Origin of the sequence: Butyrivibrio sp. MC2021 (genome assembly GCF_000621605.1) — a bacterium.
Lineage (GTDB): Bacteria > Bacillota > Clostridia > Lachnospirales > Lachnospiraceae > Butyrivibrio.
Map to the genome: position 1 here is coordinate 576,714 of NZ_JHXX01000001.1, position 461,373 is coordinate 1,038,086.

383 protein-coding genes, 5 tRNA genes, 1 other RNA gene, 6 pseudogenes and 2 riboswitches (2 of these 397 running past the window's edge) are annotated in these 461,373 nt (G+C 43.7%); of the genes and pseudogenes, 60 read left to right on the top strand and 335 right to left on the bottom strand.

Annotated features, from left to right (window positions below; genetic code table 11):
- Together T359_RS0102325 and pheA are read right to left on the bottom strand one after the other, a co-directional pair.
- A protein-coding gene (locus T359_RS0102325) for a Ppx/GppA phosphatase family protein (protein ID WP_026516084.1) crosses the window boundary here: on the bottom strand, positions 1–1,178 show its 5' portion. Its footprint begins 370 nt before the window's first position; only the first 1,178 of its 1,548 coding nucleotides appear in the window; the start codon lies at positions 1,176–1,178; its stop codon lies beyond the left edge, outside the window.
- Positions 1,179–1,208: 30 nt separating this feature from the next.
- Positions 1,209–2,336 (bottom strand): prephenate dehydratase, encoded by a 1,128-nt coding sequence (gene pheA, locus T359_RS0102330; RefSeq protein ID WP_026516085.1) that lies wholly within the window; start codon positions 2,334–2,336, stop codon positions 1,209–1,211.
- A 103-nt stretch (positions 2,337–2,439) separates the two neighbouring features.
- On the opposite strand from pheA, the gene T359_RS0102335 reads away from it, so the two are divergent.
- Genes T359_RS0102335 through T359_RS0102345 form a run of 3 tightly spaced genes read left to right on the top strand, consistent with a single transcriptional unit; the run spans position 2,440 to position 4,951 of the window.
- Positions 2,440–3,444, top strand: coding sequence for a DUF5050 domain-containing protein (locus T359_RS0102335; protein WP_026516086.1), 1,005 nt, complete (start codon positions 2,440–2,442; stop codon positions 3,442–3,444).
- Positions 3,445–3,493: 49 nt separating this feature from the next.
- Complete coding sequence (gene pyrB, locus T359_RS0102340; RefSeq protein ID WP_026516087.1) at positions 3,494–4,450, top strand: aspartate carbamoyltransferase; 957 nt, start codon at positions 3,494–3,496, stop codon at positions 4,448–4,450.
- A 57-nt stretch (positions 4,451–4,507) separates the two neighbouring features.
- Positions 4,508–4,951 carry an aspartate carbamoyltransferase regulatory subunit gene (locus tag T359_RS0102345; RefSeq protein ID WP_026516088.1) on the top strand — a complete coding sequence of 148 codons (444 nt, stop codon included), beginning with the start codon at positions 4,508–4,510 and terminating at the stop codon, positions 4,949–4,951.
- Positions 4,952–5,052: 101 nt separating this feature from the next.
- Here T359_RS0102345 and T359_RS23175 read toward each other — a convergent pair whose 3' ends face one another.
- The 4 genes from T359_RS23175 to pyk are packed head-to-tail and all read right to left on the bottom strand — an operon-like array spanning position 5,053 to position 7,291.
- Positions 5,053–5,187: a hypothetical protein gene (locus tag T359_RS23175; RefSeq protein ID WP_256374471.1), complete on the bottom strand. Its 135-nt coding sequence runs from the start codon at positions 5,185–5,187 to the stop codon at positions 5,053–5,055.
- Positions 5,188–5,239: 52 nt separating this feature from the next.
- Positions 5,240–5,689, bottom strand: coding sequence for a bis(5'-nucleosyl)-tetraphosphatase (locus T359_RS0102350; protein ID WP_026516089.1), 450 nt, complete (start codon positions 5,687–5,689; stop codon positions 5,240–5,242).
- Positions 5,690–5,716: 27 nt separating this feature from the next.
- Positions 5,717–6,301, bottom strand: coding sequence for a GNAT family N-acetyltransferase (locus tag T359_RS0102355; RefSeq protein ID WP_026516090.1), 585 nt, complete (start codon positions 6,299–6,301; stop codon positions 5,717–5,719).
- Positions 6,302–6,319: 18 nt separating this feature from the next.
- Positions 6,320–7,291, bottom strand: a complete 972-nt coding sequence (gene pyk / locus T359_RS0102360; RefSeq protein WP_026516091.1) for a pyruvate kinase — start codon at positions 7,289–7,291, stop codon at positions 6,320–6,322.
- A 215-nt stretch (positions 7,292–7,506) separates the two neighbouring features.
- Here pyk and T359_RS0102365 point away from each other — a divergent pair, with 215 nt between their 5' ends.
- Genes T359_RS0102365 through T359_RS0102385 form a run of 5 tightly spaced genes read left to right on the top strand, consistent with a single transcriptional unit; the run spans position 7,507 to position 14,197 of the window.
- Positions 7,507–8,892 carry an efflux RND transporter periplasmic adaptor subunit gene (locus T359_RS0102365; RefSeq protein ID WP_026516092.1) on the top strand — a complete coding sequence of 462 codons (1,386 nt, stop codon included), beginning with the start codon at positions 7,507–7,509 and terminating at the stop codon, positions 8,890–8,892.
- On the top strand, positions 8,892–9,704 hold the full coding sequence (locus T359_RS0102370; RefSeq protein WP_035783472.1) for an ABC transporter ATP-binding protein: 813 nt from the start codon (positions 8,892–8,894) through the stop codon (positions 9,702–9,704). The genes T359_RS0102365 and T359_RS0102370 overlap by 1 nt, the downstream gene beginning before the upstream one ends.
- Before the next feature lie 38 nt (positions 9,705–9,742).
- Positions 9,743–12,118 (top strand): ABC transporter permease, encoded by a 2,376-nt coding sequence (locus T359_RS0102375; RefSeq protein WP_026516094.1) that lies wholly within the window; start codon positions 9,743–9,745, stop codon positions 12,116–12,118.
- A 40-nt stretch (positions 12,119–12,158) separates the two neighbouring features.
- Positions 12,159–12,872, top strand: coding sequence for a response regulator transcription factor (locus tag T359_RS0102380; RefSeq protein ID WP_026516095.1), 714 nt, complete (start codon positions 12,159–12,161; stop codon positions 12,870–12,872).
- Complete coding sequence (locus T359_RS0102385) at positions 12,869–14,197, top strand: HAMP domain-containing sensor histidine kinase (protein ID WP_026516096.1); 1,329 nt, start codon at positions 12,869–12,871, stop codon at positions 14,195–14,197. The genes T359_RS0102380 and T359_RS0102385 overlap by 4 nt, the downstream gene beginning before the upstream one ends.
- Before the next feature lie 5 nt (positions 14,198–14,202).
- Here T359_RS0102385 and T359_RS0102390 read toward each other — a convergent pair whose 3' ends face one another.
- The 7 genes from T359_RS0102390 to T359_RS0102420 form a co-directional block, all read right to left on the bottom strand.
- Positions 14,203–14,466, bottom strand: a complete 264-nt coding sequence (locus T359_RS0102390) for a hypothetical protein (RefSeq protein WP_026516097.1) — start codon at positions 14,464–14,466, stop codon at positions 14,203–14,205.
- 23 nt (positions 14,467–14,489) lie between these two features.
- Positions 14,490–15,056 carry a TetR/AcrR family transcriptional regulator gene (locus T359_RS0102395; protein ID WP_026516098.1) on the bottom strand — a complete coding sequence of 189 codons (567 nt, stop codon included), beginning with the start codon at positions 15,054–15,056 and terminating at the stop codon, positions 14,490–14,492.
- Positions 14,971–16,548, bottom strand: a complete 1,578-nt coding sequence (locus T359_RS0102400; protein WP_026516099.1) for a phytoene desaturase family protein — start codon at positions 16,546–16,548, stop codon at positions 14,971–14,973. The genes T359_RS0102395 and T359_RS0102400 overlap by 86 nt, the downstream gene beginning before the upstream one ends.
- 115 nt (positions 16,549–16,663) lie before the next feature.
- Positions 16,664–19,123 (bottom strand): methyl-accepting chemotaxis protein, encoded by a 2,460-nt coding sequence (locus tag T359_RS0102405; RefSeq protein ID WP_026516100.1) that lies wholly within the window; start codon positions 19,121–19,123, stop codon positions 16,664–16,666.
- Between the two features lie 222 nt (positions 19,124–19,345).
- Positions 19,346–19,516 (bottom strand): hypothetical protein, encoded by a 171-nt coding sequence (locus T359_RS22345; protein WP_155839957.1) that lies wholly within the window; start codon positions 19,514–19,516, stop codon positions 19,346–19,348.
- Between the two features lie 87 nt (positions 19,517–19,603).
- A complete protein-coding gene (locus T359_RS0102415; RefSeq protein ID WP_026516101.1) occupies positions 19,604–20,407 on the bottom strand; it encodes an NUDIX domain-containing protein in 804 nt (267 codons plus the stop codon).
- Positions 20,408–20,730: 323 nt separating this feature from the next.
- Positions 20,731–21,336: a CAP domain-containing protein gene (locus T359_RS0102420; protein WP_051544866.1), complete on the bottom strand. Its 606-nt coding sequence runs from the start codon at positions 21,334–21,336 to the stop codon at positions 20,731–20,733.
- Positions 21,337–21,586: 250 nt separating this feature from the next.
- On the opposite strand from T359_RS0102420, the gene T359_RS19015 reads away from it, so the two are divergent.
- Both T359_RS19015 and T359_RS19020 read left to right on the top strand, forming a co-directional pair.
- Positions 21,587–22,528 (top strand): CPBP family intramembrane glutamic endopeptidase, encoded by a 942-nt coding sequence (locus tag T359_RS19015; RefSeq protein WP_197027045.1) that lies wholly within the window; start codon positions 21,587–21,589, stop codon positions 22,526–22,528.
- Entirely contained in the window at positions 22,521–23,843 is a 1,323-nt protein-coding gene (locus T359_RS19020) for a DNA polymerase Y family protein (RefSeq protein WP_035783474.1), read from the top strand. Before T359_RS19015 ends, T359_RS19020 begins: the two co-directional genes overlap by 8 nt.
- On the opposite strand, the gene T359_RS0102435 is transcribed toward T359_RS19020, so the two are convergent.
- The 4 genes from T359_RS0102435 to T359_RS0102450 all read right to left on the bottom strand — a co-directional run bounded on the left by T359_RS0102435 (position 23,791) and on the right by T359_RS0102450 (position 33,674).
- Entirely contained in the window at positions 23,791–24,717 is a 927-nt protein-coding gene (locus tag T359_RS0102435; protein ID WP_026516103.1) for an RluA family pseudouridine synthase, read from the bottom strand. The two genes, T359_RS19020 and T359_RS0102435, sit on opposite strands and share 53 nt — an antisense overlap.
- A 30-nt stretch (positions 24,718–24,747) precedes the next feature.
- Positions 24,748–25,026, bottom strand: coding sequence for a DUF3089 domain-containing protein (locus tag T359_RS0102440; RefSeq protein ID WP_081795311.1), 279 nt, complete (start codon positions 25,024–25,026; stop codon positions 24,748–24,750).
- 130 nt (positions 25,027–25,156) lie between these two features.
- Complete coding sequence (locus T359_RS0102445) at positions 25,157–29,302, bottom strand: C-type lectin domain-containing protein (protein WP_026516105.1); 4,146 nt, start codon at positions 29,300–29,302, stop codon at positions 25,157–25,159.
- A gap of 208 nt (positions 29,303–29,510) precedes the next feature.
- Positions 29,511–33,674 carry a lectin like domain-containing protein gene (locus T359_RS0102450; RefSeq protein WP_026516106.1) on the bottom strand — a complete coding sequence of 1,388 codons (4,164 nt, stop codon included), beginning with the start codon at positions 33,672–33,674 and terminating at the stop codon, positions 29,511–29,513.
- A 408-nt stretch (positions 33,675–34,082) separates the two neighbouring features.
- Between T359_RS0102450 and T359_RS23410 the strand changes: the two genes are divergently transcribed.
- Positions 34,083–34,199 carry an FRG domain-containing protein gene (locus T359_RS23410; protein WP_081795313.1) on the top strand — a complete coding sequence of 39 codons (117 nt, stop codon included), beginning with the start codon at positions 34,083–34,085 and terminating at the stop codon, positions 34,197–34,199.
- Between the two features lie 190 nt (positions 34,200–34,389).
- On the opposite strand, the gene T359_RS19025 is transcribed toward T359_RS23410, so the two are convergent.
- From T359_RS19025 to T359_RS19045, 19 genes are all read right to left on the bottom strand, one after another.
- The gene (locus T359_RS19025) at positions 34,390–34,758 is read right to left on the bottom strand and encodes a response regulator (RefSeq protein ID WP_051544867.1); all 369 of its coding nucleotides are present in this window, start codon (positions 34,756–34,758) and stop codon (positions 34,390–34,392) included.
- 84 nt (positions 34,759–34,842) lie between these two features.
- Positions 34,843–36,234 carry a PhoH family protein gene (locus tag T359_RS0102465; protein ID WP_026516107.1) on the bottom strand — a complete coding sequence of 464 codons (1,392 nt, stop codon included), beginning with the start codon at positions 36,232–36,234 and terminating at the stop codon, positions 34,843–34,845.
- A 116-nt stretch (positions 36,235–36,350) separates the two neighbouring features.
- Positions 36,351–37,142, bottom strand: coding sequence for an ABC transporter permease subunit (locus T359_RS0102470; protein WP_026516108.1), 792 nt, complete (start codon positions 37,140–37,142; stop codon positions 36,351–36,353).
- Positions 37,139–37,978: an ABC transporter ATP-binding protein gene (locus T359_RS0102475; RefSeq protein WP_026516109.1), complete on the bottom strand. Its 840-nt coding sequence runs from the start codon at positions 37,976–37,978 to the stop codon at positions 37,139–37,141. The genes T359_RS0102470 and T359_RS0102475 overlap by 4 nt, the downstream gene beginning before the upstream one ends.
- Positions 37,979–38,080: 102 nt before the next feature.
- Positions 38,081–38,560, bottom strand: coding sequence for a DUF3021 family protein (locus tag T359_RS0102480; protein ID WP_026516110.1), 480 nt, complete (start codon positions 38,558–38,560; stop codon positions 38,081–38,083).
- A 2-nt stretch (positions 38,561–38,562) separates the two neighbouring features.
- A complete protein-coding gene (locus tag T359_RS0102485) occupies positions 38,563–39,000 on the bottom strand; it encodes a LytTR family DNA-binding domain-containing protein (RefSeq protein ID WP_026516111.1) in 438 nt (145 codons plus the stop codon).
- 34 nt (positions 39,001–39,034) lie between these two features.
- A complete protein-coding gene (locus T359_RS0102490) occupies positions 39,035–40,342 on the bottom strand; it encodes a hypothetical protein (RefSeq protein WP_026516112.1) in 1,308 nt (435 codons plus the stop codon).
- Between the two features lie 95 nt (positions 40,343–40,437).
- Complete coding sequence (locus T359_RS0102495; protein ID WP_026516113.1) at positions 40,438–41,010, bottom strand: anthranilate synthase component II; 573 nt, start codon at positions 41,008–41,010, stop codon at positions 40,438–40,440.
- Between the two features lie 3 nt (positions 41,011–41,013).
- On the bottom strand, positions 41,014–42,507 hold the full coding sequence (trpE, locus tag T359_RS0102500; RefSeq protein ID WP_026516114.1) for an anthranilate synthase component I: 1,494 nt from the start codon (positions 42,505–42,507) through the stop codon (positions 41,014–41,016).
- 425 nt (positions 42,508–42,932) lie between these two features.
- A complete protein-coding gene (locus tag T359_RS22350) occupies positions 42,933–46,817 on the bottom strand; it encodes a glycoside hydrolase family 9 protein (protein ID WP_155839959.1) in 3,885 nt (1,294 codons plus the stop codon).
- Positions 46,818–47,205: 388 nt separating this feature from the next.
- The gene (locus T359_RS0102515; RefSeq protein ID WP_242839025.1) at positions 47,206–48,858 is read right to left on the bottom strand and encodes a cellulase family glycosylhydrolase; all 1,653 of its coding nucleotides are present in this window, start codon (positions 48,856–48,858) and stop codon (positions 47,206–47,208) included.
- A gap of 281 nt (positions 48,859–49,139) precedes the next feature.
- The gene (gene surE / locus T359_RS0102520; protein WP_035783476.1) at positions 49,140–49,856 is read right to left on the bottom strand and encodes a 5'/3'-nucleotidase SurE; all 717 of its coding nucleotides are present in this window, start codon (positions 49,854–49,856) and stop codon (positions 49,140–49,142) included.
- 10 nt (positions 49,857–49,866) lie between these two features.
- On the bottom strand, positions 49,867–51,510 hold the full coding sequence (locus T359_RS0102525; protein WP_026516117.1) for a SulP family inorganic anion transporter: 1,644 nt from the start codon (positions 51,508–51,510) through the stop codon (positions 49,867–49,869).
- A gap of 80 nt (positions 51,511–51,590) precedes the next feature.
- Positions 51,591–52,997 (bottom strand): aldehyde dehydrogenase family protein, encoded by a 1,407-nt coding sequence (locus T359_RS0102530; protein WP_026516118.1) that lies wholly within the window; start codon positions 52,995–52,997, stop codon positions 51,591–51,593.
- Positions 52,998–53,009: 12 nt separating this feature from the next.
- Positions 53,010–54,158 (bottom strand): tocopherol cyclase family protein, encoded by a 1,149-nt coding sequence (locus T359_RS0102535; protein WP_026516119.1) that lies wholly within the window; start codon positions 54,156–54,158, stop codon positions 53,010–53,012.
- A gap of 19 nt (positions 54,159–54,177) precedes the next feature.
- A complete protein-coding gene (locus T359_RS19040; RefSeq protein WP_051544868.1) occupies positions 54,178–55,044 on the bottom strand; it encodes an SDR family NAD(P)-dependent oxidoreductase in 867 nt (288 codons plus the stop codon).
- Positions 55,045–55,055: 11 nt separating this feature from the next.
- Positions 55,056–57,131 carry an NAD(P)/FAD-dependent oxidoreductase gene (locus T359_RS0102545; protein ID WP_035783478.1) on the bottom strand — a complete coding sequence of 692 codons (2,076 nt, stop codon included), beginning with the start codon at positions 57,129–57,131 and terminating at the stop codon, positions 55,056–55,058.
- Between the two features lie 48 nt (positions 57,132–57,179).
- Entirely contained in the window at positions 57,180–58,895 is a 1,716-nt protein-coding gene (locus tag T359_RS0102550) for a glycoside hydrolase family 13 protein (protein WP_026516121.1), read from the bottom strand.
- Positions 58,873–60,372: a glycosyltransferase gene (locus tag T359_RS19045; RefSeq protein ID WP_051544870.1), complete on the bottom strand. Its 1,500-nt coding sequence runs from the start codon at positions 60,370–60,372 to the stop codon at positions 58,873–58,875. The genes T359_RS0102550 and T359_RS19045 overlap by 23 nt, the downstream gene beginning before the upstream one ends.
- A 123-nt stretch (positions 60,373–60,495) precedes the next feature.
- On the opposite strand from T359_RS19045, the gene T359_RS19050 reads away from it, so the two are divergent.
- Entirely contained in the window at positions 60,496–60,750 is a 255-nt protein-coding gene (locus T359_RS19050) for a DUF6465 family protein (protein WP_035783480.1), read from the top strand.
- 20 nt (positions 60,751–60,770) lie between these two features.
- Positions 60,771–61,532, top strand: a complete 762-nt coding sequence (locus T359_RS0102565; protein ID WP_026516122.1) for a ParA family protein — start codon at positions 60,771–60,773, stop codon at positions 61,530–61,532.
- A 43-nt stretch (positions 61,533–61,575) separates the two neighbouring features.
- Here T359_RS0102565 and T359_RS0102570 read toward each other — a convergent pair whose 3' ends face one another.
- Positions 61,576–61,986 (bottom strand): TerB family tellurite resistance protein, encoded by a 411-nt coding sequence (locus T359_RS0102570; RefSeq protein WP_026516123.1) that lies wholly within the window; start codon positions 61,984–61,986, stop codon positions 61,576–61,578.
- 86 nt (positions 61,987–62,072) lie between these two features.
- Complete coding sequence (locus T359_RS0102575) at positions 62,073–64,943, bottom strand: S8 family serine peptidase (RefSeq protein ID WP_026516124.1); 2,871 nt, start codon at positions 64,941–64,943, stop codon at positions 62,073–62,075.
- A gap of 237 nt (positions 64,944–65,180) precedes the next feature.
- Between T359_RS0102575 and T359_RS0102580 the strand changes: the two genes are divergently transcribed.
- On the top strand, positions 65,181–65,363 hold the full coding sequence (locus T359_RS0102580) for a hypothetical protein (protein WP_026516125.1): 183 nt from the start codon (positions 65,181–65,183) through the stop codon (positions 65,361–65,363).
- 89 nt (positions 65,364–65,452) lie between these two features.
- On the opposite strand, the gene T359_RS0102585 is transcribed toward T359_RS0102580, so the two are convergent.
- From T359_RS0102585 to T359_RS0102620, 8 genes and pseudogenes are all read right to left on the bottom strand, one after another.
- The gene (locus tag T359_RS0102585) at positions 65,453–67,252 is read right to left on the bottom strand and encodes a peptide ABC transporter substrate-binding protein (protein ID WP_026516126.1); all 1,800 of its coding nucleotides are present in this window, start codon (positions 67,250–67,252) and stop codon (positions 65,453–65,455) included.
- Between the two features lie 72 nt (positions 67,253–67,324).
- The gene (locus T359_RS0102590; RefSeq protein ID WP_026516127.1) at positions 67,325–68,332 is read right to left on the bottom strand and encodes an ABC transporter ATP-binding protein; all 1,008 of its coding nucleotides are present in this window, start codon (positions 68,330–68,332) and stop codon (positions 67,325–67,327) included.
- Positions 68,325–69,317 (bottom strand): annotated as a pseudogene (locus T359_RS23325) (ABC transporter ATP-binding protein). The gene T359_RS0102590 and the pseudogene T359_RS23325 overlap by 8 nt, the downstream one beginning before the upstream one ends.
- 16 nt (positions 69,318–69,333) lie before the next feature.
- On the bottom strand, positions 69,334–70,392 hold the full coding sequence (locus T359_RS0102600) for an ABC transporter permease (RefSeq protein WP_026516128.1): 1,059 nt from the start codon (positions 70,390–70,392) through the stop codon (positions 69,334–69,336).
- A gap of 16 nt (positions 70,393–70,408) precedes the next feature.
- Positions 70,409–71,338, bottom strand: coding sequence for an ABC transporter permease (locus tag T359_RS0102605; protein WP_026516129.1), 930 nt, complete (start codon positions 71,336–71,338; stop codon positions 70,409–70,411).
- Positions 71,339–71,820: 482 nt separating this feature from the next.
- Positions 71,821–72,726: a hypothetical protein gene (locus tag T359_RS0102610; protein ID WP_026516130.1), complete on the bottom strand. Its 906-nt coding sequence runs from the start codon at positions 72,724–72,726 to the stop codon at positions 71,821–71,823.
- 125 nt (positions 72,727–72,851) lie between these two features.
- On the bottom strand, positions 72,852–73,373 hold the full coding sequence (locus T359_RS0102615; RefSeq protein WP_026516131.1) for a hypothetical protein: 522 nt from the start codon (positions 73,371–73,373) through the stop codon (positions 72,852–72,854).
- 619 nt (positions 73,374–73,992) lie between these two features.
- Positions 73,993–74,430 carry a hypothetical protein gene (locus T359_RS0102620; protein ID WP_026516132.1) on the bottom strand — a complete coding sequence of 146 codons (438 nt, stop codon included), beginning with the start codon at positions 74,428–74,430 and terminating at the stop codon, positions 73,993–73,995.
- A gap of 388 nt (positions 74,431–74,818) precedes the next feature.
- Between T359_RS0102620 and T359_RS0102625 the strand changes: the two genes are divergently transcribed.
- The gene (locus T359_RS0102625) at positions 74,819–76,378 is read left to right on the top strand and encodes an AbgT family transporter (RefSeq protein ID WP_026516133.1); all 1,560 of its coding nucleotides are present in this window, start codon (positions 74,819–74,821) and stop codon (positions 76,376–76,378) included.
- Between the two features lie 70 nt (positions 76,379–76,448).
- Here the strand turns inward: T359_RS0102625 and T359_RS19060 are convergent, their stop codons facing one another.
- Both T359_RS19060 and T359_RS0102635 read right to left on the bottom strand, forming a co-directional pair.
- A complete protein-coding gene (locus T359_RS19060) occupies positions 76,449–78,488 on the bottom strand; it encodes a putative bifunctional diguanylate cyclase/phosphodiesterase (RefSeq protein ID WP_051544871.1) in 2,040 nt (679 codons plus the stop codon).
- Between the two features lie 168 nt (positions 78,489–78,656).
- On the bottom strand, positions 78,657–80,255 hold the full coding sequence (locus T359_RS0102635; protein WP_026516134.1) for a helicase HerA-like domain-containing protein: 1,599 nt from the start codon (positions 80,253–80,255) through the stop codon (positions 78,657–78,659).
- A gap of 112 nt (positions 80,256–80,367) precedes the next feature.
- On the opposite strand from T359_RS0102635, the gene T359_RS0102640 reads away from it, so the two are divergent.
- The gene (locus T359_RS0102640; RefSeq protein WP_026516135.1) at positions 80,368–81,630 is read left to right on the top strand and encodes a Y-family DNA polymerase; all 1,263 of its coding nucleotides are present in this window, start codon (positions 80,368–80,370) and stop codon (positions 81,628–81,630) included.
- Positions 81,631–81,656: 26 nt separating this feature from the next.
- Positions 81,657–81,986: a YolD-like family protein gene (locus tag T359_RS0102645; RefSeq protein WP_026516136.1), complete on the top strand. Its 330-nt coding sequence runs from the start codon at positions 81,657–81,659 to the stop codon at positions 81,984–81,986.
- Between the two features lie 15 nt (positions 81,987–82,001).
- Here the strand turns inward: T359_RS0102645 and T359_RS0102650 are convergent, their stop codons facing one another.
- The 14 genes from T359_RS0102650 to T359_RS0102725 all read right to left on the bottom strand — a co-directional run bounded on the left by T359_RS0102650 (position 82,002) and on the right by T359_RS0102725 (position 97,597).
- On the bottom strand, positions 82,002–82,853 hold the full coding sequence (locus T359_RS0102650) for a DegV family protein (protein WP_026516137.1): 852 nt from the start codon (positions 82,851–82,853) through the stop codon (positions 82,002–82,004).
- 193 nt (positions 82,854–83,046) lie between these two features.
- Positions 83,047–83,652 carry a low molecular weight protein-tyrosine-phosphatase gene (locus T359_RS0102655; protein ID WP_026516138.1) on the bottom strand — a complete coding sequence of 202 codons (606 nt, stop codon included), beginning with the start codon at positions 83,650–83,652 and terminating at the stop codon, positions 83,047–83,049.
- A gap of 348 nt (positions 83,653–84,000) precedes the next feature.
- On the bottom strand, positions 84,001–84,567 hold the full coding sequence (locus tag T359_RS0102660; protein ID WP_026516139.1) for a hypothetical protein: 567 nt from the start codon (positions 84,565–84,567) through the stop codon (positions 84,001–84,003).
- Between the two features lie 4 nt (positions 84,568–84,571).
- Complete coding sequence (locus T359_RS0102665) at positions 84,572–85,459, bottom strand: BRO family protein (RefSeq protein WP_026516140.1); 888 nt, start codon at positions 85,457–85,459, stop codon at positions 84,572–84,574.
- Positions 85,449–85,676 carry a helix-turn-helix domain-containing protein gene (locus tag T359_RS0102670; protein ID WP_026516141.1) on the bottom strand — a complete coding sequence of 76 codons (228 nt, stop codon included), beginning with the start codon at positions 85,674–85,676 and terminating at the stop codon, positions 85,449–85,451. Before T359_RS0102670 ends, T359_RS0102665 begins: the two co-directional genes overlap by 11 nt.
- Positions 85,677–86,022: 346 nt before the next feature.
- Positions 86,023–87,057 (bottom strand): HAMP domain-containing sensor histidine kinase, encoded by a 1,035-nt coding sequence (locus T359_RS0102675; protein ID WP_026516142.1) that lies wholly within the window; start codon positions 87,055–87,057, stop codon positions 86,023–86,025.
- 38 nt (positions 87,058–87,095) lie between these two features.
- Positions 87,096–87,767: a response regulator transcription factor gene (locus T359_RS0102680; protein ID WP_026516143.1), complete on the bottom strand. Its 672-nt coding sequence runs from the start codon at positions 87,765–87,767 to the stop codon at positions 87,096–87,098.
- Between the two features lie 116 nt (positions 87,768–87,883).
- Positions 87,884–88,909 carry an NAD-dependent epimerase/dehydratase family protein gene (locus tag T359_RS0102690; protein WP_026516144.1) on the bottom strand — a complete coding sequence of 342 codons (1,026 nt, stop codon included), beginning with the start codon at positions 88,907–88,909 and terminating at the stop codon, positions 87,884–87,886.
- A 113-nt stretch (positions 88,910–89,022) separates the two neighbouring features.
- Positions 89,023–89,340: a hypothetical protein gene (locus tag T359_RS22035; RefSeq protein ID WP_242839026.1), complete on the bottom strand. Its 318-nt coding sequence runs from the start codon at positions 89,338–89,340 to the stop codon at positions 89,023–89,025.
- A gap of 30 nt (positions 89,341–89,370) precedes the next feature.
- The gene (locus T359_RS0102705; protein ID WP_026516146.1) at positions 89,371–90,246 is read right to left on the bottom strand and encodes a sugar phosphate isomerase/epimerase family protein; all 876 of its coding nucleotides are present in this window, start codon (positions 90,244–90,246) and stop codon (positions 89,371–89,373) included.
- Complete coding sequence (locus T359_RS0102710) at positions 90,246–91,550, bottom strand: glycoside hydrolase family 1 protein (RefSeq protein WP_026516147.1); 1,305 nt, start codon at positions 91,548–91,550, stop codon at positions 90,246–90,248. Before T359_RS0102710 ends, T359_RS0102705 begins: the two co-directional genes overlap by 1 nt.
- A gap of 18 nt (positions 91,551–91,568) precedes the next feature.
- Positions 91,569–93,830: a family 78 glycoside hydrolase catalytic domain gene (locus tag T359_RS0102715; protein WP_026516148.1), complete on the bottom strand. Its 2,262-nt coding sequence runs from the start codon at positions 93,828–93,830 to the stop codon at positions 91,569–91,571.
- Positions 93,831–93,849: 19 nt separating this feature from the next.
- A complete protein-coding gene (locus T359_RS0102720) occupies positions 93,850–96,063 on the bottom strand; it encodes a glycoside hydrolase family 2 protein (protein WP_026516149.1) in 2,214 nt (737 codons plus the stop codon).
- Positions 96,064–96,082: 19 nt separating this feature from the next.
- On the bottom strand, positions 96,083–97,597 hold the full coding sequence (locus T359_RS0102725) for an MFS transporter (protein ID WP_026516150.1): 1,515 nt from the start codon (positions 97,595–97,597) through the stop codon (positions 96,083–96,085).
- 131 nt (positions 97,598–97,728) lie between these two features.
- On the opposite strand from T359_RS0102725, the gene T359_RS0102730 reads away from it, so the two are divergent.
- Positions 97,729–98,940 carry an AraC family transcriptional regulator gene (locus T359_RS0102730; protein WP_026516151.1) on the top strand — a complete coding sequence of 404 codons (1,212 nt, stop codon included), beginning with the start codon at positions 97,729–97,731 and terminating at the stop codon, positions 98,938–98,940.
- Positions 98,941–99,489: 549 nt separating this feature from the next.
- Here the strand turns inward: T359_RS0102730 and T359_RS0102735 are convergent.
- The 17 genes and pseudogenes from T359_RS0102735 to T359_RS22955 all read right to left on the bottom strand — a co-directional run.
- On the bottom strand, positions 99,490–100,497 hold the full coding sequence (locus T359_RS0102735; RefSeq protein WP_026516152.1) for a virulence RhuM family protein: 1,008 nt from the start codon (positions 100,495–100,497) through the stop codon (positions 99,490–99,492).
- A gap of 52 nt (positions 100,498–100,549) precedes the next feature.
- Complete coding sequence (locus T359_RS0102740) at positions 100,550–104,929, bottom strand: hypothetical protein (RefSeq protein ID WP_026516153.1); 4,380 nt, start codon at positions 104,927–104,929, stop codon at positions 100,550–100,552.
- On the bottom strand, positions 104,913–105,620 hold the full coding sequence (locus T359_RS0102745; RefSeq protein ID WP_026516154.1) for a DUF6063 family protein: 708 nt from the start codon (positions 105,618–105,620) through the stop codon (positions 104,913–104,915). Before T359_RS0102745 ends, T359_RS0102740 begins: the two co-directional genes overlap by 17 nt.
- Positions 105,617–107,164: a hypothetical protein gene (locus T359_RS0102750; protein ID WP_026516155.1), complete on the bottom strand. Its 1,548-nt coding sequence runs from the start codon at positions 107,162–107,164 to the stop codon at positions 105,617–105,619. The genes T359_RS0102745 and T359_RS0102750 overlap by 4 nt, the downstream gene beginning before the upstream one ends.
- Positions 107,165–107,228: 64 nt before the next feature.
- Positions 107,229–108,257 carry a Wadjet anti-phage system protein JetD domain-containing protein gene (locus T359_RS0102755; protein WP_155839963.1) on the bottom strand — a complete coding sequence of 343 codons (1,029 nt, stop codon included), beginning with the start codon at positions 108,255–108,257 and terminating at the stop codon, positions 107,229–107,231.
- 20 nt (positions 108,258–108,277) lie between these two features.
- Positions 108,278–108,583, bottom strand: a complete 306-nt coding sequence (locus T359_RS19065; protein WP_035783484.1) for a helix-turn-helix domain-containing protein — start codon at positions 108,581–108,583, stop codon at positions 108,278–108,280.
- 157 nt (positions 108,584–108,740) lie between these two features.
- On the bottom strand, positions 108,741–108,863 hold the full coding sequence (locus T359_RS23180; protein WP_256374473.1) for a hypothetical protein: 123 nt from the start codon (positions 108,861–108,863) through the stop codon (positions 108,741–108,743).
- 11 nt (positions 108,864–108,874) lie between these two features.
- Complete coding sequence (locus T359_RS19070) at positions 108,875–109,867, bottom strand: phosphotransferase enzyme family protein (protein ID WP_051544872.1); 993 nt, start codon at positions 109,865–109,867, stop codon at positions 108,875–108,877.
- Between the two features lie 77 nt (positions 109,868–109,944).
- A pseudogene (locus tag T359_RS23415) lies at positions 109,945–110,115 on the bottom strand (hypothetical protein); the annotation flags it as partial.
- Positions 110,116–110,169: 54 nt separating this feature from the next.
- On the bottom strand, positions 110,170–110,730 hold the full coding sequence (locus T359_RS0102770; RefSeq protein ID WP_026516157.1) for a flavin reductase family protein: 561 nt from the start codon (positions 110,728–110,730) through the stop codon (positions 110,170–110,172).
- 9 nt (positions 110,731–110,739) lie between these two features.
- Positions 110,740–111,252, bottom strand: a complete 513-nt coding sequence (gene thpR / locus T359_RS0102775) for an RNA 2',3'-cyclic phosphodiesterase (protein ID WP_026516158.1) — start codon at positions 111,250–111,252, stop codon at positions 110,740–110,742.
- Between the two features lie 49 nt (positions 111,253–111,301).
- A complete protein-coding gene (locus T359_RS0102780; RefSeq protein WP_026516159.1) occupies positions 111,302–111,781 on the bottom strand; it encodes a GNAT family N-acetyltransferase in 480 nt (159 codons plus the stop codon).
- Positions 111,782–111,864: 83 nt separating this feature from the next.
- Entirely contained in the window at positions 111,865–112,461 is a 597-nt protein-coding gene (locus T359_RS0102785; RefSeq protein ID WP_026516160.1) for a YdcF family protein, read from the bottom strand.
- 50 nt (positions 112,462–112,511) lie between these two features.
- Positions 112,512–112,805 carry an HNH endonuclease gene (locus T359_RS19075; protein WP_051544873.1) on the bottom strand — a complete coding sequence of 98 codons (294 nt, stop codon included), beginning with the start codon at positions 112,803–112,805 and terminating at the stop codon, positions 112,512–112,514.
- 40 nt (positions 112,806–112,845) lie between these two features.
- Positions 112,846–113,703: a serine hydrolase domain-containing protein gene (locus T359_RS0102795; RefSeq protein WP_197027046.1), complete on the bottom strand. Its 858-nt coding sequence runs from the start codon at positions 113,701–113,703 to the stop codon at positions 112,846–112,848.
- Between the two features lie 332 nt (positions 113,704–114,035).
- Positions 114,036–115,400, bottom strand: a complete 1,365-nt coding sequence (locus tag T359_RS22950; protein ID WP_330370149.1) for a carbohydrate-binding protein — start codon at positions 115,398–115,400, stop codon at positions 114,036–114,038.
- A 27-nt stretch (positions 115,401–115,427) separates the two neighbouring features.
- A pseudogene (locus T359_RS22955) lies at positions 115,428–116,432 on the bottom strand (glycoside hydrolase family 43 protein); the annotation flags it as partial.
- Between the two features lie 234 nt (positions 116,433–116,666).
- On the opposite strand from T359_RS22955, the gene T359_RS0102810 reads away from it, so the two are divergent.
- Positions 116,667–117,371 (top strand): GGDEF domain-containing protein, encoded by a 705-nt coding sequence (locus T359_RS0102810; RefSeq protein ID WP_026516162.1) that lies wholly within the window; start codon positions 116,667–116,669, stop codon positions 117,369–117,371.
- Positions 117,372–117,442: 71 nt separating this feature from the next.
- Here the strand turns inward: T359_RS0102810 and T359_RS0102815 are convergent, their stop codons facing one another.
- From T359_RS0102815 to T359_RS0102840, 6 genes are all read right to left on the bottom strand, one after another.
- The gene (locus tag T359_RS0102815; RefSeq protein WP_026516163.1) at positions 117,443–119,416 is read right to left on the bottom strand and encodes a zinc ribbon domain-containing protein; all 1,974 of its coding nucleotides are present in this window, start codon (positions 119,414–119,416) and stop codon (positions 117,443–117,445) included.
- 46 nt (positions 119,417–119,462) lie between these two features.
- Positions 119,463–120,578 (bottom strand): PrsW family intramembrane metalloprotease, encoded by a 1,116-nt coding sequence (locus T359_RS0102820; protein ID WP_026516164.1) that lies wholly within the window; start codon positions 120,576–120,578, stop codon positions 119,463–119,465.
- An 80-nt stretch (positions 120,579–120,658) separates the two neighbouring features.
- Positions 120,659–122,641 (bottom strand): EAL domain-containing protein, encoded by a 1,983-nt coding sequence (locus tag T359_RS0102825; protein ID WP_026516165.1) that lies wholly within the window; start codon positions 122,639–122,641, stop codon positions 120,659–120,661.
- Between the two features lie 6 nt (positions 122,642–122,647).
- A complete protein-coding gene (locus T359_RS21240) occupies positions 122,648–123,415 on the bottom strand; it encodes a response regulator (RefSeq protein ID WP_051544874.1) in 768 nt (255 codons plus the stop codon).
- Between the two features lie 4 nt (positions 123,416–123,419).
- On the bottom strand, positions 123,420–127,145 hold the full coding sequence (locus tag T359_RS21245) for an EAL domain-containing protein (protein WP_197027047.1): 3,726 nt from the start codon (positions 127,143–127,145) through the stop codon (positions 123,420–123,422).
- A gap of 123 nt (positions 127,146–127,268) precedes the next feature.
- Positions 127,269–128,495, bottom strand: a complete 1,227-nt coding sequence (locus T359_RS0102840; protein WP_026516166.1) for an EAL and HDOD domain-containing protein — start codon at positions 128,493–128,495, stop codon at positions 127,269–127,271.
- 269 nt (positions 128,496–128,764) lie between these two features.
- On the opposite strand from T359_RS0102840, the gene T359_RS0102845 reads away from it, so the two are divergent.
- Positions 128,765–129,907 carry a glucose-1-phosphate adenylyltransferase gene (locus T359_RS0102845; protein WP_026516167.1) on the top strand — a complete coding sequence of 381 codons (1,143 nt, stop codon included), beginning with the start codon at positions 128,765–128,767 and terminating at the stop codon, positions 129,905–129,907.
- Complete coding sequence (gene glgD / locus T359_RS0102850; RefSeq protein WP_026516168.1) at positions 129,907–131,025, top strand: glucose-1-phosphate adenylyltransferase subunit GlgD; 1,119 nt, start codon at positions 129,907–129,909, stop codon at positions 131,023–131,025. The genes T359_RS0102845 and glgD overlap by 1 nt, the downstream gene beginning before the upstream one ends.
- Positions 131,026–131,090: 65 nt before the next feature.
- Here glgD and T359_RS0102855 read toward each other — a convergent pair whose 3' ends face one another.
- On the bottom strand, positions 131,091–133,160 hold the full coding sequence (locus T359_RS0102855; protein ID WP_026516169.1) for a methyl-accepting chemotaxis protein: 2,070 nt from the start codon (positions 133,158–133,160) through the stop codon (positions 131,091–131,093).
- A 254-nt stretch (positions 133,161–133,414) separates the two neighbouring features.
- Here T359_RS0102855 and T359_RS0102860 point away from each other — a divergent pair, with 254 nt between their 5' ends.
- Both T359_RS0102860 and T359_RS22355 read left to right on the top strand, forming a co-directional pair.
- Entirely contained in the window at positions 133,415–134,878 is a 1,464-nt protein-coding gene (locus T359_RS0102860) for a methyl-accepting chemotaxis protein (protein WP_081795323.1), read from the top strand.
- A gap of 221 nt (positions 134,879–135,099) precedes the next feature.
- Positions 135,100–135,273: a hypothetical protein gene (locus T359_RS22355; protein ID WP_022776852.1), complete on the top strand. Its 174-nt coding sequence runs from the start codon at positions 135,100–135,102 to the stop codon at positions 135,271–135,273.
- 102 nt (positions 135,274–135,375) lie between these two features.
- Here the strand turns inward: T359_RS22355 and T359_RS0102870 are convergent, their stop codons facing one another.
- Positions 135,376–135,627 carry a hypothetical protein gene (locus T359_RS0102870; RefSeq protein WP_026516171.1) on the bottom strand — a complete coding sequence of 84 codons (252 nt, stop codon included), beginning with the start codon at positions 135,625–135,627 and terminating at the stop codon, positions 135,376–135,378.
- A 157-nt stretch (positions 135,628–135,784) separates the two neighbouring features.
- Here T359_RS0102870 and T359_RS0102875 point away from each other — a divergent pair, with 157 nt between their 5' ends.
- Entirely contained in the window at positions 135,785–136,510 is a 726-nt protein-coding gene (locus tag T359_RS0102875) for a hypothetical protein (RefSeq protein ID WP_026516172.1), read from the top strand.
- Between the two features lie 63 nt (positions 136,511–136,573).
- On the opposite strand, the gene T359_RS0102880 is transcribed toward T359_RS0102875, so the two are convergent.
- The 30 genes and pseudogenes from T359_RS0102880 to T359_RS0103020 all read right to left on the bottom strand — a co-directional run bounded on the left by T359_RS0102880 (position 136,574) and on the right by T359_RS0103020 (position 175,103).
- On the bottom strand, positions 136,574–136,831 hold the full coding sequence (locus T359_RS0102880; RefSeq protein ID WP_026516173.1) for a hypothetical protein: 258 nt from the start codon (positions 136,829–136,831) through the stop codon (positions 136,574–136,576).
- A gap of 9 nt (positions 136,832–136,840) precedes the next feature.
- Positions 136,841–138,361, bottom strand: a complete 1,521-nt coding sequence (locus T359_RS23220) for an oligopeptide/dipeptide ABC transporter ATP-binding protein (protein WP_026516174.1) — start codon at positions 138,359–138,361, stop codon at positions 136,841–136,843.
- Entirely contained in the window at positions 138,348–139,340 is a 993-nt protein-coding gene (locus T359_RS0102890) for an ABC transporter ATP-binding protein (protein WP_026516175.1), read from the bottom strand. The genes T359_RS23220 and T359_RS0102890 overlap by 14 nt, the downstream gene beginning before the upstream one ends.
- Before the next feature lie 13 nt (positions 139,341–139,353).
- The gene (locus tag T359_RS19100; RefSeq protein ID WP_051544876.1) at positions 139,354–141,465 is read right to left on the bottom strand and encodes an ABC transporter permease subunit; all 2,112 of its coding nucleotides are present in this window, start codon (positions 141,463–141,465) and stop codon (positions 139,354–139,356) included.
- A 17-nt stretch (positions 141,466–141,482) separates the two neighbouring features.
- Entirely contained in the window at positions 141,483–142,535 is a 1,053-nt protein-coding gene (locus T359_RS0102900) for an ABC transporter permease (RefSeq protein WP_026516176.1), read from the bottom strand.
- A gap of 204 nt (positions 142,536–142,739) precedes the next feature.
- Positions 142,740–145,043, bottom strand: coding sequence for an ABC transporter substrate-binding protein (locus T359_RS0102905; protein WP_026516177.1), 2,304 nt, complete (start codon positions 145,041–145,043; stop codon positions 142,740–142,742).
- Positions 145,044–145,243: 200 nt separating this feature from the next.
- Positions 145,244–146,914, bottom strand: a complete 1,671-nt coding sequence (locus tag T359_RS0102910; protein ID WP_026516178.1) for a M3 family oligoendopeptidase — start codon at positions 146,912–146,914, stop codon at positions 145,244–145,246.
- 216 nt (positions 146,915–147,130) lie between these two features.
- A complete protein-coding gene (locus T359_RS19105) occupies positions 147,131–147,913 on the bottom strand; it encodes a YdcF family protein (RefSeq protein ID WP_035783487.1) in 783 nt (260 codons plus the stop codon).
- Positions 147,914–149,392, bottom strand: coding sequence for an NlpC/P60 family protein (locus T359_RS0102920; protein WP_026516179.1), 1,479 nt, complete (start codon positions 149,390–149,392; stop codon positions 147,914–147,916).
- Entirely contained in the window at positions 149,389–150,720 is a 1,332-nt protein-coding gene (locus tag T359_RS0102925; protein ID WP_026516180.1) for an O-antigen ligase family protein, read from the bottom strand. Before T359_RS0102925 ends, T359_RS0102920 begins: the two co-directional genes overlap by 4 nt.
- Before the next feature lie 116 nt (positions 150,721–150,836).
- On the bottom strand, positions 150,837–152,141 hold the full coding sequence (gene thiC / locus T359_RS0102930; protein ID WP_026516181.1) for a phosphomethylpyrimidine synthase ThiC: 1,305 nt from the start codon (positions 152,139–152,141) through the stop codon (positions 150,837–150,839).
- Positions 152,142–152,180: 39 nt separating this feature from the next.
- The gene (gene thiD, locus T359_RS0102935) at positions 152,181–152,966 is read right to left on the bottom strand and encodes a bifunctional hydroxymethylpyrimidine kinase/phosphomethylpyrimidine kinase (RefSeq protein WP_026516182.1); all 786 of its coding nucleotides are present in this window, start codon (positions 152,964–152,966) and stop codon (positions 152,181–152,183) included.
- Positions 152,963–153,622 carry a thiamine phosphate synthase gene (gene thiE, locus T359_RS0102940; protein ID WP_026516183.1) on the bottom strand — a complete coding sequence of 220 codons (660 nt, stop codon included), beginning with the start codon at positions 153,620–153,622 and terminating at the stop codon, positions 152,963–152,965. The genes thiD and thiE overlap by 4 nt, the downstream gene beginning before the upstream one ends.
- A complete protein-coding gene (thiM, locus tag T359_RS0102945; RefSeq protein ID WP_026516184.1) occupies positions 153,619–154,392 on the bottom strand; it encodes a hydroxyethylthiazole kinase in 774 nt (257 codons plus the stop codon). The genes thiE and thiM overlap by 4 nt, the downstream gene beginning before the upstream one ends.
- A complete protein-coding gene (gene thiW / locus T359_RS0102950) occupies positions 154,389–154,925 on the bottom strand; it encodes an energy coupling factor transporter S component ThiW (protein ID WP_026516185.1) in 537 nt (178 codons plus the stop codon). The genes thiM and thiW overlap by 4 nt, the downstream gene beginning before the upstream one ends.
- 79 nt (positions 154,926–155,004) lie before the next feature.
- Positions 155,005–155,106, bottom strand: a riboswitch (TPP riboswitch).
- A 66-nt stretch (positions 155,107–155,172) separates the two neighbouring features.
- On the bottom strand, positions 155,173–157,584 hold the full coding sequence (locus tag T359_RS0102955) for a toll/interleukin-1 receptor domain-containing protein (protein WP_026516186.1): 2,412 nt from the start codon (positions 157,582–157,584) through the stop codon (positions 155,173–155,175).
- A 115-nt stretch (positions 157,585–157,699) separates the two neighbouring features.
- Complete coding sequence (locus T359_RS21250) at positions 157,700–159,259, bottom strand: ion channel (protein WP_051544877.1); 1,560 nt, start codon at positions 159,257–159,259, stop codon at positions 157,700–157,702.
- Positions 159,260–159,325: 66 nt separating this feature from the next.
- On the bottom strand, positions 159,326–160,858 hold the full coding sequence (locus tag T359_RS0102965; RefSeq protein WP_026516187.1) for a response regulator transcription factor: 1,533 nt from the start codon (positions 160,856–160,858) through the stop codon (positions 159,326–159,328).
- A gap of 117 nt (positions 160,859–160,975) precedes the next feature.
- Positions 160,976–162,787 carry an ABC transporter substrate-binding protein gene (locus tag T359_RS0102970; protein ID WP_026516188.1) on the bottom strand — a complete coding sequence of 604 codons (1,812 nt, stop codon included), beginning with the start codon at positions 162,785–162,787 and terminating at the stop codon, positions 160,976–160,978.
- 43 nt (positions 162,788–162,830) lie between these two features.
- A complete protein-coding gene (locus T359_RS22360; RefSeq protein ID WP_035783490.1) occupies positions 162,831–163,760 on the bottom strand; it encodes a carbohydrate ABC transporter permease in 930 nt (309 codons plus the stop codon).
- Between the two features lie 12 nt (positions 163,761–163,772).
- Entirely contained in the window at positions 163,773–165,209 is a 1,437-nt protein-coding gene (locus T359_RS22365) for an ABC transporter permease subunit (RefSeq protein WP_155839967.1), read from the bottom strand.
- 132 nt (positions 165,210–165,341) lie between these two features.
- Positions 165,342–167,204 (bottom strand): sensor histidine kinase, encoded by a 1,863-nt coding sequence (locus T359_RS19115; RefSeq protein ID WP_026516191.1) that lies wholly within the window; start codon positions 167,202–167,204, stop codon positions 165,342–165,344.
- Entirely contained in the window at positions 167,204–168,970 is a 1,767-nt protein-coding gene (locus tag T359_RS0102990; RefSeq protein ID WP_026516192.1) for an extracellular solute-binding protein, read from the bottom strand. The genes T359_RS19115 and T359_RS0102990 overlap by 1 nt, the downstream gene beginning before the upstream one ends.
- Complete coding sequence (locus T359_RS0102995) at positions 168,967–169,272, bottom strand: DUF4298 domain-containing protein (protein ID WP_026516193.1); 306 nt, start codon at positions 169,270–169,272, stop codon at positions 168,967–168,969. Before T359_RS0102995 ends, T359_RS0102990 begins: the two co-directional genes overlap by 4 nt.
- Before the next feature lie 90 nt (positions 169,273–169,362).
- Positions 169,363–169,758: pseudogene (locus T359_RS0103000) on the bottom strand (hypothetical protein); the annotation flags it as partial.
- Positions 169,759–169,844: 86 nt separating this feature from the next.
- Positions 169,845–170,021 (bottom strand): hypothetical protein, encoded by a 177-nt coding sequence (locus T359_RS22370; RefSeq protein ID WP_155839969.1) that lies wholly within the window; start codon positions 170,019–170,021, stop codon positions 169,845–169,847.
- 78 nt (positions 170,022–170,099) lie between these two features.
- Positions 170,100–171,953 carry an ABC transporter ATP-binding protein gene (locus tag T359_RS0103010; RefSeq protein WP_035783492.1) on the bottom strand — a complete coding sequence of 618 codons (1,854 nt, stop codon included), beginning with the start codon at positions 171,951–171,953 and terminating at the stop codon, positions 170,100–170,102.
- Positions 171,953–173,077: an ABC transporter ATP-binding protein gene (locus T359_RS22970; protein ID WP_242839027.1), complete on the bottom strand. Its 1,125-nt coding sequence runs from the start codon at positions 173,075–173,077 to the stop codon at positions 171,953–171,955. The genes T359_RS0103010 and T359_RS22970 overlap by 1 nt, the downstream gene beginning before the upstream one ends.
- 109 nt (positions 173,078–173,186) lie before the next feature.
- On the bottom strand, positions 173,187–173,786 hold the full coding sequence (locus T359_RS22975; RefSeq protein ID WP_242839028.1) for a hypothetical protein: 600 nt from the start codon (positions 173,784–173,786) through the stop codon (positions 173,187–173,189).
- 18 nt (positions 173,787–173,804) lie between these two features.
- Positions 173,805–175,103, bottom strand: a complete 1,299-nt coding sequence (locus T359_RS0103020) for a sensor histidine kinase (protein ID WP_026516196.1) — start codon at positions 175,101–175,103, stop codon at positions 173,805–173,807.
- A 77-nt stretch (positions 175,104–175,180) separates the two neighbouring features.
- Between T359_RS0103020 and T359_RS0103025 the strand changes: the two genes are divergently transcribed.
- Positions 175,181–175,921, top strand: a complete 741-nt coding sequence (locus T359_RS0103025) for a LytR/AlgR family response regulator transcription factor (RefSeq protein WP_026516197.1) — start codon at positions 175,181–175,183, stop codon at positions 175,919–175,921.
- Between the two features lie 162 nt (positions 175,922–176,083).
- Complete coding sequence (locus tag T359_RS0103030; RefSeq protein ID WP_026516198.1) at positions 176,084–176,269, top strand: hypothetical protein; 186 nt, start codon at positions 176,084–176,086, stop codon at positions 176,267–176,269.
- 176 nt (positions 176,270–176,445) lie between these two features.
- Here T359_RS0103030 and T359_RS23330 read toward each other — a convergent pair.
- From T359_RS23330 to T359_RS0103175, 29 genes and pseudogenes are all read right to left on the bottom strand, one after another.
- Positions 176,446–176,535, bottom strand: a pseudogene (locus T359_RS23330) (DNA-binding response regulator); the annotation flags it as partial.
- A gap of 14 nt (positions 176,536–176,549) precedes the next feature.
- Entirely contained in the window at positions 176,550–177,212 is a 663-nt protein-coding gene (locus T359_RS0103040; protein ID WP_026516199.1) for a CatA-like O-acetyltransferase, family 3, read from the bottom strand.
- Positions 177,202–178,143 (bottom strand): GNAT family N-acetyltransferase, encoded by a 942-nt coding sequence (locus T359_RS0103045; protein WP_051544878.1) that lies wholly within the window; start codon positions 178,141–178,143, stop codon positions 177,202–177,204. The genes T359_RS0103040 and T359_RS0103045 overlap by 11 nt, the downstream gene beginning before the upstream one ends.
- A 21-nt stretch (positions 178,144–178,164) precedes the next feature.
- Positions 178,165–178,788 (bottom strand): GNAT family N-acetyltransferase, encoded by a 624-nt coding sequence (locus T359_RS0103050; RefSeq protein ID WP_026516201.1) that lies wholly within the window; start codon positions 178,786–178,788, stop codon positions 178,165–178,167.
- A gap of 150 nt (positions 178,789–178,938) precedes the next feature.
- Positions 178,939–179,220 (bottom strand): isochorismatase family protein, encoded by a 282-nt coding sequence (locus T359_RS19125; protein ID WP_242839029.1) that lies wholly within the window; start codon positions 179,218–179,220, stop codon positions 178,939–178,941.
- A gap of 44 nt (positions 179,221–179,264) precedes the next feature.
- Positions 179,265–179,777, bottom strand: a complete 513-nt coding sequence (locus T359_RS19130; protein WP_035783494.1) for a GNAT family N-acetyltransferase — start codon at positions 179,775–179,777, stop codon at positions 179,265–179,267.
- Positions 179,778–179,852: 75 nt separating this feature from the next.
- Positions 179,853–180,824 (bottom strand): type II CAAX endopeptidase family protein, encoded by a 972-nt coding sequence (locus T359_RS0103065; protein WP_026516202.1) that lies wholly within the window; start codon positions 180,822–180,824, stop codon positions 179,853–179,855.
- Between the two features lie 53 nt (positions 180,825–180,877).
- A complete protein-coding gene (locus tag T359_RS0103070) occupies positions 180,878–181,084 on the bottom strand; it encodes a hypothetical protein (RefSeq protein WP_044913968.1) in 207 nt (68 codons plus the stop codon).
- A gap of 161 nt (positions 181,085–181,245) precedes the next feature.
- Positions 181,246–182,556: an ABC transporter substrate-binding protein gene (locus T359_RS0103075; protein WP_026516203.1), complete on the bottom strand. Its 1,311-nt coding sequence runs from the start codon at positions 182,554–182,556 to the stop codon at positions 181,246–181,248.
- The gene (locus T359_RS0103080; RefSeq protein WP_026516204.1) at positions 182,553–184,169 is read right to left on the bottom strand and encodes a histidine kinase N-terminal 7TM domain-containing protein; all 1,617 of its coding nucleotides are present in this window, start codon (positions 184,167–184,169) and stop codon (positions 182,553–182,555) included. Before T359_RS0103080 ends, T359_RS0103075 begins: the two co-directional genes overlap by 4 nt.
- Positions 184,170–184,175: 6 nt before the next feature.
- Positions 184,176–184,898, bottom strand: coding sequence for a LytR/AlgR family response regulator transcription factor (locus T359_RS0103085; RefSeq protein ID WP_026516205.1), 723 nt, complete (start codon positions 184,896–184,898; stop codon positions 184,176–184,178).
- Between the two features lie 74 nt (positions 184,899–184,972).
- Positions 184,973–186,262, bottom strand: coding sequence for an erythromycin esterase family protein (locus T359_RS19135; protein WP_081795333.1), 1,290 nt, complete (start codon positions 186,260–186,262; stop codon positions 184,973–184,975).
- Between the two features lie 15 nt (positions 186,263–186,277).
- Entirely contained in the window at positions 186,278–187,033 is a 756-nt protein-coding gene (locus T359_RS22060) for an ABC transporter permease (RefSeq protein ID WP_081795335.1), read from the bottom strand.
- The gene (locus T359_RS19140; RefSeq protein WP_051544881.1) at positions 187,027–187,749 is read right to left on the bottom strand and encodes an ATP-binding cassette domain-containing protein; all 723 of its coding nucleotides are present in this window, start codon (positions 187,747–187,749) and stop codon (positions 187,027–187,029) included. The genes T359_RS22060 and T359_RS19140 overlap by 7 nt, the downstream gene beginning before the upstream one ends.
- A 35-nt stretch (positions 187,750–187,784) precedes the next feature.
- Positions 187,785–188,534, bottom strand: a complete 750-nt coding sequence (locus T359_RS0103100; RefSeq protein WP_026516206.1) for an EFR1 family ferrodoxin — start codon at positions 188,532–188,534, stop codon at positions 187,785–187,787.
- A gap of 260 nt (positions 188,535–188,794) precedes the next feature.
- Positions 188,795–191,398 (bottom strand): ABC transporter permease, encoded by a 2,604-nt coding sequence (locus T359_RS0103110; protein ID WP_026516208.1) that lies wholly within the window; start codon positions 191,396–191,398, stop codon positions 188,795–188,797.
- Positions 191,398–192,090 (bottom strand): ABC transporter ATP-binding protein, encoded by a 693-nt coding sequence (locus tag T359_RS0103115; RefSeq protein WP_026516209.1) that lies wholly within the window; start codon positions 192,088–192,090, stop codon positions 191,398–191,400. The genes T359_RS0103110 and T359_RS0103115 overlap by 1 nt, the downstream gene beginning before the upstream one ends.
- Before the next feature lie 172 nt (positions 192,091–192,262).
- Positions 192,263–193,258 (bottom strand): sensor histidine kinase, encoded by a 996-nt coding sequence (locus tag T359_RS0103120; protein WP_035783496.1) that lies wholly within the window; start codon positions 193,256–193,258, stop codon positions 192,263–192,265.
- A gap of 84 nt (positions 193,259–193,342) precedes the next feature.
- Positions 193,343–194,047 (bottom strand): response regulator transcription factor, encoded by a 705-nt coding sequence (locus T359_RS0103125; protein WP_026516211.1) that lies wholly within the window; start codon positions 194,045–194,047, stop codon positions 193,343–193,345.
- Positions 194,048–194,136: 89 nt separating this feature from the next.
- Complete coding sequence (locus T359_RS0103130) at positions 194,137–194,976, bottom strand: damage-control phosphatase ARMT1 family protein (protein WP_026516212.1); 840 nt, start codon at positions 194,974–194,976, stop codon at positions 194,137–194,139.
- Positions 194,973–195,722, bottom strand: coding sequence for an AAC(3) family N-acetyltransferase (locus T359_RS0103135; RefSeq protein ID WP_026516213.1), 750 nt, complete (start codon positions 195,720–195,722; stop codon positions 194,973–194,975). The genes T359_RS0103130 and T359_RS0103135 overlap by 4 nt, the downstream gene beginning before the upstream one ends.
- A gap of 60 nt (positions 195,723–195,782) precedes the next feature.
- Positions 195,783–196,115: a DUF3795 domain-containing protein gene (locus T359_RS0103140; protein ID WP_026516214.1), complete on the bottom strand. Its 333-nt coding sequence runs from the start codon at positions 196,113–196,115 to the stop codon at positions 195,783–195,785.
- 31 nt (positions 196,116–196,146) lie between these two features.
- Positions 196,147–196,671: a hypothetical protein gene (locus T359_RS0103145; RefSeq protein WP_026516215.1), complete on the bottom strand. Its 525-nt coding sequence runs from the start codon at positions 196,669–196,671 to the stop codon at positions 196,147–196,149.
- A 33-nt stretch (positions 196,672–196,704) separates the two neighbouring features.
- The gene (locus tag T359_RS0103150) at positions 196,705–197,127 is read right to left on the bottom strand and encodes a YjdF family protein (RefSeq protein ID WP_442856199.1); all 423 of its coding nucleotides are present in this window, start codon (positions 197,125–197,127) and stop codon (positions 196,705–196,707) included.
- A 2-nt stretch (positions 197,128–197,129) separates the two neighbouring features.
- Positions 197,130–197,996 (bottom strand): GNAT family N-acetyltransferase, encoded by an 867-nt coding sequence (locus T359_RS0103155; protein ID WP_026516217.1) that lies wholly within the window; start codon positions 197,994–197,996, stop codon positions 197,130–197,132.
- Positions 197,993–198,457: a GNAT family N-acetyltransferase gene (locus T359_RS19145; RefSeq protein WP_330370126.1), complete on the bottom strand. Its 465-nt coding sequence runs from the start codon at positions 198,455–198,457 to the stop codon at positions 197,993–197,995. Before T359_RS19145 ends, T359_RS0103155 begins: the two co-directional genes overlap by 4 nt.
- 148 nt (positions 198,458–198,605) lie before the next feature.
- Positions 198,606–199,337, bottom strand: a complete 732-nt coding sequence (locus T359_RS0103165; protein WP_026516219.1) for a 4Fe-4S binding protein — start codon at positions 199,335–199,337, stop codon at positions 198,606–198,608.
- Positions 199,338–199,450: 113 nt separating this feature from the next.
- Positions 199,451–199,936, bottom strand: coding sequence for a flavodoxin family protein (locus T359_RS0103170; RefSeq protein WP_026516220.1), 486 nt, complete (start codon positions 199,934–199,936; stop codon positions 199,451–199,453).
- A complete protein-coding gene (locus tag T359_RS0103175) occupies positions 199,933–200,469 on the bottom strand; it encodes a PadR family transcriptional regulator (RefSeq protein ID WP_026516221.1) in 537 nt (178 codons plus the stop codon). Before T359_RS0103175 ends, T359_RS0103170 begins: the two co-directional genes overlap by 4 nt.
- A 192-nt stretch (positions 200,470–200,661) precedes the next feature.
- Between T359_RS0103175 and T359_RS19150 the strand changes: the two genes are divergently transcribed.
- Positions 200,662–201,222 carry a DUF3793 family protein gene (locus T359_RS19150; RefSeq protein ID WP_035783499.1) on the top strand — a complete coding sequence of 187 codons (561 nt, stop codon included), beginning with the start codon at positions 200,662–200,664 and terminating at the stop codon, positions 201,220–201,222.
- 64 nt (positions 201,223–201,286) lie between these two features.
- Here the strand turns inward: T359_RS19150 and T359_RS0103185 are convergent, their stop codons facing one another.
- The 5 genes from T359_RS0103185 to T359_RS0103210 form a co-directional block, all read right to left on the bottom strand.
- Complete coding sequence (locus T359_RS0103185) at positions 201,287–203,974, bottom strand: ABC transporter permease (protein WP_035783501.1); 2,688 nt, start codon at positions 203,972–203,974, stop codon at positions 201,287–201,289.
- Between the two features lie 13 nt (positions 203,975–203,987).
- Positions 203,988–204,692 carry an ABC transporter ATP-binding protein gene (locus T359_RS0103190; RefSeq protein ID WP_026516223.1) on the bottom strand — a complete coding sequence of 235 codons (705 nt, stop codon included), beginning with the start codon at positions 204,690–204,692 and terminating at the stop codon, positions 203,988–203,990.
- An 81-nt stretch (positions 204,693–204,773) separates the two neighbouring features.
- Entirely contained in the window at positions 204,774–204,983 is a 210-nt protein-coding gene (locus T359_RS0103195; RefSeq protein WP_242839032.1) for an FMN-binding protein, read from the bottom strand.
- A 99-nt stretch (positions 204,984–205,082) separates the two neighbouring features.
- Complete coding sequence (locus tag T359_RS0103200; protein WP_026516225.1) at positions 205,083–205,739, bottom strand: hypothetical protein; 657 nt, start codon at positions 205,737–205,739, stop codon at positions 205,083–205,085.
- Positions 205,740–205,851: 112 nt separating this feature from the next.
- Complete coding sequence (locus T359_RS0103210) at positions 205,852–206,541, bottom strand: ATP-binding protein (protein WP_026516226.1); 690 nt, start codon at positions 206,539–206,541, stop codon at positions 205,852–205,854.
- 107 nt (positions 206,542–206,648) lie between these two features.
- On the opposite strand from T359_RS0103210, the gene T359_RS0103215 reads away from it, so the two are divergent.
- Positions 206,649–207,308, top strand: a complete 660-nt coding sequence (locus T359_RS0103215; RefSeq protein WP_026516227.1) for a Crp/Fnr family transcriptional regulator — start codon at positions 206,649–206,651, stop codon at positions 207,306–207,308.
- A 91-nt stretch (positions 207,309–207,399) separates the two neighbouring features.
- Here T359_RS0103215 and T359_RS0103220 read toward each other — a convergent pair whose 3' ends face one another.
- From T359_RS0103220 to T359_RS0103305, 18 genes and pseudogenes are all read right to left on the bottom strand, one after another.
- Positions 207,400–207,765 carry a heavy-metal-associated domain-containing protein gene (locus tag T359_RS0103220; protein ID WP_026516228.1) on the bottom strand — a complete coding sequence of 122 codons (366 nt, stop codon included), beginning with the start codon at positions 207,763–207,765 and terminating at the stop codon, positions 207,400–207,402.
- Positions 207,766–207,778: 13 nt separating this feature from the next.
- Entirely contained in the window at positions 207,779–208,012 is a 234-nt protein-coding gene (locus tag T359_RS0103225; RefSeq protein WP_026516229.1) for a Fur family transcriptional regulator, read from the bottom strand.
- A 74-nt stretch (positions 208,013–208,086) separates the two neighbouring features.
- Positions 208,087–208,239: a FeoB-associated Cys-rich membrane protein gene (locus T359_RS22065; protein ID WP_081795343.1), complete on the bottom strand. Its 153-nt coding sequence runs from the start codon at positions 208,237–208,239 to the stop codon at positions 208,087–208,089.
- A 30-nt stretch (positions 208,240–208,269) separates the two neighbouring features.
- Positions 208,270–210,261 (bottom strand): ferrous iron transporter B, encoded by a 1,992-nt coding sequence (feoB, locus tag T359_RS0103235; RefSeq protein ID WP_026516230.1) that lies wholly within the window; start codon positions 210,259–210,261, stop codon positions 208,270–208,272.
- A gap of 61 nt (positions 210,262–210,322) precedes the next feature.
- Positions 210,323–210,538 carry a FeoA family protein gene (locus T359_RS0103240; RefSeq protein ID WP_026516231.1) on the bottom strand — a complete coding sequence of 72 codons (216 nt, stop codon included), beginning with the start codon at positions 210,536–210,538 and terminating at the stop codon, positions 210,323–210,325.
- A 185-nt stretch (positions 210,539–210,723) separates the two neighbouring features.
- Positions 210,724–212,457: an ABC transporter ATP-binding protein gene (locus T359_RS0103245; protein ID WP_026516232.1), complete on the bottom strand. Its 1,734-nt coding sequence runs from the start codon at positions 212,455–212,457 to the stop codon at positions 210,724–210,726.
- Positions 212,435–214,234 carry an ABC transporter ATP-binding protein gene (locus T359_RS0103250; protein WP_035783503.1) on the bottom strand — a complete coding sequence of 600 codons (1,800 nt, stop codon included), beginning with the start codon at positions 214,232–214,234 and terminating at the stop codon, positions 212,435–212,437. Before T359_RS0103250 ends, T359_RS0103245 begins: the two co-directional genes overlap by 23 nt.
- On the bottom strand, positions 214,197–215,651 hold the full coding sequence (locus tag T359_RS0103255; RefSeq protein WP_026516234.1) for an ABC transporter ATP-binding protein: 1,455 nt from the start codon (positions 215,649–215,651) through the stop codon (positions 214,197–214,199). Before T359_RS0103255 ends, T359_RS0103250 begins: the two co-directional genes overlap by 38 nt.
- The gene (locus T359_RS0103260) at positions 215,648–216,382 is read right to left on the bottom strand and encodes an energy-coupling factor transporter transmembrane component T (RefSeq protein WP_026516235.1); all 735 of its coding nucleotides are present in this window, start codon (positions 216,380–216,382) and stop codon (positions 215,648–215,650) included. The genes T359_RS0103255 and T359_RS0103260 overlap by 4 nt, the downstream gene beginning before the upstream one ends.
- Positions 216,382–216,987, bottom strand: a complete 606-nt coding sequence (locus tag T359_RS0103265; protein ID WP_242839033.1) for an MptD family putative ECF transporter S component — start codon at positions 216,985–216,987, stop codon at positions 216,382–216,384. Before T359_RS0103265 ends, T359_RS0103260 begins: the two co-directional genes overlap by 1 nt.
- Positions 216,988–217,091: 104 nt before the next feature.
- Positions 217,092–218,036 (bottom strand): helix-turn-helix domain-containing protein, encoded by a 945-nt coding sequence (locus T359_RS0103270; RefSeq protein WP_026516237.1) that lies wholly within the window; start codon positions 218,034–218,036, stop codon positions 217,092–217,094.
- 264 nt (positions 218,037–218,300) lie between these two features.
- Positions 218,301–218,723 carry a flavodoxin gene (locus T359_RS0103275; protein WP_026516238.1) on the bottom strand — a complete coding sequence of 141 codons (423 nt, stop codon included), beginning with the start codon at positions 218,721–218,723 and terminating at the stop codon, positions 218,301–218,303.
- Positions 218,724–218,754: 31 nt separating this feature from the next.
- Positions 218,755–219,591, bottom strand: a pseudogene (gene eno / locus T359_RS19155) (phosphopyruvate hydratase); the annotation flags it as partial.
- Positions 219,592–219,794: 203 nt separating this feature from the next.
- Positions 219,795–224,321, bottom strand: coding sequence for an FMN-binding protein (locus tag T359_RS19160; protein WP_051544882.1), 4,527 nt, complete (start codon positions 224,319–224,321; stop codon positions 219,795–219,797).
- Between the two features lie 120 nt (positions 224,322–224,441).
- Positions 224,442–225,434 carry a serine hydrolase domain-containing protein gene (locus tag T359_RS0103290; RefSeq protein ID WP_026516239.1) on the bottom strand — a complete coding sequence of 331 codons (993 nt, stop codon included), beginning with the start codon at positions 225,432–225,434 and terminating at the stop codon, positions 224,442–224,444.
- An 85-nt stretch (positions 225,435–225,519) separates the two neighbouring features.
- On the bottom strand, positions 225,520–226,548 hold the full coding sequence (locus T359_RS0103295; RefSeq protein WP_026516240.1) for a 3-deoxy-7-phosphoheptulonate synthase: 1,029 nt from the start codon (positions 226,546–226,548) through the stop codon (positions 225,520–225,522).
- Positions 226,549–226,742: 194 nt separating this feature from the next.
- Complete coding sequence (locus tag T359_RS0103300) at positions 226,743–227,306, bottom strand: chromate transporter (protein ID WP_026516241.1); 564 nt, start codon at positions 227,304–227,306, stop codon at positions 226,743–226,745.
- Positions 227,306–227,875: a chromate transporter gene (locus T359_RS0103305; RefSeq protein WP_197027048.1), complete on the bottom strand. Its 570-nt coding sequence runs from the start codon at positions 227,873–227,875 to the stop codon at positions 227,306–227,308. Before T359_RS0103305 ends, T359_RS0103300 begins: the two co-directional genes overlap by 1 nt.
- Before the next feature lie 179 nt (positions 227,876–228,054).
- On the opposite strand from T359_RS0103305, the gene T359_RS0103310 reads away from it, so the two are divergent.
- From T359_RS0103310 to T359_RS0103320, 3 genes are read left to right on the top strand one after another with little or no spacing between them, the layout of a single operon-like run.
- Complete coding sequence (locus tag T359_RS0103310; protein ID WP_026516243.1) at positions 228,055–228,885, top strand: bifunctional hydroxymethylpyrimidine kinase/phosphomethylpyrimidine kinase; 831 nt, start codon at positions 228,055–228,057, stop codon at positions 228,883–228,885.
- Between the two features lie 17 nt (positions 228,886–228,902).
- The gene (locus T359_RS0103315) at positions 228,903–229,424 is read left to right on the top strand and encodes a TIGR04002 family protein (RefSeq protein ID WP_026516244.1); all 522 of its coding nucleotides are present in this window, start codon (positions 228,903–228,905) and stop codon (positions 229,422–229,424) included.
- Complete coding sequence (locus tag T359_RS0103320) at positions 229,417–230,019, top strand: TatD family nuclease-associated radical SAM protein (protein WP_026516245.1); 603 nt, start codon at positions 229,417–229,419, stop codon at positions 230,017–230,019. The genes T359_RS0103315 and T359_RS0103320 overlap by 8 nt, the downstream gene beginning before the upstream one ends.
- Before the next feature lie 13 nt (positions 230,020–230,032).
- On the opposite strand, the gene T359_RS19165 is transcribed toward T359_RS0103320, so the two are convergent.
- From T359_RS19165 to T359_RS0103340, 3 genes are all read right to left on the bottom strand, one after another.
- Positions 230,033–231,658 (bottom strand): DUF362 domain-containing protein, encoded by a 1,626-nt coding sequence (locus T359_RS19165; RefSeq protein WP_242839034.1) that lies wholly within the window; start codon positions 231,656–231,658, stop codon positions 230,033–230,035.
- Complete coding sequence (locus T359_RS0103330) at positions 231,651–232,436, bottom strand: methyl-accepting chemotaxis protein (protein ID WP_026516246.1); 786 nt, start codon at positions 232,434–232,436, stop codon at positions 231,651–231,653. Before T359_RS0103330 ends, T359_RS19165 begins: the two co-directional genes overlap by 8 nt.
- 281 nt (positions 232,437–232,717) lie before the next feature.
- A complete protein-coding gene (locus T359_RS0103340) occupies positions 232,718–232,951 on the bottom strand; it encodes a hypothetical protein (protein ID WP_035783507.1) in 234 nt (77 codons plus the stop codon).
- A gap of 201 nt (positions 232,952–233,152) precedes the next feature.
- On the opposite strand from T359_RS0103340, the gene T359_RS0103345 reads away from it, so the two are divergent.
- Entirely contained in the window at positions 233,153–234,310 is a 1,158-nt protein-coding gene (locus tag T359_RS0103345; protein WP_026516248.1) for a PqqD family protein, read from the top strand.
- A gap of 4 nt (positions 234,311–234,314) precedes the next feature.
- On the opposite strand, the gene T359_RS0103350 is transcribed toward T359_RS0103345, so the two are convergent.
- Positions 234,315–236,111 (bottom strand): ABC transporter ATP-binding protein, encoded by a 1,797-nt coding sequence (locus tag T359_RS0103350; RefSeq protein ID WP_242839035.1) that lies wholly within the window; start codon positions 236,109–236,111, stop codon positions 234,315–234,317.
- A gap of 30 nt (positions 236,112–236,141) precedes the next feature.
- Positions 236,142–236,564: a hypothetical protein gene (locus T359_RS0103355; RefSeq protein ID WP_026516250.1), complete on the bottom strand. Its 423-nt coding sequence runs from the start codon at positions 236,562–236,564 to the stop codon at positions 236,142–236,144.
- A gap of 436 nt (positions 236,565–237,000) precedes the next feature.
- Here T359_RS0103355 and T359_RS0103360 point away from each other — a divergent pair, with 436 nt between their 5' ends.
- Positions 237,001–237,603 (top strand): hypothetical protein, encoded by a 603-nt coding sequence (locus tag T359_RS0103360; RefSeq protein ID WP_155839973.1) that lies wholly within the window; start codon positions 237,001–237,003, stop codon positions 237,601–237,603.
- Between the two features lie 108 nt (positions 237,604–237,711).
- On the opposite strand, the gene T359_RS21255 is transcribed toward T359_RS0103360, so the two are convergent.
- The 68 genes from T359_RS21255 to T359_RS0103715 form a co-directional block, all read right to left on the bottom strand.
- Complete coding sequence (locus T359_RS21255; RefSeq protein ID WP_051544884.1) at positions 237,712–238,248, bottom strand: HAD domain-containing protein; 537 nt, start codon at positions 238,246–238,248, stop codon at positions 237,712–237,714.
- 29 nt (positions 238,249–238,277) lie between these two features.
- The gene (locus T359_RS0103370) at positions 238,278–238,493 is read right to left on the bottom strand and encodes a hypothetical protein (RefSeq protein ID WP_026516252.1); all 216 of its coding nucleotides are present in this window, start codon (positions 238,491–238,493) and stop codon (positions 238,278–238,280) included.
- A gap of 22 nt (positions 238,494–238,515) precedes the next feature.
- Entirely contained in the window at positions 238,516–239,541 is a 1,026-nt protein-coding gene (locus T359_RS0103375; RefSeq protein ID WP_026516253.1) for a phosphotransferase, read from the bottom strand.
- A gap of 182 nt (positions 239,542–239,723) precedes the next feature.
- Positions 239,724–239,939: a hypothetical protein gene (locus T359_RS0103380; protein ID WP_026516254.1), complete on the bottom strand. Its 216-nt coding sequence runs from the start codon at positions 239,937–239,939 to the stop codon at positions 239,724–239,726.
- A 230-nt stretch (positions 239,940–240,169) separates the two neighbouring features.
- Positions 240,170–240,460 (bottom strand): type II toxin-antitoxin system RelE/ParE family toxin, encoded by a 291-nt coding sequence (locus T359_RS0103385; RefSeq protein ID WP_026488331.1) that lies wholly within the window; start codon positions 240,458–240,460, stop codon positions 240,170–240,172.
- A 3-nt stretch (positions 240,461–240,463) separates the two neighbouring features.
- The gene (locus T359_RS0103390; protein WP_035783510.1) at positions 240,464–240,817 is read right to left on the bottom strand and encodes an AbrB/MazE/SpoVT family DNA-binding domain-containing protein; all 354 of its coding nucleotides are present in this window, start codon (positions 240,815–240,817) and stop codon (positions 240,464–240,466) included.
- A gap of 183 nt (positions 240,818–241,000) precedes the next feature.
- Positions 241,001–241,216 (bottom strand): metallophosphoesterase, encoded by a 216-nt coding sequence (locus tag T359_RS0103395; RefSeq protein ID WP_026516255.1) that lies wholly within the window; start codon positions 241,214–241,216, stop codon positions 241,001–241,003.
- Positions 241,213–241,605, bottom strand: a complete 393-nt coding sequence (locus tag T359_RS19175; RefSeq protein ID WP_242839036.1) for a resolvase — start codon at positions 241,603–241,605, stop codon at positions 241,213–241,215. Before T359_RS19175 ends, T359_RS0103395 begins: the two co-directional genes overlap by 4 nt.
- Before the next feature lie 119 nt (positions 241,606–241,724).
- Positions 241,725–242,123 (bottom strand): cytidine deaminase, encoded by a 399-nt coding sequence (locus T359_RS0103405; protein ID WP_035783512.1) that lies wholly within the window; start codon positions 242,121–242,123, stop codon positions 241,725–241,727.
- A 384-nt stretch (positions 242,124–242,507) separates the two neighbouring features.
- Positions 242,508–243,518, bottom strand: a complete 1,011-nt coding sequence (locus tag T359_RS0103415; protein WP_026516257.1) for an aminoglycoside phosphotransferase family protein — start codon at positions 243,516–243,518, stop codon at positions 242,508–242,510.
- A gap of 225 nt (positions 243,519–243,743) precedes the next feature.
- Positions 243,744–244,790, bottom strand: coding sequence for a serine hydrolase domain-containing protein (locus T359_RS0103420; RefSeq protein ID WP_026516258.1), 1,047 nt, complete (start codon positions 244,788–244,790; stop codon positions 243,744–243,746).
- Positions 244,791–244,871: 81 nt separating this feature from the next.
- On the bottom strand, positions 244,872–245,216 hold the full coding sequence (locus tag T359_RS0103425; protein WP_026516259.1) for a hypothetical protein: 345 nt from the start codon (positions 245,214–245,216) through the stop codon (positions 244,872–244,874).
- Between the two features lie 204 nt (positions 245,217–245,420).
- Positions 245,421–246,224, bottom strand: coding sequence for a hypothetical protein (locus T359_RS0103430; RefSeq protein ID WP_026516260.1), 804 nt, complete (start codon positions 246,222–246,224; stop codon positions 245,421–245,423).
- 780 nt (positions 246,225–247,004) lie between these two features.
- Entirely contained in the window at positions 247,005–248,417 is a 1,413-nt protein-coding gene (gene rlmD, locus T359_RS0103435) for a 23S rRNA (uracil(1939)-C(5))-methyltransferase RlmD (protein WP_026516261.1), read from the bottom strand.
- 10 nt (positions 248,418–248,427) lie between these two features.
- A complete protein-coding gene (locus tag T359_RS0103440) occupies positions 248,428–248,694 on the bottom strand; it encodes a hypothetical protein (RefSeq protein ID WP_026516262.1) in 267 nt (88 codons plus the stop codon).
- Between the two features lie 81 nt (positions 248,695–248,775).
- Positions 248,776–251,220, bottom strand: a complete 2,445-nt coding sequence (locus T359_RS0103445; protein WP_026516263.1) for an ATP-dependent helicase — start codon at positions 251,218–251,220, stop codon at positions 248,776–248,778.
- A gap of 18 nt (positions 251,221–251,238) precedes the next feature.
- Entirely contained in the window at positions 251,239–251,904 is a 666-nt protein-coding gene (locus T359_RS0103450; RefSeq protein ID WP_026516264.1) for a DUF1836 domain-containing protein, read from the bottom strand.
- Positions 251,905–251,922: 18 nt separating this feature from the next.
- On the bottom strand, positions 251,923–253,611 hold the full coding sequence (gene recN, locus T359_RS0103455; protein ID WP_026516265.1) for a DNA repair protein RecN: 1,689 nt from the start codon (positions 253,609–253,611) through the stop codon (positions 251,923–251,925).
- Positions 253,612–253,684: 73 nt separating this feature from the next.
- Positions 253,685–254,140, bottom strand: a complete 456-nt coding sequence (locus T359_RS0103460) for an arginine repressor (RefSeq protein ID WP_026516266.1) — start codon at positions 254,138–254,140, stop codon at positions 253,685–253,687.
- A 53-nt stretch (positions 254,141–254,193) separates the two neighbouring features.
- Positions 254,194–255,039, bottom strand: a complete 846-nt coding sequence (locus T359_RS0103465) for an NAD(+)/NADH kinase (protein ID WP_026516267.1) — start codon at positions 255,037–255,039, stop codon at positions 254,194–254,196.
- Between the two features lie 2 nt (positions 255,040–255,041).
- A complete protein-coding gene (locus T359_RS0103470) occupies positions 255,042–255,944 on the bottom strand; it encodes a TlyA family RNA methyltransferase (RefSeq protein WP_026516268.1) in 903 nt (300 codons plus the stop codon).
- 3 nt (positions 255,945–255,947) lie between these two features.
- Positions 255,948–257,801, bottom strand: a complete 1,854-nt coding sequence (gene dxs / locus T359_RS0103475) for a 1-deoxy-D-xylulose-5-phosphate synthase (RefSeq protein ID WP_026516269.1) — start codon at positions 257,799–257,801, stop codon at positions 255,948–255,950.
- Between the two features lie 21 nt (positions 257,802–257,822).
- Entirely contained in the window at positions 257,823–258,761 is a 939-nt protein-coding gene (locus tag T359_RS0103480) for a polyprenyl synthetase family protein (protein ID WP_026516270.1), read from the bottom strand.
- Positions 258,762–258,998 (bottom strand): exodeoxyribonuclease VII small subunit, encoded by a 237-nt coding sequence (xseB, locus tag T359_RS0103485; protein WP_026516271.1) that lies wholly within the window; start codon positions 258,996–258,998, stop codon positions 258,762–258,764.
- Positions 258,999–259,005: 7 nt separating this feature from the next.
- The gene (gene xseA / locus T359_RS0103490; protein ID WP_051545009.1) at positions 259,006–260,172 is read right to left on the bottom strand and encodes an exodeoxyribonuclease VII large subunit; all 1,167 of its coding nucleotides are present in this window, start codon (positions 260,170–260,172) and stop codon (positions 259,006–259,008) included.
- A gap of 37 nt (positions 260,173–260,209) precedes the next feature.
- Complete coding sequence (nusB, locus tag T359_RS0103495; protein WP_026516273.1) at positions 260,210–260,611, bottom strand: transcription antitermination factor NusB; 402 nt, start codon at positions 260,609–260,611, stop codon at positions 260,210–260,212.
- A 41-nt stretch (positions 260,612–260,652) separates the two neighbouring features.
- Entirely contained in the window at positions 260,653–261,006 is a 354-nt protein-coding gene (locus tag T359_RS0103500) for an Asp23/Gls24 family envelope stress response protein (protein WP_035783514.1), read from the bottom strand.
- A gap of 52 nt (positions 261,007–261,058) precedes the next feature.
- A complete protein-coding gene (locus T359_RS0103505) occupies positions 261,059–262,534 on the bottom strand; it encodes a transglutaminase domain-containing protein (protein WP_197027049.1) in 1,476 nt (491 codons plus the stop codon).
- 24 nt (positions 262,535–262,558) lie between these two features.
- The gene (locus T359_RS0103510; RefSeq protein ID WP_026516276.1) at positions 262,559–264,163 is read right to left on the bottom strand and encodes a peptide chain release factor 3; all 1,605 of its coding nucleotides are present in this window, start codon (positions 264,161–264,163) and stop codon (positions 262,559–262,561) included.
- An 85-nt stretch (positions 264,164–264,248) separates the two neighbouring features.
- Complete coding sequence (locus T359_RS0103515; RefSeq protein ID WP_035783516.1) at positions 264,249–266,339, bottom strand: polyribonucleotide nucleotidyltransferase; 2,091 nt, start codon at positions 266,337–266,339, stop codon at positions 264,249–264,251.
- Between the two features lie 335 nt (positions 266,340–266,674).
- Positions 266,675–266,941, bottom strand: a complete 267-nt coding sequence (rpsO, locus tag T359_RS0103525) for a 30S ribosomal protein S15 (RefSeq protein WP_022764670.1) — start codon at positions 266,939–266,941, stop codon at positions 266,675–266,677.
- 231 nt (positions 266,942–267,172) lie between these two features.
- Positions 267,173–267,958 (bottom strand): class I SAM-dependent methyltransferase, encoded by a 786-nt coding sequence (locus T359_RS0103530; RefSeq protein ID WP_051544885.1) that lies wholly within the window; start codon positions 267,956–267,958, stop codon positions 267,173–267,175.
- A gap of 136 nt (positions 267,959–268,094) precedes the next feature.
- Positions 268,095–269,315, bottom strand: coding sequence for a hypothetical protein (locus T359_RS21260; protein ID WP_155839974.1), 1,221 nt, complete (start codon positions 269,313–269,315; stop codon positions 268,095–268,097).
- A gap of 86 nt (positions 269,316–269,401) precedes the next feature.
- Complete coding sequence (locus tag T359_RS0103540; protein ID WP_026516279.1) at positions 269,402–271,096, bottom strand: phospho-sugar mutase; 1,695 nt, start codon at positions 271,094–271,096, stop codon at positions 269,402–269,404.
- Positions 271,097–271,177: 81 nt separating this feature from the next.
- A complete protein-coding gene (locus T359_RS0103545) occupies positions 271,178–271,960 on the bottom strand; it encodes a histidine phosphatase family protein (protein WP_026516280.1) in 783 nt (260 codons plus the stop codon).
- Positions 271,957–272,808, bottom strand: coding sequence for a tetratricopeptide repeat protein (locus T359_RS0103550; protein WP_026516281.1), 852 nt, complete (start codon positions 272,806–272,808; stop codon positions 271,957–271,959). The genes T359_RS0103545 and T359_RS0103550 overlap by 4 nt, the downstream gene beginning before the upstream one ends.
- A gap of 14 nt (positions 272,809–272,822) precedes the next feature.
- Entirely contained in the window at positions 272,823–273,731 is a 909-nt protein-coding gene (locus tag T359_RS0103555; RefSeq protein ID WP_026516282.1) for a bifunctional riboflavin kinase/FAD synthetase, read from the bottom strand.
- Positions 273,732–273,749: 18 nt separating this feature from the next.
- Entirely contained in the window at positions 273,750–274,709 is a 960-nt protein-coding gene (gene truB, locus T359_RS0103560; protein ID WP_035783518.1) for a tRNA pseudouridine(55) synthase TruB, read from the bottom strand.
- 74 nt (positions 274,710–274,783) lie between these two features.
- The gene (locus T359_RS0103565) at positions 274,784–275,770 is read right to left on the bottom strand and encodes a DHH family phosphoesterase (protein ID WP_242839037.1); all 987 of its coding nucleotides are present in this window, start codon (positions 275,768–275,770) and stop codon (positions 274,784–274,786) included.
- Positions 275,733–276,164, bottom strand: a complete 432-nt coding sequence (rbfA, locus tag T359_RS0103570; RefSeq protein ID WP_026516285.1) for a 30S ribosome-binding factor RbfA — start codon at positions 276,162–276,164, stop codon at positions 275,733–275,735. The genes T359_RS0103565 and rbfA overlap by 38 nt, the downstream gene beginning before the upstream one ends.
- Positions 276,165–276,354: 190 nt before the next feature.
- Entirely contained in the window at positions 276,355–279,348 is a 2,994-nt protein-coding gene (gene infB / locus T359_RS0103575) for a translation initiation factor IF-2 (RefSeq protein ID WP_081795347.1), read from the bottom strand.
- 20 nt (positions 279,349–279,368) lie between these two features.
- The gene (locus T359_RS0103580) at positions 279,369–279,677 is read right to left on the bottom strand and encodes a YlxQ family RNA-binding protein (protein WP_026516287.1); all 309 of its coding nucleotides are present in this window, start codon (positions 279,675–279,677) and stop codon (positions 279,369–279,371) included.
- A complete protein-coding gene (gene rnpM, locus T359_RS0103585; RefSeq protein ID WP_026516288.1) occupies positions 279,678–279,935 on the bottom strand; it encodes an RNase P modulator RnpM in 258 nt (85 codons plus the stop codon).
- A 3-nt stretch (positions 279,936–279,938) separates the two neighbouring features.
- Entirely contained in the window at positions 279,939–281,114 is a 1,176-nt protein-coding gene (nusA, locus tag T359_RS0103590) for a transcription termination factor NusA (RefSeq protein ID WP_026516289.1), read from the bottom strand.
- A gap of 19 nt (positions 281,115–281,133) precedes the next feature.
- The gene (gene rimP, locus T359_RS0103595) at positions 281,134–281,595 is read right to left on the bottom strand and encodes a ribosome maturation factor RimP (protein ID WP_026516290.1); all 462 of its coding nucleotides are present in this window, start codon (positions 281,593–281,595) and stop codon (positions 281,134–281,136) included.
- A gap of 235 nt (positions 281,596–281,830) precedes the next feature.
- Positions 281,831–282,022, bottom strand: coding sequence for a hypothetical protein (locus tag T359_RS22375; RefSeq protein ID WP_155839978.1), 192 nt, complete (start codon positions 282,020–282,022; stop codon positions 281,831–281,833).
- 66 nt (positions 282,023–282,088) lie between these two features.
- Positions 282,089–283,591: a hypothetical protein gene (locus tag T359_RS0103605; RefSeq protein ID WP_026516292.1), complete on the bottom strand. Its 1,503-nt coding sequence runs from the start codon at positions 283,589–283,591 to the stop codon at positions 282,089–282,091.
- Position 283,592: 1 nt separating this feature from the next.
- Entirely contained in the window at positions 283,593–284,525 is a 933-nt protein-coding gene (locus tag T359_RS0103610) for a UbiA prenyltransferase family protein (RefSeq protein WP_026516293.1), read from the bottom strand.
- Positions 284,526–284,801: 276 nt separating this feature from the next.
- Positions 284,802–284,978, bottom strand: coding sequence for a hypothetical protein (locus tag T359_RS22380; RefSeq protein WP_155839980.1), 177 nt, complete (start codon positions 284,976–284,978; stop codon positions 284,802–284,804).
- 383 nt (positions 284,979–285,361) lie between these two features.
- Positions 285,362–285,433: transfer RNA gene (locus T359_RS0103625), tRNA-Glu, on the bottom strand.
- Between the two features lie 82 nt (positions 285,434–285,515).
- Positions 285,516–285,587, bottom strand: a tRNA-Glu gene (locus T359_RS0103630).
- A gap of 106 nt (positions 285,588–285,693) precedes the next feature.
- Positions 285,694–290,232, bottom strand: a complete 4,539-nt coding sequence (locus T359_RS0103635; RefSeq protein ID WP_026516294.1) for a PolC-type DNA polymerase III — start codon at positions 290,230–290,232, stop codon at positions 285,694–285,696.
- A 17-nt stretch (positions 290,233–290,249) separates the two neighbouring features.
- Positions 290,250–291,305, bottom strand: coding sequence for a flavodoxin-dependent (E)-4-hydroxy-3-methylbut-2-enyl-diphosphate synthase (ispG, locus tag T359_RS0103640; RefSeq protein ID WP_026516295.1), 1,056 nt, complete (start codon positions 291,303–291,305; stop codon positions 290,250–290,252).
- Positions 291,306–291,340: 35 nt separating this feature from the next.
- Positions 291,341–292,393 (bottom strand): RIP metalloprotease RseP, encoded by a 1,053-nt coding sequence (gene rseP / locus T359_RS0103645; protein WP_026516296.1) that lies wholly within the window; start codon positions 292,391–292,393, stop codon positions 291,341–291,343.
- A gap of 16 nt (positions 292,394–292,409) precedes the next feature.
- Positions 292,410–293,549 carry a 1-deoxy-D-xylulose-5-phosphate reductoisomerase gene (locus T359_RS0103650; protein WP_026516297.1) on the bottom strand — a complete coding sequence of 380 codons (1,140 nt, stop codon included), beginning with the start codon at positions 293,547–293,549 and terminating at the stop codon, positions 292,410–292,412.
- A 108-nt stretch (positions 293,550–293,657) separates the two neighbouring features.
- Positions 293,658–294,482 (bottom strand): phosphatidate cytidylyltransferase, encoded by an 825-nt coding sequence (locus T359_RS0103655; protein WP_026516298.1) that lies wholly within the window; start codon positions 294,480–294,482, stop codon positions 293,658–293,660.
- Positions 294,483–294,503: 21 nt separating this feature from the next.
- On the bottom strand, positions 294,504–295,220 hold the full coding sequence (locus T359_RS0103660; RefSeq protein WP_051545011.1) for an isoprenyl transferase: 717 nt from the start codon (positions 295,218–295,220) through the stop codon (positions 294,504–294,506).
- A 23-nt stretch (positions 295,221–295,243) separates the two neighbouring features.
- Positions 295,244–295,795, bottom strand: a complete 552-nt coding sequence (gene frr, locus T359_RS0103665; protein WP_026516300.1) for a ribosome recycling factor — start codon at positions 295,793–295,795, stop codon at positions 295,244–295,246.
- 20 nt (positions 295,796–295,815) lie between these two features.
- Entirely contained in the window at positions 295,816–296,511 is a 696-nt protein-coding gene (gene pyrH / locus T359_RS0103670; protein ID WP_026516301.1) for a UMP kinase, read from the bottom strand.
- Positions 296,512–296,532: 21 nt separating this feature from the next.
- Positions 296,533–297,459 (bottom strand): polymer-forming cytoskeletal protein, encoded by a 927-nt coding sequence (locus T359_RS0103675; RefSeq protein ID WP_026516302.1) that lies wholly within the window; start codon positions 297,457–297,459, stop codon positions 296,533–296,535.
- 29 nt (positions 297,460–297,488) lie between these two features.
- Positions 297,489–298,499 (bottom strand): polysaccharide deacetylase family protein, encoded by a 1,011-nt coding sequence (locus tag T359_RS0103680; protein WP_026516303.1) that lies wholly within the window; start codon positions 298,497–298,499, stop codon positions 297,489–297,491.
- Positions 298,500–298,660: 161 nt separating this feature from the next.
- Positions 298,661–299,341, bottom strand: coding sequence for a hypothetical protein (locus tag T359_RS0103685; protein WP_026516304.1), 681 nt, complete (start codon positions 299,339–299,341; stop codon positions 298,661–298,663).
- A gap of 135 nt (positions 299,342–299,476) precedes the next feature.
- Positions 299,477–301,279 (bottom strand): ArnT family glycosyltransferase, encoded by a 1,803-nt coding sequence (locus T359_RS0103690; protein WP_026516305.1) that lies wholly within the window; start codon positions 301,277–301,279, stop codon positions 299,477–299,479.
- A gap of 14 nt (positions 301,280–301,293) precedes the next feature.
- The gene (locus T359_RS0103695) at positions 301,294–302,889 is read right to left on the bottom strand and encodes a DUF5722 domain-containing protein (protein ID WP_026516306.1); all 1,596 of its coding nucleotides are present in this window, start codon (positions 302,887–302,889) and stop codon (positions 301,294–301,296) included.
- A 24-nt stretch (positions 302,890–302,913) separates the two neighbouring features.
- Entirely contained in the window at positions 302,914–303,654 is a 741-nt protein-coding gene (truA, locus tag T359_RS0103700; RefSeq protein ID WP_026516307.1) for a tRNA pseudouridine(38-40) synthase TruA, read from the bottom strand.
- A 112-nt stretch (positions 303,655–303,766) separates the two neighbouring features.
- Entirely contained in the window at positions 303,767–304,873 is a 1,107-nt protein-coding gene (locus T359_RS0103705; RefSeq protein ID WP_155839982.1) for a hypothetical protein, read from the bottom strand.
- A 44-nt stretch (positions 304,874–304,917) separates the two neighbouring features.
- The gene (locus tag T359_RS0103710) at positions 304,918–306,579 is read right to left on the bottom strand and encodes a hypothetical protein (RefSeq protein WP_026516309.1); all 1,662 of its coding nucleotides are present in this window, start codon (positions 306,577–306,579) and stop codon (positions 304,918–304,920) included.
- Positions 306,572–309,388: a YfhO family protein gene (locus T359_RS0103715; protein WP_026516310.1), complete on the bottom strand. Its 2,817-nt coding sequence runs from the start codon at positions 309,386–309,388 to the stop codon at positions 306,572–306,574. Before T359_RS0103715 ends, T359_RS0103710 begins: the two co-directional genes overlap by 8 nt.
- Positions 309,389–309,581: 193 nt before the next feature.
- Here T359_RS0103715 and T359_RS0103720 point away from each other — a divergent pair, with 193 nt between their 5' ends.
- Entirely contained in the window at positions 309,582–311,291 is a 1,710-nt protein-coding gene (locus tag T359_RS0103720; RefSeq protein ID WP_026516311.1) for a vWA domain-containing protein, read from the top strand.
- 61 nt (positions 311,292–311,352) lie between these two features.
- Here T359_RS0103720 and T359_RS21265 read toward each other — a convergent pair whose 3' ends face one another.
- The 6 genes from T359_RS21265 to T359_RS0103750 all read right to left on the bottom strand — a co-directional run bounded on the left by T359_RS21265 (position 311,353) and on the right by T359_RS0103750 (position 324,520).
- Entirely contained in the window at positions 311,353–314,052 is a 2,700-nt protein-coding gene (locus tag T359_RS21265; protein WP_026516312.1) for a hypothetical protein, read from the bottom strand.
- A 174-nt stretch (positions 314,053–314,226) separates the two neighbouring features.
- Positions 314,227–316,077, bottom strand: a complete 1,851-nt coding sequence (locus T359_RS0103730) for a diguanylate cyclase (protein ID WP_026516313.1) — start codon at positions 316,075–316,077, stop codon at positions 314,227–314,229.
- A gap of 87 nt (positions 316,078–316,164) precedes the next feature.
- Complete coding sequence (locus T359_RS0103735) at positions 316,165–317,715, bottom strand: NERD domain-containing protein (RefSeq protein WP_026516314.1); 1,551 nt, start codon at positions 317,713–317,715, stop codon at positions 316,165–316,167.
- 132 nt (positions 317,716–317,847) lie between these two features.
- Positions 317,848–319,572: a methyl-accepting chemotaxis protein gene (locus T359_RS0103740; protein WP_026516315.1), complete on the bottom strand. Its 1,725-nt coding sequence runs from the start codon at positions 319,570–319,572 to the stop codon at positions 317,848–317,850.
- A 12-nt stretch (positions 319,573–319,584) separates the two neighbouring features.
- On the bottom strand, positions 319,585–321,030 hold the full coding sequence (locus tag T359_RS0103745; RefSeq protein ID WP_026516316.1) for an extracellular solute-binding protein: 1,446 nt from the start codon (positions 321,028–321,030) through the stop codon (positions 319,585–319,587).
- Positions 321,031–321,217: 187 nt separating this feature from the next.
- Positions 321,218–324,520 (bottom strand): tetratricopeptide repeat protein, encoded by a 3,303-nt coding sequence (locus tag T359_RS0103750; protein ID WP_026516317.1) that lies wholly within the window; start codon positions 324,518–324,520, stop codon positions 321,218–321,220.
- 145 nt (positions 324,521–324,665) lie between these two features.
- Here T359_RS0103750 and T359_RS0103755 point away from each other — a divergent pair, with 145 nt between their 5' ends.
- Complete coding sequence (locus T359_RS0103755) at positions 324,666–325,520, top strand: AraC family transcriptional regulator (protein WP_026516318.1); 855 nt, start codon at positions 324,666–324,668, stop codon at positions 325,518–325,520.
- A gap of 38 nt (positions 325,521–325,558) precedes the next feature.
- On the opposite strand, the gene T359_RS0103760 is transcribed toward T359_RS0103755, so the two are convergent.
- The 5 genes from T359_RS0103760 to T359_RS0103780 all read right to left on the bottom strand — a co-directional run bounded on the left by T359_RS0103760 (position 325,559) and on the right by T359_RS0103780 (position 337,242).
- A complete protein-coding gene (locus tag T359_RS0103760) occupies positions 325,559–328,024 on the bottom strand; it encodes a glycoside hydrolase family 3 protein (protein WP_026516319.1) in 2,466 nt (821 codons plus the stop codon).
- Positions 328,025–328,134: 110 nt separating this feature from the next.
- Positions 328,135–330,483: a ferrous iron transport protein B gene (feoB, locus tag T359_RS0103765; protein ID WP_026516320.1), complete on the bottom strand. Its 2,349-nt coding sequence runs from the start codon at positions 330,481–330,483 to the stop codon at positions 328,135–328,137.
- A gap of 100 nt (positions 330,484–330,583) precedes the next feature.
- Positions 330,584–331,774 carry an NAD(P)-dependent oxidoreductase gene (locus tag T359_RS0103770; RefSeq protein ID WP_026516321.1) on the bottom strand — a complete coding sequence of 397 codons (1,191 nt, stop codon included), beginning with the start codon at positions 331,772–331,774 and terminating at the stop codon, positions 330,584–330,586.
- Between the two features lie 108 nt (positions 331,775–331,882).
- Positions 331,883–333,193 carry an aminotransferase gene (locus T359_RS0103775; RefSeq protein WP_026516322.1) on the bottom strand — a complete coding sequence of 437 codons (1,311 nt, stop codon included), beginning with the start codon at positions 333,191–333,193 and terminating at the stop codon, positions 331,883–331,885.
- Between the two features lie 146 nt (positions 333,194–333,339).
- Positions 333,340–337,242 carry an Ig-like domain-containing protein gene (locus tag T359_RS0103780; protein ID WP_026516323.1) on the bottom strand — a complete coding sequence of 1,301 codons (3,903 nt, stop codon included), beginning with the start codon at positions 337,240–337,242 and terminating at the stop codon, positions 333,340–333,342.
- A 219-nt stretch (positions 337,243–337,461) separates the two neighbouring features.
- Between T359_RS0103780 and T359_RS0103785 the strand changes: the two genes are divergently transcribed.
- Positions 337,462–338,106 carry an SDR family NAD(P)-dependent oxidoreductase gene (locus T359_RS0103785; RefSeq protein WP_026516324.1) on the top strand — a complete coding sequence of 215 codons (645 nt, stop codon included), beginning with the start codon at positions 337,462–337,464 and terminating at the stop codon, positions 338,104–338,106.
- On the opposite strand, the gene T359_RS0103790 is transcribed toward T359_RS0103785, so the two are convergent.
- From T359_RS0103790 to T359_RS0103810, 5 genes are all read right to left on the bottom strand, one after another.
- Positions 338,107–338,682 (bottom strand): ECF transporter S component, encoded by a 576-nt coding sequence (locus tag T359_RS0103790; protein WP_026516325.1) that lies wholly within the window; start codon positions 338,680–338,682, stop codon positions 338,107–338,109.
- A 20-nt stretch (positions 338,683–338,702) separates the two neighbouring features.
- Positions 338,703–339,680, bottom strand: coding sequence for a nucleoside hydrolase (locus T359_RS0103795; RefSeq protein ID WP_035783526.1), 978 nt, complete (start codon positions 339,678–339,680; stop codon positions 338,703–338,705).
- A 236-nt stretch (positions 339,681–339,916) separates the two neighbouring features.
- Positions 339,917–340,129, bottom strand: coding sequence for a hypothetical protein (locus T359_RS0103800; protein ID WP_026516327.1), 213 nt, complete (start codon positions 340,127–340,129; stop codon positions 339,917–339,919).
- Positions 340,130–340,275: 146 nt separating this feature from the next.
- Positions 340,276–341,841 (bottom strand): 23S rRNA (uracil(1939)-C(5))-methyltransferase RlmD, encoded by a 1,566-nt coding sequence (gene rlmD, locus T359_RS19190; RefSeq protein ID WP_081795349.1) that lies wholly within the window; start codon positions 341,839–341,841, stop codon positions 340,276–340,278.
- A gap of 59 nt (positions 341,842–341,900) precedes the next feature.
- Entirely contained in the window at positions 341,901–342,290 is a 390-nt protein-coding gene (locus T359_RS0103810; RefSeq protein ID WP_026516328.1) for a hypothetical protein, read from the bottom strand.
- Between the two features lie 125 nt (positions 342,291–342,415).
- On the opposite strand from T359_RS0103810, the gene T359_RS0103815 reads away from it, so the two are divergent.
- Positions 342,416–343,876, top strand: a complete 1,461-nt coding sequence (locus T359_RS0103815) for a serine hydrolase domain-containing protein (protein WP_026516329.1) — start codon at positions 342,416–342,418, stop codon at positions 343,874–343,876.
- 22 nt (positions 343,877–343,898) lie between these two features.
- On the opposite strand, the gene T359_RS0103820 is transcribed toward T359_RS0103815, so the two are convergent.
- From T359_RS0103820 to T359_RS0103965, 30 genes are all read right to left on the bottom strand, one after another.
- Positions 343,899–345,767, bottom strand: coding sequence for a glycoside hydrolase family 35 protein (locus tag T359_RS0103820; protein ID WP_026516330.1), 1,869 nt, complete (start codon positions 345,765–345,767; stop codon positions 343,899–343,901).
- A gap of 221 nt (positions 345,768–345,988) precedes the next feature.
- Positions 345,989–347,629 (bottom strand): ABC transporter substrate-binding protein, encoded by a 1,641-nt coding sequence (locus T359_RS0103825; RefSeq protein WP_026516331.1) that lies wholly within the window; start codon positions 347,627–347,629, stop codon positions 345,989–345,991.
- Positions 347,630–347,699: 70 nt separating this feature from the next.
- Positions 347,700–348,623, bottom strand: a complete 924-nt coding sequence (locus tag T359_RS0103830) for a carbohydrate ABC transporter permease (RefSeq protein WP_051544888.1) — start codon at positions 348,621–348,623, stop codon at positions 347,700–347,702.
- 17 nt (positions 348,624–348,640) lie between these two features.
- Positions 348,641–349,597 (bottom strand): ABC transporter permease, encoded by a 957-nt coding sequence (locus T359_RS0103835; protein ID WP_026516333.1) that lies wholly within the window; start codon positions 349,595–349,597, stop codon positions 348,641–348,643.
- Between the two features lie 279 nt (positions 349,598–349,876).
- Entirely contained in the window at positions 349,877–350,926 is a 1,050-nt protein-coding gene (locus T359_RS0103840; RefSeq protein ID WP_026516334.1) for a LacI family DNA-binding transcriptional regulator, read from the bottom strand.
- A gap of 95 nt (positions 350,927–351,021) precedes the next feature.
- A complete protein-coding gene (locus T359_RS21270) occupies positions 351,022–352,281 on the bottom strand; it encodes an HD domain-containing phosphohydrolase (protein ID WP_051544889.1) in 1,260 nt (419 codons plus the stop codon).
- A gap of 268 nt (positions 352,282–352,549) precedes the next feature.
- Positions 352,550–353,575 carry a sugar kinase gene (locus T359_RS0103850; protein ID WP_026516335.1) on the bottom strand — a complete coding sequence of 342 codons (1,026 nt, stop codon included), beginning with the start codon at positions 353,573–353,575 and terminating at the stop codon, positions 352,550–352,552.
- 202 nt (positions 353,576–353,777) lie between these two features.
- The gene (locus T359_RS0103855; RefSeq protein ID WP_026516336.1) at positions 353,778–354,740 is read right to left on the bottom strand and encodes a bifunctional 4-hydroxy-2-oxoglutarate aldolase/2-dehydro-3-deoxy-phosphogluconate aldolase; all 963 of its coding nucleotides are present in this window, start codon (positions 354,738–354,740) and stop codon (positions 353,778–353,780) included.
- Positions 354,741–354,794: 54 nt separating this feature from the next.
- Positions 354,795–355,649: a gluconate 5-dehydrogenase gene (locus T359_RS0103860; protein WP_026516337.1), complete on the bottom strand. Its 855-nt coding sequence runs from the start codon at positions 355,647–355,649 to the stop codon at positions 354,795–354,797.
- A gap of 48 nt (positions 355,650–355,697) precedes the next feature.
- Complete coding sequence (kduI, locus tag T359_RS0103865) at positions 355,698–356,561, bottom strand: 5-dehydro-4-deoxy-D-glucuronate isomerase (RefSeq protein ID WP_026516338.1); 864 nt, start codon at positions 356,559–356,561, stop codon at positions 355,698–355,700.
- A 379-nt stretch (positions 356,562–356,940) separates the two neighbouring features.
- Positions 356,941–357,420: RNase P RNA component class A (rnpB, locus tag T359_RS21375), an RNA gene on the bottom strand.
- 57 nt (positions 357,421–357,477) lie between these two features.
- The gene (locus tag T359_RS0103875; RefSeq protein WP_026516339.1) at positions 357,478–358,344 is read right to left on the bottom strand and encodes a hypothetical protein; all 867 of its coding nucleotides are present in this window, start codon (positions 358,342–358,344) and stop codon (positions 357,478–357,480) included.
- Positions 358,337–358,966 carry an RNA polymerase sigma factor gene (locus T359_RS0103880; protein WP_242839038.1) on the bottom strand — a complete coding sequence of 210 codons (630 nt, stop codon included), beginning with the start codon at positions 358,964–358,966 and terminating at the stop codon, positions 358,337–358,339. Before T359_RS0103880 ends, T359_RS0103875 begins: the two co-directional genes overlap by 8 nt.
- A 212-nt stretch (positions 358,967–359,178) precedes the next feature.
- A complete protein-coding gene (locus tag T359_RS0103885; RefSeq protein ID WP_026516341.1) occupies positions 359,179–360,831 on the bottom strand; it encodes a nucleoside kinase in 1,653 nt (550 codons plus the stop codon).
- A gap of 19 nt (positions 360,832–360,850) precedes the next feature.
- A complete protein-coding gene (locus T359_RS19200; protein ID WP_051544890.1) occupies positions 360,851–361,618 on the bottom strand; it encodes a class I SAM-dependent methyltransferase in 768 nt (255 codons plus the stop codon).
- The gene (gene rpoD, locus T359_RS0103895) at positions 361,618–362,805 is read right to left on the bottom strand and encodes an RNA polymerase sigma factor RpoD (protein WP_026516342.1); all 1,188 of its coding nucleotides are present in this window, start codon (positions 362,803–362,805) and stop codon (positions 361,618–361,620) included. Before rpoD ends, T359_RS19200 begins: the two co-directional genes overlap by 1 nt.
- A 462-nt stretch (positions 362,806–363,267) precedes the next feature.
- Complete coding sequence (gene dnaG / locus T359_RS0103900) at positions 363,268–365,046, bottom strand: DNA primase (protein WP_026516343.1); 1,779 nt, start codon at positions 365,044–365,046, stop codon at positions 363,268–363,270.
- A gap of 40 nt (positions 365,047–365,086) precedes the next feature.
- Positions 365,087–366,094: a deoxyguanosinetriphosphate triphosphohydrolase gene (locus T359_RS0103905; RefSeq protein WP_026516344.1), complete on the bottom strand. Its 1,008-nt coding sequence runs from the start codon at positions 366,092–366,094 to the stop codon at positions 365,087–365,089.
- Between the two features lie 99 nt (positions 366,095–366,193).
- On the bottom strand, positions 366,194–366,520 hold the full coding sequence (locus T359_RS19210) for a hypothetical protein (protein ID WP_051544891.1): 327 nt from the start codon (positions 366,518–366,520) through the stop codon (positions 366,194–366,196).
- Entirely contained in the window at positions 366,520–366,978 is a 459-nt protein-coding gene (locus T359_RS21280; protein ID WP_051544892.1) for a DUF6465 family protein, read from the bottom strand. Before T359_RS21280 ends, T359_RS19210 begins: the two co-directional genes overlap by 1 nt.
- 27 nt (positions 366,979–367,005) lie before the next feature.
- Complete coding sequence (locus T359_RS22385) at positions 367,006–370,938, bottom strand: SpaA isopeptide-forming pilin-related protein (protein ID WP_026516345.1); 3,933 nt, start codon at positions 370,936–370,938, stop codon at positions 367,006–367,008.
- 55 nt (positions 370,939–370,993) lie between these two features.
- Positions 370,994–371,434 carry a hypothetical protein gene (locus T359_RS0103925; RefSeq protein WP_026516346.1) on the bottom strand — a complete coding sequence of 147 codons (441 nt, stop codon included), beginning with the start codon at positions 371,432–371,434 and terminating at the stop codon, positions 370,994–370,996.
- 167 nt (positions 371,435–371,601) lie between these two features.
- Positions 371,602–372,789, bottom strand: coding sequence for a VCBS repeat-containing protein (locus tag T359_RS21285; protein ID WP_051544893.1), 1,188 nt, complete (start codon positions 372,787–372,789; stop codon positions 371,602–371,604).
- A gap of 16 nt (positions 372,790–372,805) precedes the next feature.
- Positions 372,806–373,102, bottom strand: coding sequence for a hypothetical protein (locus T359_RS19225; protein WP_051544894.1), 297 nt, complete (start codon positions 373,100–373,102; stop codon positions 372,806–372,808).
- Positions 373,103–373,190: 88 nt separating this feature from the next.
- Positions 373,191–374,063, bottom strand: coding sequence for an NAD-dependent epimerase/dehydratase family protein (locus tag T359_RS0103940; RefSeq protein WP_026516347.1), 873 nt, complete (start codon positions 374,061–374,063; stop codon positions 373,191–373,193).
- A 160-nt stretch (positions 374,064–374,223) separates the two neighbouring features.
- Positions 374,224–374,739, bottom strand: coding sequence for a GNAT family N-acetyltransferase (locus T359_RS19230; protein ID WP_051544895.1), 516 nt, complete (start codon positions 374,737–374,739; stop codon positions 374,224–374,226).
- A gap of 92 nt (positions 374,740–374,831) precedes the next feature.
- Positions 374,832–375,002 (bottom strand): hypothetical protein, encoded by a 171-nt coding sequence (locus T359_RS0103950; protein WP_026516348.1) that lies wholly within the window; start codon positions 375,000–375,002, stop codon positions 374,832–374,834.
- Between the two features lie 80 nt (positions 375,003–375,082).
- Complete coding sequence (locus T359_RS19235; protein ID WP_051544896.1) at positions 375,083–380,140, bottom strand: DUF4132 domain-containing protein; 5,058 nt, start codon at positions 380,138–380,140, stop codon at positions 375,083–375,085.
- A gap of 27 nt (positions 380,141–380,167) precedes the next feature.
- Complete coding sequence (locus tag T359_RS0103960; protein WP_026516349.1) at positions 380,168–380,587, bottom strand: hypothetical protein; 420 nt, start codon at positions 380,585–380,587, stop codon at positions 380,168–380,170.
- A 62-nt stretch (positions 380,588–380,649) separates the two neighbouring features.
- Positions 380,650–381,522, bottom strand: a complete 873-nt coding sequence (locus T359_RS0103965; protein ID WP_026516350.1) for a LysR family transcriptional regulator — start codon at positions 381,520–381,522, stop codon at positions 380,650–380,652.
- Between the two features lie 150 nt (positions 381,523–381,672).
- Here T359_RS0103965 and T359_RS19240 point away from each other — a divergent pair, with 150 nt between their 5' ends.
- Genes T359_RS19240 through T359_RS0103980 form a run of 3 tightly spaced genes read left to right on the top strand, consistent with a single transcriptional unit; the run spans position 381,673 to position 384,021 of the window.
- Positions 381,673–382,440 carry an ABC transporter ATP-binding protein gene (locus T359_RS19240; protein ID WP_051544897.1) on the top strand — a complete coding sequence of 256 codons (768 nt, stop codon included), beginning with the start codon at positions 381,673–381,675 and terminating at the stop codon, positions 382,438–382,440.
- Positions 382,424–383,215, top strand: a complete 792-nt coding sequence (locus T359_RS0103975) for an ABC transporter permease (RefSeq protein WP_026516351.1) — start codon at positions 382,424–382,426, stop codon at positions 383,213–383,215. The genes T359_RS19240 and T359_RS0103975 overlap by 17 nt, the downstream gene beginning before the upstream one ends.
- Before the next feature lie 2 nt (positions 383,216–383,217).
- Entirely contained in the window at positions 383,218–384,021 is an 804-nt protein-coding gene (locus tag T359_RS0103980; protein WP_026516352.1) for an ABC transporter permease, read from the top strand.
- Here T359_RS0103980 and T359_RS0103985 read toward each other — a convergent pair.
- The 4 genes from T359_RS0103985 to carB form a co-directional block, all read right to left on the bottom strand.
- On the bottom strand, positions 384,018–384,911 hold the full coding sequence (locus tag T359_RS0103985) for a DUF362 domain-containing protein (RefSeq protein ID WP_026516353.1): 894 nt from the start codon (positions 384,909–384,911) through the stop codon (positions 384,018–384,020). The two genes, T359_RS0103980 and T359_RS0103985, sit on opposite strands and share 4 nt — an antisense overlap.
- Before the next feature lie 399 nt (positions 384,912–385,310).
- Positions 385,311–385,394, bottom strand: a tRNA-Leu gene (locus T359_RS0103990).
- Positions 385,395–385,486: 92 nt separating this feature from the next.
- The gene (locus T359_RS0103995; protein WP_026516354.1) at positions 385,487–386,146 is read right to left on the bottom strand and encodes an HAD family hydrolase; all 660 of its coding nucleotides are present in this window, start codon (positions 386,144–386,146) and stop codon (positions 385,487–385,489) included.
- Positions 386,139–389,381, bottom strand: coding sequence for a carbamoyl-phosphate synthase large subunit (gene carB, locus T359_RS0104000; RefSeq protein WP_026516355.1), 3,243 nt, complete (start codon positions 389,379–389,381; stop codon positions 386,139–386,141). The genes T359_RS0103995 and carB overlap by 8 nt, the downstream gene beginning before the upstream one ends.
- Before the next feature lie 157 nt (positions 389,382–389,538).
- Here carB and T359_RS19245 point away from each other — a divergent pair, with 157 nt between their 5' ends.
- The gene (locus T359_RS19245) at positions 389,539–390,876 is read left to right on the top strand and encodes a CapA family protein (protein WP_051544899.1); all 1,338 of its coding nucleotides are present in this window, start codon (positions 389,539–389,541) and stop codon (positions 390,874–390,876) included.
- 254 nt (positions 390,877–391,130) lie between these two features.
- On the opposite strand, the gene T359_RS0104010 is transcribed toward T359_RS19245, so the two are convergent.
- Positions 391,131–391,214 (bottom strand) — tRNA-Leu (locus T359_RS0104010).
- A 48-nt stretch (positions 391,215–391,262) separates the two neighbouring features.
- Positions 391,263–391,345 (bottom strand) — tRNA-Leu (locus T359_RS0104015).
- A 150-nt stretch (positions 391,346–391,495) separates the two neighbouring features.
- On the opposite strand from T359_RS0104015, the gene T359_RS0104020 reads away from it, so the two are divergent.
- Positions 391,496–392,860, top strand: a complete 1,365-nt coding sequence (locus T359_RS0104020) for an MATE family efflux transporter (RefSeq protein ID WP_026516356.1) — start codon at positions 391,496–391,498, stop codon at positions 392,858–392,860.
- 24 nt (positions 392,861–392,884) lie between these two features.
- On the opposite strand, the gene T359_RS0104025 is transcribed toward T359_RS0104020, so the two are convergent.
- The 11 genes from T359_RS0104025 to T359_RS0104075 form a co-directional block, all read right to left on the bottom strand.
- A complete protein-coding gene (locus T359_RS0104025) occupies positions 392,885–393,223 on the bottom strand; it encodes a hypothetical protein (RefSeq protein ID WP_026516357.1) in 339 nt (112 codons plus the stop codon).
- Between the two features lie 50 nt (positions 393,224–393,273).
- Positions 393,274–394,017: a hypothetical protein gene (locus T359_RS0104030; protein ID WP_026516358.1), complete on the bottom strand. Its 744-nt coding sequence runs from the start codon at positions 394,015–394,017 to the stop codon at positions 393,274–393,276.
- A gap of 25 nt (positions 394,018–394,042) precedes the next feature.
- Positions 394,043–394,813: an adaptor protein MecA gene (locus T359_RS0104035; protein ID WP_026516359.1), complete on the bottom strand. Its 771-nt coding sequence runs from the start codon at positions 394,811–394,813 to the stop codon at positions 394,043–394,045.
- A gap of 209 nt (positions 394,814–395,022) precedes the next feature.
- Complete coding sequence (locus T359_RS21290) at positions 395,023–395,703, bottom strand: sortase (protein ID WP_051544901.1); 681 nt, start codon at positions 395,701–395,703, stop codon at positions 395,023–395,025.
- A 58-nt stretch (positions 395,704–395,761) separates the two neighbouring features.
- Positions 395,762–396,829: a Cna B-type domain-containing protein gene (locus tag T359_RS0104045; protein WP_026516360.1), complete on the bottom strand. Its 1,068-nt coding sequence runs from the start codon at positions 396,827–396,829 to the stop codon at positions 395,762–395,764.
- Positions 396,822–397,673, bottom strand: a complete 852-nt coding sequence (locus T359_RS0104050; RefSeq protein WP_035783530.1) for a class C sortase — start codon at positions 397,671–397,673, stop codon at positions 396,822–396,824. Before T359_RS0104050 ends, T359_RS0104045 begins: the two co-directional genes overlap by 8 nt.
- Before the next feature lie 163 nt (positions 397,674–397,836).
- On the bottom strand, positions 397,837–399,240 hold the full coding sequence (locus tag T359_RS0104055; RefSeq protein WP_026516362.1) for an isopeptide-forming domain-containing fimbrial protein: 1,404 nt from the start codon (positions 399,238–399,240) through the stop codon (positions 397,837–397,839).
- 107 nt (positions 399,241–399,347) lie between these two features.
- Positions 399,348–404,318: a Cna B-type domain-containing protein gene (locus tag T359_RS0104060; protein WP_026516363.1), complete on the bottom strand. Its 4,971-nt coding sequence runs from the start codon at positions 404,316–404,318 to the stop codon at positions 399,348–399,350.
- A 46-nt stretch (positions 404,319–404,364) separates the two neighbouring features.
- Entirely contained in the window at positions 404,365–404,952 is a 588-nt protein-coding gene (gene lepB, locus T359_RS0104065) for a signal peptidase I (protein ID WP_026516364.1), read from the bottom strand.
- Positions 404,945–405,715, bottom strand: coding sequence for a hypothetical protein (locus tag T359_RS21295; protein WP_051544903.1), 771 nt, complete (start codon positions 405,713–405,715; stop codon positions 404,945–404,947). The genes lepB and T359_RS21295 overlap by 8 nt, the downstream gene beginning before the upstream one ends.
- 271 nt (positions 405,716–405,986) lie before the next feature.
- A riboswitch (cyclic di-GMP riboswitch) is annotated at positions 405,987–406,073 on the bottom strand.
- 229 nt (positions 406,074–406,302) lie between these two features.
- Entirely contained in the window at positions 406,303–407,610 is a 1,308-nt protein-coding gene (locus T359_RS0104075; protein WP_026516365.1) for a flagellar hook protein FlgE, read from the bottom strand.
- Between the two features lie 273 nt (positions 407,611–407,883).
- Between T359_RS0104075 and epsC the strand changes: the two genes are divergently transcribed.
- Positions 407,884–408,783, top strand: a complete 900-nt coding sequence (gene epsC, locus T359_RS0104080) for a serine O-acetyltransferase EpsC (protein ID WP_051544905.1) — start codon at positions 407,884–407,886, stop codon at positions 408,781–408,783.
- A 68-nt stretch (positions 408,784–408,851) separates the two neighbouring features.
- On the opposite strand, the gene T359_RS0104085 is transcribed toward epsC, so the two are convergent.
- The 6 genes from T359_RS0104085 to rsxC are packed head-to-tail and all read right to left on the bottom strand — an operon-like array spanning position 408,852 to position 413,842.
- Positions 408,852–409,646 carry an RnfABCDGE type electron transport complex subunit B gene (locus T359_RS0104085; protein WP_026516367.1) on the bottom strand — a complete coding sequence of 265 codons (795 nt, stop codon included), beginning with the start codon at positions 409,644–409,646 and terminating at the stop codon, positions 408,852–408,854.
- Between the two features lie 22 nt (positions 409,647–409,668).
- Positions 409,669–410,256 carry an electron transport complex subunit RsxA gene (gene rsxA, locus T359_RS0104090; protein WP_026516368.1) on the bottom strand — a complete coding sequence of 196 codons (588 nt, stop codon included), beginning with the start codon at positions 410,254–410,256 and terminating at the stop codon, positions 409,669–409,671.
- A gap of 2 nt (positions 410,257–410,258) precedes the next feature.
- The gene (gene rsxE / locus T359_RS19260; RefSeq protein ID WP_242839039.1) at positions 410,259–410,957 is read right to left on the bottom strand and encodes an electron transport complex subunit RsxE; all 699 of its coding nucleotides are present in this window, start codon (positions 410,955–410,957) and stop codon (positions 410,259–410,261) included.
- Positions 410,957–411,565 carry an RnfABCDGE type electron transport complex subunit G gene (locus T359_RS0104100; protein ID WP_026516369.1) on the bottom strand — a complete coding sequence of 203 codons (609 nt, stop codon included), beginning with the start codon at positions 411,563–411,565 and terminating at the stop codon, positions 410,957–410,959. Before T359_RS0104100 ends, rsxE begins: the two co-directional genes overlap by 1 nt.
- Positions 411,562–412,509, bottom strand: a complete 948-nt coding sequence (locus tag T359_RS0104105; protein ID WP_026516370.1) for an RnfABCDGE type electron transport complex subunit D — start codon at positions 412,507–412,509, stop codon at positions 411,562–411,564. Before T359_RS0104105 ends, T359_RS0104100 begins: the two co-directional genes overlap by 4 nt.
- A 16-nt stretch (positions 412,510–412,525) precedes the next feature.
- Complete coding sequence (gene rsxC, locus T359_RS0104110; protein ID WP_026516371.1) at positions 412,526–413,842, bottom strand: electron transport complex subunit RsxC; 1,317 nt, start codon at positions 413,840–413,842, stop codon at positions 412,526–412,528.
- 231 nt (positions 413,843–414,073) lie between these two features.
- Here rsxC and T359_RS0104115 point away from each other — a divergent pair, with 231 nt between their 5' ends.
- Genes T359_RS0104115 through sdaAA form a run of 3 tightly spaced genes read left to right on the top strand, consistent with a single transcriptional unit; the run spans position 414,074 to position 416,865 of the window.
- Positions 414,074–415,273, top strand: a complete 1,200-nt coding sequence (locus T359_RS0104115) for a ribonuclease H-like domain-containing protein (RefSeq protein WP_051544906.1) — start codon at positions 414,074–414,076, stop codon at positions 415,271–415,273.
- A gap of 11 nt (positions 415,274–415,284) precedes the next feature.
- A complete protein-coding gene (sdaAB, locus tag T359_RS0104120; RefSeq protein WP_026516373.1) occupies positions 415,285–415,953 on the top strand; it encodes an L-serine ammonia-lyase, iron-sulfur-dependent subunit beta in 669 nt (222 codons plus the stop codon).
- A 21-nt stretch (positions 415,954–415,974) separates the two neighbouring features.
- Positions 415,975–416,865, top strand: coding sequence for an L-serine ammonia-lyase, iron-sulfur-dependent, subunit alpha (gene sdaAA, locus T359_RS0104125; RefSeq protein WP_026516374.1), 891 nt, complete (start codon positions 415,975–415,977; stop codon positions 416,863–416,865).
- An 85-nt stretch (positions 416,866–416,950) separates the two neighbouring features.
- Here sdaAA and T359_RS0104130 read toward each other — a convergent pair whose 3' ends face one another.
- The 7 genes from T359_RS0104130 to T359_RS0104160 all read right to left on the bottom strand — a co-directional run bounded on the left by T359_RS0104130 (position 416,951) and on the right by T359_RS0104160 (position 423,423).
- Positions 416,951–417,733: a CheR family methyltransferase gene (locus T359_RS0104130; protein ID WP_026516375.1), complete on the bottom strand. Its 783-nt coding sequence runs from the start codon at positions 417,731–417,733 to the stop codon at positions 416,951–416,953.
- 193 nt (positions 417,734–417,926) lie between these two features.
- Positions 417,927–419,075 (bottom strand): 30S ribosomal protein S1, encoded by a 1,149-nt coding sequence (gene rpsA, locus T359_RS0104135; protein WP_026516376.1) that lies wholly within the window; start codon positions 419,073–419,075, stop codon positions 417,927–417,929.
- Positions 419,056–419,910: a 4-hydroxy-3-methylbut-2-enyl diphosphate reductase gene (ispH, locus tag T359_RS0104140; protein WP_026516377.1), complete on the bottom strand. Its 855-nt coding sequence runs from the start codon at positions 419,908–419,910 to the stop codon at positions 419,056–419,058. Before ispH ends, rpsA begins: the two co-directional genes overlap by 20 nt.
- Before the next feature lie 14 nt (positions 419,911–419,924).
- The gene (gene cmk, locus T359_RS0104145) at positions 419,925–420,590 is read right to left on the bottom strand and encodes a (d)CMP kinase (protein WP_026516378.1); all 666 of its coding nucleotides are present in this window, start codon (positions 420,588–420,590) and stop codon (positions 419,925–419,927) included.
- A 24-nt stretch (positions 420,591–420,614) separates the two neighbouring features.
- The gene (locus T359_RS0104150) at positions 420,615–421,907 is read right to left on the bottom strand and encodes an NAD(P)/FAD-dependent oxidoreductase (RefSeq protein ID WP_026516379.1); all 1,293 of its coding nucleotides are present in this window, start codon (positions 421,905–421,907) and stop codon (positions 420,615–420,617) included.
- Positions 421,908–421,917: 10 nt separating this feature from the next.
- Positions 421,918–422,850: a MurR/RpiR family transcriptional regulator gene (locus T359_RS0104155; protein ID WP_026516380.1), complete on the bottom strand. Its 933-nt coding sequence runs from the start codon at positions 422,848–422,850 to the stop codon at positions 421,918–421,920.
- 21 nt (positions 422,851–422,871) lie between these two features.
- A complete protein-coding gene (locus T359_RS0104160; protein WP_026516381.1) occupies positions 422,872–423,423 on the bottom strand; it encodes a TetR/AcrR family transcriptional regulator in 552 nt (183 codons plus the stop codon).
- Positions 423,424–423,590: 167 nt separating this feature from the next.
- On the opposite strand from T359_RS0104160, the gene T359_RS0104165 reads away from it, so the two are divergent.
- From T359_RS0104165 to T359_RS19270, 3 genes are read left to right on the top strand one after another with little or no spacing between them, the layout of a single operon-like run.
- Positions 423,591–424,328: a glycerophosphodiester phosphodiesterase gene (locus T359_RS0104165; RefSeq protein WP_026516382.1), complete on the top strand. Its 738-nt coding sequence runs from the start codon at positions 423,591–423,593 to the stop codon at positions 424,326–424,328.
- Between the two features lie 33 nt (positions 424,329–424,361).
- The gene (locus T359_RS19265) at positions 424,362–425,339 is read left to right on the top strand and encodes an alpha/beta fold hydrolase (RefSeq protein ID WP_051544908.1); all 978 of its coding nucleotides are present in this window, start codon (positions 424,362–424,364) and stop codon (positions 425,337–425,339) included.
- An 11-nt stretch (positions 425,340–425,350) separates the two neighbouring features.
- Entirely contained in the window at positions 425,351–428,416 is a 3,066-nt protein-coding gene (locus T359_RS19270; RefSeq protein ID WP_051544910.1) for a DEAD/DEAH box helicase, read from the top strand.
- Between the two features lie 11 nt (positions 428,417–428,427).
- Here T359_RS19270 and T359_RS0104180 read toward each other — a convergent pair whose 3' ends face one another.
- Entirely contained in the window at positions 428,428–429,492 is a 1,065-nt protein-coding gene (locus T359_RS0104180) for a P-loop NTPase fold protein (RefSeq protein ID WP_026516383.1), read from the bottom strand.
- A 711-nt stretch (positions 429,493–430,203) separates the two neighbouring features.
- Between T359_RS0104180 and T359_RS0104185 the strand changes: the two genes are divergently transcribed.
- Positions 430,204–431,490: a 2-hydroxycarboxylate transporter family protein gene (locus tag T359_RS0104185; RefSeq protein ID WP_155839988.1), complete on the top strand. Its 1,287-nt coding sequence runs from the start codon at positions 430,204–430,206 to the stop codon at positions 431,488–431,490.
- 239 nt (positions 431,491–431,729) lie between these two features.
- On the opposite strand, the gene T359_RS0104190 is transcribed toward T359_RS0104185, so the two are convergent.
- The 6 genes from T359_RS0104190 to T359_RS0104215 form a co-directional block, all read right to left on the bottom strand.
- Positions 431,730–432,137 (bottom strand): hypothetical protein, encoded by a 408-nt coding sequence (locus tag T359_RS0104190; protein ID WP_026516385.1) that lies wholly within the window; start codon positions 432,135–432,137, stop codon positions 431,730–431,732.
- A 309-nt stretch (positions 432,138–432,446) separates the two neighbouring features.
- Positions 432,447–434,759 carry a glycogen/starch/alpha-glucan phosphorylase gene (locus T359_RS0104195; protein ID WP_197027050.1) on the bottom strand — a complete coding sequence of 771 codons (2,313 nt, stop codon included), beginning with the start codon at positions 434,757–434,759 and terminating at the stop codon, positions 432,447–432,449.
- A 115-nt stretch (positions 434,760–434,874) separates the two neighbouring features.
- Positions 434,875–435,864 carry a LacI family DNA-binding transcriptional regulator gene (locus tag T359_RS0104200; protein ID WP_026516387.1) on the bottom strand — a complete coding sequence of 330 codons (990 nt, stop codon included), beginning with the start codon at positions 435,862–435,864 and terminating at the stop codon, positions 434,875–434,877.
- A gap of 161 nt (positions 435,865–436,025) precedes the next feature.
- Positions 436,026–436,922: an SGNH/GDSL hydrolase family protein gene (locus tag T359_RS19275; protein ID WP_035783534.1), complete on the bottom strand. Its 897-nt coding sequence runs from the start codon at positions 436,920–436,922 to the stop codon at positions 436,026–436,028.
- 14 nt (positions 436,923–436,936) lie between these two features.
- Positions 436,937–438,346, bottom strand: a complete 1,410-nt coding sequence (locus T359_RS0104210) for an alanine/glycine:cation symporter family protein (RefSeq protein WP_330370131.1) — start codon at positions 438,344–438,346, stop codon at positions 436,937–436,939.
- A 317-nt stretch (positions 438,347–438,663) separates the two neighbouring features.
- Positions 438,664–440,478: a hypothetical protein gene (locus T359_RS0104215; protein ID WP_026516389.1), complete on the bottom strand. Its 1,815-nt coding sequence runs from the start codon at positions 440,476–440,478 to the stop codon at positions 438,664–438,666.
- 195 nt (positions 440,479–440,673) lie between these two features.
- Between T359_RS0104215 and T359_RS0104220 the strand changes: the two genes are divergently transcribed.
- Complete coding sequence (locus tag T359_RS0104220; protein WP_035783536.1) at positions 440,674–441,699, top strand: DUF2804 domain-containing protein; 1,026 nt, start codon at positions 440,674–440,676, stop codon at positions 441,697–441,699.
- 28 nt (positions 441,700–441,727) lie between these two features.
- Here T359_RS0104220 and T359_RS0104225 read toward each other — a convergent pair whose 3' ends face one another.
- The 6 genes from T359_RS0104225 to gap all read right to left on the bottom strand — a co-directional run bounded on the left by T359_RS0104225 (position 441,728) and on the right by gap (position 447,552).
- Complete coding sequence (locus tag T359_RS0104225) at positions 441,728–442,231, bottom strand: shikimate kinase (RefSeq protein ID WP_026516391.1); 504 nt, start codon at positions 442,229–442,231, stop codon at positions 441,728–441,730.
- Positions 442,232–442,443: 212 nt separating this feature from the next.
- Positions 442,444–443,853 (bottom strand): sensor domain-containing diguanylate cyclase, encoded by a 1,410-nt coding sequence (locus tag T359_RS19280; RefSeq protein WP_035783538.1) that lies wholly within the window; start codon positions 443,851–443,853, stop codon positions 442,444–442,446.
- Positions 443,854–443,990: 137 nt separating this feature from the next.
- Complete coding sequence (locus tag T359_RS0104235) at positions 443,991–444,173, bottom strand: hypothetical protein (protein ID WP_026516392.1); 183 nt, start codon at positions 444,171–444,173, stop codon at positions 443,991–443,993.
- Positions 444,174–444,297: 124 nt separating this feature from the next.
- Positions 444,298–445,044, bottom strand: coding sequence for a triose-phosphate isomerase (gene tpiA, locus T359_RS0104240; RefSeq protein WP_026516393.1), 747 nt, complete (start codon positions 445,042–445,044; stop codon positions 444,298–444,300).
- 17 nt (positions 445,045–445,061) lie between these two features.
- A complete protein-coding gene (locus tag T359_RS0104245; protein WP_026516394.1) occupies positions 445,062–446,300 on the bottom strand; it encodes a phosphoglycerate kinase in 1,239 nt (412 codons plus the stop codon).
- 220 nt (positions 446,301–446,520) lie between these two features.
- Positions 446,521–447,552 carry a type I glyceraldehyde-3-phosphate dehydrogenase gene (gap, locus tag T359_RS0104250; RefSeq protein ID WP_022777812.1) on the bottom strand — a complete coding sequence of 344 codons (1,032 nt, stop codon included), beginning with the start codon at positions 447,550–447,552 and terminating at the stop codon, positions 446,521–446,523.
- 227 nt (positions 447,553–447,779) lie between these two features.
- Here gap and T359_RS0104255 point away from each other — a divergent pair, with 227 nt between their 5' ends.
- The 9 genes from T359_RS0104255 (at position 447,780) to T359_RS0104295 (ending at position 453,860) form a co-directional block, all read left to right on the top strand.
- The gene (locus tag T359_RS0104255; protein WP_051544912.1) at positions 447,780–448,598 is read left to right on the top strand and encodes a histidinol-phosphatase HisJ family protein; all 819 of its coding nucleotides are present in this window, start codon (positions 447,780–447,782) and stop codon (positions 448,596–448,598) included.
- 86 nt (positions 448,599–448,684) lie between these two features.
- Positions 448,685–449,425, top strand: a complete 741-nt coding sequence (locus T359_RS0104260) for a GGDEF domain-containing protein (RefSeq protein WP_026516396.1) — start codon at positions 448,685–448,687, stop codon at positions 449,423–449,425.
- 79 nt (positions 449,426–449,504) lie between these two features.
- On the top strand, positions 449,505–450,422 hold the full coding sequence (locus T359_RS0104265) for a transglutaminase-like domain-containing protein (RefSeq protein WP_242839040.1): 918 nt from the start codon (positions 449,505–449,507) through the stop codon (positions 450,420–450,422).
- Between the two features lie 19 nt (positions 450,423–450,441).
- Complete coding sequence (locus T359_RS0104270; protein WP_026516398.1) at positions 450,442–451,497, top strand: type II secretion system F family protein; 1,056 nt, start codon at positions 450,442–450,444, stop codon at positions 451,495–451,497.
- Positions 451,498–451,512: 15 nt separating this feature from the next.
- Entirely contained in the window at positions 451,513–451,860 is a 348-nt protein-coding gene (locus tag T359_RS0104275; RefSeq protein ID WP_026516399.1) for a hypothetical protein, read from the top strand.
- 12 nt (positions 451,861–451,872) lie between these two features.
- Positions 451,873–452,367 (top strand): DUF4860 domain-containing protein, encoded by a 495-nt coding sequence (locus tag T359_RS0104280; protein ID WP_026516400.1) that lies wholly within the window; start codon positions 451,873–451,875, stop codon positions 452,365–452,367.
- A gap of 38 nt (positions 452,368–452,405) precedes the next feature.
- Complete coding sequence (locus T359_RS0104285) at positions 452,406–452,915, top strand: hypothetical protein (RefSeq protein WP_026516401.1); 510 nt, start codon at positions 452,406–452,408, stop codon at positions 452,913–452,915.
- Positions 452,915–453,325 (top strand): hypothetical protein, encoded by a 411-nt coding sequence (locus T359_RS0104290; RefSeq protein WP_026516402.1) that lies wholly within the window; start codon positions 452,915–452,917, stop codon positions 453,323–453,325. Before T359_RS0104285 ends, T359_RS0104290 begins: the two co-directional genes overlap by 1 nt.
- Before the next feature lie 172 nt (positions 453,326–453,497).
- Positions 453,498–453,860 carry a response regulator gene (locus tag T359_RS0104295; RefSeq protein ID WP_022764589.1) on the top strand — a complete coding sequence of 121 codons (363 nt, stop codon included), beginning with the start codon at positions 453,498–453,500 and terminating at the stop codon, positions 453,858–453,860.
- Between the two features lie 93 nt (positions 453,861–453,953).
- Here the strand turns inward: T359_RS0104295 and T359_RS0104300 are convergent, their stop codons facing one another.
- The 4 genes from T359_RS0104300 to T359_RS19285 all read right to left on the bottom strand — a co-directional run.
- The gene (locus T359_RS0104300; RefSeq protein WP_026516403.1) at positions 453,954–455,099 is read right to left on the bottom strand and encodes an MFS transporter; all 1,146 of its coding nucleotides are present in this window, start codon (positions 455,097–455,099) and stop codon (positions 453,954–453,956) included.
- Positions 455,100–455,339: 240 nt separating this feature from the next.
- On the bottom strand, positions 455,340–457,382 hold the full coding sequence (locus T359_RS0104305) for a methyl-accepting chemotaxis protein (RefSeq protein WP_026516404.1): 2,043 nt from the start codon (positions 457,380–457,382) through the stop codon (positions 455,340–455,342).
- Between the two features lie 483 nt (positions 457,383–457,865).
- Entirely contained in the window at positions 457,866–459,914 is a 2,049-nt protein-coding gene (locus T359_RS0104315; protein ID WP_026516406.1) for a methyl-accepting chemotaxis protein, read from the bottom strand.
- A 30-nt stretch (positions 459,915–459,944) separates the two neighbouring features.
- Positions 459,945–461,373: the 3' end of a DegV family protein gene (locus T359_RS19285; protein ID WP_081795361.1), read on the bottom strand. The gene runs 1,961 nt beyond the window's last position; only the last 1,429 of its 3,390 coding nucleotides appear in the window; its start codon lies off the right edge, out of view; the stop codon is at positions 459,945–459,947.

The window sequence follows — 461,373 nt, forward strand, 5'->3', positions numbered from 1 at the left end:
ATGTTATAGGAGCAGTCACCCAGATAAACAAGGCTTATATACTTGCCGCAATCATGAAGTATCGTAGCGATCTGTAAAAGAAGCCTGTCTCTTTGGGTAAGACCATGTAAATCCGCGGTGCTGTCAAATACAGTAAGGGCGATCTTCTGAAGGGTCTCACGCCTTGATTTGCTTCCCATGAATCTCTTGGAAATATTCTGAGCACAGGCAATGATGTCCTGCTCAAAATCATGAGGTGAACTGATAAAGTTCTTTTTCTCCGCATACTCATAGGCGATACCGTCGCAGAGGGTGATTCCGGGAGCCCAGAGATTATCGGCCTTGGTCTCATCCAGGAAACACTTGATAACTGTTCCTGATACATACAGCATTGGCACATTGTCCTCGGGGATATTGAGCTTTTTGGCCACCTCTATGGCACTGGTGACGCTGGCCTTTTCCAGGAACTTAAGAAATTCCTGCCTTGTGGCATAGCCCTCCCTGTCGGTTCCCATGCGCTGCTTCTGAATTATCGGCGATACATAGTCGTCTATGATTATGATATTCTCTATTTTTCTGTCCTTTAGATGGATCTTGGAAAAAACACTAAGCTGGGAATTGACCAGCTCTGAAACCAGGTCTCTGTACTTGAGTTTTGTGGCATGTACTTCCTCCATGGTGGTATGGATCCTCAGAACTCCCGTTGTGAGATTCTGGGTGGCAACCAGGGCATCCTTTTCAAAAAGGGATATCTGAATGCTGCCTCCGCCTATGTCCACAATGGCTGTGGGGCGCCTGATTATCTCCTCAAACTGGTCCTGCTTTAGGGCTATAGATTTATAGTCCAGAAATCGCTGTTCAGAATTACTTAAGATGTCGATGTGGATCCCGGTGCTCTGCTCAATAAGATCCTGAACCACCACAATATCCCTGGTCTCACGCATGGCACTGGTGCCATAGGCCTGATAATGGGTTACACCGTAACCCTCCATGATATTGCGAAAGTCCTTCAGGATCCTTATCATCTCTTCTACATGAAAACTGGAGATCCTGCCGGTGGCATAGGTCTCTGTTCCCAGATCCATGCGGTGTCTCACATGGTCCAGCTCTCTTACCCCCTTTTTCTGGGACAGCTCAAATATCTTGAGAGCCATCTCATAAGAACCCACATCTATTGCTGCAAATACTTCACCCGTCATAAGAACCCCTCATTCGCTCAAAGACTAAAGTTAATAATTCCCCAGAATTTTCAGCATTTTGGCTTCTTCACGAAGTCCTCTCAGTGCATTCTTCACCGCACTGTCTTCAAGATTGCCGTCAAAATCAATAAAAAACCTGTACTCCCAGTTTCTGTCCTCAATAGGTCTTGACTCGATCTTGGTCATGTTCAGATTGTTGTAGATAAAATGTGACATCATGTGATACAGAGAGCCCGCCTCGTGAGGGATTTCCATGCAAATGCTGATCTTGCCTGCCCCCTTGAGGAACACCTTCTGATTGGTCACAATGATGAATCTGGTGGAGTTGGAATCAGCCTGATTGACCCCTTCCTGAATCACCTCAAGTCCGTAGATCTCTGCCGCAAGGCTGCTGCCTATGGCTCCCTGGGTTATATCCTTATCCTCTGCCACCTTCTTAGCCGCAAAGGCGTTATTCTTCATGCTTATCTGCTTGATATCGCCATGTTCGGATAAAAATTTGGAGCTCTGCATAAGAGACTGGGGATGGGAATAAACCGTTTTGATATCGGAAAGCTGTGCTCCCTTCAGCCCCATAAGGCAGTGCCTTATCTCAATTATCTGTTCACCGATGATATAATTCTCATACTCTGTAAGAAGATCGTAAATCTCGCTGACAATTCCCGCTGTTGAATTCTCAATGGGAAGGACCGCGTAATCTGCGCTTCCGTCCTCAAGAACCGCCATGGCATCCCTGAAGGTCTCCACATGGAAGCTGTGAACATCCTTACCGAAAAACTTCTTCATGGCGATCTCTGAATAGGCACCCTCGGCGCCCTGATAGCACACTCTGCAGTTGGCATAATCCAGTGAATCAATTCTGATAAAGGGAAGCCTTCCTGATGCTCCATGCTCAGCCAGCTTCTGATACTGGAGCTTGCGGCTCATGGACATAAGCTGTGAAAAAAGCTCTTCTATACCTACTCTGTTAAACTCGGAATGGGTCATATCGCCTACTGCCTTGAGCTTGGCCTCTTCCCTTTCCTTGTCATAAACCTTTTTGCCGTTGGCTATTTTATAATCAGCAACCTGTGAAGCAATATCCATACGCTTTTCATACAGCTCCACGATCAGTTTGTCTACCTTGTCTATCTCTACCCTAAGGTCTTTTAAATCCATTTTTTCTTCTCCCAACTAACCATATATATAACCATGATAGTTGATTTTTAGCTTGATAGCAAGGTTTAACGAGCCTATAATAAATCTAAGAGAGGGGCTTACCATGAATAAGAAAATCGTTATTATTTTTTTACTTGTGGCACTTTTATCAATTGGTCTGGTTGCACTTAATCTCTACGAGCAGAGAATTCCAATGGATCCTTCCGACGTAGGGAATCTGGCTGGCAACCTTCAAAACGGCGGTCTGTTTTTCGAAATGGACGGCAAGGTCTACTTTTCCAATTCTCAGGAAGATAACTGCCTTTATTCCATGAATCTTGATGAATCCAAACCCAAGAGACTTACTACCATGGGCGTGAAATATATCAGTGGTGCCAACAATCACCTTTATTTCTACATGGATTCAACTCATAAATCCGGAAAGGTAACCGGTCTCGGAGCTGCTTCCAATCAGTTCGGCATTTACCGCTGCAACACCAAGGGCAGAGATCAGACCTGTCTTGTTCGTGACTTCTGCGGCGAGATGCAGCTCTGCGGCGAATATATTTATTATCAGATAAAAACTGACGGCACACTCAACAAGATGCGCGTTGATAAAAAAGATAAGCAAAAGGTGGCTGATGAACTTATCTCTCCCCTTTGTTATGATAACAATGTGATCTACTACACCGGTGTTTCCAAGGATCACGCCATCCACTCTCTGGGGGTCAACGGTAATAATGCCAATGCAGTGGTTCAGTCAGGGCATTGCTTTTTCCCTGTTGTCATGGACGGATATCTCTACTATCTCAACGGCGATTCCAATTACAGTCTCTGGCGAACAAATTTATACAGCGGCGTACAGGAACTGGTGGTATCCGACAGGATCGATTCCTTCACCATGGATCACGAGCACATCTACTACGCTTTTTCCAACAGTGACAATCCATCCCTTCGCAGATGCGATCTGGATGGAAGAAATATTTATGTTCTTTACGACGGAATTGTTAACAGTATTAACTTGACATCCCGCTATGTTTATTTTAAGGTTTTTGGGGACGAAAAAACCACGTATCATATGCCCCTGGATGGTTCCAGAGCGCCTTCTGTTTTCGTTGTAGGCGGCTGATCCCATATACAGCTATTTTTCTATTATTTCAATTTTTTGAGGAGACGGTATGAAAAACTTAAGACACATGATGAACCCTCTGGATTTCTCAGTTGAGGAATTAGAGGAACTTTTCGATGTGGCAAATGACATCGAAAACAACATGGAAGCCTATTCCCACAAATGTGACGGAAAGATAATGGCTACCTGTTTTTACGAACCAAGTACCAGAACAAGACTCAGTTTTGAAACAGCAATGCTCCGTCTGGGAGGTAAGTGCCTCGGATTTGCTGATGCAGGCTCATCCTCAGCAGCCAAGGGAGAAAGTGTTTCCGATACTATCAGAGTTATTTCCTGTTTCGCAGATATCTGTGCCATGAGGCATCCCAAGGAAGGCGCACCGATGGTGGCAGCTTCCAAATCCGGTATTCCCGTGATCAATGCAGGTGACGGTGGTCATCAGCATCCCACTCAGACTCTTACAGATCTTCTTACTATCCGTTCCCTTTACGGAAAACTTGGTGATTTCACCATCGGCCTTTGCGGCGACCTCAAATTCGGCCGTACCGTCCATTCTCTTATAAATGCCCTGACCAGATACTCAGGCATCAAATTCGTATTTATTTCACCACAAGAACTTAAGGTTCCGGACTATATTACAGAAATGCTGGATTCCAAGGGTATCCCCTTCGAAGAAGTTATCAAGCTGGAAGAAGTTATGCCTCAGCTGGACTTCCTTTACATGACAAGAGTTCAGAAGGAACGTTTCTTCAACGAAGAAGACTACATAAGACTGAAGAACTTCTATATCCTTGATAAGGCTAAGATGGAACTCGCCAAGGAAAAGATGTATATCCTTCATCCCCTTCCAAGAGTAAACGAGATCTCCGTGGAGATTGATGATGATCCCAGAGCCGCTTACTTCAAGCAGGTTCAGTACGGTCTTTTTGTGAGAATGGCTCTTATTTTAACTCTCCTTGATATGACCGATGCTCATATGAACCACGATCTTCTTCGGAAGTTTTGATATGTCATTCAGGAATCAATTAGTTGACCGCGTAAGCGTTGTAGAAAGAAGGAACCTATGTTAAATATTGGAAAAATTGAAGAAGGCTTTGTTCTTGACCATATCCAGGCAGGAAAGAGCATGCAGATATACAGACACCTTGGTCTTGATAAACTGGACTCCACTGTGGCCATCATCAAAAACGCCAAGAGTAAGGCCATGGGCAAAAAAGACATCCTCAAGGTAGAATGTGACATCGACACCCTGGACCTGGACGTCCTTGCCTTTATCGATCACAACATCACCGTCAATGTAATCAAGGCCGGCGAGATCATCGAGAAGCGCTCTCTTGTACTTCCCAGAGAGATCAAGGATGTCATCCGCTGCCACAACCCAAGATGCATCTCTTCCATTGAGCAGGAGCTTCCGCAGATCTTCTATCTGTCAGATGAAAAGAAAGAGATCTACCGCTGCAAGTATTGTGATGAAAAGTATTCTGAAGCGGATATTACAAAACATTGAATAACATGACTTAAACATAAAAACAGCTGCTTATTGAGGTTAAGCAGCTGTTTTACATTTTCATTGTTTTGAATACTCCCCATTCTCATCAATATTTAAACCTAGTGTTCCCGGGACAGTTCCTCCAGGAAGCTGCAGAGCGTGCTCTTCCCCGCACCGGGAGTCGCTGCCAGCATAACCAGAACTCTCTCTCCCTTTTCCTTCTGAGTCGCAGTGAGCCTTTTTAGGAGCGGCAAAAAAATCTCATTTATGGAAGCTTCACTGTATGTGGCTTTTACATCTATTCCGTTAATGTTCTTTTAAAATATTCTTTCCATTGTTCAAATACTCTTCTGCTGCCTTCAGTTCTCTCTTTGATTCATCAGATTGTAAGCTGTCCAGCGCCTCCTGATAGCTCAATAATACAATCTCTGAAACCTCACTCTCCTGTGCATGAATCTTCTGATCATGATATTCTGCCAGAAAATAGACATTGGTCTTCTTATCATTGGGACGACCCTCCCTGGCCAGAAAATGCTCATCTACTTCTCTGAAATCATCATACAACTTAACCTCAAGACCGGTTTCTTCTTTTACCTCTCTCAGGGCTGTCTCCTGCTCCGTCTCCCCGGCTTCCATATGCCCTTTGGGGAATCCACAAAATCCGCTATACATACCGGTTCCACGGATAATCACATATTTCCTGACTCCTTCTTCGTAAGTAAAAACTATTGCCCCACAAGATTTTTCGTTTGCCATAATGCTCCTTCTTTTTTTATATAGTAATTACCTTCTACGTCCTTCTCTATGGAAAAAGTATCCCAGATTGATTCTCACTTCTCGTCTGCCGATATCATCGTTGGTATAGCAGCAGGTATCAAAGCCGATGAGCTCAAAGCCCTGATGAAGATAGAAACCTATGGCTTTGGTGTTACAGGACTGAGTCTCAAGCATAATGGCTCTTCTGTTCTGGGCCATGGCCACTTCCTTTGCTTTGTCCATAAGTCTTTTTCCAAGTCCGGTTCCCTGGAGTTCATCAGAAACCCACAGTTCTGTTACCAGCAGTCTGTTGGACCACTCTTCGGGACAGACTTCTATGCAGGCTCTTAAGGTGCCGTCTTCTCCTACAACGCCGTAAGCCTCTGCATCTTCCCAATGGTCCTGATATAAAGAATCCGGGAAATCATATTCCTCGGGAGTGTGAACTATCTCTTTCTCCGCCTGCTTCTTTACAAGCTTAACTATGCATCCATCCTTGTCCAAGGGATCTATTTTAAAATCGTAGTAGCTGTCACTTCTTGTGGTAAGAGGGATAGCTACTCCTTTCCATTTTTCTTTTGGAAGAGATACTATTTCAATCTCGGTTGTCATTTTTAGCCCTCCTTTTTCTTAACATTTCGCAGTTTGTGATAAATAACGTATAACCTCCACCGGATACCTGCCAACTGCGGTCTCACCTGTGACCATAACTGATGAAGCGCCATCAAGAACTGCATTGTAAATGTCATTGACTTCTGCTCTGGTGGGAACCTGGGAGTTTTCCATAGAGGCCAGCATCTGGGTGACAACCATAAATGGAATCTTATGCTCGTTACAAATTTTAGAAATTTGCTTCTGAACTCTGGGAAGTTCCCATAGAGGCATGGCGTTTCCAAGATCTCCTCTTGCAATAACTATTTCATCTGCGACAAGGAAGAAATCCTTAAGGTTATCAACTCCCTTCATATTTTCAATCTTTGCATATATACGGATCTTTTCTCCGCCGTATTCATTAAGCACACTTCTAAGCTTATTAAGATCATCAGCGCTTCTGACGAAGGGCTGCATCACTCCGGTAACTCCGCACTCTGCAGCAATTTTGATATTGCTGATATCGTCCTCTGTCAGCGCCGGAGTATCAAGGTCTGTTCCAATAAGCGCAAGGCTCTTTCTGCCGGAAAGAAGTCCCCCACGTACTATCTTTATTTCTGCAATATCTCCATGCACACTTACCGCTTCAGCAAGTATTTTTCCATCATCAAGAAGGATCTGCTGCCCGGAAGTAATGGCATCAAGAACAATCTGACTTACAGGAATTCCATCTTTTCCCAGAAACGCAGTTGCGCCCTCCCGAAGCTCTACAGGTTCACGAAGGTCTCCAATCCTTATCTCCGGTCCCTGCATATCAATAAGAATCTTTGGCATTACATTATTTTTCGCAGCTGCTCTCTTAATTATTTCTATCTTTGAAACACAGTCCTTAAGCATGACATGGGAAAGATTGATCCTCATCCCGGTCATGCCCTCTGCAAACATTTCCGTTAATGTCTCTTCATCTTCACAGGCCGGTCCCAAGGTGCCAAACACATCTATCATAGTCATTTGCTGCTCCCTGATTAATGTTCTTCTTCCAAAGCCCCATATTTTAAGGTATTTGAGGCATCCTAGAACATTGTAACAGAGTAATTCTCAAAAGAATACAACCAATTAAGAATCAGTTAAGAATTGCGCAAGATACAGATTAAGACTTTCCGTCCTTTGAGCAGTAAAGTAATTTCATAAGTTAACGAAAACGTTTGAGAAGCGAGGGTATAACAATGAATAATATTTTTAAGGAGAAAAAGAAAGCAGTCTTATTAGTAGCCGCACTGGTAGCCGCCGCAGCTGTAGGCGGTATTTCCATAAGTGCCAATGCATCTGTGGCTGTCACAGCTTACACCGTGGACAAGGGATGTCTTGAAAGCCAGATCGAGGTAAACGGCACTGTAGAAAGCAATTCTCAGAAGGTCTTCTATTCCGATATCGATGCAAGGATCGGAAAAATCCATGTAAAGGAAGGAGACTTTGTAAAAAAGGGAGACGTGATCATCTCTTACGATGCCGAAGATCTTGCGCGTCTTGAAACCATGGCAAACCTCCAGGCCCAGGCAGATCAGGGAAGCTATAACAACTCCATCCAGACCGGCAATCGCACCGCAGGGCTCTATGGCGAAGCCAAGAGGAATCTTTCCACCCTGGAAACCCAGATTGCTGAAACCCAGGCAGCCATCGAGACCACACAGAACAGTCTTACAGAAAGAAGAGCTTATTACGCTGATTTTGGAGCAAAGCTTCAGATTTCTCTCATTGACTGGGCAGAAAAGCCTGATTCAGAAGAATATGAAAATCTGCAAAAGCTCATTCAGACCAATGCCTATGAACAGCAATACGCCGCTGACATTGTTCAGCTGCAGAATCAGCTTAATTCTCTTAATCTTCAGCTTTCAAATCTCAAGGAATTCAAGGCTGAGATGACAAGTCAGAAAGCCAGCACTGTAATGGGACTTATGACCGATGGCGCAAAAGAGCAGCTTGAGGCAGTCAGGGAAGCCAACGAGCTTTCAAGCAGCGAAAAGCTCTCCGATTATAAACTGGCAAAGGAAGGTATCAAGGCTGATTTTGACGGAATCATCACAAATATTGGCGTCATCGAAGGAAGCAGCGTACTTCGGGGCACCCAGCTTCTAACAATGAAGTCTTCATCTGATATAGTAGTTAAATGCAACGTAAACAAGTATGATATAGTAAATATTGAAGAGGGTCAGCCCGCCACTGTAAAAATCAAAAACAGTGAATACAGCGGCAAAGTTTCAAGAATCGAGAGAATGACCAAAGACTCCGGCACCGGTTCAGGCATAGGGATCGAGATAGCCCTTGATGAACCAGGAGATGACATCATTCTTGGTCTGGAAGCCAAATCCACCATCAGTACAGCTAACCTCTCCGAGGTGATTCGTATTCCCCTGGATGCTTTAAGTGAAGATGAGGAAGGAAGCTATGTCTTTGTAGCAAAAGACGGAAAAGCTACAAAGGAATTTGTGGAATGCGGCATCCGTAATGAAGAAATGGTGGAGATCAGATCCGGTCTTTCAGAAGGAACTCTCGTGGTATGGAAGGACACCCTTGAACTTACCGACGGTATGGGCGTAAAGGTGAATAACTGATGTTTGTTGAAAAAGAAAAAATACTAACTGCAAAGGATCTTTCCAAAACATTTTCAAACAGTTCCGTGCAGCAGCATGTACTCAAGAATCTCAATCTTTCAATATATAAGGGAGATTTCACTGTTATCATGGGTAACTCCGGTTCAGGAAAAAGCACTCTCCTATATGCGCTTTCCGGCATGGACCGCCCCAGCATGGGAACAATTACATATTTTACGGATGATTCCCATACAGAGATATCTACCTATAACAATGACAAATTGGCAATGTTCAGAAGAGACCACGTGGGCTTTGTTTTTCAGCAGAACTATTTAAATGATTCAATGAGCGCACTGGATAACGTAATGATATGCGGTCTTTTGAAAAACACCGATAGAAAAGCTCTGACAAAAAAGGCAAAGGACCTCCTATCCAGCGTTGAGATAAACGAAAATGATTATCGCAAATTTCCAACACAGATGTCCGGTGGTCAGCAGCAAAGAGTTGCAGTGGTCCGTGGTGTCATCAACAGTCCCGAAGTTCTTTTTGCGGACGAGCCCACAGGAGCCCTCAATTCCCAGAACACCGAGAATGTCCTGGATATCCTGTCAAACCTCAACAATGAAGGCCAGAGCATTGTCATGGTCACACACACCATCAAGGCTGCAGAAAGAGGCAACAGGATAATATACCTGGCTGACGGAGTTATCAGCGATGAAATAGACCTGGGTCCCTACGCCGGCGACTACAAAGATGAATCCAACCCAAATCTGGAAATATCCAAAGAGCGTCATCAGAAGCTTAAGAATTTCCTCCAGGATATGGGTTGGTAATCTCCCACTATAACAAGATTATTAGGAAGGAAAAAACCGTGTACCGATATTTCTTTATCGCAAAGAATAATATAAAAAAGCAGAGAAGCGACATGATAACCTTCTTTATCCTGTCCATGCTTGCTGCTCTGTTCATATTCATAAGCGCTTCTTTCCTTGCGGATACAGGGAAAGTCGTGGACACCAACATGGAAAAGATAAACGCCGCCGATATTCTTATGATAGCGGATTACAACGAAGATCTTCTTTCAAAGGCTGAAGAGATCATTAAAGGCAATGTATACCTGAAAAACTTTGAAGTTGAAGACTATCTTTACTGCAACTCAAAATACAGGGCCAAAGGCAGCAAAACCTGGATCGATTATCCTTTTAATCTCAGCAGCTACGAAAGAAAAGCCGAGATCCAGACCCTTAGTTGCGACGCTACCGGCCTTTCAGGAAATGAAGCCATTATCCCCATATCCTTAAGTACATCTTTTAAGATAGGCTCTGTATTGCAGCTTAAGATCGGCGACAACATTTATGATATGAAGGTAGCAGGTTACAACGAAGATAATATCTACTGCTCTCCCATGAATATGGGAACCTATAAGACATACATTTCCGAAAAACTATATCAGGATGTTCTTTTTGAAAACCAGGTCGGAGCAAAAGAAAGCAGCTATATCAAGACCCAGATTACCGACACCGCCAAAAGAAAGCACATTGATGTAAATAAGCTGTCAGATGAGGTTGGTGACGAGTTAACTACCTGGTACAACGAATATACCAAGCTGTATCCCGAAAGATCTGTGAACCTGAATATCCTTCCGGCACCTCTTATGAAGACAGGTTCCATGATCCTTCCCCTGATCTTCGTTGCGCTGATATTTCTTTTTGCAGTGATCATACTGGTAATCGCTATAGTTATCATAAACTTCAGCGTAAAAAACTTTATCATGACCAACATGAAGAACACCGCCATTATGGAGGCCTCCGGCTATACAGTAAAAGAGCTTGTATTTATCCTTTTATTCCAGCTTCTTTTGGTTGCAGGCCTTGGGTCAGCCCTGGGAATCCTCCTAGGCGCACTTCTTATAGACAAGATTGGAATCCTGATTCTCATTACCCTTGGCCTTGCCTGGAATCAACCGGTAAACATTCCTGTGGTACTGCTGGTTTTCCTGAGTATTGTCCTTCTTGTCACACTGCTTACCATCCTTCTTGGCAGGGAATACAGCAGGATAAGCGTTCTGTCTGCTCTTCGCGGCGGTGTTAACACCCACAACTTTAAAAAAAATCTTTTTGCCTTTGACAAAAGTTCTTTTTCAATCCCGGTTACCCTTGCCCTTAAGGATACCTTCGGCAAATTCAGGAATCAGCTTGGCGTCATTTTTATTATGATGATCCTTACCATTTCTACAATTGTTGCCTTTGGCATGGTTGATACTTATGGCTCCGATGAAGGAGTCCTTAAAATTGCCGGTTTTGATGTATATGATGCCTTTTTTGTTGGCGATGAAGCCATGGAATCAACGGTTGCGACCTTTAAAAGTGTCAAAAATACCCGCCGGGAAATAAGAATGGGGAATAATTTCTATTACAAAAAGAAAAAGGAGTCCCTGACAACCAGAGCATTCTCCGACACTTCAACCATTATGGGAGGCTCTATTCTTGAAGGCCGATGGCCAAAGTACTCCAATGAGGTTCTTCTGGCGGTAAATGCCGCCAACAAGCTCGGGGTTTCCATGGGTGATGTGGTAACTGTAAAAAATGAAATGGCAGAGGAATCCTTTATTGTATGCGGCACCTGCCAGACCATGAACAATATGGGTTATATGGCCTTCATGACTCTTGAGGGCCTTGCAAAGACCACCACCCTGCCCGATACCATGAGTATCCATGTAAACTTAAATCCCGGATATACTTTTGCGGATTTTGAAAAAGAGTTTAATGAAGTCTATCCCGATGTAACAGCCAATGATTTTGCAGAGGCATCCCGTCAGACCATAGGCCTTATTACAGGTGGCATAAAAGGTTTTGCATATTTTGTTGCGCTCCTTACTATCCTCATCGTTGCCTTTGTTGAGTCCCTTATAGTCAGGACCAATATCAACAGACAATGGAGAAATTTAGGTGTCAGCAAAGCCCTTGGCTTTACTTCAAGGCAGCTCATTGAGCAGGTCATGATATCAAATTTCCCTTCCGTAATGATCGGAGTAGCCATCGGACTTCTGCTGTCTCCTTTCCTCGGGGGCAAGCTCATGGTAACCACTATGATAATCTTCGGCTTCAAGAAGATGGATTTCAGTATCGGTCTTTTGTCCTTCATCCTCACAGCACTTATCATCTGCGGAGTTGCCCTGGCTACTGCTGCCTTCATGGGAAGAAGGATAAAAAACCTTGATCCCGTAAAAATGATCACGGAAGAATAATATGATTATGATACAATAAGCATATTGGAGATTTTTAACTATGCATTATAACTGTCTTATTTTGGATGATGAAATTGAATTGGCTAAGATGACAGCCGAGTACTTCAGGATGTTCGACGTTTCCACCGAATATGTGGACAGTGCGACATGTTGCTTTCGCTTTTTTGAAGAAGGAAATACAACAGACCTGGTCCTTCTGGATATTAACCTGGGGGACGGAACAGGTTTTGATGTCTGCAAAAAACTTCGTGAAGACATGCAGCTCCCTATCCTGTTCATAAGCGCCAGGCAGAGCGATGATGATGTGCTGATCGCCCTGTCCATCGGGGGGGATGATTACATTAAAAAGCCCTATAGTCTCTCAGTTCTTCTTGCCAAGGTCAAGGTCAATCTAAAGAGAATCAGGCAGATGGAACAGATGGGAACCGTACCGGTTATCAGTGCCGACGAAGCTGCCACCTCTACGGAAAAGGGCTTTTTCATGGACTATCCCACCATGTCCGTTGTCATAAACGGAACTAGCATCGCTCTCAAAGCCAAGGAATATGCCCTTTTGGACTGCCTTTACAAGCACCACGATACCATAGTCAAAAAGGAAGTTCTCTTTGATGAAGTATGGGGAGATACTTTTTTCAGCGACAGCACTCTTAACGTGCACATAAGGAAACTGAGGGAAAAGATTGAGGAGAATCCCAACGAGCCAAAGCTCATCAAAACAGTTTGGGGGACGGGGTACATTCTGGAACTGCCATGAAAAGTTTAAAACGGATTTTTATTTCTTTTACCATATTTATGCTGATCGTCATCGTCATCTTCTTCAATCTTAGTAAGGCGAACGTGATCAGCAAAAGGGATCTCGTATTCTACAACGATCAGCTGCACCAGGTGGAGCAGGCTATTTCGGAAGGCATGAATGAGGAAGATATCGAAGCCAGATACTCATGCCATATCATCATGGCCAAAGAAATTGATGATGTGGAGCTTTCCGAACTATATGCATCCGGTGCTCTTGTTCTTGACCTTAATGTTGACGGTGACTACGTCGGCAAGGTCGCCTGGAACGACAAGCAGGAAAACTTAAACAGCATAAGAATTTCCTTTCTGAAGGCCACCATACTGCTGTGGATAGCGGTACTTGTATGTGGCTATCTTTTGATGTTCTATATGTACTCAGCCCTTTTAAGACCAATAGAAGATCTGAAAAACTTTGCGGCCGATATTGCAAAGGGGGATCTGGATAAGTCCCTGCCCATCCGCAAGAACAACATGTTCGGAGCCTTCGTGGAAGGCTTTGATATCATGCGCGAACAGGTTAAACTCTCCATCGACAGGGAACGCCAGTCTGAGATTGCACGAAAAGAGCTGGTTCAGGGACTAAGCCACGATATCAAAACTCCTCTTGCGGTTATAAATGCAACCTGCGAGGTAATGGAACTCAAATACTCCCGAAAGCTCGCGGAAGCATCAACTTCCCTCTCCGGCTCTGAGCGGGATGCCAGAGTCGAGGAATGCAGCGACACTCTTGATAAGATAAGAACCATCTCTTCTAAGGCTGACAGCGTAAGCTCTCTTATGAGCGACGTTATGCACGCCAACCTGGAAGAAATGGAAAAAATAGATATAAATGTCAGCGAAGAAAGCACTGTCATTTTGGAGGATAGAATAAAAAGCCTCTCGAACCTTGGAAATATCATCATCGAAAACCACATCTACCCATGCCTTGTCTATATGGACTCAAGACGTATGGAGCAGGTCATTGAAAACATAATCGGCAATTCCGCCAAGTATGCAGGGACCGATATCAGAGTCCATTTCTCTGAGACCGAAGATATGATGATGGAAGGCGGAAAGACCGGAAGCTTCATCAAAATAAAAATCAGCGACAGCGGCCCCGGCGTCGACAAGGACGACCTTCCACTTATCGCTGAAAAATATTATCGCGGTAAAAATACTCAGGGTAAGACCGGTTACGGTCTTGGCCTGTACCTGTGCAAGACCTACATGAACAGGCAGGGAGGAGGCATGGAATACTACAATGATAATGGCTTCGTTGTAGAGCTGCTGCTACGAAAAGTCTGAGCTTATTACTCTTTTACGCCCTGGTTCTTGATCCTTACTGATATTGCTCTTAGCACGAAGCTGATGCACACTGCTGCCACTGAGATAATAAGACAGGTGTACAGCACAGGCCTAAGACGCGGCGAATACTCCTCGGGAACAAATATGCCCTCCCTGTGAAGCTTGATTGAATAATACATCCAATAGATTGTTGCTGCCAAAGCAACGATCCACAGACATATGCGGACTATCAGCAGAGCCAGCACCGCCGGTTTCATTTTCTCACGCATTTCTCATACTCCTCCTACTACTCTTACGCTCTAAGTATAGCTACGAGCCACTCCGGATCCGGGGTGTCAAGATTCTTATCAATGGTCATCTCCTCCATGATCCCCTGGAATGCAGACCAGAAGCACATGGCAAGAAGTTTGGGATCGCCCTGACGGAAAATTCCTTCTTTCTGTCCCTTTGCTATAAGCAATGCAGTGTTCTCCACCGCACCTGTGGAGGAAGCAACCTTTCTGATCTCCTCAGGCATTCCGGCACGCCTGGCCTGAGCCATCAGCACAAACATATTTGCAACAAAGGGATCCTTCTTGGCATATTTAAAAAGTTCACCGATCATTCCCTTAAGGAAAAGATCTCCGGGTATATCCCCGTATTCTCCTGTGGCACCGGTATACTTCTGTCCCATGATGACCAGCGCCATCAGAAGTTCCTCTTTTGATTTAAAATAATGAAACATCAGGCCTGTACTCATGGGCACAGCTGCAGCTATATCACTTACCTTGGTCTCATGATACCCTTTTTCCACGAACAGCCTCAAGGCCGTCATAAGTATTGCCTGTTTTCGCTCTTCCTTCTGTTCTTCTCTCGTCATACTCTCCCCCTAATGACAGACTCTTTTTGTGACATATTCTCTGGATCGCAAACTTGCCGTTGGTAACTGCTACAGGAAGTCCTCCCGGTGATGAATTCCACTGTCCGGCAAAGCAAAGGTTCTTGATGCCCTTCACTGTACCCTTTTCTCTAACCTGAGGTCCGTAAGGTGTAGTCACAAAGCTCATGTAGCTTCCGTGATAAGCGTTGCAGTAGCGCTCGTAGGTAAGCGGTGACCAGGTATCAAGGATCTCAAGGTCTCCCTTCACCTCAGGGAAAAAGCTCTCGATTCTCTCCTTAACCGCCCTGGCAAGCCTCTCCTTAGTCTCCTTATACTCAGCAGGGCTCATAGCCTTCCAGGCAAAATAGTCATCATCCTGCTGGCAGAAATTGCTCTGAAGAACCTGTCTGTCCCCCTTAACAAAAGTCTTATCGTACCCATATACTTTAACATACATTCTGCTAAATGTGTTGGCTCCGACCTTAATTGGATCAATATTGATAAACACTGTCTCTCCGGGATTGAAGTCCTTATTTACTGAAAAGGCCACCTGGAAGCCGCTGGTTCCGGGATATTTGGAAGGTTCCTCATAAGCCTTCTTAAAGGCCTTTGGCATATAGCTCTCATCAAGGAGCTTGCCAAAAAGGAATGAGGTATCCAGAGTTGCAATGAAATAATCTCCGGTAACAACTGTGCCGTTCTCAAGGATCATGGACTGAGCCTTCTTGTTCTTAACTACGATCTCCTTAACAGCACTGTTATAGAAGATCTTACCACCAAGCTCTTTAAAGCGCTTCTCCATTCTAAGGGACAGCTGCAGAGATCCGCCCATGGGAATATTTCCGTTCTCATCGGCAATTGAAGCATAAGAAACAAGAAGTGAGTATGCTGTATAGTCCTTGGGAAGATAGTCGCACATCAGCTGTCTCAGCACAGGGGATTTAAAGCGTCTGCTGTATTCCTCTATGGAAACCTTGGAGAGTTCCTTCATGACGTTCATGAATTCTCCCATGGACTTGCCAAGTCTGATGTAATCACCGACAGTGAACATATCCATAGGCTTATCTGCCGGCATAAGGCAGCTCTTGGAATCCTCCACATACTGTATGAACTTATCAATCTCTTCCTTGTCCTCAGGAGAAATAGCTGTCAGCTCACTTCTTGTTCTCTCAAGATCCTTGTAAAGAGTAGCTCTCTGACCATCGACACAGGAGGTGTAAAAAGAATCAAGGTCAGCATACTGTGTATCATCGGAAAGGCCCCCAACAGTCTTCCAAACATCATAGAGTTCAGTTCCCTTCCTGGTTCCTGTGAGCCAGTGGATGCAGTTGTCGATATGATAACCGCCTCTGTTCCAGCCGATGCACTCGCCCCCGGGAATGGAATTCTTCTCATAGATTTCTGCCTCAAGTCCCGCTATACGTGCATAGATACCTGCTGAAAGTCCTGCAACTCCACCACCGATGATCACTACTTTGTTAAATTTCTTCATACCGCGCCTCCGAGATTATTTATTGAATTTTATTTCATTGAATGCTCATTCATTGATTACATATTCAATATAATTAATAATCCCGGATATGTCAACAGTTTTTCTTAAAGATTTTTCATTTTTCTTCCAGCACAAAGAACTCCAGATCATGCTTAAGATTATCAGCATGTTCCTTCAGCTCTGCGGATGCATCCGCAAGCTTGGCTGTTTCTTCGTTAAGTCTTGTCATTGCAGTGGATGTAGTCTCCGCAGAAGCCGCATTTTCTTCTGATATGGCGGATAGATTTGTCATCAGATCGGCAACCGTCTGCCCTGATTCCTCGCAGTCTTTTGCCTGCTTAAGCACATCTTCCACTGCTTCACTGGTAAAGCTGATTCCATCGCTTACACCGGCAAATATATTGCTTGTTGAATCAATGCTATTCTTTTGATTCTCTATCATGGTGGTCACTTCGTTTATAGTAGCCACTGTCTTATTTGATTCTTCCGACAGTCCTTTTATGATTCCTTCAATTATTGCAGTGGACTGATTGGTCTGATCTGCCAGGTTGGATATCTCACTGGCTACTACAGCGAAGCCTTTTCCCGCCTCACCGGCTCTGGCAGCCTCTATGCTTGCATTCAATGACAAAAGATTTATCTGATTAGCCACGGATGAGATAAGACTTACTGCATCCTGGATCTTTCCTACGGATTCATCTGTCTTATTTACCTGCTCAACAATCTTTCCGAAAGCCTCATTGGTGGAGGTACTGGAAACAGTCAGATTGTTCATGTTTGCCTTGGCTTCCTGGCCATCGCTGCTCATGGAAACTGCTCTTTCCGAAAGATTTGATACATTATCCGTGATTCCCCGAATATTGGATATAATATCCATTACTCTCTGAGATGAGGTCTCTATATCCTTGGCCTGCTCTCCCGCGCCCTTTGAGATCTCGCCTATGGTTTCGTTGATTTCCCCGGCTACCACCTTAGTCCTGGTGGCACTTTCCTCCATAAGATCTCCTGATTTTGCCAGCACTCCCGTAAGATTTTTAACCTGTGTGATGGTATTTTCCAAGGTCTCCAAAAAGCCGTTAAGACTTGATGCAAAAATAGCAAATTCATCATGTCCGGAGTCATCTGCTCTTACTGTTATTTTTCCCGCTGCTATCTCTTCAATCGCAGAATGAAAGGATTTTACACTTCTGTTGATTCCAATGCTTACTCTTGCCAGGATAAGGGTGAGAACAATGATACTGATAATGAGAATGATAACTATGAAAACAGTAACCGTAGCTCTTACCATATTCATGTTTTCGATAGCATAGTCCTGAACACTAGCACAAAGGCTGCTGAGTTCAGCCTTTATATTTTCATTATCAGCTTTCAGAGAAAGTGTTGTAGAATCCTCTTTTTTCAGCTGATCAAAAACAGTCTTTTTAGTTTCAAGACATGATAAAGATGCCTGCGCCAGAGCCGGGTCTGTGGTATATTTCGGGATATTGTCACCAATCTCGGTAAAAAGCCCTTCTATTTCGGCCAGATTTGATGATACATCCTTTCCTTCCACAACAAGCTTGCTGTATGCTGCTACCATACTATCGAGATTAGAAAGATTTGAAGAAAATCCGTATACTCCCGAAACAGCTCCGCCATATTTATATGTAATTCCTTCCTCATAAAGTTCCGGATCAAGGTACAGTTCATACTTAAGATGTGAATGGGTTTCCATAGGATAATCTACGGCGGAAAGTGTGATCGAAACCTCTTCCCATCGTTCATAGGTGGCATCAAATTTACCGGTTACCTTTACAGCTGCTTCACCGCCAAAATCTGTTATTTCCGCGCTATCCAGTCCGTCTCCCGACATCTCGGCTATTTCACCCCCCTTAAGCTCCACAGGAATTACCTCCGAGCCGTCAGTCAACTGGATATTTTTTATATAATAAGCTCCCTTGTAGGTAAAAGTACCTCCCACACGGAAAATAAGGCTATTTCGCTTGCCGGTCTCAGGAAGATCAAGGTCATACTCGACCTTTGTATAGGTTTTGCCGTCAACACTGGCTGGTGTGCCTTCCTCACCGAAGGTGCAGGTCATCCACTGAATCTCTACCCAGTCATTATGATTTACAAGGCTTCCGAAGCTGTCCCGAAGGGCCTGGCTGGAGGCAGCATACTCCTGGTACTTTCCTACAGAATCCGCATAACCTCTCTCTGAATGAATGCGGGAAATTTCATTATAGTTTGCTTTCAGGTGATCTATATTATCGATAACCGAACCGACAGAGCCCTGAATTGACGGATCGCCCTTTTGAGAAAGCTGCACCGCCTTCTGCTCCATTTCATCGAGATTAGACAAAGTAGTATCAAGATAGCTCTTATCCACATAATACTGATATAGAGCATCATTAGCCAGATTCTGGGATTGTAATACATTGATCTCATCCACAAGGGATACTATCTCACTGTTCTTGGCATTTCTGTTTATGGAAGTGATACCCACAAGACCAATGAGAATTGCTGCGGCGATACCAAGAACACCCATTACAAGAATCTTGCCTTTTAATGTCCGGAGAAAATGACCTTTATTCATAATTATTCACCTCACTAAAAATCACCCTGTGCACCATTCACGCACATCTCACCATATTGCAGCAAAGTACACGTTATTTTATAATGCATTTATATACATTATAGTTTGTTTGGGCCTGGAAAATAATTAAAAATGTCTTATCATTTTCATAAAAAAAAAGCAGATTCCGTATGTATCAATGGAATCTGCTGACTATGCAAAATATCATAATTATTCTTTTTTCTATTTAATGTATCCGTTCTGACGATTGTAAATATCGTCGCTGTGTTTAACTCTCCTTCTCTCTTCGCCCCTGAGCATCTCCTGCATAAACGGAGAATCATTACTGCCGGAAACAGAAATGGGCTGTGTCTCCTTGTTAACATATATTTCCTTTGAAGATTTTCCAAACATGGCAATACCTCCTATAAGAAACAACTCCCTCGTCAACTAAATTATAACACTTAGTCATTTCCATTCAATTCAGCAAAAATTAAAATATCATAAAGAGTATTTGTATTCCGCGGACATCTTGTTACTGGTCCTTGATTTTATCTTGCTGCCTGTGGCCTCGATCTTAGGGGTAACCATGGCTCTGAAATTGGTCTTGTAGAGCTTTTTCCCAAGAACAAGCTCATACAGGGCCTGCAGATCAGGAAGTGTAAAGGTATCTCCCGCCATGTTAAAGGCCAGATCCCAGTGTTCAAATACGGATCTCAGCTTTATAAAGGACTCGATCAGTATCTCGATATGGTCAAAGGCAAGCAGTTCTTTGGTTGCAGGAGTTGCCACCCAGTTTTCATAGCTTATCTTGCCGTTCTTAAAGCTCTCATTCTTGATACTGTACTCTATCCTGGTATTGGATTCAGAGCTGTAGAGCTCTATCCTCTCGGGCTCGATATTAAGATCGAACCACTCTCCCTTGGTCTCTATCTCCGAAGCATTGCTTACCAGAGCAAGATATGCGATGCTCATAACCCAGGTTCTGGGGTCTCTGTCCGGCTTGGTAAAGGTATATATCTGATCAAGATAAATATCCTCAAGCCCTGTCTCATCCTTAAGTTTACGGGATGCCGCCTGATATGCAGTCTCATTCTTCAGAACAAAGCCTCCCGGCAATGCATAGCAGTCAAGGAAGGGATGCTCATCTCTTTTGACAAGCAGTATCTTCAGTCCGGAAAAATCTTCCTTAACACCCAGCACCATAATATCCGTGGTCACCGAGGGCTTGTCATATATCGCATCCGTATACTGCTCAAGAAACTCTTTCTCTGTGAGGTTGTTGGTGTCTTTTTTTCGTGGCATAAACTGCTCCTTTATAGATGGAAAGTAGTTAATTGCTACATATAAGGATAGCACATATTTTTGTATTGTAGAAGAGGTGATACGTTACTATTCACAGTAGAATCACGCACTAGCTGCGTGATTCGTGAGAATATGATACAAGAGTGAGGGGGCGATCTTTTGCGAAGCAAAACTTTAATATCGCCCCGAATGTTACTATGAGCAGTCATAAGACTGTGAATAGTAACGGTGATACCCACTACATTGGATATTAAGCGAGTCAAAAATAAAAAGGCACAGCGCTCTTTGTAAACAAAGCGCTGTGCCTTTTATTCTTGACTCGCTTAATATCCAAATTCCTGTGCCCAGTACCAGCTACCGTCTGCGGTCTGGCAAATTGCGATACCAACTGTCTTGTATCCTGCATCCATAATGTTGGCTGCGTGTGTAGGTGAATTCATCCAAGCTGTGAAAACGCTGTCAGCTGACTGATAGAGCTTTGCAAGGTTCTCGCCGTACTGTACGCTGCTGTCTACTGTCCAGAATGCTTCGCCATGGGGTCTTGTATGTGAGAAATGAGTTGTGATCTCACTGGCACGAACCTGTGCTGCAGCTGTGAGCTTGTCACTCTTAGCAAGTGCCGGAAGTCCCTGTGCTGCTCTCCTCTGATTCATAAGATTATATACAGCCTCACATGCATCTTGTGCTGCCTGTGTCTGCACCGCTTCACCTGCCAGGGCAATAGCCTCATCATCGATATAGTACTCGCCTACGCCCTCATCAAGTCCTCTTATGGCTGCCTGATCGTCGATGGCCTGAAAATCATGTGTAGCTTCCTCAACGGCAGCTACATCTGCTACGCTCTCTTCCGAAGCTGCTCCGCAAGCCATCAGGGATAATCCTATAACAGCAGCCAATGCTACTGAAGAAATTCTCTTTAACTTTTTCATAATTGTAATCTCCTAACATAGTTTTTGCTTAGGAAATATGACATTTTTTCACCCCATATTCCTACTTAAATATTACCTTAGCCAACTTTGCTAAACAATATAATTAAGATTACTTTTTTATGAAAATAAGTTTATTATTTCACTGTTTGATAGTTCATTTTGAAATTTAATTATTTGATGCGACCATCATCACAAGATGTAGTATACTACTAATATGACAGCAACTATTATTCGTTTAAGGGGAAAAAGTATGAAAAAATTATTATCAAAAATTCATAATGAAGGTTTCAGATGGAATGATATCATTATCTTTCCGTTCCTTGCAGCATATCTGATTTTGGAATTCGGTGGTCTCCTTGGCTACATACCATTTATGATCTTTGCCGGAGATCCCACTAAATATACCGGACTTTTCAATACATTGTCGATGTATCTCTCTTTTGCCGGAATATGGATCGTAGCACTTCTCTGGTTTCTTCTAAAAACAAACAGACCCATATACAAAGCTATAGGCCCCAAGGTAAAAGGAAATACTCTTGCCATGTTTGGAATCGGACTTCTTGCGGGCGGTGGCCTTAACGGACTCTGCGCTCTTGGAGCATGGCTTCATAAGGATATTTATCTCTACTTTGATTCTTTCCGTCCGGTATGGCTGATCCTGATCTTTATAGCTGTGCTTATCCAGTCTTCAGCGGAGGAACTTATCTGCAGAGGCTTTATTTATCAGAGACTTCGAAGAAGCTTTAAGAATCCCTGGGTTGCAATTGTCGGAAATTCAATCTTCTTCGGACTTATTCATTTAGGCAATAAAGGAGTTACATGGCTTGCAATTCTTGATATCTGCCTCTCAGGACTTCTGTTCTCATTTATGGTTTACTACTATGACAGCATCTGGTGCGCCTTTGCTGCACACACAGCCTGGAACTATATGCAGAACATTGTCCTGGGTCTTCCCAACAGCGGATCGGTTGCTTCATTCTCAATTTTCAGACTTGATGCCTCCACCGCTTTAGACAGCTTTTTCTACAATGTGGCCTTCGGCGTTGAAGGAACAGTTTTCTCAGTGCTCGTCCTTATCATCGCATGCGCCGTAACCTTCTACTTCGGAAATAAGAAAAAAGAAAGAGACACAAACATCTGGCCCAAAAAGGTTGCTCCTGCAGAGCCACAGCAGATTCAGGAAAATGTATAATACTCCCGATTATAAAACCTACGAAAACATCATATTTCATATCGACGTCAACTCGGCTTTTCTATCCTGGTCAGCCCTGAAAAAGCTCCAGGAGGAGCCGGGATCTGTCGATCTGCGCACTATTCCTTCAGCCGTGGGGGGAGATGTCAAATCCCGCCACGGTATCATTACAGCAAAATCAATCCCAGCTAAAAAATACGGAATCGTCACAGGCGAGCCTGTGGTAAAGGCACTTCAAAAATGCCCCAAACTGGTACTGGTGGAGTCTGATTTTGCCACCTACAAAATGTATTCAAGGGCCTTCATAGAAATACTTCACAAATACTCTCCCGTGATCCAGCAGGTCTCCGTAGACGAAGCCTTTATGGACCTTTCGGGAAGCTACAGCATGTACAAAGACCTTGAAACAAAAGAGTTCCCATTTCCCATATGTGTCGCAGATAAAATAAAAAATGAAGTCAGGGACACCCTGGGCTTTACCGTTAATGTCGGAATCTCCTGCAACAAGCTTCTGGCTAAAATGGCCAGTGATTTCACCAAACCGGACAGGATACACACTCTTTTCCCTGAGGAGATCCCATCCAAAATGTGGCCTCTTCCCATAGGGGATCTCTACGGCTGCGGCAAGCAGACAGCCCAGAGACTAGAGAGCATAGGTATAAGGACCATCGGTGATGCAGCCAATGCCGATCCTGATATGCTTCTTTCCATCCTGGGAGATAATGCGGGAAGCTATATCTATGCCAGCGCCAACGGCTACGGCTCCACCAATGTTTCCGGCTCCTATGACGACGCCAAGAGCTATTCCAACGAGACCACTTTGTCCTCAGATCTTACGGCAGACAGTTATGACAAGGATATTATCCCGGTTCTTCGTTATCTCTCCGGCAAAGTCTCCGCCAGAATGAAAAAAGACCATGTATATGGCCGCACGGTAACAGTTTCGGTTAAAACAGGAAATTTTAAAAGACATTCAGCCCAGCTTCAGCTGGACAATTCCACAGATGATGAAAACGCCATCTTCACCCATGCCAAGGCCCTGACGGACAAGCTCCTTTTAGGAACCTCAGGCCTTTTTGCCAGGGGCGAAGTGATAAGACTTGTGGGAGTAGGTCTCTCCAAACTGGACGACGGTTCCTACAGACAGATGAGTCTATTTGATATGATGGGGCAGAATTCTGCGCCCACCATTGACAGCAGTAAAATGAAAAAGCTTGATGCCATGACCGAAAAGCTCACAAGCACCTACGGAAAAGGCATTATCAAGAAAGCAAGTGACCTGCCATATCATCAGGAAGGGAAGCATCAAAAATAAGCTCTTTTCCGGATATGGGTTGCTTAAACTCAAGATGGGCAGCGTGAAGCGCTGTCCTTTTCATATTGTGATGATCCCTGATGCCGGTGCCATAGAGGCCATCCCCCAGAAGGGGATGACCGATATACTGCATATGCACTCTTATCTGATGGGTTCGTCCTGTATCAAGATGAAGCCGTACCAGAGCATAATCCTCAAATTGCTTCTCAACCTTATAGTGGGTTATGGCTTCCTTACCGTCTTCTCTTACTTCTCTAAGCATCCTCTCCCCCGGAATCTGTCCGATGGGGGCATCCACAGTGCCTTCCGTCTTTTCAAACACACCGGAGCACAGAGCAAGGTACTCTTTTCTCCTGGACATATTCCTGGTCTGATCCGACAAAAGAGCTGCGCTGTGCCTGTTTTTGGCAAAAATAATGAGTCCCGAGGTCTCCCGGTCAAGTCTTCCTATAACTCTGATAACATGCTGCTGCGCGGTTTTCTCATAATATCCCACAAGGATATTGCTGAGGGAGTCCTTGTAGTGGGCATAGGAAGGATGCACCACCATATCTCCGGGCTTGTTGAGAAGAATCAGATCCTCATCCTCATAGACGATATCCAACGTACCTTCCGCAGGAATGATCTCCGAGGAATTGTCATTGTCCTCATGAAGGCTGATCCTTAAGACATCCCCGGCCTTCACCTTCTCTATCACTCTGGAAAAAGCAAAATCACCGCCGTCTCTTTTTAGAAGAACACCGTCATCAAACTGTTTGCATCTGGCTATTTCCTTGGTAGAAAGCCCCAGAACCGTCTTCATGATATCCTTGACAGACATGCCCTCTTCGCCGCCGGAGACTGTATATTCAAGTATTCTGATACTATCGTTCATTTACATAACCTCGGTCTGTGCTATCTGCTCCTAACACTCTTTTAAATACTTATTGCGCAACAACTCAAGCTCACCGCTGCTGCATCCGGTATCTGTTTCACCTTTTGCAGGCACGATCTGAGGGTACTTTGCGACCATCTCTTCAGTCATATCCCAGCCTATTGCATATACAGCGATCAGATTATCCCGCAGTGATGCAGCACTCTCAGAGTTTCCGCCATAGTACTGCTCAAGTATCCTGTAGCACATGTCCGCACCCTTGGATAATCCGGTAAGAATAAGAGGCCTACCGTTGGGGCTACAATAAATACATCCACGCCGTTTTCAGGATATGCTCCGTCATGTTCTTTTACTCATATAGATTCCTTCCTCTGAAATTTCCAACCTATTGAGAAACTGGTTAATTCCCCTGATTGGTACCAGGTACCGTTTCTCCAGTTTATTTCCAATTCTGTGAGCCAATATTGAAATTTATCATTTTGGCTCCGCTATACGCTCCTTTACCCTGGATAAGCACAGCTGCGGTTCCTTTATTAACATTGTTGAAGTAGCCCACAACTTCAAAATCGTTACCATATTCCAAGTTTCCGATTCCTTTAATCGTAACTGTCGGGAATGGGTCAAGAATTATGGTCGAACCAGTGTATTCCTGAGGCGCTGTCTTAGCCACCTGTGCCTTGGATATATCATTTGCATAGGTCACAATTCTGTAATCTACAGAAGTACTGCTGCCGGCATAGGTTCCGACACCTGTTATTTCAACAATTATACTATCACCAGATTCAAGAACTGTTTTCTCTGTAAGCTCTGCCTCATTATACAGATACTTCACAGTATAGTCCTTCTTAAAAATCAGTTTTTTACCATTAAGATCATAGATAACTGGTGCACTCTTGTAATATGAACCTTTCTTTTTGACATTATATGCTTTATCTGCTGCATTAATATATAACTTGCTGATGTCCTGCGCAGTAACAGCAAAAACTATTGGATTAAGCTTGCTTCCCTTGAAACATCCAAGTCCGTTTATTTTCAACTCTGCATTGCTTCCAAGCTTGTTATTCTTTGCATATGATGTTTTGTAATCAACACCCTCTCGCAACAGCCAACGTTTTCCGGTACGTGAGCATGTCCATACAAGAGTAGGTTCTAGCTTTGCTCCTCCTTTTAGATACGCTACGCTTGTATTTACCTCTACTTCGGTGTTTGCATCTGTAAACTTTGCAGAACTTATCTTGAAAGATTTCTTAATTGTTCCGAAATACTCAGTGCCTTTACCATCTGCAATGCCGGTAATATATACTGTTGCTTTACCAACGTTTCTATTGTTCTCATAACGAACGTTGTAGTCCTTATTCTTTTCAAGTTTCTTTCCATTCTTATCTGAAACAACCAATTCGTTTTCCAAAAGAGTTATCGCTTCTACAGAATACTCTACTGTCTTAGGAAGATTAACCACTACATTACTTATAGAAACAGGAATTGTATCCTGGATATCCACCGTACGCTTGCCGGTATAATTTCCAATTCCCTCTATCGTAACAGTAGTATCATCTTCACTAAAAATAAAATCTTTGGTCGGCTTAAGGAGCTTTCCGGCAACGAAAACGCTTACGGATACCCCTTTGCTTCCTCTTGATGCGCTGACAGATACTAATGGGTTCTTTTCCAGATCACAGGCTTTAATAGTGAAAAATTCTGTATGCGTCTGGCTGTATGCGCCTAATCCCTTAATAAGGATCCTGCCGCTGTTTTCACCAACGTTTACATTGTTTTTATAGCTTATACTGTATTCAGTTCCGGCTCTTAATAACTTATCTCCATAGTATACACGCACATCAGGAATAATGGCTGCCCCTGTGTATTCGTACCCCTGTGAGTCAATACCGACAACCCAGAAACCTGAAGTGTCCTCTCCTGATGCCTCCCTTTCATCCTTTTCTTTGCCATCTTCCTCGTTATTGCCGATATCCGTTGGAATATCTTGTACCTTGATCATGCACTCAGTGTAAAAGCTCTTATCATCACTACTTACACCAAGTTTTATTTTTGCAGTGCCATCCTTTACTCCGGATATGACGATATGCCCCTTCGATGAATCAGATGCATCGATTGAGATCACCTCTCCTTCAGTGTCTGCTTTCTGCTCAAGAACAGAGTAATCAAAGCTTACAGGGTAAGCATTTGTCGGAACAGCGTTCCATACAAGATCTACAGATTCTCCAGGTCTAAGTAGTAGGCTTGTTTTATTAACACTGACATTTTGCAATGGAACTGTAACTTTTACTTTACATTCAGCACTTTCCCAACCACTAAAATCCCATGCTGTTACAACTGCTTCACCTGTACCTACTGCTTTTATCACATTTCCATCTGTTGATACTACAGCAGGATCAGAAGATAATAAGGTAATATCTTCATTTGCATAATTAGGAAACTCAATGCCGGATAACTCATAACTATCTCCTAAAGTAAGTTCCACATTGGTTTCATTGAGCTTAAGTCTGCCTGCAGGTTTCTTTCCATCAATTTCACATATATAACCGCACTTATGTGCATTGGCAGAAACATTGCTCCACTTCCAAATTCCATATTTATAACTGGCAGATGGTATTGAATCTTTTAGCATCAAAATATGATCATCAGATCCAATTCCTTCGCCCCCATTTTCCCAAGCGGTAAAATCACTTTCTTCGCCGGTAATCCAGCTTACTTTCCCGCTAACGGGATCAATTCCACCACCGGTATAATAATAATCACGGAATGCACCTGAAATAATCCCCCCTGATGAAATATTATTTACAAGACCATTTTCCTTATCTGTAAGAGCATTAAATTCCTCTTCACTGGTGATTGTTACAAGATGGCCTCCCAAACGTTCACATTCAAATTCTGCTTCTTCCCAGCTCATGTTATCAAAGAAAAGCTTGTAGGTATGCCCGTTCCAGGTCATTTCTTTAGCGGGTTCCCCTGTGCATTTCAGTTCTACAGTCTTTTCAAGGTTCAACACTGATCCATCTGTAAACATGGCGCTGTATTCCAAATGATATATTCCATCAGCATACCCGTATGCTTTATCTGATACTCCAAAGTTTAAATAAGATGTGTAATAAGTGATATCACCGCTTCCGCCAGCACGCATTCCGCCAGTTTGTGCAACAATATTTGCTATAGCAAGTTCATCATCAAACACATAGTCTCTTCCAGCTTTTTCTGACCACACTTTAAATGAATTATTAGCAATAATTCCAAAGTCGGTATCAGGAAAAGATGAGAATCCAACGCTGTAAGTAAAACCAACAGGACAAACTCCTGTTATAATGATAAAAAAAGCATCTTTAAATCTATCCGCATAGGTTCCAAGCATTGTAACACCTGCAAAAACTTCAGAAGCATTTCCTGCCTGGTCAGTGGCGTATATATATGTTTGATAGCGGCCATACCTTCCTCCACATGCTTCTCGGGAAACATGGTATGTGTATCGCCCGGAATTGCTTTCCATCATTTTCTTATTTTCTTCTTTTCTAGTCGGTGTTTCATCCTCAGTCAAAGTCATGCAATGCCATGACTCAAGTTGGACTTTTGCTACTGACGTTTCATCAGTAACAACACAAGAAACATCAAATCCATCAGCGGTTATATTGCCAATCTGAATATCATGTATTTCCGGAGCTTTGGTATCAGCCGGAGCCTTATTTGTTTCTGCCAGTGCTGCGGCGTAATTGTAATTCCTCCAAATATAAGTTGTGGTATTACCATTTTTTAATGTTTTTATTCCATAACGAATAATATTTGTTCCGCCGCTATTGGCTTCATAACAAATAGGACCACCGCCACTGTTACCGCAATATACTACCCAGTGACTGTTGTATTTTAAAATATCCCCAGGAACAGCATGGTTAACTACGTCATTGAAAGGGCACTCACATACAATTGATCTGGTATCTGTACTACTCATGCGCCTTCCCATATCCTGGTGGAATAGATAATAATACACAAAGCAGCTAAACCCGTAACAGGTCCATCCACCCGCCAGACCAGTTGTATTCATTCCCAGTCTTTGCTTCATGACATTTATATAATTGCACTTATCACATGTTTCCGAGCTGCTGTGATTACATGGCCCTCCATCTGTTGAAAAGTAAGTACCTGCCGGAAGGGCTGCAGTAAGTTCTGCCAGGCGTGCTTCTGCTTCTTCGATACTGGTTACTCCAGTGCTATATTCTTTAAGCCCTGCTGCAATGCCGTAATGTCCAGTTTTGATTTCTCTATATATTTCTTCATCATCTTCAAAAACTGTTTCATCGTCATCATCATCAAGGATCACTTCATTTTGAAAACCTTCAAAAGAAGTATCATCTTCATATATAATCTCTTCATTTTGAAATTCTTCTACAAAAGGCGATTCATCCTCATCCAGAACTTCCAGATCATCAAATGAGTTATCATTTTCATCTGTGAGAATTATCTCTTCAAATGATTCCTCTTGGATATAAGATTGCGCATAGGAATTTACGCTAAGAGATGAGAAGGCCAGCATTCCTACCATAGCCAGCCCCAAAAATTGCTTACACTTTCTTTTCATTCATTTTCCCTCCAGAATAAAAAAATCACTACTATAATTTTATTCTTACCAATGGCCATTATCAATATTGAGTTACATTATGTTGTCGTATTACGAACAAAAGCAGTAGACCGTTTTATTGGTCTACTGCTTTGCTGAAACCTCCATGGATTCATACAAAAATCACATATCCTGCGCATGTTATGTGCAACACTTTCTCGTTAGCTCATCATTTAACACGATAAACATATACAAAAGTATGGCTGCCTGTATATGAGCTCTTAGCGCCTCCTGCCTCAATATCAGCAATAAGCTTGATAGAAGTTGGTCCAGAAAGCTTATCCGTAGGTTCAGCAACCTCTCCTACTTTCTTAACTGTTCCATCCTTTAATTTGGTGTCTTCTGCATAGGTGTAAGTATATGCGGCATTTATGTCTTTGTTCTTACCTACAGTAACCTTCTTGCCAGCCTCTGTAAATGTAGGCTTTACAAGGAAGTAGCCCTTCTTGCCGTTCGCCTTAAAGGTAACATCCTTTACTTGCATCTCAAGAATTGATACATCAGCTTGAGCGATGGAAAATTTAACTTTCTTTGATGTTCCGGAGTAGTTTCCTTTTGCCTTTACGGTTACATATGGCGCACTCTTAGCAGTGCTAAGTGCAGCCTTCTTATTGTTCTTATATGTAACAGTATAGTCTGTCCCGGCAATAAGAGTTTTTCCGGCGTAGGTCACAGTAACTTCAGGCTTAGCTCCGCCCTTGGTAAAAGTTGTATTCTCTACTTCAATATCAAATTCTTTAGCTGCATTAAGTGGCTTTATTGTTACTGTCTTAATAATTTCCCCCGTAACTCCACCTATTCCAATAAATGTTACAGGCACTTTGCCAACACTATCATTTTCTCCAATAGATACCGTGTAATCCCTGCCCTCTATAAGCGGCGTTACTACTTTAGTTTTGCTATCATAAGAGTATAAAGTCACTGCGTCCCAGTGTTCTTTTTTGCATTTTTTATCATTGCTATTAAATAGATCCTGCAAAGTAAGAATACTTCCTGTATAGCTTACAGATGTTTTTAATCCTGCTATCTTAACTGTACTTAGAGACAATGATTTTTCTGATTGTTCCGAGTCTTTTGATTCTTCTGAGTCTTCCGATTTACTAATAACCTTAACAGTTACATAATCTTTTGTTTTTCCAATATACTCTCCTATGCCATTAGCATATATGGTGTATATTTTTCCAGCCTGGTCAAGCACTGTATAGGGGCTAACTTCTGATTCCCCTTCATAATATCTAAGGTAATAATCTGTATCAGGATTTAATATGCTACCATAATATGTTAGAACAGGCTTCACACTTGAAAGACTTTCTCCGTCCGTTGCATTTAAAATAATTAGATTTGAAGAAAAAACAGCCTTCTCCAAAGTTGGTTGTACGATTGAATAGCAAATAGTAATATCATGTACCTTATCATCATCAATAAAGTATATGCGTAAATAGGGGTTATCCTCTAAAACAGATGACCACCAGCTTTTTTGAACATTGTTATTGTATGATACAGTATAATCTCGTTGTTCTTTCAAAAGTTTCTTACCATAAAAAACTAATATGCTGTCGAAACATGCTTCAGAACCCGTATATGGCATTTCTATGGATGTCTCGTTACAAGAGCCATCTAAAAATATATAATATTGGTCTTCATATTTCACTGCACACCAATAACTCTTTGAGACATTCTGTGCAGAATTATCAAACACCTCTCTAAGTTCACTTGGAACATCTCTCCATTCATTTTCATCTTCAGTTATATATTTTGCATACAGGTGTATATCCCCTGTCATGTTCTCTGAGATTTGTTCAACTTTCACTGAAAACATCTCATCCAGATACCAATCTTCGAAAACCATCCCATCAGGTGGAGTCGGTTCTAGAAGTCGATATGAAACGCCGCTCAAATATTTGCTGTAATTGTAAGGATTCTGAATGCCTCCATTAAGGTGATATATTATATTATTATATGGGCCCAGACCAACATTGAAGCTATACCGAGCAAGTATATCATTATCACCATATATAAACTCATAAGAGACCTCATCCGCAACAGATTTTTTCAAGCCCTCATCACGATATTCAAATATATCTCCATTATTATATGGCAATATGCTTTCACCATTTCTAATTAAAGAAAAATCCTGAATATTCTTAGCTCTTTCCCAACTAAAGCTAATCACATTGCCTTTCTCAACATTGTACCTGAATGTTTTTGAACTGGGGTGTACTATGTATTTTCTAGTGGCAGTCACTCCATCTAAAAATGCTTTAACAGTAGTTATTCCCAGCATTTTTTCTGTAACACGCCCTTGACTGTCTATGGACAAAACATCCTTATCATAAGTCCATTTTATTTCACTTTTAGGAACATAATCGTAAGGATTATAGCTTATAGCGTATTCGTATGATCCATCAGCACACTCATATAGGTTAATATTTATTGAAAGTAATTTTTTCTCAACTATGACATTGATTTTGTTCTCCACAGAGCCATCGACCGTTGAAACTGTTATCACTGCATTCCCTTCAGTAATTCCAACAAGCTGTCCATTATTTACCTTTACTATATCGTCATCAGAACTTGTCCAAACTAGTTTCTTATTCGTAGCTCTAACAGGAAGAATAGTCGTTGAAACCTTAAATGCCTCATTTACTCCTAAAGAAACTTTATTATCACTAATATTTGAAAACTTTATCTCCTCCACTGAAATCACATCATCAGTTTTAACATTATCAGTGAAAGCCTTTATTCTAAAATTTCCCTCACTTTCCATATCAGCCCAGCAACTATCGTAGCTAAAGCTCTCTCCATGATTTGAACGCGTACAATCAGATTCCATTTCCTTATGAAGAGCAGGAGCATCTAGTTCTACAACTACAGCAAATTTTGACAAAGCTGATATCTCAACAGCCTCAGTTAAAGGAATTGTATAGTAGCCAGCATATCCGGTAGTCCCTGTCGTTATTGCTTTTTCGACCAGATTCCCACTGTCTGGTGCATCAACTACATCCTTATATATTTTTATTCTATAGTTTACATTTGTAGTATCACTAAAAAAAGATACTGCTTTCAGGATTTCTCCATTATAGCCTTCTAAAGAATGAGCAGTAAAAACATTTGCTCCTATACTATACCCACCATACGAAGCATTATAACCATCATACTGATAATTGTTTTCATAATTTGAGGCAACATTAAAATCTGCTGCATAGAAAGTTGATCCTAAAGAAGCCTCATAATATGACATCCAAAAATATCCGGAAAAGCTATTCTCATCAGAAGAACCAGACGTCGTCCAGCTATTTCTTACGAGAAAAGCTCCATCTCCTGGTGCTTCAATTGCAAAATGCTCCTTAGGAAAGTCATCATCCCAACCAAGTATGACTACAGCATGACCAGATCCAGCAGACTCAGGGCTATAATAACAGTTGTGCTGAACATTAAATCTAGGAAGATCAGACCTCATATCATAAATACCTGGCACCAAAATGGTAATGCCGGCAGCTCCATATTCATAAATCATATTTTTTATAGGAGCCAACATTGAAATGTTTTTACTATCCCTGAAAGCATCTAGGTCAACATTTTCTATATAAAAATTTTCTAAATGCGCAATATCCTCATACGCAAGTTCATCTTGAATGCCTCTGCAACTTACAACGTCAATATCTCTGTCATATTGTGCAACTTCTTCATCTGCAGCACCTTTCCATTGAGCCAAAGTAAAAAAAGCTCCTTCAAAGTCTCCTCCATCATTTATTGCACTCATGCCCTCACGGGAATAGTTATCCTCTATTCCTCCTAAAGGATCAACAACTGAATTATTCAAAAACCAGGCTAAATGAAGTTCTGACAAATCCGGATCACTAATAAGCCCTTTTTTCAAAAGGCTAGTCTCTGCAAGACCTAATGTTGCAAATGCCCAGCACGTTCCATAGGGATTCTGATCTCTTACTTTAGGCAAATTTGGCGTTGTATAGCTTTTTGGAAGATTCTCAAAAAAGGTCCAAGAATCATTTCCCTCTTCCAATTGCTTATGTTTTACCGGTATAGGAATTTCTGATGGCACATATCCAGTAGCGTATTCACTATAATCACCACTGACATCTATTGCAAGATCTGTACTCTCTTCTATATCTTCTACTATTTGAATATTCTCTGATGTAAAAGCATTCTCCTCTGTATTATCAACTAATTCAACAAATTCTGTTTCGGAAAAGTCTTCTTCCACTAAATCCATCTCTGAAAATTCTTCAGCAGCTATAGCTTCTACTGAAGGCAATAATAGTGCAACAGAAAGTATCACACAAAGAATTATTTTAACCACATTCTTGCTCATTTATTCACTCTCCTCATTTATAACACAATTATGTTACTGAATATCACAAATAAACCTAAAAGTAATTGTATTATCAATTCTCAAGTGTTAGCTAGACAGTACATCATGTTTTTTCGCCCATTTTGAAACGTAATTGCACTTTTGAGCACCAGCTATTTAACAAAAGTTTTATAATCTGCCTCATCCATAGAAGTTACAATTAAATCATGAATGAGAGAAATCAGGCTGATTAACGAGAGGAGCCCCCTATGATCAAAACTATAGTAATAGAGGATATGCAACATCTGTATGATATTTTAAATGAGCAGGAGTATAGGGAAGATCTTAAGCGAAACAGAAATCTTTTTGTATATCGCGGTCAGCCGGATGCTACATTTAGACTGACAACGAGCTTGTAAAGGAACTGCCGTGAAAAGAAACAGGAACTTGAACCATGGACTTCCCACCAGGCTTCTGGATTGGTCATTCTCACCACTTATTGCTCTGCACTTTTCTGTTACAGAAAATGACTTAAAGGATATGTAAAAGCGTGACGGCGTAGTCTGGCGTATAGATGTACATGAACTTCACAGGCTCCTGCCGGAAAAATATCGTCAAATCTCAAAAAAATACAATACTACTGTATTCTCCGTGGATATGCTTTCAGAAGCATGTGATAGCCTCGTAAGATCTTAATCGATGATAATAAATTACCAAACCAAAAAGGTATACAGATCTAACATGAAAAGAATTCAGAAAGTTTGTCCACAAGCTCATCTTTGCTCATGGTCTTAAGAAGAATGCCCTGATGCTGCAGATTTTGGAGTTCTTCAAGAATAGCCTCATCATTATTTCCCGTAAGGAACATAACAGGAATATCAGCGATGTTCTCCTTCTGTCTGAGATTCATAAATACCCTGGGACCGTTTTCCACAGGCATCTCATAATCAAGGAGAATAAGATCAGCGGTATTTTTTTCAAACCATCTAAAGGCCTGACTGCCGCTTGTAACCATGGCAACCTTGTAGTTTTCCTTGAGCCACTGTCTAACAAGCTGCATATATCCGGGATCATCATCAATGATAAGAATAGTTTTAGTATCCATAATTTGCCTCCACTATTCTATTATATCATTATTAAAGACCCGGACACAAAAGTATCCGGGCCTTGAAATTACCGTTTTATTTTATTAAATATCTTTTTTATCTCTCATTCTCTCGATGGCATCCATAGCCAGGCGGCTTCTCTCACACTCGGAAGCGGAAAGAGATATCTGCCATGCAAGGGGACTTCCCTTCATATGCTCACAGGCATATGAAAGACCGTTGGTCCTCTCATCAAGGAAGGGCCTGTCTATCTGGTTGGGATCTCCAAGAAGGATTATCTTGGTGTCCTTACCGGCTCTGGTGATGATACCCTTGGCCTGGGTGGGAGTCATATTCTGGGCCTCATCGATGATAAGGTAAGTCTTAAGAATAGAACGTCCTCTGATGAAATTAAGGGCTTCACACTGTACTATTCCTCTCTCAAATACCTCATCGGTCTTGCCCTGAAGCTCCTTCTCATCCTTGTAGCGCTCCTCCTCGTTGGAGTCAATGAGCTGCTCCAGGTTGTCGATGATGGGTCTCATAAGTGGAGATATCTTCTCCTGCTCATCACCGGGTAAAAATCCGATGTCATCATCAAACTGTGAATTGGGTCTGCACACCAGGATCCTTCTGTATTCTCCGGTGGGGCGGTTGATCATCTTCTCCAGGCCCACAGCCAGCGAATAAAAGGTCTTGGCTGTTCCCGCCATACCCTTGACTATAACAAGTGGTGCCACATCAGCAGGCTGCATCAATGCTTCCTGAAGGAAATACTGACCTGCGTTTCTTGGCTTAACGCCGTAGGGCTGGCTCTTTTCATATTCGAGCTTCTTGATGACCTTGCCACAGACTCTTCCCATCTGGGTCTTGTTGGTGGACTGGTCTGCCCTTACCACTACAAATTCATTCTCGAACAGTTCAGGCTTATACTGCTTGCCATCCTCATCGCAGCAATATACCTTGTCTATCGGAATGCCTTTTTTCTTGAAATCCTTAAAAACATCTTCAGGCACAAAAACGTCAATTCTGCCGCTGTACTGCTCACTGTGCCCCGGTACCTGTTCAGTTGTGAAATCCTCTGATTTGACGCCGAGAATCTCGGCCTTGATGCGCATAAGAATGTCCTTGGTTACCAGGATAACCTTGTTCTTGCTGGTATCTGTAAGACCCTTACAGACCTTCAATATGCGGTTGTCAGACTTATATTCTGACAAGTCCTTAGGAAGCTCCACATCCTTAAAATTCTTCTCAACCCGCAGAAAGCCGCCATTGTCCAGCTTCACTCCCTTGATAAGGTCCCCTGAACCACGTAGCTGTTCCAAGATCCTGATCGCTTCCCTGACATTAGCTCCCCTTTCACCCTCATCCCTCTTGTGGGTGTCAAGTTCTTCTAAGACTACCAGCGGAAGAACGACCTCGTTATCTTCAAAACACTTCAATGCATGAGGTGCCTGAATCAAAACGTTGGTGTCCAAAACATAGATCTTCTTCATGCGTAGATCCCCCTATATGTATATGACTTGTAAGTTTATTATACCATATCTTGTACCCGCGAAAAACAAAAATATACCGAGGATTTTTGCGGGGGAGCGCGCCATAATTCCAAAGCTTAGCTGGCAAGATCTTTTCTGGTATAACATATAAAAGTCGCTACGATAGTGGCAACTATCACGATTGACGCAAGAAGAAAGCTCCCCCCGGGGGGTGCGATGCCGGCGAAGATTTCGGAGGCGTTGACGTAGGAGAAAGGGCCGATAAAGAGGTAGTCCTTGAGGTCAGGGATTACGCGCCCCATGATGTCATAGGTGTAGATGATTAGAGCTATGCCCAGGGCAAGGCCCATGCGGGTTTTGCTGGCGGTGGCGGAGATCAGGTAGGATATTGCTGCTACTTCTATATTCATGAGGAGCATGCAAAGGAGGAAGCGGATCATCTCTTTTGCCGGAACTTCCTCTCCGAGGCAGGCAAAGCCCAGTACGTAGAAGGCTCCGCAGATTGCTGTAAAAATGATCAGATTGATGAGAATTGTAATGGCCTTGGCTGTTACTACTTTTCCTCTGGAAACAGGCAGCGAAAAGAGGAATTCTCCAGTGTGGCCGTCCTCTTCTTTGGAAAGCATCGCAGAGGCAAAGAATGCTGCGAACATGGCACTTCCAAGGCCGTGAACGGTGCCCACCTCTGTGGCGAAAAAGCCCGCCAGTGTGGCAATGCTCAGGGTGCTCATACCAAAAGCATCCGCAAAGGCACCCATATCCGAAAAGGTATCCGCCATTTCCATGACGTCCCCCTCCATGCTGGTGTACATCAGTATACAGATAAAGCCCAGGCCTCCCACGGTAAGGGCCCAAATAAGGAGGCTCTTTAAGTTAAGCTTAAGTTCCTGTTTGATTATAGCTGTCATTTTACTTCCTCCTCTCCCTCATAGAAATGCATGAACATATCCTCCAGTGAGGGCTCTTCAATGGTCAGATTCTGAATGTTCTTCTGTCCAAGATCTCTTATGAGCTCATTGATATCGCCCTTAAATATGTATTCTTCAGTCCTTCCCTCTGCGGTGAGCTTAACATTTTTAACTGAGGTCTTGATAAGGTTCTCCACGGTGTCTGTCTTGATAAGATGTCCTTCTCTCATGATGGCCGCCCTGTCGCAGTGCTTTCTCACTTCAGGAAGCACATGGGTGGAGAGCATACAGGTTGTACCCTCCTTCACATACTCTTTTATCAGTTCAAAAAAGGTATTCTGCATCAGAGGATCCAGACCGCTGGTGGGCTCGTCAAATATGAAAAGCCTTGGCCTGTGCTGCATGGCACATACAATGGAAACCTTCTTTCTGTTTCCCAGGGACAGTTCTTTTATCCTTTTGGAAGTATCCACCTGAAGCCTTTCGCAGAGTTTTGCAGCCTCGTCCCTGCAGTCCATGCGCCTTACATCCGCAGCATACTTTATCACCTCTGACACCTTCATTGCCGGATAAAAAAGCGCCTCTGAAGGCATGTAGCCAACTTCCTTAAGGATCCTTTCATGGTCCTTTACCGCATCCATTCCAAGGATTTCAATGCTCCCGGAATCAAATCTCAAAAATCCCAGCATAGACCTGATGGTGGTGGACTTTCCTGCGCCGTTAGGTCCTATAAATCCGAATATTTCACCCTCCTGAACCTCAAAGGATACATCAGCAACGCCCCGCTTTTTGCCGTAGGTCTTTGTAAGGTTCTTAATACTTATTACGTTTCCCATAACACTCCTTTCAAAACTGCATTTCAGTCCCATCTCATTCTCTATATTTTTATCTTAAGGCACTAAAAAAGCGGGAACAATACATGTTCCCGCAAGTGACACTTATTCGACTCTATCCTGCACTTTTTTATGCTCAGTCTTAAAAAGTGCCAGGTCTTCATTTAGTTTTTTGTCGTCTATATTTCTCTTGGTCTTGTAGATCAGGATAACGCAGATGTAAGTAACAAGCACATAGGCCGCCAGCCCCAGCGTAACATAGATATTCTTGTCAAACCATCTCAGGAAATAGGATAACAGGCTGTAAATCGCCGTGCAGATGATAACTCCCGCGATTTCCTTTGCTCCCACCGAATCAGCTTCATCGAAGTTCCACAAAAGATACACCTGAACATAGCCGATGATATAGCAGGCAAAGATCATCTCCGCCATATGAATGATACTGGCCTCCAGGGAACCTATGCAGATGCGGTACATACTGTAGAAAAACAATATGGCAAAAAAGTAAAGGCAGGCCTTGAACTCAATTCCTATCTCCTTGGTGAGATACCTCTCCCAAAGAGTTGTTTTTTTCTTATCCTTCATTCTTATACCCCCTTAAGAATCCTTCGAAACTCCGAAGCGTATGTCCTTGAAATAAGGATATGCTCTCCGCCCTCCATGGTGGCATCTATCCTGTTAGAGGAAAGACTCTTAAGTCTCTCCACCTTGTCGATATTGATGATCATGGACTTGCTGCACCTGAAAAACCTGACGTCGTCCAGATCCTCAATAAGTCCCGAAAGAGTCCCCTCAAGCCTCACCACATCCTTCATGGTATAGGCGAAGATCTTGTCATCCACGGACTCAATGTACAGAATTTCACCGGGATTGACCGACACCTTCTCCTCATCCTTCCTGCCATAGAGCTTGCCCGAACCGCTTCTTATGGCGTCAAGGATTGCTCTGATCTTACCTGTTTCTTCCTTGTATCTGAGGATCACCTCGTCCTCTCCGGATTCAATTCTCTGAATATCAACCCTCAACTCTTTTCCCCCAATGAATAATAGAGCACAGCCTTTACTGCTTCAGATAAGCGTTGCCTCCCAATTCGAAGGCAACAGGCTCCTTCTCCTGCTCTTCCACTAAGAACTCACGAACTTCGCCGGCGAAATCGCCTTTTTTAATATTTTCAATATAATCAATACTGATATTCATCTCTTTAGCCAGGTACAAAAGTCCCGCAAGATGGATCGCATCGCCGCTCTCATAGGCAAGCCTTGCTCTTTCCTCCAGCTTCTCCTTTACCTTATCGGCCGGAAAACGAGTAAGAGCCGAAACCGCAACCTGAAAGCAGGCTTCATCTATATCTCTGAGACAGTCAAACAAAAAATCCATTCCCGGCTCATAATTGGAATTATTCAAAAGCCTTATCAGTTCAATTCCGTTGCAAAGAGTAAACTCATTGGCATATCTGTTAAAATCGATAGCCTGTAAAAGTTCATCCTCTTCTCCGCTGACTGCCTGTTTAAGCTTTGAAAGCTCATGTTTTGATAAAACCCTGGTAAAAATCTCCGGATTTACTCTTCTCAATTCATCAACGGGAATAAAAGCCGGAACACTGTTCTGCCCATGAAGCTCATTGGCTACCTTTTTTTCCCAGAAATAGCGTCCTTTGGCCCAGTCAGCCTTGGGCAGGTCCGTATCATGCCCGGCAAAGGTTCTGTTATAATAGGTACCGGCCTTGTTGATCTTGTTTTCGCGAAAACATCCTCTTTTTTCAAGGAAGGTTTTCAGCTCATATCGGCCCTGTTTTTTTACAATGTTGTCGGAAAGTTTTATCGATCTGCCATCCACAGTATAAAGCTCATTATTTCCAAGATTGTATCCGTATATCAGATCCAGGGGAAAATACTGTCCGTCGATGCAAACCCACTTATCAGCATCATTTATACTTATTATATCTGAAGTATGTCCGTCAGCATAAATTAAAGGTAAATATTTTTCTTTTTCCGTCACCTTGTCAAAGAGTTCCGTTCCGAATTTCTCACCGAAATAGGGCATCTTTCTCTTTATATATCGCTTTTCCATTGACTCCGAAACTTCTTCCGGCTCATCCTCTTTATACTGTTCATGTACCTCATGAAAAAGCGGAACTATATATGTCTCCAGATAAAAGGCTATCATTGTAACTATCAGAAAACTAAGAATTCCAAGGGCCTGTTTGCCTGCATTGGCAAGCCCACAATATACCACCAGCCCCATGCCCACAGGCAGGCCCATAAATATAGAAATATTGATGAAATCAGTTACTTTCTTCCAAAAGCTCGCATGCTTATCCTTCGCATTTTTCTTAAGCTTATCCAAAAATCTTAAAAACTTTCTCATGAAACAAAAACCTCAAATATATTACTGACACTAAATAATCGGTAACCTGACGATTACCGATTACTTGAATGATTATACTATATTTTATTGATTTTTTAAGATGCAAATTTAAGAAAATTGCGCAGCATATCTATTCCTCTGGGAGTCATGATGGATTCCGGATGGAACTGAAGTCCGAACACCGGATATTCCCTGTGCTGCACCGCCATTATCTCTCCGTCATCGGCGGTAGATATCACCTTAAGGCAATCAGGAAGTGTCTCCGGCACCAGAGCCAGTGAATGGTATCGGGCCACCTTAACGGTGTCTTCAAGGCCTTCAAATATCGGGGATGTATTGTCCACCTTTGCAGCAGACTGCTTGCCGTGCATAAGATGTCTTGCGTGGGATACGGTTCCTCCGTAGACCTCACAGATTGACTGATGCCCCAGACATACACCAAGGATCGGGATCTTGGGTCCCAGCTGCCTTACAACGTCCTCGCAGATTCCGGCATCTGAGGGTTTGCCCGGGCCCGGGGAAAGAACTATTGCGGAGGGAGCCAGCTTTTCAATCTCCTCCACAGTCATGGCGTCATTTCTGATAGCCTTGATATCGGGGTCAATGGTTCCTATGAGCTGATAAAGATTATAGGTAAAGCTGTCGTAATTATCGATTATAAGTATCATAGCTTAAACCTCCTTATTCATAAGAGTGCTCTCTTTAATTGCATTAACAACAGCCTTGGCCTTGTTTACGCACTCTGTAAATTCTTTTTCCGGAACGGAATCCGCAACGATTCCTGCGCCGCTTCTGACAAATACCTTGCCGTTTTTCTTGTAAGCAAGTCTAATGGCGATACAGGTATCAAGGTTGCCTGTAAAATCAACGTATCCGATGGCGCCGCCATAGATACCGCGCTTTATTCCCTCCAGCTCATCGATAAGCTGACATGCCCTAATTTTGGGTGCTCCCGAAAGAGTTCCAGCAGGAAGAACGCTATCCACTGCATCCACGGCAGTATACTTGTCAGAGAGCTTACCCTTTACCGAAGATCCTATATGCATTACATGGGAATATCTCTCGATGCCCATGTATTTCTCAACTTCAACGCTTCCAAACTCGCAGAGCCTTCCAAGATCATTTCTTCCAAGATCCACCAGCATGTTGTGCTCTGCCTTTTCCTTTTCATCAGCCAGAAGCTCTTTTTCCAGAGCCTGATCCTCTTCGTAGCCGGCTCCTCTTGGCCTTGTTCCCGCCAGAGGGAAGGTTCTGATAATGCCGTCCTCAACCTTTACAAGAGTCTCCGGAGAAGCCCCTGCAATCTCCGTATCCCCTGAAAAATAGAACATATAAGGTGAAGGATTGGTGGTTCGAAGTATTCTGTAGGTGTCAAAAAGGCTTCCTTCAAACCTTGCTTCCATGGGATTGGATAAAACCAGCTGGAATATATCACCGTCCACAATGTACTGCTTGGTCTTCTCTACCTTCTCACAGTATTCCTCCTTGGAAAATACAGGCTTGATCTCATCCAGGAGCCTTCCGGGCTCGATGACCTTGGAAGCACCGTTTACGATGATATCCTCCATCTCATCAAGTCTTGCCACAGCCTTGTCATAGCTGCCCTTAAATTCATCCTGATCCGCACTTGTGTGAACATTGGATATGATGATTATCTTCTGCTTGAAGTTGTCAAAAACGATAAGATTCTCAAAGAGCATCAGATCCATATCGCTGAAATCGTATTCGTTCTTAGCCTTGAATTTCAGTGACTTCTCTGCATATTGCATGTAGTCATAGGAAAAATAACCCACAAGGCCCCCTGTAAATGTAGGCATTCCCTCCAGTCTCGGGGATCTGTTCTTATGAACCAGTTCCTTTAAAAAGGCTCCCGGCTCATCGGTTTCCGTAACAGTGACCTCGCCCTTTTCATCAGTCACATAGAGTTTGTGCTCCTTGAGGCTGATCTCCATTGTGGGATTGTAGCCCAGGAAGGAATATCTTCCCCACTGTCTGGAATCCTCTACGCTTTCCAGAAGAAAGCAGTGATCACTGACATTTTTAAGCTTCCTCATGACCTGAACAGGAGTAGCAATGTCAGAGAGGATCTCCCTTACAACAGGTATGAGCTTGTAGTCACCTGTCCCTGCAATTTTTTTTACTTCCTCAAAAGTAGTTTGATGCATTTCTTCCTCCTTCTTCCTGCTTCGGGTCATTTTGACAACTAAAAAGCCCTCAGCAGAAACAACTATTATTTCTGCTGAGGGCGAGTAAACATTTATCTACCCGTGGTGCCACCTCAATTTGTGATACATCACACGCTTAATAAGATACCAACATATCTCTGACCTGGTAACGGGTGTCTGCCCGTCATGAATACTCGGGAAATCCCCTTTCACCATGCCCTCAACGGTCCATTTGCGAATCAGCGTTCTATCCGGCTCACACCTACCCGGACTCTCTGGAAGTGCCCTACTCGCTTTATCTCCGTATCATAGGTTTCTTCAATATATTGTAGTTATTATAACTTTACCGCATTAACCTTGTCAATCACTAAAATACAGGCTTGGATCAAAGATCCAAGCCTGTACCCGTTTTAATTTATTATGCTTTATCTGCCGTAATATGCTGAAACTGTCTCACCATACTGGCCAAGAGGTACTTCATGATCAAGACCAACGAATCTGCCGGTTCTTGAATCTGACCAAAGGGTCTTCTTCATCATGTTGTACTTAGCATCATCCCATGTTGCCCAGTCGTCCTTAAGAAGTCCGCCTGTGTCACCTGAGTTAGGATTGATGCACCAGAAGGTGTGGTTGATGTGGTTCTTAGCGATGAAGTTAGCCATGATGTTGAGATATTTCTCGTTGTCACCGCCATCCATAAAGCCACCCCACTCTCCGATAAGAAGAGGAGCGATGTTCTCATCCTGGATGTAGAACCAGCTGTCATACCAAACATCATCAAGAAGTGTCTGCTCTGTAAATGCCTTGTCAAACCATGACTGCTTGTAAACAAGTGGGCCGTAATCGTGAGGTGAATATACAAGCTGGCTTTGGTATCTTCCAAGATCTACAGGGTACTTGCCGGCATTTCTGAGGTTTCCGCCCCACCATCCGCCGTAGTACTTAAGCTCTGCTTCTGTAGCGTTAGGATTCTGTGTGCCTGAGTTGTAGTCATAACCTGCTCTGGGTGTTTCCTCGATACCCTCTACCATGATAAGGAGGTAAGGATTTACATCAAGGATAGCCTTACCGCAGCGGCTAGCTGCATAGCGCCAGTTGCACTCATCTGTAGAATCATCCCACTTAGCCGCGTTAGCTTCGCCCTGTGAATACTTGCCGTGAGGCTCGTTCTTAAGGTCGCAAGCGATGATAGTATCATCATTCTTGTACTCGCCAACAAACCATACCCAAGCATCGATCCAGTCTTCTGTTGTGAAGCCCTTAGGTCCGTACCAAACGTTGTAGTTGTGGCCTGAGTTGTTAGCATCTGCACTGTGGCAGTCCATCATAACCTTGATACCGTTATCTTTGCACATTGCAAGGAAAGTATCGAAGATCTCTCTTGAATCCATGTCAGATCCGTCTGCTCTCTTGAGCTCAGGATTTGCATTGGTATTGATGTTTGTCTTAATCTTCTTGCCTGACTTCCACTCAAGGAGAAGCTCTGTTGAAATCGGAACACGAACAAGGTTGATACCGTGGTCAGCCATTCCTTCAACAACGTTCTTCATGTTAGCATTCCAAAGACCATGGAATACTCTCTCTGAGCAGTTGAAACCAAACCAGTTAGCACCAGTAAGATAAACTTCGTTGCCCTGCATATCAAGGATCTTGGATCCATCTGTGTGGAGCCAGTCATCACCTGTTACAGCAACTGAAGGATCATAAGGCTGAGGCTCGGGTGTAGGTGTTGGATCTGGATCAGGAGTAGGCTCCGGATCTGGATCGGGAGTAGGCTCGGGATCAGGTGTAGGCTCCGGATCCGGGTCAGGAGTTGGCTCGGGATCGGGCTCTACAACAGCTTCCTGTCCGTCTACAAGGATCTCTACCTTATTGCCAACGTGACTTGAACCCTGGATACCGAATTCAACAGCATTGCCGGGCTCGATTATGGAGTTCCACTCCATAGGCTTAATTACATAGTAATTGCCATCTTCTGCAATCTTAACATTCCAGCTTGAATCAATTCCAACGTCGTTCTTGTTAACCTTAAGTGTCCAAGTGTCGGCCTTGGTCTTGCCTGTGTTCTTAACCTTGATAAGTACCTGATAACCTGATCCCCAGTTGTTGATTGTGTAATCAGTTGTAAGGCCTGTGGTAACAACAGGTGTAGGATCGGGATCTACGATAGGCTCCGGCTCGGGCTCCGGATCAGGAGTAGGCTCTGGATCGGGCTCTGGCTCGGGCTCGGGCTCCGGCTCGGGTTCAGGATCCGGAACAGGTGTAGGTGTCGGATCCGGATCGGGATCTACGATAACAGGCTCGTCGATAACTACAGGTTCAGGAGCATAGCCTTCTCCGAGAACGATCTTGGATCCTTCGAAGAGCTGCATTCCGCTAGGTGTAGCCATCTGGTTGTTGCTTGTACCGCCAAGACCCTTTACGCAAGGGCTGTTTGAGAAATCCCACTTACCGGGAGCTGTGAATCTGAGCTGAAGCTCGCACTTGCACTCGCTCTGTCCGCCGGGATAGATCTCAGCGCCTGCAAGGTTAACATCTACATAGTAGATACCAGCCTTATCGGAAGCCTTGAACTCAGAGATCTTAACCTTGTGCTGCATATAGGTTGTAGAAATTGTCATGTCTGATGCCTTGTAACCCTGAGCGATAACATCGCTGAGGTCAAAGAACAGACGAAGTGTTAAGTTGTCAGTAATTCTTGCAGGCCAAGCTGTGTGGTTCTCGATAACAGCCTTGATCTCTACAAAGTTGATCTTGTTGTTCTTATCCTGTGCATTGATGCCGGCCTTAAGAACGAACTCAGCGCCATCGGTATTCTCAATAGCTGAAGGAGTTACAACAGAGCCGTAACCGTTCTTCTCATAGAGATAAGCGCAAGCGCCTGTGAATCCAGCGTTGTAATCGCAAGCAACTTCGTTTGCGATGTAATCGCTACGATCATCCTTGTAGCTGTCGTTTGCACCACTTGGTCCACCAACTACAGCACCAACAAGAGTATGTCTTGAAGTTGCAGGCTCAGCGTTGAGGTTGTTAGACCAGCAACCATGAGCTGCTCTGTGATGAGGATTCTTAGGTGACTGAGAGTTGTAACCAACCATGAAGTTCTGACCTGAGCTGCCAAGTGTGTAGTTAACTGTTCTCTCAATGTAGCTGTTGGCATCAGCAATGTGCTGCTTATCAGCCTTAGGAAGTCCAACATAGATTGCATCTATGAAAGCCTGATTGTTAGCGTAACGGACTGATCCCCACTGGCTGAGGAATGAAAGTCCGCCGGGGCTGATTGTAATAGGGTTAGAACCCTTGATCTTGCCATTCCAGCAATCAATACTGTTCTCAATAGGTGTGTAGTATTTCTCTTTTCCTGTTAACTCAGCAAGTAACAGGCAGGCACCCATATGAGTGTCATCCCATGACATTGTCCAAGAGAAAGCAACTTCGTCGCCGCCCTGGAACTCTGTACCAAAGTTCTCGGCATACTGTTCTGCCTTTGTAAGATATGTCTTGTCTCCAGTAGCCTTATATAACCAGCATCCTGCTAATGCGAGCTCATCATAGAATCCGCTGTATGAGGTGTAGAATCCGCTGGCTGCTGTATAGCCTGCGTCACTCTTAGCTCTCTCAGCCATTCCGTAAAGAGTCTTAGCATGTGCTAAGTATGTTGCACTTCTTGTGGCATCAGTGTTCTTCAAAACAAGAGAAGCAACTGCCAGGGAAGCTGCAGCCTCACCTGTAACACATGAACCACCATTAGCAGAGGTATCATCTACCTTGAAGGATGGTCTGTCCATCTTGGCCTCAACAAGCTCGGGAGCTCCCCAGAAGCCATGGTCCTTACCACCATCTCCTACCTGATAATAATAAGTACGTGAATCAGGATTACATTTTACAAAGTAATCATTAGCCCACATGATATCGTGGAGAATCCACTTGGTCTGGCCTGACTGGCTGTAAGCCTTAGGATTGTTGAGATATGACCATCCAAGTACCATTGACGAGTATGCCATAGGCAGGTTGAACTTAACGTTATCACCTGCGTCATACCATCCGCCTGTAAGATCCAATCCGTTGTCAGCACCGTCATTAAGTCCTGAATCTGCTCTCCAGTTGGTTCTGGAAAGTGTTTCTTCGGAAAGTTTTCCGGATTCCTGTAACTGGTAGAACAACAAAGATTTCGCCAAAGCATCCCCATAATTGTAGTTGCCGGCTGCTTCTACCTTGATTGACGGGAAGTTCATTCCGCCAATAACAAGTGCGGCCGATAACGAACCCAGCAACACTTTCTTGCAAAAAGCTTTTACACCTTTATGCATATAACATATTCCCTCCTTACATTACATTGTATAGTAATTCAAATGATACCTGCGCGCATTGATATCATGCATTACTCCCACACTGAAATTACAAAGTTGAAACCATAATGTTACGAATATGTTAATAATAGAATTTTCAAACAGTTCTTGAAGAAACAATCATTTTCACAAATATTAATAGCGTTTTCAACCATTATTGTAACTTAAACGTTTTAGTTTGTAAATAATTTCTAAAAATTTAATTAATTTATTTTACATTTTTATTTCTTTTTCTAAATTATTCAGACGCAAAGTTTCCAAAATATAAAAATAATGCCAACAAAGTTGTCACATTTCTGTCACATCTTTGTTGGCATTGCTAATTGTTTTAAAAATGTAAACAATTACATTACTGAACTGTAATTTCTACAGAGTTTCCAATGCTTCCTGCTCCCTGAATACCAAATTCAACGGAATTGCCGGGATAAAGAACTGAGTTCCAGGACATAGGAGTGATCACATAGTAATTACCCTGCTCTGCAACATTTACGCACCAGCTGGAGTCGATTCTTACATCGCTCTTCTTAACCTTAACTGTCCAGGTGTTAACGGTGCTTGCAGAATCGTTCTTAACCTTGATGAGTACCTGATATCCTGATCCCCAGTTGTTGATTGTGTAAGAAACATTGAGGTCACCGGTTACAGGAGTTGGATCAGGCTCTACGATTGGATCAGGATCAACGATGGGCTCAGGATCGGGCTCAACGATAGGCTCGGGATCGGGCTCAACAATAGGCTCCGGATCAGGCTCTACAACAGGCTCGTCTGAAGGAATCTGGCTGCCATTGATGGTAGCAGGTGTTCCGTCACCGTGCTTCATGATAGCGCTGATGATAGCGGGATCCTTCCACTGAAGAGTATTTCTGTCGATGTACATATGGCACTCGCCATTTGATCCGGCTGAATTATTCTCGTAAATGTTGTTATCCCAAAGAACCATTGCAACATTGCTGTACTTAGCTGCTGTTCCCCAGTAGTAATCAGCCCATCTTACACGGTCTGAAGTATTGTTTCTGTTGGTAGCACTTGTCTCACCTACAACTACAGGAATGTTTCTTGAAATAAACTTGGAGTTAAGGTCATTAAAGAATGAATCAATATCTCCCTTGTTGCTGTCGTCAAATCTTGTGGTGTATTTGTCGCTTGCAAGTGCGAAGTAGTAAGGAATGTAAGCATGAACTGAAAGGATCAGTCTGTTGCTTGCTGTATCGGTAGGCATTTTGAAGGTATCTGTCATGCAGCCTTCGATTGAAGCATCATAGCCGGGAACCATAACGCATCTTGTAGCGTTGTTTCCGCCTGTGGATCTGATGGCATTAAGTGCAACCTGGTTGTAATCATTGATGCATGCTACAGCTTCCTTGATGTCGTTACTCGGGTTGTTTCTTGGGAACCACCACTCCTCGCCGTGGCCAACAAGTCTGGGCTCATTCATGGTCTCAAATACAAGGTGATAGTCATAGTTCTTAAACTCATTGCCGATCTGTGTCCAGATTGCCTTAAAGTATGCTTCTGAACGGCTCTTGTTAGCATTATTCGGATAATAGAAGTTCTTCTGGTCGCCGATATCATGATGTGAATTAAGGATTACATACATATCATTAGCAATAGCATAATCAACAACTTCCTTAACTCTGTTCATGAAAAATGCAGGAATCTTATAATCAGAACCGGATGTATACTGGCCCCATGATACAGGAACACGGATTGTGTTAAAGCCTGCCTTGGCAACCTCATCGATAAGTGCCTTGGTTGTTGCAGGATTTCCCCAATAGGTCTCCATTGATGTTGTGCAAGGATACAAGTAAGCCTGACCGGTAGCATCAAGGCTGTTACCGATGTTCCAACCAACTGTCATGTCGGAGACAACTTCTGCTGCGGTTTTGTTAGTGCCACCGGCAGCCTGAACCGTTTTAGCTGGTATTGCGGATACAATAACCATTGCTGAGAGCAAAACGGTCAAAGCTCTTTTAATGCCTTTAAGTTTTGTATTGTGCATCATACGCACCTCCCTTTTAGTGTGTCGCGACAAATATATAATATTAGCAAAAAACCGTGTGCGTCAACATATTTTTGTACAGTTTTTTAATATTTTTTGTTTTGTCAGACAATTTTGATGTGCAGTTTCCACCAAAAAGCCTTAATTATCGCATATTTTTTGCATATATTTTCTCAATCGTTTTCTTAATATTTTCGTAATAAAAATAAAAAATACAGGAGTCATGCCTTTTGGCATAACTCCTGTACTTAAAACCATATTAAGTAATAATATACTATATTTCGTTAGCTTATATTTCTTACAACGCCAACCGACACGTAATTATCAATTATTGCTCCAAAATCGGTGCCCTCCTCATGGCTTGGGGAATATTTACCGTCAACCATATAGAATTTGGAACCGTTTTCCTCTTTTTCCAATTTGTAACGGTCGGTGAAAAAGGCCTTTCTTGAAACCTTTCTGTCATAAAGAACGCCTTTGCACTCCTCGAGGCTGCACTGAGGGAAGTTAACATTGTAAACATAACCGGGCACATACTCTTTTTCGATAAGCTCGGCCATTATTTCCCTGAGATATCTGTCAGTGGCCTCATGCTCTCCACTTATTCCTTCTGAAAAAGCGATGGACAGATAGCCCTGGAACTCACCCTCAAAGGCAGAGCCCACTGTGGCGGAATATTGAATATCCGAAGCAACGTTGTATCCGCGGTTGATTCCTGTCATAACAAGGTCCGGCTTTTCAGGCATTACACTAAGACTTCCTACTCTGATACAGTCTCCGGGCTGTCCGCTGCAGGCAAATGCATGTACTCCCTCCACATCAAACTCATAGGGTCTTACCTCGATCTGGTGTCTCAAGGTTATGCTGTGGGATGCTGCGCTTCTTTCTCCGTCCGGGGCCACAACCCAAACCTCTCCGAACTCCATGGCACATCTGGCAAGGCGCACAAGTCCGTCTGCATGTATTCCGTCATCATTGGTAATTAAAATCTTTCGGGGCATTAAAATCTCCTTAAATCTCTGCGGCTCTCTTAAGAGCATCATTTATGTGGGGCTGGAAGTTCTCTCTTCCCACAAGATTAACAAAACCGTCTTTTTCCATGGTATTCATAGGCTGCTCGTTAACATGTGAAAATACAAGCTGAACACCGTGCTTCTTACATCTGTCATAGAGCTGTTCAAAGGAATGCATGGCTGTGGCATCGATAGCAGGCACACCACGCATACGGATAACCAGCGCTCTTGTGAAATCCTTGAAGCTGATCTCTGCGATCTGCTCGGCATCACCGAAGAACATAGGACCGCTGATCTCATAAACACGGACATGCTTAGGAATATTCTTAAGCTCAGGTCCGTCCGGATCATCCTCGGGATCGTAATACTTCCATCCGCGAACTCTGGACTCCTCGCTCATTCTCTTCATAAAGAGGATGCAGGCAAGAACCATGCCGATCTCTATAGCTACAACAAGGTCAAATACGATTGTAAGAACAAAGGTTACAACAAGAACGAGCACATCGCTCTTAGGTGCAGTTTTGCAAAGATGTACGAAAGTTCTCCACTGGCACATATTGTAAGCAACCATGAAAAGGATCGCTGCAATGGTGGGCATAGGTATAAGTGCTGCCAGAGGCATAAGTACCACCAGCACAAGCACAAGGCAAACCGCGTGGATCATACCTGCTATAGGAGTTCTTCCGCCGTTCTTGATATTGGCTGCTGTTCTTGCAATAGCGCCTGTGGCTGGGATTCCTCCGAAAAGAGCAGATCCGATGTTACCGACACCCTGAGCCACCAGCTCCATGTTGGATCTGTGCTTGGAATCGATCATGCTGTCCGCAACCACACAGGATAAAAGTGACTCGATGGCAGCAAGAATCGCAATGGTAAATCCATCTCCCGCGATTGATCTCAGGGTCTTGAAATCAAAGGAAGGAATGTGAGGTGTGGGAAGCTTGCTGGAAATCTCATAGAGATCTCCGATTGTAAATACATTCATATTAAGGAACTTGACCATCAGGATTCCCACGATTACAGCTATAAGTGATCCGGGGATCTTCTGATTGATCTTGGGCCATACGATCTGAATCGCAAGGCATACAAGGCCAACGATCAGTGCCTGATAATTAAGTGTTGAAATATTCTTCGCAATAGCTTCTACCTTTTCTACTGTCTCAACGGTAGTTGTTCCCGCAGGATATGTGAGTCCGCAGAAATCCTTGATCTGTCCGATGGCAATAGTCACAGCGATACCCGCTGTAAATCCGGTGGTAATAGTATATGGAATAAACTTGATAAGGGAACCCAGTTTGAAAATCCCCATAAGTACAAGAAGTATACCTGCAAAAATAGTGGCAAGAGCCAGTCCGTCCATTCCCTTGGTGGCAACAATTCCGGCAACGATTGTCGCAAAGGCCGCTGTAGGTCCGGCAATCTGTACTCTGCTTCCTCCAAGGAAGGAAATAATAAATCCGGCAACAATTGCTGTGTAAAGGCCTTCCTGGGGGCCTACACCTGATGCCAGAGCCAGCGCAATGGAAAGGGGCAGAGCAATAATTGCTACTATGATACCGGCAACAAGATCACTCATGAACTGTTTTCCGTTATACCCTTTCAAAGCGGTAAACAACATTGGTTTTAGTCTTTCGTTTTCCATAATCTCCTCAATCTCCTCTTATTAACATACAAAACGTTTTAAATTATAGTCTTGCAGTCATCTGTCGTCAATGAATTATTCTATTTTTCGACAAATTTAATCATGGCCTCCTTCCACCACTTTCCATAGGGATGTTCCCTTGTAGAGAAGTTAAATTTGTTGTGTCCTATGAGCACAGTCTGGGTATGTGTAAACTCCATAAAGCCCCACTTGCCGTGATAGGCTCCCATTCCTGAATGTCCAACACCATTAAAGGGAACGCCCTTAACCATCATATGAAGGCATACCTCATTTATGCAGCCGCCGCCAAATTGCATGGTACTCATGACCTTTTTGGCCCAGGAGATATTCCTTGTGAACAGGTACAGGGAAAGGCCGTGCTCTCTGCGTTCTATCGTGTCAATCAGTTCATTTATTTCACTGTCCTTGTAGGGCACTATAGGCAGCAGCGGGCAGAAAAGCTCCGTCTGAACTATAGGTTCATCAATATCCACAGGATAGATCACGGTAGGAGAAAACTTAAAGGTCTTATCATTTCCGTTTCCTCCAAAATATATCCTGTCTTTATAGTCTTCAGCATATTTTTTGCACTTATTATAAGCTGCTTCGTTTATGAGCTTGGGATAATCAGGATTTTCTACAGGATTCTCCCCGATCTGCCTGATAACGGCCTTTTTAAGCTCCGCCAGGAACTCCTCCGCAACCTCCTGAGCCACCGCTACCTGGTTGATGTTGATGCAGATCTGCCCGGCATTAAGAGCCTTAAAGAAGGCTATTTTTCTTGCAGCGTCCTTTATATCCGCATCCTTCCTGATAATGCACCAGTTTCCTGTCTCTCCTCCCAGCTCCAGAGCTGTAGGAGTGAGATTTTTCGCCGCCATCTCCAGAACGTGAACTCCAACCTTGGGTGATCCGGTGTAAAAGATCTTGTCAAAACGCTGGGAAAGACACATATCCGCCACATCATGACCGCCGTCAATAACCGCCACATACTTTGCAGGGAAAATCTTCTCCACGATCTCCTTTATAATCTTCGAGCAGGCCACACATTTGGAGCTGGTCTTTATGACTGCGGTATTTCCACCGGAAATGCAGGCCGCCAGAACCCCCAGAGACAAAATAACAGGGAAATTATAGGGGCTTACAATAAGGCTGACACCGTAGGGCATCTTGTACACCTTGGTTATGATGCTGGGAAAACAGTGTATTCCGCTAAAATGAGTCTCAGGTTTTGCCCATCTCTCAAGGCCCCTAATCATCTCATTGGTCTCCAGGATCACCGTTGCCACATCACAGAAATATCCCTCAATGGGAGCTCTGCCAAGATCCTCATGCAACGCATCTTCCAGTTCTTTCTGATGATCCATAATCGCTTTCTTAAGGGTCTTAAGCCGTCTTATCCTCCAGTTTACATCAAGAGTTTTTCCTGTTCTGAAAAACTCCCTCTGCTTTTCAACTATCTGTCGTATATTTTCTTCGTTATACATATAATTCCTCTTTTACTGCAGATCGCAGTACTCTCCGTATTCGCAGCCAACTCCCTCTGCGTAGATTTCATCTATAAGCTCTTCTTTGAATCCGAAAAGCGATCTTTTATAAAGCTTCAAGGTTCCGTATCCGGTGCCGCCGTTCCAGAGCCTGTTGTGCTTCTTAAATCCCGTAGGGGCCTCGTATCTGATGTTCAGCATATCTTTTTTCTTACATCTTATCCTGGTCTCCAGCCTGGCGTCTTTGGTTATCTGCATGACATTCCACTGGATCTCATCGGGAGTCTCCCTGCAGGTAAAAATGGTCCTTGAAAGGGTCCAGAACTTGGAGAAATTGAACTCATAGTCTTTTCCCTCATAATAGAACTCTCCAAGGAGCTTGCGATTAAGGGCCAGGAAAAAGATCTTGGGCCTTCCGCCGCCTATTTCGAAAACGCTGTTTTCAAGCTTCTTTCCCGTAATCTTACTGGTAAGATTATTGGACGAAAGCCACACCCAGGGACTGGTAAAATCTCCGCCCCAGTTCTTGTCGGAATAACCGTTGCAGGTCTCGGGCTTAAGAAGATACTTCACTCCGTTTAGTATAATCTCCCCTTCGAATTTTGTCTTCATGCCCTCAGCATGCCAGAACATCTCGAAAGCATTGATGGTTCTGAAAAACTTGCTTGCGCCATAGCCCACATGGAAGGCAATTTCTTTTTTGATATCAAAGTTCCAGCTAATGGACCCGGCATCGCTCATCCACTCCGGGTGAGCTGCCACATCCTCAGTGCTGACATTTATACTTCCCTCTGAATGAGTCTCACTGCACAGGCAGTCCGCTGCCTTTACGCTGTAGGGCGCATCTTTATGGATCTCCACATTCTTCAGGGAAAAGAATCTGTGAAGCTGGCCGTGGTCCTCTCCCCAAAAACCTGCGTTCACCATAAGATAAGATGGCTTTATTCCCTTCTTCTGTTTTTCAGGATCATTCCATACTATCACAGGCTGATCCTCTGCAAGAGCGGGATTACAGGTAAAAAACTCCACGTAAAAGGCCTTCTTTTCTCCGGTTCTTTCATTTTCCGCGGTCATTGAATGCCACCACCAGTCGTAGCCTCTTTTGGCCAAAGGGCCCCGAAGCATCCACTCATCTCTTGTAATATCATGAATATTTCCCACTTGTATTATCCTCCGCCTTTTACTTTCCCAGTTTCTCCGCAAGTTTCAGATCAAGAGCTGCCTTCTTCTCAAGGAATTTCTTGAGTCTCATTTTCTCCATGCCCCAATAGAAGCTCTTTACAGGCGGCAGAACGTCCATGAGTACCTTGGAGGGCTGGAAAATCTTGCAGGGATAAATGTGCTTCTTGGCCTCCGCAATGCCGCCTATCATGCGCTCTGCCACCACATCTGCCTTCTGAAGCGGGAAGGGCTGGCCCACATCAATTCCATCACCTCCCACCATAAAGAAGTTGGTGGCGGTGGAAACAGGATATACAGCCGTAAGCTTCATGTTCTTTGGAGCCTCCAGTCTTACCGCCTCCTGGAATCCCTTCATTGCAAATTTAGTGGCTGCATACAGCGCATAGCCGGGAATAGCCATTTCACCCATGGCAGAAATAGTAAAGACCATATGCCCCGGGCGGCCCTTTAAATGCTCAAGATACTTGGTGTATGTGTATATAGGTGATATCGTATTCAGGTTAAAAATATTCTGAACGCGGTCCCAGTTTACATAGTCAAGCTTCTCATAATAGGGTGCTCCGGCGTTGGCAATAAGAATATCGATCTTGCCAAGGATGCTCTGGGCCTTTTCCATAAAGGCATCAACCCCCTCTTTTGTGCTTACGTCGCAGTTAAAAAGATGCACGTTTTTGCCGTAGCCCGTGAGCTTCTCAATGGTTCTTGAGGTAGCAAAGATCCTGTTGTGGTTTTCAGGAGCTGAGAGTCTATCCAGAAGCTCTTTTCCAATACCGCTGGAAGCACCGGTAATTACGATGTTCTTCCCCCTTACAAGTTTGATCTTCCTTTTGATACTCTGCTTTGTTACCGGATTCATTCTGTTCATAGCTTTCCCCCTTATAATCTCATTACCGCATCATAGGCATCGTGACAGGCATGGGCTATGGTTCCCGATGTGTTCGCATCCCCTACTTTATATACATCCCTCATGCCAAGCTCCGAAAGTTCCGAGTAGAGGCTATCTACCGGGGTCACTCCAAGAGCATTTACCACCACATCCGCTTTTATCTTTTTCTGTTTTCCGCTTCTTACTTTCTCTAAAAGAACACCTTCCCCATCTACTGAAAGAAGCTTTGTTCCGGTCATAAACTTTACTTTTTTGCCCTTTAGTCTTTCCATGGCATCGTCCACCAGCTGGAACCAGGTCCCCGGAGCCACAGCATCTGCCATTTCAACTACGATTACTTTATTGCCCTTTTCGCAAAGGACTTCGCAGGTCTCAAGACCTGTCATTCCGGAGCCTGCCACGATCACATTGCTGTTTTCTATCTTTCTTTTTCCAAGAAGCACATCCACAGCGGTAGCCGTATTATCACCATCAAGCCCCTCTATGGATCTTGGGAAAAGAGGCTTTCCACCGGCGGCGATTAATACCACGTCGGGATTCTTATCGGCGATTTCCCTGGCGGTTATTTCTTTTCCGAGGTTAACCTTTACTCCCAGCTTGCGGGCCGCCGTCAGAAGGTCTTCAACGCACCAGTACAGTCTCTCCTTATTTATTCCGGAGGATGCAGCAATCACCTGGCCTCCGGCCTTTTCTTCTTTTTCAAAAAGCTCTACTTCATAGCCTCTCATGGCAAGGGTCTTGGCTGCGGTGAGACCCGCAGGTCCTGCTCCAACCACCAGTGCTTGCCGGCCTGACTTTTCCTTCGGCATGCTATAGTATGCTCTTTCATCGGCTATGCTCATATTGAGAGCACACTCTCCGGGAAGGCCTTTCCCCGCATTGGTCATAAAGGACCTGATGCAGTTAAGACAGCCGATGCACCTTTGAATATCCTCGGGATGGCCGCTCTCGGCCTTTTGGGCCCAGTGGGGATCACAGATAAAGGTTCTGGCGGAAGCCACAAAATCCTGATATCCCTCCCTTAGCTGTCTTTCCGCCTGCTCAGGCTCTCTTATAACATTGGCTGCTATCACGGGGATCTTCACCGTCTCCTTGATTGCCTTTGCCAGATACTTCCTCCATCCAGGCTCATAGGTTGTGGGCTCAAGCCAGCAGTTATATACATCATAACCTGCGCTGGATACGTTTATGGCATCAACGCCAAGCTCCTCAAGGCGCTTTGCAATCCTTTTGCCATCCTCAAGGTTATAGCCCCGGTCAGGAAGTCCAATGCGGGCATACATCTCATCCACAGTGAGCCTTACGATCAAGGGATAGTCCCTGCCGCAGCGCTCCTTTATTCCTGTAACGATTTCCTCAAGGAAGCGCAGACGATTCTCGAAGCTGCCCCCATATTCGTCTGTTCTGAAATTTGTATAGGGGGATAAAAATTGTTGTATAAGATATCCGTGAGCGCCGTGAAGCTCCACCGCGTCAACACCAGCCTTTTTGCACCTTTCGGCGGCATCGATGAAATCACGGATAAGCTGTCGTATCTCCTTTTTGCTCATCTCATGGAGTCTTGCGGCGCCATGGGGAGCCTTGGGACAATTAGAAGGTGCCTGTACGGAAAAACAAATGCCCTTTTCCTCCATGCCAAGAAGAAGCGGAGTACATTTGTACATCAGATTCATGAACTGTGGGATTCTCTCAGCCACGGGAATGACCATGGGAAGGGAATTGATGGAACTGGCAAGGCCCTGTCTTCCCGCATGATGAAGCTGTATAGCCAGCTTGGCGCCGTGACTGTGGATCTTATCGGCCATTTTGCGCATTGGTTCAATATGATAGTCATGACTCATGGCCAGCTGGGTGTAGGTGGCAGCTCCCGCCATGTCATTAACTCTGCAGATTCCGGGAATAATAAGTCCCACACCTCCCTTTGCCCTTTCCTCATAATAATCGGACAAAGTATCCGTGACCTTGCCGCTTGGCTCTCCCAGACTGAACTCTGCGGCGCACATAACGATTCGGTTCTTAACGGTCATAGTTCCAATGTTCATTGGACTAAATAAAAGATCGTACATATTATCCCCCACACACTTTGTTATATTAATATCATTATACACGATAAATCATTTGCTTATCTTATAAATTCTTGCCTCATAGGGCCTTAAAAGGCCATGTCGTGCCTCAAGAAGATGTGCATCATCCTTTATCTGCTGCAAGATATTCTCATGGGTTCTGTCTGTTTTTCTCGGATAATTGCATAGTACCAGCTTCTTCTTTTTGCTGACGTATTTATCAGGCAGATGCAGTCTTACCGGAACCCCCGCGAAAGAGCAGACGATAAGGTATACCTCATCATCAAGAGCTCTCTCATACATATAGATATTCTTGTCCTTGCGGTTATACTCCTTATATTTGCCGTAAAGCAGGGTCTGTGAGCTCTTCCTGAGCTTCAGGCATCTCCTGTAGAAATTAAGGATGCTGTATTCATCGTTTTCCTGGGAAGCCACATTTATCCTTTTATAATTGGGATTAACATAGAACCAGGGACGAGCCTTGGAAAAGCCCGCATTCTCACTATCATCCCACTGCATAGGTGTCCTGGCGGAATCCCTGCTGGAGAGATGTATTCTGTGAAGTCTCCTCTCGGGATCCTCCTTAAGGTGGTAGGAGTAATAATTGTTCTTGGAAGAAACATCCACATACTGCTCAATGGAAGCCAGGCGGATATTGGTCATGCCAATCTCCTGTCCCTGGTAGATAAAAGGCGTGCCCTTCTGGAAAATATAGCTTGCAGCCAGCATGGTTCCGCTCTCTCTCCAGTAGATTGAGCTTCCGTAACGGCTTATGATCCTGGGATGATCGTGATTTTCCAGGTACAAAGCATTCCAGCCGTCATCCGCCAGAGCATACTGCCACTTGGAAAAGGCCTTTTTCAGCTTGGTCAGGGAAAAGGGTCTGTGGATATATTCTGTCAGCATACAGTCCGCCATCATATGATCAAAGGAAAACATCATATCGAGGCTCTTGGTGGGGCCGGTCAGGTACTTCTTTGCGGATTTCACTGTGGTCATGGGGCCTTCCCCCAGCTGGAAGCAGTCATACTCCTGACAGACCTTGCGAAATTCAGCCATATATTCATGGATATGAGGGCCGTCCTTGTAATGGTTCATGCCCTTGGCTGCCGGAAGAAGCGGTATCCCGTCCGGCAGACCCTCTCTTTTGGAGATAAAGTTGATGACATCCTCTCTGAAGCCGTCAACCCCCATATCCAGCCAGAACCGCATAATGCCCTTAACCTCCTCACGGACCTTTGGGTTGTCCATGTTGAGGTCGGGCTGCTTCTTTGCAAAAATATGGAGATAATATTGTTCTCTTACTTCATCATATTCCCAGGCTTTCCCCTCAAACAGGGAATCCCAGTTATTGGGCTCATCTCTCCAGATATAATAGTCACTGTAGGGATTATCCTTACCTTTTCTGCTTTCAATAAACCACCTGTGCTCGTCCGAGGTGTGGTTTACCACCAGGTCCATTATGACCTTAAGCCCCAGTTCATGGGCCTTATTAAGGACCTTTTTAAAGTCCTCCAGCGTTCCGAAATCAGGATGGATATCCCTATAGTCAGAAATATCGTAGCCATAGTCCGCATTGGGAGAAGGATAGATCGGAGAAAACCATATTCCGTCCACCCCTAGGCTCTTAACGTAATCAAGCTTGTTATATACACCGATGAGATCTCCTATGCCGTCACCGTTTCCGTCCGCAAAGCTCCGGACCCAGATCTGATAGAAGCTCATCTCCTTATACCAGTCTTTTTTACTCATTCTCTGATTGTCCACTGATCTTTTTCCTCATCTCAGAAATATCATCACTGATGTTCTCAAAGTCCTCGGCAATTTCTTCTTTTATCTTCTCAAGTCTGTCACTGAATTTGATCCTTCTCTCCTCCACCGACTCCTCAAATTCCTCAAAGTTCTCTCTCATGCCCTCATAGAAATATCTTGGTGCATCAAATATCATCTCTGTGCTGTCCAAAATGATTCCCGTGGACTTAATAAGATATTCAAGGCTCTGATGCTTTCTGTGACCGAACACTCCGGCCCCGGACATCTCATGAAGCTCTCCGTATCTGTCGTGGGCTACTTTTACGGCATCCTCCCAGGAAATATAGATCTCATCCATGGCCCTTAGTCCCACTTCATCCATATGGGCCAGATCTTTTCCAATCTCCAGAAGAAGCTCCGCCATAGACTCGCCGTTTTCTTCGATTAAAAATCCGTTTCTGTCATGGGTTATGCCCTCTGCAGCGCAGGAGTCCTTTATCAGAACGCTGGCAAGTCCGCAGGCAGCGGCCTCCCTGACAACAATGCCGTTTGTATCATAGACAGACGGGAAAAGAAACAGATCCGCCCTGGTGTTCCAGGCTCTGAGCTTTTCTCTGTCATGGATAGGCCCTGTGAAGATCACCTTGCCTGTCATTTCGCTTTTCCCCTCGGTATGGACAATATTTCCGTCCTCCGTCACATCCAGGGAAATTCCGTAATCTTTTACAAGCTGCTGCATCTCTGCCGCATCGGCGCCTCCGCCTACAAATACACAGCGGTAATCCATTTTCTTTTCAGAAAGGATTCTCATGGCATCCACGATTATTGGAAGCCCCTTATACTTCATCATTCTTCCCACAAAAAGGAACACCGGAACTCCCTCCGGAAGATCAAAATCCTTGGTAGTCTCTGCAACTATATCCTGAGGAATCCTTCCCTTAGGGAAGTCAACGCCGTTATTCATAACCCGGTATTCCCCTTCATAGCCCAGGGATCTTAAGTTCTCACCGGCACCTTCAGAAACAACCCACACATCATCGCAGGCCTCGATATTGCTTATCATGGTCTTAATGGTCTCCTGCTTAAGGAAGCCCTCTCCCACAGCCCTTGCTATATCCACGTCGAACTTGGTGTGATAGGTAAAAACAAGGGGTGATCCTGTCTGTTTTCTGAGGATCCTGCCCATAATGGTAGAAGCCGCAGGACAATGAGTATGTATAATATCCGGCTCAAACTCTGCCATCTGTGCTATTTCTCTAATGGACAGCGGATTTCCGGTGCGATAACCCTTAACAAAATCCGTAGTGTCAAAGCTGGGATAAGCTACAACTCTATAGGGATAGCCGTCATACTTGCCCTCAGGATATCTTGGGGTTCCCACAACAACATTTTCTCCCAGTTCCTGAGTAAGCACCCTTCCGTAATTCATTACAACATTTGCAACGCCGTCTATAACCGGCGGAAAAGAGTCATTAAGTAAGCAGATATTCATATAAAATCCTCTCTTTTGTTTATACATTTAAGGCTTTTATGGCATATATTTTTATTATATTACAAAATTTGTGCTAAAATGTTGTATTAAGGACAAAAAATCATTTATGAGGGGAGAAAAACAATGGCCAGAAAACAAAGTGTTGAAAGAGCAAACGAACTTACCGGCGGCTTTGCTAAAGCTCAGAAGACAATTGTAGTTCAGTTTAGGGAAAAAGAACGTAAAGCAGACGATCTTTTGCAGCTTATCAAGCAGGATGCCCTATCCAAAGGCCTGAAGGATTCAGATTTCGAAAAGGTTGACGTCTATATCAAGCCCGAGGAACAGAAAGTATTCTACGTTATCAACAATGATGTAAACGGCAGCGTGGATTTTTAAGGTTTTAGGAGGAGGGAGAAATGGCAACAGTCTTTGTTGTAGCTAATCAAAAAGGCGGTATCGGAAAAAGTACCACCGCAACCAATCTTGCCGGAATTCTGGGGAAGAAGGCCAAGACACTTCTTATCGATGCTGATCCCCAGGGAAACAGCACCAGCACCTATGAAGCTAAGGTAGAGGATGTGGCAACTCTCTACGACGTAATAATCGACTCGGATAAGCTACCCATCAAGGAAGCCATCCAGCACACTGAAAACGGCGACATCGTAGCCTCCGACCCGCTTCTTGTCAAAGCTGAGAAGATGCTTGACGGAGATGTGGAGGGCTTTTACAGATTAAAGGATGCCCTGGACGCTCTTGATGACTACAAATACATAGTGATCGACACTGCGCCTTCGCTTAATATCATACTTTACAACTGCCTTATCGCCGCAGACAAGGTGATCATACCGGTTACTGCAGACTCCTACGCAATGCAGGGAATCCAGCAGCTTTACGACACCATAATGGCAGTAAAGCGCAGACAGAACAGAGATCTCACCATAGCAGGCCTCCTGCTGGTAAGATATTCCGGACGTTCCAATCTGGAAAGGGAAACCAGGGAAAATATCGAGGCCAGCGCTAAAGAGATGAACACCAGGCTCTTTAAGACAGTTATCAGAGAGTGCGTCAAGACCAAGGAGGCCCAGGAACAGAAAAAGCTCCTTATCGACTATGCACCCAAGTGCAATACCTGCCTGGACTACATAGATTTCTCACAGGAGCTTCTGAAAGTAAAATAAAAGATAAAAAGGCGGTTTGACTCAAGTCAAATCGCCTTACTTTTTATTCAAACTGATCATCCTCGATAACACAGAGGATATCGTTAAGTACATGAAGATATCTGCCGGTCAGTTCCAGCATCTCCTGAACCTGATGGATGCTGATACCCAGTGCATTGGCAATCATCTCTATGAACTGGCTTTCTTTTTCGTCGAAGTCTCCGTCTGCAAAGATAAGACCTATTATCTCAAAAACTACAATCTTCCTGCTTCTTATGTCAGAATCCTGAAAACAGGCAAGAACCCCCTCCAGGGTATGGGCATGGCTCATGGGAAGCGGAATCCCCATCTCAGCACAATATTGTTCTATAGTTATCTCCTCTTCCTCACTGACACTGCCATTGCATGCCGCAGCCAGTCTCGCCAGGTCGATGAAGGCTTCTTTTTCATTCTCTTTAAGTAAATGTAAAAACATAGGCCACTTCCTTTTAGGTGAATATAAAACCATTATACAATAGTAAAAGGGCTTTCGCATCAATTTGCGAAAGCCCTTATGTTTACTTATTTTTTCTTTCCGTATACCTGACACTCAATTGAAGACTTCGTTCCGGCGCCATCATTTTCCTGTACTGTAAGATTTACAGTTCCTGCCTTATGTGCTATAAAATGAGCCAAATAGTATGTTCTGCCTTTATATGTCTGAGGTACACACTCTACTTCTAATATATTTTTGTTACTGCTTGTGATGTTATATTTTGTAGGACAAACGATTGTCTCAGGATGTCCAACAACACCTGTAACCAGACCGTCATAGCCTGCATCTACTTTAACATAGATTTTGAACCATCTTGAACTCTGAGGGAATCCAAACATTTTAGGTCTCTGACAAATTTTTACAGATCTTGAAGTCATATGTGCATCAGAGCCGTCTGCAGCTGTTGCCTCTGCTTTAACAGTTACGTACTCAAGCTCAACTTTGTTAACAGTTGTAGATCCGAGCAATCCCAAGCCCTGAAGATAACTGATTGCATTGGACTTAGCAGAAATTTTGCCGCCTTTTACTGTAGCAACCTTTTTAACAATATTTTGATCCTTGATCTCGGCTCCATTAGGAAGATATACATGAACTTTCCATGTTACCTTTTTGCTGCTTGGTTTAAGGCCATTGACACCATATACTGTTTTCTTAAATTTGTATGAAGATCCGGTAACAAATGCATCCTGGGTACGCTTACCAACACTAGGTGTAACTGCAATACTATCTACAGGAACAACAACCTTAACACTGATAGTAACCTTTTTTCCTGAACCATCAGCAGCTGAAGCTGTAACTTTTGCTGATCCCTTACCACGAGCTGTTATAGTCACATTATTATTGCTTCTGGAAATACTTACAACCTTCTCATTTGAAGACTTGAAATTAACAAGTGAACTATTCTCAACTTTAACTGATACTGTTCCTGAAGTTTTAATTGATCCTCTTGCAGCAACTCCAAGCTTAAGTGACTTCTGAGAAGCGCTAATAGTTTTTGTCTTTGTAACAACCTGAACTGTACAATTTTTGCTAACGCTTCCTGATCTCGCGGTAACTGTAAATGTCTTATTTTCAGCTACAGTTTTATCTACTTTTACAACACCTTTATTAGACACTGTAACACCGGCATTGGCAGGTGAAACAGTCCATGTTAAGGACTTGGTGGAAGCACCCTTGTTGCCCTTGGCTGTAATCTTGCAGCTGCCGCCCTTAGGTGCATAAAAAACGCCCGCAGCACTTGAATAGTTTTTGCCACTAAATGTAAGAGATGTTAAAGGCTGTTTACCGGCTGTTACATTAGCGCCAAGAAGTTTGCTTACATTGATAACTCCGGTACCATTCTCTGAATTCTCATTAACATCAGTAGAAGCCACAAGGAGATTCTTCATAGCTTCAGGAGAAACATGGCCATACTTGGTCATATAAAGAGCTGATGCACCTGCTACAACAGAAGAAGCAAGTGCTGAACCGCTAGCCATTACATAGCTGTTGTCTGTGTCTGTTGTCAAGATGTCGGAACCGGGAGCTGCGATGTCGCTGTTTACAACTGCCTGTGCATCGCCATCCTTACCAACTGCTGATACTGAAATTACATTCGCATAAGCTGCAGGATAAGTAGCTGCCTCATCACTTCCCACTGCTGCTACCATTGTTACGCCTGCTTCATATACTTCATCAATTACGCTTGCCATCTGAGGATCGATATTTGATCCGCCAAAGCTCATGTTGATTACATCAGCCTTTGCGAGAACTGCAGCACGGAGCTGAGTCATTACGCTTGCTGATGAAAGATCTGACTTAAGGTTTAAGAGCTGTACGCCTGGAGCAATACCTGCGCCGCCGTTCTCATTAAACTCTGCACCGATAACGCCTGCAACCATTGTTCCGTGGTTTCCGTCGAAATCAGCATCATTTACCAGGTTGAGTTCTGCGATATCTGCGATACCGTCATCGATTACTGCTACAATTACATCAGCAGTCTTGGCAAGACCATCTCTTCCAAGATCCATCCATGCTGAATAGGAATCAACCATATCGTGATGCCACTGGTATGCAGAAGCTGCTGCATTAAGATAAGGCTCAGAAGCAAACTCAATATCTGCCTCTTCCTCTTCTGTTTCTTCTGAAGCATCCTCAAACTCTTCTGCCTCTGCTACATCTTCTGCAACAACATCCTCTGAAACCTCTGTAGTCTCAAGTTCCTCTACATCAAAGAAATAATTTGGAGTAACTACAGGAAGATTGATATTCTCAACAAATGCGCAGCTGTAAGCATCCTCTACGCTTACCTCTGACACAGAAAGATCAATTACCGCAACACCGTTCTCAAAACTCTTAAGAGTTCCGCCAAATGCAGCTGCAACCTCCTCTGCGTGCTCAGCGGTCTCTGAAAGGAATACTACCTCATCCTTAGCATAATCCCTGCCCTCTGTGAGCAATGAGAAGTTAGCAAAATATTCATTTTTCTTTGCAATGGAATCTGCCTTGATAGAAGCCTCTGACTCTGTGAGCTCATAGTTCTCAGGCATTCCCACAACGCCCTCAGGAAGCTCTGCTGCAGCCTCAGTAGCAGCTTCCTCAGCCTCATCTAAAGCTTCAAGAATTACTTCGCCATCTTCTACAGAATCTGTTTCCTCTGTAGTTTCTACGTCTGAATCTTCAACTGCTTCTTCTGAATCCTCTGTATCCTCAGAAAAAGCTTCCTCGATGCCCCCAACCTCTTCTTCTGTCTCCTCGACGTCCTCATCAAATACAAGTGCATCCGCGTCTTCGACCTCTTCAAAAAGATCAACATCAGTGTTCTCTACATCTGCGGCTGCTACATACTGGGTCTGTCCAATAAGCATTGCTGCAGAAAGAGTCGCAGCCATAAACTGCTTAAACTTTTTTTGAAACATTCTTTCATCCTCCCTAATAAAACAACTTCCGTCATTCTATAGAAAAAATCTGGTGTTTTCAACCTTTTTCACAGAAAAAACACAGAAAAGACACAGATAAAATTCTCATAGAATTTCGTTAAAATCAACAACAAAATTACAACATTCAATCACGAAAAATAAGACATTTTAATTGCTACATTTTGGTATAATGGTGACAGGAACATATTATTTCCGGAAGGTGGGTGAGCAAATCTTATGAGAACTGAAGATGACGTTAGGAAGAAATTGCAGGATGAAATAGATACATATCTGACATGCCCAAAGTTTTCTGTGGAGGAGCATGCTCACAATATCACCATGCTGGCCTGGGTTCTGGACGTCACAGATATGGAGCTTAGTGATCTGATCAAGGAATCTGAGAATGCATTTCTTGGATGAGATTTGAAATAATATTAGACGAAAATAAAAACAGGAATCTGCTAAGAATATCAAAGCAGATTCCTGTTTATTTTTTTGATTACTTTATATTACTTGTTTACTTCGCAGTATAAGAAGTACTTGTATCCGAGAGGACTTGAGAAGAAGCCCTTTACGCTGTCGTCGATCATGTAAAGATCTGTGTAGTAGTAGATAGGGCAGATACATCCTGTTGACATAAGAAGGTCCTCTGCTCTGTGCATAAGTGCATAACGTGTCTTGGAATCTGTGCACTTCTTGACAAGGCCGATGATAACATCATAGGTGTCAGCCCAGGTTCCGTTCTCAACCTTAACATCATAGCCAAGGTCTGTAAGGTCAAGGCTGTAAGCTGCTACAGAAGCATTGTCGCCCTTACCGAACTGAACGTCGTTGTTACCGGAAGCTGTTGTCCACATATCAAGGAAGGAAATAGGATCGTTGTAGTCACCGAGCCATCCGTTACGCGCGATTGAGTAGTTACCTGCTTTACGTGTATCAAGGAATGTAGCCCACTCCTGGTTCTCAAGGTTCATTGTGATGCCGATGCCTGCAAATGTTGACTGGATAGCCTCACCGATGGCCTTGTGTCCCTCAGATGTGTTGTAGAGGTATGTAAGTGTAGGGAAGTCGGAGAATGTTCCTGAAGCTTCGTCATAGGTGTAATACTTCTTAAGTGTATCAATTGCTGATGCCCAGTTTGCTTCATAAGCTGCTGTAGAAACATCATAGTATCCAACGTATCCTGAACCGTTACCTGCATTCTGATAGAACTCTGTTCCGTCAGCATCTGTAAGACCCATAGCAACGAAGGAAGAAGCAGGAACCTGTCCGCCCTGTGCAATGTCGTTTACGATGTGATTTCTGTCGATAAGAAGTGCAAGAGCATTTCTGATCTCATTCTCTGCGTTAGCCTTGTCAGCGCCTGTAAGTGTGCTTGACTCAGGAAGGATATTCTCGTTGATGTTCCAGCATACATAGTAAGTACCAAGCTGACCAGCTGTTACGAACTCTGTAGGATATTTTGTCTTAAGGTTTGCGATCTCGTTGGTAGGAACGTCATCGATGAACTGCCAGTCGCCGTTTTCGAAGTTAGCCAGCTGGTTGTTGGCATCATCTGAAAGGTAGAAGTTGATCTCGCCCATCTTAACTGATGCAGCATCAACGAACTTGTCATTCTTCTTAAGTGTGATAACTGAGTTGTGCTCCCAGCTTGTCATTGTATAAGCACCGTTGTTTACATAGGTTGAAGGATCTGTAGCCCATGACTCGTTAGCAACTACATCCTCACGTACAGGGAAGTATGTAGGGAATGCAAGAAGCTCATTCCAGTATGCAACAGGTGTTGTAAGAGTAACTTCAAGAGTCTTGTCATCTACAGCGTGAACATTGAGCTTCTCATCGCCTGTAGCGCCATCTGCCCAGATTGCTTCGTAGCCGTCTACTACTTCAAACATGTAACCATAGTCAGCTGCAAGAGCCTGTCCTGCTGCTCTGTTCCATGCAAACTCGAAATCAGCTGCCTTAACGGGCTGTCCGTCTGACCATGTAAGGCCGTCTCTGAGCTTGTAGGTATAAGTGATTGTTCCGTCTGCGTTCTCAACACCCTCAACAAGAGCCTCAGCGCAATCAGGCTGAATCTCAAGCTTGCCGCTGGCATCAAGCCCCCACTTAGCAAGACCTGCAAAAAGGTGGCTGATAAGTGTAGCTCCGTCTACAGCTGAGTTAAGTGCAGGATCAAGTGTTGCAGGCTCGGAAGCAAGACAAACGCTGATTGTGCTGCTGTTTGCGGTGTCTGCCTTCTGTCCGCAGGCTGCAAGGCTGAGAACCATGCATAAAACAAGTACTACTGATAATAACTTCTTTTTCATAATTACCCTCCTTAATATGAAGTTTTTTATTGAAAATATGGTTATGCCATATTTTTCATCAAGTAATATTGATCAGTTAAGTAAAATACCTTTCTTGATAGATGTCACATCCTCAGGATGATGACATGCAACAAAATGGCCTGTACTAAGTTCCTTAAGCTCCGGCATTGTCTCTGCACACTCCTCTGTTGCATAAGGACATCTGGTTCTGAAGGGACATCCCGAAGGTGCATTTAGCGGGCTTGGAATATCTCCCGAGAGAATGATTCTCTTGTTGGCTCTGGCAATCTTGGGATCCGGTACAGGAACCGAAGAAAGCAGTGACTTACTATAAGGGTGTATCGGATGATTGTAGATCTCATTGGCATCCGCCAGCTCCACCAGTTTACCCAGGTACATAACGGCAATCCTGTCACTGATATGTCTTACAACCAGAAGGTCATGGGCGATAAAAAGATATGTAAGTCCCAGCCTGTCCTGAAGCTCATCAAACATGTTGATGACCTGAGCCTGAATGGAAACGTCCAGGGCTGATACAGGCTCATCGCAGACAATGAACTCGGGATTAACCGCAAGGCTTCTGGCAATACCGATACGCTGTCTCTGTCCGCCGGAGAACTCGTGGGCGTATCTGGAAGCATGCTCTGAGTTAAGTCCTACATAGCTCATGAGCTCCAGGATTCGCTCTCTTCTCTCCTCTTTGGTGTTATAGAGCTTGTGGATATCCAGAGGTTCACCGATGATATCCGAAACTGTCATTCTTGGATTAAGGGATGAATAAGGATCCTGGAAAACCATGGTGGCTTTCTTTCGGAATTCCTTGATATCAGCCTCGGTCTTAATAAGCTTGCCATCATACCAGATCTCTCCGGAGGTGGGCTTATAGAGATTGAGGATTGTTCGTCCAACGGTGGTCTTACCGCATCCCGACTCTCCTACAAGACCTAAGGTCTCTCCCTTTTTAATTGCAAAAGAAACATCATCAACAGCCTTAAGAGGTCTTGTTTTAAAGAAACCCACATTAACATTGAAGTACTCTTTAAGGTGTTTTATCTCAACGAGATTTTTTGCTTCACTCATTAGCTTCACCACCTTCCATAGCCTTCTTTACGTTCATCCAGCAGGCTGCTGCGTGCCAGTCATTTATCTGCATACGTTCTGCTCTCTCACGAAGACATATCTTCATGGCAGCGTCGCATCTAGGTGCAAAAGGACATCCCTTTGGCATGTTCAAAAGATCGATAGGAGTACCTGTAATGGGCTCAAGCTTCTTACCTTCCTTGCCCTCTGTGGGGATGGAACGAAGAAGTCCCTTGGTGTACTCATGGCGGGGATTATAGAAAATCTCATCGGCGGTTCCCTGCTCACAGATGGAACCTGCATACATAACGATAACCTCATCGCACATCTGAGCCACAACTCCCAGGTCATGGGTAATCATGATAATGGCCATTCCCAGCTCTTCCTGCAGGGATCTCATAAGGTCAAGGATCTGGGCCTGGATTGTTACGTCAAGAGCTGTTGTAGGCTCGTCGGCAATAAGGATATCCGGCTCACAGGCCAGTGCCATGGCGATCATAACACGCTGTCTCATACCACCGGAGAACTCATGAGGATACTGATTCATTCTTTTTTCCGGCTCGTTTACATTAACGAGTTTCAACATCTCGATGGCGCGCTCTTTTGCCTGCTCCTTGTTTCTGTCAGTATGGAGAAGTATGGCCTCCATCAGCTGATGTCCGATGGTATAGGTAGGATTAAGACTGGTCATGGGGTCCTGGAAGATAATGGATACCTTGTTGCCCCTGACGGTCTTCATGACCTTCTCTCCTGCTCCCACCAGCTCCTGTCCGTCCAGCTTGATGGAACCGGATACTATTTTTCACGCTCCTGCGAGAATCTGCATTATGGAATATGCGGTTACGGATTTGCCGCTTCCGGACTCTCCGACTATTCCGAGGACCTTGCCTCTGTCCAGGTAAAAGGAAATACCGTTTACCGCTTTTACTTCACCTGCATCCGTAAAAAATGAGGTATGCAGATCTTTTACTTCTAATAAACTCATTTATATAGCCTCCAGATTAGGTGTCTAATTTAGGATCAAATGCATCTCTCAGGCCGTCACCGAACAGGTTCAGAGACAGAACGATAAGAGAAATAACAAGTGCGGGTATTACCAGTCTGTATGGATATGAGGAAATACCGTTAAGTGCATCAGATGCCAGAGATCCGAGAGATGGCATGGGTGCGTTAACACCAAGTCCCAGGAAGGAAAGGTAACTCTCCGTAAATATAGCGCTGGGGATCTGAAGTGCTGTTGAAATAATGATCACAGAGAAGCAGTTGGGAAGAAGGTGCTTTAAGATTATCCACTTTCCTCTTGCTCCCGCTGCCTGTGATGCAAGAACATATTCCTGCTCGCGAAGTGAAAGGATCTGTCCTCTTATAAGTCTTGCCATGGATACCCAGTAAAGGACACCGAAGACAATGAAAAGGCTTATGATGTTGGAGCCGATCTTGGCAAGGACAGTTCCGTCCAGGGCTCCCTCCATTACCACCTTAAGTACTGATGAAAGAAGGATAACCATCAGCATGTCGGGAAGGGAGTAGATGATATCTACGATTCTCATAATGATAAGATCCACTTTTCCTCCGGCGTAACCGGCGATGGAGCCAATGGTCATACCGATGATAAGTACGATGATACTTGCGAAAAAGCCAACTGCCAGTGAAATTCTTGTGCCGTAAACAACACGGATGAAATAGTCACGGCCCTGGGAGTCTGTTCCGAAGATGTGAGGAACGACACTCTCTCCGCTCTCTATTCTGGCAAGCTCCGAGGTTCCGTATTCGAAGGGCTTAAGATCCTTGAAGCTGTTGTCAACTGGCTTACCGGGTACCATACCCAACATCTGGTCATAGGAATAAGGCCAGAACATGGGGATAAAAATAGCTGCCAGTGTGATCAGAACTATTATAAAGAAGCAAACCGTTGCAACTCTGTTCTTTAAAAGTCTCTTGACGCTGTCCTTGAAAAAGGTGGATGAAGGACGCATCTGGACCATATATTCTTTTTCTTCATCGGTGGCAGGAAGAAAATCATCCATATTCACCTGTGTGCTAAGCTTTGTTATATCCATTTGAAGTATCTCCTGATTATTCTAATGTTATTCTCGGATCAACAACCTTATACATGATGTCACCCACAAGGTTCATGATAACGATAAGAGTTGCAAGTACAATGGTTGTGCCCATTACCAGAGGATAATCTCTACCGGTTATGCTGTTTACGAAGGCTCTGCCGATTCCGGGAACAGCAAATATCTGCTCAACAACCAGGGAACCTGTTACGATACCCGCAAGCATGGGGCCGAAATATGTGATTACAGGAATAAGTGAATTCTTAAGGGCATGTCCGAAAATAATCTTGGCTCCGGAAACACCTTTTGCCTTGGCTGTTCTGATGTAGTCCTGTCCGAGAACCTCCAGCATAGAGGATCTTGTAAGCCTGGTGATGTATGCCATTGGATAAAGAGATAGGGTAAGTATCGGGAGGAACAAACCGTTTCTTGATGCTCCGTTGGCCGGGAACCATCTGAGTTTAATGGCAAACAGTATCAGAAGCAGGGAACCCATGATAAACGAAGGCATCGATACAAAAGCCGTGGTTATTATCATAATGATCCTGTCTATAAGCTTATTTCTTCGAAGGGCCGCCACAGAACCGAGAACAACGCCGAAGATAAGTGCTATAAAAGCAGCGATGATACCGAGCTTGGCAGAGGTCTTCATTCCGTCGATGATAATGTCGTTAACATTACGGCCTCTCTGCTTAAGTGATGGTCCGAAGTCAAAACCTGTAACTATATCCTTGAGATATGTGAGGTACTGGACTCCCAGGGGCTTATCCAGTCCGTACTTAGCCTCCATGGCAGCCTTGACCGCCTCTGTTACAGCCTTCTCACCGGTGAAAGGGCCTCCCGGAACCGCATGCATTACAAAGAAGGTGACAGTGATTACCACCCAGATCGTAACGATTGCCAGGATTACTCTCTTAACAATGTACATAAGTGTTTTTGTGTTCATAAATCCTTAACCTGTCCTTTATTAGTATGATGCTTTGAATTGCCAACCCGTCAAAGCGTTACTTCTTTAACGTGTGAAATTTAAAAAATATACAATGACATACAAAAGCACATCATTGTACTCAGAACCATAAGATTGTACACAATCCAAGATTAAAAATGTGAAATTGTATACATGAATAATCACGTACAAACATGGATTATAATACGTTTCACGGGACTTTATGTCAAGTACAATGGATTAAATATGGTCAAACTGATTAATTTTAATCAAGTATCCACTACTAAAACACATCTATCCGCCAGTGACGGACATTTTTAAATCCATGTTTTTATTATAATACAAATAATGTTCGAGCGGTATTACGTTTAAAGTATATTTTAAAAATAATTTTAAGAACTTATGGTCATAAAAAATCCCCTACAGGAAAACACGATGCATTTTCCCATAGGGGTCATATTTCATATTAATATAAATATAAATCAACTGACCTCATCGGCAATACGCTGGACGGTATCCGCCATCTCAGCCAGAGTATCTACTCCGTCAGGCCTTTCAATGAGATAAACAGGACACCCGGACGCCACCTTGAGGCAAAGATCCAGCAGAGTCTTGTCATTCTGCCAGGGTCCCTTTAATCTGCTAAGGAAAAGATTCTCCTTAAGAGCAAAGAGCTGATTGAGACCGGACAGCTTGTGAACCTGAACTATTTCAGTGGCTGACACCACGATAAATATCAGATATCTCAGCTTTCTCCTGTTTCCCACAAAGGCTTCTTTTACAGGAACAAGGAACTTATCCTTATCCTCATTTATATAGATAAGATCATTCTGATCAAGATCTCTTTTTTCTACCTCGTTCCTACAGAGCTTCTGATACGGAAAGGCGGAATATACAAAGGTCCCCTCCTCTTCTGTCTTTACAGCGGCAACATCATCAGCCATTATTCCATATCCTCTTTCCAGCAGTACTCTGGTAAGAGAGGATTTGCCTGCTCCGGGAACACCGGAAATAAGAAATGCACCTTCTTTGTCAGCAATGGCGCTGCAATGTACAGCAAGTGTATGCCTTTGCAAAAGAAGCATAGCAAGGCAAAAGCCAAGGAGCCAGGGTCCTATCATCTCAGGAGTATACCCTTCCTTAGGCTCATACATTATTTCTTTTCCCTCAGAAATAATGTAATATCCGCCCTTATTCATCAAGTAGGATTTTTCAAAACCGATATCATAGGCCCTGATATTATTTTTTTCCAGATAATCTGTAACCTGCTCCCGAATTTCTCCTCGGATTATAACAACATCGGCAGATTCCGGTTCATCTGTAGGAACTAACTGAAGAAATTCCACATCTGTTTCTATTAAAAGTCCGTAGATTTTATATCTGAACATAAATTATTCTTCCTGTGATCTGTTTACTCTTTGAAACACAGTTTATCTTAACACAATTCCCTATAAGTATGAACAATAAAAAGTCCCTCGCAAAAGCGGGGGACTGTAATATCGTTATTATATTTTTAAGCAAACATAACATTCATAGACTGCTGCTTTTGTGCCTGAAGCTGGTTTTGCTGATACATCTCAACAACCTGCTTGTTGCTCTTTTCCTGCTGAGCTTTTACTGCTGTTTCCTCTTCTTGTTTCTGTGGAGCAACGCCAAGGTCCATAGCTGCTTTTGATGTATAACTGAGAACCTGAGCCGGATCATAAGCTGCCTTCTTGGGGTTCTTCTGAGCTTCTTCCTCAGCTTCAGCCTTTTCAGCTGCCTTTTCCTTAATGGCCTGTGTAGCTGTCTTTACTTCCTGAGGATCTGAAGTCTTCTGAGGATTTGAAAGCTCTTTGATCTTTTCTGCCATCTTGGACATTCCGGACTCTTCTTTTTTATTCTGAGCCACGTTCTGAGCCTGAGCCTTGTCTTCAGTAACCTTCTGGTTTTTATCTTCAACAACGTTCTGAGTTTTTTCTGCAGAAACGTTATTTGTCATGTTCTGGTATGGTGAGTAAGCAGAATATCCGCTCACAGAAGAAATGCTACTCATAATGACCTCCTAATCTTCGGCCATCCCTGCCGATCAAGCGCTTCCCTGCATTATAAGCATCCTTGCATTCGCTTCCCTGCAATTATTCGCATCCCTGCTTAAGCTTCCCTGCTATATTTTATTCAGCTTCCCTGCTTTAGCCTCCCTGCCATTTATTCCGCGTCCCTGCGTCAGCCTCTTTGCCGTTTATTTCGCATCCTTGCGTTAGCCTCCCTGCTAAATCCGACAACCTTGCCGGCCACATCCATGTGTTTTGTTCCTTCGTTAGCCCTATATTAACACCGGTCAACAGAAAAAATTATTTAAAAAGTATAAAATCCGGGGTTAAACGGGTCTTTGTTTCAGATTGGAAATAAAGAAGACGAAATAATTTTTTATCCTGCATTTTTATGCTTTTTAATTGAATAAGCCTAGAACGGATCAGAAAAATAAGAAAAAATAAAAAAAATCTAAAAAAATTATAAAATGTTCACGATTTGTACACATTTTAGAGTTATTATAATATCAAGTTAGTGATGCAACGGTTCATTCGAACCAATCACTATCTCCCCCTCATAAGAAAATCGCAGGCACTCACGTCCCCCCGTGGGTGTTTTTGCGTTATAGGATGAATTATTATTCAATCCGAATATTTCTTATATAATCCCATAAGCTTTTCTATTTCTTCCTGGCTTAAGTTTTCCGTAGCATATTCAATGAGGCCTTCCTTATCATTATTATTTACGTATTCCATCACCTCAGTAACAGTTTCGGCATCCATATGCTCTTCAACGATTCCTGCCAAAGTCTCTTTATCTTCCTTACTCATATTGCCGATGGCTTCCTTAACCTTCTCATTATCACCGGCAATTATCTCAGCATGATCCGTCAGAACCTCAACAGTTTTTTCCGCTGCAACCTGTTTTGTTTTTTGCTTTATCATAGGAAGTGCAACTTTTATAAAAATCATTATCACAACACATAATACTATCAATGTAAAGATGAGCCTAGTCATACTCCCGCTTCTGCTGGGCCCTGTGGTATCATATTTAACTGTATTGCGTTTATTTTTTGACATTTTTTCTTAGTCTCCTATAGTTATTTTAGAATAGGTTATATTTCTTTTAGAGTTTTGACACAGTTTAGCAACAAGTCATCTGTAATATATAATCTATCAGAAGGACAACTTCTGAACCCCCAACAATACTTTTTTTCATACACGGGTTGTTTGGTTCCCCACCGAACAACCCCTCCTCCCTAAAATATCCACCGCTTTGCCGGTGGTTTTTCTTTGTCTTTCTAAATGAAAATAACCTTTTTCTATAATATCACAAAAAAGAGGCCCAGACTGACTCAAACTGTAACGCCCCACTGACTCTTTTTTATTTAGTAAATTTAGCCTTGATATTGAGTTTCAAAATGAACGATAATTAGAATATAACTTTTTATATTATTCAGAGGTGAAAATGAAAGAAACTGCTAAAGAATCCAAATTTGACAGATTTTTAAAGGTAATAGAAACGGGGTGTAACAAGCTCCCCCAACCGGCCATTATCTTCATGTTTCTCTTTTTGATAACGGCAGTATTATCTCTTATATTGTCCTGTTTTCATATTACGGTGGTAAATCCCGCTTCGGGAGCTGAGGTTGTGGTGCGAAATTTCTTTTCCATTGAGGGACTTTACTGGTTTCTGGCCAATATGATCACCAACTTCACATCCTTCCCGCCCCTGGGACTTGTCCTTGTAATGACTGTGGCGGTAGGGTTTTGCGAGGAGTCAGGACTTATCGAGACCCTGTTAAATGAAAAGATGAAACATATCCTTCCTGCACTTTTGCCCTATGTTGTAGCTTTTATCGGAATAATGGGCAATATAGCCTCGGATACAGCGGTTATCATTATCCCGCCCATTGCAGGACTTTTATACCTGGCTGCGGGAAAGCATCCTGTAGCAGGCATGATCTGTGGCTATGCGGCTGTTCAGGCAGGCTTTTCCGCAAATCTCATGGTGGCAGGTACTGACGGGCTTTTACAGTCTATTACCCAGGGGGTGGTAGACAATTTCCTTGGGGAAGGCGTTTTAACGGTAGATATTACCTGTAACTGGTATTTCATGGCAGCATCCACTTTCCTGTGCACAGCAGTGATCGGTTTTGTCTGCAACCACTTCGTGGACAAGAGATTTGATACTTATGTTCCTGTGGAGGGAATGGAGATAAAGAGAGAAAGACAGGCGACCCCTGCTGAGAAAAAGGCTCTTCTCTGGGCAGGAATCTCCATGCAGATCTTCCTGGTGCTGATAGTGGTTCTGACAATATGGGGACCACTTGGAGTTGTAGTTGGGAAGGAGGAAGAAGGTGCCAGAGCTTTCGTTGGCTCATATCTTCTTAAGAACCTTGTGACTATACTGGTGTTTTTCTTCGCTGTTCCCGGTATTGTGTACGGCGCCATCGCCGGCAAGTTCAAGAGTCTTAATGATATTTACAGTGCCATGGTCAAGATCATGGGGAGGCTCAGTGGATACCTGGTGTTCTGCTTCTTCTGCGCCCAGTTCCAAAAGACCTTTTCTTGGACCAACATTGATCAGCTGCTGGCTATAAACGGCGCTAATTTCCTTAATGCCACAGGATTTACGGGCTATGGCATGATAATCACCTTTATCATCTTCAGCAGCCTGATTAATATTTTTATCACCTCGGCTTCGGCCAAGTGGGCAATCTTTGCGCCGGTCTTCATCCCTATGATGATCCTAGCGGGCAATTATCACCCCGCCATGACGCAGATATTCTACCGACTTGGGGATTCGGCAACCAACTGCTTTACTCCGTTTTCGCCCTATCTGTGGGTTACATTAAAGGCTGCCCAGGATATGTACGATCCAAAGCTTAAGCTCGGTACGCTGGTGTCGAATCTTATCCCGATTTCTGTAGTGCTCACCGTTTTGTGGATCGTATTCCTTGTGGTATGGATGATGCTGGGAATCCCCATCGGACCGGGAGTTACAGTATTTATGCCAGCAAGCTAAACTCAGAGAAATCAATAATGAGTCAGTGGGTCTGTGCCTCTTTTTACATATTCTATCATATTTATACTTATCAGATTCTGATCATGCCGCCATAATCCTCAAATTCTCCTACACTTACAGGTTTGGAGAAATAGTATCCCTGGAAGAGATCGCAGCCCATTTCTTTCAACATATCCAGCTGATCTATGGTCTCAACGCCCTCTGCGATGGTGACCATATGAAGGGCCTTGGCCATATGAAGAATGTGCTCCAGGATGATTCTGGATCTTCCGTTGTCCTTATTGGAATCCAGGAATTTCATATCTATCTTAAGGACATCCACATGGAAATCCTTCAGCAGATTAAGGGATGAATAGCCGGATCCAAAGTCGTCCATTTCCACAATGAAGCCCTTTTGTCTGAGCCTTTCCATAAGTTCAATGCATCTGCCGATATTGCCGGCAATGGCTGTCTCCGTGATTTCCAGATTAAGTTTCTCCGGATCAATATCATATTTTTTTACAAGGTCGTTAAATACCACCTCGATATTCAAAAACTGAAGATCCTTGGGTGAGATATTGACGGATATCCTGTATTTATCCTTATCGGTTCCCTTCCACTCAGCCAGCTGCTTTGCCGCCAGTTCCCATACATACTGATCCATCTTATAGATAAGATTGGCGCTTTCCAGTACTCCGATGAACTTTCCCGGAGGAATGATTCCCTTTTCAGGGTGTATCCATCTGGCCAGGGCCTCGCCGCCGATGACTCTTCCGTCGCACTCCGCCTGAGGCTGTAAAAATATGTGGAACTCACCGTTTTCCAGGGCCTCGTTAAAGCTGTTTATGATCTCGTTTTCATGAAGAGTATTTTTCATTATCTCTTCGTCATAATATGCAATGGAAAGCTCCTTATTATTCAAGGATATGGTATCAATAGCCATTCTCGCCTTATCAAGCATATCATGCACGGGAAGGAAGTTGCTCTCTATCTCGTAAACTCCCAGCTGGAACCTGAGGCTGAAGACGCTGTTATCCAAAAGCTTGGCACTCTCATGGACTCCGTCCCTGAATCTCTGCTCATCAAAGCGGTCTTTTCTCATGAACATAACAAATTCATCGGAATGAGTTCTTCCGTATATATCATCTCCAACGCTCCACTTCTCAAGATTTCTTGAAATAGTTCTGAGAAGCTCATCGCCCTTCTCCATACCAAAGAGCTGATTGATCAGCTTAAACTGCTTAATATTGGAGCAGATCATATAATACCTATCGTCCGGATGCTCGGAGAGGGCAGCTCTTACAGCCTTGTAAAAGCCCTCCTGATTATAGATTCCCGTCAGCGAATCATGAGTTTCTCTATATTTTACGCCTCCTGTGTTCACCGCTTCATAGGTAATGTCCATCACAGCGATACAGAAGCCTATCAGTTCCTTTTTCTTTCCATCCATTGCCGTCATCAGGTGCATTTCATAAAGAAATTCCTCACCCTCATAGGAATAGAACTGACTCCAGATAGTGCTTTGGGCTTTGTGGTAATCATACATGATCCAGGACCGCAAGAACTCCTGCATTCTGCTGAGTTCGTTTGGAATATGGAACATCTTGAAGGCCTGTTTATTGGAATAAATGCAGTTATTATCCTCGTCAAAACAGATAAGTCCTATCTCAGAATCCAGCATAGCCTGGGAAATAATGGTATCGCTAAGGTTCTTATTACCCACGATACTCACATAGAGCGCATCCTCGTTGGCAGTAGCACAATCTGTCCTGTTTTCCAGGGCCGGATCATCGACTTCTCTTCCATAGGAAATAAGCTCTATGGCATAGGAATTGAGCTTCTGGCCATCCTCCATGACAGGAGCAGGAATAGAGATAACGTGGCATTCCACTCCATCCTTGATCTCGGTCTTCTCCTGGACCCTGTGCCTTGCGCAGGCCTGGTAGCTGGTGCAATTACTGCATCTGTCGCATTTGCCCCAGATGGTATAGCACAGCTCTTCCTCCGCCAGATTGCCGTCTTTGCCCGCATTCATAGTATGACAGGAGCCGGGCTTTACCAGGCGAACCACGTCATACATGCCCTGCATGCTCTTTACATATTCTTTAAGTTTACTGACTTCTACACCCATAAAATTGATACCCTGTTTCGAATTTTTGACAACATGGTAACGAATTTACATATCTTCTCATTATCATTTTAGCCTTATTCCGATGATAAAGCCATTAACTTTTCTTAAACTTTTAGACAAAAATGCCTTGAAAGTGCGAGCTTCCAAGGCATCTTAATAGATTCAATATTATGATTTAAACAGTGTGGCAAGAATTCCTCTTCCAAGGCTTGCTCCGATGTTGCCTCCGAGAGTCTTACCGAATTTACCAAACTTTCCGCCGAAGGCCTTTCCTGCTTCACGGCCCACGGTTCCTGCAACAGCGTTACCCACTGCCTTGGCAGCCTGCTTTTTCTTTCTGTCCTCTGCTGCCTTGGCCTTCTCAGCTGCCTTGGCTGCTGCAACTTCTTCCTTGGCCTTAGCCTTGGCTGCTGCCTCTTCCTCTTTTGCCTTAGCCTTGGCTGCTTCTTCCTCCTCTTTTGCCTTGGCATCCGCAAGGCCCTTTCTCTCAAGGAACTCATAGGCTGAATCGGGGTCTTCAGGCTCATAATACTTACTGTAAAGAAGGCTCTGCTTGATCTCTTTTTCCCTGAGAGCATCGTCTATGCCGCCCATATAGCTCTGGGGAGGAAGGATCTTGACCTTCTGGCACACTGTGGGAGTTCCGTCCTCGGAAAGGAATGAGCAGACAGCCTCTCCTGTGCCCAGCTCCTGGATAACATCCACAGTCTTAAACTCTGGATTCTCGCGGAAGGAATCAGCTGCTGCCTTGACAGCCTTCATATCGGAAGGTGTATAGGCATGGAGCGCATGCTGGATCTTGTTTCCGAGCTGAGCCAGAACGCCGTCCGGAATATCCCTTGGATTCTGGGTTACAAAATAGATGCCAACTCCCTTGGATCTGATGAGCTTAACCACCTGCTCGATCTTATCCATAAGGTGCTTAGGCGTATCCTTGAAAAGAAGGTGAGCCTCGTCAAAGAAAAATACCATCTTGGGCTTGTCCAGATCTCCAACCTCAGGCAGTGTCTCAAAGAGCTCAGACATCATCCAGAGAAGGAATGTGGCATAAAGAGTGCCGTTATTGATAAGGCTTGTGGAATCAAGGATAGAGATCATGCCCTTGCCACCCTCGCCCTGAGCAAACCAGTCCTTGATGTTAAGGGCAGGCTCAAAGAAGAACTTGTCTCCCCCTGCGATCTCAAGGGAAACAATGGCACGCATGATGGCGGATACGGAAACCTTACTGATGTTGCCGTAGTCAGCCGCAAAATCCTTATTATTTTCCGAAATATAATTAAGCATGGCCTTCAGGTCCTTGGTATCGATAAGAAGAAGGTCATTGTCATCTGCAATCTTGAATGCAATTGAGAGGATGTCTCTCTGAAGATCGTTAAGACCAAGAATTCTCGCAAGAAGAAGCGGTCCCATCTCTGAAACTGTGGTTCTTAAGGGAATACCCTTTTCACCGAATACATCCCAGAAGGTTGCAGGATATTTCTGATACTTAAAGCCGGCCTCCTCAAGACCAAACTTCTGTATTCTCTTCTGCATGTCCTCTGAGTCTTTTCCCTCTACAACCATTCCGGAAAGGTCTCCCTTGACGTCCGCAAGAAATACCGGAACCCCCATGTCGCTGAAGGACTCTGCCAGAACCTTAAGAGTTATGGTCTTACCGGTACCGGTGGCGCCGGCAATAAGGCCATGTCTGTTAGCCATCTTAGGCAAAAGATATACGTTCTCCCCATCCAGGGTGTTAGCCACCCAAACTTTACCTTCTCTATACATACTCTCCTCCTTAAGTTTATCGTAAACTCAGTTGCCTACTATTATAGCACTACATGCGCCTTACGTGGTAGCCACAGTTGACCATCCAAACATTAGTTCATATAATTATTATATGGAAAAAGAACGTTCTTACATCTGCATAGATCTCAAGTCCTTCTATGCCTCGGTGGAGTGCGTGGAAAGAGGGCTTGACGTCATGACTACCCGTCTTGTTGTTGCGGATCCTACCCGCTCCGACAAGACTATTTGTCTTGCGGTTTCCCCGGCCCTGAAGGCCCTCGGGATCCCCGGCAGATGCAGAGTTTTTGAAATTCCCAAGCACATCGATTACATAATGGCCCCTCCCAGGATGCAGAAATATCTGGATTACTCCGCAGAGGTTTACGCCATTTATCTTAAGTATATTTCTAAGGACGATATCCATGTTTACTCCGTGGATGAGGCCTTCATGGATGTTACGGATTACCTGTCGCTATACCAGATGAGCGCCCGGGAGCTGGGCCAGAGGATCATCAGTGATATTCACGAAACTCTTGGACTTCGGGCCACCTGCGGCATCGGGACCAACCTCTTTCTTACCAAGGTTGCTCTGGATATAACCGCCAAGCACTCCCCTGACTTTATCGGAGAACTGGACGAAAAGACCTATCGCGAGACTCTGTGGGATCACAAGCCCCTCACTGACTTCTGGCGGGTGGGCAAGGGTATCGCCAACAGGCTTGCTACCTACGGAATGCTCACCATGCGGGATATAGCTTATGGAGATGAGGATCTTCTGTACAAGCTTTTTGGTGTCAATGCAGAGCTGCTTATTGACCACGCCTGGGGCCGGGAGCCTGTTTCCATCCAGGATATACGCTCCTACGAATCCCAGTCCCACTCCCTCACTCAGGGCCAGGTTCTTATGAGTGATTACACCTTTGAAAAGGGTCTTGTTATAGCCAAGGAAATGATGGATGTCATGTGCCTTGATCTGGTGGACAAGGAGCTGGTTTCCAAGTCCTTTACCCTGATGGTGGGCTACGCCAAGAGTGCGCCTCTCCCCTCCGCCAAGGGCACATTTTCCCTGGACACACCAACCAATGCTTCTTCTATTTTGATTCCAAAGATCGCGGAGCTCTATACTCAGATTGTGAATCCGGCGTACCTTGTCCGGAGGATGTATGTGGTCTGCAACGGTGTCACCAACGAAGAATATATGCAGTACTCCTTCTTTATGCCCGCTGAGGATCTTGAGAAAAACCGGAAGGTTCAGAAGGCAGTACTGGAGATAAAAAACAAATTCGGCAAAAATGCTATTTTAAAGGGACTTAACTTTGAAGAAGGGGCCACGACAAGAGAACGCAACAATCAGATAGGTGGCCACAAAGCGTGATAGTGATTTTATTTGAGGATTGATATATGGCAAGACAAAAGATGAGTATGGACAAAAGGGCTGCTCAGTTCCTACCCTTCCAGGCAGTGAAGGGACTGGATGAGGCCCTGAGGTCCAAGGAAAAAATCGTAGTAGAAAAGCCTGAGTATTCAGAATATATGCTGGAAGAGCTTGATAAAAAGATGCATGAGGTGCGAAAAGGCCGCATCATCACCTGCATCTACTATCAAAAAGGCGAATACATCAAGCTCACCGGCCTGGTGGCCAGATTCGATGAAGTAGCCCGTATTCTTCAGATCGTTAACACTAAGATAGAGTTCGATAATATTCTTGATATCATTACAGATGAACGTTAGTCTGATTTTGAATCATCAATGTTTCTCAAAGTATGCAAAGGCTATAGCTCCGGGGCCTGCATAGGTTCCGATGGTTGAGCCAACTTCAGCATACTGGATCTTATCTTCATTTCCTTCATAGAGTTCTTTGGAGTCCTCAACATATTTTCTAAGAAGTTCATCAGATAATCCTGTATATCCAAGGCATGTAGGCTTTGAGAGATCTATGCCGCCTGTTTTCCTTATAAATTCCATCAGCATATTGTGCTTATTTTTTGAGCCTCTTGCTTTACCAAGGATTTTTACTACTCCATCTTCTATTGTCAGTACAGGCTTGATCATCAGGAAATTTCCCGCAAAGGCAGCCGCAGATGACAGTCTTCCGCCAAGCTTCAGATATTCAAGGGTATCAAAGGCTGCGATAACATGGGCATACTTCAGTTCTTCTGAAATAGCTTCAGTTATTTCTTTTGCGCTCATACCCTGGTCTCTCATCTGAACTGCTCTCTGTACAATGACAAGCTGTGAAATACAAAACTGCTTGGTATCCACAACAAACACCTTATCCGGATACTCCTGTGCAGCTACACACGCACTCTGGTATGAGCCGGATACTCCGGAAGAAAGAGTAAAGCAGACCACATCATCCCCTTCTTCTATGGCCTTCTCATACTCTGCACCGTACTCGTATGGAGTTATCTGGCTGGTTTTAGGAACTTCTCCGGTTTCCACCAATTTTATGTAGAATTCTTTACAGGACAGTGTGACGCCGTCAAGATACTCCTCTTCCCCAAATCTGACTTTGAGGGGAAGCACCGTGATTCCCCACTGTTTTGCTTTCTCCTGTGATATATCACTTGCTGAATCCGTAATGATCCTGACTGCCATTTTAGAACTCCTCCCAATAAAAAGCTTTGTTTTCCCCTATTGATTATTATGACCAACATTCATTATTTTAACGTATTCGTTTCCACGCCATGCTGTTATTTACTGTTATGCGTGTCTTTTTTATTATTGTAGTTTCCAAACCGCTCACTAGGATAGCATAAAAAAACGGGAGCCGCAATAGCAGCTCCTGTTTTTATCCTTTAGGAAAATCATCATACTTAAGGTTATCTCTTGGATCATAATCATCATATCCGGCATCACCAAATACATCTGCATCCCCTGCATATTCAACAAGTTCAGATGCATATTGGGGGTCTGTCAGTATCTTCCTGAAAAGCCCATGGCATCCTTCCGATACATCGCGCCAGGTAGCATCGAAATTCCCGGTATACCAGGGATCCGCCACATCACCGCTTCTGTCAGTAAAGTCCAGCATTTTGTAGACCTTTTTATCCGGATCACCGCCAAATATACCATTTAGATTTCTCATATTTGCGCTGTCCATACCGATGATGAAATCAAACTTGCCATAGTCAGCCCTGCTGGTAAGCCTCGCCCTTTTGGCACTAACTCCCAGCTCATTGTCAGAAGTTCCTATCCCATGCTCTCTGAGCTTGGCCCTGGCCGGCGGATACACCGGACTTCCCACTCCATTCCATATCTCATCGGTATGAGTCGCCGATGACTCAATATGAAAAGCCTGTGAAAGCCCCTGTTTATTAACAATATCCTTCATAACAAATTCGGCCATTGTTGAACGGCATATATTGCCGTGGCAGACGAATAAAATTCTTATCATTTCTCTAAAGCCCTCTATTTCTGCGGTTTTAGTCGCACAAGTTGAGCGACAAGTTGGCAGACAACGGAAAAATCAACGTTATCTTTTAGCTATATATTTACAATAATTATCAGTGCGCATATAACAACAGTGATCAGGTTGCAGAAACTTGCGATGCCTGCGACCGGAAGGAGGACCAATGGGCCCTTCTTTTTTATAATAACGAAAAGACATCCCATATCTGGAATGTCCTTCTAACAAGAACGCCGGACCGGACAGCTTATCATCTGCCTTAAATCCTCATGCAGTTTGCGACGATTTATCTCGCTTACATAACCATATCATGTATCGTCTAAAAGTAAAAGTATGTTATTCTGAACATTGGCTTTTTATAATTTCAGAAAGATTCTGCAAAACAAACTCTTGTCCCATCTTGTCATATTCTATCCTGTAATAGGCGGTTCCGTTCATGCTAGTTTGCAAAGAATGTGTTATTCCAACAGCCTGTCCCTTTTCTGTAGTCAATGTTACTTTTTTATTTAGCTGATTATCCTCTTTTTCTATCAAATAGCCATTCTTCTTGAGCCAATCAGTTATCACTTTATATGACAACTTTTTGTATTCTTTTTCATCTATCCCAGAATTCAATTGTTCTGTAAATCTTGTTATCGTTTTTGTCTCTATAAACTGATACTCAGAAAGTGACTCCATAGGGAATTCCTTTTTCTTAATCCCTGAAGTTTTTCCAATCACTCCACCATTTTCCTTAAGCGCTAAAAGCACATCTTTGATAAAAAACATACATCTGATAACATTAGGATCATTCATAACATCATCATTATCTGCCGGCATATTGTTTATAGGATTTTTTCCATCTGCTATACGATTTACATAAATAAGTGCTTTATCCAATTTTTCTAAATCGAACTGTCCCATTTAGTTATTCTCCATTTTCATTTTCATTATCATTATCATTTTCATACTCGATATCTATGATGTTCTCTATAAGCCCAACAACAGCATCATTAAGTTGCATCGCATTTTGACTTGTGATGACGGGCTTACCGGTTTCTGCCTCAATATTCTTTCTGGCATCTCCAGCAATCTGTCCGCCTCTTTTTGCTATCGTTTTGTTTTCATCAAGTCCCTGCGGATTATGTACTTTAGTTAGCTCAGTAGTAGTTGCTTCTGCCAACATATTTAATGCAAGCTCAAGAGTACTCATGTTATCTCTTAGGTTTTCTTTTTTGAGTCCCTTAAGATTCTTGTACTGTCTTGTTGACATGCCTGACCAGGCTCTGGTAACTTCATCTGTCAAGATAGCAAACTCTTTTCCCTGTTTAACACCATGGCCTTTCCACTGATCCGTTAGCTCTTTTCTTGCACGAATTGTCTGAAGTCTTTGATTAATCCAGTCAGCATCATATCCTAGTCTTGCATATGTTTCCAGCGCTCGGTCTATCGTAAGTTCAGGATCTATAGTCTCCTCAATCCTTTCACGGCCAACCTGTGCCAGCCACATCTTAAATGGTTCAGCCTTCTTGGAAGGAATTGACTGGATAATTCTTAGAAGTTGTTCAGTATTTGCTACATCAGTAAATCGCTTTCTCCCATCTTTAGCAGTCATTTTCAAAGCGTGACAATTTGTCACGGTTTCATTTCCTTCTTCTTTCAGTCTTTGCTTTAGTTTCCTCCAATATGTAGTCGGATCCTTACTTTCAGTTAAAACACCCGCCACATCAACTATTGAGAAATACCACTCCTCTTCATCTTCTACCCATGCGGTTCTAATAGGTTGACTTTCAAATAATTGTACTTTATCTGTCATCATCGTTGTCCCCATTTTTCTCTACATTTTTACTTCCCACCAGTTTTTCCATTTCGATTTTATACGCCATCAATCTCAAAAGATAATCTGGCATTTTCCTATTTCCCAATTCCCAATCCTGCAGTGTACGATACGGAATTTCAAAATACGCACAAAACTCTTTTCTCGACATTCCAGTACTGTTTCTTAATTCTATCAAATAATCTCTGCTATCCATGCAAGTCACCCCGTTCATTCAATGCCTTTATACTCAATGCGTATTATCAGTATATGCATACGCGATGCGTGTTGTCAATAAAAAATGTCGATCAACTATACAGTCAACCGACATTTTTATTATTGTTGTTTACCCGATTACCCTAACGACAAGTTGCAATTCAAAATATTAGATAATCAAAGCACTTTCTAAAAAACAAAAAGGGTAAATCGAGGGTAAACATTATAATCTCTTAATAGAATGTTCTCACCACACGGCTTTGCTACATTTTGTTAGTACTATGCCGTGGCAGACGAATAAAATGTCTCTGTTATTCGTTCCCACTGTGCGTTTTTTCGCACCGATACTATAGCGATACCGTAAACGTACTTCCGCTTCCCGGCCAGCTGGAAACAGTAATTTCTCCACCACATAACGTGACGATACGTCTAACTATTGCAAGTCCTATGCCACTTCCCTTGTTAAGGCTGACAGTGTCATTCTGATAGTATTTGTCAAAGATATGACGGCATGTTTCGTCATCCATTCCAATGCCACTATCCGTTATGCTCACGATAACATTGTCATTCTCTTTTCTACCTTTTATTTCAATTCTACCGCCCTGAGGGGTAAACTTTACTGCATTGTTAAGCAGATTAATCCAGACATGCTCAAGGATTTCTTCATTGCCATTGTAAAAGAGCTTTAAATCCTCGTCCATAACTATCTCAATTTCTTTATCTTCAATTGGCTTTTCCAAAAGGATTATGCAACGCCTTAGCTGCTCGGCCAAATCAATACTCTTTTTATCTGCCACTATCTGCATTGCTTCAACCTTGGACAAGAGCAGGGTGTTCTGCGACAGATTCAGCAGTCTTCGTGACTCATCCTCTATCATCTTAAGGTATTCATCCCGTTCCTCTTTTTCGAGCCCATCCGCAGATTGCAAAAGGACCTCTGCAAACCCATTTATCGCTGTGATTGGAGTTTTAAATTCATGGGCAAACTCGTTTGTAAAATCCTCCATCTCCTGCCTTGTTTTCTTTAGCTCAGCAGTCATAGCATTAAACTGTTCATATAAAACCTTATACTCTCCTGCATCTTTAAGCTCTATCTGATATGAAAGGTTGCCTTCGGAAACCTCGTTCATTCCCTGGGCAAGTCTCTCCATTCTCCGGGATATGGATTTCACAACAGGACTTAATGAAAAATAACAAACAAGGCCCATCAATGGGATCATTGCAAGCATCGTGAGAGAGCTTCTGTCATCGAAATCAAAAACCGCAGCTCCAATAAGTCCATAGGCCATCACACCGCCTATAGTAACCATCATGCCTATATAATATACCCAATTCAAGCCTTTTATCTTGAACTTTTTCGCATCTGTCTTGTATTTTTTCATGCTATTCACCCTTAGGTCAATAATTTCTGATTTACAAATTATTGGTTTATTACTGCCTTGTAGCCTACTCCCCGTTGAGAAATAATCTCAAAGGCCGTACAGCCTTCCAGTTTATTCCTGATTCGATTAATGTAAACCTTTATAGTATTGTAATCAGTCTCAGTCTCATATCCCCAGATTTCATCCATTATCTGCTGTTTTGTAAAGGTAACACCCGGATATGACAAAAGCTTATAAAGGAGCTTAAACTCAGTATCCGTCAGATCCAGATCTTTATCATTCAGCCTTGCATACATACCATTTTCTGATATAACAAAGTCTCCAACACAAATTTCTTTTTCGCTGTTTATCCTGGATCTTCGAAGTATCGCCTCAATATGCCAAGTAAGCTCCTCATAGTCTATGGGTTTGGTCAAATACTCATCTATCCCCAGCTCATAACCTTTCTTTTTGTGGGAGAAATCTCCCATGGCAGTAAGCATAATAACGGGAGTTGCATCCCCTATAGAGCGCAACTCCCGTACCAGTTCATAACCATCCATTCTTGGCATGCAAACATCGACAATCATAAGATCGACCTTTGTCTCTTCAAGTTTATCTAAGGCATCCTTGCCATCTACAGCCTCAATTATCTCATACTTATCCCGAAGCTTAACCTTGGTAAGGAGCCGTACTGCTTTTTCATCTTCCACCAAAAGAATCTTAATCATTACATCTTTCTCTAAGCTTTACTATAGCAAATACAGCCGCACCTACAACAGCAGTTCCAATTCCAATTTTATTCATGAGTATTCTTTCCTTTCCATTTTAATTCAATTTACATATATCATGCAATCTTGCCGGCAGCTTTAAGCCATTTAACTTCATCATGTATGGTCTCCTGATAGGATCTTGTGTGATATCCAAGCTCCTTCTTTGCCTTCGATGAATCAAATGTATTGTTGCGAGCAAGGTTATAAACCGAGAAAGTAGTCATAATAGGCTTTGTTCCGGTTCTTTTTGCCTTGTTTTCCATCATCTTGCCCATGAGATTTGCTGCCCATATAGGAAGGAACATCTTTACCGGCTTGCATCCGCTCTCATCACTTACCAGCTTACAGAACTCCCTGAAGGAAACAGGCTCATTGCCAAGAATATAGCACTGTCCCTTTTTTCCCTTATCAATAGCTGCTATTGTTCCGGCAGCTAGGTCCCTTACATCACATAGGTTAAAAGTGCCATCGACTCCTGCAGGCATTTCACCATTTATTATCTTTATAAGATTTCCTGTGGTCTCTCCGATTGCAAAGTCCTCCGGGCCCATTATTCCGCTTGGATGAACAACACACGCATTAAGTCCTTCATTTTCTACTGCATCAAGTACAGCCTGTGTTGCAAGCGCCTTACTCTGCGAATAACAGCCAAGAACCTTGTCCTCATCAAAATGATCAACCTCTCTTATCTTCTGTCCCTTTGGAAGCTCAGGTATCGCCCCTGTAGAGCTGCAGTATACAAGCTTCTTGCACTCTTTATGTGAAAGGCACAGGTCGATAATGTTCTGGGTTCCGCCCACATTTACATCCATAATCTTCTGGTTATAATCAGGGTTTATTGAGACAATACTTGCTATATGAAGCACGATGCTCTCCATTCCCTCAGGAACAGTAAAAAACTTTTCTAAAGACTCCTTATTTGTAAGATCGCCCTCAACAACCTCAGCCTCCTTAGGAACAAATCTCATTGCCGGGTCATTGGGAAGAACAAAAGCTCTTACCTTATCTCCTCTTTCTACCAGCTGTCTGCAGATTGTTCCGCCAAGGAAGCCTGCTGCGCCTGTTACAAGAATCATTGTGTTATTGTTATTCTTAGACATAAAAATATCCTCCATATTATCAATTTGCTATTCCTAAGCACCTGCGTGCTTTTGTTTCCTGTTGATAATATGAGGATATTCTTTAATGGTAAATTGAAAGTAAAAACTCTTGATTATTTCTTAAACATTTTTCCGTTTGTGCATCCACCATCGCATAAGACGTCAACACCTGCAAGATATCCGTTTCTCTCATCTGCCACGGTAGCAATTGCAAATCCTGATTTCTGATACTCACCTTTTGCCAGATTGCTCTTTTTTACCAATTTCTTTACAAATAATTCCTCATCTGTTTCTGCAAGAGCATACACCTTCCTGCTTATAAGGAATTTAGGAAGCACATAGGCTGCCTTCCAGCTTAGAGACTGTCCTTCCGGATAGTACAATAATCTTATCCTTAGGCATACACTTTGCTGTCTCCAGTCCCATTCCACTTCCACCGCCTGTTATTACACATACATTTTTCATTGGTCATGCTCCATTTTTTGCTTTATAAACCACTTTGAACTCACCTGAAGGCTCTTAACCGGGTCATTATCTATCCAGTTTTTGTGGGTCTCAAGAACGATCGCTTCTACTCTGGTATTTGCCTTTACGGCTTCCAAGATAGTTCCGAGAGCCATATTACCTGTGCCTAGTTCCGCGGCGTCCTCTTTAAGTATAGGCGTAATAAAAGGCCCCTTCTTCCTGCAGCCCCTGTCATTTATGTGCCACATCACCATCCTGTCTGACAGTTTGTTTATAAGGGCTGTGACATCGGCACCTCCATCTGCCATCCAGTATGTATCAAGCTCGAAGTTGACATACTGCGGATCTGTGTTTTCTACGATCAGATCATAGGCGGTCTTTTCTTCTGAGACCCTCTGCAGCTCTACGTTGTGATTGTGATAAAGAAGTTTTACTCCATAGGGTAAAAGAGCTTCTCCCGCCTTATTAAGCCTCTCAGCAAGTTTTTTTACCTCAGAAGCATTCCCGTAATCAAACCTGTACATACCGGTTATAACAACGGTATCTGTTCCAAAGCTCATGGCTTCTTTAGCAACAGCCTCAGGGTTTTCTTCAATGCTGTTCAGATAGCTGTGCAGACTTATAACCTTCAGCCCACTTTCAGCGATCAGCTCCTTCCAGTTAAGTTTCCCTCCACTTCCCGTGGGCATGCCGGCAAATTTAGTAAGCAGCCTCACAATAAAGGGAGTTGGTTTTATCATAAACTCATTTAGCTCAATGCCGTCATATCCGGCATCTTTAATTGCTTTTAGTGTGCTAAATGCACTCTCATGACTGTTGCACCTGCTTCCGATCATTATCTGTTGCACACCCGTCAGTACTGTGTCTTTCATTATTTCAAATAGCCTCCAAGATGCTTCAAACTGGGCTTTGGTGCCCTGATCTGTGTTTTCCTGTCAACTGCGCAAAGACCAAATGTCAGCGCATAACCTTTCTGCCACTCAAAATTATCGATAAGTGACCAGTGGCAGTATCCGATGACAGGAATTCCATCATTTATACAGCTCTGAACACCCTCAATTGCCTTGTCGATAAACTCAACTCTCTGCTTATCATCTGCTGTTGCTATTCCATTTTCGGTAACCATGATCGGAACATTTGGCATCTCCTCATGCACGCGTCTTATTACATGCTCAAGGGCTTCAGGGTATACTTCGTAATCCATCTGTGTCATGGCTGTTCCCTCCGGAACAGGCACTATTCCATCAGGGCCGTAAGTTGTTCTGGTATAGTTCTGAAGTCCGAAGAAATCATCATCCTTGATGTAAGGAATGTAATGACTGAACTCCTCGTTCCAGTCGCTGTCTGCGCGCTCCTTGCCACCTTCTATGTACTGGCAGTCGTGCAGGGAAAGCGTAATACCAACCTGAATATCCGGATTAACAGCCTTGATTGCTTCCTTGGCTGCCTGATGCGCCTTTATAACTATCATATCGCCATTTGCATCTGTTGCAGAAACAAATGTATGCGGTTGAGGATCTCCGAATACTTTGGCATTCTCCATTGCTGCCAGCTTCATTTTCTCCATCGGGTCAGAGAGATTAAGTCCAACCTGAACCTGTCCCTCCATGGAGTCACCACTGCTTTTGGCTGCATTTGCCATTTTCGCCATCATCTGCTTCTTAAATCTCTCCATGAGAGCGCCTATCTGAAGTCTCATGTTGGCCTCATTTATGGTGCAGATATACTTTATCTCGCTTCCAAGCTGCTCTGTGACGAACCTTGCATAGTTGGCAAAAAGCTCTACAACCTGCTCATTGTCCCAGCCTCCCAGTTTTATAAGCCAGACAGGCGATGTGAAATGCATGAGGGTAATAACCGGCTCAACACCATTGTCCCTGCAGCATTTGATCATCTTCCTGTAATGCTCGATCTCTTTTTCATCAAACTTGCCCTGCTCAGGCTCAATACGTGCCCATTCAACAGAGAATCTGTAAGTGTTAAGGCCTGCATCCGCAAGCATCTTGATGTCTTCTTCGTATCTGTTATAGTGATCCACAGCATCCAGTGAAGGCTCAACAAACTGTGAATACTCCATATTCTCCATTACCCAGTAATCTGAATTTGTATTGTTTCCTTCAACCTGATGGGCTGCAGTAGAAGCGCCCAGCATAAATCCGTTCTCGAACTTGTTCATTTTCCTATCCTCCATAATTTAAATCTCATAACTTCCGCTTGTCAGAATTCTCTTTTCCCCGCCGGGGAGCTCCAGCTCTGCTTCCATTCCTTCAGGAATTTCAAAATGGTAAGCAAAAGTATTCGAGTTCTCAATATATCTCCATTCGGATACTATGCGGCCTTTCGGCGAATCATAGTAGCCCTTTGCAAACTTAAGTTTCTCATCCGGCACTGGCTTTATCAGGACCTTGTCAAAATCGTATCTGATTCCCAAGACACCGGACAAAAGCCATCCGGAAACAGCTCCATAGGAGTAGTGATTCAGTGAATCATGGACAGTGCCATCTTCTCTGACGCCATCCCAGGTCTCCCAGATAGTGGTAGCACCTTTCTCCACCGCATAGAGCCACGAAGGATAGCTTTTTTGCAACAGCAGCCTGTATGCAGTATCCACATAACCGTAATCTGCAAGCACGCCGCACAGGAAAGGCGTTGAAAGGAAGCCTGTATTAAGATGATAGTCATTTTTCACTACCAGCTCATTTAAGTCTTTAGCAGCTTCCACTGCCTCTTTTTCAGGTAAAAGACAAAACGCAAGAGGCCTTACGTACTCGCACTGCCTGTCTGACCTGATATGTCCGTCCTTGAGAACCAGATATCTGTATGCCTCAGTCGCCTTTTCCGAGATCTCTTTGTACTTATCTGCATCAGCGCTATTTCCGAGAATCTCAGATATTTTGGCGAGAATCCCCGATGAATATGCATAGTAAGCTGTTGCCACTTCAGGCTGGCCATCCTTGAAAGCAGCCATCATAGTCTTCATAACGTCTGCTCCTGGCTCGCACCACTCACCATAGTCCATTCCGGTGTCGATGATGTATTTTCTGTAAGGGTTCTTTCCAAAGCGGTTCTTGAGCTTGCTCTTTCCTGCTCTTCTTCCGAGGAAATCCACCCACTTCTTCATCATTTCATAATTGTCAGCAAGTACCTGCTTATCACCGTATATTCTGTACAGATTCCAGGGCACTATAACAGCCGCATCGCCCCAGCCTACAGAAGCTGAGAACATCTCTGCTATCTTGCCCGGATTTGAGTTCTTGGGACAGATATACGCCATTTTACCGTCGGAGTGCTGCCCTATCCTCACGTTTGCAAGCCATTTCTCGTAAACATTCTTACAGTCCATGAGATATGCTCCGGTCCTCACAAAAACCGCTGCATCGCCTGTCCAGCCTGCTCTCTCTCTTGTAGGGCAGTCGGTCGGTATATCGCAGAAGTTCGACTTCATGGACCATACACTGTTTGCAAAGAGCTTATTTACCGCATCCACGCCACATTCAAAGCCTGCTGTTTCCTTCATGTCAGAATACACAGCTATGCTCTTTATTTTGATGTTTTCTGGTAAAATATCACCCGTTATCTTGGCATATCTGAATCCAAACATCGAAAAATGAGGCTTAAACTCATTCCTGCCCGGATTGCAGATATAGTTTATTTCCTGTTTTATTCCGCCTGATTTGTTCCTGTCTCCGGGCTGGAAATTACTGATTGTGAAGTTTCCGTTTTCATCCAGGGTTTCACCGTGGACGAGGCAGATCTTCTCACCGCCTTTGGCGTTTTCTACAACAAAAGACGTATAACCTGCAAGGTTCTGTCCGAAATCAAATACGCTCTCTCCATTCGGAGTTGTGATAAGTCTGCCTTCAAACACTTCATGTTCCGTAACAAACGGCGATGTCTGGGCTATAAGATTCCCTTTGTCAAAAGACATCTCCCCGGCCTTATGCCACTCACCAAAGCCCGCACCGGCATCACAAGTTTCTCCCAGTTCAAGGTCCGTAAGCTTAATGGTCCCGTTTTCACAGGCATCCCAGCTGCAATCCGTGACAAGTATCGGATTCTCCATGTCTCCATCGCCTATCACTGCGCACAGAAATGAAATATCCTCGCCGTAGAGGTTTCTCACGCCGTCAATTCCGTTGCATCCTCTGTACCAGCCATCACCAAGCGTTATAAATATCTCGTTTTCACCGGGCTTTAGCACTTCAGTGATCTCATACTCCTGGTACTGAAGCCTTTTATCATACTCATCACATCCCGGTGTCAGTCGTGCATCCGTAATTTTCCGGCCATTTATCAATATTTCATACAAGCCATGGGCCGTAGCATATATGCTGACTTTCCCCTCTTTATAAGAGAATGTGGTCCTTAAATAGCCTGCTCCCTTTCTCTTATCAGGTTCTGTCACGGTTTCAGGTGATATCCACTTTGCTTTTTCAAAAATCTTAGCCGCTTCCATCTAACACCTCTTGTGTTCTTTACTGCTTTTTAATATTCATAAGAGCATTTGAAAGTGCCTTAATCTCGTCAGATTCTATATCCATTCCGCCCTGTTGCAGGAGCTTCTTAAGGGGCTGGCGGGCAATCATCTGCTGCATTGCTTCTGAAATCTCTACGCCTTCTCCCATTCCGCCTGCTGTTCTTGATGTCATTGCTGCCATCATCCTGTCGAGAATTGCTTTTCCTTCAGGTATGGCCTGAATCTCTGCCATTGTACTTGAAAGGGAGAGATATCCCTCTTTTTCCTCAGGCTCATCTTTCTTGTCAAACCAGTTTCTGACCTTTTTATCCGGTGCAAAATATGTCGGATTGGGCTCGGAAACCTTTGTTATCTCCATCTCATCCGAAAGTTCTCCGCTCACAGCCTTTATGGTATGAACTCCGCTTATGGGAACATTAAACTTAAAGATATGTTCTCCACTTGCGTTTCCTACTTCTACGCCGTCAACAAAGAGAGTTACGGACTTTTGGTTTGAATATACCTTTATCTCTGTATTATCCTCGATGCGGTCGTGATATCTTTTTCCGCAAAGATGAACGAAAGGCTCATCAGACCACCATGCTTTATAGATATAATAAGCGTCCTTTTTCTGCTTTCTGTCAAAGGTGATGACGCCCTTGTGGTTTTTGCCCGGATCTCCTGCCTCATCTCGTCCAGCTGCAGCAAATTCAAACATATTCCAAAGATATGTTCCCCAGATATATGGACGGGTGCTGAACATTTCAAGCATATGCTCGTGATAAACAGCCTGATAACTCTCTGTATAATCGCCTTTTTCAGGTATTGGAGACTGAAGCGTAATTACTGAATCTGCGCCATACTCCGTAAGTCCTATTGCCACATCGGGATGCTGATTATGGAAATCGTCAAACCACTTGTCATTGTCCTCCATCTCGCCTACATACCAGCCATAGTAGAGGTTGTAGCCGCGAATATCAGGCAGTGTTACAAGAGGCGAGTCTGTCTCAAGAAGGAACAGATTTGCCATGGCAGAATATCTGATAGGATCCATCTCGTGGACAATATCGTTTAATATCCTGTGGTTCTCCAAAAGGTCTTCAGTTACGCCTTGCAGAGATATTTCATTTGAAAGTGCCCAACACATTATTGATGCATGATTGTAATTCTGGCTTATCAGCTCTTTCATCTGGGATATGGTGTTCTCTCTTCCACTGTCCATATGTACGGTAATATATGGAATCTCAGCCCATACCACTATGCCCTTTTCATCGCAAAGATCATAGAAGTACTGATCGTGCTGATAGTGTGCAAGCCTTATGGAATTGGCGCCCATGGAGAGGATGAGTTCAATGTCCTCCCTGTGCATCTCTTTTGTCAGTGCATTGCCAACTCCTGCCCTGTCCTGATGCCTTGAAACTCCTCGAAGCGGATAGCTTTCTCCGTTAAGAAAGAATCCCTTTTGGGGATCAACATGAAACTGCCTTACTCCAAATCTGTCATAAATTCTGTCACACTCTTTTGTTCCATCCAAAAGAGTCGCTGTTATATTGTACAGGAACGGATCCTTGAGACCGTTCCATAAATGTGGCTCTTTTATCGTGATCTTACCGCAGGCAACATATCCACAGGATGCATTCTCTGCCGGAACCACCTCAAACTCCTGCTCTGTTACACCATCAATTGATATTCTTACGCGCTCTCCGCCGCTTGTGTATGCCTTTATTTCAATTTCAGCATCATTTCCGTTTAGTCTTGGTGTGACGTACAGTCCTTTTCCACCATAATAGTCCATGTCAAAGTGCTTTTCATCCACAACCACAAGATAAACATCCCTGTAAATGCCACCATAGAAAGTGAAATCCGCTTTCTGTGGATACACCCTTGTATTGGGCTCGTTGGAAACAGAAACTACCATCTCATTTAAATCTGAAAGTGCCTCTGTAATGTCCGTCCTAAAGCAGGAATATCCGCCATCATGGCTCGCAACCTCACGGCCGTTTAAAACAACTTTTGCAGAGGAGTTAGCGCCTCGAAATTCCACAAACACCCGCTGTCCCTCTTCCATTACCGGTCTTTCAAATGTCTTTTTATAAAGGCAGGTTCCTCTGTAATACTGCTCAGGCCCCGTCTGTCCATCAACAGCATTCCAGGTATGAGGAAGAGTTATGCTTTTGCTCTTTTCCTCTTTTTCAAATATCCAGTTATCATTCCAAAGAATTGTTGTTCGCATGTTTCACCTCTCCTACTTTTTACTGACCCATTGCAGCCTTTTTCTTCTCGCCGATACTCTTCTGGATCTCTTCCATCTTCTCGTATGTGAGCTCAGAATTCTTCATTGCCAGAAGTGTGCAGATCCATCCCACTATAGGGAATCCGATAAGAAGTATTATGGTCATAACTCTGACGCCGAAGGTAAGCGGATCACCCTGCTGAGGCGCTGTAGTTGTATATCCTATAAGTCCGATCATGAGTGTTGCGATAGTTGCACCAAAGGATGAAACTATTTTGTCAATAAAGCTGTAAGTAGCGGATACTGTCGCAGGCATGTATTTTCCTGAGCGATCCATCTCATAGTCAACAACATCCATTCTGAACGCGCTTGTTGATACAGAAACAACCATCTTCATTGCGTTATTTCCAAATGTAAAGAGTACATAAGTGATTGCCATGAGAACTGCTCCGGTTGATAAGTTGCCACCGAATACTGTTCCCACAAGAGTTGTAGGTGTGAATAAAAGATATACCGCAAATGCGATATTCAGTCCGATACAATTCTTGGTCCAGTCGATCATGACCTTTCGGCTACCCTGTTTGCCGGCAATCTTCGCACCTATGATTGCGAAAATAATGGATGGAAGCATTGCCACAGCAGAAAGAATTGATGAAATAGCCATTGATCCAAGCATGATTCCGTTAAGCATCGTGGATACTACCGCTGCAGAGCCTATTGTCTGAGCCAGCTTATCGGATGTTGCAGCCATGATGAATCTCTGAAGCTCTTTGTTTTCTTTAATCAGAGCCAGCATATCCTTAAAGCTTGGCTTTTCATCGGTTTTGCCATCCTTTTTGATTCCTTCGAAATTCTCGGGAATGTCGTATGGAGCAATTCCTATGCATGCCAGAATGTAGAAAAAGAGTGAAACAAGTATTACCACTACATTGTAAGTTGCGAAGTATTCTGTTCCCTGAATGTTATTAAATCTTGGGAGAATCACAGCCGAGGCCACAACGCTCATGATCATTGGCACCAGATATGAATACGCTGTACTCCAGACACCGATTGTAGGACGCTGCTTAGGATCGTTGGTCAGAATGTTCATGTTGATCTGGCCGGCTATACTTACGAATGTATAACCAATGATATAGATCACATAACAGAGAACAAAGAATGTTATTCCTGCTGCGCCCGTAAGTGACAGCTTTGCCCCTATATTACACATCAGTGTTGTAGCAATGGCCATAAGAAGCCATCCAAACATGATTGAAAATCTTACTTTCCCGAATCTTGAATTGAATCTTTCCAGGAAAAAAGCTATTACCGGGTCTGTAATTCCATCCAAAAGCCTTGATCCTGTGATAATAAGTCCTGTAACTGCAACAAGAATTCCAAAGTTGGAATTTCCAATATATGTTGCACCATTCATCAGCAGATAAAATGCCATCTGCCCTGCACCTGTCATCATCGCAAGCGCAATATGCCAGGTTTTAGCTCTTTTATAGGTTACCCCATTTTCTTCTCTTATCAGAGATTTGTTCTTACCCATTATTAACCCCTTTCAGTTGCATGATAATCTTTGAAAGCTTTCCTGTTATTGTCATAGTATCATTTAGTTTCGCATTATGTTAGAATTATTTTATCCCGATTAGTATTATTTTATTGTTTTGAGGAATAAATATGGACCACACTCTTTTTTCAGCTCTTTTAAAAAACCTGCTCTCTGTGGAGGTCACGGATGCAACAGACATGGACAGCTCTCTTTACGCCTTTGAAAAGAAATACTGCTTCAGCATAAAGATGCAGCCCATGTTTACAAACAAGGCGCTTTACTATCTTCTGTCCTCCTCCAAAGAAAGCATGATCTATGAGCTCATAGACCGGCTCGGTATCTGCTTGTCCTTTTTTACGTTTGATAACAGGATTTATATAATCGGACCTTATGTAAAAGAGAAATATTCAGAGCTTAAGACAGAAACCGTACTTGCAAAAAACGATGAATCCTCATCCAAATCATTGGCGTTTAAGCTGTATTACACAGCATTTCCCATTGTGTATACCGAGCAGATCACCAGTGTTGTAAATAAATGCATAATCTCTTTTTCCCCTACAGAAAGTGAGTATTCATACAGAAGACTATCGGGATTTATTCAGGATATATCTGAAGAAGATGATAAGACAGAACTGTCCGAGAAGAATTACAGTGAAATCTACAGGAGATATGATCAGGAAAAGCAGTTCCTTTCGATGATAAGAAACGGGGATACCAAAAACATCCTGTCCGCATTTGAAAAATTGTCCGGTCCGGAGGCTCTTTCCGATTTTTCCAAAGAGACTCTTAACTACTATGCCTCGGGCTATGGTCTGGCAATACTTAAAGCTCTTTCCAGAAAAGCTGCGGAAGAATCAGGTCTTTCAGTCATTACAATAGATGAGATAACCCAAAAATACACCCAGCTTTCATCCGCTACAAACAATGCAGAACTTCAGACGCGCTATCAGATCGATATGATAGTTGAGCTGACAAAAGCTGTTCACAACCACAAGCTGTCTCTGGACAAGTATTCTCCCCCCATTCAGAGGGTAATGGAATACATCAATCTTCATCTGGGGGACCATATATCAAACGATGATCTGGCGGCAAATGCCAGTATGTCCATCTCTCACCTGTCTAAGGTGTTCAAAAAAGAAACCGGCGGGACCATGACGGAGTACATCGCACTTATGCGCTGCAAAAAAGCTGCCGGACTCCTGAAAAAGACAGATCTTCCGGTCCAGGAGATCAGCAGCTACGTCGGATATTCTGACAACAATTACTTTGTGAAAGTATTTAAAAAAATATATGATCTGACGCCCTCAGAATATAGAAAAACGCGTATAGTAAGCCTATAATAGCTTTATCAATTCTTGCTGTACTGCTATTATGAACTGATATAGCATACCCTCGTGGTGTATCAGAATCTGGTCTCATGAGCCTCAAGGCTCTGTACTCTCTAATAAGACCTTGAAGATCATCATTGTCTTGATATTTCTCTATGCGTTTATCTATTTCTTCTGTACCTAACATATATAATCTATCCTATAAGAAATGCCATATCGGAGCCGATTTATATTGTTACTGTAAAGGGTGCAAACGAGGTGCAAATCGGATGATAGATATCTCTAGAAATGCCTTAACTATGGCGTTTTGCCACTATAGTTGGTACGCTGCCGTGGCAAACGAATAATATACTTATCATTTAACTTTTTAACCTCTATTTCTGCGTAATTACTGGCATAAAGCTCATTTTTGCTCGACTTATTCTTCTTATTTTCGTGGCAATCCTTGGCAATATTTGGCATAGTTTGACCGGCAAAAGGTGCAAGTGAAGGTGCAATATAGACGGTCTTGCACCGACATAACTATTCTGTTACAAGAGTACTCATAAGTAAAGCAGATTCTTATTTTTTCCTGCTTTGTATTTTTGCTTCTTTTGCAACATCTTTTATGCTCTTCATATACTCTTCTTCAACAGGTGAAAAGGTTATCTCCTGATATTTTCTGTATTCTTCCTTTGCTTTACTAAGAGCCTTTTCATGACTTACTTTTCCCGGTCCCTCCAACAGTTTTCTGTTTCCGGAAGTCAATATCGAATCAAGCTGTTCAACATAATCGCTCATGTACATAGGTTTATGCTCTATTGCATTAATCTCTGCTAAATCAAAATAACCGGATACAAGATTATTTAGAATCTTTAGCTCATCCTTTTTCAAATAATTCTTTGCAATTCCAATATCCTTAAGAGCGGGTAACTCACCCGCAAATGAAGTTAATCCCATAAATGGCTTTTCGGCATCTGCTCTCTCATAGATTACTTCAGCTGCTGTATGACCATGTGCTGCATAGTGTAATTTATTCTGAACAATTTTGAAGAATTGGATTGACTCGTCACTTTTTGGATTGTAATCCACGCTGGTTGCATAAAGATCTAGAACCTGCCTATAAAGAACTTTTTCCGATGAACGGATATCTCTGATTCTATCTAATAGTTCTTTCCAATAATTCCCACCGCCATTACCTTTCAGGCGCTCATCATCCATAGCAAATCCTTTAATGATATACTCCTTCAGTACGGAATTTGCCCAAATTCGGAACTGTGTACCACGCTTAGATTTAACTCTATATCCAACAGAAATAATAACATCCAGATTAAAGTACTCTATGTTTCTTTCAACTTTTCTTCCACCTTCAATTTGAACTGTTGCAAAAAATGCAACAGTTGCCTCTCTAACCAACTCTCCCTCTTTAAAAATCTTATTTATATGCCTGGAGATTGTAGATTTATCTCTCCGAAACAATTCTGCCATTTGGTCAATAGTAAGCCATACAGTTTCATTTTGAAGACTTACATTAAGTTTCGTTAAGCCATCATCTGTTTGGTAGATGATAACTTCCCCATATTCATTCATTATATGAATACCTCCAACTAATATGTTTAGCCAAATAAAAAAGTCTTTATCATCAAAACAAACTCATCTGTCCGTTCATGATCTTATAGTAGCCATGCTCTATCCTCTCATTACCCTCATGCGTCATTATTTCGAAGTTTGAAAGGTTCTGTGCCTTTATAACAAGCTTGATAACACAATCAAAGCAGCCAACAACATCACTCTTATTAATATCTGACAGGCAAATCAACTGCACATTGAAGTGCTTTGCTATATCAAACATCGGCTTCAAAAGATGTGCTGAGGTTATTTTTCCAAAAGGATTATCAAGGATCAACACACTCTTGACGTTTTTGCTGACAAGCCCTGCTGATGACCTAGTATAATTCATGAGTGTCAGTACCACTGAGAAAAATACCACAAATTTCTCTGCACCGGAGCTCTGTGTCAGAGTTTCCTCCCAGCCCTTATATACAGAGTTTGCAATGTTCATATCAATCTTGTAGACCTTGATCTTTACAGATTCCTGGCGTATATACTTATGAAGTAGCCTCTCACTTGAGACTATCGTTCTGGCGCGCTTTAGTATCTGCTTTTCATCAGCACCTCCTCTAAGGAGTTCTTTGATCTCATTCGCCCCCTGTTCAATCTCCGTCTTTATAGAAACTCTTGAGGCTTCCTCGGATATCTCTTTTTCCTCAGGAAGATCCATTTTCACCATCTGGGTCTGTGGCTTGCCCTCAAAAATATGAGCCTTGGAGCTGGCTGCTATCATGCGAAGATCAATATACATCCTCTTTCCCTGATTCATGCACTGGTCTACGATGTCATTAAAGTCATTTTCTATTTCCCTTAGATCAGTCTCAATCCTGCTATTAATCTTCTCTATGGAAGCTGTCATTGTGCTGATGCTCTCGCTGACCGTATAGAGCCGGTCGCCCTTCATCTCAGAATCATCAAGCATCTCGCCGATGGCACTGAGCTTATTCACTATTTCAGAAAGAGCTATGTCCTTAAACTCTGCTACTGTTGTTCTTATGCTGCTCTTAAGCTTTTCTTTCTGATCCTGGAAGTTTTTCTCTACATGGATGAGATTTTCATGTATAGACTCCCACTGAACATCCGGTCTTTCAGAAAGAGTAACTGTCTTTATTATGTTTCCAAACTGAATAGGCTTTAAGACGTCTCCTACTCGATCAAAGATTCTCTCCAATGAATGCTTTTCTTGCTCGAGTGAATCTTTCCTTTCGTTTAACTGCTTTATCTCCTGTTTGGCGGCCTTTACTCTGGCTTTGAAATCCTCTCCTATCTCATTTTGTGGAAGAGCTACACCGTCAAAATCTTCAAGTGCTTTCCCAGCTGCATCATATCTCTGCTTGGCAGATGCCTCTTTCACATTACATTCTCCAAATATGGACCTGGCATTCTCCATTTTCTCTGAAGCTGCTCTCACTGCATCCTTAGCATTTTTGAGGGCTTCAGATGAAAAATGGACCGCTTCATATTCGGCCTTTTCACACTCATAATCACCAAGTTCTTTTTCATATTCAGCTTTGTCCTGCTGCGATTTATTAAGGCTGACTCTGAGATTATCCAGGCTTTCACTGAGACTCCCCAGAAGAGTCTGGTACTGAGAGTAGAGTTCTTCCAATGATCCTTCAACGGTTTCTGCTTCCTTTGCACTACCCGTATTCTCTAAAACTGTGCGGACGCGATTCAAATGATCAGCCTGCTGCTTACGTCCATTTTCAAATGCTGTCAGCTCATTCTGGCACTTAGTCACCTCATCACATGCTTTTTTATATGAGCTTTCTGCATCTTTCAGGGCAACATATGCTTCCTGTGCTTTTGTATACCACTCATTTTCCTTGGCAAGCATTATACTGAGTTCAGAAAATGATTCGAGCCAAATCGTGAGCTCCTGTAAGCGCTTTTCTTCACCATTCAGCTCGTCCTTAAGTTCAGCAGTCTTTTCCTCTATTCTCCCCTGTTCTTCTTCCAGTTCTTTCCTGCTGTTCTCCAAAGATATGATCTTCTCCTGCAGCTTTTCAATGACGTTTTCCTGTGATGAGTTCCAATCCTCAGGATAATCAAACTGCTCAACGAGTTTATTCTCGTCTTCGCACTCACGCATCCTTTCTTTAAAGCGCTGTATATTCTCCTCTTTATCACTTATTTCATTTTTCAGTCTGTCATAGTAGCCTGACCTGTCCGCAAAATATGATTTGTCAAAAGCAGCAAGATGAGAAGCACTTTCCATGGTCCCTGACATAAAGGAATTTACCTGTTCCATAGTAAAAAGTGGAACAGAAGCGGGGAGCCACTCCACATTACCAGCAGATAAAAGCTTTTCCATATCCTTTTCATTATCAAAAAGAAGTGAAAACGCAAATTCCGGGTGTCGCTCCATAAAGTTCCTGGTTTTTTCCTGTGAAATAGCACCTTTTTCCGAAAGACCTGCAATATATTCTTCACCGGTCTGACAATTAGTACCTGTGGACATCACATATTTCATGATATCCGGCAGGATATGAACATGCCCTTCTTCCGCCGCTTTAAGCCTTTCTTCCATAGACTGCTTGTCCTGTTGATGCTTTCTAAGCTTTGCAGCGTTCATTTCTATTTCTTCCAGCAGTACACTTTTTAGTCTGCCGGAAAAGATAGTGTTATTCTCAAGACTGTATTTGGTGCAGATATCCTCAAGTGAAACTACTAATTCTCTATATTTTGAAAGGGCCTCCTCAGCTACTTTCTTCTCACCGGTCAGCCTGTCTAGCTCAATTATTATATCCGCCAATTCATACGGGATTTTCTTTTTGCTTTCATCGAGGTTCTTTATTTCAGCTTGAATCTTTGCTATTAAGGCAGCTGCTTTTTTGCTATTCTCAGCCTGCTTACTCCGCTTGGCATCTATATCCGTTTCAGCATAGAATCCGTCCAGCATGCGTGCAGCTTCTATTTTTAATGTCTTTACTTTCGCGTCAGTACTGTCCTTTGAAGCGTTAAGATTAGCAGAAATCTGCGTATGTTTCTGCCTGGCATCGTATAAAAGCGCTTCTGCTTTTACCATTTCAGATTTTTTATCACGCAGCTCATCTTTTTTACTCTGAATCTGATCATCCTTCTGAGCGATACTCTGTGACAGGGCTTCACTTTCACTTTTTGCCTTCAGCTGGCAGGAGTATTTAAGCTTTGCTACAGTTTCCGCATCTTCTGAATCGTTCTCTTTTTCCTCAATGAGTTTCTTATATGCTGTTATCTGGCTGTCAGCTTCTAAAATCTGCCTGTAGAGCCTTGCTGATTGCAGTATATCTTCATCATGTTTTTTTACTTTTGTTTCTTCCCTTGCCTGATCAAGGGCTTCTTCTGCATACGAAAGAGCATTAGCTGCTACCTCATATTCACCACTTGCATCGTAGTATTCTTTTGATTTTTCCTCATATTCTATATGCATGATCTTGGAATCCAGACTCTGGATCTCATTTGCAGTTCCAAATATACTTTCATCTATGGTTCCAATCTTCCTGCCAATGGAAGCCTTAAAACCGCAGACTTCCCCTATACTATCTGACAGTTTTTCTCCGGCAGTATACAGATCGTCGCTCATCTCCCCAAGCTCTGATAAATCTGTAATCAACCTTCTGTTAGTATCTCTTTCCCTGATGACAACTTCTTTTTCTGAGATTCTTTTTGCATAGTTGATAAGCATGGTTTCAAGGGATGAATCCATCCCGTTTGAAGCCACACTTTTCATTTTATTCTCAATGGCCGGAATAAAGAATTTGGCGATCAGTTTGTCAGATGTTTTTGCATCATCAAAATACTGGTTCAGTCCGCCTTCATCCTTGTTGAGGGCCTCTATTACTGTTTCCCACTCAGATCTGTAGATTCCATATTCGGAGAGTTCTTTAATCCATTTAGTACTCTCATCGGACGAATAAACTTCCAAAATACCTCTGCTGGCTTTAGCCTTTTCCCTTACATAGGCAAAAGGTGCAGGTACATACTTTCCGTTCTCATTTTTGGAAAGTTCCAAAGCCGCTATACTGTAGGAAGAATAACTGTTTTCATAAACAGTCTTAAAGGTGTAGTACCTGATGCTATTTCCTCTCAGTCTCTCATCAGTGTTCTCGCTGGCACTTCCGGCTATGGCAATACCTGTCAGAAGCTTGTCATCGCTTCCGTCCAGATTCCATTCTATAAGTACAAAAGAATGATCTCCTGGGCGGCCAAAATAGTCCTCAATATGCCTTCCGCCTGCCATTGCCCTCGGATGCACAGGCTGCATCATAAGCTGGACCAGGACTGTCTTACCACCACCATTATTCAGGTTAAAAAGTGAATTAAGCGCCTCTCCTTTATCTGATGAAAGATCATATAATTCATCAGGTATAAAACGGTTGCCATCGTTATAATTGAAGTTTACAATCCTGATCTTATTTATCTGTGGCATGTGAATCCCCCTCAATCCATGCATTTATCACCTGAACACGCTCTTTTCGAAGTACATATGGCATAAGGTCCTTTGTTTTCTTTGTAGGAGCCACTCTTCCATCATCGCCCTCTACAAAAAGATCATCTGCCCGAAGCTTAAGAATGATTTTATTTACAATGCCATAACGGTCATCTACTCTTCTGCTTGTCGGATCCCCTTCTTTTTTACCGAGCCAATCTTCAGCCAGCATATAAAAACTATCGCTGAAATCTTCTGCCTTATCTTCACCATCTACGCCCTTCTGTGTCACGCTAAGGCAGTGATCGGTAAACTCCTTTATAAGCTCTTCCTTTGTGATGAAGTCTCTGACAAGTGCCTCTGAGCCTTCACCCTTGAAGAAAATATACAAAATATAAATAGCAAGATAATTTAGCAGATACAGGTCCCTTGTTCTTACATCATTGCTTGCCTTGATATCGGCCCTGTAATCAATATTGTTTTTTAGGAACAGATCGTTGTCCTGGGTTGGAACCATATATATCCTGTTCTGTGCAGGCATTATTTCAAATCCAAGTTCAGCCCCCATCTGATCAAGTTCATCCCTTGCTTCCGGGTCCTCCACAAAGCTCCATAATACGCTGTTTTCATCGCGGTCAATCCAGCCTTTTTTCATGAGCTCATGATAAAGTTTAAGCGCATTTTTATTCATCGTTCTACCTCAACTGTAAAATTAGTCATTTCTATTGTCACCTGCGTTTCCCCATCATCCACAGTAAACTCGCATTTCTGATCAGATGTACAAAATGTTATTTTCTTCATGTTCAGATAATTTTGTGGCATATTGCTAAAAACCCAGAGAAGGTCGAACTCGCCAAGTGGTTCTTTAGCAAACAAACTCTCATCGCCATGGAGCGCCTCAAAATCAATCTCTCTTTTCTGATATATGGTCATAAGTGTATTAGGAAGAGCACTTTCTTTATTCCATTTCATAAGTTCATCCATTGAAAGCGTCCTTATGAACTTCTTTATCTCAAAAGAGCTCTCCTTCTGAAGAAAAGCAAAAAAAGCCATGCATATTTCCATGTATATTTCGTTTCTTTTCCTACCCAGTTCCTCAGCTTTTATGTCAGCATCATCTATGCTGAACCCTTTGTCGTATTCCTCATTACTTATGGTTCCGCAGGCTGCATAGAAGTTTTCGATACTAAATTTCTTATCAAATTCCGGACTGAGTAGCGGCTCCATGATTGTGTATACTGCATCCCCCAGTCCATCTCCCATTTTTCGCAGCTTTGTCATAATGTCCTGCTCAAAGTTCATACGCTCAAAGCTTTTTATCACAAAGCTGTCCCTCAGCATCTGCTTATAGCTTTCAGAAACAGAGCTTTTGGCATTAATAAGGGAGCGCTGCTCCAATATGGTAATATCCAGATTCTCATTGATCTCATTAAGAGATTTCAGATTTTTCCTGGCTTCTTCAGTATCAGCACCATTTTCAAGTGCGCTCCTTATGGCCTCTGCCTCCTTGCGGGCATTCTTCTGAATTTCTTCCAGCTCCTTCTGCTCATCATACATAAGGTTTCTGAACTGGCCCACTATTCTCTCGTACTCATCAACTGTTATCTTTGCAATGTTTTCCCGGCATCGCATTATGAAATCATCCATGCTGTGACTCATGTTGCGCAGTCTGGCAACCAGCTCCCTACTCTGTGAAAGAGCCTCAGAATAGTTCTTGCGTTTCATATATTCCTGCATCTTAAAACGTGTAACAGAATAATCCAGTTCAGACTCTATTTCTTTTGATCTGTAAAGGAAATCAAAAACATCATCTGTCAGATGATATGAACCCTTTTCCTCATTAACAAGACGGATTGGCATCTTCTTAAAGCTTTCTGAATCCGCATAAAAAGTATTATATTCAACGAGTTTTCCGTTATTCTGAAGAACATTTACAACAATGAAACTGGCAAGTTTATAAGTGTCAATTTCATATTCTTCAGGGACAATCTGGATTATGCTGTCAAGAAAACCTGCAATATCCTTAAGTGTACAGGACTGTCTGTCGCTCAAAGTACGTTCCTTGATATACAAAAGGACAGCAACCACAAGGTTGTTTATATAATCGTAATCTCCACCGAACATCTTCTTTATATCATCCGGATAACTTGTAACAGTGATACTCCTGACGATATCAATAAACTTCATTCTGTTCTGAAAATCCGAAAGCATCTCTTTTATGTCAGAACGAAGCATCAATCTTCACCTCCATTTCATTACGGATACAGTCTCTCATCAGCTCGTGCCTCGCTGTGGTCGACTAGCAACCTTCTTCCAAATACTTATATGATATTATCTCCTGTGGAATAAGCTTATTATTATCAAATATGTCTGTTAGGAAGTTCCGTTCATCATCGGAGAACTCATTGATAAGATCATCGAAACGCATGCTCTGCTTCTTGGAAGACGGACTATCCTCCAGTTCTATATTCATTGCTCTTTCTATCATTTTCTTATATCCGGGCACAAATAAAGATATATCAAGCCTGTCATTGGCATCTTTAGTCCTTCTGAATATGTCAAAGCCCTCTCTGTCAATGTCTCCCCAGTACAGGAATTTCACATCAGGCTCACCCATGAACTTAACATACTCTTCAAGTGCTCCTGTCCTGTCAGAAACCTTGTTACCTTCGCCATAAACAACTCCATCAATTGGTATCCCAAACAGGCCTTTTACGCCGTCCTCAAACATACGCCTTCGGATATTAAACCAGATATCCTTATTCTCGCAGATTAAAAGCATCATGTGATCCTTTCTGACCGGAATATAATCATGAAAACAGTACTCGGGGGTATCATAGAATCTCAGCTCCGACTCTGTAATCTGCAGCTTTCGTAAAAGAGCTTTGACCATGCTATCATCAAGCGTTTTTTCATGTCCAAATATCTCAAAGGAACGTTCTTTTCTGGATACATAAGTCTCGTCATTATCTCCAAACAAATAGTCACTAAGGCCTTCAACAACATATCTATTCCTTTGGAATTCCAAAGGGTTAGCAGATAAATGCCCACTCCTTAACAGCAGAGGATGGAGCCTCTTTATTTCGTCTATGGTTTCTTTATCTACTTCCTCTTTTACCAAAATCCTGTATTTTTTGTATAGGGGATAGGCGATATTACCATTTGTACCTGACGACTTGACCGGTTCAATAATCTCTTCCATTATCATTTCCGAAATCTGTTCATACGCACTCTGTTCATCCATTAGGTTTATTTTCATAATATTCTTAATATCTTCCAACGTTATTGTTTTCTTGCCATACTCCAGTAACTTTTCCTTGATATTCAAATCTTCCCACCCCAAAACGATTACCTTTCTACATCATCTATAAAACGCATGACTTCTATCTGCTTTTCCTCCGATAAAGCCACAAATCTCTGATAATACTCCATCAGCCTTTTTCTGTTATTGTCATCTTTTTCATACAAAAGTTCGCTAACATCAACTTTGTATAACTCAGCAAATTGTACCAATTCATTCGCTGTTACTTGTCTCTTACCAGTTTCAATAGCACTGAGCGTGGGTCTCGACATTTGCATATTCTCTGCAGCAACAGCTTGGTGCATATGTATATTATTTCTTGCTTCTCTTAGCCTTTTTCCCAAATTGTTCATTCGACAAACCTTTTTCCAAAACTGTGATTGACACTACGTTTTTTATGATAACATAAAAAGATTTTGATGTCAGCTTTTCTGACATCAAAATCTTTTCATATTTCACCCAATTATCATTTTTTCAATATTCATGCCATATCGGAGCCGATTTAAATTGTTACAGCAAAAGGTGCAAATGAGGTGCAAATCTCACATAATCTGCTCCGAAAGTGACTAAAACAGGCCATTCCAAGGTACATGTCAGAATCCTGCCGTAGCAGACAAACAAAATTCTTATCATTCTATGACTCCTTATTCCTCTCCAAATCCCGCATAGGGTATGTGTTTTATCAGACACTCAGCAGCATCCTCGATATCTTCCGGATCCAGGTCCTCTCCTTCACGGGCGCAACACTCAAACTCATCAACTATATTTTCAATATGTACCAAATCAATTAACAGCTGTAGCTGTGAGAGCTCCTCGTCTGAAATGTCAGTCTCAATCCTGTAGCCTGCCAGCACTGTGTCAAAATAGCCTTTCATGCCAGCCATGCGTTTCTCGGGGTCAGGCTCATTTTGAAACCATCCGGTCCCATGGATCCAGAGATTAGCAAGGTCGAACATGTACCAGCAGTACATACAGTTGTCAAAATCAAACACCGTGATGTCACCGGAATTCATGTCGATATGGTAATTCCCATCACTAAAATCAAAATGAACAAGCCCGTAAACACTCTCGTTCACAGGGAGCTTACGGAATTTCTCCAAGCGTTCAACGATTGCATTTTTCAATTCTTCGTAGTCGTCAGGTATCAATGCATCGATATACTCAGAGTTGTATTTATCGAAATACTCCGGTCTTCTATTCACAGGCTTGTACACCTTGGACAGCCTATGAATCGCACCCAGAGCCTTACCAGTGTTGTAAAAATACTCCTCAAGCGGCGCTCCATCCCTGTACCTGTAACCGTTGTCTGAGATCAGCATTCCCTTGGCAAAAGAAAACAGCATCGCAAAACACTCTTTTCCATCCTCTGAAAAAGATTCCGCTAGCCTTCCGTCAAGAGAAGGAATCACATCCGCCACAGGCGCACCATTTTCTGCAAGATAATGCATATACTCTGCCTCTGCCTGGTATTCTTCGACCTTTCTGTCTCCTAGTATCGAAAGCCTCAGTACATATTTGGGCTCTCCTTCTCTGACACATTCATAAACCAGATTTCGCCCGCCTTCATGTCCGGGGACTTGATTGAGTTCATATTCTTTTAAATCATACAGATTTTTTGCATGTTCAAGAATGCTCATTTATATCCTTTCTATGTATCACCGAAACATGAGTGATCTTATTGGCCTCGTCAGGATACTCCCTCAGTAGGAGCCTCTTAGTTTCTATCATCTTTCAATCCCAATTTTCTGATTTCATTTAGTTGTTCTGCACTCAATGTCCCTGCCTGAAATAACAAAAGATACTCATTTTCGATTGAGCTATCAAGTATCAGCAGATCATCAGTGTTTATCGTAATCTTAACTCCGTTCTCAAATAATGTCCTTAGAGGATGATGATCCCCGGGGACGGGGTTTGTGGTCCATTATGCTCTCCTTAAGTCTTATTTACAAAAATCCCCGATTTCACCCAATTTTTCCCCAAGGCTATGGTATTTGCCTGAGTAAATGACAGGATCCAACTCTGTCAGATCAATGTCAAAAGTGTTCTTGGGAGAAATTCTCTCATCCATCTGGACATTTCGGATATGGCAGAAAAAAGTGGTAGAATCGCCGGTCTCTACAGACTTAGCCACCTCACATTCATATACCCAGGGGCTTTCGTCCAGAGTAGGAACATCCAAAACAGCACCACGACTCACACCATATTTGATATCATTCTTCTCTCCGTCTTTGGCGTGTTTTGAACCGAAGTAATCCATGATGGGCAGCATTTCTCTGTTCACAAGATTCACGCTCAGAAGGCCGGTTCTTACAACATTCTGCTTAGTTGCTTTCGTTCCAAACATACTGATAACTATCAGATAATCATCGCCGCCTTCGCAGGTCGCACTCACCCATGTTATGGGGGCAAAGTTGTAGGAACCGTCTTCATTATTGGTTCCTATGATAAATGATGGTTGAACCACCATCGAAAAAGTAAGATCTACAGATTTTCTTTTCATATTTACTCCTTAGAATGCCCACACATAGCCGATTTCTGTGTACACCATTCCGTGCCTGCCCTGCTCGGATTTCATAAGGGATATTCCACTCACTCTCATGGGCTCGCTTTCCTGAAACTCAGGTAAAAAAGCCTTTCCCTTGGTGCAGTCAGCTCTCCTTATCAGCGTAACATGAGGCAGGAACTTCTTTCTGTCAAAAGGTATTTCCTCTTCCAAAAGAGCATTTCGAAGCCTCTTTACATAATCTCGAAGGTTTTCATTCTCTTCAAAATTTGCAAAGAACATGTCTTTGAAAGGCGCATAACCACTTAGTTTCACAGAAAAGGACCTGAGATTAACCTTCTGCATAACTTCAACGACCTGCTCCGGATCATCATAATCACCGATAAAAGCCAGTGTCATGTGCAGGTTCTCCCTTGGCGTAAAGCTGCCCTTCACGCCGCATCGCCTTAGATCATCCTGAATTTCTGTAAGTGAATCCAACATATCCTCTTCAAAACAGATTGCAATAAAAAGTCTCATTCTAGAACCTCCTATGCACCAAAATGGCCCTACACCCCCGTCCCGGGGATCAGAGTTCCTTAATAAAAAACCTGTTCATCGTTGCGTGCACCACACCCGCTGGCTTCTCTATCTTTTTAAATCCGCATTTCTCGTAGACATGTATGGCAGCTGCGAGATTGTCATGAGTCTCTAGATACATCCTCTTGTAGCCAATCTCTCTGGCCTTATCCTCAATCATAGCGATAAGCTTGTAGCTAAAGCCTGCTCCCTTGACCTCATCCGCAAGATAGAGCTTTTGCAGCTCGCAGCAATCCTCAAAAAACTCAAACTCTGCAAGCCCGATTCCACCGACAAGTTTCCCACCGTCATCAATCGCAACAAAATAATAGCGCCTGTCCTTATCAGCCAGGTAAAAATCACTCAGATGGTTCAGATTATCATCAAAATAGACCGTTCCCGGAATATCCAGCTTATGCTTCTTTAAATTAACCCTGATCAGCTCCGCCAGTTCCAGGTCATAACAGAGCTTCAGTTCACAGATTTTCATGCTATATCCTCTTCAAATCGCTTTCAGTTCCAATGCTGTCTTATCATAATCCATTTCCCACATTACTTTTTTCCTCCAAAATATCAAACTTCAAAATCCGGGAATAATCCGTCATTAACGCAATTGATTATCTTTCTAACTTCACTCTCAGCTCGTATCCTGCCTTCTTCGCTGAGCATCCAGTTATCGCGCTTTGTGTTGTTGTCATCAGCAGGCCCCGGAATTATATGAATATGGTCAGGGAAAAGATATCTCGCAATGGCAAGACTCCTTCTCATATGATAAGTCGTAGTCACCAGCAGCACCTTCCTGACTCTGTTTATCCAGAAAGTCCTCTGAAGTGCCAGCAATGAACATAGCATGTTCTCAACCGTGTTCTGCGACTCATTCTCGATAATGATGTCTTCGGGCTTTATCCCAAGTTCAATGGCCTTTTTGCGCATATCCTCCGCATGACCTTTATCGCAGCCATTGACGATCCCTCCGGACAAAAGAAGCTTCGATGTGCGTTTAGCATGATATGCCTTCGTTGCCACAGGCACTCTGTAAATCGATGCCTTAGTGCTTCCAAGGACTATAACGCAGTCAACATCTTCTCCGGTGTCTTCGATTCCATCAAACAACACTCTGTCTATTATCTCATCTGTCAAATTCTCTGTAGTCAATTCCGAAATCAGCATTTATGTCAGTTCCCCAATAAAGTTAAGTTGCCTCATTGTTGCCAGTTCCATTATTCTTTCTCCCAACCCTTTCTGTATTCATCAGCCTCACCAAAATAATCATCCAGCAAAAAAGGATAATGCTCCTCAGCCCTGACTATGCGGGAACCTTTACTCTTATTGCAATTCTTGCATAGAGGCAAAAGATTTCTCTCATCATCGGTTCCGCCGTAATATTTTGGTATGTAATGCTCTATCGTAACTTTCTCGTATTCCAGCGAGCGTCCGCAGACTGCGCATACTCCGCCGGTTTTTTCAAGTATCCTTCTCTTGATCTGTGATTTCTGAATCTTTATCCCCCTCATGATTCCCCAAGCCCTCCTTAATATTCAAAGCGCCGTCCTATCACAAAATATTCCTCTCCATGCTCTCCCGCAGCATCAGCGTATCTTCCTCAATATGGGAAAGGAAAGTTATTATTCTATTTCTTTCAGGGAGCACATAACACTTTTGCCCCCACTTTCCGTTAATGCTGAATCCATCCCGGTATTTCCAAAAGAAATATCCATAGCCCCCTTCCCGGTTCATCTGCTGAACCGAAGTAGCTTTTTCAACATATTCTTCTGAAATGATTCGATGTCCGTTGTAGACTCCGCCTTTACTCATAAGTATACCGAACTTACTAAGGTCATGAACAGATAGTTTCATGCCTGACGCTCCGTAAAAATATCCTTCCGGACTTCTAGTATAATCAAAATGTGTACTCTCCAATTGAGCAAATATTTCCCTTTCAATGAACTTCCCCAGATCTTCCCCCAGAATCTCAGTGAGCGCCACACCGATGAGATAAGCATTAATATTGTTGTAATTAAAAACTTTTTCCTGAGGATTATCTATCTCACAACCCAAACTAAAATCCAGGAAATTATCCCCCTCAGCCCTGAAGGGAAAGCCCCCCACTGACATAGTCAGAAGTCTGTGGAGAGTAATCTCTGAAAAAGCCCGTCTCCGGTCATCACTCATTTCATTTACTTTGTTTTTGGGAAGGTACTCAAGAACTGATTTCTGAAGATCCACAAGGCCTCTGTCATAGGCTATGCCAAAGGCTATGGACAATACTGATTTGGTGGCGGAATAGATATCATAGATGCCGTCATTTACATCCCCGTAGGTATGAGTCAATAGTCCGTTTTCATAGACTTCAACTCCATATACATTCCACCCGTTAGTAGTAATATCATCTGCAAAATTTTGGAAGGACATCTGCGAAATGGTCCTAGGGGACGGGGTTTGTGGTCCATTTTTTAAATACATATTGCTTTTCCTTTATTAAACGAATATAATGCTAAAAAAGTATTTAAATCCAAAAATCTTTTTAGGAGTAAATATGCCAAGAAAACCCAGAATCATGAGTTCAACTGGCATATATCATATCATACTTCGTTCTGTTAATCAGCATATCATCTTTGAAGACGATTCCGATTACCAAAAATTCCTATTTGTTTTATCAGATTGTGTAAAGAAATATAATGGTACTAGGGGACGGGGTTTAGGGTCCATTTTTTGGCCCTATAACCCCGTCCCCCAGGTTCATTTTATTCTAATATGTAATCAAAAGAATTGCCTATCTTGCCATTACCGGTTGATCCAAACTCAATGCTTGAACCATCATAAATAGTCTTGTTCCAGTCAACCGGAGTTATCACATAATAGTTGCCGCTGGTGGTGACATTTACATTCCAGCTAGAATCTATATTCACCTGATTTTTGTTGACTTTAAGTGTCCAACCATTTACTGTGCTTCCGGTGTTGTTGGAAATCTTGTAGCTGATCTGATAACCTGACCCCCAGTTGTTAATAGAGTATGTAAGCTCCAGGCCTGATGAAACCACAACAGGATCAGGATCGGGAGTTGGCTCCGGGTCCGGCTCTACAACTATCGGATCCGGCTCCTCTACAACAGGTTCCGGATCGGGCTGTACCGATTCAGGATCCTGGCTTGGCTGATCATTTATAGCCTCAAACTGCCACTGCTGGTTGGGATTTCCATAGTAGAGCCACTGGCATACATTGCTTCCGTCTGCTGTTTTGTGCTCATAAACATCCAGGTAACGAACCTTATCAGAAGCTTTTGTTGCGATGGTATAAACACCGTTTGTTCCTGTATTCTTAACCAGAAACTTCTGAGCATCGCCTGAATAACCATGGTAAATACCGATATTTGCTCCATCTTCGTCACTGCCGTTTTGAATATCAAGCATGTAATTTCCAAGGCCGCTTGTAAGGGTGATATAACCATCACCGGTGTTGGTCACATACCACTTCTGTCCCTCAGCCCCTGTACCGGTGCTGATGCACACATTGGTCCAACTGTTGAACCTGTTACCCTCTACTGTCAGATACTTCTTTGAAAGAGTGTTCTTAAGATAATACCAGCCATCATTTATGCGGGCTGTCTGATTATTGTTTACATTCTGGCCGCCGGACTGTGTACCGGGATCAGGTGTAGGCTCGGGATCAGGCTGTACTGTGCCGCTTGCAGCTATGAATTTCCAGTAGTTGAAATTCATAAGTGATCCGTTGCCGCCCTTAAACATAAAGTAAAGGTCGTGCTTACCTGTAGCTCCACTTATATCGCAGGTTCTAGTGACATATTTCTGCCATCCGTCTGTTTTACCCACATCAACGGTACCGATAAGTTTTCCGTTTGTACCGTCCAGGCGAAGCTCAATCCTTCCACCGCCATAAGCTGATGCAACCCTAGCCTCAAAGGAATTGGCTCCGTTTCCGAAATCAACATTTTTAACCTTGATCCAGTCTCCGTTTTCAATGTAGGCTACGTTAAGTGTTCCCTCTCCGCAGCTTTCCGTCTCCACTCCAGAAGAGTTGCAGATGGTCTCAGCCTCAACCTTGGTGTAAGGATTAAGTGTGGCAATAGCAGAGGGTCCGGATTTGCTCATCTTAATAGTCGGAATCGATCCGTCATAGTTGTACTTAAACTCCTCAACAGCTACAGAACGGGCAAATCCGCTTCCTCCGGGAAGTGCTCCGTTATGGTAAAAGAAATAAGAATGCCCCTTAAAATCCACAATACCGCAGTGGTTGGTAAAGCTCTTTCCCTCAGTTGGCATTATCACACCGCGGTATGTCCATGGGCCTGTAGGTGAAGTACTGGTTGAATAGGAAATATGCTCCGGAATTCCACCTGCTGCATAAAGCATGTAATACAGGCTGCCACGCTTATAGAACCATGGTCCCTCTATATACTTATCACTAGAGGAAATATTATATACTCTGTTGATACCGCCGGAATAAGAGGTCATATCTCTGTTAAGCTTTACATAATAAAGATTGGAATTACCAAAATAAAGGTAAGCCTATCCATCTGGATCCACATAAACAGTAGGATCAATAAAACTTGCCCCCTGACAAAGAGGTCTTCCGATAGCATCCTTGAAAGGTCCTGTAGGACTGTCTGATACCGCAACACCTATAGAATTTCCGCCCTGCTTTGCTATTACAGGAACGTAATAATAAAACTTGCCATTTCTTTCAATTACCTGCCCTGCCCAGGCATCACTTTTTGCCCAACTAAAGGTATTCAGTGAGCATACAACGCCGTGATCCTGCCAATTTACCATATCCTTGGTTGAATAGCAGTGCCAGTCCCTCATGTCGTAATATGAGGCCCCATCCTCATCATGTCCCGTGTACACATACAGTGTATCCCCATACACCATAGGCGCAGGATCCGTAGTATAAATAGTCTGAACAATCGGATTATCCGCTTTTGCTGTCACCGGAGACAATCCCACAACAATCATAGCCGCCATCAAGGCGCCGGCAATTCTACCTACTTTCTTCATAACCGCCCTTCTCCATATAAAAATATAGTTGTAAATGGTCCACAGGGACGGGGTTTTGGGGCCATTTTTTGGCCCTAGAACCCCGTCCCCCAGGGCCATCATAGCAATTCCGGAAACGTTTCTCATCCCAAATATTGCTTCTGTTTTTGCACAATTTGCTATTAATTCCGCTAATTTTCTGTTATCTTTATCGGTTTCCAATTATTTGCAGAATTATCAGTGTTTTTATACATATCCCATAAAAAGTTTCCTGTATATCAAAACAACTTCTTGACACATTTTAAATATATGTGCTATAAAATATTTGTCTGACATATTATTTCTGAAATAATATCTAAAAAATATTATAAGGAGGGTTATATGGCAAAAAAAGTTGTAGAAAACGAAAGCAGACCAATTACTGCAGATGATCACAAAAAGCTTAACGGTAAGAAGCCCAACACTGTCAATGAGGCACTGGGACTTCCCTTAGGAGATCAGTTTGATATTGATCTTACCGAGATTCTTGCCGGGGATTCAGAGGAGAAGGGCGAGACCGTTGTCATCGCACTTATCGACTGCGATGAATTCATGTCAGTTAATAAGGAATTCGGAGTTGAGGCCGGGGATAAGTTTTTGATTGAGACCGGCAACTATATCAAGGAGAATGCCCCCAAGGACAGCGTGGTTTACCGTATCGGCGGTGACGAATTCGGTATTATCTTCAAGGGGCTTACAGAGAGAGAGGACATTTTCCTTTTCCTCAATGATCTGAAGAACAATTACGATGTCAGAACTCCCGATGGAACTAAGCACACTCTTACAATCGGCATGGCTACCGCATTTATCGATGCCAATCGCTGCGCTGAGCTCACCAGGAAGGCTGACGGCGCTCTCTTCCGCGCCAAGGCAGGAGGCCGCAACAAGATCGCAATGGCCAGAGAGGAAAAGATGATTCCCAAGACCAGCCATTACACACAGGACCAGCTTCAGCGTCTTTCCAAGCTGGCCGCAAGAGAAGGTATCGGAGAAGCTTTCCTTCTTCGTGAGGCTCTGGATCTGTTACTCAAAAAATACGACGTATAATGTAATGTCACTTAACTAAAAGAAGCGCCACACTCTATCTGAGTGTGGCGCTTTAGTCATGCGTGATCGGATCAGTTATCCTGAATTACTCTGCCGCCAATATATAAATATCTGTGATAATCGCCATCCATGAAGCAGGTTGCATATTCTACAGAATAAGAAGAATAAAAACTGTCACATTCGCAGCCGGTATCAGTAATCTTATCATTCGAATCCACAAAGCACAATTTTCCATCCTTCACAAAGTAAAGACGATCCTCCGGGAAATTGTAATGTGTTGTATAGGTGTAGTTATAATCTGCACCGTCGGTGATCATTTTTGAATCACCGTTTTCAACCTTCCAAAGCTGTCCCTCCCTGTTGCAGTACCAGAGGCGCTCAAAACTAAGATCGCAGCTCACAGAAGATACATATCCCTCTACAGTAATAGTATCAAGAAGCTTAACGCCCTGATCTTTCTTGTACTCATATTTGCAGAAAGTGCCGTCCTCTTCTCCCGGAGCCAGATAGTAACAGACATCATCGGAATAAGAAACTGCCAGCTCATAAACATAATTATCGCAGATCTCATAAGGGTCTTTATCGGGGCCTTCAAAAATGAAAACACCATTCTTGGAACTTCCAAAAGCTATTCCATACAGGCTAGGGCTGTCAATGATCTCCACCATGTAGCCAAGCTTGAGTCCTATATCACCGGTAGACACACTGTCAACAACCTTATTATATACAAGTTTGGCCTCATCCAGGGAATCATCATAGTAAAACAGGTTATAACTCTCTCTCTGCTTGATCAATACCGACTTACATTCATTGTCAATATAAACTCTGTTAGGCTTGATCTTGCCGATCTCCTTATTGAAATCAGAAACCTTGAAACAGTACATACTGTAGTTAGTTTCATCATCCTCAGGGGCTGCACCATAGATAAGCTGTCCATCATCTGATAAGGAAAAAATATCACAATAGCCTGTATAAACCTTCTGAGGTTCTGTCTCTATTCCGGCCACAAAGAGCTCTGTGCCGTTCTCAGTATACTTGGTATATGCAACCATTTTACCATTGGGAGAAATCAGCATGTCATAACCGGCAACAGATTCATCCACCTTATACTTTTTCTTCTGATCTCTGTCAACAATATAAAGAGATGCATTCTCATTGGAGTAGCTGGTTACATAGTACAAAGCGTTACCGTTATAGCTGATTCCGCCATAGTTGACATCAACCGCTTCCACCTCCACGTCAAGGGCGGAATTGATATAATAAAGTGCGTTACTGTCAATAACAACCATGCTGGAATTGGCCCTTGAAAAATAGCTGTTCAGATAGCCGCTATCCTTGCGGAAATCCATATTGTAGGAGCCGGTATCATTGTAAATACCGCCATCCACAACATAGATAACATTACCCTCCTGCCTGTTCTGGGTTCCCTTCTTTTCCATATCTACAGAACCGGGATTACCATTACCATTACCATTGCCGCTGCCTCCGGTAGGATCATCGGGTTCTTCCAAAGGTTCCGGATCATCAGGACCATTGTTTACCGAAGGTGTATTTCCTCCTGATGTTCCATTGTTATCTCCGGAACCGTTATTACCTGAAGGCTGTGCACCTACCAGCTGCATTCCACGACTCACTATTCCAGGAATTACCTTGAAGCATGTAAATGCGCCAAGCATAAGGGCCAGTATGGCTGCAACTCCTATGAGAATATACTTACTTTTAGGCATAGACCTGTTTCCGGTCATCCCTGCCATCCGGGCAAATTCAGGGCTCGCCTGCTCCATACCGGGCATAGGTCCCATATTAGGCATTTGATTTGGAATCTGATTCATATTAGGCATCTGATTCATATCCGGTGCCTGACCCATATCCGGTGCCTGACCCATGTTGGGCATCTGGCTCTGCGGTGCCCATACAATGTTCGCAGGTCCGCCTGAGGGCTGTCCTCCCATATTCTGTTCCTGCGCAGTATTAACCTTCTCACCGCAGGTTCTGCAAAATTTTTCTCCCGGTTGCAAAATGCTACCGCAATTATTACAATTCATATTTCTTACCTCTAACTTGTACTATTCCTGTCAACTAAATGTCTTCTTATGCCCGAGGTCCCATACCCTGGCCGGGGTTCTGAGCCTGTGGCTGAGTCTGGGCCTGCTGGAAATTGACATTCTGATTTGGCTGCCAATTGGCTGTAGGCTGCTGCGCAGGATTATATGTATTAACGGGCTGGGCGCTCAGATTTTTGTTCTGCATAACCTGCTGCTGATATGCATTCGCAGCGGGCTGCCAGTTCATGTTCTGGGCCTGCTGAAAATTATTATTCTGACTGATCTGATAATTGTATTGTCCCTGCTGTGCTCCCAGTTGAGGGTTCTGATTTCCCATAGTATTCTGCATTCCCGGAAGCTGACCATACATCTGCTGCATCTGCTGATTGTACTGCATCTGACGTATCTGCTCCTTTTGAGCATTCTTCCTGGTCTCCCACAGATATGCATAATAGTTCTGGAAAATCGCTGTGTCACCTGAGGACAGGAACTTGATCTTCTTGAAAGCAACTACTACGATGGTGATCTCAAAGGCGAAAAATATAATTTTCGGAAGAATTCCTTCAAATGAAAGGATAAAATCAAAGAAGCCGTGAACAAGCATAGGTACAAATAGCGCCTTAAACAGGTTGTTCTTCATGGCGCGAATATTCCCCTGCCCCTCACAGTATTTGGCAAATCCCATGTACATACCCATGAACACAGCAAATATTGCATGTCCGGGAACAGAAAGCACGCCTCTCAAGGCAGCACTCTCATAGGGAGCATCCCAAAGATATTTGATATTCTCCAGGGCCGCAAAACCAAGAGAAGCAGTCACACAGTACACTACCGCATCAAAGGTATAGTTAAAGTCCTTATCCTTCCAGGCTACTATTTTGACTGCCATATATTTGACAAATTCTTCTGATAGACCAACAACAAGGAAATTAAGTATAAGAATACAGAGAATGTTATTAAAGTCGCCATTGAACAATAAAAGCAATATCATCTGGCCGGCATATTCAAGTACACATGCAATTGCAGTGGAAAGAACGCCACAGACAAAAATCTTGGCAAGAAGGGCTATTGGCTCCTTTTCAACCTTATCCTCTTTGTAGATAAACCAAAGAAGGACAGCTGCAGGCAAAACAGCCAACACCGTCATGACATAATGATCCATATTTTTTCTCCCATCAAAACTTTATATTACTCCTCTTCTCCCCATAAACAAAAACATCATACTTCAAAATGAATTAATAATCAAAGGTTATTTTCGTCCTCCTCATAGTGCTTAACTCCGTCCTCAGTAAACTCTATTTTCTCCCCATGCCAGAACCTCAATTGAAGCTCATTTTTAGTCATTGAAGGCGTAATATAACTGCCGCTTATGCTATCAGCGGAAAGGTCTTTTACTATATCATAATGTTCCTTTGAGTCTATCCTTGAAATGATGACCTTTTTCTTAAGCTGTCCCAGCAAATTTACTCTAGTATTTATCAGGATCTTGCCGTTCTCGTAGCTGGTTCCATCCAGAATATTTCGAACGTTGATGATCATTCCGTCAAAACCTTTGTTATAACCGGCTCTGTAATCCATGTAGCCTGATGTGTAGTTACCTAAATAAAAACGTATTCCCAGTTTCTTAAATACATCCATGATATATTCCAGCGAATCGATTCCCATATAGGCATCATGCTCACTGATCTCAAAAGCTATAAGGGAAGGATCTATCTTGAAGCGCTCCAGGTAATCCCTGATAGAATCCGCCACTGATCTTTTTAAGGTCTTGATAGACATAAAATGAATAAGAACATATTCGATTCTCATGTCCGATCTGTCCACGCCGGTCCCCAGGAATCTGAAGACAGCCTCTATCATTCTGACCTCCAGTTCCTCAATAAATCCGGATTTATCGGCAACGCTCATGAACTCTTCAGGTTTTATGGGCCCAAGCACAGAATCCGTAAGAGTCAGAAGGGCTTCCGCAGCAATGATCTTTCCGCTTTTAAAATTATACATAGGCTGATAGACCACCTTGAAGTTCTTCTCGGTGATTCCACGTCCGATGGCCTTTTCAACCTCTATCTTTCTTACGATGAAATCCAGATCTTCTCCCAGGAAAACACTCTTTTCCCCGCTCTCAACATCCGCCTCTGCCAGAAGGAAGATATCATCAACACTGTTGAACTGCCCCGGTGTTTTAGCCGCAAGAATCCTTGCCTTGATAACATTGGCGCCTTCGCCCACATCAAAGCCCTCTCTGAATCTCTTATCAATTACTAAAACCATGTTTTCAAGATAATCGTCAGTGATATCCGGGCAAAGAATGTAAAAACATGAATCTTCTGCCCTGTAGACATTATATCTGTCATCAAGCCCCGTCAGAAAACTTCCGATGGCGTAGATTATCTTTTGGAAATTATCAAAACCAACGATCTTTCTGTAGGTATCCGCATTGCTTATACGCACGCAGATTGCAACAAAATCACGCTTCAGGCTCAAAAGATTATTAAGGTCATAGAGAAAGGCATTCCTGTTATAGGTGCCGCTTCCCACATCAATTCTGTCATCATCCTTCTCTATCATGATCATAATGCCCATAAGGCCTATTGCTTCTGCTAAAAGCTCACAGCCAATAGCAGGAAATAACATCTGAATTATTGTTCCCCCAATGGCGATCAGGGAAAAATAGCTCATGGCAACTCTTTTTACGTTGCCGATGTTCTTCCAATATTTCAAAAGCAGACAAATACTGATGAGCACATATATCCCGGCCACAAAATAAGCCACATAAATCCCCGGTCTTCTGAAAAATATGAGGTTTCCTTCATGGGCAAACATAAAACTGATGAAGGGATTAAGGAATAACAGTATTTCCAGCGCAACGATAGGAAGAACTATAACTAACTTATGCATAGTCTTCAGCTTGTACATAATGCCGCAAACCAGAACAATATAAAAGAGCAGGAGCGCTATAAATGCATAATGGGTGATGAAATAAATCAGTTTGCAGGCGTAAATGATATAGTATTTAACGCTGAAGGAAAGGTCAGAGGTCATAACCCCATAGGAAATGATACCGGTAAAGGAATCAATTAATGTAAGCACCAAAAGCGTAACAAAAAGGTTGCTCCTGGCCCTCTTTTTGCTACGCATAAGAAGCGTATAGAATATGCACGTTATGCTCATAATTGCCGCAGCAATCTCGAAGGTCATGCTGCTGAATCCACTGGTATCCATCATAGAATTTTACTTCCGTTCATTCATTTTTTTCTTAAAGAAGGTGTCGAGGGTCTGAAGAAGCTTATCCTTACTTATGGTCTTTAAAAGATAGTCCGCAGGCTTCAGGGAAATAACGTTGGTCACGCTGTCTCTGTCATTTTTTCCCGTAAGAAACATCACCGGAGTCGAGCTGGAAAAAGATTCACTCTTAAGCATCTCCATAACTTTGGGACCGTCCAGAACCGGCATGTCATAGTCAAGAAGAATAAGATCTGCCTTGTTTGTGGCAAGCCATGCCACAGCCTGGGTTCCGGAGTTTGCCATTCCAACCCTGTAGGTCTCCTTGAGCCATTCTCTTATCATCTGAATATATGTAGGATCATCATCCACTATCAGAATGCTCTTTCTTCGTGCAAGCTCAAATTCTTCATCGGTGGCTGTTGCAACCTTATTGATCAGATCCGCCATATCAAGGGGTCTGGTTACTTCAAAGGCAATATCCTCTTTTGGGATGAACTTATGGACCAGATCAAAGGCCGGCTTATCTCCTATGATGAGCATGATCATATTTTCTTCCATGCACAGGTCTTTGAAATAAACCATGGCGTCTTTATGCTCTTCGAAATCCTGATCTGTATAAAGAATGATCAGATCCACAGCATTCTTTTTTACTGCCAGATCCGATAGGGCATAAGAAGAATCCACCACTTCGAATTTATTGCTCAGAAGTGCATTTTTTATGGCGTTTACCAAAAACGTTTCATCATTTCTTACAAGCAATATCCTTTTTTTCATAGCATTACTCCTGACTGCTCAGTCTATCCTGTGCTACACTCTGTATCTGCTCCCAGGCAAGTTTATAAGAAAGCTCGCTTATCTGTGAGACCGCCTTTGCATCATCCGGCGGAAGCTTGTATACCTTGATCGAGTCCAAAACGAATTGCAATGTGTCGTAGTCAAGACTCTTACTTACTTCTATTATGGTGTTGTAGGCATCCTTAAGCTGCGAATCCAAAATCGGCGGCTTGTCGTCCTCCTCTTCTTCCTTGCTTCCCGCTATCTCAGGAATTTCCGAAAGTGAATATTTTACGATGGAGAACAGATTCAATAGTTCATTCTGATGCATCTCGATGGTTTCAATATCCAGAGCATTTCCTGCATCCTCCATCTTTTTTGCCAGGGCTGAAAGCTTCATGGCTCCTATAGTTCTGCTGGTACTCTTCAATGAATGAACATAGCTTGTGTAATCCTTCCAGTTCTGTTCTTCATAGGTGGTCTCAATATTGCGCTGTGCCATCTCGGAGGATTCATAGTATACCTTCAGGATACTGATGTAGCTGTCCAGAGTGCCGCAGTTCCTAAGTCCCTCTGCAGGATTGATCTCTTCCAGCTTATCCATCCACTCAGCATATGTCTGATTTTCTTCAGCTCCGGATTCAGAAGTGTTCTCGGCTTCATCGCCCTTTTCACCACTTATGTCGTCCTTGGATATTATGACCTTTTCTTCGGGAAGGAACTTTCTTAAACATTCCTCCAGCTTATCGCTTTCTATGGGCTTACTAAGATAGTCGTCAAAGCCCTCTTTCATGAAGTTTTCTTTTGCCCCTGTAATGGCGTTGGCAGTTAATACAACCACCGGAGTATCGATATTGGGGCTCTCCAGATCCTTCTTCATGGCTTCCAGAGTCTCTATGCCGTCCATCTCAGGCATTCTGTAGTCCAGGAAAATAAGATCGTATTTCTTTTTATGCTGCTTCTCCAGACACTCCGCGCCGCTTCTGGCAGTGGATATCTGCAGGTTTGTGGGCTTTAGAAGTTCCCTTATTACCACATGGTTCATAGGTGTATCATCAACCACAAGCACTTTAGCATCGGGAGCAGTGAAGCTTTCCTTATACTTCTTTTTCTCCTTGGAAGCCTCGCTGAGCCTCTTTCTGAAATCACCGACCTTAGAATCTCCTATCACTTTCTGAGGAAGCATCATCATGAAAGTGGAGCCCTTGCCATATTCACTTTTAACCGTTATGGAGCCCCCCATGAGTTCCAGCAGACTGCTGGTTATGGCCAGGCCCAGTCCGCTTCCCTCAATGGTCTTATTCTTTTCCATATCAAGTCTTTTGAACTTGTCAAAAAGATTATCCAGATCCTCAGGTTTGATTCCTATTCCGGTATCCGTCACATCCATTCTGAGCTGGATCTGGTCATCAAATCCCTCATCTGCAGTTACCGTCAGTGTTACGGTTCCTTCCTGAGTATATTTAATTGCATTATTAAGAATATTGACTATTATCTGCCTAAGTCTCATCTCGTCACCAAAAAGGGTGTTTGGCAGATTCTCATCAACATTGAATACCAGCTTCAGCACCTTCTGCTCAGCTTTTATTCTGACCATGTTATAGACATCATTGAGAACTGAGCTGAAGTCATATTCAGCTTCTGTGATTTCCATGCTTCCCGCCTCAATCTTGGAGAAGTCAAGGATATCATTTATAAGGGATAAAAGTGTCTTGCCGGCGCCTTCGATATTCTGGGCATATTCCAGAATTTTTTCATCCTTGCATTCTCGAAGGATTACTTCATTCATACCCAGAACCGCATTGATAGGCGTTCTGATCTCGTGGGACATATTGGCAAGGAAATTACTTTTGGCCTCATTGGCCGCCTTGGCCCTTCTTTCCTCCATGCGGGCAAGCTCTGTAGCTCTGAGGATCGCGATAAACTCATTTTTGCTGACCTGATGTGAGAAGTACTCACCTGTCAGATAGTCCACCTTCACCGAATCGGAAATCTCAAGAAGTTCAGGACTGTCCACATTCTGAAGTATGACCTTCTTGCCCATCTGATTCATCATCTTGAGCCTGTTCTCCAGAATGATCCTGCCCTGCAAATGCTTATTGGACACATCCAAAAGTGCAGCATCCATCTTTACGCCTTCAAACATCAGCTGAGTAGCACTTTGCATGCTGAAAAAGCCGTTGCCGTACTCATCCATGAAAAAACGCACACCGTCCCAGGCCAGCTCTGACATTACGATTCCGAGCACATTCTGATCCGCAGATGCCGCTGATTCCGTCACTTCAAAGACAATCTGTGAGGGTCTTACACCGAACCTGCTAAGGAGGGTTCTGACCCTCACAATAAAATCAGACTGAATCACCTGGGCTGAAGACAGTCCAAGACTTATAAACTCAAGGCCCATTTCCTCAGCAATACCGCCTCCAAGGAAATACAACACTTCTTCCAGGGCAAACCATCCCAGTTTTTCGATCATGCCGGTCTGCTCCGCAATGGGCATAAATTCTTCGGGAGATATCTCTCCCAGCTCCTTGTCAACAAACTGAAGCTTTGCCTCCGCGCCGCAGATACTGAGCTCAGTCTTGGTATAAATAGGCTTGTAGTACACTCTGAATCCGTCGTTCTGAATTCCTCTTCTTACGGCCTTTTCAACCTCAGATCTTCTTAACAGGAAATCCAGATCCTGCCCAGAAAGCACTCTGTCAGCCTCATTTTCAAAGACAGTGTCCGACAAAAGAAACAGCTGCTCAATGGACCCGAATTCCTCAGGGGTCCTGGCCTGAAGAACAAGGGCTTTGAGTTTGATGCTGTTAACTCCGTGTACCCATTCATCATTGAATCTGTTCAGTATCTTTCCGGAGAAACTGTCAGCTTTTTCCTTATCAATAGCCTGAAATACCACAAAGAAGCAGTTAAGTCCTACTCTGTAAACATCTGCTGTGGGATGAATATTCGAAAGAAAAGATACCACTACGCCCAAAAGACTTTCAAACACTTCATAGCCTGATATCTTCCTGTAAATATCCGCATTGGTGATATGAACGGCAATAGTGGTAAAGCTCCTGCCGTATTTAAAGTAACTTGAAACATCCAGAATATAGGCATTACGGTTATATGCCTTGGTGGCATAGTCCATCTTTTCATCATCATCTTCAAGCATGATCATAAGTCCCATAAGGCCGATGGCTTCGCACATAAGCTCGCATCTTATCTCGAACTTTACCATCTGTATCACGGTTCCTACGATGACTACCACGAAAAAGTAGATCACTGCTATTCTGTTAAGATGATTGAGATTTTTCCAATAGATAAAAAGAGACACAATCGCAAAAAGGACATAGAATGCACTTACGGCATAGGCAATATAAACGCCGTATTCTCTGTGAAACACAAAATCCTTGCTTACACTGTAGACCATATGGAAAATGGGATTGGTTGCCACCATGATCTCCATGAAAACAAAAGGAGCCGCGATATATGCCCTAATTCTCTTGGAAAATCTGTAGCCGACATTACACACCAGAAGGATATACAGAGCAAAAATGGCTGCAATGGCAAAGTGTGTAAAGAAATATATGAACTGACATAAATGAAATAGAATAAACTTTGTAGCAAAGGGAAGTGAGGCTGTTGTTAAGGGCTCACCAATAATACCTGTGATCGCATCAACTGCAACAATAATGAGGAGCGCAAGAAACAGCTTGTTCTTACCCCTCATTCTGTTTTTCATCAGGACCATATAGAAAATGCAAGTAACACTGATTATTACCGCAGCAAGATTAAAGGTTAAGCTTCCAAAGTTCGCAGCAATGTCCATAAAAACACCTTAAGCTCAGGCAGAGCATACTGCCACTCATCCCTGAGGAATCAAATCACGATACCACTTAAGAGCATTCAGATAAGCATCATAAACCTTATCCATATCCATATTGCCCATGACCATGAGTCTTGATACCTCAGTCCAGTCTGCATCCTCATATCTCTTGATGAAATTCAGGACAGGTGCAAACTCGCCCTTTCCCTCAAGGAGAGCTTCCTTGACATTCTTTGATACCTGCACCATTTTCAGTGCTTCTTCCATGGTTTTTTCCAGCATGATATCCAGCGCAGAGAACAGTCCCATAATGAACAGTTCCTGTGCCATCATAGCAAGCTCATAGCTCTCAGCCAGATTCTCGGCAAATTTCGCTCTTATCATTACAAGCCTTGTGATCTCACTAGGCTTATCAGCGCAAAGCTCTTTTGTTACAGCTGTGTTGATCCAGCGTTTTAATTCACGCTGTCCCAGCATAGCAGCGGCATGACGGATAGAGGTGATCTCGGAATTAAGAGCCATTCTGTTTACCATCTCAAGAAGTGAGATAACAAGAGCCGGGTCCTTTCCGATAACATCAGCCGCATCCGTAAGATCAAAGTCAGGTGCATTTACGACATTCAAAAGTTCAATATAGTTAACCTTTAAGGGATTTACTTCCGTCTCAGAGGATTTAACGGGCATTCTGAAAAAGCTGCCCTCATAAAGGTCATATCCTCCGTCCTCCTTAAGTTTCTGATAATCTTCCTGAGTGTCTACATTTACGGCACAGAGCTTAATTGACGGATAAACTCTGCCAAAGTACTTTCTTGCTTTATTTACATCCAGTTTTACATGATCCAGGAATATGTAATCGCATTTGTTTAAGATATTCTGATATGCATCAAAACTTGCGATAGGAAGCTTTCTGATAGCCAGCTTATATCCCTGCTCTTTGAGCTCCCTTACTCTCTTAACATATGTTTCCTCGGGAGTAATGCTGTTATCCATAAGAAGAACAACCTTGCTGGCCGGCACTGTGCACTGAAGTGAGATCTCTGCAAAAATGGAGAACTGATTTATGGGAACGAAGACTTCTTTTCCTCCTGACAAAGTGGCAACGCCCATGCTGCTTACAACCTCCAGCTCATGGACAGTTCCTGCGCCGTCATATCTGGCGCCGCCTTCATAACTTGGATTCAGAAAGTGGTTTTCCTTGCGCGCAAAAACAGAATATGCGCATACTGACATATCGTCGTCAAACAAAGGAATAAGTGTAGCTAGCATAAAAAGTCTCCTTTCACGTGCATAAAGACATACTCCCACTTAAGTCTATTTTAACAAAATTAAACGGGTAATTATATTATATTTTTATTAAATTCCGCTAATTCCTATCGCTTTTCCGACAATATTTTTCACCTTATTAAGGAGCACCACAAATTGTAGTAAAAAATAGCCATAAACAAGCGCCAAACCGCTAAATATGTGGTATCATAAAGTATAGAATCATTTTTACAAGAGTTCTTTTCAAAAAGTGACACAGGGGGAAACTTAATATGGCTCAAGTTGAAATGTTAGCCATGATTTTGGCCGGCGGTCGTGGAAGCAGGTTAAAAGACCTGACTACAAAAGTAGCCAAGCCCGCAGTTTTCTATGGAGGAAAATATCGTATAATCGATTTCCCGCTTAGTAACTGTGCTAACAGCGGCATCGACGTTGTCGGTGTTCTTACTCAGTATGAATCCGTTCTTCTTAACAGTTATGTAGCTCAGGACGGACGTTGGGGTCTCGACTCCAAGGACAGTGGTGTGTATGTTCTCACTCCCCGCGAAAAGGCCGATGAGGGGCTGGATGTCTATCGCGGAACCGCTGATGCAATTTCTCAGAATATCGATTTTATCGATACGTACAATCCCGAGTATCTTCTTATTCTTTCGGGAGATCACATCTACAAAATGAATTACGACAAAATGCTTGCCTACCACAAAAAGATGGGTGCTGATGCCACCATCGCTGTTCGTGGTGTTCCCATGAAGGAAGCCAGCCGCTTCGGAATCATGAACACCGACGGCCACGGCAGGATCGTTGAGTTCGAAGAAAAGCCCGCCAAGCCCAAGAGCAATCTCGCATCCATGGGTATCTATATCTTCAGCTGGAAGAATCTTCGCAAGATGCTTGTTGATGATATGAAGAAAGCCGATTCCGATCACGATTTCGGTAAGGATATCATTCCGAGAATGCTGAACGAGAATCAGAAGCTTTTTGCCTATGAGTTCAGCGGCTACTGGAAGGATGTAGGAACCATCGATTCTCTTTGGGAAGCCAATATGGACCTTCTCGATCCCAAGAACGAGCTCAATCTCAATGACTCTTCATGGCTTATCTATACCGAGGATGTCTCCACTCTTCCTCAGTACATCGGAAAAGATGCCAAGGTTAAGCATGCATATATTACCCAGGGTGTCCGGGTTGAAGGCCAGGTCACCAATTCCGTTCTTTTCACCGGTGCTGTGGTTGGTCCCGGCGCCAAGGTTATTGATTCCGTGCTTATGCCCGGCGTTGTAGTTGAAGAAGGGGCAACCGTTACAAGAGCGCTTGTAGCAGAGAATGTTAAGATCGGCAAAAAGGCCAAAGTCGGACAGCGAGGCAGCGAAAATATCCTGCTTGTGGCAAAAAATGTGAAAGGAGGTAACAAGTAATGGCACCTAAAGCATTCGGTATTGTATCCTCCGCTGACAACAGCATACATGTAGAGGGACTTCACGATTATCGTCCCATCGGTTCTTTCTCATTTCTTGGAAGATTCAGGGTTATCGACTTCCCTATCTCCAACATGAGTAACAGTGACATCAACCGTATTCAGGTTTATGTCCGTTCCCGTCCCAGATCCATCGCTGAGCACGTAGGATCCGGAAGACATTACAACATCAACTCCAAGCGCGGTAAGATACAGCTTCTTTTCTCAGAGAACAGCTCTTCCCGCTCGATTTATAACACTGATATTTCCGCATTCCTCGAGAACATTGATATCATTCAGAGAATGCATCAGGATTATGTTATCATCGCACCCAGCTACATGGTTTACAAGCAGGACTACAGACAGCTCCTGGATTCACACATCGAATCCGGCGCTGATGTAACACTTCTGTACCACAAGGTTGATAACGCAAGAGAATACTTCAGAGGCTGCAATACCATCAACATGAATAAGCAAAAGGGTGTAGATTCCCTTGAGAAAAACCTTGGAACAGCCAAGGAAAAGAATGTATTTATGGACACCTACTGCATGAGCAAGAATGTATTTGTTAACCTCATTAAGGCAGCAGCCTGGGAGTCTTCCATCTACACTCTGGCAGATATCGTTAACATCAAGTGCAAGGATCTTGATATCCGAGGCTATCAGCACAGAGGATATTTCGCAGCACTTACAAGTCTTAACGACTATTACAATGCTTCACTGGAGCTTCTTGATTACAATATCGCCAGTGACCTGTTCAGAGCAGAATGGCCCATCTATACAAGGACCACAGACTCCTGCCCTACCAAGTATCTTGATACTTCCAAGGTCACCAATTCCTTTGTTTCCAACGGTTGCGTCATTGAAGGAACCATTGAGAATTCCATCATAGGCCGTGGCGTTACCATCAAGAAGGGCGCAGTTATAAAGAATTCCATCATCATGGCTTACGCCCAGGTGGAGGAAGGCATCCGTGTAGAAAATGCCGTAGTTGATAAGTGGGCCAAGATCATCCACGCCAAGAACATCCGCGGCGAATCTGATTCACCTCAGTACATCCGTCGTATGGACACACTTTAATACAGATATATCGGACATAATAAAGGGGCTGTGCAAATGCACAGGCCCCTTTGAATATCCTGCAATTATTTAAGTTTGAACTTACCAACGATCTCTTCAAGAGTTCCTGCGATAGCTTCCTGCTTGGAGGACATATCGTTAACGTTCTCTACAACATCTGCCGCAGCCATTACGGAATCGGTTACACGGCTTGAAAGATCTGCAGTATCCTGTGTGGACTCTGCGATGTTCTGTATAGCCTTGGAAACCTCTTCCATGGATGCTCTGATATTCTCAACCATTGAAGCGATGTTCTCTGAAGAATCGCCGAAGGATCCGGCATCATCACCGTACTGCTTTGCAAGATTTACGAACTTGTCATAGTCAGGAGTAACTGTATCTTTGATGAATCCAAGAAGTTCTCCGGAGGAACTTGAAAGAGTTCCGAAAGCTCCCTGTACACCATCGATGGTATCTCTGATCTGTTCTACAGCTTCGGATGTGCTGCTGGCCAGCTTGTTGATCTCAGAAGCAACTACAGCAAAGCCCTTACCTGCATCTCCTGCTCTTGCAGCCTCAATACTAGCATTAAGTGAAAGCAGGTTGATCTGGTCTGCGATCTCAGCAATTGTATCTGCCAGTGTTCCGATCTGATCAACGATCTTAGCCTTCTCGTTGGCCTCAATAAGATCTGCTTCTCTCTGGGTTGCGATTGAAATCGCATAATCATGAGCCTGTCTTGATTCCTTCTCGATCTCTTTTGCTCTTGCCTTAATATCTGCAGCATCGGCGCTGGTCTTCTCAGTTTCAGCAGCCAGCTGATGTACGGATGCGTTAACTTCCTCAACTGATGCATTAACCTGCTCTGTTGCAGCACCGGAAGACATCATGGCATCATTAACACCGGAGATATTTCCCTGGATGCTGGAGAACTGACTTGAAAGCTCATTAGCCATGTTTGCAAGGCCTGTGGAGGTTTCAGATACCTGAACAGATCCATCGGAAATCTTGCTGATAACATCTTTGTTGTTCTCAAACATATTGTTAAGTGATTCACTCATCTGTCCAAGCTCATCACCGCTCTTACTCTTAATCTTCTCTGCTGTGAAGTCTCCGCTTGCAAGTACGCCGGCAAACTTCTTAACATCGTTGATGTTTCTGGCAATACTCATAACATATGTCCAGATAACTGCTGCGCCTATAGCAAGGGCAATTAGGCAGATAACGATAAGTTTATTTCTTGCACTGGTAACAGGTGCTTCCAGCTCTGTTATGCTCTTTCTGGTAATAAGTTTCCAGTTAACTTCAGGAATATTTACAAAGTCAATGATTATTCTGGTTCCGTTCTCCATAAAGGCAGCCATCTGAGGGTCTTCATCACTCTTGGAAACGATCATCTCAGCAAGAGCTGCAAGCTCGGCATTTTCATCCGCAGAGATATTTACGCCATTCATGACATAGTCATCATTATCGCAGGAAATATATGTTCCTACTGAATCTACCAGCATAGCTCTTCCGGTCTCACCAAACTGGATGGCCTTAACCATATTAGCGATGTCAGTCAGCTCCATATCAACAGTAACACATCCAACATATGCTCCATTGTCATAGATTGGAGCGGAGCAGCTGGACATGACCTTTCCCGAAGTAGGATCATAATATGGATTGGTTATGATCGCCTGTCCTTCCGGCAAAGCTTTTGCATTAGTATAGTATTCCTGGCTAAGGTAATCATATTCTGCATTACTGTAATCCCAGGTCTCTACTATCTGTGAGCCTTCCTTGTACCAGTATGGACCTATATATTTCTCATTCGCGTCAAAAACATTAGGCTCAAACCACAGGCCAGATCCAAGCATTGAATCATTTTCATTTATGATCTTCGAAATTGTGGTTCCAAAGCTTTGTGTATCCCCAAGCTTATAGGAAGTGGATACCATTGCTGCTATATTGACAGCAGAATTCTTGATCAGATTAAGATTTCCGTTCATCTCTTTAGCTGCTGCAATCGTGGTTGCATTCATTGCTTCCGTGGATTGCACCTGAATCTGATTCGATAGCTCGTTACTGGCAATATAGGTCAGAAGGATCATTGCAATCGCCACAACCGGAAGAATACACAATAACATCTTTGCCCTAATGCTCATTTTCTTCATAATCATTGCTCCTTATTCTGATAATTTGTGACTTATTTGGAAATTGTTGCTCAAAATCCTAGATTCATTTTACAATAAGCGGTCATTTTTTAGTCTAAATAAAGTATAAATTTGAATAAAAAGATGATAAATGACTGACAGTCTTTTAAGCAAATATATTATCGTTATTTAATATATTCACGATCACTAATATGGTAAAATCTAAACTAAGAAAATGTGTGTGCTTTTTTGAGTAAAAGCAGAAAGGACTATCTATGAACGCTGAACAATATCGTCGCGCCAACAGAAGTAGTTTCTATGTATGTATGGTTATTATCCTTAGCGGTTTGGGAATAACAATCTTTAACAGTTTCCGAGAAGGTTTTTCAACCGGAAAACTTGCAATATTCATAGCTGCATTATTCGGCGGAGTCCTGATCTTTGTAGGAAATTACAAATTTCCTACAATAAAAAAGGGATCCATACTAATTATGGGCGGAGCTACAATCTTCTATTTTATACTTCTTATTGCAGAGGATGATCTTATCTACTTTGCCTTTGGCCTTCCTATCCTTATCTGCAGTATCATCTATCTGAATGTTAAACTGTGTAAGATTGGTATATCAGCAATTGTTCTTTCATTTACTATTACGTGTATAAAGAGCTATGTAGTAAATCATACTTTGGATATGTTTCATGTACCTGCATTTATCACCCTTGCCCTGGCATTTATCGCTTGCCTTTATACGGTAACTCTTCTTACCAGGTTTAACGAGGAAAACAATGCGGTTATAAATGAGAGTGCGGAAAAGACCATGAATACCGGCAATCAGATGGCTGAGATTGCCAATACTATTACCGATCTGTTCAATTCATCTCAGGATAATATGCAGTCTCTTCAGCAAATCATTGAAGCGCAGCATTCAGGCATGCAGGATATCGCCAGCAGCATGGAAAGCACAGCTCAGGCTATTACATCTCAGGCCCAGAGAGTTCAGCAGATTCAGGAAGAAACAAACACTACCGAGCAGCATCGCAAGGATATGACCACTGCTTCAGAAAATGCCCAGACTGCAGTTGAGGATGGCGTTAAAGGTATTAAGGCACTTAAAGAGAAAGCCAAAAACGTATCTGAGCAAAGCCAGGTTACTGTTGATGCAACTCAGGCTGTTATCAATAAGGTTGAAGAAGTTCAGAAAATTGTTGGCTCCATCATGTCCATTTCCAAGCAGACCAATCTTCTCGCTCTTAATGCCAGCATCGAGGCAGCCAGAGCCGGTGAAGCAGGAAAAGGCTTCGCAGTAGTTGCCAACGATGTACGAGAGCTTGCGGAAGAGACCAACACCGCTTCCACACAGATCACAAATATCATTAACGAGCTTAACGAAGACGTTCAGAAGGCAATGGCCAGCATCGATGATACAGTTAATTCCGTAACAGAGCAGAATGAGATGATCGAATCTGTTGGTGAGAATTTCTCCTGTATAGACGAGAATGTAACAGAGATGCTCTCTCGCTTCTCTGAGATTGGCGAAGGAATGAAATCCATCGCAGCATCAACCACCGAGATCAACGACAGTATCTCAAACCTCTCTGCTACCAGCCAGGAGGTTGCATCTCTTTCCAACGAAGGTGTACGAAGCTCCGATCAGGCTGTTGAGGAGTTCAATCAGTTCAAGGGAATCCTTGGAAACATCTTCCAGCAGGCTAACAAGCTTAAAGATATGCAAAGCAATTAAATTAATTGAATTTATCATATTTTTTTAACTAAATACCATTCCTCTGGCAGCAACTTATAAAGTTATCTGCCAGAGGTTTTTTAATGTCAGTTTTTATAAATTTTTTAATTTTTTTACACAAAAAGGTTAACTTTTGCGCCAAATATACGATATAATATAAGAGAGCAGTAAATATCTGCGACTTAAATTTTTAGACTATTCAGGAAAGGAGGAAAATGTGTATGACAGCTACATGCGATGTTAAGATGGAGATAATGGATTGCATCAGACGCGACTGCGAAGATGAGTACTATCCTGATCCCGAGAAAGTTGCTCATATCACCGGCTTACCATTGGGGGTTGTTTTTGATTTATTAATCGAACTTAAAAACCAGGGTTGTCTTGGAAAAAGATGATCTTTCTCAAATAAATGGAGAAAACCATGGAAGATACGCGATATTAAAGGTCCTGTGCCGCAAGAGCATAGGACCTTTTCCTTTGTTTTATTTATTTAATTATCAAAGCATTTCCACAGGTTCATGTGAAAAATCTGCTTTACCATCATTATAGAGCGCTCTCACAAAATCAATAGCCCTCTGTCCAGACTCTTCTATCGGTACATTCTGACTATAAATATACTTGATATTGTCACCGGTACTAAGCAGGAAATCCATCTCTGTTCCACTTATCTGACCATCTCCAAAATCCAGGGGCTTAACCTCAACTGAAGTAACCTCTTTAACCACGCCTTCGCTAAAAAGAACTCTCATTAAAAAACCTCCTTGATTATTAATTTGGTTTAAAAACGCTAACAATATTTTAACATTAAATAATTGTAATTGCGATACTCTTTGGATAATTTGCCCGTTTATGCTATACTAAGCTTTGTGCAAGAATTATAATTACTGAATTTAAAAGGAGTTTTTTATGGTCAGATTTGGCAAAACCGGCGCGTTTTTATTAAGCGCTGTTTTATCTATTTCTCTTCTAACAGGTTGTGTTTCCAACGCAGACAAAAATTCTGCCAAAGAAACCGTCGAAGGTTTTCTACAGCTGGTGGCATCAGGATCCACGGAAGGGATAACCGATTATTGTACCGATGAAGTTGCATCAGGCGATTTTGTTAAGCTCTTTGATTCCGGTTACCTGGCAGACCAGATATTGGCTGATCAGGACACCTCCTCTCTTACAGAAGAAACCTTGAATGAACTGGATGAGTTCTGTAAGCTTTTCTCCAATATGGTCACAGCCTATGAAGTAAAAGAAATAACTGCCAATGATGACAAATCCATCACGGCTATAGCAACTATCACCACAGATTTTCCTGTAGACATTATTAAAAGCAGCTCCACTTCAGAAAAGGTCATGGAAGCTGCCGGTACTTATTCCACAGAACATGAAGAAGAAATCGCTGCTCTCTATGCAGAAGAAGGCGAAGAAACAACCCAGAAAAAGATTTTGAATGATGTATTTCTGATAGCCCTTGAAACCTATGAGGACCTAATCCGGAATTCATCCCCGCAGGACTACGCAATAGCCCTTAAACTTGAAAAAAATGCCGAAACAGACTCTTATGTCATAACAGAGGTAACCGATTATCTGAGTGCTGCTGAAGGGGCTACAACAGCCGCAGAAGATACCACAGTAGATTAAACTAATATAATTAACCCGGAACTCTTATTTGAGTTCCGGGTTATTTTTTTCATATATGAGCTGTCAGAATAGTCCAAGCAGCAGCCAGGCCAGAAGAACGATACCTATCAATAATCCAAGACAGATAGGCAATATAGTGATCCATGCAGATACTATCATTGCAAAGAGGTCTCCTTTTTCAAGGTTATCTCCTACCGTAGGTTCTACTCTGTCCTCATCAGGATTATAGTATTCATCGGCATAGATATCAGGCGTCTCATCCTTCTTCTGATCTTTTTTATTTAGTTTAAATAATCTGTCTACTTTCCTATTCCACCACATAAAAATACCTTATACAAGCTTATGGTGACAAGCTACAAAGTGATTAGGAGAAATCTCTTCCCAATCAGGTACTACATGCTCACAGATCTCTGTGCAGTACTTACATCTAGTATGGAACTTACATCCCTTAGGAGGGTTAACAGGTGAAGGAATATCTCCCTCAAGAACTACAAGGTCCTTCTTTTCCTCTGTTGTAGGAATGGACTCAAGCAGAGCCTGTGTGTAAGGATGAGCAGGTGACTTGAAGATCTCTTCTGAAGTTGAAAGCTCAACCAGGTTACCAAGGTACATAACACCGATTCTGTCAGAAATGTATTTTACAACTGAAAGGTCGTGTGTAATGAAAAGGTATGTAAGGTTCTTCTGCTCCTTAAGGTCTGAAAGCAGGTTGAGGATCTGAGACTGAATTGAAACGTCAAGGGCTGATACAGCCTCGTCACATACAACGAACTTAGGGTTAACTGCAAGGCTTCGAGCGATACCGATACGCTGTCTCTGTCCACCGGAGAACTGGTGAGCAAATCTGTTTACAAAGTATCCTGCAAGTCCGCACTCTTCCATGATCTTGATAACCATGTCCTGCATTCTCTCGTTATCCTTCTTGCAGTACTTATGAGCCTTAAGTCCCTCTCCGATAAGAGTTCCTACAGTCATTCTGGGATTCAGTGATGAATATGGATCCTGGAATATGTACTGAAGCTGATCTCTGATAAGACGAACCTCGTTGTAGGAAAGTCTTGCAAGGTCAATACCCTTGTCTCTGTTGGCTTCATGCTTCTCGAATTCAGGATTGCTCTTGTACTTGCTTCTAAGCTCCTCTATTCTCTCATCAATCTTGGAGATAGCCTTTGTATCTTCCTCCATTGCCTTTTCCCAGGCATCTGCCTTGTTCTTGAGAGAAGCAAGCTTATTCTTATCCTTGTCAGAGGTAGTTCTCTCTTTTTTGTTTACAATATACTCAAATTCATCGAAGTCAAGCTTGGCAGCCTGATACTTACCGATATCCTTGGAAAGCTTTGCACAGGCCTCATACCTCTCTGTGTAGATCTTCTCTACAGGTGAGAGATCATCAGCAACAATGAAACCACCTACAAGGTTAACGATGTTGAGGTAAGCATCCTCAGCTGTCTTTTTCTTAGCCATGAGGTCAGTGTGAAGCTGAAGCTTCTTCTTCTCATCTGCTGCATCGTACTCTTTCTGAGCCTTCTCGTACTCAGCCTGATACTCATTCATCTTTTTCTTGAGCTTGGTAAGATTTCCAACGGTCTTCTTAACATACTTGGGAGCCAGCTCATCAAGAGATGATCCATAGTACATTGTTCTTCCGTCTGTCTGACGATAAAGCTGAAGAAGTGTACGTCCAAATGTGGACTTACCACATCCGGACTCACCAACAAGACCTAAGGTCTCGCCTTCGTAAATATCCAGTGAAATGCCATCATTGGCCTTTACATACATTCCCTTCTTACCAACAGGGAAATACTGTTTTAAGTTTGTAATCTTAAGAAGGACTTTATCATTTTGTGGCATGACGATCCTCCTTTCTAGCATAGAAACATCTTACTAACTGGCCCTCGCGTACTTTTGTAAGCGGTGGTTCCTCATTCATGCACTTCTCTGTTGCATATTTGCAACGAGGTGCAAACTTACATCCCTTGGGAAGCTTAAGGGGATGAGGCACAGCGCCGGGGATAGCATCAAGTCTCTGGTTAGAAGGAGTATCAAGTCTCGGAATTGAAACCATAAGTCCCTCTGTGTAAGGATGTGAATACTCAGATATATGGAATACTGTCTCAGCATCTGTAAGCTCAACAACCTGTCCGCAGTACATAACAGCGATTGTATCAGCGATCTGTCTGATAACACCAAGGTCGTGAGTAATGAAAATAATTGAAGTATTATACTCAGTCTTAAGGTCGTTCATAAGCTTAAGGATCTGAGCCTGAATTGTAACGTCAAGAGCTGTTGTGGGCTCGTCAGCGATAAGAAGCTTGGGCTTACATGCAAGCGCCATAGCGATCATAACACGCTGTCTCATACCACCTGAAAGCTGATGAGGATACTGCTTTGCAACAATGTGAGGGTTAGGGATCTTAACGTCCTTAAGCATCTCGATAACCTTCTCTGCAGCCTGCTTCTTGTTCATGCCCTGATGGATAATGAAGGGCTCACTTACCTGTCTCTCTACTGTGAAGACAGGGTTAAGGCTGGTCATAGGCTCCTGGAAAATAACTGAAATGTCGTTACCACGAACCTGATACATTTCTTTCTCTGAAAGCTTGGTAAGGTCTTTTCCGTCAAAGATGATCTCACCGCTGTCTATATATCCGTTACCGTCAAGGAGCTGCAGAATACTCATGGCAGATACACTCTTACCGGATCCGGACTCTCCTACTACGCCAATGGTCTTTCCTTCATCAACCGAATAAGAAACACCGTTGACAGCTCTAACTATTCCCTTTTTAGTTCTAAAAAAGGTATGTAAATCTTTTAATTCTAATAAAGCCATCTTTTTTACTCCCTTATTTGTCACGGTCAGATTTTGGATCCATTACATCTCTAAGTGTGTCACCTACAATATTGATACAGATACAGGTAACAGCAAGGAAGATTGATGTAAATACCCATTGCCACCAGTAGTTCTTGATAATAGTTGAATTGTTCGCACCATTAAGCATGTTACCCCATGTAGGTCTTGGATATGTAACACCGAAACCAAGGTAGCTCAGTGATGACTCTGTAAGCATACAGGTTGCAAAATCCAGGGTCAGTGTAACGAAGATGATTGATACGATGTTAGGAAGGATATGTCTGAAAGCGATACGTCCCTCTCTTACACCCATAGCCTTAGCAGCTGTAACATATTCGTTCTCACGGGCAACAAGCACCTGTCCTCTAACCATTCGTGCAAGTCCGGTCCATGTCAGGATACCAAGAATTGCCATAAGGATAAATATCTTCTCATTCTCTGAAATATCCATCTGAGCCATGATAGCTGAAAGGATAAGTGCGAAAGGAAGGAAAGGAATAGCTGCGAAAATCTCAGCTACACGCATGAGGATGATATCAACCGCTCCTCCGAAGTATCCGGAGAGACATCCAACGATAATACCGATGATTGTTGAGATAATAACCGCAACAGCACCGATGGTCATGGTCATCTTACCACCCTGGATAATACGCTGGAGAATATCAGCACCATATCCGTCTGTACCAAAGAGATATCCCTTAAGTCCCCACTTATCAACAAGAGCATTGTTGGCATCAACAGCATAGTTCTGGAATGAACCTACCAATACTTTGTCAGTCTTACCGTTTACAGTATCAGGAACATCAATCTGTCCAAGAGTTGAACCGCCCCATGAAAGGACTCTTCCCTCAGAAGTAAGAGCAGTGTAATGGTATGTGCCTGCGCCAATCTGCTTAATAGTCTCACCATCATGAAGCTTTGGCATAGGAACACTGTCAGATGGGAAGTTGCCTGCAAAGAAGAGGCTTCCGTCATCTAAAAGTCCACATAAGTGGTTGTTTGTTGCATATATAGAAGTAATCTTTCTGCCGTTAAGGAACTTCTTGGAAGCCTTAGCAGATGTATTGATATTACTTCTGTACTGATCGTAGAGGCCTCTCTTACCGGTAAAGATTGATGTGCCCTGCTCGGTAAGACCAACGATGTAGTTAAGTGTGAAATCAATATCTACAAGACCTTCCTTATCAACGAAGCTGCTGATGTTCTGGTATGCATTCATGTTACCCCAGATGTAAAGCTTACCGTCATTCATAAGGATAGCTGTACACTGATATCCGCAAACAAGCTTCTTGATGTTAGCCACATCAATGGTGCCTGTAACAAGTTCTGTAGGCATAGGAATGATGTTCTCACCTGTTGAAACAGACTTGTCCATCTCCTTAACTTCCTCTACAGCTTCTTCAGCAGCCTCGGCTACTTCCTCGCCTTCAGCACCCTCTTCACCTTCTGTTGAAGATTCCTCTGCTGCTGATACACCGGCTTCCTCGAGAAGAGCAGCCTCTTCGTCACTTACTGACTCCTCAGCTTCTTCCAGCATCTCAAGGACTTCTTTATCAGTTGTTACATACTGACCATGCTTATTGGAACCCCAGCCGTAAACCTTACCGGTCTCGCTGATAGCAATAATGTGGTCGATACCTGCTGCTACATAAGCGATCTTGTCATTAAGAACAGCCTCAGGAATCTCACCGATATCAATGCCGGTTGTTCCAAGCTGAGTTGCGCCCCAAACATAAACCTTACCAGCGTTTGAAAGACCAACTGAGAAACTTCCGTAGCTGTCGATCATCTTAATGTCATTCTTAAGTTCTGAGGGAACCTTCATCATGCTCATGGTAGGAGCAACGTTCTTCTGGGTAACCTCAGTGTATGAATCATAATATCTAGGCATGAAAAGTGGTCCGATAAATACCAGTAAGAACATGCCAATAACAACGCATAACGCACCCACAGCGAGTCTGCGTTCCAAGAAATTTCTTATAATCTGCTGAATTGGAGTCACAACTTCTTCGACATCGATGGAATTAGCAAGATCTCTGCTTCCGCCGAAGAAAGCTCTGCGAACCCAACCGCACATGCGGCTAAATAAATTCTTCTTCTTCATCTCAATCTCCATGCTCCTTAGGCGCTTACTCTGACTCTGGGGTCAACAAGTCCGTATACAATATCAATTATCAGGTTGCCTATAAGAGAAATAGCAACATAGAAAAGCTGTAATAACACTACTACATCAAAGTCCTGTGTACGAAGTGATGAGATCATCAGCTTACCCATTCCGTTGATACCAAAGATATTCTCGAACATAAGTGATCCGCCGAAAATACCAAGGAACCATCCTACAACCAGTGTAACGATAGGAATAAGCGCATTTCTCCATGCATGTGAGTAAATAACAGCCTTCTCAGTAACACCCTTAGCTCTTGCAGTTCTGATGCAGTCCAGTGAAAGAGCATCGATCATTGAAGCTCTTACGTATCTGGTCATGGAACCCAGTGAGCAGAAGGTCATAGTAATAAGAGGAAGTGCCATGTAATACATTCTGTCAGTGAACCACTTCCATCCTGTGTAGTTACTTCCGGGAGTCTTCATACCACTTGGTGGGAACCATCCAAGAAGTGAGCAGAAGATCCAAACGAAGAGAATAGCTGTTACGAAGGAAGGAAGTGAATAACCTATAATGGTTACGACCTGCATGACCTGATCGCCCTTACTTCCCTTTTTAACAGCGCATACAATTCCAAGAGGAATTGTAATTCCAAGCGCAAGAATAGTTGCAAATATATTAATGAAAACGGTATTCTTCATCGGTTCTTTGACAACATCGATAACGTCGTCCTTAAACTCGTAAGAATATCCGAAATCCCCCTGAACAAGTCCGGAATACTCTCCGTAATAATTTGGCATAAAGCCAACCCACCTCAAATACTTAACTACCATGTTCTTTGTATCAGTTCCATACTTACGCTGATACTCCACATACAAATCCTCAAACATCTTCTCTTTTTCTTCCGCAGTAGCATTACGAAGACGTGTCTTCTGAGTAGTCATCTCAGCCTTAGCATCTGTGTAAGCTCTGTTGTTGGGCACAAGATTGTATATAAGGAATAGTATAAAGGATAACACTACAAGAACAGCTAACATATAGCCTATTCTCTTAAGGATATACTTTCCCATTTGATGAAACCTCCTAAAAAATTCTTTATATATAAACTACCACAATAAGGGTAGAAATATTCAAAGTCAATATCAATCTACCAATTTAAATCTTTAACTCATTAAACCAACATAAATCCACGGTCATGATATACTTCATCATGACCGTGGATCATAAGTCAGCTACTCATATTAACACATTTCTACAAATAATGGAAGTAGAAATTAGTTGTTCCAATAAATATCTGCCTTGTCCTTGATATAGTAAGCAGAATTGTCATCATACATACTAGGATCAATTGTCATATTGAATGAATAGTCATATACAGCTGAGTTGAAACCAGTTGCAAAGTTAAAGCATGTGTACATAGGTGTTCCGCTGTAGTAACCATAAACCTGCTGCTGATAGAGCTCATCAAGCATAGGGCCGAAGTCACCTGTTGTCTTCTGAACTACGAAACCAGCTGCTGCGATGTTGTCGTTCTGCTCGAAACCTGTTACAAGGAGATCTGAGAACTCGTTATCAACAGTACCATACCAGTTAAGAGCAAGAGGCATGTAGTAGTCACCGTTAACTTCTACAGTCTTGTAAGCTCCGTCGATTGACTGGAAGTTCTTATCCTTCTCAGTAGCAACATCGCCGGCGATCTTCTTATAACGAACGCCTTCTGTGTACTCGCCGCCTTCTGCATTGTATACCCAACCATCGTTCTCAAGAACTTCGATAGCTGAATCAACAGAAGTATCATAAGCATCAAGGAGCATTCCCTGATTTACAGCTGCCTTGTACATCCAAGATCCTGAATAGTAAGGTCCATCTACAACTCCGCCGTAACCACCTGTGAAGTCCTTAGCGAATGTAGCTCTGTCCATACAGTATGCAATAGCCTGACGAACTGCTGTGAACTGTACAGGACCAAAGTCGTTACGGAAGCCAAGCTTACCATAACCAGCTCTTGAATAGTGTGTGTAAACATAAGCGCCGTCTGAACCATCTGCAAGTGCGATAGCTTCATCAGTTGCTGAACCACCTGTGATTGCTGCAAGAACGTCTACACCGCCAGCCTTGAAGTCCTCAAGCTGTGTCTCGGCGATAACCTTCTTGTAGATAACCTTCTGGATTGAAGGCTTAGCACCTTCATAGTTGCCCTTGAAGTTCTCGTTGAGCTCAAGAACTGCTGACTTGTCGCCTTCGTCGAAGGACTTAACTACGTAAGGACCTGAGTAAGGATACTTGGTATCTGTGTTGTTAGCTGAATCTGAGATGTGTGCAGCCATCTTGTAGCTGTCACCGCTCTTCTCATAGAAACCATCCTCAATGTAGCAACCCTCACCGTCATCAGCGATATCGAAGTCACCAAGCCAGAGATCCTTATAAGTAGGATATACTGAAGCGTATGTGATTGCATAGAAGTAAGGAAGGTACTGAGGATCTATTGTGATAGAGAATGTGTAATCATCGATAAGATGAACACCCTTCATAACCTTTGATGCTCCGTCAACACCATCGTTTGTTCCGTCGTAAGCGTTGAAGCCGTCGAAACCAACCATCTGAAGCATGGATCTGTGATCCTTGCCTGCTGCCTCTGCAGCTACAGGTGTTGAGAATACAAGTAATCTGTAAAGATAGTTCTTAGCTGTGATAGGTGAACCATCTGAGAATACAAGGTCATCTTTGATCTTGATGGTGTATGTCTTGGATCCGTCATCGTTGTCTGTATCTTCAAAGGAATCAACAACTGTGTCGTTAACTACATAGCCGCCTTCCTTTGTAGGAGCTACAGTCTCAAGACCCTCTGTAAGGTTCTGGATATCAAGGTCAGATGATCCGGGTGAGCTTGCACCGAAGATTGCGTATCTGAACTTACCTGAAAGGTCTGTTGAGCTTCCCAGGATGATTGAGTTGTCATCCTTCTCTGATGTCCAGTCAATAAGAGCTCTTGCAGGATCCCAGTAAGGGTTGGTAGGGAACTTGTCTACGCCCTTGATAGCTGCATTGTAAAGATCATAGTACTCGTTTGAGTAAAGAGGAATCTCAGGAAGAAGGTGATTCCAACGTGTGATGTAGTATTTCCACCACTCAGCATAAACTTCATCTTCTGTAGCGAAGCTTGTGCCTTCTGTTGATGTGTTGTAAACCATTGCCATTGTAAGGAAGTCAAGACCAAGCTCATAGCTCTGTCCATCAACGTTGAGATATGCAAGTCCTGTTGACTCATCCTCTGTTACATCGTTGATTGTGATCTGTTTTCCAAACTTGTCATAGAGAGATACATAATCCTTATCCTCTCCGTATTCCTTGCCTTCAAGCAGCTGAACTGATGATGGCTCGTCTGCAGTTGATGTAGCCTCTTCTTCTGCAACTTCTTCTGTAGCTTCAGTTGCTTCTTCAACGGCTGTATCAGCTGGCTGTTCCTCAGTAACCTGAGTGTCCGGTGTTGTCTCTGCAGGTGTCTGCTTTCCGCAAGCTGATAATGAACCAACTACCATGGAAAGAGCAAGCAGAGATACAAGTGCTTTCTTTTTCATATTTGCCTCCCGTTTTTTTATTTATATGTAAACACCTACTGCTTTATTGCAATATGTGTACATATCAACAATACTTTTTTTAAATCGTTAACACCGCAATACTGTAACGCCTAAGTGTATCATCACTTTACCATTTTAAATTGCCGCATCAAATATTGCAAGAACTAATTAATTATAGGTAGCTATAATTTTCATTTTTATCAGATTTTCGTTCTCATTTCAGCTGCAAGAGCCTCTATTGTTCCATCCTTGAATGGGCTCTTAAGACCAGCCTTATCAAGCATCGGCTCGTAGAAATCCTTGGCTGAAAGTTTGCAAAGCTGTAAATAATGATTCCAGGCTTCCTTGTAGTCCTTGTCCATCCATACCTTGAACTGCATTGCAACTACGCTGGCAAGAACATAATCAATATAGTAGAAAGGTGACCAGAAAATATGTCCCTGTTTCTGCCAGAAGCCGCCCTCGTCAAAGAAGGGATCTCCGTCAAAGTCAAGCCATGGTCTGTAGGTCTTCTCAAGCTCTTTCCATACAGCCTTCCTCTCGGCAGGAGTCATCTCCGGCTTGTCATATACGATATGCTGGAACTCATCAACCATACATCCGTAAGGAATAAAGGTGATGGAATCCTGAAGGTGCATCTTGAGATAATCGTCCTTCCTGTCTCCGAAGAACTTATCCATCCAGCCATAGGTAAAGTATTCCATTGACATGGAATGGATCTCAGCTGTCTCCATGGTAATGTCATTGTGCTCTGTTATCTCATCATCTCTTGTAACATAGCCCTGGAATGCATGTCCGCACTCATGGGTGATAACATCAACATCTGAGCTGGTGCCATTAAAGTTGGCAAAAATATATGGTGATTTATATTTTGGTAAGAAGTCCATATAACCACCGGCCTTCTTGGTCTTTCTTCCAAGAACGTCAAAGAGCTCATTCTCAGTCATGAAATCAAAGAATTCCTTAGTCTCGGGAGAAAGCTCTGAATACATCTCCTGTCCTGACTTAAGAATCTCCTCGGGAGTTCCTATGGGAGCCGGATTGCCGTTGGTAAAGAAAACATCGTTGTCATAATACTTAAGCTCGTCAACACCGATCTGCTGTCTTCTCTTCTCCTGGATCTCGCAGACAAAAGGAACAAAGGACTCTCTGATCTGCTTGCGGAAATTCTCAACCTCAGCTCTTCTGTAAGAATTTCTTGTCATTCTGTTATAGCCAAGCTCTACATAGCTGTCATAGCCAAGTTCTCTGGCCTGCTGGGTTCTGTTCTTAACAAGCTTGTCGTAAATATCGTCGATCTCATCTGTTACAGATTCAAAATACTCAGAAAGAGCCTTCCAGGCACGCTTTCTGGTATCTCTGTCCTGATGAGTCAGGCACTTGCGAAGAAGTGAAATATTGTATTCCTCTCCGTCAAAAGGGATCTTGGCGGAAGCAATAATGCTGTCATACTTACTGATAAGAGCGTTCTCCTCCTGCATAAGAGGAAGGATCTTCTCATCAATGGACTTGTTGGCAAGCTCAATATTCTTGAAAGCAACCTTGCTGATCTTTTCTTCAAGATAAGCTCTGTAGGGTGATTCAAAAAGGACCTTGCTGTATTCATTATTTAAATTGGAAATAACAGGTCCGATCTCATCGATATAATCATTCTCCTTGGAGTAAAACTCCTCAGAGGTATCAATGTCATGTCTGAATCTACCGAGTCTTATGTTGGTAGAAACATCTCCCATAAATTCATAGTACTTCTTGTGAAGCTCAAACTGCTCTTCGCCGCTGGCAGCATTCTTACTGTCTGCAATAAGCTGTTCAAAAAACGCCTTAACCTTGTCCAGATCAATATGCTCGTATGGCATTTGTGATAATTTCATATTAATGATACTCCTTTATCGAAAAAACGTAAAACAAAAAGGATATTTCTCACCTGTAAGTGGTAAGAAACATCCCATAGTCTCTCCAGATTCTTAAGTGCTTATTTAACAATTTGCATCGTTAAAGTATTTATCTACCACTTAAGCAGAAATTATACTAGATTTTAACACTTTAATCAAGCAAATCACCAAATTATTTTAATATTAATTTAATAATTACGCAAGCTTTCCCGCAAAAAAATCTCTCAAAATCCCAAAACATTCTCTCACCATATTATTGGGAATGAAGCGAAACTGCATGTATGCAGCGATTCCGCAGACTTTTGCATCGGTGATCCTCTTTGCTATATGTACACCTCTGAAAACATGAAAGCCGTTGGTAATTATACCTATCTTTAATTCATTGTCATCAGAGGAACCGGATCTTATGATCTCCATGGCATTTTCGATATTCTGAACAGTGTCCAGGGATCTGTTTTCAACCAGTATCCTCTCCGGATCCACTCCCAAAGAAACAAGATAATCTCTTCCACCCTCACCTTCGCTCATGCTCTCATTGAATCCCTGTCCGCCTGTGGTAATACAGATGGTTTCCGGGTTACTGTCAAGATACTCCTTGGTCTTCTGTAATCTGTACTTATAGATAACGCTGGGGCCTGTTGACCTCATCTGAGCTCCAAGAACTATAACATAATCAAGGTCAGGCTCTCCCTTGTCAAAAAAGTGAGACAAGATGCAGCACTGACAGATCAGGAACACCGAAAGTCCGATTCCCAATAGGATATATGCGACAACTCTCAGTTTTTTCGGGCATTTCCCCCATCTTCCTTTTCCCGCGAGAAAGAAACATAGGCTGAAAAAAGCCCCCGCAGCCAACCATATCACAAAAGAAAATGTTCCACTGCCCACCAGAAATACCATGATCGCATAAAGGAAGGTCACAAGCATCATGGCTGCCCATAAGATACGTATTCCCGGAGAAAAGAGTCTTTTTATCATTTAATATTCCTTCCAAAGAATATAATCAAGATCTTCGAGCCAGGTCTTTCCGTTTGCTCTCAAAAGGTTCATGCCTGATACAAATACTCCATACGCATCAACAATGTCAGAGGTTGCATGTCCCGGTTCAATGCAGGTTGCGCATGAGCTGATCACATAAGGAACTCCATCCTTTGTTCCAAGGTACATCATGATATGCCCGTCCATATAAAGTAACAATCCCGGAGCCATCTGTTCCAGAATGCTCAGCTTTTTGTCCTCAGTCATCTTGTCACAGTCAATGCTTCCCAGGTCATAAGTCTTGGCAATAGCCCTGGCGTTACGGGGAAGTTCAAGCCCAAAGCAGCTGTATACCTGCCTCACAAATCCTGAGCAATCATTAGAAGAAAGTGTTCCTCCATAGCCGTAAATCTTTCCAAGAAATTTAAAAGCCTGATTCAAAACAGCCTCAGATGTCATATCCATATAACCCACATGAACATCCTTGGAAACAGGTATAAGTGCATCCTCCGAATAAAGAGTTCCATCCTCAGCACGGCATGGCAATTCTGCCTTGTAACATCCCCAGGAAGTCCTGTCAGCGTCAAATTCTGCCTCTGTATTTTTAAGCTTGATCTTTGTTCCCATGGGAAGAACCATTCCGGCGTGGGCGCTCTCTCTTGCAGTATCCTCAAGAACGATCTCGCTTCCGGTGACTACCAAAAACTCATCTGCAGATGAAGCATTATTCCACTCATCCTTATCTTTACATACCGCTATGGTATCCTTATGAACCCATCCGCAGTATGAACCGCTCAAAATATAATACCACTGGCTGTCTCTGCTTTCAGAAATTACAACTATAGGTGAAAATGGCATAACCTCAGCGCTGATCAGACTGTCAAAATATAACTCCTGTGGATCCTCCGCGATAAAATCATCACTGGGAAGAGTCCTTGCCATTGTCCTCTCAACACATACTCCATAGATTGGCGTAACTTTATCGGGAACAGCCTCAATATTCAGGTTATCTCTGATATTTGCCCAATAATCATCGGAAACCGCTTCTTTATTTGCATAAAGCGCATCTCCGTCCTTGGTGAGATCGTCTATTATTTCCGGGTCAATAAGTGCTTTTACTACAGCTCCATCGATGGCATCGGGAAGATCATACATGTATAGTTTTTTATTGCTTCCGAACTGCCCCGTATTATACTCGACAAATGCAGGATTATTGTAAGTAAATTCTTCTATTTCCTCTCCGGAAAAAAGCACCTTTCCATCATATGAAGAAAGCCAATACTCGGGCTTTAGCATATCCGCTGTAGTTCCTGAAACAGTCTGAACAAGGCCATTATATGGATCTGATGCCTCCTGTACCGACACATATTCTGAACTGCCCCTGCCTGCAGCATGTAGTTTTCCGATTTCAAAACCCGTCACTGAAACAAACGCTATTGCCAAAGTTCCATATAAGATCAATGCTGTTTTTCTTTTCATTTGTCACTCCTTTTCAATCCTGCAAAAAAACCACAGATTACAAAAAATGTCATTGTAAGCGGCCAGGATGATTTATATAAGAACGGAACCGGTTCCGTAAGTCCCATAATCATGATTCCTGCTGCGCAGGCTGCCATATAGCGAAATGCAGGCTTTAACTCATAATTAAACAATCCCCTGATACATCTGTCTGCCCACCTCACAAGCAATATCAGCCATACAAAAAGGGCCAGAATACCATGAACACGAGTAATTTCAAGAAATGCGTTATGAGAATGAGGTGCACTATTTTCATGATGACCTATATAAACTCTCTCGATTTCTTCCTTACTCAGGGATGATATTCCCAAAAGCAATCTCCTGGGATTCCTCACCAAAGATTTGAGAGTGGCAACCCAGATATAACTTCTGTCGGTTATTGTTCCATTCCTGTCATGAATGCTTCTTGTTCTCATAAGGAACTCTTCTCCGCCAATAAGTCCCACTAAACCGTGATAAATCTTTGACGGCAGAACAAAGGTCTCTATTGCCAGTACTGTAGCTATTCCGGTAATAGCGAAAACAGCTGCGTAGCGGATTATCAAATGATCTTTTCTACCGATACAGTATTTCTTTATTCCTGATGAAAAAATAAGAATTCCCAAAGAAGCAGAAAAACCGATGGCTCCGGTCCTGCAGCCTGTAAGTCCCAGGCAGAACCATCCAACAAAAATGCATACCGAATAATATATTCTCAGAAAGCCTTTTGATAACAGCAATCCGAATACCGAAACCATCAAAAAGGCAGTGCATGCAAAACCAAATCGATTGGCGTTTCCGAAAGCACATAATCTGCCATTTCGTACAAGACCAAGTACAGAAGAAAGAGCCACCCTTTCCGTGAAAATAGTCCTGGTTGCCATAAAAAGAACAAATATGCAAACAACAAGCTCAGCCAGAGAAAAAACAAAAGCGCATACAGCAAACATTTTCTCATAATTCTTAACCGAACCTGCAGCATAAAACAAAGCTAAAAATGCAATCCATGCACAGAAAAACTGGGAAAGAAAAAAGGAAGCCGAAACTCCGAAGGCAATTATGCCCGAAATCCAACATAGCAAAAAGAAAGAAGCAAAAAGAAATGTATCAAATTCTAAATAAATCTTCTTGTAAAAAACAAAATAGAGAATAATCGCAGCTCCCAAAAGTCCGCCTAAAAGATACATCCTGGTCTTAGCTGCAACCCAAAAGCCTTCAAAGGTAAATACTGCAAGAAATGCAGATATTATCAGCGTAATAATGTACTGCATTCTTTCATCTTTATCCTTGGGCAAAAAACCATTAAACATCCCCTCAAACCTCCCCAAAATAAATAGCCACATTATATATTATTCCAAGCACAGGAAAATGTGAAGTAAAAATCGGATTGAAAAATACATTTTCAATCCGATTTTTTAATCATTTTTCAAAGTATATCAATATGCTCTCCTGCCAGAGCCTTGTTCATACTTCTTACTGCGCAGAACTTTCCGCACATAGAACAGGTATCATCAAATTCCGGCGATCTGTCGGCGCGGATGGCCTTGGCGGTCTCAGGGTCTATAGAACATTCCCACTGAGTATCCCAATCAAAATTCCTTCTGGCATCCGCCATTTTGTTATCCATATCCATGGCGTGGGGTATCTTCTTTGCTATATCCGCTGCGTGAGCTGCAATTTTGGAAGCGATTATGCCCTGCTTAACGTCATCCACATTGGGAAGAGCAAGATGTTCCGCAGGCGTTACATAGCAAAGGAATGCTGCACCGTTTGCTCCTGCAATTGCTCCGCCAATGGCAGATGTGATGTGATCGTAGCCGGGAGCTATATCTGTAACAAGAGGTCCCAGTACATAGAAAGGAGCTCCCATGCATATTGTCTGCTGCATTTTCATATTGGCTGCGATCTGGTCCATAGGCATGTGACCCGGGCCCTCCACCATGACCTGAACATCCTTTTCCCAGGCTCTCTTTGTCAGTTCTCCAAGTCTTACCAGCTCCTCGATCTGGCATACATCGCTGGCATCCGCAAGACATCCCGGTCTGCAGGCATCCCCAAGGGAAATGGTAACATCATACTCTCTGCAGATTTCCAGAATCTCATCATAATACTCGTAAAAAGGATTCTCCTGCCCTGTCATGCTCATCCAGGCAAATACCAGGGACCCGCCTCTGGAAACAATATTCATTTTTCTTTTGTGCTTCTTTATCTGTTCAATGGTCTTTCTTGTTATGCCGCAGTGCAATGTAACAAAATCCACACCATCCTCGGCATGAAGTCTTATAACATCTATAAAATCCTTGGCTGTAAGTTCCGACAGCTCCCTCTGATAGTGGATCACGCTGTCATAAACAGGAACTGTTCCCAGCATAACAGGGCAGCTCTCCACCAGCTTTTTCCTGAAGGGCTGAGTGTTTCCGTGGGAAGAAAGGTCCATGATGGCATCGGCTCCCATATCTACGGCCGCCATGACCTTTTCCATCTCAATATCATAATCCTTGCAGTCCCTGGACACTCCCAGATTTACATTTATCTTGGTTTTGAGCATGGAACCAACGCCCTTGGCCTCTATGCATTTGTGATTCTTATTGGCGCAGATCGCCACCTGTCCCTTTGCCACAAGGTCTCTGATCTCTTCCGGAGTCCTGTATTCATCCCTTGCCACCTTCTCCATTTCCGGTGTGATTATTCCCTGTCTTGCGGCATCCATCTGTGTTGTGTAATCTCTCATTGTTTTTCCCCATTATCTTTTTTTCATATATTTAACAACTTAAAAAATTCTGTGTTCCAACGGGCCTCTCCCCTTGCCAAGATCAAGGCCCTTTTCTATGCATTTGGTAAGATACTCTTTCCCTCTCTTCACAGCATCAGTAAGTTCAAACCCCAGAGCCAGGTTGCAGGCAATGGCACTGGACAGAGTGCAGCCGGTGCCGTGGGTGTTTGGATTATCAACTCTTATGGCGCTTAACCATTCAAAGACACCGCCGTGATACAGACAGTCATCGCTGAAGCCTTCATTAGCGGTAAAATGCCCGCCCTTTATAAGGACGCTGCAGCCATAAGCATCCCCCAGAGCTTTTGCTGCATTTTCCATTGCGGTTTCAGAGTTTATTTTCCTTCCTGTCAGTATTTCCGCCTCGGGAACATTAGGTGTTATCAGGGTGCACACAGGAAAGAGTTCTCTCATCAGATATTCCCTGGATTCATAGGATGAAAAAGCCGTTCCCGATGTAGAACCCAGCACCGGATCCAGAACAATATTCTTATGCTCATAGGCCAAAACAGTATCTTTAACTGCTCTCATAACCATCTGGTCCGGCAGCATTCCTATTTTCACCCCATCAGGAAAAATGTCCTCATATACTGCCCTTAGCTGTGCCCTCACAAAATCTGCAGGAATAGGTAATTTCCCGCTGATACCCATGGTATTCTGAGCCGTAAGGGCTGTAATAACGCTCATGCCGTACACGCCGTGGGCCTCCATAGTCTTTAGATCAGCCTGTATTCCGGCTCCTCCTGAAGGATCACTCCCTGCAATTGTAAGTACTGTTTTCATAGACGCTGTCCCCCGGAAATACCAAGTTCATCCATTTTCTTAATAAGTCCCGCCGCAGCCTGACAGGGATCTTCGCTCTTCATAATGGCAGACACCACGCATATCCCGTCTATGGGAAGTCCCCTCAGGATGTCCAGATTGCCACTGTTTAAGCCGCCGATTGCATTGACTCCTATGTCCACGGCATGGCAGATATCATTCAGGGTATCCACTGAAGTAAGAACTGTTTTCACCTTGGTTGTTGTCGGGTAAATAGCGCCCACCCCCAGGTAATCCGCCCCCATTTCCCGGGCTTCTTTAGCCTGTTCCACGGTCTTGGCGGTGGCACCGATTATCTTTTTCTTACCCAGAATTATTCTTGCCAGATCCACAGGCATATCGCTCTGTCCCAAATGCACTCCCTCTGCATCCGCCGCCAAAGCCACATCCACTCTGTCATCCACCACCAGAGGCACATCATAGTGAAGACTTATTTCGTGTACCTTCTTTGCGAGATGAATATACTCTCTGGTAGTCCTTTCTTTTTCTCTTATCTGTAAAAAAGTCACGCCGCCCTTCAGAGCAGCTTCGATCCTGCCAAGAAACTCATCCTCTGTCATCCCTGTGCTGTCTGTGACCAGGTAGAGCCTCAGCCGGTCTTTGTTTAATCTTTTCATTTTCTCCTCTCCTGTAACATCTCATCAGTCATAAGTGATATGGCATCCAGGAGCCTTACCAGGAAGGTTCCTGAGCCGGTATCTTTTTTCTCTGCGGCGATTTCTCCTGCAATTCCCATAAGAGCACAGGCATCTGTTACAGCATCCATAGTTCTGTTCACTGATAAAAAAGTGGCCACTGCCGCCCCCAGCATGCAGCCGGTTCCCGTGATCATGGAAAGCTCAGGACATCCGTTGTTTACATATTCTGTCCTGACGGCATCCGTAACCACATCACTGGCTCCGGTGGCAAGAATAATGGCATTGTATCTTACTGATAATTCCAGAGCAGCTTCAGTAGCTGCTTCCTTCGTTATCCCGGCCTTGGCATCCACACCCTCAGCCCTGTACTTTTCATCCTGCAATGCCATGATCTCAGAATAGTTTCCTTTGACCACACATAGGCCTCTGCCGGCTCTTTTTTCCATAAGCTCTGCAAAAAAGTTCCTTCTAAGCTCCGAGCAGGCTGCGCCCACAACATCAATAACTATGGGTATATCCTTTCTTTTTGCCTCCGAAAGCGCTATCCCCATGGCCTCCATCCTGGAATCCGATATATTTCCCAGATTTAGTAAAAGAGCGTCCGCAGTGGCTGTTATCTCCTTAACCTCCAGGGGATGCTCCGCCATTATGGGTCTGGCCCCCAATCCCAGCACAGTATTGGCACATTGCATCATGGATATGGGATTGGTGATACAGTGAATAAGTGGTCTGTAGTCATTGTTTTTCATGCTGCATGGTCTTCCTTTTCAGGTTCATCCTTAAGTCCGTTCTGCATTTTGGATAACGCGCCGGTAGCTTCAAGCCTTTTTAACAGGACAAAAGCAATGCTTCCGCCGATAAGAGTTCCGCAGATAAAAGAAGGCACATAGAAAAACCAGGTAAGTCCCTCTTTCCCCCAAAGATAGGTCATTACCGGATATGAAACTATGGCTCCGATAATACCAGTGCCGATTATTTCCCCAAGAACAGCCGCTATGATCTTTCCTTTGGAAAGTCTGTAAAAGATTCCCGAAAGGGTTGCTCCAAACACAGCACCGGTAAGGGCCAGAGGCGGAATCCCCATTATCATCATTCTGATAATGCCGATCAAAAGCGCACATAAAAGTGCATACCAGGGCCCCAAAAACACCGCGCAGGTCACATTGATAAGGTGGGCCATAGGACACATCCCCTCGATTCGAAGAATCGGTGATATAACCGTTCCCAGGGCCACAAACATCGCAAGCATTACCATTCTTCTCAAATAGTTACTTTTTTTCATACTCTCTCCTTCCGTGGAGGCGCTGCATACAGGCAATAAAAAAGGAAGCTACCTAATTCAGACAGCTTCCGCAAAATTCTCCTTGTAAAACAGGCATCCCTACGTTGGCATTATCCAAATCAGGTTCTCGGTCGAAGGTCACACCTTCCTCTCAGCCTGTATACAAGCTCCCGTCTATTCAGTTTTTAATTTCATTGCCCATAATAGCACCTGCCAATCCAGTATGCAAGGGCATCTTCAGATTTTTTTACCTTAATCCGTATTTTTGCTTTATGGCATTAGAGGGTTCGTAGTCTCCAAGATACTCGTCTGCCATCTTGCAAAGCGCAGTGCGGTCAATGTACGGAACCGAATAATCATCGCTGTAACCGGAGAGAATCAGATCTTTGCCCTCCCGGGAGAAAACCTGACTTGTCTCGCATACTAGTCTCATGGACTTATCAAAAATGTATCCCTTTTCTCCCCGAATGATGTAGCTTCCTGTCACATCACTATATTCAAATCCGTAAAACATCTCTTCATCGGTATCAAAGGAGTTTACGCACTGCCCGGACTCAGCATCATAAATTTTCGCCGTGTGATTACTGAAAAGTGTCAGGATATACTTCTTATCATCAGAATAAAATACATTGTCCACAAGCTTGAGATTAACATCGAATTTCTCGCTGTCAGCAAATACTTCTTCCGGAAGACAACTCTGCAGATCGCCGTAGTCAAGCTCCGATCCGTAAATCGTTGCCAGATCACTCACAGTATCTGAATAGCGTGTTACATAACTCTCACTTCCAAAAACAAGGTATAGATTCCCGTCTACGTATTTTGCATTAGTTACCTTCTGATTTGGAACTGTTTTAAAAAATACATCAGTCAATTCACCCTGATTGAACTCGTTGCAGAAATAGATCCTTCCCCCTGTGGAAACATACTCAAGTCCCTCAACAGACAACCATAGTTCAACAGGCTGTTCAGCGGCAAAATACCTTTGGATCAACTCTCCGTTTTTGTTGTCAATTATAGCAATTTCATTTTTACCACATGTATACAGATATTTGTCGTCTTTAAGAAAAGTGCCGTATTGAAGCTCAAAATCTTCCAGCGTTATCTTCCACAGTTCCTTCTTACCATCACTATCCACGGCCATGATATCAGTCATCAGTATTTCATTCGAATACCTTGAACTGGCCAAATACATCATATTACCCAGAACAGAAACCAGCGGATTGGTAATGGATTCGCCCCTGTAAAGATCCAGCATCTCCCCATTTGAAGCATCGATTTTTACAAGATAAAATGTATCAAAATTTGAAAAACAGCATGTAATCTCATTTTCATTACAGAAGGCATCGCCGAGGGTAACTATATCCTCTCCAAATATATCACTGTAGTCAAATGTAAAAGCAATGCTTCCTGAATTATCTACCGCATAAATGACATTATTGTCTAAATCTTCCACGAGTACAATCCTGCTCTCTTTCACCGGCGTAAACATTGAGTCAGCCGGCACCTGCACCTGCGTGCTCTCCTTGGAAGAAAAGGAATAATAATAGCTGTCATCACCATTATTCCATAAGACGCCGTCATCCCCACAAAAAGCTGCATTGATCCAGCCGTTTGGACTGACAATACTATGTAATGTAAGGCCTGTTTCGGCATCACATACATAGGCTGCTGTTCCTTCAGCCACCAGCACATATTTCTGATCCGCTGAAACAGCAAAACCATAGAGCATAGAGCCGGCATCGTAGGCACAAACCGGCTCATAGCCTTGAGATACTTTGTATACCCCCATGGCATCATAAAGTTCCTTCAACGCAGCTGCGTTGTAATCATCTTCTTCATTTTCGGATATTACGCTCCTTGCGGCATAAACAGCGTCTTTTTTTCTTCCCGCTTTCATAAGATTTCCTGCTGCCGCAGCCATGGAGGATGCAAAACTGTCCTGAAGTTCCTGATACTGTTCGTTTATGGTAACATTCTGAATACTTATTTTTATCAGCATCACGGTGGCGAAAACAGCAAAGGCCAGTACAGCAGCTCCGATGCCCCCCAAAATCGCAGCAAGTCTTCGGATTCTCTGCTCTCTGTGACGCTGCTTGAGGTCATCATAATTAAGGCCGAACATGGCCGCACAAAGCTTTATCACTGCTATGTCCATGGCCTTCAGGACCTCTTTTTTAGTGGTTCCTCTTGTATCTGCCGCCAGTGGCTCCAGCTCCCGCCTGGTTATCACAATTTCTCCGTTTTCAGTTGTGGTCTTAACATCCTCATAACACAGGATCTCGGGAAAAGAGTTTGTAGGTTCATCCTCAGCCAGTACCACAAGAATGTGATCTCTTGGATGAGTCTGTAAAAAGACCTCGATCTCCTTCATACACCATCTGGACTCCGGATATCTTGGAGTACAGATGGTTATCAGGTAGTCCGAGTTAAGAAGTGCTTTACTGATAGGATCGGAAAGATTATCTGTAAGAGGAAGTTCGTCCACATCACGAAAAACCCTCTCAATTTTTTTCTTTCCGTCCTTTACCTTAGTAAGAACAGATTTGGGAAGTTTGAAGTTCTCAAGCTTTTTGTGCAGATTTTCTGCCACAAAGCTGTCAAACTCATTGTGTCTGTAACTTATAAATGCATCATAGTGGAAATCGTTTCGTTCTGACATGTGGTTCACCTTGCTCATTCCCCTGAATGAGCCTTTCTCAGCAATGACGGTTACGATATCTCATGATACAATTATACTGTTTGATGTACACAATTCAAACAATCATCATACAATTTTACAAATTTTCAATCTTTGACAGCAGTTCCCAGGAATATGCATCCTTCTTCTGCTCCTCATAGGGAAGTCTGTCGAAGGCCACAAGAAGATTATGTTCCCTGACAGAATCATCTCTTACGGAGGCGTAATGCCAGTTATACAGTATATGGAAACGCATCCACCTATCATGCTCCAAATGCCACAGCACAAGCTTCTCCTTGTCAGAAAGAGCCCTATATCTGTCGTAGGCTTCCTTAGGAGTGACAGCATCAAGAATCCTCATCTTAATAGCCATATGGTCTGCCACAGCCTGATTAGACTGTCTTCTGAAGGTTGACAGATGATTCCAGTCAGTAGCCTTGTCATTTTCTTTTCTGTAGATCTCATGCATCCCTATGGCAGCCCTATTCTGCTTCTCCTTCATGACAAATTCATCCGAATAAATATCATTTATCGCACCGAAAGTATAGATTCCGGTGTCATCTATTTTTCTTGAATAGAGAACATGGATCTGAAGGTCCTTGTTTCTGAGGGCATAATAGGTGCGAAGCTTACTGAGGATCATAAGATTGTTGTCTTCGTCATTATCGCAGATAATGATACGGCTTGCATTTTCCACAACCTCCCTGTTTTCCATCCAGGATGATTCATGGTAAAAAATGCTGTCCACCGCATCGCCCTTTTTATCTATTGAAAAATACTCCTTCAGGCGGTAGTGCTCTGTTCTGAAGTTATTCCATTCACCAAAGAGATGGTATTCAACCTCCTGTCCCACCTTGAATACATTTCCCTTAAGGGCATGCTCCAAAATGCTGCTGCCGTATTTTCCGGATCCAATTATCACTATCTTTTCATCATAGCCAAGATCACATCTTATAGGATAAATATTCCAATAGAGCCTGCTGACATTCTCGTACTTATTAAAGCAGACCAGATTTACAGGAATAACCTCAGGGACATACTCCGTAAGGCAATAGCAGTGAAAAGGCAGCACATTGTCACTTAAATAATCATTGCAGGAATTGTGATAGTCTGAGTAATTCTCATAATCATTGTCACAATCCTTCATAAAAAAGAGATGAAGAGTTGATTTATCGTTTTTAAGACCAATTATCTTATCAAAGGAACATCCGATATTTATGACACCATCTACGGAAGTATCTTCCTTTTCCTGCAGACATACAAAGATTCCTTTGCCCTTGGACTTAATATCTCTGATAAGAAAACCGGTTTTTTCATTAAACTCAGAAAAAACATACCACTCCTCGTCTCTGTGCCTCTTTAAATATAAGAGCTTCACTCCGTCGGAATTAAAGGTGCTGATTATAGATGCCAGCAGAAATCCCAAAAGCCCCATGCTGGATAGCACAAAGATGATACCAATGATCTTTCCAAGTGTTGTCACAGGATAAAGATCTCCGTATCCAACAGTGGTAAGGGTTACTATCATATACCACAGCGCATCACTGATGCTTCGTATGGAAGCGCCCTCTGCGCCACTCTCAGCCATTAAAAGCAGCCAGCTCAGCAGAAGAAGTACTGCCAGTAATATTCCGATGTAACCTAATTTTTTCTTCATAAAAATGCCCCCCGGCTTGTAGTTTCGCTTTCATTATACTACATTCGGAGGGCTTAATGCCTACAATCACAGCTTTTTGAATTCTGCAGGAGTAAGACCGGCGTGTTTTCTGAATTTACGGCCAAAATAATCCACATCACTGTAGCCTACCAGCTGCGACACCTCGTATACCTTGTATTTGCCTTCTGACAGGAGCTCCTTGGCCTTTTTGATCCTGCACTCATTCAGATAATAGGTAAATCCGCAACCTGTGGTCTTTGTAAAAAGTCGTCCCAGGTATCCTGAATTATAACCAAACTGAACTGCCAGTTCTTCCAGAGTCAGGGGCTGGGCATAGAACCTGTCAATATATGAGATAATGTCCTCTATCACATTTTCTCCGTCCTGCCTGCAATATATCCTGTTCATTGCAACGTCCAGAGTATCTGAAATATACTGTATGATCTCATACAGGTAGAACCTACTCTCAATAAACTCAATAATGCCTGCGCTGGTATCGAAAACTTCTGACAACACCGGATACTGTCTTGTCATTTTTTCCTTTAAGGAAAGCATGATCTCGGTCATAAAAAGGCAGGCATCCGTACTCTCCTTCTCATGCTTTTTCACATACTCATAGATTTCATCCAGAGCATTCACCATCATATTTCTGTTTCCGAAGGCTACGGCATTCATTACATTTTCCAAAAGTTCCTTTTGGGCCTTATCATCCCGACCTTCGGAAATCCCCTGAAGATCAGCCTTATCTTCTCTTATGAAATGTTCTCCTTCATCGCAGAAAAATCTTCTCTTGGCAAGCCATTTTGCCCTGTCATAGGAACCGGCTATCTCTGAAGGCAGGTCACATTCATTTCCCAGGGCAATAAATATATTGTCCAAAGGACTGTCGGATTCAATGGGAGATTTCTGATAATGCATTATAAAATCCTCAAACTTTGAAATAGCAGTCCTTCCTTTAAGCAGAATGCACTCATTTCTCTCCACAGTACAAAGTTCATAGCTTTTTTCATCCAGAAAAGCAGATATCAGGTCTGACAGCCTGTATCCGATGTCCTCTTTCCCTACGTTGTAGGTTTCATGGACAATAACCCGGTATCTGGGATACAGCAGATTCATGGAAGCTAAGTTTTCTTCCATCACCGGTATGCCTGACAGCAGATCCCTTACGATCACACTCTTTGCTTTGCTCTTGATCTCACCAAGCCTTGTTCCTTCTTTTTTGGATTTCTCGATATCCGCTTTGATCTTTTTGACCGTTTCTAAAAGATCATCCTCATCTACAGGTTTGGTTATGTAATTGGTGACGTTATTTCTGATGGCTTCCCTGGCGTACTCAAAATCGGAATAGCCTGAAAGAATGATAAAATAGCCCTTATATCCCCTGTTTCTTAGCTGTTTGATAACATCAATGCCATGAACCTTGGGCATCTGCATATCAATAACTATCAAAGTAGGATCAAACCTTTCTGCTGCGGAAAGAGCCTCTTCCCCGTTAGAAGCATCCCCGATTATCTCAAAGCCAAGCTCCTCCCAGTCTATGATGAGCTTTATGCCTTCTCTTATATTCTCTTCGTCATCAACAATAAGCACTGTTTCCATATTCTGCGATACTCCCCTGGTCTACCAGCTTCTTTCATTCTATCATAAGGATTATACATGAAAAAGCTACGGCATACAGCGCCGTAGCCTTTCCATTGTATGTAAGGAAAATGGGAATCATTTGGATCTTGCATCATCTTCTGCAGCTGCTCTGAGCTTGGCCTCATTTTCCTGGAATGCGATACATTCCGCATAGCCATACTCTTCTGCCTGCTGCTTCATATCAGCTACAATTGCGTCAAACTCCTCGTCACTTGATGCATAGATTGCTTTCCAGGAGTTGTCCTTTACACAGGTTGAAACCTGATCCCAGACTACCTGGAGCTCATCTGAGCGAACGCCGCCGGTGTACATGGTTCCGGGAGAAAGAACATATTTAAACTTGTCCAGATACTCATCCGGTGTATCAGCTCCTGCCCAGTCTCTCCAATCCTGCTCGATGTCAGAACCGGCTTCTGTGGAATAACTTGCCCAGTTACGGTAGTTGAAGGTTTCACCGTTACTGTCAGGGTTAGGAGCATCCAGTGACCAGGTTGAATTATTCATCTTGAAGGAGCCATCATCATAGGTTCCTTCATAGCCATTGCCCATTTCTGTTGAAATATCTGTCTTGCAGGCGCGGCCTATATCTGTGAAGCAGGTCTTTCCATTTTCATCATAGTACCAGCAAACATCCTTAGGACCGTATTCAGAGATCATTCTTCCCTCAGGTGTTGTAAGCCAGTTGATGATAGCCATGCAAAGTTCGGGATATTCAGTATTGGCGCCGATAGACCAGATTCTGTTTCCACCGTAAACGTTAAGGCCATATCTGATAGGTGTTGCATCTGCAGGCTTTACAGGGAACATCCCCTTTCCTGCTGCAAGATGGTCTGGTGAGTTGTAAAGTGCGGATCCCATAAAGTTAAATACGTTGAGGAATGCTGTACCGTTCTGGTAATCCTCCTGCATTCCGTTAAAGCCCTGTGTCTGTGAGTCTGGATCAAGAAGGCCCTTCTGATAAAGTGTGTTATAGAACTTAAGAGCTGTAAGGTAAGGACCGTTCTCCTCAAGAACAGGATGGAAGGACTGTGTATCCGGATCGTATAATCCCAGTCCGAATTCATCAAATCCGTAGTAAGCTGTTGCTGTTGACTTGACGTACATTACCATGTCACCGTCCCAGTCATTGAAAAGAGAAACACCATAGGTAGGATTTCCGTTATCATCTGTAGGACAGATCTCTTTCATCTTCTCAAGGGCAGCAACCACTCCGTCAAAGTCCTTGATCTCAGGGGATCCGATCTGCTCATAGAGATCATATCTCAAGTCCCAGGTATACATGAAAGATCCGGGATCTTCCGCTGAACGTGTTACATCAAAGCCGTAGCCATAGAGCTTTCCGTCGGAAGATATTCCTCTGTTCTTTTCAAGGGCAGCCTTCATATTTTCAGCGATGTAAGGTCCATACTCATTGAGAAGGTCATCCTCTTCCCAGTCAAAAAGCATTCCCTTGTCAATGGCATGCTGATAATCATCGCCGTCATTTCCCCAGATTACCAGGTCTCCAAGGTTTCCGGATTCCATACGGGTATCATATACACCATCGTTTTCAGGGATGATATTAAGCTTAACATTGAACTTATCAAGCATTATTTTTCCAAACCATCCGGTCTGCTCTCCGGAATAGTTTGCCAGCTGATCGTAAACGTCAAGGGTAACTGTCTGAGCAGGAATAATATCTGAAAGATCCCCTTCAATACCGCTCGCTGTGGCAGTTTCTTCCTCATCGATGGTTGTAGTGCCTGTGTCATCGGAGCTTTTCACAGTTTCCGTTTCCCCGGCCGAGCCTTCCGATGCACCTGTAGGAGCCGGTGAGGATCCGCAGGCTGCCAGAGACAGAGTCATTGCTCCTGTCATAATAAGAGCCAGTAACTTTTTCATTTTCATAGCTTTCCTCCTTTTTGGTTTCAAAACTATCATTAAGGGTCTCTTACCCTTTTACTGCCCCGATCATGATTCCCTTTTCAAAATAGCGCTGCATGAAGGGATAGACTAAAAGAATCGGAATTATTGTAACCATTGCAATGGTGTACTTAATTACTTTTCCGTTTAGCGCAGAGTCCATAACGCTCTTACTTATTCCCGAAGTGCTTCCGGCGCTCATAAGAGCTGCCAGATTACTGGTGGTATTAAGGTAAATATACAGTCTGTGCTGAAGTGTATAGAGCTTTGGCGCCGACTGCATGAGGATCAGTGAATCCTGGAAGGAGTTCCAGTGCCCCACCGCACCGAATATTGTAATAGTAGCCAGAATCGGTTTGGCCAAAGGAAGTATGATACTAAGGAAGATCTTCATATGAGAAGCTCCGTCCAGTGCAGCACTTTCCTCCAGCTCCGCGGGTATTGCCGATTCAATATAGGTCTTTACCAGAATAATATTGTAGGGTGCAACTATTCCCGGAATTATATATGCCCAAAATCTATTGGTAAGCCCCAGCATAGCCATGTTCAGATACCAGGGGATAATTCCCGCATTGAAGTACATGGTTATAACAAGGAATCTATACCAGAAACTTCTTCCCCACATTTCCTGTTGGGTCACCAGATATCCAACAAAGGCTGATGCCAATACCATAAGAAACGTTCCGAATATTGTTCTGGCCAGGGTCACCGCAAAGGAACCAAAGAGATCATTTACCTGCAGAAGGCGAATGTAGTTCTCAAAGTGCACACCCCTTGGCACAAAGTTGATCAGTCCTTTTCTCACCAGTTCATTGTCACTGATGGTATTGATGAACAGGTAATAAAACGGGAAAATGCAAATAAGGGTAAAGGCAGCATATGCGGAGTAGTTGATGATGTTAAATACAACATCCCCAAATTTCAGCTTTATTCTTTTCTTCCGGGTCTTCTTATTCATCTCGATCCCCCATTAAACTATGGTCTCACCTCTTATCACTTTGGATATGGTATTTGCTCCATACAAAAGCGTCACACTGATGACTGATTTAAGCATGCCCACAACGGTGGATAAAGGAATTGCTCCTTTTACGATACCCATCTTATAAACATACAGATCCAGAACCATGATCTGTGCTGTATTGGAGGAATTTTCAAATACCAGGTACTGATCCATTCCGTTGGATAGGATTCCTGCCACAGCCATGAGAAGAAGCACATAAAAAGTAGGCATAAGTCCCGGCACTGTTACATGCCACATTTTCTGGAATCGTCCCGCACCATCCACTATTGCCGCTTCATACAGCTGCTGATCTATACCGGCGATACCTGCTATATAGATGATGGCGCTCCATCCAAGGCCCTTCCACATTCCCCAAAGCAGCATCTTTATCCAGGTATGGTTTCCGTCCATCAGGAAGTTTTTTCCCTCAGTCCAGATACCAAGATTCATCATTAAAGAACTGATAAAACCATCTGTGGAGAAAATACAGAATGCGATGGCAAATACCAGAACCCAGCTGATGAAATTTGGAATGGTGGTAAAGGTCTGTACTACTCTTCTGAATTTGTCATTTTTTATCTCGGAAAGAAAAATCGCAAATGCCATGGGAACCCAGCTGGTGGCTATTCCAAGACCGCTCATGGCAAGGGTGTTTTTCATTACGCTGAGGATGTCCCTGGTGGTGGATCTGTTTCTGACAAGCTGCTGGAACCACTTAAATCCCACGAAGTTATCCATTGACAGGGTGTCTCCGGCTTTGTAGTCGAAAAAAGCATATCTCCATCCCCACAGAGGTAAATAGCAAAAGACAAAGGCCAAAAGGATAAAAGGAAGAAACATAAGAAACAATCTGAATCTTGTTTCCATCTCAAATTTCTCGGTCTTGGCAGGTCTTCCCACCAGATACATTTCAAAAGCAGCTATCAGTATCATCAGCAAAAGCATACCCAGCATTACAAAAAAGAAGCCCGGAAACATCGGTTCTATCTTGGAGGGTTTGGTGGTTGCCGCCATCTGTGAATAGGCAGTCCAAATACCTGCCATAGAAGCAGTAGAAACAAGGGCTCCTGCCATATTGAGCAGGTTTCCGAAGAACTTACATTTCCTGTTTCCAAGAGATAGGCAGGCCCCAACAGCACAGGCTATGATTCCCAGGCAGATTATCATGCTTGATACATTCAAAAGCCTCAGGGTAGATTCCATGACCCATCCCTTTTTAAAGGCCCTGCCGAAATTGGATATTAAATTCCCGTAGGAAAATCCGGTTGTAAGAAGAGATATACTTCTGTTTATGAGTCCGCTAATTCTGGCAACATTAAGCGCCGGAAAAAACAGGACTACAAGAAGCAGTACTGAGATTGCCCGATATGGGTAATAGACATATCCAGCCAGTTTTTCTTTAGACACGTTTCCCCTCCCCCAACTATAAGCGCAGACCCCAAATAAAAATTGCACCTGTAAGCAAATACTGAATATCGCTTACACGTGCAATTTTATATGACAATCTGTCGATTAAATACCCTGTTAATCCTACATTTTTTACTGTACATTTTGTACATTGGTCCGGGCCTGGGTATTTATGGGAAGTCTGAGCTCAACGCTGGTGCCCTTGCCCTGATTGGACCTTATTGTCAGACCATAATCACTTCCGTAAAAATACTTGATCCTCTGGTTAATGTTGTAAAGTCCGATGCTTTCTACACCTTTTTCATCATCTTCCTGTCTCTTCTCATTAATGGAGAAGTTCAGTTTTTCAACCTGCTCGGGGCTCATGCCCTTTCCATCATCATTTACCGTAATAAGGAGCTTCTCCTCTTCAGATTCAACAATAATACTTATATGTCCGTTCTGATCCATATCCTTGAGGCCGTGGCTAACGGCATTTTCCACTATTGGCTGCAGAAGAAGGGGCAGCAGATAATATTTTGAAATGTCAAAATCCTCAGCGATATAGAAATTCCAGTTGATGCGGTCCCCAAACCTAAGTCTCTGTATCTGAAGGTAGCTCTCCACATGGGTAAGCTCCTCCGCCAGGGTTGCCGTTGACTTTCCGGTACTCTCAAGTACATAATGCATGATTTTTGCCAGATACTTGACGCTGGTGGCCACTCCCCTGTCTCCGCCTCTTATGGCCTGCATCCTGATAGCCTCCAGAGTATTGTACAAAAAGTGGGGATTGATCTGGCCCGACAGCATCTTAAACTCCATGTTCTGCTGCATGTTGATAAGCTGCTGCTCATGGATCTTTGTTTCGTAGAATCTGGCTTCCTGCTCTCTTATCTGCTGGGTTGTAGCCTTTAAATCCTTAAAGGTATCCGCCAGTTCATCATCACCGCTTATATTCTCGATAATGTCATAGTTGCCGGTGCTGGCTCTGTGCATGGCTTCTCTAAGAGTATTTACCCTGGATGTGAAATACCTTGAATAAAGAATAACTATGAATAAAGGGACAATTATTACCAGGAGTAATACAAGAATAAAGCCTCTCATAATATCTTTTATGGCCTCATGGGCCTTGTAATCTCCTGTCAGGACATAGAATCTTGAAGTGATCTTATAGGGCACAAAGCTGGAAATGCAGGTAAGAGCCAGCTTTCCGTCAAGCATCATATCTCCCATGTAGTTGTACTCGTCTACGCCGTTTCCCTCAATCTCAGGCATCTCGATCTCACGCTCATTGTAATTCGAAGAAAAAAATACAGGATGATTGTCCAGACTGATAAGCATGTAATTATCCGTTGTAAGAAGCCTGTTCCTTAGATAGTTTGTGCTCACCGTCACTACAATATAGGCTCTGTTCTCAGAGGATCCTGTGTTGAAACGTCTCACAAGAGTAAGCTCATAGTCATTTTCATGTTCATTAAGCGGAATATGGGTGCAGGTGTAGGAATCCCAGGCTGAATTATCTATGTCGTTGTACCACTCAAATCTGCTGAAGGAATCATCCGTAACTCCGCTGCCGGCAGCTTTATCCGCATTATCTCCAAATCTCTCTGCGCCGCTGATACCCACATTTACCACATGGCTGCCGGTGGGTATTTGAGGATTATTGGTATAGATATTGATGGAAGAAATTGCAGCCGTTGTCCTTATGATCGAAGAAACCGCCGCATCCAAGGCATCATATCTGCCCTTGGTCACAACTTCGTAACTGTCTGAAGCAAACATATCCCTGTACTCCTGAGAGGATATGATAGGTTCCAGACTGGTATAAACAATTGAAGTAATATCGAATACTATGGATCTGATCCTGATGTTTTCAGCCCTTAGCTGTTCCTCATATCTGTCCTTCATCTGGCGCATAAGGATAGAAACTGACACAATACCTATAATGACCATAGGAATTATCAGGGCCAAGATCAAAACCCGGTACATCTGACCGCCCACTCGTCCCCTGCGCATCATGTATCCCCCTTAAATGCTGTATCAAACAGCTGCTGCTTTTCTTTTGCAGCCTTCAGATTATATTCCAAAACCTGATCAAATCCCAGCTTGTCCAAAGTACTGATCATATCCTCTTTAAGAAGTTCATAATCAGTCTCGGAGGAAGCAAATACCATTTTCCAGGAGTGATCAACTATGGTCTGACGGCACTGGTCTTCAATGGTCTGAAGATACTCCGGGTACGCAAAGCCTCCCCACTCAACACCTGGGATTATCGTAAGCATGTCGTTTTCCTTAAAATATGCTATAGGCTCCTTCTCTGTGCCGTAAAGTCTGCTCCAGTCGCTGTAGATCACGGTCTTACTTCGGCTTGTATAGTCATCCCAGAGCTGATACCGATATGGAATACCATTTTCATCGCTGTCCTGTACGTCAACAGGCTTGAAATTAAGAGCAGAAACGCCCTGACTCCAGAGACCTCCTCCGTATTCTTCAGGCACCTCCAGATCCTCTTCCATATCTATGAAGGCCTTTACACCAAATTCAGTAAACCTGGGGCCATTCTCCGTCATTTCCCAAGTGAGCCCTTCAGGCCCTCTGAAATCCCCGGTGGGAGAACCGCAGCACTCTATTCCTTCCTGGGAAAAAAGCCAGTTGGCAAAATCCACCAATCTCTGGGGATCCTTGGTATTTTTACCGATCATCATGGAAAAACTCTGCTTGCCCCCGGGATCATTTCCCCAGGTAACATAACTGGCATCCTCTATCTTAAGGGATGCAAATCCTTTTCCTTCCCGAAGTCTTGTTTCTGAATTATAAAGGGACTGACCCATCCAGGGCCAAAAAGAGTAAAGAACCGCTCCGTCTCTGTATTTGGAAGCAACAGTATCATAGTTCTGATAAGGAGAATCAGGATCCACCAGTCCCTGGCGATTAGCCTCGAAGAAGAATTTCAGTGCTCTGAAATACGCAGAATCCTCATCTGCAACACTCTCCATTGCACCGGTCTCAGGATTCATCAGAACAAATCCCAGAATATCATATCCATACAGTGAAGTGATGGCTCCGGCATTTTGCATTATATCTCCGTCCCAGTCTGAAAAAAGGCTGAAGGCATAGACATTTTTCCCACTGTCGCTTTTTACAGCCTTTTGCTGCATCTTGGACAGCACAGGCAAAAGGTCCTCAAGAGTATCAACCTGTGGGTATCCCAGCTCCCTGTAAAGATCCCATCTGATGGAGGGTGCATTGGTGGGCTCGCTGAAATCCGCTTCTCCAACCTCTGTATTGGAAGAAATCTCACTGGGAATAGCAAACAAGCCCTCTGCGTCGGCATTGGCAGAGGTGAGTCTTATCTGGTCCTCATATTTCAAAAGATTATCACAGTTCTTTATATAATCTGTCATATCCAGAATAAGACCTTCTCTGACAAGATCCCGAAGATTTCCATCCTCTGCACCTATAAATATAAGATCGCCGATGTTCCCCGATGCTCTCATGCTCTCAAAAATGGCGTTTCCATGGCCCTCCTGATTGGGAGCAATGATGTTAAGCTGCATATTGAACTTGTCACGGACGATCTTGGCAAACCAGCCTCTCTGGATTCCTCTGGTGTTGGACTGAACGTCAAAAACATCTATTGTAATAAACTCAGGATACTTTTTCTCTCCCGAGGTTCGATCATCTTCAAAAAAAGGCAGTCTGCAGCCACATAAAGTGCAGACTACCAGTATTAACGATAAAAATACAGAAGTTTTCCTTTTATTGATCCCGGATACTTTCATATCGTCTCCCCCAAAAACGGCTTAAGCAGTTCCATTGTCTCCTTATTGCGCTCAAGCAGATTGTAAATTCCATCCTCCGATAAAACTCCTCTAGCCATATCCCTGGGATAAAGCCCCTGTTCATCAGCTTCAAAGTCCTTACGCCACTCATCGCTGTCATAATAATCAGCGAGCCTTTGTATATCTCCCTGCAAACGCTGCAGCTCTGAAATGCTTTCCTCCAATGTGTCCAGAGTATCAGTGGCCTTATTTAAGATTGATTCCATCTCCTGAAGATGCGGTGGTATTTCCTTTTCTATCATTTCAGTGCCTCTCTCAAATCATTTATTTTTTATTGTATAACAAAAAATGCCCTTATCCTATACGGATAAGGGCTTTTTTCACTTTATTGTTCAAAGCATGTTCTTGGGATTGAGAAGTTCTCTGGCTTTGTCGGGATTGAGGAGCTTGTCCTCTATCACTACATCAAGCACTGATTTATTCTCTCTAAGGGCCTTCTTGGCTGCATCGGCGGATTTCTGATAGCCGATGACCGGTACAAGAACTGTTATGATTCCTATGCTGTTGCTTACCAGCTCGTTACATCTTTCTTCATTGGCAATAACTCCGGTCATGCAGTTATCTACGAAGGTCTCAACCGCAAAGCCAAGGGTATCAATGGACTGGAAAAGCTTATAGAAGATAATGGGTTCAAAGGCATTCAGCTCAAGCTGACCTGCTTCTGCTGCCATTGTAATGGTAACATCATTTCCTATAACGTTAAATGCAACCTGATTCAATACTTCCGGTCTTTATGTTATTAAATCATATCTTTCTTTTGAGCATATTTCTTCTCATAATTCGAACAAGGATTGTGTAAATTTTGATGTTGCAATCATTCATATCTTCTTTTTTCAAAAAACTCTCTGATCTCATCTGAAGTCTTACCGCCAATACCCGCGGCTCCTTCACCTATATCACGTCCGTCTGCACTTACCCTGTTATTGCACCCGAACTCATTCAAGTCATTCGCAAGTTTGCAGACAATATCAATATCGCATACTCCCTTCACTTTACATCGCTGTTATTATTCCGGCTTTTCAGCCGCAAAATTTAATCATTTTCCCCTCCTCAAACAGGAATGCATCTGTCATGCGGTTTCATAACGTCCTGCCTGAACACGCCACATCTCGGCGTATTTTCCGTTCATGGCAAGCAGGCTATCATGGGTTCCTTCCTCTGCGATTCGTCCGTTCTCAAGAAGGATAATTCTGTCAGCATCTCTTGTGGTGGAAAGTCTGTGGGAAATATAGAAAACCGTCTTTCCCTTTGCTGCTGACTCCATGGCCTTATTAAGCTCATACTCCGCAATAGGATCCAGGGCGCTTGAAGGCTCATCCATGATCAGTATGTCCGCATCCTTATAAAATGCTCTCGATATCGCAATCTTCTGGCTTTCTCCACCGGAAAAATTAACACCTTCCTTATCAAACTCCGCTGTAACCTGAGTATCAAGACCTTTATCAAGGCTCCTGTATCTTTCTCCAAAGCCTGCTCTTTCAAGGGCAGAGACAGCGCCAAGCTTTAGCTTTTCATAGAATGACACATCGGAAGCACTTTCCTTACTCTGCATCATGTTTTCCAACTGATCGGCTGCAAAGGAGGGATCTGCCATGATTACATTTTCTTCAAGGTTGGCGCCGTACATCTGATAATCCTGGAATACTACGCCTACCCTTCTTCTGTAATCATAGGGCCTAAATTCCTTTATATTCCGGCCATGATACAGAATATTACCTTCCGTCGGATCGTAAAGACGCATCAGAAGCTTAATAAGTGTAGTCTTTCCCGCTCCGTTATATCCGACGATTGCCACCTTTTCACCGGGCTTAACCTTTAAGCTGATGTTCTTCAAGGTTTCTGCCGCATCTTCTTTATAAGCGAAGCTGATGTTTTCAATGCTGATATCCGCATTGCCCTCAGGTACGACCTCACCTTTCATTACTTTAATCTTGGGCTCATAATCAAGGAATGCCCTGATTTTTTCTATATAGAGACTGTTTTCCTGGGCCATAGGGAACACATCTGCCATGTTTTGGAATCCACGGCGAAGGCTCCCTGTTCTGTTAAAAAGAACCACCGCATCACTGTATGCCACAGTATGAAGAACAGCAGCCTGGAACACAAGGTATGTGATGTAGAGGCCATCCATAATAAAGTCGCCCACCACATAATTGTTCAAGAAATTAAGCCACATTCTCTTTACGCCCACAGCCTTTTGTTCTTCAATGATCGCATCGTTGGCTTCTTCAAATTCTTTTTCCAGTTCCTCTCCTACCACAGGATGAAGACGGAGCTCTTTTGCATAATCATTAAGATAAAATACTCTGCTGACGTAATTTCTCTTCCTCTCCAAGGGGTTAACCTTAAGGCGAACCTCGTAGTTCAGCTTGTTGATCACTCTTGCGATAAGGAATCTGAGGATGAAAGAAGCAAGTACAAACACGATACCCATTGCATCCGTAGCAATATAAAAGGCACCGGTGGTCACGATAACCGTTATTGCCTGAACGATGAGGTTACACATAGAAAGGAACCTGTCGATGGAACTCTCTGCTTCAGCCACTGCCAGGACAAAATCGTTATAGTACTTGGGGTCATCGTAACATGACAGGTCGATGTCCGCTGCCTTCTGGTACATCTGCTCTTTAAGAGCCTTGTAGAGCTTAGGCTTTGCCCTATAGGACCATCCATGAATAAAGAAGCCGTCCGGCACTATCTGGATCATATTTATCAAAAGGATGACTCCGATAAACAAAAAAGCCTTCCAGAAAGGTTCTTGAAATTCCGCACAGTGAAGTACATACCTTATTCCAAGCACATGCTCAAGGAAAATAATGCCCTGATATCTGAAGCCGTCATAGAGGAAATAAATCACATATCCCGGACATGTCTTAAAGCATAGCTTCCAAAGAAAAAGCTGGTTCTGCAATACTCGTTTCATCAGCAGGCACCTCCTGATATGGCTAAATAGTTCTTAGCCTGTTTTGTATACATATCTGCATAGATGCCATGCTTGTCCATAAGCATCCTGTGAGTTCCTTCTTCCTTAACTGTCTTGTCGGAAAGAAGATATACCCAGTCCGCATTCTGCACGGAAGAAAGCCTGTGGGAAATAAAGACAAGTGTGTTGTCCTTACAGGTCTCATAGATATTGTCAAAAAGTGTTGCCTCAGCAATAGGATCAAGTGCGCTGGAAGGCTCATCAAATACTTTGAAAGGACACTGCTTTACAAAGGCCCTGGCCACAACAATTTTCTGGGCCTCACCTCCGGAGAGCACTGCTCCTTCATCATCAAACTCGTTGGTTAAAGTTGTCTCCATTCCATTTTTAAGGCTCATTACCTTGTCATAGGCTCCGGAAAGTTTAAGAGCCTCGTTTACCCGATCTTCTTTTTCGGCTTCTGGAATATTTTTACCCATAACAACATTTTCTTTTACGGACATGGAGAACATTCTGTTATCCTGGAATGCTGTCGCAAAAAGTGCACGATACTTCTTAAGGTCGTATTCTTTAATATTCCTACCGTTTAACAGAATTTCTCCTTCGGTTGGATCATATAATCTAAGGAGCAGTTTAATAAGTGTGGTCTTTCCTGCGCCGTTATGACCAACCAGAGCATAGGTCTTTCCGCCTCTGAACTCCATGTTTAAATGCGACAAAACTTCCTTGTCCTTATATGAGAATGAAACATTTCTAAACTCAAGGGACTTTATCTCAGTTCCAGGATCGATTCCCTCATAATCTTCAGGAATCTTTTCCTTGTACTCCAGAAATGTTCTCAGGTACTCGATAAAAAGTCCGTTCTTAAACAGACTTGTGAGAGACTCGGTAAACCCAATCAGGATCCATGTGGTGGATACCATCATGCTGGTAATAACCGACAGTTCCGCCAGGGACATGCTCTTAAGCACTAACGTGCGGAATGCTCCGTAAATAAGAAGGCCCTCAAAGATAAATGTAAAGGTGAACATTACATATAACCAGTGAAGAACCATGGCCTTTTTGGTATATTTCTTTGTTACATCCGAAAGACCTGTGATAGCCTCTTTATATTGACGTCTCATAAGTGAAAAAACGTCCGTAAGCCTCATCTCTTTAGCATATTCAGGAAGATACATAACTCGGTTTATATAAGCTATCCTACGGTTATGGGGGTTCATATCTTTGTTTCTGTCATAGTCGATATGACTGATCATCCTGTTGAATATAAAATTTCCGATGGCAGGGAAAAATAAGGAACAAGACAGAGATCTTGTCCACCTGGAACATAAAGATAAAAGCACAAACGCCCGCTATGGCTCCAAAAATGGTCCTGAACACGGCATGCACCGTCTCAACAAGACGGGTGTCAGCTTTCTCCATAGCAAGAGTGTATTTATCGTAGAACTCACTGTTTTCGAAACACTCAAGCTCTACGTTTCTTGATTTTTTAAACAGAAGCTTATAAAGCTCTTTATTGACGATAACGTTATTAACAGGGAAACGGTATCCAACAAGATACTTATCGTAAAAACTCATAGCACAGGAAACAACGGTTACAATGGCAACGAATATCATTATTCTTCCAAAGCTCTCTCCTGACTGAAGGGAATTTATAACGAATCGCATAAAGAACGCACTGTAAAACAGCCACTCGAAATAGCCCAGGAATCTGCTTATGGCTCCGTGCGTAACCATTGAAGGACAAAGCTTTATCAGCAGCTTAACTGCATAAAGATTGTTCTTTATGGCTCTCCCCCGGGAAATCTCCCGCTTTTTCTTTTCTTTTTTCATACATTTCTCCTCGCAGTTTTATATTATCTGAAGTTTCTGTACAAACAGTCCGTCTTCCATGGATGTCTCGGTAAAGACGTTAGCATATTTACTGAGGATCTCAGATACGTTATACAGGCCAAGGCCATGATCCTCACCCTTGGTGGACACGCCCTTTTTGTACATCTGAGAAACAGAAAGGCCATGATCAACATAGGAGTTGGAGATTATAAAGACTGTTTCCTTATCCGATGTGCCGGAATGAACAGTAAGCACAGGATTGTCGGTTTCCAGTGCTGCCTCAATGGCGTTATCCAGGTAAATTCCCAGTACTCGTGTCAAATCTATTGAATCGATGCCGGGTTTATTGATCTCATCCGGAATATCAACAGTTACCTCGATATTTTTATTGATCGCAGACAAGAGCTTGGAATATAAAATGCCCTTTATCTCCAGATTTTTTATCCGGGACAGATTGGCTAAGGAAGCATTCTTCTGCGTCAGCTCCTTTGTCAGAGGCATAATGTTTTCATGAAAAAATACATCAAGTTCATCATACTTTTTTTCATCAATATAAATAGACAACGTAGAAAGAATGTTGACGTAATCGTGCTTGAAGGACCTGAGGTTGTTGTAGGTTGCCTCCAGATTATCCGTGTATTCCCTGAGAGTATTGAGATCCCTGATTCTTTGCTGCTGCTCGTAATTTTTCCTGGTTGTAATAAGAATTACTATAATTGAAGCGCAGTTCAGGAATATATAAAGAGCCACCAGTCCGATCAACAGATAGTACTCCTCATTGGGAAGACCTGCGGATATGGTCATTATTCCATAAATAAAGAAAGCGTTGAATCCCATTAAAACGGTTATATATAAAAAGAGCTTTCCGTCCAGCCTGTCAACTATTTTGGCCAGATATTTCAGATACAATTTCTTTAGGACACAAATAACAGGAAAATAAATGACTGCTGAAAAAAATACGGTTATCGCCATTTCCATGGGATTTTGATCCGTATAGGACATCTGATGTCCCGCAATAACGTTAATGAGCGAACTAACCGGCAATACCGTCAGTCCGATAATAATATAAAGAATATAATACACGATCATAGACCGCTTCCTGCCCGTAAGCCAGCTTATAGCCAGGGCTGGGATAATATAGTATGTGATCATCAACGGCCTGAAATCGGAAAAAACAATAGTGAAAAGCACAGCAAAAAACAGCCCGCAGAATAAACAATAGTCCCTGACCTTCAAAGCCTGAGAATAAACCGCCCTTAGTCCCACAGTGAAAAGAATTGCATTGCTCAAAGCATTGGATAAAGCATGTTCCAGCATAGATACTCCTTGTAAAATCGGGTATTTACAGACTATTATAGACTATATTATTTCTTTTTGGCAGGAGAAATGCTCAAATGATCAAGCTTTATCTATGTGAAGATGATGTCCAGCAAAGAAATCATCTTAAAAAAGTAATAGAAAATGCAGTTCTTATAGAAAACCTGGACATGGAATTTGCCTGTGTTACCGACGATCCCTACGCCCTGCTTGATAAGGCAGCTTCAGAGGATAACGTCGGACTCTATTTTCTGGATATAGATCTAAAAACTGATATGACAGGCCTTACCCTGGCCAAGGAGATCAGAAAATACGACCCCCGTGGGTTCATTGTTTTTGTCACTACCCACTCGGAAATGAGCTACATGACATTTATGTACAAGCTGGAGGCACTGGACTTTATTCTGAAGGATGACCGGGAGGAAATGTCAAGGCGCGTGCATGAATGTATTCTGAAAGCCAATGAAAGATTTTCCTTAGCCAATAATAAGACCAAAGAAGGCTATTCCATTACAGTTGCAGATAAGATCTACACCATAGATTATGATGAGATACTGTTCTTTGAAACCTCAGCCAATGCCCATAAGGTAATTCTGCACTGCAAAACAAGACAGCTGGAATTCCCCGGGAAAATAAAAGAGATCGAGCGGGAACTGGATAACAGATTCTATCGGTGTCACAGATCTTTTTTGGTAAATACTGAAAATATTGAAGAGGTGGAAACCTCAAACAGCGTTATACGTATGGTAAACGGAGATGAATGTCTTCTATCCTTCAGGCAGATTCGAGGACTAAAGGAAAAGCTGAAGCTCAGATAACACCCAAATCTTACGTTTCGGAATCATAAACGTATAAAGCTTGCAGCTTTCATTACGAAAAAGACCGGGAATCAGCATTTTACTGCAGAAACGCGAATTCTCCATGTTTTTCCTTATAATCATGTTAGTAAAAACTTTATGGGAAGAGAGGAAAAACGCTGTATGAAAAATGTAATTAAGGGAGCTGTGATAACATTAGGAATCCTTGTTGCACTTATTGTTGTCAATATAATATGCAACAGCACAGGGCATGAACTCAACTCACTTTACACAGGAGTTATCACACCGATAATCGCTATGGCGATATATGAGAAAGTATCCGGAAATCCGGAAGATAAAAAAGCATAATTCCCGAAAACCTTAAGGGTCTGACAAACATTATCTATTCGTCAGGCCCTTTCTCACATATTTAATAACCTAAGCTCCCGTGAATTTATACCAAGGAGGTGATGGTATGGAACTAAAGATTAACGAGCCATGGATCACAAGCAAAGCAAGTATGATGGAGAAACATTTACTCCAAACAAAACCTTGCCGACATTTTTTGCCAAAAGGCATAACAGCCGATATTCCATCGGCGTAAGTGATAATTCCATATCTTTTAGATATGCGATTCGCACCACATAATCTATCTCGTATGCTTTCCCCCGGTAAATGATTTTATTTCTTCTTCCAATAAACGATAGACCTTCGCCAGCAGATAACCATCAGCGATTGCATGGTTTAGGCGTACGCTCACGGGCATTACATATCTTCCGTTTTCTTCCCGGTATTTTCCCCAATTGACGATGGGCGCAAAAAACAAATGTCCATCCGGAAGCTCAATATTGAGAGAATCGTAGGATAACCATGAAATATAGGATGCATCAAACCAGTTGGGATGATTTTTCATATCCAATCCATATTCCCTGGTCTTTTTGGCCTCCTCCACGTCACGGGATGCACCGGAATAGAACTTTTCATAATCCTCATGGTATTCTGTATAAGCCAGGGTGCAGGTTTCTGTGTCTTCATGAAAAATATACTGTGTAGGATTGATCACATCATAACAAATAAGTTCATCTGTCTCCCAAAGATATCCCATCCTGTAATCCTCCCGGGAATTGAGGACCTTTGAAAGAATGTAAAGGAAATTTAGATAGAATTTAGTCCCCTTTTCCTTGGAATAGTGTACAAGGTCTGTAACATCTATCCTTGCCGTCATGGAAGTTGAGCATTTGCAATCCTCAGAAAAATGACGGAATACACCTTTTCTATAATATTTCTCTTTGTCGATCACTTTATAGTTCATCTTTTTTCACCTCTTTCTGCCATATCGTATAGTGATATTTGTTTCTGAAGCCAAGCCCAGTATAGAAATCCATGTCTGATATTACAAAAGCTCTTTTAGCACCTAACTTCTTTCCTCTGTTAAGTGCCTCATGAATAACAGCCTTAGCTACTCCCTTTCCTCTACAGCTTGGAATTGTGCAAACAGGCTCTACATACACATAATCTGTCTCAGGGTTATACCATAGCCCACAGATTGAAACCAGTTCGCCCTCATCATTGCATGCAGCCACACAGAGATCCCTGTTAAAGTGCTTACGCGCCCTTGGGGTACCGATGCCTTCTTTTTCAAACTTTTGTTTATCTTCGCCGTGATCAAACCCTTGCCAGAAGAGCCACGAAAGCTCATAAATATCCTTAATAGGATCAGGATTCACAAACCTAAATCCCTCCGGCAAAGTAGCTCCAAATTCCCTTTCCAGGTCAAGTTCCATGATATTTTCTGTCTGATCAATCCTGGTAAATCCCTTATTTAGGACCATGTCTATTTCATCTGTGTTGTCATCGCAGACAGCAAGGGAAAATCCCGAATCATCCTTAAGATCAGTGCAGGCATAATCCAATATTTCCGGATACAGCTTCTTATACTCCGGTAAGACTCCGCAAAAGCCTTCACCGAAATACATATCATCTGCACCAACCACTTTACCGTCATCCAGCCAAAGTCCAATGGACTCTATTAAATCCTTATTAAATTCAGGATGCTCATACATCCACTCAAATCTCGCCCAGTTCCAATTAATATGGCTCGTATCCCGAGCATTTAGTTCTATTAGGAAATCACATACTGCCTCATAATCATTATCTGTATATTTCTTGAAATGCATTATCCTCTCTCTTTCCATCTGCTCTTTACTGGCAGGATATATCTTTATTCTATCTGTTTCAAACATAACAACCTCTTTCTTCTGGAATCAGTCAAACAGCTGCCCCGGGAGCTTTTGCTTTTCCTTGGGTGGGAACTGCTTGTCAAATTCCTCTACATCCTCATCTTTAACATAATAACCCTGAGGGGTCTGATATACTCCGGTTACGTCATCAAGATATCCCGGGGTAAGCTCTCTGCACAGGAAAAATGATGAATCCGCATCTTCTGGCAGGTCATGATAACGTATACCAAACCTGCTTGCGTAATCAAATCCGCAATGGCTGTAGAATCCGATATTTCCTTCAAAAAGAACTGCACCAAATCCCATTTCTGTTGCCTTCTCCAGACAGTAATCAAGCAGTTCTTTTCCATAGCCCTTGCGCTTAAGCTCCGGTGTGATTCCTATTGGTCCCATGGTAAGTACTGGGATCTCCCTGCCATCATCAGCTTCAATAACGGTTTTCATGAACATGTTCTGCCCGATAAGCCTTCCGTCCTGCTCCATGACAAAATCAAGCTCCGGAATAAATGCCGGGTCGTCCCTCAGCACATGAATTACATAGTGCTCACTGCACCCGGGACGATACACGTTCCAAAATGACTCTCTTACAAGATTTTCAACTTCTCTATGATCTTTCTTTTCTTCTAAACGAATTATATAATTACTCATTGTTTTTCTCCTTCATTTATCTCATTTTGTAGATCAATATTCCCTTTGCCACAATCATCAGAAACATTACGGTCAAAAGAATCTTCACCGCTCCGATGATCACCAGCAAAATAAACACAGCCCAATAAAGTGTGATTTATCGGTATCATTTCAAACAGCAGATATCCAAATATCACTATAATCCTTAAGTTCTTTGACCTCACAGCCATTTTTCGCATAGTATGCGTACATTTCATCCATCTTTTTCAGATCATAGCTTGTAACACAATCGGATATCACGTGAACGCTATATCCTGCCTTTGTCATATTGAAGCATGTGGACTTTACGCAGCCTGTGGCATCCGCACCGGCAACAAAGAACTCATTAATTCCATTCTTTTCAATGAACTCTGTAAATTCCCCACTCGTAAGCGCATTTGCCTCTCGTATCATGTTCTCACGAAATCCGCAGCTAGTGCGGATTTCTGTAATTTCATCTAAGAAGTCATACATTCCATCTGCAGATCACAAGGCTCTGACTCCGCATAAGAAGGAATAGGGTCAGAACTTAGGCGGAACCCCATAGCGGAGTAGAAGTTTATTGTTTCCTCAGAAGAGCAACAGGATGCATACAAAGCATGTGCTCCCATCTTCAGGGCTTCCTGTCTGGCTGTTTCAAACAAGGCTCTACCAATTCCACGGCGGCGATAATCCTCGGAAACATGGAAACTGTCAATAATGAGTCGACCTTTGTTAAGTTTAGGAATCAGCATTATTTCACCAACCACTCGATTTCCATCAAAAGCGCAATATGTCACGTACTGCCAGCTGAGAATATCTTCGGCTTTTTCGATACGACGCGCAGCATCCCAATCCTCAGTGAAAGGATGGTAAATCAACGTCAAATTCCCGTTCTGCAGGCGGTACACATTTTTCACTTCCTGATACCGCCGAAAGTCTTTCAGCGAATCCCGGGTGAAGTTATTACTGTCAATAAGCTTTATTTCCAAAGTATTATTCCTTTCATTGTCATGAAAATCAAAATATCTCTTTCTTTCTATTCATGCCACTCCTGTAGATTCCCCTCATAAAACAGTTACTTGATATATTATCATCGCAGCTATTCCAATAAGTACACTAAACACCATAGGAACATTCAAAAGGCTGTGTACTCTTACGCCTGTATCAGTTGACGCATCTAACTGGTCCTTTCTGGCAAAAGAGCTCTTGAAAGCCTCAAGGTTTCCCTGATTTTTGGCAATTGCCTTAAGGAGTAGCCAAACCAGAAATACGCATATTACTGAAATTAATCCCCAAAATATCACTGCATATAGCATGGCACCTGTCTGGCTTCTTACGGCCTCCTGTTCCTGGACAATATCTATATTCTGTGCCTCCAGGCTAAACTGCATAGCTAAAAAGATCGATACATTTACAAAATTGAAAAGGGAATGCATTATAACAGAAGTCCAGGTGCTGCCACTGGCATGATTGGCAAGGGCAAAAATCACCCCAAGCACAAAAGCATAGCAAAACTGATTAAAGTTTAAGTGCATGATTCCAAACAATAGTGCGGATACAACAGCAGCCTTTATAATCGGGAAAATACCTTTTAATCCGTCAAACAAAAAGCCTCTGAAGGCAATCTCTTCACAAATCGGTGCCATAACTGAGACAACTATAAGTGTCAATATGGCTGACCCACCTAACATTTCACTGGAATTCTGGACAACAGTATTTTTAACAAATAGCTGAGAAAACAGGTTTGTAAAAATATATATTGGTGTAGTTGCCAGTGTCAGAAGAACTGTAAGCAAAACCGTACTAATTTTAATTTTATGAAAGCCAAGTCTCTTAGAGATATTATCACCCTTGGACTTTATATAAATGATAGTTGGCAAAAGTATTGCAATCTCGCATAAAACAGTACACATTGTAGATGGCAGCCGGATTCCCATATTTGGGAGAATCAGACTCAGTGTATATATTACTATATTTCCCAATAACAAAATAACATATACCACACCCATTGAATTTATTTCATGTTGCTTCTCCATCTCAGTTTCCTCCTATATCGTATCTCTTTTATTTAATATGCATATTCTTATAGCTACTCAATAATTTTCTCAGGCCATTTACATATCCCAACCTCAAGAGCACGTTCTTCTTTAAGGTGAAAATCTGCATATTTGCAGTACCAACAGCCTTGTATTGAGGGTATGGCATCCTCTCTTGGTGTATATGCAGGACAGATATCCTCCGGCCAGACGCTTCCATCTCTTTTGGGTACTTCATATCTATTTGAATTTATTTCCATTTACCGCTCTTTCCTCCTCATAAATGGCACTTACTTCTTTGCTCATATACAATCTAACACGCATAAAAAAACAGACCCTTCCGAACACGGATAAAGGTCTGTTTTACACTGTATTGTTTTACATAGCGTCACATTTAAGTGCCTCAATGATACTGTCATTCCTACCGTAATGTTTTTCTCGAGACTCTCTGAACTCTGGCTGCAGCTGCTTCCGGAGAGATGTCGCCTTTTGCCAGATCTTCAAGGGCATCACGAACGGCTATATAAAGATCTTCATAAGGTATTATCCTTGATCCCGCAACATTTGTTTTACCGTTTTCAACGATATACTCAAGGTTCTTTTGCCCATCCTCATTAATCCCCTGTACATTCAGTTCCATGTCAGTTCTGGAGGGCATGTACTCAAGATACTGGTTTACAAGAATCTCCTGCCCTTCATTAACAAGATAATTCATCCAGCGAAATGCTGCTTCCTTATCCTTTGACTCTGGATTCATACAAAGAATCACATCTGTAGCAGCTGTTACCGGTGCTACTGCGCCATCACTATTCCAATCTATAAGGAAAACTTCATGATCCGCACCTTCGCCATTAAAATTGGCGTAGGTCATCTCATCGGTTCGCGTATACATGTTCATAGCCCAGGAACCATTTGCAAACATTGGAATACTTCCCTTGAGCTGAAACATATCATTAACGTCGTCATACAGCGTCATTTTTATGGCTTTGTCCTGAAACACACCGTTACTGAAGCTCTCCTGCCATATTCTGAAGGATTCTATAATAGGCTCTGTTTCAAAGGATGCCTTGCCCTCTATGGCATCATATAGTGCATTCCTGCCGCAGTCAGCTGCTATAGACATCCACATGTCCTGATTAAGCCATGCGTCCTTAGCTCCGATTGCCAGCGGATAACTTCCGTTTTCGCGAAGTTTATTGCAAGTTCCTAACATTTCTTCATAACTTGTCGGTACTTCGCAGCCGTATTCCTTAAGCATATTTATGTCCGCCCACATATACCCAGCATAGGTCTGTCCCAATGGCAGTCCGTAGATACAACCATTTTCATCACTTACATCTTCTATGCATGAACTAAAGAACTTAGTCTGCCAGTCCTGCCCCCAGGCCTTAACACAATACGATGTAAGTTCTTCCTCAAATGCTCTGGTCGTATCAAAATCTGTACCTGTAGGGATGCCGAACACATCAGGGCCTCTGTTTCCCATCAGTTTTACCCTGAGGTGATTCTGGTAATCCCCGGCACCCTCAAAAACATATTTGATCTTTATATCAGGGTTTTCTTTTTCAAATGATTCTATAATTTTGAAGATAGGACTGTTAGGGCCGACATCAGCAGGGTTCCAGGTCATGAAGGTTACCGTAGTTACTCCTCTACCGGTGTCTGCACTGCACCCGGCGATAAAAGCTGCGCATATAACTATAGATAATAAAAACAATGCTGCTCGTTTCATATGATCATTCTCACCTTAAACTTATTGTCCTCAGCAATATATCTTATTTCACTGTTTGTCTTCTGTACAAAATCCAAAACACTGCGAGTTCCGATGCCATGCCCAACCTCGGTTGTGACAGGGTAACCCTCCTCGCTTAGTACTGTCTTTCCATCACAGGAATTGACGATTTCAAACAATATCTGCTGCTTAAACTTGGCTGTGATCTCGATGAAACGGTCATTTTCCGGAACCTTTTCGCAGGCATGGATTGCATTCTCAAAGAGGTTACTAATAGCAATAGCAAGCTGCATCTCATCTACGCCCGGCTTATAAGGTATGTTCGCTGATACCTTTACCTTGATGCTTTTTTTCTCTGCAACTGCCACATAATGCATGATAGCTGCATTGACCGTTGGATTCTCGCAATAGCGCTGTCCTGTGCTTGGCTCCTGAGACAGCCTTTCCTCAAGGCATTTCCTTGCCTCATCTACTTTATCATCCTGGATCAGTGATAAAATAAGAGCCTCAAAATGTCTTCTGTCATGTCGCATTGCCCTGTCCTGACTAAGCATTTCCTCTGTTGCTCCAAGGCGTTCTTTCATGCTGTCTGCCGCCATTTCCAGCATGGCCGCATCAGCTTTTAATTTATATTCCCTTTGCTTAAGATCTGTTGTGTCTACCAGAGCATACAGCTTTCCAATGAGCTCGCCATCCGTATAAAGTTCTTTTTCTTCCGGAGAAAAAAATCTATCACCTATTGCCAGCGTGTCGCCTTTTATGATGGCTTTTTTTAACTGATCAACTACACTTTCCGCATCCCCGGTTATCTCCGGAAATAGCTCTTTTACATGCTCATTGTAATACTGAAGCCTTCCATCCGGATCCACTGCGATAACACCTTCAGACAGCCTGTCTACAATATACTCTCTGGCCATGTCGATGATTCCCAGAAGGTTGTATCTGAATATTGCAATGAACATAGAAATCGTAACCGCCACATGTCCAAATACAGATATGTCGAAAAAGTATGTGACAAAGAACATATGCGAAACCTGACAGATAAAAAGCACAGCCTCTATGAGGAAGCCGGAAATAATTATCATTGCGCGTCTTTTTGCAATTTTGCCCTTATAGCTCTTGAGGCTCCTAAAAAGCCAGTAGATAGCGACTATAATTACAATGGCCTGAGACTGCATAAATACTTGATGCACAATGCCGCTTCTATGCAAAAGAACCGGGAAAAGTCCGTCCTTATCGAACCAGACCATTGAATAATACAGGCTGTGATTTTCCAGGGTAAACACAGCAGTATAAACGAGCACGTCAAAAAGCACAAATGCTCTTACAAAAAGCTTGGGAACTTTTATATGACAAAACTCTACCGTAAACATAAAAAATGAGAAAATGATCCACACCCTGCCGGCATAGGAAAATTTCAGGGCAGCAACATATTCGTCCTCTGTTTTCGATAACAGCTCTAAAAGATAACCTGTATTGTTTACCAGCATCACCATACAGTTAAAAAAAAGATAAGCATGGAGCTTGTTCTTAAGATTCTTAAAAACGATGAAACCTTCAAGGAGCATGGCAAATATACTGATAATGATTGATGTCAAAAGAATATCATGCATTTATCTTTACTCCAATCTGTAATCCATATACCTGTCAGCCACCTCAGCATATCTGCTCTTGGATACCGGCACTACTTCCTTATTTCTGAGAGTTATATCTGTCTTTGTAAGCTTATCAATGGCAGCAAGATTCACACTGATGGACTCATGACATCTGATAAAATCCTGACCGGAATGGGTCTCGTCCATATATTCAGAAAAACCGATTCTGAGGGTTGGAGTCGAAACCACCTCACCGTCTGCCATATGATAGCTGACCACATGGTTGCGGTAATCGATATACATCATGTCATCAAGCCTTAAGGAGCACAGACCGCCCTTTATTTTCACCGTTACAGATCTTTTATCATCTGCCTGAACCCGGGACAAAGCAAGGTCAAGGGTTGAAAAAAGCTTGTCCTTAGCCACGGGCTTTACTATATAATTTATGGGATTTACATCAAAAGATTCCAGAGCGTATGAACTCTCAGATGTGGCGAATATTATCTGTGCATCCGGCTGATTCCATCGCAGTTCTCTCGCCGCCTGGATTCCTGTCAACATAGGCATTACTATGTCTAGCAGATACACCTGCGGTCTGAAACTCTCGCATTCCTGGATCAGTTTATCCGGATGGTCGAATACCCTGACTTCCGCATGGATTTCTTTTCCCTCAAGATATTCAGATAAATAGCCATGAATTCGCTCTCTGTCGGATCTGTCATCATCACATATTGCTATACGAAGCATTGTGAATTTTCCCCCTGTATTTCCATTCCATCATTTGTAATTATTTCACCATAGCCACTAGCATTTTATCCCAATCATTGTTCAGGCATGATCTTTGTGGGATGGGCCTTTGATATATATATCATACCATCATAAAGAGTCTCAGGCGATCGCCAAATCCTGTATGCCATGGGAAGAATCGCCATAACCGGGGAATATGCTTCTCCCAGTGACCCCAGCCATGTATATTCACTGATACTGTCCTTAAGGGGTGAGTCTTCAGGTATCCTGGAGAAATCCAGAAAACTCTCTTCAAAGCCGCATTTCCATGAAGCTTTCGCCAGCGGGTCATGGGAAAAGAACGTCTTAGTGATTCTCTTTGGATTATCTCCTTTGCGAAGATTGCATTTTGTTTCGTAGAAGTCAGTGCCAATTACAAAGTACTGATCTCCCCAGGCGTCAGCCAGAATATTTCCGGTCACCTTGCCTGTATCTCCGTAGGTTCCAAAGCGTTCCACATGGCCATTGTGAGCAGACACGAAAATCCTGTTGTTTCCAAGTCTTTCTTCCTGCTCAAGGATCCAATTGATGTTCTCGGCCATATATCCATCCCTGATTGCAGCTCCTCCTGAATCCCCACTACTATAAGCTTTCCCCAGCTCTATATTCTGAAGCAGTATATCCGCAAAATGCGAGGCATACTGTACCTTTGAGGAATTAACTCCGGCAAGCTCCTTCTTTAACCCCTCATAAATCGCAGCTCTTCTTTCAGGATCATACTCAGCACTAAAGTCATCTGTCTCATAGTCCCAGCTTTTCTCAAGTTCGGTCACATCAACTCCAAGCGCTTTTGCACCTTCCAAAAGATACTTGTGATTATACTCAACTCTTTGCATGTCAAAGCCATAGAATCTAAGCTTATCGCTCTCCGGAGCAGAATCGTTGTACTCACGCATCCAGGCAATGAGCGCTTCCATCTGCTCTGTTCTGTAGATAGCAAATCCGATGGCCCAAGCTGCATCTTTCGCGGTTCCGTCTCCGCCGTTTATATATCTGTTGACTGCCTCACAGCCGCCCAAATCCCCCTCCAGGGAAAAAGCCCGGAATCCGTAGTTCTCAACCAACACCTTAAACACGTCAAGCTTAAGCTCCTGGAATTCCGCATTACCGTGAGTTGCTTCACCAAGGGCTACAATCCTTGTATCCTCAGGAATTGTGATATCCGCAACAGATACGGCATACTTTTCATACTCTTTTATATCTGCGGTTTCACCTGTCCCAAAGCCTCCAAAATGTGAAAATACAGCTCCAACAACAGTTACAGTCACTATAAAGGCTGTAATTATGATAATTGGCAATTTATTCTTTTTAGTCTTTGTTTTCATCTCAATTTTTCCCCCTTATATCGTATCTCTCTTTGTGAATATGAACGTTCCCATGGCAGAGTATAATATCAGCCCTATCACAATAACCACGATTATATTCACATAGGAAACAGATACTCCGCTAATTCCAAGGTCTTCAGTCTTAGTCACAATCAAGTTCCTTGAAAGACCATATTTATCCATAAAGCCCGCAAGGGCCGGGATCCTGGACACGAGCTTTGTTTCAAGAAAACTAATAAGCATTCCGTGAAGATTTGCTGAACCAAAGATAGTAATAATGGTTGGTATGATGGTATTTCTGGTAATTTCATAAAGAGCCATCATAGCGATGCCAAATACTGTATGAAGCATCACTTCGAATGTTATGAAGCTTATAAGTGAGCCAATACGGCCAAAGTAAATACCCGGTGCCCAGAAAAGACTTCCAAACCATGATGCAACTAGTTCCCCCAGAAACATAAAAAGGGAGTACAGAAACACCACCGGGATCTTAGCAAAAAAAATGTTCTTCTTCCCGCTGCGGGTCGTCAGAAGGTTTTTCAAAAATCCGCTCTTTCTCTCTTCTTCTGAAAAAACAATTGCGAATACACCTACCATGATCAGAACGTATCCGGAAGATGCAAAGCTTGCATAGAACTCTCCGAAGGTTGAAGCAGACTCGGTTTCCATTCCTGCCAGAAGTCCGGTCAAAATTACAGTGGTTAAAAGCATCACATAAAAAACTCTTGTTTTAAATAATCTGTATAGGTTCATTTTTATAAGATTTAGCATGCCTTCTGTCCTTTCCTGATAATATCCAAATAGAATTCTTCGAGAGAATCAGCCTCGCCAATATAGCTGTTCTTTAACTCCTCAGCAGTTACCTCTGTTACAAGCTTTCCTTCTGAAATGATGCCAAATACCGTCGCAACCTTCTGAAGTTCTCCAAGTATATGGCTTGATATCATAATCGTCATGTTCTTTTCTTCATTAAGCCTCTTTATAAGCTCTCTCATCTCGATTATTCCCTGGGGGTCAAGTCCATTAATGGGTTCATCCAGTATGAGAAACTCAGGGCTTCCCAGTAGAGCCATGCCAATTCCAAGCCTCTGCTTCATGCCCAGGGAAAACTTTCCTGCCTTCTTTTTGGGTTCTCTTGACAATCCTACAAAATCAAGAATGTCCAGTATCTCTTTCTGGTCATGTAATCCCATTGAAATTGCTCTAAGTTTCATGTTGTCAAAAGCATTGAGATACCCGTATATTCCCGGACTCTCAATAAGACATCCGACCTTTGTAAGGTAATTATCGCCTGCAGCAACTTCAATCTCTCCACTGGTCGGAGTTGCGAATCCGACCAGCATCTTCATAAGTGTTGTTTTTCCTGCTCCGTTGGGACCAATGAGACCGTAAATCTCACCTCTGTCAATGTGAATATTCATATCCTTAACAGCCTCAAAGGAACCGTATTGTTTAGTCAGATTTTTTGTTTCCAGATAACTTCTCATTTTGTTCCTTCCTTTCTTAGTAAAAACAGTCATTTTCATGAAGAAATCTTTAATTCTTCAAGACTTATATGTGGATTTCTGTATCTTGCTACACTTTTTTCCTTCTTATGATTAATTGCATTTTGAGGACAGTTTTGCAGACATGCACCGCAGCTTATGCAGTTACTGCCAAAGACAGGAGCTCTGTCACTAATGCTTATATTCTTCATTGGGCACAGAGAAACACAAGTGCCACAACCCCTGCAATCATCTGAAACTGTGAGCATATCAGCTATACCCACGCCGGTTTCAAACTCATAATTCTTAAGGTGGTTCTTTGTCATTAGCTTCTTAAATGGCGAGTCACCCCTGATAAATCTTCGATGATCAGTCAGATCCGCCAAAAGCTCATCTATCTGCGCCTGCTGCTTTTTGCTGTCGCCCTCCGACTTTGCCATATCAGAAAAAGTCACGCAGTTTTCCGCCATCTTCAGACGATTTATGTAATCAAAACTTCTTCCGTTCTTTGTCCTTATTCCGGAAAGCTGACCGCAAACTGCTCCCGGAAAAAAGCCGTAGGTCGCCAACGCAAACAGGTAAGACGTCCTGATAGAAGCATTCTTTATGAAATCCATAATAAATGGCGGTACACATAGCCCATAAACCGGGAAAATTATTCCTACTTCTGAGTCTTCTATATCAAATACTTCTTTATGTATACATTCTGGTATTGATAAGAGCTTTCCTCCGATACGTTTTGCTATATACAGGCTGTTGCCTGTAGAACTAAAGTACAATACTGTCATGAATTCTAACCTCCTGGTATTTAAAGCATTTCTTGATATGTTTACTCTAACACGCAAAGAAAAAACAGGCCCCGGTATACACCGCATTAGGCCTGTTTTGCACTGCATTCACTAATTCCGCGAGAATAGCATATCCGCTGTCTTTTCCGTTTTCCCATTTACTGACTGTTTTATCGGTCACTCCAAGATGATGGTCCCAGGGGACGGGGTTAGTGGTCCATTTTTCCATTTTGGACCACCAACCCCGTCCTTATGGTCCATTACATGGTATCGCACTTAAGCGCCTCAATAATACTGTCATTCTTGATCCTTGATGCACTAAGTAACATGCTGAATCCAATGATAATAAATACTGCAACAACCATCATCAGATACATAGGATAATTCAGCTCAAAGGCAAATACCTTGCTTTCAATTGTGTTAAACATCAATAAGCTAAGAAGGATTGATACCGGTATTCCAATAACCAAAGCTCTTAGTCCATAGAGAATAGTCTCAAGAATAAGCATCTTCTTTATGCCCTTTTCTTCCATTCCCACTGATCTGAACATGGCAAATTCCTGCCTTCTCATATGTACCGCTGTAGATATGGTGTTCACAATATTTGCGATTGCGATAAGTGTCAAAAGAATAGTGAATCCATACATTGCTGTGTTAAGCATAAGAGATACTGTATCCATGGCATTTATTGCCTGTGACAGATCCTGAACCACACAGTTGCTGTAGCCGCCATAAGTTGTGATGTCACTGATCTTTGATACAAGTCCCTCTTCACTACCTGTGGGGAACACACCGTATGTATAGCTAAGAGCTGTTTTGTCTAAGTGCTCCTGCGCTATTTCATAATACATAGATACGGGAACGTAAACATCCACTGTGTTCTTGGGCGCCAGATTACAAACGTAGCTATCCTCTTTGTACTTAACGATTCCGCTCACTTCTACAACCGGAGGATTATTCGTGGGATCATCATAAAAAATCTTTTGACCAATTATACTTTCATTAAATACAGGCTTACCATTCTCTGTATGAAGGTAGCTGTCCAGAATTACTCCCTTAAGCCCTTTTCCATGATAATCAGTAGGATTTATCCCGTTTTCGTTAAGGAGCTTATCAAAATCTCCATCATCCACAAGGATCAACATAACACCGTCAAGGCTGTCAAACAGTGCCTTATAATCGTTTGTGAGATAATCCTTATTTAAAAAGCTATTGTTTGCCGGAACAAAATCAGATTTATTGTCATGATCCTTAAAAAGATAGGTGACATAGTCTGCGGATACAACTCTTTCAACCTCCGGAAGAGCCTCCAGTTCCTCTTTTAACCTGTCTTTTTCATCCAGCCCGCAAGAAACATATATGTTGAACGGAAGATCAATCTCATACTGATTCAGCTTTATAAATGTATTATTAAAAAAGTCTATAGTCAGGAACATTATGATCGATATCGCCATGGAAAAGACAATTACTGTTCCCTTAAATCCGTTTCTCTTTATATTTTTGTAAGCAAGTTCACCTTCATAACCGAAAATCTTCCTAATAAGAGGATTAACTCTAAGCTTTCTTGCTTTCACTTTAATTACATTTGTCTGGCGAAGCGCATCGAGAGGCATTATCTTAGATGCTTTGATCGCCGGAACATGAGCGGATATAAATACTGTCACAGCTGAAACAATCATGATTGCCAGAATAACATAAGGGTTAACTATGATCGGAATAGCACCTCGCATGCCCTCAGCTCCAGCAATCATATCAGACTCCAGAATTTTCCTTCCAAGGAAATCCAGGGTTACTGCAGCACCTGCACATCCTGCCAGAATACCCAGAAGGATTCCGATAAGTCCAAGCACCAATCCTTCAAAATATATGGATGATCTTTTTTGTGCCCTTGTAGCACCAACGCTGGCCAGCATGCCAAGATATCTCACTTTTTCAGTAAGTGACATTCCAAAAGCGTTGTAGATCAGGACCACCGAAGTAGCGATCACTATCAAAAGAGCAATTCCCATCAATGTAAAAAACTGAATGTAGGTACCGCCCATTCCCTTGGTAGCAAAAACACTTATTAAAAATTCAGTGTTCATATCCCCGATATGAAGATCGTAATCCTCCGCAATCTGCTGTATCTGAACTGCCGAAGTACTGTCAGCCTTTTTTAAAGCTATGCGACAGTCAAGGTATGAATCACCATTATCATCAAGCCCTACGTTCGTACCAAAATCCATACCCCTGAGGATATCAAAATCCTTTGTGGGTCTGTTGCCATGAAGGATTGCCGTAATAGTAGCGCTCTCTGCAGTAAGAACTTCGAACTGTTCTTCAGATCTGTATGATCCGCCATAATAAACCTTTGTTCCATCCGGTTCTATTTCGTATCTGTTTCCCAGCTCAAAAGTAATGGTATCTCCAACATGAAGATCAAGGTCATTATCCTTTAGAAATGCCTCTTCAACTGCAACTTCATCAGATGTTTCGGGGAGCTTGCCCTCGTACTCAGAAACCACGAGCTGCCTATATATATCCCCGCCGCCATTATAAATATTGCCAACCCTGAAACGCATTTCTTTGTCTGTAGGCATCCTTACGCCTGTGATGGTTGGATCCGTGCAGACAGTTCCTGCATATTTTATTCTGGCATCATCTTTAATAGCCTGAACATCTTCCCATGTCAGCTTGTCGTAAACAGCGTGAACATCACCATCCGTAAGTCTGTTGATGGTTCCAAAAAAACTGAAGAATGAAAAAACACCAACCAATATTGCTGTGATAAGTGCTGTAGATGCAACAATTCCAAGGATCGTAACAACAGTTCTCTTCTTATTTTCCAAAAGGTGCCTTATGGTGAGTTTTGATATGATATTCATTACGCACTCACCTCCTCCCTCTTAGAGTCATGGGTTATCTGACCATCTTCAATTGTTATTACTCTGTCTGCTGAAAGAGCTATCCTCTCATCATGGGTTATGATGATTACTGTCTGCCTGTTCTCCTTATTGAATTTCCTAAGGAGCGCTATGATTTCTCTGCTGTTCTCTGAATCCAGGTTACCTGTGGGCTCATCCGCTAAAAGAATTGCCGGATGATTCATAAGCGCTCTTCCGATTGAAACTCTCTGCTGCTGTCCACCGGACAACTGATTGGGGAGATGTCCAACTCTCTCTGATAATCCAAGCTTTTGAACGAGATCGTTTAACAGCTTCTTATCCGGCTTCTTTCCATCCAAAAGAATCGGAAGAGTCATGTTTTCTTCCACATTGAGGATCGGAATCAGGTTGTAAAACTGATATATAAGTCCGATCTGTCTTCTTCTGAAAATAGCAAGCTTTGTTTCATTCAGCTTACTGATATCGGTACCTGAGATATTCACTTCTCCAGAAGTAGGTGTATCAACACCGCCCAGAATGTGCATCAGAGTAGATTTTCCCGAACCGGATGGTCCGACTATAGCAACAAATTCTCCCTGTTCTATATCAAAGGAAACGTTCTTAAGAGCATCTACTTTTGTCTCCCCGCTTCCGTAGACCTTACACAGGTTTTTTATTTCCAAAATCTTCATACGTATTCTCCCTTCTCATCATTTACATTGTGCGTTTAATTGTTTCTGATGAAAGGTTATTATATTGAGATTACAATCAAGTGACTGTTTTATTACAGTTTTGTCATATTGTTATATTCATTTGACGAGTATCGTCAAACGAGGAAATGTTTACATTTCCGAGTCTTGTCGCTTACACAATGGTCTTGTACAGCTTAATCACAAAAGTAGATCCCACGCCTTCTTTGCTGGTTACTGAAATCTCGCCGTGCTGATCTTCTATGATAGCCTTAGTCAGTGCCAGGCCGATTCCAACACTGTCTTTTCCTGCATTTTTGCCTTTATAAAAACGTTCAAATATATGAGGGATATCCTCACCGGCAATTCCGCATCCGGTATCCTTTATGGTTATCTGGCCAAAAAGAGTTGTATCAAGGGTAGTAATTTCAAGCTCTCCTCCGTCGTCCATGTGCTCAATGCAGTTTTTGATGATATTCTGCAGCGCTTCCACCGTCCAGTTTTTATCGCAGATAAAAGACATATCGGTTACAGCCTGTTTATATGAGATTCCGCGAAGCTCGAATTGAATTTCGAAAGGCTTTATGACTTCTGCCAGCAATGCCTCTGCCAAAAGCTGGTCCCGCTTAAGCTCTATGGTACCTGCATCAAGCTTTGACAGCTTCAAAAGAGTCTGTATAAGCCAGTTCATTCTTGAAAGCTGAGCAGACTGGGTTTGCAGAAATTCCCTGCGCTTTTCCGGATTGTCTTCCACAGCCAGAAGGTCATTCATAACCATCATTGACGTAAGCGGAGTCTTCAGCTGATGGCTTATATCCGCTATTGCGGACGCAAGCTGCTTTTTGTCGTCACTAAGTATCTCATTTTGAGCCTTAAGGGTGGATGAGGCTTTATATATATTATTTACAAGGATGGAAAGCTCGCCCTCCTCCTGATTTAGGATGTCAGGCGTATCACTGCCTGACAAAACCTTTACAAGATAGTCGTTTAGCTCTTCAATCCTGCTATACCTTTGTTTCGTGTAAAAATAAAAGACAGCAAGGAGCACTCCCCCGGTAATAAGGGGCAATATCCCTGCTGTTATTTCTGCAAAAATGAATCCGCCAAAAGCCATAAAAATGGTTACAGTGGATCCAATAAACATAATCCTTCTAAAGTCCTGGTTTCTCATACAATTCCTCAAAAAAAAGTTTTGCTAAGGCTTAGCTCGCCGTAAACATTAGAACTAAGCTCGATAGAACCTCACTAAATTATCTCAGCTAATATACCCCATTCCTCTGACAGTCCTGATAATCTGCGGATCTGCCGGGTCCTTTTCGATCTTATCGCGAAGTCTTTTTATATAAACCGTAAGCGTATTGTCATTTACAAAGTCCCCGGCCACGTCCCACAAATCCTGGAGCAGCTGATTTCTTGAAAGTACCACGCCTTTGTTGTTGCAAAATGTAAGAAGAAGCCTGTATTCAAGAGCAGTGAGTTCAACAGTTGTTTCCTCTCCGGTGTCTTCCTCTTTCTTTGTAACCCTGGCTTCGCCTGTGTAAATAGTGATATTACCAAGTTTTTCTACAGATGCATCTACCATGCCTGCGCTGCCTGTTCTTTTACCGGAGCGTCTGAGCACTGTCTTAATTCTGGCCATAAGCTCATTGATTCTGAAGGGCTTACAGATGTAATCGTCTGCTCCCATCTCAAGTCCCATGACCACATTAACTTCCGCATCACTGGCGGTAAGGAAAATCACAGGTACATCCTCTTTTTCCTTAATGAACTTACATACGTCATAACCATTGCCATCAGGGAGGTTGATGTCCAGAATGCAGATGTCATAGATGCCGTTTTCCCAGGCAATTCTGGCATCCTGGACGTTTTCCGTAAGAGTGACTTCATACCCTTCTTTTTCAAGAGAATACTTAAGTCCCATACTTATGGCATTGTCATCTTCCAGCAAAAAAACTTTCATCGTTGCTCTCCTCATGCCCCTTTCTGCCCGGTTTTCATTTTGCTCCATAATAGTTTTGTTACTAATTATCCAAAGGTATGATTTTTACATTACTCCTCAACAAACATCCCCGTAAGCTTCGGAACTTTGAACCTGTTAATGAATAAATCGCATTTACACAGAAATGTATAAAAGGCATGAAGCCCTTCACAGGCGAAGGATTCATAATTTGCCTGGCCTTTGGAAAAGATAATATCTGCATTATCCACGGCCGCTTTTGCTTCCTCTGAAAGCCTTGGATATACTGTGCCGGCTATCGGTGTGCCATTGGTAATAACTTTCCCTACCTTATCAAGACCCACGTACAGCGCATCTTCCATAGTTGCATCGTTAGATACATCTCCGCCACGGACCATAATCATAAGGTCAAGCTGCGGATACTTCTTTTTTAGCTGCTCAAGCATTAGCTTATCCAGAACGATCTCACCGCAGTTATCCGTCAAAAGAAGAAAGTCTTTCGATTTAGAGCATTTATCGCAAAATGACTTATAAACCTGCTGCTCATCATCACGCATTTTGGTATCATCAAAAAGCTTCAAAAACGTCTCCTTGTCAACCTGATGTAGTGCTGCAAAATCTATATAGTTTCCTATCCTGCCCATTACTATGCTTGTAGCCAGTGGATCTTCGCTGCTTTCGATTTCCTTTCGCAAATCATCTTCCATGGAAAGAACCAGATCGTTGTATTCCTTCTTTACGCCTTTAAAATCCGGCAATGGTCCAAAATACTTTTCATGTATTTTGTTGATCTGAATAACAAGTTCAGGACTTGTAATATCCTCAGGCCTGTTATCCAATACCGCCTTTATCTCTGACAGATAGTCCTCATTATCTGTTTTCTTTAATTGTCTGTCGTACATGCATTTTGCACAGCTGTCACTAAATCTCATTTTAGTCCCCACAGACCGTAAGGATCACGCTTAAGTTCTTCTTCGTATAAAGAAACTACTGACAATATGTCAAAGAACATCACCTTACAATCCCCTATATAAGCTTCTTTTATCAGATTCTTATTATATGCCATATCCTGTATCTTGTACCATGCCTTCACCGGCGGATGCCCGGCTTCTATCATCCACTTATCTGGCGGATAGATTTTACAAATTTCTTCTGACGGAGCATAGATTTCATTTATATCATCCGGGGTTATTCCTTCCACGTAGTGCATTGCCGTAAGCTTGTAAATATCAACTCCAAGTAAAAGTGCTTTCCCACCATTATGAATCGGATAATCCAACCCGCCACTTAGTGCTTCCCCGCCATGTTTACCCCATCCGGACGTACTTATAGTGTCTGCTCCGGTATAAGTGTCAGGAAGCTTTCTAAAAGTATCAGCCAAAATACCCATCGCTGTTTTTTCAGCATCAGCCTCCAATATCTTTATCTTAACAGTAATCCCCAGCTTCTTATCTTCCTCTGAGAGATCCAACTCTTTACTCAGCCTGAGTGCAGGCATAAAGATACTGCCCTCTTCAGTAACCAGTTCTTTTAATGTATCTATGACTGTCTCTGCACCACCTTCAAGTTCTCCAAAACTGCTAAGTGAAGAATGCACTTCCAAAGTCATTCCTTTTTCAATTCCAAGCTTTTGCAATGCCGACTTTAGTTCCTCTTTAGTTATAGTTCGCTTGCTCAAAGTGACCTCCTACTTCCATGTGTCAAAGAAAAACAAACTAATAAGAACCAGTACACCTTGTTAAAGATTCAAATTTCGGTGCGCTTCTTCATTATTCACGATGATCATAGACACTTTGTCGCAGCTCTTCACATCCTGACAAGCTCCACAGGTTTCGTAATCATTTCTCATAGCGCATTGACGGATTGTGCACATTGAATCGCAATAGGGAAATTTAACACCGGCGATTCTGCATCCCGCACAGTTAATCATTTCCGGTGTAATATCAGCTTTATTCATTTCTGACCATTCCATTGCAACTTTTTCACGCAGTTTATCATCATTATTAACTGTTGCAATACGTGCTTCACATGCTTCACAGTTTAGTCCACAATATGCAATATACTTATTCACTTTCTTAACCTCCTACACAATCAAAATTGTTCTATTTAAAAGCCATCTTATATTTTGGCAAAACCACTTTGATAAAAATCACTGCATTAACAACAAACAGGATTCCATATATTACTCTTGCGGCAATTTCAGGAATGATAAGAGATATCCCATTCATATCCCCTCCACCAAAAAAAGAGCAGAGAATACATAAATACAGTGGATCCATAAACAGCATAATTATCGTCACATAGTACATGCATGCCTTAAATATATCTGAGGTCGATTTGATCAAAACGTTTATTATCCCCACAAGAATATATCCGGCTATAAGCGTAGCAAGGGATCCCACGAGACAAAAAAACCCCATCTGATTGTCTGTCATCTTTTCAGCACATACGTCTATCTGAACACCAAGCCCTATTACATTAACCTGTTTAAACACTCCAGTAATCAGCGCGTATGCCAGATGAGCACCTTCGTGGATTATATAGTATGAAATTATCGCCACAAATAAGCCAAGATATTGCCTCGTTCGTTTGCTCAAAGTAGCCTCCCAATCTTTGTAGATATTCATAAATTTTATCTCCTTCTGGTCTTACATTATCCATCAATGTCCTTTGTGCTTCTCTTTCTTTTTCTGCTGCTTTAGTTCAAAAAGTCTTAACTCCTCTGCCTCTTTCTGTTCCCGGCTTTTGACCTTGCGCTCAAGTTTATTCTGCTCCTGCAATAGCTTTATCGCCTGTTGAGATTTTGTGCCAATACCTTTTTCTAAGACCATTTTCTTTGCATCACGTTGTAATCTCTTAGGATTCCTTTTTCCTTCCTTGACCACTGTATCTACAGCAGGACTAAACTTCAGCCGATAATATTTTCGGATAATAAATTCCTGAATCTCATAATCCTTGGGCTCTGCTCCAAAAGTTACTTTTGCCACAGACAATTTCCCATTTTCTATGCGTTCAAAAACTCCAACCCAGAAAGGATCATCAAAATATACTATTAATCTGCCACTCAATTGTTCAATTAACATAATCAATTTCTGCTCTGATAAAACATGTAGTGGTATTTGTTTCTGAATCCAAGTCTGGAATAGAAATCCATGTCTGATATTACAAAAGCTCTCTTAGCACCTAACCTCTTTGCCCTACTCAGCGCTTCATGAATTACAGCCTTAGCTATTCCTCTTCCCCTATAGCTTGGGATAGTACAGACAGGCTCTACATACACGTAGTCCGTCTTGGGGTTATACCATAGACCGCATATGGAAATGAGTTCTCCCTCCTCATTGCATGCAGCCACACAGATATCCCTGTTAAAGTGCCTACGCGCCCTTGGGGTAGCGATCCCTTCTTTTTCAAACTTTTGTTTATCTTCTCCGTGATCAAACCCTTGCCAAAAAAGCCATGACAGCTCATAAATATCCTTAACAGGATTCGGGTTCACAAACTTAAGGCCCTCTGGCAAAGGAGCTCCAAATTCCCTTTCCAGGTCCAGCTCCATGATATTTTCTGTTTGCTCATTCCTGATAAAGCCCTTGTTTAAGACCAAATCTATTTCATCTGTGTTGTCATCGCAGACTGCAAGGGAAAATCCAGAATCATCCATGGGATTAGTGCAGGCATAATCTAATATTTCAGGATATAACTGCTTATACTCAGGTAAGACTCCACAAAATCCCTCACCGAAATACATATCATAGATTGCTGCACCAACAACGTTACCATCATCAAGCCAAAGCCCAATGGACTCAATCAAATCCTTATTGAATTCCGGATGCTCATACATCCACTCAAATCTCGCCCAGTTCCAATTAATATAGCTTGTATCCCTAGCATTTAGTTCTATAACAAAATCACATACTACCTCATAATCATTATCTGCATATTTCTTGAAATTCATTTGCCCTGCTCCTTATAAACAATAAACCTGGGTCCCTCTTCTCCAATTTCTCCATTAGCTACAAATCCACATTTCATCAGCACTCTTTGCGACGCAGCATTGTCAGGATCTGTCTCTGCCTCAACAGCCACTATTTCCGGATGTTCAAATGCCCATTTTATTGCCAGACTCACAGCCTCTGTTGCATAGCCATGTCCCTGAAAATCATCTAAAATTCCGTATCCGATTTCAGGATTTTTCTCCTCAAGCCCCTTGAAACACAGATCTCCGATATGTGTTCCGTCTGTCTTCTCAATCAACCACATGGCGTACCAGTCCCACTGATCCGGATGCGTAATACACCCCTCCAGCATCTCACCATATGCCTTCTTGAGCTCATCATCTTTTTCCACTTTGATTATTCTTTCCATCTGATCTCTACTAGCAGGATAAATTCTTATTCTTCGTGATTCAATCATCATTTTCCATTCCTATCCTAAATGCCTTTTTTCTCTTGATTCCATATTATCTTATAACCAAAAACAGACCTCCCTTTACACGGATATAGGTCTGTTTTACACTACTAAGTCTTTTTCAAAACTCGCTTGATTATCTTTCTGTCTTCGGCCATTATTTCCACCTCCAACAGTATTTTAGAACTTTTTTCGGACATTCATCAACACAAGCTCCGCACAATATGCACTCGGTGCACTTTGAATTGCTGCCTTCCTTTGCCATATGTGCGACGTCAAGCCCCATTGGACAAGCCCTTGAACACCTGTTACATGAAATGCAGTCCTCTGCGGATGCTTCAACATGAAGCTGGGGGACATGAAGAAAACGCCCAATACTGCTCCCAATAACCATAAATGGAGCCATCCAGCATAAATAATGACAAGTCGCTCTTCTACCGTGTATCAGTGACGGAAGAACCAATATCAGAAGTACTCCGTAATAGATAATATAGTTATGTATTTCTGTCACTGAAATACCGTGATCTGTCATGAAAAACGGATCTATGGTTACATGGTTTTTCCCGAGGATGAAAGTCACAACTATAGCGGAGATCCACAGTATCCAGATAACGTATTTAATCTTATTCCTCCAGCCCTGCTTCGCGGACTTATCATTGCATCTTGCTACACATTCCTGTAGCCCTCCTGCAGGACAGAGATATCCGCAAAAGGCACGTCCAAAGAACACCGAAAAAATAAGCAAGCTCATAAAGACTATAAAGCTTCCGTTCATGATATGTTCTGATGCTGCCATTATTATCAGGTATGGTGAAAAGTACCACGCTGTTATTGGAAACAGCAGGAATGATATGAAAATAATCGTTCTTCTTATTTGCTGACGTTTCATTGATTACTCCCTCATATATATTCAAATATAAAATCAAAACCATTTATCATTCTTTATCTTCCTCCTGGGTTAGTCCTCATTTGGATAATAAAGGAATAGAATATCGTTCTATTTTACTGTAAGTTTTTGCAAAAATCGCCGATTTTATGGGTATTTTCTTCTGAAGGCTTGTCCTTCGGATCTATGAAAATTGCAGTGGCTGCAAAGCTGTCAATTCCAATGCATTCTCCGAGCTTAGCAAAAGCCCTTTCTGCTCCGGCTCCGCTCTGGCAGGCGAATGCGGCTATCTTTTTATTCTTTAGTCCCTCTTTGTTCTCCAAAATAAAGGTTCGAAGCGGCGGAGTGAAGGTTCCGGCCCATACAGGGAATCCGAAAACAACCTGATCATACGCCGACAAGTCCACATCATAGGGCTCAAGCTCAGGCTTCTCTGCCATAACAGCACTTTTTCCGCCCCAGAAAAACTTGGAGAATCCACTGGTGGAATATGCTTTCTTTGGCACAAGCTTTAATTTATCCGCTGAAAGCGCCTTCGTCAGTTCATCTGCTATATACTCTGTGTTACCTTCCAATGAGAAATAAACAATTATACTTTTCATGCCAACACCTTTCTTGCTTTATTGCACCACTTTAAATAAGCCTCATAAGTATCAATTCCAAACAGTATCGTAAGATAGAAATACACGTGGTCTTCTTCATCAAGGGCCTTCTCCAGGTTGGCCTTGTATACCTGCAATACCTTGAGATCTGCCTTTATCTGCTCTTCGAACAATTCGATATTCCGAAGGGATGTCTCTTTGCTTTCCACTCCTCCGAAAAACAGCTTCATTAAAGTCTCATATTTCAGATCGTTACTGGCCTTCTCATCTCTTACCCAGGCTCTTAGTATCTCTTTCCCCTGAGGGGTGATACTGTATCTGATCTTCTCCCGGCCGCCATTATCATTATTCTTAAGGCGCTTAATACTGCCTTCTTTTTCCAACTCCGAAAGAGCAGGATAAATGCTGCCAAAACTCCCTTTCCAAAAGAATCTTATGCTTCCGTCAATCTGCTTTTTAATATCATATCCGGTCAGGTCATCGTGGGATAATAATCCCAGTATCACCATGTCTATCTTTCTGTCTTTGGCCATTATTTCCACCTCCAACTATATTTTAATACTTTTCCGTATAATATATCAATTCGATATATAACATTTTGATATATTATGGACCTTTTAAATTTTTCTGTCAACAGTCCAGTTATCTATTGCTAACAAGATTATTTTACGCTATAATTCGGTTAGCGATTGCTAACTAAATTGTATTTAGCGGAGGACTTATTCGTGCCTGACAATATAATAATTGAAAACTGTTCACCCACCCTGGCCGGGTTAAAAACAGGAAATATATTTACCATAGACAGGAATCTGATATCTGACATAAAGCAGGAACTTTGTGACCTTAACCATTGCCTTACCGGCAAGGGACTTAGGGCCATTCCCCTTCGTATATCCGAGAAAAATGTCCTGATTTATCTCTACCGTCCTGACAAGCTGAAGGCAGATCTCTCCTCTTCCGAGGCAAAAGAGATCCTTCTTAAGAAAGGATACAGCTGCAAGTCCATAGAAAGCGATATTGTGCGCCTTATCCATCATATTCATCATGATGGATCTTTTCCCCATGAGATAGGACTTTTCCTGGGATATCCTCCTATTGACGTCAGAGGATTTATGGAGGACACAAGGAAAGGCGTTAAATGCGTAGGATATTGGAAGGTTTATGGTGACAAAGAGAAGGCTGAAAAGACTTTTTCAAGCTACAGAAAGTGTACCGAAGTATACAAAAAGTGCCTGTCTCGCGGCAGACACTTATCACAGATGATTGTAAAATCGAGGGTATCATAATGGACCGGGGGGACGGGGTTCATGGACCATTTTAGGATCCATGAACCCCGTCCCCCTAGGTCATTTACTCAATGTTCTTAAGTGCAACGTCCAGTGGTATCCGTTTAATTCTTCTAAAGTCAACCAGTGATACAAATGCATATCCTATCAGCATATAGACCACTGACATCACCATTGACTCCCTGCTCATGAAGAATGCAAAATAACCATCCATCTGCATCAGGAATGCATGGAAAATCCAGATCATGAGTCTGTATCCAATGAAAAAACTGATGATTGAAAAAAGCACTACCACTATGGCTGTAGGAACAATATACAGCGCTCCAATCTCACTATTCTTAAAGCCAAGGATCTTAACCATAGAGATTGAATTTTCGTTTCGCTCTATGATGATCTTGGCCAAAAGATATATCAAAGACGCGGAAAGAACTATCAGCGCATATTTGAACACATCCATAAATTTGCCCATGGAGTGCATCAGCTGATTTGTCACCTTTGTGATGGCCTCCGAGGTAATAACTGTGGCAATGTACTGCTCATCTATATCAGTAATCTCATTTCTTGAGAAATATCCTGAGAATTCCTCAGCTTTTTTCCCAAAAGTCTCGTTAAAATCTTCAACATTTAAAAAAGCTGCGATTCCGCCATCATAATCAGTTATTCCAATCACATCAAAGGTATAGGATTTATTCTCATATTCAGCATTCAGAGTGATCGTGTCACCTTCCGAGATTTCAAACTTCTTGGCAAAAGCGCTTGAAATATACACTCCATGAGCTGTGTTTTTTTCCAAAGTGATGAAAGAACTATCTTTTGCTATTCCATAAACTGTAACACTTTCATCACCGCCACTTCCCATTCCTGTACGCATGGTGCTCTTTTTCTTGGGATACAAAAGCTCAGTGGTACTGAAACGCTCAGCGGACTTCTCAGAAGTTTCAATGACATTTCCGTCTTCATCCAGATAGTCCATAAGCATGTACTGATAATCAGCGAACATCATGTTATGAGCTTCCTTTGCATAGTGCTTAAGGGAATCCGGAAGGCCAAAGGCAAAGCATAGCATCAGTTCGATGAATACAACACCAAATATCAGAACCAGGTAATTGGGCATATTCTGGAAAAGAATTCTCAGTCTGAATCTTCTAAGGAACGACCATCTTGGCAGCCTCATGGCCTTTGCCCTTCTGGTTTTTACAAGGTCATGTCTTAAGAACCGCAGTGGACTCAGCTGTAGCTTTTTTACTATTACAAACAGATTTATAAAGAACATTAAAAGTAGCGGGATTATAGTAGTCTTTACAAGAGCTGCGTCGCTCCATATCACATGACATGTGGGAAGGCTGTAGCTGTTGTAATATAGATAAACTGCCAGCTTGTTAAACACAGTATAGCCAAGGACATTTCCAATTATCGCCCCCAGTAGCGTCACAATTACCGGCATAGACATGTAATGAACCACCAGCTCCGATCTGCTGTAGCCTGAAGCCCGAAGAGTCCCTATAACTGAAGCCTCCTTGTCGATGGTATTGCTGATGATAATAGCAAAAATAAGGGCAATAACACCGATAAGGATGTAGCACAAAATACTGGTAGCGGAAGAGTCTCCCTCGATATCTGATATAGCAAAATTGCTGGCCTGGCGAAGATACTCAGGAAGGTAATCCTCTATCTCGTTGTCGTGTACAAGGGTCTGCGTGATAAGAGATTTAAGGAAGCTCTCGGAATAATCTGCCTGTTCAACCTTTGTCTGTGGTGCATTTACATATTTGTATGCGTAGCTGTAGTGAACTCTTGCCCTCAGCCGGTTAAAGGCTTCGGAAGTCACCATTCCCACATCGAATCCGAAAGCATCAAACATCAGGTCCGTGTTAGAGGCATGGAGAGTCAGGTAGTTCACATAAGAAATAAGGCCCACAACCTCAAATTCTTTTCCGCCTACTGTGATGGTATCTCCAAGTTTAATACCCACGTTATCGGCATGCATTCTGTCGATGGCAATTTCGTTATCTTTTTCCGGAGCTCTGCCCTCATTAAAAGAGGCTTTGTCAATCTCGGAGTCGCTCTTGTAGATTCTTACTGTGGCGTCTTCAACGCCATCGTTGTTATTGTCTTCGGCTTCTTCTCTGTAGAAATGTTCGTAGATCCTTACGGTCGCAGGAGTGATATCGTCATTCAGGTTATATCTTTCAGCCACTTCATCCCACTCTTCATCAACTTTTTTGATGACCTCCTCGTGGGCTTCGTTGTAGGCATCCTCGACAGCCTTCTTGTACTCCTCTGTCTCTTTTGCCTTTTCCAATGCTTCGTCAAAAGAATCTTCGATAGCCTTATCTATCTGTTCCTGTATGGTCTTTTCATCTGTTATCCCATAAGCTGCGCACTGTGTGCGAACACCTGCTTCTATGGCCTCTGTCACCTGTTCATTTAGCTTTTCGTCGATGGCCTTCGCAACTTCTTCGTCGGCTTCCTTATTGCCTTTGTTGATGTAATAGGCCTTGACGTCGGCTTTTTCTCCGGAGCTGATACCATCAAGGAGTTCGGCATTTGCCTTCTTTGACAGCTCGAAACTTCCATCCTCCAGGTTCAATGACTCTCTTCCGTCATAGACCGCAGCCAGCATACTGTCGTGGCCCACATACATACCTGAGATGACACCGATCATGATGACCATGAAGAGGATGATTACCAGATACTTATGCCAGTCGGATTTAAGCTCTCTTGGAATTCTCTTGATAAGGGGATTTCTCATTGCTCTGCCCTCCTTACCATTCAAGATCCATTGCAGTCATCTTGTTTTCATTTATGTCGTTGTGACGCACCACCCCATCTCTAAGTTTGATGACATGGTCAGCCATATTCCTGATTGCTTCGTTGTGAGTAACCATGATAACGGTGTTGCCGTACTTTTTGTTGCAGTCCTCGATGAGGGCCAGAATCTCTTTTGACGTCTTATAATCCAGAGCGCCTGTTGGTTCGTCGCACATAAGAATATCCGGATTCTTGACTACAGCTCTGCCTATTGAAACTCTCTGTTGCTGTCCCCCGGATAACTGATTGGGATACTTATATTTGTGATCCTGGAGTCCTAGAGTTGTCAGTACTTCTTCCACGTCCAGGGGATTATCCGATAGATATGCTCCTACTTCGATGTTTTCCTTAACATTGAGGTTAGGGATAAGGTTATACATCTGGAAAACATAGCCCAAATGCTTACGTCTGTACAGAGTAAGCTCCTTCTCATTCATCTCTTCCAGTTTGTCGCCATTTATGCTCACATAACCTTCATCAGGAGTATCGATTCCACCTATGATATTAAGCAGCGTAGACTTTCCGGAACCGGAAGGACCAAGGAGAACACAGAACTCTCCTTTTTTAACGGTGAAATTCATGCCTCTAAGGACATCCTGCCTGGCTTCACCACTGCCAAAGCTCTTTTTCAGGTCTTTAATCTCAAGAAATTCTTTCATAACTACTCCTCATTTTAAGTTGTCCATTGCTAACAAAATTATAGTACGCTATAAAGAAGTTAGCAATAGGTAACCACGCCATTACGATGTGGCCTCTGAAAGCGCTGCATTCACTGCATCTATAATTCCCTCAGAGGAATAGGTCGCCCCCGAAACAGTATCAACATCTGTCCCCTGTGACTCAAGCATTTTCTGTATCATAGATGCTCCGTCACTATCAACATCATAATAATCCGCGTCATCCGGAAAATCTTGCACCGGTTCTTTTCCCTGGTTAGTTGCCTGTCTCATAATATATGACGTTCCGATTGTGGCAACGCTGGTGTAGCAAAACACCATTTATTATTTAATGCCTTGGTAGGGTTTCTTCCAATTTTAGTTCTCGTTCAATCAGTGGACAGTAAAGATTGTATTCTTCTCAAACACACCTACAGCAAATGCCAATTTAAAATAAAAAGGCATATTCTCATAGGCTTCGAAACTGGTTCGCTTTAAAAACTCCTCAATGGATATCTCCTCAATGTAGCCATATGGATTGGCTACAGTAATTTTGTTATTTGGAATATCCATTCCTATAAGCAGCGAATAATGTAGCGTCCACACATCACCATACTTAGCTGCCCACTCAAATGGCACAGGTATTCCTCTTGCCAGGTTTTCATAAGCTACATCTATCAGTTCCGTATTTGTCATGTATTTATGGATAGACGTAGTATACTCCGGAAAGCGCTTGTTCATTTCTTCGCAAAACTTATCTCCTGTTGAGGTTATGACCTTGCCATATTCATTGTACAGATCCTCTTCTGTCAGATGCCCCTTATTCCATGCAGAAAACATCTCAATACAGGCATAACCACAGGAAACATCCTGAATTATTACCTTTACTCCATCAACATATACCGGAGTGCTATATTTATCATCTTTATTTATAGACGAATATTCAGTTAGAATTCTATCTGTCTGAATCCGTAGCTTTATCAAAAGTCCCACCAGCACAACAATAATCAGCGTTAAAAAAATGAAAATACTGCGAATTGCTTTTTTCAAATAATACCTCCTCTACCATGTATGAATACTGGCCTTCTCTGACAATTTCTGATATTTATCATCTACTATATCCGATTTCAAAAAAAAGTCATCTGACTGTTTGTTGGGAAATTTAATCAAGTACCTCTCCGTTACGAGAGATAGTTAAAACCTGCCAGGGAAGGAACTTTCCACTGTTCTTTATAGCATTCTCTGCGGCCCTCTGGAGTCCTCCGCAGCATGGAACCTCCATCCTTACTATGGTCACGCTGGTGATATCGTTATTTGATATGATTTCTGTCAGCTTTTCTGTGTAGTCGCCATCATCCAGCTTTGGGCATCCTATCATTGTAACCTTCCCATTCATGAACTCTTCGTGCATGTTTGCATAGGCGTATGCTGTGCAGTCAGCTGCAATGAGGAGCTTGGCTCCATTAAAGAAATCAGCCTGTGTTGGAAGAAGTTTTATCTGACATGGCCATTGCATTAATCTTGATGGATGAGTGCTCATTCTTGAAATCATGTCCTGCCCGAAATCGTCGTTGCCCTGAGAAGCACTCTGAAGCTGCATAAACCTTGATCCCGGGCATCCATGCGCTTCCTTTACTGCTGCTTCATCATAAGCAGGCGCTTCCCTTTCTTCAAAAGAGATCGCTCCCATAGGACATCCCGGTAAACAATCGCCAAATCCATCGCAAAAGTTCTCTCTTACCAGCTTTGCTTTTCCGTTCACAATATCAATAGCCCCTTCGTGGCATGCACTGGCACAAATACCACAGCCATTGCACTTTTCTTCGTCGATCTTTATTATCTTTCTTACCATCTTTAAACCTCTCTGTTCTTAGCTTTAACCTTGTTCTGATGCTGTCAGTATAATATACTATCCATAACATGTATGTTGTTTAAACCACATTTCAGGAGAAATTTTTTATGAATCTTGAAGGTATAGAAAAAAGCAGATTGTTCCAGGGAATGACAACAAAAGAGCTATCCTCGTGCCTTGACTTCCTGGATGCAAAGGAAAAGAGATTCCGAAAAGACGATGTGATTCTCCACGCCGGAGAACAGACTTCCCAAATAGGCATGGTGCTTTCTGGTAGTGTTACTGTTGAAAGCAACGACATCTGGGGCAACCGTACTGTATTAAGCCATGTTGGAAAGAACCAATTCTTTGCCGAGACATACGCTCTTCTTGGCGAAGTCCTTTTGGTGGATGTCAGAGCAAATGAGGAAAGCCGTATTCTCTTTTGCAATATAAAGAACCTTCTCGAAGATAGCAAAAAGAGCTCTCCCTGGAAAGAAAAGCTCCTTAAAAATATACTTATCATCTCATCACAAAAGAACCTTATCCTCTCCGGACGAAGCTTTTATACTTCTTCCAAGAGCTGCCGCGGACGCCTCCTGTCATATCTCAATGCCATTGCACTGCAGTCTGACTCCAGAGAATTTGATATTCCATTCAACAGACAACAGCTTGCTGATTATCTGAACCTTGAGCGCACCAATATGTCAAAAGAACTCTCACGCATGCAAGATGAAGGGCTTATAGAGTATAGGAAAAGTCATTTCAGACTTTTTAAGGCTGATTAGCCAACATATCTAATTTGCTCAGAAAAGTTTTCATACCCCACCACTTTGTTGATAAAAATTCTCACTCGTAGCGGCAACTACGAGGTTTTCTTTATTTCTTTATCACAGATATAACTTTGTAATCCAAAGTCTCTATAGCCCTTATAATCGTGGCATCATCCACTTCCCTATCATACTCGACCACAGCTTCCTTCTTCCGTAAATTCAGCTTGGCTGATACTCCGTCGATTCTGTTGATAGCTCTTTTTACACGGTTACTGCAATTCTCACAGTGCATCCCGTCAATCTTAAAGGCCATGGTCTTAACTATAGGACCGGAAAGCTTCTTGTCCGGTTCCTTAACTGTAGATGATCCACCTCCGCAGCAGCTTCCCTGTCCCATAAGGTGCTTTGCTGCGCCTTTTGTGGCCATTATGATCACTATCATTAAAATTATAATAACAATCACATTTGTCATATCTTAATCTACCTCATTTAAGTTTGACTATGTCAATCCTGTCTATCACGCCAATTTCCTCCAGAACCCTGATCATACGGTAGACTGTGGCAGTACCTATTGAATCATCTTTCTTTTTTACATTACAGCAAATATCCTTACATGAGGCCCCATCGCTTTCTGCAATTACATCTGCTACCAGTCTTCTTTGTTTTGTTATGCGCATTCCGCTGCTTTTCAATGCTGTGATAATCTGTTCGTTGCTCATAATCTTATTCTCCGTTAGTCTCAGCTAACTGTCCCCTAAAAATAAAGCCCGTTTTTGGGACGGGCTTTATTTCATCATTTGTCTTTACATGAGCAGGTAGCCTTGTGACAGGCTCCTGCTGACGGACATCCGATGCAGTGTACACCTTTTTTCTTTTCCTTATAGATATACCTGATCGCAAGTCCAAGAATCATTACGATAATTACAATTGCAATAAAATCTGCCATTTTACTTACACTTTCTTTTTATAAAACAGATCAGTCCAGCTTGTACTCCAGAGCCATCGCTTTCTGGTTTTTCTGGATCAAGTATACAATAACTGCTGCAAAAACCGCAATCGCGATAAGTCCGTATACAAAACCTGCTCCAAAAGAACCTGTTGTGATAAGGGTTCCGATCTGATATACAAGGAATCCAACTGTAAAGCCTGTTGCAAGCTGAAGTCCAATAGCACCCCACAGCCACTTAGCTGACTTCATCTCGGAATTCATAGCTCCAAGAGCCGCAAAGCAAGGTGGTGTGTAGAGATTGAACATAAGGTATGCAAGGGCTGCAACCTTGGTGATTCCCATTACTGCTGCTACTGCGTTTCCTTCACCGATAAGCTCAAGTTCCTCTGTATCGATGAGGTTGGAGATTGCAAATACTGTTGCGATAGTTCCAACAACGTTCTCTTTTGCGATAAAGCCAGTAATAGCTGCTGCTGCAAGCTGCCAGCTTACAATGCCAACCACTGGTACGAGAAGGTATGCAAATGGTCCTGCAACTCCTGCAAGGATTGATGTGCTCTCCATTCCCTCTTCAACCGGCTGGAAGCTAAAGTCGAAGGTCTGCATGATCTGTACAACTGTATTACATACAAGGATAACTGTTCCGGCCTTGACAATATATGCCTTACCTCTTTCAAGCATTGACTTAAGAGCAAATGAAAGGCTTGGAACTTTGTACTCAGGAAGCTCAATGATGAAGAAGCTCTTTCTGTACTTCATACCAGTGATAGCCTTGATAAGAAGTGCTCCAAGGAGGATCAGAAGGATACCACCCATGTAGCAGATGAAGCTGACCCATCTTGACTCCGGGAAGAATGCTCCGGCGAAAAGAGCTATTACAGGAAGCTTGGCTCCACATGGCATAAAGGTTGCAAGCATGGCTGTTGCACGTCTCTCTCTCTCATTCCTGATAGTTCTGCAGGCCATGATAGCCGGGATTCCGCAACCGGTACCAATAATCATAGGGATAACTGACTTACCTGAAAGACCAACCCTCTTAAAGATAGGGTCAAGAACAACTGTTGCTCTTGCCATATATCCGCAGTCCTCTAAAAGAGCGATGAGGAAGTACATAACCATAACCAGTGGAAGGAAACCAACGACGGCACCTACACCACCGATAATACCATCAACAAGCAGAGCATAAAGGAGTGGGTTGGCATCTGCCATAGCATCTCCAACCATTCCCTGGAAGGATTCAATCCAGCCTGCAAGGATATCTGCAAGCCATGTTCCAACTGTTGTCTGTGAGATATAGAATACCAGCCACATGATGGCCGCAAAGATCACGATACCAAGAATAGGATGTGTAATCACGTTATCAATCGTATCGCCAAAGTTCTTGTCCTTGGTGAATACCTTACGGTTCTCTACTTCGCTTACGATCTTATTAACAAACTCGAATCGCTTTCTGTCAGCAGCCTCAACCTCAGCCTTGCTGGTAAGATCCACATTGCCCTGAACATAAGGTTCTTTCTGACCCTTGCCCTCAAGCTCTGCAGCTGCCTTAACAACTTCCTTAAGGCCTGTCTCAGAAGTAGCTACAGTCTTGATTACAGGACATCCAAGCTTTTCTGAAAGGAGCTTCTCATCAATCTGGTTGCCCTTCTTGTCATTGGCGTCGTTCTTGTTAAGAGCAACAACTACAGGAACCCCAAGTTCAAGAAGCTGTGTTGTGAAAAAGAGGCTTCTGCTAAGATTAGTTGCATCCACGATGTTGATGATAGCATCAGGATGCTCATTCTTAACATATCCGCTTGTGATGCTCTCCTCTGATGTGAATGGAGACATTGAATATGCTCCGGGAAGATCTACTGCGATCAGCTCCTTGTCGCCATCATAGTAGCTCTTTTTGATAGCACTCTCTTTCTTGTCAACAGTAACGCCGGCCCAGTTACCGATCTTTTCAGATCTACCGGTTAAGGCGTTGTACATGGTTGTTTTGCCGCTGTTGGGATTACCCGCCATAGCGATTCTCATTTTTTCATCCTCCTAAAAGTTTCTATATCATTCAAAACACCTTTAAATGTGTCTTTGAATCTTACTGAATCTTGATAGCATCTGCTAACTCAGGGTCAATATTGTATCTTGCATCCTTAATAGCGACTACCAAATTTCTCTTTTTGTCTACAACTGTGATCTTCTCTCCACTATAGCAACCAAGTGAAAAGAGAAAGCTCTCCATCTCCTCATCTCCTCCAGTTGCGACATTTTCGATTGTATATTCTGTACCCAGGGCTGCTTCATTAAGTGACATAGACATTTTTCTCTCCTATTTGTTCAAGTGTTGTTAGCATTGTATTACATATATTAGCATATGCTAACTTCAATTCATAGGATATTCTTATCAACAATAATTGTCAATAAGATTTTTCTAAAAAACCCAGATTTTTTCTGGTTTCGCACAATTAAATTGGTAAACTTTGGGTCCGGTCTTATTATTTATGCCATCTTCCAGTTTTCTGTCTGCATCTGCACAGAAATCATATGGCTATAGATTCCGTTTGATTCCTTTAGCTTTGCAGGAGTATCCGATTCAGCAACCTTGCCATTCTTAAGAACCACTATCTTGTCTGCACCATCTACAGTACGCATGCGATGAGCAATTATAAGAACTGTTTTGTCCTTTATAAGATCGCTTATAGCTTCCTGTATAACAGATTCGTTATCTACATCCAGAGATGCTGTTGCTTCATCCATAAGGATAATAGGCGCATCCTTAAGGAAGGCTCTTGCTATGGATATTCTCTGGCGTTCACCACCAGAGAGCTCAGAACCATTTTCACCTATCAGCGTGTTATAGCCATCAGGAAGCTTATCAACAAACTCATCGCAATGGGCAAGTTTCGCTGCGGCCTTAACTTCTTCATCTGTTGCCTCTTTTTTGCCGATTCTGATGTTCTCGAGAACCGTATTATTGAACAGCGTTACATCCTGAAAAACGATCGAATACATGGAAAGGAGCTTTTCAGGATCAATCTTAGAAATGTCCATGCCACCCACCGTAATGAGTCCCTTTTCAATATCCCAGAATCTTGCTGCAAGCCTTGAAACTGTTGTCTTTCCACCGCCAGAAGGTCCGATGAGTGCTGTGACCTCCCCCTGCTTGGCCACAAAACTAACATCCTTTAGTACTATCTCTCCGTCCTCGTAAGAAAACCGCACATTCTTAAATTCAATATCGTAGTTCTTGTTTGTCAGCTCCTCGCTTCCGGTCTGCTCATAGTGAGACAGTATCTCATCCATTCTCTCACACTGAGTATCTGTCGCTATAAGAGCCGAGAAGTTCTGAAGTGCTATCTGCAGTGGCTCATACATCCTGGAGACCACCAACAGGTACATAAAGAATGTGACTATATTTATCTCATTCTTCAAAAGAAGTGATGCCCCCACGACAGCCACGGTTCCGATTCCAAACTTGAGGATCATCTGAGCACTGCATACGAAAGCTGCATTCAAAAACTCCGAGAAAATGTTGTGGGATTCAACTGCCTTAATCTTCTTATTAAGCCCCACCATATATACGTCCTGGGCGTTATAAGCCTTTAAATCTCTTACAGTTTCCAGCGCTTCCTGGATTCCATCAAGACATGCAACCTTGTATCTGCTTCCTCTTCTGTTAACGGTATGCATAACATATCTTGATGTGAACACAATCACAAAGGCTACAGGCAACACCCATACCGCAGCCAGGGCCATTCTGGCATCAAAAAAGAAAAGACTTATGACCACTATTGTAGTTGAGATAAATGCACCAACAAGCTCCGGCAGCCAGTGCGAAGATGCTGTTTCCAACATAGCGCAATCCGCCATGATAGTGTTTGTCAGGTCCGCGAGATCTTTTTTCCCAAAGAATGAGAGCGGAATCTTTCTGAGCTTCTCAGCGAGTGAGCGCCTTCTCACGCCACTTTCAACGTAGGTGGAAAAGAATGTGGCGTTGTACTGAAGATATTCTGTGAGTGCTATAAGTAAAAGACAGATAACAGATCCCACAATGAATATGAGAACATGGTTTCTCGGAAGCGCTCCGTTTAAAAGGTCTCCTGTCATCATGAAAAGAATTCCCACAGGCATCATCTGTGCCAGATTTGCCAAGGTACAGGCTCCGAAAGCCTTTACCATATCTTTTGCTCCCTGCTCAGAGAGCGCGTATTTATGCTGTAACTTTTCTATCATCATTCTGCTCCCTTCCCATTTTCCAATTAACTGATTTCCTGTATTCTTTCCACATGTGGTCATAGATGCCGCCTTTTGCAAGGAGGGCATCATGCTTTCCACTTTCCACGATCTTTCCTCCGGAAAGTACGCAGATCTTATCCGCATCCACAACAGTAGAAAGACGGTGCGCTATCATGATTACAGTCTTGTCCTTGGAAAGATTTGCGAAGGCCTTCTGAACCATGATCTCGTTGTCTGGATCCGCAAAAGCTGTGGCCTCGTCCAAGATAAGAATCGGAGCATTCTTTAGGAAAGCCCTTGCGATGGAAATTCGCTGAGCCTCTCCGCCGGACACATAGGTTCCTTTGCTTCCTATCATTGTGTTAATGCCATCAGGGAGCTTTTCAATGATATCCCAGCACATGGCATCCTTAAGGGCCTGAATGACCTCAGCCTCTGTGGCATCAGGCTTTCCCATTCTGACATTATCGAGGATAGACATCTTAAGAAGTTTGCTGTCCTGGAAAACATAGGATACATTTCTCATAAGATCCGCTGAGGAAATATCTCTTACATCCACTCCGCCGATCTTTATGCTCCCTTGCTTAACATCCCAGAACCTGGCAATGAGAGAAGCAAGGGTTGTCTTACCGCCACCGGAAGGCCCAACAAAGGCGATATGTTCTCCGGGCTTAATATCAAGACTAATGCCGTCGATGGCATTAGCTTTCTTTTCGTCATAGGTGAACACGATATTATTGATCTGAATACTGCTGTCCTTAGGCTGCTGCGGATTCTCTGTCTCTTTTAAGGGCTCCACATCCAGCAGAGTATACATTCTGTTCAGTGCATCTTTTACCACCATCTGACTCTCACCGGCATAGGCTACCTTCATGAGCGTAACTGTAAGTATCGGTGTGATGATGATGTAAAAGAGAATATTATATAAGAACGTATCTGTAACAGCATTTCTTGCAAAAATAAAGCTACAGGCCACCAAAGCTGCAAATACCGCATTGGCCGCTGTGGTGAACCCTATCATTGGCATTCTCATGCCGATTGTATAGGTGATGGTCCACTTCTCATATTTATCAATGGCTTCTTTGAACCTTTTAAAAGAAAAGACAGACTGGCCAAAGGTCTTTACTACCGGAATCCCCCTGACATACTCAACCGCCTCAGCAGACATCTCATCCAGAGCATTCTGGTATTCCTTCATGTCATTTTGCATCTTTTCCCCCATCATTCCTCCCATCATCAGAAATGCCAAAACTGCAGGAATAAGACAGATAAGCCCAATCTTCCAGTCAAAGATGAGAAGCATTGCAATAAGCCCCACCGGTGTGGCGTAGCTTACCGCCTTATCCGGAAGACTGTGAGCAAGGAAAGTCTCTGTAGCCGCACTTGACTCAGCCACGATCTTTCTGATCTTACCGCTTCCCTCAGATTCGATGTATCCCATCGGAAGCTTCATGACATGCTCCATCATGGCTTTTCTCATATTTACCTGAACTCTGAAGGCTGCAACATGAGAACACATAAGAGCTGCAATATAGATGAGCATTGCAAGAAGGCTCATTCCCACAGCACTCCAACCGTAACTCACAATATGAGTTGCCTTGGAAAAATCAGGTCTGACCTCCACCACCTCTTTGATAATTTGCCAGATGTAATAAAATGGCACCAATGCAATCAATGCACTTATTGCGGCCAATATCCATGAACTGATAGTAAAATACTTGTGATTACCTGCGTAATCAAACAGCTGTGTTATAACACTTTTCTTCTTCTCCATAATTCTCTCCACCTCTATTAAATTCAGCCACATGCCCCTTCTCAAGACGAAGCACGCACGTAGCGCAGCGCCTTATAAGATCCGGATCATGAGTTACGACAAAAACGGTCTTGCTACCTCTCAGCGACCTTATCAGCTCTGCAACCTTTTCCATGTTGCAATAGTCAAGCCCGCTGGTCGGTTCATCAAACAGGATGATATCTTTATCGGAAAGTATTGCGCTGGCCACGGCCACCCTCTGCTTTTGTCCTCCGGAAAGGCTCATGGGATGACGCTCAGAGAATTCACTTAAGCCAAGCTTATCTAACACTTCCCGAGCTACTGTTTCATTTTCATCATTCATTCCAAGAGTGGCTTCTTCCATTACTGTTTCGCAGAAAAGCTGGTGGTTCACATCCTGCATGACCATATATGATCTATCCAGAAGCTTTCTGCTCCTGTATCTCTTGCCATCGATTGAAGCACTGCCCTTAAATCCCTTCATGAGACCACAGATACATTTTGAAAAAGTCGATTTACCTGCGCCATTTGGTCCAACTACTGCAATCACTTCTCCCCGGGGAATATTAAGTCTGTCAATATGCAGAGCGTCGTATTTTTTGTAGCTATATGAAAACTTCTCAAGCGTAATGACACCATTTTCCTCAGGTTCAGCCCGCATCGGAATCATTGACAGATCTTCATTGACTGACCTAAGGCCATGTTCCCTCAGCCTTTCATCTTTGTAAGTTCTAAATTCCTTCATTGATACGTCAAAAAGGATCTTCCCATTTTTTAGACATATCACCCTGTCGCAAATCTCTTTAAGCCAATACATCCGGTGTTCTGCAATAACTATAGTCTTACCTTCTTTTTTCCATTCCGATATAGTGTGCTTTAAATCTTCAATAGCCTCCAAACTCAAGTTTGACGATGGTTCATCAATGACACACACCTGCGGATTCAACGTATCCACGGAAGCACAGGCTATCTTCTGCTTCTCTCCTCCTGACATATCAAAAATACTTCTGTCCATCAGCGATCTGATTCCCATGGATGAAACAGTCTTATCAATTCTTGATAATATCTCAGCTTCCGGAAATCCCATGTTTTCCGGTCCGAATGCCAGCTCACTAGTACTGTCCACACAAAAGAACTGGCTTCTGGGATTCTGAAATACAGATCCAACTTTCACTGCTGTCTCATACAATTCAGCCTCTGAAACATTCATCCCATCCACATGAACAGTTCCAGACATATACCCCTCATAAAAGTGAGGAATCAGTCCGTTAATCAGTCTCATAAGTGTGGTTTTTCCGCAGCCTGATTCACCGCATAACAGGACGGTTTCTCCGTTATTTATAGTCAGAGTAATGTCTTTTACAGAAGCCTCATCCGACCTTGCATAATTAAAACTCACATTTTTAAACTCAATCATATGATCACATCCATAATCAAAAGTGCCCAGGGAACAAGGCATAGTATAATCGAAACATAATCCTGTACATGAAATCCTATTTTGCAGATATTTGTTCTATCTACATCACCACCAAGTCCCCTTGTAAGAGCTGCCGCAGATAACTCTTCTCCAATATTTACACAGCAAGTCATAAGAGGGACCATTCTGTATTCTATGATCCTGGAAGCGTGCTTCCCACCAAGACTTATCCCTCTCATCTTCATGGCAGCACTGATTGACTCTGCCTCATCAATCACAGTTGGGAAAAACCTGAACATAACAGATAAAGGGATGATCACTTTGTCGCTTACATGGAGTTTTTTCATGGCTTTTGTAAACTCGCTGACTGTCGAGGATTCCATGAGATATCTTCCCATCATTACGACGGGTAAAAATCTTCCGAGGATTCCGCAGGAGCCTAGAATGAGATAATACAAAAGGCCCCCCATGCTCAACGCATTTGCATATTCCAAAAGCACACTGGAACCGGCAAATAAGATTATTCCAACTAAAGCTGTCCTAAACCTCTTTGCACTAAGCAGAAGCAAAAACGGTACCATGCATAGCACAGGTATGAGTATTTCACATCTCTTCCCTCCGGCACCTCCAAGGGCAAAAGTCGTTATGGTAATCAGATAAAGCAGTTTTGTCCTTGGGTCCAAAATAATTCCCCGGTCCACCTTTTTCGGATTATAAGTATCATTATTCATCAAACAATCCCTGCTTTTTCAAAGTGTTTCTTTAAAAAGTACATACCAAGAAGCGCTCCAAGAATTCCAAACACAAATGAGCATGCCAATATTATGGGAGCTGTCCATGGTCTGAATATTTTGGTAAGAGCCTCTACATATTCACTTCCAAAGGATGTTCTTGTTGAAAAATAGCCATTTATGTCCAGGTATAAAGGCAGGAAACAACCAAAGATTGTAATGTTCATGATTCCATGGCTCAGGGCTGTCATCTTCTTACTTGAATAATTTCCCATTTTGGCTACAAGGTCAGCAATAACTCCGCAAACGATCCCAAAGATAAACGGCCAGTAACCCATTCCTGTCACCCAAAGAAAAGCCCCGATAATTATTGTGATTATTGTTATCATCCCAAACTTTTTAACCTTCGTATAAAAAAGCATCATTGTTATCCCACCGATCAGAGGACACAAAACTGAAAGCATCGGCATCATGATCGGTATAAACCCAAGCATCGAAATAGCAGTCATAATCACACAATATATCGCTGCATAGATACCGATATTTATAAGATCCTTTCCTCCAAGCTTTTCAGTTGTCTTTTTTCTCGTCATTACTCCATCCATACTATTCTCCTTCTGCCTAAGAGGCTTATGATATTATATGCAATAGTTAGTCTATGCTAACACCAATATAAGATTGTATTTACTCATACGGATTTTTTCAACGCTCAAACAGCATTTTTATCCTTTTTAGCAATGTATTTTATTCTTTTGTATTCCATCGGGAGCATTTTGTGATATTTAAAGAAAGCTTCAGAGAATCTGGACTGATTCTGATAACCAACGAATTCTGCGATTTCCCCCATACTCTTTTCTCCTTCCATGATAAGCTCGGCCGCCTTCTGCATTCTTATTTCGCCTATCATTTCTTTATAGCCTCTTCCAAAAACAGCCCTGAAATAGTTCTTAAGCGACGATTCGCTTACGCCAAAATAACTGGCAAGTTCAGCGGCTGAGTACCTTTTTGACAGATCGCCGGTTATGATATCAAAGGTCTTTTTGGCTATATCCACCTGAGATCTTGTGTAATAGGTTCTTCTGTTGTTCACCTCAAAAGATATCCCTTTTAACAACAAAACCGTTTTTATAACATCCGCTTTCAGAAGATTGATATCCGTGAAATTCACAAGTTCATCCCTTATGTCTTCCATGCACCTTAGCAGCTTTGTATCTACTGGAGTTATAATAGGAATATCCTTGTCTTTGAACTTGTTCATAATATCCTGTATAACCTTGTCCCCTCCCCAGGCCGACAGTTCTTTTTCAAGTTCCACTGAAGGGTACAGTATCAGCTCAACACCTTCATACTCGGAGGATGGGTAAAAAAATGCAGCCTCTCCATTTCCAGATGTGCCATAATCCAGAGCAAACTCGTTTCCCACAACAAACGTAGTCACACCACAGTTTAGCATCACTTCACATCTTCCGTGAAAACAGTAGTTTATCTTAATTGGCACTACACTATTCTCCTTAAGGGACGAAGATTTAAAAACAGCTTCAGGAAGGTTCTGAGAACAGATATCAATATAGCCAACATGAAGATTGTCATTTATGATGGCCCACTTCATCTTGCCGCCTTTTGCACATTCCATTGTATTTATATAGTTTTTCATGCAGTCTCCCTGATCAGATCATACATATGGAATCTCTCCCCACTACTATTTTACCGGCAGTCTTCATATTGTTATTCAGAAATATAGTTAAGTATTTCGTTGTACGTTCCTTCTTTTCATTTATCTTTTGCTAACAAGATTATATTACGCTATAATCTCGTTAGCAATAGCTAACCAAAAGCAAGCACATTAAGAAAAGGCAAGAAAGAGTAGATTACCCTTCCCCGCCTTTTGTAGTGCTGATATAAATTTCGTGGATGCTCTTTATGCAAGTGCCATTCCAAGTGATCTGCACTCATCAAGCGCAGAATCATCCGGTGCATTGTTTGCGATCACACTGTCTGATGCAAGTACAGCTCCATCGCCCTTGCATCTGTCTTCCCAGTCTCTCATCCACTGGCCATCTCCCCAGCCATAAGAACCAAACAGGCCTATCTTCTTTCCTGAAAGTGCCCCCTCTACTGCTGTAAACATAGGATCAAACTCACTTTCCTCCAAAACCTCAGCTCCCATTGCGGGACATCCAAAGGCAATGCTGTCAAATCCGGAAACCTTGTCTGCTCCGAATTCTGACGGATTAAAGAGTGTAACTTCTGCTCCTGCTCCCTTTGCACCATCTGCAACGGCACTTGCCATAGCCTCTGTGTTTCCTGTTCCGCTCCAATATACAACTGCTACTTTACTCATACTGATTTTTCCTCCTTTAGGTTGTTTTGCATTACTTTTTTACATTAAATGCCTTCATACCGGGATATCTTGCTGCTTCCCCAAGCTCTTCTTCAATACGAAGAAGCTGGTTGTATTTAGCTACACGCTCTGAACGTGAGGGTGCTCCTGTCTTTATCTGCCTTGTATTAAGTGCCACTGCCAGATCTGCGATGGTTGTATCGGCTGTCTCACCTGATCTGTGTGATGAAATTGCAGTGTATCCATTTTTGTTTGCCAGTTTTATCGCTTCAAGGGTCTCTGAAACTGAACCAATCTGATTAAGCTTAATAAGGATTGAATTGGCTGCTCCATTCTCGATTCCCTTTGCAAGACGCTCCGTATTTGTAACAAAAAGATCGTCGCCAACAAGCTGAACCTTATGGCCGATTTTCTCTGTCATGCGCTTCCAGCCATCCCAGTCCTCTTCATCAAGGCCATCCTCGATGGAAATGATAGGATACTTGTCAACAAGAGATTCCCAGTGAGCAATAAGTTCATCTGATGTAAACTCTTTTCCTGACTTGGGCTGCTTATAGAAGCCTTTCCCCTTTTCACTCTTCCACTCTGATGACGCAGCATCCATTGCGATCATGAAGTCTTTTCCGGGCTCATATCCTGCATCCTTGACTGCAGCAAGGATTGTCTCAATTGTCTCCTCATCACTTTTAAGGTTGGGGGCAAAACCACCCTCGTCACCAACAGATGTGGCAAGGCCTTTACTCTTAAGGAGCTTTGCAAGTGCATGGAAAACCTCAGCACACCATCTGAGTGCTTCTTTGAAAGAAGGCGCCCCGACAGGCATGATCATAAACTCCTGGGTATCTACTGTGTTGGTTGCATGGGCTCCTGGCTGCTCCGGGGCTTTCACATGATTTACTCAAGTTAGCAATTGCTAACACATGAAAGCTTAACATATCATTGTTGCTATTTCAATAATGTATAAGCTCCACATATGATAAGTTTTATCATGTATGATGGCCCCTGGGGACGGGGTTCGTGGTCCATTTATTGAAAATGGTCCCATAACCCCGTCCCCAGGGCTCTTATTTATTATCTGTTTATCAATCTACCGTTCTCATCAAAGGTATATTTCTTTCCCCACTTCTTAATGGTCTCATTCTTAGCCAGACGTCCGTCCCCCTTGGCATAATAGGTTCCGTCCTCCAGTCTGATCCAATAAGACTTGGCAATTACACCATTTTCTTTACTGTAATAATCATTTCCATTGAAGGTGTTAAAGCCTGTAAGAAGCCTGCCATCCTCACCAAAGAGGTAGTCAGTACCCCATTTGGAAACAAGCATGTTCTTTGCAATAGTGCCGTCTTTAAGGGCATAGTATTTGACGCCATCCATCTCAATGAAATTGCTCTTTACCATTGCTCCGTTCTTAAGTGCAAAGAAATATGTAACTCCATCTACTGCCTGGAATCCTGTAAGCTTTGTTCCGTCCTCTGTTACACAATATGTCTTTCCCCACTTGGTAACTAATTTAAGAACAACCGGCTGTGGCTGAGGTTCCTCCGGATCAACCTCTCCGGAACCAGCCTTGCCAAATACTGCCTTACCATCGGAAATCACCCATCTGTTAAGTCCGGAAGGGCCTTCGTTGTAGTAAATACTCATGATTCCGCCAAGTTCCTCGTCGGCAGCCTCAAGCTCTTTTACCACGTTGTCGATGTTATTGTTAAGAATGTCCGCAAATTCCTGACTTCCAATCTCCGCAGCAGTCTTGCCAAAGGTGAAATCCTTGCTGCTTCCTGTGCCGTCAGCACCGGTGTAGACAGTCTCGATAACAACGCCATTCTCCACAAGCTTGGCATCAGAATTAAAGTAGCAATTCCTGTCGTAAGCAATATTGGCAATTCTTCCGTCCATTATTCCAATATCAATAGTCGGTCTATTGGAGGTAACATTTCCCATTGCATAGCAGTTATACTGGAAAGCGCCGGCCATACCTGTAAATCCGCCGATATGAACCTTATTATTGGTGTTTGCGGTTCCGTAAACATCCCCCAAGGTATAGCAGTTAGCAACTGTGATTCTGTTAGTAACACCAAACATACCACCGGCGTAAACATCGCCTTCTTCAGTAACGGCGCTGATAGTTACGTCTGTCCAGCTGTTGGTTACAGCACCTCTTAACATGCTGGCTGCAAGGCCTGCTCCGCGGCTTGCGATATCATCAGCCTTTACAGAGATTTTTCCTGTAACGCTGCAGTTATCAATAAACACACCGTTCTGTCCTGTGCCCACAAGACCTGCAGTATAAGTGTCGTAAAGTACCTCGTTATTAATATAGATATCTCTAAGATTTATGTTCTTAAGTTCAACCTTCAGAGTATCGTCGCCAAACAAAAGATTTGACTCGTAGTCGCCACCGGTAAATCCGAACATTGCCGCTGTATACTGGCTTGCAGGGTTTGTTCGCTCGCCGATCTTAAGGCCGGTGATAGTATAGTTTCCGCCATCAAAGCTTCCTCTGAAAGGATAAGCACTGTATAATACCGGGTCTCCCTTTATCTTTGCCTTAATAGCAAATCCAATAGGTTTCCATTCTTTATCTGAAAGAACAATGTCTGCAGTCTGTCTGAAATACTTGCCTTCCCAGGTCTCATCCTCGCAGATGGCCTCTGCAACATAGCGAAGCTGCTCCTCATTGGCTACAAGGTAAGGATTTTCCCTGGTTCCGTCACCACCTGCAAACACAGAAGGATCACCGGCTCCGTAACCTGTTGTATCGCCGTAAATCGCCTTGTTCTTAGCTCTTGAAAGGGCACTTTCATACTTATCATTATCTTCTTTACTTCCGGTAAGAAGCTCTTCACTGGCCAAAGCTCCATCTTTTATCAGGATCTTAACTGTAACGGTAGCGGTATTGTCTCTTCCGTACCAGGTTCCATCCTGCATAACAAGAGGTTCTACCGGAACTATCTCCACCTCCGGCTGAACATATACTACTGTAGCGTTGTTGTCTGTCAGAACCACCTTGCCATCCCTGTATTCCCAGGTTCTGAGGGAATTCTCCGACAAGCCATACTTTGTGATATCGATGGCAAAAGAACTAAAGTTGTCGTTAAGTTTGTCGGCTACAAGGCTGTAGGAATCTGTTCCGTAAGGCTCCAGGAAGTCTGAAACACCGCCCTCATAGGCAACACCTTCTTCATTTACGCCGCCTACAGTCTGTGTTCCGTAAGGCTGTATCTCTGCCTCTTTTCTACCTGCGATTGTTATAACACCGTTCTGATCATAGTAGCACTGATATGCCTTACCGATTCCCGTGATCCATCCGGTTACTGCACCGGTATAGATACTGTAATGTTCTGATGTCATGTCACCGCTAACGTAGCAGTTTACGAGGCTGCCGGCATCAACACCTATAAGACCGCCAACAGAAGACATTCCTTCAATCTCGTTTTCAATGTCACGGGCCATACTTCCATAATAAGTTCCGGTTGTATAGCAGTTTGCCACAAGACCTCTGTTGGTCATACCTGTGATACCACCTGAAGATGCAATGGATTCGCCGTATTCAACTGTGGCTCTGAGGTCCACATCGGTATGGCTATTTATGATTGCGCCCTTGTACTGGCGGGCTGCAATTCCTCCCACATATGCATTATTCTCGTGGGTTGTGGAATAAATTTTTCCCTGAACGTAGCAATTATCGATGATGGCGCCCTTTCTGGAGCTCTCGTCGGTAAGTCCTTGCATATATCCGGCAATTCCGCCTACAAAACTTGCGTCATCGCGGTAAACATACATTGCTACATCAGTCAGGTTAAGGTTTTTGACTACTGCATCCACACCAAGAGTTCCGAAAAATCCAAGAGAATTGGAGAAGTCTTCATAGTTTGTGCTAAGCTTTCTTGGACTATCCTCTGTTCCTTCTCTAAGTCCTGTAATGGTGTGTCCCTGTCCGTCAAAAGAGCCATTGAAGGCGAATTCTGACTTTCCAACAGGTTCCCAGTTTGCAATATCGGAAATATCAATATCTTCCACAAGGACAACGTACTTGCCATCATAAAGGATCTCATTATCCAGAGAACCTGCGAAAGCCACAAGTTGCTCCTTGGTCGCTATTCTGAAAGGATCCTCTACTGATCCGTCGCCGCCCTCAAATATAGAGTCGTCGATCTCTGTTTCAAACCACTGCTCTCCTGCAGGTTTATAGGAATTTCTATCCTCACCCCACTGATAGAAAGTAAGTGAGTCATAAGCCTGATGAAGTCCGGCTATATTGCTGTTTAAGAGCTGAACCGATACCTCTTTTGCAGCCTCTTCATCAGTATTTCCTACAGGCTTAAGATCTGTTCCAACACTGTAATAATCAGCTGCTGCCCCGAAGGAATCAAGAACACCGAATACTGCTCCGGCGCTTCCTGCAGCCTTAACTTCCACTGAAGAAACCACATTTCTTGTATTACCCATGGCGTTGCCCAGGATTCCGCCTGCCTGAACACTGTCACTTCCGCTTACTGTGACTGTTCCTGCTGCTGCGCTGTTAAGCACCAAGGCATTCATCTTGGATAGACCTGCTATGCCGCCAAAGTCTCCAACAATTCCTTCTGCAAGTTCAGCGTTAACGGAAACGTTGGATGAGCAGTTAAGAACCGATGACTTAAGCATCATGTTTCCTACGATTCCACCGGCTTCAACTGTGGCGGAATCAGATTTTATCTGCAGCTGCCCGTTAACATCGCAATGATCGATCACCGCAGATTTTTTTATATTTCCGGCTACCAGACCCGCATACAGGCTATAATCACCGGTTGCTTCCACATATGCATTTTCAAGCTTCAGATCCTTTACTGTGGCGCCTGCACTAAGAACAGTAAAGAATCCCGCATTTGAGGCATTTTCTGCCTTTACCTTTGCATTGCTGATAGCATGACCGTTTCCGTCGAAGTTTCCCGCAAAGATACTGAAACCATCCTCTGTACCTACGGCGTTGAAGTACTCAACTTCTGAAAGGTCGATATCATTTACAAGAGCCACATACTCACCGGCATAGGTAGTTCCCTCGTCAACATTCTGTGCGAATTTTTCAAGCTCGCTGACAGTGCCGATCTGATAAGGATCATCCCATGTACCTGAGCCCTGAATAACCACTTCCACAGGCTCCTCCGGGTTCTCCGCTGCTTCTTTAGCCTGTGCAAAAGCATCCTTAAGTGCCTCCTTGATACCATTTGAACTAACCGTTGCACCGCTTATTGTATCAATTCCATCAATTTCATCATAAGAAGGCTTAAGCTCGACAATCTTTGTCAAAAGAGCCTTTGCCTTTTCCCAGAAACTTGGAGTTTCCTTCTGGGATACTTCAGAAAGCTCAGAAACTCTTCCCTCACTGATAGTAACTGAAAGAATGATATCACCTCTTTTACCGGCGCCTACACCTGTGTAAACGCCATCTTTGTAGGTGGATATATCTTCCGCCTCCAGTAGTTCAATAGCCTGGTCCTCATCGATCAGGATTTCTTCTGCCGATGTATCTACGTCAGCAGCCTGTACAATTGTGCACGGGAAAAACATAGATGCAGTCAGAGTGACTGCTCCGAAAACAGAAATAACTTTTTTCATTTGACCCCCCTAAACTTTTCATACTTTTTAATGCTACTCCATTCCATGAAGGAAATGGGTAGCATTGTTAGTATAGGCTAACGTTTTAGAGAGCACAATATGCATTATTGAGAATAATTATCATGGAATCAAAGAAGGTATCACTTTCGTTTCTATAAACTCTACCCTGTCAAAGATCCTGGGCTTAAACGTTCCGGTCATACCAACTGATACAGCGTTTTCTTTGTTAATGTAAATTATGTTGCCACTGTCTCCGATGGCTGCGTAAACTTCTCTGTCGTCATAAGGCTTATACCACAGATATCCGTAGTTCATATTTCCCATTCTCTCGCCCAGTTTCTGACGTGGCATCAGCATTTCTTTTATATATTCTTCAGAGATGATCCTCTTACCGTCATACATTCCATTGTTAAGCACAAGTTCGCCAATAGTGGCCATGTCCTTTGCAGACATGCACAGTCCCCAGCCGGCGGTAACACTGTCCTGGGGATCCGTGTACCACTCATATCTTCTGGGATTCTTATTCATAAAGAAATCAAACTGATCCTCTTTAGAGCTGTCCCCATGAGGAATCCTATCAGGAAGCCCCAGCGGTCTAAAAAGGTTCTCGTTGGCGAAATCTATACATTTCATCCCTGTAGCACTCTCTATTACTCCGGCCAGGATCTGTATCCCAAGAGTAGCATACTTAAATTCACCGGTTATGCCCTTTCGGCCGCCAAGAAAGTCCAATACTGTCAGGGTCCAGTCCTGGGAAGTACACACCTTCTTCCAGGGCTCAGACTTGTACTTATACGGAGCCGTCATCGTAAGGAGATGTTTTACGGTCACATCATATATGGTTTTCTCTCCTCTTTTCACCGTGTAATCAGGGAAAAAATCCATAACAGGCCGGTCCACATCTCTGATAAATCCTTTATCCAGCGCAATACCGGCAAGTAACGCCATCACTCCCTTGGTTACTGAATTGACATTCATCGCATCCAAAGTCTTAAAGCCGTGCCAGCAACCATCATATAAGGTTTCGCCCTCTCTCATCACATAAATCTGACAGATATTGCTCTCATTTCCGTTACTCCGGGAAATAAAGCTATGCAATTGTTCTTTATTCATTAGAAAAAGCCTCCTCTTAGAAAATTATCTGGACGTCCTAAGAAAAGGCTAAAGTAATTAAAAATTCTTTTCAAGTATTATTTTTTTAAACAATTTCTGTCATTTCAAGCAGAAGTCTTTCCGTATCATCCCATCCCAAGCAGGGATCTGTGATTGATCTGCCGTATACCCCTTCTACGATTTTTTGTGAGCCCTCTTCTATGTAGCTTTCTATCATAACGCCCTTTACAAGCTTATTTATGTCAGAATCTGCTTTTCTTGAATTGAGAACATCTTTTACAATGTCAATCTGCTTTTTGAACTGCTTATTTGAGTTATTATGATTAGCATCCACAATAACAGCCGGATTGACAATATTTCGCTGATCATAAAGAGATAGCAGCAAACGCAGATCGTCATATTGATAATTGGGTACGGACTGTCCCTGATCCGTCAAGCCGCCTCTCAGAACACAGTGGGCAAGCTTATTTCCTGATGTCTTCACCTCATAGCCTCGGAAAATGAATGATTGCTCCTGCTGTGCTGCATAAACCGCGTTGAGCATGACATTTAATGACCCACTGGTGGGATTCTTCATTCCTGTTGCTATACTGCAACCGCTGGCAGTCATTCTATGCTCCTGGCTTTCCACGGATCTGGCTCCCACAGCTACATATGAGATAATATCTGATACATACTCCAGATTCTCGGGATAAAGCATTTCATCTGCGGCTGTCAGTCCGGACTCCTGTATTGCTCTTAATTGCAAACGCCTCATAGCAGAAAGTCCCAGACAATGATCTACCCTGCCGTTGGGATCAGGCTGTGAAATAAGCCCTTTATACCCAACACCTTTTGTTCTGGGTTTGCTGGTATAAATTCGCGGAATTATCAAAAGCTTCTCTTTTACTGTATCATTTACCTTTGCAAGTCTGGAAACATAATCTATAACCGCATCTTCATTATCAGCAGAGCAGGGGCCTATAACCACCAGGAACTTGTCGCTCTTTCCCATTAAAACATCTGAAATCTGTTTATCGCGCTCAGCTTTTAATATGGCAAGTTTATCTGTTAAAGGAAACTTCTCACGGATTTCTTCAGGTGTAGGAAGCTTCTTCACACATTCGAAAGACATTTAAAAAACCTCGTTATTACTAAAAAAACATAATTACTTAACCGGAAATGGATAATAATTATATTCCAAAATCACCTTATTTTACAAGCCGGAAATCTGCACTAAATGATTCTGCCAGTAATCTTCCCCACTGCGCCACTTCCTATAAGCAATATGAGATTCATTTTTCCCTCCAACAGATAAAACTCCCGGAATTACAGTCCATATACCGCCGCTCCCAAAACTGCAGAAAAAACTATAAGCATAATGGGAGATATTTTCTTCTTCAAGCCTTTGCGCACTCCGAAATAAAGAGCTACCAAAATTATGGTTATGATCATTGGTCTTATATCACGAGTTTCATGAAATAACATAGGAATGCAGTTATTAAATATCATGTAGAAGCCTGTAGCAGAGATGATTCCAATGATACATGGCTTCAGCCCCCGCAGGATAGCTTGAAAATATTTATTTCCAAGCAGCTTTCTGAATATAACCATTATCAGCAATATGATAAAAAATGCGGGAAGTACAACGGCGAAAGTTGCCAGTATTCCCCCAAATAATCCGCCTTTGATGCTTCCTACATATGTCGCAAGGTTTACCATGATTGGCCCCGGTGTGCTCTCTCCTATGGCGATCATATTTGTTAAAGTTTCTTCGTCAAGCCACCCGTAAGAAAGCACCACATCCCTTATCAGCGGAATTGCCGCATATGCACCGCCAAAGGAGAACAATCCCACTGTCAAAAATCCTATAAAGAGTTCAATATAGATCATCACTTTTTACCGCCCTCCTTTGATGGTGCGCCCTGAATCATAAAAATTCCAAGGCTTATGACCGCAGCGATCAGCATAAGAAATACCGAAGAAAAGCTCCATGAAAAAAAGCTGATCAAAGTCATCACAACAAAAGAGCATATCAGAATGACGCAGGGAACAATCTTCTTTTTCATCTTTATGAACATATTTATTCCCGCATCGAGAATCAGAATTCCCACTGCAATTCGAATGCCTTTAAATGCATTAGCTATCCAAATAATCTCCAGAAAGTTATCCAAAAACCTGGAAATCAGATAAATGATGATAAATGAAGGCAATGTGACACCAAAAGTGGCTGCTATAGCGCCCTTTATTCCCATCTTCTTGTAGCCCACATAGGTGGCGCAGTTGATGGCAATCGGTCCGGGGGTGGATTCTGCAATCACCGTAATATCCATCATTTCTTCATGGTTGATCCATTTCTTTTGCTCCACGCAAATATTCTCTATCAGCGAAATCATCGCATATCCACCGCCAAAGGTGAACAGTCCTATCTTTGCAAAGGTTAAAAATATGGTCATTAACATTTGTTTTGATATGTCTCCCATTCTTCTTTATAAATCAATAGAATAACAGCCCCGGGCGGCATGCACAATAGCTATAAAAATCTGGTATTACTAAAATAATTAAATCTGACTATTTTATTATTACCAGTTTTGGGACTATATTCTTTATCATAGCAAAGCGATAAAGGAGCAAAGAGCATATGAAAGTAGCAGCAATAAATGATCTGTCGGGATTCGGGAAATGTTCACTGGTGGCAGATATGACTGTTTTGTCAGCCATGGGATTTCAATGTTGTCCCCTGCCTACCGCTGTACTCAGCGCCCAGACAGGATATTCCTCTTATTACAGCAAGGATCTCACAGGCATAATACCTGAATATACCAGGGAATGGGAAAAACAGTCTGAGACCTTTGATGGAATAATTACCGGGTTCATGATGAGCAATGTACAGGCTCTTAATTCTCTGGATTTTATAAAAGAGTTTAAGACAAGCGGTACTACAGTGCTTGTGGATCCTGTTATGGGAGATGATGGCAGAACCTATACGAATTTCTCTGCGGATCTCCTTCAGACAATACGGGAAATGACCAAAGAAGCTGATATCATCACCCCAAATCTCACGGAGCTTATACTCCTTGCAGATGAAAGCCCCGAGAACATAATGAAACTAAAAGGTGAAGACCTTATCAGCGAGATTTCCAAGCTCTCCATGGCAGTCGGAGGTGACAGGGGAAAAATTGTGGCAGTTACCGGAATTCCCCTGGAAGAAAGCGATGAAGTCGGTAACTTCATTCTGGAGAATGGTGTCAGCAAGATAATCTCTTCTAAAAGTAACAAAGTTCATTATTCGGGCACAGGGGATCTTTTTGCTGCAGTATTTCTGGGGGCATATATATCAGGAAAAAGCGCTTTTGATGCTGCCGATCTTGCCAGCAGATTTATCTATAGCTCCATCATAGATACACCCACAGATACATCGCCCAATGCCGGTGTTGAATACGAAAAGAATCTAAAAATGCTTATATCATAAAAAGGAGAGACTTGAAGATGAAAAGAAGAAACAGCAGAATTTACAACTTGACACTGACCGGAATATTTGCAGCTCTTATCACCATATTTACTGCGTACATCGGTCATATTCCGGTGGGGGTAAACGGCGGATATGTTCATTTCGGCGATACACTTATCTACCTTGCAGCTGCCATTTTGCCCATGCCCTATGCGATTGCTGCAGGCGCCATAGGCGGAGGCATTGCAGACCTTCTGACTGCGCCGGCGTGGACAATAGCCACTGTAATTATCAAATCCCTCATAGTAATTCCTTTTACAAACAAAGGAACAACTATACTAAATAAACGAAATTGTTTCGCGCCGATAATATCGTATCTAATTTCAGGCACCGGATATTTCCTGGCCGAGGCGATCATTTTCGGAGTAAAGGCAGCGTTTTTTTCCAGTATGGCTGGAAGCATCATACAATCCGGTGGCAGCATGATATTTTTCCTGCTTCTGGGACAGGCCCTCGACAAGATCAGTTTCAAATCAAAGGTGGAGGTGGCAAATGGCTGATATTATCTACACATACAAAGATTCCGTTTATGCCAACATAACTAACAAATGCAACTGCCGTTGTACTTTTTGTATCAGATTTGTAAAAGATGGTGTTGGTGATGCCAAGACTCTGTGGCATCAGGTGAATCCCTCCAAAGAAGAAGTTCTGGAGGCCATCAAAAACTTCGATTTTACAGGCTATAAAGAGCTTGTCTTCTGCGGCTACGGTGAACCCACCTGCCAGCTTGACATACTTCTTGATGCCGCAGCTTTTGCCAAGAAGGAAAAAGGGCTGAAAACAAGGCTCAATACCAATGGCCAGGGCAGCGCCGAAAATGGCCGTGATATAGTTCCTGAATTAGCGGAGGTCATCGACAGCGTCTCAGTAAGTCTTAATGCACCTTCAAAAGAGGAATATGAAGCTGTTACAAGACCTCTTCTCGACAACGGTTTTGAAAACATGTTGGAGTTCACAAAAAGAAGCCGTAAAGTCATCGGAGATGTCCGCTGGTCCATCGTGGATGTTCTGCCGGAAGAGGAAAAAAACAGGTGTATCGCCCTGTCTCAAGAGCATGATATTCCACTCCGGATCAGAAAATACAGCGAAAACTGATAATCGTACTTTTTCAATGCTTCATGCGCCTGCGTATAGGAACCCACCCAAAGTCTATGGCTGAGAACATGATCCGCCACTGGTCACGAAGCTGTGCCTTCTTTTCCTCTTTTGACATAGGAGGCAGGGGCCATAAAATAAAGTCCTTCCGGGCAGCCTCCGGATCCAGCTCCGGAAGGGGGAATATCCTATCCTCCTGGGCATGGGGGCAATCCACATATGCGCCATTACGGATATGTTTTCTGCGGGTGAGGATCGTGCCTAGCATGCCTGTCAACGTGGGCATAAGCCCCTTGTTCTTCGGGCTCATAACCGGAATCGTAACCCCTGCCGCATGACATACCACCGACATACATTTGGCCGTATCACAGCAGCCCTCAGCAAAGTAGTTACAGGCGGGGCGCGCAGCAGCGGCACAGTTGCCCAGTGCCATTCGATTCATCGGCAGAGCTGCAATATCCTGAAGGCTATAGGGTTTGCCGGTTTTGTCAAACCACCAGCGGGTGCCCTCCAGTTCCACACCTTCGCCTTCTACAATACAGAGCGAAAAGTCCTGGCGGGCGCTCTTTTTAAAATTGTAATAATCCAGTCCGGACTTGGCAGCTGACAGGCAGCCACCGACACATGCCTGTTCCAAGGCAAGAGCCTGCTCCGGGGTTACAGTATTCTTGTCAGTTATCACCGGCGCATCATTCTTGGTGTGGCCGGCCAGAGCCAGAAGATTCGGGAACTCCCGTGCCGTCTTTTCATCCATAAGGCTGCTGATGGCAGGTCTAAAGGGGATGCCCTCAGGGTCGCCGATAATTACCGCCTCCGGGTCTCCAAAGCCCCTGATCTTTGCCTCTACCATGAGTTTGTTTTTATCAGGGTCAAAGCCCATCATGCGGGTGGCAACCCTGTCTACCTCCACACTGTTGTTTCCCACGATTATCTTTCCTACCCTCACAGGGTCCACCGGGGCAGGGGTATTGCCTTCGCCTCCTATTATGGCATCGATAACAGTCAGATCAGGTTTGAAAAGATAGAGAAGATCAGCCAGCTTTTTGTTGATAAGATAGCTGTGGTTTCGCTCTCGCAGAAAATAAGGAATGGTTCCCATGGCATTTTTAAAGCCCAGGGTCACACCGGTATAGAGATTGGTTTTCATTTTGGGTACGGAAATATAAAAGGCGTTGCCCTTTACAACCTCGTCAAGGGTGTCCGGAAGATAAACTTCCTTCATAACTTCCGCCTTTGGCAACATGTATCGGATCACAGGCCGCAGCTCCAAGGCCACCAGCCCGGTACCGTAATACTTTGCAATACGGTCATAACCGGCTATACGAAAATTTGCAGGGGTAGGCATGGGCTTACCTGAGGACTCCGCAATGGTGATTTTATTGGTAATACGTTTGATATATCGTACTACTGCCTCAAAAACACGGGGATCCGTTGTCTCGGGGTAATCCACCTTGTCAAAACCGCTGTTGTGATAGACTGAAACCAGGTTGGGTTTGATGACCACCGGTCGGTTGTTTGCCAGCTGCTGTGAAAAATGCATCTTTTCATCGAGCTTGTCCAATGCGCTGTCCACACATGCTCGTATGGCGATGACATCTTCCCTCTTATCATAGGCATCAGTGCCGAAAGAATCAGGCAACAACCGCGAATCCCTTACCGGCTTCACCGGCTCTTGCTGCCTCGATACTTGCATTAAGAGCAAGAAGGTTTGTCTGGGATGCGATATCAAGGATGACAGATGTAAGCTCGTTGATCTGACTAACTTTTTCACTATTCTTAACAGACTTCTCAAGAATCTGGCTCAGCTCGCCAACCTTGGCTCCGGTATTCTCTTTCTTTCTAAGGGCACCGGACTTAATCTCATCAGTCTCAGTCTTAATTTCTATTGCTTTCTGAGCACCGTTTTCAGCCTCTTCTCTGATCTCACGGGTTGCCTGCTTAACTTCCTTGATGATTCCCTGAAGAGTTTCAATGAACTGGTTGATACCATTTCTTATGAAAGAAAGCTCTGTGGCGGTACTTGTATGGATTCTGGCTGTAAGATCACCTTTTCCGTTTTCAATATTTGTAATGATTGCTGAAAGCTCTTTTACTATAGATGTAATCTTGTTGCTGATTCTTGTTATGCTAAGGATAACTCCAACAATAATAGCTAAAGCAAAGAAAAATACACAGATGTAGATTTTCTGCATAACTCCGCCTTGTATAGCTGTAAGATAACCTCCAAGTCCATCCTGCAGGGTAAGTATACCCTGTGATGAAGCTGCAAGATGTTCATTCATAGTTGCCTGAGCTGCTATATACTCATTCAGGTAAATAGTCATGGCAGTACCGGAATCCTCTGCCCTGAATGCAACTACCATTTTGTCAACAACCTCTAAAAAAGCATTTACGGATGATCTGACATTGGCTGTCATCTCCGATCCGCCTGCAAGCTGAGTAGCAAGAATACTCTGATCCAGATAATCTAAAAATCCTGGAATGTAATAACCTCATTTGTACTGGCAATTACAGCACTATAAATAATGGTAGTAATTCCACTACTTGCTGTAAATACAGTGATAAGGCCAAGAATAAGCATCGCAATATAAACTGCAACTTCCTGGAAAATAATTCTTTGGAAAAGATAGGTTGTAATCGGTATTTTAATAAAGAATTTTTAGTGGCTTTAATTTTTTGTAATCTTTATCTGACCCGGTTAATATTCTTTTTTAATATCTGCTATTTTGTATACCTCCTTAAACCTTTCTAAATCATCAGAGTCTCTGATCAGCATTACCTCTGTAAAATGACCGTCTTCTTTACTCTTAAATCCCGCAACCTGCTCTCCTGTACAGATACTGCACTTAATAACAGCTATCTGTTTGTCGGGATCAAAAGGTATATCCGGGCTAAGCTGCTTCTCATGAATGAATGGAATTAATTTATGCATACTGAATTTCCTCCTATTAAGTTTTCCTCGCCGACTTATAACTCTCGCCCCGAATAATCATAGCATAGCAGGGCTTTCCTAAAAAGCCTCCACATCTTTATACTGCGGCCTGTACCAAAGCGGTGATTCATCATTTTTAATATGCTATAATATGCTGGTATTATTCGTATTAAACCTTATTTTCTTAAGAGTGGGGGACCTATGATCAGAAATAACGATTTTACTCTTGAATATATCGGCGACACTCCTTGTCTGCTAACGCATGGTCAAAGCGCAGCAGATAGGAAGAAAAGCTTATTTCTAAATGATACCGGTGTTTTTATCTGGAATTTACTCTCCAAAGATCTGACAATTGAAGAAATCTTTGATAGTTGCTATGAACACTTTGAGATAGACGAGGCAGATCGCCCTGACGCAAAGCGTTCCATTCAAAGCTTTATGGATTCCCTTTGTTATTCAGGAATGGTTATAGATACTGATTTTTATAAAAAACTTAAACTCAAGAAATATGTCAGCATGAATATTGCCGGTATCTGCGTAAATCTGTTCGGTAAGGAAGAACTGTTTGATGATAGCTTTATGGCTTTTGCTGATGATGAATACACTTGCTCAGCTGATAAAACCCAGAATATTTATGTCTATCATATTGCACCTGTAATACATAAATCCGGTGAACTGATCATTCGTGATAAAGAGGTATCCGTCATAAAAACATGTGATAAATATATTCTCATTTTCCCGTTATGGGAGCATGTTGACGAGCTTCATATATCACCGGACGGACAGATGGTATCTGTTTTTGTTAAAGATACTGATAATGCCAAGGAAGAAGTATTCTGGGCTATTCGTCACGCTTTCCTTTATATGGCAAGAATCCATAACTTATTTGCCATACATTCGGTTTCCGTAGAGTATGATCACAAGGCTCTTCTCTTTTCTGCCGGATCCGGAATCGGCAAAAGTACACATGCAGCGCTTTGGAATAGGTTGTACGGCGTAAGACAGATCAACGGCGATTTGAATCTATTGGGAAAAGGTGATGATGGCAAAATATATGCGTATGGCATGCCATGGTGTGGAACTTCAGGAATCTATGATGCTAAAGACTATGAGCTTAAAGGAATAGTACTGCTTCGTCAGGATCCCAAGAATTTTGTAAGTCATTTGCAGCCGGAAGCTAAAGCTCTGGCTATTATGAACCGAATCATCTCTCCGATGTGGAATAGTGAGATGTCCTTAAGCGTTATTCGCTTCGCGCAGGAAGTTAGCGCTGACTATCCAGTATGGAATTACAGCTGCAACACCTCAGATGATGCAGCTGCATTCATAAAGTCCCAAATCGATAGTACAACAGCTTAAGTATTCAGGCGATGCTTTCCATCTCGCTGATTTCCTCAGCAGATAACTTACAACAGTTGCCGTTTCTGATAGCATATACTCTATCGCATTGTTTTAATACTGAAGGTCTATGTGTAGTAATAATAGTGGTCCTAGGATATTCATCTGCCATGATATTCTTAAGGACCTCTTTTTCTGTCCATACATCAAGAGCAGAGGTTGCTTCATCCAGAAGAAGTATAGGCGACTGTCTAAGGATTGCTCTGGCAATAGACAACCTCTGGGCCTGTCCCTCTGAAAAGCCACTGCCGTGCTCTCCCATCTCACTGTTTATGCCTTCAGGAAGTTTCTTGACAAAGTCCCACGCACAAGCCATTTTCAGGGCTTTGATGATCTCGTCATCCGTTGCATCCTTTTTTACATTTCTCATATTTTGAGCTATAGTTCCCGAGAACATTGTATTTCCTTGTGGAACATATGCAAAAAGACTTCTCGTTGCAGCTGTTGCATAGAGACTATCTTCAAGTTCCCCATCACCGGTCGTTATACGCACCTGTCCCTCACCGGGCCTTATTATAGCAAGAAGTAGTCTTAGCATAGTTGTCTTTCCTTCGCCTGAAGGTCCGACAAATGCAACTGTCTCATGAGGATTAGCATTAAATTCAGCCTTGGAAAAGACATTTTCTGCACCTTCGTAAGCAAATGACACGTTCCTGGCTTCTACTCCTATTCCCTTACCTGCATGCTCCTGCCCAAATCTTTCAACCTCTTCGGCATTGGAATAATCATCTCTTGGAAGGTCCAGTATGGTTTTAACTCGGTCAGCTGAGTTAAACAAGTTAAGAGACGTTGGTACAAAACTGATAAGATTAGAAACTGAGCCTGTAAGAGAACTTGAAAGGCCTATAAACATGGTCATTGTTCCGTATGTGATAGCTCCGCTCCAAACCTTGTATACGCCCCATGCCTGTGCAGAGTAGGATACAAGCATAGATACAAATGTCAGTATAAAAGTATTGAGCATTGATATCTTCTGGTACTTAAGCGTAGCTTCTGAATATCCTTTTTGTATTTCTTTTAGCCTGTCTATGTGATATGACAGCATATCAAAAGCTTTTATTGTCTGAATATTCGAGAAGGTCTCCTGATGAAAACCGTTCATTCTAGCGGATGCTGACATAGTTCCCATTCCGCTCTTTCTCATCATCTTCATAGAATAGCGCGAACTGATCAGTGTTATCGGGATGCTGGCAAGCGCAAAAATAGCGAATGTCCAATCGTATATGCAAACCATATATAAAGCGGATGCAAATCTGAAAATATAGATTATAAGGTTTGGTACAAGTGTCAAAATTCCTGATGCAATATTGGAAGCGTCACTTCCGCATCTCATAACAAGGTCACCGGAATGATATTTAGATAGGGATTGCCAATCCGTTCGTAATATTCCTTCAAAGATCTGCGCCTTTATCTCATTATTAACCTTAAGACTGATTTTGGTGGAAAGGTAACTTGATATCTGCGAAACACAAGTATTCACTACTGTAAGTACAATCATGATTATAAATGTGCGCAAAAGTTCCCCTGTGCGATGTCCTGTGATTATATCTACCAGGTTTCGTGAATTAAGGCTTGTAAAAAGACCAAGTATTATGCCGGTCATGCCAAGTAAAGTGTATATTACAATAGCGGGTATATGGTTTATTGCATATCCATATATCCACTTGAATATCATTAGCTTGTCTTTTAGCTTTCCTTCTTTAATTTTGTTGAAATAATATCTTATCTTCCCCATATCGTAAAAAAGAAGCACCACGTTCATATGTGGTGCTCCAATAAAAATCTTTAATAATTAGTTAGGCCGTACATCTCTTATTCTAAGTTCAGTCATTGTACCACTTGTACCTGATTCACGAATAGAACCGCCTTCAACAATAGCTTGGAAAATGAAATCTGTCCATTCGTTAGCATTAAGATGTCTATTAACATCAATGCGGAAAGATGTATCAGATTCTTTTGTTATTGTATACTCAGAACTTCCAAAGCTCTTAATTGGTATTGTTGAATCAATATAGATAGTGAATCTCTCCCAAGCCTCATTTAATGGATTCTGGAAGTGTACTCTGACGTCTGTATGAGATCCGCCATTGTTGTTATCGTCATTAAGCCATGCGCTGGGTGGATTCGGAACAGGAGTTCCACTTCCGGCAAAAACACCTTCAGCCGTAAATTCGAGGCCAAGTTCCATTAACTGTGGTACTTCAAAAGTCTTCATTATATCACCCCCATTAAAATGAATTTTATATCATCCATTTCCATTTTTTGATAGTGAAATTATAAAATGATTTATAACAAATGACAATGTAATATCGATAATCTAACAAAATTGAAAGATTGTTATTCCTTAAGAAATTTCTTTGTCAATCGTCTTCGTTAAGAGGGCGACCCAAGCATTTCTCTTTCATAAATCGCATAATCACAAATAAATATGGAGATGATACCTGCTATTGCCAACTACTTTCATGTTTCAATCGATGAGCTGTTCGGTTACAACAATGATCGTGAAAGTACTCTTTCAAGATACATTGAGAAAGCGAATAGACTTTTGGAGCCAGGTTTTAAACCTGATAAAAAGCAGTTAAAAAAACATGAAAAGTTTCTTCGCGAGGCTCTATCTGAATTTCCTAACGAATGGCATTTACAGGAAAGACATGAAAGAGCGTATTCATTCCTCACTTATTGGCGTACTTGGTACACTCAGAGATTATCAGAAGATAAAAGAGATTGCAGGTCAGAGTTCTTCTTTATCAAGTTGCAGAGAGTTGGTGCGTACATTGATGTTACACGACAGCAATTATGACCGATATGTAAGTGAAGCTTTTCTTGCACTACTTCATCAACTGGCAGATGTGCTAAACATGAATTTTGAACACTTTGCAACTACCAACAATCCGGAGATCTATCTTTCGCTTGTTATGCTTTATAAGTCTGCTTTTGGAGATGGTAATTATGGATGGTTTAATAGCGATATATGCTTGCTTTACTTGAATGCAGCACGTATTTGTAACAGAAATAAAGATTATGAACAAGCCATAAGTTGCTTTGAAAAAGCCCATGATCATGGTGATTGCTTTACAGAAGCCGCCAAAGAGCCCATAAAAAGGCCGACCAGTGCAGGCATAAGTAACGCAACTGAATTGCCTTCCCGTTTTGTCTATATCAATGAAGGAACTTTTAAACAGTATATCGGGCTTTTCTCAGAAGATGTCATTTCTAAACTGCGAAGCAATCCCAAGTACGCAGCAATTCTTTAATCAAGAATACTACCGGTATTTGTGGGCGGAGCCCACAAATGCTGATAGTTATAGTAACTGTCGGTATGGAAAATTAAATGCCGTAATTTATGGAAAACTACTTGCCGTTTACAATTCATCAAGTAGCCTTTCCAAGTTGTATCCTTGATGCTCCATATTAAGCATTTTTGCAGCCTTGGTGGCATCAACTTCTGTAAGCCCACACTCTGAATCTGTCATAACTTGGTGCATGGCAATTGCTTCATTGTGTAAGTCAAGGTCGTCAAGCACAACCCAGTTCTCCGTGTCCTCATGCTCATGAAGCCATGTAAGTATTTCATCTGCCTTAACTTTACTGAATCTCTTTGTTTTCCTTATTTCTTCTGTAGTTAAGTCTGGTGTAACACCTAAAATATACATACCTTCTTTTTCTAAAAGAGAAACAAGATGCTCTGCCTCTTTACGTGTTGGCTTTAGCTTTTCATCAAACCAAAATCTCCAACCAGAGTGTAGAACGATGCTTGCCTTTGTACTTTTTACAAGTTTTGATAAAAGAATTACTTTTTCCGAATCTATATATTTCCCGTCACTTATTTCCATCTGGTGACTCTCATCCCAGAACTTGGAATTGAGAACGCCATCAATGTCTAAAAAGATTATGTTCATGGCTATATTTACTCCACTTTTTCTTCATTTTATAAGCTTTTCTTTTCCTGTTCCTCACTGCCAATATGATAATTAATAAGCATCTTTTCGATCGTCAAAGCTGCCATATATAGCCGCTTTTCATCTGCTCCATACATGATAAGTCCGGTAAAAGAATTGGTGAGAAGCAGATGCTCGGAAGGTAGTTCTTCTACTAGCACACTTGATGCGTTATTTTTACCCTTAAATCCGACAAAAAGTCTCATTTATTCCTTAATCCCTTATACTCTACAGAAGTAATAATGCTGCTGATATTTCAGATGCTTTTTTGTATATCTCTCTGCAAATATCAGTCCGCCAAAATCCAAAGTCCAGCAGTGCTTCTTTGTTTTCTGTTTTTGTAACCAGATACTCTTTATATCCGTAACTGCTTTGAGCAAGTTGAAAAAGATATATATAAGGCATTGCCTCCAAATCTCTTTCAGTAAGCGGCGAGTATTTCACGTACTCTTTCACATATAAAGAAAAATCCCCAACATCAAAATATGATCCGTTTCTGCTTACTCCGCCTGATTGGATATATGACCTCATAATCTCCCATACTGCAGGAATACAGCCTGCTGAAGAGAAATCGATAACCGCCTTGATTCTTCCTCCATCGCAGATTAACTGACAAGCCGTGTAATCCCCATGAGTTGAAGTATATGTTATACCTTTAAAATACTCTTTCCAGGCATCTATTGAATCCATCAGTTTCATTTTAAAAACAAGATCATCATGAATCCTTACATAATTCGGATCTGACTTATTCTCATCCAATGCAGATAATAATCCATTAAATTTTTGTGAAACAGCTTCTGAAGAAAATCCCACAGCCCAATCGTAGTCCATGCTTTTTTCCATAGGATAATCTTTAAGAAGTGAGTGCATAGCACCAAGATACTTTGCACTCTCCATTAAAAGAGAATGTGGAAGATCATTAAGATATGATTTTCCCTCTATGAATTGCTGAAGACTGATAACATGTCCTTCATACAAAACACTATTTTGACCATTGGCGGTTTTTATAAATTCAGCAACAGGAAAATCGTTAGAAATCAGGAACTTAACAATATCTGCTTCCTTATCCACTTTGTCTTTAGTGAACTCACTTTGATACTCTTTGAAAAAGAAAACACCTTCTTTGCAGTGAACTTTATAGCAATTAGCTGAGCCAAGCTCCAGACTTATACAATCCAAAAGTTTCAAACCATATTCACTGTTAAGAAGCCCCCTAATCTTATCAATATCTAAAACACTTTTTTCAAGTGACATTATTTACATCCCCCAGTTATTAGTGCTCGAAGCAGATACGAGCCTTATAATCATAACATAACATCAACTGTAATCCTATATATTAAGCAGTTTCAGTCTGTTATTTAAGCATAGATTTTAACAAAAAATAAGAGGTACTCATTTCTGAATACCTCTTATTACTCATATCATATTAAAATGCTTTAAAGCCTCAGTGATAGCCTTCTCCTTTTCCGGAGTTGTTCCCGGCTGTTTGCTATCTTCAGACTTAGGCTTATTGTAATTCTCTCGTTCAATAATTCCGTTCTTTCTCTTATCTCATCATAGGTAGCTCCATCCTTGAAACCATCAGTATCCATACCCTCTAATGAGAATTCAACCTTGACTTTCTTACTGGGTATCTCGCCCTTGGAAAGCAAGACAACCGTCTCAACATGCGTAGGGATTTATGTTTCCCTATAATGCAATAAGAAGCGGCTGTTGCATTTTTGGCAACAACCACTACCTTTGAACCATTTCCATTTTGGAAATAGTTGCTCGTATTACTTATGTTCTTTGCTTTTACTATACTAATCACCTTTAATTGCCTCGAATTCGAGGCAATTGTGCAAGTAGACTTGCATAATTCCACTCACGTCTATACTTGTTCTTAATTCCAATACTTCTTTAATTCTTTGTAAAAATTCTCGTGTGTTCCTGCCAAAATCACTACTACAGTTTCATCATTTACATATTCCACTGTATAAGCCACTCTGTAATCAGTCTTGTTATACCTGAAATCGTAGGTAGACACTCCTTCCAGATCACCTACTTTTGCATCTCCTATGGATGGATCTTCAACAATCTCATCAATTGCATCTTTAAACAACCCCTTAAGATTTTTATCCTTAATCTTTTTAAGATATTTACCTGCTGCAGGAGAAATAATAAGTTTTGCCACTAATCATTCCTCCTCGCCGAAGACATCATCATATGACATTGACTCAAGCTCTCCGGTTGCCATCTTATGAGCGTCATCAAGCATTTTCTTAACTGCTGGCCTTACTTTTGCCTGTCTATTCTTGAATTCCTTAAGTAGAGCTTGTCCAGAATATCCTTCCTTTATAAGATCAGAAAGAATCTCTTCTGCAAATTCACCATTAGAATCAATTCTAGCCGGGCGTATAACCAACTCATTATCCCTTATGATACATTCTGCTTTATCTTCAAACCCAAGTTTTGCATAAAAAGCTCCTGGGATAGTTAGCTGTCTTTTTGACGAAATGCTTATAATCTTTTTATTCATTTCAGCTATCATTACGAACCTCCTAACCGAAACAGTCCAAAAACAAATTTCTTTGTTTCTTGGTTTCATTGTATCTCTCTTTCTTTGTTATTTCAATTAACCTTATATTTATTTCATAAAAAAATCAGCAATAGTTGTCACTTTTTACATACCTCTTTTATAACTCCATATATCCACGGTGTAGTAGTCATTGCCTCACGAAGTATTTTTTTCTTTTCCTCTTCCGGTAGCAAATCTGATTGCCCGGTCAAATGTATCTCTATAGCGTGCAATATCAAGCTCTTTATCCCAGTCATCAGGGACATCCATTAAGCACACTGCTCTATCAGCTTTGCCACTGCGTATTATTTCTTCTGCTATATCAAAAATCCAACTTTTCAAATGAATATCAGGTATTACAAGAACTTTCATTTCTTATACTTCTCCTTAAGTTCTTTCTGAAACTCCTCAAGAGTCGCCTCACCATTGAGCATCCTTCCAAGCTCCTTTTTTCCTGAATCACCAAGTCTGAGATTGCTAATCTCCAACGTGGCTTCAGTCTGACGTAAAGCATCATAATAAGCCTTGTAACGATATGCAGTTCTCCTGCTTATTTTGCCTTCTGCTACAATCTCCATGATCGTCATGCCACTTTCAAATTTGACAGCAAAGTCATTATATGACTGCGTCCAAGCTGCATCATGTTTCTGTCTGCCAGCAAACTTACGACCTCTGTATTCCTCAAGCTCAGCTTTCAGATTAGCATTTTCCGCTTCAAGTTCACTGATCCTTTTCAGAGCCTCTTCCAAGGTAGTTATCATATTTGTCTCCTGTGTCAAGATTTTTATGACACAATTATAGCTATTCAAAAAGAGAGTGTCAATTTAATGTTGACACCCTCCATGCAGCTAATCATATCATAAGATAGTTTTTCCCAATATTATAAACATGCAAATGGTAGTAAATCTTTTATTCCCACTTTTACCAAATTATTATCATAATCATTCAGGATAACCTTAATATCCGGGCAATACTCTATCAGCAGCTGTCTGCAGTTTCCGCATGGTGCGATAACTTTATTTGGAAAGTCTTTATGGACCGCCACAATGGTGTCAAATTCACGCTCTCCAGCGGAAATCGCAATTCCCATAGTAATGTATTCTGCGCAAGATCCATGTATTCCGTCGCAGTTCACGCCTGAATATATATTGCCATTTATACATTTAATCGCAGCACCTACCGTATGATTGTACTTCTCGCTATCAAAATTGCTTTCAAGCTTTGATAATGCTGTCTCAATCAATTCTCTGTCTTCTTCAGTTATTTCATAAAAAGTCATAATTACCCCTTTAAATTTGCTTGTTTCATTGACTGATCGAAGTCCTCATCCACATTCTTCATTGTTGGTACATGGATAAAAACAGCTCTTTTCATTAGAATAGATTTCTGTGTGTGATTTCTTTTCGCTTTCCCGTATTCGGGCAATTCTATCAGTGCTCATATATCACTCTCCAACAGTGTACTTGCCTTCCGTAACTACCTCGAAAGGTTCTCTCGTGAAATTAAAGCAACTGACCTTATCGTTGCATACCAGTCCCGCTACTGATACAAAATGTGTATATTCCACTATTTTTCCCCCGTAAACCTATCTTTTATAAATCAATAGCATGATGAAATATTATCTACACTTATCTCCATGCACTTTTCCCAACCGCTAATTTGTCTATTGCTTTACACTTTTATTTTCATCTCTTAAGGCTTTTAAAACTATGCATATATCAGTCTCAACTGAAGCAAGATATTTTATCCTATTTATTGTATTTTCCGTTTCTACTTCTCCAAGCCTTATCTCTTCAGCATCATTACTCACCAGGCCTAATGCGCGCCTGATATTGTATTCAAGCCATTCTATCCAGGTAAATGCTATTCCAAACAAATCATCATAAGACCTGAATCCATTGTCATAAGCATTAAGATACCCCTTGAAAAAAGCCTCCAAATTGTCTTTATTGAACCTGCTGCTCACAGTTCCGGACCATTGCAGCGCAACATCAAGGCATGATGATATAGGATTACTGTATCCCAAACATTCAAGGTCAATCACATAAGCATTTCCGTCATGCCACATAATATTCTTGGGATCCATATCATCATTACTGATTGCTCTCATTGCAGGAAGATTTTTCCTGGCCTCATTTAACTTTTCCTGTGCCTTAACAAGAAGAAGCATATTTGCTTCAAGCAGAGGTACTATCTCACTGTCTTTAGCCTTAGCACTTTCAAGTAATTTCGCAAAATCAACCTCACTTAACGTAGGTTCTTCTTGTGATATATTTTTAGCGTCAATACCATGAATTCTTCCTAGTATCTCACCGGCTTTATAACTCTGGTCATGTGAAATATCATTAAAATCTGTTATTTCGCCTTCTTGCCAAGGAAAAATATAATAATGCCTTCCACTAATCGAAAGCATTTTTCTACCATCAAAAGATAATGCCGCCACAATAGGAAGTTTGTTGTCTTCCAGGATTTTTTCCAGCCTCTCTGCTTCAGCATAGTTCTTCATGGCATCCGGTCTACTCATTATTTCAGGGTTCAGACATTTAACTGCATATGTTCCTGTTGTTGTATTCACTTTGTACATCTTATGCATCAACCCACCTGATACAGGAAGAATCTGCCCTTTAATTGTCCCCAAACCGCATTGTGCTACCAATGCACATATATTTTCCATACTAAAATCCTTTTAAGTTTTCCTCGCCGATTATAACTCTCGCACCGAATAATCCTAGCATAGCAGGGCTTTGCAGCATACACAATAGCTACAATCAAGTATTTCTGCACAAAATATAAGAGGCAGTCTATAAAAGAATGCCTCTCACTTTCTTTGTCATTTCAATTAACCTTATATTTTTTTCATAAAACAATCAGAAAAGTTATCACTTTTTACACATCTCTTTTATAACGCCTTATACTCACGGTGTATATTATTAACAAGCCTTTCTATCCCTGATTCTGTCTGATCAACTCCCGGATTCTGATTAGTCATTACAGCCGCTATTTCTCCGGTACGGTAATTGATCTTCAACATACTTTGTCCGTTTTCTCCCCAACCACGGGATATGACTTCATTCTCTCCTCCCATAAACAAACCAATCCCAATCCAAGGAAATCTCTCAAACAGCTTTACCATTTCATGAGCAGTTTTGTTCTTCAGTAAAGAACTATTGCCATTAGATGCGTTAACAAATTCCTTTGCTATAATCAATAGCTCTTTAGGTGTACTCCACAATCCTGATGCCGCAAGATCAGGAATCTGAGGATACTTTTTGGGAATAGGCAGACCATTTTCATCATACCCGGTGGCCATTACATAATTCTTTTCGTAAAATGCCACATTCTCCTGTGATGCGAAAAATGTTTCCTTTAAGCCCAATGGATCAAAAAAATATTCTTTTGCAATATCTTCAAATGGCTTTTCTGTAATCTCTTCAAGAAGTAACTGGAGAACACAGTAGCCGGCATCTGAATATTCAAATTCTGTCCCCGGCGCTTTTTCCACACGCGCCTGACGATTATTATAAGATGTTATTCCTTCTAAAATATCTATCAGACTAATTGCAGGATCAGACCTTCGAAGCCCATAGAATGCGTCTTCCCCATCAACTATGCCTGCAACATGGCACAAAACCATGCGTATAGATGCATCACTCTCGGTACCATTAACTGTACAAAGCTTCCAGTGACTCAGATAATGATTAATCGGTGCATCGATATTTATTATTTCCTTCTCATTTGCCTTCATCACGCACAATGCAGTAATGAACTTAGAAATAGAGCATGCTGGAAATAAAGTATTCTCATCCACAGGAATGCCACATTCTCTATCAGCAAATCCCTCATATACTGTCATGATCTTATAATATGAATTTAGATAAGCGCAGCTTATTCCCTGAAACCTTCCCTTTGTGGAATCATGTAAAGACAGTCTTTCTCCTTTAAGCATATCCTTATCACTCCATCGTACATATAGTTATAAGATAACTGTCAGTTCGCATTATTAAGAATATTCAGATAGAACTTACTATCACACTGAATATCCCAAATTAATATCGAACGGGACAATCAGTAGTTTTTGCAACTCTTTGTTATAATTTTCGAAAAAGACTTTTATTGCCTTACCATAGTTTTCTTTGGTATCAAACTCCCAAAATGAGTAGTACTTTACGCATTTTACAATCTTAGTTAGCTCTCTTGGTGACTCACCAAGTTCAATCCCGTCTATGGTATAAAATCTCTTGAAATACTTAATAGACATGCAGCCTTCGCATTTAAGCTGATTTGCAGAGATTTCCTCAATCTTTGCTTCAAATTGCTCCAGTCTATCAGGCTTTACCTGAAAAAGTTTCATCTCGATAAAGGTCTTTTTCATTATGTCTTCCCCTAAAATACAGATTTCAAATTCAAAGTTATCCTGCAAGATAGCTCTTACAAAAATCATTATAGCCAATGATTCCAAGTTATAGCAAATAAACCTCAATAGCTACAATCAAGTACTACTTCCACCACCTGCATGTCTGATAATATTCAAAAATCTCAGGACTTATCATATTGCTAACATCTCCAAAATGACAGATCAGAATAAATACTTCGCGATCATCTGCTTAATTATCTTATCACTAATTACTACTCCAGATGATTCATAGGATACTATAAGACGTTCTCCCGGAAATATTTCATTTGTGATGTATGAATTTATCTTGCGTATAGCCTTTTCAGCATAAGCCGGATCATCCATTCTTCCGTCATGCTCCCAGTAGATTTCCTTGCCATCTCTTTTCCTAAGGAATGTAAAATCTGGGTATACGACTCCATACCCCTTGAGTTTCAGAGGGCACTCATACTTGTATTCAATGCCAAGATCATAAAAAGTATCAGCAAGAATTTTCTCTGATTTGGAACGAACCCTTTCGCCCTTCTTTGTATAGATTTCCGGAATGCCCGGAGCAAACTCTTTCCCCACATATGGAATAGCCTTCCATTCTTCAAGCCGTTGCTTCCACGGTGTTTCTACCGGATTGATAAGCGTCTTTCTGATTGGATGAAGATTATTGTAGATTTTTTCTATCTCATTGTCCTCGTATTCTATAGTGAGCTTGTCTAGTTGCTTAAGCCTCCTGTCTACAAGCTTTTTTACTTTCTGGTCATAGGCCTTCTGGGCAAGGCAGTAGGCAAGGGCTATATCTTCTTTCTTGATATATGAAAGCTTATATCCATCTCCATCGTCATCTCCGACACACTGTATGTATTGAACCTTTTTATTTGCCGTGGTTACTCTGACAGTTCCACAAGGTGCATCTTTAAGTCTGCTATCAACTATTTTCTTGATATTGTTTAATCGATTTTCTTCATTTGTCAGTAATTCTTTTAATCCTTGCATTTTTCCTCTTTTCTTTTATTAACGCCTGTATATTTTTCTTTTCCGTCTATTACGATCATTTTGCTGGCGTCAGCAAAATGTTCTGGTACTACTATCCTATTGCTCTCACATGAAGCTCCTACTCTTGTTTGTCTGTTGAATTTAATCTTTTGTTTATTTTCAACAGGCTGTTTTCCCCGCTATAACCTGTTGAAAATCAAGATATTCATGTTTCCAACAGTATGATTTGTAGCTTTTCATCTGTTGGAATTGGCTAATTGGTCTTTTCAACAGATATTTAATGCTAGTTTCATCTGCTGAAAAGTATAAATGTTCAAATTCCAACAGATGTATAGCCCAATTTCTTACTGTTGAAATTCATAAAACTACAAATATCAACAGGCAAATCCCCCTTTAAGCTACTGTTGAAATCTTACAGCTCATCAATTCCAACAGAAAAAGCCAAAACTTTCAGCCTGTTGAAAAGCCCAAGACAGCAAATTTCAACAGTCTCCAAACAAATCTTGTTTAAAAATCTTGGAAATTCTCCGATCATAATGGCATAAAACTGCAATTATGCGGATTATCCGATCACAACAGCCTCAAGCCATTGTGCGGAATAGATACGCGGCTGGTGCGCCAGCCGCGATAACTAGAATAATCTCAGAAATGAATTATAATATACTCTCAATAAAAGTCAACCAAGCGGTTCAACCCCGTTGGCTTCTCACCACTTTTTCACACGGAAGTTCTGCTATTGCCCATTTCATGGGCAATCCAGAACAACCGCGCCTGTAACACTCAGCCTTCGCTAACGCTCGTCTTCGTTAACAGGACGACGGTTTCCACATGACTGGTCCAAGGGAACTGATCTACAGCAACAGCCCTGGTAACAACATATCCGTTGTCCTGAAGTATCTCCAGATCTCTGGCAAGAGATGTGGGCTTACAGGAAACATAGATCATATATGGAACACCATAGCCGATAATCTTGTGGAGGGCCTTAGGGTTGATGCCGTCTCTGGGGGGATCAAGGATGATCATGTCAGGCTTGGTCTCAATGTCGTCAAGGACCTTGAGAACGTCTCCGACGATAAATTCGCAGTTGTCCAGATTGTTAAGCTTGGCATTCTCTTTGGCTGCTTCCACCGCCTCTTCCACGATTTCAACACCGATGACCTTCTCTGCAATGGGCGCAAGGAGCTGGGCAATGGTGCCGGTTCCGGAATAGAGATCGTAGATAACTCCGTCCTTCTTGATCTTCTTCTGGTCAAAGAGACTGATGATATAGCCTCTTACTGTCTGGTACAGAACCTCAGCGCTAAGGCTGTTGGTCTGGAAGAAGGAGAAAGGTGTGATCCTGAACTTAAGGCCCAGGAGCTGCTCATAGAAGAAGTCCTGGCCATAGAGGATCTCAGTGCCCTCATCAATTACAGCATCCGCAAGAGCATCGTTTTTGGTATGAAGGATACCTACAATGCGGCCTGTGAGCTCCAATGATAAAAGAGCATCTTTAAAACCGGTAAGGTCATGTTCCTCCTGAGTGGTTGTGATAAGATCCACCAGGATGTCTCCGGTTCTGACAGCCTTTCTTACAAGAAGGTGCCTTAAGTATCCCACCTGCTTCATTCTGTGGTAAAAGCTGATCTCTTTCCTGTCATACATCGGAGCAAAGTAGTCCACTGTAGCGGAAAGAATAGCCTTATAATCATCATCTACAATACGACAGCCACTGACAGTTACAATATCATAAAAGCCGCCTCTTTTATGCATACCCAAACAAAGGGGGCCACCCATGACTTCATCTCCAAAGGTGAACTCCATCTTATTTCTGTATGCATACTTAACGGGACTGGTCTTGATTCCCTCCCAGGTCCATCTCTCCTGCTGCCTCTCAAAGGCCGGCTGTAAAAGACTTCTCACCTGTTGTTCCTTAAGACCAAGCTCCTTAACATAGGGCATTGTAAGATAGCTGCAGCCTCCGCATTTTCCAAAGTGGATGCAGGGGCTCTCATGGGAATCAGAAGGCTCTTCCAGAACCTCCAGAACTCTTCCCTCAGCCTTATCTTTTCTGACCTTCTGTATCTGAACAGATACTTTCTGATCGGGAAGGACGTTTTTTACAACGACCTTCCCTTCTTCTGTTTCAATTATTCCTTTATTGGGGAATTCTACTCGCTTAACAATTCCCTCTATTATATCTTTTTTCTTCACTTTTTAATTCTTAACTTTCCTTGATGAAATCGTCGTCGTCAAAGTCATCCTCGAAATCGTCGAAGTCATCATCATAATAATCATCTTCAAAAGCAGGTGTCATGTAGCAATATACCAGATAAGAAATGATTGCTACAGCAGAAATTGATCCCAGAACCGCAAGAATCCAGAGAATAACGTTGGAAGGCTTCTTTGCATTTGCAGCTTCTCTCTTATCAAGAAGTTCGTTGATACGTGTCATTTCAATAATGTCGTCAATCTTAGATTTTACTTCCATTTGTAGCCCCTTTCCTAATAAACAATAGTATAAAAATATTTTACCATGGAACCATACTCAGTGCCAAAATACTTGGCTTTTTTATAGTTTCTTTAGCTTTGCAAAAGCAGCATACATAATCTTCTGTCCGCATTCATCGAACTCCACGGTTACCTTGTAGTCTCTTGGTCCTTCCTCAAGACCGGTGACGGTTCCGATGCCGTATTTCACATGGGAAACTCTGTCTCCTTCCGAATACTCAGGTTTTGATGCGGAGGTTGGCATTCCCTTGGAAAGCCCTGCCAAAGAGCCCTTGGTATAGGTCTTGGCCGCGGATGCCAGGTAAGGCTTGTTCTGGGGCACAGCTCTTGGCTTTGGTGGTGCCGGCTTTGCCTTGATCTTGTAGGTTCCCGCAAGAGATGAACTGCCTCCTGAGAAGCTGCTGCCGGGCTTAATGGCTTTTTTAATCCCTGAGCCCCTGCCGTAGTCCTCCATGCCGCTCTCATAGGCGCCTTTTCCTCTGAAATCGTCCTCAACTCCGTCATATTCATCTATGGAGTCGCCGTCGTCATATAAAAATGCTGCCTTGGCGGACACCTTTGATTTATCCAGAAGACTTGATGGAATCTCACTTACAAAGCGGCTCACATCATTGTAAAGAGTCTGTCCTCTTACCATTCGCTTTCTGGCTGCGGTTAAGGTCAGATGTCTCTTGGCTCTGGTGATTCCAACATAGGCCAGGCGTCTTTCCTCCTCAATGCCCTCAGGATCTGAATCCTCGTTCTCAAGGGTCATATAGCTTGGGAAGGTGCCCTCTTCCATGCCCGCAAGATATACATGCTCAAACTCCAGGCCCTTGGCGCTGTGAAGGGTCATAAGAAGAACTTTCTCATTGTCCTCACCGATCCTGTCGATATCTGCCACCAGGGCAACCTCTTCCAAAAAGCCCGTGAGGGTCGGAAGCTCTATCTCATCATTTTCCTCATAGGCTGCTGCCTTGGAGATAAGTTCTCCCACGTTCTGGGCTCTGTCATTGTCTCCGCTGTCATCCTCGTCATCCAGAGTCTTAAGATAATCCATGTATCCGATGGTCTCAATGACATCCTTCATAAGCTCTTCCAGAGACATCATCTTCTGCTTGGTCCTGAAGGCTCTTATCATGGTGACAAAGTCTGTGAGCTTGGAGCTACTTCTTGATACCGCCACGATCTGATCTGCTTCGCAGAGGGCGTCAAAAAAGGTGATCTGCCTCTCGTCAGCATAGTTCTGCACATAGTCTATAGTTGTTCCGCCGATGCCTCTCTTTGGAACATTTATTATTCTCTTAACAGCCACATCATCCTTGCCGCTCTCAATTACCTTGAGGTAAGCCAGGATGTCCTTGATCTCTCGTCTTGAATAGAAGTTGGTGCCCCCCACGATATCATAAGGGATTCCCTCATGGACGAAACGCTCCTCCAGAAGACGGGACTGGGCATTGGTCCTGTAGAGAACCGCGCACTCACTGTAAGAAAGCTTGCCGTTTCTCTTGAGCTTGCCGATATCGGAGGCTATGAACTCCGCCTCATCGTAAGCTGTGTCAAACTGCATCAGCTTGGCCTTTTCTCCATCCTTCTCATCAGTCCAAAGGGCCTTGTCCTTACGTCCGTAGTTATTTCTGATAACGGCATTGGCAGCGTCCAGGATCTGCTGAGTGGATCTGTAGTTCTGCTCCAGTTTGATCACGGTAGCATCAGGATAGAACTTCTCAAAATCAAGAATGTTCCTGATGTTGGCCCCTCTGAACCTGTAGATACTCTGATCATCATCACCCACAACACAGAGGTTCTTGTATTTATCTGCCAGGAGCCTTATAAGCTCAAACTGGGCAGAGTTGGTATCCTGATACTCGTCCACCATGATGTACTTAAATCTCTCCTGATAGGAGTCAAGAACATCCGGATTATTTCTAAAAAGTTCCACGGTCTTCATGATAAGGTCGTCGAAGTCCATGGCATTATTCTTCTTAAGAGCCAGCTGATACTCGGTATAGGCCTTGGATATCTTGGATTTGATGAACTCATTTCCGGAAGCCGCATAGTACTCCTCGGGAGATACGAGATTGTCCTTGCACCTGGAAATGCTGTTGGTGATCTGTCTGAGTTTCAACTGAGTAGTTTCAAGCTGGAATCTCTTGCAGATATCCTTCAGCAGAGTCTTTGAATCATCGCTGTCATAGATAGTAAAATTGCTGTCATAGCCAAGCCTGTCGGCATATCTACGAAGGATACGCACACAGCTGGAGTGAAAGGTGGAAACCCAGATGCTCTCGGCACCGAAGCCCACGATCTTGTCTACCCTTTCCCTCATCTCCCCTGCTGCCTTATTGGTAAAGGTGATGGCCATGATGTTCCATGGGTTTACCCCACAATCGTCTATAAGATACGCAACTCTGTGAGTCAGAACCCTGGTCTTTCCCGAACCGGCACCGGCAAGGATAAGAACCGGTCCGTCGGTCTGAAAAACAGCCTGCTTCTGCTGCGCATTAAGTGTATCGTTTATTCCCATTAAATAATTCCTTTATAATCACTGATTCTTTTTCTTTTGTTTCTCTTCCTTTGCCTTGGCCTTTTCCTTGTTTTTCTCAGCAAGCTCCTTGTCCGTTATGTTATCCAGGATTTTCTCTATGAGAAGCTTTTTGATATAAACGTCATAGGATAAAAGAGATATGAAAGAGAACATCTGCATTCTCTTTTTCTCTTCTTCATCTATATCCATGTCGGAAAAAGTCTGAAGTGACCTGTCATATTTTTTCTTAAGATCCTCGATCAAAGGCTCTAACTCTTCATTCTGAAGTTCAAAGGCAGTATTGTAGATCTTACTTAAGTTCAGCTCATCATCACTTACATGAAATCGCTCCTTAAGGGGAGTTATAAGAGTCTGAATGTCATTAATGGACAAAAGATTCTTATAGTAGTAAATGAAGATCAGCAAAATAAGATGATCCTTGGAATACTTCTTCCTGACAGGTGGCGGAAGAAGGTCATTCTTGGCATAGTTATTGATCATGGTCTTGGTAAGGACCTTGTCCACGTCAGGATGTCTGGTGGTGCGCTTGAGGCGCTCAGACATAAAGGTAGTGAGCTGGTCCATATACAGATCAATATTCGGCATATCCTCCAAAGGAATCGGATTGATCCTTCCAAGGGATGCTATAACACTATTCATAAGATCATCATTATCTATAGTCATTTTCTTATGTCCTTTTTATCAAGCCTTGGCTTCTCTGGCTTCCTTCCTCATCTCTCGGGCGTTCTGGAGTGTAGCCTCTGTCAGCTTTTCTCCTCCCAGGAGCCTAGCAAGTTCCCCTGTTGAAGCTTCTTCATCGAGGGCAAATATTCCCGTTACGGTCCTGCCCTCGTCAAGTCCTTTTTCTATCATAAAATGAGTATCTGCCATGGCCGCGATCTGTGGCAGATGAGTAATGCAAATGATCTGATGATCTCTTGCCAGTTCTCCCAGCTTTCTGGAGACCTTCCATGCGGTCTTTCCGCTGATTCCGGCATCGATCTCATCAAAGATCAGAGTGCTGATGTCATCCTTATCCGCAACCACTGTCTTAAGAGCAAGCATAATTCTTGAGAGCTCACCTCCGCTGGCTATCTTCTCAAGGGGCCTTAAGGCCTCTCCGGGATTGGTGGATATCATAAATTCCACATCATCATATCCTCTCGAGGTTGCATTATCAGGATTGCTTCTAACCTCTATATTGAATCTCACATCAAGGAAATTAAGATCTATAAGTGCATCTTTAAGCTTCTCTTCAAGAACCCTGGCACCTTCATTTCTAATGGCTGAAATATCGGCACAAAGCTTTAAAACTGTCTGTTTTGAAGCCTCATATTCCCTGGTGAGTCTGTTTCTGTACTGATCAAGATCCGATAAAGTATCAAGTCTTTCCTGTTTTTCGTCGAGAGCCTTTAAAACCGCCTCAAGGCTTCCACCGTACTTATCCTTCAGGTGATTGATGATATTGAGCCTGTCCTCTGTTACCTTAAACTCCTCGTCATCAAACTCAAGGTCCTTGATATAGCCTGAAAGAGATCTGTTAAAATCGCTTAAAAGATTCTCCACATCAGAGAGCTGGTCCAGAAGTCCCTGGAGCTCCTGATCGTAGGATGCCACAGATGAAAGCTCCCTCACAGCTCTTCCTATGATGTCAGAAGCGCTTTCTTCTGATTCTCCCGATCCTGTCATGGATGATGCCGCATAGGCAGCCTCTGATATCTTGCGGCTGTTGACCATCTTGTGATAAGCATTCTCCAGCTTTTCATCTTCGCCAATAACTACCGCAGCATCCGAGATCTCCTGCACTTCAAACTCAAGGAGTTCCTGCTCCCTTATCCTTGAAGCTTCATCAATCTCTGTCTCTGACAGTTTATCAGAGATATCCTTCATTTTTTTGTACTCAGTTGAGAGTTCTTCGAAAAGGTCTTTTAACCTATCCATACAATAATCATCAAGAATCTCCATGTGTTTCTTTTTGTGAAGAAGTTCCTGATGATCATTTTGTCCGTGGATATTTATAAGAATGTTAGAGATTTCCTTAAGCTGTCTGGCTGTAACGGTCTCCCCGCCAACCTTGGACACGCTCCTGCTTCCCATCAGCTTGCGCTGAATGGTAAGACTTCCATCCTCCTCGATGGGAATGTCCATCTCTTCAAGGAGTTTCCTCTGAGCATCGCTTTCAATTCCAAAGGTCAACTCAACCAGTGCATATTCCTCCCCGGTTCTTATAAGGCTGCCGTCAGCCTTTCCTCCAAGGGCCAGGTTAACCGATCCGATCACCACAGATTTACCTGCTCCGGTCTCACCGGTTAAAATGTTCAGCCCCTTCCCAAACTCGATCTCCTGCTCCTTGATAAGAGCAAGATTTTTCACGTGTAAAGTGTATAACATATTATCCTCATCCTTCTAAAAAATGAGTTCCCCGCCTTGCCTGTTAGAGCAAATATATCGAAATGACCAGGAATCAGTTTTCCTTGATCATTTTCTGCATTTCATTCATAACCTGTGTCGCCTCTTCATTGTTCTTAAGGGCAACCATGATGGTGTCATCACCTGCGATACATCCAAGTACCTGCGGAAAATCCAGAGCATCAATAGCAGTTGCAAGAGCCATTGCCATACCTGAAACAGTTCTGACAACGATCAGGTTCTGAGCTGTATCCATGCTGAGATAGCCTGCCTTAAGTACACTTACATACTTATCCTGCATAACATCACTGTCTGCTGTGGTATAAACATATTTCTGTCTTCCGTCCTCGGTTACCTGCTTGGTAAGTTTCATCTGTCTTATATCTCTTGAAACAGTGGCCTGGGTAACATCATAGCCTGCCTGTTTAAGAAGGCATGCCAGCTGCTCCTGGGTCTCAACTACATTTTTGGCAATGATCTCGATAATCTTGTCATGTCTGTTTCTCTTCATATCAAGTCTCCTTTTCCTGAAAAGATACTAGTTCCCTGACTAGTTCATTATAATCATTTATCAAATTTTTTTCCAAGAACTTCAATGAAGCTGACTCGGTTTAGCTTGATTATCTTGGTGGTCTTTTTGGACTTGATGATCTCAATCCTGTCCCCGGTCTTGAGATTGATAACTCCGCTTCCGTCAAAGGAAGCGATCACATTCTGAGTGGAATCATCCTTCCAGGGCCCAATCTCAATGGAGATCTTGGTATCTGCCGAAAGCACCATACTTCTGGAGTTCAGAGTATGTGGGCAGATGGGGGTCACCAGTATCATATTGGCAGAGGGCTCAACTATGGGGCCTCCCGCTGACATATTGTAGCCTGTAGAACCTGTGGGGGTGGAAATAATAACACCATCCGCATGATAGCAGGCTAAAAGCATATCATTTATGTAAATATTGAAATTGATGACCTGAATCGTGGAAGATCTGGTAACCACGATATCATTAAGGGCATAGTCCTTTTTCTCGCCTATGCTTCCCTTTATCATCATTCTTTCTTCTGTGTAAAAATCCCCTGAAAGAATTCTCTCAAGAGCTTCATCAATACTGCCCTTTTCAACCTCTGCAAGATATCCCACGGTTCCAAGATTAACACCGATAAGCGGAATATCCATAAAAGCAATGCTCCTGGCAGCCTGAAGCATAGTACCGTCGCCCCCGAGAACAATGACGCAGTCCGTATTCTCCGGAATAGTACTCATAAACTTCCTGGCCCCCGTGGTATCCACCGGAGTTTTCAGATCCTCCGCGATGTCACAGGTCTTCCCCCGAGCCAGAAGATAGTCCCTTATATAATGCGTAACCCCCAGGTCCGCATCTTTACTCTTATTAGTAACTATGCAAAAGTGTTCCATTCTTACACATCCAGATTTCCATGGGCCGCTGCCACGGTTTTTGTTATGAGGTCATTCATTTCTTTGGTATGTGAAAATCCGCTTTTCTCTGCTTCTATATCATGAAGCTTCTTCTCTCCCTCCGCCTCGGTGAGCTCTGCCACCTCTTCGTTCATCTCGGGATTCTTTCTGATATGAACCAGATATTCTATATTTCCCTCAGGTCCCTTGATAGGAGAAAAATCCAAATGCAGAACCTCAAATCCTGCAATGGCGGTAAAATCTATGATTCTGTGAACTACTTCCTCGTGAACCTTAGGTTCTCTGACAACGCCCTTTTTACCAACCTTCTCTTTTCCCGCTTCAAACTGGGGCTTGATAAGGCACACCATCTCGCCGCCGTCCTTAAGAAGGCGTCTTGCTGGAAGAAGGATCTTGGTCAGGGAGATAAAAGACACATCACAGGATGCAAAATCAAGATCATCCTGAATGTCATCCCTTACCATATATCTGAAGTTGGTCTTTTCCATGCAGACCACTCTCTCATCACTTCTCAGCTTCCAGTCCAGCTGGCCGTGGCCCACATCCACGGAATACACCTTTGTGGCACCATTCTGCAACATGCAGTCCGTAAAGCCTCCGGTGGAAGCACCTATATCCATGCAAACCTTATCTTTTAAAGAAAAATCAAAATTCTTAACTGCCTTTTCGAGCTTAAGACCGCCTCTGCTGACGTAGGGGAGCTTCTCTCCTCTGACCTCCAGGGAAGTGATCTTATCCTCTGAAAATGTAGTTCCCGGCTTGTCCTCACGCTGACCGTTAACAAAAACGTCACCGGCCATAATAAGTGTCTTGGCCTTCTCTCTGGAAGGTGCAAGTCCTCTTTCTACCAGAAGGACATCCAGTCTCTCTTTATCCTTAGCCATAAATCACCTTTGTATCTCTCGTAATACTCTTTCCGCAATGGATTCCGCATCAATGCCCAGCTCTTCCCTGAGTTTGTCAACATTTCCATGGGTTACAAACTTATCCGGGATCGCGATCTGAAGCACGGTTGCATCCAGTCTGTGCTCATCAATATATGCTCTTACCTTCTCACCGAAACCGCCACTGGCTACATTCTCTTCCATGGTCACAAACAGCTTGTGGTCCCTGGAGGCCAGATGAACGTACTCAGTATCTATAGGCTTAACAAATCTCGCATTCACAAGGGAGCATCTGATTCCGCTGTTCTTAAGGATCTCCCTTACCTGCTCGGCGATCTTGACCATGGAGCCCACAGCCATAAGGCAGACATCCTTCTCCTCGTAAATAGGCTCACATTTGCCATACTCAATAGGAGCTCTGAAATCAGAAAGGCCCGCATAAGCATTGCCTCTTGGGTATCTGATGGCCACAGGAGAGCCAAGATTGACCGCAAATTTGAGCATATCCGAAAGTTCCCATTTATTCTTGGGAGCCATAATAGTCATATTGGGCATTGAAGAAAGAAATGACAGATCAAAAATACCCTGATGGGTCTCTCCGTCGCTTCCTACCAGTCCGGCTCTGTCAATGGCAAAGGTAACCGGTAAATTCTGGAGGCACACATCCTCCAAGATCTGATCATAAGCCCTCTGTAAAAATGAGGAATATACTGCAAAAACAGGCTTGTATCCGCCGGCTGCCAGGCCCGCCGCAAAGGTAACCGCATGCTCCTCTGCAATTCCTGCATCCACAAATCTGTCGGGATACATATTCCTGAATCTCTTAAGTCCTGTTCCGTCAGCCATGGCTGCTGTTATAGCCACAACCTTGTCATCCCTTGCCCCAAGCTTACACATAACAGTGCTGAAAATATCCTGATAGTTGGCTGTGGTCCTGGGATTTCTGGGAAGTCCGTTCTCCACGATAAAAGGCTCCGTGCCATGGAATCTGGCAGGATGTCTCTCTGCGGGTTCATAGCCCTTACCCTTCTTGGTCATAACATGGATCATAACCGCCTTTTTGACCTTGCGGGCCTCCTTGATGGTTCTTACAAGGGCAGCGGTATTATGTCCGTCCACAGGCCCCAGATAGGTAATTCCCAGGTTCTCAAATACCATTCCCGGAATGAAGAGCTGCTTGAAACTGTTCTTGGCACGTCTGATGCCGTCTACCATCTTGGGATTGGAGTTACGAAGCTGCTCATACACATCCCATTTAAGATTAAGATATCCTTCCGCAGTACGGACGGAATCCAGGTATCTTCTCATTCCTCCAACGCTCTCGGAGATGGACATCTCATTGTCATTTAGAATAATAATGTAATTGGTCTCCAGCTTTGCCGCATTGTTAAGGGCCTCATAGGCCAGGCCTCCTGTGAGGGAGCCGTCACCTATAACTGAAACAACGGCGTAATCCTCTCCCATGAGGTCTCTTGCCTTGACCATTCCAAGTCCTGCTGAAATGGAGGTCGAGCTGTGTCCCGTATCAAAGCAGTCCGTGTCAGATTCACATCTCTTGGGGAATCCGCTGATTCCTCCATACTGCCTCAAGGTGTCAAACTGATCCTTTCTTCCTGTAAGAAGCTTATGGGTATAGGACTGATGTCCCACGTCCCAGATAATCTTGTCCTTTGGAAGATCCAGAGCTATATGAAGAGCCATGGTAAGCTCAACGGTTCCAAGGTTGGAAGCAAGGTGGCCGCCTGTCACCGATATTTTTTCTATAAGAAAATCCCTTATTTCCTGAGCAAGTTCAGGATATTTGGTCTGGGGAATTCCCTTTATATCACCTGTTTTATTTATCTCATCCAGAAGCATTGTCGGCTCCTTTCGCTGTCATTACTTGTTCCTGTAAATAAGGTATTCAAAAAGCTTGTCCAAAAAGCTTCCGTCAAAGCCAAGCTCTGCCAAAATAGCTGAAGCCTCATCGGATAATTCTTTGACCTTGTTCTTGGCATTTTCCATACCATAAAGGCTTACATAGGTGGTCTTATTGTTTTTCTCATCAGAGCCTACAGGCTTTCCCAGCTCTTCCTGATTACCCACAATATCAAGGATATCGTCCTGAATCTGGAAGGCTATTCCAACATTGCTGCCGGCTTTTTCAATCATCTTAACCTGTTTGTCAGCCGCGCCGCCTAGAATTGCTCCTATCATAAGGGAAGACTCTATAAGAGCTCCGGTCTTGTTTTCATCAATATATGAGAGAACATCCTTCATCTCATCACTGCCAAGATCGGCATTTTCCGCCATGATATCTGCGCACTGGCCGCCTACCATGCCATAGATACCGGCCTTGGTGGCAAGAACATCAAGGGCTGATAAAAATCTGTTCTTATTTGCACCGTCATAATCCGGCAGCTCCCCGGCTGACATTGCCCCCTTTACAGCTGTCTCGAAAGCGAAATTCAAAAGTCCGTCACCGGCCAATGTTGCCATTCCTGCACCGTATACCGCATGTGTGGTCTTTCTTCCCCTTCTGTACTCATCATTATCCATGCAGGGAAGATCATCATGAACCAGTGAATAGGTATGTATCATCTCAATAGCCGCAAGAAAAGGCTCCACAACAGTTTCATCTGCATTTTCAGAAAAAAGTCTGTAGGCCTCCAGCATCATAACAGGTCTGAGCCTCTTTCCCCCTGCCAGAAGACTGTAGTTCATGGCTTCGATACAGATCTTTGCATATCCCTCTTCTTTGGGCAAAAACTTCTTTAAAACATCTTCTATGTGAGCTGCTCTTTCCAGCAGTTCTTTCTCAAATGACTGATCCGGCATTTATTCAAAATCCTCCAGGCTTCCATCCTCAGATATTTTCTGAACCTTCTGTTCCACTACCGCAATAGCCTCGTGGCAGCTCTTTAAAAGCTTCATTCCCTCCTGGTATTCCTTAAAGGAATCCTCAAGAGTAATATCCTCGTCCTCAAGAGCCTTTATCTTTTCCTCTATCATCTTGAAGGCAGCCTCCACTGAGAAGTTCTGCTCTTCCTCATTTGTTTTCTTCCTTGTTGCCATATTTACCTCAGTTTCTGTCAATTAAACGGCTGCCTGTAACTGTGGCATCGATAACACCGTCAGTCACATATACTTCTATCCTGTCTCCCTCGGAAACATCCCCGGTGCTTCTAACGTTTTTACCACCGGCATCGGTTGTGTACGAATATCCGCCCTTAAGTCTGTCCAGAGGAGACAAGCCCTTTAGCTTCTCAATATCAATATCAAGCCTGTGGCGCAGGGAAACAATTCGCCTGTCCATCAGTGCCTTCAGGGTATCTTCATACTGATCCATACGAAGATACTGTTCTTTTATCTTACCGGCGGGACTCAGGAGCCTCAGCGTCTCTGAAAAGCGCTCTATCCTATGCCTGTAGCCGCTTATCTTCTTATCCATGTTTTTATACAGGATAGCTGAATAGTCCTCCAGATCCTGCACAAATCTCTCATACTCAAAAACTGCGAGCTCCGCAGCCGCAGACGGCGTAGGTGCCCTTCTGTCCGAGACATAATCTGCTATAGTTGTATCTGTTTCATGTCCGACTGCTGAAATAATGGGAATTGGGCAGTCAAAAATAGCCTGTGCGACTATTTCTTCATTAAACGCCCATAAATCTTCTATAGAACCTCCGCCTCGTCCAACGATGATCACATCAACTTGCTGCTGTGCTAAGGTCTCTATGCCCCTGACAATACTCTCAGCGGCCTGATCCCCCTGTACGATGGCAGGATAAAGAATAATCTGAATATGTGGATTTCGCCTGGTCGCAACATTGATGATATCGCGAACAGCTGCCCCGGTAGGAGCGGTCACAACCCCAAGAGTTCTTATAAATGCCGGAATAGGCTGTTTGTACTCCTCTGCAAACATACCCTGTTCCAATAGCTTTTTCTTTAACTCCTCATACTTCTCATAAAGAGTTCCGGCTCCGTCAAGCTCTATCTCTCTTGCATAGAGCTGATATTTGCCGTCTCTCTCATAAACGGTAACCGAACCGGTCGCCTTAACCTGCTGGCCTTCCTTCATCCTGAACCTAAGGCCGCCCCGCTCTGCATCTGAGCGGAACATGACACAGGAAATAGCCCCTCCGGCATCCTTAAGAGTAAAATATATGTGGCCGGAGGAATGATATTTACAATTGCTCACCTCTCCCTTGATAGTTACGGATCTAAGGAGAAAATCCTGAGTGAACATATTTTTTACATATGCATTAACCTGTGAGACTGTATATTCACTGCGCAAATTTAGCTAACACTCCGTTTACGAAGGCCGGAGAACCATCCTGCCCATACTTCTTGGCAAGCTCAACCGCCTCGTTGATTGCTACTCCTGTAGGTACGGATTCGTCGTACTTGATCTCGTACACAGCAAGTCTGATAATTGTAAGGTCCACCTTGGCCATACGACCGGTGTCCCAGCCCTGAGTTTTCTCATTGATAGCCGCATCGATCTCTTCGAGTTTCTCGGCGATCTTCTCATATTTATCTCTGATGTAATCCGCATCAGTCTTGGAAAACTCTACATCGCCTGTTGTAGCATAAAGCTCTTCCTGTTCAGGCATATCTTCTATTGGATTAAATTCAACACGAAAAAGAAGCTCAAATATCTTCTCTCTCAGCATACTTCTATTCATAATATTGTCCATTCCTAATATTCAAAAGGTTGTGTTAAGTTTCATGACTTGGGCATTGTGATTCCGGCGATCCTGACATTGACATCAGTAACATCAAGACCTGTCATATTCTCGATTGTTGTCTGAACCCTTGTCTGTACCTGCTGACATGTAGCAGGAATATTGAATCCGTAAGCCATCATAAGTGCAAGATCAACCTTGACCTCAGATGCGGCAACCACTACCTTGGCTCCCTTGGAAAGGTTCTTCCTGCTGACCTTCTCAAGTACATCACTTGTATAATTACCGGCCATGGCAGATACTCCGTCCACCTCAAGAGCTGCAAGGGCTGCAATTCTTGCCACCACATCATCAGCAATCTTGACTGTTCCAACCTCAGCTAATTCTTTTCCCATTATACATACCTCGCATAAATTTTGTATAAACATACATATTCAGTATATCACATTATAGCCAGAATATCATAGTTTTGGTATCTGCAAATGTTGTATAAGATACAACTCCCGTTTCATCATGCAAATAATTGAATACTCCCCTGTCGGTTATGAGCATCTGGAATAATGCATCATATACAGCATCCGACGCACATTTGATAGTAACGTTCTCACTACCGTCGGCGTAGCGCCTTTCAAAAAGCTCTTTTATAAGAGCAGGCTCAGCATAGGTAAAATATTCATCCTCTCTGACATAATAATTATCCTTCATGCTATTGCAGACCGGCATATAGACCAGATCGGAAATCTGATGATTTTTGCTGATCTCCTGAGTCGAAACATTGAGATAATCATAGTTCACGGAAGGGAACTTGGTACTGTCAGCGGATTCCCCGGCACTGGTCTGATAAGAGGCATCTCCCCAAGTCACATCCATGTAATAGTATGCATCATTGCAAAGCACCAGGTTCCATGCATGTCTCACACCTGTGGAATTCTTGGTGGTAACCGTACCTGTGACCAATGTGCAGGGTATTCCCAGCTTGTTCAAAAGGTACTGCGCAGCCTTGGAGTATCCGTTGCATACGCTTCTTCCGTCGATGAAGACAGAGCAGATATTCTGGTTATCAATTGCATTCACATCATAGTCGGTGTTCTCAATGATGTAGTCATACACATACTTTATTGCATAATAATCATCTGTGGATGAAGGAGCTCCGGCAAGACAGGCATTAACAGCTTCATTCAAAAGTTTCTGCCTTCTCTCCACTTCTTCTCTATCGTACAGATAATTCCCGGTAAAAGTAATCTTGGTGATAACATTATCCAGGGTATAATTGGTATACTGATACCCATCCACATAAAAAATCTCGGGATGGTCCGTCATTACATAGTCAAAAACCAGCTCAATGGCCTCATCGCTGGTTGTGGAAACCGGAACATCCTCTCCCATGGCCTGCATGATGATCAGCAGCTCCGCGTAAAGAGTTTTACCGGATCCTGTCAGTCTCTCATAGGCGTAGTTGCCTTCCTGCTGTCTTTTAACAGCCTCCAGATTCTCTTCTGTTATTCCAACCTGCTCTCTGGCAGAACGAAGCCTTGCATCCGCTTCGGAATCCTTGAGCTTTTTATAACTGGACATAAAGGAAGCATCAGCCTCTGTCATATCCTCTCGGTCAGTTCTTTCCTCGGAAAGAACTGCACCGTCGCTCATGCCGGTTCCTGTTTCCGATGAGGAAGCCATATCTTCATTGTCCTCAACGTAATAAATCAGCTGTGGCTCCGCCGGTACATCCTCGGAAATGACATAAGAATATTCGGTTGCCGAAGAAGCCTCTTCATCCTGATATACATCAGGATTTCTGATACCCAAATCTCTCAGGTATTGATCCCAAGCCTCGCTTCCGCAACCGGACAGCACACTGACAGAAATAATAACACTGCTCATTAAGGCAGTGACTTTTTTAAATCCGAGATGCCTTCTAAGCAAATATTCCCCCCTGCTCATAAGAAATCAGTTCTTCTTAAACTCAGAAAGAACCAATCCTTTATTTCTTTCCATGGTCATGCCGACACTCCACTCATTGATGAAAAGAAGAAGGGGTCTGTCATGCATATCCTTGATCTTCTTCATATCGGAAGTGCCCACAAGAGTAGTCATGTCAATATCGTCATTATCTACCCACCTGATATATTCATAAGGCAGACTTTCCAATATTATGTCTACATTGTACTCGCTCTCAAGTCTGAATTTCAAGACATCAAACTGAAGCACACCTACAACGCCCACAATGATCTCCTCAAGACCGGTATTGAACTCCTGGAAGATCTGAATGGCACCTTCCTGAGCGATCTGAGTGATACCCTTAACGAACTGTTTACGCTTCATGGTATCTACCTGTCTTACTCTTGCAAAATGCTCAGGAGCAAAGGTAGGAATTCCTTCGTAAACTATATTTTCCTTGGGCATGCACACTGTATCACCGATGGAGAAGATTCCGGGATCAAATACACCCATGATATCTCCGGCATAGGCCTCGCTGAGGATCTTTCTCTCATCAGCCATAAGCTGCTGAGGCTGTGAAAGACGCATAACCTTGCCGCTCTGAACATGCTTAACTTCCTTATCGGCATCATATCTGCCTGAGCAGATACGCATAAATGCTACTCTGTCTCTGTGGGCCTTGTTCATGTTGGCCTGGATCTTGAATACGAAAGCTGAAAAATCTCTGTCAAGAGGATCGATAACCTCTCCGTCAGCTGAGGTTCTTCCTGTAGGAGGAGTAGCCATCTTAAGGAAGTGATGAAGGAACAGTTCTACACCGAAGTTCTGAAGAGCTGAACCAAAGAATACAGGAGTAAGCTGTCCTGCTCTTACCTTCTCAAGGTCATACTCTGCACCTGCTCCGTCCAAAAGCTCGATCTCACCCACAAGCTTGTCATAAGCGTCCTGACCGATCTCGCTGTCTATCATTGCCTTGTCGTCAAGGCCAATGATTGTTTCTTTTCCTTCCTTGGTTCCCTTCTGGGTCTCTGAGAAAGTAACGATATGTCCTTCTCTTCTGTCGTAGATACCCTTGAAGTTCTTACCTGAACCGATAGGCCAGTTCATGGGGCATGTGGCGATTCCAAGGTTGTTCTCAATATCATCAAGAAGATCAAAGGTGTCCATGGCATCTCTGTCCAGCTTGTTGATGAATGTAAAGATCGGAATATGGCTCATGGCGCAGACCTTGAAAAGCTTTCTGGTCTGAGCCTCAACACCCTTGCTGGCATCGATAACCATGACAGCAGAGTCGGCAGCCATAAGTGTTCTGTAAGTATCCTCTGAGAAATCCTGGTGTCCCGGTGTATCAAGGATGTTGATGCAGCAGCCCTCGAAGTTGAACTGAAGAACTGAAGAAGTAACAGAAATACCTCTCTGCTTCTCGATCTCCATCCAGTCGGAAACCGCATGTCTGGCTGTAGCCTTACCCTTAACGCTTCCTGCCATGTTAATGGCTCCGCCGTACAAAAGGAACTTCTCAGTAAGTGTCGTCTTACCTGCATCGGGGTGGGAAATGATCGCAAAGGTTCGGCGCTTGTTTATCTCATTTATTGTTTCTTTTGTGTTACTCATAAATAATCCTTTACCAAGCAAGAGGCCGGCATGTTGTGACATTCCGGCCCCCAAAATATTTAACTTCTTAAATCCAAATTCAAGATCAGTTGTTAGCTACATCCTTCATTGAGAAGCTGATTCTTCCCATCTTGTCCTTGCCAAGGCATACAACTGTAACTGTATCGCCAAGAGTAAGAACATCCTCAACACGGTCGATTCTCTCCTTGGAGATCTTGCTGATGTGAACCATGCCCTCTTTGCCGGGAGCAAACTCAACAAATGCACCGAACTCCTTTATGCTTACAACTTTACCTGTGAAGATCTGGCCCTTCTCAAAGTCTGAAACAATGATGTTAACCATGTCTACAGCCTTCTGGATCATCTCCTGATCCTCGCCGCAAACTGATACCTTACCATCATCTGTGATATCAATCTTAACACCTGTACGAGCGATGATCTCGTTGATGGTCTTTCCTCTCTGGCCAACAACATCACCGATCTTCTCAGGATCGATCTGAACTGAAACAATCTTAGGAGCGTACTTGGATACTTCCTTACGAGGCTCTGCAATAGCCTTGCTCATGCACTCATCCATGATGAAGAATCTGGCCTCACGGCACTGTGCAATAGCTGTCTCAACAATAGGCTTTGTAAGACCGTGGATCTTGATATCCATCTGAATAGCTGTGATACCGTCCTTAGTACCTGTTACCTTGAAGTCCATATCTCCGAAGAAGTCCTCAAGACCCTGGATATCTGTAAGTACTACGAAATCATCATCTGTGTCGCCTGTTACAAGACCGCAGCTGATGCCTGCAACCATCTTCTTGATAGGAACACCGGCAGCCATAAGTGACATGCAGGATGCGCAGGTTGAAGCCATTGATGTTGAACCGTTGGACTCAAAGGTCTCTGATACGGCACGGATTGCATAAGGGAACTCCTCAACGCTTGGAAGAACGGGAAGAAGTGCTCTCTCAGCAAGAGCTCCGTGTCCGATCTCTCTACGTCCGGGTCCTCTGGAAACCTTGGTCTCACCTACTGAATAAGCAGGGAAGTTGTACTGATGTACATATCTCTTGTCAGCTGCGAAGGAATCCAGTCCCTCAACCTTCTGAGCCTCTGAAAGAGGAGCAAGAGTTACTACATCACAGATCTGTGTCTGTCCACGAGTGAACATAGCACTTCCGTGTACTCTGGGGATAAGATCAACCTCAGCAGCAAGAGGTCTGATCTGCTTGATCTCACGGCCGTCAGGTCTCTTGTGATCCTTGAGGATCATCTTACGAACGGTCTTCTTCTCATACTGATAAATAGCCTCACCGAGAATCGCAAGCCACTCTTCGTTGTCTGCAAACTTCTCTGTAAGTCTGTCTGTAATATCTGCAATGTTGCCCTCTCTGGTCTGCTTGTCGTCTGTAAATACAGCCTTCTCCATTTCTTCCGGAGGAACAACTTCCTTGATAGCTGCGAAAAGCTCTTCAGGAACTGCACAGCTTGTGTACTCGTGCTTAGGCTTACCAACCTCAGCTACGATACCCTTGAAGAACTCTATGATCTGAAGGTTAACATCATGAGCCTTGTAGATAGCTTCCTTCATCTTCTCCTCAGGGATCTCGTTGGCACCGGCCTCGATCATGATAACCTTCTGTCCTACAGATGCTACTGTAAGCTTGAGGTCACCGGTGTTCCACTGCTCCTGAGTAGGGTTAACGATAAGCTCACCGTCGATCATACCTATCTGTGTCATAGCACAAGGGCCGTCGAAAGGAATATCTGAAATAGAAACTGATACTGATGCACCGAGCATAGCTAAAAGCTCAGGTCTGCACTGAGGATCAACAGCCATAACCATTGTCTCGATAGTTACGTCATTTCTGTAATCCTTAGGGAAAAGAGGACGCATAGGACGGTCGATAACACGGCTTGTGAGGATAGCGTTCTCAGAAGGCTTACCCTCTCTCTTGTTGTATCCGCCGGGGAACTTGCCTACAGCGTAGAACTTCTCACCATACTCTACTGAAAGAGGGAAGAAGTCGATTCCGTCTCTTGGCTTAGCTGATGCTGTAGCTGTGCAAAGAACGGTTGTATCACCGTACTGCATGAATGCGCATCCGTTAGCCTGTTTTCCTACCTTGCCGATCTCAACCTTGAGTGTACGACCAGCCAGTTCCATTGAATAAGTCTTTACCATTTTTCTCTCCTTAATCTCCCTGCTCATCCGCGATCCATCATCCGTAAGTACGCTTCAGGGGCGTGTGCAGGCTTTGTCATGTTGATAGTGAGTGCATTTTTATCCATGATATCTTGGATTGCTCCATGCTGCGCATTTTCACAATCCAGCAAACATTCGGAATCCGCACCATAGTGCTACTTCCTCATGTTTGTTAGGTCTTCAAGGTCATAATAAATATCGCACAAGTGTGATATTTATTATAACTTTGAATCCCAATATCATGTTACAAAAACGCATAAAAGCGGAATAGGCTGATTTGCATCAGCCTTATCCCGCTTTTTTTAATTCATGAATTACTTTCTGAGACCAAGATCAGCGATGAGCTTACGATAAGCCTCGATGTCCTTCTTCTTGAGGTAACCAAGAAGGCTACGTCTCTGACCAACCATCTTAAGAAGACCTCTTCTTGAGTGGTGATCCTTAGGGTTCTTCTGAAGGTGCTCATTGAGCTCCTGAATTCTCTCTGTAAGGATAGCTACCTGAACTTCCGGTGAACCTGTATCTCCGGCCTTTCTGGCAAACTTGTTGATAACTTCTGTTTTCTTTTCCTTTGTAATCATGTTTTTTCTCCTTATAAAACTATAATCCTGAAATCCGCCCGGTACACAGATGCGGTTGGAGTATCCAACATCCGAGTATTGGGTAGTTTCTGTAACTATTGCGGACATTTTGTCAGCAACTAACATATACTATCATAAATTCCCCGCATTGTAAAGTAGACCGCCCTTTGGTGATAATATATGCTACCTCTAAAAGTCTTTCTGCTTCCGATCTTGTAGGTAACATAATCATCACCTCTCTCCCCAGGCAACAAAGGTCCCCGGATCTTTGGGGAGCTTGAGAACTCCATCTACCATATGCTCCAAAAGAATTTCTCTTACTCTTTCCCTTGGAAGGGTGCAGGATTTTTCAAAAGTAATCCCCGAATAAATATAGTCCATAAGATCATCAATATTCGTTACTTCCAATGAGTCTTTATACCGCTCTATCTCCACATTTAAAAAGAAAGGCTCCAGTTTCTCACCGCCGTTTTCCAGTGAAAAGCTGTTTGAATATGATATATCCTGATTCAAATACTTTACAACCGTCTCCAGTATTCCGTTATGTCCGGAGGTTCCGGCATAGAAATACCCGTTTGGTTTCAATACTCTGCGCACCTCTGCGACAGCCTTGTTTATATCCGGAACATGGTAGAGCATGCAGTTCGCAATTACTATATCAAAAGAATTATCCTCATAAGGAATATCCTGGATATCAATTACCTTATAATCGACATTTGGCAGTTCTCCAAGCCTTTCTCTAGCTTCTGAAAGCATGCCTTCGCTCATATCTGACAAAACAAGCTGTGAAAAGCGGCTAATCTCCTCCTTGTGATTAATCCACATTGCAGCATTGCCGGCACCAAGTTCTAGGACTCTCATGCCATCTTCAAGCTTCATCACTGTAAAATACCAGTTATGAAGCCCCATCTTGTTAGTTGAATACTTATCATGAATTGAGATTCTTGTGCTAAGTCCATTTGAATTCTTGTACTGATTTTTTACGAATTTTTCATCGTTGATCCAAATATTTCCCATACCATTCTCCTTTTATGATGTTTTATTCTTGTTGCTGTTCATATGGTAAAGGCTGCCCCAAGGGCTGAGTCAACTACTTTTTCAACTGATTTATTGTCCAATTATCTGTACCTCTCAGTTCCAAAATTCATGTTCTTCATGACGTAGCAAGAAGGATCCTGCTCTCTCTAAGGGTCTTGGACTGGTCATAATCGTATTCTATAGTGTTGATGTTGGCGTGGGGATATAACTGTCGAAGTTTCTTAAGAACCCCTCGCTCCGCCACATGGCTTACAAGGCATCCAAAGGGGTGAACAATAAGGATCTTATCATAGCCCTGCTCTATCATATGCATGGCCTCTGCCATAACGAGCCAGCCGTCGCCTATGTTGTAGTATTCGCTTAGAATATCCACGGACTTTTTTCTCATCTCATCAAAGCTTCCGTCAGCGTAGAAACCATTCTTTTCAAGGAGACGGCTCATCTTGCGCTGCATGCCCTTGAGGTAGTCGATTATCTTCTGGTAGATCGCCAGCTCAGCCCCGGAAGCGTTATTAAGCTCCGCGGACTTCATCTCCGTGAACATCACATAGGTACAGTAGTTTAAAAAGCCTTCCATTCTGTATTCCATTTCATTATCCGCAAGGAACTGCTCCAGATGCCTGTTTCCTATGGGCGAACACTTGATGTATATCTCTCCCGAAATACCAACCCTGGTAAGCTTTTTCTCATCTCGGGAATAACGTTCTATCCTGAGGAAATCATCTATGATCTCCTGGTATCTCTTTTCCCTGAAAAAGAGATTCTTGCCTGCTGCTATGTCCGCAGAAATCCTTTTGTTCCAATCATCGTAGATGCATTTAGCCTGTCCCGGAATCTTCTCATAGGGCCTTATCTGCTGATAAAGTGTCATCAAAAGATCACCATAGCATACAGCAGCAACGGCGCCAAACAGCATCTTAGGACTGATCTTAAAGCCCGGATGCGCTTCTGAGCCTCGGAAATTCAATGACAGAACCGGAATCTTATATCCACTTTTCTTAACGCACTGAATGATCAAATCATAGTAATTACCCGCCCTGCAGGCGCCGCCGGCCTGAGGCTCAAGGATAGCCATATGCTCCTTGTCCGTATTATTTGATTCAATATGAGCCATGAGATTGCCGATGATATCCATTGCACAGGTGCAATAACCGGAATTAACCAAAGACAGCATATTGTCCGGAAACTCATCATATTCCGGAACAATGCCAAGCTTATAGCCGCCCAGTCCAAAGGCGGCAATGAGAAAATCATTATGATAATGGAGCATGTCAGGCATATAGATAGTATGAGTCCTCTTCATGCTCCTAGAAAAAAACGTATTATCTTTGTTCATTTATTACTTCCCGCCAACACTACTTACAAAAATAAGGCATTGGAATATTACTTCCAATGCCTTACATCATATACAAACCGCGGGAATTATTCAACACTATTTATCAGTGCAAATATCTCTGCCTTGATCTTTTTATTTGTCTCCAGAGCATTCTCTCTGCTATCCCTGTTGGAATAGAAGTAGAACTTGATCTTAGGCTCTGTGCCTGAAGGTCTAACTGCAAACCAGCTGCCGTTATCAAGGAACAGTCTGATGGCATTCTGAGGAGGAATGTCCTCGTAGCCCTTGATGTAGTCTATAACCTTCTCAACCTTGGCTCCTGCAACCTCTGTAGGAAGGTTCTCTCTGAACCACTTCATCATGCGCTGAATACGCTGTGCTCCGGGAATTCCCTCCAGAACCATATTGGGTTCATCCTCAGCAAAGAAGCCGTATTTTGCATAAATCTCCTGAAGAACATCCCAAAGAGTCTTGCCCTGCTTACGATAGTAAGCAGCTGCCTCTGCCACCAGCATACCTGCTGAAATACCGTCCTTATCGCGGATATCCTCGCAAACAGCATATCCTACAGACTCCTCGTAGCCAAAGAGATATGTGTATCCGTTCTCATGAAGATAAGGAATCTTGCCGCAGATGTTCTTAAATCCTGTAAGGGTCTCAAACATCTCTACGCCATAGGCCTTGGCCATAATGGTTGAAAGAGTTGATGTAACGATGGACTTGACCATTGCTCCCTTGGCAGGAAGTGTGCCGGCGTCCTTTCTTCCCTCAAGGACGTAATTAACAAGAATATATCCTGTCTGGTTACCGTTAAGTGGAATATAATTGCCCTTGTCATCCCTGATTTCAATGGCAAATCTGTCGGAATCCGGGTCGGTAGCCATTAAAAGCTCAGCGCCAAACTCTCTTCCGTACTGCTCAGAGAGCTTGAAGGCCTTGGGATCCTCAGGATTGGGATATCCTACTGTTGTAAAATCAGGATCAGGATTTTCCTGCTCAGGAACTATCTTCCAGTTGTTAAAGCCTCTGTCGGTAAGCATCTGTCTGAAAGGAATAGAACCGCAACCGTTAAGAGGGGTGTAAACCAGCGGAATAGAAAGATCCAGCTCATCTCCCTCATGAATAGCCATGCCCTCGATCTTATCAAGGTACTCTCTGTCGTACTCCTCTCCAAGCACTGTGATCATACCTGACTTAACGCCCTCGTTAAAATCAGATTTCTTAATGCCGTTCCAGATATCAACAGCGTTGATCTTCTCTGTCATGCCATCGGCAACGTCAGATGAAACCTGGCATCCGTCATCCCAATAAGCCTTGTAGCCATTGTACTCCTTAGGATTGTGGGAAGCAGTGATATTGATTCCGGAAACAGTGCCAAGTCTTCTTATCATGAATGCCAGCTCCGGGGTGGGGCGAAGATCCGGGAAGGTATAAACCTTGATGCCGTTAGCCGCAAAAATCCCCGCTGCCAGCTGTGAAAACTCCTTTGAAAAATGTCTTGGATCATGGGCAATGATAACGCCCTTCTCCATATTTTCCTTGCCGGACTCTACGATATAATCGGCAATACCCTGAGAAGCCTTGCCCACGGTAAAGAAATTCATCATATTGGTTCCTGCGCCAACCTTACCTCTAAGGCCCGCAGTTCCAAATGCAAGATCCTGATAAAAACGCTCCTCGATCTCTTTCTCGTTGTCCTTTATGCCAAGAAGCTCGGCCTTAAGGGGGTCATCCTCTGAAAGATGCTCAAGCCATTCGTTATATCTTGCTTTATAATCCATATTTTATCCTCCGTTGTTTTTTGTATTACCCTATATCAAACAAATTTTATCATATTTAGGCACCTTCTGCACGTTAATGCGTCAGTGTCTCTCGTGTTCATTTTCAAACTTTTCGCAGAATCTTCCTGAAAAGGATGGCTTCTCATCGCCCATGTTAAGGTGGGTAATGTCACCGACTCTCAGAGTTCTGAAGGATACAAAGCCCTTTTCCCTCTCCTCTGTAACCACCTCCGTCACAGATGTGGGAGCCGTAGCAAGAAACTGCATTGTCACAAAGGGGGATACGTTCCATAGTCTTGATAAAAGGACCGCAGTGATACCAAAGTGACAAAACAGCGCAATGACCTTGTCATTCCCTTGCCCCGCTCTGTAAATAAGCCCTTCTCTCCTGTATCCGTTATCCTCAAGAAATTTGTCAAAGGAAGCGATCACATAGTCGTACTTGGAAAGCATATCGCTGGTCTTAACAAGCTCTGACTCTCTCCATGCATTCGCATCAAAGAGCTCAGGGTGCTCCGCAAGATAAGAGGGAAGAATGTCCCATACAATGCGCTTTTGGTACTCTCCGGTCTCAGGGTCTGTCTTAAGTTCATTGGCATAGGCCCTTCTTACGTTCTCGGACCTGTTGGGATCAAACTCTGCAGGAAACTCCCGAAGCCAGTCAAAAGTAACCGCCTCTTTTCCGAGAACATCGAGAGAATACCTGGCGGTATCTCTGGCTCTTCCAAGAGGCGACTGATATACATCATCAATTCCAAAGGTATCTATAATATCCGCAAGTAATCCTGCCTCAACTTTTCCCTTCTCAGTTAAGGTGTCATGCTCGTAATCCGGATCTCCGTGTCTTATAAACAAGAGTCTCATTCTGCTTCTCCTGTCATTTTCTTAATCTCGTCGACTCTTTCGCCGGCCTTTTTAACCATCTTGAGCTTATTGCCATTTTCCGTAACAAAAACATACTTGGCTGCAGCCTCAATATATTCGCCAAGTTCATAATTGATATCACCCAAAAGCATGGAGTCAGCCACCTTGGTAATAGTAGAAGTAATATGTCTGCCGGTTACTTCCTCCATCAACTTTTTAGCATCTTCAAAACGCCCCTCTTTATAGGCGATAAGAACTTCCTGCCTGAGAAGATCGTCCTCGATTATCGCTTTAGCGGCGTTATTCAGTTTCAGAGTTTCAGAAGCCTCTTTTATCTGCTTATTCATTTCAAGAAACTCATCATATCTGTCCGTTGAATAATAGATTCTGCCAAGGTTACTTTTTAAACTCACCTTGTATTTATCTTTTTTGCTTCTTGCAAGGGCCTCCTTGGCTCTCATTTCGGCAGTATCATAATCCTCTTCAAAAATGTAAGCAGCCATAAGCCTGACGGGTATATTTTTGAGAGAGTACTTAAAATTCCAGTTTTTTGAAAGCCTCTCCATTATCTCAATATACTTTCTCGGATCGCAGTCAGTGGTAAGTACCTTATCAAGTTCAAGACTGATCATCACCCTTCTGATCAAATAGTACAAAAATACCACAATGATCAAAAGCAGCAAAATCGGCATGCCAATAAGCGCATATCCTGTTCTCGGAATCACGAACTCCGCAGCAAAAATGCACAGAGCTACTGCGTAAAATGAAAAGTGCCTCCTCCAATATGCTTTTAAATAAGCTTTTGTAGCTTCCTCTGAATTAAGTTCATAGTACTTTGAATGATTCATATTTCCCCCCACAATTATTCCCAAGCATTCTTGATATCGCTCTGTATCTGCGCCTTCAGGGCGTCCAGGCTATCAAACTTCATCTCCGGGCGCACAAATCTGCCAAGAGCTATTCTTGCGTACTCCCCATACACATCCTTATCAAAATCATAGATATAGGTCTCAACCCCGACCTTTTCTTTCTCGGAGATTGTGGGCTTGCGGCCTATATTGGTCATTCCACGGTACTCCTTGCCATCAAGATATACCTTGCTGGCGTATACTCCGAAGGGCGGAAGGAGCTTATTCTCCGGCGGAATCACATTGACTGTGGGCACTCCGATGGTGTGGCCTATATGCCTGCCGTGCTCTATTTCTCCGCCTACGCTGTACTCGCTGCCCAAAAGCCTTTTTACCATGGCCATATTTCCGTCGGCAACTTCGTTCCTTACTCTGGTGGAACTCACTTCCTCGCCGTCCAGACGAACCTTGTCGATAAGCTCAAGCTCGTAGCCGCATTCCTTGCTAAGGCCCTTTAAAAGATGCTGATCGCCTCTTCCCTTATCTCCGAAGGAAACATCGGTACCCGCTGCGATATAGCCTGCTGACAGCTGTCCCACAAGAATTCTTCTGACAAATTCCTCCGGTGGTGTGGCTGCGGTCTCCTTCGTCAGGGGAAATTCGATCAGTACATCGATTCCCATCTCCTCAAAGGCCTTTCTTTTTTCTTCTCCGGTAAAAAGCTGCTTCACAGCCTTCCCCAAAAAGAATTCCTCCGGGGAGGGATCAAAGGTAAACACCACTGCCTTAAAACCGTCCACCTTCTGCTCCAAAATATAGTTAAGGAGCTTTTTGTGGCCCAGGTGAATTCCGTCAAATTTGCCGATGGCCACAGCGCTTTTGCCCTCTATATGAAATTCTGTTGTCCCTGATATTATCTGCATTAATCTGATTCTTTCGTTTTATTTTTCAAAAAAGAATTTGTCCACATCAAAGGTCTTCTTTTTTGAGCTGTATCTGTATATTCCAAAGAAGGTATCGTCCTCTCCGTAAACTCTGAATTCGTTGCCTTCCTTGAACATTTCTTCATCATATTCTGTATCATTGACTCCCGAAGGATTCTCATCAAGAAGATTATCTCTTCTGAAGCTGTTTCCGTTTTCAAGAAGAACTCTGCAGGAATCCTTGACATGAATGGCATCCAGGTCCCTGAAAATGTATTCAGGTGACTTTATGACATCCATAAGCTTGTCCGCATCCCTGAGCTCCTCAACCTTGGAGAGCGGAATGGCGCTGTCAAGACCAAAGGCTCCGACTCTTGTTCTTGCAAGCTGAGCCATGGCAGCACCGCAGCCCAGAGACAGCCCTATGTCGTGGCAAAGAGTCCTGATATAGGTTCCCTTTGAGCACTTAACTTCCATGGTAAAAAGACCTTCCGTCTCAAGCTTCTCATCATCAAGAATGGTGATGGCTCCGATATTTACCTTGCGGGGCTTTCTCTCAACCTCAATGCCTTCTCTGGCAAGCTCATAGAGCTTTTTACCGTTCTGCTTGATGGCGGAATACATAGGCGGGATCTGATCATAGTCTCCCACAAAGGCCTGCACGGCCTCATGAAGCTGCTGCCTGGTGACATTGACATCCTTTTTCTCCAGAACAGTTCCTGACATATCCTGGGTATCGGTTGTAACTCCCAACTGGCATACGGCAATATACTCCTTGTCATGGTCTGTGAGCATCTCCACCAGCTTGGTTCCGGTGCCAAGGCATACCACAAGAACTCCCACCGCATCAGGGTCAAGGGTTCCGGTGTGACCAATCTTTTTCTGCTTCAGTATTCCTCTGAGCTTTGCCACCACATCATTGGAGGTAAACCCCGGCTCCTTATATATGTTTATAAGTCCGTTATACTTATTTGCCATTAAAACTCCTATTTAGAAAATAAATCCCACCGGGATATCCTCAAATATCAAGGTGGGATTAAATACTCATTTTATTATACTTCTTCGCCTTCAAGCTGCATGTGAATGTACTTGGTCAGGTTGTTGATGGCATCATGGGCTGTGCCGTTGATGGTGCATCCTGAAGCACGGACATGACCGCCGCCGCCAAAGAGCTGGGCAACCTTGGATACATTAACCGCTCCGTTACTGCGAAGGCTTACCTTGTAAGACATAGGCTCGTTCTCATACATGAAGATCGCACAATCAACTCCGATAGTGAACATCAGCTGATTAACGATTCCGTCCAGGTCATTGCCTGTGCAGTTATAGAACTCCATGGTCTGTCTTGAAACAACAGATACACATACTCTTCCGTCAAGAAGAAGGATGCTCTCAAGAAGTGCTCTTCCAAGGATCTGATTCTGAAGATAGGTCTTCTCATAAAATACATGGTCGATAAGACTGGTAAAATCAAAGCCGAAACCGATAAGCTTGGCAGCTACCTGCAGAGTCTTGGGAGATGTTGAATTGTACTTGAATACTCCTGTATCCGTTACCATTCCGGTGTAGATGGACTTGGCAGCCTCAATATCAAGCTTTTCCTCATCAACACAGTCAAAAACAAGTTCACATGCTGAGCTTGCTGTAGGAACGATGTAGGTAATATCTCCTGTTCCTGTGTTGCTGATGTGGTGGTCGATATTCAGGGTCTTCTTAGCAGCGTCAAAAATCTTCTCGGAAGCACCGAGTCTTGTTTTCTCACAGTCAAGGCAGATAAACAGATCATAGCTGTCTACATCTGTCTCAAAAGAAGTATTGATCTTGTCGCTGTCCTTGATGAACTGAAGCTCCGGTGGAACATCCTCAAGGAAAACATCAACCCTGATATCAGGATAATTTTTGGTAATGTACAGGTACATACCCATGCATGAACCGATACAGTCTCCGTCAGGTCTTACATGACCGCTTATAGCTACGGTCTTAACGCCCGGTAATAACTCATCAATCTTCATATTGATCCTCTTCTTCAAAATCTTCATCAGGCTCTTCTATTTCTTCGCCTCTTGCAGCTCTTGCCTCGTTATCCTTGGCTGTTACTTCGTCGATCATCTTGGACATATTGATAGCATACTCAATGGAATCGTCCATGATGAATCTAAGCTCGGGAGTATATCTCATATTGAGCTCCTTTGCCAGAGTTGAGCGAATGTAACCTGCTGCGCTCTTAAGTCCTGCTGCGGTTCTCTCTCTGTCCTCATCATTCCCCATGACAGTTACCCAAACCTTGCAGGTCTTAAGATCAGGCGCAACCTCAACATCCATAACGGATGTCATGGGGCTGATCCTGGGATCTTTGCTGTAACGGATGGCCTCTGAAATAACCTTCATTACCTCTCCGTTTATTCTTTTATTCTTATTACTGTTTTTTCGCATTATTCTTTTTCCTCCGTGATATACGCCATACTCCATGCTTCGCATTCTCGTATGTCTACATCCATTCGAAACTCGATATACTCATATCATTCGTATATCTTTATTTCTCATGTATGTTCGGTCCTCAAGGTTACATTTATATGTCTGCAAGCAGCCATAAATGTAACTTTTCGTCCCTATATCACTCATATTAGGTCCTGGGAACCTCGACCATCTCATAAGCTTCTACAAAGTCACCTTCGTGAATCTGATCAAAGCCGTCAAATACAAGACCGCACTCGAAGCCTTCCTTAACTTCCTTAACGTCATCCTTGAATCTCTTAAGGGATGCAAGATCACCTTCAAAGATCTGCTCGCCGTCTCTTGAGATACGAACCTTGCAATCCTTCTTGATGATACCGTCCTTAACAAAGGCACCGGCGATGTTACCAACCTTGGAAGCCTTGAAGATAGCACGTACTTCTGCATGTCCTGTGATTCTCTCTTCGTATACAGGAGCAAGCATACCCTTCATAGCATACTCGATTTCTTCGATAGCCTGGTAAATGACCTTGTAAAGCTTGATCTCAACGCCTTCGTGCTCTGCCATGCTCTTAGCTGTAGCATCGGGACGAACATCGAAACCGATGATGATAGCGTTGGATGCTGCAGCAAGAGTAACGTCAGACTCATTGATGGCACCTACGCCGCCATGGATAACCTTAACAACAACCTCGTCATTGGAAAGCTTGAGAAGGCTCTGCTTGAGGGCTTCTACGCTACCCTGAACGTCAGCCTTGATAATGATATCAAGTTCCTGAAGTCTGCCTTCCTCAATCTTGGAGTAAAGATCATCAAGGGACATCTTAGCCTTGGTCTCTTCGATAAGATCCTTCTTGTGCTGCTGAAGGTATGTGTTGGCGTACTGCTTAGCCATCTTATCAGTCTCGTGAGCAAGGAATACCTCACCTGCGTTAGGTACATCTGAAAGTCCAAGAATCTCAACAGGCTGTGAAGGAAGTGCTTCCTTAAGCTTGTTGCCCTTATCATCAACCATGGCTCTAACCTTACCTGAGCTTGCACCTGCAGAAATGAAGTCACCTACATGAAGTGTACCCTTCTGTACAAGTACGTTGGCTACAGGACCACGGCCCTTATCAAGTCTTGCCTCAAGAACAAGTCCTCTTGCCTGTCTGTCAGGGTTAGCCTTGAGCTCTAAGATGTCGGCTGTAAGGATGATGGTCTCAAGGAGGTCCTCGATACCTTCACCGGACTTAGCGGATACAGGAACGAACTCTGTTGTTCCGCCCCAGTCTGTGGAAATAAGACCATACTCGGTCATCTCCTGCTTAACTCTGTCTATATTTGCATTAGGTTTATCGATCTTGTTTACAGCAACGATGATCTCAACCTCTGCAGCCTTGGCATGGTTGATAGCCTCTACTGTCTGAGGCATTACACCGTCGTCCGCAGCAACTACCAGTACTGCGATATCTGTGGAATTAGCACCACGCATACGCATTGCTGTGAATGCTTCGTGACCGGGAGTATCAAGGAATGTGATCTTCTGGTCATTGACAGATACTGTATAAGCACCAATTCTCTGTGTGATACCGCCGGCCTCTCTGTCTGTTACAGAGGTCTTACGGATAGCATCAAGAAGGGATGTTTTACCATGGTCAACGTGACCCATTACGCAGACTACAGGAGGTCTCTTCTTAAGTGTCTCCTCTGCATCGTCCTCTTCCTTAAGAAGCTCCTCGATAACGTCAACAGGAACCTCTTTCTCGCAGATGATATCGTACTCGATTGCTATATTCTCAGCTTCCTCGTAAGAAAGCTCTGTGTTAACTGTAGAAATCTGGCCTGCCATAAAGAGCTTCTTGATGATCACAGATGGCTGCATTCTCATCTTCTCAGCCAGCTCCTTGATGGAAACCTTCTCAGGAATAGAGATAACCTTGATCTGCTCCTCAGGCTCCTCAACCTTCTTAACCTCAGGCTTGATGAATCTGCCGACTCTCTTGCTTCTTGGCATCATCTCTTCCTGCTCGTAAGCAAGATCCTTCTTGTTTCTCTTATCCTTTTCCTGACCCATGCGGCGTCTTTCTTCATCTCTGTGATTGCCGCCATCTTTAACAGGTGCCTCGAAGGCTGCGCCGCCACGGCTGCCCTGCTTGTCGAACTTGTTACCGAACTTGCCGTCCTTGTTGCCGCCGAACTTGCCGTTCTGTCCGGGTCTTCCGCCGTCTCTGTTGTCACGACCGCCAAAGCCGCCCTGGCCCTGGCCCTGGTTCTGACCATCTCTGCGGAAGCCGCCGTTTCTGTTGTCTCTTCCTGCTCCGTCTCTGTTGTCACGGTTCTGGAAGTTTCTGTTGTCCTGACGGTTGCCGTTCTGACCGCCTCTGTTATCTCTGTTACCAAAATCTCTGTTATCACGATTCTGGAAGTTTCTGTTATCCTGACGTCCTGTATTTCCAGACTCTCTGTTTTCCCTTGCCTCTCTTGGCTTGTTCTCCTGTACGGGAGCAGCAGCCGGTGCAGCAGGTGCAGGTGCGGGAGCAGGTGTCTGAGGCTTAGGCTGAGGTGCAACCTCAGGCTTAACCTCAACTACAGGTGTTACAACCTCAACAGGTGCTTCCTTCTTGGGCTGTGGCTTAGGAGTTACTGACTTGTTAACAGGTGTGTTGTAGCTCTCAAGCTGTGAAGGTGCTGTCAAAGGCTTGATAGGATGATAAACATTCTGAGACTGGGCAAAGGTCTTTCTCTGTCCCTGTCCGTTATTTCTGTTATCTCTGTTATCACGGCGCTGATTATTTCCACCATTACCCTGGTTGCCATTGCCCTGGTTGTTATATCCGCCCATCTTGGAATTATTGGCATTGGTAACCATGATGATCTTTTTCTTCTTTTTAGGAGCTTCTCCTGATTCAGGAGCAGGCTTCTTAACAGGTTTCTGTTCTGAAGAAGCGTGTCTCTCCTGAGCAGGCTTCTCAGCCTTGGGAGCATTGTCCTCTTTCTTTACCTCAGGGGCAGCCTTAGGTGCAGGCTTTGCAAAATGCTTTCTTGCAACCTCCGCATCTGCCTCCTCGATAGAACTGTTCGAACGCTTCGCTTCTATTCCCTTCTCCTGTAAAAAGCTAATCAGCTCTTTTCCTTCGCATCCAAGCTCACTAGCAAGTTCGGATATTTTAATTTTTGCCATTCACATTTCCTCCGTACTTTTTATTCAAGGTAGTTCTCTCGAAGCGTCTTCGCAAAGCCTTCGTCCAATACCGCAAGGCTTGTTCGAACATCCTTACCAATTGCATGTCCCAGCTCTTCCTTGTTTCCAAAAAAGATCATGGGAACGTTATAATAACTACATTTATCACTGAACTTTTTCTTGGTGTTATCAGAAGCATCTTCACTTATGATAACCAGCTCAGCCTTTTTATGCCTTACAGCCTCAAGAACAGAAAACTCACCGCTCTGAAGCCTTCCGGCACGCATGCATAAACCAAGTAATGAATACATCTTGTTAGAATCCAATATTTATCCAAGCTCCTTTTCAATTCGCATGGTAACATCGTCTGGAATACGGGACTTCAGTGACCTCTCAAGGCCCTTGTTCTTTACAGCCTTGCCAAAGCATTCCCTGTTGTTGCAGATGTATGCTCCGCGGCCGTTGGCCCTTCCGGTCTTGTCCAGAAGAATCTCATCCTCAGGAGTCTTGATCACTCTGATCAGATCCTTCTTTTCCTTCATTTCTCCACAGCCGACGCATTTTCTCATCGGAATCTTTTTTGGCATATATTATTCCTCTGTCTCTTCTACTTCCTCAGAGCTCTCGTACTCGCCTTCCTCGTACTCGCCCTCTTCGTACTCTTCGTACTCCTCATCATAATCCTCATCATCCAGATAATCTTCCATTCTGAATCCGGGAGCATCCTTAGCCTGAGTCTCACTCTTGATATCGATCTTGTAGCCTGTAAGTCTTGCTGCAAGTCTTGCGTTCTGACCTTCCTTACCGATGGCAAGTGAAAGCTGATAATCAGGAACTACAACCTTAGCACTCTTCTCATCGGGATCAGCGAATACTGCTACGATCTTGGCAGGTGAAAGAGCATTCTGAATAAGGTTACCGGGGTTCTCATCCCAGTTGATAACGTCGATCTTCTCGCCGTTAAGCTCATCAACGATGAGGTTAACTCTTGCTCCGTTAACACCAACGCAGGCGCCTACGGCATCAACGTTAGGATTGTTGGAGTAAACAGCGATCTTGGTACGGCTTCCTGCTTCTCTTGCGATTGACTTGATCTCAACAGTTCCGTCCTGGATCTCAGCAACTTCCTGCTCAAAGAGTCTCTTAACAAGATCGGGATGTGTACGGGATACAAGGATCCTTGGTCCCTTGGAGCCGTTCTTAACCTCAAGAACGTATACTCTGATACGCTGTGTAGGTCTGTAAGTCTCAGTTTTAACCTGCTCGTTCTCGTTAAGAAGAGCATCTGCACGTCCGAGATTGATGCTGACATTTCTTCCGACAAATCTCTGTACAACACCTGTTACGATGTCATGCTCCTTCTCGAAATACTCGTTGTAAATAGCACCGCGCTCTTCCTCACGGATTTTCTGAAGGATAACGTTCTTGGCATTCTGAGTCGCAATACGACCGAATTCCTTGGAATTAAGAGGAACCTCAACCATGTCGCCTACAGCAGCCTTTTTGCTGATCTTCTTGGCATCATCAAGTGAGATCTCAATCATGGGATCCATTACGTCATCTGCAGTCTCAACAACTTCCTTCTCTGCAAAGCATCTGAAGTCGCAGTTGTTTCTGTCAACCTCTACTCTTACGTTGTCTGCCTTGCCGAAGTTGTTCTTGCAGGCTGTGATAAGTGAATTCTCGATTGCATCAAACAGAGAATCCTTGCTGATGTTCTTCTCCTTCTCTAAAAGGTCAAGGGCATCCATTAATTCTTTACTCATGGTAATCTCCTTCTTTTAATCAAAAATCAAGTGCAAGTTTGATCACTGATATTTCTTTTCTTACGAAAGCTTCTTCTGTTCCATTTATTTCAACGGTAACTGTAGTCTCATCAAAGCCCTTCAGCGTACCGGCAAACTCCTTAACTCCGTCCTTTGGCTTAAAGAGTTTTAGCTCCACATCCTGCCCTATGCTGTTGGCAAAATGTCTGTCCTTTTTGAGTTGTCGTCCAAGTCCGGGACTTGAAACCTCAAGAGTGTAAGCATCTTCAATAAAATCGTCTTCATCAAGTGCATCCGACAAAGCATGGTTCACATCAACGCAGTCGTTGATATTGACGCCGCCTTCCTTGTCGATATAGGCCCTAAGGTACCACTCTCCCGCCTCCTTGACATATTCCACGTCATAGATGGAAACGCCGCATTTGTCGGCGATGGGAGCAAGAAGCGCCTCAGCCCTGGCTTCTATTTCGCTCTTCTTCATATTTAATCCTCATACTGGATAATTACATGAAAAAAGTGGGCTCTCTTCAAGCCCACTTCCTAGTTCCACGACAAAAATACCACAAATACGGCCTTTCGTCAAGCAGTTTATGAAAAATTCCCCCATATATAAACGCTTCCGCAGAAAAATCTTTGTCTGCTGCCCCAAAGCTGCAGAGTTGTGGTTCCGTAGCGGATAATATCCGCAGCCTTTTTGTAAAACTCCATTCCTTCCTTCACAATATCCCACTGCCAGTCTGCCAGATCGTAGATATCACCGCTGAGGCACATGCGTCCAAAGAAAGTATTAACAAGGGAATAATCCAGTTGAACCCTCTTGCGGTATCGCTGGCAGAGGTACTCATTCCGCAGGAAAAGCCGCCTGCATAACCATCACCCAAAAGCTTGATTTCAGCTGTTAATTCCATGTTCTATCTCCCATAGAAGTTTTAAGTTAATTAATATATTAACATAAAAAAGAACTGACTATTTTGTCAGTTCTTTTTATACAGATAGTATGTATTGTCATGATCTGTCTCTTTATACTCAAACACCTTAATTAACGAATAGTTATTATATATATGCTCCGGTTCATAGCCCACAGCCAATACATAATCCGTTCTGGCTTCCTTGAGATATTTTTCCTGCTCCTCAAACATTGTATCCAGACCAATGCCGTTGGTCTGAAAATACTCACATGTGGGAACAATGCCTGTGACTGTATAAAGCCCCGCATCAACGGTATTGAGCTCAAGAAGAGTATCCTCCTCAGAAAGCATGGTGGCCGCCTCCATAAGCCAGACATCATCCTCATCAAAGCTCATATACTCAGCATTCATACTGTTTGTAACAGCAAACACTGCGCCTGCAGCCAGCATTGAAGCAGCGATAACAGCATGTACTTCCTTTGATCTCTTCTTGGCAATAAGAGATAAAGCTTTTTCTATAAGGCTGCCCATGTAGGCCAGGCCGAAAACAGCCAGGGGAATCAAAGGTATCGAATAATATGCCAGTTTGTTTCCGCCAATAAAGATCACAAAATATGTCACCGCAAATATCCAGGGAGATAAAACTCTTTTCACAAAACCTTTTTCCATAAAAAGCTGAAGAAGAAAACCGGCTATTATGAAAACAAAATATGAAAAGCTGTCCTGGATCAGCCAGTACAGAGTTTTGGCGATCTCATAGAGTTTGTGTCCAAAGCTGTATTCTTCCGTGGACACCTGACTGTAAAAGAACAGATTGTTGTAGATATAGCATCTGAACCAGTCATCAAGACTTCCCGTGGCAAGAAAATAAATGAACCAGGGAACGGAAGGGATGCATGCAAATATCACAAATCTGATCATCATCTTAAGAGAAAAGGCTGCATTTCTCTCCTTGAGCGCCCATATAGCCGCCACCACAAACCATGCGAACAAAAAGCCCAGCATAGTGTATTTGATCTGAGCGATAACTCCGGCGCAGAGTCCCACTGCGGAAAAGATCCATTTATATCTCTCATCCGAGCACTCTTCATGGAGTAGTTCATCCAGCACCAACAGGCTGTAAGCCAGAAGAGGAAGACAAAACTCCTCTGCTGCCCCTCCGAAATAGAAGCTCCAGGAGGAAAAAGCCGCCGCTCCCAGAACAGGCATCAGTATCGCTGCCATGAAGGCACTGCTTTTTCTTTGTATTAGTTTTCCCGAAAAGAAAAGGAAAAAAGCTCCGGATATTATTTCAAAAATAAATACTCCCAAAAAGGTTTTATGAGAGATAAGGTAGGCAAAGCCATAAAGCAGATACAGGTAGGGCCCCTTTTGATCATATAAGTCCCTGTATATGACCAGCCCGTTCATCATGCCCTTTCCCATTGTAAAATAGCTGTTGGCGTCGTCCCAGTTATTGCAGACAAACAGCACGGAGGATCTTGTGGTAAAAAGGAGTAAAACAAATGCACAGATCACTCCCCAAAGGAAAAGGCCATACCTTTTTAAAGGATCATTCAATCTGTTCATATCAGACTTCCACCTGAATAAGCGCATTGGATGTCAGTTCACGCAAAAAGCCCATATCAACAAATGAGCATAACAGGAATACTATCAAAAATGCTCCCACCATCAACATAAGCTTGGTTTCTTTGTATAACTTCTCAGGCTTCTGAACTGCAGAGTCCTCATCCAGTGACATTGCGAGATAGTACGCAAACAAAACAAACAGTACCGGAGTCGCAACAATATACTCAATTCTGTACTTCACCATGAACACACCAAGGCAGAAGGTTGAAATAAGAGCATAGAACAAAGCTGATGCCAGAAGGCTCTTTTCTGTGTAGTACTTAAAGGATCTTCTGTACAATCCGGCCATATTTTTATCACCGATCATTCTGTACTCAGCAAATCTCTTGGTGGCCATCAAAAAGGCTCCTGCCATCCAGTAACCAATAAGGACGCTTGATGGAGGAAACGCTTTATCTGTGATGATAAACCATCCCATCAGCAATCTCAGCATGTTATTTATTGACTCTGAAAGCACATCGATAAAGGGAATATCCTTTGTTCTGAAAGGCTTAACATTGTAGAAAAATCCCATGATCAGAAGTACTGCGGAAGTGATGAGAAACAGCACATTCACAGCGTAGGACAACAAAAGTCCAACGACGATAAAAAGAAAATACTCCACCAGCACATATTTAAAGGACATATTCTCCACTACAACAGGTCTGTTCTTTTTTGTAGGGTGGTACTTGTCATAAGGAGCATCAAGCCACTCATTTATAACATAGTTAGCACTTGCTATGCAGCATACCCCAAGGAATCCCAGGATAAACTTAACCCAGTCGATATCCTTAAATGACATGTCCGTAAGAAACAGACCTACCACAATTCCCGGCATAATAAAAAACTGCTTGATCCAATGATCAATTCTGGCTATCTTGATATATTTTTTCATTGTTCTCTCCTTTTTCTTTCAAACAAAAACAGAATATGAAAAGAAGACATTTCTCAATGCCTGATTTCATATTCTGCCACCCATACACATTTCTTTTCACAACCTCGGCAACTCAACCCACAAAAGCCGGATTGACGTAGCACTAGTCTTAAAAGCATTAGCCATCAATTAACAGCTGTATACTGCAATAAATTCCAAAATTTTAAAACGTGAAACCGATTATAACATAACTTCAATCAAATTTACAACAACAATTGGTGATTTATCCAATTCTTTTTATATATATTCCTCTACAATGGTCTCTATCCCTCTTCTCGCCCTGTCATCCATAACTCCCTGGTTCACAAATCTGGCAAGCTCATTTAAAGAAAGTTCCTCAAGCTTTTTGTAGAAGCTGTCATATTTTTCCCCTTCAGCAAAGCCTCTGCTGGATTCGGAACATATTTGAAGCAAAAGAGGTAATTATATGCCTGTTCTTTTTGTACAGATTAAGAAAATGATCAAGTTGGCTGTATACATCCTTCTCCGACTTGGAAAAACCTTCTCTTATGGCATTTCTTTAAATCTATCCAGATTGTCTCTGATATAAGATATATCCGGCACAGAAGCGGCGATACCCGGCAGGTCATTGGGCGAAAAAGAAGTGCCGCATATTCATACCTATTTTGTCAAATCCGCCAAGCGGTATTATCCTGATTGCATTCTCCATAATCTACCTTAGCCTCTCAAATATAAAAGCAATGTTTCAAGTTAATAATACCACAATGTCAAAATGGGCATAAAAAAACCAGAACAAAATGTTCTGGAATTCGGGTTGGGCTGTTATAAACAGTCAATACCTCGTAGCGGAATCGAACCGCTGATTCTGCCGTGAGAGGGCAGCGTCTTAACCGCTTGACCAACGAGGCACGGTTATGATGTCCATCGAAGTGGACTTGTTTATATTATCTCATAGCCAAAGAAAATGCAAGTACTTTTTGCTATAAGAAATACCTCGTAGCGGAATCGAACCGCTGATTCTGCCGTGAGAGGGCAGCGTCTTAACCGCTTGACCAACGAGGCTTATATCGAGTGCTGCATGTCAGCAGCAACTCGATTATAATATTACAATTCTAAAACTTTTGCAAGTACTTTTTTTTAAAAAATTAAATTTTTTATTCCGGAGCCCTTAAATCCGCATCAGATCAAACAAGCTTATCTGGTTTGAATCCGGTATATCCCCAAGAAGTCCCATCTCTGCCATCTTATCTATTACAGCCTGAGGGCACTTTGTTCTCTGGCGGAAATCATCCTTTGAAAGGAAGGGGCCGTCCTTGGCTGCCTCCACGATCTGATCCGCAGCCTTCTCTCCCATTCCTCCGATACTGTTAAGGGCAGGCATGATCTTGTCTCCTATTACCTGGAAATCCCTGGACTTAACCTTGAAAATGTCGATGGGAAGGAACTCAATTCCTCTTTCATACATCTCCTCAACAAGTCTCATATCTCCGTACTCAGCCTGCTCAGTGTTGGAAAGCTCATCCTTCCTGTTCTGGTAATCACGCATTATTGCATGAAGATGATTCTCTCCCTGACACATATGCTCATAGTTAAAGGCCTTGGCTCTGATACTGAACCAGGCTGCGTAAAATGCCTGGGGCACATAAACCTTGAAATAAGCTATTCTCCAGGCCATCATAACATACGCTGCCGCATGGGCCTTGGGGAACATGTACTTGATCTTTTCGCAGGACCAGATATACCAGTCAGGAACACCGTGATCCTTCATGTCCTTCTTCCAGTCAGGCCAGTTGCCCTCTTTTCCCTTGGCAACCTTACCTTTACGGACAGCCTCCATGATCTTGAAGGATTCTGATTTGTCCAGTCCCTTCTGGATCAGGTAGATCATGATATCGTCTCGACAGCAGATACAGGTATCAATAGTGGCTGTGCCCTCCTGGATAAGGGTCTGGGCATTACCCAGCCATACGTCCGTACCATGGGAAAGACCTGAGATACGGATAAGATGGGACAAAGATGTGGGCTTGGCATCGATAACCATCTGCATAGCGAAGTCTGTACCGAACTCAGGAAGTCCAAGACATCCAAGCTTCGTTCCTCCCAGCTGTTCGGGAGTGACATTAAGCGCCGTAGTATTCATGAACAGGCTCATTACATTTTTATCATCCAGAGGAACCAGCTTGGGATCAAGTCCGGTGCAGTCCTGAAGGAATCTGATCATGGTAGGATCATCATGTCCCAGAATATCGAGCTTCAGCAGGTTGTGGTCAATGGAGTGATAATCGTAATGGGTTGTAATTGTTGCTGTTGTCATATCGTTGGCAGGGTGCTGTACGGGACAGAAGGAATTGATGTCCTCTCCCACAGGAAGAACTATGATTCCTCCCGGGTGCTGACCTGTACCACGTCTTATGCCGGTACAGCCCTGTACTATTCTGTTGATCTCGCTCTTTCTCTTGCTAGCTCCGATTCCGTCATAATATTTTTTAACGAAACCGTAAGCTGTTTTGTCCGCAAGAGCCGCTATGGTTCCCGCTCTGAAGGTCTGTCCGTAGCCGAAGATAACCTCCGTGTACTTATGGGCCTTGGACTGATACTCTCCGGAGAAGTTAAGGTCGATATCAGGCTCCTTATCTCCCTTGAATCCAAGGAAGGTCTCGAAAGGAATATCAAAGCCATCCTTGTACATCATGGTTCCGCACTTGGGACATCTCTTATCAGGCATGTCACAGCCGGAATTACCGCCGAAGGCCAAAACCTCTTCGGATTCAAAGTCCGAATATTTGCACTTGGGGCACACATAGTGAGGGCTCAGCGAATTAACCTCCGTGATACCGGAAGTAAAGGCCACAAAGGATGATCCTACGGAACCTCGGGAACCTACCAGGTATCCGTCCTCATTGGATTTCCAAACTAGCTTCTGGGCAATGATATACATAACCGCGAAACCGTTCTTGATAATGGAATTGAGCTCTCTTTCAAGACGCTCCTTAACTATCTCCGGAAGGTCCTCTCCGTATATCTCATGAGCCTTGTCATAGCAGATCTTGGTCAGGATCTCATCACTGTTTTCAATGACAGGAGCACACTTATCCGGACGAACCGGTGATATGGAATCGCACATCTGAAGGATCTTCCTGGTGTTGTCGATAACAACCTCCTTGGCCTTCTCTCCTCCAAGGTAATCGAATTCCGCCATCATTTCATCGGTGGTTCTTACATAAAGAGGAGCAGGCTCCTCCTCATCCATACCTTTTCCTGCCATGATAATGGTCCTGTAGATCTCGTCCTCAGGATTGAGGAAATGGGCATCACAGGTGGCCACAACAGGCTTATTAAACTGTTCTCCCAGTCTTACTATCTCTTTATTGATTGCTCTGATATCGTCATCGGAATTGATATCCTCATACCTGTCGGAATCCACCATAAAGTGGTTGTTGCAGACAGGCTGAATCTCCAGGTAGTCATAGAAGGATACGATACCTGCGATCTCCTCAGGGGGTCTTCCCTCCACAACTGCGCCGTAGAGCTCTCCTGCGCAGCAGGCACTTCCTATAATGAGTCCCTCTCTGTATTTCATAAGCTCGCTCTTTGGAATTAGCGGGAATCTTCTGAAATAATCAACATGGGACTTGCTGACAAGGGTATAAAGATTAACTCTGCCCAAAGTGTTTTTTGCCAGAATAATGCAGTGCTTGGGGCGAAGGTGCCTAATCATCTCCGGGGTTGGCTTACCAAGGATATTTACATCCGTAAGGTTAACTGCCTTCTGTTCCTTCAGCATGGGTACAAACTTATTGAAAATAAGTGCTGTACACTCCGCGTCATCCACAGCTCTGTGGTGATGATCCAGCACAACGTTAAGGGTCTTGGCCACCGCATCCAGAGTATGCTTCGCCTGCAGCGGGAAGAAATATCTTGCCAGCCACATGGTGTCCACAGTGGTGTAATCCACATCTATTCCAAGATCCTTACAGTTCTGATTTATAAAGCTTGTATCAAAAGATACGTTATGTCCTACCAAAACAGCATCCTTACAGAATTCCACGAATTTAGGAATGATGACCTCCCTTGTGGGAGCATCCATTACCATATCGTCAGTGATGCTGGTAAGCTTCTCAATCCTGTAGGGAATAGGCACCTGGGGATTGATAAACTCTGAAAATCTGTCTATGATCTCGCCGTTTCTGATCTTAACGGCGCCGATCTCAATGATCTTATTCTTAATAGGCGAAAAGCCTGTGGTCTCAATATCATAAACAACGAAGGTAGTGTCATCCAAAGGCTGCCCCTTGTCATTGACAACTATTTCCTTCAGGTCGTCAACCAGGTATGCCTCCACACCAAGGATCAGCTTAAAGAAATCCTGTCTGTCGATAGGAGGCTCTCCGGCTTCCTTTCTTCTCTTCTTCTCTCCGTCATACAGAGACTCCCAGACATGGTTGGCATCAGTAAGGGCCTGTACAACGCCGTGGTCTGTGATGGCAATTCCCGGCATTCCCCATTTATAGGCCTGTTTAACAATATCCGAAACCTCTGAAACTCCGTCCATATCACTCATCTTGGTATGGCAATGGAGCTCCACACGCTTAACCTCAGCCCTGTCCACACGCTTGGTGGTAAAGTCAGGAATCTTCTTTACTCCTGCTACAGACTGAATTGAAAGCTCGTGGTCAAATTTATCCACAGCAGCAATACCCTTGACCTTGATAAAGGCCCCGGGCTTAATATCCTTGCAAATTTCAGGAACATCCTCAGTTTTAACAAACATCTTTACAGTTATGGAGTCTGTAAAATCTGTAATGTCAAAAATAAGGATACTCTTCTCGTTTCTGATATCTCTCTGGTCAAAAGCAGTGATCTTACCGTGGACAACAACTTCTCCAAGCTCGCCCACAAGATCCACCAGTTTCATGGCCTCTTCTTCGAAATCTCTTCCGAATACAACATCAGGATTATCGGACCTCTTATAGCTTCCGCCAAAGTCGCCCTTCTTTCCTGCCCACTTGCCCTTAAAGGACGGCTTCTCCGCTGCGGGAGCTTCTGCCTGTTCTTTTGCTGGAGCCTTGGCTGCTTCTGCCTTCTGGGCAGCCTTTTCTTCCTTGAGCTTCTTCTTTTCTTCGGCCTGTTGCTCAGCTGCCTCCAAGCGCTTCGCCATCTTGGCGGATTCTCCGGAGTAGTCGGGCTCTGTAGTCTCCTTTTCAACCTTGACAAACTCAGGTGTGATGGCAACCTCCAAGCCGCATCTTTCATTGATGATCTTGGCCAGTACCCTTATAAGGTCCGGAGCCTTCTTCTGGCCCACGACGCTGTCCTCCAGCTGAACTATGAGATTGTCCTGATCAGGGTACAAAAAATTGGCAGAACGAAAAAGACTATACTCCATATGGTCATAGTCTTTTAATTCCGCCTCAATGCTCTCTCTATAAATATCAAGCAAATTCTCCGGGGTATACTGGGCTGACAGGGAAAACTTCTCATAGATCTTGATCACAATATCCTGACCTGCAAAAAGCTGTTTCTTGATGCCGTTTTCCGTTTTTATAATGTCAGCCTTGTCTATAAGCCTGGTGCTTGAAATATAAATCCTTATAATATCCTGCTTTTTGGTGGTGGAGACCTTCTCAACCACTGTCTGCTCCATGATCTCCCGGGTATGGGAATCAAGGTTCAGGGCAGGAAACACCTCAAAAAAATCTTTTGACATACCTTACCTCAAAATAATTAACGGTAATTATCAAGCTCTTCCTTAAGTACTGCTAAAAGCTGATCCTCAGGGATCTTCCTGATGATCTCCCCATGCTTTATAAGAAGTCCTTCTCCGTCTCCGCCTGCAATTCCAATATCTGCCTCTTTGGCTTCTCCGGGGCCGTTAACAGCGCATCCCATAACAGCCACCTTGATATCCAGATCATAGTTCTGAACAAGAGTCTCCACCTGATTGGCCAGGCCGATGAGATCTATTCTTGTTCTTCCGCAGGTAGGACAGGCAATAACCTCAATTCCACCCTTTCTGATATCCAGGGTTCTGAGGATCATCTTGGCGGTCTTGATCTCCTCCACGGGATCTCCAGAAAGAGAAACTCTGATGGTATCGCCGATGCCCTCATTCAAAATAATGCCAAGGCCAACGGATGACTTGATGTTTCCGCCGTAAACTGTTCCCGCCTCAGTGATTCCCACATGAAGAGGATATGCACACTGTTTGGCCAAAAGCTCATGAGCCTTGACGCAGAGCATTACATTGGAGGATTTGATGCTGACAACCATGTTGTCATAACCAAGATCCTCGATAATTCCGATCTTATCAAGAGCGCTTTCCACAAGGCCCTCTGCGGTCACTCCGTGGTATTTTTCCACTAGATCTTTTTCCAAAGAACCGCTGTTAACACCGACTCTGATTGGGATATTTCTCTCCTTGGCACAGGAAACCACTGCAGCGATCCTGTCTTTGGAACCGATATTTCCGGGGTTAATCCTAATCTTGTCAGCTCCGTTTTCCATGGCTGCTATAGCCATCTTATAGTCAAAATGAATATCAGCCACAAGAGGGATACTGATCTGCTTTTTGATCTCACCGATGGCCTTTGCAGCTTCCTCTGTGGGGCAGGTGCATCTGATGATGTCGCAGCCTGCGGCCTCAAGACGATGGATCTGCTCCACGGTCGCCTTCACATCCTCGGTCCTTGTATTGGTCATGGACTGAATAAGGATGGGGTTGCCGCCGCCTATCACTCTGTCGCCGATATGAATAACTTTAGTATTATCTCTGAATGCCATTTTGGCCTCCTTAACAAACTCGTCGCTTGATACGATTACCTGGTAAATTTTGTTATGTCGTTAAACAGCACAAACACCATAAGTCCCATGAGGGCCACCATGCCGATCATGTGGACGAAGCCTTCCTTCTCTGGTGGAACAGGCTTACCGAATATCACTTCGATAAACTGGAAAACAAGACGTCCTCCGTCCAATGCGGGAATAGGCAAAAGGTTCATGATTCCAAGGTTAACGGATAAAAGCACTGTAAGGGAAAGCATGGTGAGGATAACAGCAGAGATTCCGTAGGGCTTAACCTCCTCATAGGTGTCATCCACCATCTTGACCATTCCCACAGGTCCGGACACATCATCCTTTGAAAGTCTGCCCTTAACAAGAAGAGCCAGGCTTCTGTAGGTGGTCTTAAAATAGTAACGAACCTGGTACCAGGCATACTTAAGGGCCTCCGGTCCCTGGATACGCTCATATTCACCCAGGTAGATTCCCATGTAATATCTCTTGTCCTGCTCACTGTACTTGGGAAGAAGGGTTGTGGTATATCTCTGACCATCCCTCTCATATACGATTTCCATGGGACTTCCTTCTGCGAACTGGGAAATAAGAGTAACCTCTCCGGCCATGTAAACCTTCTCACCGTCAACGGAGATAAACTTATCCCCCTCCTGCATACCCGCTTCAGCTGCAGCCGAATCCTCAGTCATCTTGCTGATAACGGGAAAATCCCAGGTTGAAAAGCTCACAAGGAACACAGCAAGAATATATGCAATAAGGAAGTTGGCAAAAGGCCCCGCAAAAAGTGTGGCAATCCTTCTCCATACAGGAGCATTCCTGAAGGAGCGCTCATCCAGCCCCTCTTTTTCCTCCTCCACGGGATCCATGCCGTCAAAGACACAGGCTCCGCCTATGGGAAGGAGCTTCAGGCTGTAAAGTGTCTCACCCTTCTGCTTCTTGAAGATCGTAGGACCCATTCCGATGAAAAACTCATTGACTCTGATACCGCCTGTCTTGGCCACAATGAAATGTCCAAACTCATGGGAGGCCACCAGAACTCCGAATATGATAAAAAATATAAGAACACTTACTACCATTTAAAAACCTATCTCCTTATCTGTCCAAGTATTCGTAGGTCTGTGCCTCAGCTGCAAGGATCTCCTCAACTGTAGGATTCTCCACTGTCTTGTGGTGCTCCATGGCACTCTCTATCATGTCATAAATCTGAAGATATCTGATATCTCCCTTTAAGAAGCTCTTAACTGCCATCTCGTTGGCTGCATTGAATACGGTAGGCATGCTGCCGCCGGTCCTTGCAGCATCAAAGGCAAGCTTAAGTCCCCTGAAGGTGTCGGTATCAGGCTTCTCAAAGGTCAGACTTCCCAGTTCGAACAGATCAAGTCTCTTTTCATTCATAGGTCTTCTGTCCGGATAAAAAAGTGCATACTGAATAGGCAGCTTCATATCAGGAACTCCAAGCTGCGCGATTACGGCGCCATCCACGAACTGAACCGCACTGTGAACAATGCTCTGGGGATGAACCATAACCTGAATATTATCAAGATCTACATCAAAGAGCCATCTGGCTTCCATGACTTCCAATCCCTTATTTACAAGGGATGAAGAATCTATGGTTACCTTGGGTCCCATATCCCAGTTGGGGTGCTTCAGAGCATCAGCCGCTGTCATATTCTCAAGGTCACTGATCTTCTTGCCTCTGAAGGGGCCGCCGCTGGCTGTGAGAAGGATCTTCTCAATCTTGTCCTTGGGCTCTCCGTTAAGAGACTGGAAAATAGCGCTGTGCTCACTGTCAACAGGAAGGATAGATACGCCCTTCTCCCTGGCAAGAGGCATAATGATATGACCTGCACAGACCAAAGTCTCCTTATTGGCAAGGGCTATATCTTTGCCTGCCTCAATGGCCCTGATGGTGGGTCTGATTCCGATCATGCCCACTACAGCGGTGAGCACTGTATCTGCCTCAGGGACACTAACAAGCTCTAAAAGTCCCTCCATGCCGCTGTATACCTTAACATCAAGGTCCTTAACCCTCTCCTTGAGGTCCTTAGCCGCATTTTCATCAAACATGCAGGCATAAACAGGATGAAACTCTCTTATCTGTTCTTCAACCATCTTGGAATTTGTGTTGGCTGCAAGGCCCACAACCGTAAGCTCAGATGGGTTATTTCGCACCACATCCAAGGTCTGGGTTCCTATGGATCCTGTAGAACCGAGTAATACTATCTTTCTCATTTATATCTCCTGAAAATGGATTTTTGTCAAAATTATATACTAGAAAATAATACCATAATACCTCAAAAACAAAAAGGAGAATCCCCAAATGAGGATCCTCCGTGTTTTTTAACTGATGAGCGGCAACAGAACCGCCGCAAGAAAATAGATACATGGTATAACAAATATAACACTGTCAAATCTGTCCATTATTCCGCCATGACCGGGAATAAGCTTGCCGTAGTCCTTGATGTTATGATTTCTCTTGATTCCGGAAGCAAGAAGATCTCCCAGCTGAGAAATGATGCTGCCCACAAAGGTAATGATCAGCATTACATAAAAGACGCTGACATTATGGATCTCTCTCGTATAGAGAAGATATCCGAATATACATCCAACAGCCATGCTGCCCAGGACACCGCCGATGGCTCCCTCCACTGTCTTCTTGGGAGAAAGGACAGGCACAAGCTTGTGCTTGCCGAAGGCTCTCCCCGCAAAGAACGCGCAGGTATCGCATACCCAGGCGATAAAAGGAATCCAGGCAAGGTAACTGCCGTAGGGTCTGATTCTAAGCAAATATACGAAGGACATGTTCACAGGTGCATATAAAAAGCAGAAGAATGCTGACATGGCCTGAACTGATGTGTAACGCGGAAAGCTGACCACGTAACATACCATTATCAGGAAGAAAGCGAACATTACAGAAAAGATGTAGTATCTGTAATCTCTGACAATCATCATCTGGATATAGTGGACAATAATTGAAATATATCCACATACCTCGATGGAATTGACGCTTTTGCCCTGCTCATGAACACCGATAGCCCTGGTCAGTTCAAAAAAACTGATACAGGATACCGCAAGAAGTGTCGCCGAGAGGATATATCCTCCGGGAATAAGCACAGCAGCCAGCACGATCGCTATTATAACACCACTGATAACTCTTGTTTTCAATCTGTTATACCAGCCTTATTTTTAGGTTTTAAGTCCGCCGAACTTCCTGGTTCTACCGGAATAGGCTTCAATAGCCTTAACAAGTTCATCCTTGTTAAAATCAGGCCATGCCACAGGAGTAAAGTAAAACTCAGTATAGGCGCACTGCCACAAAAGATAATTGGAAATCCTCTGCTCATTACAGGTTCTGATAAGAAGATCAGGATCAGGCATATAGTTTGTATCCAGATTCTGAGCTATCATCTCCTCTGTAATATCGTCAGCAGAAATCTCTCCGCTCTCAACCTTTTTTGCAGCCCTTCTCACAGCTCTTGTGATCTCGTCCCTGCCTCCGTAATTGATGGCAATGGTAAAGGTAAGGCCTGTGTTTCCTGCAGTGGCCTCCTCAAGCTCTGTAATAGCTGCATTGATATCATCGGAAAGAGCTGACCTCTCACCAATGACACGACAGCGGACATTATTCTTCATGGACTTCTTTATACTGGTCTTGAGATAATTCCGAAGAATCGTCATTAGGGCAGATACCTCTGCCTCAGGCCTTGACCAGTTCTCTGTTGAAAAAGCGTAGACCGTAAGGTACTTGATTCCAAGATCTCTGGCATCCACCAGAATATCCTCAACAGCCTTGGCTCCCTGCATATGGCCATAATTTCGGGGCATGCCCTTTTCCTTGGCCCACCTTCCGTTTCCGTCCAAAATAATAGCCACATGTGCAGGTATGTTTAAATTTTCTTCCATAATCATATCCTTAAGTCTATAGATCAGACTGTCATGATTTCCTTATTCTTTTCCTCGATAGTTGCATCGATGTCCTTGATGAACTTGTCAGTGATCTTCTGAAGCTCATCGTTAAGATCATTGATCTCGTCCTCAGAAATATCTGAGCCCTTAAGCTTCTTGAAGGCATCATTGCCGTCACGTCTTACATTTCTGACTGCAACCTTGGCATCCTCACCCTTCTTGCGAATATCCTTGGTGAGCTGTTTTCTGCGCTCCTCTGTAAGCTCAGGGAAAACAAGTCTGATAACTGATCCGTCATTGCTGGGGGTGATACCGAGATCGGAAGCCATAATAGCCTTCTCGATATCCTTAATAAGAGTCTTGTCCCAGGGAGCGATCTGGATGATACGTGCCTCGGGAACTGAAACGTTACCAACCTGCTGAATAGGTGTAGGTGTTCCGTAATAATCTACCTTTATCTTATCAAGTACGTGAGGATTAGCTCTTCCTGCTCTGATAGAAGCAAGGTCCTCTTTGAGGAAATCAAATGACTTCTGCATTTTGTCATTATAAGCTTTTACTTTCTCGTTCATACATTTTTCCTCCTGATATATTAATCGCAGGTTACGGTGGTTCCGTTGAAATCACCTGTAGCTGCCTTTACAATGCTGCCTTCCTCCTGGAGTGCAAATACTCTCATGGGAACCTTATTATCTCTTGCAAGGATTGAAGCAGTCATATCAACCACCTGAAGATTATTGGCTATAACCTCATCGATGGATACTGTATCATATCTCTTGGCATCAGGGTTCTTGGCCGGATCTGAATCATATACGCCGTCCACAGCCTTGGCAAGAAGGATATAATCAGCCTCTACCTCAATGGCACGAAGCACAACTCCGGTGTCTGTTGAGAAATAAGGATGTCCTGTACCGCCTGCAAAGAACACAACCATGTTGTGGGCAAAATATTTGTTAGCCCTGTCCTTAGAAAAAAGCTTGGTAAATGAACCACACTCGAATGGAGTAAGTATGTTGGTCATCATACCCTCACTTCTGAAGATCTCGGAAACATAGATGCAATTCATGATTGTAGCAAGCATTCCAATCTGATCAGCCTTAGTTCTGTCAATATTCTCGCTGGTACGTCCACGCCAGAAATTGCCACCACCGATAACGATACCCACCTGAGTTCCGTTATCAACAAGCTGTTTTACCTGAAGCGCAACCTTTCTGACAGTCTCCTCATCGAAGCCTGTCTTTTTGGGGCCTGCCAGGGCCTCTCCGCTAAGCTTTAATAAAATTCTCATTGTTCACTCCATTATGATTTTTTATCTGTTCTTAAGTGTTTCAAAGAACTCTGAAGGGTTAACATCGGCATAAGCCTGAGAGCACATACCCTCGATAACAGCGCCGTTGTTGATCTGTACAGACTGAGACTTGATATTGCCCATCACGATGGCTGTTGTATCAAGAACTACAGGTCCGTGAACATCGATATCACCCTTAACAGCACCTGCGATAACAGCAGAAGAGCCATAGATATTACCTACGATAACAGTGCTCTGTCCAACCTTAACGCTGCCTCTTGATCTAACTTCACCGGTGATTCTTGCTGACTCAGCATAAATCTCAGCAGCATCTGAATCTCCGTTGATCTCTCCTGTTACATTGAGCTTGCCAAGGCACTTAAGATTTCCTGAAATCTTACCAATAAGGTCAAGTGATCCTGTTGTCTGTAAATCACCTGTGATAACCATACCTTCGGTGATGACAGCTGTCTCATCAGTAGGTGTCTGCTGTTCAAAATCCATAGCTACATTTCCCCCATAATTATATGTATTTTCGTTGGCTACAGGTGTGTGTGCTGCATAAGCATCCACATGTCCTGTGCTGATAGCCTCAAGAGCGCTCTTAGGAGCAGGCTCATTATATTCTGGTGTTGTCTGTACCTCAACTCTTGGTTCAACCGGCTCAGCTTTGGGTGCCTCATATACAGGCTCCGGCTCTACAGGCTCGGGTTCAGGTTCTGAAACCGCTTCCTGTACTACAGGTTCATCGCCCTTGATGTCCTCAAGCTTGATATCATCAAGGCGGTTAAGCATTGTGTCAAGGTCTACCTTCTCTGTCTTCTCTTCGACCTTTTCTCCCTCACTTTTTTCAGCTTCAGGATTAGTTGTTTCAGCGTCTGTATCCTCAGGCATAAGTGTGTTTACAGCCTGAGAAAGGTCACTTTTGAGCTCTGAAAAAAATCCCATTTTCATATCCTCCATTCATTACTAGTTTCTTAATATTTGATATGTTGAACCGGTAACGTATCATTGGTTATCGGAACTATCACTGTGTCATCCATGGCCTGTATGGCCTCTATGATCTCAGGCAGAGCCTCCACCGTACTCTTCTTATCGGCGGAATCATGCATAAGGACTATACAATGTTTGAACCTGGGAACATTATTCACGATATTATTGTAAATTGTATCCTTATTGGCACCGGATTTGTCATCTCCGGCTGAGATATTCCAGTCAAAAAATGTGACTTCCTGCCCCTCAAGATAAGTCGCAAGTTCTGCCATATCGGCCTTGCTGACAGAATTAGAACTTCCTCCCGGGAATCTGTAATATCTGGACCAGACCCCTGTTGTTTCGTAAAGAAACACTCGTAATTTATCAAGATCAGCTCTGAAGGAATCCAAGGATTCATACAGGCTGCTATACTTGTGGCTGTAGGAATGCATTCCCAGGGTGTGACCCTCGTCAACAATCCTCTTGTACACATCGGTATATCTGGAATCAGGCTTGCCAACCACGAAAAATGTGGCCTTCACGTCATACTGAGCAAGAATATCAAGTATCTCATCAGTGGATGAACTGGGACCGTCGTCAAAGGTAAGATATACATATCTGGTACCCTCGATATCCTCAGGATTCTGAGCACCGCTCATATCCACAACAGCTATGTCCTCCTCAAAATCCTCCGCTGAGGAAGTAGGTTCTCTGGTCTCTGCCACTACAGCCTCCGGTTCTGAAAAAACTGTTTCCGGAGTAACGGAGATATTCTGCGAAGCATCGGAAGATAAAATATCCATCTCCGAGCCGTAACGGTTTCTGTACCACTCAAGATCGGCACTAACCTGTTCGTACTCTGTCCTGAGTCTGTCAAAACGAACGGACAGCACAAGGCAAATAAAAGTAGGAATCAGACAGGATAATACCACAACAATAATTATCAGCCTGCGCAGTTTTTTGATCCTGCTACTGTATTCTTTCTTTTTACTGCCCCCCGAAGCTGATGCCATTCAAATAACAATCTCTTTTCTAAATAATTATATGTAACCAAATGATAGTATAGCATAGATTCGGCAACACTCAAAGGGCTTTTATAAAGAAACCTCGGGTAGTGTAAATACTACCCGAGGCCAAATGCTCTCATTTATGGATTTATCTATAACATAAGCTATCAAAAATTCCCTGCCATCAGATTGCCTGCTGAGGTATAGGTCATAATGTACTCATCATAATCCCCGGCTGTAACTCCCATGGCCTGTGAATTGGTGCTTCCTCCGTGGAAGGTATAACCTGAATCTGCGATGTTTACGGTGTCAAAAGCAACCGCTTTGCCATTTTTGAGAAAAACTGTCCTTACTCCTACACCCTGAATATCCTTTTCGGAATAATTCGTTGCACTCACTTCAAGGCAGGTTCCTTTTTTGGCAGCATCCAGATTAACAGATGAATATGTGCAGTTCTCGGTCTCTTTAACCGTAAGAGCATATTTGCAGCTGGCCATTCCGGGATTCTTGCTGTTCACAAACTGTCCGTAAAGAATGAATTGCTGGCCCTTCTTAACTGCCTCGGCGTAATCATTTACCTTGTTCAGGGCCTTGCCACCCTTGTCAAAGGAGGTAAAATCCGCACTTACCGTAACGTCCTTACCGGTGTTGTTGGTTGCTATAAGCACATAATAAGTGCACCATCCCATATCATCGGGAATTGTGTACTCACTTTCAATTTTGATACCCTGGGCTGATGGGTCTGCTGCGACAGCAACAGAAGAATCAAGAGGTGCTGGATTTACTGCAAACGTAAAAAAAAGAGCTATCCCCATAGCTGCTAAATTAGAAAAAATCCGTTTCTTCATAGGCACCTCCAACAAAAGAATTTATATATATATTATGTCTGATTCCAGGACATAAATATAGGTGCCAAACCTAGATTTTATGCATATTTTAGCATTATTACCAAGTTATAAACTTTATAAAATTTTGTTTATTTTTTACTCCAAATCAGCGGGATATACAACCGAGTATTTGCCCCTGTTTTCAACCACATAATTGTCCTTCCCCTTAAAAACAGAGAGCTCCGAATCAGCCACCACGAAAACAGTGTCAAAATACTGCTTTTCCAGGATATTCTCCGGCAGATCCGCGAAAGTAAAGTTCCCGAAGGACTCCGCTATCCGGAATTCCGCATCAGGCTCCCTGTAGACCACTGTCTCAGCGAATTTTGCAGGATCATACTGGGTGTAATAGAGGGCGATCATGTAAGGAGCAGACAATCCCTCATATGTAGAATATACAGGGTGATCATCCCCCGCTATTTCATAGGCTCTTTTAATCGCCTCGCCGTAAGTGGGCATGAAAATGCTCTCTGTGTTGTCATTGTAAAGTCTGAAATAGTCTCGTACAAAAGCGCAGGAAGCTATCATCACCAGAATAAGCACTGCAGAAGCCAGCTTTTGCGACTGTTCCGACACAAAGGCAAGGCCCTTCACAAAGAAAAACAAAAGGGGAAGGAAGATCATAACCATCCTGCTGATATCAGCAGTTATCAAAAGGGATAAGATAATGCATGCTGCCAGCGTGGAGTTCCAGATGACATTGATTGTCCTGCTGTCATCCTCTGAGGTCTGTCCCAGGTTCATGGTGCGCTCATAGCTGTTATCCCTTCTTGTGACTGAGTTAAAGCCCTGAAAAACCTCCTTGAAAGAAACCACCACTCCAAGAAAAGTAATGGGGAAGGTGAACTCAAAAAGAGTCGAATACCCCGGAATGAAGTGACAGAGCATATCCGAATCATCCCCAAAGGTCACGATACTTATGAATGACTTGATGTTATTAAAAAGCTGGGCCGGCAATGTGCCGTCAAATTTCAAAAACACCTCGCCGGTTCTGGAAGCGGTAAACCTGTTAACAGTAAAAAATCCTGTGTGTATCTCAGGAAGCCCCAGATAATTGACTCCATAAAACACAAGAAGCGGCATGAAGATCACAAGGAACACAGCCCCGGATATCAGGAGCTGCCCCACTGTGATGGCACGCTTTTTAAGGCAATAAACAAGGGCAAAAAGTAAAGTCAGCGGAATCACTATTGTGGCTGAGCCGTAGGTATACATGCAAACCGCATAGACCGCGGCACTGAGGGCATACATCACTGTACTGTGCTTTCTCACAGCGATCATAAACAGCAGGGTTGCAAGACAGAGCACAAAGGGCATAATGTTGCTGTCAAGGCTCCATCTGGAAAGGATCACATGCCAGGGGCACACCGCCAGGAATGCTGCTCCGCACAGGGCTATGGTATTTCTGGAAGTATCGTATTTTCCGTGTCTGAAGCCCTCTCTGAGGCTAAAGAAAAAAAGAACAACCGTGAGAATACCACAGACAGCCGGAATCAGCCTAAGTCCGTATACTCCGGTTCCGAAAAGTTTTGTGGCAAACATGTTGACGTAGATAAGAAGAGGACTTCCGCCTCCGCAGCCAAAGGTTATGGGATAAACAGGATATGGATATCCGTTCCTGTCTATGCCGTACCTGGCAAGGGCGTAGGCTTCATAGCCTATTGAAGCCTCATCCTGCTGAAGTCCCAGGGGAATCTCCCCCAGTTTGTAAAGTCGAAGAAAAGATGCTACAAGGACTATTACAGCCAGAAGAAGGTAGATAATGCCGTTCTCCCAGGAATAGGACTCCTTTTTCCTGCCCCGGGCATTACCGCTCTTACTGAAAATAACAACGGCTGCCGCACCGATACCGATGCAGACAGCCGTAGCTATATAGTTGTAATAATCTATAATTCTCATTCCTGTAATCCCCACTATCTGGCGTTCATGGCAGCTGCCCAGTCACCTATCCCCATGTAGGAAGCTGCTCTTTGTATATATGAATCCGCAGCCGGTCCGTTCATCTGCTGGTAAAACTCAAATGCCAGCTTTCTGGAGCCGTCCTGCCTTGTAAGTCCCACTGAAAGACCGCCTGCAACCTCATCTGCAGAGTCTGTCTGACGATTAAATACTATCATATTTATATATTGATTGGTAGCGGCTCTTTGATATGCATAAACAATGGCTGCCGCCTGAGCCTCCTCTCCCTGAGTGGATGAATAGCCCACCTCCGTAAGAAGTATAGGACGCACTGCCCCCTTGGTATTCCTCATGCCGCTCTGGCACATGTAATCCGTCAGCTGCTCAATGTTCTCCATGGAAATATAGGGAGATGAGATATCATGCCTGATCATTGATGCCGCCTCCGAATCCTTGGGAGTCCAAAAGCTGGTCCAGGTCAGAGGATAGTTATAAGGGTGCTGGGCCAGGGCCCAGTCAAAGTTACCCTGAGCGCATATGCAGGCGTTCAGGGCTTCCAGAAAGCTCCTGGCTGAAAAGTAGGATGCGTTTTGTATATGAGTCCAGTTCTGATCTATGCTGCAGCATACGTTGGCATTGGCATTTCTGGTCTTGATGGCAGTGTAACAAACCCTGAGCTCATCGGCATAGAGCTGAGCATAGGTCATAAGGTCCGATACATCGGTGTGATTCCAGGCGTTCTTGGCGTTGATCTCATTTCCGATAACCCAGTTGTCCACCTGTCCGAAACCATTCTGTCCGTTATATCTGTAGGCAAGATAAGAAACCACAGCCTCAAGGTTCTCAAGGCCCTGATCCTCTGAGGTGTTCATCATATAATAGTTAGCCTTGCCCATACCGGGCCTTGAATATGGTGAGATCATAAACTCCTGCCCGGGCTTGTAGGGGTTAAGGAGCACCATGGTAACACCCATCCCCTGCTCGGTGCAGGTTCTGGCGCAGTGGTCATACTGGCTGAGGTAAGATGAATCGTAGTGATACACCTTGCCGTTGTATTCATAGATGACACCGCCGTTTCCGCCGATAACATCCTCAAGGTTGATATTGTAAGCAGCCTGCTGAACTCCAAGTGATGGAGCCTCGGTATTACCGTTGCCTATCTTGGCTCCGTCCAGGATAAGTCCCTTTTTGCCGTTACTTTTCCTCTGGGGAGAATAACCGCAAAGGACCTCCGGATTGGTTATATATCTGCTGCCGGTCACAGGGACAAATACGCCCCCCTGAAGCACCGCCACCTGAAACTTGTCATAGAGGTGGCAGGAAACAGTTTTCCTCTCAAGAGAAACAGAAAAAGTCCCATAGGTTCCCATGGGAAGCGAAGCAACAGGCGCACCTGCCGGGCCTGTCTGATATACCTTTTCCGCAAAAAGGTAAAACTTCCCGTCATCGCTGTCCGGAAGGTCCGATGCAGATACCGTAACATTCACTTTTTCTCCGGTTATGGTGGCCGAGCCTATGGCAACAGCCCCGGTTCCCGAAGCCTTGGCCTTAATGGGACACAGTAAAAATGCGCATAAAAAGGCCAGCAGCAGAATATTCTTTCTTGTCATATCAACCCCTCATAAATTGTATGATCAATAATCTACCTTCATAAGACAAAGTCCCTCAGGCCTTGCTGTAGGTCCTGACCTCTGTCTGTCACAGGCTTCCAGTATATCCTTCATCTCCTCCGGGGGAATATTGCCGTATCCCACCTCCAGAAGAGTCCCCGTCAGGATCCTCACCATATTCTGAAGGAAGCCGTTTCCGTGAAAATAGAACCTGATATAATTGCCGCTCTCTTCAATCTTGATATTGTCCACGCATCTGACGGTGGACTTTTTCATCTTGGAATTGCCGCAAAAACTCTTGAAATCGTGGGTTCCTATAAGAGCCTTGGCAGCCTCTCTCATCTTTTCCGCGTCCGGCTTCTTATCGATCACTGTCACATATTTTCTGTCAAAAACAGGCTTGGATGCCCCATACCAGCAGGTATAGCGGTATGTCTTGCCAATGGCATTGTATCTGGAGTGGAATCTGTCTGAGCAGGCCCTCACCTCATTTACACTGATGTCCTCCGGCAGATACCTGTTCATATATTCCTGAATCTCCCCTTCAGTCATATTGGTATCAAGGACACAGTTGGCAGTCATGGCTCTGGCATGGACCCCTGCGTCTGTTCTTCCGGCGCCTATAAGGTTGATATCCTGGGTTCCTGTCATTTTCTTAAGGACCTCTTCAAGCTTGCCCTGAATGGTCATGTCCTTGCCGGGCTGCCTCTCCCATCCGTAAAACCTGGTTCCGTCATAGCTTATAATAAATTTGTAATTTCGCATTTTCACATCTCTCAGCCTGTATTTGTATTTTCGAAACAATAAAAAAAGTATGGACACACAAAACAAGTGTATCCATACCATTATAACGTATATGTAACCCAAAAAGAACAGCTTATCCTACAAGTTTGTAGTGTATTCTCTCCGAAAAAGCCATAAGACCTGCAACTTTCAGAACATCCTCCGCCTCGATGGCGCTTTTAAACTGACTTTCCAGCACTGATATGAGCACGTCATCATGAAATGTAACCAGAAGATCCGTGGCCATGTCGTAATAGGGCTCTGTTATGTCACCCAGGCAGTCAAACAAAAAAGGAATTCCCATCATGTTTCTGGGCTGCTCCAGCATCTCCAGCATCCTGATGCAGTTGCATACATAGAAGGGATCTGTATAGGCCTTCAGATCAAAGATCCTATCAAAATTATCTATCTGTCCCTTTCTTACAGCCGCCGCTATCAGCTTAACAGACTCATCATCCAGAACCATGCTGTTAAGAGCCTTAAATGCATTGTCAGGCCGTGAGAGATTGTTAAGCTCAATTCGCAGCTGTCTCTCAGGGTCATAGGCCTTGAACTCAACATCCAGCATTGCCACTTCCCAGTCATATCGAAGCTGTCTCCAGTCAGCAGTAAGGAGCTTTTTCATGGCCTTTTCATATTCTTCGTACACCTTCTTCCAGGGGCCATATTCGCTGTCCTTCTGACTGTAATCATATTCAAGAGACACCAGAACATTGTGATATTTATCATTAAAAGGGGACTCATAACCCAGTTTTTCAAAAGCCAGAACACACTCCTGGTCATAAAGCCACACAGGAGGCTTACCTGTCCTATGGTTCTTATCCGGGTAAAAATATGTATGTCTTCCTTCTCTATAGGCATAAGGTCCAAAAAGTTCCTTGAGGGCAAGGCGCTCATTTTCCTCATCACTTCCGTATGAAACCCGAATTCTTCTTCCGTCGATAAAAGCAAAAAAGTCATCGGTAGCGGAATAAAATGCTATAAGATCCAGCGGATAATAGCGAAGAGCCAGGCATAGCCACTTCTCGCTGTCACTTATAAGTACGCTCTTGGCATACTCACCGTTCTGAAACCTGTAGAGATGAAAATCTTCGTTTTCCAGAAGCTCATCCACCGCCGAAAGGCCAAACAACTCTCCCCAATAGGGAATCCTGTCTGCTTTTTTATTATTGATACTTTGTACTATCCATGAATTTTTCATGGATAGTATTATACATATAAGAGCTAAAAAATCAAACTCACATTTTACTCAGCATTTGACACCGCATACAGATAATCTTCCATGCTTTCAAAGCTGTAGATATAGGCGCTGTCGGTTCCGTAGACAAGGTGATCGGAAAGTCTGAATATATCTGCGCTGCCGGGATTGCCAAGATCATAGTCCCTGGCGCTGACCAGAACAAAGAACCTTCCTTCAGGAAGAGACCTTGTATGCTCCGCATTCTGAAGCCACTGATACTCATTGTCCAGATCCTCAAGATGATCGATCTCTTTTACGGTATGCATGTCGATGCGGCCGTCTGTCAGAGCCATGATCACGTTACTGGACCAGAAAAGCGCAAAGCCGTCGGTGTAGTCCGTATCCTTGATCCACTCTATGGCATCTGTAATGGCATAGTCCTGATAGATATCCTCGGGATTGGGGTCAGCATAAACGGATACGCTGGCTGTAGCTACGCAAAGCCCCACAAAAAGCCCTATAACAGGCTCATAATGCCTTATGTAGCCGGACTCCTCATACTTGAACTCAATTCCGAAAATCAAAAGGAAATATGGTATAACCGGAAGCCAGTAGTAGGAATAATACTTGTTACTGCAGGATAAAACCACAGTTGTGATGAGAGTAAGGGTTCCCACATAAAGCAAAAACAGCTGAGTCATTTCTCCGTATCTGAACAGTCTCTTATAAACTCTTATGATACTTCCCACCAGCAGAACCAGCAGAATGAAATTAAGACAGTTTATTATTCCCTGCCAGCTGACAAAATGAACATTGGCATGCCATCCGAATAAGGTAAAGGCATCAGTCAGTGTATTTGCAATTGCATCAAATGAGAAGTTTCTCCAGGTCTCCCTGAACTGATCCTGGAAATTATACTTGTTACAGAGAACCTTTCTGTTTATAAAAAGTCCTATGCAGGAAAAAACAAAGGGTACCAGGGATGAAACAAACACTCTGTTGGCTGCTGCCGCAATTTTCCCTGACTTTGTCTTATTCTTGAAAATGTAGTAATGAGCATACAAAAGACCAAGAAGGCTGGCTGCAAAAAGAGGCGCATAGCAGATCATAAGAAGTCTTACTCCCCCAAGACCCGCAGCAAAGGATACCACCGCAAGAAGTCCCAGAAGCACCATAAGTACAGCCTTATTCTCTTTTTTATCCTCATCATCAGAAATGGCATCCACCACAGGCTTTACTGCTCTGAAGAACAGTCCCATGGAAAAGAATGCGATTATGAAATAGGTCACGTAGGACTGACCAAAGGTAACAATTCTCACATACCACTGTCCGAAGGGCCAGGTGAGTATACTTGCCGCAAAAAGGCCCTCTCTGTAAAGCCCTGCCCCCTTAGCCATAAACATAAAGGATGCTGCTATAAGTACAAGGAAGATCACTGCCGCAACAAGCCTTACCATGAGCCAGTTATCGGGCCAGATATGGAACAACAGCTTGTAAACCAGCTGGGTATGGATAACATGGAGCTCCGTTGAGTAAAACCAGTTCTGACTCATGATGCCCCCTTCGGCACTAAGGAGCTTGCCCAGGATCATGTCCGATGCGATATCGCTGTTTTCCATATAGAAGTCTTTTTTGTAGATCAGGAAAAGAGTAAACAGCCCTCCGATCACCATGAATATCCACAGTAATGTATCCTGAAGCTTTTCATTTTTTAATTTCTTAAGCATCTTTTTCGCCCACCTTCTGCTTTTTCTCTGATCTGATCAGCACTACCAACAGCACCAGTCCAAAAATACTGAGGATAAATCCGGCTAAAAGCCCCGGGGTGTGATATTCAAGTCTGATATCATGGCTTCCCTGAGGGAGCTTCAATGCCATAAACATGGTATTGGCCTTGGAAAGCTCAGTCTTTTTGCCATCCACATAGGCTTTCCATCCCTTGGAATAAGGAATAGTAAGGCACATAATGCCGTTATCCTCCATATCTATGGTTCCTGTGACCTTGTTGGTGGCATAGGAAATAGGATTCTTGTTAAGCTCAATATTCTCAAGCATATCCTGACTTAAGACTCTGACCTGATTCTCATAATTCACAAGAGGCTGGCAGTAGATCTTAAGATCATCAAAGGTATAAATTCCTCTCTCGGTGAAATGTATCACTATCTCATCCTTGGCCTGCTCTGCATAGCCCGTGTTCAGAAGATAGTCATGCCAGTCGCTGTAAAACTGATTCTTTTCAGTCTTATACCAGATAGGCTTGGTGGTTATCACATTTTCCTGTGAAATAGCCTGAACATCCATAAGAGGATAGTCGCTGGGTGAATCCACATAGAACTCATCAAGCCACAGATAGGTCTCGCAGTTCTCAAGGCCCTTAAACTTAATATGTATGGCAGAGCCCGCCTCGGCAGTCCACTTGCCATCCTCCAGGCTCACATCTCCCTCTCCGGAAATCTCAAAAGGGACAGACTGGAAGCTGTAGGAAATCTCAGCCTCGGGATATGAGGTATCATCCTTATCCAGAACTATTCCGTAAAGCAGGGCCTCCTGCCTCTCCACCGCCGTCATCTCTCGGTAATCCTTCTGAGGGATCACGTTGTAATATGCATATCCCAGAGAAAGAGGATTCATATTTTCAAAAATCGCGAAATTGTATCTGTCATGAAGATGAATGAAGCGGTAAGGCACATATCTCACTTCCTCATCCGTGTAAAATCTCAGTGAATAATAACGAACACCGGCCAGAGTATTGAGGATAGCTCTGTCATCAAGGGCAAAATAAGCAAAGTTCTGCTGATCGTTGTTACCCATTTCTTTGAAGTAGTCGGAAACAACTCCGTTGGCCAGACTCCAGTAAAACTGGGTTGAGGATATGCCCTCTATCAGTGAGGCATTCCAGACCAGATCTCTTCCTGTATATCTGTAGAAACTTCCCGGATCCTCTCCCTTGGTCTCCACGGCCTCTTTTACCGCCTGAACCTCGGTGCTCTCAAGAAGGATATGCATGCTGTCGGTAGTGACCTCATCAAAATACTCCTTGATCATATCTCCCTGCTCCGGAGAATAGCCGTAGTAACCGTTCACAGCTATTCCAAAAAGGGAAAGGGCCATGATAAGTACCTGGGCTGTACCTCTGGACAATCTGAGCACCAGGCTCTCTCTGCTACGGATAATACTGTTAAAAAGTCCCATTACCAGCACCACGGCTATACCTGCAGCCATGATCCCCAGCTGGGTCATGGCACTGTCGTAGCCTCTGTTATGGGTCACTCTTGCCAGCAGATAAAAGAGAACTGCCAGCACCACTGTACCTGCCATCTGGGGCCATTTTTCAGAAAAGAGATCATCCCAGGTCTCCACCAGCATAAAGGCTGCGCACAGGGCAAACACGAAGGTCCATCTGTTTATTACATAGGCAAAGGCTGTAAGGGCGTAGCCTGCAGCAGGAATGCACACAAAAAGCACCAGTATCACAAACATTATAAAGAGCTGAAGAGTTGCTTTTGCTCCTGTACACTCTTCTTTTTTTATCTTTTTTATCAAAAGAGTGATCACCCTGATGACAAGCATAAATACTGCAAGAAGGATGATTCCGTGGAAGCCTATCTGGGTGTCATAAAAACCATGATATACAAAGGAATAGAAATTCCTAACAAGCTGCTCGTAGTACTCTTTTCCATAGAAAAGCGAAAAGCTGATTCCCGTGTTGGTTCTGGGATTGGCCGGAAATGCGAAAATAACAGGAAGAAGGATCACCATGGCCATAAGGCTTCCTATGATTCCCGCAGTAAAGAACTTAACTATAAGTTCTCCCCACTTCTTCCACTGCAGCCCGTAAGTAAAGGCCGCTCTGACAATGACATACACAATTGTCAGGAGCACAATCATATAGAAGAAAAAGAAATTATTGCTTCCCGCAAGGAAAATCGAAACCGCAAAGAATACGGACTTATTTTCCCTGATGATCTTCTCTGCTCCGATGATGACCAGAGGCATGTAGATAAGTGGATTGGCGAAATAGGGATGCCAGATACCCAAAAACAAAAAGAAGGTACAAAAGCCGTAGGTAAACATTCCCGTCATTACGCCGATCTTGGATGCCTTCGGCCTTAAGTAAAAGCACAGAGCCGAAAAGGTAATACCGGCGATGAAGGGCCTCACCATCATGGCCACCTGAAAATATATGTAGATATACTCGTTTGGAACAAAAATAGCCGGCAGGTTCAGAATATCGCCGATGGCATAATACTGCAGGGTCGGATAGATATCAGTTCCATAGCCCATTCCGAAGGAAAAAGTCTGGATATTCAGGCTGTGGTCCTTTAAAACGTGGTAGATCACGCCCCTCATCCACTTGGCATAATAGGCAAGGGCCTTGATATGCTGTCTGAAGGCATCGGCTGAATTGATGAAGCTGACATTGTTAGCAAAGAAATAATAGAAAACCGCGTAGATCATCCCTGCAAAGATTGCCGTATACGCACCATAAAAGACAGCCGCTTTTACAGGACTGTCAAAAACATTTTTCTTATTCACTTAAACTACTCTCCCAAAATCTAATAATCTTAAAAAGCGCATAAAAACGCACATTGATAGTATACCATAAGTTTCTAAAAAAATTTTTTGAAAAAAATTTATCTTACCTGCAACATTTTTTATCAGCCGTTTGTATATAGGGTAGAACGGCAAAAAACAAACAAATAATCAGCCGTCTTTTGGAGGGAACATTATGAAAAGGTATATTAAAGGATTATCACTTCTTACAAGTATCACAATCATGGCAGCATCACTTACAGGCTGCGGCGGCATTAAGCAGAAGGCCGCCACAGAAGCCGAGTATCCGGCATATGAAACCGGGGCTGCACAGGCTCCCTATGAAGCTTCTCCTTCACCTTCTTACAATTATACTGATGCTGCGGAATGTGAAGCATGCCCGGAAACTTCCGATTCAGCCTATTCTCCAACTTACTCAAAGAGCGCAAACAGGGATGCAAAAACTGATGACAGCTATCGCAGAGGCGATGACAGCTATGCCAACTTAGACAGACAGGAAACCTATGAAAAGCCCGAAGAAACAGGATTTTTCTTAACTGAAGCACAGCCTCTTTCAACCTTTGCAGCAGATGTGGATACAGCATCCTATGCCAATGTCCGCAGAATGATAGAGTCAGGCTACAAGCTTCACAATATAAATGGCGATGCGGTTCGTGAAGAGGAGTTCCTCAACTACTTCTCCTATGACCTGGTTGCCCCAAAGAGAGGTCAGAAGTTTGGCGTAACCGCAGAGGTTTCAACCTGCCCCTGGAACCAGGATCACGAGCTTCTTTTTGTGGGAATCAGAGCCGAGGATGACTTTGCGGAGGAAATGCCCGACAGCAACCTGGTTTTCCTTATTGATGTATCAGGTTCCATGAACAGCTCAGACAAGCTTGATCTTCTCAAGGATTCAATGCTTGACCTTGTTGATAATCTTCCGGAAAAAAGCACAATCTCCATCGTGACCTATGCAAGTAACGAGGAGCTCATTCTTGACGGTGTGGGAATCCAGGATAAAAAGAAGATCAAGCAGGCCATCAAGAGTCTCTACGCCCATGGCGCCACAGCAGGTCAGCGCGGAATGCAGATGGCTTATGAGGTTGCAAAGGAGAACTTTATCGAAGGCGGAAACAACCGTATCATCATGGCTACAGACGGGGACCTCAATGTAGGAATCTCAGATCCTGACGAGCTTGAAAGATTTATCGAAGAGAAAAAGAACGATGGCATCTACCTCTCAGTTCTCGGCTTCGGCACAGGTAATTACAAGGATGCAAGCCTTGAGAGACTTGCTGACTGCGGTAACGGCAACTACTCCTACATCGATTCCAAGCTTGAAGGTCACAAGGTTCTTGTGGAAGAGATGAGCTCAACTCTTGTCGCCGTTGCAAAGGATGTTAAGTTCCAGATGGAGTTCAATCCTGCCAAGGTCAATGCTTACAGACTTATAGGTTATCAGAACAGAACCCTGGCTGCCACAGACTTTGCAGATGATACCAAGGACGGCGGCGAGCTTGGCTCAGGCCACACCGTTGTTGCTCTTTACGAGATCATTCCCGCAGGCTCAGAGGCTGCTGTAAGCCTTAGATACCAGGGAAGCAATACAGAGGCAGATCCTTCTTCCGATTATGGCACACTGGCCCTTAGATACAAGGAGCCCGATGAGGACAAGTCACAGCTTGAAGAGTATGTTATCGGCAGCAAGCTCTACAGCGAAAAGCCCAGCGACAGCTTCCTGTTTGCAAGTTCAGTTGTTGAGTTCGCCATGATTCTGGAGGACAGCGATCACAAGGGAACAGCTACTCTCGACGGAATCCTTAAGACACTGAAGGAAATCGATGACACAGATGATTATAAAGATGAGTTCAGATATCTTGTAAAAAGGGTCTCCAAAGACGCTTGATATAAAAACCCCCACTAAAATAGGGACGGTTCATAAGAACCGTCCCTATTGCATTGTCATTTTATTCTCCGGATGCTTCAGGAGCAGGGCCGTCATCATTTGATTCAGGCTCAGGTTTTACCGCATCCAGTACTTCCTGGTTGTTGTCCTGATTGGGCTGCTCTTCAGGTGAAGGCTCCGGTTCCGATTCTGAAATGATCAGTCCCGGCGGCGTGTAATCTTCCTGAGGCGCAGGTTCCGGTTCGGGGGTAACTTCAGGCTCCGGTGCCGGAGTTTCTTCAGGAGCTGTCACCTCTTCTGCGGGAGGCTGGGGCTGCTCAGGCTGCTGAGGTTCCGGTTCTGGCTCAGGATCTGAATCCTCTGCAGGGAATTCCGCAGTTTCTTCCGGATCTGTTTCCTCAGGCTCTGTTTCTTCGGATGAACTCTCAGAAGCAGATTCTTCCGTCTCATCCGACTTTTCCTTCTTATTCTTATCACCCTTGGAGGGCTTTTCTTCAGACTTATTATCCTCAGAATTATCGGAAGGCTTATCTACGCTGCCCCCCTGAGATGAGCTGTCCTGATTCTCGGATACATTCTCATCTGTGGAAGGAGTTGTGGTGTTTGGCGCCTTATTTTCAGCTGCAGGTTTTGCTGCTGCATCTTCGCCTTCATCCTGTGTAGTCTCTTCTTCCGAAGTGCTTCCACCGGAGTTTACATCGCTTTTTCCACCGGATTCAAGGGCAGTCTTTACATCCGCTGTAGAAGCCTCGATCTCGTCCTCTAATACATAGGCCTTCTGCTTTCCTTTTTTCAGACTCTTATTCAGCTGATATTCATCAGTGCTGGTAAAATCCAAAAGGATGGATCCGTTTACTGTGCCTTTTTCATCGCTGTTTGCGGCAAAATAGTTTAATAGTTTGGCACAAAAGTCTGCGGATGAACCGTTGTCACAATCCTCCTGATCCTTGGAGGTCATGAACTTATTCATAAAATCATCAGTGTTTGAATAGTAATTATAATCTCTCTTCTCCTTATCGGTAATCTTCTGGGATATCTCACCGATAAGCTTATCCAGGCTGTATCCGTCGTGAAGATTCTCAAGAATATGATTCATTCCGCTGACGATGACTTTGCTGTCGATGGTATAGGTATCATTCTTTTTATTGGTCTTTATGGCATCTTTATCGTCATATGCCTTTGCAGCAAGATAGCTCAGATAAACCGTGGCCAGGTATCCGCTGGAGTACATCGCCATCTCATTTCCGCCATCGGCATTGGCCAGCTGCATCTGAGAATTAGACGAATAACTCTGAACCATTGAATCTACGGAATATGTATCACTGCCTGCATCATAACCATATTTTGAAATGAAATCATTATTGCGGTACTGATAAGGGTTATCAACAGCTGTCGCGATTCCCTCAGTGAACCACTTGGGATACTTAAGACTATCATTTTCCACATAGGTCTTGGTATCTTCATCATACTCGATGCCTGTCATTCCGGTTCTGGTGTAATCCAGCATGTGGGCATGCATGAGCTCGTGGACCATGGTGTTATCAAGAAGTGAATATGCATCAGAACCATCCCCGGTCTCAGTACTGAAGACATAGGTTCCGGTATTTGTATCAAGTTTATAAAAATAACTGGCATCAACAACGAGTCTGTATTCTATTCCGCCATTCCCGTCATGTTCCCACTCCAGCTTGGCTATTGCACCGTTTTCTTGTTCTTCATTCGTGCCTGTGTCTGGTTCAGTATCAGTACTTGTTCCGCTCTGCCCGGACTTGGTGAATGTAACATATAATCCGAGATTTTCTCCCAGCTGCTTTCCTTCTTTGACAGCATCTTTATATGCAGGGAATTTCTGCTCCAAAAGAGCTACCGCCTCAGGCTCAACAACGTTTTTGATGAATTTGATAAACCAGGCAAGCTCGTCGCTCTGATCGGGTATGCCTGCCTCCTCATTTCCACTGAAGACTGTCTCGGCATCTCCTTTTGCATGAACCGTAACGAGCTCTTCCTTCTCTTTATCACTGATCTTTGGTCTGGAGGTGTAGTCATTTGCCCCTTTTTTCTTTCCTCCGCCGCCCTTGTTGCCACCGGCCTGCTGTTCCTCGGGAACATAGGGCTTGCCTGCATCTTCAGAGGGCTTATACTCATACTCCACCTCTTCATCATAGGCATAGTACTGAGGAGTAGGCTTGGCCTCCACCTTGTTTTTGCCCGGAAGAAGGGGTGTGATGTAGGTGACACCGCTGGATGGATTAGAGAGGGTTGCAACTCCGGTCTTCGCCATCAGGTCAGTCACAAAATCAGGAAGCCATATGTCATAGCTGACATTGCTGCCCTGGGCCATGGCATAACCCTCAGGAAGATAGAATGCTATAAGGGGATAGCATTTAACCACTCCTTCTATCTCCAAAGCAACCTTCAGAAGATTTCCGTTCTGATCAACCCAGATAACGGGAACTTCCCAGCTCATTCCGCTGTCTGCGGTAACCGTTGCGGAAGTATCAAGGATCTGGCCGTGTACAGGTCTGTCCAGGTTGGTCACCTTAAAGCCCTTTACATAGATTATCCTGCCGTTGGCCAGGGTCTTAAAGTAGTCCTTTCCCTGCCTTGCAGCCTTCTGCACCGCTGTACTGGTGATGGCGTTGGCAATTTTCGCCGCATTGGCGCCATCCAGGTTAGCTGCCCTGGCGGATATCGCATGCATATTGGCGCAAAGAAGCAATGCGCTCATGGTCAAACTAATGAATCTCAGCCATTTCTTCATATTTCGTTCCCTCTTAACGGTTGAAATCAGAAATAAAAATTCACTTTTTTGCACAAAAAAACATTCTACACCAATCAGTATATCGTCATTATTTGTTCTAAATATAACCTTTTCCTTAAAATAAAATGAAAAAAAGTACCGGACATCTGTCCGGTACTAAAATAATTCAAAATATTAAAAAATCTCTCTGGCGCCCTTTTTCATCTTGTACATCTGCTCGTCAGCAATGGCGATGATCTCGTCCAGGTTGAGCTCCTCTGTAAGAACAGTGGAATAGGTTCCGTAGCTGGCTGCCACATTGTATCCCAGGCGCCTGCTGTCTATCTCCAGATGTTCCTTCATCTTGTTGATAAGACTGGCCACATTCCTGTCCCCGGGAACAAGAGCGATCATCTCGTCGCCGCCGAATCTTACAAGCAACGCTTCCTCAGGGCATTCAGCTCTGAAGGCCTTGGCCACCGTGGCTATGGCTCTGTCGCCGGCCGCGTGTCCGTGATTATCATTGATGGACTTAAGTCCGTTCAGATCTGCCATGATAATATTCAGTGTCTTTCCTTTGTTCTGAGGCTTACTCTTAAATTCCTCATATTTGGCAAGGAAAGCAACTCTGTTATAAAGTCCCGTAAGAGCATCATTCTGATACATCTTCTGAATCTTGTCCTTAAGGAACCGCTGATAACGAATTGTGATAAATCCGCCAAAGCCCATACACAGGCAATTGGTGACACTGGGTGTCTTGGAATAATCGATAAGATCATATCTGTCAAAGGTATAGCACACAAAGCCTATAGCCTTTCCCATGTATTCAAGTGCATTGAAAATGAGCGGATATCCCTTATCCAGGGCCTCCTTGAGATTGGGGATCACCTGCTCCTTGTTATAGGCTACAATCCCATCGGAATCGCTATAGCTGTTATAAATCACGCTCATGCGGGAGTTATCTATATCCTCAAGGAAATAATCCTTCTCGATCTCAAAACATGCATCCTTGACCACACAGCACATATTGTCATCAAGATTATCTCTTATGAGCTTGGTACATTCAAAAAGATTCTCACAGGCCATGATCTTGGATGTGAGCACATGCATCACATGAATATCATCCTGATGATGATAAAATCTGTTATTCAGGCTGTGCACCACCGAAACGGTTCCGAGGCTTCTTCTCTCACAGCCGCAGGACTCATTGGAAACAAAGGATGGCACGATCCACTTCTCCACATCCTTATTTCCGGCGAGAACCTCCATAACGGCCTCGTCAACAGCCTTGGCAAGATCCAGGCTGTCACACATGGCAGTGGTCATGCCGGGCTTTGACAAAAATGCCTCATCAATTCCATCAAAACCGGATATTATTACATCCTCCGGGGTCCTCACTCCTGCTGCAGAAAAAACATCGCAGATATTGATGGCCATGATGTCATTGGCGCAGATAACTGCATCCGGAAGCTCTTCTCTCTTAAGGAGCTCCTTCGCAACCTTCCTTGCAGGATCCGACCAGAAATCTCCATAGCTGAGCATGCTGTCGTCGAAGGCGATACCATTCTCGGCTATTACCTTCTTGAATACATCTATTCTCTCATTGGAGAACTCACTGTGCTTCTTGCCGGCCACAAAATGCGGTCTCTTTGCGCCGTGGTATTCTATGATATGTCTCACCACAGCCTCAAAGCCCTTGGCGTAATCAAACTTCACCCGGGCCACATTATCAAAATCGCCGTCCACCACAATACAAGGCACGTTGTACTCTGTGGCACGGTCAATAATATGCTGTATTACTTCTCTCTTCTTGATCTTCTCAGCCATAATGATAACAACATCAGTCTTATCATACTGGATCAGATCATACACTGAGGATTCGGCCTGATAGTCCCCACTATTGCCGATCTCAGAGTTCATGGCATAAAGAAACAACCTGCAGTTCTGTTCCTTAAGCATTTCGTTAAGGTTAGTAACGCTGTCAAAAAACTGAGGATCATAAATCCTATAGGCGCATAGCGCTACAATTCTCTTCCCATCTATCATCGTAAATCTCCCCAATATTACGAATCATAACTCATTCATATATTTTATCACAAGAAACAGCTATTTTCTTACTAGAATTTGCAAACTTTATAGTAAATATTTCACCTTCAGACTCTCATAGGCATCCTGCATCATCTTAAAGGTCTCCTCATCACCGCTTGCCCCATCGGGATGAAAGGTCTTGCACAGATTTTTGTATCTGGCGTTAAGGGTCTCAAGATCATTACATCCATGGAAGAACATCAACCCGTCCTCCGTGCCTTTCTCTGTGCCATTCTCTGTGCCCGTTTCCTTATGAGTTCCTGTTCCGTTTTTTACACAAAGAAAAGCATTCCTGAGCTCATCCTCGGAGTTGATCACGGTCCACTCAGCTCTAACTTTCTCATCCAGAAGTACAGGTTCTCCGTTTTCTGACAGGCCCACAACGTTATAGGCTGAGTTCCATCTTCCGGTATAGGCATAAATAACCTGGCTGTGGACTCCATTGGTCCTAAAGAGCATCGGCACCGACCTGTTGATCTCACCGTAGTAATATCTATAAGGTCTCTGGCCCTTATCCACCTTGGAATCTGCCATTGCAGCTATCTTTTTGTCCCGTTCTTCCGCAGGCTCGTTAAGCACTTCATCCAGAGCATCGATTATCTTCTGAGCGTACTTATCATCATAGTCCGGGAAGCCGTCATCATAGCCGGGCTCCATCATCTTCTGTAAAAAGACTCCGAAGTCATCAGTAAAGGTCTTCTCCATGTTGGCGTTGTTGGTCACTCTCCAGCAGCCAAGCTTTAGCTCATCAAGAGGGTCCACCGGAATATTCCAGTTGACGGTTCCGTTCCCTGCAAGGCTGACAAAGTTGAAAAAGAAGGGCTCAAAATCAAGCCTTTCACTGAGGTAATGCTGAAGGGCCGCAATATGCTCATTATTCTGAAGAAGCGGATTATATATCTTACACTTTTCCCCGTTGTAAGCTTCAAAATCCCAATAATCCTCAGAGAGGCTCTTCATATTGAACACACCGCTTCTGTTCTTGGCCTCTATTACATATACCATTGATCCGAAGATCACAAGGGCGTCTATCTCCTGGAAAGAGCCGTTTTCTTCGGGAATAAGCAGGTCAAAAAAGATATAGGTTCTGAAATTCTTAAAGCTGGCTCTGGCCTTCTGATATCCCACTTCCACCAGATACTTGCCGGTCTTTTCCACATCTGCGGCCACTTCTTCATAGGGATAGTTATTGCGCTGATAATAAAGTGAGCTATAGTAGTTGTAGATAAGAGTCTCAGGGTTGACGTTTCTGTTAGGATTATTGGCCCCTGCAACATTCTTGGCTATGGCACCGATAAAAGTCTGAGGGCGGGTATATTTTCCGATGATCGGAACTCCGCAGGCAGGGCATGTATTTCTTAATGCCCTGTCAGCAGCAGCCCTGTCTATATAGCTGCCGCAGCCTATGCAATAATATCCCGGTTCCCCGAAGACTTTCATTGCTGAAGATCTTGTCAGCATCTGAAGCTGATTCACCGTTTTTTGTTTGGAAAAATAATTATTTCTACTGTCTACTTTCAGTGCGGTAGGTTTTCCGCATTTAAGACAGAAATTAGCAGTGTCGCTTACCTGGGCGCCACAGTGAATACAATACATTGCTCTCCTCCAAAAATAACTTTCCACTCATATTACAATATAAGACCTTTGTTATCAAGCAAGACCTAGGCAAAGTAAAGAGCCGGCTCCCTTACGGAAACCGGCTCTCCTGATATTATTTTTTTATTATGATCAGAACTTGAATTTATTAACCTCGTCGTCAAGCTGCTGGGCAATCTGTGCGTTTTCGTTGGCAACGATCTTGTTGGATTTCATGTTGTCGGACATTTCCGCAACCGCACCGGCTACATCCTCGATGCCTCTTGCGCTTTCGTCAACTGCTGTTGTTACATCATCCATGGCCTGGGATACGAAGTTCATGGAGCTCTCTATGGTCTGGGAAGCCTTCTCAACATTCCTAAGCATCTCAGAAATTTTCTGAGCATCTTCCTGGTATTGAACACCGGTATCCATAAGCTGATGATATCCGCCGATGGTCTTCTCTCTTACAAACTCAACCATCTTGGTGGCTTCGTCTGCGAGACCTCTTACGTTGCCGATAACCTCCTCTGAAATAACCTGGATCTTCTTGGCTGTTTCTGCTGAGTTGGTGGCAAGTCCGCTGATCTCTTCAGCAACTACTGCAAAGCCTTTGCCATGTTCACCGGCTCTGGCAGCCTCAATGCTGGCATTAAGTGACAAAAGATTGGTCTGGGATGCTATCTCAAGAATTGTCTGGGTAAGTCCGCTGATGCCCTCAACAGCCTTGGACTTCTCAATCTTTTCATTAAGACTGTCAGTCATCTCATCCGCTGCACGTCGTGCCTCTTCTGTCTCGCTCTCAGCATGCTTTCTCATTTCCATAGCACGCCCTTCCATCTCGCCTGCATAATTTGTTCCGGTCTGAACACTGGTAAACATTTCCTGAACTTCGTCTTTTACCTTGTTGGTGGACTCCTGAACCTGGGCAAGAGAAGCACTGGTCTCTTCCATGGCTGCGCTCATCTCTTCCATGGTGGCGGATACACCGCTTAACTGATCGTTGGTCTTAACCGTGGTCTCCAGAGCTGTTTCAACTGAGCCTGACAGGTTGTTTGAGCTTTCTGAAATGGAGCTTACTACACTTCTGATATGCTCCAGCAGGTTATTGATATTGGATGCGATATCCGAAACCTCATCATTTCCCTTAACCTCGATATGCTGGGTAAGGTCTCCGTCGTGACTTACCAGATCATAGATCTTCTTATCTACCGCTTCAAGACCGTACGCAATACCGTTTCCGAGAATAATAGAAAGGACAGCTGCCACAACAGACAAAACAGCTGCGATGATCAGAATTCTCTCAATAATAGCCTTTAATGCTTTTGTAAGGTCATCTACTATATAATCGATGCCCAGAAGACCTGTCTGCTTGCCCTCTTTATTATAAATAGGTGCATAAGCAGTTATAAAACTGTTTCCTGAAGCATTCTTTTCAACTATTCCGGTAACATAGCCTCCCTGAGAAAATGCCTTGGCGATGTCATCGGCATAAGCAGCTTCAACAGGTGTTCCGATGGCTATTCCGGCGGACTCCGGTGCACAGAGGTAAACATTCTGTCCGCCTCTCTCACCGATAGCATAAATTCCGCAGATATGAGCAGATTCCTCCACGGTCTTCATCTCTTCCCTCATGACAGTATTGGCATAACTGCTGTCTGCGCCGGCCTCTAAAAGTCCCAGAAGATTTCCGTTCATCTCATAGGCCGCCACCTTAACCAGGGCAAGAGTATCTTCGGATGCGCTTTTTACATAGCTTGCATGAATATAATTGTATATGATAAGTCCCATTACCACGCAGGTAATGATGTTTATAAAAATACTGCCCAGAACTATCTTCATTTTTATACTGAATCTGGCGCCTCTTTTCTCTTTCATGTCAGGTCCTCCTTACTCCGCGTTCAGCGAATCAACTATCGCCTGTGACATATAGTAACCGTTAGCACTTTCAAAATCTTTGTAGGCTACTTCAATATCAGCTCCGTTCACAACTACATTTTTTATAAGCTCTTTCTTCAAGGCCATAAGGTCATCATTGTAATTCGAAAAAGCCTCGGTGCTGTAAGGAAGATCTGCCATGTGACTGTTTGTATTGAAAAGGGTTGCCGCCTCAGCCTGTTTTTCGGAAATGCTGTCTGCTCCGGGGTCATTGGCAAGGGGCACTATAGCCAGCATGTGGTCTATATGATTCTTGGCATAGTTATCAGAAACAGGGCTGTAGGTCCAGAGTTCTTCAACTTCAGCTCCGTCCAGCATGGTCTCCAGGAAGTATTTGTATACTCCCGCCGGATTTGTACAGGTAGAGGTTATGCACCAAACCGGAGCCACTCTTTCAAGATACGCCCCCGTCTCAGCAAGAGGCGGTATTGCCACCAGCTCTCCGTCCACCTCAGCATCCTTGAGCTTATTTGAAAGGGTCTTTGCCCAGGTTCCTGCCCAATAGGTGAACACACCGAATTCATTGGCATAGAATTTATCACGGCAGTCTCCGGTACCATTCTCTGCTATATCCTTGTCGATATAGCCCTTGGAATAGGCATCTCTGAGTCTCGCCAGAGCCTGCTTCATGGAATCCTCGGTGAATCCGTCAGCCCAACTGCCATCATCCTTCTGGTAAAAAGAGGGATATGCATCCTGATAGAATTCCGGCAGATAATTCGTGTATGGTGCCTCATTATTGATGATTCCTGCAGCTGAAACGCCGTAGGTGTCGCCATTCTTGCCGTTACCGTCGGGGTCCTTAGTGGTAAAAGCATCCAGCATCGCAATATACTCGGAATAATTGGTGGGAGCCTTCATGCCCACATTATCCAGCCATGCCTTTTTGATATAGGTAACACAGCCGTTTCCTCTTGTTGGAGTAATTCCGAAAAGCTTGCCGTTTATCCTGATGGCATCTATAAGCGCCTGATTACCCGCAGCTGTAATCCTGGATTCCAGGGCTGATCCGCTGTAATAGGGTGAGATATCTGCCAGCATTTTCTCATTAGCATAGTCTGTATAATATGTGGAGCTTAAAAGAATCACGTCAGGAAGATCCCCTGATTCAAAAGCCTTAGTAACCTCCTCATAATACACATCATGCTCAGGCTGAATAATTATAAGGTCTATGCCGGTCAGAGCTTCCCATCTTGCCTCAAACTCATCCCGGCCATTTTCCTGAGTGATAAGGGTGCCGTCCACCATCATTGTAATCTGTGAAGGTTTCTCAGGAGGTGTAGGTATCCCTCCGCTTCCGCCTCTGCTCCTTACAGGAACGTCGCTGCTTCCACAGGCTGTAACAAGGATAGCGGTCAACATGATTGAAATGATCCTAATACATTTTTTCCTGTTCATATAGGCCTCCAATCCATTGGATTCACATAAAGAACGTCATCAGTCAGACTATATTATCATTTATTTTAAGGCAATTTGTAAGCGCTTTTTCAGTAATTTAAGACAATTAATTGAATTTTTATTAATTTCTTTCATAGCATAGAAAAACCCGCGCCGTAGCGCGGGTTTACATATATCCTCAAAACTTTTATTTATGCATTAGCAAGTATTTTCTTGCATAATTATACGTGCAATCAGTATCCAATGCTTTTTCAAAATATCCCAAAGCCTTTTGATTGTTTCCAAGTCCCAGATTGCCAAGCCCCATGAGGTAGTAGCAATGAGCCTCGTTCTTTTTGTCCATATCCGAATCAAAGACCGACATATCCGGCATGGAAACAGCGAAGTAGTCCATCTTAAACTCATCCCTCACATGCTGCTCTCCATAGTCAAGAAGCCTGTAAAAACGGGAATTGGCCTCACTTTTCCTGCCAAGCTTTGACAGCGCAAGTCCCTGATAAAGGATCATATCTGCAGGCTGATCGTAATAATACATCATGCCGGCAACCTCCTGGGCTCCAAGAGTTGCTTTTTCAAAGCACTCCCTGGCCTTCTCAGGCTTGGAAAGCTTCTCGTAACACAGTCCCAGATAATAGTAGATGTGATTGTCCTTGGTCCCCTCAAGACGTCCCTCTCCAAGGTTCTCAGGATAAGACAGGGCTTCCTGCAAAAGGTGCTCCGCTTTTTCTGCATTGGTCTCCATAAGGTCCTTCGCCTCCATAAGAAGACAGAGCTTAAACTGGGCCGTGATCTTGCCCTCTGCACCCTCCCAGGTCTGGAAGGAATGGGACGCTATTTTTTCATGGGCTTTTTTGTACTGTCCTATATTGTTCAAAAGAGTTACATACTCCGTATAGAGATCGTCTCTTTTTTCTATCAGCTCGATATGCCTGTCGAAATTCGCTTCTCTCTCCGCAAGGGAAACTCCAAGCTTTTGATAGAGCTGGTCAAGTTCCATGAATACTCTTGCATCGGAAGAGTCAAGCTCAAAGGCCTTTTCCATCAGGGATCTGGCCTTTTCCTTTTCTCCCTTCTTGTTGTAACAGGCAATAGCCAGATTCCTAAGGAGTGTAGGATAATTGTAATCCAGCTCCATTGCATCTTCCCAAAGACTGATGGCAAGATCAAACTGAAGCTTGTCATAGTAAAGGCACCCAAGATAATACATGGCCTTTGCAGGAACCGGGCCGGAGCCTTTGCCTGCTTCTATGGCATTTTCCAGAACTCCTATGTCTTCAAGCTTATTTGGGAAACACCATGCAGGATCACTGTGTTCTCCAAGGTCGTATTCTTTTATGGCTTCTTCTCTGTGGCCAAGCTTCTCAAGATAGGCTCCCTTGTAATAGTGGATCAAAGGGTTTTCTCCCGGATAAAGGGAAAGCACCCTCACAGCTTCCTCGTAAAAACCTGCCTCAGCCAGGTCCCTTGAAACCATAAGATAGGTCTCATGGAAATCCCTGGAAAGCTCATGGAAACTCTCTTCCTTCTCTCCCATAAAAATGAGCACAGCCCTTGATACAAAATCAAAGGGATCAAGCTTAAGATTATCCGTGATTGCAGCTTTGGCTTCATCCGTAAGGGAAAGCTTATAAAGTATCATAGCCTTAAGACTTCTCGCTTTAACGCTGTGGGAATTCTTCACAAGGGACTTTTCTATAAGATCAAGAGCAGCCCGGTATTCTCCTCTTCTGCAGGCAATTGCCGACAGATAGTAAAATCCCATCTCCTGAAGCTCTGATACCCAAACAGCCTTGTAGAAGGCATCGAAGGCCTCATCATATTTTTCCTGATAAAAAAGACTGAGGCCAAGATTGTAGTAGCTCTCACTGTGGTAAGGACTTGGATGCATGGCGGTGAGCCTTTCAATGGCCTTCCTGAAATACCCTTCTGATTGCTCAAACCGCCCTCTTCTAAGAAGGAGAAGTCCGTAGGCATTGTTTATCCTGGTATCCCCGGGATCACGCCTTAGTCCTTCAAGATAGTAATCATCAGGAAGAAATGTGGCATGGCGATACTGCTCGATATGCTGTCCTGTAAAATAGAGCTCCTCATTGGTCATGATCTCGGAGGGCTCCTTTGCAGCCTTGGCAGGCTCTGCAAGCTTCGGAATTCCCTGATCCTTGGCTCTGTAGGAAACCAGAGTTTTCCCCTCTGAAACAATCTTTACTTCAAGACTATACTCATCCAGGACCGCCTCAGAAAAATCTTTTCCCTGAAGAAGCTCTTTTTCATAAATATCTGTGGGAGAAAGAGTTATCTTCTCTGAGTAGATCTCTTTTCCCATATATTCAGCAGTAACTGCTGCCTCACGATATTCTTCTGTTCCATAGGCGCAGATATAGAGCTTGTTTCCGTTGTCCCTGACCTCTGTATTGATGGCAGCATGAATAGAGGCATTCTTAACCTGCCCCACCGCCTTATAGGGCATGAAATACTGTTTAAATACCTTCTCCTCATAGGGCTTAAGCCAGGCAAAATCAGGCTGGTTGTCGCAGAACATACCTGTCATAAGCTCGATGTAGGGACCATCTTCATCCGTAAGATTTCTGTCCCAGGCCCTGCCGAAATCTCCGTTGCCCCAGGTCCACTGCTTCTTTCCGGGAGAAATGTGATGGTCTGCAACATGAAGAAGACCGGCATTTTTGCTGTAGTCATAGCCTCCCACAAAATCATATTCGGACTTCTCCGCCATATAGGAGGTGGGCACCGGAATATTCTTATATCTCGAGATGTCGACACCCTCGCTGTAGTCGTGCTTGTAGTAAACGCCGGTGGCTATGGGAAATCTTGAGACATCTCTTTTTCCATGGTCATAGACGCTGTGTACATCCGGCGGAAAAATGGACTGGGTGTAGTCATTAACCGATACCGCGGGATTGGCCCACCACAAAAAGGTCTGAGGCAAAGGAGTTCTGTTGTAGAGCTGCCCTGTGATCTCAATGAAGGCCTTCCCGGGATAAAGAGTGAACTTCGTCACCACCTTGGTGCCGTACATCTGGTCCACATCCCCGATAATAAGGCTCTTGCTGCCGTCCTCGTTTTCAAGGATCTTGTGGTCCACAGGGCTGAAGGTAGTTGGTCTATGGTGCTGAGGCCAGTTAAATTCTATTCCTCCGGAGATCCAGGGTCCCGTAAGTCCCACCAGAGCAGGCTTTATAACCCTGTTGTAGTAGACAAAATCATAGTCATTGGTCTTGTCATAGGCCCTCTGGATCCTGCCTCCCAGCTCCGGAAGGATCATGATCTTTATATATTCATTCTCAAGAAAGACAGCATTCCACTTCTTGTCCTTCTTTACTCTGCTGATCTCATTGGTGGTTGGATAGGGATAGATCTTGCCGCTGCTTCCCTGATACACTCTTTTTTCCAGAAACATCGGATTCTTATCCGGAGCCCCCACCTCATAGGTAGGTATACTTACCGCTTCTTCATATATTTTTACGCTGCTCATAATCTACTCCATATTTTTATTGCTATCGTGTTTTATCATGCTAAAATAATAATATGTGAGTCCATCTGATATTACATTAAGCTAACTTGCTTAATGATATAAAAAAATTGCTACCGTTGTTTTTGCTTAAGAAAGAGTGATTTACATGAATTCAAAAGAAAACCTGGTCAACCCGGAATCAGACTATTACATCTACACTCCCGGAATTCTTTCCCGGGATCTTTTCTTGTCCCCTACAATCACAGGCTTCTTTAAATACGAGGCAGGCTACGAATTGTATCGGGAAGCCTTTGACAGCTTTCTTGTTATGTATATCAAAAAGGGAAAATGCAAAGTAAGAATTGGGGAAGATACCTATAATGCCACTGAAGGGCAGATTGTTCTTATAGACTGTTATGAGCCCCACTACTATGGCAGCAAATACGGCTGGGAGGCCCTGTGGCTTCATTTTGACGGGGCACTGGCAAGAAAATACTATGAGGTCATCACAAAAGAAAACGGCAACCTCATAACCCTGAAGTCCAATTACCATTTTGAGAAATATCTGGATAAAATCTATACCGCCTTTAAGACCGGCGCCTCGGTAAACGACGCTGTTCTGAATAAGTGGATAGTAAACATCCTGACAGAGCTCATAGTGTCGGGAGTTAAGCCAAAGAGCACAGAACTCTCGGGAGAAACCATCGAAGAACTGGTATCCTACATTAACGACCATCTATCCGAAGAGCTGTCCATTGAAGTTCTGGCGGAAAAGGCCAATATAAGCCCCTTTCACTTCCTTAGGGTATTCAAAAAAGAGACGGGCTTTACGCCCCATGACTATATCGTCACAGCCAGGATAAGCCACGCCAAATATCTTCTGTCCACCACTGCCATGAGCAGCAAGGACATCTGTTTCCAACTTGGCTTTGGCAGCGAGAGCGCCTTCTGCTCCACCTTTAAGAGAAAAACCCACATGACTCCTCAGGAGTTTAGGGAAACAAAACGCAAAAGCCTATAAAAAAGTGGGGACAATGCCCCACTTTTCTCTTATCTTCATTAATCAAATTTAAGTATGGTGTTAAGAATCCTCTTGGCACATTTCTCAAAGTCCCCGCGGGAAACTGCGCCCAGCTCCTGGGCCTTCTTAACTCTCTCAGGGAATCCGCAGGCCATCTTAAGATCGTTTCCTGCCAGGATCTCCTTGTAATGCTCGCCTCTTGTCCACCAGTCGGAGGTCACAAAGCCCTCAAAGCCCCATTCTTCCTTCAGAATGCCTGTAATAAGGTCATGACTCTCAGAAGCTCTCTCGCCGTTTACTACGTTGTAAGAGGACATGATGGTGTAAGGCTCAGACTCATGAACTATCATCTCAAAGGCCTTTAAGTATATCTCTCTTAAGGCACGCTCTGAAACTCTTGAATCGCAGTGCTTTCTGTTGGTCTCCTTGTTGTTGCAGGCAAAATGCTTAACAGAAGCACCTACATGGTTTCTCTGGATTCCTCTTACCATGGCTCCCGCAAGACGTCCTGTAAGATATGGATCCTCTGAATAATACTCAAAGTTACGTCCGCACATGGGGCTTCTGTGGATGTTGATGGCAGGTGTAAGCCATACGCAGAGGTTGTTCTCCTTGAGCTCCTCGCCGCCGGCGAAACCAACGGCTTCCACAAGCTCCTTATTCCAGGTGCAGGCCAGGGATGTGGCGCACGGGAATGCTGTGGTCTTAACTCCTGTCTCCGGAGAAATACGAACTCCCGCAGGGCCGTCGGCGGTAACCGCATTGGGCACACCGTACTCAGGAAGATTACCGAATCCAAATACATTGCCTACTCCGGTATTGGGCTGTCCGCCGCAAAGATGGATAAGCTCCTCATCTGAAAGCTGTGCCATAAACTCATCCAGAGTAACCTTGCCCTCTGCAACCTCCATAAAGGTCCTGGCATCTTTTTTATAAGGATAGGTCAGGAAATAGCTGTCCCTTGCCTTAACAGCAGGAACAAGAGCCTCCTCTGTTCCGGGCTCCATCTTTTCAAAAATGCAGGCATTGATATCCTTGGGCTTTCCAAGGGGCAATTCCTCGTAGTTGCCGTCGGAGAGCATTCTGTTTCCAAGCTCCACAGGAGCAAGCTTGTGGCTGAGCTTCTGTATTACAACATCATTTTCGTTGTTAAATTCAAATTCGCACTTTACGGCATCTCTTACATTTTTGCCGATATAGAAGCTGTAAAGGCCCTTTTCAAGCACATAGGAAGCATCAGCTACCTTTCCAAGGTCATCAAAAGAGCTCATCTCATATTTACTTACGGTGAGAGTAAGAAGCTCTGACTCTCCGGGTAAAAGAGTCTTTGTCTTAGCAAAGTCAGCCAGCTCTCTTGCAGGCTTCTTAAGAAGTCCCTGAGGTGCGCCGTAGTACAGCTGAACAACCTCTTTCCCCGCTACCTTGCCGGTATTGGTGACCTTAACGTTGAATACAAAACCGTCGTTTCCTTCTGTGAAATCTCCGGTATTAACAGTCTTTTTTACCCCGGCAACAGCCTGGGCAGCCTGGGCAGAAACAACCTCTATGTCAAAAGATGTATAGGAAAGGCCGTATCCGAAGGGATATACAACCTTCTCTTTTGCCCCGGGAACAGTCTCAAAATATCTGTAGCCAACATAGATATCCTCGTCGTAATCCACGTAGTCAAAGGACTTGTGATAGCCCTCTGTGGAAGGATAGTCACTTAGACTTCCTGCGAAGGTATCTGAAAGTCTACCTGAAGGACAGACCTTACCAATAAGCACATCCGCTGCGGCAAGGCCGCCTTCCATACCAAGCTGTCCCATAAAAAGTGCAGCACCTATTCTTTCATCATTCTTGATCCATCTAAGATCCAGGGTTCCGCCGATGTTGAGCACAGCAACAACTCTGTCAAAGGCTGCTGTTACCTTGGAAACCATCTCCTTTTCTTCACTGCTGAGTACAAAGTCTCCCTCGGGGAAGATCTTGCCTGAAAGAGCAGGCATGCTGGTGCCTTCAGGCCAGGGGCTGAATTCCCTGTTGCACTCTATATTGCTGCGATCCCAGCCCTCACCGGAAAATCTGTTGATCACGATGATGGCAGTATCGGCAAATTCTCTTGCCTCTTTTACAAAAGAATCGGGAAGCTCCGGTTCCGCTGTCATTCCGGGAACCCTGCCCTCCGCATACTGCTTCTTAAGATTGTCCCTGTAATAGTCTATAACAGGCTCATAGACAGAAACACCTCTCTCCTTGAGACCGTCATACAAAGAGCGGATATACTCGCAGAAAACGTCTCCTGATCCGCCGCCGCCCTTCACATACTCATAGGAAGCCTTGCCAAACATGGCAACAGGCTTGTCCCCGGAAAGAGGAAGTAAATCATTATCATTTTTCAAAAGAACAATAGCCTCATCAGCTGCTGCCTTGGAAATATCAATATGTTCCTTACTGCCGGTAACTCTTGTATTTCCGTAAAGCGGAACACCCGGCTGATAAAGAAGTCTTGCCCATCTCTGCATAAAAAATACACCTCCGTAATTTCCCTTTTATAGCTCTTCTACCATTGTAAATTGGGTATCAGATAAATAAAAGTAAAAAATTGCGAAAGTGTATTCTCATTTTTTGTCATTTAAAGAACTGCAGTCAGTATCAGTTTAACCACCAGAGCCACTGCCCAGGCAAGGAAGCACTGCCATATTACAGTGAAAACAGCCCATTTTGCCCCCATCTCCCTCTTGATGGTGGCGATAGCTGCAACGCAGGGGGTGTAAAGAAGGCTGAATACCAGCAAAGTTCCTGCTGAAACAGCTGTGAGTGCTTCGGAAATACCGCCCTCTGCTCCGAATAATACTTCCAATGTGGAGACCACGCTCTCTTTTGCCATAAATCCGGTAATAAGGGCTGTGACAACTCTGTAGTCTCCCAGGCCAAGAGGAGCAAATACAGGAGCCAGGCCGCCGGAAAGTGTGGCCAGAATACTGTTTGCAGAATCCTCCACCAGATTGAAGTGGAAATCAAAGCTCTGTAAGAACCACACTACGATGGTTGCTATAAAGATAACTGAGAAGGCTCTCTGCAGGAAGTCCTTGGCCTTTTCCCAAAGAAGAAGTCCCACGTTTCTGGCACCGGGAAGTCTGTAATTGGGAAGCTCCATAACAAAGGGAACTGCTTCGCCCTTGAAATGAGTCTTTTTCATAAGAAATGCCACAAGGATACCCACCAGTATTCCCAGGAAATACAGTCCTGTTATGATAAGTCCGCCCCTTCCCGGGAAGAAGGCGTTAACAAAAAAGGCATAGATAGGAAGCTTGGCGGTGCAGCTCATAAAGGGCGTAAGAAGGATTGTCATCTTTCTATCTCTCTCCGAAGGCAGGGTTCTAGTTGCCATAACCGCCGGAACAGTACAGCCAAAGCCTATGAGCATAGGCACAATGCTTCTTCCGGATAAACCTATTCTTCTAAGGACCTTGTCCATAAAGAATGCCACTCTGGCGATGTAGCCGCTGTCCTCCATAAGAGACAGGAAAAAGAACAGAGTGCATATTATTGGAACGAAGCTCACTACGCTTCCAACACCGGCAAAAATTCCATCTATAACAAGGCCGTAGATAACCTCGTTTACTCCGGCATTTATCAAAAGGTCACTGACAATGCCTGTAAGATATTCAATTCCTGATTCAAGAAGTCCCTGGAAAAAGGCTCCGATCACGTTGAAGGTAATGAAAAATACCAGTCCCATAATAAGGATAAAAGAGGGAATCGCTGTATATTTTCCTGTGAGGAATCTGTCTATTCTCTGGCTTCTTGCATGCTCCTTGCTCTCGTGGGGCTTGACCACAGTCTTGCTGCAGACCTTCTCGATAAAGTCAAAACGCATCTCCGCAATGGCTGCGCTCCTGTCAAGACCGCGCTCTTTTTCCATCTGGGCAATGATGTTCTCCAGCATCACCTCTTCGCTTTCATCGAGGTGAAGCTTATCCATTATAAGCTTGTCCCCCTCAACCACCTTGGTTGCCGCAAATCTTAAGGGAATCTCAGCTCTTTTTGCATGATCCTCGATAAGGTGTTCAACAGCGTGGATACATCTGTGAACAGCGCCTCCGTAGGCATTCTCATCGCAAAAGTCGTATTTTAAAGGTTTCTCCTGATAGTGAGCGATATGTATCGCATGGCTTACCAGCTCCTCAATACCCTTGTCCTTGGCTGCGGAAATGGGTACCACAGGAACTCCCAGCATTTCCTCCATCAGATTGATCTTGATAGTGCCTCCGTTGCCGCTGACTTCATCCATCATGTTCAGGGCCACAACCATTGGTATGCCCATCTCAAGAAGCTGCATGGTAAGGTACATATTTCTCTCTATATTGGTGGCATCAACGATATTTATAATGGCCTTAGGCCTGTCCTCAAGGACGAAGTTTCTGGAAACAATCTCCTCGCTGCTGTAGGGAGACATGGAATATATTCCCGGAAGGTCTGTGATAAGAGTGTTGGGATATCCCTTAATCTCGCCATCCTTCCTGTCCACGGTAACACCGGGGAAGTTTCCTACATGCTGATTGGAACCTGTAAGTCTGTTAAAAAGGGTTGTCTTTCCGCTGTTCTGATTACCCACAAGAGCGTAGGTAAGAACTGTATCCGAAGGAAGGGGGTTCTCATGCTTCTTGTCATGATATTTACCGCCTTCACCAAATCCGGGGTGGGAATAGGTGTTGCCCTCAACGGCCTTGCGGACATTCTCGTCATCGGCCTCTTTAGTCTTTACAACCTGAATCTTCTCAGCATCCGCAAGACGAAGGGTGAGCTCATAGCCGTGAATGCGAAGCTCCACCGGGTCTCCAAGAGGGGCGTATTTTACAACCTTGACCCTGGCTCCCGGGATAACACCCATATCAAGAAAATGTTGGCGAAGAGCTCCCTCCCCGCCAACTTCAGTTACTATAGCACTTTCATTTATTTTTACATCTTTTAATGTCATGATCGTCTCCATTGTTATTGATAAATCTTCTCAAAAACATTATAGGTCAAATCATGAAAATAAGCCACTAAAATATTAGCCACAGGTAACAAAGCCCATATTACAGTTCTCTCATGTACCTGTCCATATCCTCGGCAATCTGCTTGGAAACTGCCACAGCAGCCACCACAGTCTTAGCTCCTGTAACTACATCGCCGGAAGCAAAGACGCCGGGAAGGGAGGTCTCGCCGGATTCATTGGTGTAAAGATTGCCCTTCTCGTTGAGCTTTAAGTCTTTTTCGTGAGTTACGATACGGTCCTGGGGAACCTGGGAGATGGCGATTATTACGCTGTCTGCAGGAACCAGAGTCTCTTCTCCTGTTTCTGTATCAAGAAAAACAGGGCCCTCATCAAGAATTCGGACAATCTGTTTCTTGTATTCAAACTTAACGCCGTCCACCTTGGCGTACTCAAATTCAGACTTGGAGGCACTTACTTCCTCTCCTCTGACGTAGACCACAACCTCTTTTGAGCCGTGTCTTATGGCGGTTCTTGCTACGTCCATGGCTGCATTGCCGGCGCCGATAATGGCTACCTTGTCCCCCAGCTCATATACATCTGGATTATTGAGGTAGTTGATGGCATAGAACACATTTCCGAAGGTCTCTCCGGGAACTCCCAGTTTTCTTGGGCGCCATGCTCCTGTACCGATGAATACGCTCTTGTAGCCGTCGTTTAAAAGATCCTGAATACCGGTGGATCCTCCGATGGAAAAGTTGGGTCTGAACTTGATTCCCAGCTCTCTCATCTTCTTGTAATATCTGTCCAGGATGGACTTGGGAAGCCTGAACTCAGGAATACCGTATCTCAGGATTCCTCCGATCTTGTCATGGGTCTCAAAAACCGTTATGGAATAGCCCTTGAGAGCCAGAATAATAGCAATTGTGATACCTGCGGGGCCTGCGCCGATAACTGCGGCCTTCATGCCGTTTGAAGGCGCGGGCTTAAGCTCAAGTCTCTCAAAGCAGGAATCGGAGATGTAATTCTCAATTGAAGAAATATGCACAGGCTCTCCCTTAATGCCTCTTACACAGTTCCCCTCGCACTGGCTCTCATGATTGCAGACCAGTGAACAGACCATGGACAGCGGATTGTTGGCAAAAAGCATCTCTGCCGCCTCCATCATCTGATTTTCCTTAAAAAGCTTTATCATTTTTGGAATGTTGGTGTGAATAGGACAGCCGTTCTCTCTGCACCTGGGATTGGCGCAGCCAAGACAGCGATTAGCCTCATCGATTACATGTACTGACATAGAATAACCCCCTTACTCTTATCTTGCGTTTGAATTATTCTATATGTAAAAGAAGTCAAGAAAAACCCAAATTAAAAGAGTTTTTCTTGACTATCTTGAAGTCGTTTATTACATTTCTTTAAGCATCTTATCAACTGCCACAAGTCTTACGCAGACTGTGAAAATATCCATTGCAAGCCTAAGATCGTTAAGTGAAGGGAAGGTAGGCGCAATACGGATATTGGAATCATGAGGATCCTTGTGGTAAGGATATGTTGCACCGGCTCCTGTCATGGTAACACCGGCCTTCTTGGCTCTGTCTACGATAGCCTTGGCGCAGCCCTCGGGAGCATCGAAGCTGATGAAGTAACCTCCCTTAGGTCTTGTCCAGTCGCCGATTCCTACAGGTGCAAGGTCTCTGTCCAGGGCCTCAAGAACTGCCTCAAACTTAGGGCGGATGATGGCTGCATGCTTTCTCATGTGAGCCTTCATTCCCTCGAAGTCACCGAAGTAGCGAACGTGTCTGAGCTGGTTAACCTTGTCGTGTCCGATGGTCTGGTAGTTAAGCTGAGCCTTGATCTCCTCTAAGTTATTAAGAGAAGTTGCAATGGCTGCGATTCCGCTTCCCGGGAAGGTGATCTTGGAGGTCGATGAGAACTTGTAAACAAGGTCAGGGCTTCCTGCCTTCTTGCACTCCTCCAGGATCTCGATGAGGTAATCCTGATCATCATCATAAAGGTGGTGAATACCATATGCATTATCCCAGAAAATTCTGAAGTCTCTGGCTGCGGGACGAAGGCGGGCAAAACGTCTTACTGTCTCGTCGGAATATGAATAACCCTGAGGGTTTGAATACTTGGGAACACACCAGATACCCTTGATGGACTCGTCATTGGCAACAAGTCTTTCTACCTCATCCATATCAGGGCCTGTAGGTGTCATTTTTACAGGGATCATCTCAATGCCGAAGTACTCGGTGATAGCGAAGTGTCTGTCATAGCCGGGCACGGGGCAAAGGAATTTAACCTTATCAAGCTTGCACCAGGGTGTATTGCCCATAACGCCGTGGGTATAAGCTCTTGATACTGTATCGTACATAACGTTCAAAGAGGAATTACCGTAAATAATTATGTTGTCAGGCTTGTTCTCCATCATGGCACCGATCAGCTCCTTGGCCTCCTGGATACCTGTAAGAACGCCGTAGTTACGGCAGTCTGTGCCGTCAGCGCAGGACAGATCAGCCTCTGAATTAAGGGCATCCATCATACCCATAGAAAGATCAAGCTGCTCTCTGCAGGGCTTACCTCTTGCCATATTCAGGCTAAGCTCCATCTCCTGATACTTTTTATACTCTGCCTTAAGCTTTACGCGCTCCTGTTCAAGCTCCTGCTTAGACATCTCAACATACTTTTTCTGTTTTTCACTCTTTTTCTGGGCCATTTTACCTACTCCTCAAATAATTGTTTACGTGTATACAATTTTCGACTATTTTATCACAAAGTTTAATACATTACTACCTTAAATTTAGAAGCCCTGTACTTCTACAGGAGAAGTACAGGGCTTCTTTACATTAATCAGTTATTGTATTAACCTTCGCTACCCGAATTATTCTTCTTTTTTGGAACCAGATACCAATACATAGAGGTCTCATAATTATCCCAGGTCTTAGATCCGGAGAAATATTCGGCTATACATTTTGCTTTAGAATAATCAAATCTCAGGCAATAATCCTTTATCTCCTTAACAGCATATCCGCTATAATTCATAGTTGCAGCTCCCTTCATCTTAAACTTAAGAGAACCACTCTTGGTGGGCACTATCTCAAAGGATCCCCTGTAGGTCACATCAGCATCATATGAAAGCGGTGTTTGAAATAACCTGCCATTCGGATTTTCCTGCTTGTGTATGAATTCATCCACCTCACTCACAGAATATCCACTGCCACCAGAATAACTTGATTCCAACAAGAATACTCCGCTTCCTGTGCGGGTTGCCGTGTTGAGCACACCGCTTATCGATACGCCGTCACCATCGTAGCTAAAGGATCCATCCTCCGACAGTTTCATATTTTCAATAGCACGGATATTCTTATCAATTATACCGCCTCCCCCAATATCAAGAAATGTATCTACATCACTTTCTTCCTTCTCAGCCTCTATATCTTCATTTCCGTCTTCATCCCAGATATGGTCAGCAAACAATGCTATGATCCAGGTCTTAATTGTCCAATTATGTTCGGCAGAAAAACCGCCGGAGAAGGATCCTTTATTAAATCCTGAATACTTGGTATTAAGTCCGGGTTTCAAAAGATCAACTGACTGAAGATACTCAATGAAATCATCAACGGTTTGCTGAAGATTTTCCTCGCTTTCCCACGCACGGTTCTTGGCAGCGCGAGCTACCCATTCATTCATCATGTCGCCATAATTACGGCCTTCTTCACTCTTCGAAGTCTTCTTCAGCTCATCTTCATTAATAAATCTGGAAATATATGCGCGAACCTGTACAAGATGTTCCAGTCTTTTTGTCAGGTTATAATCTTTCTTTGACTCCTCTCCAAAGAACATCATTGTTCCTTCATCAGTCAAGGCCAAAGCACCATAGTACGAATTCATCATAGTCTGGACAACAAGCTGTTCCTGGGCTTTGATCTTCGCTGCTTCACTCTCCTGCTGTCTTCTGAGTTCAAAGTAGTCCATGAGCCCATCTTCAAGGTATGCTTGGACTTTACTCTTTTCAGAAGCAGGAAGCTCATCATAGGTTTTATAATCACTCCATGCGCTGTTTCGTTTCTTAAGATCTTGCCAGATCTCGTTTCTCTTATCCATCTGATAGAAGCGGTTGATGCCCTTTGCCTTGGTAAAGCCGCTGGAATAATTCAGATACTCAAGGAAGGATTCCCTGTCACCGGCTATTACATAATTTCCAAACCAACCATCATATCCGTTCTTATATATCTGATAAAGTTCTTCAACCTCATTGGCCTTCCAATATGTAAACTCAACATTTACACAGGAAGCAACAAATCTTGTTCCCTTGGTTCCAAGTTCAACAGCCGGGTGAACATTCATCATGATATTGCCAAGTTCCTTCATTGCAGAAGTGGTATCGCCCTGGTCTATGTACTTATACATCTTGTAAGCACCGACTAAGCCGGTTACTGCCTGTCCTGATATTCCCTCTGCTATCTTAGCATCAAATACTTCGCCTGCACGTTCAGAGAACTTAAGAGAATTCCATGCTTCCTGTACCGCTTGAGTAGCCATATCCTCAAGGCCTGCGATGGCTGCAGCATCATCTTTATCAGCAACGCTTCTTGCTACGCCGTTCATGGCTTTACTTACTGAATTGATTACTGCACCGGTCCGTTCGTAGCCGGCTTTTCCGATTTTTCCACCGACTTTACTTGCCACAGCATTAAGGGAAGCTTGTACCAGATCTTTTAAGGCCTCTTCACGAAGGTTAAGGGCCTGTGCCTTTGCTCTGATATAAGGCTCAAGCTCAGAAGCTGCTTTATCATATCTTCCCTCTTCTATGGCACGTTTCATGCTGTAACTGTTAAGGAATGCTTCTATCTGCTCTTCCTTCTTAAGCTTGCCTCCCATCCACTCTGAAAAATGAGGAAGATTTATGGTCATCTCGTTCTTTTCAAGATCATAGCTGTCCGGATACAAATATCTCAAGGTTTTGGTTGTCTTATCATAATATGCAAAAACATATGCGGAAGGATCTTCGATTACCTCACCGGGTTTTCCCATAGGAACCGTCAGTGTAACATTGGTTCCAAAGAAATCGCCTTCTGTATATCCATCACAGTCAATAGTCACAGGTGAAATGATCTCTTCAAAAACACCTTCCCTGTAGGCACCCATCTTTTTCAGGGTCTTAGCATCAATTGGTGTGGCACCTATACTGGTATCCACTTCAAAGGAGCCTGCTTCTACCGTAAGCTGGCATCCATCACTTATATCTCCTATCACAGTATCTTCCGTAGCATCTGCAGCCACAGGAACTTTGGCTATACCCTTGGCACTGTCCAGGGGCACATCCTTAGCATTCTTTTTGGATTTATTTACCGTAACCAGAACCGCACATTCAATTCCATTCTTTTCGGCATAAATAGTAGCGAAGCCCCTGCCCACAGCAGTTATCTTACCTTTATTACTTACTTTGGCAACAGAAGAAGCAGAGCTGCTCCATTTAAAGTCAGTCGCTTTGTATTTGGTATTTTTAAGACTTACTGTGGCACTCTTCTTAATATCAAGGTTAATTGATTCCTTTTTGGGAGTAACACCGGGAACTGTAATAGCACACTCATATTTATGGTCGTCGATCTCAGCATACACAACTTCTGTTCCGGGGTTAACAGCTGTGACAGTACAGTTTGTTCCCTTTGATTCGATGGTCACAACGTCATAACTTTTCACCGTATCCCATTCAATGTATGCATCCTTAGGAACATTCTTAATCTTCAGTTTGAGCTTTGCTCCGGATAATATCGTTGCTTCCGTCTTGGAAAGAGCAGGAACATTGACTTTGACCGTTCCTGTCAGCTTATATTTACTTACGTTATATTCTCCGCCGCCCCAAATAGCGGAAACCTTGGCAGTTCCCTTGGAAACGGCTGTAACAATACCCTTCTCATCTACAGTACATACCTTAGGATTGGAGGATTCAAAGGAAACCGGTGGATTTTCGTAATTGTATGAAACAGCATATGTATAATCATAAGTCTGTCCCACGTAGGTCAGGATCTTGGTCTTTTCCTGAAGTGATACTTTAGTTACATTGACATCCAGAAGGTTTGCCTGGTTTGTCAGTTTGCCGTGTTTATTGGGCGTTGCCCAGCGGATATAGCATTGGCCCTTGGCCTTAGCTTTTATAACACCTTTGGCGGTGATTGAAAGTACCGAAGAATCTTCAAGGACATATTTGGCGCCTTTTTGTTCCGGGTCAAATCCTGCGGCGATTACTTCAGCCTTAAGGTACTCTCCAAGATTCGCGCTCTGTCCAACCACAAGCTGCAATTTGTCATAACCGGATTTAAGACTTGGAATCTCCTCTACTGTAAGTTCTTCTTCAGCAGATTCTGTTTTTTCTTCCGGTTCTTCTGTTAATTCTATAGCCGCGTCTCCCTCATCCGGAGCCGGAACATCTGCTTCGTCAGATTCAGGGTATTCATCTTCCTCAGATGCAGGATATTCGTCTTCCTCAGAAGAAGGTTCTTCTGCTTCCTCATCATATCCATCAGAAATCTCTTCATCTGCAATATCCATATCGAAATCATCAGGGAAGCTTTCATCTATGGCATCTTCATCGTAATAGTCATAATCATAGTCAAAGTCATAGGAAAAGTCATAGGAAAAAGCCTCCTCAGATTCGAGGATTTCACTGAGATCCTGCTCATAAGCCATGGAACAAAGCGGGGTGTTAAGGGCGATCAGCGCCGCCAGGGTTACTGCTGAAAATCGTTTCAATAATCCTCTCATCTTCCGTCCTCCTTTTCATATATGCTAATGAATTCAGGTAATGATACTAATTCTTGAAATAAAATTTCATGAATTATATATAGAAGTGAATCTTTAAGTCTATTATCTTATCCTCCACAGATTATGTCTAATTAACATATTCTAAAGAAATCCCGGAAAACATTATCCTTTTTTTACAGATTTTTGCTCTTTACTACAATAAAATGTTATACTTTTTTCATGAAAATACTTATCACAGGAACCAGCAGGGGCATAGGCCTTGCCTGCGTTAAAAAATACATAGAAATGGGACATGAGGTCATTGGCTTTGATGTTAATGACTCTTCTTTTTCTGCGCCTTTCTATACACATATGATCGTTGATATTGCGGGAAAGCTTCCGGATATCGAAGGCGTAGAGGTTCTTATAAACAATGCCGGTATTCAGGAGGGTCCCGGGGTGATAGACATTAACCTTAGGGCCACCATCGCAGTTACGGAAAAATATGCTTTTCAGGACAGCATCCACTCCGTTCTGTTCATGGCCTCCTCCAGCGCATCCAACGGCGCAGAGTTCCCGGAATATGCAGCCAGCAAGGGCGGCGTAGTTACATATATGAAAAACACCGCACTTCGACTGGCGAAGTACGGTGCTACATCTAACAGTATATCTGCGGGAGGTGTATACACTCCCCTTAATTCTCATATAATGGATGATCCTACTCTCATGAGTCAGTGCCTTGACGAGACCCTTCTTCACAGATGGGCCGAGGCTTCTGAAATTGCTGATTTTGCTTATTTTCTTACCAATGTAAATGTCAGCATGACCGGTCAGGATCTTCTCATCGATAACGGCGAACAGCTCAAGTCCAATTTTATCTGGTGATCAGGCTGCCTTCTTTTCGCTTACCCTTTTCTCCTCAAAACTGAAAACCTCTTTAGGAAGATGCTTTACACATACAGTTACAAGAACTACAGCGATAAGCTTGTCGATATAGTCGGTAACAAGCTGTGTAACAAAGGCGCTTCCAAGGAGCTTAAGGGCTGTCTGGGCAAGAGCCTGTACGATAAAGGTTGTAACTACTGCTGATGTGATTCCGCCAAAGAGGAAGGTCTCGATGCAGGCAGAAACCATGGATGCGGGAAGTACAACAAGAAATGTCTTCCAAAGATCTGAAACATATGTGAGCTTCTTCTTATAGAATAAAAGTCCTGCAACAATGCCCATGATGATTCCGCTTACAGAAAAGTAAATAGCGTAGATATCTCCGAGAGCTCCGTTTATAAGGCCGCCTACGAGAGCCACAAGGCCGCCTGCCAGAGGTCCCATTGTGATGGCTGCAAGGATTGTTCCGATGCTGTCAAGGAAAATAGGAAGGCTCAGCATAAGTGAGATCTTGCTTCCTACAATGTTAATTGCTACGGCTGCTGCCATAAGTACTAATTTCTTTGTCTTGTTCATGTTATTCCAGTCTCCTGTTTTTATTCAAAAATCTCTTTAAAGCGTACCTTGCAATCAGATGCTTCCATTCCCAGAAGTCTGGTCAGAAACATCTCCCAGAAAGCCTTTTTGTTTACTTTGGTAAAAACTAAAGCATTGCTTTCTTTTCTGTAAAAGCCCATGGAATCCACAACGGTCTGCCCCAGGCTTATGCCGCCGGTTTCAACCTCCGTGAAGGCCTCTATTCCCTGAAGGATAGAAGGATCGATAAACTGTGCCACAGCCAGAGGATCATTTATTACGCAGCCTCTGATGTGCTCCCACTCCCAGTGAAACTTGAAGTAAAAGTCCGTGATCTTCTCCACAAAATCTCCCACCACCGGATTGACCTGTTTCATGTCATCCAGTATCTGAGGTGTCAGAACGATCTCCCTTGTGACGTCAAGGCCCACCATCTCGATCTTTTTGCCATGCTCAAAGAGCGTATCGTAAACCACCTTGGCGCTGTCGGGATCCTCCCAGTAGTTGTACTCAGCCACCGGTGAACAGTTGCCGTGGCTTCTGAAGTTACCGCCCATGGACACAAGTCTTTCGATAGAAAGAAAAGCCGAAAGGTCGGTGTCTATAAGCTCCGCCAGATTGGTAAGAGGCCCCAATGCCACCACCGACACATCGCCGCTTTTTAGAGTCCTTCTCATGAATTCAATGGCTGTTTCGGAAGGAATCTCCTGCCCCGGCACATCCGGAAAAAAGCTCTCTCCGAGGCCGTCCTCACCGTGAGTATCAAGAGCGTTGACATATTCTCTTTTTCTTGGCTTATCTGCTCCCACATAGACCGGAATATCAAGCCTTCCCATAAAATCAAGGACCTTCTTGGCATTCCCAAAGCCCATTTCAGCGGGGGAATTGCCTGCAACTATGGTAATTCCGACAACCTGAACCTCAGGGCTATTAAGAGCCAGCATTATAGCCAGGCTGTCGTCGATTCCGGGATCACAGTCGATTATTATCTTCTTCATCTCTTTTTCCTTTTGGGCAATAAAAAAGAGGATTTTTTGCGCAAAAATCCTCAGACACACTAATACACCTATGAAATGAAAAAAGGCTCTGCGATGAACGCAGAGCCACATAAACATAGTTGTTACATGCAGTCCTGGTTTTGTTTAGCGACAGGAAGGTACAAATGAACTGTCGTTTAAAGCGCTTGGAAATTATACTTCATGGCTGATAATTTTGCAAGCACTTAAGAAGTTATTTAAATAAATGATGATGTGGGAGGCTCGTATCCGGGAAGCTCATCCTCTTTATAAAGGAGATTTCCTGCCTTTACGGGCTGTCCGCTATATAAAGTATTTCCCTTTTTTACCTTGGATTTGTCTGTGCTCTTGAATACAAGATTACCGGCTTTCTTCACGCCGCCATTGACACTATCTAAAAGTTCATCATCGATTCTATTATCCATGTTCATAATAGTACCTCCTTAAGTTTCATCCTGCGTTTCTGATATTTTATACGAACGAAAACGTATAATGGCAAACTTTTTATATTTTTATGATGATAAAATTATGAGATTTTGTCAAATAAACTTCTTGTAAACCGTCACCTTCCCGGGCATCACTTAAAGAAATGCTTGAGAGCCTCATTTATAGCCAGATCCTTGTCGGCGCTGCCGGTGCCCTTCTTATCTCTTACCTTGGCAAGCTCCTGGGTTGTCACACTTATCTCAAATACTTCCTTAACCCAGGCGATGACATCAGCATCTGTTGCCTCCCCCTTCTTTGGAACCTTTGGCGGAGGAGCTGCCACTGACTTCGCAGTACCTGCCGCTTTTGCAGAGGTCCTTTTGCCGGCGCTCTTTTTGTCGTACTCGCCCTTTGTAAGGAGAACCACAGTCTCAACCGACCTGGTAAAAGGGAACATGTCCACGGGAACTGCCTTCTCTGCCCTGAAGCCGCTCTTTTTAAGAAGCTCAAGGTCTCTGGCCAGGGAGTCCGGACTGCAGGAGATATAAACTACCTTCTTTGGTCCCAGTACCTCCAGGGACTGAATAAACTCAGGAGTGGAGCCGGCTCTTGGGGGATCCATGAACACAAGGTCCACCTTATCTCCTGAAGCCGCCATCTGCTGCATAAACTTGGTGGCATCATTCTCATAAAAGGTGATGTTGTTTACATCGTTTATCTTGGCATTTATCTTGGCATCCTTAACCGCATCCTTATTAAGCTCCACGGAAATAACCTCTTTTACATGAGGGCTTGCGATGATTCCGATGGTGCCTACACCGCTGTAGCAGTCAAGGGCTGTCTCTTTGCCTGTAAGCTGTGCCATCTCGATGGCGGTGTTATAGAGAACCTCCTGCTGCACAGGGTTGACCTGATAGAAGGACTTGGGGCTAATCTTGAACTTCATGCCGCAGCAGGTATCATAGATAAATCCCGGGCCGTACAGAGGCTTCTCCTTATCTCCAAGGACCATACTGGTCTGCTTGTCGTTGATGTTAAGAACAATGGTTGTGATCTCCGGATGCTCTTTTCTCAGGGCCTTAACAAAATTGTTCTTGGAAGGGAAAATAGGTGAAACGGTAACAAGAACCACCATGATCTCCCCGGTATTTCTACCGATTCTGATAAGAACATGGCGAAGAAGTCCGAAACCGTTATCCTCATCATAGGTCTTGATTTTGAAGGACTTCAGCATTCCGCGGATGCTGGCAATGATGGCATCGGCCTTCTGATCCTCCAGAAGACAGTTGTCCACCGGCACCACATCATGGCTTCCCTCGCTGTATATTCCTGATACCGGATTACCCTTTTTATCATGGGTAAAAACAGCGTGGACCTTGCATCTGTAGTGCTCTGGAGTCTTCATTCCCATAAAGGACTCAACCTTACAGTAGGGCTCAAGAAGCTCCTGGACACGCTCATGCTTGATCTGAAGCTGCTTCTTGTAAGGAATGTTTATCATCTGGCAGGCGCCGCACTTCTTAAACACAGGGCAGCGACTGGGCTCCTTCCTGGCAGTTTCTTTCTTTGGAGTTTCTTTCTTTGGAGTTTCTTTCTTTGGAGTTTCCTTCTTAGATGCATTTTTCTTTACTGTATCTTTTTTTACAGTTCTTCCGGTATCTTTCTTCGTGAACTCTTTCTTTTTACTTTCGTTCTTCTTATTCTTATCTCTTTCCAAATCTATTCACCTCTGTTTACAAACAAAAAGTAGGGGACAATCACTCATCCCCTACCATATCAGTCCTCGTCTGAATCGTCATGCTTGTTCTCAAACTTAAGCTCCGGCATCTCGAGTCCTGTGTCCTCTTCCTTGACTGCCTCGCTTCTTCTGCGAATGCGGTCATCCTTGATAACGCCATAGTCCTTGAACTTGATTCCTTCAATTCCCTGGGCCAGCTCTCTTGCTCTGAGGATCTCCCCTTTGTTGATTCTGAAGGTGCAGACGATCTTGCTGCCCTTTCTGTCGAAGATCCTCTGGAGAATGGATTTATCCTGCCACTCGATGAAATATGAAATACGGTGAGCCAGGAATCTCTCCTCAAGCTGTTTCTTACTCTCTATGCTGTAAACCCTGCAAAAGGGAACCTCATTATTGAAAACCTGATTATTCTGGATAATTGTAGACATACTAACCTCACAAAACTTTATTCGCTAGCTATAAATTATAGCATAAATTGTCAAATCTGTTCAACATTCATTTATGTTATGATATGTATAAATCCAATAATCGTCAGTTACTGTGAGGTACCTTCATGTTTACATTTAAAAAAGCACTTCCCGAAGAATTAAACATTCCTTCATCCGCCATACTTTCCGTTCTCAAGCGCCTTAGGGAAAAAGGTGTTCCCATGCATTCCCTTCTCATCAGGCGGGGAGACACCCTTGTTTTTGAAAAATATTATGCTCCCTACACAGCAGATAAGCTCCACAGAATGTTTTCCATAAGTAAGAGTTTCACTGCCCTTGGAATATTTTGCATGATCATGGAGGGAAAGATCGCGCTTGACGACCCTATAGTCAAATATTTTCCCGAATATACTTCAGAGGATATCCATCCCTTCATAAAGATGACCACCATCAGAAATATGCTGATGATGCGAACCTGCCACGCTTCAACCACCTACAAGGTTAATATGAAGTCCGACTGGGTGGAGAGCTTTTTTACCGTGGCTCCAACCCATAAGCCGGGAACAGTCTTCCACTATGACACCTCCGCAGCCCATGTTCTCTGCGCCCTGGTGGAGAAGCTCTCCGGCACTGATCTTCTGTCCTATCTCAAGGACAGGATCCTTAAATACGTGGACTTTAGTGAGAACTCATATATGGTCAAGGATCCCTTTGGGGTTTCCATAGGCGGCAGCGGTCTTATGGCCACTCCCATGGATATTATGAAGGTTCTGTATATTCTGGAAAATAAAGGGACCATAAAGTGCTCAGACGGAACAGTCAGAGAACTGCTTAGGGCTGACCTGGTGAGCCTTGCCACCTCAAATCTGTCCGACACCATTATGACAGGGCCCCTGCCCAGCGAATCCCAGGGCTACGGAATGCAGATCTGGCAGAATGAAAAGGGAGGCTTTGTGCTCTATGGCATGGGCGGCCAGCTGGCCATCCATGTTCCGGACAAAAACCTATCCGTTGTCACCACCGCAGATACCCAGGGAATGCAGGGCGGCAATCAGATAATATATGATGCTTTTTATGAACTGCTGCTTCCACAAATTACAGATGAACCGGTAAAGGAAAATGGAAATGATAAACTTGAAGACTACTGCCAAAATCTGCAGATAGAGGCTCCGTCGCTGCCAGCCCACTATCAGAGCGTAACTCCTGACATAGCTCCCGGATGCTATAAATACCAATTGTCCGGTGAAAAGAGCCTTTTTTCCGAGCTGACTCTTAACCTGAATGAATCCGGAGAATCCGCTCTTATCCTGAAAGAAAAGGACTCTGATACAAAGCACGAAATACGTTTCGGTATAGGAAGCATGTGCCAGGGCGAATTTGCCGACTACAATACTCCCTATACAGCCGGAGCCGTATTTACCAGAAGTAACGTGCTCTATATAAGAGTCCATCTTATCGGTGAATCAGTTGGAAGCCTCCGCTTCCAGTTATATTTTGAAGAAAAGGAGCTTACGGTGTTCATGCGAAAGATCGAAGAAACCTACTTCGGAGAATTCGACGGGCACCTCTATGGCAAGCTTATTTGAATAGATATTATCATTTTTTGTATTATCCGATATCAGGTTCATCCTTGAGTTCAATTGTGTCACGAACCTTGCCGTCGGTCTCAAAGAGGATGATCTCATTCTCCCCATCCTTAAGAAGAGGCGCAGGAATGTAAAGTCTCTTCTGAGGTCCGATTTCCCAGAATCTTCCGAGATTGAAGCCGTTGATAAAGGCAACACCCTTGCCCCAGCCCTCGAAATCAAGGAAGGTATCGCCCTTCTCCGTAACATCAAAGGTAAATCTGTAAAAAGCAGGAGCTCCTTCAGTGTATTCCTTGGAGAAATCAACCTTTTCGATATTGTCCAAAGGAAGTGTATAGATATCCCAATCGTTATGGATATGGCCGTTTATCTGAACACAGCGGCCAATGCCCTTTCTCTGGGTCTCCATGCGAGGTCCGAAGTTGACTCTTCCCATATTTTCCACAAGAATATCAAACTTCTCATTAAGTCCCTGAAGGGTTCCGGTGGAAAGTCCTGACTCGCCGATGGCTTTGGCAGCAGTCTCCGGCGTAAGTCCGTGCTCCATCATGAACTTTCCTGCCAGCATCTGTGCGGGCTGGCTGCAGGCCAGGAACTTCTCCATGGGGATATCATGCTCTTTTTCCAGCTCATGGTCATACAGAGTTAAAAGAGGCTTCTCTTCAACAAAAATGTTGGCTCTGTCATAGGTCTCCCAAAGTTTAAGCTTGGCAATTCCCGCCTCGGAGTGAAGTCTTGATCTGTAGAGGATATAACCGTAGCTCTGATCCAGTTCTTCCATATTTACGGTGTAAGGAAGATGGACGGCAGTGCTGAGATCGTCCACTACCGAGAAAAGACTTACCTTATCCTTGCAGGTAAGGGTTCCGTAGCTCTTTCTCTTAATGTCTGTAGTAAACTCCACCTCAGGAACATCCGCATGTTTGGAGATGACCTCCTTGTACTTGCGGTATTTTTCTGTTATCTGTCCATCCTCTGTGAGGATTCCGTCGTAGTCATAGCTGGTTACATCAGGAGTGAGCTCGTTGTAGTAATTGGAGCCGTTCATAAAGCCAAAGTTGGTGCCGCCCTGGAACATATAGATGCTGACATTTCCAAGCTCCAGCATCTTATCAAGATCCTCTGTGCTCTGGACAAGATTGCCCCTCATATGGCCGCCGTTACCCCAGTGGTCAAACCAGCCAACCCAGAACTCAGCACACATAAGGGGTCCGCCCTTGGTGTACTCTTTTATCACATTGAAACGCTCCTCGGTCTTGGAACCGAAATTGCCGGTGGGATGGGCACCCTCGGCGTAGCCTCCCCTGTAGCTCTCGTGGTAAGGGCCGTCAGAGGTGATAAGAGGCACTGTCACGCCATATTTAACCATAAGGTCATGCATGAACTTCATGTACTCATGGTCGTTGGCATAATAGCCATACTCGTTCTCTATCTGCATCAGAATGATGTTGCCGCCGTTGTCGATCTGATACTTGGCGATCCTGGGCATAAGCACCTTGTAATAGTCCTCTACAGCATCAAGAAATGGCTTGTAGCTCACACGAAGGCGCATATTTCTGTCCTTTAAAAGCCATGCAGGAAGTCCGCCGAACTCCCACTCAGCGCAGATATAAGGTGAGGGTCTGATAATTATGTAAAGTCCCAGCTCTGTGGCTGTCTGAATGAACTTCTCTATATCGCAAAAGCCCTCGAAATTAAACTCACCCTTTTTAGGCTCAGTAATATTCCAGGGAATGTAAGTCTCCACAGTATTGCAGCCCAGAGCCTTCAGCTTCTGGAGCCTGTCTGTCCAGTATTCCGGAACAGTTCTGAAGTAATGGAAGGAGCCGGCTATTACCTTGAAGGGCTCTCCGTTCAGATAAAACGTATCCTTGATTTCAAATTTTCCCATAATGCATTCTCCTACTTTTTCACTTTTTACGCATATATAAAAACTCCGTGATGAAGTGCTTGTATATGCGCAAAATCAAATATTTATTATCACTCTATATACCATCTGTAAAATTGCAGTTTCCTCTGCTTTTTAAATAAGGGAATACTGCTTTAGATAAAAACAGTATTCCCTTTTCTTTTTAGATTAGTACACAAAGCCCGAAAGGACCTCGCCGGTGATTACTTATAGAGCTCGTCAAACTGTCTCTGAAGCTCAGCAGTAACATCATTGATACCTGCCTTCTCAAGAGCTGCCTGATACTCAGCAACGATATCCTCAGCTGTGCCCTGGAACTTACCGAAAGCGATCTGCTTCATGTAGGTTGTGTGGATATCATTGATGTTATCAATCTTGGACTGAATGTCATCTACATTGGGAACAAACTGTCCGTAAGGATAATCGATCTTGATTGCGTCATACTCTTTGTAAAGCTTCTCAATAGCATCCCAGTTCATTGTAGCATCCTTGATCTCAAGGTCATCATTACGTCCCCACCAGTAGTTAACGGAAATGCCGTCTGTTGCTGCATTATAGCCATCGGGAGTCTTTCTCATGCCGTCTGCTGTAATCTCATAGGACTTGCCCTCAACACCATAGTTGAACAGCTTGTAGCAATCAGGATCATTTCTGATAAGGTCATAGACCATAAGTGCTCTCTCAGGATTCTTGGAAGCAGCTGAAACAGCCATAGCACCGTGAGTAATGGAAAGAGCTACAAGGTTGCCTGTCTCCTCACCGAAGTAGAAGAAGCCTGTCTCTGCGTTAGGATCGTCATAGATAGTATAACCATCCTTGTGTGAGCAAAGGTCTGTCCAGGTCTGGGTGTGATGCTGCTCTGCTGCAACACGACCGATCTTGAAGTCCTCTCTGTTATCAGAGGTTGTATTATTGAGCACGTCGGTCTTCCAAACGCCGATCTCATCCCATTCTTTCATGGTCTTGGCAAATTCTACGAGAGAATCTGTATCTGTTATGTAAGGTGAATATACGGTGTAAAGGTCGTCCTTGGTGCCGCCCCACATAGCGCCTGAATTGATACCGTCGATGGAAACATAGTTGGAATGGGATGTGATCCATCCTCCAACCATTGTTGCATACTGTGTTCCGTCTGAATCCCATGGAATAACATCGGGATATGTCTCTTTTACATATCTGAAGTAGGTTGTAAGGTCTTCCCAACTTCTAACACCGTTAGCAAGTCCGGCTTCCTTTGCCCAGTCAAGACGATATGCAAAGCCGTGGTTGGTCCACTGTGCATAATTATCTTCAGGCATCAGATAAATGTTTCCGTTGTATTTGCAAAGATCCCAGTGCTCAGGTGATACGCTCTCCCAGGTCTTAGGAGCGTAGGTCTTAAGCATATCCTCTGAAAGCTCAAGGAAAGCGCCGTTCTTGGCATTAGGCCAGGCATCCAGCCAGTCTGAAGCTGTACCAACAAGGTCTACTGTTCCGTCCATACGAGCCAGTGTCAGGTTGTAATTGGAAAGATAATCTGTCCAGTCGATATAGTAAACCTCAAGCTCAGCGTTAACCTTTTCGGTAAGGATCTCATTGAGCTGTCTGAGCATCTCATCTGTCTGGTTTCCTTCAGGAGCTCCACCTGTTGTCATGTAAGTAATAACTACATGCTCGGATGTGTCAATGGCAGGAGCCGCATCTGATCCTGCGTCTGATGTTGTTGTATTGGATGTTGTAGTCTCGGTCTTGGGAGCTGCATCGTTGCTTGCGGGTGCTCCTGCATCATTGCCTGATGAGCCACATGCTGCAATACCCATTACCATGCTGGCACTAAGTAATGTTGCTAATAACTTTTTCTTCATTTGAATCCTCCTTTTATAAAAAAAATATGTGAACCTCGCCATGAGGTCGCAACCAATTTTGTACCGGGCGTCATCCCTTAACTGCACCTACTGTAATACCGCCGATGAAGTATTTCTGAACGAAGGGATACAGGAAAACGATCGGTCCTGTAGCCATAACCGCTGTTGCCATCTTAAGGGACTCTGTGGGCACATCTGTAAGTGTGATGTACTGTCCTGCGATGGAATTCTTAAGGGCAAGGGTCTCATTTACTACCTTGTAGAGCTGGAACTGCAGGGGCTTGACCGCCACTCTTGAGCTGAGGAACAGAGATGACTGATACCACTCATTCCAATATCCCAGAGCCAGGAAAAGTCCGATTGTAGCCAGAGCCGGCTTCAGCATAGGAAGAATAAGTCTTGTAAAGATGACCATGTCTCCGGCACCGTCGATCTTGCCCGATTCAGTAATCTCATGAGGTATGGCTTTTACGAAGTTCTTCATAAGGATGATGAGCCATGGCGACATAAGAAGCGGGAAAAATACTGCCAGGTAGCTGTCGTTTAATTTGTAGGTCTGTGTCATCAGAAGGTAGTATGGAGCAAGTCCTGCTGAAAACAGTGATGTAAAGTAAATATAAAAGGAAATCACATTTCTTAAAGGAAAATCCTTTCTCTGAAGTGCATATCCTGTCATTGCTATGATGAGAAGTCCCACCGCCGTACCGCACAGGGTAAGGGTTATTGTAAGACCGTAGGATCTCCATATAGTTCCTCCCCTCATTACCATCTCATAGGCCTTGGTGGTAAATTCCTTGGGAACGAGCTGAACTCCCTCTGCCCTTATCACGGACTCATTGGTAAAGGATGTACCAATGATGATAAGGAATGGAAATATACAAGCCAATGCATAAAAGGTGATCAGTATATATCCAAAGGTCCTGATGATGATGTCGGAAGCTCCCAGCTTGACCTTGACGCCTGTCATTTCAGGCTGCTTAGTATTATTAGACATTTTCTGACCTCCTTTCCTTAGAATAATGAATAATCGGGATCGATCTTCTTAACTATGAAGTTGACTCCCATAACCATCACAAATCCGATTATTGACTGATAAAGGCCAACCGCAGAAGCAGTTGAGAAATTAAAGTCATTGATGGTTGAACGATATACGAAGGTCTCAATAATATCAGTGGTAGGATAAAGAAGTGAATTGGTACCAATGATGTTATAGAAAAGACCGAAGTTTCCTTTTACAATTCCTCCAAGAGCAAACAGAAGAAGGATGACTATTGTGGGCTTAAGTCCCGGAAGAATGATGTATCTGATCTTTTGGAAAGCATTGGCTCCGTCAACCTTGGCCGCCTCGATTATCTCCGCATCTATTCCGCAGATGGCTGCGAAGTAAACAACTGAGTTGTAACCTGTCTGCTGCCAGAGATGTACGATGACCAGAATCACCGGCCAGACCGAAGGATCCGAATAGGGTCCCCACTTCTCTCTTCCCAGGGCTGTAAGGATCTCATTTACAAAGCCGTAGTCATAATTTAAAAGGTTGTAGACAAGGATTCCAACCAGAACCTGTGAAATGAAATAAGGAAGAAACATCATGGTCTGTGAAACCTTCTTAAAGATCTTGCTCTGCATCTCATTTAAGAGAATAGCCACCAGTATAGCCAGCAGATTACCCAGAATGATAAATGCTATGTTGTATAAAATGGTGTTTTTGGTAAGTTCGAAAAGCTTACCGGATTCAGCCAAAAACTCAAAGTTCTTAAGTCCTACGAACTTACTTCCGAAGATTCCGTCTCTGTAGTTGTATTTAACAAAAGCAACCCAGATACCCGGCATAGGCATGTAGCTGAACATAAAGAAAAAGACAACTGCAGGAAGACACATAAGCTCCAGGACCCTGTATCTCCACAAAGTCTCGAAAACTCCACGTTTCTTAACGCCTGCAGTAGAAGATGACTTACCGTTTTTACTCATAAAACCTCCCACTTACTCACGATTGATAGAAATCTACACAGTCCCCATATTGTGCAAAATTACTACTTGCAACCGATTTCATATCTTAATTTAATCATTAATCACTAGTTTGCGTCAACTCATTTTTTGAAACCGATTGCAATTTTGTGCAAATGAAACAAAAAAGAGGAAACAAATCCCTTTGTTTCCTCACATTTTTGTATACATCGCCATGTGTTGTATACAATTATACGCTATACAGTTTGAAAGCTGTTTCAGAAAACTATATTTTCGTAAAACTTATTTCTTACAGGGGCCTGTGCTCTCCCTTAGAACCAGGTTGGGAGTAACCATCTGAACATCCTCTACCCTCTCCCCTTTAGAAGCCGCAATCGCAGTGTCTATCAGCCTTTTGCCGTAATCATCATAATTGTAGTCGATGCTGGTAAGTTTAGGCACTGTAAGATCAGTGATATAGGTATTATCAAAGCTTATAACAGAAATGTCCTCAGGCACATGAAGATGATGCTCTCTTATGCTCCTCAAGGCGCCGCTGGCCGCAAAGTCATTGATGGCTATGATAGCTGTGGGTCTGTCAGACATATCCAGTATCCTGTTGGTTGCCACATACCCAGATTCAGGGTCATAACCGCCGTTGACAACATATTCCCCCTGTACTGTAATGCCATATTTCTTGAGATTCTCCTGATAGCGCAGATACTTATAGTAGGTTGAAGCTACCTTCATCTCGCCTCCAACCAGGGCAATCTTCTCATGTCCAAGGTCTATAAGATGCTGCATAACAAGATTCATGCCCTCCGCCTCGTCAATGGTGACGCAGTGTACAGGGGCTTTATCCAGCTTGCCCGTAACTATGACGGGAGTTGTCCTGCAGACGTTTCTTACTTTCTCGGAATAGGCATCATCAGTAATAAGGTCGTCAACTCTTCCGCCCATCAGAATAATGGCATCCATCCTCTGCTGAAGATAGATATCAAGCATCTTGATCTCTTTGTCCTTTTCATTAAGGGAATTAGCCAGAGCCACATTGTAACCTGCCTTCTCGGCGGCCAGCTCACAGGCCACGAAAAGCGCCGAATAATAAGGGTTCCTGACATCAGCCACTATGAAACCAATGGTATTGGTGGCAGTATCAGAAAGTCCCTTGGCAAGCGCATTGGGCTTGAAATTATACTTATCGATTATTTCCTGTATCCTCTGTTTTTTCTCCTGGCGCACCGAAGCGCTTCCGGTAAGAACACGGGAAACAGTAGAAGCCGATACTCCGGCCTCCTTGGCTATATCATAGATAGTAATTGTCTTACCGGTATTCAGTCTTACTTTTTCCATATAAACCTCATTGGGGGGACTGTCTGAAACCGATTTCAATTTTATAATATGATATACCGCAAGGTTATGTCAATATTTATTTGTAATCTCGTACCTTAGCTCAGGTAGAAGCCGGGAAGATCTTCCTCATGGATATGGATATCATTGGTTCCGTCCTCATTCTCGGCGGTTTCCATCTTAACAACGTTCACATATCCGTCGTTGATCATATCCACCATATACTTCAAAATGTCAGGATCGAACTGTGTCCCCGCTCCCTGCTGGATCTCTTCTATTATCTCATCCTTGTTCAGATGTCTTCTGTATACACGGTTACTGGACATGGCATCATAGGAATCCGCAACGCCTACAATACGTGCATAAAGGGGGATGTTCTCTCCCTGAAGTCCCTCGGGATATCCGGTTCCGTCGTATCGTTCATGGTGATAAAGTGCAGTTTCTCGAATACCTTTTATGGAGGAAAGCTGCTTAAGCATCTTGCCTCCGGCCACAGTATGACTCTGAATGGTCTTTCTTTCCTCATCGGTAAGTTTTCCCGGCTTATTAAGAACCGCATCGGGAACACTTATCTTCCCGGCATCATGCAAAAGACCGGCATAATATATGTTTTGCACCTCAGACTCCGGAAGTCCCATACGCTTTGCTATCTCAGCGGCGTACATGGCAACTCTTCTGGAATGGCCTCTGGTGTAAGGATCCTTGGCATCAATGAAGCTGATGAAGGTGTTCATTGACTGAAGAATGATCCTTACGTCATTCTTCTGCCTTTCCTGATAGTTTTTCAGGTTAAACTTCGTAACAAGGTATCCTACAAAGACCACCAGCCATATGATCATCATAAAGATAATGGAATTTTTGATAAAAGAATTTCTGCTTAAGACCATATATCCTATGATATGAAGATTATTCGGGTCCAATTCTTTTTTAGAGTTGATAACCGCGCCAAACTCCATAGTATCCCCGGATTCAATAGTGGAATTGAATTGTCCCGGAGTAAACATAAGGTAATCTCCTAAACTTTCATTGGATACCTCCACATTCCACTGACTGTCCACAGTGGCATCCTCAGGCACCTTCAAAAGCAGCTTCCAGTTTGTTATACCGCTCTTCCCAAGATTTTTAATAGTGAACTCAAGCTGATTGCTGGTGCCGCCGTTCTTTCTCCATTCGCCGGTTTTGCGCACACTTCCATAAAGCTCATCAGAAAGTCTGGCTCCCGTAAGGCTTATATCCGCCTCCACCAGGGAATCCACTCTGTTTTCTGAAGCTACTTTCTCAGCATAATATGCAGTTATAAGAATGATAAGAACCGAACAATACATAAAAAATGTATTGAGCAGTTTACTGATCCTCATACAAACAAACCGCCTTTTGAATACAATTTCCGCATATTACTACAAATACATTATACTATTCCCCGGCGTCTATTATCATTATTACAATTATTATATTTTGCTAAAACATCTATAACCACAATAAAAAAGACCATACTCCATTAAGAAGTATGGTCTGTATTAAACTCGAAAAGACCTCGCTAGGTGGTCACAAGGAAGTTCGGCTCTCGCAAAAAACGCTCGACCGAACAAGGTAGTACACCAAGCTCGAAAATACCTCGCTAGGTGATTACCTTTGGATTCTACCTGATCCGTCGCCACCGGCAAGCTTGTTAACCTCGTCAACAGTAACAAGGTTGAAGTCGCCCTCGATTGAGTGCTTAAGAGCTGATGCAGCTACTGCGAACTCGATTGTTGCCTGAGGATCGAATCCGTTTACGCAGCTGTAGATAAGTCCGCCGCCGAAGGAATCGCCGCCACCAACACGGTCAACGATGTGAAGTGCATACTTCTTTGAGAAGTAAGCCTGTCCGTCAGTGTAAAGCATAGCGCTCCAGTTATTGTCGTTAGCTGAAAGAGACTCGCGAAGTGTGATAGCAACCTTCTTGAAGCCGAATCTCTCTGTAAGCTTCTGAGCTACCTCGATGTAACCCTCTCTGTTAAGCTTACCTGTTGTAACATCTGTAGAAGAAGCTGCGATACCGAATACATCGTTAGCATCCTCCTCGTTAGCGATACATACATCAACATACTGGCAAAGCTCGCCCATAACCTTGCCTGCCTTCTCCTTGCTCCAGAGCTTACCTCTGTAGTTAAGGTCGCAGGAAACTGTAAGGCCGTGCTCTTTAGCCTTCTTACAAGCCTCAAGAGTGATCGCTGCAAGAGAATCGCTTACAGCGGGAGTGATACCTGTGAAGTGGAACCACTCAGCACCCTGGAAGATCTCATCCCAATCGAAATCTGAAGGAACAGCCTCAGCGATAGCAGAATGTGCTCTGTCGTAGATGCACTTTGAACCTCTCTGTGAAGCACCCTTCTCGTTGTAGTAGATACCTACTCTGTCGCCACCTCTTGTGATCTTGGAAGTGTCAACGCCGTACTTTCTGAGTGAGTTAACAGCTGCCTGACCGATCTCGTGCTTAGGAAGCTTTGTAACGTATACTGAATCAAGACCATAGTTTGCAAGAGAAACTGAAACGTTAGCCTCTCCGCCACCGAATGTAGCCTCAAGATGATCTACCTGAACGAATCTGAGGTAGTTATCGGGCTGAAGACGAAGCATGATCTCACCAAATGTAATAACTTTCTTTGACATATCTATATCCTCTTTCTTTCTCAAATATATATTATCGTGATATACGCATGTCTCCACTGCGTTCTCGACATGCTACATACATTCGGAAATCGATATACTCATTTCATTCGTATATCTTTTTTCCTCATGTATGTTTGCATCCTGAGGTCATACAGTCATTTGTGCAAGCACAATCCTGTATGACTTCCGTCTGCTATATCACTCAATTTCTTACCAAATGTACTGCGAATCCGCCGAAATCATCTGCAAGGTAAGCTACCTTAAGGTGGTTATCAGCATCATATGAGAATGAGCTCTCATCGAACTTAACGCCCTGCTTGCCAAGGTGGTAAACAGCTCTGTCAACGTTGTTTGTTCCGATTGCGATGTGTCCGCATGTTCCGCGTCCCTGAGACTTCATAACCTCAACAACTGAACCTGCGAATACAGAAGAGTTGCCAACCTTCTTGGTGAAGCCGAAGAGATTGTCGAACTTCTCAGCTGTAGCTACTGCTGAAGCCTCATCAGGCTGGTTGATTCCAACGTGCTTCATTGTGAATCCAAGCATAGCGTTTACAGCGTCACGAGTCATAGCCTCGATCTCATCGAACTTGCCTGCAGCGATAAGGTCCTTCTTAACCATCCAGCTACCACCGCAGCAGAATACCTTATTGAATCCAAGATAATCATTGAGGTTGTTCTTGTTGATACCGCCTGTAGGCATGAAGTGCATCTTTGTGTAAGGAGCTGCCATAGCCTTGATCTTGGCAATACCACCGTTCTGCTCAGCAGGGAAGAACTTAACACAGTCAAGACCGAGCTCGATAGCCTGCTCTACTTCTCCGGGTGTTGCTGTTCCGGGAACTACAGGTACTCCGATTGACTGGATGTACTCTACGTTTGATCTGTTGAATCCGGGGCTAACGATGAACTTAGCGCCTGCAGCCTTTGCTCTGTCTGCCTGCTCAGCATTGAGAACAGTACCTGCTCCAACGATCATCTCAGGGAACTTCTCAGAAATAAGTCTGATAGCTTCCTCAGCAGCTGCTGTACGGAATGTAACCTCTGCAGCAGGAAGTCCGCCCTTTATAAGTGCCTCAGCAAGAGGAACTGCGTCCTTTGCATCGTCAATTGCGATTACAGGAACGATACCAATTTTGTATAACTCTTCGCAAATCTTATCCATTTTTATTGCCTTTCTTTATCTTAATTAATCTATTTATATTGATTAACACCGCGATTACTGTGCTTCGTTCTCGTCGATATCTGTGAACTTTGAAGGATCAAGGTTGTTAGGATCCTGTCCGATGTAAGCTGAGATACCGCCATCGATGTAAACTACCTGACCATTGATGAAATCAGATGCAGGTGATGCAAGGAATACAGCAAGGCCCATAAGGTCCTCTGTCTTGCCCCATCTCTGAGCAGGTGTCTTTGAACGGATGAATCTGTCGAAAGGATTCATTGAACCGTCAGCCTGCTTCTCACGAAGAGGAGCTGTCTGAGGTGTTGCAATGTAGCCGGGTCCGATAGCGTTGCACTGAATATTGTACTGACCATACTCAGAGCAGATGTTTCTTGTAAGCATCTTAAGACCGCCCTTAGCAGCTGCATAAGCAGATACTGTCTCACGTCCGAACTCAGACATCATTGAGCATGCGTTGATGATCTTTCCTGAGCCCTTCTTCATCATTGCAGGAAGAACTGCCTTTGAGCAGATGAAAGGACCTGTAAGGTCAACGTCGATAACCTGGTTCCACTCCTTAACAGTCATCTCGTGCATAGGAATTCTCTTGATGATACCTGCGTTGTTAACAAGGATATCAATTGTTCCAACTTCCTTCTCAACAGCTGCAACGAACTCCTGAACCTGATCCTCCTTAGTAACGTCGCAAACTTTACCGAATGCCTTGATGCCTCTCTTCTCGTACTCAGCAAGTCCCTTGTCAACAAGGTCCTGGTTGATATCGTTGAAAACGATCTTAGCTCCGCTCTCTGCGTAAGCTACTGCATAAGCAAGACCAAGGCCGTATGAAGCACCTGTGATCCATGCTACTTTTCCTTCAAGTGAAAAATTCTTTAAAAAGTCTCCCATTTGTAAAAACCTCCTAGTTTTTGCTGGTTTATTAGTTACATATTTTAATTAAAGTAGATCCTGCATAGCGCAGTCATCCATGTCATCAAAATCCTGATTCTCGCCGACCATACCCCAGATGAAGGTATAAGCCTGAGTGCCGCATCCTGAATGGATTGACCAGCTGGGGCTGATAACAGCCTGCTCGTTTCTCATAATGATATGTCTTGTTTCCTGTGGTTCTCCCATGAAATGCATAACCATTGCATCCTCAGGGATATCGAAGTAAAGATATACTTCCATTCTGCGGTCATGTGTATGACAAGGCATTGTATTCCATACGCTGCCGGGCTTAAGCTCTGTCATGCCCATCTCCAGCTGGCAGGTCTCAACCTGACCGGGAAGTATGTATTTGTTGATAACTCTGTGATTGGCGCCCTCGAGACTTCCAAGTTCCTTCTTGTTCTCATCCTTGATGATAACAACATCCTCTGAAGGAGTGCCCTCTCTCTTGATAAGAACTGTAGGATATGTCTTGTGCGCAGGTGCGCTGTTGATATAGAATTTAGCAGGCTTGGAAGCATCCTTGCTGGCAAAAGAAACATCCTTTGCTCCCATTCCGATGTACATTCCCTGCTTGTAAGCTACTTCATATTTCTTGCCGTCGATGGTGATAACACCGTCTCCGCCGATGTTGATAACACCCATCTCTCGTCTCTGCAGGAAATACTCTGCTCTGAGCTCATCTCCGGCTGTAAGCTTGAGTTCCTCTTTTACAGGAACAGCTGATCCGGTAATGATTCTGTCGATATGGCTGTATACAAGTTTAATAGTATCAGGCTGGAAAAGATCGTCTATAAGAAACTCTTCTCTCAGTCTCTTGGTATCATAATATTTTTCGTCCTTAGGTGAACATGCGGTTCTAAGTTCCATATTCCCTCCTTAAATAGTCTTTTGACCCTATCATCATAGTGTATATTTTTTTCTTTGTCAGTTCATTTTTACATCAAAATCTTGCAAATCTTGACGTAATGTAAGAGCTTTCATTTTTCTTACATTTTACCCACTAACAATAATAATGTCTACCTAAAATAACGACAAATTTGAATTCAATTTTTTGACCCCCTCCCCCAAAAATGGTAGCCATTTACAAACCCGCTTATATCCCCCTCTCTCAGTCTTTAATCTTGCAAATAACAGAACACGGCCACAGGATTTTATAATATGTAGCCAATCCGATGATGCTCGCATCATCGGAGGATTGGATGCATATTATAAAATTCTGCGGCCGTGTTCGTCCGTTGTCATATTATGAATGAGCAGAACTATAAGCCGGGTTATGTCGTGAATGATCATCTATCTAGGACTGCCGTCACCGACAGCCTCAAGCGACCCACCTGAAAGCGAACCGGGCCGGTTCATAGCTCTCTGTTCGGTCTTGCTTCGGATGGGGTTTACATGGCTACTGATGTTACCACCAGCACGGTAGTCTCTTACACTGCCTTTCCACCCTTACGCTAACGAGGTAGTCCGGCGGTCACTCGGAATGCAAGCATTCCTCGTTACGCGACATTCGTCGCATATCCGTAGTTCGATATGTCAATTATCATGCAAGCATGAAATTGCCACATCTCCTCCGGCTGCCCGCCTCATCGTTAACGCGGTATATCTCTGTTGCACTATCCTGGGAGTCACCTCCACCAGACGTTATCTGGCATCCTGCCCTGCGAAGCCCGGACTTTCCTCTCCCATACCCTTTCGTCTGTATGGCAGCGATCATCCATCCTGCTCATAAAGTATTATATGAAATAAAGTTTAATTGTCAAGATTCTCGTCTCCCCTGTCAGATTTATCGTCCTTTTTCCATTACCTCGGAAACAAGCTCTGTCATCTCATCTTCCGTCATGCCATTATCGGAAGAAAGATAATAATACTGATTCTCTGTATTCCAAAGAGCAGTCTTCACAGTCTTACCTTCTCCCCAAAGGGTAACTGTGTAGTCTCCCACTGCCTTCTCGGAAACAACATCTCCTTCAACGAAAAATTCATCAAAGTTTGCTGAAGCCACTGCTTTAAGGCTTACGCTATCTCCATCCACCAGGTAGCTTATTTCAGCCATTCCATTTTCATAGCCAAGATAATGGGTCTCGGCAGATCTTGCCAAAAGACTCTCAATATCATATATCTCTGCGCCGGTATTCTCTGAAAGTTCTAAAGCAGAGGCAAACTCTGTGGCAGTTACTTCAAAGGCACTATCGCTGTCTTCCTCCATCTCATCCGCTTCTTCCATAGCCTCCATGGCCGGCATAGGAGTGCTGTTTATCTCGGATTTTGCCTTATCTGAGCCCGCTGCGGGAGCCGCCGGAGCCTCCATGGCTGCCTCCGGAGCAGCGTCTATCATGGCTTCCTCTGTGGCACTCTCTGTCATAGTGGCTGTTTCTGCCATCTCATAGGAGCCCGCAGGAGCTGAGGATCCCATTTCATGTCTGCCAACAGTTCCAAACACTGCATAGGCGCCAACCAGAACCACTGCGAACATGGCTGCCAGAGCACCGTACCGCCTTATAAAGGGTACTATCTTATTTTCCTTTTTCTTTTTTACTACTTCAAAAGAAGTTACATTCGAAGTATCTGCATTCTCGATATTTTGGAGGATGCGTTTTCTCATGTCGTCTGTAACTTTGACTTTATCCATAACTTCATTATATTTACTCAAAGTCATACGCCTCCTTCAAAATTGTTTTGAGCTTTTCCCTGCCCCTTTTAAGATCGGAACGGACTGTGGATTCGTTTTTGCCAAGGATCTCAGCTATCTCCTTTGTCGCATAACCTTCCTGGTAAAAAAGGTGCACAACCTCCCTGAAATTCTCGGGAAGCTCCTTCACCGCATCCCATACAAAGGCCAGATCAGACTTTTCCTCTGAAACCAGTTCCTCAGCCAGCTCGTCCGTCTCTCTGAGCTTGTTGTACTGAATCTTGTTCTTGCTAAGATTGGCGGCGACTCTAAGAAGCCATGCCTTCTCATGCTCAGCACTCTCAAAAGAAGGTTCGGTCTTAATGTACTGGATAAGGGTATCCTGCAGAATGTCCTCCGCATCGCTCATGTTATGCAGATAGGAATAAGCCATTCTGAGAATATTATTACCGTATTTATCAATAAGAATTCCTGCCCTCTCGGATGCAGTGGCTCCTGCTACCGGTTCGGCTTTTGCCACAGGGGCTGCAAATATGGATAAGGCGAAATTCCTTATTCTGTTAAGAAGGCTCTTTGCCAAATCGGGAATATCCCACATAAGGCTCCCGTATGGCTGAAAACTTGCGTTTTTCGTTATTACCATATTACTGTCCTCAACCTTTTTCTTTTCATATCTCCCGGCCCGGGCAGAAAATGAGCATGTCCAAGGCCTGTATTCTAAGACAGTATATCATAATTTGCCTTCCTGCTATATATACAAAACAGCCATTTGAAATGTTGCATTTCCAAGAAAAATAAATATAAAAAATCAGCCGCAGTACTGTTTAAAGCACTGCGGCTGACACATATCCATTATCAAACTTTAAAGCAGCTGCCTCCCACGAATTCTCTGCATATAGAATTCTTCGGAAGCATAGAGCTGTCTACGCTTACAAAATAGTCCAGGAACTTAAGAAGTCTCTTGGCCTCATAGTACTCAGGCTCGTCCTTGCCGATATTGAAAAGAAGCGGTTCAGCAAAGGGCTTAATTACAGCCAGCTCATAGATCTGGGCTGAGTTGAACATCTCATCTGCTCCCTCCTGGAAGGGGAAGATATTGGCTTCCTCTCCTGCTCTTACAGAGCCCCACATGCTGATGGTCTTCTTGGCGGAGGCTCCTCTGGTTCTGGCATCCCTGACAATTCTACGAAGAAGTCTTCCGTCAGTTGTTGGAATTCTGTTGTGATTATCGATGCTAAGGGTGGTCAGCGCACTGATATAGATCTTAAACTTGGACTCACTGGGAAGGGCATAACTCATTTTCTCATTAAGTCCGTGGATTCCCTCAATAACCAGAACGTCGTTCTTGCCAAGCTGCATGAACTCGCCGTTCATCTCTCTTTTACCTGTGACGAAGTTAAACTCAGGCATCTCCACTCTCTCACCTTTGAGAAGTCTTGTCATATCCTGATTGAATCTCTCAACATCAAGGGCTTCAAGGCACTCGAAGTTGTAGCTGCCATCCTCGTTAAGAGGAGTGTCCTCTCTGTTGACAAAGTAGTTGTCCAGACTGATGGGATGAGGCACAAGGCCATAGGTCCGAAGCTGTATGGAAAGTCTGTTGGCAAAGCTGGTCTTTCCTGAAGAGCTGGGGCCTGCGATCATTACGAACTTAACATCAACTCTCTGGAAGATCTTTCTTGCTATATCTGCGATCCTGCTCTCCTGAAGAGCCTCCTGAACCAGCATCATCTCATTTATGCGGCCGGAGCATACCATGTTGTTCAGATCTCCCACGTTGGCAATTCCCATCATGTTGCCCCAATCACTGGAGAGCATCATGGTATTAAAGAGCTTTTCCCTGGGCTCTGAAACCACCAGCTCCTCGGGATTCTTTTTGGTAGGAAGTGTCAGCATAAGTCCGTCATGATATTTATCCACTTGGAACTTCTCAATATATGAAGTATTGGGAAGCATATATCCAAAGAAATAGTCGTAGAAATCATCGATCCTGTAGACATTGATCTCAGAGCTTCTGCGGTACTTGAGAAGTGCAACCTTGTCGTTCATGCCCTGATTTCTGAAGATCTCTATGGCATCATCAAGGGGATAAACCTTTTTGGTGATCTGAATTCCCGCATCGCAAAGCTCTTTAAATCTCACAGAAACCTTTTGTGCCAGTTCCTCTGTAACAGGCACACCGTGAACAGAGCAATAATAGCCGTTTCCGATAGTGAACTCCACCTTGATAGATGAAGAGTCCTTGCATTCTGTCACATCGCGAAAAGCCTTGATAAGGATCATAACAGCGGTCCTTCTCATGGTCTCATAGCCGATATTGTCAGAAAAGGTGATAAAAGAGAGCTCGCCGTCCTTTTTTACAGCCTTAAAAAGCTCTCTTATCTTGCCGTTAAAATATACCGCAGCTATCCTGTGGGGGAAGTCCTTTTGATATTCCCTTGCTATTTTTTCAAAGGATGTACCTTTTTCGTATTCCTTTTTTTCTCCATTAATAGTGATAACAGGCATATATTAGCCTCCTCTATCTTCATTTTGTCAGATAAAAAAGAAGTATGTCATTTTCTTTGTTTTCTTCCTGCAGTTCAAGATATCTGTCACGGTGCTCTGAATCGGACAGACTCTTTAAAATAGATGCATTGACCTCAATTCCGTGGATCAGAAAATCCTTAAGAAGAGGGTCTCTGCGAAGGATATTGGATTCTCCGAATCGGTTACAGAGACTGACAGCGCTGCTCTCTTCACAGCCGGTCTTTTCTGTAAGGGATGCCACTGCCTCATTGAGAAACCGGGCTGACTTTCCGGTAAAATCCACCTCCATGGGAAAATAGTACTTACCTTCATCGAGGATTACCTTCTCCCGGACAATGGAATATCCCTTGCCTCGAAGATACTGCCTGAACTGGGAAAGCTCTGACTGGGGCTGGAGTATGGCTCTTTTAAGGCCCAGACGATGAATATCGCCCTCCTCCAGGATCCTGATCATGAGGTTTCCGCCCATACCGGCAATGACAAGAGCATCAGCCTCCCCTTCACCAAGTTCCTTAAGTCCGTCGGAAAGCCTGATGGTTATCCTGTCCTCAAGTCCATTTTCCTGTATATTAGAAAGAGCTCCTGACAGGGGGCCCTTTCTTACGTCCATGGCTATTGCCCTTTCGGCAATGCCCTTTTGTACCAGATATATTGAAACATATCCGTGGTCACAGCCCACATCGGCAACTGTGCCCACCTGATAATCTCCATTTAACATTTCCGCAATGGCCAGAAGCCTCTGCGACATTTTTACTTCAATATTCATCAGTCAAGATAATCCTTAAGCTTGCGGCTGCGGCTGGGATGACGAAGCTTTCTCAGAGCCTTGGCCTCAATCTGACGGATACGCTCACGGGTTACGTTAAACTCTTTTCCTACCTCTTCAAGAGTTCTTGCTCTTCCGTCATCAAGCCCGAAACGAAGACGAAGAACCTTCTGCTCACGCTCTGTGAGAGTTCCGAGAACCTCTACAAGCTGTTCCTTAAGAAGTGTGAATGCAGCTGCATCTGCAGGTACAGGTACATTGTCGTCCTGAATGAAATCACCAAGATGGCTGTCTTCCTCCTCACCGATAGGAGTCTCCAGTGAAACAGGCTCCTGGGAGATCTTGAGGATCTCACGAACACGCTCAACAGGCATGTTCATCTCTTTTGCAACTTCCTCAGGAAGAGGCTCACGGCCCAGCTCCTGGAGAAGCTGACGGCTTACTCTGATGAGCTTGTTGATGGTCTCAACCATGTGAACAGGAATACGGATGGTTCTTGCCTGATCGGCAATAGCTCTTGTGATAGCCTGTCTGATCCACCAGGTTGCGTAGGTCGAGAACTTGAATCCCTTGCGGAAATCGAACTTCTCTACGGCCTTGATAAGACCAAGGTTACCCTCCTGGATAAGATCAAGGAAAAGCATTCCACGGCCCACATATCTCTTGGCAATACTTACAACGAGACGAAGGTTGGCCTCTGCAAGGCGCTTCTTGGCTTCATTGCCTTCATAGATGATGGCATCAAGCTCCTTCCTTCTCTTCTCGGTCATCTTGTTCTTGCCCTTGTCCTCTTCGATTTCCTTCTCAGCGTCGATTCCGGCTTCCATGGCCTTGGCAAGATCGATTTCCTGCTCAGCTGTAAGAAGCGGAACCTTACCGATTTCCTTGAGGTACATTCTTACAGGGTCCTCAATGCTGATTCCGTCAGGAACAGAGAGGTCGATATTCTCCATATCAACTTCATCCTCATCGGAGATGAGCATGTCGTCATCATCGGGAATAACATCATCTTCATCTGTTTCTGAAACCTTAAGAACATCGATTCCTGAGTTCTCAAGAACTTCCAGAACATTATCAAGCTGCTCTTCGTTGAGATTAAGGTCACCGAAGAAATCATTTATCTCTGCGTATTCAAGTACGTTTTTCTTTTTCTTGGCAAGAAGAAGGATATCCTTGATTCTGGACATGAATACTTCTCTTGTGGCATCATCAAGTTCTCCGTCGGCTGATGCCTTGGATGCTTCTTCGCTCTCAGCCTTAGCTGCCTTCTTGGTCTTCTTTGCAGGCTTCTCTTCAGCAGGTTCTGCCTCTGCCTTAGCGGCCTTTTTAGTCTTCTTTGCAGGCTTCTCCTCGATTGCAGGCTCCTCAGCCTCTGCCTTGGCTGCCTTCTTGGTCTTCTTTGCAGGCTTCTCCTCAGCTGCAGCCTCCTCAGCCTCTGCCTTCTTGGAAGACTTCTTAGCCTTGGTCTCTTCTTTAGCCTCTTTAGTCTCCTTCTTGGCTGTCTCTTTCTTTGCTGCTGTCTTTGTTGTTTTAGCTGCCTCGGCCTTGGTTGCCTTAGCAGCAGACTTTATTGCCTTTTCAGTTTCCTTGCTTACAGTTTCTTTCTTAGCCATATGTTTTATATCCTTTTCTAATTAGATTTTGTTTTCTTAATCATCAGGTGATATTTCTGTATGTGCCAGTTTTTCCAGGTCCTTCTTACCCTGAATGGTCTTGATCAGAAATTCGGGATCGTCCGGTTTGAGTTCTTTTTTCTGCCTCTCGTATCCTGCCAGCTTAACGCCGTAGATGATATCATGGAAGGCCTTCTTCCTCTGATCCCTGGTTTCGATCTCCACCAGGTTGGTGTTGAACATCTCAGCCACCTGTGCGTGTTCCGCTTCGTCCTGGAAGTGATCCAGAATCGCCGCCGGGGAAAAGCCTCCGTTTTTAAGGCCTTCAAACAATTCCCCTGCCACTCTCCTGTAAAGGTCATCCGAAAAATCTTCCGGAGACACATACTTGATCACCTTGTGGTATAGTCCCGGCTCATCCGTAAGCCATGTAAGTAGGAGCCTCTGGTTCTTCTTTGCACCGTCCTCGGGATTTATCTTTTTCTGAATGCCTGACTTTGGTCTCTCTGCAGGCCTTACTATCCCGCCCTGGTTGGCAAAGCCGGTAACCATGCGTCTTAAGTCGTCCACCGGAATATTGTACCTCGCGGCTACTGCCTGTATGTAGTTTTCTCTCTCAAGTGCCTCCTCAAATTCACAGAGCTTTCTTGCTATCGCCTTGTAAAAATCTGTCTTGGCATCCGGATCGGACATATCGTGCTGTCTCTCCATCACCCTCACTTCGAAGAAGAACGGATTCTCAGCATTCTTGACCCTCTCCTCGAAGGCTTCTTTGCTTTCATTCTTGATGAATTCATCCGGATCCTTGTGGGGCTGAAGATTAAGGACCTTACCTTTAAGTCCCACTTCCTTCAGGATTCCTATTCCTCGAAGAGCAGCCTTGGTGCCGGCTTCGTCGCTGTCATAGGAAAGAATGACTTCATCCGTATATCTCTTTAGCAGCATAGCCTGTCCCACGGTAAAAGCTGTTCCAAGGGAGGCCACCGCCATGTTAAAGCCCGCCTGATGCATGGCTATAACATCCATATAACCCTCACAGATTATCATGTAACCTGCCCGGGAATTCTTGGCATAATTAAGTCCGAATAGGTTCCGGCTCTTATCAAAGATAGGCGTCTCCGGAGAATTCAGATACTTGGGCTTGCCATCACCCATGACTCTGCCTCCGAATCCTATAACCTTGTTGGAGGCATCCTGTATAGGGAACATAACTCTGTTCCAGAATTTATCGTGGGTTCCGAACTTCTCGTCATAAGAAGCCAGCCCCGCTTCTATTATCTGTTTGTCATCAAAGCCCTTGCTCCGAAGATGCTTCACCAGATCGTCACTGGTGACATTGGCATAGCCAAGACCAAAGTGCTGAAGGGTCTCATCCGTGAGCTCTCTTTTTCTGAAATATTCAAGGCCCTTTTCTCCGGATTTGCCTCTTAGCTGGTAGTAGTAATATCTGGCTGCTTCTTTGTTGATCTCAAGAAGTATCTGCTTCTTATCCCTGGCAGCCTTGGCTGAAGGAGATTCATCCTCCTCCGGAAGCTGGATTCCTGCCCTTTCCGCCAGCTGTTTGATAGCCTCCTGGAAGGTCAGATTGTCATATTTCATCAAAAAAGTGATAACATTGCCTCCCGCTCCGCATCCGAAGCAGTAATACATCTGCTTGTGGCCGGAAACTGAGAAGGAGCCGGATTTTTCATTGTGAAACGGACATAGTCCAAAATAATTCGCTCCCTTCTTCTGCAGATGAACATATTGTCCTACGACATCCACTATGTCATTCCGGGAGCGCACTTCTTCTATAATTTCATCAGAATAACGCAAATGACTTCCCTCTTTTCATACCTTTATAAATAATTACTGCTTATAAAACTCCCCAGGAGCGCGGTACATATATCTCCTCAAAAACTGCGACGGCATATCTGTCCGTCATGGAGCTGACATAATCACAGACAGCTCTCTCTTTTGTTTCGCCTTCATCCATCATCTTCTTGATGGTGGTAGGCAGCTTATCTATATGCTCAAGATAATATCCGTAAAGGATCTTGATCATATCCTCAACCTTGCCCTCCTGCCCTTTGGCAATGGGGTTGGTATAAACTCTCTCAAACATAAATTTACGAAGCTTGTGAAAAGCATCATAGATCTCGTCCGACATAAGAATATTGTCAGTGTCCATGCTGTTGGAGATAATGTCATGGATAAAGGTATCAAGCCACTCTCTCTTGGACTGACCGATCACGGCCCTGAGGTCCGCCGGTACATCCTCCTCAACTAAGATGCCGCCTCTTATGGCATCATCCATGTCATGATGCATATATGCAATCTTGTCGGAAAGTCTGACAACCTTGCCCTCCAACGTACCCGGTGTAAGATTCATCTCATGATTGAGAATGCCGTCTCTGACCTCCCAGGTAAGATTAAGGCCCATTCCTGAGTTCTCCAGCTTCTCCACTATACGAAGGCTCTGCTCATTGTGTCTGAAGCCTCCGGGATTAACGTCATTAAGAGCGCGTTCTCCCGCATGACCAAAGGGGGTATGCCCAAGGTCATGTCCCAAGGCGATGGCCTCCGCCAGATCCTCATTCAGCATAAGAGCCTTGGCAATGGTCCTGGCATTCTGTGAAACCTCCAGAGTATGAGTCATCCTGGTCCTGTAATGATCTCCGTCAGGGGACAAAAAAACCTGAGTCTTGTCCTTCAGCCGCCTAAAAGACTTGGAATAAAGAATCCTGTCTCTGTCGCGCTGAAAACAAGGCCTGATATCACAAGGCTTTTCTTCTCTTTCCCTTCCTCTGGAATTCATGCTGAGAGTAGCATGTTTACTTAAGATCCTGGTCTCTCTGTCTTCAAGTTGTTCGCGAATTTTCAATTTTTGTTCTTCCTTTTTTGTACGATACTGTAAAAAGAAATCCCACATCTTTATTATTCGACGTGGGATTCCAAAAACCTTTTTTATTTTCAAAAAAATTTAAACAATTTGCTCAGCATTGGTCCAAAGGGCGATTCGCTCTTCATATTGTTTGTTAAACCATTCAACGGCTTTCTCCAGGCCTTCCTGGGAAACCTCAAAATCCTCCGATGTCATCAGGGCCTTGTCGGTCTCTGAATAGGAGTAGGGCTCAGGCCATACTGTTGCAAGAAGCGTTGCCGGTCCTCTCTTATCAATGGGTGTGAACTTGACATTCTCAAGGGGTTCCCTTGCCAGTCTGTACCTCATTCCCTTGTAGCTTCCAAAGAAAGCCTCTCCGTATTCATAGTGCATCAGATTAAAAAATGTATTTAACTCAATTGCCATTAAAAATCCACCCTGCCTGTTTCACTGTGGTTTACAACATAATAAGCGGCATTCTCGGAAGGCTTGATATAAACCTGTATTTCCTTGATGTCGGTCACGCTGTTGCCGCGATTAATAAAGTCCCTTTTAGCCTTCTCAATGATGTCTGTTGTTCTGAGCTCATGGCTGTTGTACTGGACGAATACCTCTTCCTTGCATCTGTGCTTGGCAGCCAGAATGCCTATATCCTGTCCCACAGCCTTGGCAACCTTGGTCGCCCTCTGGGATCTCTTCTTAACAACCTCCGCTGCGGGAGCGGCTTTTTCTCTGACCTTCCTGATAACAGGTTCTGCCTTGGTCATAACATCATCATAAACCGGCTCTGCCTTGGTTTTGATATCTCTGATAACGGGCTCCGCAGCATCCGTTACTTCCTTTGCAAGTTCCTTTAGCTTTTCTTCTGTTGTCTTCTTATCCACGGTGATCCTCCTAAAGTAAATGCCAAATTATGATTCTTTTTTTATTTTATGCTCTTTAATTACTCTAGTCAAAGTACCGGCCAGTACAGCTATTGCCAGAAGCAAAATGATATATGAAGATGTCATATTCCTGTCGGAAGTCTCTCCTCGTCTTACTCCCAGAACCTGTGGAAGATCAGAGCTCTGATCTCTGTAAGCTCCGAGGACCTCAGGAAGATCCGGAACTACGCTGCTCTCTGTTGTTACAGTGCTCTCCTGAGCGGGTTGCTGTTCCTCTGAAGGGGTTGGCTCCGGAGTGGGAGCCGGTTCCGGTGTAGGCTTCGGAGTAGGCTTAGGCTCCGGCTTTGGTTCGGGTTCAGGCTTAGGTTCAGGTTCCGGCTCCGGTTCAGGTTCCGGCTCAACCGGAATCTTACTGTTGGTGAAGGTAAACTCATACCTGTTGTTGCCCTTCCTGTACTCGATAAATGTCACCTTGTCATATTCATCTCCCAGGAAAGCCTTAAGATCGGCATCTATTCTGTCAAACTTGGTTCCCTTGAACAGGAAATAATGCTTTGTCTCATCGATCTGATAGCCCTTTGGAGCAACTTTTTCCTGATAGTAATAAAGTGTATCAAAGATGAGAGAGTTGTACTTTCCGTCCACATCAAATATTACGGCAAACTCCTCATCATCAGTGGTTTTCTCAGCCACAAGACTGCTCTCTCCGGTCTTAAGATCAACTCTGTAAAGGCCAATCTCACAACCTGCAAGTCCTGCAAGAACAAATTCCTTATCTACCTTGTAGATCTTAACACTTCCTCTGCTGCTTGAGATCTTGGCAGATACATCCTTAACCGTATACTGCTTCTCAACCTTGGAGGAATTGGAGATATCAGCATGAAGTATAGCAGTGTTGGAAACATCAACCTCAACTGTTGAATCGGTCACTTCCCTGCCGCTGTCTGTGTCAGGCTTAACAGCATACTTAACCAAAAGAGCTGTGCTGTCGGGAACGGTTATCTTAAACACTCTGCCCTCATCATAGGATTTAACAGCATCCTCTGAAAGAGGAACCTCATTTTCTGTTCCGTAATAATAATATACCTTAAGGCTTCCCGGCACAAAGAATCCGTTCTTAAGCCTGTCCTCAAGAACCAGTGTGTCACTGTCCTTCTTAAGGTCCACAGCCTCTTTATTGACTACGATCTCATACTCGATCTGCTGCGCCTCTTCATTAAGTCCGGAGGTCTTCTTAAGGAATGTGAACTCCTCTACGCTGCTGGCATTGGTTCCGCCAATGCTTCCTCCAACGGTAGCTATAACATTATTGTCAAAAGATACTGTTTCAGTACCGTCATTCTGAGCCATCTTCTTTATCTCAGTAAGGTACTCGTCATCAATATAGGACTTGAACTCTAAAATGTAGAAGTTGTCGCCGGCCTTTTCCCATTTGAAGTTCCATTTAAGAACATCCCCCAGCTCTGCTGACTTCTCAGCCTTGGGTTCTAATGAGAATGTAGTTCCGTCAGCCTTTGTGATAACACTTGAACCCTCAAGATAAACAAGCTTATCAGGAAGAACTTCGGTCACAACCGCATCTGCGCCGGTCTCAATATCTGCATTGGTCTGTCCCAGCTCATTTCTGTTGATGTAGATCTTCCAGGGAATCACATAATGACCGTCCTCATAGTAACCCTTAAGTGCTTCCTTATGCATGGGAAGTCCCTCGGTTACGATAGGATAAGAGGCATCATCTCCAACCGTTTTGCCGTCGATGATAAGCTCTGTGTGGTTCACTATGTCAATGGTGCTTCCCTGAGGGAATGAGTGGTTATCTTCTGTTCCGTAGTAATCCTGAGTCTTGTAATAAAGCTCATAGCTTCCGGGCTCAAGCTTCTCCACAGTAAGAGTAAAGGAATCCTTGGCATATTTTACATCATACTTGGTTACGGGAGTCTTATTGCCCTTATCGTCAACCTTGTAAAGCTCAATGCCCTCCAGCATCTTTACACCGATCTTTTTGCCGGCAAGCATTCCTGTATCTGAGGCAGGAGCAATGATGTCCTTGATGGTGATGCTGTAATTATCCCTCGGGCCGTTAACGGTGAAATCTGTCTTCCAGGTCACGATACCCTGTGCATCTCTCTTGGTGAAAACATTCTTCTCAATACGGGAATCAAACTTTCCATAGTGATAGTACCCTTGAGTTGCACTGGAATTGCCAATGAGGGATTCACTGTCATAGAGATAAACATCATTGTTGTACTTGGTGCTGGTAGAAGGCACATCCGTAATCTTGGTGTAATACTTAAGTCTGTAGCTGTATGCGGGAGCATTCTCCGGGAATGTATACTTCAGTGTCCAGTTATCGCCCTCTTTGCTGATTCCTGTCGCATAATCGAAATGCTTCCAGGACTTGCCATCCTTGGAGTATTCGATCTCAACTGAGGTATCAGAGAACTCCATTCTCTCGTCCAGGACATCCACAAGAGTCTTACCTGCGATATCCATAGGACTTCCGCCGTTAACATATACGATCCAGCAGGCAACGCCATCCGCTGAAATGGTTCCGCTGTTTGTTTTCCTTACCCAGTAGTGATTGGTGGCGCAGGTAGCATAGCTAATAACCTGATGCTCACCGGTGCAGCCCTTCCACTGCCATTTTGCTGTATTTCCATAGCCCTTCTCAATGGCATCGGTAGCAACTGCATCCTGGAGCTTGGTTGCCTTGGCTGTATATCTGAGGATATATCTGCCCTTCTTGATCTTACCCACATTTACATTGAGAGTATGTGCATCCGCAAGCTCATAGGTGGCAGGAATGTTGGTGTTGTTCTCTGACTTAAAGGACCATGTGCCCTGTACAAATTCAAGGTTCTCTCCCAGTACATCAGTGATTGTAAAATCATCGGTGTCTGCGGATACATCGAATACGACCTTGAAATTGGCCTCACCGGAGCGGATCTCTACAGGATCCTTGGTGGCGGTGATAACAGGCTTTTTAACCTCGATATACTTGGTGGGACCGCCGGGGAATTCAATGGCCACGGGATCATCACCGATATCTCCTCCGTTGCTCAGCTTGCACTCAAGCTTCAGACTTCCGTTTATGCCGTTGGGCTTGTTCTCAAGGTAGTCCTTATTGATCACGAAGGTAATAACATGAGGCGCTGTGAAAACAGCCTTACCTATTACCTGATCTCCATCCTTGACCTCGATCTCCTTATTAAGCATGCCGGTAAAATCAAGGGTATCCGGTAAAGTGTAAGTAAATACTCCATCCGGAATAGACTCTGCATCATATACATGGAAATCAAAGGAAAGGCTGAACTCCTCATCAATGTCTCCTATTTCTTCAGGAATCTTAAAGTTGTCAACTTTTCCGAAATCCGGATTGCTGAGATCATTCTTAATTGGTTCCTTCTCAGAAGAAGCTGCCGCGGCCGAATCATCCGAAGCCTCTGAGGAAGCCTGATCCGCTGCATCCTCTGCTGAACTGCTCTCAGAAGAAGCATCCTCTATGGAACTGCTCTCTGAAGCTGCCTCCTCTGTAAAACTGCTGTCTGAAGAAGCCTCCTCCACAGAACTGCAGCCTGAAGAAGCATCAGTGGCCGGGGCATCCTGAGATGACACCTGAGCTGCTGCGCCGTTTTCCTCTGATGACGCCTCTGATGAAGCATCCTCACTATTATCTGTTGAATTTTCTGTTGATGAAACATCCGAAGATGATGCCTCTCCGGATCCCTCAGATGCAGATTCAGCAGGTTCCTGAGTTGATGCCTCCCCTGATGCATCCAGATCTGCTTCTTCCGCAAAAGAAATATCTTTCAGTGAATACTCTGCATCATCATTAATATAATCAGATGCAGTGACAGTTTCTCCATCCATTCTGAAAATGTCCAAAGAACCGATGGTGGAGAAAAGAGTGGTCAGAGTCAGTGCTCCTACCAACAATCTTCTAACTACATAATTCTTCATTCCTTGAATACGCCTCCCACAAAACTTTTTTCTCCCCAATAAGAAAATATATATATTATCTGCCGAATCTGCTCATGAAGTTTGCTAAAGGTCCGATTGCTTCCTGCAGATCGCTTATTGCCTTGTTTAGTCCGTCAAAATCCACCTCTGACATAGACTTCACAGCTGAACTGAGTGCCTCCCCATTTGCATTTACCAGTTCATTGAGATTATCGCTGGCGGACTCCATGCTGGCTGTCATCTTGTCAACCTTGGCCAGGGAATCCTCCGCCTTAACTGCCACCTGGTTGATATGATTCAGAGTTGTTGTAGCCCTCGGAACCATCAAAAGTGCTGCTACCAGAACCACCAGGAGCGTCCCCACCATGCATCCTGTTGAGATTCTCTGTAGAAGCAGTCTCTTTTTGGAAAGGTCCCTTATTTCTGTCAATACATCCTGGTTCTCTTTTGTAGCAACATTATCCGTACTTGTAGCCTCAAAATTATCGTCCATCATTTTCCCCTCTTTTTGGAATTATTTTTCAGTACTCAGGATAAAAAACGGCCTACCGATAACGCTAGTAAGCCACACATAATATAACTGCGTAGAAATTTAAACGTACTATAACACAACAAGACCTATTATTCAAGCCCTGTAGCGGCTTCCGGCGTTTTTCTTCCCCATCAGCCCCAGCTATCAGGTGAATCTAATTCAATGTAACCGATCTCATATTTTCCGTTCACATAATTAAGGTTAAAGCCCATCATGGGTCCCCACCTGTGAAGGGGCGCCACGTAACATCTCAATACCGGATTGCTTTCATCAATTATTTCGGCGTAAAAAACAGGTCGCTGCTGTGTTGTGAGATTCTCTGACCACCAGTTGGAAAGGTAGTCTTCATCTACTTCTTCTGTTCTTGTTAAACCTGCTTCTCTAAGGGTAAATGTGATCTTATTGTCCTCAGGCTTTTCATAATCCACATTAAAGCCCTTGGCTCCGTTTTCTATTTTCACCAGAGGAAGCTCTGCTTCAACATACTCTCCGGAAGCCCGGTCAAAAAGCCACATTTCACCGAAGGAGTATGGGTCTGTGCTGGTGTCATAGGTAAGGGTTACCAGAATCTCTTTTTCACCGTCTCCGTCAAGATCTCCGGACTGAATATGAGGAAAACCGGTTTCCCAGCCTTCAGGAGTAACCAGCTTATCGCCATTGCCGAACTCTATTGTGTAGATGACTGTTTCCTTATCTTCATTCCAGCTGCGGCTAACTCTGTCGTTCTTGCCGTCGCCGTCATAATCACAGTTCAGAAATTCCTCCTGCCAGGTGTAGGTGTTACATTCATCTACATAGCCTTCATATTCCCAAAGATCAAAGGGTGACCTCTCCGTTTCTGTATCGGCTTCTGTTACGGTATCTGATGCAGGTTCTGCCAGTGCTTCAGATATTGCCTCTATGGCTGAGGACATATCTATAGCAGACGCATCTTCTGTCATGGATGAGTCAGACCTCTTAACCACAACATGCCCTTTTGCCTTCTTGCCTGTTACAGTAACAGTGTAAGTACCGTCAGCGGAAACGGTTACCTTAAAATCAGAAGTATCCATGGAATCGCCGCGGTATGAAGGCTCCTTATCTTCGGACTGGATCAAAAGAGAAATTTCACCGGATTCTTTAGTTACTGAAACATCAAGGCTCTCACCCTCTTTTAATTCCAGATCATGGGAAAATGATGTGTTCAAAACCTTGAACTCAATGTCAAAATGATCCCCATCCCCTGTTTTGCTGCCGTCAAAGGTTGCCCCTTTGCCGCATCCCACAAGCATCGTTGTCATTAGCATAATGATCCCAATAACACTAATTACTTTTTTCATCATTAGTCTCCTTTATTCAATCCATAAACTTTCCCATCATCACAAAATTGTTTACCGGATAAAAGCCTAATCCGGAATAGAACTTCTTATGCTTATCATCATATTCTTTGAAATACCCCATAAGATATCCGGTTATATTATCATTCTGATCCATCTGAACCAGGCACATCGAATCTTCCATTGTCAGCACCTGATGAATCCTCTTATAGGCTTTTTCATAGGTCCAGCAGCAGTCTTCAACTGTGTTGTAGTATTCAATATTTTTCCCGACTACATACTGTAGATCGTTCTCAGTCATTTCTCTGTATTTCATTATTTCACCATTCTAATTGCCGTTGCCTCGTTTTTCATCATCGGTTTCCATCTTCTTGATAATTATCATCTTCTACTCATAATCTATTCTACCGCTGTCCTAAGGCTGCAATTTCATAATCGATCAGCTTGTATATCCAGCTATCCAAATCAGAGAAAGCATAACCTGCTTCTTTTGCTTTATTTGTGCTAAAACTCAGTATATCCTCCACTCCGTTATAGGGAGCAGGGTCGCCGTTTTCGGCCAAGACAGCCTTTTTCCCAAGCTTCTTTTCTGCATAACTTATAATTTCGGAAATCCTGATTGTTCCGTTGGAGCAGCCATTCACAGCGCCGCTGATGGGATGATCGACAATATATGCGATAAATTCTCCGGCTTCTTTCTCGTAGATAAAAGACATTGCTGAGTCCGGATAATCCACGTACATAGGCTGCTCATTCCAGATATGTTCCAGGTAAAAACGAAATCTTCCGGTATAATCGTTTTCTCCAAGTACAACAGGATAACGCACGAAAGTACAGGCTGACGGGTCCATATATTCCAGTGCTGCCCTCTCTGCATTGCGCTTGGTCGTAGGATAATCTTTTAATCTGCCTGTCCATTCCAATGGATATTCCGCGGTTACAAACTCATCCTCAGTTATGTCCCCATGATTTCTCTGATAGACAGAACAGGTAGACATCTGAATATATCTGTCACAGCTGACATTTTCCAAAAGAGCTTTTACATCATTGGAGCCGTAGGCAATCTTATCAATGATCACATCAAACTTCCGGTTTTCCAAAGCATTTTTTACACTTCCCGGGTCCATCCTGTCGAGAGTAACATAGCTTACTTCTCCATCAAAATCCACCTTTGTGTTTCCTCTTGTGGCAATGGTCACATCATGTCCCTTCGCAAGCAGTGCATTTATCATTGGAATTCCAAAATATCTTGTCCCGCCAACAACCAGTATTTTCATGAGTAAAATCCCCTTTTTATCACGATTGTATCTTATTTTTCTGATTATACTCAATAAATATGCGGGTTACAACTTTTTTGTGGCCGCTACTTGCCTTAAATACTGAGTTTTTGATGCAACAAAGGACCACTTATCATTTGGTAAGTGGTCCTCCTGTTTATTATTTTTTCTTTAAAACATTTCCCTTCAGCTGAAGCTCTTTTCCTGAGTCAGTTACAAGCTCTTCTACCCCCTGCTCGATGATATCGAACTTCTCGGAAAGCTTGTTCAAAAGCTTGTTGCTTCCCTCGTTGCGAACATCTGCTTCGTAGAAAAATACTTCTTTCTTATACTCTGTACAAACATAATCGAGAACTTTGCTTAAAGCCTCAAAGGCATATCCCTTCCTCTGCTGGCTCTCAACAAGCCAAATACCCACCTCAGGGCACTCCTCCTGAAGGCCGTGAACCTCTGCGCTTCCAACAAATTCCCCGTCACTGTTTAAAATGGAATAACATAAGCCTGCTCCCGCATTCATCTCATCGATGAAATCCTGCAGAAGAGCCTTGGCATCATCGATGGTTTCGAAAGGATCCGGCCACTGATATTTGGTTATCTCGCTGTTAAAGTTATTGTGATATGCCTCCAGATACTTCATATCAAAGGGTTCAAGGGTTAATCTTTCTGTTTTTATCATACATTCCTCCTGTTGTTACCCCCCATCACGAATAAAATTAGTACGATTATACCCAATAAAAAAGCGACTTACAACCATTTGAACTACATCATTTAAATAATTGAGTACTGCATGAACTCATATTTTAGCTGTGTGCCCTCTGCTATACCCTCCGGTAAAAGAGCTCTCGCCACAAGCTTAAGGTCCTCGGACTCAATGTCTGTTCTCTTTAAATTGGCATAGTCGCCGTCAATACTTACTACTATATAATACCAGGTCTCCATAACTGCTCCTTTCTGCTTTTTCCACCTGCTATTGTAGCACCTCAGACCTGCTGTTTTCCATAATACTGTGCAAATGTGCCTTATCTAATTTGCTCAAGTATAGACGGATCCTTAATTTTGCCATCTTCCGCCAAAAACAGGATTTTGGTTATTATCTCTGCAGTCTTTGGATCCTCATCGGCAAAAGGAAGGAACATTTTGCCCCTATGCTGGGAATGCACCGGCAGAATGTTTATCATGGTGCCACCCATTTTATGCACAACTCCGCTTCCCAGATGCACCGAATAGTTTCCGTATTTTCCATTGATGTGAGCATGATTTTTTTCAATGGTGACATTCGTAAGCTTAAACAGCGGAAGTGTAAACTCTGCAAGTGCCGCTCTCATCTCTATTGTAGAATGGCTGGTCTCAGGATCTACACCGCCTGCATGTGCCACACTGACTGCCAGATCCACATCCCTCATTACTTCGGAAAAAATAATATCGGGAATATCCTTTATCTTAATGGGCTCCCAGGTCTTTCTGTCCATAAATGAAACCCATTCAAGAGTTGGCGCTTCTATATCCGCAGGGGAGAACCAATCTGCCATTGCATAAATGGTAGCCACTATATTTTCTTTGTAGTATACCTTCTGGATTCCATTCTCGATATCAGGAACCCAGCGGCGACCCTTAAGGCAGGCAATCGTCTTCTTTGGCTGAATCTGATTGCCTGAATATCTTCTTGTATCTGTCATCTCAAGTTCTTCGGAGGTTTTTACATACAGCTCTCTGAATATCTGCTTGAAAGGCTGGATTATGCCGTTGTCAAAGACATACTTCTGATAATCGCTCCAGTGCCCATCCTTGTATATATTAAAGGAATGTGCGACCCTTAGAAGCTCATCTTCCTTTAAAGAAGTTTCATTGCCGGCATAGTCATATAGCTTTCCTTCCCTGATAAAGCCAAGCTTTCCGCTTTCATCCACCATAAAAAGAAGTGTCTTTATGATAGGGAATACTATTGGATTATCCGCTAAAAGAGTGAGCTCTTTTGCAGTGAAGGTTGTGCAATCCTCCATTGCCTGTTCAAACATAAGTCTGGTTCTGCGATACTGCTCGGTAAACTTCTTCTTGGTTTCCAAGAGAGCCTTAACCTTGTCATCCTTCTTTATCTTGGCAGGAATGGACTTAAGCGCTTTTCCATCCTTGGTAACTGCAATGTCAGTCTTTCCAAACTCATCCACAAAAAGACGAAGCTTTGCTCCTTCAATCTCAATATCTTCAAAAAGATCTCTGGAATCCTCTAATAACTTTGTCTCCATTCTGAGCGTGAGTCTTGTAACATCGCTAAAGCCAGCATTATTTGCAAGGTTCTGCATTGCTATAGCGACCGCTTTGCTTTCGCTAGCTATCCTCTGGGCGCCAAAGCTTTTGCTCTCTTTAAGGAACTGCTGAAGATACTGGTATCTTTCGTAGATGTCATCCTCATTTTTAAGTGGTATCAAAGGATAAGCCATCAAAAAGTCCTTATTTCTTTTATCAGCAACTATGCTCTTAAGTTCCTTAGGTGTATATCTTCCCAAAGCTGCATCTGCATACTTACGGGCTCTTGAATGCTTCGCACCATCAGTTATATACTTGGCAGCATCGTAAATAGTGTCAAAGCGCTTTTCTCCAAGTTCTTTGAAAGCCGCTTTAAACCACTCAATATCAAAGGCTCCGTCATTAAGCTCCTCTTGGGAAAGTGGTGTATATCTTGCAATAACCGCTTTCTTTTTATCATCAAATTCGTCATTCATGTGGGCCATGAAGTAGTAGCATCCAGAAACGAAGCCATTCCAGCCCAGGAACTGTTCCACTATTTCAAGCCACTCCGGTGAATAAAGCGCCGCCTCCACAAGTCTCTCTTCGGTTATATCTGTATCCTTGAGAAGATCTTTAAGTTTATCAGCGTTATCATCATGGCCTGGAACACATACCATGAGAAGTCTTGAAAGAGCTCCTTTTTTAGTCTCTGTATCCGGGAATATCGATCTTTCAAGTTTTATTTTCCCAAGAGCAGAAAGAATAGCCACAAAATTCTCTACGCCATAGACTCTTGTAATTTTTCCGATAGCCTTAGAATACATTGTAGAGGAGTCTCCGCGCTTTAATTCCACAGAAAGCACTTTCTCCAAAACCTTTTCGTATGCCTCCTCTATCAGTTCAAGATAGCCCTCTTCATTATGCTGCTCCAGTTCCTTGCTGACACGTTGTTTCCAGTAATCTCTCACTTTAGATGAAACAATCCTGTCCTTCTCGCGAATAATCTTAATTGCTGATGACAGAAACGTGAGTGTATCTGCTATATCTTCTTCAAAAAGAATTTTGTACATCTGTCTTTTTGAAAGAATTCCTTTATACGTGGCGTAGATTACAACCTTAGGATCAAGAACCATGTACTTAGGATAGTTTCCCCTATTATTGAACTTATTTCCCGAAGCCTTATCATCAAGAGATCTTATCTTTGGTTTAAACTCTCTGTGAATATAGTAAAGCCTTGTAAAAAGTGGAAAGATCAGCTGCAAATCTTCTTCATCCATACGATTGATGCGGCCAAGAATGCGATTTATTTTTATGTCAGATATTCCATTGTTGTAATGGCTGGCTGTAGTTATACTTCTGATAAACTGTTCATCAATAGAATTTCCCTTAACAAAGAACCAGGCAAGTGCTATGGCAAGACTCTGGAAATCGTCCTTCGCAACATGCTTATCAAGCAGTGATTCAAGTATGAACCTGATATGCTCTGCATACACACATTCCGGCTTATTAGAAAAGCCTTGGCCGTACACCCTGTTCACGGCTTCTTTTGAATGAAAATTAGTAATATGTTTCCAATCATAATCTGTACTCAGGATATACATTCTAAGCAAACGTTTTTCATCCGGCACATGTTCTTCTAAATATTGCTCCCATAGCTCCAATAAAGGAGCGACTCTCTTTTCATTTTCATCAAACAGCCAAAAACTCCAGGCATCACCTCCAACAACCTGTTTTTCTCCAAATCTGCCAGTATATTCATCTTTTTCATGGAGTTTTATAAACTCGTCAAAGGCTTTAACATCCTTTAAAGCCTGCGAATATGTATCGCACTCCTTTTTATCGGAGCCATCACCGACAAGCTTCCCCTTGGTCAAAAAGCTTTCAAGCTCTGAATCAGGAAAATAATCCATAAACACCTTCACATGCTTTTCCAGGAGTTCATCGCCAAACTGCTCAGGATCATAGAAATCCTCATCAGAATAAAGAGCTTCCTCGCTACTTTCGTCATCTGCCTCATTCATCTTTGGAAGAATATTTGTAAGCAGAAGTTTTTCTGTTGTGGAAGGATTCTTCATGTTAACGGCCAGCTGCAGGCATTTTCCATAGAGGACCTTTTTATCTTCCTTTTTGGAAAGGGTAATTACCATATCCAAACCTGCGGATCTCTTTTCCTCTTTTTTGTCGGAAAGAAGTCTGGTTATTGTGCCAAGAACAGCTTCATCATCCCTGCGGGAAAGAAGATCGATAAGATTCTCTCTAGCGTCAGCAGCCTTGTATCTGAGCATATCCTCCATCTGAAGATAATGCTTTGGAGCAAGTTTTTCCTTATTGTTAAAAGCTCTTTTATAAGCCTCAGCTCTTATGGAATCTGACTTATCTCCAAGAGCAGCCACAATAGTATCAATCTGTATAGCAGTAGTCGGATTTGTAAGCACATCCCTTATTATCCACAATCTGCAGTAGGAATCTGCTGCCTTGAGCATTCCGCAGATTTCATCAATCATTGTGGCGTTCTCAAGTTTCTTTGCGATATATGCCATTTTGATAATGACGTCACTCTTTGCAAGTGAGTCCTTATTCCATTCAAATATATATGGATCGCAAGTTATTTCTTTTCCTGGAATAATGTTATACAGTTCCCTCATATATCCATAGAACTTTACAGCCTCGTCTTCATCCTCAAAATACTCAAAGATGCTGCCCTCATCCCATTTCCCCCACATCCCTGACCGGGACAAGAAGAAGGGTTTAAAGCAGCCCACCATAATATCAAGATCATCATGATGTGCTTCTACCATAGTTTTACTGGCTATATGATAATATCTCCAGTTTCCAAGAATCCCCATAGTATAGGCAGCAGTCATAATCTGATGTTTTGAACCATGGGCGGAGATATCATGAATCTTATCAATAAGATCACGAGCCTCATAAAATCCCAGCGACCACAAAGCGATGTGAAGCTTCATGGAATCTTCTGATGCCAGATATTCATCACGCTTTTTCTCATCTGAAAGGCAATCATAGACATATTCAGCCATCTTATTGCTAATGCGGTCAATCTTGGAATTGTCATAATTCCAGAAACAAAGCCATACTGCAATAGCTCTTTTTACCGAAGAAAATCTGATGAAATTATTGTCAACAATCACCTTAAACAGATAAAGAAACGCCTCCAAAGTTCCCGAATCCATAGTTTCACAGATAGCCTGACGAAGTCCCTCCTGAAGGCCTGCAGCCTTAAGAAGCTTGCCCAGTTCCTCATACATATCCCGATTATGACTTTTTACAATTGCATAAATAAAGCTTCTCTCGAAGGGAATATCATTTTCACCATTGATAGAATCCTTGATAAGACTCATCAGCTCATCGTTGCCAAAATCAATCTCTGCAGCCATGATATCAATGACACTACCTCTATAATCATAACTGTCAAAACTTTTATAATATTTTTCTACCTCTGGAAGACCCTTTTTGATATAATCGCATATGTCGCAATCCACAAAGTTATCCGTACCAAACTCTTTAATCTTTGCTATGGAATGCTCAGCTATAACATGCGGATCTCTGGTTCTAAGAGGTCTCTTCCCGAGTCCTTGCTGATACATCCACTCATGCAAGTGGTCCAGCGTATAATAAACATGCTTTTCAAACTTTGGATTTATAAACTCGCCAAAGATACCTGACGCATTTTTCCTGATAAATTCAGATGGCGCTTTTCCCTCAGAAATATGATCTACAAACTTTTGATATAAAGGTGATTTGTCTCTGCCATACTCAGCTGAATGGACAAAATACCTGAGTTCCTCAGATAATCCGAAAACTTTGTCATCTGACTTTTTAAAAAAATCCATTTGTGTAACCTTCCCCTTTAACTTTTCTTACCACAATCTCCCGGCCAGCATAACCAGCCTTATAAATGTAACCTCTGCATTTTCTTCCAAACTGATCTTGCTATTAAGCTCCCCAACTTCATCAGTCCCTATAAAGATTCTGTACAGCCCATCTTCATAGGCAAGAGTTGCAGTATCTATAGCTTCTTTCTCGTCAGCCTCTTTTTCGCCATAATTGATTCCAAAGGCAATCTTGCCGATCTCGCTCATATCATTAATCTGCTGATCAGATAAGGGCTGCGGATTCTCTTTTTTCTCGTAACGATCGTTGTAGTCTTTTACACAGGTACTGACGCATTCCCTGATAAGATCTTCCACTGTTTCGGGTTTATTCTCAATGTAAAATTCCTGCCGGTTGATTTTGCTTTTTCTTTTTCCAAGCTGCTTGATGTTTACTAGAATTTCCATAGACTGTACTCCCTAAAGTCGCTTTAATACTATGATTGTATCACATCAGGCCGTAAAGGCAATTATATGATCATTCCAACCAGTTCGTTTATTGCAAGGCTCCGGTGCTTGTCTTTGTGAACAAAAACCTGGGAATAAACCGGGAAATCTTCACCTGCCCAGTTGATCTTTTTAAGCTTTTTTTCCTCAACCTCCGCTGTGGCTGTCATTGCGGGCATAAAGGCAATTCCAAGACCGTTCATGGCAAAGGTCTTGAGGATTTCCTTGCTGCTGGTCTCAAGTTCGATCTTCGGAGTCACGCCGTGCCTTGCAAAATCATCAAGGAGCATACGTCTGAAGCTGCAGGTGTGAGATGTGAGCAAAAGCGGAACATTCTCAAGATTCTCCTCTTTTACCTTCTTCATTTTGGCCATCGGATGATCGGGTCTTGCAAAAAAGGCAAGGGACTCTTTCTTCTTGTGGATCTGCTTGAGCTCAGGATTTTCTATAAGCGGGTTTAAGGTGTATACCAGATCCAGCGCTCCGCTCTTTAAAAGTCCGGGGAAGGTATCGTGATCTATGAGCTGGATCCGTATGTCCATTCCGGGATATTTTTTCTTGTATTCCATCAGGTTCTCCGGAAAATGTTTGTAGCACAACGACTCCGAAACACCAATCTTAATAATACCGGAAGGAATCTCCGCAGCTGATACCTCCAGTAGCATCTGCCTCTGAAGCTGAAGCATCTGCTCTGCGTAGGCTATGAGCTTCTCTCCCTCGGTAGTCAGAACAAGAGACTTACCAAGTCTCTCGAAAAGAAGGCATCCAAACTCATCTTCCAGGAGCTTGATCTGCGTCGTCACGGTTGACTGGGCATATCCCAGCATATTTGCGGTAGCTGTGAAGCTCCCAGTCTCAACAATTTTCAAAAAGGTTTCCAGCTGTGTGTTATTCATAGCGCCCTCTTACATGTATCAATATTTTTGATGGTTGCAATCTATTATTTCAATTTTACTGATATATCGTTTGATGCTATTGTACATTTAAGAACACACAAAAGCAAGTTAAATCTGCACTGTCACACTTGTGCAAGGAGGAAACAGGCTATGAGCATAGAGGTTAATAACCTGACAAAAATCTACAGACTAAAGCGCGGGCAAAAGAAGCTCGCTGTGGACAATATCTCTTTTACCATTCCCGACGGAGAAATCGTGGGCTTCATCGGCCCTAACGGGGCAGGCAAATCCACCACCATAAAAATGATGACGGGAATTCTTGTGCCTGATAACGGCTCTGTTTCCATAGACGGATTAAATTTCAAAAAGAACCGGAAAGAGATCATGCTGAAAACCGGCGTGGTCTTTGGGCAAAAAAGCGTTCTGTGCTGGGATATTCCGGTCATTGATTCTCTGAAGCTCTTTAGGGACATGTACCGGGTTCCAAAGGATGTGTTTAAAGAAAACATGGATGCTTTTTCCCAGATCCTGGGACTTGATGAGTTCATAAACCACCCCCCAAGACTGTTAAGCCTTGGTCAGCGCATGAAGGCAGATCTGGCGGCATCACTTATTTATAACCCTGATATTCTCTTTTTGGACGAGCCCACTATTGGAATTGATGTGCTATCCAAAGAACGAATAAGACAGTTTATCAAAAACATAAATGAAGACCGTCATACCACCATCATTCTGACCACCCATGACGTTTCCGACATCGAATCATTATGTGAAAAGATGATCATTATCGACAAGGGCTCTCTTATTTATGACGGAACCCTTCCTCAGTTAAAGAGCATTTACAAGACCACTGATCTTGAAGAGATCATAAAAAAGATCTACCTTGCAGGAGAACAAAGAAATGCGAAAATATGCTGATCTGGCAATGATTGGAATAAAAGAACATACTGCCTACGCAGGCTCTTTATGGGCGAATTTTCTCGCTAAGATTGTTTATCTGTATATGCAGTATGCTCTGTGGACCGGGCTTTTTTCCTCCAATACCGGCAAAAATATCCCTTTAAGCCAGGATGAAACCATAAGGTATATCATTGTTGCCACCCTGCTCTCCGCCTTTATGGAATGTGATGTCATAGCCTGGATAAATGGCCAGATTCAATCGGGGGATGTGGCCAATCAGCTGATACGCCCCCTTGATTATAAATTCATGATCTTTGCAAAGCATATCGGTACCAGCGTGGCAAGGTTCGTGATCTATACCGTTCCCCTTGGAATAGTGATCTCTATTTTTTACCCCGTCAGACTTTTCTGCAGGGAGCAGCTGTTATATGGCATTTTATCAATAATTCTGGCTTATATGATCCAGTTTTTATACTCCGTCATAATTGGTCTTATGGCTTTCTGGCTCATCGTGACCTGGCCGCTTAACATGCTGCTTGCGGCCATTTACAAGCTGCTATCCGGAGCCTGGATACCTGCCGCCATGTTCCCGGAATTTCTCACCGTGATAAATTTGATTCTACCCTTCAGGGCAATATATGCTATCCCGGTTACCATTCTTACTTCTCCGATGTCTTTTGCGAGTATCTGCGAAAACCTTCTGGTTCAGCTTATCTGGGTGGCTGTTTTGTTTATAACCTCGGAAGCAGTCTGGATAGTAGGAAAAAACAAACTTATAGTGCAGGGAGGGTAACTATGTATCTGCTAAAAATGTACAGGCATTTTGTGATCATATATATGAAGGGAAAACTGGCTTACCACTTTTCTCTTGTATTTGAGCTCATCGCCAACACGATCCAGATAGGAGTATACTTCGCAGGATTTATGGTCATATTTCATAATTTCGACACCATCGCAGGCTGGAGCCGGAATGAAGTTCTTTTCATGTTTACCACCAGCTGGCTGACCTACAGCCTTAGCTGTTTCTTTTTCTGGAGTCCCATGAAGGATATGGGGCAGCTGATCCGCAGCGGCAAATTTGACCTGTATCTTACAAGGCCCATCGGTCCCATGCTTTATATAGTGCTGCAGCAGTTCCAGTATACCTTTATCCCCAGGCTGGTTCTGTCAGTGTTTTTCTGGCTCTACAGTATGAGATCGATAACCATTGAATGGACTGCCTATGCTGTTTTGTTCTATGCGATAAACATGCTCTCTTCCTTTGTGATATTTTCTGCCATCACAATTTTTACCGGCGCTGTCAGCTTTTGGGCAGTAAAAAGTGAGGAGATAACATCTCTCCTCACCAATAACAATCATGGGTTAAAAAATTATACGGACTATCCTATCAATATTTATGGCAAAGGAATCGGATTCCTTCTTACCTTCATCATCCCCTATGCCTTCACAGGCTATTACCCTGTGGCAAGCCTTCTGGGAAAAGGTCTGCCCCACCCGGGGTTTGCTTACTTATCACCCCTCATAGCACTTATATCAGGTACTGCAGCTTATCTACTCTGGAACTACGGCCTTAGGCATTATAACAGCGCAGGGGCTTAAATAGTTATAAGTTCATATTCCTTTACGCCAAAGCCCATCTCAGCGGCTGCATCAATGGTATGCTCGCCATTCCTTGTCTGTACTCTTTCAAGGAAATGGTCTTTCCCCGGATCCTCAGATTTATAGATCAGATCCATACATGCTCTGTCTATTGCAATGGGGTCCGTGGATGCAAGAATGCCTACATCTGCCATGCAAGGATCTTCTGCGATAGCGCAGCAATCACAATCTACCGACAGATTCTTCATAACATTGATGAATACCATGTTTCCATGGAAGTGGTCCACTACAGCCGATGCAGCTTCTGCCATTGATTCAAGAAAAGCATCCTGTGGAGGAAGATCTTCCCATACCACGCCCTGTTCTTCTGCCTTAACATATTTTCCTGCAGAATGAATATTGACCTTTCCCGCCGTGGAAGCGCATCCGATTGAGAGCTGTTTAAGAGCTCCGCCATATCCGCCCATAGGATGTCCCTTAAAATGTGAAAGGACAAGCATTGAATCATAGTTCATAAGGTTTTTCCCTACAAGATCACTCTTCAAATGATCAGCATGGGATATCGGCAGCTCAATGTCCGGTCCTTCTGCGTCCATCAGGTCCACTACAAAATATTCATTCCAGCCATGCTTTTTCATGAGCTTAACATGCTTGTCAGTGTTGTTTCTCTCACCATCGTAGGCTGTGTTGCACTCTACAACAGTTCCGCCTACATGCTCAACCATTGGCTTCCAAAACCCAGGCTTAAGATAGTTCTGATTGCCTTCTTCGCCGGAATGTACCTTCACCGCAATCTTGCCTTCAAGTTTTTTCCCAAGAATGTCGTACATTTTTACCACCTGCTCCGGTGTGATGTTTCTTGTAAAATATACCTTCGAAACCGATCCCATATTAGCCCTCATATTCATATGTTAATATCTTAAGCTCTTCCGTTTCACTGATTCAATATACATATTATACCCCAGTTGAGATGATAAAAGAACCGTCTGAGCAGAGCACTTAGCGAGGTCTTTTCGAGCTTAGTGCGAGCCATGGGTGAACACTTGGTGAGGTTTTTTCGAGCCTAGTGAGAATCCCAGTACCCACATGGGTGAGAGGCCTAGATGGGACTTTGAGCAGAGCACTTGGCGAGGTATTTTCGAGCCTAGTGCGAGCCATGGGTGAACACTTGGTGAGGTTTTTTCGAGCCTAGTGAGAATCCCAGTACCCACATGGGTGAGAGGACTCTCCCCATGTGGAAAAAGAAAAAAGCCCAAGGCTTTATGCCTTAGGCTTTTTCTTTTTCTGCGTGCGGAAGATGGGACTTGAACCCACACGATGTAAGCATCACAAGATCCTTAGTCTTGCTCGTCTGCCAATTCCGACACTTCCGCGAACCGTCGTCCCGATCTCTCGTGGCGACTTGATTATAATATCAAAGTATTAGCAAAACGTCAACAAAAATTTATAAACTTTTTTACGATTATTATACCCGGTCCAAAATCTCCAATGGATCCTGTACAAATATGTTGTTCCCAGCTCCGGCAGCTATTAACTCCTCTTTGGTTCTAAAGCCCCAGAGGCAGGAAATGCAGGGAACGCCAAAATTTACTGAGGTCTGGTAATCGATCTCGGAGTCGCCCACGTAGATGCAGTCCTCTTTTTTACTGCCAAGCTCTTCCATAGCTGCAATACATTCGTCGGGATAGGGCTTTCTTCTGAGCTTGTCTGTGACGCCGATGGCCACTTCCACGCAGTCTCCGAAGTAAGCCTTGCGAAGCTCTTCAACTGCTGCCATGGGCTTGTTGGAAACTATGGCCAGCTTGTAGCCCCTCTTTTTGAGCTCCCTAAGAAGCTCCGGGATGTGATGATAGGGCCCTGTCTTGATGTTGCAGTGATTCTCATAGTAAACGGAGTACTCCGAGAGAATCCTGTCAAAGTCCGGATTCTCTCTTCCTCCCTGTAATGCTCTCTCGATAAGGACCGCCGAACCGCTGCCCACCATATGCTTGACCTGATCTATGGAAAAGAGCTCAAGTCCATTCTTTTCCATAACATAGTTCAAAGAATCCGTAAGGTCCTCTATGGTGTTCAAAAGAGTTCCGTCCATATCAAAAATAATTGTATTGTATTTCATATTAACCATGATATTCCTGCAGAGATCTGATGTTTCCGCAGCCTTTTTCCTTTACTTCATGAATACCCTCAGCTGCTGCCTTCGCTGCTGCAACTGTGGTGATATAGGTAATGCGGGCCTTGATGGCTGCTCTTCTCAAATAGCCGTCATCATGCTCTGCATCTCTTCCTATAGGTGTGTTGATGATAAGATTGACCTCACCGTTCTTGATGACATCCTCTACGTCAGGTCTTCCGCCCTCGTAGTTCTTCATGATCCTAACAGCCTCAATGCCTGCCTCGGTGATGTTCTCATAGGTCTTACCTGTTGCATAGATCTTGAAGCCTTCCTTTGCAAAACTTCTTGCCAGCTCAGCTGCAGCAGGCTTATCCTCATCGTTAAGTGAGATAAGTACAGCGCCCTCTGTAGGCAGAGCTGTTCCTGTTGCTTCCTGTGCCTTGTAGAATGCCTCTCCGGGAGTCTTGGCAAGACCAAGAACCTCTCCTGTGGAACGCATTTCAGGTCCCAGAACAGGGTCAACTTCAGGGAACATATTGAAGGGGAATACTGCCTCTTTTACGCCGTAGTAAGTAGGCTCTGTGCCCTTCTTAGCCTCTATAAGGTCATGCACAGGTGAAGGTCTTCCTGTAAGCTGTGATGTGATGATGTCTGTTGCCACAGGAACCATCTTGATGCCGCAAACCTTGGAAACAAGAGGCACTGTACGGGATGCTCTTGGGTTGGCCTCAAGAACGTAAACAGTGTCATCCTCGATGGCGTACTGCATGTTCATAAGTCCTACAACGTTCATCTCCACAGCAATCTTTCTGGTGTACTCCTCAATGGTCTTAAGGTGCTTCTCGGAGATGTGCTTGGAAGGAATGATGCAGGCTGAGTCTCCGGAGTGGATACCCGCAAGCTCTATGTGCTCCATAACAGCGGGAACAAATGCCTCTTTTCCGTCGCTGATGGCATCTGCTTCACACTCAAGAGCATTGTGAAGGAATCTGTCGATGAGGATAGGACGGTCGGGAGTTACACCTACCGCTGCTCTCATGTACTCTTCCATATTTGCTTCGTTACGAACGATCTCCATTCCTCTTCCGCCAAGAACAAAGGAAGGACGAACCATTACAGGATAGCCGATTCTTGCGGCAATCTCCTTGGCTCCTTCTACATCTGATGCCATTCCGGCCTCAGCCATGGGGATTCCCAGCTTCTCCATCATAAGTCTGAACTGGTCTCTGTCCTCTGCAAGATCGATAACTTCCGGTGTGGTTCCAAGGATATTTACTCCCTCTTCCTTGAGCTTTGCAGCCAGGTTAAGAGGTGTCTGTCCGCCGAACTGTGCGATAACTCCAAGGGGCTTCTCTTTCTTGTAGATCTGAAGAACATCCTCAAGAGTAAGGGGCTCGAAATAGAGCTTGTCTGAGGTGTCGTAGTCTGTGGAAACAGTCTCAGGGTTACAGTTGACGATGATGGTCTCAAAGCCAAGCTTCTTAAGAGCAAGGGCCGCATGTACGCAGCAGTAGTCAAACTCGATACCCTGTCCGATACGGTTGGGACCGCCGCCCAGGATCATGATCTTCTTATTCTCACCCTCAGATAACTTGATAGGATTCTCAAGTCTGTCCTCAGGCTGATATGTTGAGTAGTAATATGCGCTGCCCTGGGTTCCGTATACATGAACTCCGTCCCAGTTCTCTAAAAGTCCGGCTGCCTCTCTTCCGGCTCTGATATCGTCCTCATTTACGCCGAGGGCCTTAGCCAGATATTTATCGGAGAAGCCGTCCTTTTTAGCCTTGATAAGGTCATCCTGTGAAGGAACCTTGCCGGCGTACTTGCTCTTGAGCTCTTCCTCTTCCTCAACCAGCTCTTTTATCTCATTAAGGAAGTAGTGCTTAACCTTGGTGATGTCAAATAATTCCTCCACGGTCACGCCCTTTTTGATAGCCTCATACATAAGGAAGTAGCGCTCTGAGGAAGCGTTCTTGAGAAGGCGAAGAAGCTCTTCTTTTGGCATCTTCTCGAACTTCTCGATGCAGCCAAGGCCGTAGCGGTCCTTCTCCAGAGATCTGATAGCCTTCTGGAAGGCCTCCTTGAAGTTCTTACCGATACTCATAACTTCGCCTACGGCACGCATCTGGGTTCCCAGCTTGTCCTCAACGCCTCTGAACTTCTCAAAGGCCCAGCGGGCGAACTTAACTACTACATAGTCGCCGTTTGGAACATACTTATCCAGGGTTCCGAACTTGGAATCAGGAAGCTCAGCCAGGGTAAGTCCTGTAGCAAGCTTGGCTGAAACCAGGGCGATAGGGAAGCCTGTTGCCTTGCTGGCAAGGGCTGATGAACGGGAAGTACGGGGATTGATCTCAATAACGATAATGCGGCCGCTCTTAGGATCATGAGCAAACTGAACATTGGTGCCGCCGATAACGCCGATGTGCTCTACAATCTTGTAGGCCTGACGCTGAAGCTCTCTCTGAAGCTCCTCATCAATTGTGAGCATTGGCGCGGTACAGAAGGAATCACCTGTATGAACACCTACAGGATCAACGTTTTCAATAAAGCAGACTGTAATCATGTTGTTGTCCTTGTCACGAACAACCTCAAGCTCCAGCTCCTCCCAGCCAAGGATGGACTCCTCAACCAGAACCTGGTGAATAATGGAAGCCTGAAGACCTCTTGCACATACAGTCTGAAGCTCTTCCTTGTTATAAACAAGTCCGCCGCCGGCACCACCCATGGTGTAAGCGGGACGAAGAACAACGGGATAGCCCAGCTCATCTGCCTCAGCAAGAGCCTCCTCTATGCTGTAGCACGCCTTGGAACGAGCCATTTCAATGCCAAGCATATCCATGGTCTTCTTAAACTCGGTACGGTCCTCACCACGCTCGATGGCGTCAACCTGAACACCGATAACTTTTACATTGTATTTATCGAGGATACCTGCTTTATACAGCTCAGAACAAAGATTAAGCCCGGACTGTCCTCCAAGATTCGGAAGAAGAGCATCCGGCCTTTCTTTTTCAATAACAGAAGTAACACGTTCAACATTAAGTGGTTCAATATAAGTCTTGTCCGCCATCTCCGGATCTGTCATGATAGTGGCCGGATTGGAATTGACAAGTACAATCTCGTATCCGAGACTTCTAAGGGCCTTACAGGCCTGAGTTCCGGAATAGTCAAACTCGCAGGCCTGTCCGATAACAATTGGCCCTGAGCCGATAATCAATACTTTGTGGATATCAGTTCTTGCTGCCATGGTATTCCTCCCAATTTCTTTTTCATATTCTTATACATTATATTTTTCAAAAGGGTCTGTGGCAAGGAGTAAATTTACTTTATTTAATGTTATACTAAAGGGTAGGAACATACCTTAGTCGGCATTAAAAAACATCAAGTTTTTATGGGGTGAAAGTATGAAAAAAGTCATCTTGAACACTTTGGCGGTCCTTACTGCCATAACGCTTGTTCTAATCGGCGCCGCCAGCATCCTGGCTGTCAGAATGACAGTCATCGAGGCTGAAGCAACTCTCGCATCGGATTCCTCATCAGAAATTTCATCAATTGAATTAGCCTCTGAGGCCGCAAGCACTGACGCTGAACCGGAAGAAGCTGCCGCCGAAAGCTCTCTTATAGCTGCGGCGGAAAAAGAGGAACCCGATACTCCCGAGGTCCCGGAAGAGGTCATAGAGCCGGACACCGTAACCGTAGTAATGGTAGGAGATATCCTTCTTCACATGCCCATTGAAAACGCCTCCAAGGATGAGAACGGCAACTACGACTTCAATCCCATCTTCGCCAATATGAAGGACGAGATCATCGCCGCTGACATCGCCATTGTGAATCAGGAAGTAATTATCGGAGGCGAGGAGCTTGGCATCTCAGGATACCCCTGCTTCAACGCTCCATATCCTATCGGAGACGCCCTTGTTAATGCCGGATTCGACGTTGTTCTCCACGCCACCAATCACGCCCTGGACAAGGGAAAAACAGGCCTTATGAACACCATAAACTATTGGAGAGACAATCATCCTGATATAACAGTGTTGGGAATAAACGAAACCGAGGAAGATAAAGAGCGTGTCGATATCATCGAGAAAAACGGCATAAAGATTGCCATTCTGAATTATACCTACGGAACCAACGGAATCCCAATGCCCGGCGGTATGCCCTATGCAGTGGATCTTCTTGAAGAAGAAAAGGTAAAACAGGACCTTGCCTACGCTGAGGAAAACGCCGATTTCACCATTGTATGCCCCCACTGGGGAACAGAATACAATCTTGGAACAGACAATATGCAGCAAAAATGGGCTGCCATCTTCAGGGAAGGTGGAGCTGACCTTGTCATCGGAGCTCATCCCCATGTCATAGAGCCTGTGGAATTTATGGAGGATGAAGCTCCCGGTCACAGCAACAACCACGGAGGCGGCGATATGCTGGTGTACTACTCTCTCGGTAATTTCGTCAGCTGGACCTCCTCCTCGGGCCCCGGCATCACCAAGCGAATGGTGGGAGGCATGGCCAATGTCACCATAGAAAAAGAGCCCGAAGGCGAAGCTGTTATCTCAGATCACAGCGTAGAGGCCCTGGTGGCCCATCTCTCCAGACAGCACAATGGAGTAAGCGTCTACCGCCTCACAAGCTACACCGAAGAGCAGGCAGCCACCAATGCAATAGATATTCAGGACAACTCTTTCTCCAGACAGCAATGCGTGGATATCTGCCACGAAGTATGGGGGATGGACTGGAAATAATATGAGACTAATAAAAAGGAACCCGTTCATAGAACTGATTCCTTTTTTCATTCGTGCCAATGAAGGAACTTTGTGCAGAGCACTTAGTGAGGTCCTTTCGAGCTTAGTGCGAGCCATGGGTGAACACTTGACGAGGTTCTTTCGAGTCTAGTGTGAATCCCAGAACCCTTGCAGCGTAGCTGCTGGGTGAGAGTACCTCTTCCACAGGAATAAAAAAGGAACCAGTTCCGCGAACTGATTCCTTTTTTTATTCGTGCGGAAGAAGGGACTTGAACCCTCACGATGTAAGCATCACAAGATCCTTAGTCTTGCTCGTCTGCCAATTCCGACACTTCCGCATATGAAATTTATCAAAAACCTCATCCATTGCACCAGGAAAAACCTAGTGCAGGAGAAGGGACTTGAACCCTCATGTTGTTGCCAACACATGGACCTGAACCATGCGCGTCTGCCATTCCGCCACTCCTGCAAGCAACTATTGTATAATACCGATTTTTTGGCTCTATGTCAATAGCTTTTTCAAAAATAATGCATTTAACTTATATTTAATTATTTCATTCACGCATTATAGTATAAAATGTTATCAGGAGCCTGTACTGTAGGGCAGAGGGCGATTTTCATGAATAATAAAATGACGAAGGGTAAACCCCTTCCAATAATTCTTAAATTTGTGATTCCAATCTTTCTGGGCTTTGTTTTCCAGCAGTTCTACAACATGGTAGATACCGTCATAGTGGGCCGCTTCGTAAGTCCCGGCGCCCTTGCAGCAGTTGGTTCAACCGGAACTATAATGTTTCTGGTAATGGGCCTTGCCAACGGAATGACAACGGGCTATACAGTTCTTATAAGCCAGAAGTTCGGCGCAGGGGACAAGGAAGGCACAAGGCGCGCCTTTGTCAATGCCATACTTCTGGGCATTATCAGCACTGCCATCATAACTGTGATCTCCTATCTGATCATGCATCCACTTCTCAAACTCATGAATACCCCGGCGGATATCTACGATGACGCCTATGCATATATCATAACCATATGCCTGGGAAGCTTTGCCCTCATCGGCTATAACCTTCTGGCAGCTTCTCTCCGCGCCATCGGAAACAGCAGAACTCCGCTGTATTTCCTGATACTTGCAGCTCTTTTAAACATCGTCCTTGATCTGGTGTTTATCATAGGTCTTAAGCTCGGAACCTTCGGAGCAGCCCTTGCCACTGACGTTTCCCAGGGCGTATCTGCTCTTTTGTGCATCATCTATATCATCAGAAAAATAGATGTCCTTAAGCCTCACAAATCAGACTGGCACCTCAATAAGGACTACAGCTTCAAGCAGCTTAATATCGGCATTCCCATGGCTCTGCAGTTCGGTATCACCGCCTCCGGAACCATGGTCATGCAGGCTTCAATAAACATTTACGGTTCGGTGGCTGTAGGAGGCTTCACCGCAGCAGGAAAAGTCATCAATCTCATGACCGCAGGTATGCCCTCTCTGGGCCAGACCATGGCCGCCTATGTGGGCCAGAACTACGGCTACGGAGACCTTGATAGAGTTCATCAGGGCACCAAAGACGCCATGAAGATTGCTGTGGTATATTCACTTCTGAATGCAGTCCTGAGCCTTGTACTTCTTCCAAAAGTCATCAGCCTCTTCTTCGACAGCGGCGTGGACTTGTCCTCATACATGCCTTATGCCTGGACCTATGTAAATGAGTGTATTCTCTTCTATATTCCTCTTGGAATGATATTCATCTACAGAAATGCCATGCAGGCCTGTGGCTATGGAAAAACAGCCCTTACCCTTGGTATCGTCGAGCTACTGACAAGACTTGCCACTGCCTTCATCTCCATGAAAATTGGCAGCTACGCCCTGGCTGTTGCAGGGGACGGACTGGCCTGGCTTACCGCAGGTATTTTCTCCATCATCTTATATCTGTTTGTTCTTAAACACATAAGAAAAAGCTTCGCTGCGGCGCACCACAGCGAAGCCTGAAAATCAAATATATAATCTGGATTATTATACCCTTATCTGTGCCAGCTTATCGGCATATCCGCTAAGCTTTTTAACAATGTCACCCAGTTTTCTGTAGGACAAAGAAAGAAATGCTGTCGCAAGAGCCATCACTGCAGCACAGATGTAATGTACCCAGGATGCTGTTCCCAGCGCAGCTGACAAAAAGATGCAGGCGCAGATAAGAAGTCCCATTACAGCAATAAGACATCTGACCATATCCTGATGGAGCATGCTTATCTCAAGCTGGATTCCCTGTCTCTCGGCCCTGATCTCCTCTTCTGATAATACGTCATAGTCAAGCTTCTCAAAGTGTCTGATGTACTCCCTAAACCTTTTCTCCATAGTTCCCCCTTTATTTATGACTTATTCCCAGTTCCTACAATTATAATACGCTATTTCGCACATTCAAGCAAAGCCTTATTTAAACTGTCATTTTGATCTATTGCCTCGTCTATGTCACACCCTTCCTGGTCAGTGGCACATTCGCCGCAGATATCCACTGCTATCACGTTTCGTTTTGCCAGGATTTCTTTTACAAAAAGGCATAGCTGCGCGGTCTCCATCTCTCCCTGATCCCAGTTGGTAACAAGCTCGTCCCCGGTGACAACATCCTTGTCTATAGACAGATATACCGGATACCCGGTATTTGGAAGCATTATACCATCCTTGAAAACATCCTGTATGTCGTAGAAAAATGCTCTTTTCCTGTCTTCTTCCTCCAGCTTCTCAATAAGCTCTCTGTCAGCCCCAATAATATGTACATCCCTCACAAACTCATTTTTATCAAGGACTTCCTTCACCCAACCGCCGCAGGATAAAATATCCCCGAACATAGGAGGCTGCATATCGGGATGATGGTCCAGTACCACCAGTGAAAAGGGCTCTTTTACCTGCTTGGCCAAAATAGCTGACATATAGTGATAATTGCCGGAATCGATAAAGCGGATTCCGCCCGGGGGTATCTTTTCCTCTTCAATGATTCTTTGGATCTCGGCAACCGCCTCATCATCGCACATGCAATTGGTTCCTGATATCCCCTTCATATCAAGCACGTGAAAAGAGCCTTTATCCTCAAGATAAAAGCTCTCATAATCATATATTCCGGAAAAATTAAAAACCCAGGTATTAGTATCCATATAGCCTCATATTATGATGTCGTATTCATGAAAGGTCTGCCAGGTGGATAAGTGCATCCTCGGCAATAATACACTCTGCATGCTCTTCTATAAACAGTGATTCGGGAGAATTAACCGTAAGAAGCTGTGAGTACTCAACTCCTGCTCTTCTCATCTCGTAAATAATGCCCTCTTCTCCGGACATAAGACCGGCCAGCATATAGAATCTGCCTTTGTGCTTATAAAGCGCGGAATCCACGATCGGAAGTCTCTGTACAACCTTGGAAAATCTCTTGGCCTCTGATAAATCCTCAAACTCCATCATATATCTGGCATACTCAGTCAGGGGCTGATATGTGGCTGCAGGCTCACCGGATAAGAACTCATCCTCACCGGGCCTTCCGTAGATTCTGTTTATGGTATCTGTAACATTGGTGATAACCTCGTTAAGAGCTACTCCCTTATCCTTGCCGGTCTTTCTCTTGATCTCGTCAACCCTCTCCTGGGTCAGGAGCCTTAATACTGTCTCAGCGGCTCCGCGGATCCTGTCAGTAGCTTTCTGGATATCATCATTGCTCATTTTTACTGCAAAAATGCGGACACTGCCATCCATCATCATATTTTTGCTCATCATCATGACCTCTGTCTCAGGGTCATAATCAAGCTGCTGTCCAACCTCTTTATTCAGCTGCGCAAAAAATGATGTTGTGTTCTCAGCTCCGTTGATCACTGCCTCCGGAGTAAGTCCTATCTCATGAAGTTCTGATGCGGCTATACTGCATTCTACGGTTGTTTCATTCATTTTTACTATAATCATGCGCATCATCTCCTCTCCATGGAAACTGCCTCTTCATCCTTGAATATAACAATCCGTTATAAATATGTATGTTTTCTTAAGCTAATTATATTACTAATGAAAGTCACTGCATAGTGCGCGGTGGTAAAAAAACACTAATAATACTATAAACTATTAGTGCAAAAAAGACCTTCATCACAGTGTTTGTAATGAAGGTCTCATACTCATTTTTACTTTCTTATATGCTTGCTTTCTTCAGCAGCCTTGATGACGTCCGGTGTCTCTCCGGTCTCGCTGACCTGTCCTGTTGCTTCACATCTGACAGTGACACGGTTTGCACCGCCTACTGTACAGGTAAACAATGTCAGATCCCAATCGCCGCCTTCCATCTCTTCTACGTCATAAGCTCCAAGGGTTTCAATATTGGCAACCTGATAATAGAAGCTCTTGCCGTTCATATCAGTAACTATAATGGAGTCTCCTGTTGAAAGCTCTCCAAGATTTCCGAAATGCTCTGAGTAGTTATGTCCACAGATAATAAGATCATTTTCGTAAGCGGATCCTTCATATCTGCAAACAGAAACCTTGGCATTTTCCTTTGCCCATTCACTCTGAATAGGAAGAAGAAGTCCCAGGTCAGGTATCTGAACCGTTCCTATGAAGCTTCTGCCGTCAACATCAACCACCGGCATATCGCCGTGATCCTCTGATGCCAACACCGTATCGGGAACCTGCTCAATTACGCTGCTTAAAAGCTCATCCGATGCAGATCCTGCATTGGCATTCTCGTCAAGATTGTTCTTAACGATGCTCGCTGCTGCCACAAGAAGCAGTACTCCAAATATAATATAAAAATAACCTGATAGCTTTTTCATTTGTGTGATGCGCCTTTCAAAATCAAACTGCATCATACCCTGCAACTTCTTTTTGCTCCCCACAAGCTGCAGCTCCCTGAAATAATATGCTTTATTAAGCCTTTGCGTTCTTACGTATTCCCTTGATTATAAAGAATACTCCGAAAAGAACAAGTATTGGAAGAGGCCACCACAGCTGTCCTGTCTGTGGAAGTCTTCTTGCTCCGAGAACCTCAGGAAGATCTCTGATGGCACCAAGTACTGACGGAAGGTCAGGTGTTGAAGGTGGTGTCTCGGGATCCGGAGGTGTTCCGGGAGGTGTCTCCGGCGGATTATATGTATTGGTAAATACGAATGTATACTTCTTTTCCTTCTTGCTGGTGGAAAGTGAAGCTGTGTAGTTCTCACCGGTGGATGTCTCAACAAGCTTCCAATCATGTCCCGGCTCATAGCTCCAGGAATATTTCCAGTTATTTGAAGCGCTGAGTGTAACACTCTTGTAGAGCTTCTCATCACAGTAGATCTTAACAGTGATGGATGTAGGTCTGTTGTTTTCGTAACCTGAATCGCTCCAACGCTTGTAAACTACAAACTCATCGTCGATTATTCTCTCTTCTCTTTCCTTCTTGGGAGAAACCTCAACGTTGTAAGTCCAGGTCATAATCTCTGTTTCCTTGTCTCTTTCAAGAAGAGGTAAAGGATAAACAAAATCTGAGAAAGAATAAACATACTTGTCATCTATAAGGTTATCGCTTATTACCAGATAAATACCAAGTTCAAGATCTGTGTAATAGGTCTTGCCTTCCTTATCGGAAACGCCTTCCTTATAGGGCTTGATGTCTTTAGCCTTAACATAGCTCTTAACTCCATCTACGCAAGCCTTCCAGGCATCAAACTTGAAACCGTTATTAAAAAAGCCTGAGTCTGAAAAAACAGGACTGAATTCATCAAGTACTGTGTATTTACCTACCGGATCAACAGAAGCGATACGATAAATACGGGACTTAACGCCCGCCAGCGGCTCATCATCAACAGAATGATGGGTTACAGTCATTGTGCCCTTTTTGGCAAGATCGATATCCGCCGCAAAAGCATTCTGACCGGGAAGCAGCGTCAAGATCATTATCAAGGCTACTGCCGCAGACAATATTCTACTAAAAATGTCTTTTCCTAACTTAACCATGTTTCTTCCTCTTAGTGCGATATTTGGATGTCGCAAACAGATATATAATAAATGCAATGAGTATCAGCGGCCCTCCTATAAAGGGGGCAACAACCAATGTTCCGTATCTGGTTGCATCCGCAGGTACAATTAGTTTGGTTTCTTCGTTATAATCAACACGCTTTGCTCTTACAAGGAGCCTGTGAGTATTTACACCATAAGGGGTGCAGGTCACAAGCGTGACATATTCTTCTCCATCAACAATTGCCAGGTCATTGGTCTCCTCCGGGAGAACAATGTTAATCTTGTCAACCTGATATGCAAAAGTCTCATCCAGTATATGTAATAAAAATGAATCGCCTACGATCATCTGATCCAGGTCTGAAAACAGTTTGGAGGATGGCAATCCTCTGTGGCCCGAGAGCACTACATGTGTGCCTTCTGTGCCTGTAGGAAATGAGGTTCCCTCAAGATGACCTATTCCCACCTGAAGAACAGTTTCTTCTGTTCCATGATAGATCGGAAGATTAACTCCGATATTCTCAATTTCGATATAACCTATGATTCCGGTCCCTGTAGGATCCAGAACACTGTTGTAATACTCTAATTCTTCATCAGTCAGGGTGAAGTTTAGATTTTTATCGGCAAGTTTCTCATTGTACTTAATGGCTTCATCCCAAAACTTGCTGTAGTCTTCCTTGGTGATGTTACTCATAGCCTCTTCATAGTTGGAAATCGCCCTACTCTGATGCCTTGAGTTAACGTAATTACTGACTGATGGATATAAAAAAATGGCAAGTCCAACGAGAAAAATTATGCTGAATATTATATTTGGAATCAGTTTTTTTAAATTCTTATTATTCATCAACTATATATCTCGCTGAATAAACACCTTTAAAGCTTTGAACCATTTTCTGCATTTCTAAAGAGGCCTTCCGGCACTCTTTAGAAATACAGTCAGTTTCATTTAAAAGAAACAAGATTCAATAAATAATTTCAAAACCTTTTTTCATAAATACCCGGGCCGATTATGCCTGTGCGTCAGCTTTTCTGCGAACCATGAAGTAAGCAACGCCTGCGATGATAAGGATACCACCGAGAAGGTAGAATACTGTTGTTCCGATTCCACCGGTCTCAGGAAGAACTGAACCTGTGAAGTTCTTTACTTCGACAACCTGAACACCCTCAGTAAGCTGAAGCTCACCGTTGATTACAAGCTCCTGTCTTGCATCAAGCATGTTGTATCCTGCAGGAGCCTTATCCTCCTGAAGGTAATATGTCTTAGCATCAAGACCAACGATTGTTGCCTTACCTTCTGAATCAACTGCGATTACCTGACCCTGCTCGTTATCTTTTGCAATACGATAATTGTTGCCGTCCTTAACAACTGCGATCTGATTTCCACCCTCTAATGAATCCCAAAGTGAGAACTCAGCATCTGTAAGAGCCTTCTTGTTAGTTCCGTCAATCTTAACAATCTTAACACCAAGTGTTGTTACATCAACAGGATCTGTCTCAGCTGAAGCATAGTTATCATACTCAAGATGAGCTGTATTCTGCTCAGGAACACAAACCCTTGCCTTCTCGTTAACTGTAGCAGTATAAGTAAGGATGATGGACTTACCCTTGCTTGCAGCAACTACATCCTCATCAATAACTGTTGTGTAAACATTCTTGCCCTCAGTAAGAACAGGATCTGACCACTGATACTGAGCAACAGTTTTTCCATCAACAGTTGCTGTGATGTTCTTGTTGAAAGTAAGACCAACAGTAGCTGTATCAACAACTTTGATAGTCTTTTTTGCAACTGATGCAGGAACCTTAACATCAAGTGTATAGGTTACAACTGTATCATACATCTGAGCGAAATCCTTATCGTCTTCCTTGCCGATTGTAGGATATGAGTTCTTCTCGTTGATTTTTACTTCACCAACGGTCTGAACAGCAGCTACAGTACCAAGGCTTGAAAGAATGAGGTAGTAACCGGGAGCAAGCTCCTGTGTAGCTACACCGTTCTTAGAATAAAACTCACCTGTAATCTTAACCTGATCCTTAACAGCCTTTGTGTTAAGAGCCTCAGCGATTGCTTCGCCGGTGGGCTTGTTCTTCTCATCTGCGAGCTTTACATTGTAACGTGAACCGTCAGCTGACTTGCTGTATACAAAAAGCTTAGTTGCTGCAAGTGCCTTAGCAAGACCTTCCTCAGTTACGTAGTATGCGATCTGATCGCCGTTTACGATGTCAGCCTTCATGATCTGGAAATAATCATAAGTGATGACAGCGTTGGGGTTACTTACTGATGTGTTGGAGCTGTCGATTGTGATGCTTGTCTTTGGTGCGTCTGTTGATTCTGTTGCTGCAGCGGAAATTCCCATTGAAAATACCATTGTAGCAGCAAGAATACCTGTTAATAGTTTCTTAAATCCTTTCATTTCTTTTCCTCTCCTTTGAATCTTGAGTCTTGTATAATTCTGTTGTTTTGTATCCGGTGCAAATGAGCACCTGTTCTTAAGCTTATCGCTTTAAACCTAAATAAGTTTTACAGTAACCTCTTTCTTCTTGTAAAAAGAAGTCCCGCAAATGCAGCGCCTGCAGCCATTATAAGTCCGATGACTGTAAACGGAGCTGTTCCCATACCTCCTGTAGAAGGAAGTGTATTGGTGTAAACCGCTTCGTTGATGATTGTTACTCCACCGAAGTCGGTTCCCTTGGAATCATGCTTCATAGCATAGCCTGTATCCCTGCTCTTGGAGCCGTCAACAACTACCTCTTTCTGCTCATTTCCTTTATAAGCCTTACCGTTGTATGAGTATGTAACTCTGTAGCTTGCCAGATACTCATCGGATTCCTTAACGGTATATTCATAAGCCTTGCCCTTCTCGTTATAAAGCGGAAGGTCTGTTACTGTCTGAGTCCAGTTGTTGGCTGCAGAAAGTTCTGTGGTTCCGAATAATGTCCAATCGCCGCCCTTTACTCTCTGCCATATGTAAACTGTCAGGACTGAACGCTTGTCGGCGATGTTCTCACCGGTGCTGCCATCGAGCCACTGCTTGGTTACAGTAAGCTTTCCTGTAAGTACATTGGTAAATGAAACGTCTGCTACACTTCCCGAACCGTAAGTAACAATGAATGTGTTGTTGTCGGGAGTTACTGTATCAGGGTTACTTCCAAGTCTGAGCTTGCAGGTTGCTACTACATTCTTGAAGGCTTCATCTGTAGCATAAGTTACATCAGCTCCAAGATAGTAGAAGTCCTCATCCAGAGTAGTGTCCTGTGTATACTTGGCAGGATTTGCCATGTTGTCATAGGTGTAGCTCTTTTCAAACTTGGTATAGCACTTACTTACTATGATCTTTACATAGTAAGTCTTGCTGTCATAGCTGACTCCCGCAACAGGATTGTCGCTGTCCTCTGTGATCTTGTAGAGGTAAGTTCCTTCAAATCTGAAAGGTATTGAAGGGAACTGGACTGTAGCTACGTTATTCACTGCATCCTTACCGGTTACGGTAACTTTGGAGATTCCGTTCTGAGCTCCCACAGGCATAGGCTGTACAGCAAGCTCAGGATTCATCTCATAGTCTATAGGATTGCCTTCAGAGTTTTTCATGGAGAATCCGATGCCCTGCATTGTGAAGGTGAAGGCCATATCATCTTTCCATGCGCCGCCCTGGAAGTTCTTGGCTATCTGTATAGGTCCTACAGGGATACTGTAATAGTTACATACCTGAACTGTCTGAGTATGTGAACAATTATCTATATCAGCATAACCAACCTTAACATTGGTAGGAGCCTTATCAAAGTGATTAGGTATATCTACCGAGAACACAGCTCTGAAGTTATTTCCGCCTGTCCCCAGATAGTTACCGCCCTCTCTGTCAACTGTTACGTCATACTTGGTAACTCTTGAAAGGTTGGTGGTTGTAAGATAAGTGCTCTTATTTGCATATGGATCATAAGTAAATGTAAGTCCGTCTGCAACCTCATCAACCGTATAGGTTCCGGAAGGAATACAGGATATTGTCCACTGAGCACTTCTGTTGTAAGTAACCACATACTTATTACCTGTAGGTGTATGTGTACTTCCGCTATACTCAATTGCCTCTCTCGTATCACCGGCCCTGCCGGTAAAGCCCTTAAGAACTATATAGTTCTTGGTGGAGTTATTGGTAATTCTGAATGTTACATTGTCAAGGAGCGCTGTTCCCGTATTATCTCTTACAAATCCTGAACCGAAGTCATTAACAACCATCTTATGGATTCGAAGCTGTGATCTGCCTGTGCTCTCGTTGTAGAATGCCACATGCTGGAACTGCTCTTCGTCTCTGTTAGGTCCGATTCTGTGCTGGTCATTGAAGAAGCCTGTTCCCGGATTGCTCTGGAGCTGTTCTGACTCAGCAGCTGTAATTCTGTAATAAAGCGGTTCTACTTCACCGCCCTCGTAATACTTGATCTTAACAAGAATTGCGGTGTTGTCCTTGGAATAATTACCGGATACCACATCATTCTCAAAAAGAACAAAGTAATAAGTACTCTCATTCTTAGTTGCTGCGGTTCCGTACTTCATTCCGCAAAGTCTCGGGTTAATATCGAAGCTAATGCTTGAACCCACATTTCTGATATCCCAGCTGATAGGTTTCCAGGTGTATTTACCACTGCTGTCCTTATCAAGCATTACCAACATAAAGCTGAACTTGCCGGTATCCTCTGACTTAGCAAGAAGTCCGTCAACATATTTATCAGCCTTGATGGTGATGATATCTGAGTTGTCAGCTTCGTTGTTGATAATCATAGAAGCCTGCTGCTCAAGATACTTACGGGCTGAAAGCTTGTGAATCTCTCTTCTCTGAATCAGGTATTTGGCAATAACCGCACCGGGCACAGCGCCGTTATATACATCAACTGTAGCCTTAGGTGCCACAAAGTTGCCGGATACTGTATCAAGGATCAATTTTCCTGTATAAGGAACAAATCCATCTCCGCTCTTCATAACAGGGTTGATAATGATCTGGTTGGCAATTTCCGACCATCCCTCACCGGTCTTGGCTGTTTCTTTATCACTCTGAACCTTGAACTGCAAGAGTGTATACTCTTTACAATCGCTCAGGTCAAGGTTGATAACAAGAAGCTTGCTACCGATGTAGATACCCTGATTGGTAAGGTAGTTATTAAGGTCATTCTCTGTGTAGTTACCCAGATAAGCCTTAGTAACATCCTTTAAGAAGCCATCCTTGGTTCCTATTGCATTTATTACCATTACATCGCCGGAATCCTGAAGAAGTGCAAGCTTCCTGGAAGCCTCTGATGCAGTATTTAACATATTTGAAACTGATATAGGGAAGGTTCCCTGAACCTTCGTTCCTGCATCACCGTTGGGATAGGTGTAAACAGTGTATGAATTTTCTGAATTCTTTACGAAAACCGTATCACCGGGAACCTGCTTGAGCTTGTGGTACAAGTTCTCTCCGGTAGCATTGTTCTCTACATAAGAACTGCTGAAGGATCCTACAATATCATTGTTATTCTCAGTGGCAAAATCATATGTGCCATAGGTTACTGTATACTTGGTTCCGTCTGATGCTGTATAACTCTCACCGTCAGGCACCACATTTCCCTTTGTATCAAGCTCGTATACATAAAGTCTTGCATAACTCTGAAGAGTAGCTTCATCAAAGAGAGTTGAAAGATTAACTGTTCCGGAACCGCCGGTTACATCGATCTTGAACTCACCGATCTTGTAAGGCTTTCTGTTATCGTCCGAATACTCCTGTGAGAAAAGTCCGAACTTGAAGGTTCCGTCCTGGGTCGAATTCTTTGTAATGAAATAGCCGTCGAAAGTAGTATGTGTATAAACGGTAGATGTGTTACCGAATTCGTTTACTTTCTTTAGGGTTCCTACCGCAATGTTGGATTCAACATCGGTGTCTCCCAATGATTCGAAGGTTCCTGCAACCGCACCGAACAAAGTGTTGTCTCCCAGAGACTTAACAATATCCTGTGCTGTCATTGTCAATGAGCCCTTCCAGGAGATAGCCTTGCCATCCTTGTAAACAAGAGCATATGCTGAGAAGGAATCTGTTTCGAAAGTAACCTTTTCGGTACTTCCTGAAATATCTACATCGCTGTCCTCAACAACCTCAACATCAATATCGGAAGACTTAATGTCTGTAGCCTCACTGGTGGAATCCACCGTATCCATTACATCATCCTTAACAGGAAGATGTACTACGCTGACATTCTCTGATTCAGTAGCACCTATACTGTCTGAAAGGTGATTGTCATTCAGTGTAAGTGAAATTGCTACTGTTCCTGCCTTAGGCTGATACTCAACACCGCCAAGCTTGAAGGCTATGTCATAAAGAAGTGTGTTGGTGGCATCATAGGTCTGCTTATCTTCGCTGCTGTCTGTGTCTGCGATCTTGTCTGCATTCTCGTTAAGAGCCTGCATATAAGCTTCGTAATTGTAGCCCTCGGTCTTATCATTGATCTCGGCAATTGTAAGCTCGATTCCCTCAGGAAGTGAAGAAGGATCTGATAAAACAGCCTTTGCAATTACCTTGTCATCGCTTGCTGTAAAGTTTGTCTCAGCATTAGCTTTGTAGTATTTAAGATGAAGATCTGTGTCTTCAGTAATATCTTTGGTCTCACCGGAAGCAGTTGTCACCTGATAATAGGTGTATTTCTTTTCCTCGGTGCTGGATGCTGTTGTAGCTGCATCCTGGTTCTCTTCCTCAGAAGCTGAAGAAGTGGTCTTTTTGGTGATAAGGACAACTGTGTTGTCATCAATTGTACCATTATCGAAAATGTATCCGTCAATGGTTCTGACTTCTTTGGTCAAATCAAATGATTCTGTGATTGAAAGTTCCTTGGACTCGGCAACCTGCTCGCCGTTAACATTCTCGTACAAAACAGTGATCTTGACATCATTCTTAACGTCCTGAGCTGAAGTCTTCTCAACTGCTGAAGAGCTCTCAGATGAAGCATCTGATGCTACAGCGTCTGATGAAGCGCTTGATGCCGCATCGCTGCTGTCCTGACTGCCTGCACTTGAAGCTGCCGCTGACTCATTACTTGAAGAAGCTGATGCAGAAGCCTCTGAGCTGCCTGTTGATGTACCGGTTCCGGATGACTGTTCAGAAGCCTTATCGCTTTCTGTTGAAGCTGCCTCTGAGCTGCTGTCAGAACTGTTCTCAGTTTTATTATCTTGATTCTCCTGTGAACTCTCTGCCGAAGCAGCATCTGTAGCCTTATCGGAATCCTTGTCACCCTGAGAATTCTCTTTATCTTCCATTTTCTCTATGAGCCCCTGCTCATATTCACTGGAGGCTGTCTCAAGTACAAGTCCTACCTGCTTGGCTCCTTCCTCTGTCATAGCCGTAGCCGGCTTGTTCAGCAAATAAAATGTAATTGTACCGGACAGAAGAGAAAGACATAAAGCAAATGCAATCCACAGCTTGAATCTGCTGTGCTTTTTTATGTAGTTCTCTGCGCGATTTTCATCGACTTTGCGCATCTTCATTACCCCTAATCAATTAATTACTAGTTACAACATTTCTCAATCAAATTCCACCAAAATCATCAAACGGAAATACTCTGAAAATAACCTTTCCGATTAGCTGTTCCTTCGTTACACAGCCTATAACACTGGATCTGGAATCGATAGAAACACTTCTGTGATCACCTAACACAAACCATCTGTTTTCCGGTATCTGATACGGAAATGACAAATCTGTGGGCTCAAGGCTCTTATCTGTGATATACGGCTCATCTATCAACTTTCCGTTAACCATGACATTGCCGCTCTCATCTATGTTCACCCAGTCGCCGGGAGAACCTATGACTCTTTTAACAAGAACCTTGTTATTATAGTAAAAAGCAAGTAGATCGCCCGTCTCGAAAGTGGCGCTGTTACTTGCTATGACTATCTGACCTGTCTCCAGGGTGGGAGTCATACTGTCTCCCGTAACCTTAAGAACTGTAACATAAAAACTGGAAACCAGAACTGCAAACGCAGCCACAACAACCACTACTATAACGGAATTACGAAGAACCTTCTTATATTCTTTTTTGTTGTTTTCCCTCTTAAGCTCACTTTTAAGCTGCTCAAGAGAAGGCTTGCCCTGCGGCTTGGCTTTTCTCTTACTCATCTACTCTTATTTTCCTCGGCCTGCCTCTTTTTCTCTTTACAGGCTGTTCACCGGTCTGTGTTGCAGCAGCATCATCTTTCTTTGCCACTGATTTCTTAGTTGTAGACTTCTTAGGGGTTTCCTCTGCTGTCTCTTCTTTAGTTGTCTTATCCTCTGTTGTCTCTTCTTTTAGTGTCTGTTCCTCCGTTGTCTTAACTCCCACACTTTCACCGGATGCATTTTTCAACATTTCATCACATCGTTTTTTGGCTTCTGCTTCCATCAAAGCAATCTTCTTCTGGGATTCCACCATCTGTTTCTTGAAATCCTCATACTCATTCTTAGCCTGATCCTGAAGTGTCTGAACATACAGGTCTACTGCCTTCTGTCCTGCTTCAAAAACACCTCCAAGCTTAAGTGAAGCCTCTGCAAGGGTTCCTGATGACTGGATCTTATCCATCTGATCATCCACCTGCTTGACAAGTTCCTGCTTCTCTCTTTCCAGTCTTGCCTTTAACCCTTCTATGTCCTTATCGAACTTGGCCTGCATCTGATCTTTCTGCTGATTAAACTTAGCACGCATCTCTGCTTTTTCATCATCAAAGGATTTGAGCATCGCTGCTCTCTCCTCGGCCATTTCGTGCTGTAGCTGAAGTTTTTCCCTCTCGAACTGTTCTCTCAGTTCCTGCTCATGTCTTTTGGCAGCTTCTGCTTCCTCTGAAAAACTGATCATCATCTCAAGGAGTTCTGCACGACTGAGCTTCTTTAAATTGATATCTGGCATTTCTCTTTTTCCCGTTTTTTCACATGAAAAAAGGCACTTTGCGTCGGACCAAACCTTTAGCACTCTGCAAAATACCTTATACTATGGCATAAGGCAATCTACAAAGCTAAATCCTATTGCCGAACAAAATTACGTTTCCATGTACTCGTGATAACATTACCAATGTCATCCGTTCATCCGTGAACTGCTATCGTACTGTAATTTCAATAAAAAAGACCGTCTGCAAAATCCTTCAACAGGCACGGTCGCTTTTTTGGCGCTACTCATCAGCACCAGCAACTGGCTGTCTGTCACATAAAGTGATTGAGACCCTTTAGCTTTGCGTCGCTATTTTTCAATAGCTTTGCCTTTATTTCCCTTGGTTATTTAGTTAAGCAAACAAAAATAATATTAACTTTATTAAGCTAAGATTATTCCCAAAATCTTGTAACTAGAATATAAACTATTAGTAATCATATTTCAATCCCTTTTTAACAAAAAAAACTCCGTATCTGAAAAAAAGAGCCGGAAAACGAGTCCGGCTCTGAAAAAAAATTTTTATACTTTATTTATAATTATAAACTAGTTTTCACAAAAAGCGCGTATTATCAACGTTTCAGTCCTTTTAAAATCTGGAGCATTTCGTCAGATGTAGTAATTACGCGGCTGTTGGCCTGGAAACCGCGCTGTGTGGTGATCATGTCGGTAAACTCCTTGGCAAGGTCGATATTACTGCCTTCCAGGTACCCGGATGACATGTAACCGCCGTCCTGAGTGATATCCATGTAGATGGGTTCTCCGGAATTCAGGGAAGCTCTGTAAAGATTGTCTCCTATCTTCTCAAGACCCATGGCATTGCTGAACTGGGCCACAATAATCTGGGAGATCTTTACTGTCTGGCCATTGGTGTAGTCTCCGTAAATGGAACCGTCATTTGTGATTGAGATTCCACTGAGCTCACCGTTTGGATAGCCCTGGTTAAGTCCCTGGGTATCTCCTCTGTATGCATAAATGGTGGATGATGTTCCACCCATGGAGTTGGCATAATTGGATGTGTTGCTGAAATCTACATTGAGGGTTCCTATGTTGGCAGCATCTCCGCCAAAGGTAAATGCAAAGGAAGTTTTTCCGTTTGCAAGATTTTCATCACCAGCATTAGCGATTCCCTCAAGGGTTCCGTCATGCTTACTGTATTTAAGGATCAGATCATCCTCAACAGAGTTATCAATCTTTTTTCCGTCCTGATCAAGGATCTTATCTATGGATAAACCATAGGTACTGTCATCTTCATCTCCGGCATCGGTAAATTTAAATTTTATGGTATATCTGTTGCCGTCTTTACCATATACTTCCATGGACTGGATCTTGCCTTCCTTGAGCACAGGATCCGCTCTGTTCAGATTTCCCTTCATGTATCCTTCTGAGGTGGCCTGGCCTGCCATGGTCTTGGTACGATCATTCATAATGGATGCGCTGGCGGAAATACCCTCTCCTGCTATCATGTTGCAGATATAGCCGTTATTCTGGGTTACGAAATTGCCTTCACCGTCAAGTGTGAAGGAGCCGTCTCTTGTAAAAGCCTGTGTTCCGTCGGGAAGTGTTACCACAAAGAAAGAATCGCCTGTGATCATAAGGTCAAAGACATTATTTGTTGTAACCGCAGAACCCTGCTTTGTTATATTTGTATAAATGGAACCCACTTTAGAACCGAGACCCACCTGAGAGATATTGGTGGTGGCTACATTATCCCCGGCGCCTGTTCCCTGTCTTACCGTCTGATACAGAATATCGGTAAAGCCTGTTGCCTGGGATTTATAAGAAGTTGTATTTACATTGGCAATGTTATTACCAATTACATCCATTTCCAGCTGGTGGGTTTTAAGACCTGCGACACCGGACCAAAGAGATCTCATCATAGGACACGTACCTCCGAAATCATAAAATACATTCTTCGCTGTACGTCCATGTACTTTCCTTAATGGCATCCCTTTGCCGGAAAAGAATATATTAACTCTCATTTGCTATATCGGATGAAACCTTGATTTTATTTAGCAATACAGCGAAAAAATATTTCTCCATGCCCAAAACATGATGTATACTATGTTATAAGATTCCAAAAGTCCGAAAAGCGGCATAAACTGTAATCGCTTACATTTCCTTACTATAATAATGAAGGTTTGGTGCTAAAAATGGATTATAAAAAGAACTCAAACAGCGAAGAACTCAAGAACGAGATCAAGAACATCGTTGATCTTATCCTGTCAGACTATGAGAACGGCAGAGATGTGGATCAGATGGATGTCTTTAACCAGCCCGACAGGGATGCGGTAAAAGATATCGTCATCAAGCTCATCCGTATCATTTACCCCGGCTACTACAGAGACAAGGTGTACAAGAGCTACAATGACACCAACAGGATCGCCATTGTTATCGAGGATGTCATCTACAACATGCAGAAGCAGATAGCCATCGCCTTCCATCACAGCCCCGAATACAAAAATGCCAGTGATGAGACTTTGGACTGCGGCTCCAGATGCATTACCCATGAGTTCTTCAAGCAGCTTCCCAAGATAAGGGAATATGTGGACACAGACCTTCAGGCCTGCTACGAGGGTGACCCGGCGGCCTACAGCAAGGGAGAGATCATCCTCTCCTATCCGGGACTTCTTGCCACCACCATCAACAGAATAGCCCATGAGCTGTATCTTCTCAAGGTGCCGCTTATTCCCAGGATGATGACAGAATATGCCCACAGCAAGACCGGAATCGACATCCATCCCGGTGCCACCATCGGCAAATACCTTATGATCGACCACGGCACAGGTATTGTTATCGGTGAAACCTCCATTATCGGTGAACATGTCAAGATCTATCAGGGCGTTACCATCGGCGGTCTCTCCACCAGAGGCGGCCAGGCTCTTAAGGGCGTAAAGAGACACCCCACCATTGAGGACAACGTAACCATCTATGCCGGAGCTTCTATCCTCGGCGGTGAAACAGTTATCGGTGAAGGCTCAGTTATCGGAGCTAACGCATTCATCACCGCTTCTGTTCCAGCAGGAAGCAGGATCAGCATGAAAAATCAGTAATCACATATAAATCAAAAAGTCCCTTAGGCACAGAGCCCAAGGGACTTTATTTATTATCTCTATTATATTCAAAGTGCCTTTATTGCTTTCTTTGGACACTTCTCTACGCAGGTTCCGCAGTGAGTACACTTGCTCTGGTCGATAGTCGCCACATTGTTCTCAACAGTGATGGCTCCTGCAGGGCAGTTCTTTTCGCAGATATGACATGCGATACATCCCACCTTACAATAGCCGTTGACCGCTTTACCCATATCCTGAGACTTGCAGACAACCGCTTCTTTTGCGCTGTAGGGAACAAGATCGATAAGATGGTGCGGGCAGATCTCTATACATTTGCCGCAGGCCTTGCAGGCGTCCTTATCTACTACAGCCACGCCGTTCACGATATGGATTGCATCAAACTGACAAACCGATACGCAGGTACCGCCGCCGAGACATCCGAAGGGACACTTCTTGGAACCGCCGCCGGGAGCCTGGGCCTGAAGCCTACAGTCGGATACTCCGTCGTACTCGTACTGCTGAGTGGCATTTTCACAGGTTCCGTTACAGTGAACGAAGGCCACCTGCTTCTCAGTCTCTATGGCTTCAACTCCCATGATTCCTGAGATGGTTGCCGCAACGGAAGGGCCTCCCACAGGACACTGATTGACTGCCGCCTCGCCCTTGGCTATAGCCGCCGCACATCCCGAACATCCCGGGAATCCGCAGCCGCCGCAGTTATTTCCGGGAAGGGCCTCCAAAATAGCCGCTTCCTTTTCATCTACTTCTACATGCAACTTCAGGTCTGCCACGCCAAGAATCAAGCCAATAACTATTCCGACACCGGCTACAACACAGGTTGCAATGATTATTCCAGTGATCATAGTCTTTTATCTCCTTATTATCTTACTTCAGGGCTGAGAACCCGGTAAACGCAATAGCCATAAGGCCTGAAGTAAGAAGAACCAGAGGCATTCCCTTGAAGGGTGCGGGGATGTCGTTGTATTCCATCTTCTCACGAAGGCCTGCAAGGATAACGATGGCAATGGTAAATCCTATAGCTGTCGCAAATCCGCAGATAACACTCTGAAGGATTGAATAACCGTCAGTTACATTGTTCAGTGCAACACCAAGAACCGCACAGTTGGTTGTGATAAGGGGAAGGTAAACACCCAGTGCCTGATAGAGAGATACGATGTATTTCTTCAGGATCATCTCAACAAACTGAACCAGCATGGCTATAACAAGGATGAATACTATGGTCTTAAGGTAGGAAAGATCCAAAGGATTCAGAATGAACTTATAAATGATACTGCAAACCAGTGAAGCCAGTGTGATAACGAAGATACAGGCTCCTCCCATTCCAAGGGCTGTATCTGTCTTCTTGGAAACACCAAGGAAAGGACAAAGGCCCAGGAACTGGCTGAGAACTACGTTATTTACAAGTGAAGCTGTTATCATAAGGCCCACAAGATTAAGAATTGTCTCTCCCATAATCAATCAGCCTCCTTCTTATTCTTTTTTGCCGCATTCATCTTTATCTTATTCATGATGGCGATCAGAAATGCCAGTACAAAGAAGGCTCCCGCCTGCTGAATAAAGATGCTGATGGGGCGATAGGTTGAAAGGAATGCTCCCACTGCGCCGGGAACCACTGTGCCTTCGCCAAGGATCTGAACATCAAAGGCTGTGCCTGCTCCGATGAATTCACGGATGAGACCGATAACTGTGATAGCGCAGGTAAAGCCGATTCCCATTCCGATTCCGTCAAAGAATGAAGGAACAATGCCGTGTTTACTTGCATAGGCTTCCGCTCTTCCGAAGATGATACAGTTAACAACAATAAGAGGAATGTATACGCCCAGAGCCTTATTCAGAGCCGGTACATAGGCCTTCATAAGAAGCTCAACCAGTGTAACGAAGGAAGCTATAACAACAATGAAGGAAGGAATTCTGACTGTTGAAGGAATCACCTTTCTAAGGGCTGAAATAACCGCATTACTAAGCGCCAGAACGAATGTGGTAGCCAGTCCCATTCCCAGGCCGTTGATAGCTGAAGATGTAACAGCCAGTGTGGGGCACATACCGATCATAAGTACCAGTGTGGGGTTTTCAGCAACAAGTCCGTTAAAAAATCTTTCAGCGGGAGTATCCTGTTTGAAGCCCAAAGCTCCTTTTTTTGCTTCTGTGCTCATCAGTTTCCTCCTTTCAGTGCATTGTCAAAATATGAAACCGCAGCGTTGACGCCCTCTGTTACAGCCTTTGAGGTTATGGTAGCTCCCGAAATAGCCTCGATCTGAGTATTCGGATCGGATACCTGACCATTCTTGGCCACCGCAAACTGCTGGGCATCTTTATCCGCAAACTGTGGAACGATGACCTTCTGGGCATTCATTCCAAGTCCGGGAGTCTCAGCAATGGAGATAATGGAGATTCCGTTTACTTTACTTTCATTGGTAATGCCAACGGTGTACTCAATGAAATCGCCATAGCCCTTGGACTTAACCTGGATAACATATCCGAGAACATTTCCACTTCCGTCAACGGCAGATTTAACTGACTCGATGGCCACTCCGATATGAGATGATGCAACTTCCGAAGCCTTGACTTCATCAAGGTCCACATCATTGAAGGTTGAAGCCGAAGCAAAAACGGACTGATTGGCCTTATCCTGTGCCAGCTTATCCTGATATGCTATTGGCTCTTTTGTTACCTGATAAACAATTCCCAGAAGGACGCCTGCAACTAAGGTTATTGCAAACAGTATAAAGGCGTTTTTGATCATGCTTTTTGTATCATTCATGCTTTTTTCGCCTCCTTCTTCGTTTTCTTGATTCCGAAGGCTCTCGGAATGGTGAACTTCTCAATAAGCGGAACAAGAAGATTTCCGATTACGATGGCAAAGGAAACGCCCTCTGCGTTGGCTCCGAAGATTCTGAAGATTCCGGTAAGAAGCCCCAGAATAAAGCCGTAGATATATTTACCCTTGGTGGTTATAGGACAGGTCACATAATCAGTCGCCATGAAGAAGGCCCCAAGCATAAGTCCGCCGCCTGCGATATGGGCTGAGATGTAGGACCAGTTAAAGCCGTACTGTCCAAAAAGGCCTACAAAGATCACAAAGGTAACAATATAGGTAAAAGGAATAACATAATCGATGACACCAACTGCAAAAAGGATCATGGCGCCGATGGCAATGCAGAGCATTGAGGTCTCGCCGATGGTTCCTCCGGTTCTACCGATGAGCATGTCCATAACATTGACTTCCATGCCGTTCTTAAGGTTTGCAAGAGGTGTTGCTCCTGTGTAAGTATCGGTAATAAAGTTGGTCATAAGAGCCGGGAAAGATATTACAAGGAAGCATCTTCCGCCCAGGGCAGGGTTCATAAAGTTCTGTCCCAGACCTCCAAAGATCTGTTTAACCATGATTATTGCAAAGATACCGCCAAGAACCGGGATCCACCACGGCACTGTGGAGGGCAGGTTCATTCCAAGAAGGAGCCCGGTTACCACAGCAGATAGATCTCCAACGGTTACAGGCTTGTGCATAGCCTTCTCATAGATAAACTCCGAAAGCACGCAGGAAGCCACAGAAAGCAAAAGTATGATCAGCGCATCCACGCCAAAGTTGTAGATACCAAAGCCGGCTGCAGGAAGCAGGGCGATCACAACCCACATCATAATGTTTGAAGTGGTTGTCTTGGATCTGACATGGGGATTGGATGACACTCTTCTTAAATCACTCATTTAATGATGTCCTCCCTCACTTTTTCCTATTTGCCAGCTGAATCTTTCTCATGCCCTTGATGAGCTGAGTAAGCTGACGTCTTGCAGGGCAGATGTAACTGCAGCATCCGCACTCGCAGCACTCCATTCCGTACATGTTCAGGAATGTCTTTTCATCGTTATGTTCCACGGCATCTGCCAGATTCTTGGGGATAAGTCTCTCGGGACAAACCTCCACGCAGCGTGCACAGTTGATGCAGGCTGATGGCTCCATCTCGGAAACAGCATCCTGGGTGAGGCAGGTAAGAGCCGATGCAGTCTTGGTTGTGGGAACATCCAGATCAAAGATGGCAAATCCCATCATGGGACCGCCGGAAATGATCTTGGCAGGCTCGTGGGCGAAACCGCCGGCATCATCTACAAGCTCCCGGTAATTGGTTCCGATCCTTACCTTGTAGTTCCTGGGCTCTGTAATGGCGTCACCGGTGATGGTAACGATTCTTTCCATAAGAGGTCTGCCCTCTTTTACTGCTCTGCAGACAGCACAAAGAGTATCAACATTGTCTACGATACAGCCCGCATCCGCAGGAAGCATCGAAGAGTTGATCTCTCTTCCGGTACAAGCATAAATAAGCATACGCTCAGCACCCTCAGGGTACTTGGTCTTTACTTCCTTTACGCTGATTTTCTCTTCATCTTTGGTTAATTCCTTGAACTTGGCGATACAGTCAGGCTTGTTGTCCTCAATGGCAAGAATTCCTCTTGCGTTGGGGAAGATGCTGACCGCAATCTTAAGACCTTCCAAAAGAAGCTCAGGTTCCTCGATCATACGTCTGTAATCAGATGTAAGATAAGGCTCACACTCTGAGCAATTGGCAATGACATAATCGATCTTGTCGGGTTCCTTCGGAGCAAACTTAACCGCTGTGGGGAAGCCTGCTCCTCCCATACCAACAACGCCGGCCTCTCTGACAGCTGCGATCTTGTCCTCAGCAGTCATCTCCTCGTAGGGTTTAGCCGGTTTAAACTCTACTTCTTCGTACTGCTCATCGTTTTCCACGATGATGCTGTTACACATAGCACCGGTAGCAAGTCTTCTAGGTTCAATAGACTTCACAGTTCCGGATACAGTTGAAAAAATGTTTGCAGAAACAAATCCGCCTGCTTCCGCAATCTTCTGACCTGTAAGAACATGGTCCCCAACAGCCACTATGGGCTTGGCCGGTGCACCGATGTGCTGGGACAGCGGATAAACCAGCTCACCCTTCGGAAGCACAGACTTAATGGGCTTGTCCTTAGACAGTTCTTTCCCCTCGTACGGATGGATTCCACCCTCAAACGTACCTCTTGCCATTTCCTACCCTTCTTTCGAATTTTTTTGAAGTGATCTGCGCCGAAAAGACGCTTCGGTGCGAAGAATCAACCCTTCTTTAAGTATACTAATTTTCGTGCAAAAATTCTACTTTAATCAGATTTTTTCTGACAATTTGTCATTTTCACAGGACAATTACCCATGCCACAAGTAATCCGGATTGTGGTAGAATATTGAAAGTAGGGGATTTCAGAAATATGGGAGAAGACAGGTATGATAAAGACTAGTGAAGAACTGACATTTAAAGAAAATGAAATCATCGAGAAAATTCCCGGGATGGTGGGATACCCGGCAGAAGATATCCTGTTTCTGGACATCGAAACCACAGGACTGTCCGCCAAAACAGCCGGCCTCTACATGATAGGCGCTGCTTATTTCGAAAAGGGTCACTGGAGAAGCTGCCAGATGTTTGCGGAAAGCCCCGCACAGGAGGCTGAACTTCTTCGTGATTTTATCAGCTTTGTAAAGGACTTCAAAGTCCTTGTTCACTTCAACGGGAACCGATTCGATATCCCTTTTCTGGAGAGCCGATTCGAGAAATACTTATTTGAGAGTCCAATGAAAAAGCTGGATTCTTTTGATATTTACAAAAAGATCTCACCTTATAAAAACCTGTTGGGCCTTCCTGACTGCAAGCAAAAGACTATAGAGCTCTATCTTGGAATAGACAGGGAGGATCAGTACGACGGAGGCAAGCTGATCCCCGTTTATCAGAGGTATACAGAGAGCAAATCCTCTGAGGACTTAAGACTCCTTTTGCTTCATAACGAAGAGGATATCAAGGGGCTGTTTGCGCTGCTTCCCATGCTGGTTTACGAAGATTTCTTCAAAAAATTCAAGAATCTTCCCACTCTGTCCGTCAGAACAGATGAGGAAATAGATGCCTCCAGATACTATGAGGACGATTTCGCCCTGCATCTTCCGGTTAAGGCCAGGAAGGTACAGGCCAACTATTACAACGATTTTGAGGGCAAGCAGAAAAAAGAAGTGTATATGAAGCTGTCCCTTCCGGTATCCCTGCCCTCCTCTCTCACCGGCAATTACGACGGCTGTTATTTTAAGGCAGAAGGGTCTGAGGCCACCTTGCGGGTTCCTCTCTATGAAGAAGAGCTCAAATATTTCTATGCCAATTACAAGGATTACTTCTATCTTCCCAAGGAGGATATGGCCATACACAAGTCAATTGCCAGCTTTGTAGACAAGGCCTACAGAGAAAACGCCACCGCCAGGAACTGCTACACCAGGAAAGAGGGCCAGTATCTCAAGGAATGGGACCTTGTATTTTCTCCTTTCTTCAAAAAAGACTATGAAGACAAGGATATCTATTTTGATCTTAATGAGAATATGAAAAAGAGCAGATTCGCCATGAGTCTGTACGCCTGTCATGTGATAGCCCATATTCTCGATGCGTAAAGGAATTTTATATGAACGTTTTTGATATCATCGGCCCTGTCATGATAGGCCCCTCCAGTTCACACACCGCAGGAGCAGTCAGAATCGGCATGGTCGTCAACAAAATAATGAACGAAATGCAGCCGGAAAGCGTGGAAGTTACGCTATCCGGTTCTTTTGCCCAGACCTATAAAGGGCACGGCACCGACAGAGCAATTATGGCCGGAATTATGGGCTTTAGCTCAGACTCGGAGGAAATCAAGAGTGCCCTGGAAATAGCCTCAGAAAGGGGCATCAAATACTCTTTTATCAGGAAAAATATCCCGGGAGCTCACCCCAACACTGCTCTTATCAACTTCCTGATGCCGGACGGAACTTCAGGCAACGTCCTGGGGGCCAGTATCGGGGGCGGTAATATCAGAGTAGATCAGATCAACGGCATGAAGGTGGAATTCAGCGGAGAAAAGAATACTCTTCTTATCATGCACAGAGATCAGCCGGGAGTCATTGCAGAGGTTACCAACTTCATGCATTTTTGCTACGGAAGCCTCAACATCTGCAACTTCCATTTGTCCCGTGAGGAGCGCGGGGGCAATGCCATTATGACCATCGAGATTGACCAGGCTCCGCCCTCAAGGCTCATCGAAGACCTCAAAAATCTCAAGGATGTGGACAACGCCATCCTTGTACGAAGAATCTAAGTTATATCAGGGAATGAAAATATGCTTAAATACGAATCAATCGCCGAGCTTGTGGAAGCAGCCCGGCAGAATAATATAACCATCAGTGAGCTGGTCCTGAAGGACCAGGCAGACAGCATGGAGTTGTCCACCGAAGAGCTCTATGACAGGATGCTGAAAAGCTACGAAGTCATGAAAGAATCCGTAGGCCAGGGCATGAAAAAGGATCAGAAATCCATGTCAGGCCTCACCGGTGGCGAAGCCTATAAGGTAAAGAGCTACGCCGAACGCACAGGAGGCGGCCTATGCGGCTCATTTATTTCAGGAGCCATTGCCAGGTCCCTTGCGGTGGCCGGCTGCAACGCCTCCATGGGAAGGATCGTTGCAGCTCCCACCGCCGGAAGCTGCGGTATTTTACCCGGTTGCCTCATATCACTTCAGGAGGAACATGACCTTCCTGAAGAAAAAGTTGTCATGTCCATGTTTACCGCCGGAGCCATAGGAATGGTAATAGCTTCAAAAGCAAGTATCGCCGGTGCCGAAGGAGGCTGTCAGGCAGAGTGCGGAAGTGCATCAGCCATGGCCGCCGCTGCCATGGTGGAACTTATGGGCGGAACCCCGGCCCAGTGCGCAGATGCCTGCGCCATAGCCATTTCCAGTCAGATGGGCCTTGTATGCGATCCGGTGGCAGGTCTTGTGGAGATTCCATGTATAAAGAGAAATGCTTCCGGTGTGATGATAGCCTTTTCCAGCGCAGAGATAGCTCTTGCAGAGGTAGGCTCCAGGATTCCTGCAGACGAATGCCTGGATGCCATGAGGGAAGTTGGAAATGCCCTTCCCACCTCACTTAAGGAGACGGCAGGGGGCGGTCTTGCCACCACTCCCACGGGAATCAGGCTTAAAAAAGAGATATTCGGAACCGAAAACCAGTAAATGGTCCATGCCAAATAACACACAAAAAAGGAATGTGTCTACAGCAGTAAACACATTCCTTTTATTATCTCATTTCATTCAACATTTACATGGGCTTCTCATAGTAGAAGGAGTTCTTACGAACAAAGCCTATGTCCTTGTAGTTAACGATCTGCTCTGTACTTCCGATAAAGAGGATTCCGCCGGGCTTAAGGTTTGCATAATACTTTCTGAAGATATCGTCCTTAGCTTCCTCTGTGAAGTAGATAAGCACGTTTCTGCACACGATAAGGTGGCAATCCTTCGGATAGGGATCTCTCAGAAGATCAGCCTGCTTGAAAGTAACTCGCGATGTGATCTCACTGGATACCTTCATTCTTCCGTCAGGAGTCTCTGTGAAATATTTCTTCTTGAATTCCTCAGGAACTCCGGCAACTTCCTTTTTATCATAAATGGCAGCCTTAGCCTTTGCCAGAACAACCGCGTCAAGGTCAGTAGCATAAACATTTATCTGATTCAGCGGAATATGCTTGGAGAGCATCATAACGATGGTGTAGGGCTCGTCACCTGTAGAGCAGGCTGCACTCCAGATCTTCAGGTTCTTTCCGAACTTATTCATAAGCTCAGGAACCATCTCTTTATCCATAAGATTCCACTGATCAACATTTCTGAAGAACTCGGAAACGTTAATAGTAAGATACGTTACAAAAGAGTCCAGGGCCTCCCTGTCCTTCTTGATAAGAGCCAGGAATCCGTCATAACCCTTGACCTCATATTTACCGATAAGCGTATCGATTCTTCTCTTCATCTGCTTCTCTTTGTAAGCATTAAGATCAATCTTAGTAAGGTCATAGACACCCTTTTTAAACCACTCGTAATCGTATTCCATGAATCCACTTCCCTCCTAATCTAATTTTTCGGCAAGCATAATACCTCACAATTAATTCTATATTATGGGAAAGTGTATGTAAAATTAAATAATTATAAATACTATTTCGTTTTAATTAACCACCCAAACAGCACAAAAAACCGGTGGATGAGCTATACTCAACCACCGGTTAAATCCAATTATTATCGAGAAATCAGTTCTCTTCGCTCTGCTCAGCGATAACCTTGTCGATGTCAACTGATACTACATCGCCCTCTTCCTCAGCAGGAGCAGCCTCTTCTGTAGGCTCAGGAGCGAAAAGTGCCTTGATTGAAAGGCTGATCTTCTTGTCGTCCTCGTTGAAGTCTACGATCTTAGCCTCAACTTCCTGTCCAACCTTAAGTACATCTGAAGGCTTCTCAACGTGCTCTTTAGCGATCTGAGATACATGAAGGAGTGCGTCGATACCAGGCTCAAGCTCGATGAATGCACCGAAGTCAGTCATTCTTGCTACCTTGCCCTTAACTACATTGCCAACCGCATACTTGGTTGTAGCATCCTTCCAAGGATTCTCGTCGTCGAACTTTCTTGAAAGAGCGATCTTGCTTCCGTCGATGCTCTTAACAAGAACCTTAACTGTATCGCCAACCTTGAATACCTTCTTAGGGCTCTCAACACGGCCCCAGCTCATCTCTGAAATATGAAGAAGTCCGTCTGCACCACCGAGATCGATGAATGCACCGAAATCTGTTACGTTCTTAACTACGCCGTCAACTACGTCGCCGGCCTTGATTGTATCGAAGAGCTTCTTAGCCTGCTCAGCCTTCTCAGCTGTTACAAGCATTCTTCTGTTACCGATATATCTTCTTCTCTTAGGATTGTACTCAGTTACTACGAACTGAATCTCCTGATCCTGATACTTGGAAAGATCCTTCTCATAGCTGTCTGATACGAGGCTTGCAGGGATGAAGATTCTAACTTCATCAACTACTACTGTAAGACCACCCTCGAGTACCTGAACAACCTTAGCTGTAAGTACTTCCTTGTTGTTGAAGGCTTCTTCGATTCTCTTGTTGCCTCTGTCGATGGCAAGTCTCTTGTATGAAAGAATAACCTGTCCGTCTGCATCGTTGGTCTTAAGGACCTTAACGTCCATTGTGTCACCAACCTTAACGGCGGTTGTAAGGTCAATACTGTTGTCGTTGCTGTATTCGTTCTTGGTTAAGATACCGTCGGACTTATAGCCAATGTTAAGGATTATCTCGTCAGGCTTAACGTCAATAACAGTTCCCTCAACAACCTCCCCTGTGTGAATTGTTTTGAACGATTCGTTAAGCATCTGTTCAAAAGTTTGTTCTGACATAATTCTGAACCTCCTCAATAATGTTCTTTGGGGTTGAAGCCCCGGCGGTAATCCCGACAATTCTGGTATCCTTAGGTAATTCCAGATGTAGGTCATCCGTTGTGTGAATAAAATAAGTATATTTGCAGCGCTCACGACATATCTCGTACAGTTTCCTTGAATTAGAGCTGTGTGCTCCGCCAATCACTATCATGGCATCAGCTCCTGAGGCGATACTCTCGGCCTCGGACTGTCTCTCGTCAGTAGCATTGCATATTGTATTCACAACATTAATATTGTAACCATTATTTTTAAAGATTTCAACGGTTTCTTTAAATTTATTTCTGTTAAATGTAGTCTGAGCAACAACTGTATACTCTTTGTCCCCGTTTTTGCCGATATTTTCGGCACTTTCGGGACTGTCGCATACCTGTACGTCCTCACCGGCATAGCTTACGATTCCCTGGACTTCCGGATGATCCGCACTGCCCACAACGATGATTCCCTTACCTTTTTCGCTCTCCTCTGCCACAATTTTATGAATTCTCTTCACAAAGGGGCAGGTGGCATCAATTATCGTAAGGCCGCTGTCCTTGATACGGGCATATTCTTCTTTTGTAACACCGTGGGATCTGATAATGATGATCCCCTCCCGGATTCCCTCAAGCTCATCGGCGCTGTTTATGACCTTAACGCCCTTTTTCTCAAGGTCCTCCACCACAGTTTCGTTATGGATAATGGGGCCGTAGGTATAAATATTCGCCCCCTTATTATTCTCTATCTGTTCGTATACGGATTCCACCGCCTTGGTAACTCCAAAGCAAAAGCCCGCATGCTCAGCAAGTACTACTTCCATAGTGCCTCCTAAAATCAGCTTTTTGATCTGTAAAGCTCGATGATCCTTCCTGCAACCTCTTCAATGGTCATGTTCGAAGAATCCACAAGAACTGCATCATCTGCCTGCTTAAGGGGAGAATTCTCCCTGTGGCTGTCTCTGTAATCTCTCTCGATAATATCCTTCTCGATAACGTCGATGCTGCACTCTTCGCCTTTGGCTGTGAGCTCCTTGAATCTTCTCTCGGCTCTAACCCTGCTGCTGGCTGTAAGGAAAATCTTGAGGTCAGCATTGGGAAGAACCACGGTTCCGATGTCTCTTCCGTCCATTACAACGTCCACTGTTTCAGCCAGTTTCTGCTGAAGCTCCACCAGCTTCTTACGAACGTCTCCGTTGACACTGCTGGCTGAAGCCATATTTCCTACTGCCTCTGTTCTGATAAGGCTGTTAACATTCTCTCCGTTCAGGTAAACCACCTGAATTCCGTTCTCATGCTTTATGGTAATATCCGCACTCTTGCAGGTCTCACTTATCTTCTCGCTGTCAGCGGGATCGATCTTGTTGTTGATCATATAAAGGGCCATGGCTCTGTACATAGCTCCGGTGTCAACATAGATAAATCCCAGATCCTTGGCCACCAGCTTGGCGATGGTGCTCTTTCCTGCTCCTGCAGGTCCGTCAATTGCGATTTTTTTGCTCATAATAATGCTCCTCATAAAAAATATTTATTCTGCGGCTGCGCTGACTCCCGCAAGATGCCCCGTAGACCAGGCAACCTGAAGATTGAAGCCTCCGGTCTCTGTATCCACGTCTATAACCTCTCCCGCAAAGAAAAGCCCCTGAACCAGCTTGGATTCCATGGTTGATGGATTTATCTCCTTAACATTGACGCCGCCCCTGGTGATGATGGCTTCGTTAAAGCTTCTGGTGCCGGTTATCTCCATAGGAAGATTCTTTATCAGCCTGACAAAATCAAGTCTCTCCTGCCTTGTTATCTCATTTACAGGCTTCTCCGGATCAATGCCCGAAAGCTTCACCATAACCGGGATAAGTTTGGATGGGAAAAGGCCTCCAAGAACGTTCTTGAACTGTTTGTTAAGGCCCTCCTCGAAATCCCTCAGAACTCTTTTATCAAGCTGCTCCTCAGAAAGAGCGGGCTTAAGATCAATATAGACCTTGCCCAGCTTGTCCTTCTCATAATGGCAGCTGGCTGTAAGTACCAGAGGGCCGCTGATTCCGAAATGGGTAAAAAGCATCTCTCCGAAGCCGTCGTATACTGCCTTGGGCTTTTTGGCTTTCTTGGGGCTGTCCTGACTGTCGGAAGTCTTATTATTTTTATCGGCAAGAAACAGCTTAAGCCCAACATTTTTAAGAGAAAGTCCCTGAAGATCCCTGCACCAGCCCTCCTTTATCTCGAAGGGAACCAGTGAAGGAAGGGGCTCTTTTATGCTGTGGCCCATGTCCTTGGCAAATCTGTAGCCGTCTCCCGTGGAGCCGGTGGATGGATAAGACAGTCCCCCGGTGCAGACGATAACACTGTCAAACTCCTGACGGATTATGGGATCGTCCTTCTGGCTGTAGGTAATAGCCGACACCTTGCCGTTACTGCTCTCCACAGACAGAACAGTGGTGTCGAATAAGACCTCCACTCCCGCCTTGATCACAGCGTTATACAGGGTCCTGATGATATCAGAGGAATGATCCGATACGGGAAACACTCTGTCGCCACGTTCCACCTTCAGTTTACAGCCGTTATTTTCAAAAAACTCCATGACTGCCTTGTTGTCATAGTCATAGACCGCACTGTAAAGGAATCTGGGATTTCTTTTTACATAGGAAAAATAGTCCTCCACCTCGCAGGCATTGGTGACATTGCACCTGCCCTTACCGGTGATGTAGATCTTTTTCCCGGGTTTTTCATTTTTCTCAAAAATAGTGACGCTTCCGCTGCTCTGTGCAGCAGCCAGCGCCGCCATCATTCCGGCCGCACCGCAGCCGATTACTGCAATTTTCTTCACTAACTCTCTCCTACCTGACATCCCCTGGTCTGTACGGATAACCGATCATGGGATCGTCGGAAGCAAAATCTATCTCATCATTCATATAGACCTGATAATTGCTCCAGGTCTCTTCCAGCATCTTAAGATCCGCCTGAACCTCGCCCGGCTTCTTCATGCAAAGGGCCACCACCAGTGCATTGATGACACTAAGGGGCGCCACCAGTGAATCAACTATGGAAGCCATCTCGCTCTTGGCAAGAAGGTTACAGGAAGAATACAGGTTCATGGGCGAATGAACGGAATCGGTAATTGTGATGACCTTGGCATTTCTGTCATTGGCAAACTCCATGCATTTAAGAGTTCTCATGGAATATCTGGGAAAACTGATGCCGATGATAGCATCGCGATCGTTGATCCTTATCATCTGCTCAAACATCTCGCTGACGTTGGTGGTTCTGATAAGAATGTTGTTCCCCCTTATCATATTCATGTAGAAATGCAAAAAGTCCGCCAGAGGCTCGCAGCTGCGGATACCTACAATATACAGATTCCTTGCCTTAAGTATAATATCAACGGCAGTCTTGAAGGCTGCCACGTCGATGTTGTTGATGGTATGTTCTATGTTGGAAATATCCGACTGAAGAATAGTAGAGAGTATCTCACCCTCACTGCTCCTTCCGAATTTCCTTCCAACCTTCTGTACCGAGCCGAACTTGTCGCTGACCCATACAGACAGAGCCCTCTGAAACTCAGGATATCCGTCATAACCAAGGCTCATGGCAAAACGCACCACAGTGGACTCACTCATGCCTACGATCCTGCCTAGCTCAGCAGCAGTCATGAACACCGCCTGCTCATAGTGATCGCAAATATAGGTGGCAATTGATTTTTTGCCCTTACTCATCCCCCTGTAGCACTCGTTTATTCTGGTTATAACGTCAACGTCCGCTTCGAAGCGCATTCTTTTCCCCCAAAAGTTTTATCAAAGACTGAAAGACTTGTATGCTGACTCAAGCATTGCAACGGATGAAGCCTGATCCAGGTCGTAATCTCCTGTTACAGCCATGCAGCCTGCGCCGTGAATAAAGATCCACATCTTCATGAAAAGATCCTGGGCATTGCCTGCGCCCTTGGCTGCTGCCTTGTTGATCTCTTTAACCACATTCTCGTTTGCGCCGTTAACAAGGTCATACATGCTCTTGGATTCCGGTCCCTGCTCAGAGATAAAAAGAAGCTTGAAAAGATGAGGATACTTCTGTGCAAAGCCTATATAAGCAAGGCCCAGGTCCACAAAGGGAACCTCATGGCTCTTGGGAAAATCGTTGTAATAATCCTCGTAATATACCGCTGCCTTATCGTAAACGTCCTTTTTAAGCGCATCCATATTCTCATAAATTCGGAAAATAGGCTGTGTGGAGCATCCTGCAGCTGCCGCCAGCTTCCTTGATGTAATCTGCTCAAAGCCTTCTCTCTTAGTGATCTTAAAGGCTGCATTAACAATTTCTTTCTGTGTAATGGTTGCTTTTCTGGACATATATGCCTCCCAATAGTTTTTTCGTATCATGCGTTATTATTTTACAGAATCAAGTCACCACTGTCAATGCAAATAATGCCCATTATATCTTGTCTTTCAATTGAAGAGGTACTTTTAAAATGTTAAAATTAATGGATGATGTATTGTATTTTACGGGGGTAAAAAAAATGAGCAGACCACTTATCTGGGCACACCGCGGAGCCAGCGGACATGCGCCCGAAAATACATTGTCAGCCTTTGATCTGGCAGCAAAAATGGGAGCCGACGGCGTTGAGCTGGATATTCAACTGACCAAAGACGGCGAGATTGTTGTCTGTCACGACGAAAAGATTGACAGAACCAGTAACGGTGCAGGCCTTGTGAGGGATTACACCCTTAAGGAGCTTAAGAATTTCAGCTTCTGCAACGGAAATCTTTTTTACGAGGATGCAACCATTCCCACCATGGAGGAAGTCTTTAACCTCCTTGATCCCACAGGACTTACCATCAATATCGAGCTTAAGACCGGTGTATTTTTCTATCCGGGCATTGAGGAAAAGATTGTAGACCTCACCCACAAAAAGCACTGGCAGGACAGGGTCATCTATTCCTCTTTTAACCACTATTCCATAAAAAAGATCAAGGAGATCGACCCGGAGGCAAAGGTCGGTTTTCTGTATGCGGACGGAACCCTGAATATGCCCCGGTATGGTCACAGAGAAGGAGTTAACGCCCTTCATCCTGCTCTTTACAATCTCCAGTATCCGCATTATATGGAGGATTGCAGGAACCTGGGTCTCGATGTCAATGTTTGGACAGTCAACAGCACCGAGGACATCAAGAGATGCATAGATCTCGGGGTTCATGCCATCATCACCAATTATCCCGATAAGGCCAATTCACTTCTAAGTATGAGAAGTCTCTAAAACAGTTCACGATTCAAGCACCTCGGAGGCGCGATGCAGAATATCAGATTTCTTGGGGAGGAGGATTTCCTCTCCGCAATGGAAAAAGAAAATAAGCCCTGGCGAAAAGACCATGTGGTGCGGGGACAGTTAAAGGGCGCTGACAACATTGATTTTAATTACTATATAGTCAGTCCCGACGGCCCTCCCAAGGCAAGCATCACCTTTGTTCACGGCCTTGGAGAGTTTTTCGGAAAGTACCATGAATACTTCATGTACCTGGCTTTGGCAGGCTACAAGGTCTTTTTCCTGGAGCAAAGAGGCCACGGCTACAGCGGCGGCAAGACCAAAGATGTGGACACCATCTATATCGACAGCTACATGACCTATGTCCGGGACCTGAAGCTCTTTGTTGACAAGGTGGTTGTTCCCGAAAGCAAGGGGCTTGATATGCTGCTTCTTGCCCATTCCATGGGAGGTGCCATAGCCACTCTTTTCCTGGAGACCTATGACGGTTACTTTAAGGCTGCTATCCTCAGCTCTCCCATGTTCAGAATGATGGCAGGAAATCTCAATCCCATCATGAGAGTTCTGCTGAAGGCCTATGCAGTACTGTTTGGACAAATGCAAAAGCTTGCTCCCAATCAGAAACACTTTGATCCCAATACGGATTTTACCAAAAGCAGTGCCCTTTCAAGGCCACGCTTTGATTATCAGCTGGCCCTTCGAAAAAGGGATCAACACTATCAGACCACAGGGGCCACCTTTGGCTGGGCCCTTGCCAGCATGAAGGTTCACGGGGATATTATGAGAAACGCCCGAAAGCTCAAGCTTCCGATCACGGTGATGACTGCAGGGCAGGATCATCTCATCGATCCGGCGGGCTATGAAGAGTTCAAAGGCCTTGTGCCCTCTGCCGTGTTCCATCCCTATCCCGATTCCAGACATGAGATCTTCAATGCCCTGGAACCCACAAGAAAAGCCTATTACAAAGATGTTCTCACAACACTTGACGGGTATCTCAATCATTAAGGAAAAGGAAAATGCCAAGTAATAACAACGACTTTTTTAAGACAAGTACAATAACAGCCTCCGGAAGACGGTTTATTTCCGATGCTCCCAAGGATTTTCACTACACCTCCTTTGAGACCAAGAATCTCCTTAAGGCCTACGCCCCGGAATCCGACACGCCTCTTTTGTACAAAAAGGCTGCACTGGTGGAGCTGGAGCCCCATCTTGTTTTCAACAAGGACAAGATAACGGTGAGCTTCAATATTTTCTCCGGACAGGGTCACAGCTATGTGCTCAAGGATATCATGGACCTTATTAAGGCCATCGATGAAAACGAGACCGTAAGCTATGGCAAACACCTGGAGTTTACCCACGACCTGTCGGCATTTTCAGATTCCTCAAAAAAGATCATAAGATTCCTTCGGGATTATTTCAGACACAAGCAGTCAGGGCTCTCCTATGCTTATTCCAAAGGACACAGCAAGCAGATCGAGCTCGCAGGCAATGAAATTGATGAGTTTTTCAAGTCCGTTGAGGGCGTTTATTTCGTCAACAACGACTTCCGTGCAAGATACACAGAGGAGCGGTTCCTGGATATAGTTCCCGTATTTCCTCCCATCGACCTTCATATCGACAAGACTCCGGGAGGCATCACCTTTGAAGCCAGCGCCTTCACCATGTTTGAGGGCTATTCATATATTTATTTCGAAAGAAGACGTAAGCTCCACATGATTCCAAGGATCGACGCGGAGCCGGTCATTCCTTTCCTTAAGTTCCTGTCCGCAAGACGCACAGAGAACGAACTTTTTATCTCGGAAAAGGATCTTCCTGTTTTTTCCACAGGACTTCTGCCCGTTATCGAGGAGTATTTTAACGTGGGCATCGACGGATTTGAGGCCTCGAAATACTCTCCCGATATTCCAAAGTTCAAACTGTACATCGACATGCCCGAGAGCCGCAGGATCACCTGTGACATTCAGGCTGTTTACCATGAGGGAAAAAGGTCTGAGAAGACCTATCATATATTCAGAAATGAAGCCGAGGGCAATTCCGCTCCGGAGGATGAGGCAGGGGAAGTAAAGAGAAACCTCTACGCAGAGAATCAGACCGCCAAGGCTGTGAGCCCATATTTTGATAACCTGGACACAGAGAGCGGCGTCCTTGCCCTGAATGCCGCATCAGATGAGGATGACAGGCTCTATTCCTTTATAACCGATGACATTCCTTTCCTGGACAGCATCGGAGATGTGTATTTATCTGATGCTATCAAGTCCATCAAGATAATCAAATCCCCTAAGATCAACCTCGGGGTATCGGTGGTTGCAGATCTACTGCAGCTGTCCATTGTGCCTGAGGATCTTACGCCCCAGGAGCTGGATGAGATATTGTCCCGCTACGAAAGGAAAAAGAAGTATTTCAGGCTGCAGTCCGGAGATATCGTGGACCTTGCCGGGGATGAGATGGAGCTTTTGTTCTCCTTGCGAGATGGTTTGTCGCTTACTTCAAAAGATATCCTGGAGGGTCATGCCTCTGTTCCTAAATTCAGAGCTCTTTTCCTGGATGACCTCTCAGAGCAGAGCCAGGAGTTTTTCGGAACCCACCTGTCCATGAGCCGTGATTTCAAGGAACTTGTGAACTCTTTTAACGACGAAAAAGATAAGGACCTGCTGCCGAATAGTCTCGGGAAGGTCCTCAGGGACTACCAGAAGACCGGTTTCGAGTGGCTGTCCAAGCTTCGAAGAAACGGATTTGGAGGAATCCTGGCAGACGATATGGGTCTTGGAAAGACTCTGCAGGTGCTCTCCCTTCTTCTTTCTATCAAGGAAAAGAATATACGTGAGGGCAAAAAGAATAAGTGCTCTCTTATCGTGTGCCCTGCTTCCCTTGTTTATAACTGGCAGCATGAGATCAAGCGCTTTACACCGGAGCTTAACTGCGAGCTGGCGGTGGGCATAAAGCCTGACAGAGAGCGTGTTACCTCTGAGATTGAGGAGGAACACACTGACGTTATTATCACTTCATACGACCTTTTGAGAAGAGATATTGATTTGTACAAATATCTCTCCTTTGAATGTGAGATCATCGATGAAGCCCAGTTTATCAAGAATCCGGGAACCCAGGGTGCTAAGGCGGTTAAGAATATTAACGCCTCCTTTAAGGTTGCTCTTACGGGAACCCCCATAGAGAACAGGCTCAGCGAGCTCTGGAGCATCTTTGACTACTGCATGCCGGGATATCTTTTTACCTACAAGAAGTTCCATGATACTCTTGAGGGACCTGCTATTTCCGAAAAAGACGAGGCTGCCATGGAACGCCTTCGCAAAATGGTGGCACCCTTTATCCTGCGCCGTCTTAAAAAGGATGTGCTTAAGGATCTTCCGGATAAACTGGAAGAAAATATCTACTCTCCTATGACCAAGGAGCAGGCAGAGCTCTACAAGGCAAGGCTTCAGCATATCAAGATGATGGTGGAGCTTAAGAGCGATGAGGACTTTAAGAAAGACAGGATCGTTATATTGTCGGAGCTTACAAGGCTTCGTCAGATCTGCTGCGACCCGGCTCTTGTTTACGAGGGCTACCAGGGAGGCAGCGCCAAGGCGGATCTTTGTCTTGAGATGATAAAAAGTGCCGCAGAAAGCGGACATAAGATGCTGGTCTTCTCCCAGTTTACTTCCATGCTGGACAGACTTACGGAGCTTCTGAAAAAAGAAGGCATCGGCTACTATCTTCTCACCGGAGCCACCAAGAAGGAAGACCGCATCAAGATGGTGGACTCCTTCCAGGAGGATGACACACCTGTATTTTGCATATCATTAAAGGCCGGCGGCACAGGACTTAACCTCACCGCTGCGGATATCGTCATCCACTACGACCACTGGTGGAATGTGGCGGTAGAAAATCAGGCCACCGACAGAGCCCACCGCATCGGCCAGAAGAACGTGGTGACAGTATACCGCCTGATCATGCAGGATACCATCGAGGAGAGAATTATTCTTTTACAGAATAAAAAGAAGGAGCTGGCTGAGCAGCTCCTCGGAAGTGACTCTATGACTACTCCAAGCCTTACAAGGAAGGAACTCTTGGAGCTTTTGGGATAAAAATAATTATTTCAGGAAAATTCTCCATAAATGGCATTTCTATTTTTAACATATTCTTTAAGACGCGGAAGCCTTATGATTATTTTGCCACGGACTGAACCATCGATTATGCCCTTATCGATAAGTCTTTTTCTTGGCTCACTCCAATCGCTATGGCTCTTCTTAGTTTTCTCAAGAAGTTCCGTAGCAGACATAGAGTCTTTTTGAGCTATAAAGTTCATATACCATTTATCTCTTTCTTTCAGTTCGCTCCATATCTTGTCGTATACCTTTATTGCAAGTGCCTCATCTACTTTCGCCACAACTGTAGGTGTTATTGTTTTTGCTTTTTCTTCCCACATATATTTTCCGAATGCCTGATACGCAAAAGCATAACCCTTGGTCATAACTGCCAGTTCATAAGCTGTGTTATCTTCAAGATTTAAGGTCTTCTTGTAGTCTTCCTTGATTATACCTATGTTTAATGGTGTCATTTCATATTTTGGTGCTCTATATATAAACGAAAGTCCATCTGCGTTCTCGATACTTTCAATATCTTCATAAAGACCTGCAACTATCAAATAAAGAGGGTAGTCTTTCCTTATGAGGATCTGAAACTCCTGGATGAAATCAATGAGTGCATCCGTCTTTCTTGCCTCATCAATAAGAACCAGCACTCTCTTTTTTCTCCTTTTTATCTCTGCCATAAGTTTGTCCAATGCAACATCGATACTTGCAGCCGGACTCTTCTTCGATATATTAAAGCCGATGCCAAAAGCGGAAAGGTTTATATTTGCGTCTATAAAACTGGTAATAAACGGTACATCTGTATAAAGATTAGCCACAAGTTCATTGGTGATTGCAGAATCCGGCTTTAGATCTGCTATTATCCACGAATCATCTTCTCTCAGCTTTTTCTCGATTGCGGTAAGCATTACTGTTTTGCCGGTTCCTCTAACACCCGTTATCTTAAATGCCTGTTCTTCCACAAGATCACTGTTTAAGCTATCCAAGATATCCTCTATTAAAAGATTTCTTTCAATGTACTGATTGGGCATTCTGCCAAAATTTATAACGTATGGATTTCTTTCTTTCATATTTGTCACCCACTATAATCCAAAATAATTACTATACTCTACTATAATTCACTATAATACATCACATAACTATAATATACTATAATTCACTATAATTCAAATAGTATATATCATTAGGAATTTTGTGACTTTTAAAAGAGCCGGTTTTAAGGATCTTGAAATCGAATCAGGCGAAAGCTTCGCATAATAAGGTAAAAAAGACGATTCCCTCTTAGAACTTCGGGAATCGTCTTTTTCTATTACGCAATAAAAATCTGAACTGTTTATCGCATGTAGTCTTTGCTTAACGTCTTTGCAAGTGCTGATGTTCACTGTTCTTGCGTCCATTTGGTTCCTGGCACCACTTTTCTCAGAGCTTCAGTCTACAAATACATAAAAATCGCCGAGATAAACTAACGCTAGAGTGAAAAAATCTCTGTAAAAACGGAATAACACTGTATGAACGAGGTCTCCTAAGATAATTAACAAGCTGGATGATGGGAAAAATCCATTGTTCAGCTTGTTTTGAATATATGTACTCCCATTGCTTTTGTCAAGAATCATGTTAGAATGCATATTATATTCTAGTAGATAACTTAGAAAAATAAATCGTAGTTCATGGAGAAGACAGACTTGCAAACGCTACGCTTTTTGCTCGTATCCCTCGCTCTAAAGAGCTCGGTCAATTACGGTTCGTTAGGGAAAGACTGATTTACAGAATAGGAGATCATTGTGAAAAAGATAAAGATTCTAGGATTGGATTTAAAATGGTTTATCATTATCGCTCTGATTGTTGTGACATGCTGTGCCATGGACGTTTTGCCTGCGGGTATGGTCGGAGCATTTCTTTTTCTGATGATATTCGGTTCACTTCTGGATAAGATTGGAAATGTAACGCCGATTGTCAAGACCTTCCTTGGCGGCGGAGCGGTTGTCTGTATCTTTGGTGGAGCTGCACTGAACTACTGGCACATCATCCCTGTCTCCGTTGCTGAAAACTGCACCACATTTATGAAGGGCGGAGGATTTTTGGATTTCTATATTGCGGCGTTGATCACCGGTTCGATCCTCGGCATGAACCGTAAGCTTCTGATCAAGGCTGCGATTCGCTATCTTCCCTGTATTCTCGGCGCCGTTGTGGCAGCACTCGGACTTGTAGCCCTTTTTGGAATGCTTTTTGGCATGAGTGCAGGTGAATCCATCGCTTATATCGGTATTCCGATTATGGGTGGAGGTATGGGAGCCGGAGCCGTCCCGATCTCAAAAGTATTTGAGGGGGCGCTTAATATTCCTGCCGAAACGATCCTGAGCAGACTTGTTCCCGCTGTTGCTTTAGGAAACGCATTTGCCATCATATTCGGCGGCCTGTTAAACCGGCTCGGAAAAGTATGTCCGAAGCTCAGCGGAAACGGGCAGCTTATGAAATTAAATGACAATTCTTTGAAAGAAGAAATAAAGGAGCCTGAGGAAAAGACCATTGAAGATTATGCTGTGGGGGTTGTGATCTCCACGGCGTTTCTTGCCTTCGGATCGCTGATTGCCGCTTTGGTTGCAAAACTTGGTCTGAATATTCATCCCTATGCATGGATGATCCTGTCGGTTGCGATCATAAAATGCCTGGGGATCATTCCAAAACGATATGAAGATGCAGCCACTCTCTGGTATTCTTTCGTTTCGAAGAACTGGACGGCAGCTCTGATGCTCGGTATCGGGATTGCATATACGGATATGGGACAGATCATTGAAGCATTTTCTCCGATGTATCTTATACTGGTTCTGGTTGTCATTCTGGGAGCAATCATCGGCGCCGGTCTGATCGGCAGGCTTGTTGGTTTCTATCCGATCGAGGCAGCGATAACCGCGGGCCTTTGTATGGCAAATATGGGCGGAACAGGTGATGTTGCAGTCCTCATGGCTTCCCAAAGGATGGAACTGATGCCCTTTGCGCAGATTTCATCACGCCTCGGCGGAGCACTCATTATTTTGATGGCATCCATCCTCGTTCCAATCTTCTTCTGAGTCATAACAACTAAATATGAGGCATATTATCGAGAGACCAATTTTACTTTTATTGAAATAACCTATTATTGTAAATAGAATGACAAGGATATGCTTACATACAGGATTTATTGCGATAAATCATAATAGAAAAGGCAGGCATGCTACTGACTGATGACGAACTGAATATGGTGAATAGTAACGCGACCTTCGGAGCTTTTCAGGAGCCAAAAGGTCGCGTTGACTTTTTCAAACAAGCTTTATTTCCATGCAGAAAATATTGTAAGATCCCTTACGGAAACGGTGTGATCTGTAACATTTATGAGCTCACTGCAGGCTCTGCAGAACAGGTTCGCAAAAGCCTCTGCCGTGCTTCTTTCATAAACGCCGGCATCGTATCTTACCATAACAGCAAACTCGTCTCTGCTGTCAAGGATCTCGAGATTCATTTTGTTGTTACAGGCCGTTTGTTCGGACGGCAGTTCATATACTGCACTTACTATATCGTTTGATTCGCCATAATCCCAAATATCACCCTGGAATATCAGACACAGCAGATCCTCACCATAATAAGACCCTGTTTCTTCCCAGTATGATACCCTGCCATGTGCGATACCGTCCCTGATCTGAGCTGAGACTTCATTTAGCGTCCATTTGGTTCCTGGCACCACTTTTTTCGGCTTGGGGAAATACAAATTGCGAGACATTCGTACTGTGATGATGATTTAGGAGCACTTAAGATAGTCGGTCAGGCGAGTGCTCTGAACAACGTGAAATGAGCCTGACCGGCTAGATGAAGTGCCCTAAATCACTGAGCAGGCGAAGCGAGTAATTTGTGTTTTCCCAAGCCGCGACAAGTCCCCGGGCAGTTGCAGCCTGTCACATACTTCCCCCAGGAATATTTCTATTACCCTGCTGCGGAAGGAAGATGGGAAAATAGAGAGGGCTGCACACAAAAATGTGCGCAGCCCGAAAAATCAGTTGAGGTGCCAGATATCTCTGTTGTATTCGTTTATAGTTCTGTCTGATGAGAAGAAGCCAGCCTTAGCAATGTTTGTAAGCATCATCTTCTTCCACTTATTTCTGTCTTCGTAGTCAGCGAAGATCTCATCCTTCTTGGCGATGTAACTCTCAAGGTCCAGAAGAGTCATGAACCAGTCCTTATTAAGGAGCTCATCATGAAGTCTCTTGAGGTTCTCCTTGTGGCCTACCTTAAGGCACTGCTTGCTTACGATGAAGTCTACTGCTTCCTTGATCACCTTGCTCTTCTTGTAGTAATCCTTGGAAACGTAATCGGCCTTCTTGTAGTGCTCGATAACTTCGTCTGCACTTACACCGAAGATGTAAATGTTGTCATCGCCTACAAGCTCGTGGATCTCTACATTAGCACCATCGTCTGTTCCGAGGGTTACAGCGCCGTTAAGCATGAACTTCATATTACCGGTTCCGGAAGCTTCCTTGGAGGCGAGAGATATCTGCTCTGATACATCGCAGGCAGGGATAAGTCTCTCAGCATAGCTTACATTGTAGTTCTCTACCATAACTACCTTCATGTACTGGTTAACATCAGGATCGTTGTTGATGATCTCCTGAAGAACAAGAAGAAGGTGGATGATGTCTCTTGCAATTACATAGGCAGGAGCAGCCTTGGCACCAAAGATGAAGGTAAGAGGTCTTGAAGGCTTCTTGCCGCCCTTGATCTCAAGGTATTTATGGATGATGTAAAGAGCGTTCATCTGCTGTCTCTTGTACTCGTGAAGTCTCTTTACCTGAATGTCAAAAATGGAATCGGGGTCAACCTCAACTCCCTCGTGCTCCTTAAGGTAAGCAACCAGTTCTTCCTTTTTGCCTCTCTTGATGGCTTCAAGCTTATCAAGAACTTCCTGATCATCTATGTGGTCAAGGAGCTTCTCAAGCTTGTTGGCATCCTTCTTAAAGCCGTCGCCGATGGTCTCTGACAGGAAATCTGCCAGCGGATGGTTACAGGAAAGAAGCCATCTGCGGAAGGTGATACCATTGGTCTTGTTGTTGAACTTCTCGGGATAAAGCTTGTAGAAGTCATGAAGCTCACTGTTCTTAAGGATCTCAGTGTGGATAGCTGCAACACCGTTGATGGAGAAGCCGTAGTGGATATCGATGAAGGCCATGTGTACCTTCTTCTGCTTGTCGATGATCCAAACCTTGGAATTTCTCTTATACTTGTCGCGGATTCTCTTATCAAGCTCCTTGATGTAAGGAACAAGCTGAGGAACAACCTTCTCAAGATACTCAAGAGGCCAGGTCTCAAGGGCCTCTGCCAGGATTGTGTGGTTGGTGTATGCGCAGGTCTTGCTTACAACGTTGATGGCCTCGTCAATATTGAAGGCCTTCTCCTCAACCAGGATCCTGATAAGCTCAGGAATGATCATGGTAGGATGTGTGTCATTGATCTGGATAACCGCGTGGTTATGAAGCTCGTGAAGGTCGTACTGACGCTCCTTCTGCTCTCTTAAGATAAGCTGAGCCGCATTGGAAACCAGGAAATACTCCTGGTAGATTCTAAGGAGATTGCCTGCTTCATCAGAGTCATCCGGATAAAGGAAAAGTGTCAGGTTCTTATCTATCTTGGTCTTATCGAAGTCAATGCCCTTCTTAACAAGGCTCTCATCGATGGATTCGATATCAAAAAGGCGAAGCTTGTTAACACCGGTGTCATAGCCTACGATGTTCATGTTGTAAAGGCGGGATACGACCTTCTTGTCACCGAAGCAAACATCAAAGGTAGTATCTGTCTTCTCAAGCCAGGACTGCTCTTCGATCCAGTCGTTCTTCTCTGCATTCTGAAGATGATCCTTGAACACCTGCTTGAAAAGTCCGAAGTGATAGTTAAGACCGATACCCTCTCCGGCAAGACCAAGAGTTGCGATGGAATCAAGGAAGCATGCTGCAAGTCTTCCAAGACCGCCGTTACCAAGAGATGGCTCGGGCTCGCACTCCTCGATCTGAGCCAGGGACTTGCCGTTCTTCTCAAGAATGGCCTTAACCCTGTCATATACTCTTAAATTTATAAGGTTATTGGAAAGAAGCTTTCCAATAAGGAATTCCATTGAAATATAGTAAACCTTCTTCTCCCCGTTATATACTTCCGCAACATCCATAAGGCGTGTTGTCATTTCAAGAAGTACAAAATAAGTCTCGCGGTCTGTAAGTTCCTTAAGGTCCTTGCCAAACTTCTCATTGGCAAGCTGTTCAAGCTGTTCTTCAAGATTAAGAACCAGTACGTCTCGCTGCATGTTAGTGTGCTTTGACATTTTCTTTCTCCTCTCGCTATTAAAACAGTTTTACTGGAAAACGTTTTCTTTAATCGATATACCTACTCTACCATAGGAAAACGTTTTCCGCAAGTTCTTTTTCAACAAACTCCATTTAACGGATAATATCCTCGTATTTAATTCTTACAAGAGTATGGGGAATGACCACTTTTCTGCCCTTCTCCCCGCTCATGAGTCTGTCCAGCTCCACAAGAGCTTCCTCTGAAATCTTCACAAAGTCCTGTTTCACCGTATTCATCTGTTTGCCTGCATAGCCCATAAGAAGGATTCCGTCAAAACCACATACAGGTCTGAAGATATCCATATCTATGAGGGCTTTCATGGCACCGATGGCCATAAGGTCTGAGGCACAGACAACACAGCTGGCGTTCTTGGCGAATTTCATGGTGATCTCTCTTGCCTTAAGCTCGGAAAAGCCGCCATTTCTTACGGTGAGCTTGAGCTTTTTCTCGGTGCAGAGCTTCTTGATGCCCGCAAGCCTCTCTGCGGTGACATAGCCATTCTCCTCTCCGGCGATATAAAGGACCTTCTTACATTTGTTTTCCGTAACGGTCTTCTTGGCTACGTCATACTGGGCTTTTTCCTGGTCTACACTGACTGAGGAAGTGGTGTCATTCACCATGGGGGCGTCGATGACCACCATCTTGAAACGTCCGCTGTCAATGAGCTTATGGAGGACCTTGTCCTTGGTGGTAAGCCCGTAGACAATGATGCCCTTAATGCCCTGGGAGGCAAAATAGCTGGTGACCTCCTCAAGGTTCATGTCCTCTATCATGGAGGTAAAAACTGTGATGACATCCAGCTGCATCTCTTTGGCCCTGTGAACGGCTCCGGAGATGTACTGCATTCCGATCTCATCACTGGCCTGAGTCTCAAGATTAAGCTTGATAAGAAGCGCAACTCTTCCTGTTTTCTTGGAAGACAGGGTCGCTGCCACAGCATTGGGCACAAAACCAAGTCTTTCCACCACATCATTTACTTTTTTCCTGGTGGCTTCACTTACATTTGGATAATTGTTCAGTACCTTGGAAACCGTGGAGATGGCAACTCCGGCTTCTTTGGCAACATCTTTAATGGAAACCATTTATTCTCCTTTTTCGTTCAAAAATGTGGAAATCGTTTTCCCACAGATACTATAACTATAAAATCTATGGCGTTCTTTGTCCACTTAATATTTTATTAACCATAGAAAAAGGACAGCCCTGAAAGCCAGAGCTGTCCTAGATTTTCGAGTTTCCGATGTTTTTATAAAGAGTTCATTATATAGTTCCAGATTCCGTTATTTTCTTTGGGGCTGTAATGGATTCCATCTGAATCAATCTGCAGATTGGAATAAACATAGGAGTACATATCAATGACCTTCACTCCGTGATCTGCTGCCCAGGCGCCGATCTGCTGATTAAAGCTCACCATGCTGTCATTCTGATAAAATGGGCTGTCCCCCTCATCAAGCCACTCGCTCTGGGTGGGGCCAACATTACAGATCACAAGGTTTATTCCCCTGGAAATAAGTCCCTCATAGGCTGCCTTATAACTTTCAATATTCCTGTGATCGTTGCAGCCAAGCCAGGTGATCACCGTATCATACTGTCCGTCATAGCGATTCAAAAGCTCTGTCATATAGTCATAGCCCTTGCAGTTCTCTGCAAAAACTCTTGCATTTCCTACATTCAGATCATAGATTTCATAAGCTTCTCCGTTAAAAATATCAACGGTCCTGGAATCACCGATGAAGATTATCCTGCCATAGTCCTTCTTTTCCTCCACCGGAGGTGCAGTTGTTTCTTCCACCACAGGAGCGATGCTTGATGCTTCACTGCTGCTCTCCGCTTTGGGAGCTTCCGGGGCTGCGGTTGATGCTTCCGCTGCGGCGGGCTGTTCTTTTGAAGATGCTGTTTCCGCCTTCGAAGTAGCCGTAGATGCCTCCGAAGCAGCTGATGATGCCTCTATGGCAGATTCCTCTTTGGAAGCTTCCAAAGGCTCTGTTGTGATCTCTTTAGTAGCTTCTACAACACTCTCTTCTGCTTCCGGAACGGAATAAGCTGAGCTTGCCTCCACAGAAACTTCGCTCTCCGCATTCTTGCCACATCCTGTAAGTATAGCCAATGAAAGAATCAGGGCTGCTACAAATCTTTTTTTCATAAAAATCTCCAAATTTACTTATTTCCTGCTTTTTTATCCCAGACCTCCAGATCCGTTCCTACAACTCGGGAGGTAAAAGGTGTACCATCGTTCTTCTCAAAATGCTCCCGGGCCAGCCTTACATATTTAAAACCAATGTACAAAAGAGGAATGTTGCAGTAAGCGATAAGAATATTGGCAAAATCTGACAGATCCCAGAGGGCTCCCAGATCCATTCCAACTATGGAAGTAAGCATTCCAAAGCAGATAACTGCAATATCGATAACACGGATCACATTGATAAATGCCGCATTCTTACTGATCCTGTTTGCACAGATCTCGGAAAATGACATGAATCCGAGAAGGCAGGTAAAGGCAAAAAGTCCGAAGCAAAGGGATACCAGCAGTGTCACTACACTGTTAAAAGCGGTTCCCGGTGTGAGCTCCGAAACAGAAGCCAGGTACTTGGGAAGCTTGCCAAGTTCAAACCAGGCATCCGCTGAATCGGTCAACCACACTCTTCCCATGATAACAACAAATCCTGTAAGTGTACAGATAACAATTGTATCAAGAAAAACTCCAACCGCCTGAACGCAGCCCTGATCGCAGGGATGAGCGGCATCAGAGGCCGCTGCGGGCATGGTAATGGTTCCCTGTCCTGCTTCGTTGGACATAAGGCCTCTCTTAACGCCCTGCATGAGAGCAACACCAAAGGCTCCGCCGAATACAGCTTCAGGCTTGAAGGCCTCTGTAAATACCGCATAGAAGAACCATGGAATACGGGTAAAATTGATAAGTATAAGAACCAGTACGGTTAACACATAGACAATGGCCATGATGGGAACCAGTACATCCGTTACCTTTGAGATTTTTTTAGTTCCTCCAAAGGATACGGCTACAGTTGCAATGATAACAATGGCAAAGCCGATCCAGTATACCGCATGGGTTGTGGGAAGCTCTGTTCCGCTGACAATGCTGGCGATCTGTCCCATGGCTGAAACAGTATTAAAGCCCTGGGCAGGGAAACAGAGGATCGCATAGATGATATACATAAGTGACAAAACTACGCCCACCACAGCTGAGTTTTTAAGAAGTCGTCTTCCGTAGAAGGACATACCTCCGATATATTCGCCGTTCTTTTCCTCTTTGAATATCTGGGAAAGAGTGGATTCCACAAAAGCGGTAGCCATGCCGAAGAAGGCTGAAACCCACATCCAGAGAAGGGCGCCGGGTCCGCCTACAGAAACAGCACCGGTAACTCCGAGAATGTTTCCGGGGCCTACTCTCATGGCTGTTGATAAAAAGAATGCTGCCAAAGGAGAAATTCCTGTCTTGGCCTTGCTGTTCTTGAGAACCTCGATGCCGTGCCTGAATTTACGAACCTGAATGAAATTCAGTCTGATGGTGAAGTAGATTCCTGAACCTATCAGCAAAATAATTGCCAATGTAAAATTCCCCAGGATTGGTATATTGGCATACCACTCGAAATTCGTCGGAAAGTCCCAAAAAAGGTCCGACACTACCTGAATCCTCCCACATACTGCCTGTATAAAACTTAGCAATCCTTCCATACTTTTCCCTCCCTTTTCTTTGGTCGATAACTCCGCAGTTTTCCTTAGTTTCATTATACGCTTTGTGTACGGAAAATCGTGCGGAATTGATGCGATGAGGTATGGAAAATATGGCAGATCATAGCTGTATGGCAATAATGGACAGAAAAAAGGGAATCCATTTCCGGATTCCCTTGAATTTTTATATTAAATTATCTTGCAACTGCCTTAGAGCCTTTATGTCTTACGATCTGTGCTCCGCCGCCGGATTTGATGGTATCCTTGACAAAGTCATTCAGGATCTCTTTGTAATCTGTCTTACCGTCCTTATCGAAATCTCCTTCAAGAGCCTCGAACTCATCATCTTCATAGCAGATAGCCATGCAGTTGCCATCTTCATGCTTAAGTATGAGGGTAGTCTTTGCTCCCAGGATAACCTTGGTATATTCGTAGTCCTCGGACTCCAGGAATCCTTCTATATCTGCAACGGCACCGGAAAGCGCATCTGCTGCCAGAGCCATCTCAAACTCGGAAGGCATCTGATCGGCATCATCCATAACAGGAGGTTCCTCCAAAGCAGGAATCTCTTCCATAGCAGGGATTTCCTCCACTGCCGGGATTTCTTCCATTGCAGGCATCTCTTCCATGGCTGGCATTTCTTCCATGGCTGGCATTTCTTCCATGGCTGGCATTTCTTCAGGAACAGGCTCCGTAAGAGCATCTACTTCCGCATTGAGCATGGCGTCAAGATTCTCTGCAGGAGTTTCCGGTGCAGGCATTTCCTCAATAACAGGCATCTCAGGCATTGCTGTTTCAGCGGGAGCCGCATCAGCCGCCATCATGGCTGCTATCATTGCATCAGGATCTGCCGGTACATCCTCTGCCGGAGCTTCCGCAGCTGCAGGAGCTGCATCCGCTGCCATCATTGCCGCGATCATCGCATCGGGATCTACAGGAGCTTCTTCCATGGCAGGCGCTTCAGCAGATACTTCCACAGGAATTTCTTCCATGATCGGCATCTCTGCCGGGGCCTCTGGGGGCACTTCCTCCATAACAGGCATTTCGGCAGGGATATCCATTGGAATATCGACCGGAACTTCCTCCGGTGCAGGGGCATCTCCTGCTGCCATCATTGCAGCAAGGACAGGGTCTATATCTGCAGGAGCCTCTTCCATAGCAGGCATTTCTGCAGGAGCATCTACCGGTATATCTGCCGGGATGTCGACAGGAATATCTGCGGGAGCCTCCTCTATGACAGGCATTTCTACCGGAGCATCTGCAGGGATATCTGCCGGGATGTCGACAGGAATATCTGCAGGAATCTCTTCCATAGCAGGCATTTCTGCAGGAATATCAACAGGAATATCCGCAGGGATATCTGTCGGGATATCCATAGGAATATCAGCCGGAGCTTCCGCAGGAGCCGGCGCATCTCCTGCTGCCAGCATAGCTGCAAGAACAGGATCTATATCCGGAGGTGCCTCCTCCAATGTGGGCATCTCCGCAGGGATATCTGCAGGGAAATCAGCGGGGATATCAGCCGGGGCTTCCGCAGGAGCTTCTCCCGCTGCCATAGCTGCCATCATCTTATCAACATCCGTAGCGGTCTCGGCAGCTGCCATTGCAGCCATCATTGCATCCACATCCACCGGTGCTTCCGCCGGTGCCTCTTCTGCAGGTGCAGGGATATCTGCCGGAATATCTGCAGGGATATCCGCAGCCGGCATTTCTCCCACAGGAGCCTCAGCCGCTGCAGCAGCCATTGCTGCGGCCATAGCGTCAGCGGAAGCCTGTTCCGCGGGACTGGCATCTGCTCCGCCTGCGGCCAGAATATCTTCAATATTCGGAATATCCATAATAGGTTCAGCAGCCGGTTTTGGAGGTGCCTTGGGCTTAGGTTCCTCCACAGGAGCTGGTGTCGGCTCCGGAGTTCCCTCTGCCTGCTTCATAGCAGCCAAAAGATCATCCACATTGGCAGTAGAAAGATCCTGACCATTAAGAATATCCTGAGTGCTCATGCCTTCCATGCTACTTCTCCTTTCGGTTTATCTCTAAAAATAATATTTTTTCGCACATTTATTAGACCATAAAACGTCTAAATATATTATCCGCTATAAGCATTAGGATTTACAGTAAATTTTCTATAAACTATAGGAATATTCTAATAATTTCCCGATTGGGTTATACTATAATCAGACATATTCATCGCTAGGGGGGTATTTATGGGAAGAAATCACGAAGTTGTCACATCACATGACCTTTTGGACAGACATGGAGAACTTACAGAGCCCGGCTGGAGCCGAAGCCTTATTCAGCGCTATGACAGAGCCATGATCAAGGCTCCCAAGTGGCGCATCAAGGAATGGGATTATTACCTTGTGCTCAGCAAGGATTTTGCAGGGGCCTTCACCATCTCAGATGATGGTTATATCGGCCTTCAATCCGTATCTCTTCTTGTCTTTGGCGACAAGCCCTGGGAGCATACAGAAACAGTTTTAAACGCCTTCCCTCTGGGAAAACTCTCCCTACCTTCAGATTCCTCCATGGGAGACACTGTCTATAATGATAAAAGGCTTCAGATGTCCTTTAAGATCGGCGGAGGCAAGCGCCATATCACCTGCTCCTTTGACAACTTTTATGAAAACAAACCCTTTAAATGCGATATAGTACTGGAGCAGCCCGCCATGGATTCCATGGTCATCGCAACTCCCTGGGATAAGAAGCACGCCTTTTACTACAACCAGAAGATAAACACCATGCGGGCCTCAGGCTACATGGAATACGACGGAAAAAGATACGAATTTAACCCCAGAGCCGATTTCGGAACCCTGGACTGGGGCCGGGGCGTATGGACCTATGACAACACCTGGTACTGGGGCTCCGGAAATACAGATATAGACGGAAACAGCTTTGGATTTAATATAGGATACGGCTTTGGAAACACCACAGCCGCCACTGAGAATGTGCTTTTTTACAATGGAAAGGTCCACAAGCTGAATGACATAACCTTCCACATTCCGTCATCAGGCTACACTGATCCCTGGAAGTTCACCTCTTCAGACGGGCGCTTTGAAATGGACTTTGTACCTGTACTGGACAGAGCCGCATGCCTGGATTACAAACTCATTGTCTCCGACCAGCATCAGGTCTTCGGAAAGATGACAGGAAAGGCCATTCTGGACGATGGCACAGTTATAGAAGTCAAAGATATGATGTGCTTTGCAGAGAAGGTTCACAACAAATACTAAGCAAAAATATTGTGAAGTTCTAACTCTGTTATCTTGCCAATGCTGAGAGAATGTCGGCCACCACTTCTTCCATGCTGTGGTCCTTCTCATCTACTGTGATGTCCGCATATCTGTCATAGAGGACAGTTCTCTCATTGTAAAGAGAAATAAGGGACTGGCCGTCACGCATAACAACGCCCCTCTGCTTAACATCCCGAAGGCGCTTGGTGAGGTTATCCATATCCACCTTGAGATAAACCACTCTTCCGATATTCTTGTAGTGGTCCATGGCTTCTTTGCCGTAAACAACGGAGCCTCCTGTGGCGATAACAGTCTTCTGGGCCTCGATACCGGCATTGACCCTGTTCTCAACCTCGATAAAACCGTCGATCCCCTCGGTCTCGATGATCTCAGAAAGCTTCCTGCCTTCCTTTTCCTGAATCACAATGTCAGCATCCACGAAATTGTATCCAAGAATCTTAGCCAGAATAACCCCAACGGTACTCTTACCTGATGCAGGCATTCCGATCAAAATGATATTGTCTTTTTTCATAAATATTCTCCTCTAAAAAAATAACTGTCCTATATAATACAATATTTATTTCTTAAGTTCAAAATGGGGGTTAAGTTTCCGGAAATTCCACCGATATATAGAGTAGAAAGGAGGAAGATATAAACATGATGAACAATCTTCCTAAAAGATAAAGTACCGTCACTGCGGCAGGCTCCCGGTGGCGGTACTTTTTTGTCTTAATTTATTCAGGTTTACTCTCTTGCGCTCTTGGATGCCACCTTGTCCTTGTACATTTCGGCATCGGCGCGTTTGAAGACATCATCCATGGAATGATCTGTGGCGGGATTAAAAACAGCCATACCAAGAGCTGCTGAATAGCGCTCCCAGGCATCCCTTGTCTTATCTGAGGAGGTGTATTCATATACCTCTTTCAGCTTTCTGAAAAGCACATCCCTGTTGTCATAATCCCTGTTTTCCAAAAGAATTACAAACTCATCACCACCGATCCTAAATACCGGTGAATGATCATACATGATACAGATCTCATGGCAGGCGCCGAAGATATAATCGTTGCCATGCTCATGGCCAAAGGTATCATTTACCTTTTTAAGATTGTTAAGATCCGCCATAACAATACCAAATCTGGCTCTTCCGGAATTGATATCCTTGTCCACTCTCTCTTTTACCTTGTCGTACCAGGCCTTGTTCTTGACGTGGGTAAGGGCATCCTGATAAGCCAGCATATCCATGTGGCTCACCTGGTTCTTCATAACCTCAACTTTACCCTCGGCATCCACGATATTCTTCACATAAGCCCTCATATCCGTAGACATCTGAGCTACGGCATTGGAAAGGGACTCCACTTCGTTCTGGGTGTGTATGGCAGGAGCTTCATAACGGAGCTTCTCGGGATCCTTCTGCTCATGGGATATCTTGGCAAAAGATACAACGCTTTTTTCCAGCTTGCTTATAGGCTCCGTGATATTTCTTGTCATCCAGGAAAGGAAATAGCCCACAAAGGCCACACCAAGTACCACGATAAGCGCTACATTTACAACGGTATACTCTCTTATGGCCTGCTCAACTTTATAAACCTCTATATCCACGCACAGAACCGCAAAAGTCTCTCCATCTGAGCCCTTAAGGGGCATCAATGCTGTATAGTCATAGCCCCACCTGCTGAAATCCTTAAAAAAGGTGAGCTTATCATATTTCATGGCATTAAAGTATCTCTGAATCTCAGCGGCATCATAATCCTCCTCTGACACTGAGCCAAGATAATAGCCATCAGGCTCGTAAAGTCTGCCATAGGCAGTATCAGCGGAAAGAATATTCATCATTCTGGGAGGGTCAACGCTAAGAGGCATGACAATATAGAGATAATGGACATTAAAGTCCTCCATTATCCCGTCCATGAAGGCCATAAGTTCCTTGAACTTCTCAGACTCTTCCTTGGTCTTAACGCACTGTTCCAGATCCTCCATATCGATATGGTTATAGACATAATTGATAATGTCCTCCATACGCTCTTCATAGGCATGATAAAGAGATCTGTTGTAGGTCCTGAAGGTCAAGACACTGAGAACCAGACACAGCAGAATAATAAAGGAGGAACAGCCCAGAAATATGCTTTTTTTCAAAGGTTTTTTGTTTTCTTCCATTCGTTAACCTTATTATGCACATAAATTGACGTATAGTCGTTCTTACACAACATTATTCTATCATGTTATCTTCCTCAATATCTAAAAAAAAAATAAGGATGTATTAATTATTTATAACAATTAATACATCCGGTCTTTTAACCTGCAAAAGTATTCTTGGTTCCACATTTCGGACAGGTTTCTTCGCTCTTTTGAATATCAACATTGAAATTTCTGTGGCACTTGCAACAGGCCACCATCATAACCTGGCGCCTGGCGCCCCTTGAAACTGCACCTCCAACAACCTGTTCAAGCTCACTTTCCGATAGATTCATCGCCATTTTTCTCCCCTCCTGAAAACTAACTATAGAAAATATTATAACAGTTATTTATACGAATAACTAAATCCCACGGCAAAATTAAAAAGGGCCCGCACAAAAGTGCAGGCCCAAAAGAAATCCAAGATTATGCGTTAACGATCTTGCCAAAGTCAGGCTTGAGGGAAGCGCCACCAATGAGGCCTCCGTCAATGTTAGGCTTTGAAAGAAGCTCAGCAGCATTGCCGGCGTTCATAGATCCGCCGTACTGGATGCGAACTTCATCAGCTGTAGCCTGATCATAAAGCTTTGCGATGAGCTCACGGATAAGTCCGCAAACTTCCTCAGCCTGATCAGCTGTAGCTGTCTCGCCTGTTCCGATAGCCCAGATAGGCTCGTAAGCGATAACAAGCTTCTTAACCTGGTCAGCAGTTACGCCTGAAAGATCCCAGGTGATCTGTCTCTCGATCCACTCCTTGTAGGTGTCAGCCTTACGAAGTGCAAGGGACTCACCACAGCAAAGGATAGGTGTAAGACCTGAAGCAAATGCCTTCTTAACCTTCTGGTTAATAAGGATATCGTTCTCTCCGAAGATATCTCTTCTCTCTGAGTGACCGATGATAACGTACGTGGCGCCTGCATCCTTAAGCATAGGAGCAGAAATCTCGCCTGTGAAAGCGCCGCTGTCTACAATGTAGAAGTTCTCAGCACCAACATGTACGTTTGTACCCTTAACAGCCTCAGCTACAGGTACGATATCGATAGCGGGTACGCAGTAAACTACGTCCACATCATCATTCTTTACAAGATCCTTAAGCTCTGCGCAAAGAGCTACTGCCTCGCTGGGAGTCTTGTTCATCTTCCAGTTTCCGGCGATAATACGTCTTCTTGCCATTTTTTAATCCTCCAACATTAGTTACGATCGTCAGCAGCATAAACACCGGGAAGCTTCTTGCCCTCGAGGAACTCGAGAGAAGCGCCGCCACCTGTTGAGATGTGGCTCATCTTGTCAGCATAGCCAAGCTGGTTAACAGCAGCTGCACTGTCACCACCACCGATGATTGTTGTAGCCTCTGTCTCAGAAAGAGCCTTAGCAACTTCCTTGGTACCATTAGCAAGAACAGGGTTCTCGAATACGCCCATAGGTCCGTTCCAAACTACAGTCTTAGCAGTCTTAACTGCCTCTGAGTAAAGAGCGATTGTGTTAGGTCCGATATCAGCGCCTTCCATGTCTGAAGGAATCTTATCAGCGTCAACAACCTTAGTAGCGATTGAAGGATCGTCGATAGGATTAGGGAACTCGTTGATGCAAACTGTATCGATAGGAAGAAGGAGCTTCTTGCCGGCCTTCTCAGCCTTCTCCATCATTTCCTTACAATAGTCAACCTTGGTCTCGTCAAGAAGTGACTTACCAACTTCGTATCCCTTAGCCTTAAGGAATGTGTAAGCCATACCACCACCGATGATAAGAGTATCGCACTTATCAAGAAGAGTGTTGATAACGTTGAGCTTGTCAGCAACCTTAGCACCACCGAGGATAGCTACGAAAGGTCTTACAGGGTTCTCAACTGCATTGCCGAGGAAGTCGATTTCCTTCTGCATAAGGTATCCAACTGCGTTGTTGCCGCCCTTTTCCTTGATGTACTTGGTAACAACTGCAACAGAAGCATGTGCTCTGTGAGCTGAACCGAAAGCATCACATACATAGTCATCAGCAAGATCAGCAAGCTCTTTTGCAAAAGCCTCACCAGCCTCTTCAGGCTTGGTCTCTTCCTTGCCACGGAATCTTGTATTCTGAAGAAGAACTACATCTCCCTCGTTCATTGCCTCAACTGCGCCTGTAGCTGCAGCTCCGGTAACGTTGTAATCGTTAACAAACTTAACATCCTTGCCAAGCTTCTCTGAAAGTCTCTTAGCAACAGGTGCCAGGGACTCGCCCTCGTTAGGACCATTCTTAACCTTACCAAGGTGTGAGCAAAGGATAACCTTGCCGCCGTCCTTGATGAGCTTCTTGATTGTAGGAAGAGCTGCTACGATTCTGGTCTCGTCTGTGATCTCGCCGTTCTTGAGAGGTACGTTGAAATCGCAACGAACAAGTACGCGTCTGCCCTTTACGTTGATGTCATCTACTGACTTTTTGTTAAGTGACATTTTTTTTCCTCCTGAATTCATAATTCTAGATTATTATATACACTACTAAGATAGAATATCGCTTGCGATATTCCTGCGCCGAGTACGGATGCTTTAGCATCATCTTCCTTTCGCACGAGTGCGCATCTAACATACCTATTTTCATGTTTTTATATGAAAAATAGGTCCGGTCCAATAGGACCGGACCTCATCTAAAAGACTATTTGATAATCAGAGGTTATCAGCCAAGCTCTGCAAAGTACTTGATTGTTCTAACCATCTGTGATGTGTATGAGTTCTCGTTGTCATACCATGAAACAACCTGTACTTCGTATGTATCATCATCAACCTTGTTAACAAGTGTCTGAGTAGCATCGAAGAGTGAACCGAATCTCATACCAACGATATCAGATGAAACGATCTCGTCTGTGTTGTATCCGAATGACTCTGTAGCTGCTGCCTTCATAGCTGCGTTAACAGCTTCCTTAGTAACGTCAGCCTTCTTAACTACAGCGAAGAGAAGTGTTGTTGATCCTGTAGGTGTAGGAACACGCTGAGCAGCGCCGATAAGCTTGCCGTTAAGCTCAGGGATTACAAGGCCGATAGCCTTAGCAGCACCTGTTGAGTTAGGAACGATGTTAACAGCACCTGCACGTGATCTTCTGAGGTCGCCCTTTCTCTGAGGTCCATCAAGAATCATCTGGTCACCTGTGTAAGCGTGGATTGTGCACATGATACCTGACTGGATAGGAGCATAATCATTAAGAGCCTTAGCCATAGGTGCAAGGCAGTTTGTTGTGCAAGATGCAGCAGAAATGATCTTGTCGTCCTTTGTAAGAGTCTTGTGGTTTACGTTGTAAACGATTGTAGGAAGATCGTTTCCTGCAGGAGCAGAAATAACAACCTTCTTAGCGCCGGCATTGATGTGTGCCTGTGCCTTCTCCTTAGATGTATAGAAGCCTGAGCACTCAAGAACTACGTCTACGCCAAGCTCTCCCCATGGGCAATTGTTAGCATCGGGCTCTTTGTAAATCTTGATTGTCTTGCCCTTAACTGTGATTGTTCCAGCCTCGTCGTCAGCTGTTACGTCATCCTCGTGACCTACTTCTACATAGCGTCCCTGTGATGAATCATACTTCAAGAGATGAGCAAGCATCTTAGGGCTTGTCAAATCGTTGATAGCTACTACTTCGTAACCTTCTGCACCGAACATCTGTCTGAAAGCAAGACGACCGATACGACCAAAACCATTGATTGCTACTTTTACTGCCATTTTAAGTTCCTCCTAAAATGAATTTATTTAATTGGTTGCTGTTCCTAATCAAACTAAATTGATAATTTTTTATCAGCACTTACAATTCTAATAAAAAACAGCGCATAAATCAAGTAAGAATAGCAAAATATTTACGGATTAGTTATACTAAAGAAAGCAAAATCAAGGAAAAAAGTTAAATTGTCTATCAATAAATCGTCAATACCCAAATAGAAAGGCGTTTTCATATGATCCTGGCTGACTACCACATGCACTCATCCAACTCGGGAGACAGTGAGACTCCCATGGAGGAGATGACCCTTTCCTCCATAAAAATGGGACTGAAGGAGATCTGTTTTACGGAACACATGGATATGGACTTCCCTCTCCTTCCGGGACTTCCTCCGGATCCCTTTTTACTGGATGTGGAAGCATATAAAAATGAACTTACATATTATAAGGAAAAGTTTGCTGATAAGATAAACATAAAATTCGGCATCGAAATAGGCATGCAGGAGCAGGTGGCCTCCGAAAACACTGCCCTTATCAAGACCCACGACTTTGACTTTGTCATCGCATCCCTGCATCTTCTTGATCACAACGACCCCTACTACGGAGAATTCTGGGGCGGCAAAAAGGTGGAAGACGTCCTTCGCCACTATTTCGAAGAAACCCTGAAAAACATAAAGCTCTTCTCCGATTTCGACGTTCTGGGACATCTGGACTACATAGCCCGCTACGTTCCGGAGGGGGATCACACCTACTCCTATGAGAGATTCAAGGATATCATCGATGAGATCCTGAAGTATCTGGCGGATAGCGGCAAGGGGCTTGATCTTAACTCCAATGCTTTAAAGAGCTTTTCCTACGGTAATTCCAATCCAAGTCCCGAGGCCATCGCAAGGTTCCGGGAGCTCGGGGGCAAAATAATCACCTTTGGCTCAGATGCCCACACTCCCGAGGGAGTAGCCTCAGCCTTTGATCAGATGAGGGATATCGCTCTGAATGCAGGTTTTACCGAGTACTACACCTTTGAAAAACGAGTACCCACAGCCCACAACTTGTAAATAAAAAAGAAACTTTTTCATTCCTTCCTTTATTCAATTATCGAAATATAGTAAAATAATATTCATACACAGGAGGGGAAGTCTCTATGAAGCAGGACCACTATAATAAGAGTATGCGGACGAATATCTACAGCTCAATATACTTACTCAAGATCGTTTCTCTTGGTATTCTTATTATCCTGACAGGTATTCTCGCATACGTTTTCCATATGGATAAACAGCAGTACCACGAATTATCGGAGGGACCGACTCCGGTATTTCTTATTGTGGTGGCCGCCTGCGTCATCTTTTTTATAATATCCATTCTTGTTGATTTCTTCATTCTTCACCGCACCGCATCCATAGGAAGGCGCCTTAACAAATTGGCGTATATCGACAAGCTCACCGGTCTTCCCAACCGCTACAGCTGTGACCTTCTTATAGACAGCTTCAATGATCCCGTGAGGCTCTCCAATGCGGGCTTCATCCTTCTCCAGATAAAAAATCTCGTATCCGTCAACAAAGACAACGGCCACGATAACGGCAACTGGCTCATCTCCGAATTCTGCGCAATACTGGAGGATGTATCCGAAAGCTACGGCTACGTGGGCCGAAACGGTGGAAACGAGTTCATCATGCTCATAGAAAATTGCGACAGCACTGCTGCCGATATGTTCCTTTTAGATCTTACAAAAAGAATCCACGGTTACAACGAAATGAACGTGGGCACGCCCTTAGAGGTTTCCTACGCCCGTGTTTTGAACTGCGATGAGCACAAAGAAAAGATATCGGAGGTAATTTCGCTGGGATATAAAAAGCTCAGAGAGATGCCTCAGACTCTTTCGTGAAAACATGAAAAAAAAGACTTTTTTCCCGAGAAAGAATATAAATACGGCACGGCTCCTTTCGGGGGTTATTGCCTGCTCTATGTTACTTCTGTCCGGCTGCAGCGGAACATCCTCTCCTCTTGATGCAATTGTGAAATCAGGGGATACTTCGGACAGTGAGACCCTTGAAAAGGGAAGCAGGGATAATACCCCTGTTTGTCTTATGCCCGAAGCCCCGGGATATGTGGTCTACAGCAATGACTACACCAGAGTTGATGCTTCAAATGTGGCGGAAGGCTACGTTGTGGTCTGTTACACAGGGGTCTCGGAAAAAGTCAAACTTCAGATAACAGGTCCTGATGAAACCACCTATACTTACAGTCTCACGGTGGATGTCCCCACCGAGGAAGTTTTCCCGCTCCAGTCAGGCGACGGGGAGTATATGGTCAATGTATATGAAAACATTGAAAAGAATCAGTACACCATGGTCTTTACCCAGCCTATTCAGGTGACCCTGAACGACGAGTTCAGGCCCTTCCTCTACCCCAACCAGTATGTGGCCTTTGATGCAGGAAAAAGGGCTATCGCAAAGTGCGCAGATCTGTCCTACTCCTGTAACAACGATCTGGATGTGGTATCAGCGGTTTACAACTATGTAATAAACAACATCGAATATGACTATGAGGAGGCAGAATCCGTACAAAGCGGCTACCTGCCGGACATTGACGAAGTTCTTGCCACCAAGAAGGGAATCTGTCTTGATTATGCGGCCCTCATGACCAGCATGCTAAGGAGCCAGAGGATCCCCACAAGAATGGAGGTGGGCTACGCCGGGACAGCTTATCACGCCTGGCTCAGCACCTACATCGAAGACATCGGATGGGTCAACGGCATGATCCAGTTTGACGGCAAGACCTGGTCGCTGATGGATCCCACCTTTGCTTCAACCACCGACACAGAAAAACTCAGATCTTTCATCGGAGACGGCAAAAACTATTCCGTAAAATACATCTATTAATTATTTTTCCGGAGGCAATATGAAAACCAAAGCCACACTCAAAAAACTAACCAGCTATGAAATTGCAAATTTCTGCAGACAGATGGCACTTTTGATAAAGGCCGGCATATCTCCCGCTGAGGGCATTGAGATCCTGATCCAGGATCTTCATGACAAGGGAAGCCTTAAGCTTCTTCAGCAGATAAGCCAGGTGCTTCTTAGCGGCGAGCAATTCCATGTGGCCCTTGAGATGAGCAAGGTGTTCCCCGACTATGTGGTTCACATGGTCACCATCGGTGAGGAATCCGGAACTCTGGACACCGTAATGGAGTCCCTGGCGGATTACTACGACCGTGAAGAGAATATCGAATCCAACATAAAAAGCGCCGTGAGCTACCCTCTCATCATGGTATTTATGATGCTGGTGGTGGTAGTGGTTCTTATCGTCAGAGTCCTTCCCATCTTCGAGCAGGTTTTTGCCCAGCTGGGAACCAGCATGAGCGGCTTCTCACAGTCACTGCTGAATCTGGGAACTCTGCTCAACAGATATTCCGCAGGCCTTGTGGTATTTCTGGTGATACTGGCAGCACTTTTCATCTTCTTCTCCTCCACCTCCGCAGGTAAAAAGTCCTTCAGATCCCTTCTTACAGTCTTTGGGCCCACCAAGAAACTGATGAGGGAACTGGAAAGCGAGCGCTTTGCCAGCGGTATGGTACTGACACTGTCCAGCGGCATGGACACCTACGAAGGCCTTTCCCTGGTGGCCAAACTGGTGGAAAGCGAAGAAATGAAGAATAAGGTTGAGTCCTGCAGAAACATGCTTATCGACGGAGACTCATTCCCGGAGGCCCTGGAGAAATCCAAGATCTTCTCATCCTTTTACTCACAGATGGTTTATGTAGGCTTTAAAACCGGCTCCATGGACGCAGCCATGAAGCAGATTGCCGAGAGATTCGAGCACGAGACGGAAAGAAAGATCTTCTCTCTCATCTCTGTCCTTGAGCCCACCCTGGTAATCATTTTGTCCGTTATCGTAGGAATGATACTTCTTTCTGTAATCCTTCCTCTTATGGGAATAATGTCCACCATTGGATAATTCGGGAGAACGCTTATGTCAAGATTCGAAGACAAAGATGCCTTCAGCATCCGCATATCCGACAGCGCATACAGGATACTCTCTCTCTTTATCTTTACCATTGTAGCGGTGCTGTTCTTTATCGCCGTGGATGAGACCGGAAAGGTAAATGTAAGAAAGCAGCAGGAATCCTTGGAAAGCGCCCTGTCAAGGGACATCGTTCAGTGCTATGCCATTGAGGGCAGATATCCTCCAAGCCTTGAGTACATGGAGGAGCACTACGGCCTTGTTTACGACAAGGAGATATTTTTCGTTGATTATCAGCCCATCGGGGCCAATCTATATCCTGATGTAACTGTTATTTCTATCGGTGGCGAAGGTTAAGGAGCTTCTTAGATGGATTTAAACGCTAAAAAAAGCCATGCAATCGATACGGTATTTGTCATATGTCTGATGTTCCTTTTTATCCTATGCGCAGTATCAGTCATAGGAATAGGAGCCAGCATATACAAAAAGAATGTGGGACAGATGACGGACAATTTTTCCCACAGGATATCCTGCGCCTATATCACAGAGAAAATAAGACAGTCTGACGAAGACGGCGCAGTTTTTACCCAGGAACTATTTGACAAAAACGTCCTGGTGCTTCAGGAAAAAAAGGGTGATGCCCTTTACGATACCTTTATTTACGATTATGACGGCTATCTTATGGAGCTTTATATAAGAGACGATATCAAGACCTTTTACCCACAATCGGGTCAGAAAATCCTTAAAATCAGCAGTTTTGACGTGCGGGAACAGTCTGATACCGTCATAGCCGTTGATATAGTTACCGAAGACGGAAACAGAAACAATCTTTACATATCCAAAAGGAGTATGAAGGCGCAGTAATGAACAGGCGAAGCAGTTCAAAAATCAGTTTGTTCCTAATGGAACTTATAATCGCCATCCTGTTTTTTTCCCTTGCAAGTGCAGTTTGTGTAAGGCTTTTTACTTCTGCCCATATTCTCAGTGAAGACAGCATCAACTTAAGCAACGCCGTGACCTGGTCCCAGAACCTGGCTGAGGCCTTCTACGGAAGCAAAGGACAGCTCAAGGAAATGGAAAAGCTTTACCCGCAGGCTTTTATCAGCACTGACGACACCATGGACAAAAATACAGTTATCTTGTTCTTTAACGCTGAATGGGATTTAAATGCTGAGGGTCTGGTGGACGCCTCCTACGAAGCAATTCTTGAAACCGAAAGGATGTCCGCCCAGGAAGCCTATGCCGATGTCAACGAGTACGGAGTTGAACTGGTGGGGGATGCCATAACAGGAAGAGTCGCTGTGATCGACCTAAGAGGCACAACACAGGTATTTTCCAGTATTCCCGATAACAATACAAGAATAATATACACCATGCCGGTGGATGTATATATAGGAAAGGAGGATCAGTGATGGAGCAAAACAGACAGACTCCGGCTCACGTGGGCAGCGGATCGATACTGCTGATCTTCACGGTGCTGAGCCTTATTTCCTTCTCTGCTCTTACCATGGTAAATTCCAAGGCTGACTACAATCTCAGCTATAAACTGGCAGGAAGGCAGGTGGCCTACTACAATGCCTGTCACCAGGGAAATGCTTTTGTGGCAGCTGTAAATTCCGGGTATACCCAGGGAGAAGAAAATGGTATAATAAAGAAAAGTATACCAATAACCGACAACCAATCTCTTAATATTACGTTAATGTCGAATTTTTCAAAAAATACAGACAATTCGAACAATAGTTATATGATTACCGGTTGGAAGATAGTAAATTACGAGAACGACGGCTATGATTACACACTTCCCGTGTATACAGGCGGGTGATAATTTTAAAACAATTTCCCTAAGACTTTATCAAATTTTAATTTTTTGCATAACGATTTAACGCATATATTTAGAAATCCGTGGTACAATAGATTATGTACTGAACAACTAATTCAAAACACAAATTGCTTAATTTTTCTTAGCAACTAAAAATACTTATTGGAGGTTCAATATGGGAAAAAGAATACTCATTACCGATGACGCCGCTTTCATGCGTATGATGCTTAAGGATATCCTTTCAAAGAACGGATATGAGATTGCCGGCGAAGCTGAGAACGGTAAAGTTGCAATCGAAAAATATAATGAGTTAAAGCCCGACCTTGTAACTCTGGATATCACAATGCCCGAGCTTGATGGTATCGGAGCTTTAAAGGGAATCAAGGCTGCAGATCCTAATGCGGTTTGTATCATGTGTTCTGCTATGGGTCAGCAGGCGATGGTTATTGAATCTATTCAGGCCGGAGCTAAGGATTTCATTGTTAAGCCTTTCCAGGCTGACCGTGTTCTTGAGGCTGTTAAAAAGGCTATCGGATAATATCCGAACTGCCCTGTCTCCGAGAAATAATATGGTCTTGTCGGTATAACCGGCAAGACCATTTTTTGATTGCTTAATTTATTTAAAATTCAATTACTCGTTGGTTTTTACTTTCTGAAGAGCAAGTACGCAGATAACGGAAGCAATAAAGAATTCAGCAAGGCACAGGATCGCATTTCTAAGCCCCAGCCTCTCTCCCAGGATTCCGGTAAGGGCGGTGAAGATAACTCCGCCTATGCCTGTAGCCGTCGTTATCATGGCCGTAGCGGTGGCTTTTCTGTTGGCTGAATAATCAAGCATGACATTGAGTACACAGGGGTAAATGGCGCCGCAGGCAAAGCCAAGAGGTATGCAAAGGATAAGTACCGCCCAGGGTGAATTCATCCTTGAAATAATGGCTGTGATGCAGGGAATTGCCACTACCGCAATCAGAAGGAGCTTTCTTACATATTTTGAAAAAACGCCCACCAGAACTCTTGAAGGTATCATAACAACCCAGAAGATTGACAGGGCCTTTTTACCGAAATCGGAATTAAGAACATCTGTAAAAAGCGTATCTATAAAGAAGGCAAAACCGTTCTCGAAGCCTACATAAATGCACATTACAACGCAGAGGAAAAGAACTCCCGCAATGATGAATTTTCCTTCTGCCTTGGTCTCTTCTTTGATCTCCTCCTCTTCTTCCGTCCTCATTCTTCCATAGAACATTACACCCAGGAAAGCCACCACAGTACCTATGAAAAGCACTATGAAAAGAAGCTGCCATCCGCCGCCCCTGCTGAGGTAATAATCAACCACAAGAGGCGCCACGAAAGCTCCAAGAGCGTACATGGAGGTCATGATTCCTATCTTAAGCCGTCCGGTCTTCGGATAGCTCTCAGCCAGAGCTGCAATGGAGATAAACTGCAGCGCACTGGTTGTAAGTCCCAGGAAGAAGATTCCGCCTATGAATATGGGCTGGAGGCTGCTGCAGAAAATAAACAGCGCTGCTGTGGCCTGAAGTCCCATGAGGATAAGGATGCACTTTATCTTGTTGGTCCTGTCAGCCCAGCTTCCCAGGATGATGGGTGCCAGCATGGTGGCAAAAAGTTCAACGGATGCGAATATTCCCATCTTGGTCACGGAGAGGTCGTAGGCCTGGCCGATGGAATATAAGCTGGCCTGATAGCCCCCGGCTTCGAAGCCGTTGATAAATATTATAAGGAACAAGAATAGCCATAGAAGATTTTGTTTTTTCATGGTTGGTATACTTATCTCCTTTTCGCAAATAATGGTACATTAATTTTATCATTATTTGCGGTATTGAGATATTATAATAGCGATATTTAAGAAATATATAACAATATATCAAGAATCACAAAAAAAACGCCAAGAGCCTGATGTATTAAGGCTTTTGGCGTCTTTAGTTGGTATTAAAACTGTCAAAGACAGGATTTTATCAGTGAAATTACTATTAAATCACGATTAATTTTGCATTTCTTATCGTATGCTAAATCTGCTTAGCAGCTCATTGATGGATATAGCTGAATCAGATACGGAATTTGCAACATTCTCAACACCCTTTGATTCATCAGCAATCTCCTTAGCACTTACTGCCAAATTAGCTACAGTAGCTGTTATTTCTTCAGAACTAGCTGACTGTTGCTCAGATATAGCAGCAACACTTGATGCTATATCATTTACATTTGCCATCATTCCAATCATGTTGCGCATTGTGTCTGCTGTACTATTGAGCTCCTGATTGATCTTACTAAAGCTATCTCCAGCTTTTGAAACTGCTCCACTACTATTGGTAATAGCCTCCATATTTGCCTGAGATTTCTCGGCAAGATCTTTAATAAGATTTGTGATCTCTGCGATAATATCGCTGATTTCTTTAGCAGCTTCCTGGCTGTTTTGAGCCAGTTTACCGATTTCATCAGCAACAACAGCAAAACCTTTTCCGGCTTCTCCGGCTCTTGCAGCTTCAATACTTGCATTAAGTGACAGAAGGTTTGTCTGCTCAGAAATAGAATCAATCATCTCAACGATTTCAGTAATCTTATCTGCAGAATCTCCTACTGTAGAAACCACATCATTCATATCACTCATGGAAGATGTTATTACTTCCATATTCTTCTGAACATTGCTCATATCATTCTGTCCAACTTCAGCCTGATCTACAAGACTTAGCATTATCTCATTTGTCTTATTTCCATTATCGGTTAATTCTGCAACTGACTGTGCAAGCATAGTTGCATTATTAGCAAGTTCTCCTACTGCATTTGAAATATCATCCATTGTTGTCTGGATTTGTTCCATCGATTTAGACTGCTCATTAGCTCCTTCAGTCATCTTACTTGAAGCATCCTTTGAAGAGTTTGAGTCAAATTGTAGTTGTTCCGCTCTCTCCTGTATATTAGAAATTGTATCATTCATTACTTGAACATAATTTTCCATTTCTTTGCTGATAAGACCAATTTCATCACCTTTATCTTGAGGCATCTGCGTAGTAAAATCCCCTGATGAAATCTTAAGTATACTATTAGAAAGACTATTAACAGGCTTAGAAATAACTCTGCTTATTGTGATCAAAATAATAACTGTGATTATGAAAATCAATGCAATCATTGCAATCATTGCAATAATCATAAATCTGTTGGATGATGCCAAAACATCATTTACAGGAACAGAAGAAACCATATTCCAACTTGTACCCTGAATATTATAGTAGCAAACATAATATTCTTGTCCGCTTAACGGATTTTTTATTTTTGTAACCGCAGTACTACCGGAATCAATATATGCTTTAACGCTAGATAGAAAAGCATTTCCTGATTCAGATATTTTTTTACCATTTAAATCCTGATTAACATAGCTGATAATGTAATCCCCGGCAAGTATTATAGAACTACCTGTTTTCATGGGAGTATATTTTGATGCTTCATTCTGAATATCACCAAGGAAAACGTCAACAGCACAAACTCCTTCCATTCCATTATAAAAACTGTTCTGTCTTACAAAAGAGACACAAAGCTGCCCGGTAGATGAATCAACATAAGGATCAGATTCAATAAATGTCTCATGTCCTTGTGCAAGTTTATACCAATCTCTTTGTGTAGGCTTCCAGTCAGGAGCCTGTATGGTATGATTGGCAAAAACATAAGTATCATCCTCATAACCAATGTAAATTCCTGAATTGTTAATGATTGTGTAATTTGTAGAGGGCTCAATATATTTTAGAATTGCTTCCTCATCTTCAAAAGGAACCTGTTCCATGGTATCACAATATTGACCAAATTTTGCCAACAGCATTCTGAATCCGGTTCCTATATTGTAAGCATTAGTCTGTGTTTCAGCCTGAAGATCCATAAGAGATACATCTTCAATTGTAGCTTTAGCATTGAATGATAGAATAAGAATAATTGCAACTACTCCAATGATAATCACAGGCAGTAAACACATCAATAATGTTTTTCCAATACTTTTTTTTACACTCGAATTGTTTTTTCCATTATTTCCAATAGTTGAAGCTGTTCCCATTTTTACCCTCCATTTATAAATGTATTAATAAACATTATTGTACGTAGATTCATATATAAATATATTTTACAAGTATATAATAAATAATAAATTTATCCATAATTAAACTTTTGTTAAACTTGCGTAAATAAACGCTTTTTTTGAATCTAAATTCGTCTGTTTTTTATTGCACGGGAGTTTGAAACCTAAATCATATCAAAAATAGTTGCAGAAGAATCGGATTTTATCCAGTCTGAAGTTTTTAAGAACAGCAACTATTTTGGTAAAAGAAATGATCGAATACTTTACTACGACTGCTCTAACTTCTATTTCGAAATTGAGCAAGAAGATGGTAATAAAAAGGTTTCTGCTGCAGATAATCACCTATTCGCCCAAATATGCAGCTTATCAAAAGGCAATCAGGGAAGCTCAGGTACAACGTGCCGAGGCTATGATCAACAAAGGAAAGCTAAAAAAGCCCAGGCAGGTGGCCCGGGCTTTATATTAACTGATTGTGAAGCGCTGGAGGTTTTCATTGATGGTGTCAACCGCATCGGATACAGATGACGCCGCATTGGCAACCAGCTCTGAGGATGAAGCAACACCCTGGGCTGCTTCTGTTACGCTCTCAACGTTCTCAGCGATCTCCTGAGTGGAAGCTGACTGCTCCTCGGATACGGAAGCCATATTGGTGGCAACATCATTAACCTTCTCCATCTGCTTAGCCATCTCAGCAAGTATATCGTTGGCCTGAGACAGCTCTGTTGTGATCTCCTGGAAGGTTGTGGCCGCTACATTAACTGTCTCGGCACTGTTGTTGATAAGGGTTGTATTTGTCTCAGACTTCTCAGAAAGAAGCTGAACCTTCTGGGACATATCCTTGATGATCTCACCGATCTGGTTGGTAGCATCGGCGGAGTTCTGAGCAAGGGTTCCGATCTCTGAAGCAACAACCGCAAAGCCTTTTCCTGCCTCACCTGCTCTTGCAGCCTCGATGGAAGCGTTAAGGGAAAGCAGGTTGGTCTGGGAGGAAATGGAATTGATAAGGTCGATGATCTGTGTGATCTTCTCTGCTGCCTCATCAACGTTGGAAACCGCATTGGCCATATCCTTCATGGAATCTACGATATCGGACATACCGTTTGCCACATTGGACATATCGTGCTGTCCGGAATCAGCCTTTTTAACCAGTTCGTTCATGGAGCTCTCAATAGCCTGCTCCTGCTCTGTTACATTGGCAACGGTCTGGGCAAGGATAGTAGCGTTCTCTGCGACCTCGGTAACAGCCTTGGCCATATGCTCAACATTTTCTTTGATCTGGCTCATGCTTGAGGACTGGTTGTTAGCTGCTGCCTCAAGGTCCTCAGCTGTACTCTTGGAGGTCTGGGCATCTCCCTGGAGCTTGCCGGAAACATCCTTGATCTCTGAAAGAGAAGTCCTCATTCCGTGGATAAACTCACCCATGGCTCTGTTCATATATGCAATCTCATCATCACCCTTGGCAGTGATATCAACGGTAAAGTCACCGCCGGAGATCTTTTCAATATTATCAGTAAGCGCTGTTACAGGCTTCTTGATCATCTTGCGAAGAGCCTGAGCTATGATAATGATAACAAGGATAACTGAAACAACCGTAACGATAAGCAGAATATAAACAAGTCTCATCAGTATAGCAAGAACTTCGTTCTGCTTGGCGTAAAGAACTACGCTCCAGTCGGTTCCGTTGACACCTGAGGTTACCGCATACCACTTTGTTCCTGCTGCTTTAATAGGCTTTACTACTTCCACATCATCTTCTCCCTGGGCAGCTACAAACTCGCCGATGGAAACGATAAGGGGATTATCTGTTACTTCTGATATATTCTTTCCGCAAAGGCTTGGATCATCTTTAAAGGAAAGGATAGTTCCGCCCTTGGTGATCATCATGGCACCACCGGACTGATATACTTCAACTTCATTAAGCTTTTTCTGGGAATCGGACATGAACAGATCTGCAGCAAAGCAGCCCTCACGGCCATCCTTGAGATGAACATGTCTTATAACGGTAGCGCACAGCTCGCCGGTAACATCATCAAAATAAGGCTGATCGTAGTAATAGAACCAGGAATTGTCATAACCTACAGCCTCCACATACCAGCCGTGGGATGTGACATTTTCCATGACATAATCCGGAGCATTGGGATAAATGAAGGTTTCGTCATTAAGAGCCAGATAAGCTCCGGTAGGGAGCATTTTGTATCTTCCTACAGTTCCGGCCATATACTCCATGATGGCATCATTGCTTTCAAAGTTGCTCTGCTCAACCGCATCAGCAACTGCGTTCAGATAATAGAATGTGGCAGTAAGCTCCTTATTTACCTGGGATGCACTGGCACTTACCTGATTGGTCAGGGAAGTATCGATAAGATCCTTCACCATTCCATAGCCAAAGCCTATTACAAGTCCCTCGGCAATAAGAATGCTGGCTATTAAAAGCACAACAAACATAATCGAGATTCTTACGCTAATGGCCTTTGTAGCTCCTTTTTTTGCATTGTTCTGCTGATTACTCATTAATTACCCTCCTATTTATCACTTATAATTTTATGCCCCAAGTTCATTTATGATTTCCTGGTAATCCCGTCTTTCAAAGGCAGCCTTAAGTTTCTCGAATCTGGCCTGTTCTGCCTCGGGAATGATATAGTCACCAAGATCCTTGAAGATGCCCTCTACACAGACCTCGTCTTCTATTTTGGCGCTGTCCAGAAGGGCCTCGTAGGCACTTTCAAGAATAAGTTCATCCGCCACAGGTCTTTCGACCACATCAAAATGCTCCGCAAGCTTTTCTTTAAAGCCCAGATAATTGCTCATCATTACTGCGTGGTTATTTTCAATGTACTCGATATCCCTCTGCTTTCCGGCATCCTCCAGATGTCTTGCCTGCTCCGAAAGTTCAGGAATACCCACCAGCTTGGCAGAGCTCTTAAGAGCATGAACCTTGATGGTATAATTGTCGTAATCCTTGTTGTCATAGAAGGACTGTATCGCTTCGCTGTTCTCATCAATGGAATCGTAAAAGATCTTGAGTACAGCCAAAAATGCATCCTCAGAGCCACTGTTTGTAAGAGCCATCCTTACATCTATGCCGCCGATGGTCTCATACCATTTTTTAGGCATTTCCACAGGAGCTGGCTCAGGCTCTTCTTTTACTTCCTTCTCTATGTCTTTTCTCTCTTCCTCGTCCTCATCAAGGGTCGCACTATCTCTTCTGCTGTAGTTGTCATCCGATATCAGTGAATCCAGATGGAAGCTCTTGTCACTCTTATCCATATATAAGAGACCAAAGGTTCCCATGCCGCTGTTTACAGCAATGGCTGCAGATGCCTTCTGGAAGAAGATATGCTTAAACGGAAATCTCTCCTTAACCTCCTCAGCGATCCAGCTCAGTTCCTCTTCAGTCATTCCTACATAGGCGATCAGAAGAAGCTCAAGATCAGGATCCGCCCCCTTGGAAAGGATCTTTTTAATATATTTGTGATAACAAAGCTTCTTTTCCCCCATGAACACCCAGCCCATGGTGAAGATACTCTTTTTTATCTGCAAAAGAGGTCGCATGTTGAGTGTGGCCATGATCTTATGCATTCTCTCACTCATGTAGCCGCCTCTTACCATGAACCTGGTCTCAGCCACAACGAAGCTGCAGTGCATCCTGCTCTTTATCTTCTCCAGCTCCTCTGTGATCCTCTCCACGGACTGATTCTGCTGTGCCATCTGATGGGCAGCCATAACAAGGAATCCCATGGCACTGGACAAAACTCCGGAATCCACAACAGTTACATTATCAAACTGCCTTGCGGCCTTGGAGGCTCTGGCGTACTCCTCACTCATACTTGGAGTTATGGAGATATGGATGATATGATGGGCCTTCTGTAGCCTCGAAGCAAAGAATTCTTCAAAGTCTCTGGTCTTGGGCGGTTCAGACCACACCTTGCCCTCCGGTGAATACATGTAGTACAAAAGCTCGTCCGTATCA

What these genes read in the sequence shown, in the direction of transcription:
- T359_RS0104035 (WP_026516359.1), bottom strand. Translation starts at nt 394,813, where the DNA reads ATGATTATAGTAAAAATGAATGAAACAACCGTAGAATGCAGTATAGCC.
- thiD (WP_026516182.1), bottom strand. Translation starts at nt 152,966, where the DNA reads ATGAAAACAGTACTTACAATTGCAGGGAGTGATCCTTCAGGAGGAGCC.
- frr (WP_026516300.1), bottom strand. Translation starts at nt 295,795, where the DNA reads ATGAACGAGAAAGTAAAAGCTTATAATGACAAAATGCAGAAGTCATTT.
- T359_RS0103880 (WP_242839038.1), bottom strand. Translation starts at nt 358,966, where the DNA reads ATGGTAATAACGAAAAACGCAAGTTTTCAGCCATACGGGAGCCTTATG.
- pyk (WP_026516091.1), bottom strand. Translation starts at nt 7,291, where the DNA reads ATGACTATGATAGATGTGTTTGGCACCTTGGGACCGGCCTGTGAAGAT.
- T359_RS0103110 (WP_026516208.1), bottom strand. Translation starts at nt 191,398, where the DNA reads ATGAATATCATATCAAAACTCACCATAAGGCACCTTTTGGAAAATAAG.
- T359_RS0103010 (WP_035783492.1), bottom strand. Translation starts at nt 171,953, where the DNA reads ATGAAACGAGTATTGCAGAACCAGCTTTTTCTTTGGAAGCTATGCTTT.
- T359_RS0103860 (WP_026516337.1), bottom strand. Translation starts at nt 355,649, where the DNA reads ATGGGAGACTTTTTAAAGAATTTTTCACTTGAAGGAAAAGTAGCATGG.
- T359_RS0102605 (WP_026516129.1), bottom strand. Translation starts at nt 71,338, where the DNA reads ATGAACACAAAAACACTTATGTACATTGTTAAGAGAGTAATCCTGGCA.
- T359_RS0103695 (WP_026516306.1), bottom strand. Translation starts at nt 302,889, where the DNA reads ATGACAAGAAAGAATATTCTGCTGCTGGCCTTTTTATGCGCATTTTTA.
- T359_RS0104100 (WP_026516369.1), bottom strand. Translation starts at nt 411,565, where the DNA reads ATGAATGATACAAAAAGCATGATCAAAAACGCCTTTATACTGTTTGCA.
- T359_RS0103730 (WP_026516313.1), bottom strand. Translation starts at nt 316,077, where the DNA reads ATGATAGATGGGAAGAGAATTGTAGCGCTATGCGCCTATAGGATTTAT.
- T359_RS0102785 (WP_026516160.1), bottom strand. Translation starts at nt 112,461, where the DNA reads ATGCTGATTTCGGAATTGACTACAGAGAATTTGACAGATGAGATAATA.
- T359_RS22060 (WP_081795335.1), bottom strand. Translation starts at nt 187,033, where the DNA reads ATGCTAAATCTTATAAAAATGAACCTATACAGATTATTTAAAACAAGA.
- tpiA (WP_026516393.1), bottom strand. Translation starts at nt 445,044, where the DNA reads ATGGCAAGAAGACGTATTATCGCCGGAAACTGGAAGATGAACAAGACT.
- T359_RS21270 (WP_051544889.1), bottom strand. Translation starts at nt 352,281, where the DNA reads ATGAGGATCAGTAAACTGCTCAATACATTTTTTATGTATTGTTCGGTT.
- lepB (WP_026516364.1), bottom strand. Translation starts at nt 404,952, where the DNA reads ATGAGTAAGAGAAAAGCCAAGCCGCAGGGCAAGCCTTCTCTTGAGCAG.
- T359_RS0103220 (WP_026516228.1), bottom strand. Translation starts at nt 207,765, where the DNA reads ATGACAAATGTGATTGTTATTATAATTTTAATGATAGTGATCATAATG.
- dxs (WP_026516269.1), bottom strand. Translation starts at nt 257,801, where the DNA reads ATGCTTCTGGATGAGATAAATAAAACAGGTGATATAAAGGGAATTCCC.
- T359_RS0103045 (WP_051544878.1), bottom strand. Translation starts at nt 178,143, where the DNA reads ATGTTTGAAACAGATAGAATAAAGATATATCCTGCCAGTAAAGAGCAG.
- T359_RS0102650 (WP_026516137.1), bottom strand. Translation starts at nt 82,853, where the DNA reads ATGGCAGTCAGGATCATTACGGATTCAGCAAGTGATATATCACAGGAG.
- T359_RS0104305 (WP_026516404.1), bottom strand. Translation starts at nt 457,382, where the DNA reads ATGGGAACAGCTTCAACTATTGGAAATAATGGAAAAAACAATTCGAGT.
- T359_RS0103690 (WP_026516305.1), bottom strand. Translation starts at nt 301,279, where the DNA reads ATGAGAATTATAGATTATTACAACTATATAGCTACGGCTGTCTGCATC.
- T359_RS0103190 (WP_026516223.1), bottom strand. Translation starts at nt 204,692, where the DNA reads ATGAAAGAATTTCTTGAGATTAAAGACCTGAAAAAGAGCTTTGGCAGT.
- T359_RS0103355 (WP_026516250.1), bottom strand. Translation starts at nt 236,564, where the DNA reads ATGAAGACTTTTGAAGTACCACAGTTAATGGAACTTGGCCTCGAATTT.
- T359_RS0104195 (WP_197027050.1), bottom strand. Translation starts at nt 434,759, where the DNA reads ATGTCAAAGCACACTAACATGCAGCGAGACGTACTGGTTCTTAATCTT.
- T359_RS0103080 (WP_026516204.1), bottom strand. Translation starts at nt 184,169, where the DNA reads ATGCATGATATTCTTTTGACATCAATCATTATCAGTATATTTGCCATG.
- rimP (WP_026516290.1), bottom strand. Translation starts at nt 281,595, where the DNA reads ATGAAGAAGAGCGAAATAGAAGCCAGGGCTGAGGCGCTTCTTGCTCCC.
- T359_RS0102345 (WP_026516088.1), top strand. Translation starts at nt 4,508, where the DNA reads ATGTTAAATATTGGAAAAATTGAAGAAGGCTTTGTTCTTGACCATATC.
- T359_RS0102870 (WP_026516171.1), bottom strand. Translation starts at nt 135,627, where the DNA reads ATGAGAGTTCTTTTTAGCGAAGGCGTGGTTAAAGAGGTTACTTCAGTT.
- T359_RS0102890 (WP_026516175.1), bottom strand. Translation starts at nt 139,340, where the DNA reads ATGGCTTTATTAGAATTAAAAGATTTACATACCTTTTTTAGAACTAAA.
- T359_RS19230 (WP_051544895.1), bottom strand. Translation starts at nt 374,739, where the DNA reads ATGATAAAAACAGAAAGATTAACCCTTGAACCCTTTGATATGAAGTAT.
- T359_RS0104215 (WP_026516389.1), bottom strand. Translation starts at nt 440,478, where the DNA reads ATGGAAGGCATGAGCACTCAGGATATTCTTAATGGTCAGGATCTTTCT.
- T359_RS19240 (WP_051544897.1), top strand. Translation starts at nt 381,673, where the DNA reads ATGAGCATAGAGGTTAATAACCTGACAAAAATCTACAGACTAAAGCGC.
- rseP (WP_026516296.1), bottom strand. Translation starts at nt 292,393, where the DNA reads ATGGTAGTAAGTGTTCTTATATTTTTTATCATATTCGGAGTTCTGGTG.
- T359_RS0102920 (WP_026516179.1), bottom strand. Translation starts at nt 149,392, where the DNA reads ATGAAAAGAAAAACAGCATTGATCTTATATGGAACTTTGGCAATAGCG.
- T359_RS0102715 (WP_026516148.1), bottom strand. Translation starts at nt 93,830, where the DNA reads ATGGAAGCGGCTAAGATTTTTGAAAAAGCAAAGTGGATATCACCTGAA.
- T359_RS0103960 (WP_026516349.1), bottom strand. Translation starts at nt 380,587, where the DNA reads ATGGAAATTCTAGTAAACATCAAGCAGCTTGGAAAAAGAAAAAGCAAA.
- T359_RS0102370 (WP_035783472.1), top strand. Translation starts at nt 8,892, where the DNA reads ATGTTTGTTGAAAAAGAAAAAATACTAACTGCAAAGGATCTTTCCAAA.
- T359_RS0102745 (WP_026516154.1), bottom strand. Translation starts at nt 105,620, where the DNA reads ATGAATAAAAATGCGCTTAAACTTTATCATGAGCTCATGAAAAAAGGC.
- T359_RS0103295 (WP_026516240.1), bottom strand. Translation starts at nt 226,548, where the DNA reads ATGTCTTTCGAATGTGTGAAGAAGCTTCCTACACCTGAAGAAATCCGT.
- T359_RS0103925 (WP_026516346.1), bottom strand. Translation starts at nt 371,434, where the DNA reads ATGATGGACGATAATTTTGAGGCTACAAGTACGGATAATGTTGCTACA.
- T359_RS0102610 (WP_026516130.1), bottom strand. Translation starts at nt 72,726, where the DNA reads ATGTTCAGATATAAAATCTACGGACTTTTAATAGAAACAGATGTGGAA.
- T359_RS21285 (WP_051544893.1), bottom strand. Translation starts at nt 372,789, where the DNA reads ATGAAAAAAGTAATTAGTGTTATTGGGATCATTATGCTAATGACAACG.
- T359_RS22950 (WP_330370149.1), bottom strand. Translation starts at nt 115,400, where the DNA reads ATGAGCAAATCCGGACCCTCTGCTATTGCCACACTTAATCCTTACACC.
- T359_RS0103565 (WP_242839037.1), bottom strand. Translation starts at nt 275,770, where the DNA reads ATGAAGATTTTGAAGAAGAGGATCAATATGAAGATTGATGAGTTATTA.
- T359_RS0103440 (WP_026516262.1), bottom strand. Translation starts at nt 248,694, where the DNA reads ATGGAAGTAAAATCTAAGATTGACGACATTATTGAAATGACACGTATC.
- T359_RS0102575 (WP_026516124.1), bottom strand. Translation starts at nt 64,943, where the DNA reads ATGTTTCAAAAAAAGTTTAAGCAGTTTATGGCTGCGACTCTTTCTGCA.
- T359_RS0102380 (WP_026516095.1), top strand. Translation starts at nt 12,159, where the DNA reads ATGCATTATAACTGTCTTATTTTGGATGATGAAATTGAATTGGCTAAG.
- T359_RS0103330 (WP_026516246.1), bottom strand. Translation starts at nt 232,436, where the DNA reads ATGACAGCCAATGTCAGATCATCCGTAAATGCTTTTTTAGAGGTTGTT.
- T359_RS0102415 (WP_026516101.1), bottom strand. Translation starts at nt 20,407, where the DNA reads ATGCCACGAAAAAAAGACACCAACAACCTCACAGAGAAAGAGTTTCTT.
- T359_RS0102655 (WP_026516138.1), bottom strand. Translation starts at nt 83,652, where the DNA reads ATGATAAGAATTTTATTCGTCTGCCACGGCAATATATGCCGTTCAACA.
- T359_RS21250 (WP_051544877.1), bottom strand. Translation starts at nt 159,259, where the DNA reads ATGAAGAAAAAATTAGGTTACATCGGAATATTACTGGCAGTACTTCTT.
- T359_RS0103350 (WP_242839035.1), bottom strand. Translation starts at nt 236,111, where the DNA reads ATGAACGTGGTGCTTCTTTTTTACGATATGGGGAAGATAAGATATTAT.
- thiE (WP_026516183.1), bottom strand. Translation starts at nt 153,622, where the DNA reads ATGAAAAGATTAAACAAAGACCGGCTGAGGCTCTACCTGGTCACAGAC.
- T359_RS0103465 (WP_026516267.1), bottom strand. Translation starts at nt 255,039, where the DNA reads ATGGAACACTTTTGCATAGTTACTAATAAGAGTAAAGATGCGGACCTG.
- T359_RS0103950 (WP_026516348.1), bottom strand. Translation starts at nt 375,002, where the DNA reads ATGGAGACCTGGTATTATATAGTAGTAAGTATTGACGGCGACTATGCC.
- T359_RS0103680 (WP_026516303.1), bottom strand. Translation starts at nt 298,499, where the DNA reads ATGGCATCAGCTTCGGGGGGCAGTAAAAAGAAAGAATACAGTAGCAGG.
- T359_RS0103340 (WP_035783507.1), bottom strand. Translation starts at nt 232,951, where the DNA reads ATGCATAAATTAATTCCATTCATTCATGAGAAGCAGCTTAGCCCGGAT.
- T359_RS0102390 (WP_026516097.1), bottom strand. Translation starts at nt 14,466, where the DNA reads ATGCGTGAGAAAATGAAACCGGCGGTGCTGGCTCTGCTGATAGTCCGC.
- T359_RS0104050 (WP_035783530.1), bottom strand. Translation starts at nt 397,673, where the DNA reads ATGAATAATAAGAATTTAAAAAAACTGATTCCAAATATAATATTCAGC.
- T359_RS19015 (WP_197027045.1), top strand. Translation starts at nt 21,587, where the DNA reads ATGAAAAAATTATTATCAAAAATTCATAATGAAGGTTTCAGATGGAAT.
- xseA (WP_051545009.1), bottom strand. Translation starts at nt 260,172, where the DNA reads ATGTTCACTCAGGATTTTCTCCTTAGATCCGTAACTATCAAGGGAGAG.
- T359_RS21290 (WP_051544901.1), bottom strand. Translation starts at nt 395,703, where the DNA reads ATGATGCAGTTTGATTTTGAAAGGCGCATCACACAAATGAAAAAGCTA.
- T359_RS19125 (WP_242839029.1), bottom strand. Translation starts at nt 179,220, where the DNA reads ATGATACGAGAGGCAAATGCGCTTACGAGTGGGGAATTTACAGAGTTC.
- T359_RS0102815 (WP_026516163.1), bottom strand. Translation starts at nt 119,416, where the DNA reads ATGAATTGTAATAATTGCGGTAGCATTTTGCAACCGGGAGAAAAATTT.
- T359_RS21295 (WP_051544903.1), bottom strand. Translation starts at nt 405,715, where the DNA reads ATGCCAGATATCAATTTAAAGAAGCTCAGTCGTGCAGAACTCCTTGAG.
- T359_RS19245 (WP_051544899.1), top strand. Translation starts at nt 389,539, where the DNA reads ATGAAAAAAGTCATCTTGAACACTTTGGCGGTCCTTACTGCCATAACG.
- T359_RS0103510 (WP_026516276.1), bottom strand. Translation starts at nt 264,163, where the DNA reads ATGAGTAACACAAAAGAAACAATAAATGAGATAAACAAGCGCCGAACC.
- T359_RS0102545 (WP_035783478.1), bottom strand. Translation starts at nt 57,131, where the DNA reads ATGTACGATCTTTTATTTAGTCCAATGAACATTGGAACTATGACCGTT.
- T359_RS0103040 (WP_026516199.1), bottom strand. Translation starts at nt 177,212, where the DNA reads ATGAACTATAAAGTGATCGACAAAGAGAAATATTATAGAAAAGGTGTA.
- T359_RS0103310 (WP_026516243.1), top strand. Translation starts at nt 228,055, where the DNA reads ATGAAAGTAGCAGCAATAAATGATCTGTCGGGATTCGGGAAATGTTCA.
- T359_RS22385 (WP_026516345.1), bottom strand. Translation starts at nt 370,938, where the DNA reads ATGAAGAATTATGTAGTTAGAAGATTGTTGGTAGGAGCACTGACTCTG.
- T359_RS0103550 (WP_026516281.1), bottom strand. Translation starts at nt 272,808, where the DNA reads ATGAATCATTCAAAGTACTATGAACTTAATTCAGAGGAAGCTACAAAA.
- T359_RS0102515 (WP_242839025.1), bottom strand. Translation starts at nt 48,858, where the DNA reads ATGATGCACAATACAAAACTTAAAGGCATTAAAAGAGCTTTGACCGTT.
- T359_RS0102400 (WP_026516099.1), bottom strand. Translation starts at nt 16,548, where the DNA reads ATGAAGAAATTTAACAAAGTAGTGATCATCGGTGGTGGAGTTGCAGGA.
- T359_RS0102860 (WP_081795323.1), top strand. Translation starts at nt 133,415, where the DNA reads ATGAACGCTGAACAATATCGTCGCGCCAACAGAAGTAGTTTCTATGTA.
- T359_RS19210 (WP_051544891.1), bottom strand. Translation starts at nt 366,520, where the DNA reads ATGGCAATTGAGTTAAATACATTTTTTAATCTGATGCACTATGAATAC.
- T359_RS21265 (WP_026516312.1), bottom strand. Translation starts at nt 314,052, where the DNA reads ATGAAGAAATGGCTGAGATTCATTAGTTTGACCATGAGCGCATTGCTT.
- T359_RS0103755 (WP_026516318.1), top strand. Translation starts at nt 324,666, where the DNA reads ATGAATTCAAAAGAAAACCTGGTCAACCCGGAATCAGACTATTACATC.
- T359_RS0103830 (WP_051544888.1), bottom strand. Translation starts at nt 348,623, where the DNA reads ATGTCTAATAATACTAAGCAGCCTGAAATGACAGGCGTCAAGGTCAAG.
- T359_RS0103430 (WP_026516260.1), bottom strand. Translation starts at nt 246,224, where the DNA reads ATGCAAGGATTAAAAGAATTACTGACAAATGAAGAAAATCGATTAAAC.
- T359_RS0103545 (WP_026516280.1), bottom strand. Translation starts at nt 271,960, where the DNA reads ATGAGACTCTTGTTTATAAGACACGGAGATCCGGATTACGAGCATGAC.
- pyrB (WP_026516087.1), top strand. Translation starts at nt 3,494, where the DNA reads ATGAAAAACTTAAGACACATGATGAACCCTCTGGATTTCTCAGTTGAG.
- T359_RS0102750 (WP_026516155.1), bottom strand. Translation starts at nt 107,164, where the DNA reads ATGCTTCGTTCTGACATAAAAGAGATGCTTTCGGATTTTCAGAACAGA.
- surE (WP_035783476.1), bottom strand. Translation starts at nt 49,856, where the DNA reads ATGCCCCGAAAGATTTTAATTACCAATGATGACGGAATACATGCAGAC.
- T359_RS19225 (WP_051544894.1), bottom strand. Translation starts at nt 373,102, where the DNA reads ATGAAATACAGAGAAATGACTGAGAACGATCTACAGTATGTAGTCGGG.
- T359_RS0103075 (WP_026516203.1), bottom strand. Translation starts at nt 182,556, where the DNA reads ATGAAACGAGCAGCATTGTTTTTATTATCTATAGTTATATGCGCAGCT.
- T359_RS0103710 (WP_026516309.1), bottom strand. Translation starts at nt 306,579, where the DNA reads ATGCTTAAGAAATTAAAAAATGAAAAGCTTCAGGATACATTACTGTGG.
- T359_RS0104235 (WP_026516392.1), bottom strand. Translation starts at nt 444,173, where the DNA reads ATGGCGATGAATCTATCGGAAAGTGAGCTTGAACAGGTTGTTGGAGGT.
- T359_RS0104045 (WP_026516360.1), bottom strand. Translation starts at nt 396,829, where the DNA reads ATGGTTAAGTTAGGAAAAGACATTTTTAGTAGAATATTGTCTGCGGCA.
- T359_RS0102955 (WP_026516186.1), bottom strand. Translation starts at nt 157,584, where the DNA reads ATGTCAGAACGAAACGATTTCCACTATGATGCATTTATAAGTTACAGA.
- truB (WP_035783518.1), bottom strand. Translation starts at nt 274,709, where the DNA reads ATGGCAAATAAGTATAACGGACTTATAAACATATATAAGGAGCCGGGG.
- T359_RS0102825 (WP_026516165.1), bottom strand. Translation starts at nt 122,641, where the DNA reads ATGATGGATACCAGTGGATTCAGCAGCATGACCTTCGAGATTGCTGCG.
- T359_RS0102490 (WP_026516112.1), bottom strand. Translation starts at nt 40,342, where the DNA reads ATGAGAAAGTTTTTAAGATTTTTGGATAAGCTTAAGAAAAATGCGAAG.
- T359_RS0102880 (WP_026516173.1), bottom strand. Translation starts at nt 136,831, where the DNA reads ATGTGGTGGAATAGGAAAGTAGACAGATTATTTAAACTAAATAAAAAA.
- T359_RS0102820 (WP_026516164.1), bottom strand. Translation starts at nt 120,578, where the DNA reads ATGGATCATTATGTCATGACGGTGTTGGCTGTTTTGCCTGCAGCTGTC.
- T359_RS22350 (WP_155839959.1), bottom strand. Translation starts at nt 46,817, where the DNA reads ATGCATAAAGGTGTAAAAGCTTTTTGCAAGAAAGTGTTGCTGGGTTCG.
- T359_RS0102395 (WP_026516098.1), bottom strand. Translation starts at nt 15,056, where the DNA reads ATGACGAGAGAAGAACAGAAGGAAGAGCGAAAACAGGCAATACTTATG.
- T359_RS0102355 (WP_026516090.1), bottom strand. Translation starts at nt 6,301, where the DNA reads ATGACAACCGAGATTGAAATAGTATCTCTTCCAAAAGAAAAATGGAAA.
- T359_RS0103445 (WP_026516263.1), bottom strand. Translation starts at nt 251,220, where the DNA reads ATGGGAATAAACGATACACTTAATGCGCAGCAGAAGCAGGCTGTTTTT.
- T359_RS0104020 (WP_026516356.1), top strand. Translation starts at nt 391,496, where the DNA reads ATGAATAATAAAATGACGAAGGGTAAACCCCTTCCAATAATTCTTAAA.
- T359_RS0102910 (WP_026516178.1), bottom strand. Translation starts at nt 146,914, where the DNA reads ATGAAATTATCACAAATGCCATACGAGCATATTGATCTGGACAAGGTT.
- T359_RS0104160 (WP_026516381.1), bottom strand. Translation starts at nt 423,423, where the DNA reads ATGTCCAGAAAAGCAACCATTACACAGAAAGAAATTGTTAATGCAGCC.
- T359_RS0103940 (WP_026516347.1), bottom strand. Translation starts at nt 374,063, where the DNA reads ATGAAAATACTGGTTGTTGGCGGGACAAGATATTTTGGAATTCCAATG.
- T359_RS0103315 (WP_026516244.1), top strand. Translation starts at nt 228,903, where the DNA reads ATGAAAAGAAGAAACAGCAGAATTTACAACTTGACACTGACCGGAATA.
- T359_RS0102600 (WP_026516128.1), bottom strand. Translation starts at nt 70,392, where the DNA reads ATGGATATAACAAAGCTTAGCACACAGGTGAATATGGATGATTTTCTT.
- T359_RS22065 (WP_081795343.1), bottom strand. Translation starts at nt 208,239, where the DNA reads ATGGCAGATTTTATTGCAATTGTAATTATCGTAATGATTCTTGGACTT.
- T359_RS0103760 (WP_026516319.1), bottom strand. Translation starts at nt 328,024, where the DNA reads ATGCAGAGATGGGCAAGACTTCTTTATCAGCCGGGTGTTCCGCTTTAC.
- thiC (WP_026516181.1), bottom strand. Translation starts at nt 152,141, where the DNA reads ATGAGAGATTACACAACACAGATGGATGCCGCAAGACAGGGAATAATC.
- rpoD (WP_026516342.1), bottom strand. Translation starts at nt 362,805, where the DNA reads ATGTCCAGAATCAAGGATATCCTTCTTCTTGCCAAGAAAAAGAAAAAC.
- T359_RS0103115 (WP_026516209.1), bottom strand. Translation starts at nt 192,090, where the DNA reads ATGAAGATTTTGGAAATAAAAAACCTGTGTAAGGTCTACGGAAGCGGG.
- T359_RS0103290 (WP_026516239.1), bottom strand. Translation starts at nt 225,434, where the DNA reads ATGAATAAAGAACAATTGCATAGCTTTATTTCCCGGAGTAACGGAAAT.
- T359_RS0102645 (WP_026516136.1), top strand. Translation starts at nt 81,657, where the DNA reads ATGGCAAGACAAAAGATGAGTATGGACAAAAGGGCTGCTCAGTTCCTA.
- T359_RS19200 (WP_051544890.1), bottom strand. Translation starts at nt 361,618, where the DNA reads ATGAATATTGAAGTAAAAATGTCGCAGAGGCTTCTGGCCATTGCGGAA.
- T359_RS0104295 (WP_022764589.1), top strand. Translation starts at nt 453,498, where the DNA reads ATGGGAAAAAGAATACTCATTACCGATGACGCCGCTTTCATGCGTATG.
- T359_RS0103375 (WP_026516253.1), bottom strand. Translation starts at nt 239,541, where the DNA reads ATGTCACTTGAAAAAAGTGTTTTAGATATTGATAAGATTAGGGGGCTT.
- T359_RS0102675 (WP_026516142.1), bottom strand. Translation starts at nt 87,057, where the DNA reads ATGAAAAAATACAAGACAGATGCGAAAAAGTTCAAGATAAAAGGCTTG.
- T359_RS0104060 (WP_026516363.1), bottom strand. Translation starts at nt 404,318, where the DNA reads ATGCGCAAAGTCGATGAAAATCGCGCAGAGAACTACATAAAAAAGCAC.
- T359_RS23180 (WP_256374473.1), bottom strand. Translation starts at nt 108,863, where the DNA reads ATGATAAGAATTTTGTTTGTCTGCTACGGCAGGATTCTGACATGTACC.
- T359_RS0103660 (WP_051545011.1), bottom strand. Translation starts at nt 295,220, where the DNA reads ATGGAAGAAAATTTAAACATACCTGCACATGTGGCTATTATTTTGGAC.
- T359_RS19040 (WP_051544868.1), bottom strand. Translation starts at nt 55,044, where the DNA reads ATGAACAGAATGAATCCGGTAACAAAGCAGAGTATCAAAAGGAAGATC.
- xseB (WP_026516271.1), bottom strand. Translation starts at nt 258,998, where the DNA reads ATGGCAACAAGGAAGAAAACAAATGAGGAAGAGCAGAACTTCTCAGTG.
- T359_RS0102635 (WP_026516134.1), bottom strand. Translation starts at nt 80,255, where the DNA reads ATGTATAGAGAAGGTAAAGTTTGGGTGGCTAACACCCTGGATGGGGAG.
- T359_RS19025 (WP_051544867.1), bottom strand. Translation starts at nt 34,758, where the DNA reads ATGGATACTAAAACTATTCTTATCATTGATGATGATCCCGGATATATG.
- T359_RS0103820 (WP_026516330.1), bottom strand. Translation starts at nt 345,767, where the DNA reads ATGGGAAAATTTGAAATCAAGGATACGTTTTATCTGAACGGAGAGCCC.
- T359_RS19100 (WP_051544876.1), bottom strand. Translation starts at nt 141,465, where the DNA reads ATGAAGAAGAAGAATTTATTTAGCCGCATGTGCGGTTGGGTTCGCAGA.
- T359_RS0102810 (WP_026516162.1), top strand. Translation starts at nt 116,667, where the DNA reads ATGGCAAAAAAAGTTGTAGAAAACGAAAGCAGACCAATTACTGCAGAT.
- T359_RS21255 (WP_051544884.1), bottom strand. Translation starts at nt 238,248, where the DNA reads ATGAACATAATCTTTTTAGACATTGATGGCGTTCTCAATTCCAAGTTC.
- T359_RS0103070 (WP_044913968.1), bottom strand. Translation starts at nt 181,084, where the DNA reads ATGGAAATAAATTCAAATAGATATGAAGTACCCAAAAGAGATGGAAGC.
- T359_RS0102855 (WP_026516169.1), bottom strand. Translation starts at nt 133,160, where the DNA reads ATGAAGAAAATGAGCATTAGGGCAAAGATGTTATTGTGTATTCTTCCG.
- T359_RS0103500 (WP_035783514.1), bottom strand. Translation starts at nt 261,006, where the DNA reads ATGGGAAAAGAATTAGCTGAGGTTGGAACAGTCAAGATTGCTGATGAT.
- T359_RS0103260 (WP_026516235.1), bottom strand. Translation starts at nt 216,382, where the DNA reads ATGAATAATGATACTTATAATCCGAAAAAGGTGGACCGGGGAATTATT.
- T359_RS19075 (WP_051544873.1), bottom strand. Translation starts at nt 112,805, where the DNA reads ATGAGGGGGATAAAGATTCAGAAATCACAGATCAAGAGAAGGATACTT.
- T359_RS0102730 (WP_026516151.1), top strand. Translation starts at nt 97,729, where the DNA reads ATGGACCACACTCTTTTTTCAGCTCTTTTAAAAAACCTGCTCTCTGTG.
- T359_RS0104270 (WP_026516398.1), top strand. Translation starts at nt 450,442, where the DNA reads ATGAAAACCAAAGCCACACTCAAAAAACTAACCAGCTATGAAATTGCA.
- T359_RS19060 (WP_051544871.1), bottom strand. Translation starts at nt 78,488, where the DNA reads ATGGGTGTAGAAGTCAGTAAACTTAAAGAATATGTAAAGAGCATGCAG.
- T359_RS0103855 (WP_026516336.1), bottom strand. Translation starts at nt 354,740, where the DNA reads ATGGATAAGATTTGCGAAGAGTTATACAAAATTGGTATCGTTCCTGTA.
- T359_RS0104260 (WP_026516396.1), top strand. Translation starts at nt 448,685, where the DNA reads ATGAAGCAGGACCACTATAATAAGAGTATGCGGACGAATATCTACAGC.
- T359_RS0102565 (WP_026516122.1), top strand. Translation starts at nt 60,771, where the DNA reads ATGGCAACAGTCTTTGTTGTAGCTAATCAAAAAGGCGGTATCGGAAAA.
- T359_RS0103025 (WP_026516197.1), top strand. Translation starts at nt 175,181, where the DNA reads ATGATCAAGCTTTATCTATGTGAAGATGATGTCCAGCAAAGAAATCAT.
- T359_RS0103305 (WP_197027048.1), bottom strand. Translation starts at nt 227,875, where the DNA reads ATGTTAATGACCATATTTTTAACCTTTGCAAAGATAGGACTGTTCACC.
- T359_RS0102570 (WP_026516123.1), bottom strand. Translation starts at nt 61,986, where the DNA reads ATGTTTTTACATTTACTTAAAGAGAATGAAAAAGAAGCCTTCATCGAC.
- T359_RS0102900 (WP_026516176.1), bottom strand. Translation starts at nt 142,535, where the DNA reads ATGGGAAAGTATATCCTTAAGAGAATAGGCTATATGTTAGCTGTTCTT.
- T359_RS0104165 (WP_026516382.1), top strand. Translation starts at nt 423,591, where the DNA reads ATGAGCAGACCACTTATCTGGGCACACCGCGGAGCCAGCGGACATGCG.
- T359_RS0102640 (WP_026516135.1), top strand. Translation starts at nt 80,368, where the DNA reads ATGGAAAAAGAACGTTCTTACATCTGCATAGATCTCAAGTCCTTCTAT.
- feoB (WP_026516320.1), bottom strand. Translation starts at nt 330,483, where the DNA reads ATGACATTAAAAGATGTAAAAATAAATGAAAGTGCTATAGTAACTGAA.
- T359_RS0102690 (WP_026516144.1), bottom strand. Translation starts at nt 88,909, where the DNA reads ATGTCTAAGAATAACAATAACACAATGATTCTTGTAACAGGCGCAGCA.
- T359_RS0102435 (WP_026516103.1), bottom strand. Translation starts at nt 24,717, where the DNA reads ATGAACGATAGTATCAGAATACTTGAATATACAGTCTCCGGCGGCGAA.
- T359_RS0102725 (WP_026516150.1), bottom strand. Translation starts at nt 97,597, where the DNA reads ATGGGTAAGAACAAATCTCTGATAAGAGAAGAAAATGGGGTAACCTAT.
- T359_RS0103470 (WP_026516268.1), bottom strand. Translation starts at nt 255,944, where the DNA reads ATGGCTAAGGATAAAGAGAGACTGGATGTCCTTCTGGTAGAAAGAGGA.
- nusA (WP_026516289.1), bottom strand. Translation starts at nt 281,114, where the DNA reads ATGAGTAAAGAATTAATGGATGCCCTTGACCTTTTAGAGAAGGAGAAG.
- T359_RS0103195 (WP_242839032.1), bottom strand. Translation starts at nt 204,983, where the DNA reads ATGAGACAGGCAACTAACCAGGGAAAAGAACCGGTGCAAGATTTTCCG.
- T359_RS0103050 (WP_026516201.1), bottom strand. Translation starts at nt 178,788, where the DNA reads ATGAGTAATTATATAATTCGTTTAGAAGAAAAGAAAGATCATAGAGAA.
- T359_RS0103065 (WP_026516202.1), bottom strand. Translation starts at nt 180,824, where the DNA reads ATGGAGAAGCAACATGAAATAAATTCAATGGGTGTGGTATATGTTATT.
- T359_RS0102970 (WP_026516188.1), bottom strand. Translation starts at nt 162,787, where the DNA reads ATGAAAATGAAAAAGTTACTGGCTCTTATTATGACAGGAGCAATGACT.
- T359_RS19235 (WP_051544896.1), bottom strand. Translation starts at nt 380,140, where the DNA reads ATGGATTTTTTTAAAAAGTCAGATGACAAAGTTTTCGGATTATCTGAG.
- T359_RS19065 (WP_035783484.1), bottom strand. Translation starts at nt 108,583, where the DNA reads ATGAACAATTTGGGAAAAAGGCTAAGAGAAGCAAGAAATAATATACAT.
- T359_RS0103185 (WP_035783501.1), bottom strand. Translation starts at nt 203,974, where the DNA reads ATGAGAAATCCCCTTATCAAGAGAATTCCAAGAGAGCTTAAATCCGAC.
- T359_RS0104255 (WP_051544912.1), top strand. Translation starts at nt 447,780, where the DNA reads ATGATCCTGGCTGACTACCACATGCACTCATCCAACTCGGGAGACAGT.
- T359_RS0103360 (WP_155839973.1), top strand. Translation starts at nt 237,001, where the DNA reads ATGAAAGAGCGTATTCATTCCTCACTTATTGGCGTACTTGGTACACTC.
- T359_RS0104130 (WP_026516375.1), bottom strand. Translation starts at nt 417,733, where the DNA reads ATGGAATACGATTACGAGTGGTTTAAAAAGGGTGTCTATGACCTTACT.
- T359_RS0103605 (WP_026516292.1), bottom strand. Translation starts at nt 283,591, where the DNA reads ATGAACAGATTGAATGATCCTTTAAAAAGGTATGGCCTTTTCCTTTGG.
- T359_RS0103130 (WP_026516212.1), bottom strand. Translation starts at nt 194,976, where the DNA reads ATGAGATTTAGTGACAGCTGTGCAAAATGCATGTACGACAGACAATTA.
- T359_RS0102450 (WP_026516106.1), bottom strand. Translation starts at nt 33,674, where the DNA reads ATGAGCAAGAATGTGGTTAAAATAATTCTTTGTGTGATACTTTCTGTT.
- T359_RS0102350 (WP_026516089.1), bottom strand. Translation starts at nt 5,689, where the DNA reads ATGGCAAACGAAAAATCTTGTGGGGCAATAGTTTTTACTTACGAAGAA.
- T359_RS0102480 (WP_026516110.1), bottom strand. Translation starts at nt 38,560, where the DNA reads ATGAAGGATAAGAAAAAAACAACTCTTTGGGAGAGGTATCTCACCAAG.
- T359_RS0103775 (WP_026516322.1), bottom strand. Translation starts at nt 333,193, where the DNA reads ATGGCCCAGAAAAAGAGTGAAAAACAGAAAAAGTATGTTGAGATGTCT.
- rpsA (WP_026516376.1), bottom strand. Translation starts at nt 419,075, where the DNA reads ATGTCAGAACAAACTTTTGAACAGATGCTTAACGAATCGTTCAAAACA.
- T359_RS0103245 (WP_026516232.1), bottom strand. Translation starts at nt 212,457, where the DNA reads ATGATAGAAAAGTTACAGCATAAATACGCGCTCTCTGAGCAGGGAGCA.
- T359_RS0102770 (WP_026516157.1), bottom strand. Translation starts at nt 110,730, where the DNA reads ATGAAAAGAAAATCTGTAGATCTTACTTTTTCGATGGTGGTTCAACCA.
- T359_RS0103815 (WP_026516329.1), top strand. Translation starts at nt 342,416, where the DNA reads ATGTTTACATTTAAAAAAGCACTTCCCGAAGAATTAAACATTCCTTCA.
- T359_RS0103300 (WP_026516241.1), bottom strand. Translation starts at nt 227,306, where the DNA reads ATGATCTATATTGAACTCTTTATAGGATTTTTGACAGTGGGATTGTTC.
- T359_RS19115 (WP_026516191.1), bottom strand. Translation starts at nt 167,204, where the DNA reads ATGCGCAGGGGACGAGTGGGCGGTCAGATGTACCGGGTTTTGATCTTG.
- T359_RS19275 (WP_035783534.1), bottom strand. Translation starts at nt 436,922, where the DNA reads ATGAAAAAAAGATTTGTAGCAGCCCTGATTCTTTCATTGGCTATACTT.
- T359_RS19160 (WP_051544882.1), bottom strand. Translation starts at nt 224,321, where the DNA reads ATGAAAAAAGTTATTTCTGTTTTCGGAGCAGTCACTCTGACTGCATCT.
- glgD (WP_026516168.1), top strand. Translation starts at nt 129,907, where the DNA reads ATGGCACCTAAAGCATTCGGTATTGTATCCTCCGCTGACAACAGCATA.
- thiW (WP_026516185.1), bottom strand. Translation starts at nt 154,925, where the DNA reads ATGAAAAAAAGTAACTATTTGAGAAGAATGGTAATGCTTGCGATGTTT.
- T359_RS0103795 (WP_035783526.1), bottom strand. Translation starts at nt 339,680, where the DNA reads ATGAAGAAGATAATAATCGACTGTGATCCCGGAATCGACGACAGCCTG.
- T359_RS21260 (WP_155839974.1), bottom strand. Translation starts at nt 269,315, where the DNA reads ATGAACAAAGATAATACGTTTTTTTCTAGGAGCATGAAGAGGACTCAT.
- carB (WP_026516355.1), bottom strand. Translation starts at nt 389,381, where the DNA reads ATGGCAGCAAGAACTGATATCCACAAAGTATTGATTATCGGCTCAGGG.
- T359_RS0103705 (WP_155839982.1), bottom strand. Translation starts at nt 304,873, where the DNA reads ATGAAAAATTCATGGATAGTACAAAGTATCAATAATAAAAAAGCAGAC.
- T359_RS0103810 (WP_026516328.1), bottom strand. Translation starts at nt 342,290, where the DNA reads ATGTCTACAATTATCCAGAATAATCAGGTTTTCAATAATGAGGTTCCC.
- T359_RS0102665 (WP_026516140.1), bottom strand. Translation starts at nt 85,459, where the DNA reads ATGACAGATAAAGTACAATTATTTGAAAGTCAACCTATTAGAACCGCA.
- T359_RS19140 (WP_051544881.1), bottom strand. Translation starts at nt 187,749, where the DNA reads ATGAGAAGTTATCTGGAAACAAAAAATCTGACTAAACAATACGGTTCC.
- T359_RS0103735 (WP_026516314.1), bottom strand. Translation starts at nt 317,715, where the DNA reads ATGTATTGTATTCACTGTGGCGCCCAGGTAAGCGACACTGCTAATTTC.
- T359_RS0102475 (WP_026516109.1), bottom strand. Translation starts at nt 37,978, where the DNA reads ATGGGAAACGTAATAAGTATTAAGAACCTTACAAAGACCTACGGCAAA.
- T359_RS0103250 (WP_035783503.1), bottom strand. Translation starts at nt 214,234, where the DNA reads ATGGAGAAGAAGAAAAGTGTTATAACACAGCTGTTTGATTACGCAGGT.
- T359_RS0103370 (WP_026516252.1), bottom strand. Translation starts at nt 238,493, where the DNA reads ATGAGACTTTTTGTCGGATTTAAGGGTAAAAATAACGCATCAAGTGTG.
- T359_RS0104280 (WP_026516400.1), top strand. Translation starts at nt 451,873, where the DNA reads ATGGATTTAAACGCTAAAAAAAGCCATGCAATCGATACGGTATTTGTC.
- T359_RS0102680 (WP_026516143.1), bottom strand. Translation starts at nt 87,767, where the DNA reads ATGATTAAGATTCTTTTGGTGGAAGATGAAAAAGCAGTACGGCTCCTT.
- T359_RS0102670 (WP_026516141.1), bottom strand. Translation starts at nt 85,676, where the DNA reads ATGGATAGCAGAGATTATTTGATAGAATTAAGAAACAGTACTGGAATG.
- T359_RS0103840 (WP_026516334.1), bottom strand. Translation starts at nt 350,926, where the DNA reads ATGGAAAAAGTAAGACTGAATACCGGTAAGACAATTACTATCTATGAT.
- T359_RS0103980 (WP_026516352.1), top strand. Translation starts at nt 383,218, where the DNA reads ATGTATCTGCTAAAAATGTACAGGCATTTTGTGATCATATATATGAAG.
- T359_RS19280 (WP_035783538.1), bottom strand. Translation starts at nt 443,853, where the DNA reads ATGGAAGAAAACAAAAAACCTTTGAAAAAAAGCATATTTCTGGGCTGT.
- T359_RS0103345 (WP_026516248.1), top strand. Translation starts at nt 233,153, where the DNA reads ATGATCAGAAATAACGATTTTACTCTTGAATATATCGGCGACACTCCT.
- T359_RS0103635 (WP_026516294.1), bottom strand. Translation starts at nt 290,232, where the DNA reads ATGTCAAAAGATTTTTTTGAGGTGTTTCCTGCCCTGAACCTTGATTCC.
- T359_RS21245 (WP_197027047.1), bottom strand. Translation starts at nt 127,145, where the DNA reads ATGAAAAACAGAATGAGGGGTAAGAACAAGCTGTTTCTTGCGCTCCTC.
- T359_RS0102925 (WP_026516180.1), bottom strand. Translation starts at nt 150,720, where the DNA reads ATGTTTAATGGTTTTTTGCCCAAGGATAAAGATGAAAGAATGCAGTAC.
- T359_RS0102585 (WP_026516126.1), bottom strand. Translation starts at nt 67,252, where the DNA reads ATGAAAAAGAAGTTATTATCAGTAGTACTTGTTTTATGCATGGTTCTC.
- T359_RS19070 (WP_051544872.1), bottom strand. Translation starts at nt 109,867, where the DNA reads ATGAGCATTCTTGAACATGCAAAAAATCTGTATGATTTAAAAGAATAT.
- T359_RS0103800 (WP_026516327.1), bottom strand. Translation starts at nt 340,129, where the DNA reads ATGAACATGGATAATAGAATCGATGATGAACTTTTAGATAGTGTCAAT.
- T359_RS0102735 (WP_026516152.1), bottom strand. Translation starts at nt 100,497, where the DNA reads ATGAATGAATATGGGGAAGTTATCATCTACCAAACAGATGATGGCTTA.
- T359_RS0102620 (WP_026516132.1), bottom strand. Translation starts at nt 74,430, where the DNA reads ATGTCAAAAAATAAACGCAATACAGTTAAATATGATACCACAGGGCCC.
- T359_RS0103150 (WP_442856199.1), bottom strand. Translation starts at nt 197,127, where the DNA reads ATGTTAATTGAACAATTGAGTGGCAGATTAATAGTATATTTTGATGAT.
- T359_RS0104180 (WP_026516383.1), bottom strand. Translation starts at nt 429,492, where the DNA reads ATGAAAGAAAGAAATCCATACGTTATAAATTTTGGCAGAATGCCCAAT.
- ispG (WP_026516295.1), bottom strand. Translation starts at nt 291,305, where the DNA reads ATGGCATTCAGAGATAATACTAAAGTTATTCATATCGGCGACAGAGTG.
- T359_RS0102875 (WP_026516172.1), top strand. Translation starts at nt 135,785, where the DNA reads ATGGTCAGATTTGGCAAAACCGGCGCGTTTTTATTAAGCGCTGTTTTA.
- T359_RS0103170 (WP_026516220.1), bottom strand. Translation starts at nt 199,936, where the DNA reads ATGAAAAGTATAATTGTTTATTTCTCATTGGAAGGTAACACAGAGTAT.
- T359_RS0103515 (WP_035783516.1), bottom strand. Translation starts at nt 266,339, where the DNA reads ATGGTAAAGACTTATTCAATGGAACTGGCTGGTCGTACACTCAAGGTT.
- T359_RS0104300 (WP_026516403.1), bottom strand. Translation starts at nt 455,099, where the DNA reads ATGAAAAAACAAAATCTTCTATGGCTATTCTTGTTCCTTATAATATTT.
- T359_RS19050 (WP_035783480.1), top strand. Translation starts at nt 60,496, where the DNA reads ATGGCCAGAAAACAAAGTGTTGAAAGAGCAAACGAACTTACCGGCGGC.
- T359_RS0103975 (WP_026516351.1), top strand. Translation starts at nt 382,424, where the DNA reads ATGCGAAAATATGCTGATCTGGCAATGATTGGAATAAAAGAACATACT.
- cmk (WP_026516378.1), bottom strand. Translation starts at nt 420,590, where the DNA reads ATGAGCAAAAAAATCGCAATTGACGGACCTGCAGGAGCAGGAAAGAGC.
- T359_RS23220 (WP_026516174.1), bottom strand. Translation starts at nt 138,361, where the DNA reads ATGCCACAAAATGATAAAGTCCTTCTTAAGATTACAAACTTAAAACAG.
- recN (WP_026516265.1), bottom strand. Translation starts at nt 253,611, where the DNA reads ATGTTATACACTTTACACGTGAAAAATCTTGCTCTTATCAAGGAGCAG.
- T359_RS0103780 (WP_026516323.1), bottom strand. Translation starts at nt 337,242, where the DNA reads ATGAGAGGATTATTGAAACGATTTTCAGCAGTAACCCTGGCGGCGCTG.
- T359_RS0103720 (WP_026516311.1), top strand. Translation starts at nt 309,582, where the DNA reads ATGAAAAGGTATATTAAAGGATTATCACTTCTTACAAGTATCACAATC.
- T359_RS0103650 (WP_026516297.1), bottom strand. Translation starts at nt 293,549, where the DNA reads ATGAGAAAGATAGTATTACTCGGTTCTACAGGATCCATAGGAACCCAG.
- feoB (WP_026516230.1), bottom strand. Translation starts at nt 210,261, where the DNA reads ATGAGAATCGCTATGGCGGGTAATCCCAACAGCGGCAAAACAACCATG.
- T359_RS22360 (WP_035783490.1), bottom strand. Translation starts at nt 163,760, where the DNA reads ATGAATAAGAAGACCCGGAAGAAAAGAATAAAGCTGAAATTTGGGGAT.
- T359_RS0102845 (WP_026516167.1), top strand. Translation starts at nt 128,765, where the DNA reads ATGGCTCAAGTTGAAATGTTAGCCATGATTTTGGCCGGCGGTCGTGGA.
- T359_RS0103770 (WP_026516321.1), bottom strand. Translation starts at nt 331,774, where the DNA reads ATGTCAGTACATGTAATCGATGAGGCTAATCGCTGTCTTGGCTGCGCC.
- T359_RS0102590 (WP_026516127.1), bottom strand. Translation starts at nt 68,332, where the DNA reads ATGAGTGAAGCAAAAAATCTCGTTGAGATAAAACACCTTAAAGAGTAC.
- T359_RS0102405 (WP_026516100.1), bottom strand. Translation starts at nt 19,123, where the DNA reads ATGAATAAAGGTCATTTTCTCCGGACATTAAAAGGCAAGATTCTTGTA.
- T359_RS0102740 (WP_026516153.1), bottom strand. Translation starts at nt 104,929, where the DNA reads ATGCCACAGATAAATAAGATCAGGATTGTAAACTTCAATTATAACGAT.
- rbfA (WP_026516285.1), bottom strand. Translation starts at nt 276,164, where the DNA reads ATGCGAAAAAACAGTAATAAGAATAAAAGAATAAACGGAGAGGTAATG.
- T359_RS0104265 (WP_242839040.1), top strand. Translation starts at nt 449,505, where the DNA reads ATGTTACTTCTGTCCGGCTGCAGCGGAACATCCTCTCCTCTTGATGCA.
- T359_RS0102580 (WP_026516125.1), top strand. Translation starts at nt 65,181, where the DNA reads ATGAGAACTGAAGATGACGTTAGGAAGAAATTGCAGGATGAAATAGAT.
- T359_RS0102780 (WP_026516159.1), bottom strand. Translation starts at nt 111,781, where the DNA reads ATGAAAATCTGTGAACTGAAGCTCTGTTATGACCTGGAACTGGCGGAG.
- T359_RS0102420 (WP_051544866.1), bottom strand. Translation starts at nt 21,336, where the DNA reads ATGAAAAAGTTAAAGAGAATTTCTTCAGTAGCATTGGCTGCTGTTATA.
- T359_RS0103240 (WP_026516231.1), bottom strand. Translation starts at nt 210,538, where the DNA reads ATGTCACTTAATGAAGCAGCCCTGGGTACAGAATATACAATCGAAAAT.
- T359_RS0103750 (WP_026516317.1), bottom strand. Translation starts at nt 324,520, where the DNA reads ATGAGCAGCGTAAAAATATATGAAGAAGCGGTAAGTATACCTACCTAT.
- T359_RS0103835 (WP_026516333.1), bottom strand. Translation starts at nt 349,597, where the DNA reads ATGAGTAAAAACGGTAAGTCATCTTCTACTGCAGGCGTTAAGAAACGT.
- T359_RS19265 (WP_051544908.1), top strand. Translation starts at nt 424,362, where the DNA reads ATGCAGAATATCAGATTTCTTGGGGAGGAGGATTTCCTCTCCGCAATG.
- rnpM (WP_026516288.1), bottom strand. Translation starts at nt 279,935, where the DNA reads ATGCCAAAAAAGATTCCGATGAGAAAATGCGTCGGCTGTGGAGAAATG.
- T359_RS0103460 (WP_026516266.1), bottom strand. Translation starts at nt 254,140, where the DNA reads ATGAAGAGAAACAGACATGACAAGATTATCGAGATCATTGCCAAAAAT.
- T359_RS19105 (WP_035783487.1), bottom strand. Translation starts at nt 147,913, where the DNA reads ATGATAAAAAGACTCTTTTCTCCGGGAATACGTATCTTATGGGCAGCC.
- T359_RS0102335 (WP_026516086.1), top strand. Translation starts at nt 2,440, where the DNA reads ATGAATAAGAAAATCGTTATTATTTTTTTACTTGTGGCACTTTTATCA.
- T359_RS0102365 (WP_026516092.1), top strand. Translation starts at nt 7,507, where the DNA reads ATGAATAATATTTTTAAGGAGAAAAAGAAAGCAGTCTTATTAGTAGCC.
- T359_RS0103120 (WP_035783496.1), bottom strand. Translation starts at nt 193,258, where the DNA reads ATGAGAAACCAGGACTTTAGAAGGATTATGTTTATTGGATCCACTGTA.
- T359_RS0102840 (WP_026516166.1), bottom strand. Translation starts at nt 128,495, where the DNA reads ATGCTAGCTACACTTATTCCTTTGTTTGACGACGATATGTCAGTATGC.
- T359_RS0102445 (WP_026516105.1), bottom strand. Translation starts at nt 29,302, where the DNA reads ATGAAAAGAAAGTGTAAGCAATTTTTGGGGCTGGCTATGGTAGGAATG.
- T359_RS0103085 (WP_026516205.1), bottom strand. Translation starts at nt 184,898, where the DNA reads ATGCTTCGTATAGCAATATGTGATGATGACAGATCCGACAGAGAGCGA.
- T359_RS0103030 (WP_026516198.1), top strand. Translation starts at nt 176,084, where the DNA reads ATGAAAAATGTAATTAAGGGAGCTGTGATAACATTAGGAATCCTTGTT.
- T359_RS22375 (WP_155839978.1), bottom strand. Translation starts at nt 282,022, where the DNA reads ATGGAATTAACAGCTGAAATCAAGCTTTTGGGTGATGGTTATGCAGGC.
- T359_RS0103540 (WP_026516279.1), bottom strand. Translation starts at nt 271,096, where the DNA reads ATGGATTATAAAGCAAGATATAACGAATGGCTTGAGCATCTTTCAGAG.
- T359_RS0103100 (WP_026516206.1), bottom strand. Translation starts at nt 188,534, where the DNA reads ATGACAGTATTGTACTTTAGTTCTACAGGCAACAGCCTGTATATAGCA.
- T359_RS0102995 (WP_026516193.1), bottom strand. Translation starts at nt 169,272, where the DNA reads ATGATAGAAAAGGAAATACCACCGCATCTTCAGGAGATGGAATCAATC.
- T359_RS0103965 (WP_026516350.1), bottom strand. Translation starts at nt 381,522, where the DNA reads ATGAATAACACACAGCTGGAAACCTTTTTGAAAATTGTTGAGACTGGG.
- T359_RS0104275 (WP_026516399.1), top strand. Translation starts at nt 451,513, where the DNA reads ATGTCAAGATTCGAAGACAAAGATGCCTTCAGCATCCGCATATCCGAC.
- T359_RS0104220 (WP_035783536.1), top strand. Translation starts at nt 440,674, where the DNA reads ATGGGAAGAAATCACGAAGTTGTCACATCACATGACCTTTTGGACAGA.
- T359_RS0103275 (WP_026516238.1), bottom strand. Translation starts at nt 218,723, where the DNA reads ATGAGTAAAGTAGCAGTTGTATATTGGAGCGGAACAGGAAACACAGAG.
- T359_RS0103320 (WP_026516245.1), top strand. Translation starts at nt 229,417, where the DNA reads ATGGCTGATATTATCTACACATACAAAGATTCCGTTTATGCCAACATA.
- T359_RS0104105 (WP_026516370.1), bottom strand. Translation starts at nt 412,509, where the DNA reads ATGAGTGATTTAAGAAGAGTGTCATCCAATCCCCATGTCAGATCCAAG.
- T359_RS0103995 (WP_026516354.1), bottom strand. Translation starts at nt 386,146, where the DNA reads ATGGTTAATATGAAATACAATACAATTATTTTTGATATGGACGGAACT.
- T359_RS0103395 (WP_026516255.1), bottom strand. Translation starts at nt 241,216, where the DNA reads ATGAAAGTTCTTGTAATACCTGATATTCATTTGAAAAGTTGGATTTTT.
- T359_RS0103825 (WP_026516331.1), bottom strand. Translation starts at nt 347,629, where the DNA reads ATGAAGAAAAAGTTATTAGCAACATTACTTAGTGCCAGCATGGTAATG.
- T359_RS0103985 (WP_026516353.1), bottom strand. Translation starts at nt 384,911, where the DNA reads ATGGGATCGGTTTCGAAGGTATATTTTACAAGAAACATCACACCGGAG.
- T359_RS0102495 (WP_026516113.1), bottom strand. Translation starts at nt 41,010, where the DNA reads ATGATACTTATAATCGATAATTACGACAGCTTTACCTATAATCTTTAT.
- T359_RS0103480 (WP_026516270.1), bottom strand. Translation starts at nt 258,761, where the DNA reads ATGCCGGATCAGTCATTTGAGAAAGAACTGCTGGAAAGAGCAGCTCAC.
- T359_RS0102660 (WP_026516139.1), bottom strand. Translation starts at nt 84,567, where the DNA reads ATGGGACAGTTCGATTTAGAAAAATTGGATAAAGCACTTATTTATGTA.
- T359_RS0104225 (WP_026516391.1), bottom strand. Translation starts at nt 442,231, where the DNA reads ATGAAAAAAGACAATATCATTTTGATCGGAATGCCTGCATCAGGTAAG.
- T359_RS0103675 (WP_026516302.1), bottom strand. Translation starts at nt 297,459, where the DNA reads ATGGGATTTTTTTCAGAGCTCAAAAGTGACCTTTCTCAGGCTGTAAAC.
- T359_RS19145 (WP_330370126.1), bottom strand. Translation starts at nt 198,457, where the DNA reads ATGATGATTGAATCACGAAGAATAAGAATTTATCCTGCTAGTAGAGAT.
- truA (WP_026516307.1), bottom strand. Translation starts at nt 303,654, where the DNA reads ATGCGAAATTACAAATTTATTATAAGCTATGACGGAACCAGGTTTTAC.
- infB (WP_081795347.1), bottom strand. Translation starts at nt 279,348, where the DNA reads ATGGCAAAAATTAAAATATCCGAACTTGCTAGTGAGCTTGGATGCGAA.
- T359_RS0102470 (WP_026516108.1), bottom strand. Translation starts at nt 37,142, where the DNA reads ATGACAGCTATAATCAAACAGGAACTTAAGCTTAACTTAAAGAGCCTC.
- T359_RS22970 (WP_242839027.1), bottom strand. Translation starts at nt 173,077, where the DNA reads ATGAGACGTCAATATAAAGAGGCTATCACAGGTCTTTCGGATGTAACA.
- T359_RS0104055 (WP_026516362.1), bottom strand. Translation starts at nt 399,240, where the DNA reads ATGAAAGGATTTAAGAAACTATTAACAGGTATTCTTGCTGCTACAATG.
- T359_RS0104025 (WP_026516357.1), bottom strand. Translation starts at nt 393,223, where the DNA reads ATGGAGAAAAGGTTTAGGGAGTACATCAGACACTTTGAGAAGCTTGAC.
- T359_RS0104085 (WP_026516367.1), bottom strand. Translation starts at nt 409,646, where the DNA reads ATGATCACTGGAATAATCATTGCAACCTGTGTTGTAGCCGGTGTCGGA.
- T359_RS0104075 (WP_026516365.1), bottom strand. Translation starts at nt 407,610, where the DNA reads ATGATGAGATCTCTTTGGTCCGGTGTCGCAGGTCTTAAAACCCACCAG.
- kduI (WP_026516338.1), bottom strand. Translation starts at nt 356,561, where the DNA reads ATGGAACTTAGAACCGCATGTTCACCTAAGGACGAAAAATATTATGAT.
- T359_RS0103215 (WP_026516227.1), top strand. Translation starts at nt 206,649, where the DNA reads ATGAATCTTGAAGGTATAGAAAAAAGCAGATTGTTCCAGGGAATGACA.
- T359_RS0103420 (WP_026516258.1), bottom strand. Translation starts at nt 244,790, where the DNA reads ATGCTTAAAGGAGAAAGACTGTCTTTACATGATTCCACAAAGGGAAGG.
- T359_RS19020 (WP_035783474.1), top strand. Translation starts at nt 22,521, where the DNA reads ATGTATAATACTCCCGATTATAAAACCTACGAAAACATCATATTTCAT.
- T359_RS0104290 (WP_026516402.1), top strand. Translation starts at nt 452,915, where the DNA reads ATGGAGCAAAACAGACAGACTCCGGCTCACGTGGGCAGCGGATCGATA.
- thpR (WP_026516158.1), bottom strand. Translation starts at nt 111,252, where the DNA reads ATGAGACTTTTTATTGCAATCTGTTTTGAAGAGGATATGTTGGATTCA.
- T359_RS0103885 (WP_026516341.1), bottom strand. Translation starts at nt 360,831, where the DNA reads ATGCCTGTTATCACTATTAATGGAGAAAAAAAGGAATACGAAAAAGGT.
- T359_RS0103210 (WP_026516226.1), bottom strand. Translation starts at nt 206,541, where the DNA reads ATGGTAAGAAAGATAATAAAGATCGACGAAGAAAAGTGCAATGGCTGT.
- T359_RS0103745 (WP_026516316.1), bottom strand. Translation starts at nt 321,030, where the DNA reads ATGAACAGGAAAAAATGTATTAGGATCATTTCAATCATGTTGACCGCT.
- T359_RS0103530 (WP_051544885.1), bottom strand. Translation starts at nt 267,958, where the DNA reads ATGGGAAATATTTGGATCAACGATGAAAAATTCGTAAAAAATCAGTAC.
- T359_RS0103740 (WP_026516315.1), bottom strand. Translation starts at nt 319,572, where the DNA reads ATGAAAGAGAAAAGAGGCGCCAGATTCAGTATAAAAATGAAGATAGTT.
- T359_RS0104155 (WP_026516380.1), bottom strand. Translation starts at nt 422,850, where the DNA reads ATGCGCTTCGAAGCGGACGTTGACGTTATAACCAGAATAAACGAGTGC.
- T359_RS0104285 (WP_026516401.1), top strand. Translation starts at nt 452,406, where the DNA reads ATGGAACTTATAATCGCCATCCTGTTTTTTTCCCTTGCAAGTGCAGTT.
- T359_RS19135 (WP_081795333.1), bottom strand. Translation starts at nt 186,262, where the DNA reads ATGAAAACAAAGACTAAAAAGAATAAATTGCCAATTATCATAATTACA.
- T359_RS0104315 (WP_026516406.1), bottom strand. Translation starts at nt 459,914, where the DNA reads ATGAGTAATCAGCAGAACAATGCAAAAAAAGGAGCTACAAAGGCCATT.
- T359_RS0103850 (WP_026516335.1), bottom strand. Translation starts at nt 353,575, where the DNA reads ATGTCAAAGAAAGTTATTACATTTGGTGAGATCATGCTTCGTCTTCAG.
- T359_RS0102465 (WP_026516107.1), bottom strand. Translation starts at nt 36,234, where the DNA reads ATGAAGAAGATCTATGTTTTGGACACCAACGTTTTGATTCAGGCACCT.
- T359_RS0103125 (WP_026516211.1), bottom strand. Translation starts at nt 194,047, where the DNA reads ATGAAAGTTTTTTTGCTGGAAGATGACAATGCCATAAGTATGGGACTT.
- trpE (WP_026516114.1), bottom strand. Translation starts at nt 42,507, where the DNA reads ATGCATCAAACTACTTTTGAGGAAGTAAAAAAAATTGCAGGGACAGGT.
- rsxA (WP_026516368.1), bottom strand. Translation starts at nt 410,256, where the DNA reads ATGGGAGAGACAATTCTTAATCTTGTGGGCCTTATGATAACAGCTTCA.
- T359_RS0103405 (WP_035783512.1), bottom strand. Translation starts at nt 242,123, where the DNA reads ATGACTTTTTATGAAATAACTGAAGAAGACAGAGAATTGATTGAGACA.
- T359_RS0103175 (WP_026516221.1), bottom strand. Translation starts at nt 200,469, where the DNA reads ATGGCCAAAGACAGAAAGATAGACATGGTGATACTGGGATTATTATCC.
- T359_RS0103425 (WP_026516259.1), bottom strand. Translation starts at nt 245,216, where the DNA reads ATGAAAAAGACCTTTATCGAGATGAAACTTTTTCAGGTAAAGCCTGAT.
- T359_RS0103225 (WP_026516229.1), bottom strand. Translation starts at nt 208,012, where the DNA reads ATGAGCAACGAACAGATTATCACAGCATTGAAAAGCAGCGGAATGCGC.
- pyrH (WP_026516301.1), bottom strand. Translation starts at nt 296,511, where the DNA reads ATGAGAATTTTATTAAAGCTTAGCGGAGAGGCCCTGGCAGGCCCCAAA.
- rpsO (WP_022764670.1), bottom strand. Translation starts at nt 266,941, where the DNA reads ATGATTACAAAGGAAAAGAAAACAGAAGTTATCAACAAGTTTGCCAGA.
- T359_RS0103415 (WP_026516257.1), bottom strand. Translation starts at nt 243,518, where the DNA reads ATGGAAAATATATGTGCATTGGTAGCACAATGCGGTTTGGGGACAATT.
- T359_RS0103785 (WP_026516324.1), top strand. Translation starts at nt 337,462, where the DNA reads ATGAAAATACTTATCACAGGAACCAGCAGGGGCATAGGCCTTGCCTGC.
- T359_RS0103020 (WP_026516196.1), bottom strand. Translation starts at nt 175,103, where the DNA reads ATGCTGGAACATGCTTTATCCAATGCTTTGAGCAATGCAATTCTTTTC.
- T359_RS0102710 (WP_026516147.1), bottom strand. Translation starts at nt 91,550, where the DNA reads ATGAACAAGTTCGAGAACGGATTTATGCTGGGCGCTTCTACTGCAGCC.
- T359_RS0102530 (WP_026516118.1), bottom strand. Translation starts at nt 52,997, where the DNA reads ATGTATAACGAAGAAAATATACGACAGATAGTTGAAAAGCAGAGGGAG.
- T359_RS19175 (WP_242839036.1), bottom strand. Translation starts at nt 241,605, where the DNA reads ATGATAACTACCTTGGAAGAGGCTCTGAAAAGGATCAGTGAACTTGAA.
- T359_RS19270 (WP_051544910.1), top strand. Translation starts at nt 425,351, where the DNA reads ATGCCAAGTAATAACAACGACTTTTTTAAGACAAGTACAATAACAGCC.
- T359_RS0104030 (WP_026516358.1), bottom strand. Translation starts at nt 394,017, where the DNA reads ATGGATACTAATACCTGGGTTTTTAATTTTTCCGGAATATATGATTAT.
- rsxE (WP_242839039.1), bottom strand. Translation starts at nt 410,957, where the DNA reads ATGAGCACAGAAGCAAAAAAAGGAGCTTTGGGCTTCAAACAGGATACT.
- T359_RS21240 (WP_051544874.1), bottom strand. Translation starts at nt 123,415, where the DNA reads ATGAAAAAAAGGATATTGCTTGTAAGAAATGATGAAACGTTTTTGGTA.
- T359_RS22355 (WP_022776852.1), top strand. Translation starts at nt 135,100, where the DNA reads ATGACAGCTACATGCGATGTTAAGATGGAGATAATGGATTGCATCAGA.
- epsC (WP_051544905.1), top strand. Translation starts at nt 407,884, where the DNA reads ATGGATTATAAAAAGAACTCAAACAGCGAAGAACTCAAGAACGAGATC.
- T359_RS0102905 (WP_026516177.1), bottom strand. Translation starts at nt 145,043, where the DNA reads ATGAAAAAGAAAGCACTTGTATCTCTGCTTGCTCTTTCCATGGTAGTT.
- T359_RS0102385 (WP_026516096.1), top strand. Translation starts at nt 12,869, where the DNA reads ATGAAAAGTTTAAAACGGATTTTTATTTCTTTTACCATATTTATGCTG.
- T359_RS0102720 (WP_026516149.1), bottom strand. Translation starts at nt 96,063, where the DNA reads ATGCGAACAACAATTCTTTGGAATGATAACTGGATATTTGAAAAAGAG.
- ispH (WP_026516377.1), bottom strand. Translation starts at nt 419,910, where the DNA reads ATGGAAGTAGTACTTGCTGAGCATGCGGGCTTTTGCTTTGGAGTTACC.
- T359_RS0103155 (WP_026516217.1), bottom strand. Translation starts at nt 197,996, where the DNA reads ATGAATTTCAAGAAATATGCAGATAATGATTATGAGGTAGTATGTGAT.
- T359_RS0103555 (WP_026516282.1), bottom strand. Translation starts at nt 273,731, where the DNA reads ATGCAGATAATATCAGGGACAACAGAATTTCATATAGAGGGCAAAAGC.
- T359_RS0103265 (WP_242839033.1), bottom strand. Translation starts at nt 216,987, where the DNA reads ATGGATGGAGTAATGACGAGAAAAAAGACAACTGAAAAGCTTGGAGGA.
- T359_RS0103685 (WP_026516304.1), bottom strand. Translation starts at nt 299,341, where the DNA reads ATGAAGAAACGGATTTTTTCTAATTTAGCAGCTATGGGGATAGCTCTT.
- T359_RS0103390 (WP_035783510.1), bottom strand. Translation starts at nt 240,817, where the DNA reads ATGATAGCTGAAATGAATAAAAAGATTATAAGCATTTCGTCAAAAAGA.
- T359_RS19045 (WP_051544870.1), bottom strand. Translation starts at nt 60,372, where the DNA reads ATGAATATCTGCTTACTTAATGACTCTTTTCCGCCGGTTATAGACGGC.
- T359_RS0104245 (WP_026516394.1), bottom strand. Translation starts at nt 446,300, where the DNA reads ATGTCACTTAACAAAAAGTCAGTAGATGACATCAACGTAAAGGGCAGA.
- T359_RS0103610 (WP_026516293.1), bottom strand. Translation starts at nt 284,525, where the DNA reads ATGAAAAAATATATCAAGATAGCCAGAATTGATCATTGGATCAAGCAG.
- T359_RS0102965 (WP_026516187.1), bottom strand. Translation starts at nt 160,858, where the DNA reads ATGGAAACAGTGCTTATTGTTGATGACGAAGAGAATATAAGAGAAGGC.
- T359_RS0103145 (WP_026516215.1), bottom strand. Translation starts at nt 196,671, where the DNA reads ATGAATATCTACAAAGATTGGGAGGCTACTTTGAGCAAACGAACGAGG.
- T359_RS0102525 (WP_026516117.1), bottom strand. Translation starts at nt 51,510, where the DNA reads ATGGAAAACGAAAGACTAAAACCAATGTTGTTTACCGCTTTGAAAGGG.
- T359_RS0102705 (WP_026516146.1), bottom strand. Translation starts at nt 90,246, where the DNA reads ATGAAAGACACAGTACTGACGGGTGTGCAACAGATAATGATCGGAAGC.
- T359_RS0102615 (WP_026516131.1), bottom strand. Translation starts at nt 73,373, where the DNA reads ATGAGTAGCATTTCTTCTGTGAGCGGATATTCTGCTTACTCACCATAC.
- thiM (WP_026516184.1), bottom strand. Translation starts at nt 154,392, where the DNA reads ATGAAAAACAATGACTACAGACCACTTATTCACTGTATCACCAATCCC.
- T359_RS0104115 (WP_051544906.1), top strand. Translation starts at nt 414,074, where the DNA reads ATGATAAAGACTAGTGAAGAACTGACATTTAAAGAAAATGAAATCATC.
- T359_RS0102795 (WP_197027046.1), bottom strand. Translation starts at nt 113,703, where the DNA reads ATGTCCTTCCAAAATTTTGCAGATGATATTACTACTAACGGGTGGAAT.
- T359_RS0103270 (WP_026516237.1), bottom strand. Translation starts at nt 218,036, where the DNA reads ATGAAAAACTATATAAATACAATGGAATGTGCAAAAGGCGGCAAGATG.
- T359_RS0103450 (WP_026516264.1), bottom strand. Translation starts at nt 251,904, where the DNA reads ATGACTATAGATAATGATGATCTTATGAATAGTGTTATAGCATCCCTT.
- T359_RS0103790 (WP_026516325.1), bottom strand. Translation starts at nt 338,682, where the DNA reads ATGAACAAGACAAAGAAATTAGTACTTATGGCAGCAGCCGTAGCAATT.
- T359_RS0103165 (WP_026516219.1), bottom strand. Translation starts at nt 199,337, where the DNA reads ATGAAACGTCAGCAAATAAGAAGAACGATTATTTTCATATCATTCCTG.
- pheA (WP_026516085.1), bottom strand. Translation starts at nt 2,336, where the DNA reads ATGGATTTAAAAGACCTTAGGGTAGAGATAGACAAGGTAGACAAACTG.
- T359_RS0103255 (WP_026516234.1), bottom strand. Translation starts at nt 215,651, where the DNA reads ATGATTGAGTTTAAAAATGTGAGTTTTAATTATGCAAGGTCGGATGAG.
- T359_RS0102625 (WP_026516133.1), top strand. Translation starts at nt 74,819, where the DNA reads ATGAAAGAAACTGCTAAAGAATCCAAATTTGACAGATTTTTAAAGGTA.
- rsxC (WP_026516371.1), bottom strand. Translation starts at nt 413,842, where the DNA reads ATGGCAAGAGGTACGTTTGAGGGTGGAATCCATCCGTACGAGGGGAAA.
- sdaAA (WP_026516374.1), top strand. Translation starts at nt 415,975, where the DNA reads ATGCTTAAATACGAATCAATCGCCGAGCTTGTGGAAGCAGCCCGGCAG.
- T359_RS22345 (WP_155839957.1), bottom strand. Translation starts at nt 19,516, where the DNA reads ATGTTTGGAAAATCTTCAAAGGAAATATATGTTAACAAGGAGACACAG.
- sdaAB (WP_026516373.1), top strand. Translation starts at nt 415,285, where the DNA reads ATGAACGTTTTTGATATCATCGGCCCTGTCATGATAGGCCCCTCCAGT.
- T359_RS22975 (WP_242839028.1), bottom strand. Translation starts at nt 173,786, where the DNA reads ATGAAAAAAGAAAAGAAAAAGCGGGAGATTTCCCGGGGGAGAGCCATA.
- T359_RS0102990 (WP_026516192.1), bottom strand. Translation starts at nt 168,970, where the DNA reads ATGAAAGTATCCGGGATCAATAAAAGGAAAACTTCTGTATTTTTATCG.
- T359_RS0104200 (WP_026516387.1), bottom strand. Translation starts at nt 435,864, where the DNA reads ATGGTTTCCATTAAAGATGTTGCCAAAGAAGCCGGAGTTGCCATCTCC.
- nusB (WP_026516273.1), bottom strand. Translation starts at nt 260,611, where the DNA reads ATGAATAGAAGTATGCTGAGAGAGAAGATATTTGAGCTTCTTTTTCGT.
- gap (WP_022777812.1), bottom strand. Translation starts at nt 447,552, where the DNA reads ATGGCAGTAAAAGTAGCAATCAATGGTTTTGGTCGTATCGGTCGTCTT.